We start from the raw sequence: 457,400 nt of genomic DNA, 5'->3' as shown, positions 1-457,400 counted from the left end.
CCTCGTCCCCGGCTCGTCAGGGACACGCTGCCCCGACAGGGGAACTGGGACGGCCGCGCGACGCAGCACGACGAGGGCGGGCAGCCAGCCCTGCACCACGCCCCACCAGGCGCCCACGGTCGCGTTGGTGCCCAGACCGTCGAGCAGCATGCGGAGGCGCGGCGCGGGCAGCGCCCCCACGATCGCGGCGACGTCGACGGCGAGCCCCGCAGCGGCGCCAGCCAGGACGACGGCGAACCACGCGACCACGAACCGGACGGAGCGATCGCCCGCCCGGCCGGTCAGCGGGACCACGAGCCGCACGACGAGGGCGACGACGAGCGCGGCGAGCACGGTCGTGGTCAGACTCCAGGACCACGGGTGCACCGCGGGCGAGAACGGCAGCGTCTGCGGCAGGACCGCGTTGACGCTGGCCGGCAGCACCCCGTTCCAGGTGACGGCGACCGCCAGGGCTCCGCTCAGCAGCCACAGCCCCGCCGCGACAGCCGGCACGACCACCCAGGCGGCGCGTCCGGCGCGCTGCGCGCTCGTGCCGCCGCCGTCCGCGGACGGCTCGACAGTCCCGTCCCCTGTGGTCACGCGGATCCCCTCCCGATCAGCTTCGATCCTCCCACGGGTGCGACGGACTGCCGGACTGCCGGACTGCCGGACTGGAGGCTCGGTGCCAGCTGGCACGGAGCCTCCAGTCCGGTGGTCACATGCGTCGGGCGGCCAGCCAGTCCGCGAACTCGGTCGCGACGATCCGCTCGTCGTGCACGTCGGCGGCCTCGTCAGAGGCGAGCCACCGGATCGGCTCGCGCATGACGTCGGGGGAGAGCACCGCGAGCCCCGCGGGCTGCGCGGCGCCGTCGAGCATCCCGGTCGCCGTCGCGCCGCCCGGCAGCAGGATGTTCGCCCGGACCGGGGTGTCCGCGAGGTCGGCTGCCATGATCCGCGCGAATGCCTCGGCCCCGGCGCGGGACGGGCCGTAGGGGACGAACCCGCGACGGTTCATGGTGCCGTGGTTCATGCTGATCGTGACGACACGGCCGCTGCCGGCGGCGAGCATCCGGGGGACCACCGCCCGCGCGACCAGGAAGTAGCCCGTCAGGTTCGTGTCGACCACGGCGCGGAACCCGTCCGGCGTGACGTCCCAGAAGCCCTGCGGTGTCGTCATGAAGTCCGGGTTCACCGTGCGCATCCCGATCCCGGCGTTGTTCACCAGCAGGTCGATCCCGCCGAGCGCGTCCCACGCCGCCGTCGTCCCGGCGTCGACCGAGGCCTCGTCGCGGCTGTCCATCACGATGCCGACGGTGTCGTTGCCGATCGCCGACGCGGCCTCGGCGACGCGGTCCGCCGACCGCCCGGTGACGGCGACCCGGGCACCGGCCTCGACGAGCCCCTCGGCCATGGCGCGCCCGAGACCCGAGGTCCCGCCGGTGATGAGTGCTCGGGCGTGGTGCAGGTCGGTCATCGTTCCTCCGGTCGTCGTGGTGCTCGTCGTCCTGGTGGTCGCGAGCCTACGACCGGGCCGTCGTGTGACCGTGTCGTCGCGCCGTCGCGCCGTCTCGCCGTCCGCGTTCGCGTATCGTGGTGCGGATCCCGCAGGGTCTCGCGTTCAACCGACGTCGAGCAGCGGGGCTGCTGTTTCGACAGGGAGACGGCCGAGGTCGCGGCAGGTGCTCTGCGCCGCTCCTCGGGGAACGGAGAACCGATGGACCCGGTCACGACGTCGTCGGCCACGACTGTCTCTGCAAGCGGGCTCGACCCCGATCGCGTGCTGGTGCTCGGGGACGCCTTCGCGCCGCACGGTGCCGGGCGGTCGACCGGAGCACGGCTCATCGCGGACGAACTCGCGGCGAGCACCGGGCGCGGCACGGACGTCACGGCAACGGCGTGGTGGTCGTCGGGGGCGGGACCTGTGGACGCCGACCTCGGGGTGGACACGTCGACGTACGACGTCGTGCTCCTCGCCGTCCCGGAGCGCGCGGTGCAGGGGCAGTCGCCGTCGCACGTCGTCATGAGCGTCACGACCCTGATCGACGCGGTCCGGCCGGGTGGTGACCGCGCAGCGGTGTTCGTGGTGGTGATCCCCGGCGGAGCTGACCGGGGGTTCCTCGCCGCTGCCGTCCAGGCGTCCGGCCCCGGGATCGTCGCACTCGCCGTGGACAGCGGGCCGGTCGGACGGCCGCGGGTGATCGAGGTCGTGCGGGCGGTCCTGGCGGAGCAGCGAGCACGGACGGACAGCCCGCAGGGGCACCGACACGCGCCGCAGCACGAGCAGCGGCGGTACGACGCCCTGGACCGCCTCGGCATCCTGGACACCCCGGGGGAGGAACGCTTCGACCGCATCGTCGACGGCATGCGCCGGCTGTTCCGGACCCAGGGGGCAGCGATCAACTTCCTGCCCGAGGGCCGCCAGTGGACGAAGTCGGGCACCTGGAACGCCTCCGGGGACACGGCGCTCGAGGACTCGTTCTGCAGGACCACGGTGTCCGGACCAGGGCCGATGGTCGTCGGTGACGCCTGGCACGACGCCGGTGGACTGCCGCGCAACGCGATCCGCTTCTACGCCGGCCACCCGATCGAGACCCTCGACGGCGTCCGTGTCGGGGCGGTGTGCGTCTTCGACCCCGCACCGAGGAGCGAAGGGTCCGTGGAGGTGGACCTGCTCCGCGACTTCGCCGTGCTCGCCCGCACAGAGCTCTACCGCTGAGGGCCTCGGCGCGGCGGGATGGTCAGGACGCGCGCGCCTGGAACCAGCCGACCAGCGCGCGGAGTGCGGGCACCGACGACACGGCGTCACCCTCGTGGGCGTCGAGGTCGTCGAAGGTCGCGCGGTAGCCCGGCACGTCCTCGAGCTCGTCCTCGGCGGGGAAGCCCATCGTCCACTCCGGGAACTGACGGTCCTCGATGACGTCCTCGAGCAGCACGGACACCTTGGTGTGGCGGGCGTCGTCCCGGATCGTCTGCATCTTGCGTCGGACCACGGCGTCCGGGCCCTCCAGCACCTGCAGGAAGTAGCCGTTCCGGTACAGCAGCATGCCCGTGATGCCGTTCTGCTCGTTCGACGCGCGGCTCTGTGCCAGCAGCGCGGTCAGCTCCTGCGGCTCGAGGACGCTCGTCGCGACGCTGGAGTAGATCAAGGACAGCATGTGGTTCCTCCGACGTCACGCGGTGCATCCGCGCAGACGCGGCCCACTGAACTCGTGTCCTCCTGGACGGAGTCCGGCCCGGCGACGGATCGCGGACAAGGTCCTCCTGTGGGGCTGTACAGAGAACCCGGTTGTTAGGTTAGGCTTGCCTTGCCCGGCGGCCGGAGCGATCAGTCGCCCGCCGCCGGGACCACCCCGCCCCGACGAGCCGACGCCGCAGCCCGCGCCGAGGCCGACACCACACCCCTGCCCGGTCACTCGACCGCGCCCAGGAAGGACCTCTCGTGCGCCCACTCCGTCTCGTCGCCGTCTCGGCTGCCGCTGCAGCCGTGCTGCTCACCGCCGCCTGCAGCGCGACCACCCCCACGGCCGAGAGCACCTCGGCAGCGTCCGCCGACGGCGCCTTCCCGGTGACGATCGAGCACGCGCTCGGCACGACCACGATCGACGCGGAGCCCAAGCGCGTCGCCACGGTGCAGTGGGAGAACCAGGAGGTGCCGCTCGCGCTCGGCATCGTGCCCGTCGGCATGGCTCGGGCGGACTTCGGCGACGACGACGGCGACGGCGTGCTGCCGTGGGTGGCGGACGAGCTGGAGGAGCTCGACGCGGAGACTCCGGTCCTGTTCGACGAGACCGACGGCATCGACTTCGAGGCAGTCGCGGACACGAACCCCGACGTCATCCTCGCGCCGTACTCGGGCCTGACGAAGGACGACTACGAGACCCTCAGCGAGATCGCCCCGACGGTCGCGTACCCCGAGGCCGCCTGGGCGACCAACTGGCGCGAGTCCATCGAGATGAGCAGCCGGGCGCTCGGGCGCGAGGAGCAGGGCGACGACCTGGTCGACGGCATCGAGGACGACATCGAGGCCGCCGTCGCCAAGCACCCGCAGCTCGAGGGCAAGTCGACGATGTTCCTCACCCACGTCGACGCGAGTGACCTCAGCGAGGTCAGCTTCTACACGACGAAGGACACCCGCGCGCTGTTCTTCGAGGACCTCGGCCTCGAGGCCCCCGAGTCGATCGCCGAGGCGTCGAAGGGCACGGAGTTCTCCGAGACCATCAGCGCCGAGAAGGTGGACACGTTCGACGACGTCGACATGATCGTGACCTACGGCGACGACAGCCTGGTCAAGACGCTCGAGTCCGACCCGCTCCTGTCGAAGATGCCCGCGGTCGCGAACAACGCGATCGTCGCCCTGCCCTCCGACGACCCGATCGGCACTGCCGCGAACCCGACGCCCCTGGCGATCTCGTGGGTCCTCGAGGACTACGTGCAGATGCTGGCCGACGCCGCCGACAAGGCGGACGCGGACTCCGCCAACGCCTCGTAGGTGACCGACCTCGCCACGACGACAACACACCGGTCGCGCCACTCGGCGCGGCCGGTGTGGTTCGTCGTCAGTCTCGCCGTGCTGGCGGGTCTCGTCCTGCTCTCCGTGACGGTCGGCGCCCGCGCGGTCAGCGCGGACGAGGTGCTCGCCGGGCTGACGGGCTCGTCGCGGACCGTGGGGGAGGCCGCGGTCGCGGTACGTCTGCCACGCACCCTGCTCGCGGTGGTGATCGGAGCCTCCCTGGCGATCGCCGGGACCGTCATGCAGGGCGTGACCCGCAACCCGTTGGCCGACCCGGGAATCCTCGGGGTCAACGCGGGCGCCTCGCTCGCGGTGGTGACCGGGATGGCGTGGTTCGGGCTCTCCGCCGCGATCGCGACCATGTGGGTCGCGATCGCCGGAGCGGCGGTCGCCGCGGTCTTCGTGTACGTCGTCGGGTCGCTCGGCCGCGGGGGAGCCAGCCCGCTCAAGCTCGCGCTGGCGGGTGCGGCGTCGTCCGCTGCCTTCGCGTCGCTGGTCATCGCCGTCTCGCTGCCCCGCGGCGACATCGCCGAGGGCGTGCGGTCCTGGCAGATCGGCGGCGTCGGCGGTGCCACCGCCGACCGGATCCTGCAGGTGCTGCCGTTCCTGGCCGCCGGAGCGCTGCTCTGCGCCGCGACCGCGAAGGGCCTGAACACGCTGGCACTCGGCGACGACCTCGCCGCCGGCCTCGGCGAGCGCGTCGCGATCACCCGCGGTCTCGCCGCGACCGGCGCCGTGCTGCTGTGCGGTGCGAGCACGGCCGTCGCAGGCCCCATCGGGTTCGTCGGGCTCGTCGTCCCGCACGCGTACCGGCTGCTCGTCGGCACCGACCACCGCTGGCTGCTGCCGTTCTCGGCCGTCGGGGGAGCCGTGCTGCTCGTCGCGGCGGACGTGCTCGGTCGGGTCGTCGCGCGCCCCGAGGAGATCGACGTCGGGATCATCACCGCGATCGTCGGTGCGCCGGTGTTCATCGCGATCATCCGACGTCGGAAGGTCCGGTCGCTGTGAGCAGGAACCCGCCGCCGGATCGTGTCGCGGACACGCATCCGCACCTCGACGCCGTCCGGCAGGACGTCCCCGGCACCCCGAAGTCCGGCAGCACCGCGGCCACGGTCCGCCGCATCCGTCGTCGCCGTGCCGTGCGCGCCGGCGTCGTCATCGGCGTGCTCGCCGCAGTGGTCCTCGTCGCGTTCACCGCCACGCTCGTCGTCGGCGAACGCTTGTACTCGATCCCCGACGTCGTCGCCGTCGTCACGGGGCGAGACGTCCCGGGCGCCTCGTTCACCGTCGGTCGGCTCCGCCTGCCACGAGCCGTGCTCGGCGCCGTCACGGGCTTCTGCTTCGGGCTCGCCGGGGTCGCGATCCAGACCATGCTCCGCAACCCGCTCGCCAGCCCGGACGTCATCGGCATCAGCTCCGGTGCGAGCGCCGCGGCCGCCTTCGCGATCATCACGCTCGGCCTGAGCGGTGCGGCCGTCTCGGCCTTCGCCATCGTCGCCGCCCTCGGCGTCGCCCTGGTGGTCTACCTGCTGGCGTACCGGGACGGGGTCGCCGGCACGCGGCTCATCCTGATCGGGATCGGCGTGGCCGCGATGCTCGAGTCCGTCACGGCGTACGTGCTGTCGCGCGCGGCCCAGTGGGACCTGCAGGAGGCGACGCGGTGGCTGACCGGCAGTCTCAACGGCGCCGACTGGGAGGCTGTGCTCCCCACCGTCGTGGCCCTCGCGGTCCTGGGACCCGTGCTCCTCGGACAGGGCCGTGGCCTCGCCGCGCTGCGGCTCGGCGACGACGCGGCGTCCGCCCAGGGCGTCCGGGTCGAACGGACGCGGGTGCTCGTGATCGTCGCGGCCGTCGGCCTCGTCGCGTTCGCCACGGCGGCCTCGGGGCCGATCGCCTTCGTCGCGTTCCTGTCCGGGCCGATCGCCGCTCGGCTCGTCGGTGCCGGGACGTCACCGCTCCTGCCCGCGGGGCTCGTCGGTGCCGCGCTCGTGCTGGTGGCGGACCTGGTCGGGCAGAACGCGCTCGGGGTCCGCTACCCCGTCGGCGTCGTCACCGGGGTGCTCGGCTCGCCGTACCTCGTCTGGCTCATCATCCGCACCAACCGCAGGGGGACCTCGCTGTGACCACCGCCCACGACCTCCGCACGACCGGCCTCACCCTCGGCTACGACGACCGCACCGTGATCGACGACCTGTCGCTCGAGCTCCCGACCGGCCGGATCACCGCGATCGTCGGCGCGAACGCCTGCGGCAAGTCGACCCTGCTGCGCTCGATGTCCCGGCTGCTGCGCCCTGCCGGCGGACAGGTGCTGCTCGACGGACGCGCCGTGCACCAGACCCCCGCGCGCGAACTCGCGAAGACGCTCGGGTTGCTACCGCAGTCGCCGATCGTGCCGGAGGGCATCTCCGTCGCCGACCTGGTCGGACGCGGACGGCACCCGCACCAGCGGGCGTTCCAGCGCTGGAGTCGTGCGGACGACGACGCCGTGGGGACCGCCCTCGACGTCACCGGCACCACCGAGCTGGCGGACCGGAACGTCGACGAGCTCTCCGGCGGGCAGCGGCAGCGCGTCTGGATCGCGATGGCGCTGGCGCAGGAGACCGACGTGCTGCTGCTCGACGAGCCCACGACGTTCCTCGACGTCGCACACCAGGTCGAGGTGCTCGACCTGCTGCGCGACCTCAACCTCCGCAACGGGACCACCATCGTGATGGTGCTGCACGACCTGAACCTCGCGGCGCGGTACGCGGACCACCTGGTGGCGCTGGCCGACGGCACGGTGTGCGCTGCCGGCACGCCCGCGGCTGTGCTCACCGAGGAGACCGTGCGCCGGTTGTTCCGGCTCGAGAGCGTGATCACGACGGACCCGGTGTCGGGGTCGCCGCTGATGGTGCCGATCGGGCGGCACCACGCGGGTGGTGCGGGGGGTCGTTCGGCGTCGGTGTGAGGGGCGCGTGAGACACCGACGTCTCGGGCAAGCGACGAAGGGCACGATCAGATCGACCGTTCCCCGTCAGGTCCCCGAGTGAGCGGGCTCGTCTCCTGTCCCCAGCGAGGCGAGGTAGTCAGCGTTGCCGCGCAAGGCCGGCTTGTACCGGTCGAGCTCCGGAGCATGCACGTGCTCTGCGAGGAGCACGAGAAGGCTGGCGAGGGCGGTGTTCGGTCGCCCGTCGGCGTGGAAGGTCAGGGCCTCGAAGGCTCCCAGGGCGACGGAGTCAGGGAACTCAGCCCGCGCCCGCGCGAAGACCCGGAGGGAGTCGTCGATCCGGCCGAGGTTCCGGAGGGTGCTCCCGTACTGGAGCCAGCAGCGGCGCCGGACGTCTCCGGCAAGTCCTCGTTCCATCGCTCGCTCGTAGAAGCTGAGCGCCTCCGCCTCGTCCCCAGCCGTGTCGTAGGCACCACCGAGCTCGTAGAGGACCCGAGGGTTCTCCGGGTGCTCGTTGTGGATGGGAAGCAGCGCGTCGATGGTCGGTCGCATGTCCTCGCGGTCCCGGGCAGCGAAGATCGCGTCGAGCTGCGCCTCGATTGCGTCAGACATGGTCAGCATCCCCCGATTCGAGCAGTCGAGCGACCGCGACGACACAGTACCGGTCGTCTCGATGGCCGATCGGCTGTCGAGAGAACCATCTCCGCTCGTCCCCTCCTGGATGCCCGCATCACGGTTTCGCTGCATAGGGCTGCAGAAGCCGCTGCGGCACGGCCGCCGTGCAGATCGATCGCCCCGGCGGCAGCTCACCATGCTCGTGCTCGTACACGCATTCACCACAGGTCGTCAGCGCCGCATCCTCTCCGCCTGGGTGCTCTTCCCACGGATGCGTGCATGCGGTGCAGTCAGTGCTCCGGAGTCGCCGCGACACGGCGCGGTAGTCAAGCAGCACCGGCGTGCCCCCGTCCCAGGGCTGCCATCGGCCCCACCGACGGACCGCAAGAGGGGTCAGACCGACATCGAGCAGCACCTGGCTCCGTGCCGTTGTGGTCACGGTGACCGTGCATGGGATCACACCTCGAAGCGTCACTGACGTCGAGGTGACGTCGAAGCTCTCGAGCACGAGCTCGCCGGTCCCTCCGGCGCTGTCGACGACGACGTCTGTTGCATCGGGGACTGTCAGAGTGACTGGTAACCGAGCTGAGCCCACGCTCGTGTCATGGTCTTCGACCGACCCACGAAGGAGCAAGAGACCGTCAACCACTCGTGCGGCGGTCACATCGAACGTCGCATCGTCGAGCGTCGCGAGGGAGCGAAGTGGCACGCTGCGATCCTCGCACTCCTGACCACCGCCACTCTCCCGTTCATGCTCTGTCCTCACTCTGATCACCCACGTGAGCAACGGAACCGCTGCCATTTCGTGACGATAGCTCGGCCACTCCGAGGGCACCAGTGGCTCCTCCCACGAGGCGACCCCCAGACGTTGACCGGTGACCGATCGGTGAGCGAGACGACGGCGCGACACTCAGTATTCGAGCGCTGGCCACTCCGACAGCCGGGAGAAGCGGGGGCGCGGCGGTGCCGGCTCGTCGTCATCCATCATTCGAACCTGAGTGAGCACCGTGACTTCCCTCGTGCCATACCAGCGGTGCGCGATGCCGTCCCGCTCGTCGATGACCACCGTTACGCGGTCCGCCGGGTCGCGCTCATGCTCGAAGGTCACGAGCAGCCAGTGTCCGTGGATCCGTTGAACCAGGACCGGGACGAAGCTCGCGGGCGAGCCCCACAAGGGCAGAAGCTCCGGAGTCAGCAGCCGAACCGGAGAAGCTACCGTGCCGCTGCGGGCAAAGCTGACCTCCACCGGCCCGTCGACCGAGTGGAGGACGCCCTCCGCGTACTGGTCGCGGTGACGGTCGCCCTGCCAATCGAACGTCCAGCTCTCGTCGCGCTCGTCGACGACGAGCTGAAACTGCCGCGGCTGCGCCGAGTCGCCCCGCAGCACGATGACCCCGCGAGCGAGTCGTCGAGCAGGGCGCCGCAGGGCGGCGAACTCCTCCCGGAGGCTCGGAGCATCGGTTGCGGCCAAAACGGTGTCGAAACGCATGTCCCCTATCTTGCGTGCGCGGCGACCGACGTGGCGAGAACAGGGTCTCGATAGCCGATCGGCTACTGATCAGGTGCCCGTGACGTTATGCGCTCGGAAGTATCCGTCCTGTCCGGCGGGGTAGGGCTCCACCTCGAAGCGCGCGCCCTGACCGGGCCGCAGCGAGAGGAGGCCGGGACCACTCAGGACGGAGAAGTGCGCGAAGACGTCGGACTCGAGCGCCTTCGAACGAAGGGCACCCCAGCCGTCGTCGTCGCTCCACCAAACGCAAACGCCTTCGATGATCTGTACGACCGCAACGTACCGCGCCGCGGCGTCCGGCAACGGATGGCCGCTCGGACGTGTTCGTTGATGGCCTCCGACATCTCCCGCAGCGAAGTGAGGCCTACGGACCCGGCCCGGCTCGAACGGGCAGCCACCCTCGCCATGCTGCGGGCAGGACGCACCCTTACCGGGTAGATGCGCCTTGGGCGGGTTCACGTCGAGAATATCGCTGCAGCGCCCTAGCTCGGGTCTCCTTAGCCGATCGGCCAACAAGACGCGGAGCATAGAGTCGGGCGATGGGCTCCTTGACCTTCTTCTGGGTTGCAGTCGCGACTTCTTTCGTGTCCACGGCGCTCCTGATAGTCGGCTTCGTCGCGGCGTTGCGTGCAGGACTGATCGGCCGGGACGATGCATGGAAGACGCCACCGGCTCGTCGATGGTTCGTGTCCGGGTTCGTGATGCTCGGAGTCACCGCTCTCCTTCTTGCCGGCTTCCTCTTCCTGCCCTGACGAAGCAGCGCAAGCGCATCGTCAGTCACGCTGCCCGCTCGACCGTCGGTCAACGGGCGCGACGTCGATCAAGCAACTTCTGCAACCAGGTCCGCTCGCCCTTTGGTCGTGTGATATCGATGTAGTCGAGGAAGCCACGCAGGGTCATGAGCCGAGCACATGGTGACGTCTTGACAGCCGATCCGCCATCGGACGGTTCATCGCAGCCCTAGTGGGAGTCCGCTGCCGCTCCGAGTTGACCAGCTTGGCCGTGTGCGCGGCAGGGCGGGCTTAGGGTCAGTTCGTGCCCGACAGGATCATGTTCGTCCAGCTGAAGACTGGATACGACACAGACGCGGGTCCGTCCTGGATCGCCAACGTCCGATTCTCGAAGTCATGGTCAACGATCTACTTCCATGACCGTACGTTGCGGCGAGTGACCGGCACTGCCTACGCGAACTACGATTCCAACTTCTACGATGTCGACTCGGGCGAGCGTTACTGGGTATCAGGTCCTAAGCGAGACAAGACAGACGCTCGATATGGGAGTGAGAAGCCAATCGTCGAGGACGACGCACGCGCTCCTTACGAGGCGTTCCTCAACGGTGAATCGCTGCCAGGACGAAAGCGCGGCTGACCCGTCCGACTGCCGGAATTCCTGCACGTTCACGTCGATCGTTCGGTGACCGATCGGTCAGCGGGTAGTGCGGCTTGCTTCAGGTCACGCCGACTGGACCAGGACCACAAGAGGATGGTTCTATGCGACCAGATCAGCGTCATTGGTCCCGAATCCTCTTTTGGGCATTCATCGGAACGGGGATCAGTGTCATTGCACTCTTCACCGTCGCCGAGCGCCTGGCTGCGCACAAGCCAACGAACGAGAACATCTGGATCATCCCCGTTCTCGGTGTCTTGGTGACGACCATCGGACCCATCGCTGCCTGCGTTGCGCGGCGCCGATTCCACCGTCGTTGAAGTGTGAGCAGTCGCAGTTCGAAGCCGATCTCATCCATCTCCGCACGCGCGAGGGGATGGCGGTCGCCAGAGCCGGGGACATGCTCCGCGGGAAGAAGCACAAGCTCTCCTTCTCACAGGAGAAGCACTTGGTCCAATCGCACTGGGCCGGCCCGCACACCGCGAGCGAGAGACACCGGCGTCTCGCGAGCGCTACCGGGGCGGCAGCGCTGTCCACACGTCGGCCCAGACGACCTCGAAGCCGACCCGGTCCACGCCGCCGGAGCGGCGGGCGCGTTCGACGAGCAGGAGCGCATCGAGCGAGTTCTCGAGGAGTGTGACGTCGCCGTGCACCTCGGGACGGCCGTTGCCGTGGAACACCGTGGTCGTGAGCGATCGCACCTGCAGCCTGGTGCGACGAGTCCCAGCGCCGAGGACGCCGAAGCCGAGGGCGTAGACCCCGGCAGCTGCGGCAAGGCCCAGCCCGCGCGGGTGGTCGAGCGCGAGCATGACCACGACGGACACGACCGCGCCGAGCACCGGCCACACGTGCCAGGCACGCAGGAACACGGCGTCACGAGTGGTGGTCCCCGGGGCGAACACCACGAGGGTCCTGCTGCTCCACATCGTCCTGCTGACGGGGTGTTCCGTGTACCGACCCCATCGGTGCACCCCGCGAGCCGCACGGGTGTGGTGCGCGGTGGTCGCGCTCATCGGTGGTCCTCGACGGACCCGAGGCGTCCGACCTCAGCTGTCCCCACGCGTCCGACCTCGACGCTCCCCACGCAGGCGACCTCTGCGCGGACCGGTGTCGCGACCGGCGCCTGCGTGACGTCCCGGTGTCGCAGGGTCACGAGGCACGGGAAGCAGAGCAGGTCGCCCTCGTGCACGTCTGGCGGCAGTGGTGCCGGCAGCCGGTGGAAGGGGCCGTCGGTGATCCCGTCGCACGGACTCACGACGTACGTCTGCGTCGCCGGGGCCGTGCTCGCCCGACCGATGAGCCGCACCTGGTCCAGCACGGCACTCTGCGGCAGGACGGCGTCGAGCTCGACGAGCACCACGCCGGACAGCGGTCGCCGGACGCGCACCACCGACGCCACGGCCACGCTCACGTCGTGCGGGTGCCAGTCGCGCGGTCGGTACCGGGGCGGTGCCTGCTCGGCGGTGTGGACGCACGGCGTCCCGACGACGTCTGCGAGCCGCGCCATCGAGATCGCGGCGATGCAGACGTCCGCCGTGGTGGCCACGGTGTGCGCGGGCCAGAGGGTCGGTTCGATGGGTTCGGGGATCGACGCCCGCAGCGTCGGCATGATCGTGGTGAGTGTCACGTCGGTCACGATGCCGCCCCCGGCGGGGTGCGCCGCCGATCCTCACGGAGTCCCGACGGTCGCCGCGCGACTCCGCACGGATCACTCACACTGCGGCGGTCCGGTTGACTGAGGCGATGACGATCGGCAGCACAGGCGGAGCACGACGAGTCCTCGTCCTCGGCGGGACCGGATGGCTCGGCGGCGCGATCGTGCGGCATGTGCTCGACACCGGCGCGGAGGTCGTGTGCCTCGCGCGGGGACGGTCGGGGTCCGTGCCGGCCGGGGCTCGACTCGTCGAGGCCGACCGCCGTGCGGCCGGCGCCCACGCGGGAGTCGGCGGCCCGTGGGACGAGGTCGTGGAACTGAGCCACGACCCTGCGCTCGTCGTGCCCGCCCTCGACGCGATCGCGCCCGCGGCGGCCCACTGGACGCTCGTCTCTTCGGTGTCCGTCTACGCCAGCAACGACGAAGCCGGCGCCGACGAGTCCGCGGCGGTCGTGGAGCCCGAGGACCTGACGGCATACGCCGACGCGAAAGTCCATGCCGAACGGGTGAGCACTGACCGTCTGGGAGATCGACTCCTCGTCGTCCGGCCGGGTCTGATCGTGGGACCCGGCGACACGAGTGATCGCTTCGGGTACTGGCCGGGCCGACTCGCACGGGGCGGACCTGTCCTCGCGCCGATGGTGGAGAGCCGTTCCGTCCAGGTGATCGACGTGGACGACCTGGCGTCGTGGATCGTCAGCGCCGCCGCCGCGCGGCGCATCGGCACGGTCGACGCCGTCGGGGAGCCCCTGGCGATGCACGACTTCCTCGAGGCAGCGCGCGTCGTGACAGGGCACCAGGAACCGTTCGTCCACCTCGGCGACGAGGACCTCCTGCACCACGGCGTGCAGTACTGGGCGGGACCGCGGTCGCTCCCGCTGTGGCTCCCCGAGTCGGACGCCGCGTTCATGCAACGGTCGGGTGAGGCGTTCCGAGCGGCCGGAGGGAGGACCCGCCCGCTCGTGGACGTCCTGGAGCGCGTGCTCGAGGACGAGCGGCGCCGCGGGCTGGAGCGGGACCGACGTGCTGGACTCACCCGGGACGAGGAAGCCGCCGTCCTGGACGCCTTCCGCTGACGCCCGCTACGGTTGACCGCCGCTGGACCGAGTGGCACCGACCCCAGGAGCGCACATGACCACGACGACCGATGTCGCCACGGCGCCGCCTCGACGCCTGGCCCCGGCACTGCTCGGCCTGTTCGTCGTCCTGCAGGTCCTCAGCAACCTCGTGCTCCCCGGCCTCGGCATCGCCTTCGTGGCGCTGCTCTGGTGGCGACGAGCACGGCAGACCCGACCGTTCGTCGTCGTGCTGGTCGTCGTGGCCGTGCTCAGCGCGGCATTCCTCGCGGTCGCCGTCGCGGACGTCGTCTTGGGCCCGACGGTCGGCTACGAGTTCGGCTGAGGCTCAGACCCGGACGGGGTCGATCCGCTCGTAGTGCTCCAGGAACCGCTTGCACTGCCGGTCCTGCACGATGCCCGTGATGACAGCCCCGATCATGAGCCCGGCAGCAGCGACGAGCAGGACGACGTTGAACACCTCCACCGAGGAACCGTCGGCCATCTGCGACGCCTGGTTCATGCCGATCGACAAGCCGAGCCCGACGCTCTGAGCGGCCGTGATGACGATGCCCTGCCGGAAGCGGTCGGCGTAGTCGCCCGCGATCGCCTGCTCGTCCTCGGACAGGTTCGCGATCGAGTCGGTCCGGATCGCCCGTCGCAGGCGTCCGCCGCCGTCCCGGTTGCCGAACCGCCGGCCGCTCGACCAACCCGTGCCGATCGAACCTCGGAGCGTGAACCCGGTGAGCGCGAGCGCGAGCCCCGCGACCGACAGACCGAAGAACACGGCTCGACCTCCGACACCGGGAGCGAGGCCGACGAGCAGCGACACGACCACCGCCGTCACGAGCGTGACGACGACCATCCGCGTCACCGCGACCCGCATCACGACCCGGCCGTCCCCGTCCGTCACACTGCGCATCCTGGCCCCCTCGCCGTCCGTTGCGACGAGCATACGCACGGAGGACCGTCCCGCGGAGGACGACAGCCCCCTACGATCGCAGCGTGACGATCGACAGGCCACGGCCCGGGTCCCAGGCCTGGCTCATCCGGCACCCGTGGGCGGTCTCGGTCGGCAGCGCCGGCTTCCTCGTGCTCATGGTCTGGGCGGGCAACTCGGTCGACTGGGACCTCGGCGCGTCGATCGGCGCTGGGTTCCGACGCGCTCCGCTCTGGCTGCTGCTCCTCCTCGGCGCACCGCTGTTCGGCGCGGGCGTCGTGGTGGGCATCGTGCGCCAGGTGCGCGTGCTGACCGGCCACGTCCCCGGGGCGCAGGTCGACGTACCTCGACGAGGCTTCCATCGACTCGTGGTCGTCAGCCCGCACGGCGCCGGTCGCGCGCAGATCGCGGTGGCGTACTTCCGCCGCCTCCTGCCACCGGACGTCGAGGTCACCGCGAGGGCGCTCGACCCTGCCCTCCAGGTGGACCTCGAAGTGGTGGCCGCCATGCACCTCGACCGCGTCGACCTCGACCCCGACGCGGTGCCGGTCCGCCTCGACCCGCAGGACCTGGTCGACGCCGACCTCGTCGTCCGCATCGGCTGCCGGGACACCTGCCCCGTGCCACGCGGCACCCAGGTGCAGGACTGGTTCGTCGGAGCTGCGGACGGCGGCGTCGTCGCGTGGTCAGCGGTCCGCGACGCGATCCACGGCCGCGTCGACCGGCTCGCCCAGCAGCTCGGCGTCCAGACCCCCGCGGCCCGTCCCAGCGACGCCCCCTGACCGGTCGCCGCCGCCGACGCACGCCACAACGGACTGGAGGCTCGGTGCCGGACCGGCACCGAGCCTCCAGTCCGGACCTGGTCGCCTCAGACGGCGCGCGACCCCGCCTCGGTCAGCCGCTCGCGACCGGCGCGCGCTTCGCGCACCGCCGGCCCGAAGTCCACCGTCCGGCCGTCCACCAGGAACTTCTCGTCCCCGAGTCGTTCGACGACGGGGTCCTGCTGGAGGAAGCGCGCCATGGCCTCCCGCTCCGGGGCGTCGAGCCACGCGACGGGGTCGGAGGTGGAGCGGAAGCCGGACACGACGGCGAGGTCCGCGATGGTCTGTCGCTGCTCCGACGTCAGGGTGGTCTCGCGGGAGCGGAAGTACGCGACGTCGGGGTCGACCTGGTACAGGTCGCGCATCCAGAGCCGCGGTACCGATGCGGCGACGCCGTTCAGCCCGCCCTCGTGGCTCGGGTCGGCGACGCACGCCGGGTACGTCCAGTCCGACGCCGTGTCCGGTCCGACACGCACGCCGTCGAAGACCCCGACCGACGGCAGCATCGGCACACCGCAGCCGAGCAGGTACACGTCGGGGCCGGCGGCCGCGCGGATCAGCTCGACGGCGTCACGCCAGACGCGCTCACGGGGCAGGTCCTGGTGCCGGACGCCACGCAGGGCGCCGGCGTACATGAAGTCGAGCTTGAGGTACCGGAAGCCCCAGCCGACCACCCGGCGGATCACCGTGGCGAGGTGCTCCTGCACGTCGGGGCGGGTCGTGTCGAGGGCGAAGTAGTGCGAGTCCCAGTTGTGTCCGGCGACGAGCGGGCCGCCGGACGGGTCCTGCACCAGCCACTCCGGGTGCTCGGTGGCCGTCCGCGATCCGGGCAGACAGATCAGGGGAGCGAGCCAGAGTCCTGGACGCGACCCCCGGGCGGCCAGGCGCGCGGCGAGGGCCTCCATGCCGGACGGGAACTCGTCGTTCGGCAGCCAGTCGCCGACGATCGTCTCCCACCCGTCGTCCACCTGCACGACGTCGATCGGCAGCGTGCCGAGGTCGTCGACGGCCGTCGTGATCAGCTGTTCGTCGATGTCCTCGAAGTACGAGTACCAGCTGCACCAGAGCGTCGAGACCGGGGGAGCGGTCGGGGTGCCGAGGCGTTCCCGGAGCAGCTCCGCGTACCGGGCGAAGACCGTCTCCTCGGATCCCAGGCCGAGGAACCACCCGGATCCGTCGTCGTGCTCGACGGTGCCGCTGAGCTCGGCGTGCGCCGCCCCGACCCGCGGGGTCCCGAGGCCGAGCGCGCCGAGGAGCAGCACGCGGCCGTCGGCCAGGCGGACGGCGCCGACGCCGTTGCCCTCGTGGCGGTCCGGCGTGTCGTTGGCGGCGTCGTCGGCGGTCTGGCGTCGTTCGTCGTCGCCCCAGATCCGCAGGGGGCTCTCGTCGAGCGGGGCCCAGCCCGAGGGCGACCACGAGGTCCACCCCTGGCGGTGGAAGTCCGTGACCTCGGTGTCGAGCGCGATGGTCACCGGGCCGGAGCCGACGAGCCAGCCGTGCGCGGTGGCGTCGAGCCGATCCCCTTCGAGTGCAGCCGCGTCGAGTCCGTCCGCGTCGGCGATGGTCGTTCCGTCGAAGCGGAGTGATCGGGGCATGGCGTACGTCCTCGGTCGTCGGGGGGCGCGGTCCGCGACCCGCCGACGAGCGTAGGGCCTGGACCAGACGACGAACGGGAGGCTCACCACCGGACCGGTGGTGGGCCTCCCGTTCGGGTGGTGGTGGGGTCAGACGTCGCGCCTGCGCGCCGCCGCCATGGCGATCGCGCCGATGACGACGACCTCACCTGCCAGGACGGCGAAGCCGCCCCAGCCGTTCAGCACCACACCCGGCTGTGAGCCGGCGCCGTCGTAGGCGTACGTGTAGAGCTCGGCACCCGCGGCGGAGGGCAGGAACCGCGCGAGGTCGGTGACCCACTGCGCCTCGGTCAGCTGTCCGAAGACCGACAGGATCACCGGGAGCACCAGGAAGATCCCGAGCGTGATGGCGATGCCGCCGGCGCTCGACCGGACCAGCAGGCCGATGCCGTAGGCGAAGAGCGCCACCAGCGTCACGTAGACGGAGGCGCCGAGGATCGGCATCCACACGGCCGGGTCGCTGAACTCCGGGTGGATGTCCTTGCTGACCTGCAGTCCGGCGGAGATCGCGACACCGATCCCGGTCGACACGACGCTGACGACGAAGGTCGCGAGCGCCAGGACGAACGCCTTGGCGAGGACCACACCGATGCGGCCAGGGTCGGCCGTGAACGTCGAGCGGACCTGGCCGGTGGCGTACTCACCCGAGATGATGAGCACCCCGAGCACGCCGACGACGAGCGCCGTCAGGGAGACGCTCACGGTGTTGATGTTGACGAAGCCGCCGTTGACGGCGTCCTGCGGCAGCTGCCCCGCGCCCTGGTCGATGACGGCGCCGAGGAGCACGGCCATCGCGATCGTCAGCAGCACCAGGATGGCGTAGCACCAGACGGTGGAGCGGATGCTGCGGAGCTTGATCCACTCGCTGCGCACCAGGCGCGGGAAGCTCAAGCCGACGCTGTCCGGCACGGCGGCCTCGCGGTGCCGGTGCTGCTGGGCGGGGGCGGTGTTCGGCGCGCTCATCGGACGCCCTCCGATCGGTACTCGACGTCGTCGCGGGTGAGGGCCATGTACGCCTCTTCCAGGCTCGCGCCCATCGGGGTGAGCTCGTGCAGCACGACACCGGCCTGGGCGGCGATGGTGCCGACCGTCGGGGCGTCCGGACCGACCACGAGGAACGAGCCGTCGTCGCGCGGGGTGACCGCGGTGGCGGCCTGACCGATCGCGGCGAAGAGCTGGTCGGGGGACGGGGTGCGCACGACCACGCGGCTGCCACCGCCCTGGCCGTCGGGCGAGCCGCCACCGGCGACGAACTCGGCGATGGGGGCGTCCGCCAGCACCTTGCCGCGGCCGAGGACGACCACGCGGTCGGCGGTCTGGGCCATCTCGCTCATCAGGTGGCTGGAGAGGAAGACCGTGCGGCCGTCTGCGGCCATCCGTCGGGCGAGCTGCCTGACCCACAGCACGCCGTCGGGGTCGAGGCCGTTCACCGGCTCGTCGAGGATCAGGGTCTTCGGGTCACCGAGCAGTGCCGCGGCGATCCCGAGGCGCTGGCCCATGCCGAGCGAGAAGCCCCCGACGCGCTTGCGGGCGACGGAGTCGAGCCCGGTCATGTCGATGACCTCGTGCACGCGGGACTTCGGGATGCCGTGGGTGGCCGCGAGCGAGAGCAGGTGGTTGTACGCGCTGCGGCCGGAGTGCACCGCCTTGGCCTCGAGCAGGGCGCCGACCTGCCGGAGCGGGTCACGGAAGGCCGTGTACGGCTTCCCGTTCACGGTCGCGGTGCCGGCGGTGGGCCGGTCCAGTCCCATGATCATGCGCATCGTGGTGGACTTCCCGGCGCCGTTGGGGCCGAGGAAGCCGGTCACGCTGCCCGGCCGCACGACGAACGAGACGTCGTCGACGGCGAGCTTGGGACCGTAACGTTTGGTGAGATGGTCGACTTCGATCACGCCCGCCACGGTAGGACAGGTCGTCCGTCCACTGCCTCCCCCGCGAGTATGAGATCTGATGTGTGATCGGCGGGTCGGCACGCCCCGTAAGGTCGCCCCATGACCACTGCAGGAACCGCAACGCCGCTGCTCCGCCTCGGGGTCCTGGCGCACTCCGCCAAGGCCGACGAGTGGCGACTCCCCGTCCACCCGGCGCACATCAGCCGGATCGACCCGGACCTGCGCGCCGCGATGGTGCTGGAGCGTGGGTACGGGCTGCGGTTCGGTGTGCCCGACGACCAGATCGAGCCGCTCGTCGGTGCGATGGCCGACCGCGCCGAGGTCATCGCCGCAGCCGACGTCGTCCTGCTCCCGAAGCCGCTCGCCGCCGACCTCGAGGACCTGCGCGACGGCCAGGTGCTGTGGGGGTGGCCGCACTGCGTGCAGGACCGGGCGTTGACGCAGCTCGCCATCGACAAGCGCCTGACGCTCATCGCCTGGGAGGCCATGAACCACTGGCGTGCCGACGGCGGCTTCGGGCTGCACGTCTTCCACAAGAACAACGAGCTCGCCGGGTACTGCTCGGTCATCCACGCGATGCAGCTCTGCGGGTCGACGGGCGACTACGGCCGTCGGCTCTCCGCCGTGGTGATCGGCTTCGGCGCCACGGCCCGCGGCGCCGTCACCGCGCTGAACGCCCACGGGGTCCACGACGTGCGCGTCCTGACGAACCGGGACATCGCCGCGGTGGGGTCCCCGATCCCGTCCGTGGACATGCTGCACTTCGAGCACGACCCCGAGGCCCCCTACGCCAGCACGGTCGACACCCCGGACGGGCCGGTCGCACTCGCGCCGTACCTCGCCGACCACGACATCGTCGTGAACTGCACGCTGCAGGACCCGAACGCGCCCCTGACGTACCTGCGCGAGGTCGACCTCGGGGCGTTCCGTCCCGGCAGCCTGGTCGTCGACGTCTCGATCGACCCCGGCATGGGCTTCGACTGGGCACGCGCGACCTCGTTCGAGGAGCCGCTGGTGACCGTGGGGGAGTGGACCAACTACTACGCCGTCGACCACAGCCCCTCGCTGCTCTGGAACTCGGCGACGTGGGAGATCAGCGAGGCGCTGCTGCCGTTCCTCCGGCCGGTCATGGAGGGCCGCGCGTCCTGGCAGGAGTGCGAGCCGCTCCGCCGCGCGATCGAGATCGAGGACGGCACCGTCCGCAACGAGGCGATCCTGGCGTTCCAGGGACGCGCGGCCGAGTACCCCCACGAGGAGTCCTGAGCGCCGGAGCAGCGCCGGCGGGAGCTCCGAGCGATCACGAAGGGACCTCGCAGGGAGCCCTGAGGAACACGGTCCGGAGCAGTCCTACGATGACGGCAGATCCGTCGTCCAGGGCCGGACACCTCGACACCGAAAGGGGACTCTCACATGACCATGACGTTCGATCCTTTCACCGAGCTGGACCGTCTGACGGGAGCGCTGCTCGGCGGCCGTCAGAGCCTCAAGCCGATGCCCGTCGACCTGCACCGCGATGGCGACCAGTACGTCCTCAACGCCGACCTGCCCGGCATCGACCCGGGTTCGGTCGACGTCAACGTGGACGGCCAGCTCCTCACCATCCGCGCCGAGCGCAGCGCCCCGGAGCGGTCCGGCAGCGGCTGGCTGCTGCAGGAGCGCCCGCACGGGTCGTACCTGCGGCAGTTCAGTCTCGGCGAGGGCGTCGACTCCGAGGCCATCTCGGCACACTACGACAACGGCGTGCTGTCCCTCGTGATCCCCGTCACCCCGAAGGCGAAGCCCCGGAAGATCGCGATCACGAGCGGCGTCCCGTCCGACCAGCAGGCCATCGCCGGCTGAGGCACCCGGAAGGCACTGCGGTGGAACTCGTTGCCTCGGTGGAGGCACCGGACGCAGCGATCCACGACGCGGAGGCCGTGGTCGTCGACGCGATGTTCGCGGACGTCGTCCGCGGGCTGGTCCTGACGACGACCACGGCAGTCCTGCCCGACCGGAACCGTCCGGTCGACGGCCGGCTCCGGTGGCCGGTGCGGTCGGTGGGCCGGCCGCGGCGGGACGTCCGCTCGTGGGTCGGACGGTGGGCGAGGTCGCCCCCGGCGCACGCCGACTGATGACGGACTGGAGGCCCGGTGCCAGCTGGCACCGGGCCTCCAGTCCGTCTGCTGCCGCGTCGCAGCGGCGAGACGCCGGTGCGTCAGGTGGTGCTGGGTGCCGGCGTCTGTCGACCGGCTGCCGAGGCGATGACGACGGTGACGACGAGGAGCGCCAGCGGGACGAGCATCGCGATCCGCAGGCCGAGGTGCTCGCCGAGGAAGCCGAGTGCGGGCGGCCCGACCAGGAACGCGACGTAGCCGGCGGTCGCGACGACGGACACCCGGCGGTCGCCGTCGGTGGGGTGGTCACCGGCGGCCGACACGGCGAGCGGGAACCCGAGCGCGATGCCGAGGCCCCACACGACAGCGGCCGCGGCGGTCACGACCGGGGACGGCGAGAGCACGACGGCCACGACGCCCACGGCGCCGACGACCGCGCACGTACGGACGACCGTCGCTCGACCGAACCGGGTGACGAGCGGGGTGCCGGCGGAGCGGCCGACGAGCATGGCGAGGGCGAAGCCGGTGAAGACGAGGGACCCCAGGACCTCGGGTGCGTCGTGGTCGCTCGTCATGAGGAGGGGGAGCCAGTCGCTGGCGGCGCCCTCGGCGAAGGCCATCGCGAGGGTGATGACGGCGAGGAGCAGCAGCTGCACGGTGATCACCGAGCGTCGGCGGGCGGTCGCAGTGCTGGCGGGGATGCCGGAGTCGGCGGCCGCAGCGCTGGCAGCCGCGGCCGGGTCGGACCGGGGCATCGGGCGGAGGTTCAGCGCGGCGACCAGGGCGAGCGCGGCCATCACGACGGCGGCCACGGGCAGGTGCACCACGACGGGGACCCGGGCCGCGGTCATCGCGATGCCGACGAGTCCGCCGGCGACGGTGCCGAGGCTGAAGCACGCGTGCAGGACCGGTACGACCGGTCGCTCGATGACCCGTTCGACGGCGGCGGCCTCGACGTTCAGGCCGATCTCGGCGACCCCGGCACCGAACCCGACGAGGAACAGGCCGATCCAGACCCCGGCGGGCAGCTGCGCCGGGGCCGTGAGCCCGACCAGCAGGACACCGATCACGGGCAGTGCGCCGCCGAGCAGCACGAGCGGTCGGGTCCCGACGCGGCGGATGAGCGCGCCGGCGCCGAGGATGCCGATCATCGAGCCGACGGAGAGGCCGAAGAGGACGAGGCCCATCGCCTCGAGCGAGGCGCCGAGGTCGTCGCGGACGGCCGGCGTGCGGGTGATCCAGGACGCGATCCCGAACCCGGTCATGGTGGACGTGGCGAAGAGTGCCACGCGGTGACGTCGGGTCGGCAGCGGCGCCGTTGCGGTTCCCACACCTCCACTCTGGCAGGTCGGTGCGGTGCGCGCGCCCGGGTGTGGAATGCACAGGGCACCTCGTCGCGCTGACTCTCCACAGGTGCGCACTTCCCGGCACCGCCCACATCGACGCCATGTCAGGCTGTGACACCCATGGAACTCATCGCACCCGAACTCGTCGTCGTGCTCGCCACGGCGATCGCCGTCGCCACGGCGGTCTCCGGACGCCTGCGGATCGCACCGCCCGTCCTGCTGCTCGCCTTCGGCGCCGGCATCGCGTTCATCCCCGTCTTCGGGGAGCTCGAGCTGCCGGCCGACGCCGTCCTGCTGCTGTTCCTGCCCGCGCTGCTCTACTGGGAGAGCCTGACGATCTCGCTCCGGGAGATCCGCGCGAACTTCCGCGGCATCCTGCTCATGGGGACGCTGCTCGTCGTGCTGACGGCCGGCGGGGTGGCCACGCTGCTGCACCTGCTCGGCATGCCGTGGGGACCGGCGTGGGTGCTCGGCGCTGCCGTCGCCCCGACCGACGCCACCGCCGTCGGTGCGTTGACGCGGTCCTTGCCCCGGCGGAACACCACGGTGCTCCGTGCGGAGAGCCTGGTGAACGACGGCACGACGCTCGTGATCTACGGCATCGCGGTCGCGGTGACCGCGGGGGAGCAGACGCTCACGGTCTGGAACGTCTCCGGTATGCTGCTGCTCTCCTACGTCGGGGGCATCGCGGCGGGGCTGCTGGTGTCCTGGCTCGGGATGCTGGTGCTGCGCCGGGTGTCGGCGGTGATCCTCGAGAACATGCTGACGCTGCTCGTGCCGTTCGTCGCGTTCCTCGCGGCCGAGGCGATCGGGGCCTCCGGCGTGCTCGCGGTCGTCGTGGCCGGGCTCGTCGTCAGCCAGGTCGCCCCGAAGCTCGACCGCGCGGAGACCCGCCAGCAGGTGCGCTCGTTCTGGTCGTTCGCCACGTTCCTGCTCAACGGCGCCCTGTTCGTGCTCGTCGGGATCGAGGCCACGATCGCCATCCGGGAACTCGAGGCCCGCGAGCTCCTGGTCGGCCTCGGCATGATCGGGCTGGTGTCGCTCGCGGTCGTCGTTCTCCGCTTCGCGTTCCTGAACCTGTCGTGGGGCACCATCCGACTCGTGACCCTGCGCACCGGTGGCAGTCCGCGCGAAGGGTACCGCGACCGCGTGGTGAGCGGCTTCACGGGATTCCGCGGCGCTGTCTCGCTCGCGGCCGCCGTCGCCGTGCCGCGCATGGTCGAGGGCGGCGGCGCGTTCCCCGACCGCGACCTCATCGTCTTCGTGGTCGCCGGGGTGGTCGTCGTGACGATCGTCGCGCAGTCGCTCGTGCTGCCCGCGGTGGTGCGGTGGGCGGACTTCGACGGCAGCGGCGAGGTGGTGGAGGAACGCCGCCGAGCCGAGCGTCTGGCGATCGAGGAAGCGCTCGACGCCCTGCCTCGTCTGGCCAAGCGGTCGGGCGCGGACGCCGAGGTCGTGCAGCGCATCCAGGACGAGTACGAGGGCCACCTCGCCCTCGTGCGCGCCGAGCAGAGCGACGACGACGACCACCCGCTCCTGCAGCAGCGGGGCGCCGCGGTGGAGCTCGAACTCGCGCTCGTGCGGCTGAAGTCGGCGAGGGTGATCAAGATGCGCGACGACGGCGACATCGACGACCTCGTGCTCCGCCAGGTCCGTGCCGAGTACGACGCCGAGGAGACCCGGCTGCTCCGGCAGGGCGATCGGGAGTAGGCGCGCGCACGGTGCGGCGCGCGGGTGCGTCGTGCGAGGTTGACCACCCCGTGCGGCGCAACGGTCCCGCACGGTGCGGCGCAGCGGCCGACCGCCGCGAGCGCCCGCCCGCCCGCCTCAGCCGCGGACCGGGCGGAGCCCCGCGCGCCGGACCCACGCCCGCCACGGTAGCGACGACGCCAGCGCCAGGCCGATCACGACCGTGCCGAACCACCCGACGAGCACGCCGGGGATGGGCACGAGCAGGCTCGTCCACAGCAGCACCGCCAGCACGCCGAGCACGTACGCCGCACCGGCCTTCAGGTAGCGCAGCCGCTTCAGCCCCGCGGCCTCGTCCAGGCGCGAGGTCAACCGCGCCAGGAACAGCGCCCCGACGCCGATCGCCGCAGCACCGACCGCGGCCTGTTCGAGTGCGCTGAGCCCGTCGGCGCCGAGCACGCCGGACCCCGACAGCGAGTACACGCCGTCGAGGATCTCGAACAGCATGAACACGACGAGCCCGCGCTCGAACACGACGGTCGACGCGTACACGTGGATGCGCCAGGCCCCGCGGCCCGTGCCGACCGAGTCGGTGTCGGTTCCAGGAGCCGCGGAAGCCCCACCCCCGTGCAGCGCCCACCGCGCGACTCGCTTCGACCCGAGGTACGCGCCGATGCCGAGCACGCCGCCGAGGACCACCGGCACGACCCCGGACGGCTCCCACGCTGCGGCGGAGGCGACCAGGACGCTCGTCAGCGCGACCCCGGCCGTGGCGGTGACCAGCGACCAGACGCGGGGGCGTGCGACGGCGGCGAGTCGAGCCTCCAGGCGGCCGAGCCACGACCGACGCGACGCGCGGTCCGTGTTGAACAGGTACTCCGCGAACACCAGCCAGATGAACGCGGCGCCGAAGGCGGCGAGGGCGGGCCGGACCTCCTGCAAGTGGGCGGCGAAGGCGCCGGGGGCGAAGACGGCCTCGCCGACGGTGGCGGTCGGGTCCTCGGCGGAGCCCACGACGACGGCGACGGGCGGCAGCATGAGCCGCATCGCGAGGACGCCGGCGACGATCCCGAGCGACAGGAACAACCGCCTGGCGGGGGAGTGCAGGCGTCCGGCGATGCCGGCCATGGGCACCGAGGAGTCGGCCGCCATCGCGATCTCGAGCAGCGCGAGCGCCACGAACGCGAGCGCAGCGGCCGGACCGAGCACGATCCACGCGAGCGCAGCGGCGACGACGGTGAGGGACAGGGGGACGGTCAGCAGGGATCTGGCCATCTCCCGATGGAGCGCTCCCGACCTGCGCTGGTGCTGTGGTGGGCCTGGGCAACGGCCGGGAGGACCTGGCCGGTTCACCGGGTCGGGTGACGGCCCGTCCCCCCTTGCGCGGACCTTGCGGGCGGGACGCGGCGGCCCGGGGCGCGTGGTGCGAGGCAGGCCCGGGTGCGTCAGGCGCGAGTGCGTCAGGCCCGGCTGCGGAGCGTGCCGCGCACGACGGAGTCACCCGAGTGCGCAGGGTCGCCGTCGTTCGACTCGGCGGAGACGTCCACGACCGGGTAGCGCGTCGGGTCGACGCCCGACGGCACCACGAACCGGCCGGTGTCCCCGTCGAGGAACCCGACGCTGACCAGCCCGCTGAGGTCCGAGCGCATCATCCACACCTCGCGGAGGGGCGCTGCGCCGTCGGCGGCCCGGTGGTCGAGGTCGACGACCAGGCTGAGCCGTCCGTCACCGTCACGCTCGAGTTCGGCGGAACCACGGGCACCGGACCAGCCGGGCAGCGGGTCGAGCGCCGTGCGGGACACCACCGTGTCTCCGCCGCCAGGACCTCCGGCGAACAGGTACCAGCCACCGCCGAGTCCGAGCACGAGGCCCACGACGGCAGCGGCTGCGGTGAGGAACACGGCGGTGCGACGACGCACCCGGGGCCGGCGACGAGCGAGGTGGGCGCCGGGGGCAGGGGCAGGAGCAGGAGCAGGAGCCGCGGCGGCAGGCGCAGTCGACCGGTCGTCGAAGCCGAGGTCCGTCGCGATCCGGTCCCACACCCGTGCGGACGGCTGCTCGAGGTCGATGCTCTGCGAGGACTTCGCCACGGTAACCACACGCCGTAGGTCGGCCAGTTCGTCGCGGCACGCCGGGCACGCCGCGAGGTGCTCGGCGGCCGCACCGGAGGGCGCGTCGTCGCCGATGGCGAGCAACGCGAGGGACTCCTCGTCGATGTGGTTCATTCGATCACCTCCAGACGTGTTCGGAGCCGAGCCAGACTTCGACGGATGTGGCTCTTGACGGTGCCGAGCGGCAGCCCGAGCCGCTCCGCGATCTCACGGTGGCTCAGTTCCTCGAAGAACGCCAGTCGCATCACCGTGCGCGGCACGTCCTCGAGCCGGTCGAGCTCCCCGGCGACGAGCACGCGTTCCGCCATCCCGTCGTGCGGGTCCTCGGCGGGAGCGCTCCGTTCCTCGTCCGCGACGGCGTGGGCGAGCCGCTCGTGCCGGGCCCGTTCGGCCAGGGCGTCGGCGACGCAGTTCCTGGTGATGCCGACGAGCCAGGCACCGAGCGGGGCCTTGTCCGCGTGGTAGGTGTGCCGACCACGCCAGGCCCGGACGAAGACCTGCTGGGTGACGTCCTCGGCCGCTGCGACGTCGGTCAGCGAGCGCAGTGCGAGCGTGTACACGAGGGACGACCACCGCTCGTAGACCGCCCGGAGGACGCGCTCGTCACCGCTGCCGAAGGCGTCGGCGAGGTCGCTCTCGTCGGGCTGGTTGGTCGTCACGTCGGCGTGGTGCCTTCCGGGGGCCGCTCGGGACCCCTGCCCTGATGGTAGGGGTCGGGGCCGCGTCGCGGTGGGGAGTCGGGGATCGGTCACAGCGGCGTCGCGGTGACGACGAGGTTGCTGCGGTAGTGGTGCGTGGCGGTGTCGAACTCGCCGCCGCAGGTGACGAGCACGAGACGCCGCGGTCCGTCGTGGTCGAACACGCTCGCCCAGGGCACGCCCGTCTTCGCGAGCAGGTCGACCGTGGCGACGGCGTAGGGCGTCGTGGTGCCGTCCGCGCTCGTGACGGTGACCCGCGTGCCGACCGGCACGTCGACCAGGTGCGCGAACGGGCCGATGCCGTACCCGACCGCGTCCACGTGGGCGGCGAGGACGGTGGAGCCCGACGTGGAGGACGGGGTCGAGCCGAAGCGCCACCAGCCGGCGACGGCGGGGTCCGCGGGCAGGGCCATCGCGCCGGTCGGGTCGACGCCCTCGGGTCGGACGGCCTGGTCGATGCCCAGGCTCGGCACGGCGATCCGCACGGGGGCGACCACGGCCGGCACCTCCGCGGGGAGTGCTGCGTCGCGCAGGGGCACGGCGCTGGAGAACGCGGACGGCGCCGGGCTCGGCGCGACGGGCACGGGTGCGGCCGGAGCCGACGAGGCCCCGTCCGTCGAGAGCGAGCGCCCGCCGGGGACACGGTCCGCCGACGAGCACCCGGTCAGGCAGGCCAGGACGACGACGGCGGCGAGGGGGACCGCCACCGCCGCCCCGACCCGGTGGTGCACGGTCAGCGCCGTGCCGCTCGGACGGCGCTCACGCGACGTCGGACGACCAGGAGTGCCAGTCCGGCGAGGACGACCACGCTGCCGCCGATGGCGAGCGGTGCGGTCTCCGTGCGGTTCGTCGCGACGAGTCCGGCGTTGCCGGCCGGCACGCCGTTCGGGTCGCCGCCGAGGTCGCTGATCGTCTGCGTGGCGAGCATCAGGTTCTTGTCCGCCAGGCTGCCCCACGCGTACACGATCGTGTCGGAACCGGCTGCGACGGCGACGTCGGCCGGGCCGATCACCGGGGCGGTCGTCCCGGTCGCCGCGACCGTGGCGGACACGGTGCCGGCAGCCAGCACGAGCGCCTGCTCGTCCGGGTTCGACAGGTTCGACACGACCGCCTTGCCACCGGCGAGGACGTCGACCGCGGGTGCGGCTGCGACGTGCCGGACGACGAGACGACCCTGCCCGGCGGGGACCGCGGACGTGTCGTTCGTGTAGACGGTCGCCGTCGGGCTGCCGTCGGCCTTGAGGTGTGCCACCGCGGTCGAGTTGCTGCCGGCGGCGAACGACACGTCGGCCGGGCCGATGATCGGCTTCGAGTCGTCGGTCGCGTCGCTCGCCGTGATCGCGAGGGTGTGGGCCCCGGCCGCGACGGACATCGGACCGGCCATCGTGCCGGGGGTGAAGTCGTCGATCGCCCGGGCGCCGTCGAGCCAGACGTCGACCGTGGTGTCGGGGACGGCGTGCAGGACGCTCAGCGTGGCGTCGCCAGGTGCTGCGGTCGCCGCGGTCGCGGGGACCGCGATCGCGAACGCCGCGAGCAGTGCGCCGGCTCCGATGCCGGTGACGAGGTTCTTGCGCATGGTGTGCCTCCAGGTCGGCCCGCTGGGCCGTGTCGGGTGGGCGTCGTCATCGACGCCTACCCCCACTACCGCCGGGAGGGCCCGCCTGGATGCACCCCCCCCCCGGGGAGAAATGGACGGGAGGCTCGTGGCGGCCCCGCCACGAGCCTCGTCAGCGCAGGGCGCCGTCGCGCAGGGTGAGCACGCGGTCGGCCGCGGCGAGCGCCCCGGGGTCGTGCGCCGCGTGCACGACGACGGCGCCGCGGGCGGCCTCGGCGGCGAGCGCGTCGAGCACCAGGCGGAGCGAGTGGGCGTCGACGCCGGCGGTGGGTTCGTCGACCAGGAGCACGGGGGCGCGCTGTGCGAGGCCCATCGCGACGAGGGCGCGTTGCCGCTGGCCGCCGGAGAGCTCGGCGAGGGGGCGAGCGGCGAGGTCGAGCAGGTCGAGGCGTCGGAGCTGGTCGTCGACGAGGGCGCGGTCGGCGGCGCGGAGGGGACGCCACCAGGGCAGGGCACCCCAGCGGCCCATGGCGACGGCGGCGTGCACGCTGAGGGGCGGCCCGGGGGTCGCGACGGACTGCGCGACGTGGGCGACCCGGCGTGGTCCTGCTCCGGTGACGCTGCCCTCGGCCGTGGGGAGGGTGCCGGCGAGGGCCTCGAGGAGCGTGGACTTGCCGGAGCCGTTGGCACCGGCGACGACGGTGACGGTGCCGGGTCGGAAGACCGCGTCGGTGCGGTGCAGCACGGTGCGCTGCCCGCGGCGGACGGTCACGGAACGGAGGCGGACGGGCTGGGACGACACCTGTGGAGGTTAACAGTAACGGGAACCATTTTCATGTAGCGTTCGGGACCGTGACCTGGCTGACCGACCCGTTCTCCGTCGACTTCATGCTCCGAGCCCTGGCGGCCGGCGTGCTCGCGGCGGTCCTCTGTGCCGTCGTCGGCACCTGGGTGCTCGTGCGCGGGATGGCGTTCCTCGGCGAGGCGCTGGCGCACGGCATGCTCCCCGGTGTCGCCCTCGCCACGATGACCGGGGTGCCCGCCGTGCTCGGCGCCGCGGTCAGTGCCGGTGCGATGGTGCTCGGCGTCGGGCTCCTCCGGCGGCGGAGCGGTCTGTCGTACGACACCGCGATCGGGCTGCTCTTCGTCGGGATGCTCGCGCTCGGGGTGATCATCGTCTCCGGCTCGCGGTCGTTCGCCACCGACGTCACGGCGATCCTGTTCGGGGACGTGCTCGCCGTCACCCGGGCCGACCTCGGCACGCTCGCGGTCGCCACCGCCGTGGCGCTGCTCGTCGCGGCCGTGTTCCACCGCCCCTTCACGGCGGCGGCGTTCGACCCGCGCAAGGCCGCGACGCTCGGCCTCCGGCCCCGTCTGGCCGAGGTCGTCCTGGTCGCCCTCGTGACCCTCGCCGTGGTCGCGTCCTACCGGGCCGTCGGCACGCTGCTGGTCGTCGGGCTGCTCCTGGCGCCGGCCGCCGCGGCACGGGCCTGGACCCGCGGGCTCCTGCCGACGATGGTGCTCGGCGCGGTCCTCGGCTCGGCCGCGGTGCTCGCCGGGCTGCTCGTGTCCTGGCACCTCGGCACGGCAGCGGGCGCGAGCATCGCCGCCGTCGCGGTCATCGTCGTCGCCCTGTCCCACACGCTCCGACTCGTCCACGTCCGCACCACCCGGAAGGAACCATGCTCCACGCACCACACCACCGCTCCGCCCTCGGCCTCGGCATCGCCGCAGCCGTCACGCTCGGCCTGACCGCCTGCACGAGCGGGTCCGCCGGTCCACCTGGCGCCGGCACCGCGGGGTCGTCCACCTCGGACCCCACGCCCCACGGCTTGGTCGCGGGCGCCTCCGAGGCCGCCGAGCCCCAGCTCCGCCTGCTCGTCGCCGACGACACCGGCGCGCTCGCCCTGCACGACCTGCTCGACGGCGACGCGACCGACCTCGACGCCGTCGACGCCCCCGAGCACGCGGCCACCGACGGGCGGTTCCTCGTCACGAGCGACAGCGACCGGACGACGATCGTCGACGGCGGCTCGTGGACGGTCGACCACGGGGACCACACCCACTACTACGACGCGGCCGCCCGGACCGTCGGCACGCTGCCGGGCGGGGGACCGGTGGCCGTGGCGTCGTCGGAGTCCACCACGACGCTGTCCTGGCCGGACGCCGACACCGCGGTCGCCCTCGACCGGGCCGCACTCGGGCAGGGCCGGGTGAGCACGACCGCGCGGGTCGACGCGGCCGTGCTGCTGCCCCTCGGCGACCTGCTCGTCGCCGGTGACGCCGGACGCGACCGGGTGGTCGTGCTCGACGCGCAGGGGGAGCCGACCGGGGTCACCGCGGCGTGCACGGACCCCGCCGGTGGCATCGTCACCCGGGTCGGCGCCGTCGTCGGCTGCGCGGACGGCGCCGTCCTGGTGACGGCCGAGGACGCCGTCGCCGAGCACCTCGCCGCCCCCGCCGACCTGCCGCGGGCCACGGGCTTCGCGAACCGCACCGGCCGTCCCACGGTCGCGGCCCTCGCCGGGGACACCGGCGCCTGGCTCCTCGACACCCGCGAGCGCACCTGGGAGCACGTCCCCACGGACCGCCCGCTCGTCGCCGTCACCGCCGTGGACGACACCGACGAGCACGTCGTGGCGCTCGACGCCGACGGCCGCGTGCTCGTGCTCAGCGGACCGGAGCGCACCGCGGTGACGACCGACCCGCTCGTGCCGGCGGGCTCCGTGCCCGCGCTGCAGGTCGACGCGCAGCGGGCGTACCTGGCTGACCCGGACGACCGGGTCGTGCACGAGGTCGACTTCGCCGACGACGCCCGGGTGGCCCGCTCGATCGCGGTGCCCATCCGCCCCGACGTGCTGGCCGAGGTCGGACGATGAGGCGCGGTGTGGCCACGGCGGTGTCGGTCGGCACCGCCCTCGCACTCGCCGTCCTGGCCACGGGGTGCAGCGGCCCGAGCGCCGACGACCGACCCCTGGTCGCGGTGACGACGAACATCCTCGGCGACGTCGTGCAGCAGGTCGTGGGGGAGCAGGCCGAGGTCATGGTGCTCATGCCGCCCGGTGCCGACCCGCACTCGTTCGAGGTCTCCGCCCGCGAGGCCGCTGAGCTCCGACGTGCCGACCTCGTCGTGGAGAACGGCCTCGGCCTCGAGGAGGGCGTCGCTCGGCACGTCGCCGCCGCTGCTGCCGACGGCGTGCCGGTGTTCAGCGCCGGGGATGCCGTCGAACCGCTCGAGTGGTCCACCGAGGACGACCACGGCGTCGACCCGCACCTCTGGACCGACCCGGCCAGGATGGCGGACGTCGTCGACGCGCTCGGCACGCAACTGCATCGGGTCGACGGCATCGACGACGCCGCACTCGACGCCGGGCTCCGGGCGTACGGCGACGAGCTCGACGCCCTCGATGACGACATGACGGCCGCGTTCGCCGCACTGCCCGAGGACCGCCGGGCGCTCGTCACGAACCACCACGTCTTCGGGTACCTCGCCGACCGGTTCGGCTTCCGGGTCGTCGGTGCCGTGATCCCGAGCGGCACGACGCTGGCCTCGCCGAGCGCCGCCGACCTGCGCGGCCTGACCACCGCGATCGAGGAGGCCGGCGTCCCGACGATCTTCGTCGACGCCTCGCAGCCCGCCCGACTCGCCGAGGTCCTCGCACAAGAAGCCGACGTCCACGTCGACGTCACCGCCCTCGCCACCGAGTCCCTGTCCAAGGCGGGCGAGGGCGCCGCCACCTACCTGGAGATGATGCGCTCGAACACCGAGGACATCGTCACCGGCCTGTCGGCTCGCAAATGAGAATGAGAATCAATACAGTGTCGATCATGACCAGACGAACCACCCTCGCGCCCGCAGTCCTGCTCGGCGCGACCGCCCTGTTCCTCACCGGCTGTGCCAGCGACCCCGCCGCGCGCGACATCGCGACCGGCAGCGCCCCGGCCAAGGCCGACACCGGCGCCGACACCGGCGCTGACACGACCGCCGACACCGGCCCCCGCATCACGCTGACGTACGACGGCGGCCTGCTCGTCCTCGACCAGGACCTGCACGTCGTCGGGGACGAGCCCATCGACGGCTTCACGCGCGTCAACCCCGCCGGTGACGACCGCCACGTGCTCGTCACCGTGCCCGAGGGCTTCCGCGTGCTCGACACCGCCGCCGGCACCACCGGTCAGCCCGCCCTGACCGACGTCACGTTCCCCGCCGACACCGGCGGCCACGCCGTCGTGCACGGCGACCGCACCGCGCTGTTCGCCGACGGCAGCGGCGACGTGACGTCCTTCGACCACGCCGACCTGGCCGCGAGCGTCGCGGACGGGGAGCTGCCGGACGTCGACACGACCGAGTCCGCGGCGGCCCACCACGGCGTCGCGATCGAGCTCGAGGACGGCACGCTCCTGACCACCATCGGCACCGAGGAGTCCCGCTCCGGCGTCCGAGCACTCGACGCTGACGGCACCGAGACCGCCCGCTCCGAGGTCTGCCCCGACGTGCACGGCGAGGGGGCGGTCCGTGGCGACGTCGCCGTCTTCGGCTGCACCGACGGTGCGCTCGTGTACCAGGACGGCACGTTCACCAAGATCGACGCCCCGACCACGTACGGCCGCACGGGCAACCTCTTCACCACCGACACGTCGAGCATCGCCCTGGGTGACTTCAACGACGACCCGGACAGCGAGGGGTACCTGCTCGACCAGGTCGCGCTCATCGACGCCACCAGCGACGAGTACCGCGTCGCCGACCTGCCCGACGGCGTCGGCTTCACGTTCCGGGGCATCGCACGCGGGCTCGACGACGAGGCCCTCGTCCTCGGCTCCGACGGCGCCCTGCACCGCTTCGACGAGGAGACCGGGAAGCCCCTCGGCACCATCGAGGTCATCGACGCGTGGCAGGGCCCTGCCGAGTGGCAGGACGCCCACCCGGCGCTGAAGGTGCTGGACGGCATCGCGTACGTGACCGACCCCGCGGAGCGCACCGTGCACGCGGTGGACCTCGCCTCCGGCGACGTGGTCGCATCCAGCGACCGCCTGCCCGGCGTCCCCAACGAGATCGCCGTCAGCTGACCCACCGGACGGGAGGCTCGTGGCGGCCCCGCCACGACCCTCCCGTCCGTGTCGTCACTAACGGGGACATGCGAGCGGCCGATAGGGCGCAGTGACCACCCACGGACGGGTGGTCGGACGACCTGCCCCACGGACGGCGGCAGGTGAGACACCCCAGGGACGGACCCCATGATCGTCGTCACACGACTCAACGGCAGCGGCTTCGCTGTCAACCCCGACCTCGTGGAGCGCATCCAGGAGACGCCGGACACGACCCTCATCATGGTCGACGGTGCGAAGTACATCGTCCGCGAGTCCATGGCCGAGGTCATCGAGCGGATCGCCGCGTACCGCGCCCGCATCGTCACCATGGCCTACGGCACCGAGCCGCGCACCGTCACCGGACCACAGCCGACGCTCGCCCCCGTCGCCGCCCTGCACGCAGCGCCCGCCCTGCACGCAGCGGCCCGCACGCAGGACGGGGGTCGCTGACGTGGACATCGCGACGATCGTCGGCATCCTCCTCGCCTTCGGCGCCCTCTTCGGCATGATCGAGATGGAGCACGTCGAGCTCGGCGGGCTGTTCCTCCCCGCGCCGATCATGCTCGTGTTCGGCGCCACCATCGGCGCCGGGATCGCGAGCACCACGCTCAAGGACGCCATCGCGAGCTTCAAGGCCGCGCCCAAGGCCTTCACCGGCAAGGTCACCCCGCCGGCGTCCGTCATCGAGGACGTCGTGGGCCTGGCCGAGGTCGCCCGCTCGAACGGCCTGCTCGCACTCGAGCAGGAGGCCGACAAGCACGACGACCCGTTCATGAAGAAGGCGCTGCAGAACATCGCCGACGGCACGGACGGCGACGAGCTGCGGATCCTGCTCGAGGACGAGATCGAGTCGAACGCCGCCCCGATGCGGAGCGCGAGCTCGTTCTTCATGGGCCTCGGTGGGTTCGCCCCGACCGTCGGCATCATCGGCACCGTCGTGTCGCTGACCCACGTGCTCGCGAACCTCGGCAAGCCGGACGAGCTGGGCCCCCTCATCGCGAGCGCCTTCGTGGCGACGCTGTGGGGCCTGCTCACCGCCAACTTCATGTGGCTGCCGATCGGCGGCAAGCTCCGCAAGCTCGCGCAGCTCGAGTCCGACCGCCAGACGCTCCTGATGGAGGGGCTGCTCGCGGTGCAGGCAGGCAGCCAGCCGCGTCTGCTCGGGGAGCGCCTGAAGGCCATGGTCCCGCCCGCCGCCCGCAACGACACCGGCGGCAAGGGCAAGGGCAAGGCGGCTGCGACGGCCGACGACCAGCAGCTGGCGGCCTGACGATGAGCGCGAACCCCCGAGGCCGCGGCCGCGGTCGGAAGAAGGGCGGTCACGACGACGCCGAGCACCCCGACGAGCGGTGGATGGCGTCCTACATGGACATGATCACCGTGCTGATGTGCATGTTCCTGGTGCTGTTCGCGATGTCGACGGTCGACCAGGAGAAGTACATCGCGCTGAAGAACTCCCTGGCGACGGGCTTCGGCGAGGTGAAGTCGCAGAAGGTCGACACCGCGAGCGGCACCGTCGTGACGAAGGACCAGGTCGAGGACGGCTCCGGCTACTCCACCGACAAGGCCCAGGCGGACCACTCCACGGCAGCGTCCGGCGCGAAGGACACGAACGTCGACCCGGCGTCGACCGTCGTGCCGGTCACCGCCACGAAGAAGGACCTGGCCGCGGCGGAGCAGGAGCTCGACGACCTGAAGGCCATCCAGCAGGCGATCACGGGCAACCTGCAGAAGGCCGGCCAGACCGCCAACGTCACGTTCACCGTCGACGCCCGCGGGCTCATCGTCCGCCTGGTCGGCAGCGAGACGTACTTCGGCACGAACAGCGCGGACCTCTCCGGCCAGGCGAAGACGATCATGGACGCCATCGCCCCGGTGCTGAAGACCGCCGGGCACGACGTCAGCATCGAGGGTCACGCCGACCAGCGGAACTCGACCGCGCCGTACGCCACGAACTGGGAGCTGAGCTCCGCCCGGGCGACCGGGGTGCTGCGGGACCTCGTCGAGCGCGGCGGCATGCCGGGCGACCACGTGCAGAGCGTCGGCTTCGGGTCGAGCCGTCCCCTGGCGAAGGGGGAGACCGACGCCGACCTCGCCCTGAACCGCCGGGTCGACATCGTGGTGCTGTCGAACCAGGACCAGGACGTCAGCGCGCTGATGCCGGCACTGGCCGCGGCGCAGGACCACGCCCGCGGGACCGGAGGCACCGGTGGCACTGCCGCGACGACGACGACCGAGAAGCCGACGACGACCAAGGACACCGCCGCGGCCGACACGCACGGCGACGGCCACGGCGGCACCGGGAGCGATGCCGGGCACTGAGCACCCACCGCCCCACTACGGGGTACAGCACTGACGGAGGACACTCAGGCGGCCGATAGACGCCTCCGTGACCGAGACCCTGCCCGCGCCCGAGGTGTACGACTTCGCGCGCCCCTCGACGCTCGCCCGCGAGCACGCCCGGGTCCTCGAGCTCGCCTTCGAGACGTTCGCCCGGCAGTGGGGGACGCAGCTGACCGCGAAGGTCCGCGTCGTGAGCCAGGTCACGTGCGAGCAGGTCCAGATGATGACGTACGACGAGTACGCCGCGTCCCTGCCCGCCCTGACCGGCATGGCGCTGCTGCCGATCGTCGACACCGCGCCGAAGGGCGTGCTGCAGGTCCCGCTCGACGCCGCCCTGACCTGGGTGTCGCACGCGCTCGGCGCCTCGCGACCGCTGCCGACGCCCGACCGCACCTTCACGCCCATCGAGCAGGCCCTGGTGCGCAAGCTCGTCGAGGACGCCCTCGACGACCTCCGCTACTCGTTCGGCGGCCTGCTCGCGCACGACGTCGGCGTCAGCGGGTTCCAGTACAACAGCCAGTTCGCCCAGGCCGCGCAGAAGGGCGACCTGATGATCGTCGCCTCGTTCGAGATCCGCGTGGGGGAGCGCGTCGCCCCGGGCACGCTGGCCCTGCCCGCCGAGGCCGTCCTGCCGCAGCTCGGCGAGGCCGCGGCGACCGTGACGCCCGCCGACGCCCGAGCGCTCCTCGACGTGCAGCTCGCCGGCGTCCCCGTCGGCGTCGCCCTGCGCTTCGCGCCGGCCACCGTGCTGCCGTCGCAGGTGCTGCGGCTCGCCGTCGGCGACGTCCTGCCGCTGCCGCACCCGCAGCACCGCCCCCTCACCATCGCGGTCGACGGCGAGCCCGTCGGCACCGCCGCCGTCGGCGCGAACGGATCGCGCCTCGCCGGCATCGTCGTCACCACCACATCGGAGCAGCCCGCATGAGCGCCACCACCACCCTCCACACCGGCGCCGCCGAGGCACTCGTCGGGCAGCTCCCGACGACGGTCCCGCTGCACGCGTCGGTCCTGCCGGGAGGCTCGACCCCAGCCGGCATGCAGGCCGCGGTCGACGGCGTGGTCGCCTCGTTCGTCGGCAGTCTCTCCGCGGACCTCGCGCTGGTCCTCACCGACCTCGCCGGGATCACCGCGGCGGGCGGCACCGACCACGGGCTGGTCGACGTCACCGACGTGCTCCGTCCGTCGCTCGAGGCCGCGGCGTCGGTCCTCGGCGTGGGCGTCCTCGGCGAGGCCCGCCGCGAGTCGGCCGCGTCGCTCTTCGCCGACCCCGACACCATCGTGTTCGAGCTGACCGCCGGCGGGGTGCCCGGTGGCTGGTTCGCCGTGCGCATCCGCGAGAACGGTGTCGTCGGTGCGACCACCCCGGCGCCGGCGCTCGGCATCCCCGCGGGCAACCTCGGCCGCATCAACAACGTCGAGATGACCCTGACGGTCGAGATCGGGCGCACCCGGATGTCCGTCCGCGACGTGCTCGGCATGGAGCCCGGCGCCGTCGTCGAGCTCGACCGCTCCGCCGGTGCGCCCGCCGACGTGCTGCTGAACGGCCGGCTCATCGCGCACGGCGAGGTCGTCGTCGTCGACCAGGACTACGCCGTCCGCATCACCAAGATCCTCGACGTCGCCGAGACGGTCTGACCCGCGTGGACACCCTCGTCATCACCCTCCGCGTCGCGCTCTCGCTCGGCGTCGTGCTCGCCCTGATGTGGGTGCTGCACCGCCGCATGGCGAAGGGGCAGTTCGGTCGGGCGAAGGCCAGGGGTCGTCGGTCCGCCGCGATCGAGGTCGTCGGCCGCACCGGCATCGGCGGCAAGGCCAGCGTGGTCGTCGTCGACGTGGAGGGCGAGCGCCTCGTCCTCGGCGTCACCGAGCACGGCGTGAGCCTGCTCACGAGCGGCGAGGCCCCCGCGCCCGAGCTCACCATCGTGACCGGGCCGGTCCAGCTGCCCGTCCGCGCGACCCAGACCCAGACCCAGACCCCGACCCCGACCCCGACCGCGTCGGCGGAGGCGTTCCGTCAGGAACTCGCGCTGCAGGACGGAGCCGTGCCGAGCCTCCAGGCCGTGGCCCCGGTCCCCGCCGTCGCCGAGCCGCTCCCGATGCGTCCGCGCAACCGCGACCGCCGCCCCCAGCGCACCGTCGTCCCCACGTCCGCGCAGCTGCAGGGCTCGCTCCTGTCCGCCGACACCTGGCGGCAGGCCGCCGCCGCGCTGCGCTCCCGGCGGGCCGGGTGACCGCGGCGCGCGGTGCCAGGCTCGTCCTGCTCGCGATCCTCGGCGTGGCGGTGGTGGCCGGGTTCCTGATGCTCACCGCGACCGGCGCCCACGCGGCCGGCGTCGTCGAGCCGACCGCCCCCGCGACGCCCACCGCCCCGACCGGCGGCGGCTTCTCGGTGAACGTGAACGGCCCGGACGGGGCGCCCTCGTCCGCCGTCGTGACGCTGATCGGCATCACGCTGCTCAGCGTCGCCCCGGCGCTCATGCTGATGATGACGTCGTTCACGAAGATCTTCGTCGTCCTCGCGATGACCAGGAACGCGCTCGGCCTGCAGTCGATCCCGCCGAACCAGGTCATCGCCGGCCTGGCCCTGTTCCTGTCGCTGTTCGTGATGGCCCCGGTCATCGGGCACATCAACGACGACGCCCTGCAGCCCTACCTCGCCGGACACCTCGACTTCCAGCAGGCCGTCGACATCGGCACCAAGCCGCTCCGCACCTTCATGCTGCACCAGACGCGTGAGGAGGACGTGGCGCTCATCACCCGCGCCGCCGGCCTGGAGAACCCGAAGACGCTCGCCGACGTGCCGATGACCACCGTCATCCCCGCGTTCATCATCTCCGAGCTCCGCAGCGCGTTCATCATCGGGTTCGTCATCTTCATCCCGTTCCTCGTGATCGACCTCGTCGTCTCCGCTGCCCTGATGTCGATGGGCATGATGATGCTCCCGCCGGTGATGATCTCGCTGCCGTTCAAGGTGCTGCTGTTCGTGCTCGTCGACGGGTGGGGACTGATCATCAAGTCGCTCATCGAGAGCTACCAGGTGGTGCACTGATGGACCAGCAGGCGGTCATCGACCTCGTCCTCCAGGCACTCCTCGTCGCCGGCAAGCTCGCGGCGCCCGTGCTCGTCACGTCGCTCGTCGTGGGCTTCGCGATCTCGCTCTTCCAGTCCGTCACCCAGATCCAGGAGGTGACGCTGTCGTTCGTGCCGAAGGCCCTCGCGGTCGCCGTCGCGCTGGTCGTCTGTGGCAACTGGATGATCTCCGAGATGATCGGGTTCACGCACTTCGCGTTCGACCAGATCCCGAAGCTGCTCGGGGCCGCCTGATGGAGCTCGCCATCGACTTCGACGGGCTCGAGGGCACCATGCTCGCCGGTGTCCGGCTCATCGCGTTCTTCATGATCGCCCCGCCGTTCTCGTACAAGGCGTTCCCCGCGACGGCGAAGCTCATCCTGGCGCTCGGGCTCGCCGTCGGGGTCGCCCCGCGCGTCACCGCCGGGTACACCTCGCTCGACACCGGCGCCTTCCTCGTCGCGCTCGTCACGCAGCTCGGCGTGGGCCTCGTCCTCGGGTTCCTCGTGTACCTGGTGTTCTCCGCCGTGCAGTCCGCCGGCGCGCTCATCGACCTGTTCGGCGGCTTCACGCTCGCGCAGGCCTACGACCCGCAGTCCCAGGTGAACGGCGCACAGTTCACGCGCCTGTTCCAGATGGCCGCGCTCGCCCTGCTCTTCGCCAGCGGCGGGTACCAGCTCATCGTCGCCGGCATCGTGCGCTCGTTCGACGCGGTGCCCCTCGTCGACGGCAGCGGGCACGTCGGCACCATGGCGTTCGGCGGCGTCGCCGGGCTGCTCGTCGCGGCCCTGTCGCAGATGTTCCTCGCGACGCTGCAGATCGCCGGCCCGCTCGTCGTCGTGCTGTTCCTCGCCGACGTCGGCCTCGGCCTGCTCACCCGCGTGGCCCCCGCGCTGAACGCCTTCCAGATGGGCTTCCCGATCAAGATCGGCCTGACCGTCATCTTCGCCGGGGCGCTCTTCATGGCGCTGCCGTCCGTCGTGTCCAGCCTGACGGGTGACGCCGTGCAGGCGATCACCGGGAGGGGGTGAGCCATGTCCGACAGCGGTGAGAAGTCCGAGAAGGCCACCTCCAAGCGGATGAAGGAGGTCCACAAGAAGGGCCAGCTCGGCCGGTCGCAGGACCTCGGCGCGTGGATCGGCATCGCCGCAGCGGCGCTGATGATCCCGGCCACGATCGGCCGTGCCGCCGGTGCCGGGCAGCAACAGCTCGACGCCGTCAAGACGGTCATCGCCGACCCGTCGATCGGCACCATGCGCGGCGTCTTCGAGGACGCGATGGGCTCGATGTCGGCGACGCTCGGCCCGATGCTCCTGGTCGTGCTCGTCGCCGTCGCCGCGACCGCCGTCGCCCAGGGCGGGGTGCACTTCCGCTCCATCGCCCCGACGCCGGAGCACTTCGACCCCGTGCAGGGCATCAAGCGGGTCTTCGGCACCCAGGCGCTCTGGAACGGCGTGAAGGCCCTCGTGAAGACGGCCGTCGTCGGCCTCGTGCTCTGGTTCGCCGTGCAGGGACTCGTCCCCGTGCTCATGACGAGCGGGTCGCTGCCCCTGTCGGCCGTGCTCAGCGCCGCCGGCGAGGGCGCTGGGACGCTCCTCCGTGCCGCGATCGCCGCCGGCCTGGTGCTCGCCGCACTCGACGTGTTCGTCGTCATCCGCCGCAACCGCAAGCGCACGATGATGACCAAGCGCGAGGTCAAGGACGAGAACAAGTCCGCCGAGGGCGACCCGCACGTCAAGGGCCAGCGGCGCTCCCGCCAGCTCGCGATGAGCCGCAACCGGATGATCCAGGCCGTGGGCGACGCCGACGTCGTGATGACGAACCCGACGCACTACGCCGTCGCGCTCAAGTACGAGCCGGGCAAGTCCGCGCCGCGGGTCGTGGCGAAGGGGGCCGGGCCGGTCGCCGACGTCATCCGCGCCCGCGCCGAGGAGTCGCGGGTGCCGATCGTCCGCGACGTGCCCCTCACCCGCGCACTGCACGCCGCGTGCGAGCTCGGCCACGAGGTCCCCGTCGATCTCTACACGCCCGTCGCCCGGGTGCTGTCCTTCGTGATGGCGCTCAAGGCCCGGGGAGCGGCGGCCGGCACGCACGCACCGCCCCGGCCCACCACGCCCGACGAGGTCGCCACCGTGCTCGACCCCGCGACGCTCACCGGGGACCTCAGACCCCGCAAGCTCCGCACACCCCGACCCACCACGAACCCGACGCCCGCCGCGTCCACCACCCAGGGAGTCCCCGCATGAAGCTCAAGGACCTGCCGAAGCTCGCCGTCCCGGTGCTCATCGTCGGCATCATCCTGCTGCTGATCCTGCCGGTGCCGTCGTTCCTGCTGGACTTCCTGATCATCTGCAACATCCTGCTGGCGCTGGTGGTCCTGCTCACGACGCTGTTCGTGAAGAAGCCGCTGGACTTCTCGGTGTTCCCGTCGCTGCTCCTCGTCGCCACGCTGTTCCGCCTCGGGCTCAACGTCGCGTCCACGCGCCTGGTGCTCGGCGAGGGCTTCGCCGGCGACGTCATCCAGGCGTTCGGCCACGTCGCCGTCTCCGGGTCGATCATCATCGGCGCGGTCATCTTCCTCATCCTCATCGTCATCCAGTTCGTCGTCGTGACGAAGGGCGCCGAGCGCGTCGCCGAGGTCGGGGCGCGCTTCACCCTCGACGCGATGCCCGGCAAGCAGATGGCCATCGACGCCGACCTGAACGCCGGGCTCATCACCGACGCCGAGGCGAAGGAGCGCCGCGCGTCGGTGTCCGCCGAGGCCGACTTCTACGGCGCGATGGACGGTGCGTCGAAGTTCGTCAAGGGCGACGCCATCGCGGGCATCCTGATCATCGTCATCAACCTCATCGGCGGCATCGCGATCGGCATGCTGCAGAACGGCCTCTCGGTCACGGACGCCCTGTCGAAGTACGGCATCCTGACGATCGGCGACGGCCTGGTCACCCAGATCCCCGCGCTCCTGATGGCCGTGTCGACGGGCATGATCGTCACCCGCTCCGGTGCCGAGAGCGAGATGGGCGCATCGGCGACGAAGCAGCTCGGGCAGTCCAGGAACGCGCTCATGATCGCCGGCGTGGCCGCCATCGCGATGGGCTTCATCCCCGGCATGCCGATCCTGCCGTTCCTGCTCGTCGGCGGGACCCTGCTCTTCACGAGCTGGCGGATCGGGCAGAACACCGCCAAGGCCGAGGCCGCCGCGGCCGACCAGCAGGCACTCGCGGCCGCCGCACCGTCGGGCGACACCACCGAGGACCTCGTCGAGCAGATGCGCGTGCACGCCCTCGAGATCCAGCTCGCCCCCGACCTGGTCGACATGGTCTCCGGCGCCTCGGACGACCTGCTCGGCCGCGTCCGGGCGCTCCGCCGCAAGATCGCGATGGACATGGGGATCGTCGTGCCGCCCGTCCGCACGCGCGACAGCATCGAGCTGCCGCCGTCGACCTACGCCATCCGGATCGCCGGCGTCGAGGCCGGTCGTGGCACCGCCCCCGCGCGGAGCGTCCTGGCCCTCGGGGACCAGCTCGACGGCCTGCCGGGCGACGCCACCGTCGAGCCCGTGTTCGGCCTGGCCGGCAAGTGGGTCCCCGCCGAGCTCCGGCACGCGGCGGAGATGACCGGCGCGACCGTGATCGACCGCGTGTCCGTGCTCGTCACCCACCTGCAGGCCGTCATCGGCGACAACGCCGCGCGCCTGCTCACCCGCGAGGACGTCAAGGTCCTGGCCGAGGGCGTCAAGCAGGTCAACCCCGCCGCCGTCGAGGAGCTCGTCCCCGGCATGCTCTCGATGGCCGAGCTCCAGCGCGTGCTGCAGGGGCTGCTCGTCGAGCGCGTCCCGATCAACGACCTCGGCCGGATCTGCGAAGCGCTGACGCTCCGGGCGAAGGTGTCCTCCGACCCCGAGGGACTCGTCGAGGCCGCCCGAGCCGCACTCGGCCCGGCGCTTCCGGCACGACACCTCGACCAGGGAGTCCTCCGCGTGATCATGATCGACCCGCTGCTCGAACAGTCGATGCTCGAGGGGCTGCGTCCGTCCGAGCAGGGCACGCAGATCGTCCTCGACGCCCACCGCATCGAGCAGGTCCTCGGCTCCGTCCGTGACGCCGTCCGGAGCGTCGAGGAGCAGGGCCTGTCCGCCGTGCTCGTCTGCGCCCCGCAGCTCCGCCCGGCCGTGCACCGCATGGTGTCCGCCCAGTCCGACGGCCTCCCCGTGCTCTCCTACCAGGAGGCAACGGCGGCGGGCTCCACCATCGAGACCGTGGGAGTGGTCCGTGCCGCCGACCCGATTGCAGCGTAGCGGCGCGACGCTCGACGACGTCCGCGACGCCGTCCGAGCCGAGTTCGGCGCCGGAGCGCGGATCATCGCCGCAGAGCGCGTCACCAGCGGCGGGGTCGGCGGGCTCTTCCGCCGCGCCCACGTCGAGGCCACCGTCGAGGTGCTCGACCCCGACGAGGTCCCGACCGTCCGGGTGGCCATCGCCGACGGACCCGCCACCCGGGTCGGGATCGCCGCGCTCCTCGCCGACGCCGACGAGGCCGAGGCCCGCATCGCGAGCGGCGACGGCACCCTGGCGGCCCGGGCCGACGTGTTCGCGTCGGTGCTCGACGGCTTCGTCGCCGACGGCATCGCCCTACCAGCACCCGCCGCGGCCGCGCCGACCGTCCCCGTCCTGACGACCGGTCCCGTCCCCGTCGCAGCGCCAGACCCCGGACCGTTCGTCACCGACCCCGTCTCGGGGTCGCGCCCGCCCCAGGAGGTCGCGCCGAGCCTCCTGGCCGGACCGACTGGAGGCGCGGCTCCCGTCCACGACCTCACCACGCGTCGCGGACGGCGTGCGCTGGCCGCGGGGCGGCCCCCGGTGCCGCCGGTCCTGTCGGGTGACGGCGACCTGGTGCTGCTGGTCGGACGTGGCGTCGACGTCGACGCCGCCCGTGCCGCGTTCGCCGCGCGGCACGACCTGCGGGAGACCGACGCCCTCGACCGCCGCGGCGGGATCCTCGCGCGGGCCGACGGGGTCCGTGCGGGCCACGCGCTGCTCGGTGGCGTCGCCTGGGACGACCACGCCGCGCTCGAGGGCCTGGCACCGGACCAGGTGTGGGTCGTCGTGGACGCGGGGCGGAAGCACGAGGACTCGCTCCTCATGGTGCACGCCGTCGCCTTGGTCGTGCCGGTCGCCGGGGTGCTGGCCGTCGGCACCCGGGAGACGACCACGCCGGACAGCGTGCACGAGCTCGGGCTGCCGGTCCGGCCGCGCTGAGTTCCATTTCGGCCGTGACGGATCTGGTTCGCGATCTCCGACGTTCGCCGACCGGATCCGTCATGTCTCGCGTCGGGAACCGGCGCCTGTCCGGCACGACCGTCGTGCCGGTCTGTCGTGCGCCGTCGCCGCGGTCGTGTCGGTCGCCGCGCCGCGCCGCGCCGGAGTCGTGCCGGTCGCCGCGCCGGGCTCGTGCCGGTCGCCGCGCCGCGCCGCGGTCGTGCCGGTCGCCGCGTCGCGGTCGTGCCGGTCGCCGCGCCGCGCCGGTCGCCGGGGTACTCGCCGTCGGAACCCGGGAGACGACCACGCCGGACAGCGTGCACGAGCTCGGGCTGCCGGTCCGGCCGCGCTGAGTTCCATTTCGGCCGTGACGGATCTGGTTCGCGATCTCCGACGTTCGCCGACCGGATCCGTCGTGTCTCGCGTCGGGAACCGCCGTCCGGTCCGGCGTCCGCCGCGCCGTGGACGGGCCACACCGGGCATCGTGGTTAGGCTGAGCGGGTGCTGGTACTCACGCGGAAGGTCGGCGAGCGGATCCTCATCGGGGACGACATCGTCATCACGGTGCTCGACTCCCGGGGCGACGGCGTCCGCATCGGCATCGATGCCCCCCGTGGCGTCAAGATCCAGCGCGAGGAAGTGGTCCGCGCGGTGACCGAGGCCAACGTCGAGGCCAGCCGGTCCGCGTCCGACGACGCCGAGGCACGGCTGCGCGCAGCGCTCGGCGGGTCTGCGTCGGGCGGGTCTGCGTCGGGCGGGTCGCCCGCTCCCACGGACGACCCGACCGCCTGAGCCCCTAGGGGCGGGGCTTCTTCTCCTGCTCGGGCAGCCGTCCTGCAGCGCGCTCCGCGGCGAACCACGCGGCGGCCTCCTCTTGACGCGCGCGCTCCTCGCCCAGGGCGATCGGTGCGCGGACGTGTCCGGGCTCGTACCCGAAGGTGTCGAGCAGTTGCGGGACGAGCGGGCGGAGCCGTGCGACCAGGCGGTCGATGGACGCCGACACCGCGCGGGCACGCTGAGCGGAGAGCCGCCCGTGCACGAGGTACCAGTCCAGGTGCTGCTCGAGCAGCCCGAGCGCGAACAGGTCACGGAGCCAGACGAGCACGCGGCGGGTGTCGCCCTCGGGGACCTCGTCGATCGCGGCCGTGAAGGCATCCCACTGCATGAGCTCGGCGTGCGCCCTGGCGGCCTCGATGAGCTCGTGCTGCGATCGGTTCAGCTGCTGGGCCGCACGGGCGCGGTCCTTGCCGGCGGTGTTCAGCCGCATGCCGATCTCGGCCACCATCGTCTCGACCCGGCCGGCGAGCAGCGTCCGCTGGGTGGCGCCGTCGCGGAGGTCCGTGACGCTCGCGGCGAGGGAACCGCGGTCCGCGACCGTCTGACCCAGTCGGCGGATGCCCGAGGCGTCCGCGAGCTTCGCGCCGACCTGCGCGGCGACGAACTTCGCGGTCGAGGCCGCGTCACGCGGGGCCTTCTTCCGGAAGTCGGTGAGCAGGCGCTTGCCGACGAGCTGCAGCAGCACGGTGTTGTCGCCCTCGAACGTCACGTAGACGTCGAGGTCGGCGCGCAGGCTGGTGAGCCGGTTCTCGGCGAGGAAGCCCGCGCCGCCACAGGCCTCGCGGCACTCCTGCAGCGTGTCGAGTGCCGACCACGTGGAGAGCGACTTGAAGGCCGCGGCCTGGGTCTCCAGGTCCTCGCGGCGCTCCGGAGTGTCCAGACGGCCGCTGAAGACGTCGTCGAACGTGCGGAGCAGCTGCTCGTGCGCGAACGACTGCGCGAAGACCGTTGCCAGGCGGGGGATGAGCCGGCGCCGGTGGCGGCCGTAGTCGAGCAGCACGCCCTCGGTGCCGCCGCCGGTCGGGAACTGCCGACGTTCCATGGCGTAGGTCAGGGCGATCTGCAGCCCGATCTTCTGCGCCACCACGGCGGCGCCGTCCAGTGAGACACGTCCCTGCACCAGCGTGCCGAGCATCGTGAAGAAGCGGCGACCGGGGGAGTCGATCGGGGAGCTGTACGTGCCGTCCTCGGCGACGTCGCCGTACCGGTTCAGCAGGTTCGTGCGGGGGATGCGGACGTGGTCGAAGTGCAGACGACCGTTGTCGATGCCGTTGAGGCCGCCCTTGACGCCGTCGTCCTCGCCGCCGACACCCGGCAGGAACTCCCCGTCGTCGTCGCGGAGGGGGACGTAGAACGCGTGCACGCCGTGGTCGACGCCCTGCGTGACGAGCTTGGCGAACACGACGGCCGCCTTGCCGTGCAGCGCGGCGTTGCCGATGTAGTCCTTCCACGCGCCGCGGAACGGCGTGTGCACGACGAACTCCTGCGTGTCCGGGTCGTACGTCGCCGACGTGGCGATGCTCTGCACGTCCGAGCCGTGCCCGGTCTCGGTCATCGCGAAGCAGCCGGGCACGTCGAAGCGGATGATGCCCGGCAGGAACTCGTCGTGGTTCCTGGCCGTGCCGAGGTGGTGCACCGCCGAGCCGAACAGGCCCCACTGCACGCCGGCCTTGATCTGCAGCGACGGGTCCGCGGTCGTCAGTTCCTCGAACGCCGCGAGGTTGCCGCCGTGGTTGTCCTGGCCGCCGAGCTCAACCGGGTAGGGCCGCTGGATCGCCCCGGCGTCGACGAGGACCTGCAGCTGCTCGAAGGCGCGCTGACGGTGCTCGATCGTGCCGAGCCCCTCGGTCTTGTGCAGTGCGGGGTCCAGCACGAGTCGGCGCGAGATCCGGCGGTCCTCGGCCCAGCGTCCGAGCAGGTGCTCCGCGAGCAGGTCCACGTCGATGCGGACCTCGCGGTCGGTGCCGGCCGTCGGGGTCCCGCGTGCCGGGTCGCCGGTCGCGTCGGCCTTCGGGCTCGTGGCGCGCTGCGCACTGTCGGTCTTCGCGCTGTCGGTCTGCTTCGTGCGGGGTGCGATGTCGACCATCGGGGGTGCCTCCTGAACTGCACTGTCCGGTGCCGTCCGCGCGGTGGCGCGCGGAACGACGTTCCTGCACGCAACGCTAGGCACCCTGGCCGTGAGCCGCACGAGAGCGGTGCCGGCACGACAACCCCTGCTGCGGCCGGTGCACGGCGGCTCGTGGGAACCCTCCAATCGCGAGGGCTCCTCGACGACTGGCCGTGCTCCGTGCTCCCGCGCCAGACTGGCCGGCATGTCAGGCACCACCGCCCCGGAGCACGAGGGCACACCCCAGCGCACGTTCTTCGGCCAGCCGTTCGAGTTGTCCACGCCCTTCGCGGTCGAGCTCTGGGAGCGGTTCTCGTTCTACGGGATGCAGGGCATCGTCCTCATCTACATGTACTACTCGCTCACCCGCGGCGGCCTCGGCATCGACCAGACCGTCGCCACCGGGATCATGGGCGCGTACGGCGGGTCGGTGTACCTCTTCACGATCCTCGGCGCCTGGACCGCCGACCGGCTGATCGGGGCGGACCGCACGCTGTTCGGCAGCGCGGTCGTCGTCATGCTCGGGCACATCGCGCTCGCGCTGCTGCCGGGGGTCGCGGGGGTCGGGGTCGGCCTCGTGCTCATCGCCCTCGGGTCCGGTGGCCTGAAGGCCACGGCCACCACGATCGTCGGCGGGCTGTACGCGAAGGAGGACCCCCGCCGTGACGCCGGGTTCTCGCTGTACTACCTCGGCGTGAACATCGGCGCGTTCGCCGGGCCGATCCTCACCGGTCTGCTGCAGAGCCGCGCGGGCTTCCACGTCGGCTTCGGGCTCGCCGCGGTCGGGATGGCTGCGGGTCTCGTGCAGTACGCGCTCCGCCGCCGGAAGCTCCCGGACGTCGTCCGACAGGTCGCGAACCCCCTCGACCGGCGTCGCTACCCCGTCGTGGCCGTCGGCGTCGTGGTCGCCGTCGCGATCGTGGTGACCGCCGTCCTCACGGGGCTGCTCACCGTCGGCACCCTGCCCCTCGTGGTGGTCGCCGTCGTGGTGGTCGCGACGGTGTCCTACTTCATCGTGATCCTGACGAGCGGCATCACCGCCGACGAGCGGTCGCGGGTGTTCGCCTTCATCCCGCTGTTCATCGGCAGCGCAGTGTTCTGGTCGCTGTACCAGCAGCAGTTCACCGTCGTGACGATCTACTCCGACGAGCGGCTCGACCGGATGATCGGCGGCTTCGAGATGCCGGTGTCCTGGGTGCAGTCGATCAACCCGATCATGATCATCGTGCTGTCCGGCGTCTTCGCGGCGCTGTGGACCCGGCTGGGGGACCGTCAGCCGTCCACCCCGACGAAGTTCGCCCTCGGCACGGGGATCATGGGCGTCGCGTTCCTGCTCTTCCTGCCGTTCACCGGGACGGGTCGGAACGGCACCCCCGTGCTCGTCCTCGCCGGCATCCTGCTCGTCTTCACGGTCGCGGAGCTGCTGCTCTCCCCGATCGGCCAGTCCGTCGCCACGAAGCTCGCGCCGCCGAAGTTCCAGACGCAGATGGTGGCGCTCTTCTTCCTGTCGGTGTCGCTCGGCACCGCGGTCACCGGCGTGCTCTCGAAGTACTACGACCCGGAGAACGAGGTGCCGTACTTCGCGGTGCTCGGCTCCGTCGCGGTCGTCGTCGGGCTGCTGCTGCTCGTGACCGCGCGTCCGGTGCTCCGCCTGATGCGCGGCATCCGGTAGCGGTTCCGGTAGCCTGGAGGCGAACCTCGTCGGACCCGCGGAACCAGGAGACCACCATGCTCGAACTCGTCGGCGCAGTCATCATCGGCATCGGCGTCATCGGTGGCGTCGGGACCTGCATGGCCATGGCGGCCATGCTCAAGAGCGGTGGGGACGAGTACTAGGCCTCAGGCTGCTCGGGTTCCACCGGGACCAGTTGACGACTCAGGACGGTCGCGCGCTCGAAGGGGCCGCGGCCGTCCTTCGTGTACACGGTCTCGTCGAACGCCACGGTCCACGACAGCGGTTCCCCGACGCCGGGGTAGCCGACCAGCTGGTTGCCGCCGGGCGCGACGATCACCCCGACGACGTCGCTCGAGCCGATCGAGTCCACCCACTGCTCGCCGCCGGACGCCGCATCGACCACCCGCACCAGCGCACCGATGCCGAGTGCGCCGTGCTGCCCGGTCGCCGCAGGTCGTTTCTTCCGGTTCCACATCACCCGTCGACCGTACCGCGCGCCCCCGGACGCACGATGTCCCGCTGAGATCGCACTCCGTGTCGGCTCGCCGGACGACGAGCCGACACGAAGTGCGATCTCACGCGGACGATGACGACGCAGACGATGACGCGGGCGCGGACGCCGCCGCGAGCACGGGCTCGCGGCGGATCTCCGTCACGGACGAGTGGCCCGTGTCGGGGTGCTTCCGCATCGAGAGCAGGCGCTCCATCGACGGCTCGAGCGCCGTGACCTTGTCGAGCGGCGCACTCACCACGAGCTGGAACCCGAGCCGGAGCCACGCCGTCACGGCACGCCCGGCGAACTCCGAGTCCGCCTTGATGAACGCCTCGTCGAGGAACACCGGCGCGAACCGGGGCCGCGGCCGGGTCTCGTCGCCGAGCTGGTAGCGCAGGGCCGCCCCGACGATGAACGCGACGAGCTCCTGCGTCTCGCCGCCGGACTTGTCGCCGAGGGACGAGTACACGCCCAGGTCGTTGCCCTCGGTGTCGTACCGCACTGCCGTGATCTCCATGTGCCGGCGGACGTCGAGCACCGCGTCGCGCTGGGTCGTGCGGCCGCGGGCGGCGTCCGGCTCGACCCGGATGACGGCCATGAAGCGTCGGAGCCGGCGGAACCGGGTCTCGAGCACGTCGTCGGTCAGCTCGGTGTCGACCGACGCGGAGAGCGCTCGGAGCTCACGGCGGAACTGGGAGACGTCCTCGCGCGTGACCCGGCGGATGACGATCTTCAGGCGGTCCCGGTTCGCGCCGAAGGGCAGGTCGCGGAGGATCTCGTTGACCGGCTCCAGCCGCTCCTCGATCTCCACGACGGCCCGGTCGAAGGCCCCGGCGAGCGGGACGAGGTCCTCGCCGCTCCACTGCGACAACCGACGGCGCCACTCGCTGCGACGGGCGTGCAGGCCGGTCGCGACGATCTGGTCGAGGATGGCCCGGTAGTCCGGGTACGACGCGACCCCGGTGCCGAGGTTCGGGTCGGCCCAGGCGTCCTGGTACCGCTGGAACGTCAGGGTCAGCGCGTGGGACGCGGACGCGGCGCCGTCGAGCGCCTGGGTCAGGCGTTCCTCGAGCCGGCGGCGCAGGCGCTTCGTGGCGTCGTCGAAGCCGTCCACGCCCGACGGGGCGCCGACCTCCTCGAACGTCTCGGCCAGCAGTCGTGCCTGTTCGTCGTCCGGTAGCGCCGCCGGGGCGTCGTCGAAGCGCGACAGGATCTCCGCGGCGGCGTCCTGGCCGTCGACGAGCACCCCGTGGCGCTCCTCGAGCCGCTGCACCGACAGGCGTGCGGCGGCGCGGCGGTCCGCGGCCTCGTCGAGCGAACCGCGGAGCCGGGCCACGGAGGCCCGCAGCGTCCGCAGCCCGTCGTCGGCGGCGAGCACGGCGTCCCGCTCCGCCGACAGCCGAGCCAGTGACGCGTCGACGCCCGCGACGTCGATGCCGTCCCACGTGGTGTCGACCCGGTGCTGGTGCGCGGCACGGAGGGCGTCGAGCGCGGCGATGTCCTGCGCGACGTCGGTGCGCCGGGCCTCCAGTGTCGCCAGGTCCTGCGCGATGGACGCGAGCTCGGTCTCCACCGAGACCACCCGCGCCTCGTTCGTGAACCCGATGACGTTGGCCTGGCGGCGGTCGCCGTGCGCGCCGCGTCGGCCGTCGCGGAGCTGTCCGGACTCGGTCACCCGCCGGCCACCGCCACCGAGTTCGGCGGCGGACGCCACGCACCTGGCGTCGATCCGGTCCGACTCGATGCGCGAGCGCACCCAGGTGCTGAAGGGGGAGTCCTTGATCGCGAGCTTGCCGGACACCATCGCCGGGTCGCCGTCGACGTCGAGGTGCGGACCCGCGGGCACGCCTTCGAACTGCACGCGGACGCTCAGGTGCAGGGCGTCGATCGCGGCGCTGAAGTCGTCGAGCCGGTCCTGGTCGACGAGCAGCGTGCGGGCGACGGGCGCGAGCACGGACTCGATCGCCGTGCGCCAGCGCTCCTCACCGGGCAGGACGTCGAGGAGCTCCGCGACGTAGGGCAGGTCGGCGGGGTCGATGCCCGCCGCCCGTGCCATGGCGACCCGGGCCTCGTGCATCGGCAGCGGCATCGCGCCCTGGCGGTGCTCGAGCGACTGCCGCTCCTGCCGCAGCGAGCGCTCACGGTCGAGCAGCGGGTACTCCTCGCGGGTCAGGGCGTCGCGCCGGGCGTCGAGGTCGTCCCGAGCGGCCGCGAAGGTGCCGAGGAACTCGTGGGACTCCCGCTGCGCCGCGACGAACTCCTGCTCGGACGACACCGACGCCCCGAGCGCCTCCGTCCGCGCCTCGAAGGCGGAGCGCGCGCGGACGACGACGTCGCGCTCCCGCGTGCGGCGGTCGATCCGGTCCTCGAGCTGCGCGAGCGCGTTGCCGCCGGAGTCGCGGAGCCGGCCCTCGGCCTCGCGGAGCTCGATCTCGACGGCGGCGTGCCGGGCGGACGCGGCCTCGACCTCGGCGCGGGCAGCCGTGCGCTCCCGGCCGTTGCGCGCGACCTCGTCGTCGAGCAGCTCCCGCTTCCGCGATGCCGTCCAGTGCGCGAACGGGGACACCTCGGACCCGGTCGCGATCCCGCCGAGGGCGTCGGCCGCGGCCCGGGAGCGCTCGATCTCCAGGTGCAGCTCGGTGATGGGGGAGAGGATCCGGACCTTCCGCTCCTCGGTGTCCATCGCCTCATACGCGTCGTCCAGCGCGGCGAAGTGCGCCAACGCCCGATCGGCGGCCTCGTAGGTTCCGGGGGTCTCGAGCACGAGCGACTTGTACAACGAGTCGACCGTCGGCATGTGCTGCCCGGCCTGGATCCGCGCGAGCAGGCGCATCGCCCGGTTGCCCCCACCGGAGTCGCCGATCCCGAGCCGCGTCTGCAGCGTGTACGCCAGCTCCTGGTAGGTGTCGCGGATCACGAGCCCCGGCACGCGGCCGGTGAGCTCCAGGTGGCTGAACCGCGACGGCACGAAGTCCTCGAGCCGCCGCAGGTCGAAGGCGTCGTCGACCGTCGCCATCGTCATCTGGATGTCGCCGACCCCGCGGGCTCGCTTCGGCACGACGTACGCCCGCAGCACCGTGAACTGGCGCTCGTCGTCGTTGCGGAACGTCACCGCGGCCGCGCCCCACGTCGTCGTGTCGTCGCCGCGCAGGTTGACGTCGCGCAGGCTGCCGGACTCCGGGTCGCGCCGGGTGTCGACCTTGCCGCGCAGGTACGTGAGCAGGTTGCGCTGGTCCGCGCTGCGCGCCCGACCGGTGGTCGCGTCGTTCGAGGCGCCGTTGAACGGCACGTCCGACGGCATCATCACGGCCAGGTAGGCGTCCATCAGCGTGGACTTGCCGGTGCCGGACGCGCCGGAGATGAGGGTCGCGGTGCCGGACAGCTCGATCTGCCGGTGGCCGTGGAAGCCGCCCCAGTTCACGACCTGCATGGACTCGGCGCGCCACTGCGCGACGGTGTCGAACAGCGCGGGGATCCCGCCGTCCATCCGGTGGTCGCTCACGCGGACCCCTCCTCGGTGTCGTCGGTCTCGGCGTCCAGGTCCAGGTCGGCCGGGAGGCTCGGCTCGGCTCCGTCCGGAGCGTCACCACCCGTGGTGGTGGCGTTGGCCAACCACGTGTCGAGTTCGAGCAGCCGCTCGAGGGGGAGCAGGACCTCCACGACGCTCGCGATCCGGAAGCGGTCCGGGTCGCTCGTCCGGAGCAGCACCCGGGCGGTGACGAGCCGTTCGACGGCCTTCGCCACGCGGCCTTCGTCGCGGGTGCGGTCGGTCGCGGTGGCCGGTCGGAACCCCGCCACGTGCGCGAGGATCTCGGACCGGTCGACCACCACCTGGTCGGGGCCCGGCCGGGCGTCGGCGCGCAGACGCATGCGGAGCCACACGAGGACGATCGTCTCCTCGCGCGTGTAGGGCACGTCGCGGAGCAACGTCGGGAAGCCCCGGCGCTGGCTCTCCGACCGGGCCTGGCGTTTCCACGCCACCTCGCGGTCGCGGTCCACGTGCAGCTCGAGGAACAGGTCGTTCAGGCGCGACCGCAGCTGGTGTTCGGCGTCGAGCACCGCCCGCCACTCGTCCGCGTGCGTCCGCGCGCTCACGTACGAGTGCCGCAGCAGTGCAACGAGCGCACGGCGCTGCGGCTCGTCGAGCCGACCCTCGTCGCCCTCGAAGAGGGCGAAGCTCGACGCGTCGCGGTCGTCGTCCTCGGGGACGGTTGCGGCGTCGTCGAAGGGGTCGGTGCCGTCGAACTCGTCCGTCTCGTCGACGGATGCCGGCGTCGTGTCGGTCACCGGGCCTCCAGGGTGTCGTCGTCGTCGCCGGGCGGGACCGGTGCTGCCAGGTCCGCCGTCGGCATGGTGAAGGTGACCGCGGTGCCGTCCGGGCGCACCGTGTGGTGCGGAACGGTGGCGGCCGCGGTCTCGAAGTCGGGACGGCCGGTGAGCAGGTGTGCCAGGCCGAAGAGCTCGACGGGGCGACGGTGCTCGGGCGGCAGCCCGTGGAAGGCGCGGTCGCTGGACCCGGCGGTCCCCGACCGCAGCACGGTGCGGAGCTCTGTGAGCAGCGGGCCGCCGTGGCGACGGAGGGACTCGACGTCGAGCTCCTCGAAGACGTCGTCGTCGGGTTCCTTGATGAGCGGTGGGACCGCCTCGGTGTCGGGGTCGTAGAAGCGCTCGCGCAGGGTGCCGACCTCGGCGACCGGGGGCAGGAGCTCCAGCGGGACACGGTCGCGCGACCCGCCGCCGTCCATGAGCGTGGCGAGCCGGCGGTTGACACTCCGGAGGACGGCGTCGAGCTCGCGGTCCCGGACGACGTCGTGCGCGACGATCTGGTCGCGGAGCGTGCCGGTGAGGAGCCGTCGCTGGGCGAGCACGTCCTCGATGCCCTGGCGCAGGATGCTGACCGTGTTGCGGAAGGTGCGACGTTCGGTGCTGGTCAGCCCGGCGGCGAACGGGTGCTCGAGGATCGTGGCGATGTCGTCGCGGAGGCGCAGGAGCAGGGCATCGTCGCGGAGCAGCTCGAAGGCGCCCTCGAAGGCCCGGCCTTCGGGGGTGGCCTCCATCAGGGTGTCCGTGCGGGCCAGGTAGTCGTCGAGGATCTCGCCGATGGGGCGGACCTCGTTGCGGAAGTCCTCGACGATCTCGCGGTGCATCGACGCCACCGCCTCCTCGACGCGCTTGAAGTCGCTCGGCAGCTGCCGGATCAGGTCGGTGATGTTCGTGTAGCCGTCGCGCATCCGGTCGGCGTCGACCACGGCGGGCTCGTCGCCGGAGGCCAGACGGTCGCGCTCGGCCTGGAGCTCCGCGATCTGGGCGTCGAGGCGGCGGATCTGCACCGCGGGGTCCGGTTCGGCGCGGGCCGCCCAGCGGTGCACGGCGTCGACGATCATCGCCAGACGGCTCTCGCTGATCAGGGCCCGGTCGGAGGACAGGGCGTCGACGAGGCTGAGGGCCTCGAGCGCGTGCGACGTCAGCGAGTACTGCTCGTCGCCGTCGGGGGAGTTCGAGCGGACGAGCCACTGCGCCGTGACCCACTCGCGGCAGAGAGCGCGGCCGTTCGGACGGGTGTCGTCGGATGCACGGTTCGGGTCCTGTGCCTGAGCTGGTGCCGGTGGGGCTGGCTGCTCGCTCGCCGGCGCCCGGGCACCCGTGGCCTGCAGGCGGGTGACGTGCTCCTCGACCTGCAGGTGCATCCGGTCGGCGGGGACGTACTGCACGTCGCGGTCGAACACCGTGCGGAAGACGGCGAGCACGACACCGCTCGTGGGGCGGGACATCAGCCGGAGCGTCGGACGGTCGAGCACGGCACGGACGCGTGCGTACTCGAGGTCGACGTCGGTCATGCTGCCCCTGGTGGTCGGTCGGGTCGTGGTCTGGCTGGTCGCGGGATGCAAAGAGCCCGACGCGGCTGCGTCGGGCTCTTGGCGGTACGTGGGCGATACCAGACTCGAACTGATGACCTCTTCGGTGTGAACGAAGCGCGCTACCAACTGCGCCAATCGCCCCTCGCACTTGCGTGCGGATCGATAGTAGCGGATGCGCGGCGGTGTGCCGAACCGCGTGTCGCCCTCGCGCGCGTCGCGCTGCGCGGCCGGGTCTGCGTTGCTCCGCCTGCCCCGGATCCGCCCGGTGCGAGCTCGACCACTCCGTGCGCTGTCACGAGTTCGCACGGGGTGGTCAGCGGCGCTCGAACGGAGCGACCGAGCACCGTGCGAGGTCCCCGATCCGCATGAACCCGGGGGACACGCCCGGTGAACGGGAAGGATTTTGGAGAAAGGGCCTGGAGTCGGATACAGTTTACGAGTCGCCGCGAGAGCGGACAACGACACGGTGCCAGCCAAAGGCACTTGCGGATGTGGCGCAGTGGTAGCGCATCACCTTGCCAAGGTGAGGGTCGCGAGTTCGAATCTCGTCATCCGCTCGAGTACTGGCTCCCTCGGGGGCCGGTTTCTCACCAGAGGGTATCCCACCGTTCGGGTACTCACGGAGACGTGAACCTCGATGGTGGGGTGGCCGAGAGGCTAGGCAGCGGCCTGCAAAGCCGTCCACGCGGGTTCGAATCCCGTCCCCACCTCCAAGACTCTGTCGGACCTCGGTCTGCAGGGACTCTCTGGGCGATTGGCGCAGCGGTAGCGCGCTTCCCTGACACGGAAGAGGTCACTGGTTCGATCCCAGTATCGCCCACGAAACGAAAACCCCCGGAAATCCGGGGGTTTTCGTGTTTTCCGGGTACGTCTCGAGGTTGCGGGCGGACGTCGCCTTGTCCCTCCACGGTGCTCGAAGATCCGACTCACCGTGTCCTCGTCGACGGGTCGGTCAGATGTCCCTGCGCACCTCACACATGTCCCACGGCTACCGCCGGACCGCGGGCCGCTTCGCATGCCGGGAAGTTCACGTCGGGACACCGCGACCGCGGGACGAAGGAGCACGGCGACCGTTGGGACACAGGAGGATCCGGAAGGCTCAGGTCATGGGGTGGATGAAGCAAGCGCCGACGTGGGTGGCCGGCGTCATCATGGCGGTCCTGTTCGCCGTCGTGTGGTTCGGGGTGACGTTGATCACGAGCCCGGAACTCGACCTCGGAACTCGAGCACTGGTGTCCGGAATCGTCGGCGCGATGTACGGACTCGGCATGGGAATCTGGCTCGGCCTCGCACGCCGTAGGTATGGCCGCGTGGCTCAGCATCCGGAGTTCAGCCGCGCTGTCCGCCGCGGCACCGTCCCACCGGACGTGGACACCACCGAGTGGCGTCGCGCAGTACTCGCACATCAGCAGCAGTACCGGCCCCTCCGGTGGGCGGCGCCAGCGCTCTACCTGCCGATGACCGCACTCGCCATCTGGCTGGCGGTCACCGGGCAGCCGCTGTTCTGGGTCGGCGCCGCGTTCTTCCTCGCCATCGGCATCTCCACCGTCATCGTCACACCGCGAGTGCTCCGCAACACCGACACGATGCTCGGCGAGCTCGACCGACGCGAGCACACGCTGCGGCCGACGCCCGAACGTGGGACTGCCACCTGAGTCAGCCCGCTCATAGAGTCAGCGGACCGGAAGGACGCACCACCGCATGACTCGATGGACACACCCGTTCGCTGCGGCATTCCAGCGGCCGAGGGACCTCGTGCCGACTCGGCCCGTGGACGCGCCTCCGGTGCTGTCCTTCGATGACGCGCTTCACCGCCTTCGCGCGCAGGCGCTCGCGGACTTCACGGTCCGTCGCGACGCGGGCGGCTACATCTCCGGGTCCCGACGGGAGAAGCCATTGACCTGGGACGACCTCGAGCAGTCGCTGCACGAGAAGCTCGACTCGTACCGGCAAGCACCCGGGGCGTTCGTTCTGCAGCTCGGCGTCGAGGTGCAGAAGCCCACGCCATGGTGGCGGCACGTCGGGCTCGGCCTCGACGAGTACCTCGACCGGACACCGGGCCGGTCACCGGTCGGAACCGTCGTCTGGTCACCCGCACCGGCGGCACTCGATGACCTCATCTTCGGTGACCTGTTCTCACTGCCCGGGCAGTACCCGAAGTGGGTGTCCGAGTCGATGGGGAACGTCCGCCGCGAGTACGGCATCAACTCCGCGTTCGCCCTCGCCCCCGAGGTGCCGCTCCGGTGGGCAAGCCGCGTCCGCATCGTGCAGGTCACCGCCGCACTCGAACGGCAGCGCAGCGACCACATCACCGCACTGCAACAGCAGGCGGAGGCCGAAGGCGAGTCGGGCTACCGTGCCTTCGACATGTGGCACAACCGACACGCGCAGACGGTGTTCATGACGCCCGCGCTCGGCCGCCGGATTCTCCGCGCACGCAGCGTTCCGGAGCTCGCCGACCTCCTGGTCGGCAGCATCCCGTGGCTCACCGACGAGGACGTCACCGAGCAGCAGCTGCGGAACACCCTCGCGGTCTCCGTCGCCCCGCCGGCCGTCCGCCGCTGACCTCAGGGGTACTGCCGCACGCCGAACTCGGCGAGGATGCCCTCGATGGTCGTCCCGAGGAACACCGCGGTCCGTTCGTACTTGACCTGCAGCCGGGCCCGCGTCGTCTCGTCGGCGATGGTTGCGAGCCGAGCGGGGTCACCGTTGTGGCTGATGTCGGCTCGCTTCACCCGGAGTGCGATGCCCGACGGATCGGCGACGACCCGAGCGATCGACTGCTCGAGCGTCTCGCCACGGCGCTTCGTCACCGCGTCGACCGCGAGGACCTGGTCCACGGTGAACCCCATCGCCCGGAGTTCGGCGAGGGTGATGTCGGTGTCCTCGACGACGTCGTGGAGGAACCCGACGACCTGCTCATCGTCGGTGGTGAGCCGCTCTGCGACGGCGGTCGGATGCTCGATGTACGGCCGGCCGACCTTGTCGACTTGCCCGGCGTGCGCGCGGGTCGCCACCTCGTGAGCCAGTCGCACCAGGTCCGTCGTCATGACATCAGCGTGGCACGACCAGCCGACAGGCCGACAGCGCCGAGAGGATGGCGTCCACCTGACCACTGGTCGGAGCAGCGTCGACGAGGAGCGGAGCAACGGGCACCTCGCTCAGAGTCAGGAGTCCGCCGACGGTGAAGACCGTCCGACCGGCGGCGGCGACCGCTGTGCTCGCCTCGTGCAGTGACGCACCGACGAGAGGCGCGCCCGGGAGCGAGAGCGGACGCCGACGGGGACGTCGTCGTGGTGCGCCGCATCAGTCCGTCGCCCGCGACCGACGCTCGACCACGTGCACGCGCACCCCGACGTCGGCGATCCGTTCGAGCTCCTCCGGGTCCGCCCCGTCGTCGGTGACGAGGTCGTGGACACCACGCATGCCGACCACGGGTGCGAGTGTCGTCCGGCCGATCTTCGACGAGTCGGCCACGACGATCGTCCGCTGGGCGTTGCCGATCATCGCCGCGTTCGTCCTGGCCTCGGTCTCGTCGTGGGTGGTGGCACCGCCGACGGCGCTCACCCCGTCCATGCCGACGATCGCAGCCCCGACGTTCATCGCCGCGAAGGCGTTCTCGGCCAGGACACCGACGAGTTCGAACGAGTGCGGCCGGATCGTGCCCCCGGTCATCACGACGCGCAGGTTTGGTCGGGCACCGATCTCGCTGGCGGTCGTGAGCGAGTTCGTCACGATGGTCAGTCCGTTCCGGAAGACCAGGGACCGGGCGACGCTCGCGGCCGTGGTGCCACCGCCGATCGCCACGGCGAAGGGACCGTCGGGCAGGAGTGCGGCTGCAGCCCGTCCGATGCGCTGCTTCACGCCGCGCGACTGCCCCTCCCGCAGGCGGACCGGGATCTCCGACGTCGGCACCGCGATCCGGGCACCGCCGTGCGTCCGCGCCAGCAGCCCCTGCTGCTCGAGGTCGGCGAGGTCACGCCGGGCGGTCGCGGGGGAGACCCCGAGCGTGGTGACGAGGTCCTGCAGGGTCACGGCGCCCTGGTCCGTGAGGAGCTCGAGGATCGCGAGCATCCGGCGGGACCGCTTGCCCGAGCCCGAGGCCGGAGACGCCGACGCGAGCGCGGAAGCGGAGTCGTCGACCATGAGAGCGAGCGTAGCGGTCAGTCATTCTGATCGTTTCGCTCGGAATGCTGGTCGAATCACGGCAGAGGTTCCAGGATTCCTGAGCATGACCCGTGTGCCCTCCACCGGCGCCGGCAGTGCCGTGTTCCCCACGAGAGCTGCTGGCCGAGCTTGTCCGACGCGATGACGAAGGAGTCCGCAGTGACACGAACAGGTACCCGCCGCGTCCCGGCCAGCCGTCGCCGTCGCGCGCGGTGGGTCGCCGCGGCCGCCGTCCTGGCGGTGACCGCGACAGCGCTCGCCGGCTGCGCCACACGAGGCGCGACGACCCTCGACACGGACGCGCCCGTGCACCTCACGATGTGGTCGGGGCAGAGCGACCAGGCCGAGAAGCTGCTGCAGGCCCTCGTCGACGAGTACGAGCGCGACCACCCGAACGTGACGATCGACATGTCGCCGGGCGCCTCCTCGACGGACGAGCTGCTGCAGAAGCTCGCGGCGTCCTTCGCGGGCAACGACTCGCCGGACATCTCGTACACCTTCGGGTCGTGGGCGAGCCAGCTCGAGCGGTCGGACCGTACGCTCGACCTCCGCGAGACCGTCGCCGAACCCGACGTGCACTGGGACGAGTTCACCGCCGCGGCGCGCAACACCGCACAGCCGACCGGTGGCAAGGTCATCGGGTTCCCGGCGGTGGTGGACAACATCTCGCTGCTCTACAACACCAAGGTCTTCGACCGCGCCCACCTCGCGTACCCGACGGCGGACTGGACGTGGGCGGACTTCCGGAAGGCCGCGAAGCAGCTCACGGACAAGGACAGCAACACGTTCGGCTACGGCTACTCGGTGTCCGGCAGCGAGGAGACCACCTGGCAGATGTGGCCGCACCTCTGGCAGAACGGCGGCTCCATCTTGTCGAAGGGCGGCAAGCGGGCCGCGTTCGACTCCCCGGCCGGCGTCGAGTCGCTCGGGTTTCTCCGCGACATGGCCGTGAAGGACAAGAGCGTCTACCTCGACCAGACGGACACGAAGTTCGCGCAGCTGTTCGAGAGCGACCGGATCGGGATGATCACCTCCGGACCGTGGGAGCTCTCCGCGCTGAAGACCGCCGGCACGTCCTACGGCGTCGTCCAGCTCCCCGGGACCGACGGCGACCACCAGACCGTCTCAGGTCCCGACCTCTGGACCCTCTTCGACAACCACGACGTGAACCGTGCCTACTGGGCGACGGACTTCACCACCTGGCTCACCGCGAAGGAGCAGGACGAACGGTTCAACGTCGCGGTGGGCAACCTGCCGCTGCGCTCGAGCGAGGCGACCAGCGAGGCGTTCCTGAAGCAGGCGAAGGCGCTCCCCGGACTCGACGTCATGCAGGCCAACTCTGCGAACGCGAAGCAGACCAGGCCGACCGTCCCCGGGTACAACGGCCTGTCCGAAGCGTTCGGCAACGCCGTCGCCCACGTCCTCCAGGGCGAGGGCACCCCGAAGACCGCACTGCGGCAGGCGAGCGTCGCCGCCGACAAGGCCCTCCGCCAAGGCTAGGACGACCCATGACCACGTTCGCACTCCGCCCCACCGAACCCGCGAAGCGCCCGGACGACCCCGGGAAGGCCCGACGGCGCCGTCGGTCCGCCGCATCCGTCCGCGAAGGACTCGCGGGCTGGGGCTTCGTCGGCCCTGCACTGCTCATCGTGCTCGGGCTCACCGTCTTCCCCGGTGTGTGGGCCCTGCTTTTGTCGTTCCAGAGCTGGGACGGCTTCAGCCCGGCGACCTTCATCGGCGGGCAGAACTACGCCGACCTGGTGACCGACGAGGGCGTCCGCGCCGCCGTCGTGCACACGGTCCTCTACACCGTGCTCTTCGTGCCGGCCTCGTTGCTCCTCGGACTGGCCCTCGCCGTCGCCCTGAACCGGCGCATCCGCTTCATCGGGCTCTACCGCACCGCGATCTTCGTGCCGTTCGTCGCCTCTGCGGCCGCCACCGGCATCCTGACCACGTACCTGTTCAGCCCGCAGTTCGGCATCGTGAACAACGTGCTGCGGGTCCTGCACCTGCCGCAGCAGGGCTGGCTGGAGGACCGCGGCGAGGCCATGCTCGTGATCGTCATCATGTCGCTCTGGGGCCAGGCCGCGTTCACGACCGTGATCTACCTCGCGGCGCTGCAGGACGTCCCGGGAGACGTGATCGAGGCGGCCCGGATCGACGGCGCGAACGCGTGGCAGACGTTCTGGCGAGTGGTCTGGCCGCACCTCGGCCCGGTCACCGCGTTCGTCGCGATCTACCAGACCCTCCAGGCGGTGCAGCTCTTCGACCTCGTCTACGCCACCACCCGCGGCGGCCCCCTCGACGCCACGCAGACGATCGTCTACTACCTCTGGAAGACCGCGTTCCAGAACCTCCAGTTCGGCTACGGCTCGGCGATCGCCTACGGGATGTTCTTCGTCACCCTCGTCGCCACCGTCGTCGTCACGCTCGTGCAGCGCCGCGCAGGAAGGACCCCCTCCTGATGTCCACCGAGACCCAGGTCCTCGACACCCCGCTCCGACAGGGGGTCGTGACGAGCTCCCGCCCGGACGGCGCCGTGCGCCGCCGCCGCTGGCCCTTCAGCCCGTGGCACCTGCTGCTCCTGCCGGTGTCACTGCTCTTCCTGCTGCCGTTCGTCGAGATGTTCCTGACGTCCGTCGAACCGGCGTCGGAGATCAACCGGTTCCCGCCGTCGTTCATCCCGACGCAGTTCACGCTCGGCGGGTACGCGCGGCTCTTCGCCGACTCCGACATCCTGCACTGGCTGCTCAACACGGTGATCGTCTCGGCGTCGGCGATCGTGTCGCACCTCGTGCTCTGCTCGCTCGCCGGCTACGGCTTCGCGCGGCTGCGGTTCCCGGGGCGCACGTTCGGCTTCCTCGCGATCCTGGCGACGATCATGATCCCGTCGCAGCTGCTGATGATCCCGACGTACGTGATGTTCGCCCGGCTGCACCTGGTCGACCACCTCGGCGCAGCGATCGTCCCGTGGCTCGCGTCCGCGTTCGGCATCTTCCTGATGCGCCAGTTCTTCCTGTCGCTGCCGGCGGAGCTCGAGGAAGCGGGGATGATCGACGGCTGCAACCGGCTGCAGGTCTTCTTCCGCATCGTGCTGCCGCTCGCACGCCCGGCCCTGGCGACGCTGGCGATCTTCACGCTGCTGGGCTCGTGGAACGACCTGGTCTGGCCGCTCGTCGCCATCAACAACGACCATGCCTTCACGCTGCAGCTCGGCCTCACCAACTTCCAGGGGTCCAGGCGGACCGACTGGTCGTTGCTCATGGCAGGCAACGTCGTCGCGACGCTCCCGCTCATCCTGCTGTTCCTGGTCGCCCAGAAGCAGTTCGTCGCGACCATGGCGTCGGCGGGCCTCAAGGGCTGACCGCCGACGAGCCCGACGAGCCCGACGACCCGCCACCACCGGAACGGAAGACCATGACCACAGACGTCACCATCCCCGCCAGCGCCACCCTCGCTGAGATCCACCAGCAACCGCAGGCGTGGCGTGACCTCGCCGTGCTCCTCGACCGGGCACGGCAGGACCTCGACGCCTTCCTCGGCCGAGCACTCGAGGACCCACGCACCCGCGTGGTCTTCACCGGCGCAGGCACGTCGGCCTTCGTCGGCCGCATCGCCGCCGAGTCGCTGCGCGGTCGGTCCGGACGCCGCTTCGACGCCGTGGCGAGCACCGACCTCGTCGCGGCTCCGCGGACGGTGCTCGCGGAGGACCTCCCCGTCCTGCTCGTCTCGTTCGCCCGGTCGGGCAACTCGCCGGAGAGCGGTGCGGCGACGGAGCTCGTGGACGCGCTGGCCCCCGCCGCACACCACCTCGTCGTGACGTGTGACCCGTCCGGTGCGCTGGCCGTCGCACACCATGACCGCGCGGACTCCTTCGTGCTCGTGATGCCGCCGCAGACCAACGACACCGGCTTCGCGATGACGTCGAGCTTCTCCAGCATGCTGCTCGCCGCCCTCGTGGCGTTCGTCCCGTCGGACGCTGCCGCGCTCGACCGGGTCGTCGCCTCCGGCGAGCGGGCGCTCGGCACCGACGACGCCCTGCACCGGGTCCTCGACGCCTCGCCACGGCGCATCGTCTTCCTGGGCGGTGGCACCCTCGCCGGGCTCGCCGAGGAGTGTGCGCTCAAGACGCTCGAACTGACCGCCGGCGGCATCGCGGCGTTCCACGACACCCCGCTCGGGTTCCGGCACGGCCCGAAGGCGGTGCTCGACGACGACACGGTCGTGGTCGTCCTCCGCTCGGCGGACCCGACCGTGCGCCGGTACGACGACGACATCGTGCGCGAACTCCGAGCCGACCGGCCCGGGCAGGTGGTCGTGGTCGGCTCCGACGGGCTGCAGGGAGCACCCGGGACGGACGTCGACCTCGCCTTCCCCGAGGCGGAGGGACTCGACGACGGCCTCCGCGCCGTCGCGCTCGTCGCCGTCGCGCAGCTCCTCGCGCTGCACGCCTCGGTGCGGCTCGGGTGCACGCCCGACAACCCGTTCCCGGACGGCTCGGTGAACCGGGTCGTCCGGGGCGTCGTCATCCACCCCCTCGACGGCGAGCACGGAGCGCGGGGGTGACCCTGTTCCTCGGCCTCGACGGCGGAGGGACCAAGACGGCCGTCGTGCTCGTCGACACGGACGGCGACGACGGGACGGTCCTCGCGCGGTGGCGGGGCCCGGGGTGCTCCTGGCTCGACGACGGCGTCGACGCTGCGGCCGCCGTCGTCCGGGAGGGGACCCACCAGGTCCTCGCCGCGGCGGGACGGTCCGCCGACGAACTCGGGCACGCGTTCTACGGCCTCCCCGGGCACGGCGAGTCCGCGAGCACCGACCTCCTGCTCGACGCCCTGCCGTGCGACGCCCTCGGGCACGACCGCTCCACCGTCGGCAACGACGTACTCGCCGGGTGGGCCGGCTCCCTCGGCGGCCAGGACGGCATCAACGTCGTCGCGGGCACGGGCTCCATCACCTACGGCGAACGCGGCACGCACACCCACCGCGTCGGCGGCTGGAGTGAACTCATCGGCGACGAGGGCTCCGCGCACTGGGTGGCCCGCCGTGGCCTCAACGCATTCAGCCGGATGGCCGACGGTCGCCTCCCACGGACCGCCTTGTACGGGCTCCTGCGGGAACACACCGGCATCGCAGAGGACCTGGACCTCGTCGGCCTGCTGATGCAGGACCTCCAGGCCGAGCGCGCGGCCGTCGCCGCGTTCTCCCGGGTCGTCACCGCTGCGGCCGCCGCGGGGGACCCCGTGGCCGCCGCGGTCCTCGACGACGCCGTCGACGAGCTCGTCCAGCAGGTCCGCGTCGTCGCGGACCGCATCGGGGACCGTCCGGACGGCGCGCCGACGGCCGTGTCGTCCTCCGGCGGCATGTTCTCCGACGACGGCTTCCGGCACCGGTTCGTCGCGCGAGTGGCAGCCGAACGCGACGCGGGCGCGCGCCCGCGCTTCGCCCTGGTCGAACCGGTGCTGCCTCCCGAGCTCGGCGCGGTCGTCTACGCGATCCGACGTGCCGGGGACCCGGTCCCCGTCACGTGGCGCGACGCGGCCCCCGGCCAGCACTGACCGCGTGGTCGGTGGTGAAGGCGACCAGGCAGGGCCGGGAGGCTCGTTGCGGGTCCGCCACCGAGCCTCCAGGACGGCCGTCTGGTCCGGTCAGGCGACTGCGTCACGCTCCCGCCATGCTCTGGGGGAGACGATGGACACGTCCGGTGACGGTGCTGACGGCTGTGGGGGTCGCCACCGTGCTGATGGTCAGCGGCTGTTCGGTCCACGTCGACGCTTTCCGGACACGTCTCGGCGATGCGGTCCGCGACGCCTGGGAAGGCTGACCCGGCCCCGACGGATCCACGAGGAGTGCGCCGCGACCGCTGCCCCCACAGCAGCGGTCGCGGTCGACCGGATTCCCATCCCACGAACCACTCTGGCCCGGGCGGGGACACCGGACATCAGCCGCGAGGACGAACTGTGTGCCAGCACACAGTCGGTTCAGGTCAGTCGGCCTGGCGGGGGTGACCGGTCGTCGGTTCTGCGGTCGCGTCGAGCCCCGGGTCCATCGCGGGGTCGGCCGAGATGGTCTCCGGCCGGACGGGGAAGTCGTCCATCATGGCCGTGCCGCTCGCCGGGGCTCCGGTCGGGCGGCCGCCGCGCACCCGGTTCTTCACCGCAGCCCACGGACGGGCGAGGCCGGAGCGCGGAGTCCTCTCGCTCGGCGCCTCGACCTCGAGGCCGTAGTACGCACCGACGTGCTCGAGCAGGACCTCCCGCTCCGCCTTGTCGTACGCTCGGCGCTCCCGGGAGAACGCGATGATCGTCGACCAACACGTGAGCAGCAGGACGATGCTGAACGGCAGCGCGGTGGTGATCGCCGCGGTCTTGAGGGCGTTGAGACCACCGCTGAGCAACAGGGCGACCGCGAGGAGTGCGGAGACACCAGCGAAGAACACCCGGAGCCAGTTCTTCGGTTCGATGTCACCGCCGGACGCAATCATCGCCATCACCAGGGAACCGGAGTCCGAGGACGTGACGAAGAAGACGCCGATGAGCAGGATCGCCCCGAAAGTCAGGACGGCCCCTGCGGGCAGGTCGCCGAGGAGCGCGAAGAGGGACCCCTCGACGTCGACCGAGCCGTCGGCCCCGACCAGGCCGCCCGCACCGTCTGTCTGCCGGTGGATCGCCGTGCCGCCGAGGACCGCGAACCACAGGAAGGTGAGCAGCGTCGGCACCAGGAGCACCCCGAACACGAACTGGCGCACCGTTCGTCCCTTCGAGATCCGCGCGATGAAGACCCCGACGAACGGGGCCCAGGACATCCACCAGCCCCAGTAGAACGTGGTCCACGCGCCCTGCCACGCCTCGCCCTCGGCACCCTGCTGAGCGGTGACGTTGAACGAGAGGCCGACGATGTTCTGCAGGTACGACCCGATCGACTGCACGAAGTCCCGGAGCAGGAACTGTGTCGGTCCGACGATGAGCACGAACAGCAGCAGCGCGGCCGCGAGGATGAGGTTGAAGTTCGAGAGGATCTTCATCCCCTTGGTCACGCCGGTCACGAGGGAGACGATGGTCACTGCGGTGATGACCGCGATGATGGCGATCTGGCTGACGATGCTGCTCTCGGCGACGCCGGCGGCCTCGAGACCCGCGCCGATCTGGATGACGCCGAGACCGAGCGAGGTGGCGACGCCGAACAGGGTGCCGACCAGGGCGATGACGTCGATGAGGTTGCCCCAGCCGCCACGGACGCGGTTGCCGAGCAACGGCTCGAGCGCCCACCGGATCGACACCGGCCGCCCCCGGCGGTGGATGGCGTAGGCGAGCGCCAGCCCGAGGACCACGTAGATCGCCCAGGCGTGCAGGCCCCAGTGCAGGAACGTCTGGGTCAGGGCTTGCTGCGCGAGTTCCTTCTCGGTCCCGGCGACCCCGGGGCGCGGTGACGCGAAGTGGCTGAGTGGTTCGGAGACGCCGTAGAACACCAGGCCGATGCCCATGCCCGCGGCGAAGAGCAGGGCGAACCAGGACCCAGTGGAGAACTCGGGCTCGTCCGCGTCCTTCCCGAGCTTGATGTCGCCGTACCGGCTGAAGCCGACGAAGAGGGAGAAGCCGACGAAGAACGCGGCGACCAGGACGTAGTACCAGCTGAAGTTGCGGACGATGCCGTCCTGCAGCCCGAGGAACAGCCCCTCGGCGGTGGAGGGGGAGACGAGGGTGAACGCCACGAAGCCGAGCACGATGACGGCGGCGGGCCAGAACACCCACCGCCGGAGCTGCGGCGTGGTGGTGACGGGTTCGGGCAGGGGTGGAGCTGTGCTTGCCATGCACTCCATGGTGCCTGCTCGCGTTCCTGTGCGTTCACCCAGGCGTGTCGCCCGGTACTGTTGCCGGCACTCGGTGGTGCTCGACCCCCTTGTGCGTCCCGAGAGGTTGGTGGTCCGCGTGCAGGCTCTGGCGCTCCGCATCCGCGAGTCCTTCTGGTTCCTGCCGGCCGTGTTCGGTCTCGGAGCGATCCTGCTGGCCGAGGTGCTGGTCGCGGTGGACCGGGTCGTCATCGACCACGGGATCCAGATCGCCGTGCTGGACGCGCTGAGTGCGAGCGGTGGCCGGTCGATCCTCACCACGATCGGGACGGCGATGCTCACCGTGGCGGGGACGTCGTTCTCCATCACCATCTCGGTCCTCGCCACCACCTCCTCCACCTACGGTCCGCGCCTCGTGCGCAACTTCATGGCGGACCGGGCCAACCAGCTCGTGCTCGCGGTGTTCACGTCGACCTTCGTCTACGCCGTCGTCGTGCTGCGTTCGGTCCACACCGACGTCGACGACGGCACGGCGTTCGTGCCGGTGATCGCAGTGCACGTCGCGGTCCTCATCGGCCTCGTCGACGTCGCAGTCCTGGTGTTCTTCATCCACCACATCGCGTCGAGCGTGCAGATCACCTCGTTGCAGAAACGCGTGCAGGTGGAGCTCGCTGCGGCCCTCGACGAGGCGTTCGCGACGGATGTCGACGTCCGGGTGAGCACCACGCCGCGATCGTCCAGCGCTGCCCTGGGCACCACGGTCCGGGCGGAGGAGGACGGCTACGTGCAGTCCGTGGCCTGGCGTCGGCTCGTCCGCTGGGCGACGGACCAGCACGCGGTCGTCGACGTGCGTGCGATGCCGGGGCAGCACGTGCTCCCCGGCGACGCGGTCCTCGTCGTCAGGACCGAGGCCGGGGAGCGCATCGACCTCGACGACCGCATGGCCCGGCAGCTCCGCGCGTGTGTCACGACGGGCACCGCGAGGACCCCGTACCAGGACGTCCGGTTCGCGCTGCAGCAGCTCGTGGAGATCGCGGTCCGCGGACTGGCCAGCGGAACGAACGACCCCTACACGGCCGTCGGGGCACTGGAACTCGCCTCCGCTGCGCTGGTCCCGACCTGGCGCGACCGGGCGACCGTCACCGCCTGTCTCGACGACGACGGAGTCGCCCGGGTGCTCCCGCACTGGCCGGAGATCGAGGACCTGGTCGGCACGGTGTTCGAGGGCATTGCCACCTACGGGCAGGAGCACCCCCTCGTGCTCTCCGCCGCGATCGACCTCGCCAGGCGGCTCCAGGACGAGGCACCGCAGTCCCGACGCGTCGCGGCTGCCGAGTTCGAGGACCGCGTCCGCACGCTGCTCCCCTGACGACCGGGGGTGGACGCAGCGCCCTGACGGCACTCGGACGGTGCGACAGTCGGCGGCGGCTCGCCTCCCAGCGGGGTAGGGTCGTCATGAAGGAAAAACGCGGTTGTCGTCAGCCGCGGCGACACGTGGTCTGACTGGGCCGCCACTTCTCGTCCAACAGGAGTGCGCGATGACCGACACCATGCCCCGACCGCCGTTCGACCCGGAGTTTCAGGAGTTCCTCGACCGGCTCCAGGCCCGAGGCCCCTTCGTCCTGACCCGCGAGATGCTGCCGGCGATGCGCGAGCTCGACGTGACCGAGGCCGAGCTCGACGACCGGCTTCGGGAACGCGGCCTCGAACGTCGATCGGTTCGCGTGCCCGTCGACGGGGACACGTCGATCGCCCTCGCGGTCATCCAGCGCATCGGCCGGACGGGTGTGGCGCCGGCGTTCTTCACCATCCACGGCGGCGGCATGATGTTCGGGCACCACCTGGGCAACCTCGACTCCTACGACGACTGGCTGCTGACCCATGACGTCGTCCTGCTGAGCGTCGACTACCGCCTCGCGCCGGAGCACCCCGACCCGGTGCCGGTCGAGGACTGCTACGCCGGCCTCGTCTGGGTCGCCGACCACGCCGAGGAGCTCGGGATCGACCCGGCACGCATCGTGCTCGTCGGACAGAGTGCCGGCGGGGGACTGGCCGCGGGGACGGCGCTCCTCGCTCGGGACCGTGGCGGTCCCTCCGTCCACGCCCAGGTCCTGGTCTCGCCGATGCTCGACGACAGCGACTCGACGACCTCCACGCGCCAGATCGACGGTGTCGGGGTGGCCGACCGGGCGATGACCCGCTTCGGCTGGGACGCGTACCTCGGGGACCACCGCGACGGTGAGGTCTCCGTCCACGCGGCACCGGCACGCGCGACCGATCTCCGAGGGATGCCGCCCACCTACCTCGACTGCGGCAGCGCGGAGGTGTTCCGCGACGAGACCGTCGCCTTCGCCAGCCGCCTCTGGGCGGCAGGGGTCGACGCCGAGCTGCACGTCTGGCCGGGCGCCTTCCACGGGTTCACGAGCATGGTCCCGAACGCGGTGGTCTCCCGTCGCGCGGTCGCTGCGCTCGGCGACTGGACGACGCGACTGCTCGAAGGGTCAGTGCCCGACCGACAGGGAGCCTGACCGCCCGGGTCAGTGCTCCGGGGACGGCCGGGTGGACGAGGTCGCGACGGCGTCCCGGATGCGGGCCAGCACGGGCAGGGCGGAACGCACCGCCCGGACCTCGTCCGGCGTCAGTTGATCGAGGGCTGCGACCAGGACGTGTTCCGCCGACCGGTCGTACACGCGCAGACGCTCCCGCGCGAGGTCGGTCAGCGTGACCTCGGTGCTCCGGCCGTCCCCGCTGGCCAGACGTCGTTGGACGAGTCCGTCGCGCTCCATGGCGATGACGAGGTTGCTGACGGTCGACCGTGCCAGCCCGAGGGCGCGCCCGAGCGCCGTGGGTGTCGTCCAGTCGCCCTCGTCGAGTCGGCGTAGGACCTCGATCTGGGCGTCCGGCAGCTCCGGCAGGGCGCCGTCGCGCCGCGAGGCGTTGAGGAGCGTGCGGCGGAACGGGCCGATGCCGTCGCTGATGTCGCGCGCGACCGCCCGGAGCACGGTCGGGTCGTGTTCGCGGGTCATCGGGCCAGCTTAGAGTCCCCCGAAAGCGTTTGTGACAAACGCATTTTTGGCGCAGGATGTCCTCATGATGATCTCCACCTCAGTTGCACAGCCCGTCCCCACCCAGGACCTCGCCGGCATCGTCGGCCACCGGTTCATCTACACGTACGCCAACGGATGGCAGTACGAGATGTACGTGAAGAACGCGACGACCATCGACTACCGCATCCACACGGGCATGGTCGGGGGTCGGTGGGTCAAGGACCAGCAGATCGACCTCGTGATGCTGACCGCCGGCGTCTACAAGGTCTCCTGGAACGAGCCGACGGGCACGAGCGTCGTCGTGAACGTGGTACCGGGGGAGCGCGTGCTGCACGGCACGATCTTCTTCCCGCACTGGGTGGAGGAGGACGGCAGCAAGACCGTCCTGTTCCAGAACGACCACCTCGACCTGATGCGCCAGCACCGCGACGCCGGCCCCACCTACCCGATCTACGTCGTGCCCGAGTTCGCGCACATCACCCTGTTCGAGTTCGTCGGAGCGGACGACGAGCGCGTCATCGACACGGCGCCGGCTGACCTGCCCGCCGGGTTCGCGGACCGGAGCAACTGACCGTGCTCGCGGAGCACCTGGTGCACCGGGACCTCACCGCGACGACGTTGCAGCACGGCGGCGTGACCATCCGCGGTTGGATCCGACGCCCGACCGGGACCGCAGTGTCGGACACGGACAGTGCTCCGGTCCTCTTCGTCCACGGGTTCGGTGACTCCGCCACGGGACCTCGGCAGCTGTTCGTCCAGGCCGCTGACGCGCTCGCTGACGTCGGCCGCACGTCGTACGCGTTCGACCGGCTCGGTCACGGGGTGAGCGACGGGTCCTTCACGGCGATCACCCTGCGCGACGAGGTCGACCAGGTCGTCACGATGGCCGAACACGTCGCCGGGCAGCACGGCGGACGTGTGCACCTGGCCGGGCACAGCCTCGGCGCCGTCGAGTCCGCGATCGCCGCCGCGCGCCTGCCCCAGCTCGTGACCACGCTCACCCTCTGGTCCCCGGCCGGGGTCGTCGTGGACGACATCACGGTGCGTGACGAGATCCAGGGCCAGCCGCTCGCCACCGTGCGCGACCGTGGTTGGTTCGACTTCGGGGGGATGCGGCTCGGCAGGGCCTTCATCGACGACGTCCGCGACGGTCTCGACGTGTACGCCGAAGCAGATGGCTATCCGGGACCGGTCCACGTGCTGCACGGGACCGCTGACACGATCGTCCCCGTGGAGTACGGCGAACGCTACGGCCGGCTCCTGCCCGATGCCACCTTCACGGCGGTCAACGACGCAGACCACGCCTGGTCCTCGCTCCCGTGGCGAGACCTCGTCATCGCCCGACTGCTCGCCCTGGTGTCCGAACCGCGGCCGTGACGCCGCCGCGGGAGTTCCGGGGTGTGGTTCGGTCGAGGGGAGAACGCGGCCGCCGTCAGCCGTGGCGACACGTGGTCCGACCGGGCCGCCACTCCTGGTCCAACAGGACTGCGCGATGGCCGACACCATGCCCCGACCGCCGTTCGACCCGTTCGCTCGCATCACACGTCGTCCCGGTCAGGAGCGGCAGGCGCGGCTACCCTGGCATCCACGCAGCACTCCGGCGGGACCAGGTCCCACTCGCGGCTGTCCGACGAGGATTGGGATGCTGCCCTGAACTGGATCACGACGAACTTCGGTCTCATCTGGGGCCTCACCGTGACGCACGCGGGTCTCGCTGCGGTGCCCATCGTCCTGGGATTCGTCCTCGCGGTGCCGCTGGGGTGGGTGGCGAACCGGTGGCAGGCAGTCCGAGGAGTCATCGTCGGTGGCGGCAGCCTGCTCTACACGATCCCGTCGTTGCCGCTGTTCGTGATCCTGCCGTACCTGCTCGGCACCCGCATCACCGACCCGCTGAACATCGTCGTCGGGCTCTCCGTCTACGCGGTCGCCATCATGGTGCGGATGACAGCTGACGCGTTCGCCGCTGTCCCCGCCGACGTCATCGACTCGGCCACTGCGGTGGGGTACTCGGCGTGGACGCGCTTCTGGTCGGTCGAGTTCCCGCTGGCGGGCCCGGTCCTCCTCGCGGGGATGCGGGTGGTCTCCGCGAGCACCGTTGCCCTGGTGTCGGTGGGCGCCCTGGTCGGTTCCGCGAACATCGGGTACCTCTTCACGGACGGGCGTCAGCGGCAGTTCCTCGAGGAGATCCTCGTCGGCGTGGCGGCGAGCCTCGTCATCGCCCTGGTCTTCGACGCCCTCCTGGTGGCGATCGGGCGCGTCCTCATGCCGTGGTCGCGTCGGACACCGCGACGGCCGCGGCGCCGAGCGGTGCTGGCGACGATCGAACGGGGGGCCTGACAGTGCAGTTCTTCCTCAGTGCGGTCGCCTGGCTGCTCGACCCGGCGAACTACCGTGCCGGACTCCAGACGCCGCTCCCGATCCAGGACCGGCTCGTCGAGCACCTCCTCTACACAGTCATCTCAGTCGCCATCGCCGCGGTGATCGCGCTGCCGCTGGGCTTCTACATCGGACACACCGGGCGAGGGCGCGGCTTCGTCATCGCGTTCAGCGGCTCCATGCGTGCACTGCCGACGCTGGGCCTGCTCGGCACCCTCTTCGTCGTGATCGGGTACACCGTGCCCTTCACGAAGACGGCGTTCATCGCGTCGATCGTCGCGTTCGTCGTCCTCGCGATCCCGTCGATCCTCGCGGGGGCGTACGCGGGTGTGGAGTCCGTCGACCCGCAGACGGTGGACGCCGCCCGGTCGGTGGGGATGACCGAGCTGCAGATCCTGCTCAAGGTCGAGGTCCCGCTGTCGCTGCCGCTGATCATCGGCGGCATCCGGGCGTCCGTGCTGCAGGTCATCGCGACGGTGGTCATCGCGTCGTACGTCTCGCTCGGCGGCCTCGGCGCGATCATCTCGACCGGCATCAGTCTGAACGACAACGACCTCATCCTCGGCGGTGCGTTGCTCGTGACGGTGCTCGCGCTCGTCATCGACGGGCTCTTCGCGTTCGTGCAGCTCCTCACTCGACGCGGCCTGCACACCCAGACCCGCCGCCGTCGCACACACGTCCGCGCGCTGCCACTCCGGCGCCGCGCGGTGACGGCCTTGACCGTCGACGAAAGGGACCACTGATGTTCACAGCAGGCACCAGAACACGCATCCTCGCGGGGGTCGTGGCCATCGGAGCGGTCGTGGCACTCTCCGGGTGTTCCACCTCCGATCCCACGGGAGCAGCTCCCGGCGGCGGCACCGACAAGGGCAGCACGCCGATCGTGGTGGGTTCGTTCAACTACCCGGAGAGCGAGATCCTCGGGAACATGTACGCGCTCGCGCTGAAGGACGCCGGGTTCGACGTGACGACCAAGTTCAACCTCGGCCCGAGGCAGACCACGATCCCCGCGCTCAAGGACGGATCGATCAACCTGATGCCGGAGTACAACGGCAACCTGTTGTTCTTCTACGACACCAAGGCCACCGCGAAGACGACCGACGACGTCGACGCTGCGCTGAAGACCGCGGTGCCGAAGGACTTCCAGGTGCTCGAGCCGTCGCCGGCCGAGGACAAGGACGCGTACGTCGTGACCCAGGCGGAGGCGGCGAAGAGCGGCCTCACGTCGATCGGGGACCTCGCGAAGATCGAGCCGTTCACGCTCGGCGCCAACCCGCAGTTCGGCACTCTTCCGTACGGCATCCCCGGGCTCAAGTCGACGTACGGCGTCGACAAGGTGACCTTCAAGTCCATCGAGGACTACGGCGGACCGGACACGGTCAAGGCCCTCGTCGACGGCACGGTGCAGGTGGCCGACATCTACACGACGTCGCCTGACCTCGTGACGAAGAAACTGCTCGTGTTGAAGGACCCGGAGAACCTGATCGCGGCGCAGAACATCCTGCCGTTCTTGAACAAGAAGATCTACAGCGCGAAGCTCGCCTCGGTGTTGAACAAGATCTCTGCGAAGCTGACGACAGATGACCTCATCGCCCTCCGCAACCGCGTCGAGGGCAGCGAGAAGGCCCAGGCGACGACGGCGGCGAAGGACTGGCTGACCAAGGAGGGGCTGCTCAAGTAGCGAGTGGCTCCGAGACGCGAGCTCGACGAGCACCGTCTCCCGGCGCGAAGCCCCGGCAGGACCACGAGGTCCAGTCGGGGCTCCCGTCATGCGCGCATCAGCGAGACCAGGCCGCCACTTCTCGTCCAACAGGAGTGCGCGATGCCCGACACCATGCCCCGACCGCCGTTCGACCCGGAGCTGCAGGAGTTCCGGCCTCGTCTGGGATGCGTACCTCGGGGACCACCGCGACGGTGAGGTCTCCGTCCGCGCGGCACCGGCACGCGCGACCGATCTCCGAGGGATGCCGCCCACCTACCTCGACTGCGGCAGCGCGGAGGTGTTCCGCGACGAGACCGTCGCCTTCGCCAGCCGCCTCTGGGCGGCAGGGGTCGACGCCGAGCTGCACGTCTGGCCGGGCGCCTTCCACGGGTTCACGAGCATGGTCCCGAACGCGGTGGTCTCCCGTCGCGCGGTCGCTGCGCTCGGCGACTGGACGACGCGACTGCTCGAAGGGTCAGTGCCGGAGCGCCCGGAGTCGTGATGCGCGCCGCGTGGCTACGCTCGGGCCATGCGACTCCGCGAGATCGACCTCGGCGGGTGGGTCCGACTGCTCGGGCTGGGGCTCCTCACCGCGGGCCTCTGGGTGCTCCTCGCGGTGAAGGACTTCGCCCTCACGCCCGTCGTCGTCGTGCTCGTCGCCGCTGCCGTGCTGGTGGTCGCGGTCGCCGTGGTCATCGCGATCTGGGCGGCGACGGGCGGGTACCGCCGACAGCGCCGGCTGCAGGCCTGGGCCCGCGGGAGCGACACCCCGGCCGAGGTGCCCGTGCCCGTCCGCATCCGGTACCTCCGGCGGGTCACCGAGCGAGGTGCGTGGTTCGGTTGGCTCGGACTCGCCATCGCTCTGCTGAACGCGTGGAGCGGCGCGACGGCGGTCCTCGACGGCGACGACCCGTGGACGAGCGTCTTCTCGTTCGTGGTGGCAGCGACCTGGGCCTGGGTCGGCCTGGCGACGCTGGTGTTCGCCCGTCGGTCGTTGCCGCACGCCCGGCGGCTCCTGGCGGAGGACGAACGGGAACAGGCCGACAGCTGGTTCGAGCAGCGCGACGCCGAGCGCCGGTAGCGTTCCGGCATGCGATCCCGACCGACGCCCGAGCAGTTCGACCGCCTGTTCGCCGACACGGACTGGTACCGCGACCACGCCGACTGGCCGGCGGACGACACTGACCTCTTCGACGAGACGCCAACCGTGCAGTACTACGTCACGGGCAACGCGCAGGTGAGTGGCTGTCATCCCGACCCTGACCACATCCTGCGGGTCACGCACGAGGGCGGCCAGATCCAGAACGGTCGACTGGCACTCGGTGTGTGGCAGAAGGTCGCGGTCGTGCAACCCGACGGCCGCGTCACCACCTGGGCGACCGAGCCGCGGGCCGACGTCCTGGAGTTCGGCAGGGTGTCCACCACGCCCGGCTACGACCTGTGGCCCCTGTTGGAAGCCTCACCGGACGACCCGGCGTACCCGACGCCCTTCGAGAACTCCCGGGTCGGCCGCCGCGAGGCGATCGACCTCGCGACGGTCGCTGCCCGACGAGCCGGCAAGCCTGTGCTCGTCGGGCACTTCCGACGCAGCGTCGACTGGTACTGAATCAGGTCAGGACCCCGTCGTCGGGACCTCGGTCGGTGCGGACGGCGCATTGGTCGGCTTCGGTGCATCCGTGCCCGGCTTCGGTGCGTCCTTCCCCGGCTTCGGCGGCTTCGGCGCGTCCGCGCCCGGCTTCGGCGCCCCGGCCGGCGGCTTCGGTGCGGTGTCGCCCTCGGGAGCACCAGCCGCGCCACCCGCCGCTCCACCGGCCGGTCCGCACGTCGCGCCGGGACCACCGGCAGCGGGGCCTCCGGCGGCACCGCCCGCGGCCGGCCCTCCAGCGGCCGGACCATCAGTCGGAGCCCCACTCGGCGCGCCAGAAGGAGCCCCTGACGGCGCTCCGGTCGGCGCGCCCGTCGGCGCTCCCACCGCACTGCTGCCCCCGCCGTCGTTCCCCGCGGCGACGGCGGCGGTGACACCCACCCCGCCGATCAGCACGGCGACGACGGCCGCGCCGATCCCGAGACGGCGACCGAGGCCCTGGCGGCGACCCCGCTCGCTGCCGGCGGGCGACGACGCACCGGATGCCGAGCCTCCCGGCTGGTGCTCGGAGGCCGCGGCGAACTGCTCGGTGGGCTGCGCATCGCGGCCGAAGCCGGCGCTGGGGTACTGACGGGTCGGGTCAGCGTCGTCGTGGTGGTCGTGGTCGTGGTTCGTGGTCATGATCGCTCCAGTTCGTCGTCCGGCGGTGAGCCGGTCCGGCGGTGTGCCGGTCCGGCGGTCCTGCCGGTGAAGACCACGGTCGAAGTCGAATCTGAAGCAGGACTGAAGCCCAGGTGCTGCCCAGGTGGCTCCATGCTCCGTGATTGCAACACCGACGTACGGTGTCCGCCGTGCCCACCCCTGCCCGCGTCCTGCTCATCGACGACGACGAGACCATCCGCCTGTCCGTGGCCCGTTCCCTCCGTGCCGAGGGACTCGTGGTGCTCGATGCTCCCGACGGGGACACGCTCCAGCACGACCTGGTGCGGTTCGTGCCCGACCTCGTGGTCCTCGACTGGATGCTGCCCGGTGCGAGCGGCATCCAGCTCGCCGGCCGGGTCCGGACCACGTCCGACGCCGCCATCGTGATGCTCACGGCACGTGACGAGGTCCACGACCGGCTGCGCGGCTTCGCCGAGGGCGCCGACGACTACGTGGTGAAGCCCTTCGCGATGGCCGAGCTCGTCGCGCGGGTCACCGCCGTGCTGCGACGCCGGGGACGGATCCCCTCGGTGGTCGAGGTCGCGGACCTCGTGCTCGACCCGGACGCCGCCGTGGTCCGTCGCGCCGGGGTCACGCTCGACCTCACCGCGACGGAGTTCCGGCTGCTCGCGTTCCTGGCCGAGAGCCGCGGGCGCACCCTCTCCAAGACCCAGATCCTGACGCAGGTGTGGGGGTACGACAGCGTCGACCCGAACCTCGTCGAGGTCCACCTCAGTGCCGTCCGCCGCAAGATGGAGGCGCACGGGCCGCGGCTCATCCACACCGTCCGCGGCCTCGGGTACCGCATGAGCGCGGTGGCCGCGTGAGCGCGGGGCAGCTCCGCACCGGGTCGCTGCGCGCGCGGACGGTGGTCGCCGTCCTGGTGCTGCTCGCGGTGCTCCTCGGGCTGCTGTCCGTCGCGGTGCAGGCGACGCTCGGCGACCGCCTCCGCACGCAGATCGAGGACCGCCTGCGCGACCGGGCCTCCGCCGCCGCGGCGCTCGTGGGCACGGTGGACGCGGACGACCTGGCCGACCGGCTGTCGATGCAGGGACTCGCCGTCACGATCACCACGAGCGACGGCGGTTCCGTCGAGGCCGGCCCCACCCCGGAGCAGCTCCGGCAGGGTCCGCCCGAGCCGCCGGGACTGTCCGGTCCGGCAGGGCCGGGAGGCTCGACACCAGCAACCGGGTCAGCAACCGCCGACGGGGTGGCCGGGTCCACCTCCGCGGGCGGGTCCACTGGCGCGAGCGGGCAGGTCCGCATCAGCTCCTCCACGGTGCGCGAGGAGGGACGGCTCGTGACCCTCGTCTCCCGGCTCAGTGACGGTTCGACGATCCGGCTGACCGCGGGCACCGGGTCGGTCGACGAGGTCCTCGGGGAGCTGGGCTGGGTGATGCTCGGCGCCTCCGCCGTGTTCCTGCTCGTCGCTGCCGGCGGCCTGGTGCTCGTGGTGCGGCGCACGATGCGGCCGCTCGACACGATGACGAGGGCCGCCCGGTCGATCGCGCACGGTGACCGGGGACGACGACTCCGTCCGGCTCGTCGTGACACCGAGATCGGCCGCGTGGCCGTGGCCTTCGACGAGATGCTCGACGCGGTCGAGGGTGCCGAGCGCCAGGCCCTCGCCGCCGAGGCCCGGATGCGCGCGTTCCTCTCCGACGCCGCCCACGAGCTCCGCACGCCGGTCGCCGGCATCCGCGCCGCGGCGGACACCCTCGTGCGGACGCCGCTCGACCCCGCCGAGCGTGAGGACCTCGCCGTGCACGTCGTCCGGCAGGCGGGGCGTGCCGGCCGGCTCGTCGACGACATGCTGCTGATGGCACGGGTCGACCGCGGGCTCGAGCTCGACCTGGCCCCCGTCGACCTCGGCAGCGTCGCCCGTGCGGAGGCATCGCGTGCCCGGCTCCGGGCGCCCGCACTCCGGGTCGAGGTCCTGGAGCCGACGGGTGCCGTGGGTGTCTCCGGTGATGACGACCGGCTCGGGCAGGTCCTGGGGAACCTGCTCGAGAACGCGGCGCGGGCAACGGGCGGCAGCGGCGTCGTCGCCGTGGTCGTCGCGGCCGAGGACGGGCACGGCGTCGTGCGTGTGACCGACGACGGCCCGGGGATCCCGGAGGCCGACCGGGAGCGCGTGTTCGACCGGCTCGTCCGGCTCGACGCCGCGCGGGATGACCGTCACGGTGGCGCCGGGCTTGGGCTGCCGATCGCCCGAGGCATCGCCCGAGCCCATGGCGGCGACCTGGTGTGTCCGCCCGGCGAGGACACCGCGTTCGTCCTCACGCTCCCCGTCGTCATGCCCGTTCCGGGGCCCGTCGCTGTTCCTGTGTCTGTTCCGGTGCCGACGGGTGCGGGTGCGAGTGCGGACGCGCAGGCGGAGGCGCAGACGGAGCTGCGGGTCTGACTCGAGGGCCATCGCGGCGGGGAACCGGTTCCCGTTCTCCGCGCTGACGAATCCGGTTCGCGGAACTCGGGCCGAGCCAACCGGATCCGTCATCCCGCTTGACGAACTCCGTCGTCCGGCGAGAACCGGGGGGGAGTGGGACGAGGTGAGCGCGCCGCCGAAGTCCATCCGTTCCGCGCGCGGCAGGTCGTTCCGCGCTCAGCGGGTGGGATCGCGCGTTGCAGGTCCGAACGCGCTGAGAGGGTCACTTCGCGCGTAGGAGGTCGTTCGTCCCGACCGTCAACGCGCGATACCGCTTCCCATCGCGGGCGTCATGGGTGGGATCGCGCGTTGCGGGTCGGAACGCGCGTTGCGGGTGGGATCGCGCGTTGCGGGTCGGAACGCGCGTTGCGGGTGGGATCGCGCGTTGCGGGTCAGGTCGCGCGTTGCGGGTCCGAGCGCGCGTTGGAGGGCGGAACGTGCTGCGTGGGTCACATCGCGCGTAGGAGGTCGTTCGTTCCGACCACCAACGCGCGAAACCGCCTCCCATCGTGGGCGTCATGGGTGGGATCGCGCGTTGCGGGTCGGAACGCGCGGCGACCGGGAGCGCCGGGTCGGAGGACGCAGTGCGCCTGGTCGTTCCCGCGGCCGGGGCGTACGCTCGCGCGCAGCACCGCCGGTCCCGCGCGGTGCCAGCACCTCCTCAACGACGAGAGAGAGCGAGACCTCCTGTGCGCCGAGCACTCACCGCACTGATCGCGGTCGCGACCCTGGCGGGGGTCGCGACCCCGGGCCTCCCGGCTGCGGCCGTGGCGGCACCCGCCGTCAGCGCGACCACCACCAGCACCACCTCGATCGACACGGCCTCCACCACCACCGCAGCGTCGATCGCCTCGCGGGGCGGCCGCGTCGCCCCGACGCACCAGAACCCGATGGCGCTCCGACTGCCGGACGGCGAGACGGCGGCGAGCTGCGCCGACCCGACGGCGATCCACGGGGTGGGGCGGGACCGGAACTGGTACCTGTACTGCACGACCGACGCCCTGTCGGCGACGGAGACGAACCCCGACGGCACGCTCGTGCAGCACACCGTGCCGACGTACCGCTCGACGGACCTCACGCACTGGACCTACGTCGGCGACGCCTTCAGCGCGAAGCCCGCGTGGGTCGGGGACGCGAACGGCATCTGGGCTCCCGACGTCGTGTACCGCGCCGGTTCCCACGGGCGTGCGGGCACCTGGTACCTGTACTACGCCGCCTCGGACACCCCGAGCGCGACCGCTCCGACCGGCGGCGGGTCGGCTGTCGGCGTCGCGACGAGCTCGAGCCCGACCGGCCCCTGGACGGACTCGGGCGGACCGGTCGTGGCACCGCGCTCCGGGCCGACCGGCGGGGATCGGTGGGAGTTCGACCCCGAGGTCATCACCGACCGCGGCACCACGTACCTGTACTTCGGCAGCTACTTCGGCGGCGTGGTCGTGCGGACGCTGAGCGCCGACGGGCTCCGCTCGGACCCCGCGAGCGAGCGGCAGATCGCGATCGACAACCGCTACGAGGGCGCGTACCTGATGCGCCACGCCGGGTGGTGGTACTTCATGGGATCGGCGACGAACTGCTGCGCCGGCTCGCTCACGGGCTACGGCGTCTTCGTCGCGAGGTCGCGCAGCCCGCTCGGACCCTTCGTCGACCGCGACGGGGTCGCCATCACCAGCACCCGGGTCGGAGGCTCGCCCCTGCTCGCGCAGAACGGCAACCGCTGGGTGGGCACCGGGCACAACACCGTGGTCACCGACTACGCGGGCCAGGACTGGATCATCTACCACGCGGTGGACCGGAACAACCCGTACTACTCGGGGCAGGCGACCTACACGAAGCGGCCGGTGCTCATCGACCCGCTGGACTGGCAGGGCGGGTGGCCCGTCGTCCGCGGGGGAGCGGGACCGTCCGACACCGTGCAGCCGGGTCCGGTCGCGCAGCCCGGGCAGCGACCCACCTACCGACCGTCCAGCGCGCCCGTCGACGAACCGGGACGGCTCATCCGCTCGGCCTCGACCGGGTTCGACGGCTCGGCACTGCCGTCCCAGCTGACGTGGACGCGCGAGCCCGATGCCTCGACCTACTCGGTCGGCGACAGCACGTTCCGCTGGCAGACCCAGGCCGCGGACCTGCACCCGCCGCAGACCCCGCTCGCGTCCGTGCTCACCGAACCGGCACCGCGCGGCGACTGGGTGCTGCAGACGACGGTCGCGGTCGACACCCCGGCCACCGGCGACGGCGTGAACTACGTCCAGGGCGGCCTGATCGCCTACGGCGACGACGGCAACTACGTCCGGCTGGTGTCGAACTCGATCTTCGACACCCGGCAGACGGAGTTCGGCAAGCAGGTGTCCGGGCAGCCGACCGGGGCGCCCACCTACGGCAACATGGTCGTCGGCCCGGTCGGTGACACCACGACGCTGCGGATCGTGCACCGCACCGTCCGGGGCGAGGGGCAGTACACGGCGTACACGAGCATGGACGGGCGGCACTTCGTCCGCGGCGGCACCTGGACAGCCGACCTCGGGGACAGCCCGCGCGTCGGGCTGATCTCGCTCGGCGGGTCCGGGTTCACCAGCACGTTCGAGGACCTGCGCGTCAGCACGGTCCGGCCGTCCCACCGCTGAGCGGGGCCCACCCGGACGGTCAGGTCGTCGGCTGGCACCGCGGACACCACCAGGTGCGCCGCGGTGCCGAGCCGACGACCTCGACGGCGTCGCGGCCGAGCACCGGCGTGCGACACCGCAGACACGGACGTCCGGCGCGGCCGACGACCCAGTGTCGTTCCCCGCGACGCCGGACACCGGTCGTGACCTGGTAGGCGTCGGGGAGCGTGGCGGACCGCACGAGCATGCGGCGTGCGAGGTCGAGCAGCGCCGGCACGTCCACGGTGCCGACGGGTCGGTCGGGGTGCAGGCCGCGGAGGAACCCGAGCTCGTTGACCCAGAGGTTGCCGAGGCCCGCCACGTTCCGCTGGTCGAGCAGGACGCGCCGCACCGGTGCCGTCGGGTCGCCCAGGACCCGGGCAGCGGCGAGGTCCGCGTCGAAGTGGTCGTGGAGCAGGTCCGGACCGAGGTGGCCGAGCACGCGGGCCTCGTCCGCGGTGTCGAGGAGGTCCACGACGGGCAGGTCGAGGCCCCAGACCGTCCGGCCGTCCTCGAGCGCCAGGCGGACCCGGGCACCGCGGGCCGCCGCCGTGGGCAGTCGTCGGCCCGGCGCCGTGACCGTCCACGAGCCCTGCATCCGCAGGTGGGTGTGCAGGGTCGTGCCGTCGTCGAAGCGGGTCAGCAGGTGCTTGCCGTGCGTGGCGTGGCCGACGACCCGCAGCCCGGCGAGGGAGCGCCCGGCTGCCCCGCCGGACCGGAGCTCCCCACGGAGGACCCGAGCGCCGTCGACCTGGCGCAGTCGCGCGGCGAGGCGGAAGACGGAGTCACCCTCTGGCACGGTCGCACGCTACCGAGCACCGCCGACACACCGCGGTTGAGAGCCCGTGCAGGATCGGTGCTCGTCGGCACCGGCGACCTAGGGTGTCGAGGATGGGGAACGGGAACAGCAGCAGGCGCCGCGGGGGACTCATCACGATCGTCGTGGTCGGGGGGTACCTCGCGCTGCGCTTCGGGTTCCTCGCCTGGCGGGAGCACGAGGAGGGCATGTCGACGGCGGGGGTCATCGGCACGCTGGCGCTCTACGCGGTCGGCATCTTCGTCGTCCTGCAGATCGTCCTGGGGATCCAGAACGCCAGGACCCGGCAGCGGGAGACGGCCCTGGCGCAGCTGCACCCCGGCGCGCACCTGGCCAAGGTGCAGCTGAAGCGGGACCTCGTGGTGGAGATCCGGCGGACGGCGGCGATGCTCGGGACGACGCCCGACGGTGACGTCCCGCGCCGCGGTCTCGCCACGCTCGTCGCCGACCACCAGGGGCTGGGCCTCTACGTCGGCGGCAGCACCCCACGGCTGCTGCTCGGCATCCCGCGGTCGGCGGTGCGGTCGGTCGGCAACGGCGAGACCACGGCAGCGGGGCGCTACGCGTTCGGCACCGTCGACGCCCTCCGCGTGCTGGTGGACAACGGCCAGTGGACGGCCGTCGACCTGCCGCTGTACCGGACCGTCGTCGGGTTCGCGAAGACGCTCCGCGGCGACGAGCTCACCGATGGCGTCCGTGCGGTCGCCGTGGCCGCGGGGGTCCGGCAGGACGCCGAGCCCCGAGCCGGGCTCTGAGCGCCGGGGCGACGCAGCCGACCGAGCCCGCTCCGGCGGCTCAGGCGGGACGGTAGACCGAGATCGCCGGGGCGTCCCCGGCGTCGTGGGTCTCGTCCGTCGCCGCCCAGGTGCGGCCGTCGTGCTCGAGCGTCGCGGGCAGGGCGCCGCGGACCAGGATGCGCACCGCCGGTTCGTCGCCGTCGACCAGGTCCACGCCGTGCGCATCGGGTTCGTCCGGGTGGTGTGCCGGTACTTCCTTCACGAAGTCACTCATGCGCTCCATCCAACACGGACACGCCCGGCACCGGCCGTGCGACGGCGGCACCCGCGAACACTGGTATCGTCATCCGAGCGCGGCCGTCAGGCAGCGCATGCGGATGTGGCGCAGTGGTAGCGCATCACCTTGCCAAGGTGAGGGTCGCGAGTTCGAATCTCGTCATCCGCTCGGGAACAACCGGCTCCACCCGGCCCCTGGACAACCCCGACTTCGGTCGGGGTTTTCTGGTTCCAGGAGCGGCTGGTTGCAGGAGCGTTCAGGCGATCGACGCTGCTCGGACCCCCGGCAGCCCGACGCGCCGCCGGACCCCGTCCGACACCACCGTGACGAGCACCGTGTCGCAGCCGTGGCACCGGGCGACCGACCCCATCGCCGTGCGGTAGACCCGGGTCTCGCCGAGGGACCCGAGCGACCCGCACCCGGTGCAGCGCAGTCGCGCCGTCGTGGGGTCGGCGCCGAGCACGTCCGCCAGCTCACCGGCCAGGGCGTTGCCGTCGAACAGGGTCATCAGCTGCCTCCGAACCGTTCCGCGCGGACGTCTGCCACGTCGTGCCCGAGCTCGCCGAGCCAGCGCAGGACCTGCTCGACGAACGGCGTCGACCCGCACACGTAGACCAGGGCGCCGTCCTCCGGGGGCAGCACCGCCGCGGCCAGGGTGTCCTTTGTGAGACGGCCTGCCGGGACGGTCGCGTCGGACGGAGCCGTGCGGCTGTACACGACCGTGACGTCGAGCGGGGCTTCAGTCCCGAGGGCGGCGTCGAGCTCCGGCCGGAAGAAGACGTCGTCGGGGGTGCGGACCGCGTAGAGGAGCCGGAAGGGCGTCGGGTCGTCGGCCTCGGCGTGTGCCGTGACCATCGCCACGAGCGGCACGATCCCGGACCCGCCCGCGATGAGCTGCACGGGCCGGGTGGACTCGGAGGACGGGCGCCACACGAACCAGCCGCCGAGGGGACCGTGCACCTCGAGGGTGTCGCCGACCTCGATCGCGTCGACCAGGAACGGCGAGACCTCGCCGTCGTCGACCCGGTCGACCGCCAGGGTCACGCGCGGGTCGTCACCGGCGGACGCCACCGAGTACGAGCGGGTCGCCTGGTAGCCGTCCTCGGCCGTGAGCCGCAGGTCGAGGTGCTGCCCGGGGTCGTTGCCCGGCCAGGTCGGGACGTCGAGCACCAGGCGACGGGCGGTGGGGCTCTCGGCACGGACCTCGGCGACGGTGGCGGCGTGCCAGGCCGGTCGTCGGTGCGGACGCGGGGACCCGGCGGGCCGAGCCGACGTGGCGGGCGACGGGGGAGCCTCCTGGCCGGTCGCCGGGGTCTCGGCGGACGGGACCGAGACGGACTCGACGGACGCTGGTGCGCTCACCAGTACCGCTCTTCCTTCCAGGGGTCACCATGCATGTTGTAGCCCGCGTTCTCCCAGAAGCCCGGCTCGTCGTCGGCCTGCATGACGATGCCGCGCACCCACTTCGCGCTCTTCCAGAAGTACAGGGCGGGGACGAGCAGCCGCGCGGGGCCGCCGTGCTCGGGCTCGAGGGGTTCGCCGTCGGCCTCGAACGCGACCCAGGCCTTGCCGCCGAGCAGTTCGTCGAGGGGGACGTTCGTCGTGTAGCCGCCGAAGCTGTGCACCATGCAGTAGTCCAACGAGGTCTCCACCTGGGCGAACAGGGCGTCGAGCGGCACGCCGCGCCAGGGCATGTCGAGCTTCGACCAGTGTGTGACGCAGTGGATGTCGACGGTGACGTCCTCGACGCCGAGCGCCTGGACCTCGTCCCACGTCCACTCGTACAGGCCGGACTCGGTCTGGATGGAGAAGCTCCAGTCCGCGGGCGCGATCTCCGGCGTGGCCCCGGCCGAGAGCACGGGCCAGTCCCGCACGAGCGTCTGCCCAGGCGGGGTGCGGTCATCGTCCTCGCCTCGTCGTCGTCCGCCGAACCCGCGGGTGAAGGTCGCCATCGGTTGCTCCTCGTCGTTGCTCCTGTCGATCCTGGCCCCTCGACCGCGTCCGCGTGTGACGGATTCGTGAATCTTCGCGCTGGGACGTGTCACGGGATTGGCCAGGGAGCGCGAATCCCTCTATCGTTCACCGGAACGATTACCAGGAGGGGTCACCCCGAATGCAGCACGTCGTCCAGCAGCACCACCCCGACCAGCGCGCCGCCCGAGACGGCCGTGGTCCCAGCCGCCGCGCGCTCCTCACCGGCGCCGCCGGGCTCGCGGGTCTCGGTCTCCTCACCCTCACCGGGTGCAGCACCGGCGCCGGAGCCGTCACGATCCCGGAGCAGGCCGCCACCGGCGTCACCCGCCGCGGTGGGCGCCTGCGCATCGCCCGCCCCGCCGCGTCCGCCGCCGAGACCCTCGACTCGGCGAGCTCGCTCTCCGCCTACGAGTACCTCGGGGCGCTCTACAACCGCCTGGTCCGGCTCGACGAGTCCGGCCAGACCGTCCCCGACCTGGCCCGCGAGTGGTCCGGCAACGCCGACGGCACCGTGTGGACGTTCGCGCTCCGCCGCGGGGTGCGCTTCCACGACGGCTCCCGGTTCACCGCGGACGACGCGATCGCCAGCATCCGGCACATCCTCGACGAGAAGACCGCCTCACCGCAGGCCGGGGTGCTCGGCGAGGTGATGACCGCGGACTCGATGCGGGCGATCGACCCGTACACGCTGCGGTTCGAGCTGACGAAGCCGAACGCGGAGTTCCCCTCGCTGCTGACGGCGTACCAGTGCTACATCGTGCCCGCCGGTGCGATCGACACCATCGGCACGACCGGCATCGGCACCGGCCCGTTCAAGCTCTCGTCCTTCGCACCGGCCGGCACCGGCAGCATCGAGGCCTTCGACGACCACTTCGCCGGCCGTCCCGCGCTCGACGGCATCGACTTCTTCTCGATCCAGGACACCACCGCGCGGGTGAACGCGCTGCTCGCGGGCCAGATCGACCTCATCTCGCAGACCAACCTCGACTTCGCCACGGCGCGGGTCGTCGCCGCGTCACAGCGAGCCACCGTCGCCCGGGTCGTGAACGCGCAGTGGTACACGATGCCGATGCTCGCGACGAGCGAGCAGTTCTCCGACCCGCTGGTGCGCCAGGCCATGAAGCTCGCCTACGACCCCAGGAAGATCGTCGACACGGCGGTGCAGGGCACCGGCTCGCCCGGGTGGGACAACCCCGTGCCGCCGCAGCTCGCCGCGTTCCTCGACGAACCCCGCGAGCACGACCCCGACAAGGCGAGGAGCCTGCTCAAGCGGGCCGGCCACGAGCGGTTCCAGGCGTCGATCTACACGTCGAGCTACGAGTCGGTGTTCACGCCGCTCGCCGTCGCCTACCGCGACCAGGTCAAGGCCGCCGGGATCGACCTGACCGTGAAGAACGCGTCGGCGGACTCGTACTACACGCAGATCTGGCTGCAGAAGCCGCTCATGGTGAGCTACTTCTTCACCGGGCGGCCGATCGACCAGCTGCTCAACCAGATCTTCCGCTCCGGGTCGTCGTACAACGAGAGCGCCTGGGCGAACCCGCGGTTCGACGCGCTCCTCGACGACGCCCGCGCCGAGATGGACGACGCCAAGCGGCTGACGCTCTACCGGGACGCCCAGCGGATGATCGTGGCGGACGGCGCGGACATGACCCCGATGTTCGGCGACCGCCTGGTCGGGCTGTCCCGCGACGTCGTCAACTACGCGGAGTTCGGCTTCGAGTTCGACTACCTCAGGATCGGACTGGCCCGATGAACGTCCTCCTCCCCGTGCTCCGGCGCGTCGGGATCGCCCTGCTGACAGTGGTCCTGGCGTCCCTGTTCGTCTTCCTCGCCGTGCAGGCGCTGCCCGGCGACGTCGCGCAGCAGCTCCTCGGCCAGAACGCCACACCCGCGGCCGTCAAGCAGCTCCGCGAGACGCTCGGGCTCGACCAGAACGTGTGGCTCCGGTACGGGCAGTGGCTCGTCGGTGCCGCGCACGGCGACTTCGGCACGTCGCTCGTCAGCGGGGAGCCCGTCGCCCCGACGTTGTTCACCGCGTTCCGCAACAGCATGCTCATCGCCGTGCCCGCGATGCTCGTCGGCGTGACGCTGTCGCTCACGCTCGGCGTGGTCGCCGGTGTGCGCCGTGGGCGTCCGACTGACCGGGTCATCTCGATCGTCAGCCTGGTCGTGATGAGCGTGCCCGAGTTCATGGTCGCGACGGTGCTGGTGCTGCTGTTCGCGATCGGCATCCCGCTGTTCCCGGCCGTGGTGCTCCGCGGCAGCGACGCGACCGTGGGGGAGCTGCTGCCGACGATCTGGCTGCCGATCATCGTGCTGACCCTGGCCATGGCGGCGTACATCGTGCGCACCGCGCGCTCGTCGACGATCGACGTGATGGCGTCCGAGTTCGTCACGACCGCCGAGCTGAAGGGCCTGACGATGCGCCGGGTGGTGTGGAAGCACGCCGTCCCGAGTGCGCTGCTCCCGACGCTGAACGTCGTCGCGCTCAACGTGGCGTGGCTCCTCGGCGGCGTGGTCGTCGTGGAGAACGTCTTCAACTACCCGGGCATGGGCAAGCTCATGCTCGAGTCGGTCTTCAACCGGGACCTGCCCGTGATCGAGGCCATCGCGCTGCTCAGCGCCGTCGTCTACGTCGTGTGCAACCTCGCCGCCGACCTGGTGGCACTCGCGCTCGACCCGCGGCTCCGCACCCGCCAGCGGCGCACCCGCGTCCGCCCGCCGGCCCGGCGTCGCCGCACCCCGGGGACGTCGACCGCACCGGCTGGCACCGTCGCACCCGAAGGGAAGGTCTCCGCATGAGCACCAGCGTCATCGGCACGGTCGTCGCGCCGCTCCGCAGCTCGACGGCCCTCGCCGTCGGCCTCGGGCTCATCGCCCTGCACCTCGTCCTCGCCGTCCTGGCACCGGTCATCGGCGTGCACGACCCCGTCGCCACCGACTCCGCGAACGTGCTCGCCGGCCCCGAGTGGACGCACTGGCTCGGCACCGACCAGTACGGCCGCGACATCCTGTCCCGCACGCTGAACGGCGGCCGGTACGCGCTGCTCGTCACGTTCCTCGCGACGACGATCGCGGTCGCCGTCGGCACCGTCCTCGGCGCCGTCACCGCCTACGCCGACAACTGGTTCGACGAGGTCGTGATGCGCGTCGTCGACGCCCTGCTCAGCGTGCCGTCGATCCTGGCGCTGCTCGTCGTCGTCACCGTCTTCGACGCCGGGCTCTGGGTCATCGTCCTCGCCGTCACCGTCGTCTACGCCCCCGCCGTCACCCGGGTCGTGCGCGGCGCCGCCCGCACCGTGATCACGCAGGACTACGTCACGGCGGCCAGGGCCAGGGGCGAGAAGCCGCTGTCGATCGTGTTCCGCGAGATCCTGCCGAACGTCCTCGACGTCGTGCTCGTCGAGTACGCGATGCGGGCGTCGTGGATCGTGCTGCTCGTGGCGTCGCTGTCCTTCCTCGGCTTCGGGGCGAACCCGCCGACGCCGGACTGGGGTCTCATGGTGCAGGAGAACCGCACCGCACTCACCGTCGTGCCGCTCGGCACGTTGGCGCCCATCGTGGCGCTGGCGACCCTGGTGGTCGGCCTGAACCTCGCCGCCGACGGACTGAGCAAGTCGCTCGGCGTCGACCGTGCCACGCAGGGAGCGACCCGCGCATGAACCGCGACACCCCAGCAACCGACACCCCGACACCCGCCACCGCAGCCAACGACACCACCACCCCGACGCCCGACGCCACCACCGCCACCGTCCGCGTCGACGACCTCGCGATCTCCTACGCCGCCGGCCGCTCCGAGGTCCCCGTCGTCCGCGGCGTCTCGTTCACCATCCGGGCCGGCCAGACCCTCGGGCTGGTCGGCGAGTCCGGCTCCGGCAAGTCCACCGTCGCGCGGACGCTGCTCGCGCACCTCCGCACGGGCTCCCGGATCGTCCGCGGGTCGGTCGTCGTCGCCGACCAGGACGTCTTCGCCCTGTCACCCTCGGCCACGCGGGCCCTCCGCGGCGGCACGGCGTCGGTGGTCGCGCAGAACGCCGGACAGGCCCTGACCCCGTCCATGCGGGTCGGTGCCCAGATCCGCGAGGCCCTCAGCGCCCACGGCGAGCCCGACTCGCCGGAGCGCGTCGCCGAGCTGGTCCGGCTCGTCCGGCTGCCCGACCCGGACACGATCGTCCGCCGCTACCCGCACCAGCTCTCCGGCGGCCAGCAGCAGCGCGTCGCGATCGCGATGGCCGTCGCCGCCCGGCCGCGGGTGCTCGTCCTCGACGAACCGACCACCGCGCTCGACGTGGTCACGCAGGCGGCGGTCCTCGACCTCGTCGCCGACCTCGGTCGTGAGCTCGGCATGGCCGTCCTCCTGGTCAGCCACGACCTCGGCGTCGTGTCCGCGATGGCCGACGAGATCGCCGTGATGCGCGACGGCGAGGTCGTCGAGCACCGTGACACCGCCGCGCTCTTCGCGGACCCGCAGCACGAGTACACCCGCGCCCTGTTGGCAGCCGTCCCCGACGGCCGCACCCGGACGGGAGGCCCGGATCACCACGACCAGGACCCGACCGTCCCCGGGACGGTCACCGACACGGCTGCGCACACCGAGCCTCCAGGCCGTCCGGTCGTGACCGCGACCGACCTGGTGGTCCGCTACGGACGCGGCCTGCCAGCCGCCGTCGACGGCGTGTCCTTCGCGATCGGCGCCCGCGAAACGCTCGCCGTGGTGGGCGAGTCCGGCAGCGGCAAGTCGACGCTCGCCACGGCGATGGCGGGCCTGGTGCCCGCCGAGTCCGGCACCTTCACGTACGCGGACGACACCGCGACGGGTGACCTGCGTCAGCCGGTCGGTGCACGCTCCCCGGAGCTCCGTCGGGCCGTGCAGCTCGTGTTCCAGAACGCCGACACCTCGCTGAACCCGCGCCGGACCGTCGGCGCGGCCATCGCCCGGCCGCTGCGGCTCTTCACCGGGTCGTCGTCCCGCGCGCGGGTGGCGGACCTGCTGACCCAGGTCGGCCTCGGGCCGGAGTTCGCCACCCGGCTGCCCGCGCAGCTGTCGGGCGGGCAGCGGCAGCGCGTCGGCATCGCCCGTGCGCTGGCCGCAGGGCCCCGGCTCGTGATCGCCGACGAGATCACGACCGCGCTCGACGTGCAGGTGCAGGCCGGCATCCTGGCGCTGCTCGCCGACCTGCAGCGCGAGAACGGGCTGAGCTGCCTGTTCATCAGCCACGACCTCGCCGTGGTCCGCGGCGTCGCCGATCGGGTCGCCGTGATGACCGGTGGCCGGATCGTCGAGATCGGACCGACCGAGCGGGTCTTCACCGGCCCGAACCACCCGTACACGCGGACGCTGCTCGCCGCGACGCTCGAACCGGGCGTGACCGACCTGCCGGACGTCGACGACGGCGTGCAGCACTGGCGACACGCCGACGGGTGGACCGACCACGGGGACGGGCACCGAATCCGGAACTGGGAGGACGCATGACCGACGGCTCGCTCACGGGGATCGGGGTGCCGGTCGACCTGCCCGACGGGGTGACCGTCCGCGACACCTGGATCCCGATGCCCGACGGGGTGCGCCTGCACACGCGGATCTGGGCGCCGGCCACCGCCGGGCCGGACGCCCCCGTGCCCGTGCTGCTGGAGTACCTGCCGTACCGGCTCGACGACTGGACGGCACCGCGGGACTCGGAACGACACCCCTGGTACGCCGAGCACGGGTACGCCTCGGTCCGGGTCGACATCCGTGGCACCGGGTCCTCGGACGGCACCTTCGACGACGAGTACAGCGAGCAGGAACTGTCCGACGGCGAGGCCGTGATCGCCTGGCTGGCCGCGCAGGCGTGGTCGACCGGTGCCGTCGGCATGTTCGGCATCTCGTGGGGCGGGTTCAACGCCCTGCAGCTCGCGGCCCGTGCTCCGGCGGCGCTCAAGGCGATCGTCACCGTGTGCTCGACCGACGACCGCTACGACAACGACGTGCACTACGTCGGTGGCGCGGTCCTCGGGATCGACATGGCGGCGTGGGGCGGGACGATGTTCGCGTTCAACGCGCGGCCCCCGCGCCCGGAGGTCGTCGGGCCGTCGTGGGTGGAGCAGTGGCGTGCGCGGCTGGCGTCGAACCGTCCCATGACGCCGGTGTGGCTGTCGCACCAGGAGCGGGACGACTACTGGCGCCACGGCAGCGCCGCCGAGGACTACGCGGGCATCTCCGCCGCGGTGCTCGCCGTCGGCGGGTGGGCGGACCCGTACCGCGACGCCGTGCTCCGGCTCGTGGAACACGTGGACGCGCCGGTCAAGGGGATCGTGGGGCCGTGGTCGCACCAGTACCCGGACCGCGGGCTCGCCCCGGGGCCGTCGATCGGGTTCCTGCAGGAGTCGTTGCGCTGGTGGGACCGCTGGCTGCGCGGCGTCGACACCGGCGTCGAGGACGAGCCGGCACTCCGCGCGTGGATCAACGACCCGGAGCCGCCCGCCACCTACTACCCGGTCCGCTCGGGCCGTTGGGTCGGCGCCTCGTCGTGGCCGGACGACGCCACGGCGCCGAGGACCCTCCCGCTCGACACCCTGCGCGGCGGTGAGGACGGCCCCGTCGTCGTCGCGTCCCCGCAGGAGACCGGTGCGGACGCCGGACGGTTCTTCCCGTTCGGCAACCAGACCGACCTGCCGCCGGACCAGCGCGCCGAGGACGGCCGCTCGGTGTGCTTCGACCTGCCGGTCGAGGAGTCCTTCGACCTGCTCGGGAACGTCCTGGTGGACCTCGTCCTCACGAGCGACCAGCCCCGGGCGACCGTCACCGTGCGGCTGTGCGACGTGGCCCCGGACGGCAGCTCGACGCTCGTCACCCGCGGCGTGCTGAACGGCCTGCGGCGGACGGGCATGGACGCCTCGGTGCCGCTCGTGCCCGGGGAACCGACGACCCTGCCCGTGCGGCTCGTGTCGACCGGCCACCGCTTCGTCGCCGGACACCGCCTGCGCCTCGCCGTGTCCACCGCGTACTGGCCGTGGGTCTGGCCGCACGGCACCGCGGCGACCGTCACGGTCGACCCGGCCGCCAGCACCGTGACGCTGCCGGTCTGGACGCGTTCGACCGACGACGGCGTCCGCTTCGAGGAGCCGACCCGGTCGACGCCGCTGGCGGTCACGCGCCTCGCACCGGCCGAGCCGCTGCCGCAGCGCACCGTCACGCACGACGTCGAGACCGGGGCGTGGACGCTCGACGTCGACCCCGGGTACGGCGGCGGCCGGGTCTACCCGGACGGCCTGGTCTTCCACGAGGACGCCCGCGAGACGTACCGCATCGTCAGCGGCGACCCGACCTCCGCCGTCGCCGAGTCGCGGTGGGCGATCGGGTTGACGCACACGGGCTGGGCCGCACGGCTCGAGACCACGTCGCACGTGTCGGCCACGGCCGAGGCGTTCACGGTCGTCAACACCGTGCGGGCCTGGGCGCGGGACGGCGTCGACGGCACCCCCGAGGAGCTCGTGGCCGAGCACACGCACCACGACGAGGTCCCGAGGACCTCCGCGTGAGCGCGACGGTGCCCACGCCGCCGGGGTCTCCGGCGCCACGGGTCCGGCAGCGCCCAGAGGTCCGCCGCGCGATGATCGTCCGTGCCGCCCGCGCGGTGATCGTGCGGCACGGGCTCGGGGCCACCGGTCTCCGTGACATCGCGGCCGAGGCGGGCGTCTCGGTGGGCACGGTGACGTACCACTTCGCGAGCGTCGCGGAGATCCTCAACGAGGTCGTCGTGCTCGAGACCGAGCGGTTCTACGGCGCGATCGTGACCGCCGTGGACGCCGAGCCCGACCCGGTGGTGGCGCTGCGGATGCTCGTCGCGCCGCTCTTCGACGACAGCGAGGAGGTCCGGCAGCACTGGCGCATCTGGTCGGACTACTGGACCGCCGTCGCCCGTCGGCCCGAGGTCGCCGAGGAGTACGCCGAACGCATCCGGGTGTGGGAGGCCTGCCTGGTGCGCGTCGTCCGCCGCGGCGTCGCCGTGGGCACGTTCACGGCCCCTGGTGGCATCGACCCGTCCGTCGTGGCGCTCAAGCTCGCCGCGTACAGCGACGGCGTGGCGACCCAGATCGCGCAGAACGCCCCCGGGCTGACCCACGCGGTGGCACTGGCCTGGATGTGGGAGTTCCTCTCCCAGCAACTCGGGGTTGTCCTGACCTGAGGCGAGGCCTAGCGTGAGCACATGGCCCCCTCCCGACAGCAGCCCGGCGACCGCGTCCTGATCGCCGGCGCGGTCGAGGACCTGCCGGAGATCCACCGCCTGCTCGAGGACCTGCCCGAGACCGCCTACGGCCAGGTCTTCGTCGAGGTCGCGCTCGAGGAACAGGTCCGCATCCTGCCGGCGCCCCCGCGCGTCACGGTGTCGTGGCTCGTCCGCAGCGACCGGCCGTCCGCGGTGCCGTCGCTCTGCTTCGCCGACCACGGTGAGGCCCTCGCGGCCGCCGTGCTCGCCTGGGCCGGGGAGTGGTGCCTGGCGGACTCCGAGCCGCGCACGATCGTCTGGATCGGGTGCTCGGACAGCCCTTGGATCGACCAGACCCGGGCCGCGGTGCAGCACGGGCTCACCGCCGCCGGCCAGCAGGTCCAGGTCGAGTTCGGCGGCTGAGCCCTCGTCCGACCGGCGGCTGAGCCCTCGTCCGACCGTCAGGCCGGGCCGAGCACCACGTTGGGTGCGTCCACCGAGCGGTCGGTGACGGTCGTCGGTGCCTCGAGGTGGACGGCGCCGGACGGTACGATCCCCGCGCCGCCGAAGCGCTCCATGACCCGCCACTGGGCGACGACGTCCTCGCCGGCGTGGCCGACGGGCAGCGTGTCCCAGAACTCGAACCCGCCGACCGCGACGAGCGCGGCACGGTCGTACAGCACGCAGGCGCCCACCCAGGCGACACGGTAGGGGACCCACCCGCCGGGTTCGACGTCGAGGCCCGCGGCGACGTGCGCGAGGTTCGCGGCGTTGTGGAGCGACCAGCGCGCGAAGCCGGGGGAGCCGCGCCGGATCACCTCGGGCACCACCGGTCCCTCCCACGGTTCGAACGGGGCCGTCTCGTGCGGCCGCCGGTCGGCCAGGTACGACAGCCCCTGCACGGCACTGCCGACGAAGCCGCAGCCGAGCGTCCGCAGGGCGTCGAGCATCCGGGACACGGAGCCGGGCTCGAGCCAGACGTCGTCGTCGAGGAACAACACCGCCGGGGCGGACGCGCGGTCCAGCAGGAACTGCCGGTGCTCGGCCAGCCCACGCCGTACCGGGTGGGTGAGCAGCGTGACGGGCCGGCCCTGGGCCTCCAGGACGCGCACCATGGCGGCGACCGCCGGACGCGACGCGACGTCGCTGGTCTCCGACTGGTCGCTGATGACGACGCGGAACGAGGCGTCCGCCTGGGCGGCGAGCCCGGCGAGGGTCGTCGCCAGCTCAGCGGTGCGTCCCACCGTGGGGATGAGCACGTCGACGTCCGGCGCGTCGTCGGGACGGCCGTCGCGGCCCCAGGCTCCTGACCAGCGGGCGGTGCTCACAGGGCCTCGCCGCCCGTGGCTCCTCCCGAGGTCTCGCGGATGCGTCGGACGACGGCACTGGTCGAGTGCTCGGGGACGTAGTCGACCATGACGACCTCGCCGCCGTAGCTGCGCACGACCTCGGTCTCGCGGAGCATCTCGGGGGAGTAGTCGCCGCCCTTGACGTAGACGTCGGGCTGCACCCGCTCGATGAGCGGGATGGGGGTGTCGGTCGCGAAGACCGTCACCAGGTCGACGCAGGCGAGTGCGGCGAGGACGCCGGCGCGGTCCTCGGCGGTGTTGATCGGCCGCTCCGGGCCCTTGAGCCGGCGGACCGAGTCGTCGTCGTTCAGCGCGACGACGAGCAGGTCCCCGAGCTCCTTGGCCTGGCGGAGGTACGAGGTGTGCCCGCGGTGCACGACGTCGAAGCAGCCGTTCGTGAAGACGACCCGGCGGCCCTCGCTGCGGGCGACCGCCACTGCGGCGGCGAGGTCGTCGTGGTCGACGACCGTCTCCGCGGGGGCCTCGACGGAGCGGAGCAGCGCGGCGGCGTCGCAGGTGGACGTGCCGGCCTCGCGGACGACGACGTCGGCTGCTGCCTGCGCGAAGGCGACGGCCTCGCGTGCGGGGGCGCCGACGGCCAGGGCGACCGAGGCGGCGGCGCAGAAGGTGTCGCCGGCACCGGACGCCTGCTGCTCGGAGGCGGGGGTGGCGCGGGTGCGGAACCCGGTGTCCTCGCCCGGCTCCAGGAGCACGGTGCCGTTGCGGTCCAGCGTGACGACGACGGCGCGGGCACCGGTGGCGGCGAAGACCTCGTCGCGGGCGGCCACGACGGTCGCGGCGCGCTCGACACCGTCGCCGAGGGGACGACCGAGCAGCGCTGCGGCCTCGCCGGCGTTCGGCGTGACGAGGTCGGGGCGCAGCTCGCGCCAGCCGCCGAGGTCGTGTGCGTCGACCACGACGACGGCCGGGCGGTCCCGGTCGATCACGGGCAGGACGCTCTCCGGGGTGACCCCGAGGCCGTAGTCGCAGACCACGGCGGCGTCGGCGGCGCGGATGGCACGGGCCACGGCGTCGGCGAGCTGCTCGGTGTGCCCGTCGGTCGGCATGGCGGCGAGCTCGTCCACGCGGACGACCACCCGGTCGCCACCGACGATCCGCGACTTCGACGTGGTCGTCGCGCCCGGGATCGTCACCATGTACGAGGTGTCGACCCCGGCGGCGTCGAGGCGCTGGCGGAGGACCGCGCCGACCTCGTCGTCCCCGAGCAGCCCGACCATGCGGACACGGGCTCCGAGGGCGCGGGCGTTCACGGCGGTGTTCGCCGCGCCGCCCGGGACCGCGATGGTCTCGGTGACGCGGACGACGGGGGCCGGGGCCTCGCGGGAGACGCGCTCGGCCTCGCCGATCGTCCAGCGGTCCAGGATGCAGTCGCCGATGACGACGACGAGCGGCTCGTGGTCGTCGATGCGTGCGATCAGGTCCCGCACCAGGCGGACGTCAGCGGTCATCGGTCGAAGCCCTCGGCGGACGCCGTGACGCCCTCGTCGGACCCGGCTGCGGCCGGCGCTGACGACGCAGGGGCGGCGGACGCGGGGGCGGCGGCTGCGGCCGGCGCTGCCGGCGCGGCTTCGAGGTGGACCACCGTGGTCGTCGTCATCTCGTCGAGCAGGTGCGGGCCGTACCCGAAGCCGGAGCCCGAGGCGCCGCGGGGCTCGGCGCTGCCACCGGGAGCGCCGCCGAACACCGCGTTCACCTTGACGGTGCCGACGGGGAGCGTCGCGGCGGCGAGCAGCGCGTGCGCGGTGTCGTTGGTCAGGACCGAGGCGGCCAGACCGTAGCGGTCGGCGGCGGCGAGCTCGAGGCCCTCCTCGAACGAGTCGACCACGCGGACGGGGGCGATCGGCCCGAAGGTCTCCTCGGTCAGCACGAGCGCGTCGTCGGTGCACCCGGTGAGCACGGTCGCGGGGTAGAAGGTCCCGGTGCCGTCCGGCACGGAGCCGCCCGTCCGGACCTCGGCACCCTTGGCGACGGCGTCGTCGACGTGCTGCTGCACGAGGACCCGGAGCCGGTCGTCGACGAGCGGGCCGTACTGGGCGGCGGGGGCGGCGGTCTTCGCCTCGGCCTCGGCGACGAGGGCCTCGACGAAGGCGTCGGCGACGTCGCGGTGCACGTAGACGCGCTCCACGCTCGTGCAGATCTGCCCGGTGTTGGCGAAGGCACCGAGTGCGCCCTGCCCGGCGGCCCACACGGGGTCGACGCCGGCGTCCACGACGAGCGCGTCGTTGCCGCCGTTCTCGCGGATCACGTGCGCGCGGGTGCCGACGGCGACCTCGCTGAGCCGGTCGCCGGTGGCGGTGGAGCCCACGTGGGCGTAGACCGCGATGCCGTCCTCGGCGAGGAGCGCCTCACCGGTGGAGGCGTCACCGTCGACCCCGACGAACACGCCGTCGGGCAGGGCCTCGGCGAGCAGCTCGTTGAGGCGGGCGAAGGTCGCGGGGCACCGCTCGCTGCCCTTGTGCACGACGGTGTTGCCGGTGACGACGGCGGCGCCGATGACGCCGAGCGCGACGGCGACCGGGTCGTTCCAGGGCGTGAGCGCCAGGACGACACCGCGGGGGTGCGGCACGGTCCAGTCGGCGGCACCGTGCTGGCCGCGGAGGGACTCGCCGCGGTGCAGCGGGCCGAGCTCGGCGTACTGCAGGAGCGTGCCGATGCCGGCCTCGACGCCGCCGGCCGCGTCGCCGGGGACCTTGCCGGTCTCGCGGGTGTTCAGCTCGGCGAGCTCGTCCGCGTGCGCCCGGAGGTGTTCGGCGGCGGCACGCAGGGCCGAGCCGCGCTCGGCCGGGGCGGTCCGCGCCCAGTCCGGGAAGGCCGCTCGTGCCCGTGCCACCGCGTCGTGCACGGCGTCCGGGCCGGCGACCGGGATCGTCGAGGCGACGTCGCCGGTCACGGGGTCCAGGACGACGACCTCGTCCGTGGCGGTGGGGGCTTCGAGCGTCATGCGCGTCCTTCCGGGTGGTGCTGATGGGTCAGTGCCGATGGAGCAGTGCTGCTGCCTCAGGCCGATGGCCATGAGGAGTACGACACTGCTCCTTCTTCTCTGGACGTGGTCGCGGCACTGCGTTCCGCGGTCAGGCGGCACACCGCCCAGCGATGCTCGGTAGACAGGACGTCGGTCGGTCTCGACCGACGACGACAGGAGACAGCGGACGTGGTGCGCATCGGCGAGGGCGGCGAACGGTTCGAGGGGGTCCGCGAGGTCGCGGTCCTGCGGGGCGGGGGCCTCGGCGACCTGATGTTCGCGATGCCCGCGATCGAGGCACTCGCAGCCGCCTACCCGGACGCCCGGCTGACCCTGCTCGGCACGCCCGCGGCGGCCGCCCTGCTCGACGGACGGAGCGACGCGGTCGACGCGGTCGAGGAGCTCCCCGTCGTGCCCGGTGTCCGTGACGCCGGCGACGGCGCCCCGACCCCCGCGGACTTCTTCGAGCGCCTGCACGGCCGCTTCGACCTCGCGGTGCAGCTGCACGGCGGCGGCCGCAACTCGAACCCCTTCCTGCTGCGCCTCGGTGCCCGCCACACCGTGGGCACCGCCACCGAGGACGCCGAGGTCCTGGAACGCTGGGTCCGCTACGTCTACTACCAGCACGAGGTGCTGCGCGGGCTCGAGGTCGCTGCCCTCGCCGGCGCGGAACCGGTCACGCTCGACCCCCGGCTCGCCGTCACCGACGACGAGCGAGCCGCCGTGCGCGCCCGCCTCGGCGTGACGGGGAACCTCGTCGCGATGCACCCCGGCGCGACGGACCCGCGCCGCCGCTGGAGCCCCGAGCACTTCGCCGCCGTGGCGATCGCGCGCCTGGGTGCCGGCGACGACGTGGTGGTCGTCGGCGACGAGTCCGACCGACCCGCGACCGACCGGATCACCGCGGCGGTGCAGGACGCCCTCGGCTCGACGGAGCGCCTGCACGACGTCGTCGGGTCGCTCCCGCTCCGCGAGCTGCCCGCGGTGCTCGGGGCCGCCGACGTGATGGTCGGCGACGACTCCGGGCCGCGCCACCTCGCCCTGGCCGTCGGCACCCGCACGGTGGGTGTCTTCTGGTTCGGCAACGTCATCAACGCCGGACCGCTCGACCGGGGCCGACACCGCGTCCTGATGTCCTTCGTCACCCGCTGCCCGGTGTGCGGGATCGACGTCACGCAGGTCGGCTGGACCGCGGAGCGCTGCGAGCACGACCCGTCCTACGTCGACCACGTCACGCCCGAGCAGGTGCTCGCCGACGTCGAGGACCTGCTCCGCACGGCGCCGCCCAGCTAGCGAGCCCCGGCCGGCCCCGGTGCGAGGTTGCACACTCCGTGCCGCGACACGGGCTCGCACGGGGTGGCTGAGCTCGCACCAGCCGAGAGACCACGCACGGTGCGCGCGCCCGCACCGACACGGACGGGAGGCCCGGTGCCAGCTGGCACCGAGCCTCCCGTCCGTCGCGTGGGCGCGATCAGCGCGTCACGGCCAGCTGGGCTCCGTGGCCGGCATGATCGACAGCTCGCGGATCTCGCAGCCAGCCGGCTGCGAGAGCGCGAAGATGATCGAGTTCGCGACGTACTCGGGCTCGATGAGCTGCGCGTCCGGGCCCGGCTTGTACTGCTCGGTGCGGTCGGCGAAGAAGTTCGTGCGCATGCCGGCGGGGATCACGTTCGTGACGCCGACGCGCCCGGCAGTCTCGGCGGCCAGAGCCTGCGAGAAGCCGCGGACGCCGAACTTCGACGCCGAGTACGCGGTGCCGTGACCGACGCCGCGCAGGGCGAGCGACGAGGAGATCGTCACGACGCGGCCGTGCGTGGCTTCGAGGGCGGGGAGGGCGGCGCGCACCGTCGACGCGGTGCCGATGAGGTTGACGCCGACGATCTTCTCCCAGTTGCCGGACGAGATCGCGTCGATCGGGGCAGGCGTGTCGATGCCGGCGGCGGTGACCACGGCGTCCAGGCCACCGTGGCGTTCGACGGCCTCGCGCACGGCCTGCTCGACCGCGTCGGTGTCCGAGACGTCCACGGCGACGGCGTCGACGCCCTCGGGGACGGCGTCGATGCGCAGGTCGAGGACGATCGGGGTGCCGCCGGCCTCGGTGACGGCGGCCACGACGGCTGCGCCGAGTCCGGAGGCGCCGCCGGTGACGAGGACGCGGCCGATGGGGGTGGTGGGGACGGGCATGGATGTCCTTTGCGTTGTCGTGCTGGTGTGGAGAGGGACGAGCAGGGAGCGGTTCAGCTGACGCGTTCGATCGCGGCGGCGAGCCGGGTGGTGGAGCGGCCCGGGTGGAACGGCACGGTGACGACCCGGCCACCCCACTCGGCGAGCGTGACGGCCTCGGGGAGCTCGTCCGCGGTGTAGTCGCCGCCTTTCGCCCACACGTCGGGGCGGAAGCGGCGCAGTGCCTCGTCGGGCGTCGTCTCGTCGAACACCACGACGGCGTCGACGCAGTCCAGCGCGAGCAGCAGCTCGACGCGGTCGTCCTGCGTCATGAACGGCCGCTCGGGGCCCTTGAGCTGGCGCACCGAGCTGTCCGAGTTGAGGCAGACGACCAGGCAGTCGCCGAGCGCCCGCGCTGCCGACAGAGTCCTGGCGTGTCCGGCGTGCAGCAGGTCGAAGCAGCCACCGGTCGCGACGACGGTGCCGCCACCGCTCCGGATGCGGTGCACGACCCGCAAGGCGTCGCGGTCGACGCCGGGGACCTCGACCGGTGCGGGCGCGTCGGCGAGGAGCGAGGTGACCCCGCCGGCGGCGAGGTACGCCGAGGCGTCGGCGACCCCGGCCGCGACGGCGTCCGGGACGTCGGACCCGCCGGCCAGCGCGACGGCGACACCGGCGGCGAGCCGGTCACCGGCACCGCAGGGGTCACCGGCGGTGACGGAGGGTGCTGGCAGGAAGCGCGAGTCGAGTCCACGTGCGGTGCGGCGGCCGACGAGCGCCCCGCGGTCGCCGAGCGTGACGGCGACGGCGCGGACGTCCCAGGCGTCGACCAGGGCGGCGGCCGCGTCGGTCGCGAAGGGCACGCCCTCGCCGCCGATCTCGGTGAAGCGCCGGGCCTCGGAGGCGTTGGGCGTGGCGACGGTGATGCCCGCCACGGGGACGGCGCCCTTGGGGTGCGGGTCCCACACGACCGGGGTGTGCTCGGTGGCACGGGCGATGGCCTCGCGCACGGCCGGTGCCGCAGCGACCCCGCGCCCGTAGTCGGCCACGATGACGGCGTCGACGTCGTCGAGCGCCGCGGTCATCTCCGGCGTCGCGGACGGCACCGGGGGCGTGTCGCAGCCCTCGTCGATCCGCACGAGGGCGTGGTCGCCGACGCGCACGCGGGTCTTCACCGGCGTGGCGACGCCGGACGGTCCGGCGACGATGCGGACACCGGGGAGCAGGTCGCGGATCTCGGCTGCACGGGCGTCGTCGGAGAGCACGGTGACGAGCGTGACGTCGTGGCCGTCCTTGGCGAGCATGGTCGCGACGAGCCCGGCACCACCGGCGCGGCGGTCGTCGGTGCGGACGTCGACGACGGGGACGGGTGCGTCGGGGCTCAGGCGTTCGCTGGTGCCCGAGACGTCGACGTCGAGCAGCGTGTCGCCGACGACGGCGATCCGGAGCCGGGCGCTCATCGGCGCACCCCGTGGCGGAGCGCGGGCTCCATCGCGCGGCACAGTGCGTGCACGAGGACGAGCTGGGCCTCCTGCACGTTCGCGGACGGACCGTCGATGCAGATGGCGTCGTCGACCGCGTCGGCGAGCGGGTTCGGGCGGGCACCGGTCAGGGCGATCGCGCGGGCACCGACGGCCCGAGCGGCAGCAGCGGCGGCGAGCAGGTTCGGGCTCTTGCCGCTCGTGCTGAGCAGCACCACGACGTCCCCGGTCCTGGCGTGCGCGCGGACCTGCCGGGCGAACACCTCCTCGAAGCCGTAGTCGTTCCCGATGGCCGTCACCGCGGAGGTCTCGGCGTGCAGGGAGATCGCCGAGTACGCGGGCCGGTCGCCGTCGAAGCGTCCGGTCAGCTCGGAGGTGAGGTGCTGGGCCTCGGCGGCCGAACCGCCGTTGCCCGCGGCGAGGAGCCGACGTCCGGCGACGAGCCGCGACGCGATGTCGTCCGCCCAGGCCGCGATGTGGTCGTGGTGGTCGACGAGCGACGCGATGACGGGCACCGACGCCGTGATGTGGTCGAGCACGGCCTTGGCGCTGTCGCGCAGCTGCTCGGTCGCGCCGATCCCGGTCTGTTCGATGGTCATCGTGCCGTCCTCTCCGTCGCACGCACGGCGCGGGTGGCGCGCGTCGTCGTGGTCGTCCGTGTCCGCGGCGCCGTGGTGGCCCCTCCGCTGATGAGTCGCTCGTACACCCGCTCGGTGTCCGCGGCGACCCGGGTCCACGCGTAGCGGGACTCGACCCGCTCGCGTCCTGCTGCGCCGTAGGCCTCGCGCCGTCCGGGGTCGTCGAGGAGCGCCGTCACGGCCGCCGCGACGGCGGCCTCGTCGCGCGGCGGGACGTGGAGCCCGGTCGCGTCCTCGACGACGGTGTCGATGAGGCCGCCGACCTGCGACGCCACGACGGGTCGGCCGCACGCCATCGCCTCGAGCGGCACGATGCCGAACGGCTCGTACCAGGGCGCACACACGACGACGTCGGCGCTCCGGTACACCGACGGCATGGCGTCCTGGCCGAGCTGGCCGCGGAACGACACGTGGTCACGCACGCCGAGTGACCGGGCGAGGGCATCGAGGCGCTGGTACTCCGGGTCGTCGGCCAGGTCGGCCCCGGCCGTGCCGGCACCGCCGACGATGACGAGTTCGACGTCACGGCCGGCCTGCACGAGCGCGGCGAGGGCGGCGATCGTCGTGCCGACGCCCTTGCGGCGCACCAGACGCGACGCGGTGAGCAGCCGCTCGGTGCGTCCACGCTGCTCCACGGGGCCGTCCGGGCGGAAGCGGTCCACGTCGACGCCGCACGGCACGACCGAGATCGCGTGCAGCGGGACGCCGAGCGCCTTGAGCTCGAACGCCTCGTCGGAGCAGGTGGCGACGACCTGGTCGACGCCACGGCCGACAGCGGGCTCGAGCCATTCGCGCTCGTCCGGGCTGGTGTCCGCCGAGCCCTGGTGGCGCCGCTTCACGACACCGAGCGCGTGGAAGGTCTGCACGATCGGGATCCGGGTGCCGCCGGTGCGCGCCTGCACCTGCGTCACGGCCTCGAGCGCGGCGTGGCCGGACATCCAGAAGTGTCCGTGGACGACGTCGGGGCGGTCCATGAACCACTCGGCGGCCAGCACCTGCGCGAACGTCGCCATGTACGGGAACAGGTCGTCCTTCGGCACGGCACGGGCGGGGCCCGCGTCGACGTGCACGACCTCGACACCGGGACGCAGCATCACCCGGGCGGCGAGCTCGGGGTCGTCGCGGCGCGTGTAGACCGTGACCTCGTGGCCGCGGTCGGCCAGGGCACCGGACAGGGCGGCGACGTGCACGTTCTGGCCGCCGGCGTCGACACCGCCCAGCACCGCGAGCGGGCTGGCGTGTTCGGAGACCATCGCGATCTTCATCGGGTGCTCCCTTCGAGGGCGGGGCTCTGGCCCCGCGTGCGCCGGTGGCGCGTCACGGCGTCGTCGAGGAGCTCGTCCCAGTCGCCGAGGAACCGGGCGAGCGAGTGCCGCGCGAGCGCGGCCTCCCGGGCGACGGCGCCGCGTCGGCGCGCTTCGTCCGGGTCGTCGAGGAGCAGCCGGGAGGCCCGGGTCAGCTCCGTCACGTCGGTCGCGATCGCGCCGGCCTCGGCGGGCACGGTGCGCGACGCGTCGGTCGTCGCGAGCACGAGCACCGGCATGGCCATGTGCATGGCCTCGATGAGCGAGAGGCCGAGCGAGGTCCACCGGTTCGGGTGCAGGTAGGCGCGGCGTTCGGCGAGTGCGGCGTGCATCGGGTCGGGCTTCACGTCGCCGAGCCCGACCAGGCGGTCGCCGAGCCCGAGGTCGGCGAGCCGGTCCGTCCCCATGCCGAACACGTCGACGGGGGCGACCTCGGCGAACCGGGGGAGCAGGTCCGTGCCGACGACGCGGTTGCGGCGCACGGGTTCGTTGATGACGGCACCGAAGCGCTCCAGGGTGCCCGTGTACAGCGGCCCGGGGTCGACGACGCCGTGCTCGACGACGGTGGTCCTCGTGGTGCCGCAGTCCCACATCAGGGCGTTCCAGTGCGTGACGTGCGCGATGGTCAGGTCGTCGCGGTCCTGCATCGGGTGCACGGAGTTCGGCACGTCCACCCGCGGGGCGTTGTGCTCGACGAAGACCGTGGGGACGTCGCGGCCGCCGAGCAGCTCCGCGGCGACGGCTGCCTCCTCGGTGCGCTGCAGCACGACGAGGTCGACGTCGGCGTCGGCGACGTCCTCCGGGGCGATCTCGACGACGTTCGGCCAGTCCCGGCCGCCCGCTCCCAGGCCCCAGCCGTCCCTGGCCGCGGTGGTCGGGACGAGGTACTCGTGCGGCCCGCGGACGAAGGCGTCCATCCAGCCGCCGTGCACGTGCCACAGGAGGATGCGCATGCAGGCCTTTCGTTCGTCGAGCGGGTGGACCGTCGACCGGAGGAGCAGGACAAGGAGAAGGAGAAGGAGAAGCAGTGCCGCACGCTACTGCTCGTCGGCTGCAGCAGTTCGCAGGGTGCTCTGGTTCGTCCGCAGAGCGCACCCGGTCAGCCGCTCGTGGGCGTCGAGCACGTCGTCAGGGGTCACCGAGGTCAGGCACGGGTGCCCGGGGACGGGGCATTCGCGGGCCCGGCTGAGCCGGCAGGGGGCGTCCTGGTCGCCGAGCAGTTCGACGTGCTCGGCGTACGGCGCCCACTTCACCGCGGGCACGACCGGCGAGAACAGGCTGACGATCCGGGCGCCCACCGCGGCGGCGAGGTGGGCCGGCCCGGTGTTGCCGACGACGACGACCTCGGCCCCCGCCAGCACCGCGGCGAGCTCGGCCGGGCTGGTCCGACCGCCCAGGTCGAGCACGGGACTGGTCGTCTCCGTGGCTCCGTCGGCGTCGGCCACGAACGCGGTCAGGTCTCGCTCCCCGGGGGACCCGGTGACGACGACCGGCACGCCGAGGTCCCGGTAGGCGGCGACGAGCGCGCGGTGGGCCTCCGGCGGCCACGACCGCGCCTCGACACTGGCGCCGGGGTGGACGACCACGTAGCGCTCCAGCGCGCCCACGGCGGCCGGCACGGCGACGTCGTGCCGCACCAGGAGCCTGCCGTCGTCGTCCGGCGGCAGCGCGAACCCGGCGGCCTCGGTGATGCGGAGGGCGCGCTCGGGCTCCGGGAGGTCCTCGGGCAGGTCCTCCCCGGGGCGCAGCCGGACGTCGAGCAGCGAGCCGGGGTGGTCGACCGACGCACCGGAGACCCGCCGGACCCCGGCGAGCCGCAGCAGCATCGCCAGGGGGAGCGGCGACTGGTGGAACGACGTGAGCACGACGGCCTCGTCGACCTGCTCCTCGGCGACGAGCGCGCGGAACTCGGCGAGCACGGCGTCGTCGAGCGGCCGAGCGGTCTCCGTGACCCACGGCGCCGCCCAGACCCGCACCCGGTCGATGCCGGGCAGCAGGTCGGCGGCCGGGGCGCCCTGCGGACCGCAGAGCATCGTGACGTGCGACGCCCCCGCGGCGACCGCGCGGACGGCCGGGCCGGCGACCAGGACGTCCCCGAACGAGTCGAGTCGGGCGACGAGCACCCGCGGTCCGGCAGGGTGCCCCTGGTCGCTCATGCCCGGGCCGCTGCCACGCGGGCGAGCGCCAGGTCGACGGCGTCCTCGATGGTGGCCGCGACCGTGGGGGCCGCGTCGACCTCCTCCTGCCGGGTCCGCGGTGTCGGCACCAGGATCGACTGCGCGCCGGCAGCGGCTGCCGCGCCGACGTCCGCGCCGATGTCCCCGATCACGACGAGCTCCGACGCCGGGATCCCGAGCCGTTCGGCGGCCTCGAGCACCAGGCCGGGCCGGGGCTTCCGGCAGACGCAGTCGTCGCCGGAGCCGTGTGGGCAGACGCACCAGACGTCGAAGGGCCCGACGAGCTCGTCCACGCGGGCGTTCGTCGCGTCGACCTGCTCGCGGGTGGCACCGCCCCGGGCGATGACCGACTGGTTCGTGACGACCCCGACCGACAGTCCGGCGGCGCGGGCACGCTCGACCGCCCGGTGCGCACCGGGGACGGGCACCACCTCGTCCGGGTCGGCGTTGTAGGGGACGTCGATGACCAGGGTGTCGTCACGGTCGAAGAGGAGACCGCGCACGACACGGTCCACGGAGAGAGCCATGCCCTGAGTTCTACCAAGGACGTCGGACGCCGGCGGCAGGAAGGCCACGGACCGCGCGTCCCGGGCGTGGCTGCGGCGGTGCCGCTAGCGTCGACCGGGTGACCGCCCTCGAAGCCCTGCCCCCGTCCGACGGCCGCCCGGAACTCGTCGTGCTCCGCGCGATCAAGCTCGGCGACCTGCTGGTGGCCGTCCCCGCGCTGCACGCCATCCGTCGGGCCTTCCCCGACCACCGCATCAGCCTCGCCACGACCGCCTGGCTCGCCCCGGTCGTCGAGCTCATCCCGGACGTCGACGTGCACCTCGCGCAGCAGGGCTTCGACCACCCGATCGGCGTGCCGGCCGGCGTCACCGACGTCGCCGTGAACCTGCACGGCGCCGGCCCGGAGTCGCAGGACCTCGTCGACGCACTCGGCGCCCGGCTCGTCATCGCCCACGGCGGCTCCGAGGGGCCGGCCTGGGAGACGGGTCCGGTCAACGAGCGGGAACGCTGGGCCGGCCTGCTCACCGCACACGGGTACCAGGCCGACGCGGACGACGTCGCCATCGCGCGCCCGGCCGAGCCGGCCGTCGTCGCGGGCGCGGCCGTCGTGCACGTCGGTGCCTTCCACGGTGCCCGGCACTGGCCCGTCGACCGCTTCGCCGAGGTGGTGCGCGGACTGCAGGAGCGCGGCTTCCACGTCGTCCTGACTGGAGGCTCGGCGGACGTCGAGCGCGCAGCCGCCGTCGCCGACGCGGTCGGCCTGGCACCGGAGGCCGTCCTGGCCGGCGTCCTGGACCTGCAGCCGTTCGCCGCCGTCGTCGCCGCGGCACGGCTCGTCGTGACCGTCGACACCGGCGCCGCGCACCTGGCGTCGGCGTACGGGATCCCGTCCGTGGTGCTCTTCGGCCCGGCCCCGCCCGAGTCCTGGGGACCGCCGGCGACCGGGCCGCATGTCGTGCTCACGGACGCGTCGGTGCGGCGCGGTGACGTCTTCGCCGAGGACCCCGACCCCGCGATCCTCGCCGTCCACGCCGTCGACGTGCTCGGGGCCGTGGACGACCTCGGCGTGCTGCCCGACCTGCGCACGACGGGGACGACCGACCGGTAGCGTCGAGGGGCGGCACCGGATCGTCCGGCGGCCGCGGAGGGAGCACCCGTGTTCGAAGCGGCCAACATCCGGGACTGGATCGGCCTGCCGGTCGTCGACGAGAGCGACGACAAGGTCGGCAACCTCGAGAGCATCTACTACGACACCGCGACGTCCGAGCCCGCGTTCGGCTCGGTCACCACCGGTGTGATGGGCTTCACGAAGCTCGTGTTCGTGCCCCTGGTCGGTGCGACCGTCACCCCGAAGCACCTCAGCGTGACGTTCGGCAAGAAGCTCATCAAGGACGCCCCGACGATCGCGACGGACGGCGAGCTCACGGCGGAGCTCGAGCCCGAGGTGTTCGCGCACTACGGCCTCGAGTACCGCACGGGCAGCGGCGGCGAACGGCGACTCGGCCGACGCTGAGCGCCCCGCGGGTAGGGTGATCGTCCCCGACCACCCGACCCGCACCCGAGGGACCCGCCCTGTTCCGCTCCGCCCGCTCGACGCTGCTCGCCGCCCTGGCGCTCGTCGCCGTGCTCGCGGCCGGGGCGGTCGTCCCGGCACCGGCGTCGGCGGCACCGTCCTGGCCTGTCCCACAGCCGTACCGGGTGTCGTCGCCGCCTGCCGAGGCGCTCGACGGCCTCCCCCCGGGCAGCGAGTACGTCGCCCTCGGTGACTCGTACTCGGCCGGGTACGGCCTGGCCGACCCCACCCGACTGCCGGTCTCCGCGTGCGGGCAGTCCGCCAGGGACTACCCCCACCGGATCGCCGCCCGGTTCGGGCTCGCGCTGCAGGACGTCACCTGCGGCGGGGCCACGAGCGAGGACGTCACCGACCGGCACCAGTTCACGGGCGTCCCCCCGCAGATCGAGGCGCTCTCGGCACGGACGCGGCTCGTCACGCTGACGATCGGCGGCAACGACGCCGACCTGTTCGGCACGGCGGCGTCCTGCCTGGCCCTGACCGCGAAGGGCCCGGTGTTCTCCGGTCGCGACGCCTCGTCCTGCCGCAGCACCCTCGTGCACGACGGCGAGGACCAGCTCGGCACCAAGGTCCAGTCCCGCGTGGCGCTCGGCATCGCGGACACCCTCGCGGCGATCCGCCAGGCCGCACCGAACGCCCGCGTGCTGTTCCTCGGCTACCCGGCGATCTTCCCCGACGCCCAGCACACCCCGGCGAAGGGGTGCTTCCGCGCCGGGCTCGACCTCGGCACGCTCACGGGGTCCTTCCCGCGGAACACGTACCCGTTCACGGACACCGACGTCGAGTACCTGCACGGCGTGCAGGAGGAGCTGGATGACGTCGCCCGGACCGCTGCCACCGCGGCAGGCGTCCGCTACCTCGACCTGTTCCGCACGACGCAGGGGCGGACGGGGTGCGCGCGGTCGGGCGCGTACGTGTCCGGCGTCACCCTCGACTCCACGAACGGCTTCCGTCGGATCGACCTGGAGCCGGGCGCCCTGCACCCGAACGAGCGGGGCGTCGCCTGGCTGACCCGTCAGGTCGCGGCGGAGCTCCGCGCCGTCGCCGGCTGAGCCACTCGCTCACCAGCGGGCGGCGAGCCAGTCCAGCGCCGCCGGGACGCCCGCCAGCACCGAGACGTGGCCGGCGCGCGGTCGCTCGTGCAGCACGGCCCCGGGCACCGCTGCGGCGATCATCCGGCCGTGCGACATCGGGACGACCCGGTCGTCCGTGCCCTGTTCGACGAGTGTCGGGACGCGGACGTCGGCGAGCGCGAAGCCCCAGTCGGTGACGAACGCCCGGTCGTCGTCGGCGCTGCCCACGCGACCCGTCTCGTCCGCGGCCTGCGCGTCCTGCCCGAGCGCCGCCCACGCGCCGTCGAGCGCTGCCCAGTCCTCGTCGGTGAACTGCGCGGGGTCGAAGCCGGCGGTGTCCGCCCAGGCGAGCCGAGCCTCCCGTCCGACGGCCGCTGCACGGAGGCCGCCGTCGTCGGCCATGCCGTCCCACCAGGTGGGCGTGTCGACGAACGGGGCGGGGGAGGCGAACGTCGCGACTCCGGTGACCCGGTGCGGAAGGAGGGCTGCCGCGGCGAGCGCGTGTGGCCCACCGCCGGACCCGCCGATCGCGGCGACGCGGTCGATGCCCAGGGCGTCGATGACCTGTGCGAGGTCGCGGGCACCGTCGGCGACGCTGCGACCCGGCAGCGGGTCGGCGCCGCCGAAGCCGGGGCGGGTGACGGCGACCAGGCGGAGGCCGCGTTCCGTGGCGGCGGCGAGCACCGGGGCGAGGTGGGCGCCGGTGTGCGGGGTCTCGTGGTGCCAGACGACGGCACGGCTGCCCGACCCCGGGCCGGTGTCGGCGACGAGGACCGTGCGACCGTCGGCCAGGTGCAGGGGCGTCATGCGGGCGAGCGTAGCCTCGGGGCGTGGTGCGGAGTGCGGGGCTGTTGCTGTACCGGACCGGTGCGTCCGGCACCCAGGTCTTCATCGCGCACATGGGCGGTCCGTTCTGGCGTCGGCGCGAGCGCGCGTGGTCGGTCCCGAAGGGCGAGTACACCGACGAACCGCCGCTCGAGGCCGCGCTGCGGGAGTTCCACGAGGAGATCGGCGTCCCGGCGCCGGACGTGCCGTGGACGGAGCTCGGGGAGTTCCGGCAGGCCTCCGGCAAGCGTGTCGTGGTGTTCGCCGGTGCGGCGCCGTCCTTCTCGGTCGCCGTGGTTCGCAGCAACACCGTGCGCCTCGAGCTGCCACGGGGTTCCGGCCGGTTCGTCGAGGTACCGGAGATCGATGACGCCCGGTGGGTGGACGTCGACGACGCCCGGGTGATGCTCGTCGCCGGGCAGGTCGCGGCGGTGGACACGCTCGTCGAGCGGTGCGCAGACCGGCCGGGCGCGTAACAGGCGCATCTCGATCCGTGCCCCGTCGGGGTGTGGTCGCTACCCTGAGGGAGCGTCGAGGCAGGTCGGCGCCTGGCCAGGGGAGAACGCATGCGCCGCTGGCGGACGATGACAGCCGGGTTGACCGGGATCGTCCTCGGAGCCGGGCTCGCGCTCGGGGGAGCGACCACCGCCTCGGCCGCGACGGCCGGGCACTGGGGAGCGTTCGCGCTCAGCGGGACGAGCAGGGCCTACACGGGGACGATGACGTTGCCCGGGTTCCCGAAGACGACGTTCACGTCGAACTCGCGGCAGTCGGCCCCGATCAGTGGCGCGTCCACGTGGCAGGGCCCGAACACCGGCCCCGGTGCGGTGTACGGCTCGAGCAGGGGCTTCTCCTACCTCAACCAGCGGCCACTCGCCGACCAGCCGCGCCCGGCGAGTGCGTCGACGACGACGTACACCTTCGCGGGCGGCACGCCCGGAGCCGGCGGATGGTCCTTCGTGCTCGGTGACGTCGACGCCGACCAGGCGACCGTCTCCGCGACCCTGCCCGGCGGCGCCCCGGCCTCGGTCGCCCAGCTCGGCTTCCAGAGCTCGTACAACTCCTGCTCGTCGGTGACCGCCGGCGGGTGGAGCTGCTCGCCGGACCCCGGCGGGGTGCCGGCCGGCCAGGACACCCCCACGTGGGACCCGGCCACCGGCGTGCTGACCGGCAACGACGCCGCGAACGACACCGCGGGGGCGACGGCCTGGTTCACGCCGACCGTGCCGCTCGCCACCCTGACGATCACGTACCAGCAGCGCAGCGGCCTGCCCGTCTACCAGACCTGGTTCGCCAACCAGACGTCGTCGCTCTCCGGTGTCGCGACCATCGACGGCACACCGTTGCCGGACACCGTCGTCACCGTGACGGCGCCCAACGGCACCGAGTACACGACCACCACCGACGACAGCGGCGCGTACACCTTCGACGCGCTGACGCAGGCGGACGGCTACCGGGTCGCCATCGCCACCCCGGACAACGCGACGGAGCAGACGGCTCCCGGCACGGTCTCGCTGCGCGCCGACGTGACGAACGCCGACTTCGCGTTCGTCACCCCGCCGGGCACCGTGGCCGTCACCGGGACCGTGGTCGACACGACCGGCGCTCCCGTCGCCGACGCGGCCGTCACGATCACCGACCAGGCCACCGGCGCCACGCTCGCCGAGACGGTGACGGACGCGGACGGCGCGTACGCCGCCCCGGGTCTCCCCGCGGCCACGGCCGTGGTCGCCACGGTCGCAGGTGCCACACCGGTCACCGCGACCACCGGTGCCGACGGCGCCGACCCCGTGGTCATCGCGCCTATCGTGGTCCAGGCCGCGACGCTGTCGACCATCAGTGGCCGGGTCACCCTCGACGGTGCGGCATCCGCCGACCGCGTGCTCGTCGAGCTCGTCCAGGACGGCACGGTGGTCGCCACGACCGATGCTGCCGCCGACGGCACCTACGCGTTCCGCGTCCAGCCCGGCACCTACACGGTGCGCACGACGGCTCCGGCGGACGGCGCCACCGGGCCCACCGAGGTCGCCGTCACCACCACGGCCGACGGCACCACGACCGCGGACTTCCCGTTCGTGACGCCGGTCCCGACCACCGCTTCGCAGGCCGGCACGGTCACGTCCTCCGCCGGCACGCCGCTCGCCGGCACGACCGTCACCGCGACCCCCGTCGACGTGACGTCCGGCGTGGAGGTCACCGCGACCACGGGCGCGGACGGCACCTACGACCTGACCGGGCTGACGCCGGGGACGCCCTACCGCGTCTCGGTGGCCGGGACCACCCCGCAGGACGTCACGACCGAGGCCAGCGGTGCCGCACCGACGCCGCTCGACTTCGTCGTGCCGGTGCCGACGGTCGACCAGCCGGGCACCGTGACCGACGCCGTCGGTGCCGCCGCGGCGGACGTCCCGGTCGTCGCGACGCCGACGGAGGACGGTGCAGGCGACGCCGTGACGACGACGACGACCGCTGCGGACGGCACGTTCGACCTGACCGGGCTGCGGCCGTCGACGTCGTACTCGGTCGTGGCGGGCTCCGGTGACCAGGCCAGCGAGCCCCAGGTCGTCGTCACCCCCGCCAGCGGATCCGGCACGCCGCTGTCGATCACGCTCGCGGCGGTCACCCCGACGCCGTCGACGCCCCCGACGCCCGGTGGTGGCACGGGCGGTGGCGGCACGGGCGCTGGCGGGACGGGCGCTGGCACGGTCGGTGGTGGCACCACGCCGGGCTCCTCGTCCGGTGGGTCGACGTCCGGCTCGCTCGCCTTCACGGGTGCGGAGATCGCGCCCGCGGCGATCGCAGCCGGGATCCTCGTGCTGCTCGGTGCCGGACTGCTGACCTTCCGAGCCGCACGCAACCGCCGCCGCACGGAGCACCTGCAGGACTGACGCCCGCGCTGCGGGGGCGAGCCGGGCCTCCTGGCCGACGTGCCGCACGCGCACGGCGCCGCACCGCACCGGCGGACGGACACAGCACCACGGATCTCCGTGGTGCTGTGTCCGTTCCCTGGTTCGCGGCAGGCGCCCGCCGGGCCCGCTCGCTGACCCGACTGCACTCGCACAACGGAAGACGGCTCGCGCCACGGAATCCCGTGGCGCGAGCCGTCTTCCGCGGTGCTCCGCCGAACAGCGCCGGGCACCCGCGCCGCACGTGCCGCGTGCCGGGCACCCGCGCCGCTCCTGCCGCGTGCCGTGCCGTGCACCCGCGCTACTCGTGCACGCGCCGCGTCCGCTGCGAGCCCGTCACCGTGGCGACCGAGCCCGTCATCGTCTGGATCGCCCGGCTGATCGTCGGGATCGACGTGGTGACGACGGCGAGGGAGGACGTGATCGCCTCGATCGACGAGGTCGACAGGTGCTCCTGGTGCGATGAGTGCACCGGGAAGCCCCGACGCGCCGCGACGACCACGCCGAGGGACCCGAGCAGCACGACGGCCCCGGCGATGGGCAGCGTCTGCATGCCCGTCATCCCGAGCACCTGGCCGCCGATCGCCGCACCGCCCGCGATCCCGATGTTCGACGCCCCGTTGACCAGCGCGCCGGCGATGTCGGGCGAGACGCCTCCGGCACGGATCGCCGCCGCCATGAAGAGCGTGCCCGTGGTGCCGTTCGCCGCCATCCACACGCCGGCCACGACCATCGTCCCGACGATCGACCCGTGGACGAACGGCAGCGCGACGAAGGACGCCGCCATCACCGCGACCGCGACGATGAGCGTCTGCCGGGGTGCACTGTCGACGAACACGCCGGCCAGCCACAGCCCGATGACCCCGGTGCCGCCGAGGACCAGCAGCGCGCCGCTGACCAGGCCCGTGTCGAGACCGGCGTCGATCGCGTAGGGGCCGACGTACGTGTAGACGATGTAGTGCCCGGCGAAGAGCAGCAGGTCGGCCACGACCACGGCGAGCAGCCCGGTGCGGGCCCATGCTCGCGGCGACCCGATGTGCGGCGACGACGTGCCGCGGACGGCCGGCAGGAACACGGCTGCGACGACGGCGAGTGCCGCGGCGCACACGGCCACGGAGCCGACAGCCGGGCGCCACCCGATCGACTGGCCGACCCCGGTGGCGAGCGGCACGCCGATCACGAAGCCGAGCGAGCTGCCCGAGTAGACGAACGCGATCGCGCGGCCGGCGAGGCGCGGGGGCACGATCCGGGTGGCGTACGCCGACGCGACGGAGAAGAACAGGGCGTGTGCGACGCCGCCGACCACACGTCCGGCGCAGACCACGGCGAACGACGGCGCGAGGGCGACCATCAGGTTCGACACGGCGTAGCCCACCAGGGTCGCGACGAGGACGGCCTTCCGGGGCAGCCGCGCCGTGAAGGACGTCAGCGGCAGCGCCAGGATCGCCACGGCCGCGGCGTACACGGTGATGACGATCCCCATCTGCGACTCGGTGACGCCGAGGTCGCGGCTCATGGTGCCGAGCAGCCCGACGGGCATCAGCTCGGTGGTGATCGCGAAGAACGTGGCGAGGCCGAGGACGGCGATGCCGACAACGGCCTTCGAGGTCAGGACGGACGTCGTGACCGACGACGTGGTCGACGTGGTCGACGTGGTGGTGACGGACGCGGTGCTCGTGGACACGGGGCTGACCTCCTCGGGACGTGGTGGAGCGCGCGACGGGTTCGTCACGTCGACGACACCACGACCTGGTCGGTCGGGCAGTGCGCGCTCGCGGGTGGGATGTGTGGTTGGTCACTCCACGGCGAGTGCGATCCATCCAGTGTGACACGGGACCGCGCAGGAACGCGAGGGCACGGAGGAACTTCGAAGGAGCGCTCCAACGGGCCTGGTGTCAGAACTCGTTCGTCACCGTGCCGCGCACCCCGCCGCCGACCAGGTCGACCGTCAGTGTGCCGCTCAGGGACGACGCCGACAGCGACACGGACCCGTGCAGCGCGTCCTGCCGCGGGTAGCACGCGCTCGTCGCGTGTCGGCGGTCAGCGGTCGCGACGAGGCAGATCGTCGCCCGGTCCGTGCCGACCCCGGCCCACACCGTCCAGGGCGTGGCAGCGTCGTCCCCGCTGAGCGACCGGTTCGTGAACACGAGTCGTGTCGTGTGCAGGCTGACGGGCGCCTCGAACGCCCCGGGCAGCTGGTCGGCGTAGGTCTGCGGGGCGTCCAGCACCTGCTCGAGCGTCACCGACCCGGCCGTGGGCGTCACCGACGGCGACGAGGGTGTGACCGGGTGGGCGGTCCCGATGACGAGCCCCGTCCCGAAGGCGACGACCACCACGGCCGCGACCCCGCCTGCCACCCACGGACGTGCCAGCGCCCACCGCGCCAGTCGGAGGGGCCTGGCCCACGGCCGTCCGGGTGCCGCGGACGGCTCGGCCTCCTGGTCGCCGCGGTCGTCCGGCTCGCGGTCCGGCACGTCACCAGGGCCGTCCTGGAGGCTCGGGTCGGCCTGGTCTCGCCGCTCCGCCTGCACGACACGCTCCGCCTCCACGACACGTTCCGCCTCCACGACACCGGTCGCGTCGGGCGTCACCGCTGCGCGGACCCGTCCATGCCCGCGCTGCAGGTCCCCGAGCGCGATCCGGGCCCGCGCCGCCTCGGCTTCGCTCGATCCGACGCCCCAGGCGATGCCCTCGAGGCGCGCGCGTTCGATCGCCGTGTCGCGGTCGTCGTCGGCCATGCGCACTCCCGGGCTCCGGTCGTTGCTGTCATCGGTGTCGATGTCGGTGTTCATGCTGGCACTCGGGCTGCTCCGGCGCGCACCCAGATCGGGGGGAGTACGCCGGGGACATGACCGACGCACGCGAGCCTGACCCCGAGACCCTCGAGCCACTGAGCCACGACACCCAGTCCGGCGAGGCCGACTACGTCGCGACGAGCCCCGGTGGCAGCGGCACCGAGCGCCACGTCCCGCTCCCGTCGGAGGAGCAGGGCCGCGACACCGAGTACGACCCCGTCGACGAGGGCCCGAAGCACGAGGGCTGAGCGGCCTCAGCGCACCAGCCGCCGCAGCACCGCCCGCTCGCCGAGGGTCCACGTGGCACTCGTCACGACGTAGAGCGCTGCGGCCAGCGGCGCGATCGCGGCGAACCCGACCGTCAGGAAGGGTGCCCACCGACCGATGGCCGTCGCCGCTGCAGCGCCGGGCACCTCGGTGTCCGGTGCCGCCACCGGGTTCCAGTGCAGGGCTGACCGACGCGTGGCCTCGACCACGACGGTGAGCACGACGAGCAGCACGACCACCACCCACGCGTGCACCCACAGCGGCGACGTGACGACGGCCACCAGGGACTGTCCGAGCGGCACCCCGGCGAGCGTGGCCTCGAGCAGGGCGTTCGTCGTCCCCGCGATGCTCGTGTGCGTGAAGAGGGCGTACAGCAGCGACACGACCGGCGCCTGGGCGAGGACGGGCAGGCAGCCGGCGAGGGGTGACACGTGCTCGGCGGTGTACAGCTCCTGCACGGCACGCTGCAGCCGCTCCCGGTCTGCACCGTGGCGCTGCCGGAGGGCTGCCAGCCGGGGGGCGAGGCGGCGGCGGTCACGCTCCGCCCGGACCTGCAGGACGGACAGCGGCACGAGCGCGGCACGCACCAGGAGGGTGACGAGCACGACGGCGAGCGCCGCGGCGAGCGGCCCCGCGACGGGGGAGAGCGCTCCGGAGAGCGTGGCGAGCAGGTCGGCGCCGAGCTGCAGCAGCGTGCTGACGACGGGCAGGGTGGAGAGGTCCATGACGGTTCCGTTCGAGTGGGGTGGTCGGGGTCACGTGAGCGACCCGCCACCGTTCGATCGGCGTCAGGTCGCGCGGACCACCCCAGGGGCCCTCGGGCGCGCGTGTCCAGCGGCGTCGGGGTGGCTCCACGCGATCCGCGTGACGACGTCGACCGGGCGGTCGGCCTCGGACGGTGCCGGCCCGACCCGGATCCCGAGCACCAGGGCGACCACCTGCGCGACGACCACCGCGGCGGCGACGGCTGCGACGCCGAGGGCGGCCACGGCGAGCAGCGGCAGGACGCCCGTGGTGGGGTCGACGGCGAGCAGCGCGGCGACTGCGCGCAGGATCACCTCGATGACGGTCATGGTCCGTTCAGCCTAAGCCCCGCGCGCCGCGGTCCGCTGGTCGGTCCGGCACGGGAGGATCACCGCATGACCTCCCCGAGCACCCCCGCGACGCTGGCGCTGGAGCGTGCGGGCGTGCCGTTCGTCCCACACGTCTACGAGCACCACGAGACGGCGACGAACTTCGGCGAAGAGGCGGCTGCCGCGCTCGGGCTCCGCGAGGAGCAGGTCTTCAAGACGCTCGTCGTGTCCGTGGACGGCGCGTTGGCGGTGGCGATCGTCCCCGTGGCGAACCGGCTCGACCTCAAGGCCATCGCCGCGGCGGTCGGCGGCAAGAAGGCGAGCCTCGCCGACCCCGCCCTGGCGGAGAAGCGCACGGGGTACGTCGTCGGGGGCATCAGCCCCGTCGGGCAGCGCTCGAAGATCCGCACGGTGCTCGACGCGTCGGCCGCCGACTACCCGACGATCTTCGTGTCCGGCGGGCGTCGGGGTTTCGACATCGAGATCGCCCCCGCGGACCTCCTCCGCGTCACGGAAGCGACCACGGCGGCCATCGCGCGGACCTGAGTCGGGTCGGCGCAACTTTCTTCCACGACCGGGAATGCCCCGGTACCCCCTGCGTTGCATTGAGTCGAAGGCACTCAAGTACCCCAGGAGGTCCCGTTGCCAGAACCATCCGGCCCCATCGGCGGGCGTGACTCGTTCGACGAGTTCCTCGCACGCCTCCTCGCCGCCCAGGACACCGGCCAGCAGCGCTCCATGCCGTTCGGCCGCCCCGTCGACATCACCCGACTGCTCAGCCGTCGGACCCACGAGATGCTCCAGCGCACCGCCGAGTACGCGGTCGAGCAGGGGCAGCGGGAGATCGACGCCCTGCACGTGCTGCACGTGCTCGTCCGCACCGAGCCGTTCGACGCCGTCGTGCGGTCCGCGGGCGTCGACCCCGAGCGCCTCGCGGCCGAGGTCGAACAGCGTCTCCCCGCCCCGTCGTCCGAGCCCGTCGAGGGCCGTCCCGCGCTGACGCCCTCGGCCCAGCGGATCCTCGTCGAGGCCACGCAGGCCGCACGGGGCTTCGGCAGCACCTACACCGACCCCGAGCACGTCTTCTTCGCGCTCGTCATGGACCAGGAGACGGTCACCGGCCAGCTCCTCGCGAACGCCGGGATCACCCCGGCCGTCATGCAGTCCTACGCACAGCAGGCCGCCGACGCGGCACGAGAGGGGCGCCCCATGCCCGGAACACGCGACGACACGATCGAGACCGCGTCCCAGACGCCGACCCTCGACCAGTTCGGCACCGACCTCACCCAGCGCGCCCGCGACGGGCACATCGACCCGGTGATCGGCCGCGCGGACGAGATCGAGCAGACCGTCGAGATCCTGCTCCGTCGGTCCAAGAACAACCCCGTCCTGATCGGTGAGCCCGGCGTCGGCAAGACCGCGATCGTCGAGGGCCTCGCCCAGCGCATCGTCGACGGCGACGTCCCCGCCCTGCTGCAGGGCAAGCGCGTCGTCGCACTCGACCTGCCCGCCATGCTCGCCGGCACCCGCTACCGCGGCGACTTCGAGGAGCGTCTGACGACGGCCCTCGACGAGATCAGCGCGCACGCCGACGAGCTCATCGTCTTCGTCGACGAACTGCACACCGTCGTCGGTGCCGGTGGAGGCGGCGAGGGCGGCTCGATGGACGCGGGTAACATCCTCAAGCCCCGCCTGGCCCGCGGCGACCTGCACATGGTCGGCGCGACGACCCTCAACGAGTACCGCCGGATCGAGAAGGACGCCGCGCTCGAGCGCCGCTTCCAGCCGGTCACGGTGGGGGAGCCGAGCGTCGAGGACGCCGTCGCGATCCTCACCGGCCTCAGCCCCCGCTACGCCGACCACCACGGCGTCACCTACACGGCCGACGCGCTGCGCGCAGCGGTCGAGCTCTCGCACCGCTACGTGACCGACCGGCACCTGCCCGACAAGGCCATCGACCTCATCGACCAGGCAGGTGCACGGCGCCGCCTCCTCCGATCGGGGTACGTCGACGTCGAGGCGCTCCGCGACCAGCTCGCCGAGCTGCTGGCGGACAAGGACCGCGCCGTCACTGAGGAGCGCTACGAGGAAGCGTCGCGCCTGCGGGACGCCACCGCCGACCTGGAGGCCCGGATCACCGCCGCCGCATCGGCGGACGCTGGGCGGGCCTCCCGTCCGGACCAGGCCGACTCCGAGATCACGGAGGCGGACATCGCTGCCGTCGTGTCCCGCGCCACCGGCATCCCCGCAGCCCGGCTCACCCAGGGTGACCGGACCCGTCTTGCCCGACTGGAGGACGAGCTGCACGAGCGGGTCGTCGGACAGGAGGATGCGGTGCGCGCCATCGCGACCGCGGTGCGCCGCAGCCGGACCGGGATGGGCGACCCACGTCGTCCGGTCGGCAGCTTCCTGTTCCTCGGACCGACCGGGGTCGGCAAGACCGAGCTCGCGAAGGCCCTCGCGTCGTCGCTGTTCGGTGACGAGTCGGCGATGCTCCGCTTCGACATGAGCGAGTTCGGCGAGCGGCACACCGTGTCCCGCCTGGTCGGTGCCCCTCCCGGGTACGTCGGCTACGACGAGGCCGGTCAGCTGACCGAACGCGTCCGTCGGAACCCGTACTCGGTGATCCTGCTCGACGAGGTCGAGAAGGCGCACCCGGACGTGTTCAACCTGCTGCTCCAGGTGCTCGACGACGGTCGGCTCACGGACGGGCAGGGCCGCACGGTCGACTTCCGCAACACGGTCGTCATCATGACGTCGAACATCGGCTCGGAGTTCCTCGCGTCGCGCTCCGGCGCGCTCGGGTTCTCCGCGTCGGCGGACGGCGGCTACGGCGACGACGACCTGCGGAACCGGGTGATGGGCAAGCTCCGCGAGTCGATGCGCCCCGAGTTCATCAACCGCATCGACGAGATCGTGCTCTTCCGCAAGCTCGACCGGACGCAGCTGCGCTCGATCGTGTCGCTGCTGCTGGCCGAGAGCTCGATGCGCCTCATCGCGCAGGACATGGTGCTCGCGGTCGACGAGGCCGCGGTGGACTGGCTCGCCGAGCACGGGTACGAGCCCGAGTACGGCGCCCGACCGCTCCGTCGCCTGATCCAGCGCGAGGTCGACGACCGCGTGGCGACGCTCGTCGTCGAGGGTGCCGTGCAGGCCGGTGACACCGTCCGGATCACCGTGGCGGACGGGTCGCTCCGGGCCCGGGTGACCACGCCGGCCGCGGTCTAGGCACCACCTCGCGAGAACGCCCCGGGACCGATCGGTCCCGGGGCGTTCTCCCGTGTTCGGTTCTGCAATCTCATTTCATTTCCTCGAATGGGTTGCGCGATCGATGAGAATGTCGCTACTGTTCACACGTCGCGAACACGGTTCTCGACAGCACCAGTGGAATTCCTGACCCGCGCCGAAAGGGGGCCGACCATGATCTCGATCATCACCTTCACCACGCAGACGCCGTTCCGTGCAGTCCGTGGGACCATCGGCTCCTTCGCCGGGTCCCACTGACACGACCGCGTCCGTCACGCACTGGTCCGTCGCTCCGACGGGCCGCTGGTCCCGATGACCACGCCCACTCCGGGCTGATGCCGAGCTCGCCTCGCGCTGTGGTCGTCCGCCGCTGACCGATCCCTGGTCCGCGGTGTCCTCGCACCGCCGCCCGGCCACACGACTGATGTCGTGTGGTGACCGGGCCGTGGCGAGGAATGCCGACCAGACGTGCGGGCGGGTCGTCGTCACGAAATGTCGGACCACATTCTCGACGCATTGTCGTGTGCATTCCCTGTCATCGTCGATCGTCGATTCCCCTGCCCGGGCGCACCTGTTCCGTCGCGCCCTGGCTCCGTCCGGTGACGACGCTCCGTCGTGCCCGGATCCCTGCCAGACCCGCACGAAGAACCGGTGACCAGCATGTCCACGAAGTCCGTCCTCCGCCGTCCCGCCACGAAGCCCGCAGCCCGTTCGGTCGCCCTGACCGACCGGATCGCGATGCGCCTCGGGATGGCACTCGTCATCTGGAGTCGACGCACCCGCACGAAGCGGCTGCCCGTCGACCCCCTCGTCGCCCATCAGCTCCGCCAGGAGCGTGCGGCGCGCGAGGCCGAGTGGGTGATGCTCGGCGCCACGATGCACCTGTGGCGATGAGCCCATCCGGCACCACGCAACGGGTGGTCCGACCGTCTCGACGATCGGACCACCCGTTGCCCGTCCGGCTGCCTGCGGTGTCCGTCCAGGGGGCGTGCTGACCGTACGGTTGGTGCATGACCGAAACCGCGTCCGACCTCGTCCAGCGACTCACGGCGATCGTGCCCGACTTCCCGAAGCCGGGCATCCTGTTCCGCGACGTCACCCCGGTGTTCGCCGACGCCGTCGCGTTCGGTCGGGTCTGCGAAGCGCTCGCGGCGCCGTTCGCCGTCGGTGGCGGGTTCGCCGCGGTCGCCGGGATCGAGGCCCGCGGGTTCGCCCTCGCCGGCGGGATCGCGGCACAGCACCAGGTCGGCGTGCTGACGGTCCGCAAGGCCGGCAAGCTCCCCGGCGAGGTGCTCAGCGAGCAGTACGCGCTCGAGTACGGCGAGGCCGAACTCGAGCTCCGTCCGGCACAGCTCCCGGCGGGCACCCGCGTGCTGGTCGTGGACGACGTGCTCGCGACCGGTGGCACCGGCGCTGCGACCATCACGCTGCTCGAACGTGCCGGGTACGAGGCGATCGGGTTCGCCGCCCTGCTCGAGCTCGACGGGCTGGCCGGCCGCGAGCGTCTCGAGTCGCGCCTGCCCGTCACCACGCTCGGTGCCGTCCCCGCCTGAGTCCGCGCTCGCGCCTGCCCCCGCGCACTAGTCTTGACGCACCATCCCGAACGAGGAGTCCCACCATCGTGACCGAGTCAGTCGCAACGCCGGAAGCCGGCCAGCCCGCAGACGTGCCCCAGGCACCCGAGCCCCGCACCGCGACGACGACCACGACGGGCACCGAGCTCTTCGACGGCGTCCGCGGCGTCGTCGCCATCCGTGTCGACGGCGTCCTCAAGGACCTCGCTGCCGAGGTGCAGGACGGTGCGACCGCCGAGCCCGTCACCCTCGACGAGCAGGACGGCCTCGACATCCTCCGACACTCGGCCGCGCACGTGCTCGCGCAGGCCGTGCAGCAGATCAACCCGGACGCCAAGCTCGGGATCGGTCCGCCCGTCACGGACGGCTTCTACTACGACTTCGACGTCGCCGAGCCCTTCACCCCCGAGGACCTCAAGGCCATCGAGAAGGGCATGGACCGCATCGTCAAGCAGGCCCAGCGCTTCCGTCGCCGGGTCGTGACGGACGACGAGGCCCGCGAGCTGATGGCGGGGGAGCCCTACAAGCAGGAGCTCATCGGGCTCAAGGGCGCCGCGTCCGAGGGCGACTCCGGCGAGAGCGTCGAGGTCGGCGCCGGCGAGCTCACCGTGTACGAGAACGTCGACCCGAAGTCCGGCGACGTCGTGTGGCAGGACCTCTGTCGTGGCCCGCACGTGCCGCACACCCGCTGGATCGGCAACGCCGCCAAGCTGATGCGCGTCGCGGCCGCCTACTGGCGCGGCTCGGAGAAGAACCCCCAGCTGCAGCGCGTCTACGGCACCGCCTGGCCCGACAAGGACCAGCTCAAGGCGTACCTGGTGCGACTCGAGGAAGCTGCCAAGCGCGACCACCGCAAGCTCGGGGCCGAGCTCGACCTGTTCTCCTTCCCCGACGAGATCGGGTCCGGGCTGGCGATCTTCCACCCCAAGGGCGGCATCATCCGTCGTGAGATGGAGGACTACTCGCGCCGTCGACACGAGCAGAACGGCTACTCGTTCGTCTACACGCCGCACATCACCAAGGGCGACCTGTTCGAGCAGTCCGGCCACCTCGGGTGGTACAAGGACGGCATGTTCCCGGCCATGCACATGGACCAGGCGACGGACGAGGAGGGCAACGTCACCCGCCAGGGCGCGGACTACTACCTCAAGCCGATGAACTGCCCGATGCACATCCTGGCGTACCGCTCGCAGCCCCGGTCCTACCGCGACCTGCCGCTCCGGATGTTCGAGTTCGGCACGGTCTACCGCAACGAGAAGTCCGGCGTCATCCACGGCCTCACCCGGGTTCGCGGCATGACCCAGGACGACGCCCACATCTTCACCACCAAGGAGAAGATGAAGGAGGAGCTGACCACGACGCTCGAGTTCGTGCTGTCGCTGCTCCGTGACTACGGTCTCGACGACTTCTACCTCGAGCTCTCCACGAAGGACCCGGAGAAGTACGTCGGCGACGACGACGTCTGGGACGAGGCCACCAACACCCTGCGCGAGGTCGCCGAGGAGTCCGGCCTGGAACTCGTGCCGGACCCCGCCGGTGCCGCGTTCTACGGCCCGAAGATCTCCGTGCAGGCCCGAGACGCCATCGGCCGCACCTGGCAGATGTCGACCGTGCAGCTCGACTTCAACCTGCCCGAGCGCTTCGGCATCGAGTACGCCGCGGCCGACGGCACCCGGCAGCGCCCCGTGATGATCCACCGTGCGCTGTTCGGGTCGATCGAGCGCTTCTTCGGGGTCCTGACCGAGCACTACGCTGGCGCGTTCCCGGCCTGGCTCGCCCCGGTCCAGGTCGTCGGGATCCCCGTCGCCGAGGAGTACGGCGACTACCTCGACGAGGTCATCGCCAAGCTCCACGCCGAGGGCGTCCGTGCCGAGGTCGACCACTCCGACGACCGCATGCAGAAGAAGATCCGCACGCACACCAAGCAGAAGGTGCCGTTCCAGCTCATCGCCGGTGGCGACGACCGCGACGCCGGTGCCGTGAGCTTCCGCTTCCGTGACGGCCGCCAGGACAACGCCGTGCCCGTCGACGACGCCGTCGAGCGCATCCTCACCGCGATCCGCGAGCGCGCGCAGGTCTGATGCCCGACGCCGAGGACGACCCGCTGGTCATCCGGGACGCTGCCACACAGGCCGCGGTCCCGGATGCCTTCCAGCGCCTGTGGAACCCGCACCGGATGGCGTACATCGACTCCGGTCGCGCCGGCGAGGGCCGCGGGCACAAGGACGACTGCCCGTTCTGCGAGGCCCCGCAGAAGTCCGACGAGGACGCCCTCATCGTGGCCAGGGGAGAGCATGCCTACGTGCTGCTCAACCTGTACCCGTACAACAACGGCCACCTGCTGGTCTGCCCGTACCGGCACGTACCCCTCTACGACGAGGCCACCCCGGAGGAGCTCCGCGAGATCGGCGAGCTCACGCAGACCGCGATGCGGGTCCTGCGGCAGGTCTCACACTGCGACGCCTTCAACATCGGCATGAACCAGGGCGAGGTCGCCGGCGCCGGCGTCGCCGGGCACCTGCACCAGCACGTCGTGCCGCGGTGGGAGTCGGACTCGAACTTCTTCCCCGTCATCGCCAGGACGAAGTCGATGTCGCAGATGCTCGGCGACACCAGACGACTGGTCGCAGAAGGCTGGTCCGCACAGCAGTCCTGAGCGCTCAGCACTAGGATGGGGGGATCATGAGCGACAGCACCAGCACCCCCGGCACCAGCACTCCCGGCACCTCCATCACCGGCTCGTCCCGCGTGAAGCGCGGCCTGGCGGAGATGCTCAAGGGCGGCGTCATCATGGACGTCATCGACGCCGAGCAGGCCCGCATCGCCGAGGAAGCCGGCGCCACCGCCGTCATGGCCCTCGAGCGTGTGCCCGCCGACATCCGTGCGCAGGGTGGCGTGGCCCGCATGTCGGACCCCTCGATGATCGAGGAGATCATCGCCGCGGTGTCCATCCCCGTCATGGCGAAGGCCCGCATCGGCCACTTCGTCGAGGCCCAGGTGCTGCAGGAGCTCGGCGTCGACTACATCGACGAGTCCGAGGTCCTGTCCCCGGCGGACTACGTCAACCACATCGACAAGTGGAACTTCACCACGCCCTTCGTCTGTGGCGCCACGAACCTCGGCGAAGCACTCCGTCGCATCACCGAGGGCGCGGCCATGATCCGCTCCAAGGGCGAAGCGGGCACCGGTGACGTGTCCGAGGCCACCCGTCACATCCGCACCATCGCCAAGGAGATCGCGGCGCTCCGCCACCTGAAGGACGACGAGCTCTACGTCGCCGCCAAGGAGCTGCAGGCGCCCTACGACGTGGTCAAGGAGGTCGCCAGCACCGGGACGCTCCCCGTCGTCCTGTTCACCGCCGGTGGTGTCGCCACCCCGGCCGACGCGGCGATGATGATGCAGCTCGGCGCCGACGGCGTCTTCGTCGGCTCCGGCATCTTCAAGTCCGGCGACCCGGCCAAGCGTGCCGCCGCGATCGTCAAGGCAGTGACCTTCCACGACGACCCCAAGGTCATCGCCGAGGTCTCGCGTGGTCTGGGAGAGGCGATGGTCGGCATCAACGTCGCCGACGTCCCCGCGCCGCACCGCCTCGCCGAGCGTGGCTGGTAGTCCGACCACGGGCGCGGCGCCCCGCATCGGGGTGCTCGCGCTGCAGGGTGACTTCCGCGAGCACATCGCCTCGCTGACGGAGCTCGGCGCCGAGGTGGTGCCGCTCCGTCGTCCCGAGGAGATCGCGGCACTGCACGGCGTCGTGATCCCCGGTGGCGAGTCCAGCGTGATGGACAAGCTGTCCCGGGCGTTCGGTGTCGCTGAGCCGCTCTCCGAGGCCATCCGCGCTGGGCTGCCCACCTACGGCACCTGCGCAGGGATGATCATGCTCAGCGCGCGCATCACGAACGCGATCGGCGGGCAGCAGACCCTCGGGGTCCTCGACACGACGGTGCGCCGCAACGCCTTCGGCAGCCAGAACGACTCCTTCGAGACGGACATCCCGATGCCCGACCTCGGCGACGCGCCGGTGCACGCGGTCTTCATCCGCGCGCCCGTGGTGGAGCAGCACGGTGCCGGGGTCCACGTCCTCGGGGCGCTGTCGGACGGCCAGGTCGTCGCGGTGCAGCAGGGCAACGTCATCGCCAGTGCCTTCCACCCGGAGGTCGCCGGAGAGGACCGCTTCCACCGGCGCTTCCTCGACCTCGTCCGCCACGCCTGACCCGCGCCCCCCGCGCCAGGCACCGGTGTCTCGTCGGAGCGTGCGAGACACCGGCGTCTCGTCGCGACCCCAGCGCCTCACAGGCGCCCAGGCCGACCACCTGTCCACAGGGCCTGCGCGCCGGGCGCACGGCGGGCCTCCCGGCCGGTAAACTGATCTGGACTTTCCGCACGACGCAAGGAGAACCGTGTCCGGGCATTCCAAGTGGGCGACCACCAAGCACAAGAAGGCCGTCATCGACGGCCGCCGTGCGAAGTCGTTCGCCAAGCTCATCAAGAACATCGAGGTCGCCGCGAAGATGGGCGGCGCTGACCTGTCGGGCAACCCGACCCTGGTCGACGCCATCCAGAAGGCCAAGAAGACCTCGGTGCCGAACGACAACATCGACCGCGCGGTCAAGCGTGGCGCCGGCCTCACCGGTGAGTCGATCGAGTACACGACCATCATGTACGAGGGCTACGCCCCGAACGGCGTCGCGATGCTCATCGAGTGCCTGACGGACAACAAGAACCGCGCAGCAGCCGAGGTCCGCACCGCGATGTCGCGGAACGGCGGCACCATGGCCGACCCGGGCAGCGTCGCCTACAACTTCGCGCGCAAGGGCGTCATCTCCGTCACCAAGGTCGACGGCCTGACCGAGGACGACGTCATGACGGCCGTGCTCGACGCCGGTGTCGAGGACGTCATCGACCAGGGCGGTGGCTTCGAGGTCATCACCGAGGCGAGCGATCTCGTCTCGGCCCGCACCGCACTGCAGGACGCCGGCATCGACTACGACTCCGCCGACGCCGAGTTCGTCCCCGGTCTCAAGGTCCCCGTCGACGCCGAGACCGCCCGCAAGGTGTTCCGTCTGATCGACGCCCTCGAAGACAGCGACGACGTGCAGAACGTCTACGCGAACTTCGACGTCCCCGCCGACGTCCAGGCCGAGCTCGACGAGGACGAGGACTGAGCCGGTGCTCCGCGTGCTCGGGGTGGACCCCGGGCTCACCCGCTGCGGTGTCGGGGTGGTCGAGGTCACCCCGGACCGTCGCGCTCGACTCGTGCACGTCACAGTGGTGCGCACCCCGGCGGACATGGCGCTCGAGCAGCGCCTCGTCCTGATCGCGTCGGGCATCGCGGAGCAGATCGAGACCCACCACCCGGACGCCGTCGCGGTGGAGCGGGTCTTCGCCCAGGCGAACGTCCGCACGGTGATGGGCACCGCCCAGGCCGCAGGACTCGCCCTGCACGCGGCAGCCGTCCGCGGCATCCCGGTCGGGCTGCACACCCCGTCCGAGGTCAAGGCAGCCGTCACCGGCTACGGCAACGCCGACAAGCGCCAGGTGCAGGCGATGATCGCCCGCGTCCTCGGACTCGCCGAGGCACCGAAACCGGCAGACGCCGCCGACGCGCTCGCCCTGGCCGTCTGCCATGCCTGGAGGCTCGGTGCACCCGATGCGGTCAGCACCGGCACCGGGACCCTCACCCCGGCACAGCGCGCATGGCGGGACGCGCAGGCCGGCACCACCGGCCGCAGCGCAGCCTCGCCCATCAACCGCGCCGCCTCGCCGCTCCAGCGTGCCGAGGCCGCAGCGCGGCGCGCGTCGTCGTCGGCCGCTGCCCCTAGGCTCGGGGCATGATCGCGAGCCTCCGTGGGACCTGCATCGACATCGCCGGTTCGAGCGTCGTGGTCGAGTGTGCGGGGGTCGGCTACCTCGTCACCGTGACACCGGCCCACGCGCTGACGCTCCGTCACGGGGCAGAGGTCTTCCTGCGCACCGCGATGATCGTCCGAGAAGACGAGCACCTGCTCTTCGGCTTCGAGTCCACGGACGCTCTCCGCGTCTTCGACCTGCTCCGCAGCGTCTCCGGCGTCGGACCGAAGTCGGCGCTGGGCGTCCTCGGGCAGATGGACCCGTCGCAGATCGCGAACGCCGTGGCGAAGGACGACGACGGCGCGTTCCGCAAGGTCTCCGGCATCGGTCCGAAGACCGCCAAGCTCATCATCGTCGCGCTCTCCGGCAAGCTCGTCGCGTTCGAGACGCCCACCGCGCCCACCGGCGCGCGCGGTGGGGTCGCGCACCCGGCATCCGAGGACGTCGTCACCGCGCTCGTCGGGCTCGGCTGGCGTGAGGACACCGCCCGCACAGCCGTCGACGACACCATCGCCACCGAGCCCGGCGTGGCGGCGATGGGCACGCAGGCGCTCCTCCGTGCGGCACTCGGCGCCCTCCGTCCCAGCGGAGCCGCTCGATGAGCGGCGGGATCACCGCGGCCGACGCCGAGTCGCCCGAGGAACTCGCGTTCGAGGGCGCCCTCCGACCGAAGTCGCTGGCCGAGTTCGTCGGACAGCGCAAGGTCCGGGGACAGCTCGACCTGCTGCTGCGGGCCGCGGCGATGCAGGACCGCACGCCGGACCACATCCTGATGGCTGGCCCTCCTGGCCTCGGCAAGACCACCCTCGCGATGATCGTCGCGCACGAGTCGGGTCGGCCGCTCCGGATGTCGAGCGGCCCGGCGATCCAGCACGCCGGTGACCTCGCCGCGGTGCTCTCGTCGCTCATGCCGGGCGAGGTCCTCTTCATCGACGAGATCCACCGCATGGCGCGTTCGGCGGAGGAGATGCTCTACCTGGCGATGGAGGACTTCCGCATCGACGTCATGGTGGGCAAGGGCGCCGGGGCGACGAGCATCCCGCTCGACCTCCCGCCGTTCACCCTCGTCGGTGCCACCACCCGTGCCGGCCTGCTGCCGAACCCGCTGCGGGACCGCTTCGGCTTCACCGCGCACCTCGAGTTCTACGAGCGCGACGAGCTCGAGCAGGTCCTCATCCGAGCGGCCCACCTGCTCGGTCTCGACTTCGACCGGTTCGCCCTGCGGGAGATCGCCGGTCGGTCGCGGGGGACACCCCGCATCGCGAACCGTCTGCTGCGCCGAGTCCGCGACTACGAGCTCGTGCACGCCACGGGCGACGGCATGGCCGCGGTCCAGGGTGCGCTCGAGCTCTACGACGTCGACGAGTTCGGCCTCGACCGCCTCGACCGTGCCGTGCTCGAGACCATGCTGACCCGCTTCGACGGCGGCCCGGTCGGGTTGAACACCCTGGCCGTCTCCGTGGGCGAGGAGTCCGAGACGATCGAGTCCGTCGTCGAGCCCTTCCTCGTCCGGATCGGGCTCGTCACCAGGACGCCACGCGGACGCATCGCGACCCCGTCGGCCTGGCGTCACCTCGGGCTCACGCCCGGGCAGCCGGGCGCCTCGGCGATGCCCGGCCTGTTCGACGACGAGTGATCCCGGCCCGTCAACCGGCCGCGACGCCAGCCACAGCCCGGTGCCCTAGACTGCTACGGCCCGAAACCGAAATACCAGAGAAGGCAATGCAACCATGGGTCAAGAAGTCATCCTCATCGTCATCGTCGTGGCGTTCGCGGCCTTCATGTTCTACAACAGCCGCAAGCGCAAGAAGCAGCAGGGCGAGCTCGCCACCAAGATGGTGCCGGGTGCTCGCGTGATGCTGTCCTTCGGTCTGTACGGCACGCTCCTCTCCGTCGACGACGAGAAGGTCACCGCCGACGTCGAGATCGCTCCCGGCACCGTCGTCACCGTCCACCGTCAGACGCTCTCCCGCGTCGTCGACGACACCGCCTCGGACATCGAGACGACGACCGCCACCGAGGACGAGCCCAAGCACGTCACCGAACTCAACGGCGAGCCGATCTACGGCGAGCGTGCGGACGACGCCGAGCAGGCGAAGCGCAAGACCGAGGACTAGACCCCTCGGGCACCGGGACACGACCGTGACCCGGTGGCGACACCCCTCCGACGGCGTCTGACGCCGACGGTCCTGACAGAAAGACGAGACGACCGGTGGCACGATCGACACCCGTCAAGAAGGCGTTGCGCTCGCTCACCTGGTTGGTGATCCTGATCGCGATCCTCGCCGGCCTGAACACGGCCGCGTCGATCCTCGCGAGCACCTCCAAGGACGACACGGGCAAGTGGTACGAGGGCGCGAGCTGGGTCCCCGAGCTCGCCCTCGACCTGCAGGGCGGCACACAGCTGACCCTCGCGGCGCAGAACACCGAGGGCGGCTCCGTCACCTCGCAGCAGCTGCAGCAGGCGGTGAACATCATCCGCCAGCGCATCGACGCCACCGGTGTCTCGGAGTCCGAGATCAACACGCAGGGCGCCAACAACATCGTCGTGTCGATCCCGGGCAAGCCGGACCAGCAGACGATCCAGCGCATCGAGGCCGCGGCGAAGCTCACCTTCCGCCCGGTGCTCTACACCGAGGCCGCGACGAACACCTCGGTCGGCGGCGCCTCGGGCTCGAGCGCATCGCCGACGCCGTACTCGCCGCCCGCGTCCCTCGCTGCGACGCCGAGCACGAAGCCGTCCAACGCGAGCGACCTGGCGTGGGTCACGCCGAAGCTGCAGGACCTCTTCACGAACTACAACTGCAAGGCCCCGGACGACGTCACCACCGCACCGGACGACGAGCCGCTGGTCACCTGTGACGCTGACGGCGCCGGCAAGTACATCCTCGGCCCGGTCGAGGTCTCCGGCGCGGACATCTCGAACGCCACCTCCGGCCTCGCGACGAGCTCGCAGGGCACCACCACGGGCGAGTGGGCCGTCAACCTGACGTTCAACGGCGAGGGCACCAAGGACTTCCGGTCGGTCACCAACCGCCTCGTGTCCCTGCAGCAGCCGCAGAACCAGTTCGCGATCGTGCTGGACGGCAGCGTCATCACCGCCCCGAGCACGAACGCCGCCATCACCAACGGCAAGGCGCAGATCAGCGGGTCCTTCACGTCGGAGTCCGCGAAGACCCTGGCCGACCAGCTGAAGTACGGCGCGCTGCCGATCAACTTCCAGGTGCAGTCGAACGAGAACATCTCGGCGACGCTCGGCACCGCCCAGCTCATCGGCGGTCTCGTCGCGGGGCTGATCGGGTTGATCCTGGTGATCATCTACTCGGTCATCCAGTACCGAGCGCTGGCGTTCGTGACCGTCCTGTCGCTCGGTGTCGCCGCGGCGCTGACGTACCTGGTCATCGCGATCATGTCCTGGCGGGTCGACTACCGCCTGTCGTTGGCCGGTGTCGCCGGTCTGATCGTCGCGATCGGCATCACGGCGGACTCGTTCATCGTGTACTTCGAGCGCATCCGCGACGAACTCCGCGACGGACGCGCCCTCGAGGGCGCCGTCGAGTCCGGGTGGAAGCGGGCGTTCCGCACGATCATCGCGTCCGACTCGATCAACTTCCTCGCCGCCATCGTGCTCTACGTCCTCGCGGTCAGCGACGTGAAGGGCTTCGCGTTCACGCTGCTCCTCACGACGCTCATCGACATCGTGGTCGTGATCCTCTTCACGCACCCGATGCTCCAGCTCATCTCCCGCCGCCGCTTCTTCAACGAGGGGCACCGGTTCTCCGGCCTCGACCCGGCGGCACTCGGGGCGGTCTACCGCGGTCGCGCGCAGTTCCGCGCACCGGTCGTGGACGGCAAGCGCCAGCGCAGTGCCGGTGAGGCACAGCGACGACAGACCATCGCGGAGCGCAAGGCCGGCAACGGCGGGGCGCCGAACGGGAAGGACAGCTGATGGCGAGCTTCAGCAAGTTCGGCAACGACCTCTACACCGGCAAGCGGTCGTACGACATCGTCGGCCGCCGTCGCACCTGGTACCTCATCGCCGTCGTGGCGATCGTGGTCTCCCTGGCGGTGCCGTGGCTCCGCGGCGGGTACCAGCTCGGCATCGAGTTCACCGGCGGGTCCGAGTTCACGATCTCCGACGTCAAGTCGGTCGACCAGAACCTCGCGACGAACACCGTCGAGGGCATCGTCTCCGACGAGATCCCGCGCGTCTCACAGCTCGGGACGCACGGCATCCGCGTGCAGACCGGCCAGCTCACCGACCGCGAGACCACCGAGGTCCAGTCGGCACTGGCGAAGGCGTACGACGTCGACGAGTCCGAGGTCGCCTCGACGTTCATCGGCGCGACCTGGGGTGCCGACGTCCTCGCGCAGGCCATCCGTGGCCTGGTGATCTTCCTGGCCCTGGCCGCCGTGTTCATGGCGCTGTACTTCCGCACCTGGAAGATGTCGCTGTCCGCCATGGTGGCGCTGGTCCACGACCTGCTCATCACCGCCGGTGTGTACGGCATCGTGGGGCTCGAGGTCACGCCCGCGGCGGTGATCGGCTTCCTCACGATCCTCGGGTACTCCCTCTACGACACCGTGGTGGTGTTCGACAAGGTCCGCGAGAACACCGGGATGGAGTCGCACCGCACCTTCGTGCAGTCGGTGAACCTGGCCGTCAACCAGACCCTCGTCCGCTCGATCAACACCTCGATCGTCGCACTGCTGCCGGTCGCAGCGATCCTCTTCATCGGGTCGTACGTCCTCGGTGCCGGAACGCTGCGGGACATCTCACTCGCCCTGTTCATCGGCATCATCGTCGGCACGTACTCGACGATCTTCATCGCGTCGCCCATGTACGCACACCTGCGCGAGAACGAGCCGAAGATCAAGCAGGCGGACGCCAAGAAGGAAGCCGCGAACGCCAAGCGGCGCGCCGAGGTCGGCGTGCCGGCCGACGCAGCGGCCGAGGCCTGATCACCGTGCAGGAGATCACCGTCGAGGACGCCCTCGCCCGCATCGCCTCCGGCTCCCGGCTGTACGACGTCCGCGAGCCGGGGGAGTGGGCCGAGGTCCACGCGCCGCAGGCCTCCCTCGTGCCGATGTCCGAGTTCACCGAACGGTGGAGCGAGATCGAGCCGACGGACGAGCCGGCCATCGTCGTCTGCCACTCGGGCATGCGCTCAGCCCGGGTGGTGGCCGCACTCGAACAGGCGGGGGTGCCGGCGGTCAACCTCGCCGGCGGCATGGTCGCCTGGGAGTCGGCGGGCGCCCCGGTCATCCGCGATGACGCCGACGCCACAGCCGCCGGCGAACACGGTCACGGGCACTGACCCGACGCGCGTAGTGTTGTCGGATCAGGTCCTGGGAGGCGCAGCATGACGGACACCCGTGAATCCTCGAAGCAGGACGACTCCGCGGCGAGCCGCCCGGGATCACCGTCCGAGCCCACCAGTCCGCCGCTCGGCCTGAACACGACGGGCAACCTCGGGTCCCTCCGGTCGCTGCTCCCGCGCCTGTTCTCGCGCGCCCAGCCGGCCGGCGCCGTCGACACCCTGATCCGCACGGTCCGGTCGCACCATCCCAAGGGCGACGTCACGCTCATCGAGCGGGCGTACTCAGTGGCCGAACGGGCCCACGACGGCCAGAAGCGCAAGTCGGGCGAGCCGTACATCACGCACCCGGTCGCCGTGGCCCAGATCCTCGCCGACCTCGGCATCGGGCCGATCACCATCGCGGCAGCGCTGCTCCACGACACCGTCGAGGACACCGACTACCAGCTCGACCAGCTCCGGCAGGACTTCGGCGACGAGATCGCCATGCTCGTCGACGGCGTCACGAAGCTCGACAAGGTCAAGTACGGCGACAGTGCCCAGGCCGAGACCGTCCGCAAGATGGTCATCGCGATGTCGAAGGACATCCGCGTGCTCGTGATCAAGCTGGCCGACCGCCTGCACAACGCGCGGACGTGGGGCTTCGTCGAGTCCACCTCGGCGACGCGCAAGGCCAAGGAGACGCTCGAAATCTACGCGCCGCTCGCGCATCGTCTCGGCATCCAGATGATCAAGCTCGAGCTCGAGGACCTGTCCTTCGCGGTCCTGCACCCCAAGCTCTACGTCGAGATCGACAGCCTGGTCAAGGAACGCCAGCCCAAGCGCGAGCAGTTCGTCCAGAACGTCATCGGCACGCTGAAGAAGGACCTCAAGGCCGCGAAGGTGCGCGGCGACGTGATGGGCCGACCGAAGCAGTACTACTCGATCTACCAGAAGATGATCGTGCGCGGGCGCGAGTTCGACGAGATCTACGACCTGGTCGGCATCCGCGTCCTCGTGCCGACCGTGCGCGACTGCTACGCCATGCTCGGTTCGGTGCACGCGCGCTGGACGCCGCTGCCCGGGCGGTTCAAGGACTACATCGCGACGCCGAAGTTCAACCTGTACCAGTCGCTGCACACGAGCGTGCTCGGACCGCAGGGTCGCCCGGTCGAGATCCAGATCCGCACGCACGAGATGCACCAGCGTGCCGAGTTCGGTGTGGCTGCGCACTGGAAGTACAAGCAGCGCGCCGCCGGCCGAGACGTCGACACGTCGAGTGCCACCGACCAGGACATGGCCTGGCTCGCGCACATCACCGACTGGCAGGCGGAGACGAGCGACCCGGGCGAGTTCCTCGACTCGCTCCGCTACGAGATCGGCGCCAAGGAGACCTACGTCTTCACGCCACAGGGCAAGGTCATCGGCCTGCCGGCGGGCGCGACCCCCGTCGACTTCGCCTACGCCGTGCACACCGAGATCGGGCACCGCACGATGGGCGCGAAGGTGAACGGCCGGCTCGTCCCGCTCGAGAGCTCGCTGTCGAGCGGCGACGTCGTCGAGATCTTCACGTCGAAGAACCCCGACTCCGGCCCGAGCCAGGACTGGTTGACGTTCGTGCGGAGCCCGCGGGCCCGCAACAAGATCAAGCAGTGGTTCACCAAGGAGCGCCGCGAAGAGGCCATCGAGCAGGGCCGCGACGCCATCGCCCGCGCCATGCGCAAGCAGAACCTCCCGCTGCAGCGCATCATGAGCCAGGACTCCATCTCCGAGGTGGCCTCGGCGATGCGGTACGACGACGTGTCCGCGCTCTACGCCGCCATCGGTGAGGGCCACGTCTCGACGCAGTCCGTCATCGAGAAGGTCCTCGCCGGCGTCCAGTCGGAGACCGAGACGGACGAACCCGAGCTGGCATTCCCGCGCCAGGTCACGAGTCGGCAGCTGCGCAACAGCGACAGCGGCGTGCTCGTCCGCGGTGCGCCCGACATCCTCGTCAAGCTCGCGAAGTGCTGCACCCCGGTCCCCGGAGACCAGATCGTGGGCTTCATCACCCGCGGCCAGGGCGTCTCCGTGCACCAGGCAGCGTGCAGCAACGTGAAGTCGCTCATGAACGAGCCCGACCGGATGATCGAGGTCGAGTGGGCTCCGTCGTCGAAGTCGGTGTTCCTCGTCCAGATCCAGATCGAGGCGCTCGACCGCTCCGGTCTGCTCAGCGACGTCACCCGCGTGCTGACGGACCACCACGTCAACATCCTGTCCGCGACCGTCTCGACGTCGTCGGACCGGCTCGCGCTCTCGCGGTTCGTCTTCGAGATGGGTGACACGACGCACCTGGACCGCGTGCTCAACGCCGTCCGTCGCATCGACGCCGTGTACGACGTCTACCGCGTCAGCGCCGGCTGACCATCCTCCGATCGGACGCCATCGGCGTCACCTCGGGCTGAGCAGACCGGCGAGACGCCGCTCGGCCTGTCGCACCATGGGGACCGTCCCGAGGAGCTCCAGCCGATGCTGCAGGGTCTGCGGGGCGACCGCTCCGATCGCGATGAGGCCGGCGACCGACTCGGCGGATGCCGACCAGGCCTCGTCGCCGTGCACGCGGAGCAGGTCGAGGGCGGTGCGCACCGGTGTCGTCACCGAGACGCCGCCCGGATGGACGAGGTCCGCTGCCGTGATCGCGATCTCCCGGATGCGCTCTCCGCCCCGTCGGTGGATGCGCTGCCCGGCCCGGACGCAGGCGTCGTGGGGGAGCGGCGGTCGTGACCGCGCGCCCCAGATCCACGTCGCCGTCCGCCCGGCGGCGATGACCCTCGGGTCACCGGTGCTCCACGCGAAGGACGCCGCGCGCAGGCCCGCGTCCTGCGGCTCCGCGATGGACGCCCAGCACGCGCCGACCTCGACCAGGTCGCCGGCCAGCGTGGCGGCACGCAGTTCTGCCTCCGGCCAGTCGTCCGTGGTCAGCAGGCGCGAGGAGGGCACCCGCACATCCTGCCCCACCCACCAGCACGACCCGGGACGCTGTGGACAGCGCGCGGTGCCATCGGAACGGGCAGCCCGACCACGCGGCCGACCCGGGCCCGCAGGCACGACTCGCCCCGGGCCTCCCGGCTGGTCAGCGCAGGACGTGCGCCCGGTGCACGAGCGCGGCAGCCCCGATGAGGGGGCCGTCCTGGGACAGCCCCGTCGGCACGATCTTGACCTTCGTGACGAACCCGAACTCGACGCGTTCCGCGACGGCCTGCCGCGCGTACTCGAACAGGTCGGGCGTGACGTGCGAGAAGCCGCCGCCGATCGCCACGACCTCGAGGTCGACGAGCGACGTCGCAGCCGCGATCGCCTGCCCGAGCGCCCGGCCGCTCCGCTTGACGGCGGCGACTGCGATCTCGTCCCCGGCCGCGTAGGCCGCGGACAGGTCCTCGCCGGTCTCCCCGGTGAAGCCCTGGCGCCGCGCCCAGGCGACGGTCTTCGGGCCGCTGGCCACGGCCTCCAGGCAGCCGGTGCCGCCACAGGCGCACGGGTCGTCGAAACCGCCGCACTCGACGTGGCCGATGTGGCCGGCGTTGCCGGTCGGTCCGCTGACGGTGCGGCCGTGCAGGATCAGGCCGCCGCCCACGCCGGTGGACACGATCATGCCCATCACGTGGTCGTGGCCCTGCGCCGCGCCGAGCCAGTGCTCCGCGAGCGTGATGGCCAGGCCGTCCATCCGCAGCACGACGGGCGTGCCGGCGGGGACGTGGGCCGCGATGCGGTCGCGCAGGGGGTAGCCGCGCCAGACGGGCATGTTGAGCGGTGAGACCCGGCCGTTGACCTCGTCGACCGGCCCGGCGGAGCCGATGCCGACCCCGGCCAGCGCCGCGCCGTCGGGCAGCGCGCCGAGCGCGTTCGTGACGGCCTCGTCGACGGCGGCCTGGAGCTCGTCCGACGTCCGCTGCGGCCCGGTGGGGCTGCGGAAGCGGCTGCCGGGCAGGACCACGCCCTGCTCGGTGACCAGCGCGGCTTCGACCTTGGTGCCGCCGAGGTCGACGGCGAGGGCCAGCGACCCGCTCAGGTCGTCGGGGGCGGGTGCGGGGTTCGACATGGGCGCTCCGATGCGTCGGTCTGGAGGCTCGGGGCGGCTCCTCGACGCGGCGTCACGTCGGGCGCGCACCGGCTCGGTGCTGGTGGGTTCGGGTCAGTAGGAAGTGGTGTCGTCGCCGACACCGGAGGCGGCGCCGGTCGCGACGCGGTGCGCGACCTCGTCCAGGATGCGGGCCGAGGCACTCGTGCCGATCCGATCGGCGCCGGCGTGCACCATGTCGACGAGGGTGTCGAGCCCGCGGACGCCGCCCGAGGCCTTCACGCCGGTGTCGGCCCCGACCGTCTGGCGCATCAGGGCGATGTGCTCGGTCGTGGCCCCGCCGCCGGCGAACCCGGTCGAGGTCTTCACGAACGCGGCACCACCGGCGACGGCGGCACGGCTGGCGGCGACGACCTCGTCGTCGGTGAGGAACGCGGTCTCGAGGATGACCTTGACGACGGTGTCGCCGGCGGCGTCGACCACGGCGCGGACGTCCTGCTCGACGCGCTGCCAGTCTCCGGACTTCGCGGCGCCGATGTTCTGCACCATGTCGAGCTCGAAGGCGCCGTCGGCCAGGGCCTGCAGCGACTCGGCGACCTTGGTGGCGGTGGTCGTGGTGCCGTGCGGGAAGCCGATCACGGTGCCGACGCCCACGCCGGTGCCCTGCAGCCGCTCGACCGCGTGCTGGACGTCGCTCGGGCGGACGCAGACGCTGAACACGCGGTGGGTCGCGGCTTCGTCGAGCTGCGCGTCGACGTCGGCGCGGGTGAGCTCCGGCTTCAGGATCGCGTGGTCGATGAGCCGACGGACGGCGTCGGCGGTGACGGAGAAGGGTGCGTTGTCCACCGGGCAAGCCTAGCCTCAAGGGGCAGCGCGTACCGTGCCAGGCATGCGCGTCCTCGTCACGGGGGCCACCGGGTACATCGGCGGTCGTCTCGTCCCACACCTCCTCGACGCCGGACACTCCGTCCGCGTCCTCGCCCGCACCCCGCAGAAGCTCGACGACGTCCCCTGGCACGACCGGGTCGACGTCGTGCAGGGCGACCTGCAGGACGCCGACGCCGTCTGGACCGCCGTCGACGGCATCGAGGCGGTCTACTACCTCGCGCACGCGATGGGCGCCGACGGGGACTTCGAGGAGGCCGAGCGCGACGCCGCCCAGACGATGGCCGACGCAGCGACGGCCGCCGGCGTCCGACGCTTCGTCTACCTCGGTGGACTGCACCCGGACGGCGAGCTCTCGAAGCACCTCCGCAGCCGCAAGGAGGTCGGGGACATCCTGCTCGGCTCCGGCGTGCCGACGATCGCCTACCAGGCAGGCGTGGTGATCGGCTCGGGCAGCACGTCCTTCGAGATGATCCGCCACGTGACGGACGTCCTGCCCTGGATGCCCGCGCCGCGCTGGGTGCGCAACCGCATCCAGCCGATCGCCGTGCGCGACGTCCTGTACTACCTCGTCAAGGCGCTCGACATCCCGGACGAGGTCAACCGGACGTTCGACATCGGCGGCCCCGACGTGCTGCGGTACGGCCAGATGCTCAACGGCTACGCGGTCGAGGCCAAGCTCCCGCAGCGCCCCATCAGCCCGCTCCCGGTGATGACGCCGGGCCTCGCCGCGCACTGGTTCAACGCCGTGACCCCGATCCCGCGCAAGCTCGCGACGCCGATCATCGAGTCGCTGCAGTTCGAGTGCGTGCAGCGCGAACACGACATCGACGACGTGGTGCCCCGTCCCGAGGGCGGCCTCACCTCGTACCGGCGTTCCGTGCGGCTCGCGCTGACGAAGATGCGCGCCGGCGAGGTCACCACGAGCTGGCGCAACGCCACGCTGACCGGCACCGCCGACCCGCTGCCGAGCGACCCGGACTGGGCGGGCCACACCGTCTACGTGGACGACCGCAACCGGCACTCGTCGGCACCGCCAGAAGCCGTGTGGAGCGTCGTCGAGTCGATCGGCGGCGAGAACGGGTGGTACTCCTTCCCGCTCGCCTGGGTCGCCCGTGGCTGGATGGACAAGGTGCTCGGCGGTGTCGGTCTGAACCGTGGCCGCCGGGACCCGAAGCGCCTCGAGCAGGGCGACGCCCTCGACTGGTGGCGCGTCGAGCGGCTCGACCGCGGGCACTACCTGCGGCTGCGTGCCGAGTTCAAGTCGCCGGGCCGGGCCTGGCTCGAGATGACCGTCACCCCGACCGACGACGGCGGCTGCGACTACCACCAGCGCGCGATCTACTTCCCGCAGGGGCTGGCCGGACGCCTGTACTGGTACGGGATCCTGCCCTTCCACGGGGTCATCTTCCCCGGCATGGTCGAGCGCATCACGGCCCGAGCCGAGCGCGAAGCGCACAGCACGGACTCGACGCAGACCAACTGGACGCAGCAGAATGGGTCCCGCGCGCCGTCGCACGAGGAGGCATCATGACCGAGAACGACCGAGAACTGGTCCTGTTCCTGGGGGACAGCATCACCGAGGGCGGCTCCTGGGACCAGCGCCTGCCCGAGGAACGGACCCTGAACCAGGGGATCGGCGGCGACACCACCGACGGCGTCCTGGCACGGATCGACTCCGTGGTCGCGGCGGCCCCCGACGTCATCGTGCTGCTCATCGGCACGAACGACTTCGGCAACCACCGCAAGAGCGCCGAACACGTCGTCCGCAACGTCGAGACGATCCTGGTCACGCTCCGTCGCGAGCTCCCGGGCGTCCGCCTGCTGCTCGTGTCGATCCTGCCGCGGCAGGCCGACCACACCCCCCGCATCGAAGAGGCGAACCGGCACCTGCGGCAGTTCGTCGCCACGTGCCACGCGCAGTACCTCGACGCGTGGCCCGCACTGGCCGACGGCGACCACCTGTCGGAGAAGTACACCGAGGACGGCCTGCACCTGACCGACGAGGGCTACCGCGCCTACGTCGACGAGCTCGTGCCGGCCCTCGAGCGACTCCGCGGCCTGCCGCCCATGTCCCGCTCGATGACCGCGATCGAAGTGGACGAGGCCTCGGCCTGATGGCGGCTCGGAAGGGACGGCCCGCAGTGGGGTCGTCGCTCGGGTCGGCGCGCGGTTCCTCGTTCGGGACCGGAGCGACCGGGAACGGCGCGACCACCCCTGGTGCCGACCGCGCTGGGTCCGGCGGCCGCGCTGGCGGGCGTGGGCGAGCCTCCCGTCCCGTTCCGGACTTCACCCGGCCGGCATTGGCACCCGGCCTCATCGCGGCGATCGTGCTGCTCGCCTGCGTGGCGTTCCTCGACGCTCCGGCGTTCGTCGCCGTGCGCTGGGGCGTCACGGTCCTCGCCCTGATCATCCTGGTGTTCGCACTCAGGGGCCGTGCCTGGTGGGCCCTCGTGGTGACCGCGGCGATCGCCGTCTGCTGGAACCCGCTCGTCACCGTGCCGATCCCCGGACAGGTCTGGGCGGCACTCCAGATCGTCGCCGCAGCGCTGTTCGTGGTGATGGGCCTGGCGGTCAAGGTGCCCCGAACCACGGAGACACCGGCCGCCCGATAGGATCGCTGGGGTCGGGTGCACGTCCCGACCGCACGACCAGAAGGGCATGGATGAGCAACGAGACCGAGCCGGTGACCGAGAGTCCTCTGCTGCACCCTCGACCGTCCTCCGGCGGTCTCGACCGGTCCGACGTCGTGCTCCGCAAGGGGCGCTTCACGCTGCTGAACGGGCACCTCACGCCCCAGCAGTCGATGATCGACGACCTGCTCTTCCTCGACGACGCGCTCACCGCCGGCGACGTCGACCACCTGCTCATCCGCGGCAACGACCAACGCCCGGTGATCGCCCTCGACGAGCGCGACCGCCAGCGTGCCGAAGCCGCCGTGATGGACGCCGCGGTGGGGGAGCCCTTCTACGCCAAGCCCCCGGGCAAGCCGGCGGTCCTGGTCGTCGACGACGGCCTCGGCCCCGTCGACGAGACCGTCCTCCGGGTGTTCCGGCCTCGGCTCGAGCCCATCGGCCGGCTCCGCTACGGCGCCGAGACGAGCGTGCAGATGGAGTTCTGGCGGGTGACGGACACCGAGGTCCTCGCCCCCGTCGAGAACGCCCTGATGCGCCGCAGCCTGCCGATCGAGGAGTTCGTCCTCGTCGACATCGAGCGGTACGGCCGCACGTGGCAGACCGTCGAGCACATGTTCGACGACCACGTCTCCGACATCCGCTTCCCGATCGACATCGTGTTCTCGTGGGTCGACGGCAACGCCATCGAGTACCAGCGCGCCCGCCAGGCAGCGCAGTCGTCAGCCGTGCTCGGGGAGGGCGACGACGCCCCCGCCCGCTTCCGGCAGATCAACGAGCTGAAGTACGCCCTGCGCTCGGTCTACATGTACGCGCCGTGGGTCCGGACGATCTACATCGCCACCGACTCCCCGGCTCCGGCCTGGCTCGCCGAGCACCCCCGCGTCCGCATCGTCCGGAGCGAGGAGTTCTTCGCCGACCCCTCGGTGCTCCCGACGCACAACTCGCAGGCCGTCGAGTCGCAGCTGCACCACATCCCGGGCATCAGCGAGCACTTCATCTACTCGAACGACGACATGTTCTTCGGGCGGCCGGTCGACCCGTCGGTGTTCTTCAGCCCGGGCTCGGTGTCGAAGTTCCTGCTCGCCGACACCCGGATCGGCCTCGGCTCGAACAACCCTCGACGCAGCGGCTTCGAGAACTCCGCCCGCGTCAACCGCCGACTCCTGCAGCAGCGCTTCGGGGCCGTCACCACGCGCCACCTCGAGCACGCGCCGACACCTCTCCGCGCCAGCATCATGACGGAGATGGAGCACGAGTTCGCCGACGAGTTCCGGGCCACCGCTGCCTCGCGCTTCCGCGCCGCCGAGAACATCTCCGTGACGAACTCGCTGTACCACTACTACGCGCTGCTCACGGGCCGGGCGATCGTGCAGGAGAACGTCCCCGTCGGCTACATCGACACGACGATGCTCTCCGGGCTCCGCGAGCTCGAGGACCTGCTCAAGAAGCGCAACGCCGACTTCTTCTGCCTGAACGACGGCAGCTTCCCCGAGGTCAGCGACGACGAGCGCACGACCCGCGTGACGGACTTCCTCGAGCGCTACTTCCCGTTCCCGGCGCCGTGGGAGCGCCCCGACGAGGGCTGACGCCGGCCGGCGCGTCGGCGGGCGGTGCCCGCCGTAGCGCGTCGGCGCGCGCCCTCGTCGGCGTTCCGGCCGGGAGGCTCGGACCGAGTCCGCAGGATCCGGTCGCGCCCGGCGTCACGAGTGGTCACGACACCCCGCTCACGTCGGCCGAGCGGTCACCTCCCGTCGCCTGCCTACGTGCACATCGACGTTCTGCGACCACTCGGCAGCGCCGTCTGCGGCGCCGGCGCCGCCGGTACCGCCGCCCGCGTGCCGACGGCGTACCGCCGCCCGCGTACCGACGGCGTACCGCCGCCCGCGTACCGACGGCGTACCGGCCTCGGTGAGGTCGCACTTCGTGTCGGCTCCGCAGGAGCGGAGCCGACACGAAGTGCGACCTCACCGGACACGCGGCCCGGCCACCGGTGCCGCACAACGCAACGCACCGCCGCGCGGCGCCACGAGGCGCAGCCGCCAGCGGTGCGCGGCGGTCAGCGGCGGACGGGGGAGACGGGGACCGAGTCGAGCGTGAACACCGGGATGCTCGACGTGACAGGGGCTGGCTCGACGGCCGCAGGGATCGTGACGCCGGCGGCGGCGAGGCGGGCCTCGGTCTCCTCGGAGGACACGGGCTGGCCGACGGTGGAGTAGGTCCCGATGGGCACGACCGAGTGCACGGCGGTGTGGCCGTACACGTGGACGAGGTTGAACGACTGCGCTCCGTCGCGCCCGCGGGTACCGCGCTGGAACTCGTTGAGGTCCTGCGTGTAGCACGTGGCACTGGCGACGGACACCGGGATCCCGGCGAACACCGCGCTGGTCGAGTAATGCAGGTGTCCGGCGATGATCGTCAGGACGTCGGAGCCCTCGAGCACCTCGGCGAGGGCCTGCTGCTCACGGAGCTCCACGAGGACGGTGAGGTCCTGCACGCTCGGCACGGGCGGGTGGTGCATGGCGAGGACGGTGCCGTGCGGTGCGGCCTCGGAGAGGACCTCTGCGAGCCAGTCGAGCTGTTCGGGCGTGACGACACCGTGGTGGGCTCCGGGGACGCTGGTGTCGAGCGTGATGACCCGGAGGCCGTTGACGTCGTACACGAAGTCGACGGGACGGTCGGTGGGCTGCAGGCCGAAGAGCTCCTGGCGAAACGCACCACGCTCGTCGTGGTTGCCCATGGCCCAGATGACCTGGGCACCGATGCGGTTCGCCGCCGGTTCGATGATCTGGCGGACGCGGGCGTAGGCGCCCGGTTCGCCCTTGTCGGCCACGTCACCGGTGACGACGATCGCTTCGGGTCGAGCGCCGGAGGCCTCGATCTCGTCGATGATCTGCGTCAGCCGGGCGGCCGAGTCGACGGCCCCGTAGAGGTCGCCGTCACCCGCGATGAGGTGGGTGTCGCTCAGGTGGAGCAGGAAGTGGTTCGGCCTGGGGTGTTCAGCCGTCCGGGCGTCCATCGGGTTCTCATTCCGTTGGTTGTTCCTCGGCAGAGGATCTCCCGCTGGGGGAGTGCACGGTGCAACACATTGCCACATCGTCCTGGAGCAGTCCAACACGCGACGTTGAATCGCAGGTGAACCACAGACGGCGTGTTGTTGGCACCAACGAAACAACCCCCACCACAGCGTGATGGGGGTTGTTCGTCGGACCGTGACAGCTAGTGTCCGCCGGCTCCGACCTGCGGGGCCTGGTGGCTGCCCTCGAGGTCGGGGCCGTGGTGCGCCGCGTGTGCAGCGTCCAGCTCGGCCTTGGAGACCGGAGCGATGCGGTCCTCGAAGAAGAAGCGCGTCATGCCGGCGCGGACCTTCTGCGCGGGCGTGATCTGACCCTTGGCGTTCGGGCGGATCATCAGCGGCTTGTACTCGTTGAACTGCAGCAGACGCCAGCGCTCGTACTCGTCGAGCTGCTCGTGGACCTCGATGTACTCGCCGTGCGGCAGTCGCACGATGCGGCCCGACTCGTAGCCGTGCAGCACGATCTCGCGGTCCTTCTTCTGCAGCGCCAGGCACACGCGCTTGGTGATCCAGAAGGCGACGAACGGGCCGAGGACCGTCGTGGCCTGGATCACGTGGATCACGTGGTCGACCGACACCATGAAGTGCGTCGCGATGATGTCCGAGCTCGCCGCTGCCCAGAGGCTGGCGTAGAGCGTGATGCCGGCGGCACCGATCGCGGTGCGGGTCGGGGCGTTGCGGGGACGGTCGGCGAGGTGATGCTCGCGCTTGTCACCGGTGACCCAGGCCTCGACGAACGGGTAGACGAACATCGCCAGGATCAGCGCAGACAGCAGCGCGATGGGCACCAGCAGGTTGAAGGAGACCGTGTAGCCGAACCACAGGACCTCCCAGTGCGGCGGGATCAGGCGGAGCGCACCGTCGGCGAAGCCGATGTACCAGTCGGGCTGGGTACCGGCGGACACGGGCGAGGGGTCGTACGGACCGTAGTTCCAGATCGGGTTGATCGTGAACAGCGTGGCGATGAGGGCGAGGATGCCCGCGACGATGAAGAAGAAGCCACCGGCCTTCGCGGCGAACGCCGGGAGGATCGGGACGCCCACGACGTTCTCGTTGGTCTTGCCGGGGCCCGCGTACTGCGTGTGCTTGTTGATCACGACGAGCACGAGGTGGACACCGAGGACCGCCACGAGGATCGCCGGCAACAGCAGGATGTGGAGCGTGTACAGACGCCCGACGATCGCGGTCCCGGGGAACTCGCCGCCGAACAGGATGTAGCCGATCCAGACGCCGATGACCGGGATGGCCTCGATCATGCCGACGATGATGCGCAGACCGTTGCCGGAGAGCAGGTCGTCGGGGAGCGAGTAGCCCGTGAAGCCCTCGGCCATGGCCAGGATCCACAGGACGAAGCCGAAGACCCAGTTGAGCTCGCGGGGCTTGCGGAAGGCGCCGGTGAAGAACACGCGGGCCATGTGCAGCATCACGGAGGCGACGAACAGCAGAGCCGACCAGTGGTGGATCTGCCGGACGAAGAGCCCGCCGCGGATGTCGAACGAGATGTCGAGCGTCGACTGCAGGGCCGTCGACATCGCGACGCCCTTGAGCGGGACGTAGGTGCCGTTGTAGACGACCTCGGCCATCGATGCCTGGTAGAAGAACGTCAGGAACGTCCCCGACAGCAGGATGACGACGAAGCTGTACAGCGCCACCTCACCGAGCATGAAGCTCCAGTGGTCGGGGAAGATCTTGCGCCCGACCTCCTTCACCAGGCCGGAGATGCTGGTCCGCTCATCAATGTAGTTGGAGATCCCGCCGATGATGCGGGACCCACGCTCCGGAGCCGGCTTGGTGCTGGTCTCATGTGCGCGTGTGGTGGTTGTGGTTGTCATCAGCGTGCACGCTCCCAGAAGGACGGCCCGACGGGTTCGTGGAAGTCGCTCTGCGCCACCAGGTAGCCGTCGTCGTCGATCGCGATAGGAAGTTGGGGGAGGGGACGGGCAGCCGGTCCGAAGATGACCTCGCAGTTGTTCGAGACATCGAAGGTCGACTGGTGGCAAGGGCACAGCAGGTGGTGCGTCTGCTGCTCGTAGAGCGCGACCGGGCATCCGACGTGGGTGCAGATCTTGGAGTACGCGACGATGCCGTCGTAGCCCCAGTTCTCGTGCCCCTTCGCCGGGTTGAGGTCCTTCGGGTCGAGGCGCATGAGCAGCACCGCGGCCTTCGCCTTCTCCTCGAGCATGTGCTCCTTGTCCAGGAGCCCGTCGGGGATGACGTGGAAGACAGAGCCGATCGTGACGTCCGATGCCTTGATCGGGAGTCCGGTCGGGTCCTTCGTGAGACGAGTCCCCTTGGCCCACATGGTGTGGCGCAGGAGCTCGTTCGGGTCGGCGGCCGGTGCGAGGTCTCGCACGAGCACGATGCCGGGGAGGGGGAACGCGACGAGCGCGCCGATCATGGAGTTGCGGATCAGCTTGCGACGGCTGAAGCCGGACTCCTTGTCCGCGAGCTGGAAGGCCTCGACGGCCTTGGCGCGCGTGGCGTCGGTCCCACGGGTGGAGTGGCGCTGCTCGGTGATCTCGCGGTCGGTGACGAGGGACTTGCCCCAGTAGACGGCGCCGATGCCCAGCGAGAGCAGGGCGAGCGAGATGGAGAAACCCAGGAAGAGGTTCGCGAGGCGGACCGTGCCGAAGTCGTCGGCCTTGATCGGGAACGCGATGTACGCGGCGATCGACAGGACGCTGCCGACGATCGACAGGTAGAAGAACGTCGCGACCTGACGCTCGGCCAGACGGGCCTTCTTCGGGTCGACGTCAGTGCGGCGCGGACGGTGCGGCGGCTCGCCCGGGTTCTCGAACGGTTCCGCGGGGACGACCGCGGTACCGCCGCCGACCGATGCCGCATGCCTCTCGACAGCCGAGGACGAGTTCAGCGCCTCGTCGTCGTGCTCTGCCATGGTGTTCCCTTCAGTGTCGTGCGACACGGACGATCAGTTGGACTTCGCGGTCAGCCACACGGTCATCGCGACCACTGCGCCGAGTCCGAAGATCCAGATGAACAGACCCTCGGCCACCGGACCGATGGACCCGAGGGCGAACCCGCCGGGCGACTTGTTGTCCTGCACGTACTTGAGGTACGTGATGATGTCCGCCTTCTGCTCCGGCGTGATGTTGAGGTCGTTGAAGACCGGCATGTTCTGCGGGCCGGTCTGCATGGCCTCGTAGATGTGCTTGCCGGTGACCGACTCGAGGTTCGGTGCGTACTTGCCCTCGGTCAGGGCACCACCGGCACCGGCGACGTTGTGGCACATCGCGCAGTTGATGCGGAAGAGCTCGGCGCCTTCCGCTGCGTCACCGTCAGCACCGTTGGTGAGCGACTCGGACGGCACTGCCGGGCCAGGGCCGAGGGAGGCGACGTACGCCGCCATCGCGTCGACCTGGTCGTTCGTGAACTGCGAGGGCTTCTCTTCGCCCTGGGGGCCCTGCTGCGCGAGCGGCATGCGACCCGTGCCGACCTGGAAGTCGACCGACGCGGCGCCGACACCGATGAGCGAGGGGCCCTCGCTGGTGCCCTGCGCGGACAGGCCGTGGCACGTGGCGCAGTTGGACGCGAAGAGCTTCTCGCCCTCGTTCACCTGCGACTGGCTCGAGGCGGCGACCGTGCTGACGTTGTCGTCGGCACTGGCCGTCGAGCTGAACAGGGCGTACGCCCCGCCGGTCGTCATCAGACCGACGACGATGAGCGAGACGGTCGCCACGGGGGAGCGACGGCCCTTCTTCTTGGACTTGCTGCTGTTGAACATGCGCTTGGTGCTGTCCGTTTCCTACTTGAGAAGGTAAATGACGGCGAAGAGGCCGATCCAGACCACGTCGACGAAGTGCCAGTAGTACGACACGACGATGGCCGTGGTGGCCTCCTTGTGACCGAAGTTCTTGGCGGCGAAGCCACGACCGATCGTGAGGAGGAAGGCGATCAGGCCACCCGTGACGTGGAGGCCGTGGAAGCCGGTGGTGAAGTAGAACGCGGAGCCGTAGGCGCTCGAGGAGAGCGTGATGCCCTCGTGCCAGAGGTTGGCGTACTCGAAGATCTGGCCGCAGACGAAGATCGCACCCATGCAGTACGTGACGAAGAACCACTCCGTCATGCCCCAGTCGGTCGGCTTCCAGCTCGTGCGGTGCACCTGGAACCGCTCGGCGGCGAAGACGGCGAACTGGCACGCGAAGCTGGACAGCACCAGGATGATCGTGTTCACCGAGGCGAAGGGGACCTCGAGGTGTGAGGTCTCGCGTGCCCAGAGCTCGGGCGAGGTGCTGCGCAGGGTGAAGTAGATCGCGAACAGGCCGGCGAAGAACATGACCTCGCTGCCCAGCCACACGATCGTCCCCACGGCAACGGGGTTCGGCCTGTTGAGGACCGTACCGCTGGCTGGTCTGGAGAGAGGGGTGCTTGTCACAAGCTCCATTATGGCCGAAACCACCGACAGTGTTTTGCCAGTCAACTGGCGGGTCGTTCGAAAACAGTACGATCGTCGGCATGTCTGACCTCCTGACCTGGCCCGTGGTGATCAGTGCGCTCATGGCGCGCGAGGACCTGACCATCAGACAGTCCACATGGGCCATGGAGGAGATCGTCGCGGGCAGGGCCACCGATGCGCAGATCAGCGCCTTCGCGGTGGCCCTCCGCGCCAAGGGCGAGACGGTCGACGAGGTCGTCGGCTTCCGTGACGCCATCCTCGAGGCGGCCGTCCCGCTGGACGTCGACCCGATGGCGCTCGACATCGTCGGCACCGGCGGGGACGTCGTCGGGACGGTCAACGTCTCCACCATGGCGGCCGTCGTGATCGCCGCCGCCGGGGTCCCGGTGGTCAAGCACGGCAACCGGGCGTCGTCGTCGAAGAGCGGCTCGTCGGACGTCCTCGCGGCCCTCGGGCTCGACCTGACGATGGACGCCGAGCGCGTCGCCGAGACGTTCCGCCGGGTCGGTCTGACCTTCGCCTTCGCCAGCGCCTTCCACCCCGGGTTCGCCCACGCGGCCGCCGTGCGGCGCCAGATCGGCGTCCCCACGGTGTTCAACTTCCTCGGACCGCTCGTGAACCCCGCCAGGTGCGAGGCCAACGCGGTCGGCGTCGCACAGCTCGAGCTCGTGCCGATCATCACGGGCGTGTTCCAGACGCGCGGTGCGACGGCGCTCGTGTTCCGCGGCGACGACGGCCTCGACGAGCTCACGACGACGGGCCACAGCCACATCTGGGAGGTCACCGGCGGTCGCGTCACCGAGCACGACCTCGACCCGCGCGACCTCGGCATCCCCCGCGCCCGGACCGAGGACCTGCTCGGCGGCGAGCCCGAGGTGAACGCCGCGATCGTCCGTCGCGTGCTCGCCGGGGAGACCGGCCCGGTCCGCGACATCGTGCTGCTGAACGCCGCCGCCGGCCTGGTCTCGTTCCGGCTGGCCCAGGACCCGACCGAGTGGGACCGTCCGATCCTGCACCGGTTCCGCGAGCAGCTCCTGGTCGCGGCCGAGGCGGTCGACTCCGGAGCGGCCGAGCAGAAACTCGCCGACTGGGTCGGCGCCGCGTAGCGCGGAGCGGACAATGCCGGGAGGCCCGGTGCCGGTCCCAGGGACCGGCACCGGGCCTCGCAGGCTCGGCCCGCGCGGATCGCGAATCGCTGGCGCGATTCCACTGAGCGATCCGCGCCAGTGCGTTCAGTGCTGTGGTGCGGTGTTACTGGACGTCCTCGTCGACCCAGTCGAAGGTCTTCGTGACGGCCTTCTTCCACAGGCGCAGCGTGCGCTCGCGCTCCGCGGCGTCGAGCTGCGGCTCCCAGCGGGAGTCCTCCTGCCAGTTGGCGCGGAGCTCGTCGAGGTTGGCCCAGAAGCCGACGGCCAGGCCGGCGGCGTAGGCGGCACCGAGCGCGGTCGTCTCCGCGACGACCGGGCGCACGACGGGCACGTTGAGGATGTCGGCCTGGAACTGCATGAGGGCGTTGTTCGCGGTCATGCCGCCGTCCACCTTGAGCTCGGTCAGGTCGACGCCCGAGTCGGCGTTGACCGCGTCGAGCACCTCGCGGGTCTGCAGCGCGGTCGCCTCGAGGGCGGCACGGGCGATGTGGCCCTTGTTGACGTAGCGGGTCAGGCCGACGATCGCGCCGCGGGCGTCGGGACGCCAGTACGGCGCGAAGAGCCCGGAGAACGCCGGCACGAAGTACACGCCGCCGTTGTCGTCGACGGTCTTGGCGAGGGCCTCGACCTCCGGCGCGCTCTGGATGAGCCCGAGGTTGTCGCGGAGCCACTGGATGAGCGACCCCGTGACGGCGATCGAGCCCTCGAGCGCGTAGTGGGTCTCGCCGTCGCCGAGCTTGTAGCCGACGGTGGTGAGCAGCCCGTTCTCCGAGCGGACGATCTCGGTGCCCGTGTTGAAGATGAGGAAGTTGCCGGTGCCGTAGGTGTTCTTCGACTCGCCCTTGTCGAACGCCGCCTGGCCGAACGTGGCGGCCTGCTGGTCGCCCAGGATGCCGGCGATCGGGACCTCGCGGAGCAGGCTGGAGGACTCGACGTGGCCGTAGACCTCGGAGGAGCTGACGATCTCGGGGAGCATCGACTTCGGCACGCCGAAGTCGGCGAGGATGTCGTCGCGCCACTGCAGCGTCTCGAGGTCCATGAAGAGCGTGCGGGACGCGTTGGTGACGTCGGTCTTGTGGACGCCGCCGTCGGTGCCGCCGGTCAGGTTCCAGAGGACCCAGGTGTCGGTGGTGCCGAAGAGCAGGTCGCCCGCCTCGGCCTTCTCGCGTGCACCCTCGACGTTCTCGAGGATCCACATGATCTTCGTGCCGGCGAAGTAGGTGGCCAGCGGCAGACCGACGATCGCCTTGTACCGGTCGGTGTCCCCGGCGGCGAGCTTGTCGACGATGGCCTGCGTGCGGGTGTCCTGCCAGACGATCGCGTTGTAGATCGGCTTGCCGGTGGTCTTGTCCCAGACGACGGCGGTCTCGCGCTGGTTCGTGATGCCGACCGACGCGACGTCGTGGCGGGTGATGTCGGCGCGGGACAGGGCCTGGCCGATGACCTCACGGGTGTTGTCCCAGATCTCGCTGGGGTCGTGCTCGACCCACCCGGCACGCGGGAAGATCTGCTCGTGCTCCTTCTGACCGCTGGACACGATCGAACCGGAGTGGTCGAAGACGATGGCACGGGTGCTGGTCGTGCCCTGGTCGATGGCGACGATGTAGTCGGCCATGGGTGCTCCTTCTGTGTGGTCGGTGCTGCGGTCGGCCTCGGGGTCGACCGTCGTGGTGTGAGGTGTCGGCGTCAGGAGACGACGGGGAGGAGTGCGAAGGACAGGCCGGCGGCGATCGCGCCACCGAGCAGCGGTCCGACGACCGGGACCCAGGCGTAGGACCAGTCGCTCGTGCCCTTGCCCTTGATCGGCAGGAAGGCGTGCGCGATGCGCGGGCCGAGGTCACGTGCCGGGTTGATGGCGTAGCCGGTGGGGCCACCGAGGCTGACACCGATCGCGATCACGATGAAGGCGACGGGGATGGCGCCGAGCTGCGCCGGGGTCTGGCCGTTGGTGAAGGCGATGACCGTGAAGACGAGGACGAACGTGCCGATGATCTCGGTGACGAGGTTCCAGCCGTACGAGCGGATCGCCGGGCCGGTGGAGAACACGCCGAGCTTGGCGGCGGGGTCGGGCTCCTCGTCGAAGTGCTGCTTGTACGCCAGCCAGACGATGACGGCACCGATGACCGCACCGATCATCTGGGCGAGCCAGAAGAGCAGCATCGTGCCGACGGAGATGTTACCGAGGATGGCCTGCGCCAGGCTGACCGCGGGGTTGAGCTGGCCGCCGGACTTGTACGACACCGTGACACCGGCGAAGACCGCGAAGCCCCAGCCGATCGTGACCATGAGGAAGCCCGCGCCGAAGCCCTTCGACTTCTTGAGCGAGACGGCGGCGACGACACCGCCACCCAGGATGATGAGCATCGCCGTGCCGACGAGCTCGGACAGGAACTTGACGCCGATGTCGTCCATCGGTGACCTCCAACTGTGTTGGTTGGGGAGGCCCGGTGCTGCTCGGCACTCCCCATCGAGTGATTGGGGCGAGCATACTGCCGGGTTTCCAGGCCACGGGGGGTCCTCGTGAGCGTTCTCCAGAAAACTGCACGAACGTGCACGGGGAGCGGGCGCCTGACCATCGACACCCCGGTTCCCGCCTCCCAGGCCGTGCACAGACGTGCACGCTCGGGGAACACCCGCCCGCTGTAACCTGGCCCCACTCCGGACGACGTCGGCGGTGTGCAGGCCTCGTCCCGGTCCCGACCCGAGGAGGCCCACCGCCATGAAGAAGCTCATCAACGACCCGCACGACGTCGTCACCGAGACCGTCCGCGGGTTCGCCGCAGCACATGCCGGTCACGTCGTGCTGGTCGAGGACCCGGTCCACCTGCACCGCGCGGACGCCCCGGTCGCGGGCAAGGTCGCCCTCGTGAGCGGCGGCGGCAGCGGGCACGAGCCGCTGCACGCCGGCTTCCTCGGCTTCGGGATGCTCGACGCCGCGGTGCCGGGGCCGATGTTCACGAGCCCGACGCCGGACCCGGTGGTCGCGGCGACGAAGGCCGTCGACGGTGGCGCCGGCGTGATGCACATCGTGAAGAACTACACCGGCGACGTCCTGAACTTCGAGACCGCCGCCGAGCTCGCCGAGATGGACGGCATCCGCGTCGAGACCGTCGTGGTCGACGACGACGTGGCGGTGCAGGACTCGCTCTACACGGCGGGACGACGCGGTGTCGCCGGGACGGTCGTCGTGGAGAAGTGCGCCGGTGCCGCCGCGCAGCGCGGGGACGACCTCGACGCGGTCGCGGCGGTCGCCCGGCACGTGAACGACGTCACCCGGTCGATGGGCCTGGCGCTGGCACCGGGGACCGTGCCGCACGCAGGGGAGCCGTCCTTCACCCTCGCCGACGACGAGGTCGAGCTCGGCATCGGAATCCACGGCGAGCCGGGTCGGGAGCGCATCGCGATGGCGCCGGCCGACCAGCTCGTCGACCGGGTCCTCGAGCCCGTCCTCACCGACCTGGACCTGCCGGCGGGGTCACGCCTGCTGCTGTTCGTGAACGGCATGGGCGGGACGCCGCTGTCCGAGCTCTACATCGCCTACCGACGCGCCGCCGAGGTGCTCGCCGCTCGCGGCCACGAGGTCGCGCGTAGCCTGGTCGGCAACTACGTCACGTCCCTCGAGATGCAGGGCTTCTCGATCACCGTCACGGTGCTCGACGACGACCTGATCACGCTCTGGGACGCACCGGTGGAGACCCCGGCACTGCGCTGGGGCCGCTGACACTGAACCGGCCGGCACCCCCGGCCCCGCAGGAAGGAACGACATTGGCGCTCGACACCGCATGGGCCACCGACTGGGTCCGACGCACCGCCGCGACGATCGACGAACACCGGGCCGAGCTCGTCACGCTCGACCGGGAGATCGGCGACGGTGACCACGGCGAGAACCTCGACCGCGGGTTCCGCGCCGTGCTCGAGGCCGTCGAGTCCGGCACGTTCGACACCCCCGGCGCGGTCTTCAAGACCGTGGCGACGAAGCTCATTTCCACGGTCGGCGGTGCCGCCGGGCCGCTGTTCGGCACCGCGTACCTGAAGGCAGCCCAGGCCGCCGGCGACGCGACCGAGCTCGACGCCGACACGCTCGTGCAGGTGCTCGCCGCGGCCCGCGACGGTGTCGTGTCCCGCGGCAAGGCGGAGGTCGGCGACAAGACGATGATCGACGCCTGGACCCCGGCGGTCGACGCGGCCACGACGGCAGCGCAGGCGGGGGAGTCCCCGGAGCGCGTCCTCGAGGCCGCCGCCGACGCCGCCCGCACGGGTGCCGAGGCCACCGAGCCGCTCGTCGCCCGCAAGGGCCGCGCGAGCTACCTCGGCGAACGCGCCGTCGGCCACCGGGACCCCGGCGCGCAGTCGACGGCCTACATCCTGCGCGCCGCGGTGGACGCGGCGTGAGCGTCGGGATCCTGGTCGTCTCGCACAGCGCGGCGATCGCCTCCGGCACGGTCGAGCTCGCCAGGCAGATGGCGGCGGACGTCCGGTTCGTCGCCGCGGGCGGCACGGACGACGGTGGGATCGGCACGTCCTTCGAGGCCATCACCTCGGGCATCGAGGAACTCGGGTCCGCCGACGCGGTCGTCGTCCTGTGCGACCTCGGTTCCGCCTACCTGACCACCGACACCGCCCTCGACTTCCTCGACGACGACGTCCGCGCCCGGGTCCACGTCTCCGACGCCCCGCTCGTCGAGGGCACGGTCGCCGCGGCGGTCGCCGCCCAGACCGGCGGCGACGTCGACGCAGTGCTCGCAGCCGCCCACTCGGCCGCAGCATCCGAGGCGGACGCCGGGGGAGCCTCCCGACCGGATGACGGCGACCAGCCTGGAGGCCCGGTGCCGGACACCGGAGCCGGCCCCGCTGACGACGTGGCCGCGTCCGCGACCGTGCAGCTGGTCAACGAGAGCGGGCTGCACGCCCGCCCCGCGGCGGAGTTCGTGAAGACGGCCGCGAAGTACGAGGCGGCCGTCCGCGTGGACGGCGTCGACGCGAAGAGCCTGCTCGGGATCATGGCGCTCGCCCTGCCGAAGGGCGCGACCGTGTCGATCGAGGCGACGGGCGAGGACGCCCAGGACGCCGTCGACGCGCTCGAGGCCCTGGTCCGGTCCGGCTTCGGCGAGTGAGCCCGACCCACTGAGCGCTCGCGTCGCCGCGGTCGTCAGCCCGTGATGCTGACGGTCGCGGCGACGTCCACGTCCGAGGGTCCGCCGACCGCGCCGGCCGTGGCGAACAGGACGGCGCCGAACACCGCGCTCCAGAACGTCCTGGCATCGCGGGCGACCCCGCGCTCGCTCGTCCACCCGTGCTCGGCGACCACCCGCTCGAGGTAGCGCTCCGACTGCCGGAACAGCACGGCGAGCAGGGTGCTCGTGCGCTCCCGCAGGGCGTCGTCGTCCTGCGCCAGCCCGAGCGCGGTGACGAGGAGGCTCGTCGACGGCATCGCGAGGGCGGTGCGGGCGAGGACGTCCCGGAAGCCCTCGGACGTCGATGCCCGTCGGCCTGCCGACTGCAGCCGGGTGGTGTCGCGGAGGAACCGGACGAAGGCGGCGTCCACCACGAGGCGGTCCTTCGACCCGAAGTGGTGCGTGATCTGGTTCGGGTAGACCCCGGCCGAGCGCGCGACCTCGCTGACCGTCAGCGTGCGGGGGTTCCGGTCGGCGAGGAGGTCCGCCGCCGCCTGGAGGATGCGAGCGCGCGTCGCCGTGCCACGAGGGGTTGCCATCTCCGAATTGTACGTGGTACAACTCCACTTGTGCAGCATACAAACAGCGACAGCAGCGACATCGTCATCACCGGGTACGGCGCGGTCTCGCCGTTCGGGCACGGGGTGGACCCGCTCTGGGACGCCCTGGTGGCCGGTCGGTCCGGGGTGCACGAGCTCGACCGCGACGGCGAGTTGTGGGCACGGGTGCCGATCCGCGTCGGCGCCGATGCCGCCCTCGACGCCGAGGGGGCGCTCGGCCGGGTGCGGGCCGCGCGGCTCGACCGCAGCCAGCAGCTGTCGCTCGTCGCGTCGGGGGAGGCCTGGGCGGACGCCGGGTTCGCCGGTGCCGCGACCGGACTCGACCCGGAGCGGCTCGCCGTCGTCGTCGGCACGGGGATCGGCGGCATCGAGACCCTGCTCGACGCGCACGACGAACTCGGTCGGAGCGGAGCACGTCGGGTGTCGCCGCGCACCGTGCCGATGCTCATGGCCAACGGGGCCGCGGCGCAGATCAGCATCGAGGTCGACGCCCGGGCGGGCGCGTACACGACGGTGTCGGCGTGTGCGTCCGGGGCAGAGGCCATCGCCATGGGCGCCCGACTGATCCGCTCCGGGGAGGCCGACGTCGTCGTGGCCGGGGGGACGGAGGCGGCGGTCACCCCGGTGACGATGGCCGCGTTCGCCCAGTCCCAGGCACTCGCGAAGCCGGAGGGCGAGGACCCGACCACGCTCTCGCGGCCGTTCGACCGCAGCCGCCGCGGGTTCGTGCTCGGGGAGGGTGCCGGGATCGTCGTGCTCGAACGGGCCGACCACGCCGCTGCCCGCCGGGCCCGGGTGCACGCGCGACTCGCCGGGTGGGGCATCACCTCGGACGCGTTCCACATCACCGCGCCGCGCGCCGACGGCTCCGGGCAGGAGCGGGCGATGACGCAGGCGCTCCGCATGGCCGGCCTGACCGGCACGGACGTCGACCACGTGAACGCCCACGCGACCAGCACCCCGCTCGGCGACGCGAGCGAGGCCGCCGCGATCGCCCGGGTCGTCGGCCGCGGAGCCGTCGTCACCGCCCCGAAGAGCGCGGTCGGGCACATGTTCGGTGCGGCCGGCGCCGTGGAGACGATCCTGACCGTCCGGGCGCTCGAGACCGGCGTGGTGCCGGCGACGCTGAACCTGGAGCACCTGGACCCGGCGATCGACCTCGACGTGGTGTCCGGTGCGGCCCGTCGGACCCCGGTCCGCGCGGCGCTGAACAACTCGTTCGGCTTCGGCGGGCAGAACGCGTCGCTGGCGCTGCTCGCGGTGTGAGCGGTCCGGGTGTTCGGCCGGCTCGGTCGGCTCGGCCTGGCGTCGCTCAGCGCGGGGCGAGGTCCTGCAGGCCGGTGACGCGCAGCAGGTCGAGCGTCGACGCCGCCTCGGACCCGGGCACCACCGTGTAGACGACGATCCGCAGGTCGCCGCCCGGCACGGTCATCACGTCGCAGTCGACCTCGATCGGCCCCACCGCGGTGAGCACCGTCTTCCGGCTCGCCCGGTGCTCGGCGACCCTGGCCGTGTCCCAGCGGCGCGCGAACTCGGGGGACTCGGCGCGGAGCCGTGCGACCAGCTCGGCGAGGGCGCGGTCGCCCGGGTACCGCCCGACCGCCGTGCGGAGGTCGGCGACGAGGTCACTGGAGAACTCCTCGGCGTGCTCGGCGTCGTACTCCACGCCGTGCTGCCCGACCATGAAGTGCCGCCACACGAGGTTGCGCTCGAGGCCGACCAGACGCTCGGGGTCGCCGGTCATCGCCGCCCACAGGTCGTTCCACAGCAGGATGTCGTGCGTCGCCGTGAACACCGCGAGGGGGACGTCCCCGAGCCGGTCGACGATCCGCTGCACACCCGGCGTGACGTGCCGCGGGACGACGTTCCGCGACGGCGGTGCGGCGTCGGCGACCCGGAACAGGTGGTCGCGCTCCTCGGTGGTCAGGCGCAGCGCGGTCGCGAGGGCGCCGAGCAGCTGCGGCGACGGGTTGACCGACCGGCCCTGCTCGAGCCGGACGACGTAGTCGACGCTCACCCCGGCGAGCGCGGCGAGTTCCTCGCGGCGGAGCCCGGGGGTCCTCCGACCGGCGCCCGCGGGCAGGCCGACCTCCTCCGGTCGGACACGGTCCCGCCACGACCGCAACACGTTCGCGAACTCGCTCATGGACCCATCTTCGTCGCTCCGGACCGATCGGAGGTGGTACTCGGAGTCCCACCGTCGAGCGGCACCTGGGAGTCCTGTGGCACAGGGCGCAGGCTGGGCACATGACCACCACACTCATCACCGGGGCCAACCGCAGCCTCGGACTCGAGACCGTCCGCCGCCTGATCGAGGCCGGCCACACCGTGTACGCCGGCATGCGCGACCCGTCCACCGGCGACGACGCCCGCGCACTCGGCGCCCACGTCGTCCAGCTCGACGTCACCGACCAGTCCAGCGTCGACAGCGCGATCGCGTCGATCCCCGAGCTCGACGTGCTCGTCAACAACGCCGGGGTGCTCGGTGCCTCGTTCGGCGTCGACGACCTCGACGCCGCCGTCATGACCGGCGTGCTCGACACGAACGTCGTCGGCATCGTCCGTGTCACCCAGGCAGCACTCCCGCTGCTGCAGGCGTCGGCCAGTCCCGTCGTCGTCAACGTCGCCTCGGGCGTCGGCTTCACCCGGTGGCTCACGACGCCCGGGCACGACGAGTACCCGGTGCCGTCGATCCCGTACGCGGCCTCGAAGGCCGCGGTGATCGCGCTCACCGTGCAGTACGCCAAGAACCTGCCGACGTTCCGGGTGAACGCGAGCGACCCGGGCTACACGGCGACCGAGTTCAACGGCTTCGGCGGGCACCAGACGATCACCGAGGGCACGGACGCCACGGTGATGCTCGCCACGCTCGGCAGCGAGGGGCCGACGGGGGAGTTCCACGACCGGAACGGTCGGATCGAGTACTGAGGCCGTTGGTCGCGACGGCGACCGGTCCAGCGCGACCACATGACGGACGGGAGGCCCGGTGCCAGCTGGCACCGGGCCTCCCGTCCGTCATGTGGGTGCGTCGGTCGTCGTCCCGCCGAGTGGGCGCGTCAGTCCTCGCTCGGAGTGCGGCGGCGGCGCGCCACCGCCAGCACCGCGACCAGACCGGCGACGAGGACGGCGCCCGCGCCGAGCCAGAGGGCGGCACCGCCGGCGCCGGAACCGGCGTCGCTCGCTGCCGGGGTGGCGGAGCGGGTCGCCTCGACGGTCGCGCTGGTCTCGGTGGGTCCGCTGGTCGGCGTCGCCGAGGCAGTGGGCGCGGCGGTCTGGGCGGGGAGCGCCACCGTGAAGCCGAGCTCGCCGGTGACCGGGTGGCCATCGGGGGAGACGTAGCGCCACAGGACCGTGTACGCGCCGTCCTGCAGGTCGACGGTGCGGGACATGGTCGTGCCGTCGACGGTGACGTCGCCGGCCGCTCGGTCGGTGCCGGCGGCGTCGCGGACCTCGATGCGGAGGCCGGCGTCGAGACCGGTGAGCGGCGCCTCGGAGAACGTCAGACCGACATGGTCGAGCGGTGTCGTGATCGTCTGCCCGTCGGTCGGGTCGCTCGACACGAGGGCGGAGTGCGCCTGGGCCGGTGCAGCCGAGGCCAGGCCGACGAGCCCGGTCAGGGCGACGACGACCGCGACGAGGGGCATCCGGGCGCTGCGACGGATCGCGGTGGAGGACATCCGCCGATCCTACGAGAGGTCGTCTGACCGGTCGGTCGTCCCTGGGACGTCCACCTGCTGGCAGGATGACGGGATGCGCGCAGTCATGTACCGGGAGTTCGGGGACACCCCGCAGATCGTCGACGTCGACCGGCCGGTGTGCCCGCCGCACGGCGTGGTGGTGCGCGTGGCCGCCACCGGTGTGTGCCGGAGCGACTGGCACGCCTGGCGTGGTCACGACGACTCCGTGACGCTGCCGCACGTCCCCGGGCACGAGTTCGCCGGCGTGGTCGTCGAGGCCGGCTCCGCCGTGGCGCACCACCGGGTCGGGGACCGGGTCACCGCGCCCTTCGTCTTCGCGTGCGGCGCGTGCCCCGAGTGCCTCGCCGGCGCCACCCAGGTGTGCACGCGGCAGCAGCAGCCCGGCTTCACGCTCCCCGGGTCGTACGCCGAAGAGCTCGTCGTACCGCAGGCCGACGTCAACCTCGTGACGTTGCCCGACGGCATCGGGTTCGCCGAGGCCGCCGGGCTCGGGTGCCGGTTCGGCACCGCGTACCACGCACTGCACGCCCGCGGCCGACTGCAGGCGGGGGAGCACGTCGCCGTGTTCGGGTGCGGCGGTGTCGGGCTCTCGACGATCATCGTCGCGGTCGCTGCCGGTGCGCATGTGGTCGCCGTGGACGTGTCACCCGCCGCACTCGAACGGGCGGCAGCGCTCGGCGCGGAGACCGTCGTGTCCGGGCCGGACGCCGTCGACGAGGTCCGCCGGCGCACGGACGGGGGAGCGCACGTGTCCGTGGACGCCTTCGGGAGCCGTGCGACCTCGCTCGCCGCGGTCGAGTCGCTCCGGCCGCGCGGGCGGCACGTGCAGGTCGGGCTGCTCCTCGGCGACGAGACGACACCGGTGATCCCGATGGGACGGGTGATCAGCGAGGAGCTCGAACTGCTCGGCAGTCACGGCATCGCCGTGGGGGAGTACGCCGCCATGCTCGACGACGTCGTGGCCGGGCGGCTGCGTCCGGACGCCACGATCGGGCGGACGATCGGGTTCGACGACCTGCCCGACGCGCTGGTCGCGATGGACCGGCCGGCCACGGGGTCGGGCATGACCGTCGCGGTGTTCGGGTGACCGTCGCGGTGTTCGGATGACCGGTGCAGGGCGGACGCGGATCGAGCTCGGCCGCCGCGAGGACCTCGGTGCCGACTGCGCGAACTGCTTCGGCCTGTGCTGCGTCGCCCTGGCCTTCACGAAGTCCGCGGACTTCCCGTCCGACAAGGACGCGGGGGAGCCCTGCACGAACCTCGACGGCGCCGACGGGTGCCGCATCCACCCGCACCTGCGCGACCGCGGGTTCAAGGGCTGCACGGTCTTCGACTGCTTCGGTGCCGGCCAGAAGGTGTCACGGCAGACGTTCGCGGGCCGCTCGTGGCGTGAGGACGACGACACCCGCACGGCGATGTTCGGCACGTTCCCGATCGTCCGCCGGCTGCACGAACTGCTGTGGTACCTCGACGAGGCGATCGACCTCGTCACGGGCGCCGTCGACCCCGCTCCATGGGTGGCGACGTTCGAACACGTCCGGGGGCTCAGCGACGGGACACCCGCGGCGCTGGCCGAGCTCGACGTCGACGCCGAGTACGACGCCGCTCGTGCGCTGCTCGTCCGTGCGAGCGAGATCGCCCGGCGCGACGTCGCCACCGCCCGGCAGCCGCGGTCCCAGCGGAGGCTCGAGCCCGGCGCCGACCTGATGGGTGCTCGGCTCGGCGCGCGGGACCTCAGCGGGCTGACGCTCCGGGGGAGCATCGCCATCGGCGCCGACCTCCGTGGCGCTCGGCTGGACCGCTGCGACCTGCTCGGGGTGGACCTGCGCGATGCCGACCTGTCCGGCGCGGACCTGTCGGGTGCGATCTACCTGACGCAGATGCAGGTCAACAGTGCACGGGGCGACACCGCGACGGTCCTGCCGACGGGGTTCGAGCTGCCGTCGCACTGGGCCTGAGCAGGACCGTCAGAGCAGTGCCGCGCGGTCGCGGAGGCCGGCGACGAAGAGGTGGTCCTCCGACTCGAGTTCGTCGTCCTCGGCCCAGACCGATCGCAGCCGCGTCCGAGGACTGATGCGCAACCGCACTCGGGTCAGGCTGCCGTCGACGTCGATCGCCGGCAGGTCGACGCTGTCGGTGGCCAGCACGAGCTTCAGCGACGTCTGGTAGCGCATCACCGCACCGGCTGCTGCGCTGCCCGTCAAGAACGACCGTGCGTTGTGGATGAGGTACTGCATGGCGTGAGCCCCGTTCGGTCAAGCTCAGCAGGCCGGGTGGTGAGGGCGGCGGTGATGAGGTCGGGACGACCGGGGTCCGGGGTCGATGTGGGGACGACCCTACGCCCTGTCGAGGAGCAGCAGGCCGATGGACGTCGCCCGACTGACTCCGCGTGCTCGGCGTAGCGTCGGACTCATCACCATCGTGGACGACTCCGGCGCTCCGGCTGGCGTCGACGCCGCGTGGCTGAGAAGGAGCACCGTGAAGGTCGTCATCACCGGGTCCCGCGGCAAGGTCGGCCGAGCCGCGGTGCAGCGGTTCGTCGATGCGGGTCATGACGTGCTCGGGGTCGATCTCGTGCCGCCCGTGTTCGACGCGGGATCGGTCGTGCCGGGCCGCTACCAGTTGGCCGACCTCACCGATGCGGGCAGCGCCTTCGCGGTCGTCGCCGGTGCCGACGCCGTCGTCCACGTCGCGGCCATCCCACAGCCGACCGGTCACCCGGCACACGTCGTGTTCCAGACCAACCTGATGTCGACCTTCAACGTCCTGGAGGCGGCAGTCCGGTTCCGCGTGCCCCGCTTCGTCAACGTGTCCAGCGAGAGCATCGTCGGCAACTTCTTCCCCGAGCGGCCGTTCCTGCCCGACTACGTACCGGTCGATGAGGAACACCCCCTGCACCCACAGGACCCGTACGCGCTCTCGAAGGCGTTCGGCGAGCAGCTGATGGACGCGGCTGTGCGACGCTCTGACATCCGCGCGATCTCGATCCGCCCGAGCACGGTGCACGACGAGAGCAACTACGAGGAGAACCTCGGTCCGCAGGTGCGCGAAGCTTCGGGCACCAGCGCGAACTTCGGCAGCTACATCGACGCCGACGACCTCGCCGACGCGCTCCTGCTCGCGGCCGAGTCAGACCTGCCGGGGCACGAGGTCTTCTACATCGCGGCAGCCGACAACGCCGGTGGCCACGACTTCGCGGCCACGCTGCGCGACCACCACGGCGACCAGGTCGAGCTCCGCGAGCTCGACCGCGTCGACGCCTCGGGCATCTCCACCGCCAAGGCACGACGCCTGCTCGGCTGGACGGCCAAGAGGTCGTGGCGCGACCACCTCGACGCCGACGGCCGGCGCCTGCCGCAGCACTGACTCACGGCAGTGCCATCGCAGCGATGAGCGCCGGCGTGGCCCCGGACGGAATCCGACGCGCGGGGGAGTCTGGTCGGCTCAGTGCTCCGGTCGCGGCGCTTGGCGGGCGTTCACGAGATCACCGTCCCAGCTCAGGTCGTCCCCCTCGTGGACCTCGAAGGCCTCGAAGCGGTCGTCCGCGAGGACGTCGTCAACGAGCGTGCGCGAGCCAGCGACGATCGTCGAGTCCCAGTCTTCCTCCGAGGCGACGACCCAAGCGTGGTCCTCGGGCCAGATCAGCGAGGCGTAGGGCCCTTCCTGCCCGAGACGGCTGCATGCCCACCCCGGTACGGTGCGCTGCGCCCACGTCGGGTCGGCGAGCTCGCTCGAGCTCGAGCTGAACAGCCACATGTCCCGACCGGGCCAGGGCATCTGCGTGCGGGCGGTCTTCCGACCCTGACCGTCGAGGGAGCTTCACCGCGTCTCGTGAGGGGATCATCTCCCGAGGAGCGTGGTCAGCGCAGACGGATGAGCCCTGCGTGGGTGGGAGCGAAGCCGCAAGCCTTCTCGTAGAACGGCACCATGTCCTCGCCGTAGTCCACGAACAACCACTCGCAGCCGGCAGACCGGACAGCTTCCACGGCATACCTGACGATTGCAGTGCCGAGACCCTGATGCTGGTGTGTGGGATGCGTCTTCGTGTCAATGAGGAACGCGTGGTCCGCGCCGTCCCAAGCGACGTTCACGAAGCCAACAAGGGCTCCCTGCGGGTCTCTGCCCGCAACCCATCCGAGGGAGTGTCGGTTGACCCGATCCCACCAGCCGATCTCAGGCGAACCTCCGTGTGCCGCGGTGAGGTCCGCAAGCTCTTCGTCACTGATGGCTGTACGCCAGGTCAGCGCCACGTCGTCGTGCTGCATCGTCCCAGGTTCCCACGAGGAGGGTCGCCAGGAAAGCGCCCGATGGCCGGTCGTCCACCGGTCCACACCCGGCGGTGACGACCACGACGACTCGACATGGTGTGCCTGATCGGGGGATTCCCGTACAGGTGTCCCGTGGAGATGCCCGGTGGAAGGGCACCGAACGCTGCAACGCAGCAGGCGCCGTACGGTCGTGGTCGGCTGTCTCTGCCGTGGTGCGGGAGAGAGGCGTCGCGAGCATGGGGTAGCGGTTGGTGCGGTCGATGCCGAACTCGCGGGTGATGGTCTCGCGGCTGGAGGGGTGCTGTTGCTTGAGATCGAGGAGACAGGAGAAGCTCCAAGTCCTCGACCTGACATAATATGCATTATCGGCGCTTAAACATCGTGAGTTGCATCTAGTGCAACAACTCCGGCACCGCTTGTACCGCAGCGTTTTACCTGATCAGCCAGAGAATCTGTCCGCCAGGAAGAACCTGGAAACCCGCTCGGGGCGACTGGGGCCTGCCCGCAGGCAAGGGCTTCCTGCGTTTAATGCAGGAATCCACGGCAAGACGCCCGAGTGTCTTTCCGTGCCGTGCTCAACTTCCCCGCTCGAGCTTCTTAGTGCCCAACTGCGGACGACGGATGGTGACAAGGTCTTTGCTGCCAGCGAGGAACGCGCCAACCTCACAGACCAACCGCGGCTCGCCGGCGCCGGAGAAGTGAGTCGGCCACGTTCTATGCAACGGCCACCTTGCCCATCTCACCATGGTTAACTTCTCGCCTCCTTGCTATTTCAAGATGCCGGCTGCTCGAACCCAATACTTCAGCAACCGTGAGTTCTTCAATTCGTTCAATGAGCCCCGCCCGTCGCCTTTCGCCAAGACAAGGGCTAGACGTAGACAGACCCCGAGTTGGCCGACGTACTCGGGCTTGAACTTCCCGGTCTTGAGCTCGATGACGTAGAGACACGCCAAGCCGTCGCAGCGGGTGGATCAGCCTGGGCATAACGGTCGACGCTTGACGTCGACGGTCACTGCCGGCGACGCTCGTCCTGCACCAGCCCGATCAGCGCGAGCGTGCGCTGCAGCGCAGCCTCGGACTCCCAGAAGTCGGCCGCAGAAGAGTCGAGGAGATTCAACTGCTTGATCGCACGCCGGCGTGCAGCCGCGAGCTCGTCGACGGTGAGCCACTGCAGCGCCTCGAGCTCATCTGTCACGTCGCGGAGCGTAGCCGCCGCAGCTTTATTCTCTGTACCGGTATGGACGACGCCGCGTCAGGGGAACCCGTTACGGTGCGCGGAGAGGTTGGTACAGGGAGGGAACCAAATCCATGAACGTTGAGATCCGAGAAGCAACGCTCCGCGACGTCGACGAGATCGACCGGCAGACACATCAGATCGCCGGCATCGTCTTCGACTGGCCGGCGGCCATCGCAACTGAGGACCCCCGCGCGATTACGCGCGTCGCTGCCATCGGGGACGAGGTCGTGGGGCACATAGCGACAGGGCTCTCCTACGGCCGGACCGTGGTCGGTGACGAACACCCCGAGGATCTCGGCTGGTTGAAGATCCACACGCTCGCCGTTCTGCCGACCCACCGAGACCACGGCATCGCCAGCCAGCTGCTCGAAGCCACGATCGCCGGGCTCCCCCGCGACATCGTCGGCCTCTACGGCTCGGTCATCCCTTCCAACACACCCGAAGCAATCGAGTGGTACCGGGCTCGAGGATTCCTAGTTGCCACGCTCGCAGACCTCTGGAACCCACGCCTGGGCAGGGGCGCACGGCTGCTCACAGAACCGGACCAGGCGTACTTCTACAGCGACGTCCACACCCTCCGCTACTGGTCCGGCAAACACGCCACCGAACAGTCCGAACGCGCACGCATCCAGAAGAGCGTGGACCAGGAAATGAAGTTCCGGGAGAAGGCCGGTCGGTTCTCTCGTTCCATCGGCTACCGGGCGTTCGCTGACCACGCGATCGCGGTGAGTAGCGGCAGCTGCCCTCATATGCAGCTCGCCCCGATGCGATCCCACCTGCTCGGGTGGGACCCGGTGCTATCTATCGTCTGCGACGGCTGTCAGTTCGGCCACCTCGAGGCGATCAAGCCGTACGACGCTGAGAACCGGTGCGACGGATGTGGCCGCCTCGACACCGGCGTCCACGTCGCGACAGTCGCCCGCGATCTGACACTCGTTACTGCTGGGCTCTGCCAGCAGTGCGCGGTACGAACAACATTTGACGCCGCCTGACGCTGCTTGATCCGTCCCATAGCCGATCGCTCGGCGCACGGTCTGCACCAGCCCACCGATGTGGGGACGGGCCGGAGGACCGTTAGCTCAACTCCGGCCCGCGCAGGAGCTGGTGAGGCCCCTGCGGCGGACAGTAGTTCCCGAAACGCGACAGCATCTGAAACCATCCGCGATACGTCGCGTCCGCTACTGGACGTCGGCGGGCAGGTCTCCGCGAGGGTACGAGCCGCGTGCTCAGTCTCCGGGGAGCTGCCAGCAAGTCGTGCAGAAGGGCCGGCGGCCAGAATGGTGCGCCATGGGCGTCAAGTTCAGCTCGATGCCCGCAGAAGCCACGATGCGGGAAGGGCCGTCGAGCTCGTGCCAGTGATGCTCCACGAGGACGAGCCGGTGACGAGCCCGGGAACGGCATACCGCTCCCCCGATCGAACGGTGCAGTTTCGCCCGGAGCGTTTCACCCATGTAGCGATCTTCCTCTATCCCTCCGACAACAAATCGCTCACCCGTGATTGTCCCCTCGTCTCGGTAGCCGATCGCCTACCAGAAAGCGGCAGTCTTGATCGCTTCGACGAGCGAGGGCTTCGCTCGGCTCCTAGTTGCGTTTGCCGAGCCCCGGCAGCCCACCGCCGAGGGCACGGACTGACTTACCCTTGTGCGGTCGCCGCGGCGTCTTCTTCGGCTTCATTGTGGGCTGCGTTCCGTTCTCGCACCGCAGATGACTTGATGGCACCTTGTGCCGCTCAAACCCACGGACGAGCCCATCCGCGACGACGACCCGGACCAATGCGCCGCACGATCCGCATCGCTCGTAGCCCTCGGGCTTCGGTGCGGGTCTTTTCATGGCGCGAGGGTAACGGCTGTGGCCGACGTTTGTCAGAAGATGCTGGTTGCTTACGGCCGAGCTGATCCGGTCGAGAGCGATGGGATGAGAGTGGTCCAGTACTGCCACGTACCCAGAGCACGCAACAGGGGCTCCGTCAGCGCTCGGACTGTCATCGCCGGATCCTCAAGATCAACTCGGGTGGCGCTTGCCACCTCCCGGTAGTCGTTCTCGTCGAACGGAAGTCCGTCGTTCTCGTCGAAGCGTGCGGCGTCAGAAAACACGAGTGACCGCGTCCCGAAGAGTTCAGTTGCATGAACCCCTACGTCCCACGTGCCGCTGTAGCCGGTCTCCTCGGCGACAGTCTTCACCCACCCCAGCAGCCGCCACGCGTTGGCGAGGAGTACGACGTCGCGCGCTCGGCCGCTTCTATGGCCCTGTGACGGCGTGCTCACGCATGTCACGGTCAAGCCGATCGAGCCGTCAGCCTGTAACCGCAGATCAAACCCCCGCTTCTCGTTCCCCTCGATCGTGGTGACATCTCCCCCGACAATGTTGCTCAATGACGCTGCGGAGGATCGCTGAAGTGGCCGGACGTAAGGAGACAGCTCGGACACTCCACCGCTGAGCACGATCGGGAGATTACGTTCCATCGCGTTGGCGACTTGCGGCAAAGTGTCAACGCCCTCCCAGACCAGTCGCTGCGCGATATTCGGGGCCGCGCGGCGCGGCGTCGCCGTGAGGTACAGGTGCCCGTACTGTGCACGTGGACGCTGAGCCACATCGCCATTAAGCCGGGCTCCGGGGAACGGATCACGAGACCGGAGCTCGTCGAGAGCGTCCCACACCCGCTGACGATCGTTTCGGCGCTGTTGGTGGAGACGCAGCACGTCCGCATCCGTGAGGATCCGGTTCGTTCGCTCGCCCCTGCCGTAGTACCGACCGTCCACCATGTGCGGAGCGTCGGGGCTCGCGGGGATGTCAACCCAGACGTAGCCCCGGCCGTCCTCGCCTGACGGGATCTCGCGGGGACGCACGACCAACGGCGGATCCACGCGATTGGTCGCAATCTGCTCGATCTGTTCGATGACGTCGTGCATATCAATCGGCACAGCCTCGAACGTCTTCGTGTCCTTGTGCTCCAGAACCCCGATGAGAAGCGCTCCCCCGTCTACAGCGAAGGACGCGAGATCCTTGGCCGTGCCCCGGCGCTGCGAATCCGTGTTTCCGATTGTGGCCTTCATGTCCAGGACATTCGACTCAGATACGTCGCGTGCTTCAATCGCGGCGCGAACCTCGGCCTCGGTGTGTGGGGGCCAACTCATTGCGTGTCCTTCCGGGTCAACAAGAACGCGCTCCTCTGGTTTGAGTGAACACGCAAGCGGATATCCAGTATCTGCCCTGGTTGCCCGGTCGGGCGAGCGTCCGGTAGCCGATCGGCTACCGCACACGTACGGCCGTTTCTGGAGCCCGCCAGGATCCGGGGATCTCGGTGTCTCAACAGACCCGCCCGGCGATGTGTCCGGTGACGGTTCCCTCAGTGAGACACGGCGGGGTCTGCTGGTGGCACGCACCCCTGGTCAGGACTCGAGGGTGCCGGTCTCCGTCGCCAGTGCGGCTGCGAGGTCGGCTTCCGACGGCAGAGCCGCGCGGACAGCGGGCGGAAGGAGGTCGTAGCTGACGACACCGATCGGGGTCTGCTGCCCCGCGAGGGAGTACCGGACGACCGCGTCGTTTTTGTCCGCGACCAGCAGCAGGCCGACCGTGTCCGCGTGCTGGGATCGGCGGAGCTTATCGTCAACGAGTGCGACGTAGAAGCCGAGCTGGCCGAGGTACTCCGGCTTGAACTTCCCGGTCTTGAGCTCGATCACCACGTACCGGAGCTGCTCGACGTGGAAGAACAGCAGGTCGACGTAGAAGTCGTCGCCGTCGACGTCGAAGTGCACCTGCCGGCCGACGAACGCGAACCCTTCGCCGAGCTCGCGGAGGGTGTCGATGATCCGGTCGACGAGTGCCTGCTCGAGGTGGCGTTCCTTCGCGTCCCCGTCGAGAGCCAGGAAGTCCAGCACGTACGGGTCCTTCGTGATCTGCTGCGCCAGATCCGAGTCCCCCGGCGGGAGCACCTCGGCGAAGTTCGTCGGCGCCGCCTGGAGCCGGGTGTGCGCCTCGGACCGGATCTGGTGCTCGAGGACGTTCCGCGACCACCCGTGCACGGCCGCCTGGCCTGCGTACCAGTCCCGGAGCGCGTGGCCATCGAGCCGGTCAAGGAGCACGGTGACGTGCCCCCAGGGCAGTTGTGCAACAGCCTGTTGCAGAATCTGCTCATCCGGCCAGGCGGCAGCAAACGCGCGCATGTACGCGAGGTTCCGCGGGGAGAAGCCCTTCATCTCCGGAAACTCAGCACGCAGATCCGCCGCGAGCCGGCCGATGACGTTGCTGCCCCACCCCTCGTCACCCTGGCGCTGCAGGATCGTCGAACCGATCCCCCAGTACAGACGGACGAGTTCCGTGTTCACGCGGCGCTGCGCCGCAAATCGGCCTGCGCGCACTTGCTGCTTCAGCTCGGCAAGAGCAGCGGCATGCCCGGATACAGCTGGCGACGAATCAGACATCACACTCAGTCTGCCCGACCAGCCGATCGGAAGAAGAACGAACGAAGCGTTCTACGGGATCAGCTATGCCAGGGTGGAGATGATCCCCGAGCGAAAGGCGACCTCCCATGGCGCAGAAAGTCACCACGCACCTCGTCGACGACCTCACCGGCGACACCATCGAAGACGGCAAGGGCCGCACCATCACGTTCGGCTTCGACGGCGCCTACTACGAGATCGATCTCACCGACGACAACGCTGACACGCTCCGCGAAGCGTTTTCCGACTACATCGCCGCAGCCCGCAAGGTCACGGGCCGGGCCGGACGACCCAGTGCCGGCAGCGCGCCGAAGCGCGGGAACTCGGAAGAGCTCGCGAAGATCCGCGAATGGGCCAACGCGAACGGCCACGAGGTCTCCTCCCGCGGCCGCATCAGCCAGGCCGTCCGCGACGCCTACGAGGCTGCACACTGACGCCACTCCCCCACGAAAAGAGCCGGGCGCCCTCGAGGGCGGCCGGCTCTTCTCATTGGCACCGATACCGCGGTTTTATGTCAGCGGAGCCATCCGCCTCTCAGTCCCGTCACCAATTGTTTGCGCAGCGCCGCTCCGAGCGCTTTCCGAAGATTCTGCGCGGTCGGCGTCCCTGCGGGTACTCACCCAAAATCAACGATCGGTCCGCAGCTGACGAGCAGCAGCAATCATTGCATGCTCGTTTCGGCGGCGAGTAGCTCTGTACAGCCAGTTTGGCACCTGAGGTGTGGTCCGGCGCAGATCGAACAGTCTCTCCTGCCAGACAAGGAGGTCTTGCCCGTCAATACTCGGAGAAGCAACAGCCAAACGCGACTCGATCGTTGTCGCGAGGTCAGCACGGTCCCGCGCTGCTTTCCACGTGTTCATGACGTACTCAGCTACGTCGAGAAACGCTGGAAGCACGGGAAAAAGAGCACCTAGAAGGAAGTCTGACAGGGCAATTCCTGTCAGCCCTGCCCACAGAATTAGCGAGGCCACCCAAACAACAGTGACTGCCGCCCACACGGCGACGGTAGTCCGGATGAGGCGGTCGGTATAGGAGGCGTTCGCCCGTTGCGCGATCGCAATCGTTACTGCCCCTGGAGACTCCACATCAACCGGGTACCAATTCGTAAGCCTCTCACGGTCAGCAATTCCTCGCACGTCGTCACTACGGATTAACAGATCAATTTCTTCTGGTGTTGGGCGCTCGGCGCGAGTGATGGTCTGAGGCATATCGAAAAGGTAGTGATCGAGCTCCTCTTGCACGCATGCAGCCTTCACCATGCTTCGAGTTTCCAACCAGGTCAGGATGGTGCGCCCGGCGAAGAGCCAGACTCCGGTGACGGCACCCGCAGTGATCGCGAACGTCGGTGCGAGCAGTGACACGAACGGGGCTCCCACTCCCAATACAAGGAGGCCAACCCATCGCACGCCCTGCCACCGCTTCGCTCCCGTGTAAAGCCGGCGTTGAGCAATGAGCAAGCGAAGCGCGTGGAGCCCATTCTGCCGTTGCTGAATTGTAGCGCTGGAGGGTGCGGAGTAGTCAGACGGCCCCGTAAGCTCAGACATTGAACAGCAGCTTTAGCTGTGCAATTGCATTCTCGTCGTCACCGGCCGCGGCGTAGTCCTTCGCCTTCAATGCCCGCGATACGGCGGTGGATAGTTTCGACAGCGCATCTACGCGATTCGATTCCGACGAGGTGGCGGTAAAACGTGAACCAAGTCCGGTGGGGTCGTTCATTGCGGCAAGCTCCGCTGTCTTCACTTTGTTAAGAGACAGGTAAAGGTCCCACAGCGGCAAGTACGTGTCCTCACCATCGATGTGCTTGGCGGCGCGCATCTCGAGGTAGCAGGACGAGACCGGCACGTTCCGCTTATACTTCCAGATTTTTACCTGCCGGGCGAGTTTCTTTGCAGCACCGTCGAACTTCTTGTTGACTTCGTTCACCCAGGTGTTGTGCGCACTTGGGTGGGTGAGCATCCATCCTCCGGTCGGGTCTGGGATTGAGTAGCCCCCGTCTGTATAATACCCAGGGACAACCTCAACATCGCCGTCTGAGAAGCGGCACACGACTGCAGGCTGACGAACCACGACCGTCGTAGACGGGAACCGAGCCTGTAGCGACGACTTCACCTTGTTTAACGTTGTCAAAGGCGAGATCGGTTTCGTTCCCTTCAGCGAGACGAGGTAGTCGGCGTCGCTGTACAGCCAGATGCCAGTTCCGTGCCGAAGAGAGCCGATCTCAAACATGCCGAAGATGCCGAGGTCGGAGTCGAGACGAGTCTGGATCGACTCTCTGTGACTGCGTGCTCCAGCAAACTGTGTTGACGACGGCGTCCAGTAGTTAGTCGTGTTGCGGAGCCAAGTGACGGCGGTCTCGGGCATGGGTTCTCATCTCTGCGGGCACCATCGCCACGCGTATCCTAATTATTCATCACACCTCCGACATCACCGACGGCCGATCATCTGTGCCGTAAGGGCGGCTGCGATCGAGTTGCCGCGTCAGCACGTATCGACGTAGTGCTGAGGTATGCCCCAACGCCACGGCCCCAGTGCGGTTGAGAGCCGCAGTCATGGGGTCGATTCAGGGGGTTCCGCGACAGATGTGGTCTTGGCTCTAGACATGTCGCAACACCCCGTGCTCATCGGTCGCACGGACCGCGCGGTGCCCGACCGTCAGCCGGACGTCTTTCGACGTCGGCCTGCGACTGGCTCGCTCTCGCGCCGGAGTGCCCTGTACACCGTGGTCCTACTGACGCCGAGAACGTCGCCGATCTGGGCGACCGTCATGTCCTGTTGCTCGTACAGGCGCCTGGCAGTTCGTACCTGATCGGCCGACAGTCGAGGCGGCCGACCGCCGTTCCGCCCTCGAGCTCGAGCGGCCGTGAGGCCGGCGTGCGTGCGTTCTCGGATGAGATCCCGTTCGAACTCGGCCAGGGCGGCGAAGACGTGGAACACGAGCCGGCCGCCGGGTGAGGTTGTGTCGATCGTCTCTTGCAAGGATCGGAACCCGACACCTCGCTCCCCCAGTGCCTGCAGCTGGTCGATCAGATGCCGGATGGATCGTCCGAGCCGGTCGAGTCGCCACACGACGAGAGTGTCGCCTGGTCGGAGCTGATCGAGCAGCTTGGTGAGCTCCGGACGGTGCTCGAGCGATCCTGACATTGTGTCGACCCACACCCGGTAGCAGCCGGCAGCGTTCAACGCGTCGAGCTGCAGCGCCGCGTCCTGATCGGTTGTCGACACCCGCGCGTACCCGAGAAGCTCACCCATGACTCAGAACGTAGCGGAACGCGTCGGACGGCAGTGGAAACGGCACGTAGAAACCGGCACTGAGTTCCGCTACGTGTGTGGGCAGCTTCGCTCCGTGTCGTCGGAATCGCTTCCTTCGGTGTCGGGACGTCACGGGTGCGCGAGACGGCTCGCGTGACGAGGGGTTCGGGTGCATACTGGTGGTGTCTTCGGACCCGGTAGTGGGGCTTGCCGGACCCAACCTCGACAGTTGTCGACAACAGTCCCTATCTCAGCTGGTCGCGTTTCTGCGCGCCTGAGGTAGGGAGTGTCATGACAGCACCAATAGGTACCGGACCGGTCGTCGTCGGTGTCCTACCCGGCCTCGCGCCGGCGGTGATCGAGGTTGCGTCGTCCATCGCGCGGCGCTTCGGTACGACGCTGGTGTGCGTCAGCGTGGATGCGTCGCTCATCGATGCCGGTACGCGCTCGGACGGGTCGGTGATGGCGGAACCGATCGACCCTGACACCGCTGACACGACACCGCAGGGCTTGTCTGACAGTGACGAGGCGGCAGTACGTGCTGCCGCAACGACCTACGGCGTCGACGTCACGTTCGTCCCGGGTGTCGGGGATCCGAGCCGGGCATTGTCGCAGGTGGCCGAAGACCGCGACGCGGCGATGCTGGTCGTCGGGGCCAGGACGGGAGCGGGTCGAATCGCGGAGTTCTTCACGGGGTCGGTCGCGGCACGACTGACCCATCGACAGCACCGTTCAGTGCTCGTGGTGCCCGTTGATCCGGTCGGGTTCGATGCCCCGCTGCCGTGGGACACCCCGTGACCGGCCAGCTTGTTCTGCTCCGCCACGGACAGAGCACTGCGAACGATGCCGGCACCTTCACCGGCTTGCGAGACGTCGCGCTGACCGAACAGGGCACCGCCGAAGCGAATCGGGCTGGGTTGCTGCTCCTGCATGCGGGCATCCGACCGGACCTCGTGCTCACGTCGACGCTCGAGCGGGCGCTCCATACGGCGGAGCTCGTCACCGACGTCGTCGGACGTGATGCGCCGATCGAGTCGTCGTGGCGGTTGAACGAGCGGAACTACGGCGCACTCACCGGCATGTCCAAGCAGAGTACGCAAGCGGCGTTGGGGGCGGAGCAGTTCTTCGCTGTTCGCCGGACCCGCACGGGTCGGCCGCCACGCATGTCGATCCGCGCGTGGTTGGCGCTCCGGCGGACGCCGGCGCTTCGTGGACTGCCGTGGGCGGCAGTTCGTCGAACCGAGACACTGTCCGACGTCATCGTCCGGGTCCGACCCGTCCTGTCGGACCGAATCACCCCGGCACTCCGCGACGGGCAGACAGTGCTCGTCGTCGCGCACGGCAACTCATTGCGGGCACTGTGTGCCTGCATGGACGGCCTGACCGACGGTGAGCTCGCGGACCTGAACCTCCCCACGGGCGAACCCCTGGTCTACCGGTTCGACGGCGACGGTGGGTTCTGTCCGCGGGGTGGGGAGTACCTGCATCCGGCAGCACGAGCAGCAGCGGCAGCGGTCGCTGCGGAAGGTGGAACATGACCTCCCGAACAGACACGGACCTGCCCGATGGGCAGCTCCCGCCCGACCCGGACATCGACGCCGATGACCCGGAACGTATCGCCAGGCCAGTGCATCTGCGGTGGCGGTACCTCGGTGTCGTCGCACTCGGCGGCGCCATCGGTACCGCCGCACGTGACGGACTCAGCACCGCGTTCCCCGCTCAGCACGGGGTGTCCTGGGCGATCTTCTGGATCAACATCGCCGGCGCGCTCCTACTCGGTGTGCTGCTGGAACACCTCGCGCATCGCGGACCTGACGAAGGGCGCCGCCGGGCACTGCGCCTGCTTCTGGGAACCGGTGTCCTCGGCGGGTTCACCACCTACAGCACCCTCGCGACCAGCACCGCGGTGTTGTTCCTCGCCGGCCGCGGGTTGTCCGGCACCGGGTACGGGCTCCTGACGGTCCTCGCCGGCGCGATCGCCACCGGTGGCGGCCTCGCGATCGCGGGCTTGGTCCGACCGAACGGAGCCACATCATGAGCGCCCTGGCCTTCCTCAGCGTCGCTGTCGCTGGCGGTGTCGGCGCGGCCGCACGGTTCTTCCTGGATGGTGCGATCAACCGGGGTCGGCAGTTCCGGCTCCCGGTCGGGACGCTGACGATCAACATCACCGGCTCGTTCCTGCTGGGCTTGATCACCGGCGCCGCCGGTCACCTCGGCGCTACCCCCGTCGCGGTGCTCGGAACAGGGCTCATGGGTGGCTACACCACGTTCAGCACCGCCAGCTTCGAGACCGTCCGCCTCGCACGCACCGGCCGCACCACCGCGGCTGCCGTGAACGGGCTTGGGATGCTCGTCGTCTCCGTCGCCGCAGCCGCCGGGGGCGTCACCCTCGGCACCCTCACTTGACCATCCGACTCGGAGAAGAACAGCTCATGCACTTCGACATCACGATCGAGATCCCCCGCGGCAGCGGCAACAAGTACGAGGTCGACCACACCACCGGACGGATCCGCCTGGACCGGGCGGTGTTCACCAGCATGGTGTTCCCGCAGGACTACGGCTCGATCGACGACACGCTCGGCGATGACGGCGACCCCCTCGACGCGCTCGTGCTGCTGCCCCGGCCCACGTTCCCCGGCGTCGTCATCGACGTCCGCCCGGTCGGGATGCTCCGCATGGTCGACGAGAACGGCGGCGATGACAAGATCCTCACCGTCCCCGCCGGAGACGTCCGCTTCGACCACGTCCAGGACATCACCGACGTCGCCGAGCCGGTCCTGGTGGAAATCGAGCACTTCTTCGCCCACTACAAGGAGATCGAGCACGGCAAGCACGTCACCACCAACGGGTGGGCGAACCGTGTCGACGCCGAAGCCATCATCCGCGCCGCACAGGAACGGTTCACCCCGCACCCCTGACCGGCACCCGCGCACCCGCGCACCCGCGCACCATCCAGTGCGCGCCCTGAACCGCCGCGGGGAGGCAACTGGCGCCCAGTGATCGCCAGGAGGTCGTCCCTCCGCCTCCCCGCGGCCCACACCCGCACGACGAACCCGAAAGGCGACAACCGCCATGAACGACTACATCAGCAACGTCCACCACACCACCCACCATCAGGGCGAGTACGTGACCCACACCAGCCGCCCCGTCACCATCAGCAGCCTGCACGGCTCCCGGATCCTCGACTCCCGCGGCTACCCAACGATCCAGGTGCATCTCGAGCTCGAGGACGGCACCGTCGTCACCGGCGACGCCCCCGCAGGCGCATCCACTGGCGCGCATGAGGCTGTCGAGCTTCGCGACGGCGGCAGCAGCTACGGCGGCCGCGACGTGAGCCAGGCACTGCACCTCATCACGGCGGACGTCGCACCGATGATCACCGGCCAGTCGTGGACCTCAATCGGGCAGGTCGACGCCGCCCTCGCTGCCCTCGACAGCACCCCGAATTACCGCCGGCTCGGCGCGAACAGTGTCGTCGCGACCTCGATCGCGATGGCACGCGCTCTCGCCGCCGCAGCGGAGCTGCCGCTCTGGCGTTGGATCGCAGACGTCACCGGCAGCACGCCTCGCTTGCCCGTCCCGCACTTCAACGTCCTCAACGGCGGAGCGCACGCAGCGAACGCGCTCGACTTCCAGGAGTTCATGATCGCCCCGGTGAACGCCGACACCATGACCGACGCGGTTCGGATCGGGTCAGACGTCTACCACGCACTGGCGGCACTGGTCCGGGAACGGTTCGGCAGTCTCGGTCTCGGCGACGAAGGTGGCTTCGCGCCATCGATCGCCGCGCCCGAGGAGGCCCTCGACCTCCTCGTCGCCGCGATCAGTGCCGCTGGCTACGAGCCCGGCGTCGACACCGTCGCGATCGCACTCGACCCGGCGGCGAACGAGTTCGCGCTCGGTGACGGTAGCTACCGGGTCGTGGACCGCCGGCTCGACCGCGCAGGCATGGTCGACTACTACCGCGACCTCATCAGCCGGTATCCGATCCGGAGCATCGAAGACGGCTTCTCCGAAGATGACCACGGCGGCTGGAAGGCGATGTCGTCCGCGCTCGGCGGCATGCTCCAGATCGTCGGCGATGATCTCTACGTCACCGATCCGCAGCGCATCCGCGACGGCGGGAAGGACGGGCTCTCGAATGCAGCGCTCATCAAGCCGAACCAGATCGGCACCGTCTCCCAGACCCTCGACGCGATCGGCGTCGCACGCTCGCTCGGGATGCGGAGCATGGTGTCGCACCGGTCCGGGGAAACCACCGACACGTTCATCGCGGACCTCGTCGTCGGCAGCGGAACCGGACAGATCAAGTCCGGCGCCCCCGCCCGCGGAGAACGCGTCGCGAAGTACAACCGGCTCACCGAGATCGCGGAGAACAATCCGGAGCTGCCCTACGGGCTGCGCTGACCCCGACCGGCCACCTCGTGGGCGACGCGCAGGAAAGCAGAACCAGCTGGCTGGGGCTCTCCCGACCAGATCGCCCGCAACGGCCGGGCAAGTGGCGGCCCGGCGAGCGGGACCCGCACCAGCGACCCGTCGTTGATGTCGGCGGCGACCGTGCGAAGGCTCATCACCGCCGGTGCGATTCCGGCCTGTGCGTTCGCCCGGATGATGCTCGTGGTCTCCAGCACCGCGGCCGGAACCGACATGCTCAAACCGGCCTCCCTGAGCCATGCGGCGAGGGTCGCGCGAGTCCCGGAACCTTCTTCCCGCAGGAGCAGAGCCGTCGCCGCCAGGACCTCCGCAGTGATCCCGGTCGACCGAGCCCAGGGATGGTCCGGCGCAACGACGACCGCGAGCTCATCGTCCGCGATCACCTGCGCGGACACACCTGCCGCCACCACCGGGGTCTCCGTGAACCCGAGGTCCGCGCCACCCGACTGCACGAGATCCGCCACCGCGGCGGAGTTGCCCGCGATCAGACGCACCCGCACGTCGGGTTCACGGCGGCGGAATTCGAGCAGCCAGCCCGGCAGCAGCAGCTCCGCGATGGTCTGTGACGCCGCGACGACGAGCGAACCCGTCGGAGCCCGCAGCACAGCCACTCCTGCCTCGAGGTGGCGAGACGCGTCGAGGACCGGTCCGGCCAGCCCGACGACGAGCCGGCCGGTCTCGGTCAGCACCGACCCCGTGGTCGAGCGGTGCACCAACAAGTGACCGACCATGCGCTCGGCGACCCGGATCCGAGCAGACACTGCCTGTTGCGTGACGCCGAGCGCTCCAGCGGCAGCGGAGAGCGAGCCGGTCTCGGCGACGCGTGCGAGCACGTCGAGTGTGTCGAGGTCGAGCGTTCGGTCCGTGAGTCGCCGTAGTGTCACAATCAACGATTGTGCCCCGCCAAGAGGTTCCCGGTACCGCCAGAGGCAGGATTCGCGCAGGCTTGGCCCATGACAACGCTCCGCACCGACCCTGCACCCGCGAACGGTAGCCAGCTGCCCCAACGGCCGCAGACGACGTTGTTCCGTGACCTGGAGCGGCCAGGCCTGATCGTGTCGAATCTCACACCGAACTGGTTCGCATCGATCATGGGCACTGGGATCGTCGCTGTCGCAGCTGCGTCACTCCCACTGCAGTTCCCCGGTCTGCGCATCGCGGCGACGGTCGTGTGGGCGATCGCCGCGGTGCTCCTCGTCGCCCTCACGATCGCGACGGTGCTGCACTGGATCCGCTACCGGAGCACCGCAGCCAGGCACCACCTCAACCCGGTCATCTCCCACTTCTACGGCGCACCACCGATGGCGTTCCTCACCGTCGGCGCCGGGACACTCCTGCTCGGCAAGGACTGGGTCGGCCTGCCCGCCGCCGTCACCATCGACTGGGTCCTGTGGACCATCGGCACCATCGGAGGGCTGCTCACGGCAGTCCTGGTGCCGTACCTGGCGTTCATCCGCCACGAGAACAAGCCCGACTCCGCGTTCGGCGGCTGGCTGATGCCCATCGTCCCGCCGATGGTGTCCGCCTCCACCGGCGCCCTGCTGCTGCCGTACGCTCCCGCCGGACAGGCGCGGGAGACGCTGCTGTGGTCCTGCTACGGCTTCTTCGGGCTCAGTCTCGTGACGTCGCTGGTCGTGATCACGCTGATCTGGAACCGGCTCGCGCACCACAAGGTCGGGGCCGCCGGCATGGTGCCGACCCTGTGGATCGTCCTCGGACCCGTCGGACAATCCATCACGGCGGTGAACCTCCTCGCATCGAACGCACCCACCGTCGTCGACGCATCCACCGCCCACGCGCTCCTCGTCGTGGCGCTGGTGTACGGGTTCGCGATGCTCGGCTTCGCGCTGCTGTGGACCGTCATCGCCCTCGCGGTCACCGTCCGGACCGCCCGCGAACACCTGCCGTTCAGCCTGACCTGGTGGTCGTTCACGTTCCCCGTCGGCACCTGCGTCACCGGACTCAACGGGCTCGCCCTGCACTCAGGCCTGACCGTCGTTGCCGTCCTCGCCGTCATCTACTACGCCGGCCTCGTCGCCGCATGGATCACCGTTGCCCTTCGCACCTTTCACGGATCCGTCATCCGTGGCACCCTGCTGGCACCGCCACAGCCGTCATGAGTACCCCCGAGGAACTCGCTGACGTTCGATCGCTGAACGGTCTTGCGGAGACGTGGCGGACCGCGCCCGACGGCAGCCGACGGTTCGTCCCGAGCTTCGACCCACGATCCGGCGGCAGATCCAGCCGCGTCCTGGTCCTGATGCAGTCGCCCGGCCCCCAGACCATCGCCGCAGCGCACGCAGCCATCTGCAGCGAGGACAACCCGGGCCCGACCGCGGCCGCGTTCCGAGCAGCCCGTATCGAGTCCGGGCTCGCACGCGGCGAGTACGTCCGCTGGAACCTCATCCCATGGGAACTGCCCGACCGCGTGCGACTCGCGGAGGTCGACGAGGGGCGGCATGCCCTTGCCACACTGCTCGCGGCCCTCCCCGCTCTCACTGCGATCGTCACGTACGGGGCCGTCGCCCTCGACGGCGTCATGCGACACCTCACCCTGGACGAGCACCCCCGACTCCTCCCGGTCATCGCAGCACCACATCCGTCTCCCGCCAACGGCCGCCATCGCTCGGAACAACACTTCCGTTCCGTGCAAGCACTCCGGCTCGCCGCGCAAGCGCGACCCACGTAACAAACACCTCCGATTCCGCTGCACCGGAGCTTGAGCAGGTCGGAGCGTGGCTCAGACCGGCGTGTCTTGGAGCGAAACCCAGTTCCTGCATCCACGTGCCGCTACCGCGCCGGTCGGTCGAGTTTCGCTCCGTTCTCCTCACGGGTCACCTCCTCGGGTACGCGCGCGTGTCCACCACCGACCAGGACGCGTCGCTGCAGATCGATGTGCTCAACGCCGTCGGCTGCTGCCGCGTGTTCGTCGACACCATCTCCGGCTCGCTCCGACACCGGCCCGAGCTCGACAAGCTCCTCGACCAGCTCCGCGCCGGCGACACCCTCGTCGTCTGGCGGCTCGATCGGCAAGGTCGCTCCATCCGGCACCTCATCGACCACCTGCACGCCCTCGCCGAGCGCGGCAGCGGGCTCCGGTCGCTGCAGGAGACCATCGACACCACCTCGCCCGGCGGGCGGCTCGTGTTCCACGTCTTCGCCGCACTGGCGGAGTTCGAACGGGACCTCAGCAAGGAACGCACGAACGCCGGCCGTGCCGCCGCCCGAGCCCGCGGCCGGACCGGTGGCCGTCCGTCGCGGCTCTCCGTGGACCAGGTGCGCACCGCGCGCCGGCTCGACGAGCAGCAAGCGATGACCGTCGCGCAGATCGGCGACGTCCTCCGCGTCAGCCCCACCACCATCGACCGGGCTCTCGGCCGTCACACTGAACCAGTCACCGCGAGGCGGTCCAGGCCCTCACCCAACCTGTAGCCAGCGCTGGGACGCGCGCGGCTGAGCCCGACACCGACCGCCGCGAAAACGACGACACAGAGCGAAGCTGCTCACAGCTACGTGTAACGCCGGCGCGGCGCGCTTTGCGCACGCCGGAACGAGAGATGTGCCACAAACGGAGGTTTCTGGCACGAGATCGAGAACGGGTCTCCATGATCGGTGGTTTCCGATATGATCGGCCGATGCCGATGCCGATGACCGCAGACATGACCGCCGCCGTCTCCCTATTCCACTCGCTCGCTGAGCCGAACCGCTTGATCATCCTGCGCCGACTCAGCCGAAGCGAGGCGCGCGTGCGGGATCTCACGGACGAGCTAGGCCTGGCCCAGTCGACAGTTTCAGAGCACGTTGCGTGCCTTCGGGACTGCGGGCTCATTGTTGCCCGTGCAGACGGACGGCAGAACTTCTACTCGGTGAGCACCCCCGAGGTCATCGACGTTCTCGAAACTGCCGAGCTGCTGCTCGAAGCGACCGGACACAAGGTTGACCTGTGCTCGACCTACGGGCGCGATGCCCGATGATCGGCACCATCGCAGGAGCGGTAGGCCTCTTTGCTGCCACCAACATCGATGACATCGTGGTCCTGACGGTGCTGTTCCTCGCGTCAACGCGCGGCACGCTGCCGGGGTGGAAAGTTGTCATTGGCCAGTACGCCGGCTTCATTGCGCTCGTCGCGATCAGCGTCCTCGCTGCCGCTGGACTCACCATCGTTCCCGATCAGTGGGTCGGCTTCCTCGGACTCATTCCCCTCGGGATCGGCCTGGTCGGGTTGATCCGTGCACTGCGCCGACGTGGCGAAGATGACGACGACGATGACGCGGCGGTGCGCGCGGGCGGGCTTCTCGGGGTCGCCGGCATCACCATCGCCAACGGCGCCGACAACATCTCCCTGTACACGCCCGTATTCCGCACAGCACCGATCCCCGACACGGTGGTCACGATCGCGGTGTTCCTCGTCCTCGTTGCGGTGTGGTGTCTCGTCGCTCGCTTCGTTGGCACGAACAAGACCGTCACGGAAGCCCTCGAGAAGATCGAGCACTGGCTCGTGCCGGCCGTCTTCATCGGCCTGGGCCTCTACATCCTCATCGAATCCGGCGTGATCGCGCGCCTCATCGACGTCCTGTCATGAGAGCGACCAGCCGTGTCGCTGTGGTGCTGCTGATCGCCGCCGCCGCGCTCACCATCGACCAGCTCTCGAAGGCGTGGGCGCTCACTGGGCTCGGTCCGTCGCGAGTGATCGAGCTGGCGCCGGGTATGACCTTCCAGCTCGTCTTCAACCCGGGCGTCGCTTTCAGCCTCGGACGGAACATGGGTCCGCCGCTCGCGGTCGGCATCATCGTGCTTACGCTGTGCCTGACGACATGGGCAGTCGTCCGCGCGGTTCGCGGAGCTGACATGATCGCAACAGGGCTGATGAGCGTCGCCGTCGGCGGGGCAGCTGGCAACCTCTGGGACCGAGTCACCCGCGCCGAGAACGGTCCGCTCACCGGTGAAGTCGTCGACTTCATCAATGTCGACTGGTTCGCGATCTTCAACGTCGCCGACATCTTCGCCACCCTCGGCATCGCCGGATTCGCCCTTCGGTTCCTCCTGCCGAACCCACACTTCGATGAGCCCACATCTAGGGACGGGGCGGCGTGAGCGGGAACCCTTTCGCGGAAGCGATCCTCAGCGGGCAGCTGCTCGTCGCCGTCCCGGTGGCGCTCCTCGCCGGCCTGGCGTCCTTCCTGTCGCCGTGCGTACTCCCACTCGTCCCTGGATACCTCGGCTTCATCGGCGGTGTCGCCGAGCAACGCCGCCGCAGCACACTCATCCTCGGGGTGCTCCTGTTCATCCTTGGCTTCACCGTCATCTTCGTCGCCTATGCCGCAGCGTTCGGCGCGCTCGGCTTCTGGCTGATCCGCTGGCGCGACCTCCTAACCCAGATTCTCGGCGGCTTCGTGATCATCATGGGGCTCGTATTCATCGGCCGTTTCGGCGTCCTGCAGCGCACCCTGAAACCACGCTGGAAACCCGCCACCGGCATCGCCGGCGCACCCCTTCTCGGCATCGTGTTCGGGCTCGGGTGGACTCCATGCCTTGGCCCCACACTCACCGCAATCAATCTGCTGAGCCTGCAGGCGGCGAGCACGTGGAACGGCGTCCTCCTCGGCATCGCCTACTGCCTCGGACTCGGGATCCCGTTCCTGTTCCTCGCCCTCGGCGCAAGCTGGGCCACAACCGCAGTCACCCGGATCAAGCGACACATGCGCACGGTGAACCTGATCGGTGGCGGGGTACTGATCCTGATCGGCGTCCTCATGGTCACGGGCCTCTGGTCCTCGCTGATGTACACCATCGGAGCGCAGATCGGGCAGTACGTCACCCTCCTCTAAACAACCCCCTCAACAGGTCAGTGCCTGCTGTATTGTCATTGCATGCTGACCAGTGCTTCGCGCGTCGACGTCATGAACCGCCTCGGCCGGGCGATGACCGATCGAACTCGATCCCGCATCCTGCTCGAACTCCTCAGTGGCCCCGGATACCCGGGACGCCTCGCAGAAACGCTCGGCCTGACGCGGTCGAACGTGTCGAATCATCTGACGTGTCTGCGTGGGTGCGGAATCGTCGTCGCGGTCCCGGAGGGGCGCTCGACCCGCTACGAGATCGCTGACCCGAACATCGGGGCAGCCTTGCACGCCCTGCTCGACGTCGTCCTCGCCGTCGATGACGGTGCCGACTGTGTTGAAGACGACTGCGAAGTCGAGATGAGCTGCGAGGTCTCCGCATGACCGCCACGAACGCCGTCGGGACGCTGCAGCCGGACCGGAAGCGGATCCTGCAGCGGCGCATCCGGTGGATCGTCGCTGCGACGATCACCTACAACGTCATCGAAGCGATCATCGCGATCGCCGCCGGCACAGTTTCCTCGTCGACCGCGCTGATCGGCTTCGGTCTCGATTCGATCGTCGAGGTGCTCTCCGCCGCAGCCGTCGCGTGGCAGTTCGCCGGCCCAGATCCGGAGGCACGAGAACGGGTCGCACTGAAGGTGATCGCGGTGTCCTTCTTCGGACTCGCGCTCTACGTCAGCATCGACGCGATCCTGAGTTTGACCGGTGTCCGCTCCCCAGAGCACTCCACCGTCGGCATCATCCTGACCGCAGTCTCGCTACTGGTGATGCCCGGGCTGAGCCTGTTCGAGCGCCGCACCGGCAAGGAGATCGGGTCCGCGTCCGCCGTCGCGGACTCGAAGCAGACGCTGATCTGCTCCTACCTCTCCGCCGCAGTCCTGATCGGACTGCTGCTCAACACCCTCTTCGGGTGGGCGTGGGCAGACGCAGTCGCCGGACTTGTGATCGTCGTCTTCGCGGTCCGCGAGGGCCTCGAAGCGTGGCGCGGTGAAGCCTGCGCCGTTCCTGCCTCAGTGCTCACCGGGGAACGCGAAAACCACGACGACCACGACCACTGCTGCTGACACCGCCTAACCGACGGAGAATCGGATGACACACGACCACGCTCACGCTCACGCTCACGGCAGCACCATCAACCGGAAACGGCTTGCGATCGCGTTCGCAATCACCAGCACCGTCCTCGTCGCCGAAGTGATCGGAGCGATCTGGACGGGGTCCCTGGCACTGCTGGTCGACGCCGGCCACATGCTCACCGACGCCGGCGGGCTCGGTGTCGCGCTCCTCGCCACGACCCTCGCGATGCGGCCCGCCACCTCACGCCGCACCTGGGGATACGCGCGAGCGGAAGTCCTCGCCGCGACCGCGCAGGCCGCGGTCCTGCTCGCGGTGGGCCTATTCGTCCTCGTCGAGGGCATCCAGCGTCTGGTCACACCGCCGGAGATCCCGTCCGCGGGACTGCTGATCTTCGGCGTGATCGGCCTCGCCGGGAACCTCGTGTCGATCCTCGTCCTCGCCTCCGGGCGCGGAGCGAACCTGAACCTGCGGGCCGCGTTCCTCGAGGTCGTCAACGACGCTCTCGGCTCGGTCGGGGTCATCATCGCCGCGATCGTCATCGCCATCACCGGCTGGGGCGGCGCCGACGCGATCGCCGCGATCCTCATCGGCGTGCTAATCCTGCCGCGCGCGTTCGTGCTGCTGCGGGACGCAGTCAACGTGCTGCTGGAAACCACCCCTGCCGGTCTTGACCTCGACGACGTCCGCGCCCACCTCGAGGCGCTCGAACACGTCGAAGCGGTACACGATCTGCACGCTTCCCAGATCGCATCTGGGCTGCCCATCCTCACCGCCCACGTCACCATCACCCGTGACTGCTTCCGCGACGGCCACGCCCCGGAGATCCTCGACCAGCTGCAGGCGTGTGTCGCGGAGCACTTCGACGTCAGCGTCGAGCACTCCACCTTCCAACTCGAACCCGCCACCCACCGGGACCACGAACACACCCCGCACGCCTGAACTGTGCAGCTTGACAGCATCAGTGACAATGGATGCGGCCTATTGGTATGGCCACCACTCCCATGACGACACTTCGTGACCTCTCGCTCCGGCTGCTGCGCGCAGTCACCGCGGTCGTCGCTGCCGTCCTGCTGCTACTCGGCGCCGTCACCCTGCAGAACAACGCAGCTCACACTGACACCGCCGTCACGACCCTCACCGCAGCAACGGCCAGCACCGCGAACGTCGGGCACGTGGAACCGCCGACGGTGCACATCGATGCCCACGACGGTGTCGGCGGCATCTTCTGCGCCCTACTTGGGCTCGTCGCTCTCGTCATCACGACGGCGATCACCCTCGCCCTCGCAAGCCGCATCGGGCAGCGCCAGAGGCCGTTGTTCGCCCTGTCCCGGGTCCTCGCCCGTGTGCGACCGCCGCGGACGTTTGAGCGGTGGTCTGCGGTATCGCTGACCGGGCTCGCCATCGCCCGCATCTGATCAGTCTTCCGGGCGACCCCGATCATCGGGGTCGTCAGCCGTGCCCTGCCCGCACTCGCCCCGGAATCGCTTGATCGGAACCGTGACCACCACCATCCGCACCCCTTTCCTGCCCACTCACCTCACTCGCCGCGCCGCCCTCGACGCCGAACGCGCCGCAGCCCGCGGCCTACGTCGACCCGCGCGCAGCACCTCACCGAACCGCGCAGACCGAACCCGTCGCCGACGGGCGGCGCCTTCCGTGGTGGCATCGACCGGCGCTGCCGCTGTGATGGTGCTCTTCGCATCCGCGGCGCTCCCGGCGCACACCGCTGCAGCAGCTACGCCGGAGGCTGTGGTCGCACCGGCCCTGAACGGCCAGAGCCTCACCGTCGCAGCATCGGCGCTCGACCCGACCCTGCAGCGAGACGGCTTCACGGTCACCACCCGCGCCGCGGCGGCGGTGGCGCAGCAAGGCTCGGCGCCGGCTCCGGGGGCGTCGAAGCCAGGGGCGGTGCAGTGGCCGTTCCCCGGTGGCGCGCCGTTGAGCTCGGGCTTCGGCTACCGGCTGGCGCCGTGCGCCACCTGCTCAACGAACCACCAGGGGCTCGACCTCGTGCCCGGCGCCGGCACTCCGATCCAGGTCGTCGCCGATGGCGTCGTCCGGATCGCCGGCCGGCACTCGGAGTTCGGCCAGTACGCCGTCATCGACCACCGCGTCAACGGCCGACTGGTCTCGACCCTGTACGCACACATGGTCATCGGTTCCTCACCGCTGTCCGCCGGTCAGCCAGTCACCGCCGGGGATCTGGTGGGCCTGGTCGGTTCCTCCGGCCGCAGCACGGGCGCCCATCTGCACTTCGAGGTCCACGCCAACGGCACCACCCCAATCGACCCCGCTGCCTGGCTGCGCGCCAACGCCGCCGCGATGTCATGACGAAAGGCTTTCCCGTGCGTCTGCGCGCCCTCACCCTCCTCCCGATCGCTCTTGCCACGGCGCTGCTCGTACCTGCCGCCCCGGCTGCTGCGCACGACGCGCTCGCCTCGGCGACACCGGCCGTGAACGGCACCGTTTCCGGCGATCTCGACCAGGTCACCCTGACGTTCTCCGAAGCCCCACTCGCCGGTCTGGAATCGGGCCTGATCATTCAAGTCACCGGGCCCGATGGTGCTGAAACCTCCACCGGCACGGTCCGTGTGGATGGCAGCACCCTGACGAAACCCGTCGACCTCACCAAGCCCGGCACGTACAACCTCGGCTGGCGCAGCGTCTCCGTCGACGGTCACCCCATTTCCGGCACCTACCAGTTCACTTCCATCGGAACATCCACCGTTCCAACCAGCACCCCCACCAGCACGCCGACGGCATCAGCTGCCCCGGAGCCGGCATCCGCCACGGAACCGTCCGGCACGCCTGCGGCCGCTGCAGACAGTGCGCGCGACACCGGGCCCGCGGTGTGGGTACTCGCAGGCCTGACCGCGGTGCTGATCCTCGCGATCATCGCCGTGCTGCTCATCACCCGACGCCGACCGAAGAGCACCGAATGATCCGCCGCAGCATCATTGCCGCGGTGACCGCCGCCGCCATCGTGGGCGCTGTTCTTCCCGCACCCACTGCCGCCGCAGCACCGGCACCGACCTGGGCCGACGTGCTCGCAGCCCGCGGCGACGAAGCAGCCGCGACGGCTAAAGCTGCCGAACTGACCGCACTCATCGCCACGCTCGAGGATGAGACCGCTACCGCGGCTGCAGCGGCCAAAGCGCGCGGCAAGGAGCTGCAGGAAGCCCAAGACGCTGCCGATGAGGCTGCCGGCCGCTACGACAAGCTCACCGAGCAGGCCGCCCGCGCCCGCGAAGACGCCGCCGGCGCAGAAGAGCAGATCGCGTCCTGGTCGGGCTACCTATCCCGTTCCGCCGGACGTGACCTGTCCGTCAGTGTCGGGACCGACACCGGAAACCTCCTCGAACGGCTCGGCACCGCGGCGAAAGTCACCGACACGATGAACGCCGCCCTCGAGGACGCTGCCACCCGTGCCGGCACTGCGACCGCGCTCGGACGGCAAGCCGCCGCCGCACGAATGGCCCGCGACCGGCTCCGCGACGACGCTGCAGCGACCTTCCAAACGGCGACCACCGCTGCGGACCAGGCGGCGGCCGCGGAAGCGACGCAGCGCACCCGGAAGCGTGAACTCACCGATCAGCTCGCTGTCCTCCGTAACCGGACCCTCAGCACCGAGGCGGCGTACACGGAAGCGGAACGTCGACGCGCTGCGGCGGCCCGTGCCGCGGCAGCGGCCACCGCCGCCCGTGCCGCGCAAGCACGCCCGCAGCCGGCCGCGAATCCGGGGGCAGTGTCGACGTCCGGGTGGACGATGCCGATCACCTCATACGGGTCGTACCAGTCGTACGGGAACCGCCTGCACCCCGTGCTCGGCTACTACCGCATGCACGCCGGCGACGACTTCGGCGCCCCGTGTGGCACCGGCCTCTACGCCGCATCCGCCGGCACCGTCACCTACGCCGGCCCCTACGGCGGATACGGGAACCTCATCACCATCGACCACGGCAACGGCGTCACCAGCAACTACGCCCACATGTTCGCCGGAGGGATCCTCGTCCGCGCCGGCCAACGCATCAGCGCCGGGCAGAACATCGCCGCCGTCGGCAACGCCGGCCTCTCCACCGGCTGCCACCTCCACTTCGAGATCCGCCAAAACGGTGCCGCCATCTCGCCCACACCGTTCCTCAACGCCCGCGGCGTCTAAACCCTAGGAGCCCGCCATGACACGTAGTGCCCGTATCGGTATCACCTCCGGCATCATCGCCGGCCTCGTCGTCCTCATCGTCGTGATCGCCGTCATCATCCGCGTCAGCACACCCAACGCCGCCACCCCGACCGCCGGGGACACGACCACGGCGCCTGCCGCGCCGCTCGTCCGTGACGACACTCACATCCTCGGAACGCCCGGCACCAGCGGCGTCACCGTCGTCGAGTTCCTGGACTTCGAATGCGAAGCGTGCGGCGCGTTCTACCCCTACGTCGAACAGCTCCGGAAGGACTACGCCGGCGAAGTGACCTTCGCGTTCCGCTACTTCCCTCTCCCGGGCCATGGCAACGCCCGCAACGCCGCCAACGCGGTCGAAGCCGCTGCCCGGCAAGACCGGCTCGAACCCATGTATCAGCGCATGTTCACCACACAAGCCGAGTGGGGTGAACGTGGAACCGACTCCCAAGCCGACCGGTTCCGCGGGTACGCCGAAGACCTCCGCCTCGACCTGGACCAGTACGACCGCGACGTCGCCAGCAAGAGCGTCCGCGACCGCATTCAACGAGATGTCACTGACGGTGCCGCCCGCGGGCTGCAGAGCACCCCTTCGTTCTTTGTTGACGGCGAGCTCGTGCAACTCAGCACCTACGACGACCTCGAACAAGCCCTCACCACTGCGCTCGAGCGGCAGGATGGCTGATGGCGAATCGCATCGGACAGGCGCACCGTCCCCGCTCGAACCGCTACCGGGGCACGCTGGCCAGCGCAGCCGCTCTCCTGGTCGCGCTGGCCGTCACGGGCTGTTCGGACAGCAGCAACGACGGCCTTTCTGGACAGTACAAGTCCAGCACAACCCAGAACTACGTCTCCGGCGACGGCGCTGTCACCCAGGTACCGCCCGCCGGCCGGACCGACCCCATCAGCTTCGATGCGACCGCCAGCGACGGCACCCGCTTCAACTCCGACGCTCTTGCCGGCACCGTCGTCGTCATCAACTTCTGGTACGCCAGCTGCCCACCATGCCGCGCCGAAGCGAAGCACCTCAACGCCGTCAACGAACGTTTCCAAAACCAAGACGTGCAGTTCATTGGCGTCAACGTCCGCGACCAGCGCTCCACCGCGGAAGCTTTCGAACGGCGCTTCAAGGTCAGCTATCCGTCCATCATTGATGCGAACGAGGGCCGGATGCAGCTCGCGCTCTCCGGGCAGGTGGCACCCAACGCCGTTCCCACCACCATCGTCCTCGACACGAAGGGCCGCGTCGCCGCCCGAATACTCGGAGCCATCGACGGTGTTGGAACGCTCTCTGCGCTCGTCCGCGACGAACTTCGTGACTGACCTCCGCTTCGACGGCAAGGAGCCGAACAACTGCGCTCACACTGACGGACGTTTGCGGCGAAGTTCTCCCGTCTTGGTAGCCGACCGCCTACCAAGACGAGAGGGGCCTTACTCTGCAGCAGCCCAGTCGAAGGGGGCCGGCGCAGTTGGAGTCGCTCCGTCAGTGGTTATGACGATCGCAATGTCGTCCCGGTCCTCGAGTCGGAGCTTCGGAAGCGGGGTCGACGTCTGCTCATTATTCACGAACACTCTAACCACGGTGCCGTCCCGTCCGTTGACGTAGCCACCCACCTGACGGTCCTCGAGCGCAACGCCCCATTCGGTGAAGAGCTGCCCGAGGACGAAGGACTCAGCCTTTGCTGATTCCACGTGGATGATGCCCGCAGTGTCATGCGTGTGGAGCGCAGACATCCCTCCGCTTTGCGTGTCAACGCCGATGTTTGCTGGCACGGTCACGGGCACACCGTCGATGGTGATGGAAAGATGCTGGTGCGTGTGGAGTGCTGTGCCTTCCATGCCGGCCACCTCCAACCCGGCGGCACGTGCTCGAGCAGACGGATCTGTTGGCGCAGCCCACGGTGGTGCGGTCGTGACCTCCTTCCCTGTCACCTGGTTTGCGCGCGACGCATCAGCGTGATTCTGCCCGGCGATGGCGAACCCGCCGATCGTTGCGCCGACGGCAAGCGTCACAGTGATGGCCGCGCCGAGCAGCACCCGCCGACGGCGCTGATCGCTTCGCTGGTTTGCGGCGCGATCCGCTGCCTTCTGCCGCGCGCTCTCGCGGCGCTCGCTCTTGGATGCCATCAGCTGGCCGTCCGCTCGTCAGCCTCGGGGCGGCGTGTCATTGAGTCGGTCACGTTCGATTCCATTCTCATTGGTGATTTGCTCTGTTTTCGTAGTCGCCGCGTGGCTCAAGGACTGACAGGCGGTCAGGGGGAAACCCGGCGTCTGATGGATCGACGGGGTTGCTGCCGCCGGGCATGACTTGGCGGTGCAGGAGTGCTCGGCCGAAGCCGACTGGGTTGACGGCGAAGGTCCGCCCGGACGGGGTGAGCGTCTAGGGTCGGTGCGGGGCATGCACATTCTCCACAAAGGGGCTCGATCGCAGTCGAGTGAGAGAAGAAGGTGGGATCGGTCGCGGGCCGCGGCAGTGAGGGAGGCACCGCCGCGACCCGCGCCGGTCTCACATCGACGCGAGTATGTCTTTCATCTGGGTGATCTGCTCGGTCTGGCTCGACACGATCGACTTCGCCAGGGCGACCGCGCCGGTGTTTTTGCCCTTGTCGATTTCGGCTCCCGCCATGTCGACGGCGCTGGTGTGGTGCTCGACCATCTGCTCGAGGTAGAGCTTTCCCGCGTCCGCAGCGGACGCCTTGTCGAGGGCCTCCATGTCGGGGTCGGACATCATGCCGCCCGACGTCGCGGAGTGATCCATCCCGGACATGGTCGAGGTATCGGTGGGTTCACCCCAGGTCTTCAGCCAGCCGGTCATGGTCTTGATCTCCGGCGTCTGCTCGGCCTTAATATGCTTGGCGAGGGTGACGACGTCGGCGTCAACGTCGGAGCCCTTCTCCAGGAGCATGTCGCTCATCTCGATCGCCTGCTGGTGGTGCGCGCGCATCTCCTGCGTGAACATCACGTCCTGGTCGTTGCGCTTCGACGCCGCCGATGTCGACGACGAGGACGAGTTGTCGGAAGATCCGGTGCTGTTGGTCGAGCAGCCGGCGAGGGTGAGGCCGATGGTGAATGCGGAGGCGACCACGAGGGCACGCGTGGTGGTGTGCATGAGAAGTTTCCGTTCCCGTGGATGCGTCAGGTGATCCGGGCAGGCGTGTGCCTACCCGGGGTTTCCGGGCATGCGGGAGCCTCCCGAGGTGGGTGTATCCCGCGGGAAGGAATCAGATGCGAATGACCTGCAACGCCGTCAATGACGGCGGTTTCGCTGTCGCGACGCGGCGCGCCACCCGGTCAACCAGCGCGAGTAGCCGCGCCAGGACGTAGAGGACCCCGCCGTTCCGGGCGCGCAGCAGCGCCCACGCGAACAGGGCGATTGTCAGCGCGCACGCCATCCCCATCAGCGAACACATCAGCGAACACAGCCCGCCGTCACACCCGGCGTCGCTCAACCCCGTCATCACGGTGCCTGCCGGTACAGCGGCGTGCTCAGCGTGGCCGGTGGGAGCGCTGTGGCCGTGCTCCGCACTCATGGCGCTCGACGCCGTGGTCATCGCGTGCTCGGAGCCGGTGGTGTGGCCGAGCATGCTGTGCATCAGCACCGTGAATCCGATCAACAGCAGCAACGCCAACGTCGCCATGACCTGCAGCAGCAGGCGACGACGCGGAGCATTGGCGGTGAGGAACATGCGGCTTTCGTGAGTCCGACGGGTCAGGGGTGCGGAATCCATGGTGCGGCAGCAGCTCAAGCGGAAGCAACCGGCGGAGCGGATTCACGGCCACACGGATCAGCTTGGGAACACATCACGGGAATCGGCGTTAGACGTCTAGGGTACCCCCTGGGGGTACCAGAACGAGACGTTGACAGCGACCGACGAGGAGCACCATGAACGCGCACGAGGACCACAAGATGGCCGAACAAAAGGGCAGTCACGGGGCGACGACCTGGTCGATGGCTGCGCAAGCGACGCTGCACTGCCTCACCGGGTGCGCGATCGGCGAAGTGCTCGGCATGGTCATCGGCACCGCCACCGGCCTGCACAACACCGGGACGATCATCCTGTCGATCGTGCTCGCGTTCATCTTCGGCTACGCCCTCACGATGCGCGGCGTCATCCGATCCGGACTGACGTTCTCCGCCGCGTTCAAAGTCGCTCTCGCCGCCGACACCGTGTCGATCGCCATCATGGAGATCATCGACAACACAGTCATCGTCGCTGTCCCCGGCGCCATGGACGCGCAGCTAAGCGACTGGCTGTTCTGGAGCTCCCTCGCGTTCTCGCTCCTGGTTGCATTCATCGTCACCACCCCCGTCAATCGATGGATGATCAGCCGCGGGCGCGGTCACGCCGTCGTTCACGGCCACCACTGAGGAGATCCGCGGCTACGCGGGTTCGGCCTACTTTGCCGGCACGGCGATGAGGCCGGCGAGGGTGTCGAGGGCGCCGGGGACGAGGGAGAAGTACGCCCACGTGCCACGCTTCTCGCGGTGCAGGATTCCGGCGTCGACGAGCACCTTGAGGTGGTGCGAGACGGTCGGCTGCGACAGGCCAAGCGGTTCCTGCAGGTCGCACACGCACGCCTCGGCGCCGTCGTGCGCGGCGACCATCGAGATCAGCCGGAGCCGTGCCGGGTCAGCGATCGCCTTGAGCGACTTCGCGAGGACCTCTGCGGACGCCTGATCCATCGCCTCGGTGGTGACGGGCGAGCAGCACGCGGTGACGTCCTGGATGGGGAGCAGCTCGATCGTCATGGGCTCATCCTCCCACGGGCTTCGACACGCGTCTATATTTGCGTTCATCGATATCGACGTGCTTCGATGTGCGGGCCGGCTTTCGGCTTCCCGCTCGATCCGTGAAGGACCAGCCTGATGACTCATCTCCTCGCCGTCGGTGGCAGCGACGCCGGCATTGCCGCGGCGCTCCGTGCCCGTGAACTCGACCCGTCCACGGATGTGACGGTGGTGCTCGCGGACGAGTTCCCGAACTTCTCCATCTGCGGCATCCCGTACTGGGTGTCCGGTGACGTCGTCACGGAAGCGTCCCTCGCGCACCGCACCCGTGCTGACCTTGAAGCCGCTGGCATGGCGGTCCGCTCCTCGACCTGGGCCTCGGCCGTCGACGTCGACCGCCGCTTTCTGACCGTCACCGGTCCCGCCGGCGAGGAGGAGATCTCATACGACGAGCTGCTGATCGCGACCGGTGCTGAGCCGGTGCGCCCCGCGGGGGTGCCGTTCGGGGAGCAGCGCATCCATCTGCTGCACTCGATGACCGACGCCGAGCAGGTCGTCGACGCCCTCGAGCTCTTGCCCGCGGGCAGCCGCGTCGCGGTCGTCGGTGCCGGCTACATCGGCCTGGAGATGACCGAGGGCCTCGTCGCGCGCGGGTTCGACACGACGCTCATCCAGCGCAGCGCGGAAGTGCTCTCCACCCTCGACTCGGAGCTCGGGTCTCTCGTGACCGCCGAGGTGCGCCGCCACGGCGCGACGGTCCTCACCGGTGCCACCGTCACGGGCATCACCCCGGGCGGCAATGGGCAGTGGCGTGTCGCCACCAGCTCCACGTCCGGTGACGCGGAGGGCACGTTCGCGCTCGTCGTGGTCTGTGTCGGGGTCCGTCCCGTCACGGACCTCGCGGTCGCCGCGGGTGCGCGGCTGGGGCAGGGCGGAGCGATTGTCGTCGACGCCAGCATGCGGACCGGGGTGCCGCATGTGTGGGCGGCTGGTGACTGCGTCGTGACGCATCACCGCCTCCTGGGCACCACGTGGTTGCCGCTCGGGACGACAGCGCACAAGCAGGGTCGCGTCGCTGCGGAGAACATGCTCGGCGGCTCGAAGACGTTCGCCGGGTCGGTGGGGACGCAGGTGGTGAAGGTGTTCGACCTCGTCGCCGCCCGCACCGGCCTCCGCCAGCACGAGACCGGCCATCTGGACGTGTCGCCGCTGACGCGGGTGACGGTGGCGGATGACCACAAGCGGTACTACCCGGGCGCCGTCCCGCTGACGATCAGCGTCACCGGCGACCAGTCCACCGGTCGGCTGCTTGGTGCGCAGATCGTCGGGCAGCGGACTGCGGAGATCAGCAAGCGCATCGACACGTTCGCCACCGCTCTCCACGCGGAGCTCACGGTGGACGACGTGATCGATCTTGACCTCAGCTACACGCCGCCGCTCGGGTCCCCGTGGGACGCCGTGCAGGTCGCCGCGCAGGGCTGGGAACGCGCCGCCGCCGCAGAGAACCTGGCTGCATCAAGCCAGGCCGGGGTGACTGCCTGATGGTGATGGCTGTGGTCGCTGCGGCGATCTTCGTTGCGACGCTCGTGGTGGTGATCTGGCAACCCAAGGGGTTCCCGATCGGCTACACCGCGCTCATCGGCGCTGTCATCGCCCTCGCCACCACCGTCGTCGGCCTCTCCGACGTCCCGACCGTGGTCGGGATCGTGTGGAACGCGACGCTGACCTTCGTCGCGGTGGTGCTGATCTCGTTGATCCTCGACGAGGCCGGGTTCTTCGAGTGGGCAGCCCTCCACGTCGCCCGCTGGGGCCGCGGCAACGGACGGCTGCTGTTCGTCCTGATCGTGGGCCTCGGCGCGGTCATCGCGGCGGTGTTCGCCAACGACGGGGCCGCGCTGATCCTCACCCCGATCGTCGTCGGGATGCTCCGAGCGTTGAACATGCCGCAGAAAGCGGCGCTCGGGTTCATCCTCGCCACCGGGTTCATCGCCGACACCGGCAGTCTGCCGCTGGTGGTGTCGAACCTGGTCAACATCGTCTCCGCCGACTACTTCCACCTCGGCTTCGCCGAGTACGCCGCCGTCATGATCCCCGTCGGCATCGTCTCCGTCCTGGCCTCCCTCGGCATGCTGCTGCTGTACTTCGGCAGGAGCATCCCGAAGCGGTACGACGTCCTCGCCCTCACCAGCCCCGCCGCCGCGATCACGGACCGTGCGACGTTCCGCGCTGGCTGGGTCGTCCTCGCGCTGCTGCTGGTCGGCTACTTCGCCGCCGACCCGCTCGGCGTCCCGCTCGCCGCTGTCGCCGGCGTCGGAGCCGTCGTCATCGTTGCCGCGGCTTCACGGCAGCCCGCGTTCCTCTTCGCTCGTGCCGAGGCCGCACCGGTCCTCGTCGCAACCGGCGGTACTGCCACCGTCAGCGCAGGCAGCACCGGGCCGGGTGCGCCGTCGGGGCGGGTGATCCCGGTGTGGAAGACGATCCGGGAGGCGCCGTGGCAGATCGTGCTGTTCTCCATCGGCATGTACCTCGTCGTCTACGGCCTCCAGAACCAGGGCCTCACTGACCACCTCGCGACGCTGTTCGACGTGCTCGGTGACCACGGGGTCCTCGTCACCGCGCTCGGCGTCGGGTTCACCATCGCGATCCTCGCGTCCCTGATGAACAACATGCCCACCGTCCTCATCGCCGCCCTTGCCATCGGCGGTGCCGGCGCGACCGGGCTGACACACGAGGTGATGGTCTACGCCAACGTCATCGGCTCCGACCTCGGCCCGAAGATCACCCCCATCGGCTCCCTCGCAACGCTGCTGTGGTTGCACGTGCTGGAAAAGAAGGGCATCCACATCGGGTGGGGGCAGTACTTCCGCACCGGCATCATCCTCACCATCCCCGTCCTCGCCATCACCCTCGCCGCCCTCGCCGGCTGGCTCACCCTCATCCACTGAACCCGGAAAGACACACACTCATGAGTGACAAGCCCACGATCCTGTTCGTCTGCGTCCACAACGCCGGACGCTCCCAGATGGCCGCCGGCTACGCCCAGGCCCTCGGCGGCGACCGCGTCGAGGTCATCTCCGCCGGCAGTGCGCCGAAGGACCAGATCAACCCGATCGCGATCCAGGCGATGGCCGAAGACGGCATCGACATCGCCGGCAACCAGCCGAAGATCCTCACCACCGACGCCGTCCGCGACTCCGACGCCGTCATCACCATGGGATGCGGCGACGCCTGCCCGATCTTCCCCGGGAAGCGGTACGAGGACTGGGAACTCACCGACCCCGCCGGCCGCGGCATCGAGGACGTCCGCCCCATCCGCGACGACATCAAGCACCGCGTCCAGACGCTCCTCGCCGAGCTGCTGCCCGCCGAAGCAACCGCGTAACGACCAGGAAGCCGCAGACCATGACGCTCACCCTCACCGTCCCACCCCGGACCGACGCGGACCGCCTCACCGGACTCCCCGTCGCGATCATTGGTGCCGGCCCCGTCGGCCTCGCTGCCGCCGCGCACCTCCTTGAGCGCGGCCTCGATGTCGTCGTCTACGAAGCTGGGCCGACCGTGGGGACGAGCGTTCGCGCTTGGGGGCACACGCGGCTGTTCTCCCCGTGGCAGTACGTCATCGACCCTGCCGCCCAGCGCCTCCTGGAAGCCACCGGCTGGGAAGCACCTCGAGCGGCGTCGTTGCCCACTGGCCACGACCTCGTCGACACGTACCTGGCACCCCTCGCTGCGACCCCGCAGCTCGCACCGGTGATCCAGTACGGCACCCGCGTGGCGGCGGTGTCACGGCAGGGCATGGACCGCACCCGCTCCACCGGCCGCGCCGACACCCCGTTCCTGCTCCGCCTCCACACCGCCGACGGTGCACACGACGTCACTGCCCGTGCGGTCGTCGACACCTCCGGCACCTACACGTCCCCGAACCCTCTCACTGCTGCTGGGCTCGCACCCGCCGCTGACCTCGGCGACCGGGTCGTCCACGCGCTCCCTGACGTCCTCGGCGCCGACCGTGACCGGTTCGCCGGTCGTCGGGTCCTCGTCGTCGGTGCCGGCCACTCCGCCGCGAACACGCTCATCAAGCTCGCCAGCCTCGCCAAGACCGCGCCGGGTACCGAAGTGCTGTGGGCGATCCGCAACCCGGGCACGGCCCGGCTCGGCGCGGACGCAGCCGATGGGCTCGCCGCCCGCGGGCAGCTCGGTTCCACCGTCCACGAGCTCGTCGAATCCGGTCAGGTGCAGCAGATCGCCCAGTACGAGATCGACGACGTCCAACCCGACGGCGACCAAGTCACCATCACCGGACGCCGCGCCGGCGAGCCCTTCGCGGTGACGGTCGACGTCATCGTGAACGCGACCGGGTTCCGACCCGACCTCAACATGCTCCGCGAAATCCGCCTCGGACTCGACGACATCGTCGAAGCACCCCGCGCCCTCGCACCACTGATCGACCCGAACCTGCACTCCTGTGGCTCTGTTCCCCCGCATGGTGTCGCCGAGCTTGCGCACCCGGAGCCGAACTTCTTCATCGCCGGCATGAAGTCCTACGGCCGAGCACCCACCTTCCTGCTCCTCACCGGCTACGAGCAAGTCCGCTCCATCGCCGCCGAACTCGCAGGCGACCACACCGCAGCGCGCCTGGTCGAACTCGTCCTCCCCGAAACAGGCGTCTGCTCCACCGACGTCGGTGGCAGCTCCTGCTGCACCGCCCCCGCCGCCACCGCGACTCCTGCCGCTGACGACGCTGCCTGCTGCACTCCGCCTGAGTCGGCTACTGACCGCACCTCGTGCTGCACCAAGTGACCGGGAGTGGCAGCCATGACCACGAAGCCCACCGTCCTGTTCATCTGTAAACACAACGCCGGCCGCTCACAGCTCGGCGCAGCGCTCCTCGAACTCGCAGCACCCGACCGCTACACGGCCACCTCCGCCGGCATCAGCCCAGCCGACGAGGTGAACCCCTCGATCGCTGCGACCGTGGGCGAACTCGGCCTCGACATCACGGGACGCGTGCCGCGGCGAGTGACGCCCGACCTGCTCGAACAGGCGGACATCGTCGTGCTCATGAAGCCCGGCCTCGAGCTCCCCGCAGAACCACGCGGCACGGTCCTGGAGTGGTCGTTCCCCGACCCCACCTCCTGGTCACCGGAAGACGTGCGACCAATGCGGGACGCCGTCGCAGAACGCATCGAACGAGAACTCCTGCAGCCGTAGTGACCAGGCCGCCCGGATAGGGAGCGAAGTCAGAAGCGCGACTCAGAGAGAAGCTGCCTACTGTTGTACATCGCCAATGGCCCACGCATCGTGCTGTGGCAGGAGGGGGAAATCATGCCAGAGGATCCAGAACGGCAGGCGTTCGAGGACGCGCGGGCGCAGGTGCGCTCGATGGCAGAGCAGCAGAACCGTCAGCCCAAGGTTTTCATAGAGGTCAAAGATCGGGATCTGATCACGCTGATGGATCGGTTCGCGGGATCGCTTGAGTTCCACTCGATGTTGGTCGCCGGGCAGCTGATGGCCGAGGTGAGCCGTCGCCAGCTGTGGGACGCGGTCCTGGAGCGACGGACCGCGATGCTGTCTCGTATGCACCCCGCAGAGGATGTTTCTGCGCTTCGGGACAAGGCTCGGGCGTCGCTCGATCACTTCCAGAACGAGCACTTCCCCGTTGATCCTGACGTTTTCGGGGAGGACGGGTTAGATGCGGAGCGGGGCTGGAACGGGTACATCCAGTTCTGACGTCGACATTCGTGAGGTCCGGCCTCCCCCTCCAGCGCGCTGTCTCGGGGCTTGGCCAGGTGCTCCTGCCGCCCCATCAGGTCGGGGATATCGCGAGTGAGGCTGAGCAGGTCTTCGGTGCAGGATCTATCTCAAGCGCCGGGTCTCGAGTAGTTCCAGCAACGGCTGCACCCGGCGGCCCTCGGTAAGCCATTCGATGGGCGTCGCCGGTTCACCGTGGATGCGCGTGTACGGGTGTGGTGTCGTCATGAAGCCGAGGATCGACGTCGGGTGCATGTCGTTGTCGAACGCTCCGGCCAACGTCGATAGGTGATCCAGCACCGGGTGGTTAGGGTCGTCGGTGAATTGCCATGCCGGGAAGCGCAGCTCGTCGTCGCACACGAACGCGAACAGGTTGCCGGACACGAGGTGGGTGAGGACCCGTGCCGTTCCGGTATCCAGCCAGTCGGCCGCTTCCTCAAGGGTGAGGGAGGCACTCATTCCGCGCTGCCAAGAACGGCGTTCGGCTGCGTCGAGCTCGCCGCGCGCGACGGCGGACTTTGCAGCTTCGTACCGCTGCCGAGTACCGAACGCCGACTCGATGAGTGCGTCTTCCTCGTCAGGTGTGAGATCTCGGCCGGTTCGAGGACGCGGCGGGTTGTGGCGTGGCCCGAAATCTCGACCGCCGGCGTGAACACCGATTAGTCGTGGGAAGGCGCGGTCTTGCCGCGGCGGGTCAAGATCGCGGTCCCGGGTGACCAACACAGCGTCGTCGGCATCCGCGAAGTCCATGGTGGCGTTGCTGCGGACGCTGTCCGGCAGGTCGTCACCCGTCAGGGCGGCGAGAGCAACACGTGCGCGTGCCCGCGCGATCTGTACCCGTGACGTCATCAGGCACTCCCCTCTTGTTTGACTTCTAGGTCCCCCACAGTTGCCGCCTGGAGGGGTGGTGGGTTGAGGTCGATTGCGAGACACGAAGGGCGGAACTGTGTGCATCCGAGGCGTCCTACCGCCAATTCGCGGCTTCGAGATGGTCGAGCACGACCTGGACGTCGCCGCCGATCGTCAACCACTCGACGGGCGTGAAGGACTCATTGGTCCCCTCGATCTCGAGGTCCGCGTTGTACATGTAGCCGAGGATCGTGGATGGATGTTTCTGATCACCCCACGCCGGCGTGAGTCGTGCAAGGCCGGGAAGGACTGGTATCGCTGGGTCATCGGTGAATTGCCACGCCGGGTACCGCAACTCCCCGTCGCACACGAAGGCTGTCACTTGCCCCGTAGCGAGGAGCGCGTGCAGCTCAGCGTCGTTGATGCGCAACCAGTCCGCGGCTTCCTCGGCGGTCAACGCAGAGACGAGCCCCTCAAGTTCCGTGCGACGTTCCACGTTCTCCAGCTCGCCGCGGGCGACTTCGGCCTTCGAGTCCTCGTACTCTTCCCGGGTCCAGCCGCCGAACCGGATGAGGAACTCCTGCTCCTCGAGTGTCCCTTGTCGGCCACGCGGAACTGTGGGTGGCTCAGCGACTCGGCCATAGTCGCGGCCGTGCGCGATGACACCGGCGAGGGAGTTGAAGCTCGATAGGGGGACGTTCACAGTGGTCGCTTCCGCTGCTTCAGCCGGAGTGTGGATGCCGCTCCCCAGCCAACCTCACCGGTCACCCCGTCCTCCGAGTACGAGATCTTGGAGGCGCGAAGCAGACCCCTCGAGCACAAGCAGCAAGGTCCGCACCACGGGCCAAGGCGATCCGCCCGCGATCAGATGTTCTCTTGGACTGCACCGCGCGCCGCCCCGCTGCAAGTGCGGGTCTTCGGAGCACATCAGGCGAGCAACTAGTGCTGGCGGCGCGTCAGGCGGTACGCACTGCAGCACCGTCGGTAGAACATCGGAGATGAGCTCCAAAGTCTTGGCACCGGCGTCGATGAACTGCCACGAGGGGAACAGCAAGGCTCCAGCCCGCTCGAATCCCCAGAGCTGTCGAGAAGCCACGTCAGCCCGAAGCTCATGGAGAGTACTCCCCCGTCGTCGGGCCACGTCATCGGCCCGCAACACTGCCGCATGTTCGATCGATATGGCTCGGACCAGCACGGTCATGAGATTTCGGTCGCTCAGCTCCGCTTCCCATTGGAACTCGTCACCGACCGCGCCGATCCACTGAAGGATGAGAGCTCGCTTCGCCGTTCCCAGCGGACTCGGCCGGTTGAGCGCCGTTAGCGATTCGGCGATCTGCTCAACCGTTGCGTAGAACTCGAGTCCAAGCGATTCGATGGCCGCCTCCAGCGCGGCGAGCGACATCTGACGCGAGGCGGCAGACCTCACCGGCGAAGGGGCCGCCTCTGATGCTTCCAACGCCACTTCCTCACCTGCCAGCCGCTCGCAACACGTCTCATGCCGCGTGCTGATTATAATCAGCACATGGGAAAAGGCGAGCGAGGCGCGGGTTCTGGTTCACCCCGCCTCACGATCGAAGCCACAACCGGTGCCAGAGTGGAAGTCTCTTGGCTGGACGCGGTCGTGGTCCCCGAGGCCGCGCGTATCGACTACCGAACAGTCGGCCGCCGCGGCGACTTCGTCGTCACCGTCGGAGCTACCGAGCTCGTCGCCGTCTGTGACCTCGACTCCGGCGAGTACGTCATCAGCGGACAGCTTGGAGGCGACGAATCGGCTGCGGCGCTGATGCGCGACCTACTGAGGCGCCGCCTTCAACACCTCCATGAAGCTCCCATCGAGTCACGGCAGCGCTTCGAGGGACGCCTCCGTTCCCTCGCCGACATGTCAGGCGGAACCTGGTTTGCTTTCGAAACGGTGTTCGACCTCTAACGTTCGGGTCGTCGCCACAGCTCGGTGTCGAGGGCAAGCTCAAGCCGAGCGAGCGTGGCGAGATCCGGCCAGGAACGACCGGCCAGAACACCGAGCAACGTTGTGTGGTGCACTCCAGCAGCCGTCGCGACCGCGCGCGTGCTCTGAGTTCCCATTGCCTCCCTCAGCCGCACCACGAAGGTACGAGCCGCTTCCGCGATCGCATCGTCGGCGGGAATCTCCGGCCAGGGCGCCGGCGCGAGCTCGAACGGTCGCTGTCGGGGAGTTCTGCTCACGCGTCCCAGCGTAGAGCGCGAAGCCGCCTCAACCGACGGCCGGCAGTCGATCCATACCAGTCAAGGGCCGGATGCCGGCCCAACGCCTGCGGCGCGAGGCGCCGGTCGATCGCGAAGGCGAGGGCCGGCGACACTCCGTGCGTTGCCCCCATGTGGGAGGCTTCGGGACCGGTCACTTGGCTCGGCCCGCTCGATAGGGCGCGCTGCGAGCGAATGAGGCGAACCGGACGAGAGTCGGGTCTTGTGCTCTTGGCACCGGGCAGCGTATGTTTCCTGCATTTAGTGCAGGATTCCACGAAGAGAGTTCACATGGCAGGCGCGATACCAGGCGCGGTCCCGAGGCATCTAAAGGATCGCTCCGTTCAGCTGTTCCGGGCCGACGAGCGCGTGTTCGAAGCAATGGTCGACGGGTGGACAAGCCAGATGCTCGCGCGCGGTCTGCAGACCTCGTCGATCGAGCCAAAGCTCAGCCTCATCCGGAGGTTTCAGAACTACACCGGCACCTACCCGTGGTCGTGGGGACCGGCCGACCTCGACGAGTTCCTCGCGGAGCACCGCCTCGGTGAGCACGCGTACGCCTTGTCGACGTTGCGGGCGTACAGCAATGCGATCGCAGCGTTCTGCGGGTACGTCGCGAACATCGCGTACGGCTGGGGGGACTACTGCGAGGCAATGTTCGGCGAGATCCCGGCGCAGATCGTCTTCGAGTGGAACTCCCCACGCCACACCGCTGACGATGCTCGGGATCCACGGCGACGCGCCTTCACTGTCTCGGAGCTGCAAGCCCTGTTCGACCACATCGACGATCAAGTGGACTTCGCTTACCGGAAGCGTCTGAAGCAGTGGCCGGCCCTGATGCGGAATTCGACGGCGTTCAAGGTCGGTTATGCGTTCGGGCTCCGACGTCGCGAGCTCGCGATGCTCGAAATCAGTGATTTTGGGCCCAACCCGCATGTTCCGGATTACGGCCTGTTCGGTGCGTTGACAGTGCGCTGGGGCAAGGGCACGAAGGGGTCCGGGCCGCGCCGACGCACTGTGTTGACGGTCCCCGAATTTGAGTGGGTAGTCCCACTCCTGTCGACCTGGCTCTCCCCCGGCCGCCGCGACCGGTTCAAGACCGCAGACCGGTCCAGCGCCCTCTGGCCAACCGAACGCGGCCGCGTCGCCGTCAGCACAGTCGGTGACGCCTTCGTAGCCCTCCGTCGCGCCGTCGGCTACGACGAAGGCCTGAACCTGCACTGCCTCCGGCACTCCTACGTCACGCACCTGTTAGAGGCTGGCTACGACGCAACGTTCGTCCAAACGCAGGTCGGTCACCGCCATGCCTCAACGACCAGTCTCTACACATCGGTCGGATCGGACTTCAAGCAGAAGATCCTGCAACAGATGATCTCCACCCGGATCGTCCAGCGAGAGGAACACCACGATGAGTGAGCAGCGACGAATCGGCTACCGCTGGAACCTCCGCACCCTAATGGCGCAGCACAACCTCTGGAAGAGCACCGAACTCGTTCCGTTGTTGCGAACCCGCGGCATCGACCTCTCGGAGAGCCAGGTCTACCGTCTCGTCACGGGCACCCCAGAACGGATCCCCGCTCGAACGTTCGCTGCGCTCTGCGACATCCTCGACTGCACCCCGAATGACCTCTTCGAGCCGTTTGTCGAGATGCGAGCAGCCGGCCGTGTAAACGCCCCCGAGCCGGGCGAGGAACCCCCCGCCATGAACGGTAACCCCGTGGCTCATCGGATCCGCCTCGCCGACGACCATGGCTAGGCCGAAGGCGCCCGAGGACGCAGATGCCTACGAGGCCTGCGGCCGCTGCGGCGAACACCGGCCCGTCGCCGCGCGTTGGCCGGACGGGCTCATCTGCCAGAACTGCTACCGGAAGGCGATCCGAACGTCGGGCACCTGCGCTGTCTGTGGGCACGTCGGCATCCTGCCCGGGACAGCCGACGACGGCCCTACCTGCCGCACATGCTCGGGCGTCCGGATCAACGTCGACTGCGTGCTTTGCGGCGCCGAGGACGAGCTCTATTCTCAGGGTCGGTGCTGGTCATGCGCGCTCTCCAACTACGTCGACACTGCCCTTTCCGCGCCGGACGGCGGCGTCCCCGCACAGCTCGAACCCTTGGCTGACGCCCTCAAGCGAATGCAGCGCGCAAACTCCGGGTTGACCTGGATTCGGCAGGACCACGTACAAGCCACGCTTCGGATGATCGCTACGGACGGGACCATCACACACGAGGCGATCGACGAGCTACCAAAATCGAGAACGCGGGACTTCGTCCGCGGTCTCCTGATCGAGCACGGCGTGCTCCCTCGACGCGATCACTACCTCGCAGCCTTCTCCGAGTGGCTGACACAGATCCCAAACCGCGTCGCCGACGACGAGCATCGTCGCCTGGTTGACCGATGGATCCGATGGAGCTTCCTACGGAAGTTTCGCGCCATGGACGAAGTGCCTCGAAATGCATTCCTGCGCGCCAAGCAGTCGATCACGGTGGGCGTCGACTTCCTCAACTGGCTCACCGAGCACCACGTCACGTTCGTCGACACAACGCAGGGCGACGTCGACCGTTGGCTCACCAGCGGACCCTCAACGAGGCAGTTCATCGATCGGCTCATCCCTTGGGCACAGAGCGCTCGGCTGATCAACCGGGACCTGATCGTTCCCCGACACCGCCGTGGAACCGCCCCGCGGATGAGCGCCTCCGACCAGGCCAGCGTCACCGAACGGCTCGTCCACACCGACGAACTCTCACCGCGAGACCGGGCGATCGGAATCCTGGTCCTCGTGTTTGGCCAGCAGCTCCGCAAGAGCCTCGAACTACGATGGAGCGACATCACGGTCAACGAGGACACTGTCTGTGTTCGGCTCGGCTCCATCGACCTCGAACTGCCCCCGCCGCTGGATGCACCCTGGCGGGAGCTCCTCGCAGAACCCGTGAACCTCCGCACCGCGTCACACCCGAGCAGCGACTGGGTCTTTACCGGTCAATCACCAGGACGACCGATTGATCCCGGTCACATTGCCACCCACCTACGCGACGTCTTCAGCGCTCGAGCCGCCCGCCTCGGAGCCCTGCACGAACTCAGCAAACTCGGCCCCGTCCCGATCGTCGCGGAGGCGCTGGGCTACTCCTCCGAGACGATCGAAGCGCACCGCGTCGACTCCGGTTCCACCTACGCGCAATACGTCGGCGCGGTTAGGCGACAGCGCTTGTGAACGATCTGTCAATCAGGACGATTCGATCGTTCCACCTGCAACCAGGGAACAAGCTTTGCGAAGGAAGGAGGAAGATCGTCGCCCGACAAGAGCGCCGGCCAGTCAACAGTCGCAGCAAAAGAGTGAACAGGCACACCGGGTCGGGTTGCCATCGGGTGCAGGTGAATGCCATCGACATCATGCGGGACGGCGGATCCTCCGCGTGAGGTCAGCCATTGCGCTTCCGAAGCAGCGTCGTGCTCGACGAGCATCTTGCGAAACGCCTCAAGTTCGTCCCGTCGGAACGCAAAGTAGTCACGGAGAGCGTCCGCAAGTTTCATGTCTCCGTCATGCAGGACAGCCGTCGCTCGGGAGATGAACTCCAGCACTTCCCAAAGGAAGTGTTGGACGTCCCGCCAACCGGAGCTCACCTCAACGGCAAGCGCAATTGGCACATCCTCGACCGCTGCCCCCGCAATCACCTCCGTAGAGCGATACTCGACAAAATCTTTGCAGTTTTCAACGGGTGCTAGCGGCGTGACCCAGTCAACCCAGCACTCTCCTGCGCTCGCGGGCGGCGGAAACAAGTGATCGAAAAGCATCACAAACTCAGCGTCAGGCACCACGGCTAATCGCAGCGGTGCCTGGTGTTTGTCGTCATTGTGCACCTTGGCGAACTCACTGAGCGTGCCACTACCCGTTACGAATGGCTGAAGCTCTTCTAGATTCTTCAGCTGATCGGGGGTTAGAGCCTTCATATATGGCTGTCCGGCGAGCGAATTCCAGTCCTCCTCGGTTGCCGCGATAGGAAAGTAGGTCGATCGCTCTTGTCTGGCCGTTAGAGGCGGGGATGCTTGCCTCGTCACTGCGTCGAACATGGCAATGTCGAGAACGGATCGTCCTCGGGCGAGGATATCCCGAAAGTCTTCGATAACGTCAAACGGCAGTAGTTCACCTAAGACCCCATACCGATAGACGACTCTATGCACACCGTCGCTTCGAGGAATTGCCCTTACAACCAGGTGCTCGTTTTTTCGGTCCGACTGCGAGCCGAGAAAGTCGAAGGATTCCTGAATGAGCCTTGCGAAGCGAGCTCCCCAGACAGGAAGCGTCGGCGTCGGCGGTGAGGACATCTCACTGAGGGTAGTCAAGTGGTGGCCGCGGCGCGACACCTGTTCGTGTCGACTCCGGCCGTCCTCACACGCGCGGTTACCAGTTATGAGGACGGGGCTGGAGGCCCGATCGCGGCAGCCGCTACGGACGCGACCCGCGCAGTTCCGGGAACTGCTCGTCTCGCCACTCGCCTTCGATGCCCGCGCCACCCGCAGCCGCTGCACGCTCCTCACGCTCGCGCAGCTCCACGCGACGGATCTTGCCCGAGATCGTCTTCGGCAGCTCCGCGAACTCGACCCGTCGCACCCGCGCGTAGGCCGGCAGCGCGGTACGAGCATGCTCGAGCACCTGCTTCGCGGTCTCGGCCGTCGCCTCCCACCCGGCGGCCAAGGTCACGTACGCCTTCACGATGTTGAGTCGGGCGTCGTCAGGAGCTGGCACGACGGCGCTCTCCGCCACGGCAGGGTGCTGCAGCAGGGCGCTCTCGACCTCGAACGGCGAGACCTTGTAGTCGGAGGACTTGAACACGTCGTCGGTCCGGCCGATGAAGGTCAGTTCGCCGTCCACGTCGCGGGAGGCGATGTCCCCCGTGTGAAAGAACCCGTCGCGCATCGACGCTGCGGTCCGCTCGGGGTCGCCGAGGTACTCCGCCATCAGGTTGACGGGTCGTTCGCGGAGATCGAGACAGACCTCACCCTCGTCCCCCGGCTGCCCGGTCACCGGGTCCAGCAACGTCACGGTGACACCGGGCAGGGGGCGCCCCATCGCACCCGGCGTGAGGTCGGCACCCGGAGCGTTCCCGATGATGGCCGTCGTCTCGGTCTGCCCGTAGCCATCACGGATGACCAAGCCCCAGGCCTCGGCGACCCGCTCGATGACCTCGGGGTTGAGTGGTTCACCGGCGGACACGATCTCCCGTAGCGCCCGGGGCCGCTCCCCCAGATCGGCCTGCAGCATCATCCGCCAAGCGGTCGGCGGCGCGCAGAACGTGCTCACCTCGGCCGTGTTCATCTGAGTCAGGAGCGCAGCGGGGTCGAAGCGCGGGGTGTTGTGGATGAACACCGTGGCCTCGGCGATCCAGGGCGCGAAGAAACAGCTCCAGGCGTGCTTCCCCCATCCGGGAGAACTGATCGCCAGGTGCACGTCCCCGGGCCGCAGACCGAGCCAGTGCATCGTGCTGAGGTGCCCGACGGGGTAGGACGTCTGCGTGTGTGCGACCATCTTCGGCTTCGACGTCGTCCCGGACGTGAAGTAGACGAGACAGGGGTCGGACGTGCGGGTCACCACGACGGGCCGCGACTCCCCCGCAGGCGCTTGCTCGCCGAGATCTGACGGGTACTCCGTCCAACCGTCCGCCGCACCACCGATGACGATGCGCGAGAAGGTGCCACGGACACCGTCGTACTTCGCCGTCTCGCCGTGGTTCGTGACGACGTGCGCCACGGACCCGCGGTCGACGCGGTCCTGCAGATCGGAGGTGTCGAGCATCGTCGACGTCGGCAGGATCACGGCACCGAGCTTGATCACCGCCAGCATGGTCTCCCAGAGCTCGAGCTGGTTGCCGAGCATGACCAGGACGTGGTCACCCTTCCGCACGCCGTGCTCGTGCAGGCGCGCGGCCAGGCGGTCGGACCTGGCTGCCATCTCCGCGTAGCTGAGCCGCTGCTCCGCGCCGGCCGCGTCGACGATCCAGAGCGCGATGCGGTCGTTGCCGGCGGCGATGACGTCGAACCAGTCGTTCGCCCAGTTGAACGTGTCTCCGAGATCCGGCCACCGGAACTCGGCGCTCGCGGCGTCGGCGGACTCCGCGGCGAGCAGCTGGTCGCGGGCAGCGCGGTATGCATCGGTCGGTGAGGGCACCGTCCGATCATGCCGCATCCGTTCGACGCCGGTGCCACTGACGGAGGCCGGCGTGGTCGCGGCGGCGCGGTCGGCGGAGATCGCGGACCAGGGGGTCGACGGTCAGCCCGCCAGCATCGCCTTGATGCTGCGCCGCTCGTCCATCGCGCGGTACCCCTCGGCGACGTCCGCCAACGGCAGCGTCAGGTCGAACACCGCCCCGGCGTCGTAGGTGCCAGCCATCGTGCGCGCGACGAGGTCGGGCAGGTAACGGCGCACCGGGGCGAGACCGAAGCGCAGCGTCAGGTGCTGCACGAACGGCTGGAAGATGCCGAGCTGCGGGCTGGTGTGCGGGACGCCGACCGCGCCGATGGTGCCACCGACGCGGGCCATGCCGATCGCTGTCGCCCAGGACTCCGGGGTCCCGACGGCCTCGACGACGTGTCGGACGCCGAGTCCCCCGGTCATCTCGCGGACGGCGGCGACGGCGTCGTCGCCGCGGACGCTCACGACGTCGGTGGCACCGTACGTGCGACCGATCGCCGCGCGGTCCTCGTGGCTGCTCATCAGGATGACCCGCTCGGCGCCGAGGACGGACCGGGCACCCAGGACCGCGGCGAGCCCGACGGCGCCGTCACCGATGACCGCGACGGTCGAGCCCTCGGTGACGTCGGCCAGGACGGCACCGTGCAGGCCGGTGCCCGCGACGTCGCTCAGCGCGAGCAGGGACGGCAGCAGGTGCTCGTCGACCCCCGCGAGGCCGCCGGGCACGACGACGAGCGTGCCGTCGGCCAGGGGCACCCGGACGGCGTCCCCCTGTCCCCCGTCGGCGCCGGGCGCACCGAAGGTACCGCCGTGTTCACATCGGGTGTTGATGCCGTCCAGGCAGGCCGGGCAGGTGCCGTCGGACCACTGGAACGGAGCGACGACGAGGTCTCCCACCGTGACGGTGTGGACGTCGGACCCGACCTCCTCGACGACGCCGATGAACTCGTGGCCGAGGCGCGACCCGGGCTCGCGCTGGGTCACCCCGCGCCAGGACCAGAGGTCGGACCCGCAGACGCAGGACCGGACGACGCGGACGACCGCGTCCGTGGGCTGCTGCAGGGCGGCGTCGGGGACGTCCTCGACGGTGACGTGGCCGGCGGCCTGGTAGAGGGCTGCGCGCATGGGGATGGCTCCAGTTCAGACAGGGTCGGTCAGCGGCCGGCGACGGCGCTGACGGGCGTGGGGAGGTCGCGGACGAAGGCGGCGAGCTCGTCGAGGTTCGCGCGCTCGCACGTGCGGCGGCCCTCCTCGACGTCGTGGACCATGGCGACGATGCGGTCGAAGACGGGGCCCTGGATGTCCTTGTGCACCTCGTCGACCTCGGTCTTGCGCTTGCGCACCATGAGGTCGCGCCAGATCCCGGACCGGGCCTTGGCGCTGCGGCGGTTGAACGCGGCGAGGCGGTCGAGCGAGCCGGGCAGGTCGTCCGGCACGAAGCCGTCGAAGGACTCGACCTGGACGGGCGCCTGGTCGATGGCCTCCTGCGCGACGGCGATCATCAGGTCGCGGTACTCCGGCAGCGAGAGCGAGTCGGCGATGGTCAGGTCCGAGACGGCCCCGGCCCAGAGCATCGCGCCGTAGGCCTCCTTCCCCCACAGGTACCCGAGGACGTTCTCCGTCGGCAGCGCGTACGGCATCGCGTCCGCGAGCAGGCCCACGCGCGGGGTGATCGCTCCCCCGGCGAGCTCGCCGATCCGGAACGCGGCGATGTTGCCCTGCAGGATCCGGCCCGGCTCGAGGTAGTCGGCGCCGACGTTGATGAAGCTCGACACCACGCGCTCGGCACCGACCACCTCCGACAGGGTGTCGGCGGTGAGCCCGTTCTGGGTGGTGAGCACGTACCCGTCAGGGGCGAGCACCTCGGCGAGCACCCGGGCGGCGGACGCGGTGTGCAGGCTCTTCACCGCGACGACCGCTGCCCCGACGCCGCCTGGGCCGACCCGTGCCGGCAGCTCCTCCGGCGTGACGGCGTCCACGCGGACCGTGAAGTCCTCGACGGGGCCCTCGATGTGCATTCCTTCGGCGTTGATCGCGGCGACGTGGTCGGCGTCCGCGTCGCACAGCAGCACGCCGTGCCCGGCGCGGGCCATGTGTGCGCCGATGGTGCCGCCGATCGCGCCGGCGCCGATGATCGTGATGTCCACGGGGGTCCTCCAGGGTCGTACGGACGAGGGTGGTGCAGGTCAGACGGCGGCGGTGGTGCGCTGCTGCCAGCGGGTGACGGCGTCGGCCAGGACGGTCAGCGGGACCGCGCCGTTGCCGAGCACGGTGGCGTGGAAGTCCCGGATCGAGAACGCGTCGCCGAGGGCCTGTTGTGCGCCGGTGCGGAGCCGGAGGATCTCGCGGCGGCCGATCATGTACGCCAGCGCCTGTCCGGGCCAGGCAATGTAGCGGTCGACCTCGCTCCGGACGTGTTCGTCGGTCGTCGCGGTGTTGTCGAGCATGAACTGCACTGCACGCTCCCGCGACCAGCCGAACGCGTGCATGCCGGTGTCGACCACCAGTCGGCAGGCGCGGACGGCCCGCATCGAGAGCATCCCGAGCCGCGAGAGGTCGTCGGAGTACAGGCCGGCGTCGTCCGCGAACTGCTCGGAGTACAGCCCCCAGCCCTCGTTGAAGCTGCAGGCCTCCACGTCGAGGTGCCGCCGGTACCGCGGGATGTCGAGCCGCTGCGCCATCGCGAGCTGCATGTGGTGCCCGGGCACCGACTCGTGGAAGGTCAGGGCCTCGTACTCGTAGCGGTAGTGCGTCTCGGGGGCGCTGGCGTTGATGCAGAAGGTGCCCGGGCGGCTGCCGTCGACGGCGGGCGGACGGTAGAACCCGAGCGCGCTGGACGCGGCGTCGACCTCGTTGATCGGTTCGATCGCGCAGTCGGTGATGTCGTCCGCGGGGAAGTACCGGTCGCGCACGGCCTCGGCTCGGCCGAGGGCGTCGTGCGCGACGGCCATGATCTCCTCGCTCGAGCTGAACCGGAGCGCGGGGTCGTCGCGGAGTCGCGTGGCGATGGCGGCGAAGTCACGGAGGCCGAACAGCCGGTCCCCGATCTCGGCGGCCTCGGCGCGGATGCCCTCGAGCTCCTCGAGCCCGATCCGGTGCACCTCGTCCGGGGTCAGGTCGGTCGTGGTGTGCCGGGCGACCGCGGCGACGTAACCCTCGGTCCCGCCGGGCACCTCGCTGATGCCGACGTGGTCGTCGTCACGGGCCACCGGCAGCAGTGCGCGCAGTGCCTCGGCGAGTGCGGCCATCCCGGGGCGGACGGACTGCGCGACGAGGTCCTCCGACTGCGCGACCAGTGACGCAGCCTCGGCCACCGTCGCCGTGTGGGCGGGCTCGAGCAACGGGTCCTCCGCGAGCGGCAGCGCCAGGTACCCCTCGAGCTGCTCGACGGCGTGCAGGACGCCCATCCGCGTCGGCACCCGGCCGGCGGCGGCCTCGTCGGCGTACCGCTCCCCCAGCGCGACGAACATCGCGCCGAGCCCGGCGAGCCGGGACGTGTACCGGACGGCCGCGGCACGGTCCGGGACCGTCATCGCGGGCACGGCCTGGAACACGAGGCCCTGCCGGCTGACGTACCCCTTGGCCGAGGCGTTCGCCGCCCAGAGCGCGTGCCGGGCGTCGTCCGCCGCACCACGGGCCAGCGCGACGAGCACGTCGCGGTCGGTGCGCCCGGCGTCGTCGAGGTCCTCCCCCGGCAGCGCTGCTGCCTGCTGCGCCACGGCGTCGAGCTCGGCAGCTGCGCGCTCGCTCGCGGCCCGCGACGGGTCCCCCGGCAGGTGGTCGAACTCCGTGATCCCGAGCAGGGTCGCGTTGTACGGGTCGTACGTGTGCTGCGCGACGAAGTACCGCTCGCCCAGGGCGAGCAGTCGGGTGGCCGTGTCGGTGGTCAATGGTCCTCCAGAGGACAGGAACAGGGACGAACAGGAGAGGAACGGACAGGGACAGGACGGACTGGAGGCTCGCGGAGCCGACTCAGAAGAGCGAGTGGCCGCCGTCGACGGAGAGCGTCTGCCCGCTCACCCAGCCGGCGTCCGGTGCGACGAAGAAGGACACGGCTCGGGCGATGTCCTCCGGGGTGCCCGTCCGGCGGACCGCGATCCGCTCGACCAGGGCGCGCTGGCCCTCGGGCCCGTACGAGTCCCACTGCGCCTGCGTCGTCGGGTTCGACAGCACGAACCCGGGCGCGATGCAGTTCGCCGTGATGCCGTACTGGCCGAGCTCGTGCGCCATCTGCCGGGTGAAGCCGATCTGCGCCGCCTTCGCCGCGGTGTACGCCTGGATGCCGGTCAGGCTGACGCTGCGCCCGGCACCGGACGCGATCATCACGATCCGCCCCCACCCGCGCGGCTTCATGCTCCGGACGGCGGCACGGGTGCAGTTCCGCGTGGTCGTGAGGTTGGCGTGCAGGACGGCGTCCCAGGCCTCGTCCGAGAGCTCCTCGATCGGCGTGTGCGTCTGCCCGACCACGCCGCCGGCCACGTTCACCAGGACGTCGACCGGACCGAGCGCTGCGAACCAGGCGTCGGTCGCCGCGGTGTCACTGAGGTCCACGTCATCCCGGTCCACGCGGTGGACGACGGCACCGTCGGCGGCGAGCCGGTCCGCGATGCCGGACCCGATGCCCTGGGCTGCACCCGTGACCACCGCGACCCGACCTGCGAGCGTCTCCCCGGGCCTCCCGGCCGTGACCGCGCTCACAGCGCGCCCCCCGTCCCCGGCAGGGTGAGCGCCTCGACGTTGCCGGCCCCGACCTCGCGGGGCCCGGTGTCGTCGCGGACGTCCCCCTCGGCGTGCGCCGCACGGGAGGCGCGGGTGATCCGCACCGACTCCTCCCACTGCCGCATCCGCTCCAGCCCGCGGGGCCCGGCGGCGCGCAGGACGCCCTCGACCAGGGCCTCGATGAGCACGAGCAGCGGCGTCATGGAGTCGAACGGGATGCCGTCGACGGTGACCGGGAGCACGATGTCCGCGCTCTCGACCACGGGCGACAGCGACGTGTCGGTGATGAGCAGCACGGTGGCGCCCTGGCGCTTCGCCGCGGCAGCCGCCTGCTGCGCCACGAGCTCGTGCCGGCGGAAGTCCATCACGACGACGACCCCGCCCTTGCCGAGCTGCAGGAACCGGCCGACGTCGTGCCCGAGCGGCTCGGCCACGAAGTCGACGTTCGGCAGGATCTGGTCGAGCTGCGCCGCGAGCACCATCGCGAAGTACCGGCTGAAGTAGCCGCCCAGCAGTGCGACCTGCTTCGGCCGGTCGGCGAGCACCGCGACCGCGCGGTCGAACTCGCTCGGCGGCACGCTCGTGCCGAGCGACTCCACGAGCGCGACCCGGTCCGCGATGGCGCGACCGAGCGTGCCACCGTCACCGAGCGCGATGCCCTCCTGGGACCGCCGGAGCGGGCTGTTGAGGTGGTCGGCGATCTCGTCACGCACCCGCGCCTGGAACTCCGGCCAGCTGCCGAAGCCGAGGCGGCTCGCGAGCCGGAGGACCGTCGGCGTGCTCGTGCCGGCGGTGCGGGCCAGGCTCGCGGCGCTCTCCGTCCCAGAGGTGGGCCAGGCTGCCAGCAGTGCGCGGGCGACCTTGCGCTCCGCCGGGCTCAGCTCGTCCATGCGGGCGAAGACCTCGTCGTTGATGGGCATCCCTGCTCCTCGTCGTCGGTGGTGGTCGTGGTGCTCGTCCTGACGAGCCTGGCAGGCGCGGCCGGGCGAGCGCCCGGACCGGCGCGCCCGCGCAGGCCCGACCTCGTCAGGTCCGGAGCACCAGCCCGCTGCCGTCGTCGAACGCCGCGAACATCGTCGGCGAGTTGTGCGCCACGACGACGCGGCCGTCCGCGCCGACCGCGACGAGCCCGCCGCTGGCGTGCTCCTCGGTCAGCTCCTGCTGGATGGTCGCGGCCACGGCGTCGGGCAGCACGCTGCCGCCGTACCGCATCCGCGCGACGATGTCGTAGGACACCACCCCGCGGATGAACGCCTCGCCCTCGCCCGTGCAGGAGATCGCGGCGAACCCGTCGAGCGCGTACGTGCCCGCACCGATGATCGGCGAGTCACCGACGCGGCCGTCCTCCTGGTTCGCCATGCCCCCGGTCGACGTGGCCGCCGCGATGGAGCCGGTCCGGTCGCGGGCCACGGCTCCGACGGTCCCGTGCCGCGGAGCGACGAGCCGGTCCGCCAGGATGCGGGCCAGCTGCGCCTGCCGCGCCTCGGTGACGAAGTAGTCCTGCTCCGCGGTGGTGAGCCCCCAGGACTCGACGAGCGCGCGGGTCGGGTGGACCAGGAGCAGGTGGGCGGACCGTTCCATGACGGCGCGCGCCAGGTGCACGGGGTTGCGGGCATGCCGGGAGGCTGCGATCGCCCCCGCCAGACCGGTGCGGCCGTCCATCACGGCCGCGTCCAGTTCCACCTCCCCGTCGGTGGTCAGGGCGGCGCCCCGCCCGGCGTTGAAGAGCGGGTCGTCCTCGAGCTGCTCGACGGTCGCGCAGACCGCGTCGAGCGCGGTGCCGTCCTGGTCGAGGACCGCTTCGCCGGCCCGGTAGGCGCGGGTCAGGCCCGCCTCGAAGCGCTCGCGCTCCTCGGCGGCGAGCTCCTGGATGCGACCGCCGGCACCGCCGTGCAGCGCGAGCGACCAGCCGCGGACCGCCGGCACGTCGAACAGGACGGTGTCGCGCGGCGGGGCGATGGACTCCTCGGCGGGCATCAGCGCCCTCCGGCCTGGCGGGTGATGTAGTTCACGGCGACGAAGCGCGTGAACACCGACAGCAGGTCGTCGCCGGTGATCGCGATCGTCCTGGTGGCGACCCGGTCGACGCCGCCGACCCAGGTCGCGACGTCGGCCATGTCGGCCGTGGCGACGTCGAGCTCGAGGGTGGCCGGGCCGGTGATCGGTGCGGTGGTCATCTCCGGGATGCGCTCGACCGCGGTCTTCGCGGCCTCACGGATCCGACGGCAGGACTCGGTCGGGTGCAGGGCGTCGGCGCTGGCCCGGGTGATCGAGGTCTTCGTGACGACGTGCTCGGCGTCGGGTGCGAACGGCTCGGTCTCGTCCCAGGTGACCTCGTCGCCGGTGACCAGGGCGATCGGCACGCCGTGGTGGGACATGACGAGGGCGTTGATGCCGCTCTCCCCCACCCAGGTGCCGTCCACGCGGGCGCCGGTGAACACCTCGGGGTTGTACGTGTGCGACAGGACCGACGGCGCCCCCGAGATCGAGCCGTGGTAGCCGACCAGGAACGCCCCGTCGACCGAGGCGTCGAGCCCCTGCATCATGTACATCGGCTTGTGGCGACCGGTGATGAACCGCACCTTGTCCGGGTGCACGACGGCGCGCGGGTCGAGGTTCGACATCCGGCTGTGCGAGTCGTTGAGCAGCACCTCGGTGGCACCGCCGGCGACCGCGCCCTCGATGGCCGCGTTCACCTCGTCGAGGAGCAGTGCGCACCCCTGGGCGTAGCCGTCGCTGCCCGGGCGGCACTGGTCCCAGTCGACGATGCCCGCGACGCCTTCCATGTCGTACGAGATCCAGATCTTCATGCGGACGGTTCCTCCTGGTGGTGCGCGGCCGAGGCGGCCGGTGCGGCTGGTGCGACCTCGCTGAGGTCCGGCTCGACGACCCGTTCGGGGTCGAGGAGCACGTCGGGACGGGTGAGTGCTGGGTCGTCGGGCTCGATCGCGGGTTCGTGGAGCGGGTCCACGTCCCCGAGCTCGGCGGAGCGGATGCAGGCCGCGACGTGCGGGGCCTGCGCCTCAGCGTCGGGAGCCGACGTCGGGACCGTGGACGAGCCTCCAGGCCGGGTGCCGAGCACCAGCGGGACCGGCGCGAGCGCGGGGTCCGTCGTGCGGCACGCGTCCACCGCGTACGGGCAGCGCGGGTGGAACCGGCAGCCCGTCGGGATGTCGAACGGGCTCGGCGGGTCGCCCTGCAGGGCGAGCCGCGCCGTGACGCTCTCCGCGCCCATCCGTGGGATCGAGTCGATGAGCGCCCGCGTGTACGGGTGCCGCGGGTTCCGGAACAGCTCGTCGGTGTCCGCGACCTCGACGATGCGGCCGAGGTACATCACGGCGACCCGCTGGCTGAGGTGCTGGACGACGGCCAGGTTGTGCGCCACGAACAGGATGCTCAGGCCGAGCTCACGCTGCAGGCGGGCGAAGAGCTCCAGGATCGTCGCCTGCACCGACACGTCGAGGGCCGACACCGGCTCGTCGGCGATGAGCACGTCGGGCCGGACCGCGATGGCCCGGGCGATCGCGATGCGCTGCCGCTGCCCGCCGGAGAACTGGCTCGGGTAGGCGTCGAGCGCGTCCTCCTCGAGCCCCACGAGGTTGAGGATCCGGATGCTCTCCGCGCGCACCTCGGCCCGCGGCACGATCCGGTGCAGCAGCAGGAGCTCACGCAGCATCGAGCCGACCGAGATCCGCGGGTTCAGGGACGAGTACGGGTCCTGGAACACCATCTGGATCCGACGCGACGCGTCCTTGTCGCGGTGGACCGGCACGCGCTCGCCGTGCGCGTCGAGGGTCCCGGTGGTGGCCGTGACGCTGCCGACCAGGATCTTCGCCAGGGTCGACTTGCCGGAGCCGGACTCCCCCACCAGGGCGAGGACCTCGCCGCGGCGGAGCTCGAGGTCGATGCCGTCGAGCGCGGTCAGGGCGGTGGGAGCGGACCGGCGCATCCGGTCGATGACGGTGACGGGCAGCTGGTAGCGCTTGGTCACCGACTCGGCGCGGAGGACTGGGGCGGTGCTCGTGCTGGTGCTGGTGCTGGTGCTGGTGCTGGTGCTCGCGTTCATGCCAGGACCTCCACGGGCTCGCCGGGGGCGGCGGAGCCGATCTCGTGCGTGCGGATGCAGGCGGCGGTGCGGCCGGGGCCGACGTCCTCCTGCGCGGGCATCGCCTCGGTGCAGGCCTCGATGGCGAAGCGGCAGCGCGGCGCGAACGGGCACCCGTGCGGACGCGCGGCGACGTTCGGCGGGAACCCCGGGATCGGGATCAGGGCGCGGTCCGGGTCGTCGAAGTCCGGCGCGGACTCGAGCAGGCCCCGCGTGTACGGGTGCCGCGGGTCGCGGAAGACGTCCTTCACCGGGCCGGCCTCGACGCGGTGCCCGGCGTACATCACGGCGAGCTCGGTGCACGTCTGGTTCACCACGGCGAGGTCGTGGGTGACGAACGCCAGCGCGGTGCCGGTCTCGTCGCAGAGTTCCTCGACCAGCTGGAGCACCTGGTGCTGCACCGTGACGTCGAGCGCGGTCGTCGGCTCGTCGCAGAGCAGCAGCCGCGGGGAGCACGACAGCGCCATCGATATCATGATGCGCTGCCGGAGCCCGCCGGAGAGCTCGTGCGGGTACGCCCGTGCCCGGCGGGCCGGGTCCGGGATGCCCGTGCGGCGCATCATCTCGACGGCCAGCTCCGCGGCGGCCGTGCGGGAGAGCCCGAGGTGGCGGCGCGGTCCCTCGGCGATCTGCTCGCCGACCCGGACGACGGGGTTCAGCGCCGTCATCGGCTCCTGGAACACCATCGCGATCTGCGGGCCCATGAGCTTCCGACGGGCGGCGGCGGACATGCCGCCGAGGTCCTCGCCGCGGTACCGGATCGTGCCGGAGAGCACTTCCACGCCCTTCGGCAGGAGCCCGGCGATCGCGCGGAGCGTCAGGGACTTGCCGGAGCCGGACTCCCCGACGATGCCGAAGCGCTCGCCGGGTTGGATCGCGAAGGACAGGTCTTCGACGATGCGCACGTCGTCGCGGCCACGACGGCGGATGCCGATCGTCAGGGCCTCGACCTCGAGCAGTGGGGCGGTCATGCGCGGTCCTTCCGAGTGGACGCTGGTGTCGGTGCTCGTGCTCGTGCTCGTGCTCGTGCTCGTGCTCAGCATGTCAGCGCCTCCGGTCGGGGCTCAGCAGGTCGCTGATGCCGTCGCCGAGCCAGGACAGGCCGAGGCTCGCGACGACGACGACCAGCCCGGGGATCGTGGTCTGCTGCCACTGGGTGGTGATGAACTCCTGGCCGTCCACGATCATCGAGCCCCACTCGGCCGTCGGCGGCTCGATGCCCAGGCCGAGGTAGCCGAGCGTGACGATCGCCATGATGTCCATCACGATGTCGCTCATCGCGTAGATCACCGCCTGGCTCATCACGTTCGGGGCGATGTGGCGGACGAGCAGCCGGGTGTGGGACATGCCGCCGAGCCGGGCCGCGACGACGTAGTCCTGCTGGCGGGCGACGATGACCTCGCCGCGGACGATCTTGGCGTAGGACACCCACGAGACCGCCGCGATCGCCAGGTAGATGCTCGTCTCCCCCGCGCCGAGGACGAAGACCAGCACGATGACCATGACGTAGAAGGGGAACGCGAAGAACACGTCGACGATGCGCATCAGGACCGTGTCGACGATGCCGCCGACGTACCCGGCGATCGCGCCGACGACGCTGCCGACGACGAACGGGATGAGCACCGCGAGGAAGCCGACGCGCAGGTCGACGCGGGCACCCCAGATCAGGCGGGACAGCACGTCGCGGCCGTACTTGTCGGTGCCGAGCCAGTGCGCGGCGCTCGGGGACTCGAGGGCCTGCTCGAGGTGCTGGGCGATCGGGTCGTACGGCGCGATCACCGGGGCCAGCACGGCGACGAGCACCAGCAGGCCGACGATGACGATGCCCGCCATCAGGGAGCCGTTGCGGTACCAGGCGCGGAGGGACCGGGAGCGCGACGCACGGCGGCGCTGCTTGAAGCCCACGAGCGCGGCGGTGGGGGTGGTCATGGGGTGGTGCCTCCGGCCAGGTCGACCCGCGGGTCGAGCATCGTGTAGACGACGTCGGTCAGGATCCCGACCACGACGACGAAGATCGCGACGAACAGGGTGACGCCCTGGATCGTCGGGAAGTCGCGGGAGAAGATCGCGTTCACCATGAGCGAGCCGAGGCCCGGCAGCGCGAAGACCTTCTCGATGACGAGCGACCCGCCGACCAGGTACCCGAGGTTCACGCCGATGATCGACACCGTCGGGATCGCCGCGTTCCGGAGCACGTGGTCGCGGAACAGCGGCAGGCCGGCGGCGCCCTTCGACTTCGCGGTGCCGACGTACTCGGACTCGAGCACCCCGATCATCGACGCCCGGAGGCTCCTGATGATCGTCGGGGACATCGCGATCGCCAGCGTCAGCGCCGGCAGGAACAGGAAGTACAGGTGGGCGCCGGCGCCGTCGCCGTACCCACCGACGGGGAAGGCCCGCACGTTCACGGCGAGCAGCAGGATCAGCATGATGCCGACCCAGAACTGCGGCATGCCCTGGCCGAGCAGGGTGAACCCGCGGGCGAACAGGTCGCCGGCGCGGTTCGGTCGGCTCGCCGCCAGAGAGGCGAGCGGGATGCTGATCACGAGCGCCATCACCAGCGCGAGGCCGAGGAGCGACAGGGTGACCGGCACCGCCTGCAGCACGAGCTGTCCGACGGGGAGCTGGTAGGTGAGGCTCGTGCCGAGGTTGCCGTGGACGATCTGCCCGAGGAACCGGAAGTACTGCTCCCACAGCGGCCGGTCGAGGCCGAGCTGTTCGGTCAGCGCCGCGACGCTGGCCTTCGTCGCGCGTTCACCGAGGAGCGCGAGTGCCGCGTTGCCCGGCAGCAGGTGGGAGAGGAAGAACACGATGATGGTCACGCCGAACGCGACCGGGACGGCCTGCAGGAGCCGTCCGGGGATGAACCGGAGCCGGTGGAGCATGACTGCCTTTCCGAGAGGGGCGGTGGGGTCCGACCGGCGTCGGACCCCACCGGTGTCGGGGTCCGGCGCGCAGCCGGACCCCGACGGAGTCACTTCGCCTTGGAGACGTCCTCGAGCTGGTAGTTGCCGAGCGGCGTCACGTGGAAGTCGTTCACCTTGTCGGTGGTCGCGAACACGTAGGGCGAGTAGTACAGGTACGCCAGGAAGGCGTCGTCACCGGTCTTCTGCTGGAGCTCGGAGTACAGCTCCTGGCGCTTGGCCGGGTCCGTCTCCTTCTGCGCCTGCTTGTTGACCGCGATGACGTCCGGGTTGTCGTAGTGCGTGAAGGCCGAGTTCGAGCCGCCCTCGGGGTCGACCGCGAAGGAGGTCCACTCGTCGGGGTCCGGGATGTCCATCGTCCAGGCGGACCACGCCATGTCGAAGTCGCCGGCCAGTCGGGCTTCCTTGTTCGCCGTCGGGTCGAGCTGCTTGATCTTCATCGTGATCCCGATCTCCTTGAGCTCGGACTGCATGATCTGCGCGATGGAGGTCTGGTTCGGGTCACCCGACCGGATGAGCAGCGTCGTGGTGAACCCGTCGGGCTTGGACGACTTCGCGAGCTCGGCCTTCGCCTGCTTCACGTCGTACGTCGGGCCCTCGGCCTTCGCGTCGTAGTACGGGGTGCCGGGCGACAGCAGCGAGTTCGCCGTCGTGCCGTTGCCGAACAGCACCGCCTTGACCATCGCCTTGCGGTCGAGGGCGAAGGCGATCGCGCGGCGCACGTGGACGTCGTCGAAGGGCTTGCGCTGCTGGTTGAACGCCACGTAGTCGATCTGCGTCGACTTGAAGGTGTCGGCCTTGACCCCGGCCGCCGACTTCAGCGACGACAGGCTCGACCAGTCCGGGGTGTCGTCGATGTCGACCTGGCCGCCCTGCACCTGGAGCTTGCGGGTGTTGGCGTCCGGCACGACGGTCCACTTGACGCCGTCGAGGTAGGGCTTGCCCTTCTGCCAGTAGTCGTCGTTCGCCGTCAGGCTGAGCGACTGCCCCTTCTTCCAGGACTCCCACACGAACGGCCCGGTGCCGACCGGGTGCGTGTAGAACTCCTTCTTCGACTCGCCCCCGTAGTTGTCGGGCACGACCGCGTTGCTGAAGAGCGACAGGTCGGCGATGAGCGGTGCCCACGCGTACTTCAGGTCGATCTCGACCGTCTCGTCGTCGACGGCGCTGACCTTGTCGATCGCCGCGTTGATGTAGCCCCAGCCCGAGGCGCCGGTGGCGGTGTCGGCGTTGATGGAGAAGACGACGTCCTTCGCGGTCATCGGGTCCCCGTTGGAGAACTCGACGCCCTTGCGGAGGTGGATCGTGTACTTCTTGCCGTCCTCCGACGCGTCGTACCCGGTCGCCAGCCACGGCTCGAGCTTCTTGCCGTCGGCGCTGACGTTGAACAGCGGCTCCATGATCTGCTGCATCACGTGGATGGAGTTGTTGTCGAAGGTCGTGGTGTTGTCCATCGAGATGATGTCGGCGGACCGCGCCATCGTCAGGACACCGCCCTTCGGGTGACCACCGGCGGCAGTGCCGGTGGTGTCCGCCGAGCCGCCGGCGCTGCAGCCTGCGAGGACCAGGGCTGCTGCCGCTGTCATCGCGGCCACGGCCGCCCGATTCCGTTGTCTCATCGAATGCCTCTTCGCTTCTGTGCACCGGTGCTGGTGCGGTGTCCGTGTCGGGGAGGTGGAGCGATTGGTGCTGTAGTGATGATTACAGTACGACAAGATCTTTTCGGTTTTGTTACGTTTGGAAGACGATGGACCACGGCACCCCGCAGATCGCCCTCCGACCCTTCCGCGCCGACGACGCCGAGACCGTCGTCGCCTGGTTCCGCACGCCCGAGGACGCCCTCGCGGTCGCAGGCACCGGTGCGCCGTGGCCCTACCGGGCGGCCGACCTGGTCGCCGCGTCGGCCGGGGACGACCGGCGCCCGTTGACGGTGACGCCCGCCGACGATCCCGACGACGTCGTCGGGCACGTGGCGGTCGTCCGCGTCACTGCGACGACCGGGCGGCTGGCACGGATCGTCCTCGCACCACGACTCCGCGGGAGGGGGCTCTCCGGCGAACTCGTGGCGCTCGCCGTGGCCGAGGCCCGGGCGCTCGGACTCACCGAACTCGCACTGTTCGTCGTGCCGGGCAACACCCCGGCGCTCCGTGCCTACGCGGCCGCCGGCTTCGTGCGCGGCGCGCCGGACCCGGAGCACCCGGAGTACGTGCGGCTGGTCAGGTCGTGGTCATCGTGAACACCGCCCGCTCCGGTCCCCGGACATGACGGAACCGCGGCCCGGACACCGCACCGCGTCGCTGCGGGGTGCTGTGTCCGGACCGCGGTCCGGTGGGTGACGAGCGGGGCTCAGGCCTCGGAGGTCGGCACGTCCTCCGCGTCGATCTCGAGCGCCGTACGCTCCTCGCCCTGCTCCTCGACGGTGCTGGAGGCCGTGTCCGGCTGCTCCGGTGCGTCTGCCTGCGTGGTCTCTTCTGCCGGATCCGGCTGGCTGTAGCTCATGGGCGGGACGCTACGCGCGCGGGCCTGGGGACGGTCGGGCGGTGCGCCCACCGGTCACCACGACGGACGGGAGGCTCGTCCCGGGTCCGGCGCCGAGCCTCCCGTCGGGCACAGCGCGCGGCGAACTGCCCGCGGCGGCTTACGGTGTCGCCCGCCGCGTTGCGGCCGGTTCGCGCCCCGCGGCGCGCATCGCGCCCCGTCGTGCGCGGGCGCGAAGTCCACACCGGGGCGCGACCGTCGCCGTGATCCGGTGTGCGCTCCGCCGCCGGACGGGAGGCTCGCCCCGCGTCCGTCGCCGAGCCTCCCATCCGTCGCCGGTGGCGTCTGCGGAGCGCGCGGCGTCACCGCACAACGAACGTCGGCTCGAACCACGGACATCCGTGGTTCGAGCCGACGTCCGCGGTTCCGCGCCACTTCGCGCCGCGGCTGACGCGCGCCGCTTCGCGGCACGGCAGCGACCGCCGTCGCCGCCGCGCTCCGCCGGCCGGTCAGGCCCCGACGTAGGCCGCCAGGTGCTGCCCCGTCAGGGTCGAGCGCGCGGCGACCAGCGCGGCCGGCGTCCCCACGAACACGACGCGACCGCCGTCGTGACCAGCGCCCGGCCCGAGGTCGATGACGTGGTCGGCATGCGCCATCACGGCCTGGTGGTGCTCGATCACCACGACGGTCCTGCCGGCGTCCACCATCCGGTCGAGCAGGCCGAGCAGCTGCGCGACGTCCGCGAGGTGCAGGCCAGTGGTCGGTTCGTCGAGGACGATCACCCCGCCGGGCTCCCCCAGGTGCGTCGCGAGCTTCAGGCGCTGGCGTTCCCCGCCCGAGAGCGTGGTGAGCGGCTGGCCGATCGTCAGGTAGCCGAGCCCCACGTCCGCCAGCCGCGTGAGGAGAGTGTGCGCTGCCGGGAGACGGGACTCCCCCGTGGCGAAGAAGTCGAGGGCCTCGGTGACGGACATCGCCAGCACCTCGCTGACGTCCTTGCCGCCCAACCGGTACGCGAGCACCGACTGGTCGAACCGGCGGCCCTCGCACTCCGCACACGTGGTGGAGACCCCGGCCATCATCCCGAGGTCGGTGTAGATGACGCCGGCACCGTTGCAGGCCGGGCAGGCGCCATCGGAGTTGGCGCTGAACAGCGCGGGCTTGACGCCGTTCGCCTTCGCGAAGGCCTTGCGGATCGGCTCGAGCAACCCGGTGTAGGTGGCGGGGTTGCTGCGTCGGGACCCGCGGATCCCGCTCTGGTCGACGGTGACGACGTCGTCACGGTGGGACAGCGACCCGTTGATGAGCGTGCTCTTGCCGGAGCCGGCGACACCGGTCACCACGGTCAGGACCCCGAGCGGCACGTCGACGTCGACGTCCTGCAGGTTGTGCCGGTCGGCACCCCGGATCTCGATGACACCGGTGGGCTGACGCACGGTCGCCTTGACGGAGACGCGGTCGTCCAGGTGGCGCCCCGTCACCGTGTCGCTCGCGCGCAGGCCGTCGACCGGTCCCTGGTAGCAGAGCGTGCCGCCACCCGAGCCTGCCCCGGGTCCGAGGTCGACGACGTGGTCCGCGATCGCGATGACCTCTGGCTTGTGCTCGACGACCAGCACGGTGTTGCCCTTGTCGCGGAGGCGCAGCAGCAGCAGGTTCATCCGCTCGATGTCGTGCGGGTGCAACCCGGTGCTCGGCTCGTCGAAGACGTAGGTGATGTCACTGAGCGAGGACCCGAGGTGCTTCACCATCTTGACGCGCTGCCCCTCGCCGCCGGAGAGCGTGCCCGTGGGGCGGTCGAGCGACAGGTAGCCGAGCCCGATCTCGACGAAGGCGTCGACGGCGTCGCGGAGCCCGTCGAGCAGCGGTCCGACCGACGGCGCATCGAGCTCGTGCAGCCAGGCGGCCAGGTCGGTGATCTGCATCGCGGCGACGTCGGCGATGTCCTTCCCGCCGATCTTCGACGACCGCGCGATGTCGTTGAGCCGTGTGCCGTCGCAGTCCGGGCACGTGGTGAACGTGACCGCGCGGTCGACGAACGCGCGGATGTGCGGCTGCATCGCCGAGCGGTCCTTCTGCAGCAGCGACCGGCGGACGCGCGGCACGAGCCCCTCGTACGTCATGTTGATGCCCGCGATCTTCTGCTTCGTCGGCTCGCGGTACAGGAAGTCCTGCCGCTCCTGCTCGGTGAAGTCGCGGATGGGCTTGTCGCCGGGGTAGTAGCCCGACTCCGCGTACAGCCGGACGTTCCAGCCGTCGGTGCCGTACCCGGGCACGGTGAGCGCGCCGTCGTTCAACGCCCGGGACTCGTCGAAGAGCTGCGACAGGTCGATCTCGCTGACGCTCCCCCGCCCTTCGCACCGGGCGCACATCCCACCGAGCCGGCTGAACGAGACCTTCTCTGCCTTGGCCTCGGTCCCGCGCTGCACGGTGATGGCGCCACCTGCGGTGACCGTCGCCAGGTTGAACGAGAAGGCGTTCGGCCCGCCGATGTGCGGCTGGCCCAGGCGGCTGAAGAGGAGCCGCAGCATGGCGCTGGCGTCGGTCGCGGTGCCCACCGTGGAGCGGGGGTCGGCGCCGATGCGTTCCTGGTCGACGACGATCGCGGTCGTCAGGCCGTCGAGCCGGTCGACGTCGGGCCGACCGAGCGACGGCATGAAGCCCTGCACGAACACGCTGTAGGTCTCGTTGATCATCCGCTGCGACTCCGCGGCGACGGTGCCGAAGACCAGCGAGCTCTTGCCCGACCCGGACACCCCGGTGAAGACGGTCAGCCGGCGCTTCGGCAGGTCGACGTCGACGTCCCGCAGGTTGTTCTCGCGCGCGCCACGCACCCGGATGCGGTCGTGGCTGTCGGCGATGCGCCCCGTGCTGGTGTCCATGCGGGTCAGGCTAGCGCCACCGGTCCGCCGCACGAAGGGCTCTGGACGAGCCTGTGGAGAAGGGCCATGCTGTCGCCATGGCACTCCGCTGGTACTCGATCGTCATCGACAGCCGTGACCCCGCGTCGCTCGCCCGCTGGTGGGGTGAGACCCTCGCCTGGCCACTCGTCTACGAGTCCGAGGACGGCGACGAGTCCGTCATCGCACCGCCCTTCGCCGACGAGGTCGCCGACACCGTCCCGCGCGAGCAGCGGCCGCAGGAACTCGTCTTCGTCCCCGTGCCCGAGGAGAAGACGGTCAAGAACCGCCTGCACATCGACCTGGCACCGGCTCCCGACGAGTCGCTGCAGGAGGCGGTCGACGGCCTCGTGGCACGAGGTGCCGCACGCGCCGACGTGGGTCAGCAGGACGTGCCCTGGGTCGTCCTCACCGACCCCGAGGGCAACGAGTTCTGCGTCCTCACCCCGCGGGAGTGAACCGCCGGACCAGGTCGGGCAGCTCGCGCGGCTCGAACGGCTCGTCGGTGGCGTCGAGTTCGTCCGCCGTCCACCACCGCGCGTCGAGGATGTCGACGCGCTCGTCCTCGGTCCACTCCTCGCTCGACAGCGAGAAGCCCGCGGTGCGCACGACGTAGAACTCGGAGTGGCCACGGTCGTGGTCGGCCTGGTCCCACGCGACGTCGAAGTCCCAGGACCAGACCGGCTCACCGGGGTCCGTGATGACGATGCCCGTCTCCTCACGGAGCTCGCGGATCGCCGCGTCGCGGTGCGACTCCCCCGGGTCGACGCCGCCGCCCGGCGTGATCCAGCGGTGGAAGCCGTCCGAGGACGGCGCGTTCGTGTCCATCAGGAACACGCGACCCTCCGGGTCGAGGAGCAGGATCCGGGAGGTTCGGCGCAGGCCGGGCGTGGCAGTCACGTCGTCGACGCTAGCGGACGCGACGTGACCAGGTGGTCGGTCAGCCGACGAAGCCGCTCACGTCGCCGACCAGGCGGGTGTGGTCGGCGGGGATCGGGTCGACGGCGGCCTGGGCGATCTCGGCCGCGAACTCCGAGACGCTGTAGAGCTTGCCCACCTCTTGTCGACGGCCCTCGATCGCGCCGGGGTTGATGCGGTTGAGGAGCGTGGCGGTGATGGTGCCCTCGATCATGTCGCCGGAGACGACCACGAACGCGATGCCGGCGGCCTCGAGCTGGGGGACGAGCTCGCGCAGGGCGAGTTCGCCGGCCCGCTTGCTCTTGGCGACCGGGACGTACTCCGGCAGCGTCTCGGCGGTCTCGACGAAGTGGGCCTGGTGGCTCGTGACGAAGACGACCCGCGAGCCGGCGGGCATGTGCGGCACGGCGGTCTGGAGCATGTCGACCTGGGCGTCACGGTTCAGTCGCAGCGCGTAGTCGTCGCCCATGCCGGACTCCATGCCCCCGGAGGCGTTGAGCACGAGCAGGTCGATGCCGCCCCATGCCTGCACCACGGTGTCGACCATGGCCTGCACGGAGTCGTGGTCGGTGAGGTCAGCGCCCACGGCGAGGGCGTCGCCACCGGCAGCCACCACACGCTCGGCGATCTGCTCCGCACGACGTGCCTTGTTGCGGTAGTTCACGACGACCTTCGCGCCGGCCTCTGCCAGGTACCCGACGGTGTCGGCACCGATGCCGCGGGAGGACCCGGTGACGAGGGCGCGCGTGCCGGCGAGTGCTCCGGGGGCGAGGGGGTTGCTCACAGTGCTGTTCTCCTGTTCGAAGGGTCCGGTCGACCGCAGCGAGCCTACCAATCCCCTGCGAGATGTCGGTGGTCGTCCGATATGTTGAACGGAGTTGAACCGGCTCCGCGGTGTCGCGGGTGCCGTCGCGAACGAGGGAGGGAGCTCGCGTGCACATCACCGAATGGGTCCAGACGATCGTCTGGATCGCGCTGGTCCTCGTGCTGGGGGTGGTCGAGGTCTTCACGCTCGACTTCATCTTCATCATGCTGGCCGCCGGAGCCGCCGGTGGGTTGATCGCCGCCCTGCTCGGCGCCCCGTGGTGGCTCTCCACGATCATCGCCGCGGTCCTCGCACTCGTGCTGCTCTCGCTCGTGCGGCCCCGCGTGCTCGCCGCCCTCGGCCGTGGGGCAGACCCGCGCCGCACGGGCATGGAAGGCCTCGTCGGCATGCCCGGCACGGTCGCCGTCGCGTTCACCACCACCGCACCCGGTCAGGTCCGCCTGGCCAACGGCGAGACCTGGAGCGCGCGCATCGACGCAGCCGCTCCTGACCGCACCCCGCCGCTCGGCACCGGCGTCGTCGTCGAGTCCATCGAGGGCTCGACCGCCGTCGTCCGCATCCAACAGAAGGCAGCCCAATGACCCTCGCACCCGGGACGATCGTGCTCTTCGTACTGATCGCCGTCATCGTCATCTTCGTGATCGTCGTCCTCGCCAAGGCGATCCGCATCGTCCCGCAGGCGACCGCCGGGGTGGTGGAACGACTGGGCAAGTACCACAAGACCCTCACCCCTGGGTTGAACCTCCTGGTGCCGTTCATCGACCGCCTCCGTCCGCTGCTCGACATGCGTGAGCAGGTCGTGTCCTTCCCGCCGCAGCCCGTCATCACCGAGGACAACCTCGTCGTCTCCATCGACACGGTCGTCTACTTCCAGGTGACGGACGCCCGTGCGGCGACGTACGAGATCGCGAACTACCTCGGTGCCGTCGAGCAGCTCACGACCACCACGCTCCGCAACGTGGTCGGTGGCCTCAACCTCGAAGAAGCACTCACCAGCCGAGACAACATCAACGGCCAGCTCCGCGTGGTCCTCGACGAAGCCACCGGCAAGTGGGGCATCCGCGTGGGCCGGGTCGAGCTCAAGGCGATCGAGCCGCCCGTGTCGATCGTCGACGCCATGGAGCAGCAGCTCCGTGCCGAGCGGAACCGTCGTGCCGCGATCCTGCAGGCCGAGGGCACCAAGCAGTCCCAGATCCTCGAGGCCGAGGGTGCACGTCAGGCGGCGATCCTCCAGGCCGAGGGTGCCGCCAAGGCGCAGGTCCTCCGCGCCGAGGGTGAAGCCCAGGCCATCGCGACCGTCTTCGACGCCATCCACGTCGGCGACCCGGACGAGAAGCTCCTGTCGTACCAGTACCTGCAGATGCTCCCGAAGATCGCCGAGGGCACCGCGAACAAGGTCTGGATGATCCCGAGCGAGTTCACCGAGGCCCTCTCCGGCATCGCGAAGGGCTTCACCGCCCCGCGCATGGGCGGTGCACCGGCTGGTGGCACGGCATCCGGCAGCGCAGCGGGCACCACCGGCGGCGCGGCGGGTGCAGCCGGCGGCAGCGACTTCCTCGCCAAGATCTCGCAGCTCGCGAACGAGAGCCTGGCGAACAGCGCCGCGGCCGACGGAACCAGCACCTCGGCGGCGACCCGGGCGAACGCCCCCGCGTCGGAGATCATCCCGGACTCCGTCCTCGACGAGCGTCTCGCCGAGTCGAACCGCAGCGTCGAGGAGAAGCTCGCGGCGGCGGCCGACGCCACCCGCGCCCAGCTTCGCGACGACCAGCAGCAGTAGCAGCAGCGGTCCACCAACGGCGACGGCCCGCTCCCCGATGCGGGGAGCGGGCCGTCACGCGTTCTGCGTCAGGCGCTGCGCGAGTCAGGCGCTTCGCAGGTCAGGCGCCACGTCGGGCGCGGAGGAACTGCAGACGTTCCTGCAGCAGCTCCTCGAGCTCTTCTCGAGACCGTCGCTCGAGCAGCATGTCCCAGTGCGTTCGCGGTGCCTTGACGTCCTCTGCTGCGACCTCGACGGGCACGCCGTCGTCGCCGAGCAGGCGTCCCTCGAAACCGCTGCGCGGGTCGGACCAGCTCTGCGGGACCTCGGCGTCGGCCGAGAACACCACGTCGAAGGTCTCGCCCGTCGCGGCCTGGTACACCGCGCGCTTGCGATCCGAGAGCTCGACGCCCTCTTCGCTCTGGAGACTCTGACTCCCGAGCCGCATGCCGCGGAGACTCCGATCAGCCATGGTGGACTCCTCTCGTCGTTCCCCCGTCCCAACACTGTCCCACGCGCTTCCGTTCCGGGACCGGTGCATTCACAGTGGGTTCCCAGTGCCGCGCTCCGGGGACGTCAGACGCCGGCGGGACCTCGGCGCGCTCGACGACCCCACGGCGCGCAGGCGAGCAGCACCAGCAGCCCGCCGAGTGACAGCACGAGGGTGATCAACCCGGACGCCACCGTCGCCGGCGTGGTCGAGGTCCCGAGGGGCACGTCGGTGGTCATCGACGTCGCGGTGTACTCCGGCACACGGTCGATCGTCCGGCCGGTCGGGTCGATGACCTGCGACGCCCCGACGGTCGAGATGTTCACGAGCGAGCGCCCACTCTCGATCGCCCGCATCCGGGCGATCTCGAGCTGCTGCAGGTTCTCGTCGGTGCCGGAGAAGTCCGCGTTGTTCGTCTGCGCGAGGATCACCTGCGCTCCCCCGCGCGCCATGTCCGCGGTCAGGCCGTCGTCGACGATGTCGAAGCAGATCGCGATGCCCGCCTTGACCCCGGCGACGGAGAGCACGTTCGGCTTCGTCCCCGGCGTGTAGTCGCGCTGCAGCAGCCCGATGAGCGACGGCGCCAGCTTCGAGAAGAACCAGCGGTCCGGGACGTACTCGCCGAAGGGCACCGGGCGCACCTTGTCGTAGGACGACTGCCAGCCGTCCGCGGTCCACACGAACGAGGTGTTGTGCAGCACCCCCGACGGCGTCTGCGTGATCGCTCCCGCGACGATCGGCGCACCGACACCGCGCACGACCTGGTTCAGGTCGTTCGCGATGACCGGCGCCGCGCGCGGGTCGTACTCCGCCGAGGCCTCGGGCCAGACCACCAGGTCGACCCCACGGGCGTCGACGTCGGTGGCGGCGACCTGCGACCGGAGGACGTCCCCGGGCTGTGCACGGTCGAAGTACCCCGCCGGCCCGTTGCCCTGCACGGCCTCGATGCGGATCGTGCCGTCGGTGGCGGTCGGCCACGCGGGGACGGCGAGCACCGCGGCCACGAGCAGCCCCGCCGTCGCGACACGCATCCGGAGCCGGACGCCTGACACGAGTCCGAGCGAGACGACGACGGCGACGCAGTAGACGACGACGAACGACAACCCGAGCACGCCGACGTAGGCGGCCAGGTGCGCGAACGGGCTCTCGGACTGCGACAGCCCGACGCGGCCCCAGGCGAAGCCCCCGTACGGCCAGCTGCCGGAGAACCACTCGCGTCCGGTCCAGATCGCGGCCACCACGGCCGGGAGGCCCCACACGCGTCCCGCGGTAGTGGTCACCACCCGGGCGACCCAGCGGTACGTGAGCGCGAGGGCGACGCTGCCGAGCGCGAACATGGCCGCCTCGAACAGCGCGAGTGCCAGCCACGGGACCGGGCCGAGGTAGCGACCGGCCCAGGAGATCGCCGGCAGCCAGAAGGCCACACCGCCGAGGTACCCGATCCAGGCGGCACGGCGCCAGCCCTGGCCCATCGCAGCCAGCAGCGTGCACGCCACCGCCGGGTAAGCGAGGAACCACCACCCGGGGGTCGGGAACGCGAGCGCGAAGAGCACACCGCCGATCACCGCGAGCGGCAGCGCGACCCGCACCGGCAGCGCCGTGAACGGTGAGGGCCGCGAGACACCGCCGAAGCCGCCGGACGCCGCCAGAACCGGCGGCGTCTCAGCACGGCCGCGGCGTCTTGGTAGGACGCCCCCGTCTCGCGGAGGCGCGACGGACTCGCGGACGGACACCGGGCCTCCCGTCAGACCGTCGCGTACGCGACGATGCCGCGGCGGACCGCGTCGGTCGCACGGCGAGCGGTCTCGGCGAGGTCGGGGTCCCCGGCGTTCTTGATCTGGTCGAGGAGGTCGATGACCTGCTTGGACCAGCGGACGAAGTCGCCGGCGGCCAGGTCGAGCGCGCGGAGGACGTCGTCGAGGGCCGAGCCCGAGGCCCAGCGGAACATGCCGAGCGCGATCGCCGGGGTGGGCGGCTGCGACCCGGCCAGGCGGGCGTCCCGTTCCACGTCGTCGAGCCGGGCCCAGATGGTCAGGGTCTGGTCGAGCGCCGGACGGAAGGCTCCGCGGGGCAGGGCGTGCTCGGTGCCGGGCGCGTCCTCGCGGCGGGGCTGGTACACGATCGTCGCGGCCATGGCGGCGAGCTGCCCCGGCGTGAGCTCCTTCCAGACCCCGGCCTCCAGGCACTCGGCGACGAGCAGGTCGCGGTCGCCGTAGATGCGCTGGAGGCGACGGCCACCGGCTGCGACGGTGGCCTCGCCGGTGCCGTCGTTCGTCGGGACGAGGTAGCCGAGCTGCAGCAGCACGTCGGTGACGCGGTCGAACGTCGTCGCGACGGCGCCGGTGCGCGACCGGATCTGCTGGACGAGCTTGTCGTTGACGCGCTTGAGCTTGTACCAGCGCTCGGCCCAGCGGGCGTGGGCCTCGCGGTCCGGGCACGCGTGGCAGGGGTGCCGCTGCAGGGCGCGGCGGACCTCGGTGATCGAGGCCTGGCGTTCAGCGCGGGCACCGTGCGAGGCTTCACGACCGCCGGGGACGTTGGAGCGCTCGAGGTCGGAGAGCTCCCGCCGCAGTGCCGCGTACTCTGTGAAGTCACCGAGGTGGCACTCCATCGACTTCTGGTAGCCGTCGAGGGACTCCTGCTGCGACCGCACCTTGCGCGCCAGGTCGACGACCGACCGGTCCGCCTGGAACTGTGCGAACGAGGTCTCGAGGACCTCTCTGGTGCGCTGCCGGCCGAACTGGTCGATGAGGTTGACGGCCATGTTGTACGTCGGCTTGAACGAGGAGTTCAGCGGGTACGTCCGCCGGCTGGCGAGGGACGCGACCGCCTGCGGCTCGAGGCCGTCCGACCACTGGATGACCGAGTGGCCCTCGACGTCGATGCCCCGGCGACCGGCACGGCCCGTCAGCTGGGTGTACTCCCCCGGCGTGATCGGGACCCGGGCTTCGCCGTTGAACTTCTCGAGCTTCTCGAGCACGACCGTGCGCGCCGGCATGTTGACGCCGAGCGCCAGGGTCTCCGTGGCGAAGACGACCTTGAGCAGCTTGCGCTGGAAGAGGTCCTCGACGACCTCCTTGAACGCGGGCAGCATGCCGGCGTGGTGCGCGGCGACCCCGCGCTCGAGGCCCTCGAGCCACTCCCAGTACCCGAGCACGGCGAGGTCCTCGTCGAGGAGCGTGCGGCAGTGGTATTCGGCCGTCTCGCGGATCTCGTTGCGCTCCTGCGAGGTGGTCAGCGAGACGCCGGAGCGCAGGACCTGCCGGACGCCCTGGTCGCAGCCCGCGCGGCTGAACACGAAGAAGATCGCGGGCAGGAGCATGCGCTCGTCGAGCATCCGCGCGATGTGCTCGCGGTGCAGCTTCTCGGTGCGCGGTCCACGACGCTCGGGGTACCCGCCGCGTCCGCGACGCCCCCGGTGCCCGCCGCCACGGCCCTCGTTGCGGGAGGCTCCGCCGACCAGGCGGAGGAGCTCCGGGTTCACACGGTTGGTCGCCGCGGCACCGGACGAGTCGAACAGGTCGACCATCTTGTTGCCCACGAGCACGTGCTGCTCGAGCGGGACGGGACGGTCCTCGGACACGATGACGTCGGTGTCCCCGCGGACGGTCTGCAGCCAGTCGCCGAACTCCTCGGCGTTGGACACCGTCGCGGACAGGCTGACGAGCCGGACCTCGGTCGGCAGGTGCAGGATGACCTCTTCCCACACCGCACCGCGGAACCGGTCAGCCAGGTAGTGCACCTCGTCGAGGACGACCCAGGCCAGGTCGTCGAGCAGGTCGGAGTCCGCGTAGATCATGTTGCGGAGGACCTCGGTCGTCATCACGACCACCCGTGCCCGCGGGTTGACGTTCGTGTCGCCCGTCAGCAGGCCGACCTCGGTCTCGCCGTAGACCTCGACGAGCTCCTGGTACTTCTGGTTGCTCAGCGCCTTCATCGGCGTCGTGTAGAACACCTTCGCCGTGGGCTGTCGCATCGCGAGCCAGATCGCGAACTCCGCGACGATCGTCTTGCCGGCGCCGGTCGGTGCCGCGACGAGCACGCTGCGGCCCTGGTCGAGCGAGTCGCACGAGGCGAACTGGAACGGGTCGAGGTCGAACCGCAGGTCAGCGCGGAACAGCTCGAGGTTGCGCGACCGGTTCCGGACCCTTGCTGCCTGGAAGCGCTCGGCGGCGCTCAGACCGGTGTCCGTCACAGCCCGTACTCGGCGTCGAGCTTGGCCTGACGCTTCGCCAGGCGGCGGTCGTGGAACCACGTGACGACGCACGCGGCGATGTAGAGCACGACCATCGGGACGGCGAGCAGGAACATCGAGATGACGTCGGCGCTCGGCGTCACGATGGCGCAGAAGACGAGGATGCAGAGGATCGCCACGCGCCAGGACTTGATGATCGCCTTCGCCGAGAGCACCCCGACGAAGTTGAGCAGCACCAGGAACACCGGCAGGACGAACGCGATGCCGACCGCCACGATGAGCTTGATGACGAAGTCGTAGTAGGCCTTGGCGTCGACGATCGAGGTGTCCTGGCTGGACACGAAGCTGCCGAGGATGCCGACGATGTGCGGCAGGACGTACCAGCCGAACCAGCACCCGGCGAAGAACAGCGGGATCGCGGTGCCGAGGAAGCCCCAGACGTACTGCTTCTCACGACGCACGAGCGCCGGGACGATGAACGCCCAGATCTGGTAGAGCCACACCGGGCTGGCGATGACGACGCCGATCGTGATCGCGATCTGCAGCCGGAGGTCGAACGCACCCGTGATCATCGGGAAGTTCAGCTCGGCCGTGTGCCCGCCGACCTTCGCGAGCTCGGTCACCGGTGCCCGCAGCGAGTCGAGCACGAACGGCGTCAGGAACCATCCGCCCACCGCCCCGAGGAGCACTGCGACCACGGCCTTGAACAGCCGGTTGCGCAACTCGATCAGGTGCTGCCCGAGGGACATGCGGCCTTCGGGTTCCCCGGACTGGCGACCCTGCCGCTTCTCTCGCCCGCGCGCGGTCGTCGAAGCCATGTCCCGATCCTACGGCAGCGGGACCGACAGTCCGCGGCGCAGTCCGCGAACGCACAGTTCGGCGACCGCGGCGGGTCGCGACCGGTGGGCCAGCCGGACGGGAGGCTCGGTGCGGCACCGCCACGAGCCTCCCGTCCGCCACGGCGTCCGTGGTGCAGACCGCCGCCGCACCACCGACGTCGGCTCGCGCCACGGAATGGGACGGCGCGAGCCGTCGTCGGTGGTGCGAAGCCAGCTGGCGCCGGGCGCGGATCAGTGCGTGCCGGTCAGCTGACGCGGCCGGGCGCCAGCAGTCAGCGCGGGTCAGTCGGCGCTGAGCGCCGACTCGGCGAAGTCGCGGACGGCGTCCCGCGCCGCGGGCGGGTCGATCACGACGGCCCGGCCCGGGAGCCCGGCGACGAGCCGGACGACGCCGTCGAAGCCCGAGGACGCAGCCAGACGGATGCGCACCCGGCCACCGTCGTCGGGCGCGTCGGCGGTGTCGGCGAGGAAGTCCGCCACGAGCGGCAACGACGAGGCATCGAGCTCGAGCGTGACGATGACGTCGTTCGAGCTCTGCTGGAAGAGCGTGTCCGGGATCACGACGTCCTCGATGGAGCGCTCGGCGGGACGGTCGTCCACGCGGGCGTTCGTCATCCGGTCGAGGCGGAACGTCCGGAGCGCCTGGCGGTCGAGGTCCCAGGCACGGAGGTACCAGTCGGTGTCGATCGACTCGACCCGCAGGGCGTCGACGCGCCGCGTGCTGCCCTTGCTGCGGGGCCCGGCGTACTCGAAGACCAGGCCGCGGCACTCGGACATCGCGCGGCGGATCGTCGTCAGGGTGGCGTCGTGGAGCTCCTGCCCGACGGCGACGTTCGCGGCCGCTCCCCCGGCGCCGCGGGACAGCTTGGCCATGAGCGCGCGGATGGCTTCGCGGTCCGCTGCCTCGGGCAGGGCGGAGAGGTACTGCAGCCCCGCGATGAGCGCCGAGGCCTCTCGAGCGGAGAGCCGCGGGGAGTCGTCGATCGCGACGAGGTTCGTCAGCACGATCATGGCGTTCTGCTCGAAGTCGTCCCACGCGATGTCGAACAGGTCGCCGTGCTGGTACTGCATGGTCTCGCCGGGGATGCCGGACACCGCGATGAGCTCGACGGCTCGCCGGATCCGGGCTTCCGGCACGCCGAAGTGCCTGGCAGCTTCGGCCACGGAGACGCGTTCGCGGTCGATGAGGTACGGCACCAGGGCCAGCAGGAACGCGAGCTTGTCCTGGGCCTGCAGCGGTTGGGTGTCAGCCACGGAGCGCCCCCTCGGCGTGGTCGGCGACGAGTGCCCGGAGTCGCGCGACCACGCGCTCGCGGACCTCGTCGGGTTCGAGCACGCGCAGCTCGGGACCGAAGGCCGCGAGCTCCTCGGCCAGGATCTGCGGGTCGACGTAATGGACGAGCAGGGCGCCGTCGGTCGTGGTGGTGGTGTCGCGGCGGCGGTTGAGCCGGCGCTCGGCGTCCGAGCCGGGCTGCACGGCGACGGTGGCCGTGCGCTCGGACCAGAGGCGGTCGAGCTCGGTCAGGGCGCGCTCCCCGGCGCCCGCCGGTGCCGGGTGCTGGCCGGCCTGGAACGACGTGACCGGGCCGACGATGCGGGACAGCAGGTAGTTCTTCACGCCGTCGGTCGAGGGCTCGTACCCGGTGAGCATCCAGCGACCACCGTGCTGCACGAGCGCCATCGGGTGGAGCTCGCGGCGGCGGGGCTCGTGCTCGCCCGGGGTGATGTAGTCGAACCGGACGCCGGCGGCTCGGTCGAGGGCGGCGCGGAGCGGCTCGAAGGCGGCGTCACGGGTGCGGAGTCGCGGGGCGTAGGCGTCGATGCCGAAGGCCTCGCTCGAGCCCTCGTCGTCCCCGGCCGACCGGACCTTGAGCAGCCCGCGGCGGGAGTCCGACGACAGTGCGCCTTCACGCCAGGCCATGGCCGCGAGTGAGAGCAGCGCGGACTCGTCCGGGGTGAAGCGGACGTCGAGCGGCAGGTCGTACTCGCCCTTGGGGATGCGGTAGCGCAGCGTCTGGTTGTTGCCGGCGGCACCCGGGGTCTCGATGGTCTCGAGCGGGATGCCGAGTTCTCGGACGTCGTCCTTGTCGCGCTCGAACTGGCGCTCCAGCGAGGCGTTGTCCCCGCCGGTCGTGAACCGCTGCCGGTAGCCCTGCACGTTCGCCAGGATCTCGGACTTGGTCAGCCCGGCTTCCGTCGAGAGCAGCGCGAGCACGAGGCTGAACAGGCGTTCTTCCGCCGGTACGCGGGGCACACGGGTGGCTGGCACGAGCCGATCCTACGGCAGCGCGAGGGTGCAGGAGTGCACCCTCGCGCGAGGTGGTGGACAGTCGGTCAGCGGTGTCCGTCGGGCCGTTCCGGTGATCAGGACGGCATGACGCCGAGCACGTCGATGACGTACGCGTAGGCGATGCCCTGCTGGTGGACGACGGCGAGCACCTGGTCACCGACGCGGCTGCCGACGAGGGCGCTCCGGACGCCTTCCTGCACCTGGCCCTTGGTGAGCGGGACGGTCTGCGCACCGGTGCCGTCGGTCCAGCTCGACCCGGCGACGGTGGAGTCCGCACCCCACGTGACGGCCGTGTACTTGATGACCGCGGTGTCCTTCGCGGTCAGGACCGCGCCGGAGCCCTTGCGGAGCAGGTGGGTCTCGTCGCCCTTCGGCGCCGTGGTCGAGGGGACCGTGATGCCGGGGGCGCCGTCCGGCGCGAGCACGACCGCGGGCATCCCGTCGCCGGCGAGCTGGGGGGTGCCGGTGGCCCGGGCGTCGAAGGCGCGCTTGACGTCGATGACGGCGACGACGGCGGCCTCGGTCTTCTTGGTGGCCTCCGCACCGCTCGCCAGTGCGCTCTGCGGCAGGGCCACGGCGAGGCGGTCCCCCACGTTCGCGCACTGCAGGGCGTCACCGAGGGCTCCGGCGTTGGACGACCCTGCGGTGATCGGGGCCGTCTTGCCGGTGTAGCCGCTGGTCTGGGCGACCTTGCCGGTGGTGCCGTCGACGAGCGTGTACTCGATGAGCACGGGGGTGCCGTCGTCGATCCGGCGGCCCTCACCCTGCTTCAGGATCGAGACCTGCGTGCCCTTGGTCGTGAGTCCTGTCGGGATGCTCACCTTCGGCTCGGCACCGAAGCGGCCCGACGCGCTGACGGCCTCGGACGCGGCGCCGGGGGCGTCGCAGCTCGACGGGGACGAACCCGCGCCGCTCGACGCGCACGCGGTCAGCGACGCGGCCAGTCCGATGGTGACCAGGAGTGCGGGGATGGTGCGCACGGACCCTCTTTCCGTTCGATGCAGGACGAGCGACAGCGGAAGCCTACCGGTCGTCACCATCGGTCTCGGCCGGGCTGCCGGCCTCGGCCGCCGCGACCTTGCGGGCCTGAGCGGCCGCCTGCCGTGCGACCTTGCGGAGCTTCTTGTCGCTCGCGGTCCGGTCGCCGACGGCACCGGGAGTCCAGGCCTCGACGTCCTCGTCGGAGAACTCGGCCTTGCTCGCACGACGCTTGAGGTTCGGGAGCACCACGCCGTCGGCCAGGCGACGCGCCGTCACCAGGAACCCGGTGTGCCCCACCATGCGGTGGTCGGGTCGGACGGCGAGGCCCTCGACGTGCCAGGTCCGGACAAGGGTCTCGCTCGACTGCGGGTCCGTGAAGCGCCCGGTGTCCCGGAGCGCCTCGGCCGTGCGGGACAGCTGCGTCACCGTGGCGACGTAGCAGACGATGAGTCCACCGGGCACGAGGGCGTCCGCTGCGGCGTCCACGCACTCCCACGGCGCGAGCATGTCGAGCACGACGCGGTCGACGCTCTGCTCCTCGACGGCACCGGGGAGCTCCTCGACGAGGTCACCCACCGTCACGCTCCAGTTGTCCGGCACGGCACCGAGGAAGGTGCCGACGTTGCCGCGGGCGATCTCGGCGAACTCGTCGCGGCGCTCGAACGACTGCAGGCGACCGGTCGGACCGATCGCGCGGAGCAGCCAGAGCGACAGCGCACCGGAGCCGACGCCGGCCTCGACCACGCGGGCGCCGGGGAAGACGTCCGCGAAGGCGACGATCTGGGCCGCGTCCTTCGGGTAGACGATCGCGGCGCCGCGCGGCATCGACATCACGTAGTCGTTGAGCAGGGGACGGAGTGCCAGGTACTCGTCGCCGGAGCTCGCGGTGATGACGGACCCGTCGGGCTGCCCGATGACGTCGTCGTGGGCGAGCATGCCGCGGTGCGTGTGGTAGATCACGCCGGGCTCGAGGGACAGCGTCGTGAGCTTGCCCTTCGGCCCGGTCAGCTGCACGCGGTCCCCGGCACGGAACGGGCCGCGCGGCGGGGTGTGCGGCGCACCGCCTGCGGTGTGCGGCAGGCCGGTCGTGTCGGGGAGCTCGGCGTTCACGAGGTGACCCCCTCGGTGTCGGTGGCGGACCCGTCGACCGCACCAGGGCCTCCTGACTGAGGAGCCGAGACCGGCCCGCCGGACCGGCGCGCGGCCAACGCCGGCGACGTCAGCTCGACCAGGCGGTCGACGTCGATGCCGGCCAGCGACGTCAGGTAGACGTCCCCGGCGGTCTCGGGGAGCGGGACGATGTGCTCGACCGCGATCGTGACGGCACCGGACGCCACGGCGGCGGCGACGCCGGTGGCAGAGTCCTCGATCGCGACGCAGGCCGTGGCGTCGACGCCGAGTTCGGCAGCGGCGCGGAGGTAGGCCTCGGGGTGCGGCTTCGGGTGCTCGACGTCGTCACCGGCGACGACGACCCGGAAGGCGTGGTCGGCGAGGGCGTCGGCGGCGACGAGTGCCATGGTCCGGCGTGACATCGTGACCAGGGCGGTCGGGATGCCGCGGGTGTGCAGCTCCTCGACGAGTTCACGTGCGCCCGGACGCCACGGCAGGTCGTCGCCCTGCAGGCGCTCCATCACGTAGGAGGTCATCCACTGGACGATCTCCTCGACCTCCATGTCGACGCCGCGGTCGCGGAGGATCTCCCCCGAGCGCTCCAGTCCGCTGCCCACCAGGGACAGGCCGTCCTCGTGGGTCCAGGTCGCGCCGTAGCGGCCGGTCAGCTCCACTTGGGACTGCTGCCAGATCGGCTCGGTGTCGATGATCGTGCCGTCCATGTCCCACAGCACGGCTGCGGGCTGGACGAGGGCGGGGGGATGCGCAGTCACGGGCGTCGAGTCTACCGGCGGCCGGCGCGGGGCCGACCCGCCCGAGGGGCCTACAGTGGATGCCTGATCGTGTCCGGTCGTCCGGCGCGCCGTCCGCGCGCTGGTGACCCGCTCCACTCCACCTCCAGGAGGTCCGCTCCGTGCCACAGCACTCCCCCTTCAACGACGGCCGGCTGCTGGTCGTCGCGTTCGAGGGCTGGAACGACGCGGGTGAGGCCGCCAGCGGGCTCGCTCGCCGCATCGTCGACGCGCTCGGGCTCGACGAGCTCCGGGAGATCGACGGGGAGCGGTACGTCGACTACCAGTTCAACCGGCCGAACGTCGGCAGCGACGACAACGGCGTGCGCGGGATCGAGTGGCCGCGCATCGTGCTGCACGGTCCGGGTGAGCTCGGCCGTCCGGTGATCGGCGCCGCCGGCTCCCCCGCGGACCGTGACGTCTTCGTGCTCGTCGGCCCGGAGCCCTCGCGGACGTGGCGCGCGTTCTGCGCCGAGGTCATCGACCTCGCGGACGTGTACTCGATCGACGCCGTGGTCTTCGTCGGCGCCATGCTCGCCGACGTCCCGCACACCCGGCCGATCTCGGTCTTCGTGTCGAGCGAGAACGCGGACGTGCGCCAGGCCTTCGACGTGGACAAGTCGTCGTACGAGGGCCCGACCGGCATCCTCGGCGTGCTGTCCGACACGATGGACAAGGCCGGGCTCACCACGCTGTCGCTCTGGGCCTCGGTGCCGCACTACGTGCACAACGCGCCGTCGCCGAAGGCCACGCTGTCGCTGCTCGACAAGATGGAGGAGCTCACGGACGTCACCGTCCCGCGCGGCACCCTCCTCGACGACGCCTCCGAGTGGGAAGAGGGCATCGACGCCCTGGCCGCCGACGACGAGGACATGGCCTCCTACATCGGGCAGCTCGAGCAGGCCCGCGACACGGTGGACTCCCCCGAGGCCTCCGGCGACGCCATCGCGCAGGAGTTCGAGCAGTACCTCCGCCGTCGGGAGCGCAAGGACGGCAAGGACGGGGGCGGCTCCGCCGGCGAGGGCCCCTGGCGCCCACCGCAGCCCCCGCAGTAGCGCGCGCTGGGCGCGGGTCGTCCCGCGCGTAGCGGGTCCTCCCGCGCGTAGCGGGTCCTCCCGCGCGTAGCGGGTCGTTCCGCGCGTAGCAGGTCGTTCCTCCCGACCCGCTACGCGCGTTCCGACATGCCATCGCAGGTGACAGGGGTCGGACCGCACACCCCTGACGGACGGGAGGCTCGGTGCCAGCTGGCACCGAGCCTCCCGTCCGTCGTGTGGCCAGCCCGCCGCCCTCGGTGAGATCGCAGTCCGTGTCGCCTCCCAGACTCGGGAACCGACACGAACTGCGATCTCAGCAGCGCGCGAGTGGGAGCGCGCGGGGCGTCAGCCGATGCGGATGCCGAGGAGCGCGTCGACGACGTCGACGAGCGTCGGCGTCGAGCGCGTGCCGCCCGCGACCGCGGTGTCGACCGCAGCGACCGCGCCGGGCGTGTCGAGGTCGTCCGCCACGCGCGCACGGAGCCGGGCGACGACGTCGTCAGCATCGTCGGCGTGTCCTGCGCCACCGGCTGCCCAGGCGTCCCAGGTGGCGAGCCGACGGGCCGCACTCGCGAGCTCGCCGTCGAACCACTCCCAGTCGTCCGAGTACCGGTGCGAGAGCAGCGCCAGCCGGATGGCCCGCGGGTCCGCACCGTCGTCGAGCAGCCCCCGCACGGTGACGAGGTTGCCGAGCGACTTCGAGATCTTCTCGCCCTGGTAGGCGATCATCCCGGTGTGCACGTAGGCGTTCGCGAGGGGCTGGTGGGCCAGGGCCGCCGCGTGCCCGGCGCTCATCTCGTGGTGCGGGAAGACGAGGTCGCTGCCACCGCCCTGCACGCTGATGGGCAGGCCGAGGCGGTCGCCGGCGATGACGCTGCACTCGATGTGCCAGCCAGGACGGCCCGGGCCGACCTCGGTCTCCCAGCTCGGCTCGCCGGCACGGGCAGCGCGCCAGAGTAGCGGGTCCAGCGGGTCGCGCTTGCCGGCACGGTCGGGGTCGCCGCCGCGCTCGGCCGACAGCGTCAGCATGGTCTCGCGGTCCAGGCGGCTCTCGTCGCCGAGGGCCCAGGACTCGGTCGGGCGGTTCACGTCGAAGTAGAGGTCGTCGCCCTCGGAGTCAGGGGTCGGCACGCTGTAGGCGTAGCCGGTCTCCTGCAGGAACGCGATCGCCTCGGCGATGCGCTCGACCTCGTCCGTGACGGCGACGTAGTCGTCCGGCGGCAGGATGCGCAGGGCTTCCATGTCGCGCCGGAACAGGTCGATCTGCGACGCGGCGAGGTCCTGCCAGTCGACACCGTCCCGCGCGGCGCGTTCGAGCAGCGGGTCGTCGACGTCGGTGGTGTTCTGCGCGTACTCCACGTCGAGGCCGGCGTCACGCCAGGCCCGCCCGAGCGTGTCGAACGCCAGGTAGGTGGCCGCGTGGCCGAGGTGGGTGGCGTCGTACGGGGTGATGCCGCACACGTAGAGCGCCGCGCGGTCGTCGCCACGGGTCGGGTCGACCGGCCTGCCGACGGCCGTGTCGTGCACGACGGGACGAGGGCCATTGCCGGGGACCTCGGGGACGGACGGGGCCTGCCAGGACCTCATGGGGTGATCACTCCGAGCGACAGCAGCACGATGAGCACGATACCCAGCGCGATCCGGTAGTACACGAAGGGCATGAAGCTCCGCGTGCTGATGTACCGCATGAACGCGGCGATCACGATGTACCCCACCCCGAAGGCGACGACGGTCGCGATCAGCGTGTCGGCGAGGCCGAACGGCGCGCCGGTGTCGCCGAGGCTGGTCGCGGCCTCGTACAGCCCGGACAGGAACACGGCGGGCACCGCGAGCAGGAACGCGAAGCGAGCGGCGGCTTCGCGGGTGTACCCGAGCGCCAGGCCCATCGACACCGTCGCGCCCGAGCGGGAGACACCGGGGACGAGGGCGAGCACCTGGGCCAGGCCGACCAGGATGCCGCCGCCGAAGGTCATCTGCTCGATGCGGCGCTCCTTGCGTCCGACGCGGTCGAGCACGCCGAGCACGACACCGAAGACGATGAGCACGACCGCGACGATCCACAGCGACCGGAACGTGGTCTCGATCGTGTCCTGCAACAGCAGTCCGACGACGCCGATCGGGATCGTGCCGAGGATCACCAGCCACCCGAGCCGGACGTCGGGGTCGGTGCGCGGCACCTTGCCGGAGAGCGAACCGAACCAGCGGGCGACGATCCGCGTGATGTCCCGCCAGAAGTAGATGAGCACGGCGGTCTCGGTGCCGAGCTGGGTCACGGCGGTGAACGCGGCGCCCGGGTCCTTGGCGTCGGGCAGGAACAGCCCGACGATGCGCAGGTGCGCGCTGGAGGAGACGGGCAGGAACTCGGTCAGTCCCTGCACGAAGCCGAGGAAGATGGCCTCGAGGATGTGCACTGGCGCGGCCTTTCAGGGTGGGTCGTCGTCGGGCGTCGCCGGTTGCGGCGACCGTCCAGTATGTCAGTACGAGCCGAGCAGGTCGCCGAGCACGCGCCGGCCGAACGCCAGGGACTCCAGCGGCACGCGTTCGTCGACCCCGTGGAACATCGCGGGGAAGTCGATGCCAGCCGGCAGCTGCAGCGGCACGAACCCGTAGCCGGCGATGCCGATCGTCGAGAGCGCCTTGTTGTCGGTGCCGCCGGAGAGCAGGTAGGGCAGCACGGGGGCGCCCGGGTCGTGGCGACCGAGGACGTCCCGCACGGCGTCGACGAGCGGCCCGCCGAAGTCCTGCTCCATGCCGATGTCCCGGTGGGACATGAGCACCTCGACGTCGTCCCCGGCGAGTTCCCGCACCCGGGCGAGCACCGTGTCCTCGTCCCCGGGCAGGCAGCGGACGTCGATCAGGGCCTCGGCCGCGTCGGGGATCACGTTGTGCTTGTACCCGGCGCGCAGCACGGTCGGGTTCGTCGTGGTGTGCAGCGCCGCGTGGATGAACCGGGAGGCGGACCCCGTCGCGAGCGCGACCTCGTCCGGCCCGGACACCGCGGGGTCGACGCCGAGGAAGCGCGCGATCTCGGTGACCATCGACTCGGTCGTCGCGGAGAGGCGCACCGGCCACTCCTCGCTCCCGATCCTGGCGACGGCGGCCGCGACCTTCGTGACGGCGTTGTCCCGGATGACGTGGGAGCCGTGGGCCGCCGTCCCGCGGGCGACGAGCTTGATCCACATGAGGGCCTTCTCGCCGGTCTGCAGGAGGTACGCGCGCCGGTCGTCGAGCGTGACGGAGTAGCCGCCGACCTCGCTGATCGCGGCCGTCGCGCCGGCGAAGACCTCAGGGTGGTTCGACACGACGTGGTGGGCGCCGAGCACGCCGCCGGCTTCCTCGTCCGCGAAGTACGCGATCACGAGGTCCCGCTCGGGTGCGCCGTGCTCGGCGATGACGTCACCGAGGGCGGTCAGCATCATCGCGTCCATGTTCTTCATGTCGACGGCGCCGCGGCCCCAGAGCATGCCGTCCTTGACCACGCCGCCGAACGGGTCGACGCTCCAGTTGGCGGGGTCCGCGGGCACGACGTCGAGGTGCCCGTGCACCACGAGCGCCGGCTTGCCCCGGTCGCGCCCTGGGAAGCGCGCGACGACGCTGACCCGGTCGGGCTCGGACTCGAACAGCTGGGGCGTCGCGCCGAGGTCGCGGAGCGCCGCCTCGACGTAGTGGGCGGCCTCGGTCTCGCCGGCCGAGCGGCCTTCACCCCAGTTGGTCGTGTCGATCCGGATGAGGTCACGGGCGATCCGAGCGGTGGCCTCGAGCTCCTGGTCGGTCGTGGTGCCCTGCGCGTCCGTCGTCATGCCACCACGCTACCGGCCGCCCCCGACGGCCCCGGCAGCGGCGCCGCTCACCAACGCGCCCGGGATGTCCAGCCGTGTTCAACGAGCGTTCAGACCCGTGCTAATGTCTTCTCCGGCAGCAACGCCGGGGAAACCCGCTGGGGCCGTCGCACAACTGAAGAACATCCTGTCCGGATGGCGGAATTGGTAGACGCGCTAGCTTGAGGTGCTAGTGCCCGTATTAGGGCGTGGGGGTTCAAGTCCCCCTTCGGACACGCAGTGTTGAGACACGCGGCGAACGGCCCACCTTCGGGTGGGCCGTTCGTTTTTGCGCGCCCGGATGCCGGAGCCCGCCGAGCGCGCTCGACCCGGAACGACAGCGCCGCAGCGCGCGCCCGACCCGGAACGACACCATCGCTGTCGTACGACCTCGACGATGTCGTTCCGAGTCGGAAGCCCGCACCCGGACCCGCGCCCGCGCCCGCGCCAGCCCCTAGCGCCGACGCAGCACTCGCCGCACGACCAGCAGCACCACGCCACCGGCCACGACTGCGGGCCAGTTCACGACGAACGGGTCCATCCACGTGTGGTGCGTGTCGGGCCGCGTGCTCCCGAGCCGCGATGCGATCGGGCGCTTCCCCCGCTCGGCACCGATGCCGGTCTCCCCGATGAGGTCGTCCGGCCGACCGCGGAGGGCATCGGTCACCGGTGCGTCGCGACGAGCCGTTCCAGGACTGCGCATGGTGACCAATGACGGACGGGAGGTTCGGTGCCAGCTGGCACCGAACCTCCCGTCCGTCACCGGTCACCTACCAGGGCAGGCGACCGTCGCGGTCGGTGACGGTCCCGGTCGGGGCGTCCGCACCGAGGGTCGCCATCCGGACCGCCGCGTCGGCGCCGTCCTCGACGCTGTGTCCGAGGTGACCGGTGAACTCGGTCGCCGTCTGTCCGGGGTCGACCGCGTTGAAGCGGACGTCCGGCGTGGTCTTCGCGTACTGCATGGTCAGCATGGTGACCGCTGTCTTCGAGGAGCCGTAGGCCGCGAGCGGGTACTGCGACTCGACGCGCGCCGGGTCGTGGATCAATGTGAACGACCCGAGGCCGCTCGTGACGTTGATGACCGAGGGTCCCGCCGCCTGCCGGAGGACCGGCAGGAGCGCGTTCGTGACGCGGACGACGCCGAAGACGTTGGTCTCGTAGACGGCACGCAGCTGGTCGACGGTCATGTCCTCGGGCGCGGTGACGTCGCCGAGGACGCCGGCGTTGTTCACCAGGACGTCGAGGTGACCCGCCTGGTCCTGGATCGTCGCAGCCGCGGCGGTGACGGACGCGTCGTCCGTGACGTCGAGCTGCACGAACGAGGCGCCGAGCTCCGCCGCTGCAGTCCGGCCGCGGTCGGTGTCCCGAGCGCCGATCCACACGGTGTGTCCGGCGGCGATGAGTCGGCGGGCGGTCTCGCGGCCGATGCCCTTGTTGCCGCCGGTGATGAGCGTGATGGTCATGGTTCTCCTGTCGGTGGGGGTGAGAGGCCAAGCGTGCGGCCGTACGACGTGCCCCAGCCAGGGAAGAACGGTGCCACCCAACGGCGGTGCTCGCCGGCAGTGGTCACCGGCACCGCTCCCGGAGCATGGGACCAGCGTTCCCATGCGCTTCTCGCTCCGCACGCAGACAATGAACGGGTGCCTGCAGACCTCGTCGAGAACCTCAGCGACCTCCTCCGCGCCTGGCGAGGACGACTGCGCCCCGAGGACGTCGGCCTGGAGTCGTTCGGGCGTCGGCGGACGGAGGGGCTCCGCCGGGAGGAACTCGCGCAGCTCGCCGGGGTCAGCGTGGACTACGTCATGCGCCTGGAACAGGGTCGCTCCCGCACTCCTTCAGCGCAGGTCGTCCAGTCCCTCGCACGCGCACTCCAACTCGACCGGACCGAGACCGAGCTGTTCCACCGCGCCGCCGGACTCGCACCGCCCCGCTCGGGTGTGGTGTCGCGGCGCGTCCCTCCCGGTGTCCAGCGCATGCTCGTCCGGATGGCGGACCTCCCGCTGGCCGTGTTCACCGCCGACTGGACGATGCTGCACTCGACGCCGCTCTGGCAGGCCCTGTTCGACGCGCCGTCGGTGCTCAAGGACCCCGAACAGAACCTCGTCGTGCAGACCTTCATCGACGACAGCGTCGCCGAGGTCGCGACGGCGCACGGCGGCCCGGCGTCGTTCGAGCGAGCCCTCGTCGCTGACCTGCGACGCACGGCTGCGACCCTCGGTGAGGACGCCCGCTTCTCGGCCTTCATCGCCCGACTGCAGAGCGAGAGCGAACGGTTCGCCGCGTACTGGGACGAGGGACGAGCGGCGGCGCACCAGTCGCTCGTCAAGACGGTCCACAACCGCGTCGTCGGCGACGTCGTGCTCGACTGCGACGTCGTCACCGTCCCGGACTCCGACGTCAAGCTCGTCGTCTACTCGACCGCAGCAGGAGGACCCGACGCCGAGAAGCTCGACTTCCTCCGCGTCGGAGCCGTCCGAGAAGCAGCCCCCACCGACTGCGCACGGTGACCAGACGACGAACGGGAGGCTCGGTGCCAGCTGGCACCGAGCCTCCCGTCCGTGGGGTGGAACTGATCAGCTCTTGCTGGCGTCCACGAAGGAGCGACGCGGGTCGGTCTCCTTGATGAGCGAGGTCGCGTCGCGACCGGAGACGGCGCCGGTAACCCAGCCGATGACGATGCGCGCCTTGCGGTTCAGCGTCGGCATCGCGTACACGTGGTACGAGCGGTGCGCGAGCCACGCGAACAGGTTCGTCATCTTGATGCCCTTGATGTTGGCGGCACCCTTGGCGACACCGTACGAGGCGACCGTGCCCACGGAGACGTGGCGGTACTCCTCGAGCGGCTTGCCCGTGATCGTGGCGACCACGTTGTCCGCGGCCACGACGGCCTGGCGGACGGCGTTCTGCGCGTTCGGCGGGTAGTACGCCGGCTGCTTGTCGGCGGTCAGGTCGGGGACCTGCGCGACGTCGCCGAGGCCCCAGACGCCGGAGACGACCTCGTGGGTGTCCTCGGCCTCGACCTGGAGCTTCGCGTTCGCGGCCAGGTGGCCCTTCGGTCCGCGCGGCAGGTCTGAGGCGTCGAGGAGCGGGTTCGGCTTCACGCCGGCCGTCCAGACGAGCAGGCCGGTGGCGAACTCGTCGCCGTCGGAGAGCTTGACGACGCCGCCTTCGCAGCTCGGCATGGTGGTCTTCAGGCGGACGTCGATGCCGCGGGCGCGGAGGGACTCGAGGGTCCACTTCGACAGCTCGGGGCCGACCTCGGGCGCGACGCGGTCGAGGGCGTCGATGAGCACCCAGCGGGGCTGCTCGCCGGCGAGCGACGGGTACGTCTTGATCGCGGCCTGCGAGACGTCGAACAGCTCGCCGATGGCCTCGACGCCGGTGTAGCCACCGCCGACGAAGATGCTGGTGAGCAGACGGCGACGCTCGTCGTCGTCACGGGTGGCAGCAGCCTTCGCGATGTTGTCGAGGAGCTTCGCGCGGACGTACGCGGCCTCTTCGACGGTCTTGAAGCCGACGCCGACCTCGTCGAGGCCCGGGGTCGGGAAGGTGCGCGTGACGGAGCCGAGCGCGACGACGAGCTGGTCGTAGCCGAGCGTGCGGTCGTCGCCGCCGGCCGTGGCGATCGAGACGGTCTTGTCAGCGGAGGAGATCCCGGTGACCTTGCCCTGGATCACGCGGGTCTTGCGGAGCGCGCGACGGAGCTCCACGGTGACGTCCTTCGGCGCGATGTGACCGCCGGCGACCTCGGGCAGGAACGGCAGGTACGTGTAGTACGTGTTCTGGTCCACGAGGGTGATGCGCATCGGCACGGTCGCGGCGTGCTTCTGCAGCTGCTTGACGGTGGAGTAGCCGGCGGAGCCGCCACCGAGGACGAGGACGTGAGGGATCGAATCTGCCATGAGTCCGGTCTACTCGATCCGGGCTCCCAGCGTCATCATCGCCGCGCGGATCGGGCAGATCGGATGACGATCAGCGACGGTTGTCGCGCAACCGCCACCAGGCGGTCTCGGCGAGCTCGAGGCCCGTGTACACGCCGTGTGCCGTCCGCCGGGACTCGACCAGGCTGAAGCGACGGAGTCGGTAGCCGCCGCCGAAGCGGTCGATCATGGCTTCCGGGGAGGACGACTCGTCGCGCTTGACGAGCCAGGTGCGGTCGTCGACCTCGACGATCACGGCATCGGCGCTGGCGCGGTGACCGGCGCGGTCGTGGCTCGCGACCCGGTCACCGTCGGCCGCCGATGCGGGACCGGAGGATGTCGATGCGCTTCTGGATCTGCTCGATGCTCGCCTGCGCCACGGCCGGACCACCGCTGATGCGACGGAGTTCGGCGTGGATCGACCCGTGCGGCTCGTTCGAGTGCCGGGACCAGATGGAGACGAGGCGCTGCAGCTCGGACCGCTGCTCCTTGATGGTCATGTACATCGGGCGGTCCGGCTCCGGCGTCTTCGGCAGTCCGTCCTTGACCGCGCGGCCCTTCGACCGCTTCGCCTGGGTGGCCTGGCGGGCACGGAGCAGGTCGCGCACCTGGTCGGGCTCGAGCAGCCCGGGGATGCCGATGAAGTCGAGCTCCTCGAGCGAGCCGATCTCGCCGCCGGTGCCGAACTCACCGCCGTCGTAGAGGACACGGTCGAAGGACGCCTGCGAGTCGAGGGCCTCGAACGGCTGCATGTCGAGCAGGCTCTCGGAGGCGCGGTCCTCCTTGTTGGCCTCGGCGACCATGGCGTCCTCGGGGTTGTACATCCCGTCCTCGGCGTCCTTCGGGCGGTCGAGGGCGTGGTCGCGCTCGAGCTCGAGGGTCGCGGCGAGGGCCATCAGCCCCGGCACGCTCGGCAGGAACACCGAGGCGGTCTCCCCGCGGCGACGGGCGCGCACGAAGCGGCCGATCACCTGTGCGAAGAACAGCGGCGTGCTGGCGCTCGTGGCGTACACGCCGACGCAGAGCCGGGGCACGTCGACGCCTTCGGACACCATGCGGACCGCGACCATCCAGCGCGAGGTGTCCGCGGCGAACGCGCCGATGCGGCTCGACCCGGCGGCCTCGTCGGAGAGCACGACCGTGGGCCGCTCCCCCGTGATCTGCTGCAGGATCCTGGCGTACGCCCGTGCGGTCGTGGTGTCCGTGGCGATGACGAGCCCGCCGGCGTCGGGGACCCCGCGTCGGACCTCGGTCAGGCGCGTGTCGGCGGCCTGGAGCACGGCCGGCATCCACTCGCCCTCCGGCGAGAGCGCCGTGCGCCAGGCCTGAGCGGTGATGTCCTTCGTGACCTGCTCGCCGAGGGACGCCGACATCTCGTCGCCCATGCGGGTCTTCCAGCGCATCTGCCCGGCGTAGGCCATGAACAGGACCGGACGGACGACGCCGTCGGCGAGGGCGCGGCCGTACCCGTAGTTGTAGTCGGAGATCGACGTGCGGATGCCCTGCTCGTCGGGGGCGTACTGCACGAACGGGATCGGCGCGGTGTCGGAGCGGAAGGGCGTGCCGGACAGCGACAGGCGGCGGGTGGCGCCGCTGAAGGCCTCTCTGATGCCGTCGCCCCAGGTCAGGGCGTCGCCGCCGTGGTGGACCTCGTCGAGCACGACCAGGGTGCGGCCGCCCTCGGTGATGCGCTTGTGCACCTCGGGGTTCATGCCGACCTGGGCGTACGTGATCGCGACGCCCTGGTAGTGCCGGCCGAACATGCCGTCGCCGTTCTTGAACATCGGGTCGATGCGGATGGCCACGCGGTCTGCGGCGTCGGCCCACTGCCGCTTCAGGTGCTCGGTGGGTGCGACGACGACGATGCGGTCGACGTTGCCGCGGGCCAGGAGCTCGGTGGCGAGTCGGAGCGCGAACGTGGTCTTGCCGGCGCCCGGGGTGGCCGCTGCGAGGAAGTCGCGCGGCTCGGACTCGAAGTACCTCGTGAGGGCTTCGACCTGCCAGGCACGCAGCTTCGAGGCCGTGCCCCACGCTGCTCGGTCGGGGAAGGCCGGGGACAGGTGCTCGGCGGCCGCGTTGCCCGCGATCTCTGCCAGCTCCGCCGGCCCGAGGTCGAGTTCGGGGCCCTGACCGCCGGTTGCGGCGGGCTGCTGGTCGTCGTACTCGGCTGCGCTCACTTCAGGCGATTCTACCGTCACCCGATGTCCTGCCGAGCATGGGGCGGACGCTGCTGGGGAGCGCCACGGACGAGCGATGCCGGTCGCAGCACGCCGGCACCGAAGCGGGCGGTGACGGCGTCGACGGTCGTCTCGGTGTCGCGCCACGGCGCGTCGTCGTCCCACAGTGCGTTGCTCGCCGCGGTCGGCACGAGGTTCTCCCCGCGGACCCCGATGAGCCGGATGCGGTTGCCCGGCTTGTGCAGCACGTCGTAGAGCTCCACGGCCTCGCGGTGGATCCGTCGCGCGACGTCGGTCGGCTCGGCCAGGGTGCGGGACCGGGTCAGTGTGCTGAAGTCGGTGTACCGGACCTTGAGCGCGAGGGTGCGGGCCTGCACGTCGGCGCGGCGCATCCGGACGGCGACCTTCTCCGACAGGCGCAGGAGCTCGCGCGCGACGGCGTCACGGTCGGTCAGGTCGGTGCCGAAGGTGACCTCGTGCCCGATGGACTTCTCGCCGACGGCGGTGTCGACCCGGCGGGGGTCGCGTCCCCAGGCGAGGTCGTGCAGGCGCTGGCCGCCGGCCGGTCCGAGCAGGGACACGAGCGACCCGAGGGGCGTCGTCGCGAGGTCGCCGACCGTGCGGAGGCCGCGGTTCTCGAGGGTCTCCTGCGTCTTGCCGCCGACCCCCCAGAGCGCGGAGACCGGCTGCGGGTGCAGGAACGCGACCGTGTCGGCAGCGGGCACGACGAGGAGCCCGTCCGGCTTGGACCGGCTGGAGGCGAGCTTCGCCACGAACTTGGTGGACGCGGCACCGACGGAGCAGTGCAGCCCCGTCTCGGCGAACACCGCACGACGGATGGCCTGGCCGATCTCCCACGGTGTGCCGTAGAGCCGCAGGGCGCCGGCGACGTCGAGGAAGGCCTCGTCGATGCCGAGGCGCTCCACCTGCGGGGTGAACTGCTCGAAGACGCGCATCACGGCGCGGGACTTGGCCTGGTACTTCTCCAAGTGCGGCTCGACGATCACCGCGCCCGGGCACCGACGCTTGGCGACGGCCATCGGCATCGCGGAGTTGATGCCGTACTTGCGGGCCTCGTACGTGGCGGCCGTGACGACGGAGCGGTCGGAGTCGTGCCCGACGATCACGGGCAGGCCGACCAGGTCCGGGCGGTCGAGCAGTTCGACGGAGGCGAAGAAGGCGTCCATGTCGACGTGCAGCACCGTCGCGGTGACGTCCGCGACCGGCTGGTCGGAGACGAGTCGGTTGCGTCCGTCCTGCTTGCTCACGAGGAGATGGTGCCACCGGCCGCCGACATCGGCGCCGCGACCGGCCCTGATGCCACGGCCGGCCCGGCCACCGGCTCCGCAGCCGCGACCGGCCCGGGGGCCGCAGACGCGTCAGGCGCCGCGACCGGCCCGAGCACCACGGCCGCGATCGTCCTGGCCGCCGAGTCCCTGGTCGACGGGTGGTACTGCCCGGCGCGGACGTCCCGGGACAGGCGGGCGAGCTCGCTCGTCGCCCGGAAGGCCCCGCCACCGACGACCCGCATCGCCTCGTCCACCACGCGCTGCGCGGTGTCCACGGTCCGCGCCTTCGTGCCGACGAGCAGGGGGAACCACTGAGCCCCGTGGTCCTCGAGCTCGTCGACGTCACGGGCGAGCGCGTCGACCTGCAGCGCCACGGCGTCGACCGCGCCCTGCATGTCGGCCACCGCCCGCCGGACGTCCGGGTCGTCGGCGCGTGCCCGGCCGTCCAGCCCGTGCCGGTCGCGCACGGAGGCCACCGTGAGCTCCACCGCCCGCTCGGCGATGCCGACGTACACGGACGCGACGAGGAGCTCGAAGGCCGCGAACACGCCGAAGACGAGCGGGTCGGCCGTCGGGCCCACGGGCAGCGACCGCACGATCCGGTCCGCCGGCACGTGCACGCCCTCGAGCAGGGTCGTCCGGCTCTGCGTCGCCCGCATGCCGAGGGTGTCCCAGTCGTCGAGGTGACGGATGCGGCCGTCCGACCGCAGGGCGAACCCGTGCACCAGCCGCGGCTCGTCGCCGCTGACGTCCTTGCCGAAGACGCTGAGCACGTCCCACGCCGGCGCGAGCGACGTCGAGACCTTCGTCCCCGTGAAGCGGTACCCGCCGTCGCCGTCCGGCACCGCGTCGGTCAGCGAGTCGAACAGCACACGGTCGTTGCCGGGTTCGCTCACCCCGAAGGCGAGCAGGCGGTCCGCCGCGGCGTGGGTCGTGACGGACTGGAGGAACGACTCGCCCCGCGCGGACACGCTGCGGGCCGCCTGCACCCACACCTGGTGCATGCCGAGCCCGAGCGCCGTCGCCGGCGCGGCCCGGGCGAGACGGCGCTGCACGGCCGCGGTCGCGCGGAGCCCGAGGCCGCTGCCGCCGGCCGCGATCGGCACCCCGATGCGCAGGTAGCCAGCCGCCCGGAGCTCGTCCAGGTCCTCGGCGGCGAAGGTGTTCTCGGCGTCGTGGCGGGGCGCCCGCTCGGCGATGCGGACGAGCACGTCCTCGGGGAGGGTCCAGGGGCGACGCTTGCCGGTCGGGTTGGCCTCGGTCATGGCACGAGACTATGGTCCGTTGCGTGTCAGATCGTCATCCCTGGTCCAGGTACGTCGCGATCGGTGACTCGTTCACCGAGGGACTCGGTGACCCCGATCCCGGGGCACCGGGTGGGAACCGCGGATGGGCCGACCGCGTCGCCGAGGTCCTGGCGAGCCGGACCGCCGGCTTCGCCTATGCCAACCTCGCGGTGCGCGGGCGCCTGCTCCAGCAGGTCATCGACGAACAGGTCGAGTCCGCCCTCGCCCTCGGCCCGGACCTGGTCACCGTGTCCGCCGGCGGGAACGACATCATCCGACCGGGCTCCGACCCGGACGAGGTCGCCGCGCGCTTCGACCGGCTCGTCGCCGACCTCCGCCGCGACGGTGCGACGGTCGTGGTGTTCACCGGGCCGGACGTCGGCATGACCCCGGTGCTCGGGCTGGTCCGCGGCAACGCGGCCGTCTACAACGAGCACATCCACGCCATCGCGCTGAAGCACGGGGCGCTCGTGGCGGACATGTGGGCGCTCCGCGTGCTCCGCGACCCGCGCATGTGGGCTCCGGACCGTCTGCACCACTCCCCCGTCGGCCACGCCACGATCGCGGCCGCGGTGCTCGACACGCTCGGCGTCGACCACGAGCTCGAGCCCTTCGTGCCCGAACCCCTCGCTGCCCGGCCCTGGCGCGAGGCCCGCGCGGAGGACCTCGGCTGGGCGCGCGAGTACCTGGTGCCGTGGGTCGTCCGGCGCATCCGACACACGTCCTCCGGCGACGGCATCACCCCGAAGCGTCCGGAGCTCCAGCCGTTCGGCGGTCGCGACCGGGGCTAGATGCCGTCGGTGGACGTGCCCTGGAACGGGTTCGTCCACCGCCACCACACGCCGGGGTCCGGGATGTCCTGCTCGAGGACGAGCGGCACCGTCACCGGCTCGTGGTCCGAGACGTCGAAGCGGACCCGACCGACGCGCTCCCCCTTCGTGCCGAGGGTCACGGCGTCGAGCTTCGTCGTCGCCCGCACGGTGGCCTTGCCCCACACCAGCACCTGGGCAGCCGATCTGGTGACGGCGTCGGTCTCGTCCTTCCACGGGGTCGAGAAGGTCCCGAAGGACTGCCCGCCGTGCGTCAGCGTCACGACGTGGAAGCCGTCCGCGACCGAGTGCAGCAGCCGTTGCACGTCCCCGTCGAGCGTGTCGTGGTCGACCCCGCCGAGCATCGCCCCGACGACCGTCACCGTGCGGCCGCCCCGCTCGTACTGCGCCGCGAACAGCAGGCACGCACCGGCCTCGTCGAGCGTGCCGGTCTTGATGCCCTCCACACCGTCGATGCCGAGGAGCTTGTTCGAGTTCTCGATGTCGCCGACGTCCGGGATCGACACCGTCTTCGTGCCGACGACCTGCTTCACCACGGGGTTCGCGAGCGCGAGCTGCCCGAGGTCCACCAGGTCGGTGGCCGTGGATTTGTTGTCCGCATCGAGGCCCGTCGGTTCCTCGATCGTGGTGTCGTCGAGGTGGTGGGCCTGCAGCCACGTCGTGGCCGCCTCCTCGTAGGCGTTCAGGGAGCCGAACGCCCAGATCGCCAGCGCACCGGCGTAGTTGTTCGCCGACTTCATCAGCATGACCTGCAGCGTCTGGTGCTCCGACAGCCGCAGTCCGGCCGGCATCGGCGCGACCTCGCCGTTGACCGCCAGGTACTTGGCGTACAGGCCCTGCATCTCCGGCGTGAAGGCGATGGTCGGGCCGTCGTCCCCCGGACGCAGCGGCTTGGCGTCGAGGACCACGAGCGCGGTCACGACCTTCGAGATGCTCGCGATCGACCGCCGCTGCGCGTCCCCGCTCGTCCGCAGGCTCTCGGGGAAGTCGGTGGCCTCGACCGCCGTGGCGCCGTACCCCGGGAAGTCCAGCGCCGGCACCGTCGAGGTCGGCGCGGCGTAGCGCGTGGTCGTCGCGCTCGCCGGGGAGAACGGCACCAGCGCGGCTGCCACGAGGTACGCGACTGCCAGGAGCAGCACGGCGACGACGGCGATCGTCACCGGCCGACGGACGGCGGAGCGGGGGCGGCGGACGACACGGGACACGACAGCCGAGCGTACCGGCGGCGCCGGCCGGCCATCTGGGGAACCGCCGCGGGCGTGGAGAACGCGGGACGGGCCTCCAGGCCGGGTCTGTCAGTGCCGAGCGCGCTGGGCGGCGGCGACCGCCCACAGCCCGACGGCGCTCGCCGCGGCGACGTTCAGCGAGTCCACGCCGTGGTGCATCGGGATGCGCACGGTCGTGTCGGCGGCCGCGATGGCGGCCGGTGTCAGGCCCTGTCCCTCGGTACCCATCACGAGCGCGACGCGCTCAGGCACGTCCGCGGCGAAGACGTCCAGGTCGACGGAGCGGTCCGTCAGCGCCATCGCAGCGAGGTGGAAGCCCTGGTCCCGCAGTTCCTCGCCCGCGTCCGGCCAGTCGCCGATCCGGGTCCACGGCACCTGCAGGACGGTGCCCATGCTGACCCGGACGCTCCGTCGGTACAGCGGGTCGGCGCACCGCGGGCTGACGAGCACGGCGTCCGCGCCGAGGCCGGCGACGCTGCGGAAGACCGCGCCGACGTTGGTGTGGTCGACGATGTCCTCGAGCACGACGACCAGGCGGGCGTCCCGGACGACGTCGGCCACGGTCGGCAGCTCGGGACGCTGCATCGACGCGATCGCGCCGCGGTGCATCCGGAAGCCGGTGAGCTCCTCGAGCAGCGCGTCCGGCCCGACGAACACGGGCCCGTCGTGCTCGGCGACCAGGGGCAGCACGTCGTCGAGCCACTTCTCCTGCACCAGGACGCTCCGCGGGACGTGTCCCGCGCGGATCGCCCGCTCGATGACCGTGCTCGACTCGGCGATGTACAGGCCGCCCTCGGGTTCGCTGACCCGGCGGAGCGCGACGTCCGTCAGCCGGGCGAAGTCGTCGAGGCGGGCGTCGTCGAGGGTGTCGATGCGGACGGGGTGCACGGGTCTCGTTCCGGTCGGGCGACGGCCTGGCTGCGGTCGGGCGGCCGTCGGGCGGTTGTCAGGCTGCGGTGGCCGGCGACCGTCCCGTCGCGGACGGGAAGTGGCGGGGCCGGTCGGCTGTTGAGGGTACCGTGAACCTGATGGCGACGAGCGACGCGACGAGCACCGACCTCGACCAGGCCGCTGCGCTGCTGGCGGGCAAGCGGATCGCCGTGCTGTCCGGCGCCGGGCTCAGCACCGACTCCGGCATCCCTGACTACCGCGGCGCCGGCCGCGTGGTGCGCAAGCCGATGACGTTCCAGGAGTTCCTGGCCGACCCGGGCAAGCGCCAGCGCTACTGGGCCGGGTCGCACCTCGGGTGGCGCACGTTCGCCGCTGCCAGGCCGAACGACGGCCACCGTGCCCTCGCCGCGCTCGAGGACCGCGGCGTCGTGACCGGGGTCATCACGCAGAACGTGGACGGCCTGCACCTGCGAGCCGGGTCGCGCCGGGTCGTGGAGATCCACGGGTCGATGGACCGTGCCCTCTGCCTGACGTGCGGGCAGGTCTTCGCCCGCGCCGACCTCGCGGCGACCATCGACCGCGCGAACCCGTGGATCGACGAACCCGGGTCCGTGCAGCTCCAGCCGGACGGCGACGTGGAGATCACCGACGTCGAGCGCTTCGTGGTGCCCGGCTGCTCGGTGTGCGGTGGCGTGCTGAAGCCGGACGTCGTGTTCTTCGGGGAGTTCGTGCCCACGGAGAAGTTCACCGAGTCGGTGTCGATCGTGGCCGACGCGGACGCGCTGCTCGTCGTCGGGTCCTCACTGACGGTGAACTCCGGCGTGCGGCTCGTCGACCACGCGGCCCGGCGGAAGCACCCCGTGGTGATCGTGAACCGCGGCGCGACCCGCAGTGACCGCCGCGCTGCCGTGAAGATCGAGGGCGGCACCACCGAGACGCTCCTCGCCCTCGCGGAGCGGCTGGCACGCTGACGGGCGGACCGTGCCCTGCCCGGCTCGGCACGCTGACGGCCGCACCGGGCTGCTCTGTCATGATCGTGCTGTGACGACCCACCTGTACCTCGTCCGGCACGGCGAGACCGACTGGAACGCCGAACGCCGCATCCAGGGCTCGACGGACATCCCGCTCAACGACACCGGCCGCGAGCAGGCACGCACCGCCGCGGACCTGCTGGCACGGCGCTCGTTCGACGCGGTCGTCGCCTCACCGCTCTCGCGGGCCGCCGAGACCGGGTCGCTCATCGCCGAGCGGCTCGGACTCCCGGCCCCGACGACCTACCCCGGGCTGGCCGAGCGGGCGTACGGCGACGCCGAGGGCCTGACGGACGACGAGGTCCTGGCGCGGTACCCGCACGACGCCATCCCCGGGCGGGAGTCGAAGTCGGCGCTGCTCGCCCGCGTCACGGAGACCCTCGGCGAGATCGCCGTGCGGTTCGACGGCGGGGTCATCGTCGTCGCAACCCACGGTGCCGTCATCCGCAGCGTGGTGAACGCCGCGGCGCCCGGCACCGCCGACCGCCGGCACACACCGATCCGGAACGGCTCGATCCACTCGTTCCGCTGGGACCCGGAGCGCTTCCACGCGGAACTGGTCCGCTTCGACGACCCGGTCGAAGAGCTGCCGGCGGCTCCGGAGTCGGCGGCGTTCGACGACCAGAACCCGCTCGAGCAGCGGAGCTGATCAGCGCTGAGCAGCGCTGCCGCGCTGGTGCACGCCAGCGCGGACGGCACGTCGCCTCAGAAGCTGGTGAACCCGCCGACGCCGCTGTCCGGCCGCGCGGCCTTCGCCTGCGCCGTCTGCACCCCGTGGGCACCGTCGTCCTGCGTGCGCGGCGCCAGCGGGTCCTCGAGACCGCGGAGGGAGCGTTCCCGCCGCACCCCGAGCACCCCGACGACCGCCACGACGGCGACGAGTGCCACGAACACGGCCAGCAGCACGATCCACATGCCGGTCACGCTAGCCCCGGTCAGGTCTCGCGCACAGCGGCCCCGGGGACGTCGTTGCGGGATCGTTGTGCGCCCGAGTCGTGTCTGCTCGCGCAGCCGGGCTAGCATCCAGAGCACTCGACGACACGACACCTGAGACGTCCGTGGCGCGTGCGACACCGGGGGTGACATGACGATCGAGGGTCCAGGTGGCTCCGGCTGGCAGCGTGAGCAGCCGTCGGGTCCCACCGCGCAGGAGGACGACGACCTCGACCGCGCCTTCGGGACGGAGACCGGGGCGGTCGCCACGCGGAGCGGACCGCAGCGCGTCCGGTCCTGGGGGCTGCTGCTCGTCGGCGTGGTCCTCGCCGCTGGCGTGATCGTCGTCGTCCTCGGCCTGATCCTGTCGAGCGTGCAGAACGGCGTCGGCGGCTTCGTGCCCCGTCCGGAGCAGAGCGCCGCGCAGTTCACCACCGCCGTGCGCGACGTCTCCGGCATCGCGTCCGCGAAGACGGCTGACCCGACGAAGACGTCGCTCATCAGCTACGACGTCGTCACCGCCGTGCAGGCCGACCGTGAGCTGTCGAACGCCCGCCGCGCCGAACTGGTGCGACAGGTCAGCGCCGCCGCCGCCTCGTCCGGCAGCACCGGCGTGCACGTCTACGCCGTCATCGACTTCGGGGACGTCGTGGTCGGCGTCTCCGGCTCGGCCGAGGTGAGCGCGCGCCGCCTCGCCGTCGCCGAGGACGTCAAGGCCATCGGCGGCGTCCTGCGCGTGCACGCCGTCTGGAACACCGACGGCGAGGACGGCGGCCGGTCGGACGACGCGACGGCACAGCGTGTGATCGTCGAGACCGCCGGCACCGGGGTCGGCCTGGCCGCCGTGGACCACGCGGCGAAGGAGATCGTGCTGAAGGAGTTCCCGGGCGCCACCGTCGAGACAGCGGTACCGGGCAGCGTCTGACGGACGAACGGCCGAACGGACGAACCGCCGCGCGGCTCAGCCCCGCTGGCCGAACGGACGAACCGCCGCGCGCGGCTCAGCCCCGCCGGCCGGCCACGGCACGCTCGACGGCCCGCACGACCTGTTCGGCCGAGTCCGCCCAGCGGAACCGCGCGGCACGCTCGAGCGACGCGGCCGAGGCCTCGTCCCACCGTCCTTCGAGCCGGCGGACGGCAGCTGCCACGGCGGACGGCGAGTCCGCGTCGAAGTACTCGGCGACGTCGCCGCCGATCTCCCGGAAGATCGGGATGTCGCTCACCGCGACCGGGGTGCCGACGCCCATGGCCTCGACGAGCGGGATGCCGAAGCCCTCGTCGTGGGACGCCGTGACGAGTGCCGTCGCGGACCGCAGCGCGTCGAGGTACTCCTCGTCCGACGCCCCGTCGTGGAACACGATCGCTCCGGCCGGCGCGAGGGCCTCGAGCCGCGTCCGGTCGGCGTCCGACACGCGTGACATGCAGTGCAGCGTCCAGTCGGACCCCAGGAGCGGCAGCGCCGCGGCGAGCGTCTCGACGTTCTTGTACGGCATGAACGAGCCCATGTAGACGAGGGACTTCGTCCGCGGTCCCCCCGCCGGCCTCGGGGTCGCCGGGTCGGCAGCGTTGTACGCGACCGTGACCGGTCGCTTCGTCAGGTGGTGGTCCGCGATCAGCCCCGCCGTCGTCTCGGAGACCGTCACGACGCCGTCGGCGCCGTTCAGCAGCATCCGCTGCGGCCACCACGCCAGGTGGAAGGCCCGCCAGCCCAGCCGCAGCGGCCAGGAGAACTCGCGCGGGGGCGTGCGGTTCCGGTAGTAGATGAGGTCGTGGAGCGTCAGCACGAGGGCGTAGGACCGTCCACGCGAGCCCATCGTCTGCATGGGCGAGAACACGGCGTCCAGCCCGAGGCGGTTGACGCGCCGTGCCACCAGGGGCTCCCCCGGCTCGGTCGGCGCCGGCACGAGCTCCCACGGCAGGTCCTGGGGCAGCGAGGCGAGCTGCCGCTCGTCGCTGACGAGCAGCACGGCGTCGTGACGGTCCGGCAGGTGCGCGGCGATCCCGGCGGTGAACCGGCTGATGCCGTCGTGCCGCCCGATGCGGACGTACCGGCAGTCGATCCCGATCCGCAGGCGACTCACGACGCGCTCCCACGGTCCGGCCTGGAGGCTCGACCCGGCTTGGCAGCCCGGCCCGGCTTCCGCACGGGGTCGGCCATGCGGCGCAGCGTCGCCTCGGCCGCGGCGGCCGGCGTCTCGTAGTGCACCAGGTGCCCGACCCGCGGGATGACGACCAGCTCGGCGTCGTGCAGCCGCTCGGCGAGGGCTCGCTGCTCCGGCACGGCGGTGATGTCGTCGCGCTCGGCGGCGATGAGCAGCACCGGGACGGTGATCCGGTCGGCGTACTCCGACACGTCGTGGGTGACGGAGGTCCGGAAGGCCTCGAGCACGCTGGTCCGGTCGGCGAAGGCGGAGAAGTAGCGGTCGTGCTGGTCGTGCACCCACCGCCGCAGGTCGGGGTCGTGCGACTTCAGCATCGCGACGCTCATCGCGCGGACGATCGCCCGGTTGCGCAGGATCCCGAGGCCGAGCGGCCGGGGCAGGGCGGCACCGGCGCGGTAGTACGCGATCGCGATGCCGGTGCCCACGGCACGCGGGCCCTGCAGTGCCGGGGCAGCGATCGGGTTCACCAGGACCAGGAGCCGGGTGTCGAGTCCGGCGGCCACCGCGGCCGACACCACGATCGAGCCGAACGAGTGCCCGAGCACGACGGCGCTCCGGTCCAGTCCGAGCGCACCGTGGAACGCCCGGAGCCACGCGACGTAGGAGTCGAGGTCGGACACGGTCAGCGGGTCCGACACGCCGAAGCCGGGCAGGTCCGGCACGATGACGCGCACGTCCACCAGGTGCGCGGCGAGGGACTCGAGTCCGTGGTGGTCACCGCGGAACCCGTGCACCGCCAGGACGGTCTGCGTGGCGTCCGTCGGCCCGTACTCCCAGTAGTGCGTGGTGCGGCCGTCGACCTCGACGGCGCGGTGCACGACCGGGGTCGAGGCCATCAGCGACTGGTACGGGGAGAGGACGGGCGATCGCATCCGCGTCAGTCTAGGACTGCCCTTCCCCACGACCCTGGAACACGTTCGGCCGGACCCGCCTATCGTGTCCGGGGCGGGCCTGGTGACAACCGGTCCGTCTCTGACGACGAGGAGCACGGTGACCTTCACAGCCCCGATCCAGCTGCCCGGACTGACGCTCGATCCGCTCTGGTACAAGCGCTCCGTGTTCTACGAGTGCATGATCCGGTCCTTCGTGGACTCGAACGGCGACGGCACGGGCGACCTCCAGGGGCTGATCAGCCGCCTCGACTACCTGCAGTGGCTCGGCGTCGACGCGCTCTGGCTCCCGCCGTTCTTCCGCTCGCCCCTGCGCGACGGCGGTTACGACATCTCCGACTACAAGGCGATCCTGCCGGAGTTCGGCACGCTCGAGGAGTTCCGCGAGCTCGTCACGAAGTCGCACGAGCGCAACATGCGCATCGTGATCGACATGGTGATCAACCACACGTCGGACCAGCACGAGTGGTTCCAGCAGTCCCGCGAGGACCCGGACGGCCCCTACGGCGACTTCTACGTCTGGCGCGACACCGACGAGCACTACGAGAACATCCGCGTGATCTTCGTCGACACCGAGGAGTCCAACTGGACGTTCGACCCGGTCCGACGCCAGTTCTTCTTCCACCGGTTCTTCTCGCACCAGCCCGACTTGAACTTCGAGAACCCGGCCGTGGTCGAGGCCATCTACGACGTCATCCGGCACTGGCTCGACCTCGGTGTCGACGGCCTGCGCCTCGACGCCATCCCGTACCTCTTCGAGTCCGAGGAGGGCAACGGCGAGGGCGAGCCGGAGACCCACGAGTTCATCAAGAAGATGCGCAAGATGGTCGACGAGGAGTACCCCGGCCGCGTGCTCATCGCCGAGGCGAACCAGTGGCCCCGCGAGACCGCCGCGTTCTTCGGCACCGACGAGGAGCCCGAGTGCCACATGGCGTTCGACTTCCCGGTGATGCCCCGCATCTTCTACTCGCTCCGCGCCCAGCACGCCAAGGAGCTCTCCGCGATCCTCTCGGAGACGCTCGACGTGCCGGAGAGCGCCGCGTGGGGCGTGTTCCTCCGCAACCACGACGAGCTCACCCTCGAGATGGTCAGCGAGGAGTACCGCCAGGCGATGTACGGCTGGTACGGCTACGACCCGCGGATGCGCTCGAACATCGGCATCCGCCGTCGTCTCGCGCCCCTGCTCGACAACTCCCGCGCCGAGCTCGAGCTCATCCATGCGCTGCTGTTCTCGCTGCCGGGCTCGCCGTTCCTGTACTACGGCGACGAGATCGGGATGGGCGACAACATCTGGCTGCCGGACCGCGACGCCTCGCGCACGCCGATGCAGTGGACGCCGGACCGCAACGCGGGCTTCTCCAGCGCCGACCCGGGCAAGCTCTTCCTGCCCGTCGTCCAGTCGCTGGTCTACAACTACGCGCAGGTGAACGTCGAGGCCCAGCTCGCGCAGTCCCGGTCGCTGCTGCACTGGGTCCGCAACGTCATCCACGTGCGCAAGGCCCACCCGGTCTTCGGCATGGGCTCCCTGGCCGTGCAGCAGACCGACAACGAGAGCGTCCTGGCGTTCGTCCGCTCGTGGGAGGGCGCCGGCACGCAGTTCGGCCCGTCCGCCGAGGACGTCCTCTGCGTGTTCTCGTTCGCGGTCAACGCCACGACGGCCACGATCTCGGCCCCCGAGTACGCCGGACGCCCGCTGTACGACCTGTTCGGCGGCGCGTCGTTCCCGTCGTTCGACCACGAGGGCAAGGTCACGCTGACCCTCGGCACGCAGTCGTTCTACTGGCTGCACGTCGGTGCCGCACCCACGCAGCAGGTCCCGGCCGCTCCGGCAGCGCCGGCGGCCCCCGCCGCGTAGTCACCACCACACGCCCGCCGGGAGGCCCCACACGCTCCCGGCGGGCGCGTCGCGTCGACGTGTCGGTCGCTCCGGTTAGCCTCGTGGTGTGACGTACTCCGCAACCGAGCTGGACGCCCCGGCCACCGCTCAGGACCTCTCAGCTCGACCCTGGTGGCACGCACTCGGCGTCTTCGACCTCGAGACCACCGGCATCGACGTCGAGACCGCCCGGATCGTCACCGCCCACGTGGGCCTGATCGACATGACCGGGCGCAGCATCGTCGAGGGCGCCTGGCTCGCCGACCCCGGCGTGCCCATCCCCGAGCAGGCCTCGGCGGTCCACGGCATCAGCACCGAGCGCGCCCAGGCCGAGGGGCGCCCCGCGGGAGAGGTCGTCGCGGAGATCGTCCTCGCGATCGAGGCCGTCTTCGCCCGGGGCATCCCCCTGGTGATCTACAACGCGCCGTACGACCTCACGCTGCTCGACCGAGAAGCCAAGCGGCACGGCATCGCCTCCCCCGTCATCGGCAACGTCGTCGACCCGCTCGTGATGGACAAGGCGCTCGACACCTACCGCAAGGGCAAGCGCACGCTCGAGGCCGCCGCTGCGACGTACGGCGTCACCCTCTCCGACGCCCACGACGCCGGCGCCGACGCCATCGCTGCCGGACGCGTCGCGCAGGCCATCGCGCTGAAGTACCCCGACGACCTCACCGTCTCGGCCGAGGAACTGCACCGCAAGCAGGTCGCCTGGTGCGCCGACCAGGCGGTCTCCTTCCAGGACTACATGCGGAAGAAGCGCGACCCCTCGTTCGTCGCCGACGGCCGCTGGCCCCACCGCACCGCCGACTGACGCAGGCGCATCGACGCCGCACAACCAAAACCGGCTCGAACCGCGGAAGTCCGTGGTTCGAGCCGGTTCTCGTTGTGCGACGACGATCGGCGCCAGCAGCGCGAACGGGCGGCCCTCCTGGAGGAGGACCGCCCGTTCCGTGTGGAGAAGGACTTACTTGCCCTGGAGGAGCTGCCCCGTCAAGCGCTGGGAAGGACCTACTTGCTGAAGCCCTTGAAGCGCTGGTTGAACTTCTCGACGCGACCGGCGGAGTCGAGGATGCGCTGCTTGCCCGTGTAGAACGGGTGCGAAGCGGACGAGATCTCGACGTCGATCACCGGGTAGGTGGCACCGTCGAGCTCGATGGTCTTGTCGCTGTTCGCGGTCGAACGCGTCAGGAACGTCTCACCGGAAGCCAGGTCGCGGAAGACGATGGCGCGGTACTCGGGGTGGGTCTCGGTCTTCATGAGGTGATTCCTTGGGTGGATAGCGGTGTTGAGAGCGGGGCGGTCGCCCCGGAAGTCTGCGGCTCACGCCAGCCGTCCACGATACCAGACAGCGGACCCGAACGGGAGCAGGTCAGGACGCGCGCGCCGTGAAGCGTCCGGCGTCCTTCGTGACGGTGAGCGCGATGCCGAAGGCCTCGCTCAGGGTGGCGTCGGTCAGGACGTCGTCGATCGGGCCGGCGGCCTGGATGTGCCCGGAGGACAGGATGAGCGCGTGCGTGAAGCCCGCGGGGATCTCCTCGACGTGGTGGGTCACGATGACGATCGCCGGCGAGTCCGAGCTCTGCGCGTACCCGCCGAGGGTGCGCACCAGGCTCTCGCGGGCGCCGAGGTCGAGCGAGGCGGCCGGCTCGTCGAGGAACAGGATCTCCGGGTCGGTCATGACGGCCCGGGCGATCTGCACGCGCTTCTGCTCGCCGTCGCTGAGCTCGCCGAAGGTCCGGTCGGTGAAGGACCCGAGGCCCCACTCGTCGAGCACACGCTGGGCGCGACGGACGTCGAGCTCCTCGTACTCCTCGTTCCAGCGACCCGTGACCGAGTACGCGGCGGTGAGGACCACGTCGATGACCTTCTCGGTCACCGGGATGCGGCGGGCCAGGGCCGTGGACGCGAAGCCGATGCGGGGCCGGAGTTCGAACAGGTCGGCTCCGCCCAGCTCGGTCCCGAGGACCTCGACCTCACCCGAGGTCGGGAAGCTCTGTGCGCCCGCGACCTGCAGCAGCGTGGTCTTGCCGGCGCCGTTCGCGCCGAGCACGACCCACCGCTCGTCGTCCTGCACCTCCCACGAGACCGCGTCGAGGATGGTGGCCCCGTTCCGGACCACGGACACGTCTGACAAGCGCACAACCGAGGGCATGCCCCAACCCTACGCGAGCGGACCGTCACCCGATGTCCGCGGGGCGCGCGCGTCGCGCCAGGTGGCGGACTGACAGGAGGCCCGGGTGACGTCCGTCGCGGACGTCACCCGGGCCTCCTGGCTGGTGCTGCTCTGACTCGCCTCAGCGAGCCGCCAGGACCTGGTCGTAGACCGCCCGGGTCCGCGTCGCGATGGCGCCCCAGGTGAACTCGCTCTCGACGCGGAGCCGGCCGGCGCGTCCCATGAGCTTGGCGAGCCCGATGTCCGACAGCACCTCGTTCAGCGTGGCGGCGAGGTCGGCGACGTACTTGTCCGGGTTCGTCGGCGTGCCGGTGCCGTCGGTGACCTGGTCGATCGGCACGATGCGGCCCGTCAGTCCGTCGGCGACGACCTCGGGGATGCCACCGGTGCCGGAGCCGACGACGGGGATGCCGCAGGCCATGGCCTCGAGGTTGACGATGCCGAGGGGCTCGTAGATCGAGGGGCACACGAAGACGGTGCCCGAGGACAGCACGTTGACGATCTCGCGGTGGGCGAGCATCCGGTCGATCCAGACGACGCCGTCGCGCTGCTGGCGGAGGTCCTCGACCAGACCGGTGACCTCGGCGAGGATCTCGGGGGTGTCCGGGGCGCCGGCGCACAGGACGATCTGCACCTCTGGCGGCAGGGCAGCGACCGCGCGGAGCAGGTACGGCAGGCCCTTCTGCCGGGTGATGCGCCCGACGAAGACGACACTCGGGCGCTCGGGGTCGATGCCGAGGGCACGGACGGCGTCGTGGTCGACCTCGGGCTTCCACTCCTCGACGTCGATGCCGTTGTAGACGACGTGCACCTTCGCGGGGTCGATGGACGGGTACGACCGGAGGATGTCGGCGCGCATGGCCTTCGACACGGCGATGACGGCGTCGGCCTCGACGAAGGACTCGCGCTCCATCCAGCTCGACAGGCGGTAGCCGCCACCGAGCTGCTCGGCCTTCCACGGGCGCAGGGGCTCGAGGGAGTGGGCGGTGACGACGTGCGGGATGCCGTGGGTCAGCTGCGCGATGCGCCCGGCCGCGTTGGCGTACCAGGTGTGCGAGTGCACCACGTCGGCGCCCTCGACGTCCGCGGCGATCTGCACGTCGGTGCCGAGCGCCTGCAGCGCGCCGTTCGCCTGGCCGAGGCCGTCCGGCGTGCGGTAGGCCCACACGTCCGGTTCGTCACGGAAGGCCCCGAAGGCGCGGACGCGCACCTCGGTGTCCGTCCCGGACCGCAGCGCCGCGGTCAGTTCGGCCACGTGGACACCCGCTCCGCCGTAGACCTCCGGCGGATACTCCCTGGTCAGTAGATCGACTCGCACGGACTCAACGTAACGGGTTCCCACTCCGGACGCCTACTGTGAACCCCATGGCACCAAAGAAGGTATTCGGCATCGTCCTCGCGGGAGGCGAGGGCAAGCGGCTCATGCCGCTCACTGCCGACCGCGCGAAGCCCGCAGTCCCGTTCGGCGGGAACTTCCGACTCATCGACTTCGCGCTCTCGAACCTGGTGAACTCCGGGTTGCAGAAGATCGTCGTCCTGACGCAGTACAAGTCGCACAGCCTGGACCGCCACGTCGCGGAGACCTGGCGGATGGAGGGCCTGCTCGGCTCGTACGTCGCGTCGGTGCCCGCGCAGCAGCGCCTGGGCAAGCGGTGGTTCGCCGGTTCGGCCGACGCGATCCTGCAGTCGCTCAACCTGTTGCGTGACGAGCGTCCGGACATCGTCGTCGTGGTCGGCGCCGACCACGTGTACCGCATGGACTTCTCCCAGATGGTCGACGCGCACATCGCCTCCGGTCGCAGTGCCACGGTCGCGGCGATCCGCCAGCCGATCGGCCTCGCCGACCAGTTCGGCGTCATCCAGGTCGACCAGGACGACCCGACCAAGATCGACGCGTTCCTCGAGAAGCCGACGGACGCCATCGGTCTGGCGGACTCCCCCGGCGAGATCCTGGCGTCCATGGGCAACTACGTGTTCAACGCGGATGCCCTGGTCGACGCCGTGCTCCGCGACGGGCAGGTCGAGACCTCGGCGCACGACATGGGCGGCGACATCGTCCCGGACTTCGTCAACCGCGGCGACGCGGGCGTGTACGACCTGCAGCGCAACGAGGTGCCGGGGTCGAACGACCGCGACAAGTACTACTGGCGCGACGTGGGGACGATCGACTCGTTCTACGACGCCCACATGGACCTGATCGCCCCGGTGCCGGTCTTCAACCTCTACAACACCGACTGGCCGATCTTCAACCAGCAGACGAACCTGCCGCCGGCGAAGTTCGTCCGTGACGCGAACGGCAACACCGGCGCGACGGTCGACTCGATCGTGTCGCTCGGCTGCCTGATGTCCGGCGCCCAGCTCGAGCGCAGCGTCATCGGCCCCTGGTGCACGGTGGACTCGGGTGCGAAGGTGCTCGACTCGATCGTGTTCGAGCGGGCGTCGATCGGCGCCGGAGCCGTCGTGAACCGGGCGATCCTGGACAAGGACGTCGTGCTCGCTCCTGGTGCCCGGGTGGGGGTCGACCGCGAGGCCGACGTCGCCCGCGGCTTCACCGTGACCGAGTCCGGCATCACCGTGGTCGGCAAGGGCGTCCGCGTCGAGGCGTAACGAGGTGCGCGGCACCGCTACCGTGGTGGCGTGCCGCGCTTCCTCGTCGTCCTCGATGCCGACTCCACCCTGCTCGAGGACGAGGTCATCGAGCTGCTCGCCGAGTCCGCGGGGACCCGACCACAGGTCCAGGCGGTCACGGAGCGCGCGATGCGCGGCGAGATCGACTTCGCGGAGAGCCTCCGGGAGCGGGTCGCTACCCTGGCGGGCCTCCAGACCGACGTCTTCGCACGGGCGCAGCACGCGGTCCGCGTGACGCGTGGCGCCGAGGACCTGGTCCGGGGCGTCCACGCCGCCGGCGGCACCGTCGGTGTCGTGTCGGGGGGGTTCCACGAGGTCCTCGACCCGTTCGCCGCGCAGCTGGGTCTCGACCACTGCCAGGCCAACCGTCTCGAGGCGGTCGACGGCGTGCTCACCGGGCGGGTGCTCGGCGACGTTGTCGACGCCCACGCCAAGGCCGCCGCGCTCCTGGCGTGGGCCGATGCCGACGGGGTGCCGCTCGCGCGGACGGTGGCGGTCGGCGACGGTGCCAACGACGTCGAGATGATGCGCGTGGCGGCGCTGTCCGTCGCGTTCGACGCCAAGCCGCGGGTGCGCGAGTCCGCGGACCTCGCCGTCGTGGACCGCGACCTGTCCGCCGTGCTGGCCGCGTTGGGCTTGCGGGGCTGACGCCCGGTCTGGCTAGTGGCCCATCCCGAGGCCGCCGTCCACCGGCACGACCGCGCCGGAGATGTAGCCGGCGCCGTCCCCGGCGAGGAAGAGCGTGGCGTCCGCGACGTCGTCGACCGTGCCGTAGCGCGCTGCCGGGATCTGCTTCTTGAACTCGGCCTGCAGCTCCTCGGGCAGCGCGGCCGTCATGTCGGTCTGGATGAACCCGGGCGCGACCACGTTGGCGGTGATGCCGCGCGAACCGAGCTCGCGCGTGATCGAGCGGGCCATGCCGACCAGCGCGGCCTTCGAGGACGCGTAGTTGACCTGACCGACCTGCCCGTAGGCGCCGACGACGCTCGACATCAGCACGATGCGACCGTACTTGGCGCGCATCATGCCCTTCGTCGCCCGCTTCACGACGCGGAACGTGCCCGTGAGGTTGGTGTCGATGACGCTCGTGAAGTCCTCCTCGCTCATCCGGAGCAGCAGGCCGTCGTTCGTGATGCCGGCGTTCGCGACCAGCACCTCGACGGGGCCGAGTGCGTTCTCCACCTCGGTGAAGGCGGCGTCGACCGAGGCGGTGTCCGTGATGTCCGCCTGCACGGTCAGCGCGCCCTCGGGGCCGCCGTGGCCGCTGCGGGAGGTGACTGCGACGCGGTGTCCGGCAGCGACGAACCGCTCGGCGAGGGCGAGGCCGATGCCGCGGTTGCCGCCGGTGATGAGGACGGTACGGGGGGTGGTCATGGGCGCTCCGTTCGGTGGTGTGCTCGGGGTGCACGGCGTGGCTGTCCGACGGCGCGCGGACGATGATCCGCCCGACACGCCCGCACGAGCCTACCGGGGCACACACGGCCCCAGATCGGACGGTCAAGTGTCGGTGGCCGGGCTTAGGCTGATGTGTGGGCAGACGGAGAACGAAGGCATGAAGACGACGCGTACGACGCAGAGCATCACGGCACTTCCGAAGTCACCGACGCGTGACCGACACCACCGTCTGTCGCGCTACGTCTGGCAGATGGCGGTCCGCGTGTTCCTGTTCGTCGGAGCCGTGCTCGTCTACACCGTCTGGCACAGCCCGATCCTCGCGATCATCCCCATCGTGCTCGCCGGCGTGATCCCGTGGATCGCCGTCGTCATCGCGAACGCCGGCAGCCACGTCGAGTCCGACGCGATCGCTCCCGCCGGTGCCCTCGTGCGTGCCGCCGACTACGACCCGGCACTCCGTCAGCAGCAGGAGGACGCCCGCGCGCAGGCCTACCGTGACGAGCAGGAGCGGCTGCGCCAGGCCGCCCAGCACGCACAAGAGGAATGGCAGCGGAACGGCGACCGGTCCCGCATGTGGGGTCACCGCTGATGGGGGCGACCTTCGACCTGTTCACCGAGCCCGGTTCCACTCCGGTGTGCTCGCGCGCCGGGTGCTCCACCGCTGCCAGCTGGCGCGTCAACTGGCGGAACCCGCGCATCCACCCGCTCGACCGCGTGAAGATCTGGGCGGCGTGCGACGAACACTGCGACTTCCTCGCCGGGTACCTCCGCTCCCGCACGTTCCCCGTCAAGGTCACCGGCATCGACGAGGACGTCGACCAGCTGGACGACTCCCACCGCCCCGACGCCGTGCAGCACGGCGCGCTGCACGGCGGCCCGAAGAACGACGTGGGTGAACGGACCCGCTCGGCGAACGAGCGATGACCGACGACTTCGACCCGCAGTCGCGCTACGGCCGGAAGCACGCCGCGCGCATCCGCCAGGCCACGGCGCGTGAGCGTGCCGCGCAGGTCGAGACCATCGCGCACGATCCCGACGAGCCCTTCGTCGGCTGGCACTTCGTCCGGAGCCGCCGCTGGGTCGGGTACTTCGCGATCGCGGTGGCCTTCGCCATCCTGTGCACGCTGTTCGGCATGTGGCAGTGGGACCGCCGCAACGAGGCCGTCCGTGAGAACCAGCAGATCGCCTCGAACTACGACCACACCCCGGTCGCCGTGCAGGACGCCCTCCCCCGGGCCTCCAGCTGGTCGAACGACCAGACCTGGCTCCGCGTCACCGTCACCGGGCGCTACGACACCGACGACCAGCTCCTCGTCCGCAACCGCGTCCACAACGGCCAGCCCGGCTTCGAGGTCCTGACGCCGCTCGTCACCGCCGACGGCCGCGCGTTCGTCGTCGACCGCGGCTGGGTGCCGACCGGCAACCGGCAGGACGCCCCCGACCGCGTGCCGGCTCCCCCGTCGGGCCAGGTCACCGTCACCGCGCGGCTGCAGCAGTCCGAGCCTCGGATCCCCGGACGCACCGACCCTGCGCACACCGACCAGGTCCAGTCCGTCACGCTCGCCGACGTGGCCGCGAAGATCGAGGCCCCCATCTGGACCGGTGCGTACGGGCAGCTCGCGTCCGAGAGCCCGGCACCGACCGAGGCCCGGCCCCTCGGCTGGAACCGCCCGAGCGCCGACACCGGCCTGCACCTGAGCTACTTCATCCAGTGGTTCATGTTCGCCGCCGGGGGCTTCGGGTTCCTGGCGTACCTGATGGTGCAGGAGTACCGGAACCTCAACCAGGACGACCCCGAGGAGCGCGAGCGCGCCCTCGAGCGGCAGCGGCGCAAGGACGCCAAGCCGAAGACCGACGCCGACATCGAGGACGAGCTCCTCGAGTCGCGTCGCTGACTCCGGACCGCTGACTGCGGACTGCTGACACAGCGGACGGGAGGCTCGTGGCGGCGCCGCCACGAGCCTCCCGTCCGTCATCAGCGCGTCAGAGCGTCAGCGACTCCGGAGGAGCGCTGGCTACGCCAGCTCGATGAGCTCCGCGTAGTCCTTGTTCCAGTGGTCCTCGGTGCCGTCGGGCAGGAGCAGGACGCGCTCGGGGTTGAGCGCCTCGACCGCACCGGTGTCGTGGGACACGAGGACGACGGCACCCTCGAAGCCGGCCAGGGCGTTGAGGATCTCCTCGCGCGACGCCGGGTCGAGGTTGTTCGTGGGCTCGTCCAGCAGCAGCACGTTCGCGCCGGACACGACGATCATCGCGAGCGAGAGACGGGTCTTCTCGCCACCGGACAGGACCCCGGCCTTCTTGTAGCCGTCGTCACCGGTGAACAGGAACGAGCCGAGCACCCGCCGGGCTTCGGTCTCGTTGAGGTCGGTCGACGCCGACACCATGTTCTCGATCACCGTGCGGTTGATGTCGATGTTCTCGTGCTCCTGCGCGTAGTACCCGATGCGCAGGCCGTGCCCGGGCAGGATCGCGCCGGTGTCCGGTGCGTCGGCGCCCGCGAGGATCCGCAGCAGCGTCGTCTTGCCGGCACCGTTGAAGCCCAGGATGACCACGCGGGAACCACGGTCGATCGCCAGGTCGACGCCAGCGAATATCTCGAGGGACCCGTAGGACTTCGAGAGCCCCTCGGCCATCAGCGGCGTGCGGCCGCACGGAGCCGGCGTGGGGAAGCGGATCTTCGCGACCCGGTCGGCGACGCGCTCGTCCTCGAGCCCCGCGAGCAGCTTGTCGGCGCGCGCGACCATCTGGTGCGCCGCAGCGGCCTTCGACGCCTTCGCACCGAACCGGGCGGCCTGGTCCTTGAGCGTGGCGGCCTTCTTCTCGGCGCCGGCGCGCTCCTTGCGGCGGCGCTCCTCGTCGGCGACGCGCTGCCGCTGGTAGAGCTTCCAGCCCATGTTGTAGATGTCGATCGTCTGGCGGTTGGCGTCGAGGTAGAAGACGCGGTTGACGACCTCGTCGACGAGCTCGACGTCGTGGGAGATCACGATGACGCCGCCGGGGTAGGTCTTCAGGTGCTCGCGGAGCCAGACGACCGAGTCGGCGTCGAGGTGGTTGGTCGGCTCGTCGAGGATCATCGTCTCGGCGTCCGAGAACAGGATGCGCGCGAGCTCGATGCGTCGGCGCTGACCACCCGAGAGCGTCTTGAGCTGCTGGTCGAGGATGCGGTCGGGCAGCTTGAGGTTCGACGCGATAGAGGCGGCCTCGGCCTCTGCGGCGTAGCCACCGAGCGCGTTGAACTGGTCGTCGAGACGGGAGTACCGACGCATCGCCTTCTCCGCGACGGCCGTGTCCGAACTGGCCATGTCGAGCGTCGCCTGGCGGATGCCCTCCACGAGCTCGCCGAGCCCGCGGGCGTCGAGGATGCGCTTGCGCGCGGTGTCCTCGGGGTTGCCCGAGCGGGGGTCCTGCGGCAGGTAGCCGATCTCGCCGGTGCGGTCGATCTTGCCGTCGGTCGGCGGCTGCTCGCCCGCCAGGGCCTTGGTCATCGTGGTCTTCCCGGCGCCGTTGCGGCCGACCAGCCCGATCTTGTCGCCCTTCTCAACACGGAAGGACACGTTCTCCATCAGGAGGCGAGCCCCGACGCGGATCTCGAGGTCGTGCACGGCAAGCACAGTGGTGGTCCAATCAGTTGGTGGTTGTGCACAACGGTGTGTGCGGGAGGTTCACCGCTACGCTGACGGGACCGACAGTCCCGAAGGGGACCAGCAGTCCATTCTAGGAGAATCCATGACGAACGCCACCGGGTTCGCTCCCCGCGCAGTCCTCGCCGACCGTCTTCGGACGCACGGGCTGGCCACCGACGCCGCCCTCGTCGCCGGCGGCGCCCTGTTCACCGCCGCGATGGCCCAGTTCGAGGTCCCGATGTGGCCGGTCCCGATCACCGGCCAGACGCTCGCCGTCGTGCTCGTCGGCGCGACGCTCGGAGCCCGCCGCGGTGTCCTCTCGATGCTCGTGTACGCGATCGTCGGGCTCGCCGGCGCCCCGTTCTTCGCTGGCATGTCCGGCGGCCTGCACATGCTCAGCGTCCCGAGCTTCGGGTACGTCATCGGCTTCATCCCGGCCGCCGGCGTCATCGGGTGGCTCGCCCGCCGCAACTGGGACCGCAAGGTCGGGCGTGCCGTGGTCGCGTTCACCCTCGCCAGCGCGATCCCGTTCGTCACGGGCCTGCCTTACCTGGCGCTGACGCTCGGCGCGCTCGGCCTGCCGAACGACCTGCAGTCGGTGCTCGCCGCCGGCCTCTACCCGTTCATCGTGGGCGGCGTCGTGAAGGCCCTCATCGCCGCGGGCATCGTCCCGCTCGTGTGGAGCCTGCTCCGCCGCCGCTGACGCCCCTGCGCCGCGCGAAGGGCCCCGGACCGCTGGTCCGGGGCCTTTCGCGTGCGCGCTGCTCGTGCGGGTGCGCGTGCGCGCTGCGCGCTGCGCGCGCCCCCGGACCCCGGACCGGCTGAGATCGCACTTCGTGTCGGCTCCGGCACGCACGACCCGACACGGAGTGCGATCTCAGCCCCGTCGGCTCTGCCCGAACCGGCCCATGACAGACGGGAGGCTCCCTGCCAGCTGGCAGGGAGCCTCCCGTTCGTCGTGTGGGTCGCGACTAGATCGAGAACCCGAGGGCGCGCATCATCTCGCGCCCGTCGTCGGTGATGCGGTCCGGGCCCCACGGCGGCATCCAGACCCAGTTGATGCGGAAGGCGTCGACGATGCCGTCGAGCGCGTTCGCGGTGTCGCCCTCGATGACGTCGGTCAGGGGGCAACCGGCACTCGTCAGCGTCATGCTGATGATGAGCGCCGACGCCTCGTCGTCCCAGGCGAGGTCGTAGATGAGCCCGAGGTCGACGATGTTGACGCCGAGTTCCGGGTCCTGGACCTCTTTCAGGCCCTCGACGACCTCGTCGAACTTCTCCGGTGCGAGTGTGGTGATCATCAGTTCCCCGCTGCTGCGGCTGCGGCCTGCACGTAGCGGTCGTAGCCCTCGTTCTCGAGACGGTCGGCCAGCTCCGGGCCACCCTGCTCGGCGACCTTGCCTGCGACGAACACGTGGACGAAGTCCGGCGTGATGTAGCGCAGGATGCGCGTGTAGTGGGTGATCAGGAGCACGCCGAGGCCGGTCGCTGCCTTGGCACGGTTGACGCCCTCGGACACGATCTTCAGCGCGTCGACGTCGAGGCCGGAGTCGGTCTCGTCGAGGACGGCGAACTTCGGCTTGAGGAGCTCGAGCTGCATGATCTCGTGGCGCTTCTTCTCGCCACCGGAGAAGCCCTCGTTGACGTTGCGCTCGGCGAACGACGGGTCCATCTTGAGGTCCGCCATCGACGACCGGAGGTCCTTGACCCAGCCGCGCAGCGCGGGGGCCTCGCCGTCGATCGCCGTCTTGGCGGTGCGGAGGAAGTTCGAGACGGTCACGCCGGGGATCTCGACCGGGTACTGCATGGCGAGGAACATGCCGGCACGGGCACGCTCGTCGACGCTCATCGCGAGGACGTCCTCGCCGTCGAGCGTGATCGAGCCGCCGACGACGTGGTAGCGGGGGTGACCGGCGATCGTGTAGGCGAGGGTCGACTTGCCCGAGCCGTTCGGCCCCATGATCGCGTGGATCTCACCCTCGTTGATGGTGAGGTCGACGCCCTTGAGGATCTCCTTGACACCCTGGTCGGTGTCGATCGAGACCTTGAGGCCGCGGATTTCGAGAGTGGACATTGCGTTCCTTCGGTTGCAGCTGGGGTGCGGCGTCAGCCGCGGGAAGAGTGTGGAGGTCGAGGTCAGTCGACGAGGACCGGGTCTCAGTCCACCGGGACCGGGTCGTGCACGTCGACGTAGACGTCGCCGTCGCGGACCTCGACCCGGAACACCGGCACGGGCTCGTACGCCGGGAAGTTCTTCGGCTTGCCGGTGGTCAGCGAGAACTGGGACCCGTGTGCCCAGCACTCCAACGAGTCGCCCTCGACGAAGCCCTCGGCGAGCGAGATCTCCCCGTGGGTGCAGGTGTCCCCGATGGCGTGCACGACGCCGGCGGAGTCCTTGACGATCGCGACCGGGGTGCCCTCGACGACGACACGCATGGGGCTCTCCACGGCGATGTCGCCTTCGGCGCAGACCTTCTCGGCCATCAGACCGAGGTCTCGGTCAGGGACGCGTCGGTGATCGGCGCGGCGAGCACGGTCTTGCCCTCGAGCAGCTCCTGCTCGACGGCGGCGATGAGGCGTTCCTCGAGCTCGGGCGCACCGATCTTCTGGATGACCTCGACCAGGAAGCCGAGCACGACGAGGCGGCGGGCCTCTTCCTCGGGGATCCCACGGGCCTGCAGGTAGAACAGCTGCTCGTCGTCGAAGCGTCCGGTCGCACTCGCGTGACCCGCACCGGCGATGTCGCCGGTCTCGATCTCGAGGTTCGGGATGCTGTCGGCGCGCGTGCCGTCTGTCAGGACCAGGTTGCGGTTCTGCTCGTAGGAGTCGGTGCCGGGAGCGGTACGGCCGATGAGCACGTCACCGATCCACACGGTGTGCGCACCGGCGCCTTGCAGAGCACCCTTGTAGTTGACGCGGCTGCGGGAGTTCGGTGCGTCGTGGTTCACGTACACCTGCTGCTCGATGTACTGCCCGGCGTCGGCGAAGTACACGCCGTACATCTCGACGTCGGCACCCTGCGCACCGAGGTGCGTCGAGGGGTTGACGCGGACGACGTCCCCGCCGAGCGAGACCACCACGTGCTTGAGGAAGGCGTCACGGCCGACCTCGGCGAAGTGCGTCGAGATGTGCACGGCATCGTCGGCCCAGTCCTGCACGGTGACGACGGTCAGGCGAGCGTTGTCCTGCACGACGATCTCGATGTTCTCCGAGAGCAGCGCCGAACCGCGGTTGTCGATGACGACGATGCCCTGCGCGTTCGGCTCGGCCGTGATGACCGTGTGTGCTGCCCGCGGCTGCTGCCCGAAGTCCGAGCGCGTGATCGCGATCGACTCGTGCGCGTCCGTCGCCTTGACGGTCACGGCCAGGACGGCGTCCCGCGCGGTCCAGGCTGCCGCCGCTGCCCGGTCCTCCGGCAGGCCGGCGGTGCCCACGCGCGGTTCGTCGCTGCGAGCCCACTCGACGTCGGCGCCGTCGGTCTGGGTCGCGAGGAAGGGGTAGGCCGAGCCGTCGAGGCCGCCCGCGAGGAGCGGTGCGACCTTGTCGAGCGGCGCGAACTTCCAGTTGACCTCGCGGCCGGTGACCGCGGCGAAGGCGTCGATGTCACCCGACTGCGGGCGCTCCGATCGGGTCTGGACCGGGATCTTGCTGGCCCAGGCGCCGTCGGAGTGGGCCCGCGCGCCATGCTGTTCCTGACCGGCACCGCGCTCGGTCCCCGTGAGGGCAGCAGGCTCGATCGGCTGGTCGATTCGGGGTGTGGGGGTGGAGCTCGACATCTAGCCGACGGATCCTTCCATGCTCATCTCGATGAGCTTGTTGAGTTCGAGCGCGTACTCCATCGGGAGCTCGCGGGCGATCGGCTCGATGAAGCCGCGGACGATCATCGCCATGGCCTCGTCTTCCGCCATGCCGCGCGACATGAGGTAGAACAGCTGCTCCTCGCTCACGCGGGAGACCGTGGCCTCGTGACCGAGCTGCACGTCGTCGACGCGGATGTCGATCGCCGGGTACGTGTCGGAGCGCGAGACGGTGTCCACGAGCAACGCGTCGCAGCGGACCGTGTTCGCCGAGTGGTGCGCGTTCGGGTCGACCCGGACCTCGCCGCGGTAGCCGGCCCGGCCACCGCCACGCGCGATCGACTTCGACACGATCGAGGACGTCGTGTACGGCGCCATGTGGATCATCTTCGCGCCGGCGTCCTGGTGCTGACCGGGGCCGGCGAAGGCGACGGACAGGGTCTCGCCCTTGGCGTGCTCGCCGGCGAGGTAGATCGACGGGTACTTCATCGTGACCTTGGAGCCGATGTTGCCGTCGATCCACTCCATCGTCGCGCCCTCGTGCGCGATCGCACGCTTGGTGACGAGGTTGTAGACGTTGTTCGACCAGTTCTGGATCGTCGTGTAGCGAACGCGGGCGTTCTTCTTCACGATGATCTCGACGACGGCCGAGTGCAGGGAGTCCGACTTGTAGATCGGGGCGGTGCAGCCCTCGATGTAGTGGACGTAGGAGTCTTCGTCCGCGATGATCAGCGTCCGCTCGAACTGGCCCATGTTCTCGGTGTTGATCCGGAAGTAGGCCTGCAGCGGGATCTCGACGTGGACGCCCTTGGGGACGTAGACGAACGAGCCGCCGGACCAGACAGCCGTGTTCAGCGCTGCGAACTTGTTGTCGCCGGCGGGGATGACGGTGCCGAAGTACTCCTGGAAGAGCTCGGGGTGCTCGCGCAGCGCCGTGTCGGTGTCCATGAAGATGACGCCCTGCTGCTCCAGGTCCTCGCGGATCTGGTGGTACACGACCTCGGACTCGTACTGGGCAGCGACGCCGGCGACCAGGCGCTGGCGCTCGGCCTCGGGGATGCCGAGCTTCTCGTAGGTCGAGCGGATGTCCTCCGGCAGGTCTTCCCACGACTGGGCCTGCTTCTCCGTGGAGCGCACGAAGTACTTGATGTTGTCGAAGTCGATCCCGGTGAGGTCTGCGCCCCACGTCGGCATCGGCTTGCGGTCGAACAGCTGGAGACCCTTGAGCCGGTTCTTCAGCATCCACTCGGGTTCGGCCTTGAGGTTCGAGATGTCGGTGACGACCTCGTCCGAGACACCGCGACGGGCAGAGGCACCGGCGGAGTCGGAGTCGGCCCAGCCGAACTCGTACTGGCCGAGCCCCTCGAGCTCCGGACGGTCGATGAGCACGTCGGACATGATCTCCTCGTTTCCTTCTCGCGGCAGTTCCCTGGTGGCAACCGGCGGCTGCCGGACACCATTCCATCGCGCACCACCGACAGGACGAACCCGTCCTGGGCGATCACGCAGCTGCTGCCTCGCAACGTCATGGTTCCACGCAGTCCTGGGTGTGATCGGCGATCTCGGCCCATTCGGAGCCGGCGCCTGCCTAGACTTGACTGCTGCTGAACCCTCGAATCCTACAGGCCCGCAGCGCGGAACAACAGGAAGGCACCACCCTCGTGACTCGCGTCGCATCCCCCGTCGACCAGGACGTCCGCACACGATGGTGGTCGCTCCCCCGCGTGGTCGACCCGCGCGTGGTCGTCCTCGCCTGGGCCTCCTTCGTGGTCGAGGTCGTGCTCATCGGCACCGGCGGCCTCGTGCGCCTGACCGCTTCGGGGCTCGGATGCCCGACCTGGCCCCGATGCACGGCCGACTCACTCGTCTCCACACCCGAGATGGGCGTGCACGGCATCATCGAGTTCGGCAACCGCCTGCTCACGTTCGTGCTCGTCGTCGTGGCCATCGCGATGTTCCTCGCGGTCGTCCGGATGCGTCGGACCCGCCCCGAGCTGTTCTGGCTGGCGTTCGCCCAGGGCGCAGCGATCCCCGTCCAGGCCGTCATCGGTGGCCTGAGCGTGCTGACGAACCTGAACCCGTACGTCGTCGGCCTGCACTTCGTCGTGTCCATGGCGCTCACCGCGATCACCGCCACGCTGGTCCACCGCTCGATGAACGGGCCCCGCACGGCGCGTCGCCTGGTGCCGAACTGGTACGTCGGCGTGGTCCGCGGCACGATCGCCGCCACCGCCGTGACCGTGCTCCTCGGGATCCTGACGACCGGCAGCGGCCCCCACGCGGGCGCTGACGAGGCAGTCGACGGCGGCCGCCTGCACCGCACGGGCCTCGACCCGGCGGTGCTGCAGCACGTGCACGCCGTCCCCGCCTACGTCCTCTTCGCGCTGACGCTCGTGCTCGTCATCGGCGCCGTGCGGCTGCAGCTCTCGAGCAAGTGGGCGCTCCTGCTCCTGGTCGTCGAGTTCCTGCAGATCGCCGTGGGGCTGACGCAAGCCCGCACGGCACTGCCCGTCGGGCTCGTCGGGACGCACATGGTGCTGGCGGGGTTGCTCGTCGGTGCCGTCACGGTGGTCACCTTGACCACGAGGGCGACGGCGGGCCGCTTCGCCACGCGCGAGCCCGTCGCGCGCTGAGGCCCGTCGCCCGACCCGAGACGCCCCCGCTAGCGCGCGACGCCGCTCGGTCGCGCGAGGATCAGCCGACGATCGACGGCGCGATGCTTGGCCTTTCCCGACGCCGAACTCCTCGACCCCGTTGTGAGACACCCCTGTCTGCACGAGACGGCCCTGTCTGCGCAGGACACCACCGGGCGAGACGCCCCTGTCTGCACGAGACACCGCCGATGCGTCGAGACGACGCCGATCCCGACGGCGTCTCGCCATGTACGAGGCGTCTCACCGAGACACCGGCGTCTCGCGGAGGACCCCAGCTCCGGAGCGTCGAGACGGGGGTGTCTCGCCCAGCAGGTTCCGGCACCAACGCACCGCGCGGCGCACCACGCACCGGACGGGAGGCTCGGGGCGGGCCCGGCACGAGCCTCCCGTCCGGACGGGGTGACAGACCGCAGCCCCGAAACGACGAGGTCGACGTCGTACGACGTCGACCTCGTCGTTCCGAGTCGAAGCGGGTCGGGTCGGGTCCGCCTCGCCCGACCCCTAGAAGCTGAAGACCTGGGGCAGCAGCGGGTCGATGCCCACGGCGATGAACAGCAGCGTCAGGTAGGTGATCGAGCTGTGGAAGACGCGCATGGGCTGCACGTGCTCGACGTGCTGGATGGCCCGCGTGTAGAGCTTGTGCGACTCGACGACGAACCAGATGCCACCCGCCAGGGCGACCACCGTGTAGAGCGGCCCCATGTGCGCGACCGGGATGAGCAGCAGCGAGCACACGAGCGTCGCCCAGGCGTAGAGCACGACCTGCAGCCCCACGACCGTGCGGCCCCGGACGACGGCGAGCATCGGCACGGCGGCGGCGTCGTAGTCGTCGCGGTACTTCATCGAGAGCGGCCAGTAGTGCGGTGGCGTCCAGAGGAAGATCACCATGAAGAGGATGACCGGCGCCCAGGTCAGCGACCCGGTGACGGCGGCCCAGCCGATGAGGACGGGCATGCAGCCGGCGGATCCGCCCCAGACGATGTTCTGCGGCGTGCGGCGCTTGAGCCACAGCGTGTAGACGAAGACGTAGATGAGGATCGCGGCGACGCTGAGCGCTGCGGCGAGCCAGTTCACCAGGAACCCGAGGACCGCCGTCGACCCGATGCCGAGGATCCACGAGAACACCAGGGCCTGGCGGTCGGTGAGCTCCCCGGTGACCAGGGGTCGGGTACTGGTCCGCTTCATCAGGCGGTCGATGTCGCGGTCGATGTAGCAGTTGAAGGCCGATGCCGAACCAGCCGACATCGCACCGCCGAGGAGCGTCCAGAACACGAGCCACAGGTCGGGGACCCCGCGCTGGGCGAGGAACATCGTCGGGGCGGTCGTGACGAGCAGCAGTTCCATGACGCGCGGCTTCGTCAGCGAGACGTACGCCCGGACCTTGCGGGACAGGGTCGAGCGACGCTCGATGTCGGGCCTGGTCACGGTGGCAGTCGGCAAGGGGACCTCAGTCTGTGTCGCTTCAGCTCGCACACTCGGTGGACGGCGTCCTCGGCGTCCGGGCATGCGCTGACCCGGAATGTCCACGGGTCACGACCACTTTACGCGATGCCACCGACGAAGCCGTGTACCCGACCGTCTTCATGGCGTCCCGCTGGCACCGGTCGTGAACAGTCGGGGTGACCTGGACACCTTCTGAGTGCCGGTTCACTATGCTGGAGGGGCCACCCGCAGTGTGCCCCGAAGACGTCGGCCCGCGAACGAGTCGGTCGGCCGCCGTTGACCGGCGACCTGACGGGGCGCCGGGTGGCCACCATGTCCGTGCGGTGGCACGAGCCCTCGCACACGTCGCATCAAGAAGGGTCAACATCCAAGTGGCTGAATTCACCTGGGACGCCATCGACAAGAAGGCCGTCGACACGGCGCGCGTACTCGCCGCCGACTCCGTGGAGGCGGCCGGCAACGGTCACCCCGGCACCGCGATGAGCCTCGCCCCGCTCGCACACCTCCTGTTCCAGAAGGTGATGCACCGCGACCCGAGCGACTCCACCTGGATCGGCCGCGACCGCTTCATCCTCTCCGCGGGTCACGCGTCCATCCTCCAGTACGTGCAGTTCTACCTGCACGGCTACGGCCTCGAGATCGAGGACCTCCAGCAGCTCCGCAAGTGGGGCTCGAAGACGCCGGGTCACCCGGAGTACGGCCACACGGACGGCGTGGAGATCACCACCGGTCCGCTCGGCCAGGGCTTCGCGTCCTCGGTCGGCTTCGCCTACGCGCAGCGCTTCGAGCGTGGCCTGTTCGACCCGGAGACCCCGGCCGGCCAGTCCCCCTTCGACCACTTCACCTACGTGATCGCCGGTGACGGCGACATGCAGGAGGGCGTGACGAACGAGGCAGCCTCGCTCGCCGGTCGTCAGCAGCTCGGCAACCTCATCGCGTTCTACGACTCGAACCAGATCTCGATCGAGGACAACACCGACATCGCCTTCTCGGAGAGCGTCGCCGATCGCTACGAGGCGCTCGGCTGGCACGTCCAGGTCGTCGACTGGAAGAAGACCGGTCAGTACTCCGAGGACGTCGAGGAGCTCTTCGCCGCCGTCGAGGCCGCCAAGCAGGTCACCGACAAGCCGTCGCTCATCGTCCTCAAGACGATCATCGGCTGGCCGTCCCCGACCAAGCAGAACTCCGGCAAGATCCACGGCTCCGCACTGGGCGCCGAGGAGATCAAGGGCCTGAAGGAGGTCCTCGGCTTCGACACCGAGAAGACCTTCGAGGTCGCCCCCGAGGTCCTCGAGTACACCCGTGGCGCCGTCGCCAAGGGCCAGGAGCAGCACGCCGAGTGGCAGAAGTCCTTCGACGCGTGGGCCGCGGCCAACGCCGAGAAGAAGGCGCTGTTCGACCGGATGAACGCCAAGGAGCTCCCCGAGGGCCTCGAGGCAGCGCTGCCGGTGTTCAGCACCGAGAAGGCCGTCTCGACCCGCGCCGCCTCCGGCAAGGTCATCAACGCCATCGCGCCGCACATGCCCGAGTTCTGGGGTGGGTCCGCCGACCTCGCCGAGTCGAACCTCACCACGATCGAGGGCGCCAAGTCCTTCGGTCCGGCCGAGGCCTCGACGTCGACCTGGAGCACCGACCCGTTCGGCCGCGTGCTGCACTTCGGCATCCGTGAGCACGCGATGGGCGCGATCCTCAACGGCATCGTGCTGCACGGCAACACGCGTCCGTTCGGTGGCACGTTCCTGATCTTCAGCGACTACATGCGTCCGGCAGTCCGTCTCGCCGCTCTCATGAAGGCGCCGGCGATCTACGTCTGGACCCACGACTCCATCGCCCTCGGCGAGGACGGCCCGACGCACCAGCCGATCGAGCAGCTCACGGCCCTCCGTGCGATCCCGGGTCTCGACGTCGTCCGTCCGGCCGACGCCAACGAGGTCGCGCACGCCTGGCTGACCATCCTCAAGCACACCGACCGCCCGGCCGGTCTGGCGCTCAGCCGTCAGAACCTCCCGGTGTTCGAGCGTGGCGAGGGCGACGCCTCCGGTGAGACGCTCGCGTCCGCCGCGAACGTCGCCAAGGGCGCGTACGTGCTCGCCGAGGCGCCGAACGGCACCCCGGACGTCATCCTCATCGGCTCCGGCTCCGAGGTCCAGATCGCACTCGACGCCCGCGAGCAGCTCAAGGGCGAGGGCATCAACGCCCGCGTCGTGTCGGCTCCGTCGCTCGAGTGGTTCTTCGCGCAGGACGAGGCCTACCGCGAGTCGGTGCTCCCCGCCGCGATCAAGGCCCGTGTCTCGGTCGAGGCCGGGATCGGCATGAGCTGGCGCGACGTCGTCGGCGACGCCGGCCGCAGCGTGTCGATCGAGCACTTCGGTGCCTCGGCCGACTACCAGAAGCTGTACGACGAGTTCGGCTTCACCACGGAGCACGTCCTCGCCGCCGCGAAGGAAACCATCGCAGCAGCGTCCTGAGTCACGAGGGCCGGGTCCGGATCACGGACCCGGCCCTTCCGACGGGAGGCCCGCTGCGGCCCCGCAACGGGCCTCCCGTCCTCAGACGCTCACCCCACAGACCCCGACTCACCGCTCAGAGCGAGCGCACGTCGACGAAAGAAGAGAAACACATGACTGACACCACTCCCACCGAAGCCCTCTCCGCCGTCGGCGTGAGCATCTGGCTCGACGACCTCTCCCGCGAGCTCCTCGAGACCGGCCGGCTCGAGAACCTCATCAAGGACCGCAACGTCGTCGGCGTGACGACCAACCCGACGATCTTCGCGTCGGCCCTCGCCAAGGGCGAGCGCTACGACGACCAGGTCAAGGAGCTCGCCGCTGCCGACACCGACGTGACGGACGCGATCTTCGCGATCACCACGCAGGACGTCGCCAACGCGTCCGACGTCTTCAAGCCGATCTACGACGAGACCAAGGGCTTCGACGGCCGTGTCTCGATCGAGGTCGAGCCGGGCCTCGCCCACGACACCGCCAAGACCATCGAGCAGGCCAAGTTCCTGTTCGACAAGGTCGGCCGCGAGAACGTCCTCATCAAGATCCCCGCGACGCTCGAGGGCCTCGAGGCCATCACCGAGGTCATCGGCGCCGGCATCTCCGTCAACGTCACGCTGATCTTCTCGCTCGAGCGCTACCGCGCCGTCATCGACGCCTACCTCGGTGGGCTCGAGAAGGCCAAGGCCGCCGGCCACGACCTCTCGAAGATCCACTCGGTCGCGTCCTTCTTCGTGTCGCGTGTCGACTCCGAGATCGACAAGCGTCTCGACGCCGTCGGCACCGACGAGGCCAAGGCCCTCAAGTCGAAGGCCGGCATCGCCAACGCGCAGCTCGCCTACCAGGTGTGGACCCAGGCCTTCGCCTCGGAGCGCGCCCTCGGCCTGCTCGAGGCCGGCGCGAACACCCAGCGTCCGCTCTGGGCCTCGACCGGCGTCAAGGACCCGTCGCTCTCCGACACGCTCTACGTGACCGAGCTCGCCGCGCCGAACACCGTCAACACGATGCCCGGCAAGACGCTCGAGGCCACGTTCGACCACGGTCAGGTCCACGGTGACGCGATCGCCGGCACGTTCGACTCGGCCAACGAGTTCATGGACCAGCTGGCCGCGGCCGGCGTCGACTACGACGACGTCGTCGCGCTCCTCGAGAAGGAGGGCGTGGACAAGTTCAACGTCTCCTGGGGTGAGCTCGTCGAGACCGTCAAGACGGCACTCGAGAACGCCAAGAAGTAGTGACTGTCTCCATCGCCGCCAGGGGTGACGCGGCGCGGGCCATCGAACAGGTGGTCCCGCGCCTCGTCACCGACCTGGTGGCGTCGGGCATCACCGCCCAGGACCCCGACCTCTGGGGCCCGGCGGCGGAGACCGAGGCCGCCTCGCGCCTCGGGTGGGTCGAAGCCGTCGCGACCTCGCGGCCGCTCGTCCCGCAGATCGTCGAACTGCGCGAGCAGCTCCTCGCCGACGGGGTCGACCACGTCGTCCTCGCCGGCATGGGCGGCTCGTCGCTGGCACCCGAGGTCATCACCCGCACCGCGGGCGTCCCCCTCTCGGTGCTCGACTCGACCGACCCCGCCCAGGTCACCGCAGCGCTGACCGACCGCCTCGAGCGCACCGTGCTCGTCGTGTCGTCGAAGTCCGGCTCCACGCTGGAGACCGACTCGCAGCGCCGCGTCTACGAGCAGGCGTTCCAGGACGCCGGCATCGACCCGTCCGGCCGCATCGTCGTCGTCACCGACCCGGGCTCCCCGCTCGAGGCCGCGGCGACCGACGCCGGCTACCGCGTCTTCACGGCAGACCCGACCGTCGGTGGCCGCTGGTCCGCACTGACCGCTTTCGGCCTCGTGCCGTCGGGTCTGGCGGGCGCGGACATCGGGGAGCTGCTCGACGAGGCCGACGCCATCTCGGCGCTCCTGTCGGTCGACATCGACGAGAACCCCGGGCTCGTGCTCGGCGCGGTCCTCGCCGGCACCGACCCGCTGCGCGACAAGATCGGCATCGTCGCGGACGGCACCCACATCATCGGCTTCGCCGACTGGGCCGAACAGCTGATCGCCGAGTCCACCGGCAAGGCCGGCAAGGGCCTGCTCCCCGTCGTCCTCGACGTCGACGCCCCCGAGCTCACGGCCGACCTGCACGACGTGCAGGTCATCCGGCTCGTCGGGTCCGCCAGGGAGGAACGCCACGTCGCCGACCACGAGCTCGAGATCACCGGCACCCTCGGTGGACAGTTCCTCGTGTGGGAGTACGCCGTGGCCGTCGCCGGGCGCCTGCTCGGCATCGACCCGTTCGACCAGCCCGACGTGGAGGCCGCCAAGGTCGCCACCCGGGCACTGCTCGACGGCGACCAGCCGGCGTCCGCGCAGGCCGAGCCCGCCTTCCGGGAGTCCGGCATCACGGTGTCCGCGATCGGTCTCGAGACCGGCAGCAGCATCGCCCAGGCCGTGACGAGCCTCCTGTCCGCTGTCGGCCCCGACGGCTACGTCGCCATCCAGGCGTACGTGGACCGCGGCGTCAACCGCGAACTCGCGGTGCTCCGCGACGTCGTCGCCGAGCGCATCGGCCGACCGGTCACGTTCGGCTACGGCCCGCGGTTCCTGCACTCCACCGGCCAGTACCACAAGGGCGGACCCGCGACGGGGGTGTTCCTGCAGATCCTCGCGGACGACGCGGGCGACCTGCCGATCCCCGGGCGGCCCTTCACGTTCGGCCAGCTCATCCGGGCCCAGGCAGCCGGGGACGCCAGCGTCCTCGCGCAGCACGGCCGCCCGGTGCTGACGCTGTCGTCCGGGGACCTCCCCGCCCTGGCAGACGTCGTCACCGCCGCGGTCCAGGGGCCCACACCCACTTCCTGACACCAAAGGAGTTCACCGACACATGTCACCGGTGGCGATCACCCCGGAGCACAACCCGCTCCGGTTGCCCACGGACCGTCGACTGAACCGGATCGCGGGTCCCAGCACCCTCATCATCTTCGGCGTGACGGGCGACCTGTCCCGCAAGAAGCTGATGCCCGCGGTCTACGACCTCGCGAACCGGGGACTCCTGCCCCCGGGGTTCGCGCTGGTCGGGTTCGCTCGGCGCGACTGGGAGGACCAGGACTTCTCCCAGCTCGTCCACGACGCGGTCAAGGAACACTCCAGGACCCCCTTCGACGAGGACGTCTGGCGGCAGCTCGAACAGGGCATCCGCTTCGTCCAGGGGTCGTTCGACGACCCCGAGGCCTTCGTCCAGCTCAAGGAGACCGTCGACGCCCTCGACGCCGAGCGGGGCACCCTGGGCAACCACGCGTTCTACCTGTCCATCCCGCCGAAGATGTTCCCGGTCGTCACCGAGCAGCTCAAGCTGTCCGGCCTGACGGACAAGCCGGAGGGCTCGTGGAGCCGCGTCGTCGTGGAGAAGCCCTTCGGGTCCGACCTCCGCACCGCACGCGAGCTCAACGCGATCGTCGAGAGCGTCTTCGCACCCGACGACGTCTTCCGCATCGACCACTACCTCGGCAAGGAGACCGTCCAGAACCTCCTGACCCTGCGGTTCGCGAACCAGATGTACGAACCCATCTGGAACTCGAACTACGTGGACCACGTGCAGATCACGATGGCCGAGGACATCGGCGTCGCCGGACGCGCCGCGTACTACGACGGCATCGGTGCGGCGCGCGACGTCATCCAGAACCACCTGCTGCAGCTCCTCGCCCTCACGGCGATGGAGGAGCCCGTCTCGTTCAAGGCCGGACACCTCCGCGCCGAGAAGGAGAAGGTGCTCTCCGCGGTCGAGCTGCCGGAGGACCTGTCCACCGCCACCGCTCGCGGGCAGTACTCGGGCGGCTGGCAGGGCGGCGAGAAGGTCCTCGGGTTCCTGGACGAGGCGGGCATGAACCCCGAGTCCACGACCGAGACCTTCGCCGCGGTGAAGCTCAACATCGCGACCCGTCGCTGGCAGGGCGTGCCGTTCTACCTCCGCGCGGGCAAGCGTCTCGGCCGCCGTGTGACCGAGATCGCGATCGTGTTCAAGCGCGTCCCGGAGGCCGTGTTCGGCATCCCGCAGTCCCCCCTCGGCCAGAACGCGCTCGTCGTCCGTGTCCAGCCGGACGAGGGCGTCACGCTCCGCTTCGGCTCGAAGGTCCCCGGCGTCGGCACGCAGGTGCGCGACGTGACGATGGACTTCGGCTACGGCCACGCGTTCACCGAGGCATCCCCCGAGGCCTACGAGCGACTCATCCTCGACGTCCTCCTCGGTGACCCGCCGCTGTTCCCGCGGCACCAGGAGGTCGAGCTGTCCTGGAAGATCCTCGACCCGATCGAGGAGTTCTGGGCCACGCAGGGCCAGCCCGAGCAGTACCGTCCTGGGACGTGGGGTCCGGCTTCGGCCGACGACCTCCTCGCCCGCGACGGCCGGACCTGGAGGCGTCCATGAAGATCGACCTGCCCAACACCACGGTCTCGAAGATCCAGAAGACCCTCGTCCACATCCGCGAGGAAGGGGGCGCTGTCGCACTCGGCCGTGTCCTCACGCTGATCATCTCGACGGCCCTCGGCCACGAGGAAGAGGCGATCGCGGCCGCGAACGAGGCATCCCGCGAGCACCCGATGCGCGTGATCATCGTGTCGAAGAACGACGGCGACAACGCGTCGCCCGGCCGTCTCGACGCGCAGATCCGCGTGGGGAGCGACGCCGGCGCCAGTGAGGTCATCGTCCTGCGTGCCTACGGCGAGACGGCCACCGACGAGGAGAGCCTCGTCACCGGCCTGCTCCTGCCCGACGCGCCGGTCGTCGCCTGGTGGCCCGGGATCGCACCGCCGAAGCCGGCGGAGTCCTCGCTCGGGCGCATCGCCCAGCGTCGGATCACGGACGCCGCCGCACAGCGGGACCCGAACACGGCGATCACCGCCCTGGGCGAGTCCTACGTGCCCGGTGACACCGACTTCGCGTGGACCCGTCTGACCCTCTGGCGGAACCAGCTCGCTGCGGCGCTCGACCAGCCGCCGTACGAGCCGGTCACCGGCGTCGAGGTCTCCGGGGCCAGCGACAGCCCGTCGACGTTCCTCCTCGCCGCCTGGCTGCAGCTGCAGCTCCAGGTGCCGGTGTCGGTCGTCACGTCGCCCCGCGCGACGGGCTCGAGCGGCATCCACGGCGTCACGCTGTCCCGCGAGTCCGGCGACATCGAGCTCGAACGCTCGCTCGTCGACGTGGCCACGCTGTCGATGCCCGGGCAGCCGGTGCACGACCTGTCGCTGCCACGCCGGAACCTGCGCGACTGCCTCGCCGAGGAACTCCGTAGACTCGACCCCGACGTCCTCTTCGGAGACGTCGTCAAGCACGGCGTGGCGCAGCTCCGCGACTCGATCGCGAGCTGACCAGCACCACCGCGGTCCGACCGTCCCGCCCCTGTCGCCACGGCAGCAGGGGCGGACCGGACGGGCCGACCGCGACCACATCCCCTGGCCGCTCCACGAACACGGGAGTCACGTGACCAACGAACGGCGGGTGCTCGTGCACCCGGACAAGCAGGCCCTCGGCGCGTCGGTCGCCGCACGCTTCATCACGAAGATCATCGACGTGCTGGACGAGCAGGAGCGGGCGGACATCGCCATCAGCGGTGGGTCGGTGTCCACACTGGTGCTCGCCGCCATCGGTCAGTCGCAGGCTCGCGAGAGCGTCGACTGGTCCAAGGTGCACGTCTGGTGGGTCGACGAGCGCTGGGCACCGGAGGGCGACGCCGACCGCAACGTCACGGGCACGCAGGCCGACTTCTTCGACCACGTCGGCATCCCCACCGCGAACATCCACCCGATGGCCGCGTCCGACGCCGGACTCAGCATCGACGAGGCTGCCGCGCAGTACGAGCGCGAGCTCCAGGCCGCAGCGCCCGACTCCGCGATCGCGCCGAAGTTCGACATCACCCTGCTCGGTGTCGGCCCGGACGGGCACACCGCGTCGCTGTTCCCGGAGTTCCCGCAGCTCACGTTGATCGACCGTGTGGTCGTGCCGGTCGACGACTCCCCCAAGCCGCCGCCGCAGCGTCTGACCCTGACCTACCCCGCGATCAACGCGTCGCAGCGGGTGTGGGTCATCCTGTCCGGCGCCGAGAAGGCCTCGGTCCTCGGACTCGCCCTCGCGGGTGCGTCGGTGGACGAGGTCCCCGTCGGTGGCGTCCAGGGTCGCAAGCGCACCGTCTTCTTCGTGGACCAGGACGCCGCCCGCGACGTCCCGGAGAACCTCATCGCGTCGACCTACTGACGCACCCCACGGACGGGAGGCCCGGTGCCAGCTGGCACCGGGCCTCCCGTCTGTCTGTGGTCCCGTCCGGCACCGCCCACGTCGCTGAGATCGCACTTCGGGTCGGCACCTCGCTCCGCGAGCCGACACGAAGTGCGATCTCACCGGGCGCCGGACGTCGGCCAACGACGACGAAGGCCCCCGCACCATCGGTGCGGGGGCCTTCGTGTGGAACGGGTGCCTACTTCGCGGTGCCGCGACGCTGGCGGAGCTGCTGCAGCGCGTCCTCGAGGAGCTGGGCTGCCTCTTCCTCGGTGCGGCGCTCCTTCACGTACGCGAGGTGCGTCTTGTAGGGCTCGGTCTTGGAGACCACGGGCGGGTTCTCCTTGTCGCGACCGGCGGGGAGTCCGCTGGACGGCGAGTCGACCGTCTCGGGGATCTCCTCATCGGGGAGGGTCGCGGAGAAGTACCGCACGACCTCGTTCCCGAGGGCGTCCCAGTACGAGATCGCGACGCGCTCTGCCTGGACCCCGCGGTCCTGCTCCCCCATCGGGCCCGCGCCGACGCGAGACCCTCGGATTGCACTGCCTCCGGATGCCATGGCTCAGCTCCCCGCTGTGAACTTGTTGATGAGACCGAGCACGATGATGCTCGTGATCCACAGGAGTCCGAGGATCACCGTGATGCGGTTCAGGTTGCGCTCGGCCACGCCGGACGCCCCGAGGTTGCTCGTCACGCCACCGCCGAACATGTCGGAGAGGCCGCCACCGCGACCCTTGTGCAGGAGGATGAGGAGCGTGAGCAGGAGGCTCGTGATAGCGAGCAGGACCTGCAGCACGACGGAGAGTATCGCCACGACGTACCTTTCGTGTCAGTCAGCCGTACCAGTGTACCGGCCGAGCAGTGCTCGGCCGGTACCGGGACGGGAGTGGTGCGGGAGCGGGTGCTCCAGGTGCTGGGTCAGAGCCCGACGTGCTGGCGGAACCGCGCGATCGCGGCGAACTCCTGCACGTCGAGGGACGCCCCGCCGACGAGCGCGCCGTCCACGTCGGGCTCACGGAGGAACCCGGCGATGTTGCCGGACTTGACCGAGCCGCCGTAGAGCACTCGCGTCGCCGCGGCTGCTTCGTCGCCCCAGGCCGCAGCGATCCCACGACGGAGTGCGGCGCACTCGTCCTGGGCCTGCTCGGCCGTGGCGGCCTGGCCGGAGCCGATGGCCCAGACGGGCTCGTAGGCGACGACGATCTCGGACGACGGCCCGGTGTCGAGGACGACCTGGAGCTGTTCGACCGGCACGACACCGGGGCCGCGCTCGTCGCGCTGCTCCCCGGTCTCGCCGACGCAGACGATCGGGACGAGACCGTGCTTGACGGCCGCCGCGGTCTTCGCGGCGACGACCTGGTCGGTCTCCCCGTGCACGGTTCGGCGCTCGGAGTGGCCGACGATCACGTAGGCGGCGTCGAGCGCTGCCAGGAACGCGCCGGACACGTCACCGGTGTACGCACCGGAGTCGTGCTGCGAGAGGTCCTGGGCGCCGAAGCGGATCGGGAGCTTGTCGGCGGAGATGAGCGTCTGCACGCTGCGCAGGTCGGTGAAGGGCGGGAACACCGCGACCTCGACGTCGTCGAAGTCGTGGCGGGCGTCCTTGAGCGTCCATGCGAGCTTCTGCACGGTCGCGATGGCCTGCAGATGATCGAGATTCATCTTCCAGTTGCCGGCGATGAGCGGTGTGCGGCTCATGCTGTCCACCCCAGGGCTTCGAGGCCGGGCAGCGACTTGCCCTCGAGGAACTCGAGGCTCGCACCGCCACCGGTCGAGATGTGCCCGAACTGGTCGTCCGTGAAGCCGAGCGACCGGACCGCTGCGGCGGAGTCACCGCCGCCGACGACACCGAGGCCGTCGACCTCGGTCAGTGCCTGTGCGACCGTCTTCGTACCGGCGGCGAACGCCGGGAACTCGAACACGCCCATGGGACCGTTCCAGAACACGGTCTTCGAGCCGGACACGGCCTTCGCGAACCGCGCTGCGGTCTCCGGGCCGATGTCGAGGCCGATGCCGTCCGCACCGAACGAAGAGGACTCGATGGCGTCGGCCGGGACCGTCTCGTGGTCGGCGTCGGCGGCGAACCCGGAGGCCACCACCACGTCGGTCGGCAGGTCGATCGTGACGCCGAGGTCCTTCGCCCGCGAGACGTACTCGCGCACGACGTCGAGCTGGTCCTGCTCGAGGAGCGACTTCGCCACCCCATGGCCTTCGGCAGCCAGGAAGGTGAAGAGCATGCCGCCGCCGATGCAGAGCGTGTCGACCTTGGGCAGGATGTGGTCGATGACGCCGAGCTTGTCGCTGACCTTGGACCCGCCGAGCACCACCGTGTAGGGGCGCTCCGGGTCCTTGGTCAGGCGCTCCAGCACGGTGAGCTCCTGCTCGATGAGCTGCCCGGCCGCGGACGGCAGGGCGGAGGCGAGCTCGTAGACCGAGGCCTGCTTGCGGTGCACGACGCCGAAGCCGTCGGACACGAACGCGTCGCCGAGTGCAGCGATGCGCTCCGCGAAGGCGCTGCGCTCGGCGGCGTCCTTCGAGGTCTCCTCCGGGTTGAAGCGGAGGTTCTCGAGCAGCAGGACGTCACCGTCCTCGAGGTCCTCGGCGGCCGCGGTGGCCTCGTCGCCGACGGTCTCGCCGACGAAGGTCACCGGCTTCCCGAGCAGCTCCGAGAGCCGCTGGGCGACCGGCGCGAGCGAGAACTCGGGCTTGGGTTCGCCGTCGGGACGACCGAGGTGGGAGACCACGATGACCCGCGCGCCAGCGGTGATCAGCGTGTTCAACGTGGTGAGCGACGCCCGCACGCGGCCGTCGTCCATGATCGTGCCGTCCTTGAGCGGGACGTTCAGGTCACAGCGGACGACGACGCGCTTGCCGGCGAGGTCGCCGAGGTCCTCGAGGGTGCGGAGAGTCATGCGCTCAGAGCCGCGCGCCGACGTACTCGGTGAGGTCGACGAGGCGGTTCGAGTAGCCCCACTCGTTGTCGTACCACGAGGTGATCTTCACGAGCCCGCCGATGACCTTGGTCAGGCCGGAGTCGTAGATCGAGGAGTGCGGGTCCGTGGTGATGTCGGTCGACACCAGCGGGTCCTCGCTGTAGAGCAGGATGCCCTTCATCGGGCCCTCTGCTGCCTCCTTGTACGCGGCGTTGATCTCGTCGACGGTGACCTCGGACTTGGTCTCGAGGGTGAGGTCGGTGATCGAGCCGGTGGGGACCGGGACGCGCAGCGCGAAGCCGTCGAGCTTGCCGGCGAGCTCGGGCATGACCAGGCCGATGGCCTTGGCGGCACCGGTCGAGGTCGGCACGATGTTCAGCGCGGCGGCACGGGCACGGCGGGGGTCCTTGTGCGGGCCGTCCTGCAGGTTCTGGTCGGCGGTGTAGGCGTGGACCGTGGTCATGAGACCGCGCTCGATGCCGAACTTGTCGTGGAACACCTTGGCGAGCGGCGCGAGGCTGTTCGTGGTGCACGACGCGTTCGAGATGATGTGGTGGTTCGCGGCGTCGTACTGGTCCTCGTTCACGCCGAGCACGATGGTGACGTCGTCACCCGTGGCCGGGGCGGAGATGATGACCTTCTTGGCGCCGGCGTCGATGTGCTTCTGCGCATCGGCGGCCTTGGTGAAGAAGCCGGTCGACTCGATGACGATGTCGACGCCCAGCTCGCCCCAGGGGAGGTTCGCGGGGTCGCGCTCCGCGAGGACCTTGATCGGCTTGCCGTCGACGACGATGTTGTCGCCCTCGAGCTCGACGGAGACGCCGAGACGACCCGTGATCGAGTCGAACTTGAGCAGGTTCGCGAGTGCGGCGTTGTCGGTGAGGTCGTTCACCGCCACGATCTCGAGGTCGCTGCCCTTGGCCAGGGCGGCCCGGAAGAAGTTGCGGCCGATCCGGCCGAAGCCGTTGATACCGATCTTGACGGTCAAAGGATCTCCTGTGGGTGTGGAGCGCCCGAGGACGCTGCTTTCGGGAGTCACGCACCCGTGACGGGAACGCGGGTGGCTGACGATACGCCCCGTAACGCCACCGAAACGAGCCTAGCAGTCAGCGCCCCGCACGCCGCCTGGACGACGTCGACCGTCCAGCGGACGTCAGACGCCCTCGAGCTCCTCGGGGACGCTGGCCTCGGTGCCCGGGATGTCGAGCTCGACGGCACGCTTGTCGGCCATCGCGAGCAGACGGCGGATGCGGCCCGCGATGGCGTCCTTGGTCATGGGCGGGTCCGCGTGCTGGCCGAGCTCGTCGAGCGAGGCGTCGCGGTGCTGCAGGCGGAGCGACCCGGCGTACTGCAGGTGGTCGGGGACCTCGTCGCCGAGGATCTCGAGCGCTCGCTCGACCCGGGCGCACGCCGCGACGGCGGCCTGGGCGGATCGACGGAGGTTGGCGTCGTCGAAGTTCACCAGGCGGTTGGCGGTGGCTCGGACCTCGCGGCGCTGGCGCATCTCCTCCCACTCGGCCGTGGTGCGCGCAGCACCCATGACGGTGAGCATCTGCCCGATGGCCTCGCCGTCACGGATGACGACGCGGTGCACCCCGCGGACCTCGCGGCCCTTCGCGGCGACGCCGAGGCGTGACGCGGCTCCGACCAGGGCCATCGCGGCCTCGTTGCCCGGGCAGGTGACCTCGAGCGCAGCGGCCCGGCCCGGGTCGGTCAGGGTGCCGGCGGCGAGGAAGGCTCCGCGCCAGATGGCGGCCAGGTCCTCGCGGTTGCCCGTGGTGAGCCGGTTCGGGAGCCCGCGCACGGGACGACGACGGGCGTCCATCAGGCCGGTCTGGCGGGCGAGGGTCTCCCCCGCCTCGAGGACGCGGACCAGGTAGCGGGTGCCGCGGCGGGCCGAGGCGGTCGAACCGACCGAAGCCTCGCTGCGCACGCCGTACAGCTCGGCCAGGTCCTTGCGCACGCGGTGCACGATGATCCGGGTGTCGAGCTCGACCTCGACGGCGATCCTGCCGGAGATGACGTGCAGGCCACCCGCGAACCGGAGGATCGTCGCGAGTTCGGCGGCACGGACCGTGTTGCGGCCCACGACGACCCTGGCCAGTTCGTCCTTGACCTCGGCAGTCAACGGCACAGCATCATTCCTAACGTTTCTGGTGGTGGGGCTCGTCGGTCCCGTTGGCGCACCCGTGTGCAGCGGCCGGTGGGACGGTCACTCCCGGCCGAGATCTCGGTTCTTCACACGCACGGCGACGTTGGGCATCCCGCGGAGGACGCTCGCCAACTCGGCGACGATGGCGACCGAGCGGTGCTTCCCGCCGGTACAGCCGATGGCGATCGTAGCGTGTCTTTTGTTCTCGCGCTGGTACCCGGCGAGCACGGGCTCGAGCACGGACGCGTAGCGATCGACGAACTGCCGGGCACCCGACTGGGCCAGCACGTAGTCGGAGACCGGCTCGTCGAGACCGGTGTGCTCACGGAGTTCCGGCACCCAGTAGGGGTTCGGGATGAAGCGCACGTCGGCGACCATGTCGGCGTCCGTCGGCAGCCCGTACTTGAAGCCGAAGCTCATCAGCGTCACCTGGACACCGGTGAAGCGGTCCTCCGCGAACTTCTCGGTGATGGTGTTCGCGAGTTGGTGGATGTTCAGGTCCGAGGTGTCGATGATCACGTCGGACGCCTCGCGCAGCCCGAGCAGCCGGGTGCGCTCACGGGCGATGCCGTCGAGCAGGGTGTCCTCGCCCTGGAGCGGGTGGGGGCGGCGCACCTGCTCGAACCGTCGCACGAGGACCTGGTCGGTCGCTTCGAGGAACAGCACGCGGACCCGCGCGGACGTGCTCGAGCGGAGCTGCTCGACCGCGTGCTCGGGCGCGGTGAAGTAGCGCCCTCCGCGGACGTCCACCACCGCGGCGAGCTTCGGGATCTTCTCCCCAGCACGGTCGGCCAGGTCGGTGAGCGGCCCGAGCATCTGCGTGGGCAGGTTGTCCACGACGTACCAGTCGAGGTCCTCGAGCGCCTTGCCGACCGTCGAACGGCCGGCGCCCGACATCCCGGTGACGATGAGGACGTCGTGCTGGGGCTTCGGTTCGGTGTCCGTCATCTGGGAGATGTGCTCCGTCGTCGCTGCCCGGGCGCGTCGCCCGGGTGGTCCGGTGGCCCGCAGAGCGGGCCGGGGGTGTGGTGGGTCGGCGTCAAGGCTACCGTCCGGCACGCGCGAGCGGACCGACCGGCCTGGAGGCTCGTGGCGGGGTCACGACGGCCGCGTCGGACCGTCGCTGGTCACCTCGGGGACCCGCACCGGGCCTCCTGTCCGGTCGTCCGTCGGATCCGCGGAGGCGGACGCACCGGAGTCCTCGGCGCCCGTCGGACCGGTCGGGCTGGTCGGCTCGGCTGGGCTGGTCGGCTCGGTTGGGGACTCCCCGGTCGGCGTGCTCGTCGGGACGGTCTGCAGCTTCCGGACGACCGCGGCGGCCGTGGCCGGGCCGATGCCCGGGACCACGCCGATCTCCTCGGCGGTGGCACCACGGAGCCGCGCCACCGAGCCGAAGTGCTTCAGCAGCGCGCTGACCCGGCTCGGGCCGAGGCCCGGGATCTCGGACAGCTGCGTGCGGACGTCGCGCTTGCGGCGCCCGCGCTGGTGCGTGATCGCGAAGCGGTGCGCCTCGTCGCGGATGCGCTGGATGAGGAACAGCGCCTCGGAGTTGCGCGGCAGGATCACCGGGAAGTCGTCGTCGGGCAGCCAGAGCTCCTCGAGCCGCTTGGCGATGCCGACGAGGGCGATGTCGGTGACCCCGGCCTCGTCCATCGCGCGCTTGGCGGCTGCCACCTGAGGCTGGCCACCGTCGACGATGAGCAGCTGCGGCCGGTACGCGAAGCGCTTCGTCGGCTTCTCGACCGCGACGACGCCGTCGGCGTTGTGGTCGGGCTGGTCCGGCAGCTCGGCGTCCTCGTCGAGCCGTGCGAGGCGACGGGTCAGCACCTGGTGCATGCTGTCGGTGTCGTCGCGGGTCTCGGCGATCGAGTAGCGGCGGTACTGGTCCTTGCGCGGCAGGCCGTCCTCGAACACCACCATCGAGGCGACGACGTTCGTGCCCTGCAGGTGCGAGATGTCGTAGCACTCCATGCGCAGCGGCGCCTCGGTCATGCCGAGGGCCTCCTGGATGTCGGCCAGCGCCGCGGCACGCGTGGTGTAGTCGGCGGAGCGCTTCGTCTTGTAGAGCATGAGGGCCTGCTGCGCGTTCTGCGACGCCGTGCGGGCCAGGCCAGCCCGGTCACCGCGCTGCGCGGTGCTGAGCTTCGTGCCGCGCCCACCACGGCGCTCGCTGAGCCACTGCTGCAGGGCGTCGGCGTCCTCGGGGAGCTCGGGCACGACGACCTCGCGCGGGGGCTCCTCCATGCTCGGACTGGTCAGCGCGCCGGCGGTCTGGGGCGCCAGCTCGCCGTCGGCGTAGACGCCCTGGACGATCTGCTCGACGAGGTCGCCGGTGCTGATGTCGAGCTCCTTGTCGACGACCCACCCGCGCACACCGCGGATGCGGCCACCACGGACGGAGAACAGCTGGACCGCGGCCGCGAGCTCGTCCTCGGCGATGCCGAAGAGGTCGAGGTCGACCGAGTCCTTCAGCACCACGGCGGACTTCTCGAGCACGGCTTCGAGGGCCTCGACCTGGTCGCGGAACCGGGCGGCCTGCTCGTACTGCATCGCGTCGGCCGACGCGCCCATCCGCTGCCGGAGCTGCGTGATGATCCGGCGGTCGTAGCTGCCCATGAAGCGGACGAACTCCTCGACCATGGCACGGTGCTCGGCGATCGTGACGCGCTGCGAGCACGGTCCACCGCACTTGCCGATCTGCCCCGGGAAGCAGGGCTTGCCCGTCTGCATGGCGCGCTTGTACGAGGAGTCCGAGCACGTGCGGATCGGGAACACCTTGATCATCAGGTCGATCGTGTCGTGCACGGCCCAGATCTTCGGGTACGGGCCGAAGTACTTCGCGCCCCGGATCTTCCGGTTGCGCGTCACCATGACCCGGGGGGCTTCGTCCCCGAGCGTGATCGCCATGTACGGGTACGACTTGTCGTCCCGGAACTTGACGTTGAAGGGCGGGTCGAACTCCTTGATCCAGGTGTACTCGAGCTGCAGGGCCTCGATGTCGGAGCCGACGGTCGTCCACTCGACGCTCCGGGCGGTCAGGACCATCCGCCGGGTGCGTTCGTGGAGCGTGGGCAGCGGGGCGAAGTAGTTGCTCAGGCGGGCGCGGAGGTTCTTCGCCTTGCCGACGTAGAGCACCCGGCCGTTGCCGTCACGCCAGCGGTAGACGCCAGGGTCGGTCGGGATCTCCCCCGCCTTCGGGCGCCACGAGACGGTGTCCGTCACCTACCGAGCACCGGCCTTCTGCTTGTCGGCCGCGCTGCCGCGCTTGAGCGAGCCGAGCTTGGACTCGTCGACCGAGCGGGCGCCGACCGAGCGCTCCTTGCCGACGCGGGCGTCCTGGGCCTCGAGGATCTCGCGGAGGAACACCCCCGTGTGGCTCTCGGGGACCTCGGCGATGTGCTCCGGGGTGCCCACGGCCAGGACCGTGCCGCCGCCGGAGCCGCCCTCCGGCCCCATGTCGATGACCCAGTCGGCGGACTTGATGACGTCGAGGTTGTGCTCGATCGTGATGACCGTGTTGCCCTTGTCGACCAGGCTCTGCAGCACGAGGAGCAGCTTGCGGACGTCCTCGAAGTGCAGACCGGTCGTCGGCTCGTCGAGCACGTACACGGTGCGGCCGTTCGAGCGGCGCTGGAGCTCGGTCGCGAGCTTGACGCGCTGGGCCTCACCGCCGGACAGGGTCGTGGCGCTCTGCCCGAGGCGGACGTAGCCGAGGCCGACGTCGACGAGGGTCGCCATGTAGCGGTGGATCGCGGAGATCGGTTCGAAGAACTCGGCGGCCTCGCTGATGGGCATGTCGAGGACCTCGGAGATGTCCTTGCCCTTGTAGTGGACCTGCAGCGTCTCGCGGTTGTAGCGGGCACCGCCGCAGACCTCGCACGCGACGTAGACGTCGGGCAGGAAGTTCATCTCGATCTTGATGGTGCCGTCACCGGAGCAGTTCTCGCAGCGACCGCCCTTGACGTTGAAGCTGAAGCGGCCGGGCAGGTACCCGCGCGCCTTGGCTTCGGTCGTCTCGGCGAAGAGCCCGCGGATGCGGTCGAAGACGCCGGTGTAGGTCGCCGGGTTCGAGCGCGGGGTGCGACCGATCGGCGCCTGGTCGACGTGCACGACCTTGTCGAGCTGGTCGAGGCCCTTGACGCGGGTGTGCTTGCCGGCGATGTGCCGGGCACCGTTGAGCTGGTTCGCGAGCACCTTGTAGAGGATGTCGTTGACCAGGGTTGACTTGCCCGATCCGCTGACGCCCGTCACCGCGGTGAACACGCCGAGCGGGAAGTCGGCGTCGACCTCCTGCAGGTTGTTGGCGCGGGCACCCTGCACGCTGATGACCCGCTTGCGGTTGACCTTGCGGCGCGACGCGGGCATGTCGATCGCGCGACGACCGGCGAGGTAGTCCCCGGTGATCGACTCGCGGTTCTCGATCATGTCGGCGTAGGAGCCCGAGTGCACGACGTTGCCGCCGTTCACGCCGGCGCCGGGGCCGATGTCGACGACCCAGTCCGCCGTGCGGATGGTGTCCTCGTCGTGCTCGACGACGATGAGCGTGTTGCCGAGGTTCTTGAGCTTGACGAGGGTGTCGATGAGTCGGCGGTTGTCGCGCTGGTGCAGCCCGATGCTCGGTTCGTCGAGGACGTAGAGCACGCCGGTCAGGCCGGAGCCGATCTGCGTGGCCAGGCGGATGCGCTGGGCCTCACCGCCGGAGAGCGACCCGGCGCCGCGGGACAGGGTGAGGTAGTTCAGTCCGACCTCGAGCAGGAACTCGAGTCGGGCGCGGATCTCCCGCAGGACCGCCGCCGCGATGTGGGCTTCGCGGTCGGTGAGCGACAGGGTGTCCATGAACGCGTAGGCGTCGTCGAGGCTCAGCTGGGTGACGTCGGCGATGCTGTGGTCGGCGACGGTGACGCCGAGGACCTCGGGCTTCAGGCGCGTGCCGTCGCAGACGGGGCAGGGGACCTCGCGCAGGTAGCCCTGGAAGCGCTGGCGCTGCGAGTCCGACTCGGCCTCGGCGAACTTGCGCTCGATGTAGGGCATGACGCCCTCGAACCCGCTGGTGTAGCGCATCTCACGGCCGAAGCGGTTGCGCCACGACACCGAGACCTCGAAGTCCTTGCCGGTGAGGATCGCGGCCTGCACCGTCGGGTCGAGCTGGTTCCAGGGGGTGTCGAGCTTGAAGCCGAGCTCCTTGCCGAGGCCGCCGAGCAGCTTCTCGAAGTAGGAGTAGAGCCCGCTCGTGCCGGTCCAGGGGAGCAGGACGCCGCCGGAGAGCGTGGCCTCCGGGTCACCGAGCACCAGGTCGGGATCGACGGACATCCGCGTGCCCAGGCCGGAGCACTCCGGGCAGGCACCGAACGGCGCGTTGAACGAGAACGTGCGGGGTTCGATCTCGGTGAGCGCGAGAGGGTGATTGTTCGGGCAGGAGAGGTTCTCGGAGTAGGTGCGGACAGCACCGGGCCCCTCGTGGTCCACCAGGTCTATCGCCACGGTGCCGTTGGTCAGGCGCAGTGCGGTCTCCAGCGAGTCCGTCAGGCGGCCGAGGATGTCGTCGCTCGCCACCAGGCGGTCGATGATGACCGAGATGTCGTGCTTGACCTGCTTCTTCAGCGTGGGCGGGCTGTTCAGCTGGATCCGCTCGCCGTCGACGATCGCGCGGGAGTAGCCGGACGCCGCGAGCTCCTGGAAGAGGTCGACGAACTCGCCCTTCTTCTTCGACACGATCGGCGCCAGGACCTGGAACCGCGTGCCGGACTCCTGCGTCATCAGCTGGTCGGCGATCTGCTGCACGCTCTGCTTGCTGATGACCTCGCCGCAGACGGGGCAGTGCGGGATGCCGATGCGCGCCCAGAGCAGGCGCATGTAGTCGTAGACCTCGGTGATCGTGCCGACGGTGGACCGCGGGTTGCGGTTCGTCGACTTCTGGTCGATCGACACGGCGGGCGACAGGCCCTCGATGAAGTCGACGTCGGGGCGGTCGACCTGGCCGAGGAACTGGCGCGCGTAGGCCGAGAGCGACTCGACGTAGCGACGCTGCCCCTCGGCGAAGATCGTGTCGAACGCCAGCGAGGACTTCCCCGAGCCGGACAGGCCCGTGAACACGACGAGCGAGTCGCGTGGGATCTCGAGGTCCACGTCACGCAGGTTGTGCACGCGTGCACCACGGACGCTGAGCGTCGACGTGCTGTGCGGGGCGGTGCCGCCGGGGAGGTGCAGGTCTGCAGGCTCGAGGTCCGCGGAGTCGCCGAAGGCGTTCCGGCCGGAGGTCGCGGAGTCGCGGTCAGAAGTGATGGTCATCACCGACGATTGTACGAACCGGCTCCGACATTCGCCGACCCGAGGGCCTCACCCGAGTGCGTCGAGAGCGAACGCCACCCCGGAGACCTGCTCGCTGGCGCGCCAGAGCCGTGCCGCCTGGGTGCGGTCGTGGGCCCGGGGCTCCGCGCGCACCACCGACGCGGGACCGCGCAGCTGGAACGGACCACTCGGGCCCCAGTACTCCCCCGAGCGGACGTCGCCGCCGACGGCCGCGTGGACGAGCGGCAGCGCGCCGGCGTCCTTGCCCTGGGCGTAGAGCCGCTGACCGGGGCGGGTCCAACCGGGTTCGCTCCGCGCCGGTGCGACGTCGGGGCGTGCGGGCGAGAGGGCCTCGAGCGCCAGGCCCGGATGCGCGACGACGCTCGACACCGGGGAGCCGGCGTCGGCGAGTCGTTCCGCCAGCTCGAACCCGAACAGCATCACCGCGAGCTTGCTGCGGCCGTACTGGCGGTAGCTCGAGTAGTGCCCGACGCGCAGGGGGTCGGTGTGGTCGAGCGACGCCCAGCGGTGGGCGATGGAGCCGAGGTGCACGACCCGGCCGGCGGTGGGCTCGAGGAGCGGCAGGACGAGGCCGGTGAGCGCGAAGTGCCCGACGTGGTTGGTCCCGACCTGCAGTTCCACACCCTGGGCAGTGAACCGCTCGGTGCTCGACCCGACGACTCCGGCGTTGTTCACCAGGGCGTCGACCGGCCCCAGCGCTCCGAGCGCGTCGGCAGCCGCGCGGACGCTGTCGAGGTCCGCGAGGTCGACGTGCAGCTGCGCGAGGTCCGCCGTCGGCACGTGCTGCCGGATGCTCCGCTCCGCCGCTGCTGCCCGGTCGGGGCTGCGGGTCGCGAGCACGACGCGGTGCCCGGCGCGTGCCAGCTGCTCGGCCGCGTGGTACCCGAGACCGGCACTGGCACCCGTGACCACGACGGTCTTCGGCGCACCGCCCTCAGTTGACATGCCCCGCCGACTCCATCTGCCGGAGCGCCTTCTTGAGGTCCTGGACCTCGTCACGCAGACGCCCCGCCAGCTCGAACTTGAGCTCCGACGCTGCCTGCAGCATCTGGTCGTTGAGGTCGGCGATCGTGGCCTCGAGCTGGGTGGCGCCCTCGCCGGCGATTCCCGTGCGCTTGAGGTTCGGCGTGGGCGCACGACGGCCGTCGCGCACGCCGCCACCGCGGCGCTCGAGGAGCTCCTTGGTGTCCTCGTTCTCGCGGTTGAGCTGCTCGGTGATGTCGCCGATCTTCTTCCGCAGGGGCTGCGGGTCGATGCCGTGCTCGAGGTTGTAGGCCACCTGCTTCTCGCGGCGTCGGTCGGTCTCCTCGATCGCCTGGGTCATCGAGGCGGTCATCTTGTCGGCGTACATGAGCACCTGGCCGGAGACGTTGCGCGCCGCACGGCCGATGGTCTGGATGAGCGACGTCGCCGAGCGCAGGAAGCCCTCCTTGTCGGCGTCGAGGATCGCCACGAGGGAGACCTCCGGCAGGTCGAGGCCTTCACGGAGCAGGTTGATGCCGACGAGCACGTCGTAGACGCCCTGACGGAGCTCGGTCAGGAGCTCGACGCGCTTGAGCGTGTCGACGTCGGAGTGCAGGTACCGGACACGGACCCCGGCGTTGCCGAGGAAGTCGGTCAGCTCCTCGGCCATGCGCTTGGTCAGCGTCGTGACGAGGACGCGCTCGTCCTTCTCGACGCGCTGCCGGATCTCCTCGAGCAGGTCGTCGATCTGGCCGTCGGACGGCTTCACGACGATCTCGGGGTCGATCAGGCCCGTCGGGCGGATGATCTGCTCGACGACGCTGTCCGTGATGCCGAGCTCGTACTTGCCGGGGGTCGCCGACAGGAAGACCTTCTGCCCGGCGCGCTCGAGGAACTCCTCCCACTTGAGCGGGCGGTTGTCCATCGCGCTGGGGAGTCGGAAGCCGTGCTCGACCAGGGTGCGCTTGCGGGAGGCGTCACCTTCGTACATCGCACCGATCTGCGGCACGGTCACGTGGGACTCGTCGATCACGATGAGGAAGTCGTCGGCGAAGTAGTCGAGCAGGCAGTGGGGGGCCTCCCCCGGCATGCGGCCGTCGACGTGCCGGGAGTAGTTCTCGATGCCCGAGCAGAACCCGATCTGCTCCATCATCTCGATGTCGAACGTGGTGCGCATGCGCAGCCGCTGGGCCTCGAGCAGCTTGCCCTGGCCTTCGAGCTCGGCGAGGCGCTCGGCCAGCTCTTCCTTGATGGTGCCGATCGCCCGGTGCATGACGTCGGTGTCCGCCACGTAGTGCGACGCGGGGAAGATCGAGACCGCGGGGAGGTCGTCGATGACGGTGCCGGTCAGGGGGTGCAGCGAGCTGAGGGCTTCGATCTCGTCGCCGAACATCTCGATGCGGATCGCGTGCTCTTCGTACATCGGGATGATCTCGATGGTGTCGCCGCGTACCCGGAAGGTACCGCGGGCGAAGTCGACGTCGTTGCGCTGGTACTGCATGGCGACGAACCGGCGGACGAGCTGGTCACGCGAGATCTCCTGCCCGACCGACAGCGCCACCGACGCGTTCATGTACTGCTCCGGCGTGCCGAGGCCGTAGATGCAGGACACGGTCGAGACCACCACGACGTCACGCCGGCTGAGCAGCGAGTTCGTCGTGGAGTGCCGGAGACGTTCGACCTCGGCGTTGACCGAGGAGTCCTTCTCGATGAAGGTGTCCGTCTGCGGGACGTAGGCCTCTGGCTGGTAGTAGTCGTAGTACGAGACGAAGTACTCGATCGCGTTCTCCGGCAGCAGGCTGCGGAACTCCGTCGCGAGCTGCGCCGCGAGGGTCTTGTTGTGCGCGAGCACGAGCGTCGGGCGCTGCACCTGCTCGATGAGCCACGCGGTCGTCGCCGACTTGCCCGTACCGGTCGCACCGAGGAGCACCACGTCGGTCTCACCCGCGTTGATGCGCCCCGCGAGCTCGGCGATCGCGGCGGGCTGGTCACCGCTCGGCGAGTACTCGCTGATCACCTCGAACGGACGGACCGAGCGGACCGGTTTGACTGCAACTACCATGCGTCAATCGTAGGCGCGTCCACCGACAGCAGCCCGGGCGTATCGTCCGCGGAGAGCGCCCTCCAAGGACGCTGATAGCGATCACTCCTACCGTTCCGTCTGTTCAGCGACCCGGCTCGACCGCACTCCTCGAAGAGGCACCCACCCATGACGACGGCGACCCCCGCCGCACCAGCCAAGGGCACCCCGTTCCGCGGACGCATCCGCGGCCGCGTGCTCCTGCTGCTGTGCTTCATGTACGCGATCTCGTACATCGACCGCACCAACATCTCGACCGCGCTCCCCCACATCACCGAGGAGTTCGGCTTCACGGAGACCACCGCGGGCGTCATCGTCGCCGCGTTCTCGCTGCCGTACGCCCTGCTCCAGGTGTTCGGCGGGACGGTCAGTGAGAAGTTCGGCCCGCGCAAGGCCCTCTTCGTCATCACGGTCATCTGGGGCGTGGCGACGCTCTGGACCGGGTTCGCCGTGGGCTTCTGGACGCTGTTCGCCGCCCGCGCCCTGCTCGGTCTGAGCGAGGCGGCCGCGTTCCCCACCGCCACGCAGGCCATGAGCCGCTGGATCCCCCGCGACCGCAACGGCTTCGCCCAGGGCGTCGTGCACTCCGCGGCGCGGCTCGGCAACGCCCTCGCGCCCCTCGTCGTCGCCTACTTCATCGCGATCAGCGGATGGCGTCTGGCGTTCTTCGCCACCGCGGTGCTGTCCTTCGCCTGGGCGATCGCCTGGTGGTTCCTCTTCCGGGACAAGCCGGAGTCCGCGAAGGGCATCACGCAGGTCGAACTCGACGAGCTCCCCCCGGTGGAGACCCGCGCCACCCGTCCGCCCGTGCCGTGGCGACAGATGGCGAAGCAGATCCTGCCCGTCACCTTCGTGGACTTCGGCTACGGCTGGACCCTCTGGGTGTTCCTCACCTGGCTGCCGACGTTCCTCAGCTCGACCTACGGCCTCAAGATCGGCGACTTCGCCCTCTTCACCACGCTCATCCTGCTCGCGGGCGTGGTCGGCGACACCGTCGGCGGCATGCTCAGCGACCGCATCATCCACCGCGGCGGCGACACCCGGAACGCCCGTCGGGCCATCCTCGTCGTCGGGCTCGGAGGATCGCTCCTCTGTCTGGTGCCGCTCGTCATCGGGCAGGGCCTGCTCGTCGCGACGATCTCGCTCGCCCTGTCGTTCTTCTTCCTGGAGCTCTGCAACGCCAACCTCTGGGCGATCCCGATGGACGTGGCCCCGCAGTGGTCCGGGACGGCATCCGGCTTCATGAACACCGGCTTCGGCGTCGCCGGCGTCCTCTCACCGATCGTCTTCGGGGTGCTCGTCGACGCGTCCGGCTGGCAGCTGCCGTTCGCGCTGTCCTGCGTGCTGCTCGGTGGCGCAGCCGTCGTCGCGTGGTTCATGAAGCCGCAGCGGCTCACCTCCACCGACGGCGTGCTGGAGATCGGTACCCCGGAAGCCGAGCAGCGCTCGGCCTGACCACAGGACGGACTGGAGGCTCGTGGCGGCGCCGCCGGGAGCCTCCGGTCCGTCAGCGGGTCACCGGAGGCTTCGCGGCCCGCGCCTGCCGGGCTGCCCGCGTGGCGAGCGACGGCCGCCCCGTCAGCGGCACGCTCAGGGGCGTCCAGCGGAAGGCCTCGGTGACGGCGACGGCGAGCACCACGACGAGCAGGTACGTCACGAGGGTCAGCCAGGGCTTCGGCACGAGCGCCTCGAGCGGACTGGAGCCGTACAGCAGCAACCAGATCACCAGCGGGTGGCTCAGGAAGATGCCGAACGAGCGGTCCGAGGCGTAGTCGACGACCTTCGCCAGACGGCTGCCGGCGACCCGACGGTCGGCCCAGGCAGCCCCCGCGGCCAGGAACCCGAGGAAGACGAGGGTGCTCCACACCACCTCGACGGGCTGCAGCGGGGTGCCGGCCTTGTAGGCCGAGTCCCCGAGCGCCATCTGGACCACGAACACCACGAGGGTCAGCACCGCTCCGCCGAGGAACGCCCACCCGATCGCCCGGCGCCGTCTGCGTACGAACCCCAGGAACCCCTCGGCGTGGTCGGCCGCGATCGCCCCCGAGACGATGAAGAAGACGTAGGAGAAGAAGAACTGCTTCTGGTAGCCGTGCATCCAGGCGTCGGTCGAGGGGAAGTACTTGTAGCCGGCGAAGACGACGAGCTGCACGAGCAGGCTGACGACGAGCACCGCGACGTGGTGGCGTCGCGTGGTGCGCACGAGCCACATGATCGCCGGCAGCAGCAGGTACACCTGCATCGTCACGAGCAGGAAGTACAGGTGGTACTTCGCCGTCCCCGTGACGATGCCGGTGGCGTACGTCTCGACGAGCGCCGGGACGTCGCCGCGCTGGCCTGCGTCGAGCAGCCACGCGGAGGCGACGTACACGAACGACCACGCCAGGTAGGGCACCCCCACGAGCAGGAAGCGCTTCGGCCAGAACACCGACATCGGCTTCGGGCGGATCGACCAGCTGTAGACGAGCACGAACGCGGTCAGGGTGAAGAACACCAGCCGGGTGAAGTGCAGCAGCGCGAGGAGCCCGGCGAGCCCGAGGTCGTCCGACGCCATCGTGTGGCTCGTCGTGTGCACGCCGATCACGCACGCGAACGTCAGGATGCGGAGGACGTCGATCTCGTAGAGGTGCCGCGGGCGGCCCTCGGCGGTGCGGGTCGGGGTCCGGACGCCCGTGCCCTGCGCCGTCGTCGTGCTCACGGTGTCTCCGCCATGCCGCGCACCCGGGCGCGCTGGACCTTGCCGGTGGGGGCGCGGGGCAGGTCGGGGACGACGATGATCTCGACCGGGCGGCGGAAGCGGGTCAGGGACCGTTCGGCGCGGGCGGTGAGGTCGGCGACGAGGGCGGCGGCTGCGGCGTCGCGCTCGCCGGCGGTGGCTTCGGCGTCGGCGTCGCGCTCGACGCCGTCCTCGTCCCGTGGCTGCGGGATGACGTACGCCACCGGCACGCTGCCGAGGACGTCGTCGGGCCGGGCCACCACCACGGCCTCGAGGACCCGCGGGTCCCCGAGCAGGACGTCCTCGACCTCGGCGGGCCAGACCTTCTCACCACCGCGGTTGATGACGTCGTCGGACCGCCCGGCGAGCGACACCCAGCCGTCCTCGGCGACCGAGCCGACGTCACCCGTGGCGAGCCAGCCCTCCGCGTCGAAGCGTTCCGTGGCACGGCCGTGCAGGTAGGAGCGCACGATGCCCGGTCCGCGGACCCACAGCGCGCCGGTCGTCCCGGCCGGCAGCACGGTGCCGTCCTCGTCGCGGACCTCGACGGCGCAGCCGACGGGCACCCCGACCGTGCCGGCGCGGGCGGGTGCGCCGAGCGGCGTGGCGGTGATCTGGCTGGCGCCCTCGGTCATGCCCCAGCTCACGACGAGCGGGACGTCACGCAGTGCGGCGCGGACGGGGTCGGGCAGCGGCGCCGAGGCACTCCGGACGAACCGCAGACCCGCGGGGAAGTCGAGCGGCCCGGTCTTCGCGAGCACCGCCAGGATCGCCGGCACCGCGTTCAGCCAGGTCACCCGGCGGTCGGCGAGCAGCTCCCAGAACCCGGTCCGCCGGAATCGTCGGTCGAGCACCAGCGTGGCACCGGCGACGAGGGTCGAGAGCAGCCCGACGACCTCGGCGTTGACGTGGAACAGGGGCAACGAGTTGAACCCGCGGTCGTCCCGCGTCAGCGCGTTGTGCTCGGCGACGGCCCGGGCGACGAACAGCAGCTGCGACTCCGGCAGTTCGACGCCCTTCGGCGTGCCGGTCGAACCCGAGGTGAAGAGCACGACGGACCCCTCACCGGGTGTGTCGGGCGTCGCCGTGGGCAGGTCGCCGTCACGGACGTCGGACGGGAGGCTCGTGGCCGGGTCCACACGGGCGGCCGGCGTCCCCGGGATGGTCGTGTCCTCGAGCCGGTCCGACACCACGATCGAGGCGCCACCGAGCAGGTCCGCGAGCCGTGCCGGCTCGGTCGTCGGCTGTCCGGTGTCGACGGGGACCGCCCGCCGCCCGCTCGCGACGGCGGCCAGGTGCACGACGGCGAACGCGATCGGGTCCCCCACGTCGACGAGCACGGCCCCGGAGTCGGGGACGCCGATCACGTCGAAGGTCGAGGACCAGGCGGCGACGGCGGTCTCGAGGTCACGGTGACGGAGCACCCGGTCGGAGCGGGCGTCCTCGAGGTACACATGGTCGGGGTCCTCGGCGGCGCGCTGGCGGATCAGGGCGCGGAGGCCGCCGGGGGTCGGCGCGTGGGGGTCGCGGTCGGGCTGCACCCCGCCACGCTAATCCTGGATCCCATGACGGCCGTCAGGGACTCGTCTGCGTGGGCAGGGGGAAGCGTCGGAGCAGCCACTGCCAGAGCGCGATGAGCCGGGGCTGTCCCTGTGCGTCGAGTGGCGTCGTGTCCTTGATGATGCGGGAGTGCGACTGCGCCGGGGTCCCGATGCTGATGTCGGTGAGGATGGCGTGGGGGTACCAGCCCTCCGGTGGCGCTGCCGTGTCGGTCCGCCACGGTTCGGCCGGTCCGCCCGGGATCGCCGGGACGTCGAGGCCGAGTGCCGTCCACGATCCACGGATCCGCGGTCCGAACTCGTCGCGGACGTCGTCCACGGCGTACATCCGCGACGCCGGGGTCTGCCCCGGGCGGTCCATCCACGCGGCGTGCACCGGCCCGAGCGACTCCACCGGGGACGCGAACATCAGCGCGCCGAGGACCGGCCGGATGTGCGCGATGTACGCCGCCTCGCCGCCACCCTGCGAGTGCCCGGCCACGACGATGTCGCTCCAGGCGATGTCCTCGTCCGGCGCGACGAAACGTCCCCACCCGCCTTTCGGGTCCACGTCGTCCAGGTGTGCGATCGCGTCGCGGAACCGCGAGACGATCGACCCCGCCGGGGACACCGCGCTGTAGTCCGACTGTCGGGTGCCGTCGAACCGGTTCCGCTGCACCGTGCCGTAGCAGCGCGGGTCGGCCTCGCACGTGCCGGAGAGGGTCTTGCCGAGGTTCCAGTAGTCGAGCCCGAGCACGTGGTAGCCGTCGCCGAGCGCCGTCGTCAGGAACCGCTGGTAGTCCGCCGGCCGGGCGCGCGTCGCCGGCAGGAACAGCAGCAGCGGCCCGTCGGCGGCGGTCCTGGCGGCGAAGTCGTCCCGGTTCGGTTCGAGCCGCTCCCCGTCGATCGCGCCGAGCCGGAAGCGGTGGAGCTCGTCCTGGGGACCGCGTGCGTCGCTGCGCGGGCGGGCGTGCGCCGGCTCACGGCCGTGGTCCGCCACACGCTGCCCGGCGAGCAGGTTCGCAGCGACGAGGGTGCCGAGCCCGATCGCCACGAGGACGACCGCGGCGACGACGAGCAGCAGCCGGTGCTTCACGGGGTCGCTGGTGCGACCAGGCCCCAGACCCGGTCCGCCGAGCGGATCGTGTCCTCGAGGGTGCCGGTGGCGTCGACGACGTGGTCGGCCAGGGCGAGTCGGTCGGCGTCGCTCGCCTGTGCGCCGACGCGACGCTCGGCTTCCTGACGGGACATCCCGCGGTGCTGCACGAGACGCTCGATCCGCACCGCCGCCGGAGCATCGACCACGACGACCGCGTCGAACCGCAGTGGACGGCTCCCTCGGGCCTCGGCGAGGAGCGGCACGTCGTACACCACCACCGCGTCCGGGTCGGCCTGCTCGGCGGCGTCGAACGCGGCCTGGGCGAGCCGCCAGACCTCGGGGTGGGTGATGGCTTCGAGGTCCTTGCGCGCCGCCGGGTCGGAGAACACGATCGTGCCGAGGGCCGGCCGGTCGAGCGACCCGTCCGCGGCGATCACTGACGGACCGAAGCGTTCCGCGACCTGCTCGAGCCCGCGGCTGCCGGGAGCGACGGCGTCCCGCGCCAGGCGGTCCGCGTCGACGACGACGGCGCCGAGCGCTGCCCAGCGACCCGAGACGGTCGACTTCCCCGCGGCGATGCCGCCCGTGAGTCCGATGATGCGCACGGCCACCAGCCTAGGCGTGGGTGCCCCGCGAACGCCGGAAGCCCGGCACCCCCTGAGGGATGCCGGGCTTCCGGTGCGTTCAGTTGCTGCTGAGCTCGATCAGTTGGTCGAGCTGAGCTTCTCGCGGAGCGCCGCGAGCGAGGCGTCGTCGGCCAGGGTGCCCTGGCCGGCCTGCTCGGTGGTGAACGACGAGGACGCGCTGGCCGGGAGGTCGAAGGTGCCGGTTGCCTCGTCCGTGAGGGACTTGGCGACCTGGGCCTTGTGGGCCTCCCAACGACCCTGGGCGGCCGCGTACTGGCCTTCCCAGACCTCGCGCTGCGCGTCGTAGCCCTCGAGCCACTCGTTGGTCTCCGGGTCGAAGCCCTCGGGGTACTTGTAGTCACCCTTGTCGTCGTACTCGGTCGGCATGCCGTAGAGGGCCGGGTCGAACTCGGCGCTCTCCGGGTCGACGCCCTCGTTGGCCTGCTTGAGGCTGAGCGAGATGCGGCGACGGTCGAGGTCGATGTCGATGATCTTCACGAAGACCTCGTCGCCGACGGACACGACCTGCTCGGCGAGCTCGACGTGCTTGTTCGAGAGCTCCGAGATGTGGACCAGGCCCTCGATGCCGTCCGCGACGCGGACGAAGGCACCGAACGGCACGAGCTTCGTGACCTTGCCCGGTGCGATCTGGCCGATCGCGTGGGTGCGGGCGAAGACCTGCCACGGGTCTTCCTGCGTGGCCTTGAGCGAGAGCGACACGCGCTCGCGGTCCAGGTCCACCTCGAGGATCTCGACGGTGACTTCCTGACCGACCTCGACGACCTCGCTGGCGTGCTCGATGTGCTTCCAGCTGAGCTCGGACACGTGGACGAGACCGTCGACGCCGCCGAGGTCGACGAACGCACCGAAGTTGACGATCGACGAGACGACGCCCTTGCGGACCTGGCCCTTGTGGAGGTTGTTCAGGAACGTGGTGCGCGACTCGGACTGCGTCTGCTCGAGCAGTGCACGACGCGAGAGCACGACGTTGTTGCGGTTCTTGTCGAGCTCGAGGATCTTGGCCTCGATCTCCTGACCGAGGTACGGCGTGAGGTCGCGCACGCGGCGGAGCTCGATGAGCGATGCCGGGAGGAAGCCGCGGAGACCGATGTCCACGATGAGGCCACCCTTGACGACCTCGATGACGGTGCCGGTGACGACCCCGTCGGACTCCTTGATCTTCTCGACGTCGCCCCATGCACGCTCGTACTGCGCGCGCTTCTTCGACAGGATGAGGCGGCCTTCCTTGTCCTCCTTCTGGAGGACCAGGGCCTCGACCTCGTCACCGACGTTGACGACCTCGTTGGGGTCGACGTCGTGCTTGATCGAGAGCTCGCGCGAGGGGATGACACCCTCGGTCTTGTACCCGACGTCGAGGAGGACCTCGTCGCGGTCGATCTTCACGACGGTGCCGGAGATGAGATCGCCGTCGTTGAAGAACTTCAGGGTCTTCTCGACCTCGGCCAGGAAGTCATCAGCCGAACCGATGTCGTTGATGGCGACCTGCTTAGGAGCCTTGGTCGTAGTGGTTGTCATGTAGAGATTGCTCCGAACGGACATGAGTCGGGCCAGGGCGACGCGGGGACAGTGCCCGCATGCTGCCGCCGTGGCGGTGGATTCTGGTGACGCGGATTGCGCCGCACAAGTCTAACCGGTGCGCTCGACCCCTCACAAGCGGGGCAGGGCGCGTGTCGCGGTCGTCCGCGCGGGCTGCTGCGTCAGTCGAGCAGCGCCGACCGGAGGGTGTCGAGGCCGACACCGCCGAGCGCCAGTGCCCGGTGGTGGAACGCCTTGAGGTCGAAGTCGGCGCCCTCGCGAGCGGCGACCTCGTCACGGACGGACTCCCACACGCGCTGGCCCACCTTGTACGACGGAGCCTGCCCGGGCCAGCCGAAGTACCTGGCGACCTCGAAGCGCACGAACGCCGGGTCCATGTTGACGTTCTGCCCCATGAAGTCGAGGGCGTACTCCCACGTCCAGCCGCCGCCGTCCGGGTTGGTCTTCTGCAGGTGCACGCCGATGTCGAGCACCACGCGCGCGGCGCGCATCCGCTGGCCGTCGAGCATGCCGAGGCGGTCACCGTCGTCGTCGAGGAACCCGAGCTGCTCCATCAGGCGCTCGGCGTACAGCGCCCAGCCCTCCACGTGACCGGAGGGGCCGGCCAGCTGCCGACGCCAGGTGTTCAGCTCGCCGCGGTTGAAGACGGCCTGGCTGATCTGCAGGTGGTGACCGGGCACGCCCTCGTGGTACACCGTGGTCTTCTCGCGCCAGGTGCCGAACTCGGTGACGCCCTCCGGCACGGACCACCACATGCGGCCGGCGCGCGAGAAGTCGTCGGACGGGCCCGTGTAGTAGATCCCGCCCTCCTGCGTGGGGGCGATGCGGCACTCCAGGCGCTGGATCGGGTCCGCGATGTCGAAGTAGCGGCCGTCCATCGCGCGGATCGACTCGTCGCTGGTCTCCTGCATCCACTGCCGGAGGGCGTCCGTGCCGTGCAGCATGCGGGCGGGGTCGGCGTCGAGGACCTCGATCGCGCGGGCCACGGACGCGCCGGACTCGATCCGGTCGGCGATGCGCTCCTGCTCCTCGCGCATCCGGGCGAGCTCCTCGAGGCCCCACGCGTACGTCTCGTCGAGGTCGACCACCGCACCGAGGAACCGGCGGGAGTGCAGCTCGTAGTCGTCACGGCCCACGGCGTCGGTCGGCATCGCGAGGGGCATCAGCTCGTGCTGGAGGAACCGGCCGAACGAGCGGTACGCGGCCGCGGCGACCTCGCCCCCGCGGACCAGCTCCGCGCGGAGTGCGTCGGGGACCGGGGCGCCGTCGTCGAGCGCCGCCGTCGTGGCGAGCTGTCGGAAGAAGCCGTCGTCCGCCCCGCTCCTGGCCATCTGCTCGGCGACGAGCTCGACCTGCCGACGGGCGGGGACCACCTGGTCGCGGGTGCCCTCGAGCAGGGTCTCGCGGAAGCCCTCGAGCGCGTCGGGCAGTGCGCGCACCCGGCTCGCGACGTCCTCCCAGTCGGACGTGGTCGCCGTGGGCATCAGGTCGATGACCTCGCGCAGGGCCTGCGCCGGGCTGGTGATGACGTTGAGGTCGCGGAGGTGCAGCTTCCGCTCGTACGACTCGACGACCAGGTCGAGCTCCGCCCCGAGGTCGGTCTTCGTGACGCGGTCGACGGCGTCGACGGGCTCGGCCGCGTCGAGGGCACGCCGAGCCGCACGGGCCGCGTCGGCCGACGCCGCGGCTCCGGCGGGCGAGGTGTCGCCGTACTCCCCCGTCCGCCCGGGGACCCCGATGTACGTGGCGATGGTCGGGTCGAGGTCGACGAGGGTGGTCACCCAGTCCTCGGCGACCCGGTCGACGGCGGAGGGCTGACGGACGGGACGCGCTGTGGTCATGCTCCGACCCTACCGAGCGCAGGTCAGTGCGCGGCGACCTCCCAGTTGGCGCCGGTGCCGACCTGCACGTCGAGCGGCACGGTCAGGTCGGCCGCCGACCCCATGCGCGCCCGCAGGATCTCCTCGACGCGCTCCTGCTCACCGGGGGCGACCTCGAGGATCAGTTCGTCGTGCACCTGGAGCAGCAGTCGTGTGCCGAGCTCGCCGTCGCGGAGGTCGGACGCGACGCCGAGCATCGCGATCTTCATGATGTCCGCCGCCGATCCCTGGATCGGTGCGTTCAGGGCGGCCCGCTCGGCGTTCTCGCGCAGCACCCGGTTCGGGCTCTTGAGGTCCGGGAAGGGGCGGCGGCGACCGAAGATCGTCTCCGTGTAGCCGTCCTCGCGGGCCTGCTCGACGACGTTGCGGAGGTAGTCCCGCACGGCGCCGAACCGGGCGAAGTACTCGGTCATCAGGGTGCGGGCTTCGCTCTGCTCGATGCGCAGCTGCTTCGACAGGCCGAACGCGCTGAGACCGTAGGCGAGCCCGTACGACATCGCCTTGACCTTGGTGCGCATCTCGGGGCTGACGTCCGCCGGCTCGACCCCGAACACCCGGGCGCCGACGAACCGGTGGAGGTCCTCGCCCTCGTTGAAGGCCTGCACCAGACCGGGGTCGCCGGAGAGGTGCGCCATGATCCGCATCTCGATCTGCGAGTAGTCCGCCGTCAGGAGCGTCGTGTACGGCTCGGCGACGGCGAACGCGGACCGGATGCGGCGACCGACGGCGGTCTTGACGGGGATGTTCTGCAGGTTCGGGTCGGTCGAGGACACACGCCCCGTGCTCGTGCCGGTCTGCTCGTACCGCGTGTGGATGCGGCCGTCGACGACCGCGGCGTCGAGGGTGTCGACGATCTGCCGGAGCTTCGTGGCGTCACGGTGCTGCAGCAGCAGGCCGAGGAACGGGTGCGGGTACTGCTCCTGCAGGTCGGTCAGGCTCGCGGCGTCGGTCGAGAAGCCCGTCTTGGTCTTGCGGGTCTTCGGCATCGCCAGCTCGGTGAACAGGACCTCCTGCAGCTGCTTCGGCGACCCGAGGTTGACCTCGTGGCCGATCTCCGTGAAGGCCTGCTGCGCGAGGTCGGCAGCGCGCTCCCCGAGTTCCTTCGACAGCCCGGTCAGCACCGGACGGTCGATGCCGACGCCGGTGGTCTCCATCTGCGCGAGCACCGAGACCAGCGGCAGCTCGATGTCGTCGAGCACCCCGAGCGAACCGGGGTCGATGCGGGCCCGGAGCGCCGTGGTCACACGGAGGACGTACCAGGCGTGCACGCCGACGTTCACCGGGGCGGTCTCGGGGACGAGCTGGTTCGGGTCGGCGGTGGGCAGTTCCTCGCCGAGCTCCTGGTAGACCAGGTCGGTCAGGGGCTGGCCCTGCTTGCCCGGGTTCGCCAGCCACCCCATGATGCGGGCGTCCCCGGCCACGCCGTTGACGGCGATCCCCGCGGTGCCGAGGGCCTTGATGGCGGCCTTGGCGTCGTGGAAGTGCTTCGGGGCGTCGGAGGCGAACCAGGCGGTCAGCTGCTCGTAGTCCTGGGCGCCGCTGCCGCCGGGCACCAGGACGGCGTCGTCGTGGGTGGCGATCCCGATCGCGCTGAGGCGGCCGTCGATGACCTCCACCGCGACGCCGTAGCCGTTCTCGCTGTCCGCCGCGGTCTTGCGCTCGAGCCAGTAGCCGAGTTCCTCGTCGATGAGGGTCTTCACCGGCGGCGGGGTGATGCCGGTGTCCTCGACGACGCCGTCCGTGGTCTGCTCGCTGGGCTCACCGGTTCCTGCGACCTTGAACACGCGGTCGAGCAGCGTGCGGAACTGCAGCGTGGCGAAGAGCTCGCGGACGGCGGCTTCGTCGAGGGGGCGGAGCGCGACGTCGGCCGGCCCGACGGGCAGCTCCACGTCGGTGACCAGCCGGTTCAGACGGCGGTTCCGGACGGCCCGGTCCTGCTGCTCGCGCAGGTTGTTGCCCACGACGCCCTTGATCTCGTCCGCGTGCTCGAGGACGCCCTCGAGCGAGCCGTACTGCGTCACCCACTTGACCGCGGTCTTCTCGCCGACCTTGTCGACGCCGATGAGGTTGTCGCTGGTCTCCCCGACGAGCGCGGCCACGTCCGGGTACTGGTGCGGCTCGATGCCGTAGCGCTCGTAGACCTTGTCGCGGTCGTAGCGGGTCAGTTCGGACACCCCGCGGACCGACGGGTAGAGCAGCGTGACGTCGTCGTTGACGAGCTGGATGGCATCGCGGTCGCCGGAGACCACGTAGACCTGGAAGCCCTGCTCGGCCCCCTGCGAGGAGAGCGTCGCGAGGATGTCGTCGGCCTCGTAGTCCTCCTTCGTGACGGTCGTGATGCCCATGGCCTCGAGCGCCTGCTGCAGCAGCGGGATCTGCCCCTTGAACTCCGCCGGGGTCTCCGAGCGGGTGCCCTTGTACTCGGCGTACTCACGCGTGCGGAACGAGAACCGGGAGATGTCGAACGCCACCGCGAGGTGCGTCGGCTTCTCGCGCTGCAGCAGCATCAACAGCATCGATATGAAGCCGTGGATGGCGTTGGTGTGCTGCCCGTCACGGTTGACGAAGCTGTCCACAGGCAGCGCATAGAAGGCCCGGAAGGCGAGCGAATGGCCGTCGATGACCATGAGGGTAGGCTTTGCGGAGTCCGACACCCGGACAGCCTACCGACGCCCCCCGACACGGAAGTCAAGCGCTGTGACCGACGAACCGACCACCACCGGCCCCGTCGACGAGCGTCTCGTCGAGCGGGGCATGGGTGAACTCGCCACCAAGATGGGCATGGTCATCACGGAGCTGACCGCCGAGCGCGCGGTCGGCACGATCCCGGTCGAGGGCAACCGGCAGCCGGTCGGGCTCCTGCACGGCGGGGCGTACGTGGTGCTCGCCGAGAGCCTCGGGTCGATGGCGGCGAACGTGCACGCGGGGCCCGGTCGCTACGCCGTCGGCATCGAGCTGAACGCCTCGCACTCCCGCAGTGCGACGAGCGGCCTCGTCACGGGCACCTGCACGGCGATCCACCTCGGCAACACGCTCACCACGCACGAGATCGTGCTCACGGACGACCAGGGCCGACGCTGCTCGACCGTGCGCATCACCAACATGATCCGCGAGCGGCGCTGACCCTCAGTCCTCCGGCGGCCGCTGCAGCAGCAGCCGGGCGTCGCCGAAGCCGAGCCGTCGGTACAGCCGCTCGCCGTCGACGCTCGAGTGCACCGACACCCGCTCCACGCCGAGGTCGTCCGCGACGTCGAGCAACGCCGTGACGAGACGTCCCGCCACACCGAGCCCACGCAGGTCCGGGTGCACGTACACCGTCTGCACGTCGCCGGTCAGCCGACCGTCGGGCCGGTCCGGCGTCGGCGGACGGCCCACCAGGCCGAGCCACGCCATCCCGAGCACCAGGCCGTCGCGTTCCGCGACGACGCACCGGTGGGTCTCCGGGTGCGCCCGGGCGAACGCGGTCATCGCCGACCGGTAGGCCTCGACCGTGTGGACCGGCGTCTGGCCGCCCTCCTCGATGCTCCACCGCCACCGCAGGTCGGCCACCGCCGGCATGTCGGACGGACGGGAGGCTCGGATCACGACGTCGTTCACGCCTCCACCTTCGCAGATGGTCACCGCACGAGGAAGCGCCGCCACCCGGACCGGGTGACGGCGCTTCCGCAGCAGTGGTGCGCGACTACTTCTTGGCGCTGAGCTGCTCGATGATCGCCTTGGCGACGTCGTGCATGGTCAGGCGGCGGTCCATGGAGGCCTTCTGGATCCAGCGGAAGGCCTCGGGTTCGGTCAGGCCCATCTTCTCGTTGAGCAGGCCCTTGGCGCGGTCGACGAGCTTGCGGGTCTCGAAGCGCTCGACCAGGTCGGCGACCTCGGCCTCGAGCGTGATGATCTGCTGGTACCGCGAGAGGGCGATCTCGATCGCGGGGAGCAGGTCGTTCGGGGTGAAGGGCTTCACGACGTACGCGAGCGCGCCGGCCTCGGTCGCGCGCTCGACGAGTTCCTTCTGGCTGAACGCCGTCAGCAGGACGACCGGAGCGATGTGGTTCTTGGAGAGCTTCTCGGCGGCGGAGATCCCGTCGAGCTGTGGCATCTTGACGTCCATGATGACGAGGTCGGGACGCAGGTCGGTGGCCAGCTGGACCGCGGTCTCACCGTCACCCGCTTCGCCGACGACGTCGAACCCGTTGTCGCGGAGGATCTCGACGATGTCCAGGCGGATGAGCGACTCGTCCTCGGCGACGACGACGCGACGGGGTGCTGTTGCAGTTGCTTCTGTGTCACTCACGACGGAGAGCCTACTAGACCCGACGCCTTCGGCACGCAGCGGCCGTTCGTTGTCTGGTACGAGTGGCGGGACCCGGGGCCGGAACAGCCCCGCGCGCCGTGAACGGCCATGGTACGAGTGGCGGGACCCGGGGCCGGAACAGCCCCGCGCGCCGTGAACGGCCTTGGTACGAGTGGCGGGACTTGAACCCGCACGCCGTGAGGCAGAGCATTTTGAGTGCCCCGTGTCTGCCGATTCCACCACACTCGCGAGGGCACCCACGCTACCAGCAGCGCGCCCCGCGGACGGCCGGTGCTCCCGGACGGACCAGACGGACCCCGGGTACCGTCGAGGGCTCAGCAGTCCAGTCAGGAGGAGTGCCCGTGGATTCCCGTGCCGTCCGCACGTTCCGGGTCTTCGTGGTCGTCACGGCCGCGGTCGCCGTCGTGCTCGGCGTCGTCGCCGTCGTCCTGCCACGTCCGTCGCTCGTCGTCGTCGCCCTGGTGTTCGGCGTGTACCTCGTCGTGTCCGGCGTGCTGCGCGTCTTCGCCGCGGTCCGCGGGCACGGCACACCCCCGCTCTGGCGGTGGACCTCCGGCGTCGTCGGCACCCTCGTGGCCGCCGCGGGTCTCGTGGCCCTGCTCGACCCGGCGATCCCGCTGCTCGTCTACGCCGTGCTCGCCGGGGTGGCGTTCCTGGTCGAGGGCGTCGCGGCCCTCGTGGGCGGTGCGGTCGGCCACCCGGGCTCGTCCCGCGTCCCGTCGGTCGTCAGCGGGGTGCTGTCGCTCCTCGGCGGCGTGGCCGTGCTGCTCGCGCCCGGCCTGGCGCTGACGGTCTTCACGGTCCTCGCCGGCATCGCGCTCATCGTGGTGGGCGTCGGAGCGCTCCTGCTCCTGCCCCCACGCGCGGCCCTCCGGCGCTGACGGTGCGTCCGGGCACGCCCGCGCGTCAGGCGGCGCCGGTCCCGAAGAGCAGGCCGAGCAGGTAGGTCACCACGGCGGCGCCGAAGCCGATCGTGAGCTGGCGCAGTGCCCGGCGCAACGGCGACGCACCGCTCAGCACGCCCACGACCGCGCCGGTGCCGAGCAGGGCGACGCCGACGAGCGCTGCCGCGACGCCGATGGCCGCCCAGCCGTCGAGCCCGAACAGGTAGGGCAGGATCGGGATGACCGCGCCCGAGGCGAAGAAGCAGAAGCTCGAGATGGCGGCGCTCATGCCGTTGCCGACGGCCTCGTGGTCGTCGGGGATGCGCGTCGGTCGGGTCTCCGGGGCGCTGCCGAAGCCGGCCAGCACGTCGGCGGCGTGCGCGGCGGCCTCGTCCTCCGGCATGCCCCTGGCCCGGTAGACCAGGGCGAGTTCGTTGGCGTCGACGTCGAGGTCGGCCACCGCGCTGCCGGCCTCGGGGTGCGGTGCGGAGGCCTCGAGGAGCTCCCGCTGCGACCGGACGGAGACGTACTCCCCCGCCCCCATCGACAGCGCGCCGGCGAGGAGCCCCGCGATGCCGCTCAGCAGGACGAAGTGCCGGTCGGCGCCGGAGGCACTGATGCCGATGATGAGCGCCAGGTTCGACACGAGCCCGTCGTTCGCCCCGAACACCGCCGCGCGGAAGGTGCCGGACAGGCGCATCCGCCCACGGTTCGCGAGCCCACGGACGACCTCGCCGTGGATGCGCTCGTCGGCCGCCATCTGCGCGGTGGCGTCGGCGTCGTCGGCGTAGGGTGAGCGGTCCTCGGCGCGCTGCATGAGCGCCAGCACGAACACGGAGCCGAAGCGCTTCGCCAGGGTCGCGAGGACCCGGGTGCGCAGGCTCCCCCGGAGCGGACGTCCGACGTCGGCACCGAGCAGGTCCACCCAGTGCTGTGCATGGCGGCCCTCGGCCTCGGCGAGGGCGTCGAGGATGTGGCGGTCCTCGCCCGATCGCCGCGACGCCAGGTTCCGGTAGACGGCCGCCTCCGCGCGTTCGTCCGCCAGGTAGCGCCGCCACCTGCGGACGTCGCCGGGGCGACGTGCCTCGGTACCGGACGGGAGGCTCGGTTCACGCATCGTGGTCGTCTCCTGTCGAGCGGGTGGGGCGGTGGACGCATGACGGCGCGGACCGGAGGCCGACAGCTGCGAGCCGTGGCGGGCCTCCCGTCCGCGCCGTCGCGCGGTGTGCGTGGTGCGGGTCAGTCCCGGACGTAGGCCGGGGCGGCCTCGGCGTGCGCGTCGCCGACGCGGTGCACGCGGAGGTCGTTCGTGGAGCCCTCGAGTCCGGGGGGCGACCCGGCCGTCACGATGACGCGGTCGCCGGGGGCGGCCAGGCCGTTCTCGAGGAGGACGTCGTCCACCTGCGAGAAGAGCTCGTCGGTGTGGGTCTTGCGCTCCACGAGGAACGAGCGGACGCCCCAGGTCAGCGCCATGCGACGGCGGGTGGCCTCGTTCGGGGTGAACGCGATGATCGGCAGGCCGTGACGCAGGCGCGACATGCGGCGTGCGGAGTCGCCGGACTCGGTGAACACGCAGAGGTACGAGGCCTCGGTGAACTCCGCGATCTCGACGGCGGCCAGCGTGATGGCGCCGCCGAGGGTGCGGGGCTTCGTGCCGAGCGGCGCGATGCGCTCCAGGCCGTGGTCCTCGGTCGACTCGACGATGCGGGCCATCGTGCGGACGGTCTGCACCGGGTACTCACCGACGCTGGTCTCACCGGAGAGCATCACGGCGTCGGCGCCGTCGAGCACGGCGTTCGCGACGTCGGAGGTCTCGGCGCGGGTCGGGATCGGCGAGGAGATCATCGACTCGAGCATCTGCGTCGCGACGATGACCGGCTTCGCCATGCGGCGGGACAGCTCGACGGCGCGCTTCTGCACGATCGGGACGGCCTCGAGCGGGAGCTCGACACCGAGGTCACCGCGGGCGACCATGATCGAGTCGAAGGCGTCGATGATCTCCTCGAGGGAGTCGACGGCCTGCGGCTTCTCGATCTTGGCGATCACCGGGAGGCGCTTGCCCTCCTCGTCCATGATCTCGTGGGCGCGGACGACGTCGGAGGCGTTCCGGACGAAGGACAGCGCGATGAGGTCCGCACCGATGCGGATGCCCCAGCGGAGGTCGGCCTCGTCCTTCTCGCTGAGCGCGGGGACGTTCACGGCGACGCCGGGCAGGTTGATGCCCTTGTTGTTCGACACGGTGCCGCCGACGACGACCTCGGTGCGGACGCGGACGCCGTCGGTGTCGAGCACGCGCAGGCGCACCCGGCCGTCGTCGATGAGCAGCGGGTCGCCGGGCTTGACGTCCTGCGGCAGGCCCTTGAAGGTCGTGCCGCAGATCTCCTTCGACCCGAGGACGTCCTCGGTCGTGATGGTGAAGACGTCGCCCACGGCGAGCTCGTGCGGGCCGTCGGCGAACTTGGCGAGGCGGATCTTCGGACCCTGCAGGTCGACGAGGATCGCGACCGGCTTGCCGAGTTCCTCGGCGGCACGGCGGACGTTGACGTAGTTGGCCTCGTGGACGCTGTAGTCACCGTGGCTCAGGTTGAGTCGGGCGACGTCGACACCGGCCTGGATGATCTCCTTGACGGTCTCGTAGTCCGAGGTGGCCGGTCCGAGGGTCGAAACGATCTTTGCGCGTCGCAATGGATTCCTTCGTGTGGTGGACGGTCTCTCTCGCGAGAGAACGGTGGGGCGTGCGGCATGTCGTGCTCGTGGGGCTTCGCATGACGAGGAGGCCACCAGCACCCTATCGAGTGCCGGTGGCCTCCCGCTCACCCTGTGGTGTGCATCAGACGGAGATCGCCCGGTCGGTCGCCTTCACCGGCGCCGGGAGCATCGTCGTGCCCTCGAGGTACTCGTCGACCTTCGCCGCGGCCGCACGGCCCTCGGCGATGGCCCAGACGATGAGGGACTGCCCACGACCGGCGTCACCGGCGACGAAGACGCCCGGCTCGTTCGTCGTGTAGTCGGACTGGCGTGCCACGGATCCGGAGGCGTCGACCGGCAGACCGAGCTGCGGCTCGATCGTGTGGGTCTCCGGGCCGGTGAAGCCCATCGCGATGAGGACGAGGTCCGCGGGGATCTCGCGCTCGGTGCCGGCCTTCGGGACGCGGCGGCCGTCGACGTACTCGGTCTCCGCCACGCGCAGGCCGCGGACCTCGCCCGCGTCGTTGGCCAGGAACTCGACCGTGGACGCGAGGAAGGTGCGCTCACCGCCCTCCTCGTGGGCGCTCGCGACCTCGTACAGCGTCGGGAACATCGGCCAGGGCTGGTCCTGCGGACGCTCGACGGGCGGCTGCTTGCCGATCGCCAGGTTCGTCACGCTGAGGGCACCCTGACGGTGGGCGGTGCCGATGCAGTCCGCACCGGTGTCGCCGCCGCCGATGACGACGACGTGCTTGCCCTCGGCCGTGACCTGGTTGTCGACCACGGTGCCGGCACCCGCGCGGTTCTGCTGCACGAGGTACTCCATCGCGAAGTGCACGCCCTCGAGGTCACGCCCCGGGATCGCCAGCTCGCGCGGGACGGTGGCCCCGGTGGCGACGACGACGGCGTCGTAGCGGGACTTCAGGTCGTCCCAGGTGATGTCGCGGCCGATCTCGACGCCCGCGCGGAAGCGGGTGCCCTCGGCCTGCATCTGGGCGAGGCGCGCGTCGATCTGGCGCTTCTCCATCTTGAAGTCCGGGATGCCGTAGCGGAGCAGACCACCGATGCGGTCGTCACGCTCGTAGACGGCGACGGTGTGACCGGCGCGGGTGAGCTGCTGCGCGGCGGCCAGGCCGGCGGGGCCGGAGCCCACGACGGCGACGGTCTTGCCGGTCAGGCGCTCGGGCGGGTGCGGAGTGACCCAGCCCTTCTGGTACGCCTCGTCGATGATCGAGACCTCGACCTGCTTGATGGTCACCGGCGGCTGGTTGATGCCGAGCACGCAGGAGGCCTCGCAGGGCGCCGGGCAGAGGCGCCCGGTGAACTCCGGGAAGTTGTTCGTCGCGTGGAGCCGCTCGATCGCCTGGCGGCCGTCGCCGCGCCACGTGAGGTCGTTCCACTCCGGGATCAGGTTGCCGAGCGGGCAGCCCTGGTGGCAGAACGGCACGCCGCAGTCCATGCAGCGGCCGGCCTGGCGCTTGAGCGCGCCCGACTCCTGCTGCTCGTAGACCTCTTTCCAGTCCATGAGCCGCACGGGCACGGGCCGCCGGGGCGGCAGTTCTCGTTCCTGGACCTTCAGGAACCCCTTGGGGTCAGCCACCTGCGGTCACCTCCATGATCCTGTTCCACACGATGTCGCCGTCGGGGTCGAGCCCCTCGTCGACGGCCTGTCTGCGCGTCTCGAGCACGGCCGCGTAGTCCCGCGGGAGCACCTTCACGAACTCGCTGAGGTCACCGGACTCGAGCAGCCCGGCGGCCAGGGTCGACTCGGTCTCGTCGGCGTGCCGCCGGAGCAGGTCGGTGACGATCTCGACGTCGGCGCTGTCGAGCGGCTCGAGCCGGAGCTCACCGCTCGCGAGCGCGTCGGTGTTGACGTGCTCCCGCCGGAGGCCACGGACGTACGCGGTGCCGCCGGACATGCCGGCGCCGAGGTTGCGCCCGGTCTCACCGAGGATGACCGCGAGGCCGCCCGTCATGTACTCGAGGGCGTGGTCGCCGACGCCCTCCACCACGGCACTGGCTCCGGAGTTGCGGACCAGGAAGCGCTCCCCCACGATGCCGCGGATGAACATGCTGCCCTGGGTCGCGCCGTAGCCGATGACGTTGCCGGCGATGACGTTCTCCGACGGCTCGAAGCCGCTGGACTCGGCGGGACGCACCACGATGTCGCCGCCCGACAGGCCCTTGCCGACGTAGTCGTTGCTGTCGCCGATGAGCCGGAGGGTGATGCCGGCCGGCAGGAACGCGCCGAGCGACTGCCCGGCGGACCCGCGCAGCGTGATGTCGATCGACCCGGCCGGCAGCCCGTTCTCGCCGTGGCGCAGGGTGACCTCGTGGCCGAGCATCGTGCCGACCGCGCGCTCGGTGTTGCGGATGGGCAGGTCGAGCGTGAGCGACCCGCCGTGCTCGAGCACGTCGGACGCCCGGTGGATGAGCTGCACGTCGAAGTGCTGCTCGAGCTCGTGGTCCTGCTCGCGGTGGTGTCGGCGGGGTTCGTCGGGCGCGAACTGCGGGCCCGCGAGGACGGGGGCCAGGTCGAGGCCGGATGCCTTCCAGTGGTGCACGGCGCGGTCGACGTCGAGGGCGTCGGCCTGACCGATGGCCTCGTCGAGGGTGCGGAAGCCGAGCTCGGCGAGGAGCTCGCGGACCTCCTGTGCGATGAACTCGAAGAAGTTGACGACGAACTCGGGCTTGCCGGAGAACCGCTTGCGGAGCTCCGGGTTCTGCGTCGCGACGCCGACCGGGCATGTGTCGAGGTGGCAGACCCGCATCAGGATGCAGCCCTCGACGACGAGCGGTGCCGTCGCGAAGCCGTACTCCTCGGCGCCGAGCAGCGCGGCCACGACGACGTCGCGGCCCGTCTTCATCTGCCCGTCGACCTGCACGACCACGCGGTCGCGCATGCCGTTCAACATGAGCGTCTGCTGCGTCTCGGCGAGACCGATCTCCCACGGGGTGCCGGCGTGCTTCAGGGAGTTCAGCGGGGACGCCCCGGTGCCGCCGTCGTGGCCGGAGACGAGCACGACGTCGGCCAGGGCCTTCGTCACGCCGGCTGCGACCGCGCCGATGCCCGACTGGCTGACGAGCTTGACGTGGACCCGCGCCGAGGGGTTGGCGCGCTTGACGTCGAAGATCAGCTGCTTGAGGTCCTCGATGGAGTAGATGTCGTGGTGCGGCGGCGGCGAGATGAGGCCGACGCCGGCGGTGGCGTGCCGGGTCCGTGCGACCCACGGGTAGACCTTCTGCGGGGGCAGCTGGCCGCCCTCGCCGGGCTTGGCGCCCTGGGCCATCTTCAGCTGGATGTCCGTCGCGTGGGTCAGGTACATGCTCGTCACGCCGAAGCGCCCGGACGCGACCTGCTTGATCGCGCTGCGGCGCTCGGGGTCGAGCAGGCGGTCGACGTCCTCGCCGCCCTCGCCCGTGTTCGACCGGCCACCGAGCCGGTTCATCGCGATCGCGAGGGTCTCGTGGGCTTCCTTGGAGATGGAGCCGTACGACATGGCGCCGGTGTTGAAACGCTTGACGATCGACTCGATCGGCTCGACGTCCTCGAGCGACACCGGGGTGCGCTCGCCCTGCTTGAACCGGAACAGCCCGCGGAGCGTCATGAGCTCCTCGGCCTGTTCGTCCACGGCCCTGGAGTACTCGCGGAAGATGTCGTACCGGCGCGAGCGCGTGGCGTGCTGCAGGCGGAACACCGTGTCCGGGTTGAACAGGTGCGGCGGACCCTGTCGGCGCCACTGGTACTCGCCGCCGGTCTGCAGGCGCTCGTGCGCGACGACCGAGCCGTCCAGCGGGTAGGCCTGCTGGTGCCGCTGGGCGTTCTCCTTGGCGATCACGTCGATGTCGACGCCACCGAGGATCGACGAGGTGCCGGTGAAGTAGCGGTCCACGAACGCCTGGCTGAGCCCGACGGCCTCGAACGCCTGCGCACCGGCGTAGCTCGACACCGTCGAGATGCCCATCTTCGACATGATCTTCAGCACGCCCTTGCCGAGCGCCTTGATCACGTTCTTCACGGCCTGCTCGGGGGTGATCCCGCTGATCATGCCGGAGCGCACGAGGTTCTCGCAGGTCTCCATGGCGAGGTACGGGTTGATCGCCGAGGCGCCGTAGCCGATGAGGGTCGCCACGTGGTGGACCTCGCGCACGTCGCCGGCCTCGACGATGAGCCCGGCCTTCATCCGCTGCTCGGTCCGGATCAGGTGGTGGTGCACGGCGGCGAGCAGCAGCAGGCTCGGGATCGGCGCGTTCTCGGCGTTGCCGTCGCGGTCGGAGAGCACGATGAACTGCTTGCCGGCCTCGATGGCCTCGTCGACCTCGACGCACACGGCTTGGAGCCGCTGCTCCATGGCCTGCTCGCCGGCGTCGACGCGGTACAGGCCCTTGATCGTCACCGAGAGGTGCCGGCCGGAGTCGCTCTCGAAGTGCTGCACCTTGGCGAGCTGGTCGTTGTCGATGACCGGGAAGTCGAGCACGATCTGCTTCGCGTGCTCGGGACCGGCGTCGAGCAGGTTGCGCTCCGGACCGAGCCCGAGGCCCATCGAGGTGATGACCTGCTCGCGGATCGAGTCGAGCGGCGGGTTCGTCACCTGAGCGAACTGCTGCGTGAAGTAGTCGAACAGCAGCCGGGGGCGCTCGGAGAGCACCGCGATGGGCGTGTCCGACCCCATGGCGCCGAGCGGCTCTGCACCGGCCTGGGCCATCGGCCGCAGCAGGATGCGGACCTCTTCCTCGGTGTAGCCGAAGGCCCGCTGGCGACGGGTGACCGACGCCGGGGTGTGCACGATGTGCTCGCGCTCGGGGAGGTCGCGCAGGTTGATGCGCCCGGCCTCGAGCCACTCGCTCCACGGCCCGGACGACGCCAGGCCCTGCTTGACCTCGTCGTCCTCGATGATGCGGCCGGCCTCGGTGTCGACCAGGAAGAGCCGGCCCGGGCGGAGACGGCCCTTGCGGACGACCTTGGACGCGGGCACGTCGATCACACCGGTCTCCGAGCCCATCACGATGAGCCCGTCGTCGGTCACCAAGAACCGTCCGGGACGCAGCCCGTTGCGGTCGAGCGTGGCGCCGACGAGCGAGCCGTCGGTGAAGGTGATGGCAGCGGGGCCGTCCCACGGCTCCATGAGCATCGAGTGGTACTCGTAGAACGCCCGCAGGTCGGGGTCCATGTCGAGCTGGTTCTCCCACGCTTCCGGCACCATCATCGACACCGCGTGCGGGAGCGAACGGCCGGACAGGGTCAGGAGCTCGAGGGTCTCGTCGAACGACGCGGAGTCGCTCGCACCGGGGCTGACGATCGGCAGCAGCGGCGCCATGTCGCCGAGCACGTCGCTCTCGAGCTGCGACTGCCGCGCGCGCATCCAGTTCCGGTTGCCGCGGACGGTGTTGATCTCACCGTTGTGCGCGAGCGTGCGGAACGGCTGGGCGAGCGGCCACGACGGGAAGGTGTTCGTCGAGTACCGGGAGTGCACGATCGCCAGCTTCGAGGCGAAGCGCTCGTCACTGAGGTCGGGGTAGAAGGGCTCGAGCTGCAGCGTCGTGACCATGCCCTTGTAGACCATCGTCCGGGCGGACAGCGACATGAAGTAGACCTCGCGCTCGCGCTCGACGCGCTTGCGCATCCGGAACGCCTGGCGGTCCAGCGCGATGCCGTTCCACGCGGCGCCCTGCTCGTCGTGGCGGGTCGACGCCACGAAGAGCTGCTCGAACGCCGGCATCGCGGCGCGGGCCAGGGTGCCGAGGACCTCCGGGCGGACCGGGACCTCGCGCCACCCGAGGACGCGGAGGCCCTCGTCGTCGGCGGTGGCCTCGATCGCGGCCTTCACGGCGGCGCGGTCGTCGGCGTCCACCGGCAGGTAAGCGGTGCCGACGGCGTACTCCCCCGCCGCGGGCAGGTCGAACGGCACGGCGTCACGGAGGAAGGCGTCCGGCACCTGGCAGAGGATGCCGGCGCCGTCACCGGTGCCCGCGTCAGAACCGACGGCACCGCGGTGCTCGAGGTTGCGCAGCGCACCGAGTGCGGCGTCGACGATGTCGTGCCCTGGCGTCCCGCGGAGCGTCGCCACCATCGCGAGACCGCAGGCGTCCTTCTCGTTCGCCGGGTCGTACATCCCGGTGGCCTTCGGCACCGCCGAGAAACGCTGGTGCGCCGGCAGGAGCGCGGCCGATGCCGTGGACTGGGGTGGCAGGAGCGCCATGGGGAACCGTCCTCACGAGGAAGTGGAACAGGGACAGCGGTGGCCCGGTAGTGCGTTCCGCCCCACCTGGCCGGACCCGGGGTGGGCGAGCTCGAGGTGGGCGGAACTGGTGCCCGTGCGCGGCGTCAGCGGGTGGGTACCGGACGTCGTGCGGAGGATGGGTCCGCTTGTGGCAGACCCGTCGGGGTGGTGCTGGTCGGGTGGCGGCGCCAGGCCGCTCCCTCAGGAACGATCGACTGCTGTGGCGACCGAGCCGGAAGCGGCGCCGACGGGGACGTCGTCGTCGTGCTCCGAGTAGGTGTCGTCCGAGTCTACGGACTTCGACCGCGGCTCGCGACCCGGCAGGTAGGGGCTCGGCTCCTTGCCGGTGTGCCGGCGGGACTGCACCACGAAGATGACGATGCCGAGCAGGATCGCGATGAACGCGACCCACACGTTGGTGCGGACGCCGAAGAAGGTCTCGCTCGTGTCGACGCGGATCGACTCGAGGACGGAGCGCCCGATGCCGTACCAGATGAGGTACAGCGCGAGGACACGGCCCCACTGCAGCTGGAAGCGGCGGTCGACGAGCAGGATCACGGCGACGCCGACGACGTTCCAGATGATCTCGTAGAGGAACGTCGGGTGGAACAGGGTGCCCTCCGGCAGCCCGGTCGGGTACGCGGCGTTCGAGGACTCGATCTGCAGCCCCCACGGCAGGCTGGTCGGCATGCCGAACAGCTCGTGGTTGAAGTAGTTGCCGAGGCGGCCGAAGGCCTGCGCGAGCAGCATCGCCGGCGCGACGGCGTCGAGGAACGCGGTGAAGCGCAGCCCCACCTGACGGCAGCCGAAGTAGGCGCCGACGGACCCGAGGATGAGCGCCCCGAAGATCGCCAGGCCGCCCTCCCAGATGTAGAGGAAGGACCACGGGTCGCGCCCGGGCCCGAAGTAGTCGCTGAAGTGCGTCAGGACGTGGAAGAGCCGACCGCCGACGATGCCGAACGGCACCGCCCAGATCGCGATGTCGATGATGATCCAGCGCTCGACACCGCGGGCGTTCAGGCGGCGGTTCGTCAGGATCACGGCGGCGACGATCCCCAGGAGGATGCAGATCGCGTAGGCGTGGATGCGGAAGTCGAGCGGCAGCGACCAGCCGAACACGTCGCGCAGCCAGGCCGTCAGGTCGAAGTACTGCCAGGCCGTGCTGGGACTCGGGATGCTCAGGAGGGGCATGGAGGTGCTCTCGCCTTTCGTTGCTGCGCAGCCGGTGCGTCCGGGCGGTGGGTCGACCCGCGTCGACCCCGGATCACTGTAGCGCGGGTGGTCCGGTGGTCAGGAACCGACGGCGGTGTCTGTGGGAACCGCGATGGAGGCCGGGAGGCCTGGAGGCCCGGTGCGGGTGAGCGGGTCCGCTCACCCGCACCGGGCCTCCCGTCAGGAACTGCTGGTCGTCAGCGGCGCTGGGCGCCGACCGTCAGCTCGGCGGCCCGCTGCCCGACACCGGTGACGCCGAGGTCGGCGAGGGCGCGGACGAAGGCCGAGCCGACGATGGCGCCGTCGGCGTACTCGAGGACCTCGGCGACCTGGTCGGCGGTCGAGATGCCGAGCCCGACGCAGGTGCGGGCGACGCCCGCGTCGCGGAGTCGGGAGACGACCGTGCGGGCGGCGACGTCGACGCCGAGTCGCGCGCCGGTGACGCCCATCGTGGAGACGGCGTAGACGAATCCCCGGCTGGCCTCGACGGCCTGGTGCATGCGGACGTCCGAGGAGGACGGCGCCGCGAGGAACACGCGGTCGAGACCGGTGCGCTCCGAGGCGTCCATCCACGCGCCGCCTTCGTCGGGGATGAGGTCAGGGGTGATCAGGCCGGCGGCGCCGGACTGCACGAGGTCGTCGGCGAAGCGCTCGACGCCGTACCGGAGCACGGGGTTCCAGTACGTCATCACGAGGACGGGGACGTCGACGCGCTCGGTGATGGCGTGCACGGCGTCGAAGACCTGCGCGACGCGGAAGCCGTTCGCCAGGGACTCCTCGGCCGCGCGCTGGATGACGGGGCCGTCCATCACGGGGTCCGAGTACGGCAGCCCGAGCTCGATGACGTCCACGCCGTTCTCGGCGAGGGCGACGGCGGCCTCGATGCTGGTCTCGAGCGTCGGGAAGCCCGCGGGCAGGTACCCGACCACCGCACCGGCACGGTCGGTGTTGGCCTGGTCGATCGTCGTGGCGACGGTCCGGATGGTGGTCACAGCTGCTCCGCCGTCTCGTCGAGGATGCCGAAGTACCGGCTGGCCGAGGCCACGTCCTTGTCGCCGCGCCCGGAGAGGTTCACCAGGATGACGCCGTCGGGGCCGAGCTCCTTGCCGAGCTTGATGACCCCGGCGAGGGCGTGCGACGACTCGATCGCGGGGATGATGCCCTCGGTCTGGCTCAGCAGACGGAAGGCCTCCATCGCCTCGGTGTCGGTGATGGGTTCGTACTGCGCGCGACCGATCGACGCCAGGTAGGCGTGCTCGGGCCCGACGCTCGGGTAGTCGAGCCCGGCGGAGATGCTGTGGCTCTCGATCGTCTGGCCGTCCTCGTCCTGCATCAGGTACGACTTGGCGCCCTGCAGCACGCCCTCGCGGCCGAGGGTGATGCTGGCCGCGTGGCGACCGGTCTCGACGCCGTCGCCGCCGGCCTCGTAGCCGAGGAGGCGAACGGACTCGTCGTCGAGGAAGGCCTCGAAGATGCCCATGGCGTTGGACCCGCCGCCCACGCACGCCGCGACGGCGTCGGGCAGGCGGCCGACGAGGTCGAGGACCTGCTGGCGGGCCTCGACGCCGATCACCTTGTGGAACTCACGGACCATCTCCGGGAAGGGGTGGGGTCCGGCGACCGTGCCGAGCAGGTAGTGCGTCGAGTCGACGTTGGCGACCCAGTCGCGGAGCGCGTCGTTGATGGCGTCCTTCAGCGTGCGCGACCCCGTCTCGACCGGGATCACCTCGGCGCCGAGCAGCCGCATCCTGGCGACGTTGAGCGCCTGGCGGTCGGTGTCGACGGCGCCCATGTAGACGACGCAGTCCATGCCGAAGAGCGCGGCGGCCGTGGCGGTGGCCACGCCGTGCTGGCCGGCGCCGGTCTCGGCGATCAGGCGGGTCTTGCCGAGGCGCTTCGCGACGAGGGCCTGGCCGAGCACGTTGTTGATCTTGTGCGAGCCGGTGTGGTTGAGGTCCTCGCGCTTGAGGATCACGCGGGCACCGCCGGCGTGCTTGGCGAAGCGCGGCACCTCGGTGATGATCGACGGGCGGCCGGTGTAGTCGCGCTGCAGCGTGTCCAGCTCGTCGTGGAAGGCCGGGTCTGCCCAGGCCTCGCGGAAGGCGGCTTCGAGTTCGTCGAGGGCCAGCACGAGCGACTCGGGGACGAAGCGTCCGCCGAAGTCACCGAAGTACGGGCCGTGGAGGTCACGGAGTGAGGTCACGATGGTGCTCCAGGGGTGCCGGGCGCGGACGCCCGGCGAACGGGGTGGTCAGGCGTCGAGGAACGACGCGAGCGTTGCGGCCGGGTCGGCGCCGGTGACCAGCGCCTCTCCGACGAGGACGACGTCGGCACCGGCTGCCCGGTAGTGCGCGACGTCGGCGGGGCTGGTCACGGCGGACTCGGCGACCCGGACGACCCCGGTGGGGATGCGGTCGGCCAGGGAGCCGAAGAGGTCGCGGTCGAGCGAGAAGTCGGTGAGGTCCCGGGCGTTGACGCCGAGGATCCGGGCTCCGGCGTCGATCCCGCGGGACAGTTCGTCCGCGGAGTGGGCCTCGACCAGCACGCGCATGCCGAGCTCCTCGGCCAGGCCGTGCAGCTCGACGAGCTGGGCCTGGTCGAGCGCGGCGACGATGAGCAGGACGATGTCGGCACCCGCCGCGCGGGCCTCGACGACCTGGTACGGGTCGGCGATGAAGTCCTTGCGGAGCACCGGCACCGACACGCGGGCCTTCACGGCCTCGAGGTCGGCGAGCGACCCGAGGAACTTGCGTCCCTCGGTCAGCACGCTGATCGCCGAGGCACCGCCGCGCTCGTAGTCGGCGGCGAGGGCGGCCGGGTCCTCGATCGGGGCCATCGACCCGCGGGAGGGGCTGGCGCGCTTGACCTCGGCGAGGACCTTCACGCGCTCCCCCGCCGACAGGAAGTCGAGGGCGTCGAGCGGGGAGGACACACGGTCGAGGTCGCGTTCGACGTCGGCGTACGGACGGTCGAGGCGACGGGCGGCGGCGTCCTCCAGCGCGCCCGCGACGAGGGTCTCGAGCACGTTCGGCATGCTCGCCCTACTCGTTGTGGTGCTTGCCGACGTACTTCGGACCGTTGACGCCGTAGCCGGCACGCCCCATGACCCAGCCGACGACGAGGCCGATCACGACGATGCCGGCGGACGCCCAGACGCCCCAGGCGATGTCGAACCAGAAGCACAGCGTCCCGATCGCGAAGCCCGCCAGCATGATGATGACGGACGTCCAGGCGGCCGGCGAGTGGCCTTCGCCGAGATCTGCGGGCTCAGTGGTGCTCACGGTGCTCCTCATGGTCGTGGGCGTCGTCGGTCGTACGACGCGACTCTGATCCTACCGTGCCGAGGCTGTCCGTCTCGGTCACGGGGACGGGGTCGGCCTCGGTCACGGTGACCGGGTCGGCGGGGTCCGTCGGGTCGAGCCCGGCGCTGAGGTCGTCCCAGTCGACGATCGCGTCACGCTCGACCGGGGCCGACTTCGGCGCGGTCGCGGTGGGCGTCGCGGCGTACTTGCGGCTCGGCCCGGGCCAGGAGCGCTGCACGACGAGCACGACGATGCCGAGCAGCACCGCGAGGACGCCCCCGGCGATGCCGACGGCGGGCCACGCGGTCACGTGGACGCTCGTGACGATGCGGCGCACCGCCGCCAGGTCGCTCACGCCCGCGACCTCGCCGACGGCACCACGCGCGGCCGACACCGGGTCGCTGAGGGCGGACACCCCGGACACGACGATGCCCAGGCCGAGCAGGATCTCGATGCCGGCGAGGACGACCCGCACGACCCGTCCGGCGATGGTCATGGCGAGGAACAGCGCGAGCAGGGCGATCGCCAGCGCCGTGAACTGCGGGACCGCGGCGGCCCCGTCGGCCACGACGGTCGGGGTCACGGCGGCGGCGGCGTCCAGGCGGAGCGTGAACCAGGTCTGGGTCCACGAGAGCATCACGATGCCGGCGACGGCCAGGCCGAGGACGACGACGAGCGGTCGGGTGCGCTTCATGACCGGACCTCGCGCATGCGGTTGGCGGTGGCCACGGCCCGGAGCGGCGCCGCGGCCTTGTTGACGGCCTCGGCGTGCTCGGTGGCGGGGTCGGAGTCGGCGACGAGCCCGGCGCCTGCCTGCACCCGTGCGACGCCGTCCTTGATGAGTGCCGTCCGGATCGCGATCGCCAGGTCGGCGTCGCCGGCGAAGTCGAAGTACCCGACGACCCCGGCGTACGCGCCGCGCTTGGCCGGCTCGAGCTCGTCGATGATCTCCAGCGCACGCGGCTTCGGCGCCCCGGAGAGCGTGCCGGCCGGGAACGTCGCCCGGAACACGTCGATCGCCGACTGTCCGGGCCGCACGACGCCCTCGACGCTCGACACCAGGTGCATGATGTGGCTGAAGCGCTCGACGGTCATGAACTCGGTGACCGCGACGGTGCCGGGCTCGCACACCTTCTGCAGGTCGTTGCGGGACAGGTCCACGAGCATCAGGTGCTCGGCCCGCTCCTTGGGGTCGTCGAGCAGGTCCTCGCCGAGGCGCACGTCTTCCTCTGGCGTGGCTCCGCGGGGGCGGGACCCGGCGATCGGGTGCGTGATCACCCGGCCGTCCTGCACCTTGACCAGTGCCTCTGGCGACGCGCCGACGATCCAGAACGGCTCGCCAGCGGTGTCGGCCATGGACAGGAAGTACATGTACGGGCTCGGGTTGAGCGTGCGGAGGACCCGGTAGACGTCGAGCGGGTCGGCCGTGACGTCGTGGTCGAACCGCTGCGAGATGACGACCTGGAAGACGTCGCCGTCGCGGATGAAGTCCTTCGACCGCACGACGGACGCCATGTAGTCGACCGGGGTCGTGCGGTGCCTGGCGGTGGGCTCGGCGATGTCGAAGGCCTCGGCGACGGTGGCCGGGCTCGGCTGGACGAGGTCGGCCTGCATCCGGTCGAGGCGCTCCTGCGCACCGGCCCAGAGCGCGTCAGCGTCGTCGGTGCCGTCGTTGAGGGCGCTGGCCACGAGCAGGACGAGTCCGGTGCGGTGGTCCAGCGCGGCGAGCTCGGCGACGAAGGCGAGGGACTGCCCGGGCACCTCGAAGTCGGCCGGCGGCACGTTCGGCAGGTGCTCGAGCTGCCGGACGGCTTCCCAGCCGATGAACCCGACCGTCCCGCCGACGAGCGGCGGCGTGCCCGGCACGCGGGGCGTGGCCCAGCGCTCGTGCAGGCGCGCGAGGACCTCGAGCGGTGCGCCGTCGAGCGAGCCCACGGCACGGTCGACGCTCATGCCGGTGTCGATCCACGCGGCCCGGTCGCCGTCCTGGGTCAGGACGCCGTAGCTCCGCACGCCGACGAAGGACCAGCGCGACCACAGGCCGCCCTGACCGGCGGACTCGAGCAGGAACGACCCGGGGCGGCCGTCGGCGAGCTTCCGGTAGACGCCGACCGGCGTCTCGCTGTCGGCGTAGAGGGCGCGCACCACCGGGACGACGCGGTGGCCGTCCGCCAGCAGGCCGTCGAACTCCGGACGGGAGGTCGTGTGCGGCTTGTCGGGGACCGTCGCGGACGGCGGGGTGGTCGTCGTGGTCATCGGGTCGCCTCCGTCAGGTCGGAGACCGTCGCGTCGGCAGACGCGTCGGCAGACGCGTCGGCAGACGCGTCGGCAGGCGCCGAGGCGGTGACCGGGTCGAGCGGGTCGACGTCGAAGCAGCGGTGGGCACCCGTGTGGCACGCGGCACCGACCTGCTCGACGGTCACGAGGAGGGTGTCGTCGTCGCAGTCCAGCGCGGCCGCACGCACGTACTGGGCGTGTCCGGACGTGTCGCCCTTGCGCCAGTACTCCTGCCGCGAGCGGGACCAGAAGGTCACCCGCCCCTCGGTCAGGGTGCGGCGGAGGGCTTCGCGGTCCATCCAGCCGAGCATGAGGACGTCCTTCGACGATTCCTCTTGCACGACTGCCGGGAGCAGGCCGTCCGCACCGAAGCGCGCGCGGTCGAGGACCGCCTCGGTGCTGGTGCTGGTGCTGTCGGTCATGAGGCTCCTAGCGTACGGCGTGCCCGGACTCCCGCAGGGCGTCCTTGACGTCGCCGATGGTCATCTCCGCGCGGTGGAACACGCTGGCGGCGAGCACGGCGTCGGCACCGGCGTCGACGGCCGGCGCGAAGTGCTCGACCCGCCCGGCACCGCCCGAGGCGATCACCGGCACGGTCGACACGGCGCGGACGGCGCGCACGAGGTCGAGGTCGAAGCCGTTCTTCGTGCCGTCGGCGTCGATCGAGTTCACGAGCAGCTCACCGGCGCCCCGCTCGACGGCCTCGCGGGCCCACGCGACCGCGTCGACGTCGGTCTCCGTGCGGCCGCCGTGGGTCGTCACGACGAAGCCCGAGGCGGTGCGCTCCGAGCGCTTGACGTCGAGCGAGAGCACCACGGCCTGCGCGCCGAAGCGGTCGGCGATCTCCCCGACGAGCTCGGGCCGGGCGATCGCCGCGCTGTTGACGCCGATCTTGTCGGCGCCGCACTGCTGCAGTCGGGACACGTCGTCCACGCTGCGCACGCCACCGCCGACGGTGAGCGGGATGAAGACCTGCTCGGCCGTCCTGGTGACCGTGTCGTACATCGTCGAGCGGTTCTCCACCGTGGCCCCGACGTCGAGGAAGGTCAGCTCGTCAGCACCCTGCTCGTAGTAGCGCGCGGCGAGCTCGACCGGGTCACCGGCGTCCTGCAGGTCGAGGAAGTTGACGCCCTTGACCACCCGGCCGCCGGAGACGTCGAGGCACGGGACGACGCGGACCGCGACGCCGCCACGGGTGCCGCCCACGGCGGTGCTCACAGTCGTGCGGCGTGGATGGGGCTCACGAGGATGGCGCGGGCGCCGAGGTCGTAGAGCGCGTCCATGATGAGGTTGGCGTCGTCGCGCGGGATCATCACGCGGACGGCGGACCAGTCGCGTCCGTGCAGCGGCGAGACCGTCGGGGACTCGATGCCCGAGGCGATCGCGGTCGCCTGCTCGAGCAGGTCGGTCGGGATGTCGTAGTCGAGCATCACGTAGCCGCGGGCGACGAGCACGCCCTGCAGCCGACGACGGAGCACGTCGATGCCGGGGATGGTCTCGTCGGTGGAGATGAGCAGCGCGGTCGACTCGAGGATGACCGGACCGAAGATCTCCAGGCCCGCCTGGCGCAGGGTGCTGCCCGTCGAGACGACGTCGGCGACCGCGTCTGCGACCCCGAGCCGGACGGCGCTCTCGACGGCACCGTCGAGCTGCACGAGCGTGGCGGTCACGCCGTGACGACCGAGGAACTCCCCCACCAGCCCCGGGTAGCTCGTCGCGACGCGGACCCCGTCGAGGTCCTGCAGCGAGCTGTACCGTCCTGGCGTGCCCGCGAAGCGGAAGGTCGAGTCGGCGAACCCGAGGGCGTCGACCTCGCGCGCCTGGGACCCCGAGTCGAGGAGCAGGTCGCGGCCGGTGATGCCGACGTCGAGCGCCCCGGAGCCCACGTACGTGGCGATGTCACGCGGACGGAGGAAGAAGAACTCCACGCCGTTGCGCTCGTCGATCAGGTGGAGGGCCTTTGGGTCACGACGACCGGCGTAGCCGGCCTCCCGCAGCATCTCGGAGGCGGTCTCGGAGAGCGAGCCCTTGTTGGGCACGGCGATGCGCAGCATCAGGTGGTCTGCTTTCTGGTGGAGGTCGGCGACTGGTCAGCGCGTCACAGATGTCGCCAGACGTCCGCCGGGGTGAGGCCCTTCGCGACCATGAGCACCTGCAGGTGGTACACGAGCTGCGAGATCTCCTCGGCCGTGCGGACGTCGCCCTCGTACTCGGCGGCCATCCAGACCTCGGCGGCCTCTTCCACGATCTTCTTGCCGATCTGGTGCACGCCGGCATCCAGTTCGGCGACGGTGCCGGAGCCCTCGGGGCGCGATGCGGCCTTCTCGGTCAGCTCCGCGAACAGCTCGTCGAACGTCTTCACGGGACCAGGCTACCGTCCCGCGAGCGCACGCTGCGCCGCTTCGCGGAGGTCACGGATGCGGGACTCGGGGTCGCCGCCGTAGACCGCGGAACCGGCGACCAGGGTGTCCGCCCCGCTCCGGACGACCTGGGGAACGGTGTCGACCGCGATGCCGCCGTCGACCTCGAGCCAGACGTCGAGACCGGAGGCGTCGACGGCGGCACGGGCGTCGGCGAGCTTCGGCATCACCTCGGGCATGAAGGACTGGCCACCGAACCCGGGCTCGACCGTCATGAGCAGGATCATGTCGTAGGCGTCGAGGTGCGCGAGCACGGGCGTGATCGGCGTGCCGGGCTTCACCGCGACCGCGGCACGAGCGCCGTTCGACCGGATCGCCGCGGCCGTCGCCACCGGGTCGGTCGCCGCCTCGAGGTGGAAGGTCACGCTCGACACCCCGAGCTCGGCGTACTTCGGGGCCTCGGTGTCGGCGTCCGTGATCATCAGGTGGACGTCGAGCGGCACCGGCGAGACCTGCTGCAGGCGCTCGACGACCGGCAGCCCGAGCGTCAGGTTCGGCACGAAGTGGTTGTCCATCACGTCGACGTGCACCAGGTCGGCGGTGGCGATGCGCCCGAGCTCGCGCTCGAGGTTCGCGAAGTCGGCGGACAGGATGCTCGGCGAGATGCGGATCGTCACCCGACAACCCTACCGGCGCTCGGCGGGCCCCCCTAGGCTGCGACCATGACGGATGTGGGGCCGGAGTCCATCCTCGTGCGGGTCGTGTTCGCCCCGGACGCCGGCGCACCGCTGCCCGACGTGATCCGCGAGCTCGAGGACGTGCTCGAGGTCATGGACTTCGCGCTCTTCCTGTCCCACGGCGACGCGGTGCGCTGGGAGAACGGGGGCGGCCGCGGACAGGTCCGGCTGACCCGGCTCGACCACGGCACGCCGGTGACCGTGGACATCGAGCTGGTCATGTCCGGCGGGCTCGGACTGACCCACGCCGACGCCCTCGCGGGCGTGGCGGCCACCGGCACGGTGCTGCTGACCGCCGCCCGGAGCGGCGAGCCCACCGAGGACCCGGACGACACGGTCCCCACCGACGAGCCGGTGCCGACCGCACGGCAGGTCGACGCCGTCGCCGAGCGCCGGGTGGTCGAGGCGATGGAGCGGGTCGCCTACGACGCCCGCGGCACGGACCTCGCCTGGCGCATCCGCGAGGCCGAGGACCAGAACGTCACGACCGCCGACGGGACCCTGGGCAAGGGGCTGCGCTTCGTCCGCGCCGCGGGTCGGCTGGCCAGCAACGACGGCTTCGACTTCCGGATGGAGTGACCGGCCGCGTCACCGGCGGCGGAACAGCGCGATGAACATCGCGTCGGTCCCGACCCGGTGTGGCCAGAGCTGCGCCGTCATGCCGTCCGCGACCTGTGGGTCCCGTGCGGCGACCGAGCGGACCACCGACGCGGTGTCGACCTGCTCGAGCAGGTCCCCGTGCCGGCGCATCAGCGCGTCGACCTGCCCGCGGGTCTCGGCGAGGTGCGGCGAGCACGTGACGTACGCGAGCGTGCCGCCGGGTGCGAGCACCCGCACCGCGGCGTCGAGCAGCTCGGTCTGCAGCACCGCGAGCTCCTGCACGTCTTCGGGGACCTTGCGCCAGCGGGCCTCCGGGCGCCGACGGAGCGCGCCGAGGCCGGTGCACGGGGCGTCGAGGAGCACGCGGTCGTAGCGGACGCCGGAGCCGTCCTGGCCGTACCGGCGGGCGTCCCCCTCGACGACGCTGACGGTGTCGCCGAACGCCGCGAGGGCCTTCCGCACCAGTCCGACACGCGCCGGCACGAGTTCGTTCGCGACGAGGGTCGCGCCGGCCTGTGCGGCCTCGGCCGCGAGCAGCGCGGCCTTGCCGCCGGGTCCGGCACAGAGGTCGAGCCACCGCTCCCCCGGCTGGATCGCCGAGGACCGGCTCAGCGCCAGTGCGGCGAGCTGCGAGCCCTCGTCCTGCACGCGGAGCCGTCCGGCCGCGATGCCCGGCACGCGGGCGGGGTCCCCGGTCACACCGCGGATGCCGACGGGCGACACCGGCAGCGCGTCGGCGTCGGCCACGACGTCGGCTGCCTCGGCCGGGACGGAAGGCTCGGCACCGGTCGCGTCGTCGGCCTGCGGCTCGGCGTCGGCGGGCTCCACGGCCGTGGTCGCGGTGCGCAGGTCGTCGTCCGTCGCGAGTCCGGGCAGCGCGGCGAGCTGGACGCGGGGAGCAACGTCGTCGGCGGCGAGCAGCGCCACGAGTTCGTCGCGGGAGCGCTCGGCAGCCAGGGCGTCCCGCAGCGAGGCGATGACCCACGCCGGGTGTGACCACCGCGTGGCGAGGAGTTCGTCCCCGGACAGGCCCCGGGTGATCTCGGTGTCCCACTCCTCGGGCGTCTTCGCGGCGACCTTGCGCATCACGGCGTTCACGAACCCGGTGGCGCGGTGGGCACCGACCTCGCGGGTGAGCTCGACGGTGGCGGAGACGGCAGCGTGCGTGGGTGTGCGCATCGCGAGCAGCTGGTGGACCCCGAGGCGCAGGACGTCGAGCACGTCGGCCTCGACGTTGCCGACCTTCCGACCGGAGGCGGCCTCGACCACGGCGTCGTACCGGCCGATCATCCGGATCGTGCCGTAGGTGAGCTCCGTCGCGAAGCCGGCGTCCCGCGCCGAGAGCGCGGCGCGGCGGATGCGCGTCGGGAGCAGGAGGTTGGCGTAGGCGTCGTCGACCTGCACGGCCCGGATGACGTCGAAGGCGACCCGGCGCGCACTCGGGCCGCGGACGGTGCGGGTCTCGGGGCGGTGCTGCCGCTGCTGGTGGGGGGTCATGCGAGGACCTTCCCGTCGAGCTGACCGAGGCCACGGGCCCAGGCGGCGGCGTCCATCGCCGTCTTGCCGGCCGGCTGCACCCGGGCCAGCACGAGCGGCTCGTCGGCGGTCCCGACGAGGAGCGCGCCGCCCTGGACGGCCAGCGCGCCGGGGGCGAGCGACGAGGCGGGGTCCCCCGGGCCTCCCGGCTGGTCGGTCTGGTGGACCCGGTGGGCGTGCAGGAGCTTGACGCGGGTCTCCCCCAGGTGCGCGAAGGCGCCCGGCTCCGGCGTCACGCCGCGGATGTGGGCGTGGACCGCGGCGGCCGGCGCGGCGAAGTCGACGTGACCGTCCTCGATGGTGGTCTTCGGGGCGGTGGTCGGCTCGCCGACCTGCTCCGTGGCGGTGGCGCTGCCGTCCGCGATGGCGTCGACGACCCGGGCGACGACCTCGGCGCCGGTGTCGGCCATGGCGGCCAGCACCTCGCCCGCCGTGGCCTCGGCGTCGATGGCGAACGGTTCGCTGACGAACACGGGGCCGGCGTCGAGCGCCTCCACGAGCTGGAACACCGTGGCGGCGGTCCGGGTGTCGCCCGCCATCACGGCACGCTGGACGGGTGCGGCGCCGCGGTACGCCGGCAGGTCGGAGAAGTGCAGGTTGACCCAGCCGTGGCGAGGGGTGTCGAGTGCCGCTCGGCGGAGCAGGGCGCCGTAGGCGACGATGACGCCGAGGTCGACGTCCAGCTCGGCGATGCGGCGGGTGACCTCGTCGTCGACTCGGGCGGCCTCGAGCACGGGGAGCCCGAGCTCCGCGGCGGCCTGGGCGACGGGCGTCGGGGTGAGCACGCGCTTGCGGCCCTGTGGCGTCGGCGGACGCGTCAGCACCGCGGCGATCTCGTGGTCGGACGCCGCGAGCCGACGGAGGGTGGGGACGGCCGCAGCGGGGCTGCCGGCGACGACGAGACGCATGAGTCCGATCCTCCCATGCCGCGCGGGTGCCGGGCGGTCAGCGGCTGTCCGTCCGGCGCAGGTGGGTGCCGTCACGGAACCAGCCGCGAGCGATGTGCGTACGGTCCCGCTCATGGCAGACATCACCACCTCCACCAACCGGTACGCCGGTTCCACCATCCAGAAGGCCACCCTCGTCGTGGGCCTCGTGTTCCTGGTCGTCGGGATCGCCGGGTTCGTCCCCGGCATCACGACCGGCGACCTCGGCGGCGCCGGGCACGGCTCGATGGCGATGCTGCTCGGGCTGTTCCAGGTCTCGGTCCTGCACAACATCGTGCACCTGCTCTTCGGCATCGTCGGGCTGGCCGCCGCCCGGAGCGCCGTCGGCTCGCGCAGCTACCTGGTGATCGGCGGCATCGTCTACCTGGTGCTGTTCGTCTACGGGCTCTTCACGGCCGACCACGCGTCCGCCGCGAACTTCGTGCCGCTGAACACGGCCGACAACTGGCTGCACCTGCTGCTCGCCGGCGGCATGGTCGCCCTCGGCGTGTTCCTGCCGCGGCCGGACGGGCGTCAGCGCCGCGACCGCACCACCACCGCCTGAGTCGTCTCAGACCTCGGCGAACGGCTCCGCGTCGTCGAGCCGCGCCCGCAGTGTGGGTGCGGCTCGTCGGCGGTTGCCGCCCGGGAGCACCCGCCGTGTCGATGACCGGCGGATGACCTCGGCCTTGAGCGTCGCAGCGACCTCGGTGCCGTGGGCGTACGGGAATCGCACGATCGCCCGGACCGTGCCGGGCACGGGGTCGTCAACGGGGACCGGTCCGAGCACCGGCCCGACGGGCGCTTCCCCGAGGGCCTCGACCGCTGCGGTCACCGCCTCTTCCGTCCCGGTGAGCGTCGCGACACGGACCGCCGGCGGGAACATCAGCTCGCGACGGTCGACGAGTTCGTCGTGGGCGGGCGTGTCGAGGCGCCACAGCGCCATCGCGGTCGCCAGTGACCCGCCGATGCCGACGAGGTAGGCCTCAGCCCCGGGAGCGCCCTTGGCGGCCGCGTTCGTCCAGAAGCGCAGCACTTCCTCTTGCACCCGGAGACCTTCGCGCCCGAGCATCTTCTCGCCGTCGAGGAGCAGCACGCAGGCGTAGCCGCCGGGTGTCGACGGCTCGGCTCCGCGGGTGGCCACGACGACCGCCGGGCGTGCCGGGACCTCGTCGATCGGGCGGGAGCCGTCCGCGACGATGATGCGCGTGCCCGGGAACGCCCGGCCGAGTTCGTCGGCGGTGCGCTGTGCTCCCTGGCCGACGGCCTTGAGCTTGCCGCCGCCACACGTCGGACAGCGGTACCCGGCCGCGAGGGCGCCGCAGAACCGGCACTGGGGAACGGCGCCGTGCGTCGGGCTGCCGAGGGGTCCTCCGCACACTCGGCAGTGCGCGCGCTCCCCGCAGTCGGCGCAGACCAGCCCGGTGCCGAAGCCCGGGTTGGCGACCTGCACGAGCACAGGGCCGGTGCGGCTGGCCTCCCGTGCGGCACGCCAGGCGCTGCTCGGGATGCGCGCCTGCGCTGCGAAGCCCTCGGCGCTGACCTGCTGCGCCGTCGGGATGACCTTCGGCACCGCGGCCCGGAGCGGCGTCACGTCGTCGAGCCAGTGCAGCTCGACCAGGCGCTGCACGTCGGTGCTCCGCGCGTGCGAGAGGAACAGCAGTGCGGCACCCGACTGCGCCGCGCGGACCAGGGCGACGTCGCGGGTGTGTACGTAGGGCGCGCGGGGCTCGATGAAGGACGCGTCGCCGTCGTCCCACATCGCGATGAGCCCGAGGTCGGTGGCCGGCGCGTACATCGCCGTGCGGTTGCCGATCGCGACGACCGGGTGCGTGCGGGCCTGCAGCAGGGCCTTCGCGCGCTGCCCGTTCGACTGCTTGGCGTCGAAGCGGACCACCCGCTCGGCGGGGACCAGGGCGTGCAGGGCGCGCTCCAGGTCGGTGAGGTCGCGGAAGTCCGGCACGGCGATGACGGCGGACCGCTCGGTGGCCAGGGTGCGGGCGGCGGCCTCGGCGAGGGTCAGTGCCCAGCCGGGGACCCAGGCGGGGTCGGCGGGCGCATCGGCGGGTGCTTCGGCCTCCGCGTCGGCAGGTGGCGGTGCCGGCAGCTGTACGGGGTGTGGGATCGCGGCGACGGCGGCACGCTGGTTCGCTGTGAGGATGCCCTCGAGCACCCCGGGGCCGTACCCGGTCACCGCGGGGGCCTCGACCGGCGGCGGCACGTGGTCGGGGTCGCGCGCGAGCCAGGCCTTCTCGACCCGGACCTGCCGCGTCGGCACCGCGAGCCGGAGCACGTCGCTCGCCACGCCGGCGGCCCGGTCGGCCACGGCGCGCGCCAGCGTCCAGATCTCCGGCGCGAGCACCGGCACCGGGCTGACGAGCGTCTCGATGGCGCTCAGCTCGCCGGGGAACGCGCCACCCGGCGCCCCTGGACCGTCCTCGACGACCTCGATGACGTAGGCGTCCGACATCCGCGCGCCGGTGCGCAGCGGGACCTTCACGCGGACCCCGGGCACGCACGTGTCCTCGTGCTCGGCCGGTACCCGGTAGTCGAACAGCCGGTCGAGCTGCGGGAGCGGCGAGTCGAGGACGACGCGCGCGACGGTGGTCACGCGGTCACTCAGACGGTGGCGGCGACGAGTCCTGCGGCCTGGCGGAGAGCGTCGACACGGTCGAGCTGCTCCCACGTGAACCCGGGGAGCTCGCGACCGAAGTGGCCGTACGTCGCCGTCTGCGCGTACCGCGGCTTGAGCAGGTCGAGGTCACGGATGATCGCGGCCGGACGCAGGTCGAACACCTGACGGATCGCGGCCTCGATGACCGCGTCGTCGACGTGCCCCGTGCCGAACGTCTCGACGTACAGCCCGACGGGCTTCGCGCGGCCGATCGCGTACGCGACCTGGACCTCGAGCCGGTCCGCGAGCCCCGCAGCGACCGCGTTCTTCGCGACCCAGCGCAGCGCGTACGCCGCCGACCGGTCGACCTTGGACGGGTCCTTGCCGCTGAACGCGCCACCACCGTGCCGGGACGCCCCACCGTAGGTGTCGACGATGATCTTGCGTCCGGTGAGGCCGGCGTCACCCTGGGGCCCGCCGATCTCGAACCGGCCGGTCGGGTTCACGATGACCTCGACGTGCGAGGAGTCGAGCTCCACCTGGTCCAGGACCGGACGGATCACGTGCTCGGTGATCGCCGCGGTGAGCTCGTCGAGCGTCACGTTCGGGGAGTGCTGCGTCGACACGACGACGGTCTCCACGCTCTTCGGCACGACGCCGTCGTACCCGACCGTGACCTGGGTCTTGCCGTCGGGCCGCAGGAACGTGAGCTCCCCGGACTTCCGCACGGCGGACAGGCGCTCGGCGAGCCTGTGCGCCAGCCAGATGGCGACGGGCATGTACTCCGGGGTCTCGTTCGTCGCGAAGCCGAACATGATGCCCTGGTCGCCGGCACCCTGGCGGTCCAACGGGTCGACACCGGCGCCGGAGCGGGAGTCCAGCGACTCGTCCACGCCCTGCGCGATGTCGGGCGACTGCGCACCGATCGAGACCTCGACACCGCACGTGGCGCCGTCGAAGGAGACCTCGGAGGAGTTGTACCCGATGCCCGTGATCACGTCACGGACCAGCTTGGGGATCTCGACGTAGCCCGACGTGGTGACCTCACCAGCGACGTGCACGAGACCGGTCGTCACCATCGTCTCGACCGCGACCCGCGCGTGCGGGTCGACCGCGAGCAGGGCGTCGAGGATCGTGTCCGAGATCTGGTCGCAGATCTTGTCGGGGTGCCCCTCGGTCACCGACTCGGACGTGAACAGGCGCAGCGTGCTGGACGTCACCGGGCTCAGACGGTGGGCTGCGGCTGCTGCTTGGTGACGGTGAGCTTGTCCTCGTTGATCTCGTGGAGGGCCACCGACAGCGGCTTGTCGTCGATCGTGGAGTCGACGAGCGGGCCGACGTTGTCGAAGAGCGAGCCCTCGTGCAGGTCGGCGTAGTAGTCGTTGATCTGGCGGGCGCGCTTCGAGGCGAAGATGACGAGCGCGTACTTCGACTCGACCTTGGACAGCAGGTCGTCGATGGGCGGGTCGATGATGCCCTGGGGGTTGGCCATGGTGTCTCCAGTCCACGTGGTGTCGTGCCCGACGGGCACGATGTGCCGTCCCGAGCGGGACGGTGCGCTCCCGGCTAGGGCGCAGTGAACAAGTCTACGACCTCGCGTGCCGCCGTGCCGACGTCCGAGTTCACGATCCGCACGTCGAACTCGTCCTGCGCGGCCAGTTCGACCTTCGCCGTCTCGAGTCGACGGGCCTGTTCCTCGGACGACTCGGTGCCCCGACCGATCAGGCGGCGGACCAGTTCGTCCCACGTCGGGGGCAGCAGGAACACCAGGACCGCCTCGGGCATGGCGTCGCGGACCTGCCGGGCGCCCTGCAGGTCGATCTCGAGCATCACCTTGTCGCCGGCGTCGAGCGCACGGTCGATCGGCGGACGCGGGGTGCCGTACCGGTAGGAGTTGTGCACGGTGGCCCACTCGAGCAGTTCGCGCTCGCGGATCATCCGGTCGAACTCCGCGTCGTCGACGAAGTAGTAGTGCACGCCGTCGACCTCGCCGGGCCGCGGCTTCCTGGTGGTCGCGGAGACGCTGAGGTTCACCTCGGGGTACTGCTCGCGGATGTACGCGGAGACGGTCCCCTTGCCGACGGCGGTGGGGCCGGCGAGCACGACGAGCTTCGACACGCCGCGCTTCCGTCCGCGCGCGGCGAGCCAGTCGGAGAGCGCCGTCCGCTGCCGGGTGCCGAGCCCGCCGAGCCGCTTCGACGGCGCGATCCGCAGCGAGCCCATGATGGTCTCGGCGCGGGCCGGACCGATGCCGTTCAGGCTGGTCAGCAGGTCGCGGACCCGCAGGGACTTCTCCGCCGGGGCCTCGGCGTCGCTCCAGGCGGTGCGGGCGACGTCGAGTGCCGACCGCTCCCCCGACGCGACGGCGGCCTTCACCGCAGCACGGGCGCGGCGGGCAGCGACGGCGGCGCGTGCCGCTGCGGCACGGTCCACCTCGGGCGGCGTGCGGTGCGCGGGCAGTGCCCCGGAGTCGTCGCTCATGCCAGGGCCGCCTGGATGCGCTCGGCACGGTCGGTCACGAGCGCCACGACGCCGTCCGGGCCGTCGGTCAGCAGCCCGCGGGACTCGCTCACGAGCACCTGCTCGGCGCGCGAGCCGTACAGCGCGCGGAGGTCCTCGATCCGGGCGCCCTGCGCACCGAACCCGGGGGCGAGCACGGGTGCGTTCCCGATCTCGTCGGCGCCGATGCCGAAGTCCGTCAGGTCGAGGGTCGCGCCGAGCACCAGCCCCACGTCGCCGATGGCCTGGTCGTCCACGGCCGCGTTGTCGTCTGCCACGTCGAGAACGATACCGGCAGCGACGCTCCGCCCGGCACGCGGTCCCTCGGCGAGCACCGCGGTCTGCAGCACGCGCGCCTCGGGGTTGCTCGTCGCGGCCAGCACGAACACGCCGGCGCCGTTCCGCCGCGCGACGTCGAGCGTCCCACGCAGGGAGCCGTACCCGAGGTACGGCGACACCGTCATCGCGTCGGCCGCGAACGGCCCGTCGGCGTCGATCCACGCGGTGGCGTAGTCGTCCCCCGTCGACCCGATGTCGCCGCGCTTGACGTCGGCGACGACCAGGAGGCCCGCATCCCGTGCCCGACGGATCGTCGCGTCGAGCGCGCGGTAGCCAGCCACGCCAGCGGCCTCGAAGAACGCGACCTGCGGCTTCACCACCGCTGCTCGGCCGGCGGCCGCGTCCACGAGGACGCGGCCGAACGCGGTCAGCCCGGCCTCGTCACGGCCGAGCCCCCACGCCGCCAGGGTGGCGGCGTGGGGGTCGATGCCGACGCACAGTGCGGACCGCGACCCGATGGCGGCCGCGAGCCGGACGCCGAACGGCTCCGAGCCTCCTGACCGGTCTGCGGTGTCGAGTCGGCCCGTCACCAGCCCGCCCGCTCGAGCGCGTAGTCCTGCAGGCTGCGCACGCTGTGCGGCGTGCCGATCGTCTCGATGGCCGCGACGGCGGCACCGAGCTGGGCGATCGTCGTGAACAGCGGCTTGTCCGCGGCGACCGTGGCCGCGCGGATCTCGTAGCCGTCGGCGCGACCGGAGGCACCCGACGGGGTGTTGATCACGATGTCGACCTCGTTGCGGGCGAGCAGGTCGACGACGCTCTCGCCGCCCTGGCTGTACTTGCCGACCACGTCGACCATGATCCCGTTGCGGCGGAGCACCTCGGCGGTGCCCTCGGTCGCGGTGATCGTGAAGCCGAGCTGCTGCAGGCGGTGCACCGGCAGGACGATCGCGCGCTTGTCGGTGTCCGCGACGCTCACGAACACCGTGCCGCTCGTCGGGAGCCCACCGTAGGCGGCCTCCTGGCTCTTCAGGAACGCCCGCGGGAAGTCGCGGTCGATGCCCATGACCTCGCCGGTGGAGCGCATCTCGGGGCTGAGGACCGAGTCGACGACCTGGCCCTCGGCGGTGCGGAAGCGACGGAACGGCAGCACGGCTTCCTTGACGGCGACCGGTGCCTGCGCCGGCACGAACGCGCCGTCGCGGGCGGGCAGCATGCCCTCGTCGACGAGCCCGGCGATCGAGGTGCCCGTCATGATCCGTGCGGCGGCCTTCGCCAGGGCGATGCCGAGCGCCTTCGAGACGAACGGGACCGTGCGGCTGGCGCGCGGGTTGGCCTCGAGGACGTAGAGCACGCCGGCGGCGATGGCGAACTGCACGTTGAGCATGCCGCGCACGCCGATGCCCCGCGCGATCTTCTCGGTGGCGTCGACCACGGCCTGGATCTCGCTCCGGCCGAGGCCCACGGGCGGGAGGGTGCAGGACGAGTCGCCGGAGTGGATGCCCGCCTCTTCGATGTGCTCCATCACGCCGCCGATGTAGAGCCGCTCGCCGTCGAAGAGCGCGTCGACGTCGATCTCCACCGCGTCGTCGAGGAACCGGTCAACCAGCAGCGGCAGGTCCGGGCCGATGATCGCCTGGTCGGCCATCCGACCGAAGTAGTCGGCCATCGCGGTGGAGTCGTAGACGATCTCCATCCCGCGGCCGCCGAGCACGTACGACGGGCGGACGAGGACCGGGTAGCCGATCTCCTCGGCGATGCCGGTGGCGCTCGCCAGGTCGTGCGCGGTGCCGTTGCGGGGCGCGAGCAGGCCGGCCTGGTCGAGGATCGCGGAGAACTGGCCGCGCTCCTCGGCGGAGTCGATCGCGGTCGGGGTGGTGCCGAGGATCGGGATGCCCGCCGCCTCGAGGGGCTTCGCGAGCCCGAGGGCCGTCTGACCGCCGAGCTGCACGACCACGCCGACGAGCTCACCGGAGGCGGCTTCGGCCTCGATGACCTCGAGGACATCCTCGGTGGTGAGCGGCTCGAAGTACAGGCGGTCCGAGGTGTCGTAGTCCGTCGACACCGTCTCGGGGTTGCAGTTGATCATGATCGTCTCGAACCCGGCGTCGCTCAGCGCGAAGGACGCGTGCACGCAGGAGTAGTCGAACTCGACGCCCTGCCCGATGCGGTTCGGGCCGGAGCCGAGGATGACGACCTTCTTGCGGTCGCTCGGCGCGACCTCGGTCTCGACGTCGTACGACGAGTAGTGGTACGGCGTCAGTGCCGGGAACTCACCGGCGCAGGTGTCGACCGTCTTGAAGACCGGGCGGATGCCGAGCTCGTGCCGCGTGTCGCGGACCTGCTGCTCGGTGACGGGCTGGTCGGTCGTGCTGCGCAGCGAGGCGATCTGGACGTCGCTGAAGCCGTGCTCCTTGGCCCAGCGGATCGTGTCCGCGTCGAGGGAGTCAGCGGCGCGGATCTCCTCGGCGACCTCGTTGATGAGCACGATCTGGTCGACGAACCACGGGTCGATCTTCGTGGCGTCGAAGACCTCTGCCGCGGTGGCACCGGCGACGAGTGCCTGCTGCACCGTGACGATGCGGCCGTCGGTCGGGATCGCGGACTTCGCCAGCAGCGCGTCCTTGTCGAGCTCCGCGGCCGGGGTGTCCCAGTGGAAGCTCGACCCGCGCTTCTCGAGCGAGCGCAGCGACTTCTGCATGGCGGTGGCGAAGTTGCGGCCGATGGCCATCGCCTCGCCGACGCTCTTCATCGTCGTGGTGAGCGTGGCGTCGGCGGCCGGGAACTTCTCGAACGCGAAGCGCGGGGTCTTCACGACGACGTAGTCGAGCGTCGGCTCGAAGCTCGCCGGGGTGACCCGCGTGATGTCGTTCTGGATCTCGTCGAGGCGGTACCCGATGGCGAGCTTCGCGGCGATCTTCGCGATCGGGAAGCCCGTCGCCTTCGAGGCCAGGGCGCTCGACCGGGACACGCGCGGGTTCATCTCGATGACGATCACGCGGCCGTTCGCCGGGTCGATGGCGAACTGGATGTTGCACCCACCGGTGTCGACCCCGACGCGGCGGATGATGTCGATGCCGATGTCGCGGAGGTTCTGGTACTCGCGGTCGGTCAGCGTCAGCGCGGGGGCGACGGTGATCGAGTCGCCGGTGTGCACGCCCACCGGGTCGACGTTCTCGATCGAGCAGACGACGACCGTGTTGTCGGCGTTGTCCCGCATGAGCTCGAGCTCGTACTCCTTCCACCCGAGGATCGACTCCTCGAGCAGGACCTCGGTCGTCGGGCTCGACTGCAGCCCGTCCCCGACGAAGCGGATGAGCTCGGTCTCGTTGTACGCGAACCCGGAACCGAGTCCGCCCATGGTGAAGGACGGGCGGACGACGAGCGGGTAGCCGAGGTCCTTCGCGAACTCCTTGGCCTCTTCCAGCGTGTGGGCGATGTGGCTGCGGGCCACGTCCGCGCCGGACTCCAGCACGAGCTCCTTGAAGAGCTGGCGGTCCTCACCGCGCTGGATCGCGTCGACCTTGGCGCCGATGAGCTCGACGCCGTGCTTCTCGAGGATCCCGGCCTCGTCGAGCGCGATCGCCGCGTTCAGGGCGGTCTGGCCGCCGAGCGTCGGCAGGACGGCGTCCGGCTGCTCGATCCGGATGATCTCCTCGAGCGAGGCGTTCGTGATCGGCTCGATGTAGGTCGCGTCGGCGAAGTCCGGGTCGGTCATGATCGTCGCCGGGTTCGGGTTGACGAGGATCACGCGGATGCCCTCGGCGCGGAGCACGCGGCAGGCCTGGGTGCCGGAGTAGTCGAACTCGGCGGCCTGCCCGATCACGATCGGGCCGGAGCCGATGACGAGGACGGAGGAGATGTCAGAGCGCTTCGGCATCAGTTCGCTTCCTTGGTGATGTCTGCTGCGGGAGTCGTGGCGTCGGCGGTCGCCGCGTCGAGCGGCTCGCCGTGCTTCCGCGCCACGACCATGTCGCGGAACCGGTCGAACAGGTACATGCTGTCGTGCGGTCCGGCGGCGGCCTCGGGGTGGTACTGCACGCTGAACGCGGGGATGTCGAGCGCCCGGAGGCCCTCGACCACGTCGTCGTTGAGCGAGTAGTGCGAGACCTCGACGCGGCCGAAGCCGACCGGGGACTCGAGGACCTGACCGACGGGGGCGTCGACCGCGAAGCCGTGGTTCTGGCTCGTGATCTCGACCTTGCCCGTCGTGGTGTCGAGCACGGGCTGGTTGATGCCGCGGTGCCCGAACGGCAGCTTGTACGTGCCGAAGCCGAGTGCGCGGCCGAGCAGCTGGTTGCCGAAGCAGATCCCGAAGAACGGACGGCCGTCGCGCAGGCTCTCCTGCAGCAGGGTGACCTGCGCGTCGGAGGCCGCCGGGTCGCCGGGGCCGTTCGAGTAGAACAGCGCGTCGGGGTCGAGCTCGCGGAGGCGTTCGACGGTGACGTCCTGGGGCAGCACGTGCACCTCGAAGCCGCGCTGGGCGAGGTAGCGCGTGGTCGACGTCTTCACGCCGAGGTCGAGCACGGCCAGCGTGCCGATCTGCTCGCCGACCGCGTCGACGACGTACTCGGCGTCGGTCGACACCGCGGCGGAGAGGCTCTGCCCGGCCATGTCGGCCTGTTCCCGCACCAGCGTGAGCTGCTCGTCGGGCGACAGCGCGGCGTCGGGGCCGCTGAAGACGCCGCCCTTCATCGCGCCGGCGTCACGGATGCGACGGGTCACGGCGCGGGTGTCGATCCCGGAGATGCCGACGATGCCGTCGCGCTCCAGGTGGTCGTCGAGCGACGCGGTGGCGCGGTGGTTCGACACCACGCGGCTGGGGTCGCGGACGACGTAGCCGGCCACCCAGATGCGACGGGACTCGGGGTCCTCGTCGTTGACGCCGGTGTTGCCGATGTGCGGCGCGGTCTGCACCACGATCTGCCCGGCGTAGGACGGGTCGGTCAGCGTCTCCTGGTAGCCGGTCATCCCGGTCGCGAACACCACCTCGCCGAGGCTGCGTCCGCGGGCGCCGTACGCCCATCCGTCGTGTCGGGTGCCGTCCTCGAGGACCAGCACGGCCCGTTCGCGTGTCATGAGTTCGTCCCTTCGCCCGCGGTCTGCGGGTGGTTGTGCTTCGTCGCCAGCTCCTGGAGTGCGTGCAGCGGGGCTGCGTCGCCCTCCGGGAACCGCAAGTAGGTGTCGAGGTCCGTCGCACCAGCGGCGCCGGTCGCCGTCCATCGCAGACGCACCAGCCCCCCTGGTTCGACGACGCGGTCGATGGCCGCGGTCGCCCGGTCGGCGCCGCGGACCAGGTCGGCGGCGATCCAGCGGTCGGTCTCCCCCGCCAGGTGCAGGACGACGCCGGTCGGGTGGACGCTCACGCCGCCGCGGCCCCGGAAGCCGAGTCCGCCCGCGGTGATGCGTTCCAGCGGCTGGTCGGCGCGGGTCGTCGCGACGGTGAAGCCGTCCCAGGACCCGACAGCCGGTGACAGGCCGGCCGGCACACCGACGGGAGGCACGGTGTCGGCCTGCTTCCTGACCCGCGTCCGCCAGGTGCGCACCATGGCCACGAACAGCGCGGCGACGGCGAGCAGGATCACCCCGCCGAGGAGCCACCGTGCGGCGTCGCCGCTCATGCGCGGGTCCCTTCGGCGGCACGTGCGGCGGTGCGGGCCGCCGCTGCGACGGTGTCGGGGTCGACGAGCGCGCCGTCGAGGAGCGTCGGGTAGCCCTGGTGGAAGGTCGCGACGACCCGTCCGGGCAGGCGCATCCCGAGGTACGGCGAGTTCTGCGACTGCCCCGCCAGGTCGGTCACGGCGAAGTCGCGGACCGCGCTCGGGTCGTACAGGGTGACCTCGGCCGGGGCTCCCTCGGCGATCGCGTGCCCGTGGCCCTCGACCTGGCCGATGCGGGCCGGCGCGCTGGAGAGCACGCGGGCGACGTCGGACCACTCGAGGCGACCGTCCTCGACCACCGCCGCGTGCACCACGCTCAGCGCGGACTCGAGCCCGACCATGCCGTTCGCGGCGGCCGGCCACTCGCAGCACTTCGCCTCGGCGGTGTGCGGTGCGTGGTCGGTGGCGACGATGTCGATCGTGCCGTCGGCCAGGGCGGCGCGCAGGGCGTCGACGTCCTCGCGGGAACGCAGCGGCGGGTTCACCTTGTAGCGGGCGTCGTACCCGGCGGCGCCGTCGACCCCGGCGATGAGGTCCTCGGTCAGCACCAGGTGGTGCGGCGTGACCTCGGCCGTGACGTCGATCCCGCGGGACTTTGCCCAGCGGATGACCTCGACGCTGCCGGCGGTCGAGACGTGGCAGACGTGCAGTCGTGCTCCGACGTGGTCGGCGAGCAGGACGTCGCGGGCGATGATCGCCTCTTCGGCGACGGCCGGCCACCCGGCGAGCCCGAGCTCCGAGGACAGGCGGCCCTCGTTCATCTGCGCGCCGATGGTCAGGCGGGGCTCCTGCGCGTGCTGCGCCAGGACGCCGCCGAAGCCCTTGATGTACTCCAGCGCCCGGCGCATCAGCAGCGGGTCGGCCACGCACGAGCCGTCGTCGGAGAAGACCCGGACCTTCGCGCGGGAGGTCGCCATCGCACCGATCTCGGACAGGTGCGTGCCCTGCAGCCCCTGGGACACGGCGCCGATCGGGCGGACCGTGACGTAGCCGGCGTCGTCGCCGAGGGCCTGGACCTGCTCGACCACGCCGGCGGTGTCCGCGACCGGGCTGGAGTTCGCCATCGCGTTGACGGCGGTGAAGCCGCCGGCGGCAGCCGCCCGCGAGCCGGACAGGACCGTCTCGGACTCCTCGTGACCGGGCTCGCGGAGGTGCGTGTGCAGGTCCACGAGACCAGGCAGGGCGATCAGGCCGTCGGCGTCCACCGTGGTGGCCCCGGCCGCGTCGAGACCGGACCCGACCGCGGTGATGCGCCCGGCCTCCAGTCGGATGTCGGCACGCGAGCCGTCGACCAGCTGGGCGCCGCGGATGAGGTGAGCGGTCATGCGACGGACTCCTTCTGGTCGGTGGCGGACGGGGTGCCTGCGCCCGTCAGGGCCAGGTACAGGACGGCCATGCGGACGGAGACGCCGTGCTCGACCTGTTCGACGATCGTCGATGCCGGCGAGTCGGCGGCGACGCCGGCGATCTCCAGCCCACGGTTCATCGGCCCGGGGTGCATCACCAGCGTGCGCTCCGACAACCGGGCGAAGCGGGCGGCGGTCAGGCCCCAGTGGCGGGTGTACTCGCGGGGGTTCGGGAAGAAGGCGTCGTTCATGCGCTCCTGCTGGATGCGGAGCGTCATCACGACGTCGGGGTCCTCGGCGAGGGCGGTGTCGAGGTCGTGGTGGACGGCGGCGCCGAAGGGGCGCTCGGTCGCGGGGAGCAGGGTCGGCGGTGCGGCGAAGGTGACGCTCGCGCCGAGCGTGCGGAGCAACCAGGCGTTGCTCCTGGCGACGCGGCTGTGCAGGACGTCACCGACGATGAGGACGCGGACGCCGTCGAGGCCCTGCCCGCGGGAGGCGCTGCCGTGGAGCCGGCGGCGCATCGTGAAGGCGTCGAGGAGCGCCTGGGTCGGGTGCTCGTGGGTGCCGTCGCCCGCGTTGACCACGGGGACGTCGATCCAGTCGGCGTCGGCCAGGACCCGCGGCGCGCCGGACGCCCCGTGGCGCATCACGATGCCGTCGATGCCCATCGCGCCGAGGGTCTGCACGGTGTCCTTCAGCGACTCGCCCTTGGAGACGCTGGAGCCCTTCGCTGCGAAGTTGATGACGTCGGCGGAGAGGCGCTTGGCGGCGGCCTCGAAGGAGATGCGGGTGCGCGTGGAGTCCTCGAAGAAGAGGTTCACGACGGTCTTGCCGCGGAGGGCCGGCAGGCGCTTGACCTCGCGCGTGTTGACCTCGGCCATCTCCTCGGCGACGTCGAGGATCTCGAGGGCGTCCGCGCGGGAGAGGTCGGCGGTGGAGAGCAGGTGCCTCATGCGTCGGCCCCCTGCTCGGGTTGTTCGATGACGACCTCGTCGACGCCGTCCGTCTCGGTCAGGCGGAGCGTGACGCGCTCGTCGGACGCGGTCGGCAGGTTCTTGCCGACGTGGTCCGCGCGGATGGGGAGCTCGCGGTGGCCCCGGTCGACCAGGACCGCGAGCCGGACCGCACGCGGACGGCCGATGTTCTGCAGGGCGTCGAGCGCTGCCCGGACCGTGCGGCCGGAGTACAGGACGTCGTCGACGAGCACGACGACCTTGCCGTCGATGCCGCTCGCCGGGATCACCGTGCGGTGCGGGGCCCGGCCGATGCCGTGGCCGAGGTCGTCGCGGTGGAGCGTGACGTCGAGGGTGCCGACGCGCTGCTGCCCGCCGGCCCAGTCGGGCTCGATGCCGGCGAGGACCTCGCCGAGCCGGTCGGCCAGGACGGCTCCCCTGGTCGGGATGCCGAGGAGCACCAGGTCCGAGGCGCCGTGGTTGGCCTCGAGGATCTCATGTGCGATGCGTGTCAGAGCACGCGTGATGTCGGACTGCTGCAGGACCGTGCGGGTACCCACGCCGACCTCCTTCCCCGCCTCTCAGGACGGCATTTAAAGGATGCGGACGTGGTCAACCCTAGCGGGACTCCTGGTCTCCGGCGACCGTCCGACCGGACGGTGCACGGCCCCCGGCGACGGCGCCGAGGACGCCGTTCACGAAGCCGGCGGAGTCGTCGGTCGACAGCGACTGGGCGAGCTCGACGGCCTCCGAGATGGCGACGGCGTCGGGCACCTCGGGGTTGAAGCGGATCTCCCAGACGCCCATGCGCAGGATGCAGCGGTCCAGGACCGGCATGCGGGCGATCGACCAGCCCTGGGCGTGGTCGACGATGACGTCGTCGATCTCGCGACGGGCCTCGTCGACCCCGGTGACGACCTGGCGGGCGTAGTCCCAGCTCGACGCCCGCTCGGGGTTGTCGAGGTGACGGACGGTCTCCGTCGCGAGGACGTCGGCGATCGGGAGCTCCCGGACCTCCGCCACGTACAGCATGTCGAGCGCGCGCTTGCGGGCCTTCGAACGAGCACTCATCCGGCGGCCCTAGTTGACGCGGCCGAGGAAGTTGCCGTCGCGCGTGTCGATCTTCACCTTGGTGTCGGTCTCGAGGTACAGCGGGACCTGGATCTGGTAGCCGGTGGCCTTGATCGTCGCGGGCTTGGTGCCACCGGACGAACGGTCGCCCTGCAGGCCGGGCTCGGTCTCGATCTCGGTGACGATCGACGTCGGGAGCTCGATGTAGAGCGGGTTGCCCTCGTTCATCGCGAGGGTGACCATCGCGGACTCGAGCAGGAAGTTCTTCGCGTCGCCGACGACGGTCGCGGGGACCGGGACCTGGTCGTAGGTGTCGGTGTCCATGAACACGTAGGAGTCGCCGTCCTCGTAGAGGAACTGGTAGTCGCGGCGGTCGACCGTCGCGGTCTCGATCTTCGCGCCCGCGTTGAAGGTGCGGTCGACGACCTTGCCGGAGACGACGTTCTTCAGCTTGGTGCGGACGAACGCACCACCCTTGCCGGGCTTGACGTGCTGGAACTCGACGACCGACCAGAGCTGCCCGTCGATGATGAGAACGGCGCCGTTCTTGATGTCAGTGGTACTGGCCATGAGAGTCGATGTCCCGTTCGTGTTGAGGAGTGAAGATCTGCGGGCGCTGGGGCCCCGGACGAGTGTAGCCGACGGCCTCACGCGCGCCGTCGCGGGAGCCCGCGCAGTCGCGGGGAGCCCGCGTCGTCGCGGGACTCCGCGCCGTCGCGCGCGCTACTCGCGCCGACGCGCCCGCCAGGCGTCGATCGCCGCCCAGACGAGCAGCACCACGGCCGTCCCGCCGAGCAGCCCGCCGGCCACCCCGGTGCTCAGCACCGCCGTGGGCCGCGCCGGCGACGCGAGGTACACGATCGCCAGCACACCGGCCCCCGCTCCGAGCAGCACGAGCAGGATCCGTCGGATCATGCCCGAGACCGTCCGCCGGTCACGCTGGTCGGCGAGCAGGCGGATGTTCACCGACAGCCGGTTGTCCTCGATCGCCTCGCCGATGCGGTCGATCCGCCGGGGCAGGCGTCGGACGGTGGAGAACAGGCCGAAGAGCTCGCGTGCGGCGACGTCCCGCAGCACGCTCGGGCGGAGCTGGTCGCGGATCTGCTCGCGGGCCAGGTTGCGGGACTCGTCGAGCAGGTCGAACGAGGGCAGCAGCGTGCGCAGGGTCCCCTCGAAGATCGCCAGCGCCCGGGCGGCTGCGACGAAGTCCGGCGGTGGCTTGAGCCGGTAGCGCCCGAAGACCTCGACCGCGTCGTCCACGGTCTCCACGCCGATCCGTGCGCCAGGACCGAGCTCGTCGGCCACGAACCGGGCGATGTCCCGGCGGAAGTCGGCCTCGTCCTGCACGCGGCGCACCGGCGCCATCCGCAGCACCGCGTCCGCGATCCGCGAGGTGTCGTCCTGGATGTAGGCCGCGACGAGCTCCTGCACGGTGTCGCGCAGGGTCGGGTCGAGGCGTCCGACCGACCCGAAGTCGATCAGGGCGGGGCGACCGTCTGGCAGCAGCAGGACGTTCCCCGGGTGCAGGTCACCGTGGTAGATCCCGTCGAAGACGACCTGCCGCAGGAACGACCGGAGGATCGCCCGCATCGGCTCGTCGAGGTCGCGGTCGACCCGGGAGGCACGGATCGCGCTGAGCGTGTCCCCCTCGAGGAACTCCATCACCAGCACCCGCCGGCCCGAGAGCTCCGGGTACGGCGTGGGGAAGCGGACCTCGTCCGGCCGGGCGCTCCTGGCCTGGGCCGCGCGGAGCGCCTCGAGGTTGCGGAGCTCGGAGGAGAAGTCGACCTGCCGGATCAGGTCGTCGCCGTACTGGGTCGCGACGTCGATGACCCCGACCTGGCGCGCCTCCGCCGAGGTCCGTGCGAGGAACCGGACGACGCGGAGCGCGATGTCGACGTCCTGCCGCACGGCTGCGTCGATGCCGGGCCGCTGGACCTTCACGGCGACCGCGGTGCCGTCGTGCAGCCGTGCGCGGTGCACCTGCGCGATCGACGCCGCCGCCACCGGCTTCGGGTCGAACGACTGGAAGACCTCGGCGACCGGGGCGCCCAGGTCCGCGGTGAGCAGGTCGGCCACGGCCTGCGGGTCCGCCGGGGTGACGTCCCGCTGCAGGTGCGCCAGGCCCTCCATCCACTCCTCGGGCAGCAGGTCGTCGCGGGTCGAGAGCAGCTGCCCCATCTTCACGAAGCCGCCGCCCGCCTCTTCGAGCGCACGGCGCAGGTGCTCGGCCTGGTCCCGGCGCTTGTCCGAGGTCTCCGGGTCACGTGTGAAGTCGAGCCGTCGGAACGGCACGAGGCCGTGCCGGCGGGCGATGGACAGCAGTTCGGCGAAGCGGCGCGCGCGGGACCGGAGGGTTCCCGCGTCGGCGTCCGGCCGGGCGCCGAGGTCGCTCAGACGGGGTGGTGTTGGCACCCGTTCAGCATGCTCCCCCGTGCTGGGCGCCTGTCGCCGCCCCCTCCACAGCCGGAAGGCTCGGGGGGCCCTCCACAGGTCGGCCCGCCCCGCTCCCGTGACCGGCCGCCATCCGCGAGTGTCGAGCCATGGAGACAGCACTCATCGCCTCGATCGCCGCGGCCGCCTCAGCGGTCGCCGCGGTCCTGAGTTGGATCGCCGCCACGCGAGCCCGTCGGTCGTACGACCGCAACCACGCATGGGAGCGTCTGGTCTGGGCGATCGGAGCCAGCGCTGACGAGTTCGAACACGACATCTCGACGACTGTGCTGCGTCGTCTCACGGAAGTACCGTGGGCGCCGAAGGAGGACCAGAACCTCGCGCTGCGAGCCCTCCGCAGACACCAGCTCCGCGACCACTCCCGGAAGGACCAGTCTTGATGGCCATGTTCGCCCGACTTCCCGATCGCCCCGCGCTCGAGTTCCGTGAACCGGACGACCCGGTCGCCGACGCGTTCGAAGCCTGGCTCGAAGGCGCGACGCTCCCCGAACTGCACGAGTACCGGAGGACCGGTGTGCTCACGCTGTCGATGCGGGCCCGGTGGTGGTGGCGTCGCACCCGCCGCGTGCTGCGGTAGCGGCAGGCTAGACGCCGACCTCCTGGTAGGCGGTGAAGAGCAGGTGGTCCTCGGGTCCCTCGAGCGTGACGGGCTTGCCGACGCCGTCGAGCACGATGAACCGGAGCATGCCGGCACGGGCCTTCTTGTCCCGACGCATCGTCGCCAGGAGCGACTGCCAGCGGCCGAGCGGGTAGCTCGTCGGCAGCGACAGCGACTCGAGGATCGAACGGTGCCGGTCGACCGTGGTGTCGTCCAGGTGCCCGGTGAGCCGCGCGAGCTCGGCTGCGAAGACCATGCCGACCGAGACCGCCGCCCCGTGCCGCCACTGGTAGCGCTCCGCGTGCTCGATCGCGTGACCGAGGGTGTGTCCGTAGTTCAGGACCTCCCGACGCCCCTGCTCGGTGAAGTCCTCCGACACCACCGTCGCCTTGAGCTCGATCGCGAGTTCCACGACCCGGCGGAACTCCGGCGTCGACGGGTCGGTGGCACGGTCGACGTCGGCTTCGACGATGTCGAGGATCTCGGGCACGGCGATGAACCCGGCCTTGACGATCTCGGCGAACCCGGTCAGCACGTCATTGCGCGGCAGGGTGTGCACCAGGTCGAGGTCGACCACGACGGCGCGCGGTGCGGAGAAGGCACCGACGAGGTTCTTGCCCTCGTTCGTGTTGATGCCGGTCTTGCCGCCGACGCTCGCGTCGACCATGCCGAGCACGCTCGTCGGCACGGCGAAGAACGGCACGCCACGCAGCCACGTCGCGGCGACGAACCCGGCGAGGTCGGTGACCGCTCCCCCGCCCAGGCCGACGACCGCGTCGGTCCTGGTGAAGTCGGACTGCCCGAGGATCTGCCAGCAGAACGACGCGACCTCGATGCGCTTGGCGGCCTCGGCGTCCGGCACCTCCGCGATGAGGGCCTCGAAGCCGGCCTCGACGAGTCCGGCGCGGAGCTCCTCGGCCCGGGCACCGAGCGTGGGGGCGTGCACGATCAGGACCTTCGCGACCTGCGGTCCGAGGAGCGCGGGCAGCGACGCGAGCAGGCCGGTGCCGACCGCGACGACGTAGCCGTCCGCACCGCCGACGCGGATCTCGGTGGTGCCTTCTGGCAGGGTCGTCTCGGTCACGGTGCTCCTTCGGTGTGGTCGCCGCGCAGCCAGGCGACGACGTCGTCGACGACGTGGGCCATGGGGCGACGAGAGGTGTCGACGACCACATGCGCGAGCTCGGCGTAGGTCGCCGCACGGTCGTCGAGGATGGTCTGCCAGGCGTCGATGCCGCCGGATGCCAGCAGCGGCCGGTCGGACCCGGCGATGCGCTCGGCGACGGCCTCGGGCGAGACGGTCAGCAGCACCACGCGGGCGCCGCCCATCGCCCTGCGGGTGTCGGCGTGCGTGACGGCCCCGCCGCCCACGGCGATGACCCCGCCGGTCCGCATGGCACCGGCGACGGCATCGGCCTCGAGCGCACGGAACGCGGGCTCGCCACGGTCGGCGAAGATCGCGGGGATCGGGCCGTGCTCGCGCGCGATGACCCGGTCGGTGTCGGTGAAGGGCACGCCGAGCCGCTTCGCCACGCGCTTGCCGACCGTGGACTTGCCGGCGCCCATCGGGCCGATCACGACGACGGGCGCGGTGTCCCGCCGGTCGAGCTCGGGCCCTGGTCCGACGCTCACCAGGTGCTGGAGGGCTCAGCCGGCTCGGTGCGGCGGGAACGCAGGGTCTCCGGGATCGACGCCAGGTAGGACTCCAGGTTGCGCTTGGTCTCGACGACGTTGTCCCCGCCGAACTTCTCGAGCACGGCGTCGGCCAGCACCAGGGCGACCATCGCCTCGGCCACGACCCCGGCGGCCGGCACGGCGCAGACGTCCGAGCGCTGGTGGTGCGCCGAGGCGTCCTCGCCCGTGGTGACGTCGATGGTGTGGAGCGCGTGCGGGATCGTCGCGATCGGCTTCATGCCGGCACGGACGCGGAGCACGGTGCCCGTGGACATGCCGCCCTCGGTGCCGCCGGCGCGGTCGCTCGTGCGGATGATCTCGCCGTCCTCGCGGTACAGCTCGTCGTGGGCCTCGGACCCGCGACGCCCGGCGGTCTGGAAACCGTCGCCGACCTCGACGCCCTTGATGGCCTGGATGCCCATGATCGCCGCCGCGAGCCGTGCGTCGAGGCGCCGGTCCCACTGCACGTGCGAGCCGAGCCCGGGCGGGACGCCGTAGAACAGCACCTCGACGACGCCGCCCAGGGTGTCGCCGTCCTTCTTCGCGGCCTCGACCTCGGTGACCATGCGCGCCGAGGTGTCGGCGTCGAAGCACCGGAGCTGGTCGTCGTCGAGCCGGTCGACGTCGTCGGGCATCGGCAGCGCCGACCCGTCGGGCACGCGGACGCTGCCGACCTGCAGCGTGTGCGCCACGGAACGCATCCCGAGCTCGGCGAGGAAGGACTTGGCCACGGCGCCGAGGGCCACGCGGGCCGCGGTCTCGCGGGCAGAGGCGCGCTCGAGGATCGGTCGGGCCTCGTCGAAGCCGTACTTCTGCATGCCGACCAGGTCGGCGTGGCCGGGACGCGGCCGGGTCAGCGGAGCGCTGCGCCCGCGGGAGGCCTCGGTCTGCTCGACGGGCTCGGGGTTCATGACCTCGACCCACTTGGGCCACTCGGTGTTGCCGATGCGGATCGCGATGGGGCTGCCCATCGAGAACCCGTGCCGGACACCGCCGGAGACGTGGAGCTCGTCCTGCTCGAACTTCATGCGGGAGCCACGGCCGTAGCCGAGCTTGCGCCGCGCGAGGTCGGTGCGGATGGACTCGAACGACACGGGGACGCCGGCGGGCAGGCCCTCGAGCATCGCGATCAGTTCGGGTCCGTGGGACTCACCTGCGGTCAACCAACGAAGCATGGTGCCATCCTCCCACAGCCGTCGGGACCGGGACGCGTCCGTCCCGGTCCTGTGCGGCTACTGGTAGGAGGGGTGCGCCCGGAGCCAGGCCTGGAACTGCTTCACGGCCTGCAGGTGCTCGTCGTACGTGTCCGAGAAGGTCGTCTCGCCCGACTCGAGGTCGACCGTCACGAAGTACAGCCACTTGCCCTCGGCCGGGTGGGTGACGGCCTGCAGCGCGATGTCGCCCGGGTTCGAGATCGGCCCCGGCGGCAGCCCGTCGTGCTGGTACGTGTTGTAGCGGTTCGAGGCGTCGTTCCGCTCGGCGTCGGTCGTCGTGACCCGGTGCGTGTTGCCGGTGCCGTACGCCACGGTGGCGTCGGACTGCAGGCGCATCCCCTGGTCGAGCCGGTTCTGGAACACCCGCGCGACCTTCGGGTAGTCGGCGGCGAGCCCGGCCTCCTTCTGCACGAGCGAGGCGAAGACGAGCACCTTCTCCTGGTCGGCCTCGGCGACACCGGCGGACTGCAGGTGCTGCTTCATGGTGTCGACCATGGACTGGAAGTACTGCTTCGCCGACCAGCCCGGGTTGATCGGGTAGGTCGCCGGGAACAGCCAGCCCTCGAGTGAGGTCACGCCGGAGGGCAGCCCGTAGGCGCCGACGTCCTTCGCCGCGGCGGACACCTCGGCCTTGGTCAGCCCGGCCTTCGACACCATGCCGGCTTCGATGTCCGCCAGCACCGTGCCCTCGGGGATGACGATCGAGGCGTCCTCCACCCGGTTCGCCCGGTCCTCCAGCGCCGCCAGCGCCGCCTTCGAGCTCATCTTCTTCTTCAGCGCGTACGAGCCCGGCTGGAACTGCACGCTCGGGCTCTGGAGCAGGAGCTTGTAGAACACGCCGGACGTCTTCACGACGCCGCTGCGCTGCAGCGTCTTCGCGACGTCCTCGCCGATGTCGCCCTGCTTGATCGTGATGGTCACCTTCGACGTGCCGGTGCCGGAGTAGTCGTCCGGTTCCCTGGACCCGGTGAACGCCGCGACGACCTGCTGCACCTTCGGCGCCGCGAACGCGTACGCGCCGACACCGGCTGCGACGACGATCGCCACGATGACGATGCCCGCGATGAGCGCACCGCGCGAGCGACGGTGCGGCTCGTGGGGACCGCGGGGCGGACGGGAGGCTCCCCCGCCGCCGTCACCGCGGTCACCCCCGCCGCCTCCCGCGGCGCCGTCGCCGGTCCCACCGTCGGCGCCACCGCTGTCCGTGGCTGCTGCCGGCGCGGCCAGGGTCGCCAGGTCGTCGTGGTGTGCGGTGTCGGTGTCCGCACCCCGTGCCGACGCGGCCGCGTCGAAGGGGCTGCGCACCTCGGGCGCCGGAGCCGGAGCCGTGGGCTCCTGGGGCGTCCGCTGCTGCGGTGCCTGCTGCTGCGTGGTCGGCCGTGGTGCGGTCGTGCCGGCCGTCTCGGCGTCGCGAGCCGCTGCTGCCTCCCTGGCACGGGCCTCCCGGCGGGAGAGCGGGCGACCTGCGGACGGGTCCGCGTCACCGGGGCTGTCGGTGCGGTCATCTGACGCGCCGTCACGGCGGGTGCTGTGGCCCCGTCGATCGGCGTCGTTGCCGGGCGCGATGATCGCGTTCCAGTCCAGGTCGTCTGCCAACGGTCCTCGATCTCTCGGGTGGGAACTCCGCGGGGCTCCGCCGCTTCGGTGACGACGGGGGCAGCCCTACTCGGGGAGCGTGGCCCCAGGAGGGGCGCTGGACGAGCGCTCGTGGTCGAGCGCGTGTTGCAGAATGATAACAGCGGCCGCTTGGTCGATCACGGCCCGCGAGTTCTTCGTGGTCCGGCCGGCCGCGCGCATGCCCCGTTGTGCCGTGACGGTCGACAGCCGCTCGTCGACCAGACGGACCGGACGGTGCTCGGCGATCCGCGCCGCGAACGTCCGGGCGTCCGTGGTCGACGGGGTGTCACCGCCCGACATCGACAGCGGCAGACCGACCACGATCTCCAGGACGTCGTACTCGTCCGCGATCGCGAGGATGCGCCGCAGGTCGTGCTTGTCGTCGCGCCGGACGGTCTCGACGGGGGTGGCGATGAGCCCGTCGCGGTCGCACACGGCGACACCGATCCGGGCGCGGCCGACGTCGATGCCGAGCCGGCGCCCGGACCGGATCGCCACGGTCAGGCCGCGAGCCGGTCGGTGACCGCGCGGAGCGCCGCAGGCAGTGCCGCCACGTCGGTGCCGCCACCCTGGGCGAGGTCGGGCTTGCCGCCGCCGCCACCGCCGAGGACCGAGGCGGCCTCCTTCGCGAGGGGACCGGCCTGGACGCCTGCGCTGCGGGCGGCGTCGTTCGTGGCGACGATGACCGCCGGCTTGCCGTTCACCACGGCGCCGAGGACGACCACGGCCGCCTCGGTGCCCAGCTGGGCGCGCACGCTCGTGGCGAGCGACCGGAGCTCGTCGGCGGACTTCAGCCCGTCGACGGTCTCGGCGACGACGGTCAGGGCGCCGATGGTGGTGGCCAGGCGGGCGATCGCCGGCACACGCTGCTGCAGGCCGGCGGACTCGAACTCCGCGATCCGCTTCTGCGCGACGCGGAGGTCCTCCATCAGGGACTGCACGCGCGCCGGCAGGTCACCGCGGGGAGCCTTCAGCGCGCTCGAGAGCTGGGACACGATCGTGCGCTCGACCGCGAGCTCACGGAAGCCCTCGAGCCCGACGAGGGCCTCGACGCGACGGTTCGTCGACCCGACGCTGGACTCGCCGACCAGGTTGACGAGGCCGACCTGGGCGCTGGAGGCCACGTGGATTCCACCGCAGAGTTCGCGGGACCACGGGCCACCGATGTCCACCATGCGGACCTCGGCACCGTACTTCTCGCCGAACAGCGCCTGCGCGCCGAGGGCCTTGGCATCGTCGATCGGCAGGATGCGCGTGGAGACCTGGAGGTCGGAGCGGATCGCGCTGTTGACCACCTCTTCGATCTCGGAGCGGGTCTCGAGGGAGACCGGCTGGCTCCACGAGAAGTCCAGGCGCATGTAGCCGGACTTGTTGTAGGAACCGGCCTGCAGGGCCTCGGGGCCGAGGACGTCGCGCAGCGCGGCGTTGACGAGGTGCGTGGCCGAGTGTGCCTGCGTGGCACCGCGACGGTACTCGGCGTCGACGACCGTGGTGGCGGGAGCGCCGACGGCGACCTCGCCGGAGCGGACCTGCACGGTGTGCGACCACAGACCGGTGACGGGCTTCTGGACATCGAGGACCTCGAGGTCGAAGCCGTTGCCGATGATCGAGCCCTGGTCGGCGTCCTGGCCACCGGACTCGGCGTACAGGCTGGTCTCGCTGAGGACGACCTCGGCGATGTCCCCGACGACCGCACGGTCGACGCTGACGCCGCCGACGATGATGCCGAGCACGCGGGACTCGGCCTGCAGGGCGTCGTAGCCGAGGAAGGTGGTCTCGCCGGCGGCGCGGAAGGCGCTGTAGACGCTGAGGTCTGCGAGCGCGGTCTTCTTGCTCTTGGCGTCGGCCTTGGCCCGCGACCGCTGCTCCGACATGAGCGTGTCGAAGGCGGCACGGTCGACGTGCACGCCGGCCTCCTCTGCCATCTCGAGCGTCAGGTCGATCGGGAACCCGAACGTGTCGTGCAGCAGGAACGCGGTGTCGCCGCCGATCGAGGGGCGACCGTCCTGCTTGGCGCGGTCGACCGCGACGTCGAGGATCGTGGTGCCCTGCGCGAGCGTGCGGAGGAAGGTCTCCTCTTCCGCGTAGGCGATGCGCGCGATGCGGTCGTAGTCGGACGCGACCTCGGGGTAGGCGTCCTGCATGGCGTCACGCGAGGCGGGGAAGAGCGACGGGAACGTCGCGGCCTCGACCCCGAGCAGGCGCATCGCACGCACGGTGCGGCGCAGCAGGCGTCGGAGGATGTAGCCGCGGCCCTCGTTCGACGGGGAGACGCCGTCGGCGATGAGCATCAGCGCGGAGCGGACGTGGTCGGCGATGACGCGCATGCGGACGTCGTCCTCGTGCACGGCGCCGTAGCGGCGACCGGAGACCTCGGCGGCCTTGTCGAGGACCGGGCGGACCTGGTCGATCTCGTACATGTTGTCGACGCCCTGCTTGATGAAGGCGACGCGCTCGAGCCCCATGCCGGTGTCGATGTTCTTGTTCGGCAGTTCGCCGGTGATCTCGAAGTCGTACTTCGAGCGCACGTCCGCGATCTGGTACTGCATGAACACGAGGTTCCAGATCTCGACGTAGCGGTCGTCGTCGGTGGCAGGGCCGCCGTCGATGCCGTACGCGGGCCCGCGGTCGAAGAAGATCTCCGAGCAGGGGCCGGCCGGACCGGGCTGCCCGGTCGACCAGTAGTTGGTGTCCTTGCCGAGGCGCTGGATGCGCTCGTCCGGCAGCGTGGAGTGCTGCTTCCAGAAGGCGATGGCCTCGTCGTCGTCCTCGTACACCGTGACCCAGAGGTCGTCGGCCGAGAACCCGAGGCCGCCGTCGGGCTCCGGGGAGGTCAGGAACTCCCAGGCGTACTGGATCGCCTGCTCCTTGAAGTAGTCACCGAAGGAGAAGTTGCCGTTCATCTGGAAGAACGTGCCGTGCCGCGGGGTCTTGCCGACCTCTTCGATGTCGTTGGTGCGGATGCACTTCTGGACACTCGTGGCGCGGGGGTACGGCGACGGGACGAGCCCGGTCAGGTACGGGATGAACGGGACCATGCCGGCGACCGTGAAGAGCAGCGAGGGGTCGTCCGAGACGAGCGAGGCGGACGGGACGACGGTGTGGCCGCGGTCACCGAAGTACTGGAGCCAACGGCGGCGGATCTCTGCGGTCTGCATGGTGCTTCCTGATGACGTGGGACGAGGCGGGTGCGTCTGGTGTGACGACGCGGGTGCTTGTGGTGGGACGACGCGGGGACGTCGGGGCTGGCTCGACGGTGCGGGGACGACGGTCAGTCGTCGGTGCGGAGCTCGGCCTCGCGCGAGCGGTACCCGTCGGCGACGGCACCCGTGAAGGCCTTCGTGCGGGCATCGACCTGGGCGAGGAACCTCCCCCTGCCGGACGCGCCACCGCCGGAGCTCGCTCCGACGCGGTCGGCGACGACGAACCCGATGAGGACGCCGATGACGACGAAGAACAACTGCTTCACGGTGGCTCCCTCTCGCTGGCGCCGCGGCGCGCGTCCGACCAGCTTAGTCGCCGCCCCGGGAACGCCGAACGGCGGGCCGTCCGCTGTGGACGACCCGCCGTTCAGGGTGTGGTGCTGTGGATCAGCGAGCTGCGTAGTACTCGACGACGAGCTGGACTTCACAGGTCACGGGGACCTCGGCACGCTTCGGGCGACGCACGAGGCGGGCCTGGAGCTTGTCGATCTCGACCTCGAGGTAGCCCGGCACCTTCGGGAGGACTTCCAGGTGGCCACCGGCAGCGGCGACCTGGAAGGGCTCGAGCGACTCGGAGCGCGGCTTGACGTGCATCAGCTGGCCCTCCTTGACGCGGAAGGAGGGGCGGTCGACGAGCTTGCCGTCGACGAGGATGTGACGGTGCACGATCAGCTGACGGGCCTGCGACGTGGTGCGGGCGAAGCCGGCACGCACGATCAGGGCGTCGAGGCGCGTCTCGAGCAGCTCGACGAGGTTCTCACCGGTCAGACCGGTGGTCTTGCGGGCCTCTTCGAAGACGATGCGGAGCTGCTTCTCGCGGATGCCGTACTGGGCGCGCAGACGCTGCTTCTCTCGGAGGCGGACGGCGTAGTCGCTGTCCGCACGACGGCGCGTACGGCCGTGCTCACCGGGCCCGTAGGGGCGCTTCTCGAGGTACCGGGCCGCCTTCGGCGTCAGCGGGATGCCGAGCGCGCGCGACAGGCGGGTCTTGCTGCGGGTGCGTGACTTGGTAGACACAGGGTCCTTTTCTCTGTACTGAACTGAACTGAACACGGGTCTCGGCACGCGCACGTGCCGACGACCCCGTGAAGGGATCCAGAGGGATGAGCCTGTGGGATCGGACGGCTACAGTCCGAACCTCTGCCCCCGTGCTGCATCTGCAGCACTCTGTCCCCGACGCAGCCGCACGCGGGAACCAGGACGTAGGCCCGCCAACGATAGCAGGGTTCCAGCGAGCGCAGAAGCGCAGCGGTCACTCGCCGCGGGTGATCTTCCGGAGTCGCTCGAGTCGCGGACCGACCTCGCGCTCGTGGCCGTTCGTGGTCGGCGTGTAGTACTCGGTGCCCTCGAGCGCGTCCGGCAGGTACTGCTGCTCGGCGACCCCGTGCTCGGCGTCGTGCGAGTACACGTACCCCTTGCCGTGCCCGAGGCGCTTCGCCCCGGCGTAGTGGGCGTCCCGCAGGTGGTTCGGCACGACGCCCATCCGACCGGCCTTGACGTCCGCCATCGCCGCGTTGATGCCGTTGTAGGCCGCGTTCGACTTCGGCGCCGTCGCCAGGTAGACGACCGCCTCGGCGAGGGGGATGCGACCCTCCGGCATGCCGATGAGCTGGACGGCCTGCGCGGCGGCGACCGCGATCGGGAGCGCCTGCGGGTCGGCCATCCCGATGTCCTCGGCCGCGGAGATGATGATGCGGCGGGCGATGAACCGGGAGTCCTCGCCGGCCTCGATCATCCGGGCCAGGTAGTGCAGTGCGGCGTCGACGTCACTCCCCCTGACGGACTTGATGAAGGCGCTGATGACGTCGTAGTGCTCGTCGCCCTGGCGGTCGTAGCGGAGGAGCGCGCGGTCGACGGCGGCCGCCACCGTGTCGGCGTCCACCACCGGGACGGTGTCGTCGTCGTCCTCCTGTGCAGCGGTGGCGGACGCAGCCGCTGCCTCGAGCGCGGTGAGTGCCCGACGGGCGTCGCCCGAGGCCAGACGGACGATGGCCGCACGGGCTTCGTCCCCGAGGACCACACCGCCACCCAGCCCGCGGGCGTCCTCGACTGCGCGGTCGACGAGCATGCCGAGGTCGGCGTCGGTCAGGGGCTTCAGCGTGAGCAGCAGGGACCGGGACAGCAGCGGGGAGATCACCGAGAACGAGGGGTTCTCGGTGGTGGCGGCGATGAGGATCACCCAGCCGTTCTCGACCCCTGGCAGCAGGGCGTCCTGCTGCGCCTTGCTGAAGCGGTGGATCTCGTCGAGGAACAGGACCGTCGTGGACCCGTAGAGGTCACGGTGCGTCAGGGCCTTCTCCATGACCTCGCGCACGTCCTTCACGCCGGCCGTCACGGCGGACAGCTCGACGAACTCCCGCCCGGACTGCCGGGCGATGGCCTGCGCGAGCGTGGTCTTGCCGGTGCCGGGCGGCCCCCAGAGGATCACCGAGACGCCACCGGGGTTGTCCCGCGTGCCGGTGGCGAGCTGCACCAGCGGGGAGCCCCGTCCGAGCAGGTGCTGCTGCCCGGCGACCTCCTGCAGGCTGGTGGGACGCATCCGGACCGCGAGCGGGACGGACCCCTGCGCGAGGCCGACGCGGCCCCCGGTCGTGGGCGCGTTCATGCCCGAGCGATCCGATGCCATGCCGCAATCGTAGGCGCGTCCGCCGACACCGGATCCCACGGGGACGGGTCCGGTACGCTCGTCGCACACTGCGACGAGAGGGCAGACCAGCACCGTGGCACCGAAGAACCAGGCGCGCGAGACCCGCGAGGCACGCGAGCGGCTCCGACTCTACGAAGCACGGCAGGGCCTGCACGACCGGCAGCGACGCCGTCGGCGCAGGGACAACGTGGTCGGCGTCGTGGCCCTCGTGACGGTCGCCGCCCTCGCGACCGGCTCACAGCTCCTGTACGCGGGATCGCACGCCAGCCCTGCCGCGACCCCGTCGGCGTCCTCGAGCGCGAGCGCCACCCCGACGCCGTCAGCCAGTGCCACCGCGGCGAACACCGGTGACGTCCCCAGCAAGTCCATCGCGAAGGGCCGCACCTGGACCGGCTCCCTCACCCTGAACAAGGACGTCCGGCTGGGGATCGAGCTCGACGGCGAGCGGGCGCCCCAGGCCGCGAGCGTCGAGATCGACCTGATCCGCAAGCAGTTCTACGAGGGCACGACGTGCCACCGGCTCGCCGCCAGCGCCGACTTCCGCTTCCTGCAGTGCGGGTCGGCGAACGGCGATGGCACCGGTGACGCCGGGTTCCAGTACGGACCGATCGAGAACACGCCGTCGGACGACCGGTACCAGGAGGGCACGATCGCCATCGCGCGGAGCGCCTCCCCGTACTCGCAGTCCACACAGTTCTTCATCGTCTACGGCGACACCACGCTCGACGGCTCCACCGGCGGGTACACGGTCGTCGGCAAGGTCACGAGCGGCCTGCCGGAGCTGGAGTCGGAGATCACGTCGAAGGGCGTGGAGGACGCCGGCAGCGACGGCACCGGCACGCCGGAGGTGGCCACCACCATCACCGGTGCGACCATCGCGGAGCAGCGGTAGTCCACAGCCCGACGCATCCGCGGGCCGCGGGGGCCGCCGGTGCAATAGGGTGGCTTCCTGACCGTGCCGACGGTGACGTCGGTGATGCACGACCACGATCGAGGCGAGACCTGTGGGATCTGACGAAGCAACGACCTGGGGGCGGGTCGACGAGACCGGCACCGTGTACGTCCGGTACCAGGACACCGAACGTGTCGTGGGTGAGTACCCCGACGCGACCGCCGAGGAAGCACTCGCCTACTTCGCGCGGAAGTACGCCGACCTCGAGGGCCAGGTGAAGATCGCCGAGCAGCGCGTGCAGCGCGGGGCCTCGGCCAACGACGTCGCGCGCACCGTCGAGCACCTGACCGCCCTGGTCACCGAAGCCCGCGTCGTCGGCGACCTCAAGTCGCTCGAGGACCGCGTCGCCGTGCTCGCCGAGCAGCTCGGCTCCCTCACCAAGGAGCAGGCCGAGCAGAACCAGGCGGCCCTGGCCGAGGCACTGGCGTTCCGTGCCGGCCTGGTGGAGGAAGCCGAGGCACTCGCCGCGGTGGACCCGGCGCGCGCGCAGTGGAAGCAGATCACCGCGCAGCTCGACGACGTGTTCGCGCGCTGGCAGCAGCACCAGCACGACGGCCCCCGGATCCCGAAGAACGACGCCAACGAGCTGTGGAAGCGCTTCCGTGCCGCCCGCTCGACGGTCGACCAGCACCGCCGCGCCTTCTACTCGGAGCTCGACGCCCAGCACCGCGACGCCCGCACCCGCAAGCAGGAGCTCGTCCAGCAGGCCGAGGCGCTCGCGTCACGCGGCTCGGACGCCATCCCGGCCTACCGACAGCTGCTCGACGACTGGAAGCAGGCCGGCCGGGCCGGCAAGCGCCACGACGACGCGCTCTGGGCACGCTTCAAGGCCGCCGGTGACGTCCTGTTCGAACAGCGCCACGCCGAGAGCAGCGCGGAGAACGAGGAGTACTCCGCCAACCTCGAGGCCAAGCTCGCGGTGCTCGCCGATGCCGAGCCCCTGCTCCAGCAGCGCGACCGCGTCGCCGCCCGCAAGACACTGACGGACATCCAGCGTCGCTGGGACGAGATCGGCCGGGTGCCCCGCGCCGACGTCCGCCGGGTCGAGGACCGCATCCGCGCGATCGAGGACCACGTCAAGGGACTCGAGGAAGCGCACTGGCAGGAGTCGAACCCGGAGCGCAAGGCCCGGACGACCGGCCTCGCGAGCCAGCTCGAGGACGCCATCGGCAAGCTCGAGGGCGAGCTCGAGTCCGCCAAGGTCTCTGGTGACGCCCGCAAGATCAAGGACGCTCAGGAAGCCCTCGACGCCCGCAAGATCTGGCTGGACGCCCTGGGGAGCTGAGCCCCGACCGTCACACGACGAGACCCCCGCGAGCGCACGGCTCGCGGGGGTCTCGTCGTTCCGGGGCGGTGCGGCTCAGACCGGCGCGGACATCCCGAGGAGCAGGCGGATGTCGAGGTCGTCCTGGCGCATCTGGGCGGCGAGCTCGTCCATCGAGCCGAACTTCACCATCCCCCGCACGAATGAGACGAAGAGCACCGAGATGGTCTCGTCGTACAGGTCGATGTCGACGTCGAGCAGGTGGGCCTCGATCTGCTTCGCCGGCACGCCCTCGAACGTCGGGTTGTTGCCGACCGACACCGCCGCGGGGTAGGTGGTGCCGTCGTACAGCACCCGTGCGGCGTAGACACCGTCGTCGGGGACGAAGCCCTCGCACGCCGGGTCGAGGTTCGCCGTCGGGTAGCCCATGGCTCGACCGCGCTGGTTGCCCCGCACGACTGTGCTGCGGACGGCGTGGTCGCGACCGAGCAGTCGTGCGGCCTCGGCGACCCGCCCCTGGCCGAGGAGTTCCCGGATCCACGTGGAGGAGACCCGGCGTTCGCCGTCCGGGCGGACGTCGTCCACCAGGTCGACGTCGTCGATGAGCTCGACGGTGAAGCCGTGCTCGGCGCCGAGGGTCCGGAGCAGGGCGACGTCGCCGGCGCCCTTCGCGCCGAAGCGGAAGTCGCTGCCGACGAAGAGCAGCTTCGCGTTCAGGGTGTCCACGAGGATCCTGGACACGAAGGCCTCGGGCGACCAGGACTGCAGTTCGTCGTCGAACCGGAGCAGCAGGGTGGCGTCGACCCCGACGGCCTCGAGGAGCTCCCGACGCTGCGCGATGCTGGTCAACGCCGGCGGCACGCTCACGGGGTCGATGACGCTGAGCGGGTGCCGGTCGAAGGTGACCACCGTCGAGACCAGCCCCTGCTCGACCGCGGCCCGCTCGAGGTGCGCGATGACGGCACGGTGTCCGACGTGGACGCCGTCGAACTTGCCGATCGTGACGGCGCTCGGGCCGAAGCCCTGTGCCACGTCGACGACGTCCTCGTAGAACTGCATCGCTCCCCCGTTCACTCGCCGGCCGCCGCGACCGACTGGTCGGCGGGTCCGGCTGCCGCGCCCGCGGTGCGGTGGTGCTTCCGCAACCACCAGAGTCCGGCGATCGGGAGCACGAGCGGCGCGAAGGCGTAGCCGAGGCCGTAGTAGGACCAGATGGTGTCGTCCGGGAAGAGCTGGCGGTCGAGCAACGACAGGGTGCCGATGACCAGCACGCCGGTCATCTCGAAGACGATGGTGACGCACGCGACGCGGTACCAGGCACGGCCGGGCACGATCAGCGCGATCATCGCGACGATGTACACGACGGCGGCGATGGCGCTGAGTGTGTAGGCGAAGGGCGCGAACGAGAACTTCTCGGCGATCTGGACGACGCTGCGGCCCGTCGCCGCGAGGGCGAGGATGCCGTAGACGGCGATGAGGACGCGCCCGACACCGGTCGCGAGGGAGGACTTGGTCGCCATTGGACCGATTCTACCGACGTGCGGGCCGTCCTCAGTACGGCATCGGCCACGGTGCGCGTCAGTGCTCGCGCCCGGAGCCGGTCGCTGCCGAGCGGCTCAGTTCAGCGCGAACCAGATCTGGTACATCCGGTAGACCATCACCGCGACCGTGAAGGCACCGGCCCCGAGGACGACGGTGCTCCACCGGGTGCGGTCGACGAGCGCCCAGACGATCGCCGCGGGTGGGACGAGCAGCACCGACACCGCGTAGACCCAGAACTCGAGCACGTTGCCCTGCGGCGGGTTGCCGACCGCGGGAGCAACCAGGGACACGACGAGCTGCGCCACGAGCAACAGCTCCACGAGGGCGAGCGACCCGACCGTGGCGTCGTTCGGCTTCCACCCGATGAACCCGACCACCACGGCGAACAGCCCCACGACGACGGCGAGCACGACCTGCACCCAGGTGAGCCACTCGATCATGCGTTCGCTCCGGTCGGGGTCGGGAAGTTCGTGATGACGCGGAGCAGCCCACGACGGACCGAGACGAGTCCGATGAGGCGGTCGTCGCGGGCGGACACGGCGGCGACGGGTCCGTCGGTGTCGGGGTGGTCGGCTCCGACCCGCTTGCCGTCCGAGAGGTCCTTCGCGGCGATCGCGTCGAGCGCGACGACCGGGAAGAGCTCGCGGGCGATGGCCGCTGGCCGGGCGAGCGCGGCGCGGACGTCGACGGCATCGTCCTCGAGGTCGATGGCGTCATCGACCGAGAACGGGCCGACGAGCGTCCGCCGCAGGGCCGTGAGGTGCGCTCCGGTCCCGAGCGTCGCCCCGATGTCGCGCGCCAGGGCACGGACGTAGGTGCCGGAGGAGCAGGAGACGACCACGTCGAGGTCCACCACGTGCGTCTCGGCGCCGAGGCAGGTGACGACGTCGTCGCCCCGTCCGGTCACGTCGAAGCGCGAGATGGTGACCGACCGCGCCTTCAGCTCGACCGTCTCGCCCTTCCGCGCCAGGTCGTAGGCCCGGCGGCCGTCGACCTTGATCGCGCTGACGGTGGACGGCACCTGCGAGATCGGACCGCGCTGCAGGGCCACGGCGGCCTCGATCGCGGCGTCGGAGACGTCGGCGTCAGCGACGCCGAGTGCCTCGGTGGGCGTGCCGTCGGCATCGTCGGAGTCCGTGGTCACACCGAGGCGGATCGTCGCCGTGTAGGTCTTGTCGAGGCCGACGAGGTGGGTCAGCAGCCGGGTCGACGGCCCCGCGCCGAGCAGCAGGAGCCCGGTCGCCATCGGGTCGAGCGTGCCGGCGTGCCCGATCTTCTTCAGGTCGAGGCGTCTCCGGGCGATGGACACCACACGGTGACTCGAGATCCCCTGTGGTTTGTCGACGAGGAGGATGCCGTCTGCAGCGGTTTCGAGCACCCGAGGAGAGTAGCAGCGCCGGTCAGCAGGCGTCGTTCCACTCACGCCGAGGGTGCTCGGGGTCGGTGACGTCGAGCACCGCGGACGCGGCGATCTTGACGTCCGCACGGCGCTCGAGCCGGCCGGACTCCTGTTCGACCCACATTGACCACCGCCAAAGTGTGCGCGCGCCTTGGCCGAGCACCCCGTGCCCGTGCACGACGAGGACGCCGTCGCCGGCACCGGTCGTGCGGAACGGTGTGACGAGGTCACTGCGCAGCACGTCGACGTCGGACGAAGGAGCCGCTGCGGCCATCGCGGAGATGCCGTGCTGCTCGAACCCCGCGACGAGAGCGGCGGCCACGTGCTCCAGGTCGGTGCCCTCCTGGCCGTCGATGCCGACCACGGTGCGGTTCGTCCCCACCTGCGCGATCACCTCCGCAGCGATCGCGGCCATCGTGTCGGTCTCTTCGGGTGCCCAGCGTGCCATGCACCCACCGTAGGCTGTCGTGGTGAACGCGAGCGGAGCCTCCCGACCGGTTGCGGACAGCGGTGACCGTCCACAGGACGGCCCCGGCCCCGACATCGCCACCCCGCTGATCGCGTGGTTCCGCGCCGAGGCGCGCGACCTGCCGTGGCGTCGCCCCGGGTTCCCGGCGTGGGGAACCCTCGTCAGCGAGATCATGCTGCAGCAGACGCAGGTCGCGCGCGTGGTCCCCCGACTGGAGGCGTGGCTCACCCGGTGGCCGACACCGCGCGACCTCGCGGACTCGCCTCCGGCAGACGCGGTGCGCGCCTGGGACCGGCTCGGCTACCCGCGGCGCGCCCTCGCGCTGCACGCGGCGGCGACGGTGATCGCCGAACAGCACGACAACGTGGTGCCCCGCGACGTCGACGCGCTGCTGGCGCTGCCCGGCATCGGCGACTACACCGCCAGGGCCGTGGCGGTCTTCGCCTACGGTGACCGGCACCCCGTCGTGGACGTCAACGTGCGCCGGGTGCTCGCGCGGGCGCTGCTCGGCGAGGGGCAGCCCGGCCCCGCGAACGCGAAGAAGGACCTGCCGCTGATGGACTCGGTCCTCCCGGAGGACCGGGACGACGCGGCCGCGACCAACGCCGCGGTGATGGAGCTCGGGGCGCTCGTGTGCGTGTCGCGCTCCCCCGCGTGCGACGCCTGCCCGATCGCGGACCGGTGCGCCTGGCGTGCAGCGGGCTACCCGGAGCACGACGGCCCACGCGCGCCGCGCCAGGCGAAGTTCGCCGGGAGCGACCGCCAGGTGCGCGGGCTGGTCATGGCCGAACTCCGGGCGAGCGACGTGCCGGTCACGCCGGACGAGATCGCGATGGTCTGGCCGGACGCGGGACAGCGGGACCGGGCGCTCGCGTCGCTCCTGCGCGACGGACTCGCAGAGGGCGACGACGCGAGCGGCTACCGGCTCCCGCAGTCCTGACGCGGACGACGGCCCTGGGGTGGACGCCGGTCCTGACGTGGACGCCGGTGCTGGCGTGGACCGTGCCGCGCGGGCGACTCAGACGCGCGCCGGGGCCTCGTCGGAGGAGGTGTCGTCGTCCTCGTCGTCGTGCTTGTACGGGTCCGCGTCACCGGCGTAGGTGGCGCCCTCGGCTGCTGCGCGGACCTGCTCGTCACGCATCTGGGCCTGCACGAGCAGGTCCTCGAGGTGCGCGGAGGTGTCGGGCAGGGCGTCGGCGATGAACTCGAGCGACGGGGTGAGCCGCGCGGTGATGTTCTTGCCGACCTCGGTGCGGAGCAGCCCGGTGGCTGCCTTGAGTGCCGCGGCGGAGTCGGCGCGCTCCTCGTCGGTGCCGTACACCGTGTAGAAGATCGAGGCGTGCTGCAGGTCACCGGTCACCCGGACGTCGGTGATCGTCACGAAGCCGAGGCGCGGGTCCCGCAGGCCCTTGTCGATGCGGCGTGCGACCACCTCCTTGATGCGGTCGGCCATCTTGCGTGCGCGCTGCGGGTCAGCCATGGGGTGCCTCCTGAGGCAGGGGCGGGACGGAGCGTCCCGCTGGTGGTTCCTGGTCGAACGGGGTGAGCCCCGGCCTCCCGTGAGGGAGGCCGGGGCTCGGGTGGTCACACGATCAGTCGCGCGGCTTCTCGACGAGCTCGGTGGTCTCGATCTCGTCGCCGGGCTGGATGTCGTTGAACTTGCCGAGACCGATGCCGGCCTCGTAGTCCGTACGGACCTCGGTGACGTCGTCCTTGAAGCGACGGAGCGACTCGATCGCCAGTCCGTCGGCCAGGACCACGCCGTCACGGATGACGCGCGCCTTGGCGTTGCGCGTGATCGTGCCGGAGCGGACGATGACACCCGCGATGTTGCCGAACTTCGAGGACCGGAAGACCTCGCGGATCTCGGCGACACCGGACTGCACCTCTTCGTACTCGGGCTTGAGCATGCCCTTGAGGGACTGCTCGATGTCCTCGAGTGCGTTGTAGATGACCGAGTAGAACCGGACGTCGATGCCTTCACGCGCCGCACGCTCACGGGCCTTGACGTCCGGACGGACGTTGAAGCCGATGACGATGGCGTTGTCGATCGTGGCGAGGTCGATGTCCGACTCGGTGATCGCACCCACACCGCGGTGCAGGATGCGCAGCTGGACGCTGTCGTCCACCTCGATGTCGAGGAGCGACTGCTCGAGTGCCTCGACGGCACCGGAGACGTCACCCTTGATGATGAGGTTGAGCGAGTCGACCTTGCCCTCTTCGAGTGCACGGGTGAAGTCCTCGAGCGAGATGCGCTTGCGGGCCTTGGCCAGCTGGGCGTTGCGCTCGGCCGCTTCACGCTTCTCAGCGATCTGACGGGCCGTACGGTCTTCCTCCGTGACCAGGAAGGTGTCACCGGCGCGGGGCACCGAGGACAGACCCTGGACCTGCACCGGACGACTCGGGGTCGCTTCGGTGACGACGTTGCCGTCCTCGTCCGCCATCGCACGGACGCGGCCGTAGGCCGTGCCCGCGACGATCGCGTCGCCGACGTGCAGCGTGCCGGACTGGATGAGCACCGTGGCGACTGCACCGCGGCCCTTGTCCAGGCGCGCTTCGATCGCGACACCACGGGCGTCCTTGTCGGGGTTCGCACGCAGGTCGAGCCCGGCGTCAGCGGTGAGCAGCACGGCGTCCAGCAGTTCCTGGATGCCGATGTTCTGCCGCGCCGACACGTCGACGAACATGACGTCTCCGCCGTACTCCTCGGCCACCAGGTTGTACTCGGTGAGCTGCTGGCGGACCTTCGCCGGGTTGGCGCCGTCCTTGTCGATCTTGTTGACCGCGACGACGATCGGCACGTTCGCCGACTGCGCGTGGTTCAAGGCCTCGATCGTCTGCGGCATGATGCCGTCGTCCGCCGCGACCACGAGGATCGCGATGTCCGTCACCTGCGCACCACGAGCACGCATGGCGGTGAAGGCCTCGTGACCAGGGGTGTCGATGAACGTGATCGGACGGTCGATGCCCTCGTGCTGCGCGACGATCTGGTACGCACCGATGTGCTGCGTGATGCCGCCGGCTTCGCCCTCGACCACCTTGGAGTTGCGGATGGCGTCGAGCAGTCGGGTCTTGCCGTGGTCGACGTGACCCATGACCGTGACGACCGGGGGACGCTGCTGCAGGACGGAGTCGTCCTCGTCGGCGTACTCCTGGTCGATGTCGATGTCGAAGCCCTCGAGGAGCTCGCGGTCCTCGTCCTCCGGCGACACGATCTGGATGCGGTAGCCGAGCTCCTCGCCGAGGACCTCGAAGGTCGCCTCGTCGAGTGACTCCGTCGCCGTCGCCATCTCACCGAGGTGGAACAGCACCGTCACGAGGTTGCCGGGGCTGGCGTCGATCTTGTCCGCGAAGTCCGAGATGCTCGCACCACGGCGCAGACGCACGACCGTGTTGCCGTCGCCACGAGGGACCTGCACGCCGCCGAGCGACGGTGCCTGCCGCATCTCGTACTCGGCGCGCTTCGTCCGCTTCGACTTGCGGGCACGGCTCTTGCCGCCACCACGACCGAACGCACCAGCGGTACCGCCACCGGGGCCACGACCACGGCCGCCGCCACCGGCGGGACGCGGGCCGCTGAACGCCGGACGCGGGAAGCCGCCACCAGCGCCACCACCGGCACCGGGACGTGCGCCACCGGGGCCGCCACGACCGCCGCCACCCTGGCCCGGGCGCTGCCCGAAGCCGTTGGGACGGTTGGCCTGGCCGGGTCCACCGGGACGCGGAGCACCCGGGCGGGGTGCACCCGGACGCGGCGGCTGGGGACGGGGGATGCCCGACCCACCAGCAGCACCAGGACCACCGGCGGGACGCTGTCCCATGCCCTGGTTCGATGCGAAGGGGTTGTTGCCGGGGCGCGGCGGGCGCGAGCCCATGCCCTGGTTCGACGCGTAGGGGTTGTTGCCCGGGCGTGCACCCGGCTTCGGGCCACCCGGCTTGGGACCGGCTGCGGACGGCTTGGCGCTGCCCGGCTTGACGGCGTCGGTCTTGGGGGCGTCATCGGTCGACGACGACTCACCCGTCGACTCGGCGGCCTTCTCGGCTTCCTTCGCCTTGCGGGCAGCCTCGGCCTCGGCCTGACGCTGCGCGACCGACTTCGGCGCCGGCGTGACGGGCACGTCGGAGTCCTCGGGCTGCTGCACGGGGGCTTCGGGCTCGGGGGCCGGCGCGGGACGCTTGGGTCCGGGCTTCGGGCCACCGGGCTTGGGCGCAGCCGAGCTCGCCGCGGGGGCGGGGGCTGCGGCCGACTTCGAGGACGCAGCTGCGCTCTCGGCCTGCAGTGCGGCACGGAGCTTCCGTGCCACGGGGGGTTCGACACTCGAGCTCGGGCCCTTGACGAATTCGCCAAGCTCCTTGAGCTTCTCGAGTGCGGTCTTGCTGTCGACGCCGAGCTCGCTTGCGATCTCGTGTACGCGTGGTTTCGCCACTGTTCTCCTTCACGGGTCCCACCCCGTCAAGGGGCAGGACTCACTGGATGATGGGTCTCACTTCGAGCCGCTCATCAGTTGTCCATAAGCCGTTCAGCCTGTTCTGTCGTGTCCGTGCGCTCGTCCGCGTCGATCTGCCGCTCGTGGATGGGTTCCACTTCGGGCAGACGCCGCAGGTACTCGAGCACCGCAGACGTGTCCGGTTCACGTCCCAGCCGCAGCGCCCGGCGGAAAGCCCGGCGCTTGACGGCCAGTTCGTACGCTTCGACGGTCGGTGTGAGCCACGCCCCCCGGCCCGGCATGACTGCCTTCGGATCCGCCACCACGAGGTCTTCGCCCAGGGCGACGACTCGGAGGAGGGAGGATCGGGGTGCGCGACGACGACTGCCGATGCACGTTCTGACGGCGACCACTCTACTCCCTGCCTCCGACGACCGCGATCCGGCGCGCCCGGAGGGGCCTCGCCACGAGCGAAACGCTCGTCCTGGTGCGGTCGACACCCCGGTCGATGGTGCGGTCGACACCCCGGTCGATGCTCAGTCCTCGTCGAGGATCGAGTCCGGCTGGATGTCGATGCGCGCACCGGTCAGCTTGGCGGCGAGGCGGGCGTTCTGCCCTTCCTTGCCGATCGCGAGCGACAGCTGGTAGTCCGGCACGAGGGCGCGCACGGCCTTCGTCGAGGCGTCGAGCACGAACGCGCTCGTCACCTTCGCCGGCGACAGCGCGCTGGCCACGAAGGTCGCCAGGTCCGAGGACCAGTCGACGATGTCGATCTTCTCGGCACCGAGCTCGGTCGTCACGGCACGCACGCGGGCGCCGAGCTCACCGATGCAGGCACCCTTGGCGTTGACGCCGGGCTCGTTCGCCTTGACGGCGAGCTTCGTGCGGTGGCCGGCCTCGCGTGCGAGCGAGGTGATCTCCACCACGCCGGACGCGATCTCCGGGACCTCGAGCGCGAACAGCTTGCGCACCAGACCCGGGTGGGTGCGGGACACGATGATCTGCGGGCCCTTGTGTCCACGACCGACGCTCGTCACGTACACGCGGATGCGCGATCCGTGCGTGTAGGACTCCCCCGGCACCTGCTCCTCGGGCGGCAGGATCGCCTCGACGGTGCCGAGGTCGACGTGCACCATCTTCGGGTTCGGGCCCTGCTGGACCACGCCCGCGACGATGTCGCCCTCTTTCCCGCGGAACTGGCCGAGGATCTTGTCGTCCCCGATGTCGCGCAGACGCTGGTTGATGACCTGCTTCGCCGCGAAGGCCGCGATGCGCCCGAAGTCGCTCGGCTGGTCGACGGCCTCGCCGATGACGGTGCCTTCGTCGTCGCGCTCCGGCACGAAGACGCTGACCTCACCGGACTTGCGGTCGAGCTCGACGCGGGACTGAGCGTCGGCCGGCTCGCCGTTCTCGTCGGTGTGCTTGTGGTAGGCCGTGAGGATGGCCGACTCGATGATCTGGACGAGTTCTTCGAACGGGATCTCCCGTTCACGCTCCATGAGTCGCAGGACTGCGAGATCGATCTTCACCGAGGGCCTCCGTATTCAGATGAGTCGCTCCTGCGCACTGGAACCGCGCAGAAGTCGGCGTCCAGACTAGCGCACTGCGGGTCGCCGACCTGCGCCGCTGCTGACGGTGGGCACACGCGACCGGCCGTGCCGGACGGGAGGCTCGGTGCCAGCTGGCACCGAGCCTCCCGTCCGCGCGCTGGTCGCGACCAGACCGGTCGTGCGCGGCTAGATCGCGCTGACGGCCTCGCGGAGCTGGGCGACCGGCACCTCGGTGCGGTCGCCGGTCACGCGGTTCCAGAGCTCGACGATGCCGTCGGCTGCGCCGCGGCCCGCGACGACGACGATCGGCATGCCGAGCAGCTCGGCGTCGCGGAGCTTGACCCCGGGCGACACCTTGGGGCGGTCGTCGTACAGGACGTCGTAGCGGTCGCCTTCGAGCTCGGCGACGACCGACTCGGCCAGGTCGTAGGCGGTGGTGTCCCGGCCGGTCGCGACCACGTGGACGTCGAACGGTGCGACGTGCTTGGGCCAGGCGAGGCCCTTCTCGTCGTTGTGGGCCTCGGCGAGGATGGCGAGGATGCGCGTCACGCCGATGCCGTACGAGCCCATCGTGACGGTGGCGAGCTTGCCGTTCTCGTCCTGCACCTTCAGGCCGAGCGCCTCGGCGTACTTCCGGCCGAGCTGGAAGACGTGTCCGATCTCCATGCCGCGGGCGATCTCGAGGGGGCCCGAGCCGTCGGGAGCGGGGTCGCCGGCACGGACGTCGGATATCTCGACGACGCTGTCGGCCACGAAGTCCCGGCCGGCGACGAGTCCGGCGACGTGGATGCCGCGCTCGTTCGCGCCGGTGAGCCACGCGGTGCCGTCGACGACGCGCGGGTCGACGACGTAGCGGATGCCGGAGGCGCTGTCGGAACCGAGCACCTGCGGGCCGATGTAGCCCTTGACCAGGCCGCGGTGCTTCCGGAAGTCGTCGTCACCGGCGGCTTCGACCTCGGCCGGGGCGAAGGCCACCTCGGCGCGCTTGAGGTCGACGTCGCGGTCCCCGGGCAGCCCGACGACGACGAGCTCGCGCGTGCCGTCGAGCTGCGTGAGGGCGAGCACGACGTTCTTCAGGGTGTCGGCCGCGGTCCACGGGGCACCGTCGCGCGGGGCGACCTGGTTGGCGTGGTCGACGAGCGTCTGGATCGTCGGGGTGTCCGCGGACGGGAGCAGCACGGGTTCCGGCTGGCCCTCGATCGGCAGGGCGTCGGGCACGGCGGTGACGTAGGCCTCGACGTTCGCCGCGTAGCCGCCGTCGCTCCGCACGTAGGTGTCCTCACCGACGGCGATCGGGTGCAGGAACTCCTCGGACTTCGAGCCGCCCATCGCCCCGGCGTCGGCCTTGACGATGGCGTACTCGAGACCGAGGCGGGTGAAGATGCGCTCGTAGGCGTCGCGCATCGTCTGGTAGCTGCGGTCGAGCCCCTCGTCGGTGACGTCGAACGAGTAGGCGTCCTTCATCGTGAACTCACGACCACGCAACAGGCCGGCACGCGGACGGGCCTCGTCGCGGTACTTGTCCTGGATCTGGAAGAGCGTGACGGGGAGGTCCTTGTACGAGGAGTACAGGTCCTTCACGAGCAGGGCGAAGAGTTCTTCGTGCGTGGGCGCGAGGAGGTAGTCGGCGTCCTTGCGGTCCTTGAGCCGGAAGATGCCCTCGCCGTACTCGGTCCAGCGGTTGGTGGCCTCGTACGGCTCGCGCGGGACGAGGGCCGGCAGCAGGACCTCCTGCGCACCAGCCGCCTCCATCTCCTGGCGGATGATGCCCTCGATGCGCGCCCGCACCCGGAGGCCGAGCGGCAGCCAGGCGAAGATGCCGGGGGCCTGGCGACGGATGTACCCGGCGCGGACGAGGAGCTTCGCGCTCGTCACCTCCGCGTCGGAGGGGTCGTCGCGGAGCGTACGGAGGAAGAGATGCGAGAGCCGAGTGACCACGGAGCAAGCCTAGCGGCGCGCAGCAGACCCCACCGTGCGGCCCTGCTGCCTGTGGATGACTAGGACGTGACGACGAGCGGCTTGCCCGTGCCCGCTGCCGGGCCCATCTCGTCGGCCAGGCGGTTGGCCTCGTCGATGAGGGTCTGGACGATCTCGTTCTCGGGGACGGTCTTGATGACCTGGCCCTTCACGAAGATCTGGCCCTTGCCGTTGCCGGACGCGACGCCGAGGTCGGCCTCTCGAGCCTCGCCCGGGCCGTTCACGACGCAGCCCATGACGGCGACGCGGAGCGGGACGGTCATGCCCTCGAGCCCCGAGGTGACGTCGTTCGCGAGCTGGTAGACGTCGACCTGCGCACGGCCGCAGCTCGGGCAGGAGACGATCTCGAGCTTGCGCTCGCGCAGGTTGAGCGACTGCAGGATCTGCAGGCCGACCTTCACCTCTTGCGCAGGGGGCGCGGACAGGGACACGCGGATGGTGTCGCCGATGCCCTCGCCGAGCAGGATGCCGAACGCCGTGGCGCTCTTGATGGTGCCCTGGAACTCGGGGCCGGCCTCGGTCACGCCGAGGTGGAGCGGCCAGTCGCCGCGCTCGGCGAGCAGGCGGTAGGCCTTGACCATGATGACCGGGTCGTTGTGCTTGACCGAGATCTTGAAGTCGTGGAAGTCGTGCTCCTCGAACAGGGAGGCTTCCCAGACGGCGGACTCGACCAGTGCCTCCGGCGTCGCCTTGCCGTACTTCTGCATGAGGCTCGGTTCGAGCGACCCGGCGTTGACGCCGATGCGCAGGCTGACGTCCGCCGCCTTGGCTGCCGCGGCGATGGCGCCGACCTGGTCGTCGAACTTGCGGATGTTGCCCGGGTTCACACGGACCGCGGCACAGCCGGCGTCGATCGCCTGGAAGACGTACTTCGGCTGGAAGTGGATGTCCGCGATGACGGGGATCTGCGACTTCTTCGCGATGATCGCCAGCGCGTCGGCGTCGTCCTGCGTGGGCACGGCGACCCGGACGATGTCGCAGCCGGACGCGGTGAGCTCCGCGATCTGCTGGAGCGTCGCGTTGATGTTCGTGGTCGGCGTCGTGGTCATCGACTGCACGGACACGGGCGCGTCGCCACCCACCAGCACCTTGCCGACCCGGATCTGACGGGACTTGCGGCGAGGGGCGAGGGTTTCGGGGACCTTGGGCATACCGAGATTCACAGCGGGCACAGCATGGACTCTACGCGCTCCGACCGACACGGCTGCCCCCAGCCCGGGGCGGGTCCCGCGGGTCAGGTGCCGAGGGCGTCGAGGGTCTCGACGACGGTGATGAGCGGCGCGTACAGGCGCATGGCTTCGAGGGCGCGCTCGTGGTCGGCGTCGCTCGCCCCGGCGCAGGCGTCCGCCACGACCGTCACGCGGGCGCCGGCATCCGCCGCCGCCAGCGCCGTCGAGAGCACGCAGCAGTCGGTCGACACCCCGGTGAGCACCAGGTGCGGGTGGTCGCCGACCACGGCCTGGAGGCTGGTCCCCCACTTGCCGAACGTCGGCTCGGTGACGACGGGGCCGTCCACCGCCCCGAACGGCTCGGTGAGGTCGTAGAGCGGGTCGGCGTCGGGCACGAGGGCGAAGGGCCAGTCGCGGTAGTAGTCGACCCACGCGCCCGGTGGGCGTTCCGGCGCGATGAAGCGGGTCAGGACGGTGCGGCCGACGAACCGCGGCAGGAGCCGTTCGATTCCCGCAGCTGCACGGTCGTAGCCCGGTGTCGCCCAGGGGCTGTCACCGGTGAACACCCGCTGCATGTCGATCACCACGAGCCACGGTGCGGTGTCGGTCGTCGTCATCGGCGCAGCTCCGCGTCCGGCACGCTGCTGATCGGTTCGGTGACCGGCTGGGCCTCCTGACGACGGACGGCGCCCCGCGCGGTGGCGAGCGTCCCGACGAAGCCGACGACGAGTGCGACCAGCACGCCGAGGTTCGCGTACGCCCATGCACCGGTGCGTCCGCCGAGGCCGAACGGCTCGAGCAGGTAGCCCTGCCAGTTCAGCCAGGACGGCACGCCGTACGTGTTCGTGACGAGACCCCAGCCGAGCGCGGTGCCGACGAGGACCAGGGCGATCGCGCCCCACCGCACGTCGCCGTAGCGGCCGCCGACGCTGTCGAGCTCGTCCTCCGCGTAGGCCCGGCGCCGCAGCAGCACGTCGGCCACGAAGACGCCGCACCAGGCCGCCACGGGGACGCCGAGCGTGACGAGGAAGGCCTGGAACGGGGAGATGAAGTCCTTCGCGAAGAAGACGACGTAGATCGCGCCCGCGACCATGAGCACGCCGTCGACACCGGCGGCGGCGGGGCGCGGGATGCGGACGCCGGCACTGAGGAGCGCGAGGCCGGACGAGTAGATGTCGAGCACGGCGCCACCGACCAGGCCGAGCACGGCGACCAGGGCGAACGGGATGAGGAACCAGACCGGCAGCAGGGTGGTCAGGGCGCCGATCGGGTCGGCACCGATCGCGGCGCTGAGGTCCTTCGACGACCCGGCGAGCAGCACGCCGATCACGACGAGCACCGCGGGCGCGAGGGCTCCGCCGAACGTCGTCCACCAGACCACGCCGCCGGTCGACGCCGACCGCGGCAGGTACCGGGAGTAGTCAGCGGCCGCGTTCACCCAGCCGAGTCCGAAGCCCGTCATGACGAGCACCAGCGCCCCGATGACGTTCTGGGTGCTGCCGGACGGCAGGTCGGCCAGGGCGCCGAAGTCGACCGAGGGGACGGCGAGCACGATGTACACGACCGTCAACACGGCGGTGATGACCGTGATCCAGGTCTGCAGCCGCATGATCACGTCGAACCCGGCGATGCCGGCACCGATGACGAGCGCCGCGACGACGACGAGCGCGACGAGCTTCGTCACCACACCGTCGTCCCACCCGAGCTCGCGGAACACAGTCGAGGTCGCCAGCACGGCGAGGGACGCGAGGGCCGTCTCCCACCCGACGGTGAGGATCCAGCTGAGGAACGACGGCAGCCGGTTGCCGCGGACACCGAACGCCGCCCGGCTGAGGACCATCGTCGGCGCGGACCCACGCTTGCCCGCGATCGCGACGACGCCGCAGAGCAGGAACGAGAACGCGACCCCGATGACCGACACGATGGTGGCCTGGGCGGCGGAGATGCCGAACCCGAGCACGAACGAGCCGTAGCTCAGCCCGAGGACGGAGATGTTGGCCGCGAACCACGGCCAGAACAGCCCGCGGGGGCGCCCCTTCCGCTCGGACTCGGCGATGACGTCGATGCCCTGCCGCTCGACCGTGCGGACCTCGGGCGCTGTGCTCATGCGGAGAGCGTAGTGCTGCCCGAGGGCACCCGACAGCCGCTAGCCGAAGAGGTTGACCGGCCGGACGATGTCGGCGTAGATGAGCAGCGCGCTCATGCCGGCCAGCAGCACGACGACGACCATCGTGAGCGGCATCGTCTTCGCGAGGTCGATGGCGCCCGGGTCCGCCTTGCCGACGAGCTTGAAGGCGCGGCGCTTGACCGATTCCCACAGTGCCCCGGCGATGTGCCCGCCGTCGAGGGGCAGCAGGGGCACCATGTTGAGCACGAAGAGGCCGATGTTGAGCGACGCCAGCAGGCCGAGGATCGTGTAGATCTTGTCGACCACGGGCACACCGCTCATCGACGAGACGGTGCCGATGGCCCGGCCGACGCCGACCACGGACACGGGGCTGTCGGCCGAGCGGGCCTGGGACCCGAAGGCCGCGTTCCACACCGCGACCAGGCGCTGCGGCAGGTCGACGATGAGGTGCACCGAGGCACCGATCTGCGCGCCCGTCGCGGGGAGCACCGCTGCGGGTGACTGCCGGACGAGGGTCTGCCCGATGCTGACCCCGACAACGCCGACCTGCTGCGTCTTCGCGGTGCCGTCGGCCTGCTCGACGATCTTGCCCTCGGCGTCGTAGACGTTGCGCGTCGCGAGGGTCGGGGTGACCTCGACGGTCTTCCGCTCCCCGTCGCGCTGCACCACGACCGAGACGGACCTGCCGGCGGACTGCTGGAAGGCGTCGGAGACCTGCGTGATCGTGGGGTCCTGCTTGCCGTCGATCGCCACGACGACGTCGCCGGACCGCAGCCCCGCCTGCTTGGCCGGGGAGACGGCGTCGTCCGGGGAGCAGCTGGTGCTCGCGGTCGTCGGCAGGACGCAGTCGACACGGGAGGTGAAGGTGGTGGTCGGCGCACCGAAGCCGACGAGCAGCACGCCGAAGAGCAGGACGCCGATGACCAGGTTCATCGCCGGACCGGCCACCATCACGATGATGCGCTTCCACGGCGTCAGGCGGTAGAACGCGCGGGAGTCGTCCCCGCCGGACTCCGCGATCTGTTCGGCACTGGCCTGGCGGGCGTCCTGGATGAACGCGCTGTACATGCCCGTGTTCGTGATCGCCCGGCCGGACGCGCGGGGCTTCAGCATGCCGACCATCGAGATGTAGCCGCCGAGCAGGATCGGGCGGATGCCGTACTCGGTCTCCCCACGGCGGAAGGACCAGATCGCCTTGCCGAAGCCGAGCGAGTACTGCGTCACCTTCACCCCGAAGAGCTTGGCGAACGCGAGGTGACCGAGCTCGTGGAGCCCGATCGAGATCAGCAGGCCGACGATGAAGACGACGACGCCGAGGACGAACAGGAGCACGGTTCCGACGGTCACCGGAGCAGCGTACGGGACTGGTTCCAAGAACCAGCCGAGCGTGCGCTGGGTGGTGGGTCGAGCCTCCCGGCCGGATCAGGTGGTCAGCGCGCGGTCCGCAGCATCGCGTGCCCAGCGTTCCGCGGCGAGCACGCCCTCGAGCGAGGGCTCCCCCGGCGTGTGCGACTCGACGATCCGCTCGACCGTGTCGACGATGTCGAGGAAGCCGATGGCGCCCGCGTGGAACGCGGAGACCGCCTGCTCGTTCGCGGCGTTGAAGACCGCGGGGTACGTGCCGCCGAGCTCGCCGACGCGCTTGGCGAGGGCGACCGCACCGAAGGCGTCGGTGTCGAGCGGCTCGAAGGTCCAGGTGCTGGCGGTCGTCCAGTCGAGCGGCACCCCCACCTCTGGCACCCGGTGCGGCCAGGCCATGCCGAGCGCGATCGGCAGACGCATGTCCGGGGGCGACGCCTGGGCTATCGTGGAGCCGTCGACGAACTCGACCATCGAGTGCACGATCGACTGCGCGTGCACGGTGACGTCGATGCGGTCGTAGGGCACGCCGAAGAGCAGGTGCGCCTCGATGACCTCGAGGCCCTTGTTGACCAGGGTCGCCGAGTTCGTCGTGACGACGAGGCCCATGTCCCACGTCGGGTGGGCGAGCGCCTGCGCCGGGGTGACGTCGCGGAGCTCGGCGCGGCTGCGACCGCGGAACGGACCACCGCTGGCGGTGAGGACGAGTCGACGGACCTCGGTGTCCGAACCCGACCGGAGCGCCTGGGCGATGGCGGAGTGCTCGCTGTCGACGGGGACGATCTGCCCGGGTGCGGCGGCGGCCTGGACGAGGGGGCCGCCCACGATGAGGCTCTCCTTGTTCGCCAGGGCCAGCGTCGCGCCGGTCTCCAGCGTCGCGAGCGTCGGGCCGAGGCCCACCGAACCGGTGATGCCGTTGAGGACGACGTCGGCCGCCACGCTGCGGACGAGGCGCTCGGCGTCGGCGGCTCCGAGCGCGGTCTCGTGGACGTCGAAGGCCCGGGCCTGCTCGGCGAGGAGCTCGGTGTTGCTGCCGGCGGTGAGCCCGACGACCTCGAAGCGGTCGGGGTTCCGCGCGATGACGTCGAGGGCCTGGGTGCCGATGGAGCCGGTGCTGCCGAGGATGACGACGCGGCGACGGGCCGGGGTGGTGTCCATGGGTGTCAACCTACCGTCGGGGGTGTTGGCGGTGCGGTGCGGCCGGGCGCTCGATGCGAGGTTGACCACGTGGTGCGAGCCCGTCGAGCCGCACGGAGTGGTCAACCTCGCACCAGGCGGGGAACCGCTGGATCAGCCCTTGGCGAGCAGGTCCACCACGAAGACGAGCGTGGCGTTCTTCGGGATGCCCGAGCTCTCGGGCGGGGTGGCGCCGTAGCCGTCCTCGGGCGTGACGACGATCATGACCTGCGAGCCGATCTTCTGACCCACGAGCCCGGTGACGAAGCCCTTGATGAGCTGGCCCTCGGCGATCGTGAACGTGGTGGGCGCGCCCTTCGACCACGAGGAGTCGAACTCCTTGCCGCCGTCGTAGACGACGCCCTTGTACTGCACGAGCACCGTGTCACCCTCGGCCACTGCGTCGCCGTCGCCCTGCTTGATGACCTCGGGGGTGGTGGTCTTCGGAGCCGCGACGTCGGGGATCGTGATCTCCGGCTCGCCGTCGGCCTTGTCCTTGACCGTCGGCAGGTCGGACTTCTGGTCCTGCGGCGTGCCCGTGGCCTTGGTGGGGGTCTTCGCGATGACGTCGGCGACCACGACGATGTCGCCGCCGGTGGTGAAGCCGAGCGCGGAGGAGGACCCGATCGCTGCGACGCGGTCACCGACCGTCGAGCAGGCCAGGAGCGCGCCGAAGCCGCTCCCACCGACCGTCAGCACCTGGGGGTTGCCCTGGTCGAAGCCGACCGTGCCGAGCTTCTTCACGTTCGACGCCTGGTAGACGCTGTAGGCCACCTGTGCGAACTGGCCGGACTTGAGCTCGTCACCGGAGCCCTTGATGACGGTCGTGGCCTGCGGGGACGACGCGGTGAGGCCCTTGTCGAACTTCACGGTCGGCGCGGTCTTCCCGCCGAAGGCGCCGGAGACGTCGATCGCATCGGAGGACTTGCCGGGCTTCGGGCAGCTGGTGATCGCGGCGGGCGTCGAGCTCGAGGAGGCGGAGGGCGACGACGACGCACCCCCGGATCCGGAGCCGGAGCAGGCGGCGAGCCCGAGGAGGACGACGGGCACGAGGGCGATCGGGAGCAGGCGGGGACGCTTCACGAGGACCCAGTCTGCCTCACGCAGTCGATGAGTCCGATCCGAGTGCGCTCTGGTCGTCCTGCGGGCCCACGAGCGTGGTCGCCTCGTGGTGCACGGGGAAGGCCACGGACCGGGCGATGAAGCAGAGCGCGTTCGCCTGGGCGTGGGCAGCCTCGGCGTCGGCCACGCGGTCGGGTTCCGCGATGGTGACCACCGGGTGCAGCGTCGCGCCGGTGAGCTCCCCCGAGCCGTCGCGGTTCAGGTTCAGCGTGGCGGTCGCGCGGTCCTGGTACGCCAGGACCGTGAAGCCCTGCGTGACGGCGACGTGCAGGTAGCTCAGCATGTGGCACTGGGCGAGCGCGGCCGTGAGGAGTTCCTCGGGGTTCCACCGGTCGCGGTCGCCGCGGAACGTCGGGTCGGCTGAGCCCTCGACGTCCGGCTTGCCCGCGGCGCTGATGATGTGGTCGCGGCCGTACTCGCGGTACCCGCTCGTGCCGGTCCCCCGGTCGCCGGTCCAGCGGACGGCGACCTCGTAGCTGTGGTCCTGCACGGCGGCTCCTCGTCTCGGTGGCGGTGCTGCTCAGCTCGCGGTGCTGCTCGCGCCCGCTGCTGCTCGGTACGATCGCGGTATGACGGAGAGCACCGAAGTCCGCACCGACCGCCATCCTCTCACCGCGGCGGGGTCCGTCGAACTGGCGGTGCTCGAGCGCTCCGGGTTCGACGAGAGCCGCCACGTCGGCGCGGGCGTCGTCGTGGACGCGAGCGGGGCCGTGCTCGACGCCGTCGGCGACCCGACCGCGAGCATCTACCCCAGGTCCACGATGAAGCCCTTCCAGGCGCTGGCGATCCGCCGGGCCGGCGCGCTGTTCTCCGGGCCGGAGCTCGTGATGACGACGGCGAGCCACGCGGGGACGCCGTCGCACCAGTCGCTCGCCGAACACATGCTCGCGTCCTTCGACCACGTCGAGGACGACCTGGGCTGCCCGCCCGACATGCCCTTCGACCGGGCGACAGCGCAGACGATGGCCGGACCGCGACGGCTCGCCATGAACTGCTCCGGCAAGCACGCCGGCATGCTCGCCGCCTGCCGGGTGAACGGCTGGGACGAGTCGACGTACCTGGACATGGCCCACCCCCTGCAGCAGCTCGTGCGGTCGACGGTCGAGGACGCCACGGGCGAGGTCGTCGACGTGGTCGGCACGGACGGCTGCGGCGCCCCGGTGTTCCCGCTCACGCTGACCGGCCTGGCACGCGGCCTCGCCGGGTTCGTCCAGCGGGCGGACGCAGACACGGCGGCGCTCACCGACGCGGTGCTGGCGAACGCGTGGGCCATCGACGGCGTCGGGCGGGCCAACACCGTGACGATCGAGCGCCTGGGACTCGTCGCGAAGCTCGGCGCCGAGGGCGTCATGGTGATGGCGGTACCCGGTGGGTCCGCGGTCGTCGTCAAGGTCCTCGACGGGGCACTCCGCGCCGGCACGCTCGCCGCGCTGACCCTGCTGCAGCGCAACGGCCTGGTGCCGGCCGACGGCGTGGCGGACGTGCTCGCGGCCACCGGCGAGAAGGTGCTCGGTGGCGGGGTGCCCGTCGGGTCCGTCCGGGTCGGGGACGGACTGCGCTGACGGCTCGGCACTGACGTCGACCGACGGCTCCCGCCTGATGCCTCATGGGGTGGTCGTCGTGGTCCCGACCGAGGCCGACGACCCAGGCAGCGGCCCGGACGACTCCGGCGGCTCCAGCGATTCGAGCGGCTCCAGCGGCTCGAGCGCTGGCAGGGCGGGAACGACGGCCACGCCGCGTGGTGCGTCGGGGTCGGCTCGCACCGAGCACCCGTAGCGGCTGACCTCCACCGTCGAGGCTGGTCGGCGCGGCAGCGTCCGGAGGTCCGGGACCAGCACCACCGACGCGACGCGGAAGCCGGACTCGTCGAGCACGACCGCCACGGCGACGCTGTCCGGCACACCCGCGCGCGACGCCGGCAGCGCGATGTCGTCCCCCGCGGCGAGTCGGACGTCGTGGGTGTCGTCCGCCGCTGCGCTCAGCGCCGCCGCGAGTGCGGTGAACACCCCGACCGCGAGGGCTCCGTGGCCGATCACGACGATCCCCGCGGTGGCGTCGAGGTGGACGAGCCGCCCGTCGGCGTCGGTCCCCACCGCGAGCTCGTCCAGCCGTGTGACGACGGGTACGTCGAGCTCGACCGGCAGATGCGCCGTCGGGAGTCCTGGCTGCTGCTCCGTGACGACCGGGTCACGCACCAGGGCGGCGACGACGAGCAGACCCACCGCGCAGGCGGCGCCGGTCAGGTCGTGGTCTGCGAGCACGACGGCGCCGAGGAGGACCGCCGAGGCGAGGACGAGGAGCCGGACGACCGATGCGCGCATGCCCCGAGTCCACCGCAGGCCGAGCTCCGAACGGGCAGAGCCGGTTCATCCGTGGACGAACCGGCTCGTGGCCTCGGCTGTGGAGGAGTCCCGCCGCAGGAGACGGGGACTACTGCACGAGGAAGAACTGCTCGCCGACGTCCACGCGCGCGCCTCGTTCGACGCGGTAGCGCCTTCCTGGCTCACAGCGCCGGATCGAGCCGTCGATGTGCCGGATCACCGATCCGTTGCCCGAGAACCGGTCGGAGACCCAGAGGTCGTCGCCGTCCCGCCCGAGTTCCAGGTGCGTCTTCGACACCGACTTGCCCGGGTCGTGGATGGTGAGCAGGTCATCGAACCGCTCGCCCGGCTCCGGACGGGGAAGCCGTCCGAACAGCGCCGTGCCGTGCAGGCCGAGCCGCTCGCCGGTGCTGAAGTGCAGGACGAACGGTGCGCGGGTCGGCGTCTTCGACACGATCCGCGTCTCGTCCACGTCCTCGTCCTCGTCCTCGTCCGCAGTGCCGTCCCCGAGCGCAGGACCGTCCTCGGCGGCGTGGCCGCCTGCGAGCGCAGGACCGTCCTCGACCGCAGCGACCTCGTCGACTGCACCGGCGCCCGTCGGGACCGCGTCGACCAGCGGAGCCGGCGCGACGGACTCGACCCGGGCCTCCTGGCCGGACGGGTCGTCGTCGTCAGCGCCGTCAGCCGACTCAGGCAGCGGCGGCAGCGGAGCCGCGAGCGGCGCGCTCGCGGGCGGCGCACTCGCGGGTGGCGCCCATTCGTCGACGGCCGGCTGCTGCGGAGTCGACGGCGCGGCGGCCTCGTCATCGGACGCGGGGGCTGCCTCGTCCTCGTCCGCCGCGTCGAGGTCCCGCGCCGCCCAGTCGGGCCGGAGCATCGGCAGCGGCACCACGGGGCCGGTGAAGGCCGCGGTGACCGCTGGTCGGACGGCGCCGCACTCGTTGCAGAAGATGTCGTCGGGTTCGAGCTGGTGCCCGCACACGTGGCAGGTGGTCGGGTGGTGCGCGCCCGGCTGGACCAGGGAGGTGGGCCGTGGCGGCTGCCGGTCGACGAGGGGCTCGACGACGGCGGTGTCGCCGGAGCGGGCAGCGTCGTCCCCGCGGGTCGGCGTGTCGTCGCTGGCCGCGGTCCCTGCATCGGCGACCTCGCCTGCGGAGGCGCCGGCGGACGTCGTCTGGTGCGCAGCTGCTGCGGCGTCCGGCGACGGCTGCTGGGCCTGGTCGTCCGACCGCACGCCGTCGGGCGCCCCGGGTGCCACACCGGTCCCGGCGTCGGTCGGCTCATCAGCCGGCTCGGCGGTGGCCCGGTCGTCGGTGGCGCGGCCGATCCACCAGGACGGTGCGCTCGGCGCCGCGGGTGCCTGCTGCTCCTGCGGCGGCGCCCAGAACGGCGTGGCCGACTCGACGACCGGCTCGGGGGCCTGGTCGGCGGACTCGTCCGCCACGGGCTCCGAGTCGGTTGCCGGTGCTGGCGCCTGCCCCCGCTGCGCGACCCGGGTGACCTCGGGGTCGTCGTCGTTGACTCCGTGCTCTGGTGCCGGCCGGTCGTGCTGCTCCGGGGCAGCGGCACGCTCCCCGGGCGCGGCCGGCGCGTCCTGCCGCCCGCTCCACTCGCCCAGACCGCTGCCGGCCCCGTGCACGTGGGTGGGAGCCGTGCGCGGCGCGAAGGAGTCCGGCGTGCTGACCGGCACCGCCGGCGGGTGCTCGTCACGGCGGTCCCCGCCGGTGAGCCAGGCGCGGGTCGCCGGGTCGAGCGTCGACTCCGGCAGCCAGGCCTCGGCGGCCGGGTCCTGGCGTCGACCGTGCGCGTCGGGCTGCTGGAGCGGCGGCGGGGTACCACGATCGACGGGTTCGGGAGCGACGGTCCGGCGGCTGGCAGCCGCGCTCACCGCACGCCCGCACTCACCGCAGAAGATCGCTCCGTCGGGGAGCACCGATCCGCAGTGTTCGCATCTGATCACAGGTTGCCTCTGTCCTCGTCCGGCCCGCTGCGACGCTCGGCAGGCCTCCGGACATCGTAGTCATCGTCGGCTCCGCGTCCTCGGCGACCGACGGCGACCGCGTTCCTGGCTCGCTGGCGGGCGGCATCGCGGAGTCGTGCGGCGACGGCGTCCGTGCGCAGCGACCGCGTCGAGACCGCCGTGCGCAGCCGCTCACGACGGTTGCGGCCCTGGTGCAGGGTCCCGATCGCGGTCTCCGTCGCCTGCCACATCCGGTCGGCAGCACGGTCGTCCGCCTCGGCGGGACCGAACACGGCGCGGTCGGCCAGTGCCGCGAGCCCGGTGCCGCCGTCGCCGGGGGCTCCGGCGCCGACCTCGCGGCGGGTGGCGGCCGCGGGGACCTGGTGGCCGTGGTCGAGGAGGGCGTCCCGGTACTCGTCCCACGCGCCGGTGATCCGCGACCGGGCGTCGGGCCCACGGCGACGCCGACGGCGACGCGCTCGCTTGACCGCCACGATGACGATGAAGGGCAGCAGCACGAGGGCGACGAACCCGAGCGTGCCGAGCACCCACGGCAGTGCGGCGAGCAGGATCTGCAGCCAGAGCGGGGGCTGGTCGGGCGTGTCCCGGTCGGTCTGCGGCGGCGTCTGCTGGTCCTGGTCCTGCTGCTCGGCGGGGGGCGGCGGGACGACGGTCTCCGGTCGGGTCACCGGCTGCGGGGTCTGGTCCTCGTCCCGCGGGATCTCGCGGACCGCTGGGTTGGGGTTGATCGTCACCCAGCCCCACTGCGCCGTGTCGACCTCGATGCGGGCGGTGACGTCCGACCCGCGCAGGGTCGTCACGCCGGACACGGTGGCGCCCGGGCGCTCTGCGCCCGAGTCGCCGCCCGAGGCGAACCCGAGCACCACCCGCGTCGGGAACCCGATCTGCTGCGCCATCAGCGAGGCCGCCACGGCGTACTGCTCCTGGTCGCCGATCATGAGCGGTGCGGTCAGGAGCTCCTGGATGCGGTCGGCCCCGTGCCCGGACCGGCTGGAGCGGTCGTCGCCGACGCCGTGGCTGACGTACCCGTTCCGCTGCAGCGCACGGATCACCGCCAGGAGCTTCGCGCCGTCGGTCTCCGCGTCGGCGGTGGTCGCGTCGACGGTGTCCCGGACCGACTCGGGCACGTTGCGCGGCGCCGGCACCGACGCCGTCCCGGGTCGCGCTCCCGCCAGCTGTTCGTCCGTCGGCTGGTCGGGGACGACCGCGGACAGGTCGTACCGGGTGCCGTCCGCGACGCCGCCGACGACGGCACCGGTGCTGGTGGCCCGGTCGTAGAAGAACGCCGCGCGCTGCCGGTCCCCCGTCGTGCCGGCGAAGCGCACGGACTCGAGGTCGCCGACGGTCGGCAGCCAGACGCCGCGGTACCCGTCGACCGTCACCCCCACGTCGACGGTCGTCCCGCGGACGCCTCGGACGTCGACGGAGGTCGGCACCCGCTCGAAGGTGCCGGAGGCCGATGCCCCGTCCGGACCACCGACCCGGTAGGCGACGCCGTCCCACGTGTCGAGCGTGGCGATCCGGACGAAGCCGCCCTGCGGCAGCCCGGTCACGCGCAGCTGGGTGGTGTCCGCCTGCGCCGGCTCCTCGTAGGCCCGGAACCCGCTGAGCGGACTGACGTAGTCGCGCGGGTCGAACGGCTTGACGACGTCGGTGCGCGCGACGGTGCGCGAGGTGGCCGGCGGTGCGACGAGCCCGAGGCCGGTGGCGACGACCGCGGCGGCCACGATGGTGCCGGTGCCGACGAGTGCCGGCCGGAGCACGGACCGGCGGACCGCCACGCGGGCACCGATGGTCCGCGCCACCGCGACGGCGCGACGCGCGTGGCGCACCGTGAGCGCCCAGACCAGGGCGATGCCGGTGAGCACCACGGCCAGCGCGATCGAGGTGTCGAGACGGCTCGGCCCCAGGACGATCCCGGCCGCGAGCAGCACCAGTGGCGGGATGCTCGCCAGTTCCTGCCGGGAGGCTCGGGTCGCCACCGTCACGGCCGTCACCGTGGCCAGCAGGACCGTCACGAAGAACGGCACCAGCAGGGCCTCGTAGCTGCCGACCGGCAGGCTGATGGTCACCAGGCGCTTCCAGCCGAGGGCCACGCCGGAGAACAGGTCGAGCAGGCCCTGCCCGGTGGGCAGCAGGCCCCGCGCCTGGCCCGGCACCGCGGCCAACACGCCGGTCACCACGAAGACGGCGACGGTCGCGACGGCCACCGCAGCCGCCGGCAGTCGGTACGCAGCACCGAGCAGTGCGACCACCGTGCCACCGACGACGGCGGTCACCGCGGCGACGATCATCGCGTCCGACCGGTGGATCGGCCACCAGGCGACGCTCGCCACGGCGAGGAGCAGCCAGACCACGAGGGTGCCGCCGACGAGTCGGGAGACCGAGACCCGGCGGGCGTTCCGGCGGTCGGCCCGGCGGTCGTCCCGACGGGACCGGGCCGGCGCGCTGGCGGGGGCGTTCACGGGCGCGCTCACGCCGCGGCCGATCGGTGCAGGGCGTGGCGGAGGTCGTCGAGGTAGCCGATCGTCATCACGGTCAGGCCGGGCACCCGGACGAAGCGCGGGACGGCCTCCGGCTCGCAGATCACCGCGACGACCTCGACACCGACCGGGAAGCGGGTGGCGGCGAGGCGGAGCGCGGGCAGCTCGACCGTCGACCCGACGACGAGGAAGGCGACGGAGATCCCGGCGGTGTCGGTGCCGACGATGCGCGCGACCTCGGCGACCGGCAGGGTGGCGTCGGCGAGGGAGACCGAGGCGAAGGCGTCGAGGAGCCGGGTCGGGGTGACGGTGGGCAGCCGGTGGACGGCGTACACCGCGCGCTTGGCGAACTCCGGGGTGCGTTCGGAGACGACGACCGTGACCTCGCGGCCGTCGCGGACGGCTCGGCTGCCGAGGGACGCCGCCGCGCTGACGGCGAGCTCGAACTCGTCCTCGTCCGCGAACTCGGCACGCGACAGTCCGAGCGCGACCACGAGGTGCGATCGTCGTGTGTCCTCGAACTGCCGCACCATGAGCGCCCCGGTCTTCGCCGTGGACTTCCAGTGCACGGTCCTGGGGTCGTCGCCCGGCATGTACTCGCGGATCGCGTGGAAGGAGATGTCCGCCGGCGACAGGTCGGTCGTCGCCTGCCCCTCGAGGTCGCGGACCAGACCGGTGCTCGTCGACGGGATCGCGACGGTGCGCGGGTGCACGATGACCTGCTCGCGCTCGGTCCACACGAGCTCGCGGCGGACCAGCCCCACGGGGTCCGCGCGGACACCGGTCACCGGGCCGACGTCGAGCACCCCGCGGCGGAGCGTCGGCACGGGGACCGCACGCTCGAAGGTGCCGTGCGGGGCGATCGAGGGGATCGCGACGTCGACGAGCCCGGAGCCGACGGGGACCTCGACCGTCGTGGGCACCGACGGGAACCGCGTGGGGTTCTCCGCCGTCACCGTGACCGCGGCGTCGTCACCGACCGCGACCCGGCGGACGGGACGGCTCATCCGGATGAGCAGACGCGAGCGACCGATCAGCGCGACGGCCGCCACCACGACGAGCAGGGCACCGGCGAACCCGACGACGACGACCTCACGGAGGCCGAAGCGGTACCCGACGACGAACGCGACGAGCGTGAGGACCGCCACCGTCCAGCCCAGGCCGGTGACGACGGACGAGACCTCGTCCCAGGAACGCGAGAGACGCCTGCTGGCAGTGCGCCACAGACGGACGACGCCGACCACGGCCTCTGCGGCGACGCCGTCACGGTCACCGACCAGGCGGGTGCGGACGTTGGTGACGCCGGCCACCGTCCCCGTGCGTTCGTAGGCCGTGCTCGAGCGACGCGACCGCGTCGACGAGGGACGGCGCGAGCGCGTGGAGACGGGCCGGCGGTCGGTCACGCGGCGGCTCGGTCGGCGGGTGGTGCGGTCTCGACCAGGAGCTGCGAGATGACGCTCGATGGGCTCACGCCGTCGAACTCGGCCTCGGCGTCGAGGACCAGCCTGTGCGCGAGGACCGGTTCGGCGAGGGCCTTGACGTCGTCGGGGGTGACGTAGTGCCGTCCGCTCACGGCGGCGAAGACCCGCGATGCGCGCATCAGGCCCATCGCGCCGCGGACGCTGACGCCGAGCCGGACCTCGCTGGCGGACCGGGTGGCGTCGACCAGGCGCGCGACGTAGTCCGCGATCGTGGGGTCGACGTGCACGGTGCGTGCGACGGCGGCCATCTCGGTGATCGTGGCCGCGGGCACGACGCTCGCGATCGGGACCGACGACGCCGGCGCCGACGAGGTCTCGAGGATCTTCACCGTGGCGGCGTGGTCGGGGTAGCCGATCGAGGTCTTCATCAGGAAGCGGTCGAGCTGTGCCTCGGGCAGGCGGTAGGTGCCGGCCTGCTCGACGGGGTTCTGGGTGGCGATGACCATGAACGGCGCGGCGAGCCGGTGGGTGACGCCGTCGACGGTGATCGCGGACTCCTCCATCGCCTCGAGCAGGGCGGACTGCGTCTTCGGGCTCGCACGGTTGATCTCGTCGGCGAGCACGATGTTCGAGAAGACCGGGCCGCGGTGGAACTCGAACTCCTGCCGGCGCTGGTCGTAGACGCTGATGCCGGTGATGTCACCCGGCAGCAGGTCCGGGGTGAACTGGATGCGGTTCGTCGACCCCTGCACGCTCTGGGCGAGGGCCCTGGCCATGCTCGTCTTGCCGGTGCCGGGGACGTCCTCGAGGAGGAGGTGGCCCTCGCTGAGCATCGCCGTGACCGCCAGGCGGATCACGAACGTCTTCCCGAGGAGCACCTGCTCGACGTTGGTCACGATGCGGCCGGCGACGTCGGCGAACCAGGTGGCCTGCTCCGGGGTCATGGTCATGCGGGGTGCGTCCTCGTGTGTCGTGGTCGGGCGGGTGGGGGCGGCTGCTGGGTCACGGTCCTGCCGGGTCCGTCGGCTGGGACGGCGCTGGTGCCGGGTCCGGCTGCGGGGCCGCGGTGACCGAGGCGGTCGGGGGGTTGCCGTCCTCGTGGCCGTCGACGATCGCGGCGACCGTGACCGTGCCGGAAGCGGGCACCGTCGGCAGCGCGTCGGGCGCGTAGGTGTCGGTCGTGCAGTTGAGACCGAGGTTCAGCGTCGGGCAGAACGTGACGCGGTACTGCTGCGGTCCCGCCCCGGCGTTGGCGGGCGGCGCAGACACCGTCACCTGGCTGCCGGCGTCGTAGGTGTCCGGGATGCTCGCGCGGGTCAGGACCGGTCGCAGACCGTCCTGCACGAGCGGCGGACTGCAGAAGTTGTTCGTGCTGTCGGCGCAGGCGACGACCGAGACCCGCGTCACGACGCCCCACTGCGGATCGGCCACCCAGACCGAGCGGTCGGACATCGTCGTGTAGTTCTGTCCGTCGGTCGAGTACGCGAAGTGGTCGACCGTGCCGTTCGCGCTCGGGACGGCGAAGGCCCCGGTGATGCGGATGCCGAAGGCGCCGGCGTTCGGGTCCTGCTCGCGGACCGCGATCACGGCCGTGGGCTGCGCCGGTGCCTGGTACCCCTGCACCGTCGTCGGCGCGCTGGGGACGCAGAACAACCCGTTGTCAGCGAGGGCGACGTACTGGAAGTCGCCGTTCGACGCCAGGGTGTCCGTGGTGCTCCCGCCCGACCAGGACTGGTCCGACCCGGTGGTCGAGCAACCGGCCGGGATGTCGCGACCCGGTGGGTAGCGGACGATCCGGATGGAGCTGCTGCCGCCCGCCCAGTCGGTCTCGGTCGCCGCGATCGTCACCGTCGTCTGGCCGTTCCGGCGATCCGGGGTCGCCGTGATCGTCGGTGTCGCCGGCTTCCCGATCGCCGTGCCGCTGCCGCTGCCGCTGTTCCACTGCACGACGCTGCCGTCGCGGTCCGCCTGGTTCCGCGCCGACACGGTGACCGTGTAGCTGCCGCCGCTCTGCAGGCCGTCGAAGGACGTCGACGTGGTCGCGCCGACGTTCTTGCTCGTCGAGGCGCTCGGTCCGTCGATCTTCACGACGTAGTTGCCGACCGCCGTGCCCCGGTTCGGGCGTGGCACGGCGTTCCACCGGACGTCGAGGCGGTTGGGGGTGGTCCGGTCGGCGGTGACGGTGATGCCGGACGGCGCCGCCGGGACGAAGTCCGCGCTCACCGGTGCCGACTGCGCCGACGGCACCGACTGCCCCACGGCGTTGACCGCGCTCACCGAGAACCGGTACGACGCCGTCGGGTCGAGGCCCGTGACCGTGCAGACCGTCGCCGCGCCGCAGTCCTTCGCGACGCCGTTCGTGCCGGTGAGGCGGTAGCCCGTGATCGGCGAGTTGTTGGCCTGCGGCGTGGACCACGTCAGGGTCGCCTGCCCACCGTCGAAGCCGCCCGTGCGCACCGGAGCGCCCGGTGCGTCGGGGACGTCCTGCACGGCGATCGTGACGTCGCCCCAGACGTACCGGTCCGGGTCGTTCGTGGCGTCCGCCACCTGGTACTGCAGGTTCGTGTTGACGGGCTTGGCCGAGGCCGCGACGCTCACCTGCAGCCGCGCGTTGTCGGCACTCGGCGTGATCGTCACGCCGGACGGGACGCCGCCGGACAGCCCACGGATCGCGACGACGCGGAGACGCTCGTCCGGGAACGGGTTGGTGGGCTGGTCGTTCGCCAGCACGTCGATCGTCGTCGACTGCCCGCGCTTCGCGATCGCGGTGTCCGCGCCGGGCTGCACGCGCGGTCGGGTCGACCCGACGACGTCCACGGTGACGAGGCCGGACCGTCCGGCGTTCGCGGCGTCGGTGACACCGACGCCGATGGTCGCGGTGGTGTCCTTCTTCGCCGTGTCGGCGACCTGCACGGTGAGCTGCTGACCGGACACCGTCGCCGTGGTGCCGGCGGCCGGACGGCTCACCACGGAGTACTTCAGCTCGGGCAGGTCCTGCGGGTACGGGTAGTCCGTGAGCTTCGACAGGTCGATCGTGCGGGACTCCCCCGGCTGCATGTCGATCGTCGACCCGGTGAAGACCGGTGGCTGGTTCGAGCGCGGCGTCACCTTCACCGGGAGGACGAGCGTGGCCACGCGCCCCTTGCCGCCGTTGGCAGCGGAACCGTCCGTCACCTCGAAGGAGATGGACGCGTTGCCGTAGTAGAGCTTGGCGGACCGGAACTGCAGCGTCGAGGCGTCGACCGTCAGCCTGCCGCCGTCGGCGTGCGTCGCCTTGACCGTGCCGGGGTCGGTGACCCGCGCCGTCTGGCCGTTCGCCGTGACGACGTACTTCGACAGCGGGATCCGGACGGTCGACTCGCTGGTGACGCTCACGGCGCCGGCGCTGCGGTTCACCTGCGGGAGGGCGTCGTCGAACCCGGGGACGTGGATGAACCCGTAGGACACGATGTCCGGGTGGTCCACCCGGGCGACCGAGAACGGGATGACCTGGGACGCGTCGGCGAGCGTCACGACGATGCGGCCGTCGTCGGTGGCCCTGGCCGCCTCCCCGTAGCCGTCGACCACGCCGACACGGAGGTCGGCGGTGGTGCCCTCGGCGAAGAAGACGTTCCGGAGCACGTCCACGGTGACGGTCTTCCGGCGCAGGATGTCCTGCAGGTCGAGGGTGGTGTCGTCGACCTCCGGGCGGAGCGGGCGGGCGTCCCGGTCCACGGTCACCGTGAGGAACGCCGTGCTCGAGCCGCCGCTCGGGTTCGTCGCCGTGTACAGCACGGCGAAGTCCCCGCGGGTGGCGGACGCCGGCGGGCTGACACGGATCTCCTGCCCGCGCAGCACCTTCGCCGTGACGCCGGACGCCGTCGGCTCCGCCTTGCTCACCGAGAGCCGACCGCCCTCGGGGTCGGAGTCGTTCTGCAGGACACGGACGGTCACCGAGCCGCCCGGCCGGATCGTCACGTGGTCGGCTTCGGCGATCGGGTTCGAGGCCTGCTCGGCCCGTGGTGCGATGCCGACGCGGACCGTCCCCGTCGCGCGGGCCCCGAGCGCGTCGACCACCGTGTAGGTGAACTCGTCGGTGCCGGCGGAGTAGTCGCCGGCGTCGTAGGTGAGCGAGTCGGAGCTGACGTCGCTGACCGAACCCTTGTCCGGGTTGGAGGCCACGCCGACGAGCTGCACGGAGTCGCCGTCGGGGTCGATCCCGTTCAGCGGCACGGTCACCCGGACGGACTGTCCGGCGACCACGCGCGCGGTCACCGTCTGCGGCACCGGCGGGTTGTTCGTCGCGCTGTCCTGCTCACGCACGGAGATGGACACGGCGGCGTCAGCGGACTGGCCGTCCGGGCCGGCGACCCGGTACACCGCGGTGTAGTTGCCGGGCGTCGTCGGGGCGAGGTAGCGCAGGTGGTCGCCGGAGGCGAAGAGCAGCCCGCCGTCACCCGGCACGTTCTGCACGAGGTCGGGCTGCAGGGTCAGCGGCTCGCCCTCCGGCTGGGTGTCGTTGTCGAGCACGTCGATGTCGGTCACGTCGCCCACGCGGACGGTCGCGGTGTCCGGCTGCGCGACCGGCGGCTGGATGCGGTCGGGCTTCGGGATCTCCACCACGGTGATCGAGCCCGTCGAGGACGCCAGACCGTTCGTCTCGGTGTAGCCGAAGGTGACCGGTCCGTCGAGCGGAGCCGTCAGCGTGACGCGCACCGTGTGCTGGTCGAGGATGCTCGCCTGCACACCAGAGCCGCGCTCCGGGCTGTCGAGGGCGGTGACGAGCAGCACGCCGCCGGCCGGGTCGATGTCGGTGGCGGTGACGTCGGTGTCCTTCGTGGACAGGGTGTTCACGAAGACGGTCTTCGGGGTGGTGATCGGCGCGGTCGAGGCGTCCGGCGGCGCGAGCACCGTGATGCGCACGACCCCGCTGGCGGTCTTGGTGCCGTCGGTGACCGTGTACTCGACCTGGTGGTCGCCGACCGCGCTGCTCTGCACCCGGAACGTGCCGGCGTCGTAGCTCGGCGTGATCGTCACACCGCTCGTCGACGACACGCTCGTCAGCGTCACGGTGCCGTTGCCGCCACGGACGTGCTCCAGCGGTGACACCGAGAACGGCTTGCCCGCGTAGCCCTGCACGGGGAACGCGTCCGCGCGCAACGGCACGCTCCCCTGTTTCGCGACGTGCACCGTCAGCGCACCCCGGCCGTCCGCGGTGCCGTCGCTCACGACGAGCTGCACGCTCCGGTCGCCGGTGCGTCCGCTCGTGTTCCGGAAGTCGAGGAGCCCGTCCGGCGTCGTCGAGACGCGGTCGCGGTCGGACGCGGTGGAGCTCCGCAGGTAGACGGGGTCGCCGTCCGGGTCCACCCAGTCGCCGAGCACGTCGGTCGAGACGTGCCCGTTCTGCACGACGTCGGCGGAGGTGTCCCGGACCTGGCGCGGCGGCGAGTTCTGCGACGGGGACCGCACCGTCACCCGGACCGTGGCCGTGTCCGAGCCGCCGTTGCCGTCGGTGATCGTGTACCGGAACGTCACGGTGCCCGAAGCGCGCGACGCCAGCGCGACCTGCAGCCGCTGGCCGTCGTCGACGACGGTGACGCGCGCACCGGACCCGCTGACGTCGCTGACCTCGCTGATGACGATCGGGTCGCCGTTCGGGTCGTGGTCGTTGAGGAGGACCGGGAGGCTCGTGGTGCGTCCCGGACGAGCGCCCAGGTCGTCGTCCACCGCGACCGGCGGCTTCTGGTCCTTCTCGACCTCCGGGTCGTCGTCGGAGACCTGCTCCTGCTGCTGGTCGTCGTCGCGCGTGATGAGGTCGGCCCAGTTGTCGATGAGCTGCCCGCTGCGGTCGATCGCCCAGGAGCGCCCCGTCGACGGGTCGTTGGCGACGACGGTGGCCCCGTTGTGCATGATCTGGAGCGGGGCGTCCCCCGGCATCCGGTCGAGCCGCTGGAGCGCACGACCGTCGCAGGTGTCGACGGCCTGACCGCCGCTCCATGCCCCGAAGGTGCAGGTGCCGTCGATGAACGGGCGCGCGGCACGACCGGAGACCGCCAGCGCGGTGGGCGTCACCGACCCGGAGGGGGTCACGCGGACGAGACCGGCAGCACCGGCGACGACGACGGAGTCGCCGTCGGTCGAGGACGTCTGCAACGCCGGTGCCCCGCCGACGCGGTCGCCGACGTCGACGGTGTCGCCGTCGATCGCGAGCCGCCCCGAGGTGCGGTCGAGCACCGCGACGTGGGTGCCGACGGCCGCGACCTGGAAGTCGTCCTTGCGGTCCATGCGGACGTCCCACCGCTTGGCAACGGACAGCGTGGTGCCCACCTGCACCAGGGACGCCGTCCCGGTGCGCGGCGAGTAGACGGCGACGTGGTCGTCAGCGGCGTCGAACACGGCGTCGGCGCCGAGGGTCAGGTCGGCCTTGGTCGAGGCGTCGAAGTCGGCCAGGTCCGCCGCCGGGGTGGACCAGAGCTCGCCGGTGTCCTCGTTGCCGATCACGGCGGTGTCCCCGGCGAAGAACACCTGCGGCGACCCCGAGGGCAGCGTGACCGCGTCACCGACCGTCGCGTCGGCGACGTCGACCTTCGCGACGGTGCCTTTGGTCTCGTCGACGCTGTAGACGGTGGAGCCGCGCTGCAGCACCGAGAGCGCATCGGTCGAGGCCTCGATCGCCGTGTTGAGCTCGAGGACCGCGGTGTTCGCGCGGCCGACGGCGCCGTACTCCGCGGACGGCACCCAGACCGTGCCGTCGCCGAGGTCGACCCGCTGCGTGTGGTACCCGCTCGAGACGACGGCCGCCCCGGCCACGAGCGCACCGACGAGGACCGAGACCCCCGCCGTCACCGCGGCCGACCGGTGCCGGGCGACGAGCCGACGGATCACGAGCCGCTCCCGACGGTGGCACACCGCTCGGCGCTGGCCGCCCCGGTCTTGCCGTCCCGGTTCACGGCGACGGAGATGCACTCCTGGTCACCGCGGTCACCGGACACGACGAACGAGGTGCCGGACTGCTGGCTCGACGAGCCGTTCGAGGAGATGACGTACGTGTCACCGGCGTCGAGGCCCGGGTCGTCCCAGCGGAACGTCACCGACTGACCGGTCGTCGACGCCCGGATGTCGGAGACCGTCGGGATCGCGCCGGACCCGACGCGACCCACCACCACGATCGCGGCGACGGCCACGGCGACCACCACGACGCCCGCGAGCGACGCGGCCCAGGCGACCGTGCGTCGGGACGACCGTCGCGCCCGCGTGGTCGAGCCGGTCCGGTGGACGGTGCCGACGCTGCGCGACCCCGTCGCGGCCAGGCCGCCCTGCACCGGACGTCGTGCGCGTCGTCGTCGGCTGACCCGGCTCGGCGGCTGGAGCTCACGCACCATCGTCCGGTCGCCGTCCGGGGTCGGGGTCGCGATGGCCCAGGACTCCACGGCGACGTCGGCGGGGGTCTGGGGCAACCCGAGCTCGGCCTGCACCTGCTGGAACCCACGGACGAGCTCCATCACCGTGGCCGGACGGAGCTGCGTCTTCCGTGACATCGCGGTCGCGAGCAGGCGCTCGAGCGACGGCGGCACGTCGGTGCGACCGGTCGGCTTCACACCACCCTTGTCGATCCGCGCCATCAGGTCGGATGCGCCGTTCTTGCCACCGGGCACCTCGAAGGGGCTGCGCCCGGCGACGAGCGAGAAGACGGTCGCCGCGAGCGAGTAGACCTCGGACTGGATCGTGCCGCGGGACTCGTCGATGAGGACCTCGGGCGCGGACCACGGGATCGACATGCCGATCGGCTCGTCGGGGTCGGCCTGTCCGATGGTGGCCGCGATGCCGAAGTCCGACAGCACGGGGTTGCCGTACGCGGTCAGCAGGATGTTGGAGGGCTTGACGTCACGGTGCAGCACGCCCTCGCGGTGGGCGGTCTCGAGCGCGGAGCCGATGCGGACACCGATCGACAGGACCTCTGACACGGGCACCGGGACGCGACGGTAGCGCTCGCTCAGCGACGACGAGCAGAGCTCCATCACGAGGTAGGGCCGCCCGTCGGACGCGACGCTCGCCTGGAAGACGGTGAGGATGGAGGGGTGCGTGCTGAGCCGCGCCATCAGGTTCGCCTCGGCCTGGAACATCTGTCGGACGCGGTCGTCGACGACCTCGTCGAGCAGGACCTTGACCGCCACCTGCCGCCGGGGCATGTCCTGCTCGTAGAGGAAGACGTCCGCGAAGCCGCCGGAACCGAGCACGTGGACGGGGCTGAACCCGGCGATCACAGGAGGGCTGGACGGCAGGCGTCGCACCATGACGGTCCCTCCCTCCGGCCCACTCGGCCTGTTGCTGGTCCAGGCGGTCAAGTCTACGGACGACGACCGGCACCGATCTGCTGACGCGTGCGCGGGGAACCCCGATCGCGCCCCAGTTCGGGGGTCGGCTCAGTGTCGAGGGAGCGTGTCCTCGAGGTCGCGGTCGACCGGTGCGTCGTCCACCTGCAGCACCACGACCGTGACGTTGTCCCGGCCGCCGGCCACGAGGGCGTCGCCGACCAGTCGCTCGGCCAGCTCCTGCGGGTCGACGACCTTCGCCGCGATGCGCCCGATGCCCGCGTCGCCGATCTCCTTCGTCAGGCCGTCCGAGCAGATGATGTAGCGGTCACCGGTGCGCAGCGGCAGCGTCCACCAGTCGGGCTCCGGCGGCTCCCCGAACCCGACGGCCCGCGTGATCACGTTGCTGTCGGGGTGGGCCTCGGCGTCCTCGGCGCGCAGGACGCCGGCGTCGACCATCTCCTGGACGACGGAGTGGTCGACGGTGATCCGCCGCAGGACCCCGCCCTCCACGCGGTAGGTGCGGGAGTCACCGACGTTGAAGACGAGGGCGGCGGGCTGACCGTCGGCCTGCACGAGGGCGAGCCCGGTGACCGTCGTGCCGGCGCCGATCGCGTTGCCCCCGGCCGCGCGCTCGATGTCGGCGGTCGCCAGCAGCAGTGCGTGCTGGATCGTCTCACGCGACCCGAACGGGCCGGTGACCGAGTCCCCGAGGCGTCGGACGACCGCGTCGCTGGCGCGGTCCCCGGCGAGGTGCCCGCCCATGCCGTCGGCGACGACGAAGAAGGGGGCCTCGACGATGTAGCTGTCCTCGTTGTGGTCACGCCGCCGGCCGATGTCGGTGGCCGCGCCCCAGGAGAGCGTCAGGGTGGCGCCACCCGCTCCGGGGACGTCGATGGCGTGGGATGCGGCTGCTCGGCCGAGTTCGGTCACGGTCTTCGATCGCTCTCTGGGGGGTCGTGGGCGTGCCGGTCAACGAGTGGTTCTGCGTGGCGGTGGGGACGTCGGGAAGTCGTCCGCCGGAGGCGTCACACGGAGGTGTGGCGAGAGGACCTCGATCCCGATGCCGTCCCCGATCTCGACTACCGTACCGGTCAACGCCACGATCGACGCACCGGACGGCATCCGGTAGGCAGCGGCCCCGGCGGGCCGGACCACGGTGCCGTTGGTGGAGTGCAGGTCGTCCACGACGGCGGCTTCGCCCTCGGCGTGGAAGGCCACGTGCGAGGACGACACCTGCCCGGACGGCGAGCGGACGACGACGAGCTCGGGTTCCGGGCCGCGCACCACGCGCGGCAGCGCCGGTCGGCGTCCGACCACGACCGGCCGGTCGAGCCGGATCACCCGGTCGGCGACCCGGATCGAGGGCACGCGCGCACGCGGCGGCTCGACGACGTCCGGGAGGCTCGGGGGCACCTCCGGCAGACCGGTCACCTGGGCGGATGCCCGTGCGCCGCGGGCCCGCACCACGGTGTCCTCGGGATCGGGTGCCGCCAGGTCCTCGGGATCGGGTGCCGCCACGTCCTCGGGGGCGGACGTCACCCCGTCTTCGCGACCAGGAGCCGAGCCGACCCGGCTGCCGTCGCGCGGGACCCGGATGACGGTGTCCTCGACGGCGTCCGAAGCGCGGTCCCTGCCGACGGCACGGTGACGCGGACGGAGGACCGTGTCCTCGATGTCGTCGCCGTCGTCGTGCACCAGGGCCCTTCTCTCCTCGTCGTCACCACCGTAGACGATCCGGTGCACCCGGCATCACCCCCACCACGCCGGACCAGTGCGGGCTCGGACGGACCGCAGCACGAGTCCGGCGAGGGCGTCGTCGGGGACGGCGTCGAGCGCGTGGCGCGCTCGGGTCCTGGCACGCTCGGGAGACCCGAGCGCCCAGGAGCACCACGCTCCCAGTGCGAGCGCGCCGGCGACGCCGAGCCGCTCGTCGTCGGGGCACCCGCGCCGTCGCCAGTCCTGCCAGAGCCCGACGCACCGGTCCCCCGCGGTCCGGAGCCGGACACGGTCCGGCACCGGGCCGGTCCCCTGCAGCGCGAGTGGCGTCGGGTCGTGGAAGGGGTCGAAGGGGCGGACGACCGTCGGAGCCCGGTCGGCCGGGGCGGCGATGTGCCGGATCAGGGCCATCCGCGTGGCCAGGGCGACGCACGCGGTCGACACGGCTGCGCTGCCGCGCCGGTCGAGCGGCGACGTGTCGGGCGAGACCAGCGCCGCGGCGGCGACCGGCAGGGTGACTGCGGCAGCGATCTCACGGGACCGGCCAGCGATCAGGGACTCGGGACTTCGGAGGGCGATGACGTTCATGGGGCCATCGTGACGCGATCCGGGCCTCCAGGCCGGGGTTGGTCGTGACCCCGTGGAGAACCGAGCCGATCCGGTCCCTGTGCAGGGATCGTCCGCTCAGACCGGAGCCGGTTGCAGGCTCTCCGCGACGAGGTCCCACCCGCCGTCGACGCGTTCCACCACCACACCGACCTGTGCTGCCCAGTCGGCCAGGTCATCCATCGACCCCACGGTGGCGTCGGTCCGCGCCAGCAGCGACACCAGCCGGCCCTTCGTGGTCTTGTTCCAGTGGTTCAGGGCCTTCCGTCGACCGGAACCGTCAACGCTGACCACGCGGAGCGTGACGGCGCCGTCCACGGGGCCGAGCGCGCGGTAGCCCTCGGAGCGGAGGTCGAGCACCAGTCCGTCGGGGCGGCCCCGGAGGGCGGACCTGGACGGACCTGGCCAGTGCGACGCCAGTCGCAGCGGTGGCAGTCGCGAGTCGTGCGACAACCGGTACGCCGGGATCAGGTCGCCGGCGCCGATCGGACCGAACATCGCCGACTGCACCACGACGTGTCGCGACCACCAGGCACGGACCTCGGCGGATGCGGCCGGGACGTCGAGCGGGTCGTAGAGGACACCCGTGTACCGCTCGATCGCGGGGAGCGTCGGCGACGTGGTCAGCGCGAGGTTGCGGAAGCGTTCCGCGATCGACTTCGGGCCGAGCTTGAGGGCCGTCCGCGCGGAGGACTCCTCGGAACTGACGGAACGGGCCGCGGTGATCACCGCGGCCCGTTCATCGTGCAGTTCCGGGAACGAGAGCCCACCCAGGTCGAGGGTGGAGCCCGTGTCCCCGCCCTCCCGCTTCGTCTCGGACGGCGGGAGGAGGACGGTCAGTCCGGTCAGGACGCCAGCGCGGCCTGCCGCGCCACGATCGTGACCGTGTCGTGCTCGACGGAGAGGAAGCCGTCCTCGGCGTCGACCGCGACGGTGGAGCCGTCGGCACGCGTGATGCGGACCTGGCCCTGCGCGAGGATCGCGAGCATCGGCTCGTGCCCCGCGAGGATGCCGATCTGGCCCTCGGTCGTGCGTGCGACGACCATGGAGGTGTCGCCCGACCAGACCTCGCGGTCGGCCGAGACGACGCTCACGGTGAGACCCGCCATGTCAGCGGTTCTCCTTCTGGATCTGCGACCACTTCTCTTCCACGTCGTTGATGCCACCGACGTTGAAGAACGCCTGGGTCGCGACGTGGTCGAACTCGCCGTCGGCGATGGCGGCGAAGGACTCGATGGTGTCCTTGAGCGGCACCGTGGAGCCCTCGACACCCGTGAACTTCTTCGCCATGTACGTGTTCTGCGAGAGGAACTGCTGGATGCGACGTGCGCGCTCCACCGTGATCTTGTCCTCTTCGGAGAGCTCGTCGACACCGAGGATGGCGATGATCTCCTGCAGCTCCTTGTTCTTCTGGAGGATCTGCTTGACGCGCGTGGCCGTCTGGTAGTGGTCAGCGCCCAGGTACCGGGGGTCCATGATCCGCGACGTGGAGGTCAGCGGGTCGATGGCCGGGTAGAGGCCCTGCGACGCGATCTCGCGGGAGAGCTCGGTCGTGGCGTCGAGGTGCGCGAACGTCGTGGCCGGAGCCGGGTCGGTGTAGTCGTCAGCCGGCACGTAGATCGCCTGCAGCGAGGTGATCGAGTGACCACGCGTCGAGGTGATGCGCTCCTGGAGCACACCCATCTCGTCGGCGAGGTTGGGCTGGTAGCCCACGGCGGACGGCATGCGGCCGAGCAGCGTCGAGACCTCGGAGCCGGCCTGCGTGAAGCGGAAGATGTTGTCGATGAAGAGCAGGACGTCCTGCTTCTGCACGTCGCGGAAGTACTCCGCCATCGTCAGCGCCGACAGGGCGACACGGAGGCGCGTCCCCGGCGGCTCGTCCATCTGGCCGAACACGAGGGCCGTCTTGTCGAAGACCCCCGCCTCTTCCATCTCACCGATGAGGTCGTTGCCCTCACGGGTGCGCTCACCGACACCGGCGAACACCGACACACCGCCGTGGTCCTGCGCGACGCGCTGGATCATCTCCTGGATGAGGACGGTCTTGCCGACGCCCGCACCACCGAAGAGGCCGATCTTGCCACCCTGCACGTACGGGGTGAGGAGGTCGATGGACTTGATTCCGGTCTCGAACATCGAGGTCTTGGACTCGAGCTGGTCGAAGGCCGGGGCCTTGCGGTGGATCGGCCAGCGCTCGGTGATCTCGAGCTTCTCGTCGGTGTTGAGCACGTTGCCCAGCACGTCGAAGACCTTGCCCTTGGTGACGTCACCGACGGGGACCGAGATCGGAGCGCCCGAGTCACGGACCTCCTGACCACGGACGAGGCCGTCGGTCGGCTTCAGGGAGATGGCACGGACGAGGTCGTCACCGAGGTGCTGCGCGACCTCGAGGCCGATCTCCTGCGACGAGTCACCGATGGTGATGGTCGTGAACAGGAGGTTGTACATCTCGGGGATGGCGTCATGCGGGAACTCGATGTCGACGACGGGACCCGTGACACGGGCGATCCGGCCGACACCGGGCGCCGACGACGTCTCGACCGCGGTGGTTGCGGTGTCGGTCATGGCTGGTGCCTTCCTGGTGGGTTCTGTCCGCGAACGACGCGGACTACTTCTTCTTCGACGAGAGGGCGTCGGCGCCGCCGACGATCTCGGAGATCTGCTGGGTGATCTCGGCCTGACGCGCGTTGTTCGCGAGTCGGGTGAAGTCACGGATCAGGGAGTCGGCGTTGTCGCTGGCCGCCTTCATCGCCTTCTGTCGTGCGGCGTGCTCGGAAGCAGCCGACTGCAGCATGGCGTTGAAGATGCGGCTCTCGATGTAGACCGGGAGCAGCGAGTCGAGCACCGCGTCGGCGTCCGGCTCGAACTCGTAGAGCGGGAGCGGGTCGTCACCGGTGGGCTCGTCGACGCCGTCCACGACCTCGAGCGGGAGCAGGCGCACGACCTGGGGCTCCTGCGTCGCGAGGCTGAGGAAGCGGTTGAAGACGATGTGGATCTCGTCCACGCCGCCCTCGGTCGTGTCCTGGAGGAACTTCGACACGACTGCGTCGCCGATCTCCTTGGCCGTCGAGAACTCGGGCTGGTCGGTGTTCCCGACCCACTGCTGCTCGGACGGGCGCTCACGGAACGCGAAGTACCCGACGGACTTGCGGCCGACCAGGTAGTAGACGACGTCCTTGCCCTCGCTGCGGAGCAGGGAGGCGAGCTCCTCGCCCTGCTTGAGGACGTTCGTGCTGAACGCGCCGTTCAGGCCGCGGTCCGACGTGAAGAGCACCACGGCGGCACGGGTCGACGACTCGGGCTCGGTCGTCAGCACGTGGTCGACGTTCGAGAACGTCGCCACGGCCGACACGGCCCGGGTCACCGCACGCGAGTACGGACCGGACGCGGCCATGCGGGCTTGCGCCTTCTGGATCCGCGACGCCGAGATCAACTCCATCGCGCGCGTGACCTTCTTCGTGGTCTTCGCGGACTTGATTCGCTGTCGGTAGACCCGGACCTGCGCTGCCATCTAGCGACGACCCTTGACGATCTGCTCCTGGTCGACGTCCTCGGCGTCAGCCGACTCGAACTGCTCCGAGCCGAGCGTCTTGCCGTCGCTGGTCTGGAAGCTCTTCGTGAACTCGTCGATCTGCTTGCCCATCTCGGCGACGGTGTCGTCGCTGAGCTGGTTCGTCTCGCGCAGGGTCGTGAGCACGTCGGAGTTGCGACGCAGGTGGTCGAGCAGTTCGGACTCGAAGCGCAGCACGTCCTTGACCGGGACGGTGTCGAGCTTGCCGTTGGTACCGGCCCAGATCGAGACGACCTGCTCCTCCACCGGGTACGGCGAGTACTGCGGCTGCTTGAGCAGCTCGGTCAGACGGGCACCGCGGTCGAGCTGACGGCGCGACGTCTGGTCGAGGTCGGACGCGAACATCGCGAAGGCCTCGAGCGAGCGGTACTGCGCCAGCTCGAGCTTCAGCGTGCCGGAGACCTTCTTGATCGACTTCACCTGGGCGTCACCACCGACGCGGGACACCGAGATGCCCACGTCGACGGCCGGACGCTGGTTTGCGTTGAAGAGGTCCGACTGCAGGAAGATCTGGCCGTCGGTGATGGAGATGACGTTGGTCGGGATGTACGCCGAGACGTCGTTCGCCTTGGTCTCGATGATCGGGAGACCCGTCATCGAGCCGGCGCCCAGCTCGTCGTTCAGCTTCGCACAACGCTCCAGCAGACGGGAGTGCAGGTAGAAGACGTCACCCGGGTAGGCCTCGCGCCCCGGCGGACGACGCAGCAGCAGCGACACGGCGCGGTACGCCTCGGCCTGCTTCGACAGGTCGTCGAACACGATGAGGACGTGCTTGCCCTGGTACATCCAGTGCTGGCCGATGGCCGAACCGGTGTACGGGGCGAGGTACTTGAAGCCGGCCGGGTCGGAGGCCGGAGCGGCGACGATGGTGGTGTACTCCATCGCGCCGGCGTCCTCGAGCGCACCCTTGACGGAGGCGATCGTGGAGCCCTTCTGACCGATGGCGACGTAGATGCAGCGCACCTGCTTGTTCTCGTCGCCCGAGTCCCAGTTGGCCTTCTGGTTGATGATCGTGTCGATCGCGATCGCCGTCTTGCCGGTCTGGCGGTCGCCGATGATCAGCTGACGCTGACCACGGCCGACGGGGATCATCGCGTCGATGGCCTTGATGCCGGTCTGCAGCGGCTCGTGGACCGACTTGCGGCTCATGACACCGGGGGCCTGCAGCTCGAGGGCACGACGTCCCTCGGCTGCGATCTCGCCGAGGCCGTCGATCGGGGCGCCGAGCGGGTCGACGACACGGCCGAGGAAGGCGTCGCCGACGGGGGCCGAGAGGACCTCGCCGGTACGGGTGACTTCCTGGCCCTCTTCGACACCGGAGAACTCGCCGAGCACGATGGCGCCGATCGAGTCCTCGTCGAGGTTCTGGGCGAGGCCGAGCGTGCCGTCCGCGAAGCGGATGAGCTCGTTGGCCATGACGCCGGGGAGACCCTCGACGTGGGCGATGCCGTCACCGGCGTCGGTGACGTGCCCGATCTCGGCCGTGGAGGCCTTCGTCGGCTCGTAGTTCGAGACGAAGTCCTTCAGGGCATCACGGATCTCATCGGGGCTGATGGTGATGTCTGCCATGGGATTTTCCTTGTTGGTTTCCGGGGCCCTGCGGCTCCGAGAGGGTGATGCTGCCCGGTGGGGACAGTTCCCGTTGTGGACTTGGGTGACGGGTTCGACCGTACGCTCAGCCGGCGAGCTGGAGCCGGAGGTCGGCGAGGCGCGTGGACACGGTGCCGTCGATGACGTCGCCGCCGACCTGCACCCGGACCCCGCCGACGACCTGGGGGTCGACGACGTGGTTGACGATGATGTCCCTGCCGTAGCGCTCCGAGAGACCGCGGGCGACACGGGCCGCCTGGCCGTCGGAGAGCGGGACGGCGGTGATGACCGTCGCCACGACCTTGTCGGCCTGGTCGGCCACGATGCGCGAGGCATCGCGGACGAGCTCACCGATCCGGCGGCCGCGCGGCTGCTGGACCAGGGCCGAGAGGATCGTCATCGTCTGCGGCGACGACTTGCTGCCGATGAGCCGCTCGACGAGGGCGGCCTTCTGCTCCGGGCTGCCGAGCTTCGTGCCGAGTGCCAGCTCGAGGCCGGCGTCCGAACGGACGGCGGTCTCGAACGCGAACAGCTCGGCCTCGATCGAGGTACCCGGGTCAGCGGTGGCGGCGACGGCGCGGATGCCCGCGTCCTCGATGCCGGCGAGCAGGTCCTGCTGCGAGGACCAGCGCGATCCGGCCACCGCCGTCAGCACGGCGCGCGTGGCGTCGGACTGTCCGGCGAAGACCCGGTCGACGACCGACTTCTTGCCGATGACGTCGGCCGTCGGGTCGGCCAGCAACGTGAGGAGCTGCGACGCACCGGCGACCACTCGCCCTGCGGCGAGGACCTCAGCGCCCGTCGCCAGATCGGCGCTCTGACCGAGGTCGGCGAGCACCGCCTGCGTGGACGACATGGCTGATCGGGTGGCGCTCCGCATGCTCAGCGCTCCGTCTCGACCTGGGAGGCCTCGACCTGCGACGCCTCGACGTTCTTCGACGACTCGAGGTCGGCGAGGAAGCGGTCGACGACCGCGGTGGCCTTGGCGTCGTCCTTGAGGGACTCGCCGATGACACCCGACGCGAGGTCGAGGGCCAGCGAGCCGACCTCGGTGCGGAGCGACTGGAGCGCACTCTGGCGCTCGGCCTCGATCTGCGCCTGGGCGTTGCTCGTGATGCGCGCTGCGTCGGCCGAAGCCTGCTCGCGCACCTCGTTGCCGATGGCGGTCGCGTCGGCACGGGCCTGCTCGCGGATCCGCGAGGCCTCGGCACGTGCGTCGGCGAGCTGCTTGTTGTACTCGTCGAGTGCTGCGGCGGCCTGCTGCTGGGCAGCCTCCGCCTTCTTGATGCCGCCCTCGATGGCCTCGGTGCGCTCATCGAGCATCTTCGTGATGCGCGGCGTGACGACACGCCAGAACACCAGGAAGATGATGACGAAGGCAACCAGCGACCACACGATGTCGTACACCGGGGGGACCAGCGGATTGTGCGTTTCCTCCGCCGCGATGATGAGTGCAGTGTTCATCGAGAGCCTTAGTTGGTGCTGGTGAAGATGAAGTACGTGGCGATGCCGATGAAGGCCAGGGCCTCGGTGAAGGCGATACCGATGTACATGAGGGTCGTCAGGCGGCCCTGGAGCTCAGGCTGGCGGGCCACGGACTCGATCGTCTTGCCGACGACGATGCCGACGCCGATGGCCGGGCCGATCGCAGCGAGGCCGTAGCCAACCGTCGCGATGTTGCCGTTGATCTCCGCGAGAACGGTCGTTGCGTCCACGTGTTTTCCTTTCGAGGTGCGGGTCCGACGGATGCCGGTCCCGTAGGGGGTCAGTGAGGAATCAGTGCTCGTCGGCCAGCGCCAGCTGGATGTAGACGGCGGTGAGGAGCATGAAGACGTAGGCCTGCAGCAGCGCGACGAGGATCTCGAAAAAGCTGAAGGCGATGCCGAACGCGATGGTTCCGATGCCGAAGGCCTTGAAACCGAGCGACGCGTCGAAGAAGAAGAACTGCGTGGCCGAGAAGAACAGGACGAGCAGCAGGTGCCCGACGACCATGTTCATGAGCAGTCGGAGCGTCAGCGTGACCGGGCGGAGCACGAAGGTCGAGACGAGCTCGATCGGCGTCACGATGATGTACAGGTACCACGGCACCCCGGGCGGGAAGAGCGAGTTCCGGAGGAACGTGCCCGGGTGCTTGCGGAGCCCCGCGTAGATGAAGGCGACGTAGGCGACGATCGCGAGGATCATCGGCATCGCGATGCGGCTGGTGCCGGCGAGGTTCAGACCCGGGATCAGACCCGTGAGGTTCATGAACAACACGCCGAAGAAGATCGTCGCGAGCAGCGGCAGGAACCGCTTGCCGTCCTTCTCACCGAGGTTGTCGAAGGTGTTGCGTCGGACGACGTCGAAGCCGTACTCGATGAACGCCTGACCACGGTTGGGGATCAGCTTGAGCGCCCGGGTCCCCGCGAAGGCGAAGACGAGCAGCACTGCGACCGCGATGAAGCGGATGATGACGACACGATCGATCTCGAAGGGCGTCCCGGCGAAGAAGATGGGGTCCGGGAAGAACTCGTTGATCGACGGGCCATGGAACTCGGCGGCCTTGCTGCTCCCCGCCGCCACGGTGTTGACCGCGGCGGAGAGGGACAGGGGAAGAGCGTGGGATAGCAGCGCTGTCTCCTGTGTCGGCGCGCGCACGTCATGGCACGCGATGGTGGACTGTGTGGAGGCTCGTCCCGCCCGAGCAGTGCTCCGGACGCGGACTCGTCAAACCCTATCAGGTGCGCGAGCCTTCCCGGGCTCTCAGGCGCGCGGCTCCGCGCTCCCAGGCTCCGCGGAGGCGAACGAGGACGACCCGTCCCCCGGCAGCGGCACGTCGATCGGCACACGGCCCTTGGCGATGACGGTGACGTCGATCACCAGGGAGCCGATCACGCCGACGATGATGGCCACGGCGAGCACGGGCGTGTCGACCCAGTCGCGGTCCTTGAGCAGGACGAGCACGACGATGAAGAGCACGAACTTCACGAGGAACATCCCCATGATCGTGCCGAAGAACGCGCCGGAGATCATCTGGCCGCCGGAGAAGCGGATCGCCAGCAGGACGCTGACGGCCGTGAGCCCGCAGAACACGACGCTCATCACGGCGCCGATGAGCCCACCGGCGAGTCCCGGTCCCCCGGCGAGGAGGAACCCGACCAGTCCCCCGACGACGGCCAGGGCGCCGGCCAGCAGCGCTCCCTGCACGAGGATCCGCCGGAAGAGCGGGGTGATGTGGTCGAGGCCGTTCGGCGTGGTCACGAGGGGTCTCCAGAGGGGGAAGGGGTCGGTCGGTCGCGGACGGCGGCGGCACGGTCCAGCGGGTCGAGGCTGGGGTCGACGACGGTGCCGGCGACCCGTGCGGCTCCTGCGGCGGTCTGCGCGGCGATCTCCGTGCGTTTCCGTCCGAGCGGCGCGAACGTCGCGATGGCGCAGATGGTGAACCCGACCGACACGAAGACGACGACCCACCACCAGTCGACGAACAGGAACAGCAGACAGCCGACAGCGACGGTGGCCGTCCACGCGTAGAAGATCAGCACGGCGTGGAAGTGCGAGTGGCCCATGTCGAGCAGGCGGTGGTGCAGGTGCTTGCGGTCGGCGGAGAACGGGGACTTGCCCGCGCTGAGCCGTCGGGACACCGCGAGGCCGAAGTCGAGCATCGGCACGATGAGGATCGCGAACGGCAGCAGGATCGGGATGAACGCCGGCAGCAGGTCGGTGCGCGTGCGGACGGCGGCCGGGTCGATGTTGCCCGTGATGGACACCGCGCTCGTGGCCATCAGGAACCCGACGAGCAGCGCGCCGGCATCCCCCATGAAGAGCTTCGCGGGGTGCCAGTTCAGGACGAGGAACCCGCAGCAGGCCCCCACCAGCACGGCGGTGAGCAGTGACGGCAGGTTGAAGAAGAACTCGGTCTGCACGACCACGCGGTTGATGAAGAACGTGTAGAGGAAGAACACCCCGCCGGCGATGATCGCGACACCGGCGACCAGGCCGTCCAGCCCGTCGATGAAGTTCACCGCGTTCATCACCAGCACGACGGCCAGCACGGTGAAGATCAGGCTCATGTACGACGACCCGACACCGAGCGTGTTGCCGATCGGCAGCGACACGATCGCCACGCCCTGCCACGCCAGGATCCCCGCGGCGATGATCTGCCCCGCGAGCTTCGTCATCCAGTCGAGGTCCCAGATGTCGTCCGCGACACCGAGCACGACGATGATGGTGGCCCCCGCCAGCACGGCGAGCACGCGCTGCGGTTCCGCGAAGACGAGTCGGAAGAAGTCGATGCCCTGGATCTCGGGGAACACGAACCACGCGCAGAGCAGCGAGACGACGACCCCGAGGAACATCGCGATGCCGCCCAGCCGTGGCACCGGCGTGCGGTGGACGTCGCGTTCGCGGACCTGGGGGTACCACTTGTACTTCACGCCGAGCTTCCAGAGCAGGAAGCTGACGACGAAGCTCACGACGGCGGAGATCGCCCCCGCGAGCAGGTAGTACTTCACGTCCTGAGGTCGTCCCCGACGACCCGTTCGATCTCGGCGTCCGAGATGACACCGTGCCGCACGATGCGCAGGCCGTCGCCGGTGGCCAGCCCCGTCGCGTCGACGATCGTCGACCCGGTGGACGCCGCGAAGCCGTCGTGCACCGCGAGCGGACCGCCGTCGAGGTACACCGCGACGCTGTCCCCGAGCATGGCCTCGGCCGCGTCGACGTCCATCGCGGCCGGGTCCCCGGTGGAGTTCGCGGAGGAGACCGCGAGCGGGCCCACCTCCTGCAGGAGTTCGAGTGCGATGCGCGAGTCCGGCATCCGCAGCGCCACGGTCCCCCGGGTCTCGCCGAGGTCCCAGTCGAGGGACGGCTGCGCGCCGAGGATCACGGTGAGGCCGCCCGGCCAGAACGCGTCCACCAGGTCGCGGACCTGCTGCGGGACCTCGCGTGCGAGCGCGTCGAGCGTCGCCGGCCCGGGGATGAGCACGGGCGGCGGCGACTGGCGCGTGCGGCCCTTGGCGTCGAGCAGCCGCTGCACGGCGGTCGCGTCGAAGGCGTCCGCGGCGATGCCGTAGACGGTGTCGGTGGGGAACACGACGAGTTCGCCCCGTCCGAGTGCGGCACGTGCGAGCCGCATCCCGGTCAGGAGCCCGTCGGGGTCGGTGCAGTCGTATCGGGATGCCATGACTCGCACGATGATAGTGCGACAGAATAGGCGGCATCGTGAACGAGACCCCAGCGCCCCGCCTCCTGTTCCTCTTCGACATGGACGACGTCCTGGTCCGCTACGACTGGCAGACCCGCATGGCGGGCCTCACCGAGCTCACCGGCCACGACCTGGTGGAGCTCCGGCGCCGCTGGTGGGTGTCCGGCCACGAGCAGCGCGCAGAAGCGGGCCACTTCCCCGACGGGGACGCCTACCTGACCGCGTTCCAGGACGCCATGGGCTGCGAGGTCCCGGAGTCCGAGTGGGCACGTGTCCGCGGTTCGGCGATGACCGAGCTGCCGGAGCGCATCGAGGCCGTCCGCATCGCCAGCGAGCACGGGCGTGTCGCGCTCTTGACGAACAACGGTCCGCTCGCCGGTCGGTGGATCCACGAGTGGGCGCCGTCCCTGCCGCCGCTCTTCGGTGAGCACCTGGACACCTCGAGCAACTTCGGCGCCCGCAAGCCCGAACCCGAGGTCTTCCGCAACGCCCTGGACCACCACGGTGCGCGCCCGGAGGACACCTTCTTCGCCGACGACATGCCCGAGAACGTCGCGGGCGCCAGGAGCGTCGGCATCCACGCCGTGCTCGTCGAGCACGACACCGACCTGCGGGACGCCGTCCGCGCGTTCGTCGCGTCGCGCACGGGCGCCAGCGTCGTCTGACCCGTCACCGAGACTCGGCCCCGCGGACACGACGCGGTTGACGGAGCGCACGGACTGTCCGGTGGACCGAGACTCGGCCTGGAGGCCCGGCTCGGCCCCGCCTAGCGCGTCGCGGTGGTCGTGCGGTCGCGTCCGGTGAGGTCCTGGTGCGTCTCCGGGGACCGGAACCCCCGGCGTGCCAGGACCTCGCGCACGGCTGCGCCCTGCGGTTCGGCGTGCTCGACCACGAGCAGGCCGCCGGGGACGAGCAGCCGCCACGCCGTCTCGGCGAGGGCGCGGACCGCGTCGAGGCCGTCGGGACCGCCGTACAGGGCGAGCTCCGGGTCGTGGTCGCGGACCTCGGGGTCGACGGGGACGGCGTCGTCCGGCACGTAGGGCGGGTTGGACACCACGACCGAGACCGTGCCGTCGAGCTCCGGGAACGCGTCGGCGAGGTCGCCCTCGACGAGCCGCACCGTGTCGCCGTAGGTCGCCACGTTCCGCCGGGTCCAGGGCAGCGCCTCGGCTGACCGCTCCACCGCGTACACGACGGCGTTCGGCACCTCGGTGTCCATGGCGATCGCGATGGCCCCGCTGCCGGTCCCGAGGTCGACCGCGATCGGCTCGGGCACGGCGGTGGCTCGGAGTGCGTCGATGCCGAACTGCACGACGCCCTCGGTCTCCGGCCGCGGCACGAACACGCCGGGTCCGACGGCCAGGGTCAGCGCCCGGAAGTGCGCCTCGCCGGTGATGTGCTGCAGCGGCAGCCGGGTGGCGCGTCGGGCGACGGCCTGCCGGAAGCGCGCGACGTGCTCCCCCGCGATCGTCCCGCCGGTCATGGCGCGGGCCTGCACAGCCCCGCGCGAGGTGTCCGTCGCCCAGGCGAGCAGGAGCTCCGCGTCCACCCGCGGGGTCGGGACGCCGTGCGCGACGAACGCGGCGGTCGCCTCGTCGAGGAGGCGGTCCGCCGCGTACGTGACGGGCGTGTCGGAGGTGATCGGAGCCTCCTGTCAGGCGCCCTGGTCGCCCACGGCGGCCAACTGGGCCTCTTCGTCCGCGCGGATGGCGGACTCGATGACCGGCTCGAGCGCGCCGTTCATGACGCGGTCGAGGTCGTACGCCTTGTACCCGGTGCGGTGGTCCGCGATCCGGTTCTCCGGGAAGTTGTACGTGCGGATGCGCTCCGACCGGTCCATCCCGCGGATCTGCGATCGACGGGCGTCCGATGCGAGCGCGTCGATCTCCTCCTGCTGCTTCGCGAGGATGCGGGCACGCAGGACGCGCATGCCCGCCTCTCTGTTCTGCAGCTGCGACTTCTCGTTCTGCATCGCCACCGTGATGCCCGTGGGCAGGTGGGTGATGCGGACCGCGGAGTCGGTCGTGTTCACGGACTGACCGCCGGGACCGGAGGACCGGTACACGTCGATCTTCAGGTCGTTCTGGTTGATCTCGACCTCTTCGGGCTCGTCGACCTCGGGGAAGACCAGCACGCCGGTCGTCGAGGTGTGGATGCGCCCCTGGGACTCGGTCGCCGGCACACGCTGGACGCGGTGCACGCCGCCCTCGTACTTGAGGTGCGCCCAGACGCCCTGGGCGGGGTCCGACGAGTTCGACTTGATCGCGACCTGGACGTCCTTGTAGCCGCCGAGGTCGCTCTCGGTGCGCTCGAGGAGCTCCGTCTTCCAGCCCTTGGACTCCGCGTAGTGGGAGTACATGCGGAGGAGGTCGGCGGCGAACAGCGCCGACTCCTCGCCGCCCTCGCCGCCCTTGATCTCCATGATGACGTCACGACCGTCGTCCGGGTCGCGCGGGATGAGGAGACGACGGAGCCGCTCCTGGCGCTCCGCGAGCTGCTCCTCGAGCCCCGGGACCTCCTCTGCGAAGGCCTCGTCCTCGCGGGCGAGCTCCCGGGCGGCGGCGAGGTCGTCCCCCGCCGCCGTCCAGGCCTCGTACGCGGACTTGATCCGGTTCAGCTCGGCGAACCGCCGGTTGACCTTCTTCGCACGGGCAGCGTCGGCGTGGAGCGCGGGGTCCGACAGCTGCTGTGTCAGGTCCTCGTGTTCCGCCAGCAGCCCGGCCACCGACTCGAACACCGGTTACTCCTGGTGACCGAGGTGACCGTTCCCGGTCGCCGGGACGGACTTCTGGACCTGGACCAGGAACTCGACGTTCGACTGCGTCTCCTTGAGGTTCCGCAGCACGATCTCGAGGGCCTGCTGCGGGTCGAGCCCGGCGAGGGCCCGGCGCAGTCGCCACGTGATCGTGACCTCGTCGGCGGAGAGCAGCTGCTCCTCGCGACGGGTGCCGGACGCGTTGACGTCCACGGCCGGGAAGATCCGCTTGTCCGCCAGGTGGCGGTTCAGGCGGAGCTCCATGTTGCCGGTGCCCTTGAACTCCTCGAAGATCACCTCGTCCATCTTCGACCCGGTCTCGACGAGCGCCGTGGCGAGGATGGTCAGCGAGCCGCCGTTCTCGATGTTGCGGGCGGCGCCGAAGAAGCGCTTGGCCGGGTAGAGCGCGGCGGAGTCGACGCCGCCGGACAGCACGCGGCCGGACGGCGGGGTCACCTGGTTGTACGCGCGGCCGAGGCGGGTGATCGAGTCGAGCAGCACGACGACGTCGTGGCCCAGCTCGACGAGGCGCTTCGCACGCTCGATCGCGAGCTCGGCGACCGTGGTGTGGTCCTCGGCGGGACGGTCGAAGGTCGAGGCGATGACCTCGCCCTTCACCGTGCGCTGCATGTCGGTGACCTCTTCGGGCCGCTCGTCCACCAGGACGACCATGAGGTGCGCCTCGGGGTTGTTCTTCGAGACCGCGTTCGCGATGGCCTGCAGGACGACGGTCTTGCCGGCCTTGGGCGGCGAGACGATCAGACCGCGCTGGCCCTTGCCGATCGGGGACACCAGGTCGATGATCCGCGTCGACAGCTTCGCCGGCTCGGTCTCGAGCCGCAGGCGCTCGGTCGGGTACAGCGGGGTGAGGTCCTGGAAGTCGACGCGGCTCGCGGCCTCGTCGGCGGTCTGGCCGTTGATCGTGTCGATCTTGACCAGGGCGTTGTACTTCTGGCGGCTCTGCTGCTCGTTGTCGCGCGGCTGCTTGATCGCACCGACGACGGCGTCGCCCTTGCGCAGGTGGTACTTCTTCACCTGGCCGAGGGAGACGTACACGTCGCTCGGGCCCGGGAGGTACCCGGTCGTGCGCACGAAGGCGTAGTTGTCGAGGACGTCGAGGATGCCCGCGACCGGGATCAGGACGTCGTCCTCGGTGATCTCCGGCTCGAACTCGTCGTTCTGGCCGCCGCGGCCGCGCTTGCGGTCACGCTGACGACGGCTGCGGCCGTTCTCGGCCTCCTCGTCACGACGCTGCTGGTCGTCACGCTGCTGCTGTGCCTGGCTCTGGCCGTTCTGGGCCTGCTGGCCGTTCTGCTTCTGCTGCGCCGGCTGCTGGTTCTGCTTCTGCTGGCCGTTCTGGCCCTGCTTCTGCTGATCCTGGCGGGCGTCGGCCTGCTTCGGCTCGGCCTGCTTGTCGTCGACCTGCTTGTCGTCGGCCTGCTTGTCGTTGCCCCGGGCCTGCTGGCCGTTCTGACGACCGTTCTGCTGCCGTCCCTGCTGGTCGGCGTCCTGCTGGTCGCCGTTCTGCTGGTCACCGTTCTGCCCGCGACCACGACCGCGACCACGGCTGCGACGCCCGCGGCGCGAACCGCCCTCGGCGTCACCGTTCTGGTCGTCGTCCTGGCCCTGCGCAGCGTCGGCGCCCTGCTCGTCGGTGTCGGCACTCTGCGGTCGCTCGGCACTGCGGGGCTGCTCGGCACTGCGGGGCTGCTCGGCGCTCTGGGGCTGCGCGGCCGACTGGGGCTGCTCGGCGTCCTGCGGCTGCTCGGCCTTCTGTCCGCGGCGACGGCGCTGTCCGCCGGACTGCTGGCCGCCGGACTGCTGCCCGCCGCCCTGCTGGCCGTTCGTCTGGGCGGCTTCCTCGGCGTCCTTCTCGGCGCGCACCTGGTCGAGTCCGGCGAGGAGGTCCTCGGTGCCGGTCTGGCCGTGGTTCGCGTGCTCCGCCGCCGTCGTCGGCGCGGTGGTCACGGTGCCGCCGGAGGTGGCGCGACGGGAACGACGGGCACGGGAGGGTGCGGCCTGCAGCGTCGGTGCGACGTCCACGCTGTCGGTCACCTCGGAGCCGGCGTCGTGGTGGGTGGGCGTCTCCGGCTCGAGCTCGGAGGAGACCACTGCGGCGTCGGCGCCGGTCGTGGTCGACGCGGCGGCCGGGGCAGCGGGCGCCTCGGGCTGGCCCTCGGGGCGCTTGTCCTCGATCGAGGCGATGAGGTCGCCCTTGCGGAGCTTCGAGAGCCCCGTGATGCCGAGGGAGGAGGCGATGCGCTGCAGCTCGGGGAGGCGCAGGGCGCGCAGGTCGCTGGGGATCTCCACCGAGGAGGCGGAGTTGTTCACGTTGGTCAAGTTGTCGTTTCCTTCCGAACCGCAGAGCGCGGAGAGTTTCCACCGACTTCCCACGCGATGCGCTGGCGCTGGTGTGCGCTGGCACGAGTGTGCGACGGCCGCCGTTCAGACGACGGACCGGGAAGCGGTGATCTGAGGGAGATCACACCTGCGGACCGGGAGCTCGTGCTGGCTGTTGTGCCGCGCTAGGAGCGTCCGACGTGGTCAACCGGGTGCGCGTTCACTGTAGCACCACCGAGATCGACGGCCAGCATGAGGGGCCGCCAGGTCGATTCGGCGTGTCGTTCGAGCAGCGCGGCCGCCGTCAGCCGCTGGGCCGGGTCCGACCCGAGCACGAGCAGGCTGGGCCCGGCACCGGACACCACGGCCGCGAGCCCGTGCTGCCGCAGCAGGCGGATCAGGGCGTCCGTCTCGGGCATCGCGCTGGCCCGGTACGTCTGGTGCAGCCGGTCCTCGGTGGCGGCGAGGAGCAGCTCGGGGCTCTGGATGAGCGCCGCGACGAGGAGCGCCGAGCGGGACACGTTGAACGCGGCGTCGGCGTGCGGGACGCTCTCGGGCTGCAGGGACCGCGCGAGCTTCGTGGACAGCGTCGACGTCGGCACGAAGACCACCGGTGCGACACCGCGGTGCACGAGCAGCCGCTTGTACGCGGGGCCGTCGGCCGTCATCCACGCGATGGTGAGTCCGCCGAAGAGCGCGGGCGCGACGTTGTCGGGGTGCCCCTCCATCTCGGTGGCGAGGGTGAGCAGCGTCGAGGCGTCGAGGTCGACGATGCCCTCGAGCAGGCCGCGCGCCGCCATCAGCCCGGCGACGATCGCCGCGGCCGAGGAGCCCATGCCCCGACCGTGCGGGATGGCGTTCACCGCGCGGAGCTCGAGCCCGGGCTGCTCGACGCCGGCGTGCTCGAGGCCACGGCGGACAGCGCGCACGACCAGGTTGGTGTCGTCGGTCGGGACCTCGCCAGCGCCGACGCCCTCGACCGTGACGATCGCGCCGGGCTCGCGGCGGACGCGGACGTCGACCTCGTCGTAGAGGGAGAGCGCGAGACCGAGCGAGTCGAAGCCCGGTCCGAGGTTGGCGGACGTCGCCGGGACGCGCACGCGGACCGCCCGTCCGGCCGGTACAGCGATGCGGGCAGTGGTGCCCTCCCCCGGCCCGGACGAGCGGTCGGGGGTCACCGGGCGCCGGCCAGTCCGAGGACCTCGGCGATCGCGCGGGTGTCGACCGGGACGCTCGTCGGCGTCACGTCGCCGCCGTCCTCGGTCTTGAGTGCCCACTGCGGGTCCTTGAGGCCGTGGCCGGTCACCGTGATGACGACCGTGGCGCCCTTGGCGATCTCGCCGGCGTCGGCGCGCTCGAGGAGCCCGGCGACACCGATGGCGGACGCGGGCTCGACGAACACGCCGACCTCGGCGGAGAGGATGCGGTGCGCAGCGAGGATGCCCGCGTCGCTGATCGCGCCGAAGTAGCCGTCCGTCTCCTCGCGCGCCTCGAGCGCGTACTTCCACGACGCCGGGTTGCCGATGCGGATGGCGGACGCGATGGTCTCCGGGTGCGGGACGACGGCGCCGCCGACGATCGGGGCGGCACCGGCGGCCTGGAACCCGAACATGCGCGGGAGCTTGGTGGAGCGGCCGGCGGCGACGTCCTCGCGGTACCCGCGGGAGTACGCGGTGTAGTTGCCCGCGTTGCCGACGGGCAGGAAGTGGAAGTCCGGCGCGTCACCGAGGACGTCGACGACCTCGAACGCGGCGGTCTTCTGGCCCTCGATGCGGTCGTTGTTGACCGAGTTGACCAGGTGCACCGGGTAGTTCGCGGCGAGGTCACGCGCGATGTCGAGGCAGTCGTCGAAGTTGCCCTGGACCTGCAGCAGCTGGGCGTCGTGCGCGACGGCCTGGCTGAGCTTGCCCATCGCGATCTTGCCCTCGGGCACGAGCACGGCGGCGGTGATGCCGGCGTGCGTGGCGTACGCGGCGGCCGAGGCGCTCGTGTTGCCCGTCGACGCACAGATGACCGCCTTCGCCCCGTGCTCGACGGCCTTGGAGATCGCCATCGTCATGCCGCGGTCCTTGAACGACCCGGTCGGGTTCATGCCCTCGAACTTGACGTAGACGTCCGCGCCGGTGCGCTCGGAGAGGCGACGTGCCGGGATGAGCGGCGTGCCGCCCTCACCCAGCGTGACGATGGGTGTCGCCTCGGTCACGTCGAGTCGGTCGGCGTACTCGCGCAGGACTCCCTGCCACTGGTGGGCCATCAGGGTTCTCTCTCTGTCTGGTGCTTCGGGGCGGGTGGGGTGGTGGACCGGAGGACCGGCTGTCCCGGCGCCGACGCGGGGCTGCGTCGGCAGGTCGTGGGGCTGGAGGTCAGGCGCCGACGACGCGGAGGACGCTCGCGACCTCGGCCACGACGTCCTCACCGCGGAGGGCGACGACGGTGTCGGCGAGGTCGGACTCCCGGGCTTCGTGGGTGCCGATGACGAGCGTCGCCGTGCCGCCGTCGCCGTGGGCGCTCGACTGCTCGACGGTCTCGACGCTGACGCCGTGCGCCGCGAGGACCCCGGCCACGGTCGACAGCACGCCGGGGGCGTCCGTCACGTGCAGGGTGATCTGGTAGCTCGTCCGGACGGCCCCGATCGGGAACACCGGCAGGGCGGACTGGGTCGACTCCGCGACGCCGGGGCCACCGATGACGTGTCGACGGGCTGCGGAGACGAGGTCGCCGAGCACGGCGGACGCGGTCTCGACGCCACCGGCCCCGGCGCCGTAGAACATCAGGTCGCCGGCGGCCTCGGCCTCGACGAACACGGCGTTCTTCGCTCCGTGCACGCTGGCGAGCGGGTGGGTGTCCGGCACGAGCGCCGGGTAGACCCTGGCGCTGACGCCCTCGACGCCGTGCTCGTCCGTCAGGCGCTCGCACGTGGCGAGGATCTTCACGACGTAGCCGGCCTTGCGCGCGGCGCGGACCTGCTCGATGGTGACGGAGGTGATGCCCTCGCGGTGCACGGCGACGAGCGGGACCGAGGTGTGGAACGCGAGCGAGGCCAGGATCGCGGCCTTCTGGGCGGCGTCGTAGCCCTCGATGTCGGCGGTCGGGTCGGCCTCGGCGTACCCGAGCTCGGTGGCCGTGGCCAGGGCGTCCTCGAACGTGGCGCCCTCTCGGTCCATCAGGTCGAGGATGAAGTTCGTGGTGCCGTTGACGATGCCCATGATCCGGACGATGCGGTCGCCGGCGAGGGAGTCGTGCAGCGGACGGATGATCGGAATCGCCCCGGCCACGGCGGCCTCGTAGTAGAGCTGTGCGCCGACCTGCTCCGCCGCGGCGAAGAGCTCGGGACCGTGCGTGGCGAGGAGGGCCTTGTTGCCGGTGACGACGTCGGCGCCGGACAGCAGGGCCTGGAGCACGAGGGTGCGGGCGGGCTCGATGCCACCGATGAGCTCGACCACGATGTCCGCACCGAGGATGAGCGACTCGGCGTCCGTCGTGAAGAGCTCGCGCGGCAGGTCGACGTCCCGCTGGGCGTCGAGGTCACGGACGGCGATCCCGACGAGCTCGAGGCCGGCGCCGGCGCGCGAGGCGAGTTCGTCGCCGTGCTCGAGCAGGAGCCTGGCGACCTGGGACCCGACCGAGCCGGCCCCCAGCAGCGCGACGCGGACGTTGCGGTATTCGATCATGTGGTGCGTGTCTCCGGGATCTCGGGGGTTCACCGCGCGGCACCGGCTGCGGCCACGGGCGACACCCCGGTGTCGCGAGCGAGCAGGTCGTCGACCGTCTCGCCCCGGACGAGGATACGGGCAGTGCCGTCGGCGACCGCCACGACCGGCGGGCGTCCGACGTGGTTGTAGTTGCTCGCGAGGCTCCAGCAGTAGGCGCCGGTGGCCGCGACGGCGAGCAGGTCCCCACGCTGGACGTCGCCGGGCAGGTACTCGTCCTGCACCACGACGTCGCCGCTCTCGCAGTGCTTGCCGACGACGCGCGTGAGCACGGCGGGTTCGTCCGACGTGCGGGTCAGTCGTGCCGTGTAGTCGGCGCCGTACAGCGCCGGGCGGATGTTGTCGCTCATCCCGCCGTCGACGGAGACGTACGTGCGGGTCGCGGTGCCACCACCGCCGAGCAGGTCGCCGTCGCCGTCGAGCTCGAGGGAGACCGGCTTGACCGTGCCGACGCGGTACAGCGTGATGCCGGGCGGGCCGACGATGTAGCGCCCGGGTTCCACGGCGATCTCGGGGACGGGGATGTCCCGCTCCGCGCAGGCCTCGGCGACGATGGCGGCGAGGGCGTCGGCGATGTCCTCTGGTTCGAAGGCGGAGTCGTTCTCGGTGTAGTCGATGCCCCAGCCGCCGCCGAGGTTCAGCTCGGGGACCGGGCCGCTCGCGACGAGGGTGGCGTGCACGTCCATGAGTCGCCGGGCTGCTTCGCGGAAGCCGGACTCGTCGAAGATCTGCGAGCCGATGTGCGAGTGCAGGCCGACGAACGCGAGCGAGGGCTCCGCACGGACCGCCTCGGCTGCCCGGACGGCCTCGTTCAGCGGGATCCCGAACTTCTGGTCTTCACGAGCCGTCGCCAGGTACTCGTGCGTCGAGGCGTGCACACCGCTGTTGATCCGGATGCGCACACGCTGCACGGTGCCGGCGTCGGCGGCCGCACGGGCGACCCGACCGATCTCCTCGTGCGAGTCGAGGACGATCGTGCCGAGGCCCACCTGGACTGCGCGGGCGATCTCGGCGTCGGACTTGTCGTTGCCGTGGAACCCCATCAGCGCGGGGTCCGCACCGCCGGCCAGCGCCACCGCGAGCTCACCGCCGGTGCAGACGTCGAGTCGCAGGTCGGCCTCGGCCATCCAGGCGGCGACCTGGGTCGTGAAGAAGGCCTTGGCGGCGTAGTAGACGTGTGCCCGGGTGCCGATGCGCGCGAAGGCCTCGGTGAAGGCGTTGCGCACGCGGACGGCACGCGACTGCACGTCGCGCTCGTCGACCACGTAGAGCGGCGTGCCGAACTGCTCGACCAGGTCGGCGGCGGTCACGCCGCCGACGGCCAGCGAGCCGTCGTCGGTGCGGGTGGCGGAGGCCGGCCAGATGCGGGCCGTCAGCGCAGAGGCGTCGGACGGGTACCGCAGCCGCGGCGGGGCAAGGGGGTTCTCGCTCACGCGACCGATCCTACCGAGCCGCACCGGGCCTCCCGGCTCGTGTGACGCGACCTGTGCAGAACCCGCGTCAGCAGCGGCCGGTGGTCTGCAGGCCGCGCTCGCTCAGCGGGAGCTCGTCCGCGACGATCCGCACCGTGGCCTGCTGCTTCGTGACGTCGAACGACCGCACGCGGAGGTCCTGGGGCAGGAAGCGCGCCGTGCACACCGGCACAGGCGTGTTCGTGACGCCGGGGATGGCGCCGACGTCCAGGTCGAGCGCCGAGTTGGTGATGCGGACGGTCTTCGGGGTGATCGTGATGCCGCGGCCGTCGCCCTGCGCGACGACCGACCCACGTGCCAGGTAGGAGATCTGGTAGCCGAGCACGGCGGTCTTGCCGGAGAGCTCCACGCCGCCGTCCACCAGCGACATCCGTTCGAACAAGGGGCTGTACTTCGCCAGGTCCTTCACGCTCGACGACGCCAGCGTGACGGTGCCGTCGACGTCGTGCACCGCACCGGCGCCGTCGATCGGGACGTCGTGCACCGTCACGTCGGCCGCCAGCGGGATGCCGTCCACGGTGATCCGCTTCGAGTGGATGTCGACGTCGTCGAGGGAGCCGGCGATGAGCTGCGGGATGATGACGCCGTCCGCGTGGGCGTCGACCGAACCCGTGGTGCCGTCGGGCAGCGACTGCTCGACCTGCTGCGCGACCTGCCGGTCGACGACGCCGCGGAGGACGAACTCGGCGACCACCACGAGCACGGCGAGCACCACCAGGACGCTGACCAGGACGATCGCCGTGGTGCGGCCGCGGTGGCGCTGCTTCGGGGCGGGGGCGGGTGTGGACATGCGGCCCACCCTGCCAGGACCCACCGTCAGACAGCCGGGAGGCTCGGCTTCCGTCCGGCGGGACGGCGCGCTACATGCGCTCGGGCGCGCTCACCCCGAGCAGGCCGAGGCCGTTGCGCACGACCTGGCCGGTGGCGTCGTTCAGCCAGAGCCGCGTGCGGTGCAGGTCGGTCACGGTCTCGTCGCCGAGGGGCGTGACGCGGCAGGCGTCGTACCAGCGGTGGTAGAGCCCGGCGAGCTGCTCGATGAACCGCGCGATGCGGTGCGGCTCGCGCAGTTCGGCGGCACGGCGGACGACGCTCGGGTACTCCGCCAGCGCGCCGAGGAGGGCGCTCTCCGTGGCGTGGGTGAGCAGCGAGGCATCGAACACGGAGCGGTCGACCCCGGAGGCGGCGGCGTTCCGCGCGACGGACTGCGTGCGGGCGTGGGCGTACTGCACGTAGAAGACGGGGTTGTCGTTCGTGCGCTTGGTCAGCAGGTCGAGGTCGATGTCGATCGCGGTGTCGCTGGCGAACCGGACGAGGGCGTAGCGGCCGGCGTCGACCCCGACCGCGTCGACGAGGTCCTCCATCGTGACGATCGTGCCGTTGCGCTTGGACATCCGCATCGGCTCACCGTCCTTGAGCAGGTTCACCATCTGGCCGATGAGGATCTCGAGGTTCGTGCCCGGCTCGTCACCGAAGGCGGCGCACATCGCCATCATCCGGCCGACGTAGCCGTGGTGGTCGGCCCCGAGCATGATCAGGTTGCGCTCGAACCCGCGCTCGCGCTTGTCGAGGTAGTACGCCAGGTCGCCGGCGATGTACGCGGGCTCGCCGTCGGACTTGATGACGACGCGGTCGCGGTCGTCGCCGAAGTCGGTCGTGCGGAGCCACTCGGCACCGTCGGCCTGGTACATCTGGCCGTTCTGCCGGAGCCGCTCGATCGCGCGCTCGACGGCCTTCGACTCGTGCAGCGCGTTCTCGTGGAAGTAGACGTCGAAGTCGACGCCGAACTCGTGCAGCGACTGCTTGATGTCGGCGAACATGAAGTCGACGCCCTCGCGGCGGAAGAGCTCCTGGGCCTCGTCCCGCGGCAGGTCGTGCACGTCGCCGTCGAAGGTGGCGAGCACGCGGGCCGCGATCTCCGGGATGTACGCGCCGCCGTAGCCGTCCTCGGGCGTGGGCTCGCCGAGCGCCGAGGCGACGAGCGACCGGGCGAAGCGGTCGATCTGGCTGCCGTGGTCGTTGAAGTAGTACTCGCGGGTGACGAGGCCGCCCTGCGCCTGGAACACCCGGGCCAGGCTGTCGCCGACCGCTGCCCAGCGGACGCCGCCCATGTGGATCGGCCCCGTGGGGTTGGCGGACACGAACTCGAGGTCGATGCGTACGCCGTCGTACAGGTCCCCGCGCCCGAAGGCCTCGCCGGACTCGACGATGGTGCGCGCGACCTCGCCGGCGGCAGCGGCCTCGAGCGTGATGTTGATGAAGCCGGGGCCGGCGATGTCGACCGAGTCCACGCCGTCGAGCTCGGTCAGCTCGCCGGCGATCTCCGTCGCGAGCTCGCGCGGGTTCGTGCCCAGACGCTTCGCGAGCTGCATGGCCGCGTTCGAGGCCCAGTCGCCGTGGGCCCGGTTCTTCGGGCGTTCGAGGGCGACGTGCGACTGCTCGACCGTCACGGTGTCCGCGGCCCCTCGTCGCTCGACGATCCCGGTCAGGATCGACAGGTACGCGGCGGAGAGTTCAGCAGGAGTCACGGCAGACGAGTCTACCGGGCGGCATGCAGCATCATGGCCGCATGACCTCCCGCCGATCCGCACGGGCCATCGTCGTCGCCGCCCTCGCCGTCCCGACCGCCCTGGTGCTCGCCGCCTGCACCGGTGGCAGCGGCGACTCCCCCACACGGACGCCCGGCGCGACGTCGACCACGGGCACGATCGGCACGCCCGTCACGGAACGCTGCGCGGAACTGCTCCCGGCGTCCGCCCTGACGGTGTACGGGCAGCGGTTCGAGCTCGACGCCGACGCCACGCCCGCAGCGCACTCCGCCGCTGCGACGATCGCCCAGCAGCGCGGCCGGGTGTGCGTGTTCCGGCAGGTCGGGGACCACTCCGTCACCATCACGCTCGCCGTCGCGCACCTGCCGGAGAAGTCGCTCACCACGCTCAAGGACGCGCTGTTCGAGCGCGGCGGCTCGGTGCCGACCTACACGGTGGAGGGGTACTTCGCGCTCAAGGACGGCGTCGGACGCGCCGACGCGTTCCCGGACCCGTACTGGATCACGGCGTCCTCGTCCCTGTTCACCGAGCCCGGGTCCGCCCAGCCCGTGCTCGACGCGGCGCGCCAGGCCGTGGCACCGACGTCGTCCGCCCCCTCGAGCTCCAGCGCGACCCCTGCCGGCTGACGCCAGCCACTTCCCGGCGGGCTGGCACCCGTGCCTGGAGGGTCGCCGGTTCCCGTTCTCGGAGATGACGGATCCGGTTCGCGATCCCCGACGATCGCCGACCAGATCCGTCAGCCTGCTCGATCGGAACCGACCTCCGTCGGCCAACCACCGCGAACCCGGGCTGACGGTTTGGGCACCGCGCGCTGGCCAGCGGTGCCCGCACCGCACCCGGCCAGCGGTGCGCTCACCGCGCCCCCGGGCAGATCGTGCGGGCACGGCACCCCGGGCCAGCGATGCGGACACCGGTTCCCGTTCACGGAGATGACGGATCCGGTTCGCGATCCCCGACGATCGCCGACCGGATCCGTCACGGTGCTCGACGGGAACGGACCTCCGGCGCGCCAGGCACCGCTCGCCCGGCCGACGGTGCGGGCGGTCCGCTCGGACCTGCTACGGTGGTTGTCACCCAGGGCCCCCATAGCTCAGGGGATAGAGCACTGCCCTCCGGAGGCAGGGGCGGAGGTTCGAATCCTCCTGGGGGCACAGGGGTGAAGGCCCGTGCGGAGCACGGGCCTTCGCCGTATCTTCAGGGCATGACGTTCCCGGAACCGGAAGTGGCAGCGCTGCGCGGCGGGCCGGTGCTCGGATGGGGCGTCGTCGGGCCCGGGCAGATCGCCGACGACTTCACGAGCACCCTGCACGCCAACTCCGACCAGCGCGTCGTCGCCGTGGGCTCCCGCTCCGCCGACCGCGCCGCCGCCTTCGCCGCACGCCACGGCATCGAGACCGCGCATGCCTCGTACGAGGCCCTCGTCGCCGACCCCGCCGTGCAGGTCGTCTACGTCGCCTCTCCGCACCCGCAGCACCTCGACCATGCGCTGCTCGCGATCGCCGCCGGCAAGCACGTCCTCGTCGAGAAGCCGATGACCACCTCCGAGGCCGACACCAGGACCCTCGCGGCCGCTGCCCGGGCCGCCGGCGTCCTCGCGATGGAGGCCATGTGGACCCGCTACCTGCCCGGCACCACGGTGATCGCGCGGCTCCTGGCCGACGGCGCCCTCGGGACCGTCCACCTGGCGAGCGTCGACGTCGGCTGGCCGCATCCCCTCCCCGTCGCGGGCACCACCCCGGACCGGATGTTCGACCCGGCGCAGGGCGGCGGAGCGCTGCTCGACGCCGGTGTCTACGCGCACTGGTTCGCCCGCTTCGCCACCGGTGCCCCGGTGACCAGCCGCACGACGGGAGCGGTCTCGGACGGTGGGGTGGACCTCCAGTCCGTCACGGTGTCGACGACCGCCGACGGCGCGCAGGCGGTGGCGACCACGTCGATCAGCGCGTGGACGCCCGGGCTGGCCGCCATCGCGGGCAGCACCGCGACGGTCCGGTACACCGACCACTTCGTGTTCCCGGCCTCGTTCGCGCTGCACCACGGGGCGGAGGCCGACCACTGGCAGGAACCGACCGGCCTGCAGGGGCGACAGGGGCTCGTGTGGCAGGCGGCGGCGCTCGCACGGTACGTCGCCGACGGTCGGACCGAATCCCCCGTGCACGGGCTCGACGTGTCGATCGGGATCGCCGCCTCGCTCGACGCGGCACGGGCGGCGCTCGACACGCGTGTTCCCGAGCAGGACACCTCGGCCCCCTAGGATCACGGGCCGGTCGTCCTGCACGCGACCGGGAAGAGGACTCGATGACCACCGCCACCGGGAACCCGCAGTCGGAACTGGCCCGTGGGGACGCCGCTCCCCCGACCAGGACGCTCCTCGACGTCCTCACCGCGACCGCCGCGATGCACCCCGACGCGCTCGCGCTCGAGGACCCGGACGGTGCCCTCGACTACCGCTCGCTGCTCACCGAGGTGCACCGGCGAGCCGACGACCTCGCCCGCCGCGGGGTCCGTCGGGGCGACCGCGTCGGCATCCGGATCCCGTCTGGCGGCCGTGACCTGTACCTGTCGGTCCTCGCGGTGCTGGCGGCCGGTGCCGCCTACGTGCCCGTGGACGCCGACGACCCCGAGGAACGGGCGACGCTGGTGTTCGGCGAGGCCGCGGTCGTCGGCGTGATCGGCGCCGGTGGCGTGCTGCGGACCACCGGCGATGCGGACGCCCGCGCGTCATCAGTCGTCGAACCCGCGGCGAGCGCCGACCTCCCGACGCAGGACGACGACGCGTGGGTGATCTTCACGTCCGGGTCCACCGGGGTGCCCAAGGGCGTCGCGGTGACGCACCGGTCGGCGGCGGCGTTCGTGGACGCCGAGGCGCGGATGTTCCTGCGGCGAGCGCCGATCGGTCCTGGTGACCGGGTGCTGGCGGGGTTGAGCGTGGCGTTCGACGCCTCGTGCGAGGAGATGTGGCTGGCGTGGGGGCACGGTGCGTGTCTGGTGCCGGCGTCCCGGTCGCTGGTGCGGACGGGGGTGGACCTGGGGCCGTGGTTGATCGTGCGCGGGATCACGGTGGTGTCGACGGTCCCGACGCTGGCGGCGCTGTGGCCGGACGACGCGCTGGAACAGGTGCGGTTGGTGATCTTCGGCGGTGAGGCGTGCCCGCCGGAGCTCGCCGCGCGGATCGCGAGTCGGGACCGGGAGGTCTGGAACACGTACGGGCCGACGGAGGCGACGGTGGTGGCGTGTGGGGCCCTCCTCGACGGCAGTGCCCCCGTGCGGATCGGGCTGCCGCTCGACGGGTGGGACCTGGCGGTGGTGGACGCCGCTGGGCAGCGGGTGGCGCCGGGCGAGGTCGGGGAGCTGGTCATCGGTGGTGTGGGGCTGGGGCGGTACCTCGACCCGGAGAAGGACGCGGTGAAGTACGCCGCGTTCCCGGAGCTCGGGTGGGAGCGGGCGTACCGGAGCGGGGACCTGGTGCGGTACGACCCCGAGGGGCTGGTGTTCCAGGGGCGTGCGGACGACCAGGTGAAGCTGGGTGGGCGGCGGATCGAGCTCGGGGAGATCGACGCGGCGCTGCAGGCGCTCGACGGGGTGGCCGGTGGGGCGGCCGTGGTGCAGCGGACGCCCGCGGGGAACCAGGTGCTCGTGGGCTACGTGGCCCCGGCCGCCGGGGCGTCGGTGGACGTGCAGGCGGCGAACGCCCGGCTGCGTGAGGAGCTGCCGGCGGCGCTCGTGCCGCTGCTCGCGGTGGTCGACGAGCTGCCGACCAGGACGTCGGGCAAGGTGGACCGGGCGGCGCTCCCCTGGCCGCTGGCCGCGGACGACGGCGGGGCCGCGCTGCCGCCGACGGTGGCGTGGATCGCGGAGCGGTGGGCGGCGATCCTCGGCGTGCCGGTCGCGAGTCCGGACGACGACTTCTTCGCACACGGTGGTGGGTCCCTGACGGCGGCGCAGCTGGTGTCGGCGATCCGGGAGCGCTACCCGACGACGACGGTCGCGGACGTGTACGACCACCCGCGGATCGGTGCGCTCGCGGACGCCCTCGACGCGTCGGGTCCGGTGGCCGCAGCGGAGCGGGACGTGCGTCCGACGCCGCGGGCGACCGGGCTGGGGATGACGCTGCTCGGGCTCCCCGTGCAGCTGCTCCGGGGCCTGCGGGTCCTGACGTGGACGGCGCTCGTGGCGGGGGTCCTGCACGCGACGACGCTGCCGTTCCTGCCGGTGCTGCCCGTGCCGGCGCTCGTGGTGGCCCTGCTGGTGTTCGTCACCCCGGTGGGGAAGATGGCGCTGACGGTGGTGCTCGTGCGGCTCGTGCTCGTCGGTGTCCGTCCCGGTGACCATCCCCGGGGTGGGTCGGTGCACGTGCGGGTCTGGTTGGCGGAGCGGATCGCCGAGGCGGTGGACGGTCCCTCGACCTCCGGTGCCCCGTGGATCAGCTACTACGCCAGGGCGCTCGGTGCGACGATCGGCCGTGACGTGGACCTGCACACGCTGCCCCCGGTGACGGGGTTCCTGACGATCGGCAAGCAGGCCTCGATCGAGCCGGAGGTCGACCTGGCCGGGCACTGGGTCGACGGTGACGTCTTCCGCCTCGGCCGGGTCGCGGTCGGCGCGGACGCCGTGGTGCACAGCCGGTCGACGCTGCTGCCCGGTGCCGTGGTCGGCGACGGTGCCGAGGTCGAGGCCGGTTCCGCCGTCACCGGCGTCGTGGTCCCCGGCGAGCGCTGGGCGGGGTCGCCGGCGGAGCGCGTGGGGTCGGCTCGGCACGGCCGGGAGGCTCGTCCCGCGTCCCGTCGACGCTGGCTCGTCGCGTACGGGGCCGGTTCGGTCGCCGTGGCCGGGTTGCCGGTGCTGGGCGTCGCGGCCGGGCTGCTCGTGAGCGTGCTGCTGGTGGGGCGGGCGCCGACGCTCGACAGCGCGGTGGTGCGGGCGCTCGTGACGGTGCCGGTCGCCACCCTGGTCGCCGGGCTCGTGTACGCGGGGCTCGTCGTCGCCGTGGTCCGGCTGCTCGGCATCGGGCTCGACGAGGGACGGCACCCGGTGCGCTCCCGGATCGGCTGGCAGGCGTGGTGCACCGAGCGGGTGCTCGACGCGGCCAGGACGCTGCTGTTCCCGCTGTACGCGAGCCTGGTGACGCCGCTGTGGCTGCGGCTGCTCGGGGCACGGGTCGGGCGGAACACGGAGATCTCCACCGTGCTGCTGATCCCGTCGTTGACGCAGATCGCGTCGGGGGCGTTCCTGGCGGACGACACGATGGTCGCCACGTACGAGCTCGGGGGCGGGCGGATGACGATCGGTCGGTCGAAGATCGGGCGTCGGGCGTTCCTCGGCAACAGCGGGATGACGGGTGCCGGGCGCTCGGTGCCGCGCGAGGCCCTGGTCGCGGTGCTGTCCGCCGTGCCGAGGAAGGCCAAGCGCGGGTCGTCGTGGCTCGGCTCACCCCCGGTGCGGCTGCGGCGGGCGGCGACGACCTTCGACGAGGAGCGCACGTTCCGGCCCCCGCGTCGCCTGCGGGTGGCCCGCGGCTGCTGGGAGCTGCTGCGCCTGGTCGCCCCGATGGTGTCCGGCGCGATCGCCCTCGGTGTCGGCGGGACCCTGCTGGCGCTGTGGTCGTCGGTCGGGCTCGGCTGGACGGTGCTGCTCGCGGCGGTGGTCCTCGTCGTCGCCGGTGCGGTCGCCGCGGTGGTCTCGACGGTGGCGAAGTGGGCGTTCGTCGGCCGCATCACCGCCAGGGAGCACCCGCTGTGGTCGTCGTTCGTCTGGCGCAACGAGGTGCAGGACACCTTCGTGGAGACCGTCGCTCGGCCGTGGTTCGCCGAGCAGGCCGTCGCCACGCCGGCGCTGGCCGCCTGGCTGCGGAGCCTCGGGGCGACGATCGGCCGCGGGGTGTGGTGCGAGACGTACTGGCTGCCCGAGGCCGACCTGGTCAGCATCGGCGACGGTGCGACGATCGCCCGTGGGACCGTCGTGCAGACGCACCTGTTCCACGACCGTGTGATGCAGCTCGACCAGGTCCGGCTCGAGCGTGGTGGCACCCTCGGCCCGCACAGCGTGATCCTGCCGGCTGCCGGAATCGGCGCGGGCGCCACCGTGGCCCCGGCGTCCCTGGTGATGCGCGGCGAGCAGGTCCCCGGCGGCACCCGGTGGGCCGGCAACCCGATCTCGCCGTGGGTCGTGCCCGAGGACGGCGTCTCCCGGACAGCCGAGCCGGTCGCCGCCGGGGCGGTGCCGCACCCCGTGACAGACTGACCGGCACTGTGAAGCCGATGACCCCCGCACCGACCGAGCACGCCGACGCCGACCCGTACACCCCGCACGACGGCGACCGACGGTGGCGGGCCTCGCACTACGAGCTCCGGCTCGACTACCGGGTGGCGACGAACCGACTCGAGGCCGAGGCGACGATCACCGCGACCGCCGTCACCGCGCTCGACAAGGTCGTGCTCGACCTGCACGGGCTCGGCGTGGACCGGGTCGACGTCGACGGGCAGCGGGCCCGCAAGGCGTCGACGGCCGTGCACAAGCTGACGGTCACCCCGGCGACGCCGATCACCGCTGGCGCCGAGTTCACGATGCACGTCCGGTACAAGGGCGCCCCGCGACCGCTCCGCAGCCCGTGGGGCCAGATCGGCTGGGAGGAACTGACCGACGGCGTCATCGTCGCGTCCCAGCCCACCGGCGCCCCGTCCTGGTTCCCGTGCAACGACCGCCCGGACGACAAGGCCACCTACCGCTTCGAGATCACCTGCGAGTCCGGCTACGACGTCGTCGCGAACGGCGAACTGCTCGGCAAGGAGCGCGCCGGCCGCGGCACCCGGTGGACGTACGCCACGACCGACCCGATGGCGACGTACCTGGCGACCGTGCAGATCGGCCGCTACCGCACCCACACGCTCCGCGGTGCCGACGTCCCCGTCACGGTGCACCACCCCGCCGACCTGACCGCGGCCGCGAAGACCGACTTCGGCCAGGTGCCGGAGATGCTCGCGCTGTTCGCCGACCGGTTCGGCCCGTACCCGTTCCCGTCGTACGGCGTCGTCGTCACCGACGACGAGCTCGAGATCCCCCTCGAGGCCCACGGGCTCGCCGTGTTCGGCCGCAACCACGTCGACGGCGAGCACGGCACCGACCGGCTCATCGCCCACGAGCTCGCGCACCAGTGGTTCGGCAACTCGGTGACGCTCGGGCGCTGGCGGGACATCTGGCTGCACGAGGGCTTCGCCTGCCACGCCGAGTGGCTGTGGTCCGAGCACCGCGGCGGTGACACGGCGGACGTCCTGGCAGCGCGGGCACGAGCGGGTCTGCTCGACCAGCCCGAGGACCTCGTCGTCGCCGATCCCGGCCCGTCCGACCTGTTCGACGACCGGGTCTACAAGCGCGGTGCCCTCGCCCTGCACACCCTCCGCCGGACGGTCGGCGACGACGCCTTCTTCACCGGGCTCCGCACCGTCACCGACCGACACCGCCACGCCACGGTCACGCCCGAGGACGTGCACGACGCGTTCGCGGACGCGGCCGACCGCAGCGCGACGGCGATCGCGGCCGTGCTGGCGCCGTGGATCGACGAGCCGGGCGTGCCGGAGCTCCCGACGCGCCAGCGCTAGCGGTCTGCGCGCCGAGATCGCACTTCCTGTCGCCTGGCCTCCGCCGGACCCGACACGGAGTGCGATCTCAGCGGCGGTCGTCGACGACGAGCCGGTCGGAGTCCGACGCCACGGCGAGCACGAGGTCGTCGTCGAGCCAGCGCACCCGCACCCAGTGCACAGCGCCGTCGAGCACCGCGGTGCCCGCGTCCAGGTCGACGTCGACGGACGCCGGGTCGACCCGGAGCCCGCGGCCGTCCCGCTTCAGCACCGCCTCCTTCGCCGCCCAGCACGCCGCCATTCGGACGGGGTCGGCGCCGTACCGCTCGTGCTCGCCCGGCGTGGACGCGTCGAGCGGCGCCGAGGCCACCCTGCTGACACGCTCGACATCGACGCCGAGGTCGACGGGCCCCACGGCGAGGGCGAGCACCCCGGGAGTCCGCGACAGGCTGACGCCGACGGCGACACCGTGCACGGTCGCCCAGGGCTGGCCGTGCGTGTCGCTGCCGCAGTGCGCGCACCGGCGGCCGACGGCGGTGGACGCGGGGTGCGCTCCGGTGACCTCCGCGACGGCGGCGAGGAGGGCCTCCCGGTCGGCTGCACGGGACCCACCCGGGTGCGCGAGGCGCACCGTCACGGCCTGGAGGCTCGGCTCACCCATCCCTGCAGCGTACGTGGACAGGGGGTCGGCGCCGCCGCGCACGCGCGCCCGGACGCGGACGAGGCGCCGCCATCGCTGGCGGCGCCTCGTGTCGGGCACGGTGCCTCGGGTGCACCGTGGTGTCGGTCAGGCGTGCGTGAGGGCGATCAGTGCCACGTTCATCGTGGAGTACTGGCCCTCGGACCGCGTGGCCTGACGGACACGTCCCCGCAGGACCTCGTACCGGCCGTTGTGCTCACGCACGAAGCCGATCACGCCGCTCGCCGGTGTCGACACCCGGTGGAAGCCGTCCTCCAGTGGGACGACCTCGGTGTTCATCGTTCGTTCCATTGCTGACCCCTTTCGTCGTCGAAACGGTCACTTCGGGTGATGGTACCCCTCACCGGGGGACAAGACCCGTCCCCCGGCGCAGTCTGTCCACAGGTCGCGGTGGTTCTGGGGGAACGCGTGCGCTGCCTGGATACACTTCGGGCGACGGCGCTCCCTCCGCGGCACACCGGGCCTCCCGGGTCTCAGGGCGCGGGCGCTGCCGGACGGACGGAGAACGGATGCGAGCGGTCCAACGTGGATCGGACACCAGGCGGTCGAGCACGGACAGGGGGACGTCCGGGCGGTGGGCGGCGCGCGTCGCCGCAGCGCTCGTCGCGGCGTTCCTGGTCGTGGCACCGGCGACGGCAGCACAGGCGACCGCGCCGGTCGACCTCGGCGGGGCCTACGTCCTCGACCAGGCCGACGCCCTCACCGCGGGCCAGCAGGCCTCGGTGGAGAAGGCCGTGCGGGACCTGGCCGATGAGACCGACACGCAGCTCTACGTCGTGTTCGTCCCCGAGTTCACCGACCCGACCGACCACACGGCGTGGGGCGACGCGACGATGTCGCGGAACCAGATCGACTCGAACGGCATCCTGCTCTCCATCGCCACCCAGGCGCGCACGTACGACGTCCAGCAGACGAACGAGACCTCGATCACCGCGTCGGACGTGCAGTCCGCGGTGAACGACGACCTCATCCCGAAGCTCCGCAACGACGACTGGGCCGGCGCGGCGACCGCGTTCGCCACCGGGCTCGGCGACAGCCAGAAGCCCGCGAACCTGACCGGGCTCTGGATCGCGCTGCTCGTCATCGTCATCGCGGTCGTCGTCGTGGTGCTGGTCATCCGCCGCCGGAACCTCCGCCGACGGGCCGAGGCGACCAGGGCACAAGAGGCCTCGCTCGCCGACCTCGAGCGCACCGCCGGCGGGGCGCTCGTCACCATCGACGACGAACTCCGCACCGCGGAACAAGAGGTCGGCTTCGCCACCGCGCAGTTCGGCGCCGACGCGGCCGAGCCGTTCGCGAAGGCCGTCGCCGCCGCCAAGAAGGACGTCCGCCGGGCGTTCACGTTCCAGCAGCAGCTCGACGACGAGATCCCCGACTCCCCACAGCAGCGCGCCGAGTGGTCGAACCAGATCATCCAGATCTGCGAGCAGGCGCACGCGTCCATCGAGCAGCAGACGGAGTCGTTCGACCAGCTCCGCTCGCTCGAAGACGGTGTCGAGGGCGCCGCCACGGCACTCGGTGGCGCCGTCCGGGCAGCCCCGGCCGAGCTCGCCGCTGCCGCCACCGCGCTCGACCGCGTCCGCGCGGCCTACGGCGGTCGCACCCTGGCGTCCGTCGCCGACGCGGTGGACCAGGCGCACCAGGTGCTCGCCTTCGCGACCGAGCGCTCCCAGGCCGCCGACGCCGCCATCGCGAGCGGCGACAAGGGCCAGGCGGTCGTCGCCGTCCGTGACGCCCAACACGCCCTTGCGCAGGTCCAGCAGCTCACCGCCAGCGCCACCGGGGCCGAGGCCACCTTCCGCGAGGCCTCAGCACGCGTCGAGGCCATGCGCCTCGACATCCAGGGCGACGTCGCCGCGGCGCGTGCCATGCCCACGACCACGCCCGAGCTCGCCTCCGCGGTCGTGACGGCCGAGACCGTCCTGCGCGAACGGCTCGACCCGAAGGACCCGATCGCCGCGGTCGACTCGCTCACCCGCGCGAACACCGAGATCGACGCCGCCCTGGCCTCCGCGCGCACCGCGCAGGAGCAGCAGCAGCGCGCGCAGCAGGCCCTGAACGCCGCCCTGCGCGACGCCCGCTCTCGGATCAGCCAGGCGCGCGAGTTCATCTCGCTGCGCCGTGGTGGTGTCGGACCCACGGCACGCACCCGCCTGTCCGAGGCCGAGCGCGCGCTCGACGACGCCGTGCAGCTCGCCACCCACGACCCCCAGCAGGCACTCCAGGCCGCCCGCGCGGCCGAGCAGTACGCCGCTGCCGCGATGGACGAAGCCGGCAACGACATGGGCGGATGGCCCGGCGCGGGCGGTGGCGGCAACGGCGCCCAGCTCGGCGGACTCGTCACCGGCATCGTGCTCGGCGGGCTCCTCGGCGGACGCGGCGGCAGCTACGGCGGCGGCTCGTTCGGCGGCGGGGGCTTCGGGGGCGGAGGCGGCGGCTTCGGTGGGGGCGGCGGCTTCGGCGGAGGTGGCGGCGGCGGGGGCGGCGGCGGCTTCTCCGGCGGCGGCCGGTTCTGACCCAGCGCCCCTGACGACTCCCCCACGAACACCCAGCAGACCACCCCAGGAAAGGGAACAGCAATGGCAAAGCAGTCCATCTTCGGTCGCATCTCCGGACTCGTCCGGGCGAACGTCAACCAGCTCATCGACAACGCGGAAGACCCGCAGATGATGCTCGACCAGCTCGTGCGCGACTACACGAACAACATCGCCGACGCCAAGAGCGCCATCGCCCAGACGATCGGCAACCTCCGTCTGCTCGAGCAGGACAACGAGGAAGACGTCCGCGCCGCGCAGGAGTGGGGCCAGAAGGCCGCCAACGCGTCCGTCGCCGCCGACAAGTACCGCGCCGAGGGCAAGGCCGCCGACGCCGACAAGTTCGACAACCTCGCCAAGATCGCCATCGGCAAGCAGATCGCCGCCGAGCAAGAGGTCAAGGACAACGCGTCGCCGCTCGCCACGCAGAACGAGCAGGTCGACAAGCTCAAGCAGGGCCTCGCGGGCATGGAGCAGAAGCTCGAGGAGCTCAAGGCCAAGCGCAACAGCCTGGTCGCCCGCGCCAAGACGGCCGAAGCCCAGTCGAAGGTCAACGACGCCGTCGGCAACATCGACGTCACCGACCCGACGAGCGACCTGGCGCGCTTCGAGGAGAAGGTCCGCCGTGAAGAAGCCAAGGTCATCGGCCAGCAGGAGCTGCAGGCGTCGAGCCTCGACGCCCAGTTCGAGAGCCTCGAGGACGTCGGCCGTGACGCCGAGGTCGAGGCCCGTCTCGCCGCGCTGAAGTCGGGCGGTTCCTCGACGATCTAGTCGAGTCTGAGAGCGACATCCGCGACGACGCCGGACCCGCCTGACAGGATGAGGACATGCAGTTCCTCGTCGTCGGTCAGTGGCAGGGTTCGGCGTCGTCGCGTGCGATGCGCCTCGGCGACGGCGCGACCGCGATCGCAGCCGACCTCCCCCGTGCCGCCACCACCGTCGTCGACGTCCCCGTCGGCGCGGGCGACCGCCTCGAGACCGCCGTCGCCCGGTACACCTCGGTGCTGCAGGTCGCGGACCGTGTCGCGCAAGAGGTCGCGATCGCCAGCGAGCCGGTGCTCGTCATCGGCGGGGACGGCGCCAGTGCCCTCGGCGGCAGCGTCGCACTCGGCCCCGGCACCGCGTTCGTGCGCATCTCGGGCTCCAGCGGGTACCGCCCTCTCAACCGCGCCCAGCCCGTCGCCGCCGAGACCGCGGCGCTCCGGCTGTTGGTCGACCGCCCGGACGACCTCTTCCCCGACCTGCCCTCCGTGGCCGCCGGGTCGGTCGTCCTCGCCGGCACCCGCGGGGTCGAGGACGCCGAGGTGAACGCCGTCACCCGCGCGGGCATCCACCACCTCGACGTCGACGCCGCGACGCCCGATGCCCTCGCCGCCGCGGTCGAGGCCACCGGAGCGGACTCCGTCTACGTGCACGTCGACCTCGACGTCCTCGACCCGTCCGAGGTCGACGGCCTGCTCGAACCCGTGCCGTTCGGCCTCGACGGCGCCGGACTCGTCGAGCGGATCCACGCGGCGACCCGCGGACGCCGACTCGTCGGCGCGGCCATCACCGGCTTCGCCCCGGTCGACCCGGACCGAGCGGTCGACGACATGGGCGTCATCCTGCGGGCCGTCGGTGCCCTGTCGGCAGCGTCCCGCGTGTCCTGAAGTTCCTGCCCGCTCCTGTTCTCCACCGGGGCACAGACCACTCGGCGCGGGTCATGCCGGTCCGCGTACGCTCGGCCACATGACGGACTACGACCTCATCGTGATCGGAGCCGGCGCTGTCGGCGAGAACGTGGCGGACTACGCCCACAAGCGCGGCCTGTCGGTCGCCGTGGTGGAGGCGGAGCTCGTCGGCGGCGAGTGCTCCTACTGGGCGTGCATGCCCTCGAAGGCGCTCCTGCGCAGCGGCCACGCCCTCGCGGCGGCTCGTCGGCTCGACGGCGCGAAGCAGGCCGTGACCGGCACGCTCGACGCCGCCGCAGTGCTCAACCGCCGCACCTCGTTCACGAGCGACTGGGACGACAGCAGCCAGGTCGCCTGGCTCGAGTCCGCCGACATCGCCCTGCTCCGCGGCCACGCCCGGATCACCGGCCCGAAGACGATCGAGGTCACCGGCCCCGACGGCCAGGTCGAGACCCACACCGCCCGCGCGGCCGTTGCCGTCGTCACCGGGTCGCTGCACACCCTGCCGCCGATCGACGGCCTCGCCGACGCGAAGCCGTGGGGCACCCGCGAGGGCACCAGCGCCCGCCACGTCCCCGAGAGCCTCATGGTCATCGGCGGCGGCGTCGCCGGCTCCGAGCTCGCCACCGCCTGGGCCTCGCTCGGCGCGAAGGTCACCCTCGTCGCCCGCCACGGCCTGCTCGGCGGCATGGAGCCGTTCGCCGGGGAGCTCGTCGCCGACGCGATGCGCGAGGCCGGCATCGACGTCCGCACCGGCGTCAACCCCACCCGCGTCGACCGCGACGAGCACGGCCTGGTCACGACGACCCTCGACGACGGCACCACCGTCATCACCAGCGAGGTCCTCGCCGCCACCGGCCGCGCCGCGCACACGAAGGACCTCGGCCTCGAGACCGTCGGACTGACCGCCGGCGACTGGCTCGACGTCGACGACACGATGCTCGTCACCGGCACCGACTGGCTCTACGCCGTCGGCGACGTGAACCACCGCGTGCTCCTCACCCACCAGGGCAAGTACCAGGCCCGAGCCGCCGGTGAGGCCATCGCCGCCCGCTTCCAGGGCACCCCGCTGCACACCGAGCCGTGGGGCGCCCACGTCGCGACCGCCGACCACGCGGCCGCGCCGCAGGTCACCTTCACCGACCCCGAGGTCGCCAGCGTCGGCCTCACCGAGGAGAAGGCCAAGCAGCAGGGGCTCAACGTCCGCGTCGTCGAGTACGAGCTCGGCAACATCGCCGGCGCCGCTCTCCAGGCGGACGGCTACGTCGGCCGCGCGAACATGGTCGTGGACGAGGACCGCAAGGTCGTCGTCGGCATGACCTTCGTCGGCCAGGACGTCGCCGAGATGCTGCAGGGCGCGACCATCGCCGTCGTCGGCGAGGTCCCGATCGACCGCCTGTGGCACGCCGTCCCGGCCTACCCGACGATGAACGAGATCTGGCTGCGACTGCTCGAGACCTACGGCCGCCCGGAGTAGCGGGTGCGCAACCCCCTGCTCGACTCCCCCGTCTCGCGGGTCGGTTGGCTGTTCGGCACGCTCGTCGGCCTGGCCGTCGGACTGCCCCTGTCGACCGGCCCGGTCCGGGTCGTCGACGGGCTGATCGTCTGCACGGGGCTGCCGCGCTGGGTGTTCCGGCGCGGCGGCACCTGCGTCGGGTCCGTCTACCTGACCCGCGACAACGACGGCCCCCGGGTGCTCCGGCACGAGCGAGTGCACGTGGCGCAGTGGCGGCGGTACGGCATGCTCATGCCCGTGCTCTACGCGGCCGCTGGCCGCGACCCCCTGCGCAACCGCTTCGAGGTCGAGGCCGGCCTCGAGGACGGCGGCTACCGCTGACCACCCGCTGAGATCGCAGTTCGTGTCGGCTCGGCGCCAGCCAACCCGACACCGAGTGCGACCTCACCCCCCGCCGGACGGGAGGCACGTGGCGGCCACGCACCGCGTCTCCCGTCCGCCCACTGGTCACGACGCCCCGACGGCTCGCCGTCGACTGGTCACGGCCCGTCGGCCGTCGGCCTCCCGGCCGACGGACCCCGATCCCTCAGGCCCGCTGAGATCGCACTTGGTGTCGGCTCGGCGCCAGCCGACCCGACACGAAGTGCGACCTCACCCCCTGCCAGACGGGAGGCTCGTGGCGGCCCCGCACCGCGCCTCCCGTCCGCCGACCGGCCACGACACCCCGCCGGCCCACCGCCGACTGGTCACGCCCGGTCGGCCGGCGGCCTCCCGGCCGACGGACCCCGACCACTCAGGCCGTTGAGATCGCGCTTCGTGTCGGCTCGGCGCCAGCCGACCCGACACGAAGTGCGACCTCACCCCCCGCCGGACGGGAGGCACGGGGCGGCTCCGCGCTTCGCCTCCTGTCCGCCGGCCGGTCGCGACACCCCGACGGCTCGCCGTCGACCTCCCGGCCGACCGAACCCGGCCACTCGGGCCCGCTGAGATCGCAGTTCGTGTCGGCTCGGCGCCAGCCGACCCGACACGAAGTGCGACCTCACCACCCGCCGGACGGGAGTCAGGTGCCGGCCACGCACCGCGCCTCGAGTCCGCCGAGCGGTCGCGACACCCTGCCGGCCCGCCGCCGACCGGTCGCCTCTGGTCGGCCGGCGGCCTCCCGGCCGACGGAACGCGACCACTCGCCGAACGTGAGCGGGGAGTCCCGACCACTCAGGCCCGGTGAGGTCGCAGTTCGTGTCGGCTCGGCGCCAGCCGACCCGACACGAAGTGCGACCTCAGCGCAACGCAGCGAACGCCGCCGGCCGCGGCGTCAGCGCGCGCGACGGGGCACGACGAGGGGCGTGCCGGTCTCGGGGTCGGGGACGACGACGCACGGCAGGCCGAAGACGTCCTCGACGAGGTCGGCCGTCAGCACGGCGGCCGGCGGGCCCTGCGCCACGATCGCGCCCTCGCGCATCGCGATGACGTGGGTCGCGTACCGCGCCGCCTGGTTCAGGTCGTGCAGGACCGCGACGACCGTGCGCCCCGCCGCGTGCAACGCTGCCGCGAGCTCGAGCACGTCGTACTGGTGCGCGATGTCGAGGAACGTCGTGGGCTCGTCGAGGAGCACGATGTCGGTCTCCTGCGCCAGCACCATCGCGATCCACACGCGCTGCCGCTGCCCACCGGAGAGCTCGTCGACGCCGCGGTCCGCGAGGTCCGCGGTGTCGGTCTGCACCAACGCCTGCTGCACGGCGGCGCGGTCGGACCCGGAGGACGGGTGGAAGAGGTCCTGGTGCGGGAAGCGTCCGCGGGTGACGAGGTCGCGAACGGTGATGCCGTCGGGGGCGATCGGCGTCTGCGGGAGCATCGCCACGCGGCGCGCGACGGCCTTGGGGCGGTACGACCCCAGCGGTGCGCCGTCGAGGAACACGGTGCCGGCACTCGGCTTCAGCGTGCGGGCGAAGGCCTTCAGCAGCGTGGACTTGCCGCACGCGTTCGGGCCGACGATGACGGTCAGCTCGCCGTCGGGCACGTCGACGTCGAGGCCGTCCACCACGACGCGGTCGTCGTAGGCGAGCGTCAGGCCGCGTGCACCGAGCGCCGTCGCGGGGACGGCGCCGACGACGGGCGCGACGGGGGCGGACACGGGCTAGTTCTCGGCCTTGCCGTGCCGCCAGTAGCCCATGAAGGCGACCTGCTTGCGGTCGAGCCCGACCCCGCGCACCAGGTGGCGGCGGAGCTCCTTGATGCAGGCGGCCTCGCCCGCGATCCAGGCGTACACGGGGCGGTGCGACTCGGCGGTGGGGACGTCCCAGAGCGTCTGGTGGTCGACGTCCACGTCCGCCAGCTCCACGTCAGCGACGTCCACCCCGGCGACGGACGCCCCGGCGATCGGCACAAGACCCGACGTCGACAACGGCGACACCGCGGTCGACGCCCACGCGTGCACGTGGTCGGTCATCCGGACCCCGTGCGACGCCCCGTTGCGGGCGATCCACCGGACCTCGACCCCGGCGGGCGCGGTCACCGGCAGCCGGTCGGCGTCGGTGGGGACCTCGATGAAGACATGTCCGACGGTGGTGACGTCGAGCGCCTCGAGGATGGCGCAGATGGCCGGCGCCGCGGTTTCGTCGCCGGCGAGCAGGATCCGGTTCGCCGCTCCCGGGGCGAACTCGGCGGCGCCCGACGGCAGCTCGTCCGGGGACGACGGCACGGCGGGCCCGACGATGCGGAGCTCGTCGCCGACCGCGCACCCGGCGACCCAGCGCGACGCGGGGCCGGTGTCACCGTGGGCGACGAAGTCGATGTCGAGCTCGTGGGCGTCGGGGCGGAAGGACCGGACGGTGTAGGTGCGGAGGGGGTTCCGCGTGTCGTCGGGCAGTGCGCGCCAGGCGGCGTACCAGTCCTCGCCGTCGGGCAGGTCGGTGAACCCGTGCCCGGGGATCGGCAGGACGACCTTGATCCGCTGGTCGAGCCCCACCGAGGAGAACGCGCCGAGCTCGTCGCCGGTCAGCGTCACCCGCACGAAGTGGGGTGTGAGCGAGGACACGGCTGCCACGCGGACGGAGAACACACGGTACCGGGCTGCCACAGGAGAAGTATGGCATGCCTTACCTAAGCCCACCCAGGAACGGGTCGGTGCGAGACTGACCACGTGCACGAGGACGACGACGAGTTCCGGGACCTGCCCGACCTGGCCCGCGCGAGCGGCGTGGCGGAGCCGCTCCGAGCCTCCCGGCAGGAGATCCCGGCCACGCCGGGACCCGACGGCCACGGCGCCGTCTCCGCGATCCGCTGGCAGGACCCGGCGGACACCGGACGGGAGGCCCGGGTCGTCTACCTGCACGGGCTCGGCATCGACGCCCACAGCTTCGACCAGACGGCGATCGCCGTCGGCGAGCCGGCGGTCGCGCTCGACCTGCCCGGTCACGGCCGCTCGGCGTGGCGGGACGACGCCGACTACGCGGCGTCCGCGACCGCTCCGGCGGTCCTCGCGGCGCTCGACGCGCTCGCGGTGCCGCCCGGCGTGCTCGTGGGGCACTCGCTCGGCGCGATCCTGGCGGCCCGGATCGCGGCGACGGCGCCGGAGCGCGTGACCGGCCTGGTGCTGGTCGACATGTCGCCGGACTTCGCCCAGCGCGCCGTGGACCGGATCGCCCGGGCGCTGGAGTCCGAACCGCCGTTCGAGGACCTCGACGAGGTCGTCGACCGGGCCGTCGAGGCCAGGGTCGGGGACGACCGCCAGGTGCTGCTGCGCGAGGCCCGGCACACCACCCGGCTCGGCGCGGACGGACGCCTGGTGCGGCGGCACCACTTCCCGCACCTGCCGGCCGGACGGACCTCGTCGGTCGGGCGGTTCGCGGACGCGTGGCCGGACCTGGAGTCGCTCGACGTGCCGGTCCTGCTCGTCCGCGGCGACCGGGGCTACGTGTCGCCGAAGCTCGTCACGACCTTCGCCGAACGGCTGCCGGCAGCGACCATCGTCACGGTGGAGGCACGGCACGCCGTCCAGACGCAGGCGCCGCTCGACCTCGCAGCCGCCATCCGGGAATGGGGCGTCCGTAACGGTTTGTTGTACGGCGTCGAACAGCGCCCGGACCGCCGGTAGATTCTTCCGAGCGCGCGCGACGACCGTCGCTCCCCGTGCGCCCGGAAGGAACACACCACCCATGCGCCCCTCCCTCCCCCGCGTCGGTCGGCAGCACGTCCGTCGCTCGGTCCTCGCCGCGACCGCGATCGCCGTGGCGGCGGCCATCGCCCTCGCCGGGTGCACCGGCTCGACGAAGCCCACGGGCGGCGCCGACGCGACCGTGCGCGTCGGGCTGGTCCTCGAACCGACGAGCCTCGACATCCGGACGCAGTCCGGCGCTGCGCTCGACCAGGTCCTGATCGACAACGTGTACCAGGGACTCGTCGGCCGGACCCCGACGGGCGGGATCCGCGACGTGCTGGCCGCGAAGCACGAGGTCTCCGCCGACGGCCGGACCTACACGTTCATGTTGCGCGAGGGCATCACGTTCCAGGACGGCAAGCCCGTCACCGCCGCCGACGTCGTCTGGTCGCTCGAGCAGGCGAAGGGGAACGCCTCCTACGTCGACTCCGCCAAGCTCGCCGGCGTCAGCTCCATCGCGTCGCCGTCGTCCGACACCGTCGTGCTGACGCTGGCGAAACCGGACTCGGACCTGCTGTTCAACCTCACCGGTCGTGCCGGGCTCGTGCTGGAGAAGGCTGCGGAGAACGACCTGTCGGACAGCGCGAACGGCACCGGGCCCTTCGAGGTCACCAACTGGAAGCAGGGCGACTCGCTGACCTTCAGCCGGAACGCCGACTACTGGGGCACGAAGGCGAAGGTCAAGACGATCGTCTTCCGGTACATCACCGACCCGTCCACGGCCGTCAACGCGATGGCGAACGGCGACGTCGACGTGCTGAACCCCGTCGACGGCACGCTCAAGAGCCAGCTGCAGGGCAACCCCGACATCGCGTTGCACTCCGGCAAGACGACCGACAAGTACACGCTCGCGTTCAACGACGCCAAGGCACCCTTCACCGACAAGCGGGTCCGCCAGGCGATCCGGCAGGCCATCGACCCGAAGGCGCTCATCAAGGCCATCGGCGGCACGGGCGTCGAGCAGGGCGGCCCGATCCCGGAGCTCGACCCCGGGTACCAGGACCTCACGGACATCGACGCGTACGACCCGTCGAACGCGAAGCAGCTCCTGGCCGCAGCCGGGGCGACGAACCTCAAGCTCACGCTGACGTACGCGAACGTCTACCCGGCGACGATCGGTGACGTGCTGAAGTCGCAGCTCGCCGACGTCGGGATCACGCTGACGGTCAAGCGCGTCGACTTCGCCACCTGGCTGTCGTCGGTGTTCCAGGCGCCGAAGTCGGGCGTCCGCGACTTCGACCTGTCGATGGTCGACCACGTCGAGGCCCGTGACTTCGGCAACTGGGCGAACCCGGACTACTACTTCGGGTACGACAACGCACGCGTGCAGGCGCTCTACGCCGAGTCCGTCGCGACGACGTCCGCGTCCGAGAAGGCCGCTGCGCTGGAGCAGGCCGCGCGGATCGTCAGCGAGGACGCGGCCGGCGAGTGGCTGTACACCGCGACGGAGATCACGGCGATCCGGAAGGGCGTCACCGGGTTCCCGTACGACGGCGGCAACTCGCGGCTCGACCTGTCGAAGCTCGCCGTCGCGTCGGGCAACTAGCATCGTCTCGTGACCCGGTTCCTCCTCGGGCGGGTGCTGCTGCTCGTCGTCGGCCTGCTCGTGGCGAGCGTGATCATCTTCGCCACGCTCCGCGTGCTGCCCGGCGACGTCGCCCAGGTCGTCGCGGGCACGCAGTCGACGCCCGCGCAGGTGGAGGAGCTCCGTCGGCAGCTCGGCCTCGACCGGCCCGTGGTGCTGCAGTACCTCGACTGGATCGGCGGCGTCGTCACCGGTGACCTCGGCCGGTCCCTCGTGACGAAGGGCGCCGTCGGCCCGGAGATCGCCGCGAAGCTCGGCGTCACGCTGCCGCTCGCGGGCATGTCCCTCGCCGCGGCGCTCGTGCTCGGGGTCCCGCTCGGGGTCCTCGCCGCGGTGCTGCGTCGCCGTGCCGGTGGGGCGGTCATCGCGTTCGTGGCCCAGGCCGTCGCCGCGGTCCCGGTCGTCTGGGCCGGCATGCTGCTCGTCGCGCTGTTCGCCGTGACGCTGCACTGGCTGCCGACGCAGGGCTTCCCGCTCGACGGCTGGTCGGAACCCGGGCGGGCGTTCTCGTCGCTCGTGCTGCCCGCGCTGACGATCGGCGCCGTCGAGGGTGCCGTCATCCTCCGCTTCACCCGCTCGGCGACGCTCTCCGTGCTCGACGCCGACCACCTCCGCACCGCCGCGGCCGTGGGGCTCACCCGCACCCAGGCGCTGCTCCGGCACGGGCTCGGGTCGGTGGCGCTGACCGTGCTCGCGGTGCTCGGCGTGCAGATCGCCGGGCTCCTGGTCGGCGCGGTCGTCGTCGAGCAGCTGTTCTCGCTGCCCGGGGTCGGCCGGATGCTCGTCACCGACGTCGGCCGCCGCGACGTCACGAAGGTGCAGTCGGAGCTGCTCGTGCTCACCGGGCTCGTGCTGGTCGTCGGCTTCGCGGTCGACGTCGTGCACCGCGCGCTCGACCCCCGGCAGCGGGAGGCCACCTGATGACTGGATCCAGCATCCGCCGACTCCTCCACCGCCCCACCGGGGTCTTCGCCGTGGTCGTCCTCGGGCTGCTCGTGGTGCTCGCCGCCGTGTCGCTCGTGTGGACGCCGCAGGACCCCTTCCGCGCTGACCCCTTCCACCAGTGGGACCCGCCGAGTGCCGCGCACTGGTTCGGCACCGACGGCATCGGGCGTGACATCGCCAGCTACCTGCTCGCGGGCACCAGGACGACGGTGCTCGTCGCGGTCGGCTCCGGGGTCATCGCGAGCGTGGTCGGCATCGTGCTCACCGCCATCGGCTCGCTCACCGCACGCTGGGTCCGCGAGGGCACGGCCGTGCTCCTCGACATCCTCGTGGCGTTCCCGACGCTCCTGACGGCGATGCTCCTCACCGCGGTGTTCGGCGGCTCGCTCGGCGTGGTGATCGTGTCCGTCGGGCTGGCGTTCGGCGTGACCATCGCCCGGGTCGCCCGCGGGGAGATCCGCCGCATCGCCAGGAGCGACTACGTCACCGCGGCCCGGGCCTCCGGCGTCGGACCCGGCGGGGTGCTGCTGCGCCACCTGGTGCCGAACGCGGCGCCGCTGTTCACCGTGCAGCTCTCGCTCGCGATGGCCACGGCGGTGCTCGCCGAGGCCGGGCTCTCCTACCTCGGCTACGGCGCGGGATCGGGGACGGCGTCGTGGGGGAACCTGCTGTCCGACCTGCAGACGTACATCGGCGTGCACCCGTGGAGCGCGACCTGGCCTGGGGCCGCCATCGCCCTCGTCGTGATGGCGCTCTCGCTGCTCGGGGACGCCGTCCGCGACGCCTCGGACCCGCGGCTGACCACCGGCGACCGCGCGAGCGACACGGAGCGCACCGCCGCCGTGCCGGGGGTGACCGCGTGAGCGGGGACGACGTGCCGACCACGGGCACGACCGCGGCGACCGGACTCGAGGTGCGCGGCCTGTCGGTCCGGATCGCGGGGCGGACGGTCCTCGACGACGTGACGTTCACCGTGCCTCCAGGCGGTCGTGTCGGCGTGATCGGCGCGTCCGGTTCCGGGAAGTCGATGACCTCCCTGGCCCTGATGGGGCTGGAACCGACTGGCGCCGACGTGACGGGCTCGGTGCGGCTCGACGGCGAGGAGCTGCTCGGACTGCCGGACCGGGCCCGCGCGGCGTACCGCGGGGCGCGCATCGGGATGGTGTTCCAGGAGCCGGGCACGGCCCTCGACCCGCTGCGTCGCGTCGGGAAGCAGATCGCGGAGCCACTCCGGCTGCACCGCGGGCTCGACCGGCGGGCGGCGGACGCGGCGACGCTCGAACTCGCCGTCGCGGTCGGACTGCCCGACCCGGAGTCCCTGCTGCGCCAGTGGCCGCACCAGCTCTCCGGTGGGCAGCGGCAGCGGATCTGCATCGCGATGGCGATGGCCGGGTCGCCGGAGCTGATCGTGGCGGACGAGCCCACCACGGCACTCGACGTCACGACCGAAGCGCGGATCCTCGACCTGCTGCGCGGCCTCGACGTGTCGCTGCTGTTCGTCACGCACGACCTGGCGGTGCTCGCGCAGATCGCCGACTCCGTCGTCGTGCTCGACGCCGGCCGCGTCGTCGAGTCCGGTTCCGTCGCCGACCTGCTCGCCCGGCCGCAGCACCCCACCACGCGAGCGCTCGTCGCGGCAGCCCGCGCCACCGCCAGGAGGACCACGTGACCGACGCCCTCACCGCCGTCGGCCTGCACCGGACGTACCGGCTGCCCCGCCGCGGGCCCTTCGAGCCCGGACCGATCCGCACCGCCGTGGACGGCGTCGACCTGGTGGTCCCGGCCGGTTCCCGGCTCGGGATCGTCGGGGAGTCCGGGTCCGGCAAGTCGACCCTGGTCCGACTGCTCGCCGGCCTGGAGGCCCCTACCGCCGGCACCGTGACCGCCTCCGGTCGTCCGGTGGTCGCGTCCGCCTCCGCTGCCGCGATGCGGTGGTTCCGGCGGGAGACCGGGGTGGTGTTCCAGGATCCCTACGCGTCGCTCGACCCGAGGATGCGCGTCGGGCAGATCGTCGAGGAGCCGCTGCGGGCGATGCGGGTGCGGGTGTCTGGTGCTGGTGCTGCTTCGTCGCATGCGGCGATGGTCGCGTCCGCGCTCGAGCGCGTCGACCTGCCCTCGGACGCGGTCGACCGGTACCCACACGAGTTCTCCGGCGGGCAGCGACAGCGCATCGCGATCGCGCGGGCGATCGTCCACGGGCCGCGGATCCTGTTCGGGGACGAGCCGATGAGCGCCCTCGACGTGGTCGTCCGCGCACGGGTGATCGAACTGTTCCAGTCGCTGGCGTCGGAGCTCGGGCTGACGATCGTCCTGGTGTCGCACGACATCGGCGTGGTGCAGCGGCTGTGCGACACCGTCGCGGTGATGTCGGCCGGGCGCATCGTCGAGCACGGGCCGGTGTCCCTGCTCGATGCGCCGACGCACCCCGTCACGCGGGCCCTGGTGGAGGCGGCGCCGACGCTGCCGTAGGGCGCGGGCGCGGCGTCAGTGCCTGCGTACGCATGGTCCGACACCGCACGAGTCGTACGACGCCCGCCGTGTCGCTCGATGCGGGCACATCTCGTGCGTCCGCATGATCCGACACCGCACGAGTCGAACGACGCCCGCCGTGTCGTTCCATGCACGTGCACCTGCTGCGTCCGCAGGTTGCGACACCGTCGAGGTCGTACGACAGCGACGATGTCATTCCGATTCAGGTCGTGGCGGGACGGTCGGGTCATGCGTCCGCGGGCTCCGACACCGCACGAGTCGAACGACGCCCGCCGTGTCACTCCATGCAGGCACATCTCCTGCGTCCGCATGGTCCGACACAGCACGAGTCGGTCGACGCATGCCGTGTCGCTCCATGCACGCACATCTCCTGCGTCCGCATGTTCCGACACCATCGAGGTCGTACGACAGCGACGATGTCGTTCCGAGTCGTGCGAGCCGAGCCCGACCGGCCGCGCATCACCCGCGCGACAAACTCGACGTCGTACGACACCGATGTTGTCGTTCCGAGTCGGGCGCGGCAGGACCCTCACGACCGCACGGCACCCTTGCGACAACGTCGACGTCGTACGACAGCGACGATGTCGTTCCGAGTCGAGCACACCCGCCCGCACACGGCGCCCGCCCTCACCACCCCGGCGGATGCCTCCGCTGCCACCGCACCCGGCGCTCGAGCTGCGCCCCCAGCGCGAGCAGCGTGCGCTCCCCACCCGGCCGCCCGATGAGCTGCACGCCCATCGGCAGCCCGGCACCGTCGGGGTGGTCCGCGGGCGTGACCCCGACCGGCAGCGTGATCGCGGGCAGCCCGGCCACGTTCGCCATCGAGGTCCACGGCGAGTACGCGCACTGGCGGCGGAAGTCCTCCTCGGGGTCGTCGCCGTACCACCCGAGCGGCCGGGGCGTGAGCGCCAGCGTCGGGGAGAGCACCGCGTCGAACCGGTCGAACGCCCGGATGAGCGTGGTGGAGAACACGTCGAGCGCCGTCATCGCGTCGAGCACCTGCGTCCCGGTCAACGCCTGGCCCCGGGCGACGAGCCACGACACCAGCGGCGTCAGCGCCGACAGGTCGATCCCGGGCACGGCGGGCAGCCGCGCAGCCGAGGTCTCCCACGCCACCCGGAAGGCCGCGCCGTAGGGCACCGAAGGCATCCGGACGTCCTCGATCCCGTGCCCGAGCGCGTCGAACTCCCGGACGGCCGTCGCGACCACCGCCCGCGCTGCCGGGTCCACGACGACGTCGACGGTGTCGTCCCACGGCGAGCCCTCGAGCACGCCGAGCACGAACCGCCCCTCGCCGCGCACGGCCGCCGCGGTGAAGGGTCCCTCGCCGACGTCTGGCGTGACGAGCGCGTACGGCACAGGTTCGTCGAGCCCGGTCGGCGCCACGAGCGCGTCGAGCAGCATCCCCGCGTCCGCCACCGACCGCGTCAGGGGCCCGGCGACCGACAGCCCGCCGACACCGGACCGCCCGGGCATCGAGGGCACGCGCCCCCGGCTCGGCTTCAGGCCGACGAGCCCGGTCGCCGCCGCCGGGATCCGCACCGACCCCCCGCCGTCCGACCCGACCGCCGCGGGCAGGAGTCCGGCCGCCACCGCGACCGCGGCACCGCTCGACGACCCGCCCGGCGCCAGGTCCGTCCCGTAGGGGTTCCGCGTCACGCCGAACCGCGTCTCGGAGGACGACGACATCCCGAACTCCGGCGTCGTGGTCTTGCCGAGGCTCACCGCCCCCGCGGCGTCCAGGGCCGCGACGACGGGGTGGTCCGCCGCCGCCGGCCGCTCCGGCAACGCCGTGGTGCCGGAGCGCGTGGGGACCCCGGCACGGTCGTACAGGTCCTTGTCGCCGGACGGGAGGCCCCACAGCGGCCGCGACATCGGCACCAGGTGCCCGAGACGGTCGGCCCGCTCACGTGCAGCGTCCGCCGTGACCGTCACGAAGGCCCCGAGCCCTGGGTCCAACCGCTCGATCCGGGCGAGGTAGTGCTCCGTCGCTTCGCGGGCCGTCGTGTCGCCGCGACGGATCCAGTCCCAGAGGTCCTGCGCGGAGAGGTGGTGGAGTTCGAACACGGCCCGAGCCTATGCGCCGCCCGCCGCGGCACCCGGCCGCGACTACGCTCGTCGGGTGACCCGCCGGTACCCGTCCACGATCGCCGCCGCGGTCGAACACGAGATCGTCATCACGAAGTCGCGCTTCGTCGCCCACGCCGTCCCGGTCACCGGCCCCGCCGACGCCGAGCGCGTCATCGCCGGCATCCGCCGCGACGCCTGGGACGCCCGTCACCACTGCGTCGCGATGGTCACCGGCGTGCTGGGCGACCAGGCGAGGTCTTCCGACGACGGCGAACCGTCGGGCACCGCCGGCGTCCCGATGCTCGAGGTCCTGCGCCGCCGCGAGCTGACCGACGTCGTGCTCGTGGTCTCACGCTGGTTCGGTGGCGTGAAGCTCGGCGCCGGCGGACTCGTGCGGGCGTACTCGACCTCGGCGTCCGAGGCCCTCGACCGCGCCGCCCTCGTCCGACGCGCGGCCCTCACCGAGGTCACGGTCGACGTCGAGCACGCCGATGCCGGCCGCGTCGACAACGTCCTGCGCGACTGGGTCCGCCACCACGACGCCACCCTGGGCACGACGACCTACGGCGCGCTGGCGACGTTCGCGCTCGCCGTGTCCGCCGGCGACCTGGACGCCCTCCACGCTGACCTCGCCGCCGCGTCCGCCGGCACCCTCGTCCCCGTGGTCGGGGCCGAGACGGTCGTGGACGTCGTCCGGCCCTGAGTCGGCCCCGGCCGAGACAGGGGTGACGCGATCGCTCCGCTGGTCGTAGCATTCGTGAGAACCAATCTCAGAAAGGATGATCATGACCGACACCAGCGCAACCCCCACCGGCGACGACGAGCACCGCATCGCGGAGCACGGCCTGCACGAGCACGAGCACGGCCAGCAGGACGACGACCACGAGACCGTGCAGCACGGCGACCACGTGGACTACCTCCACGACGGCCACAAGCACGCGCTCCACGACGACCACTACGACGAGCACTAGGCACTGAAGCCGCGCCGTGGGTCCGGGGCTCCCCCGGGCCCACGGCGTCCGTCGTCAGGCGGTGACGAAGAGGGACACCGCGAGCACCAGTCCACACGCGGCGATGGCGATCCGCAGTGGCCCGGGCGGCACGCGGCGGGCGACGGTCGGTCCGACGAGCCCGCCGAGCACCGCGCCGATCCCGAGCGGCCACATCGCCGCCCAGACGACGGTGCCGGACAGGACGAAGAGCACGGCGGGCAGGACGTCCGCGGCCAGCAGCAGGACGTTCTTCAGCGCGTTCGCCCGGTGCAGCACCGGTTCCCCGTCGAGCAGCAGCACCGCGATCATGAGCACACCGGACCCCGCACCGAAGTAGCCGTTGTAGAGGGAGACCGCCGACACGCTCGAGACCCCGGCCGCCCGACCCAGACGCTCGCCGCCACGACGACGGTCGATCCAGGGCTGCACGAGCAGCAGGACCGAGCCCGCCGCCACGAGGAACGGGACGACGTGGTCGAACACCTGCGCCGGCGTGACGAGCAGCAGCACCGCGCCGACCGTCGACGCCCCGACCGTCAGGGGCAGCCACCGCCGCAGCGCCGACCCGTGTCCGGCGAGGTCGGCACGCGCCCGCAGCGCCGAACTCGCGCCGCTGCCGAGGAGCGCCACCGAGTTCGTCACGTTCGCGGCCAGCGGCGGCACACCCACCAGGAGCAGTGCGGGGTAGGCCACGAGCGACGTGATCCCGCCGGCCGTCCCGATCACGCCGGCGACGACACCGGCGACCAGGAGGAACGCCGCGGTCAGCACGCCACGATCCTGGCACGGACGAGCCGTCCCGTGGCCGTCCTGCGGGATGGGACGATGGGGGCATGACCGCCACGCTCGTCGCCAAGGGCCTCGCCGGTGGGTACGCCGCCCGCACGCTGTTCGACTCCCTCGACCTGACGGTCGCACCCGGGGACGTCATCGGCGTCGTCGGGGTCAACGGCGCCGGCAAGTCCACGCTCCTCCGCCTGCTCGCCGGCGTCGACGAGCCGCTCGCGGGCACTGTCTCGCTGGCACCCACCGACGCCTTCGTCGGCTGGCTGCCGCAGGAGCACGAACGCGTCGAGGGTGAGACCGTCGCGCAGTACCTCGGCCGGCGCACCGGGTGCGCCGCCGCCACCGAGGAGATGGACGCCACCGCTGCCGCGCTCGGGGACCCCGATGCCGGTGCCGACGCCGGCGACCGCTACTCCGTGGCACTCGACCGGTGGCTCGCCTCGGGCGCGGCCGACCTCGACGAGCGCGTGCCCGCCGTCCTCGCCGACCTCGGGCTCACCGTCGACACCGAGTCGCTGATGACCTCGCTGTCCGGCGGCCAGGCAGCCCGCGTCGGGCTCGCCGCGCTGCTGCTCTCCCGCTTCGACATCGTCCTGTTGGACGAGCCGACGAACGACCTCGACCTCGACGGCCTCGCCCGACTGGAGGACTTCGTGCGCGGCCTCCGCGGCGGCGTCGTGCTCGTCAGCCACGACCGCGAGTTCCTGGCCCGGGCCGTCACGAGCGTCCTCGAGCTCGACCTCGCGCAGTCCTCCAACCGGCTGTTCGGCGGCGGGTACGACTCCTTCCTCGAGGAGCGGGCCATCGCCCGGCAGCACAAGCGCGACGCCTACGACGAGTTCGCCTCGACCAAGGCCGACCTCGTCTCCCGTGCCCGCACACAGCGCGAGTGGTCCAGCCAGGGCGTCCGGAACGCCTTGAAGAAGGCACCGGACAACGACAAGATCCGCCGCAAGGCCGCGTCCGAGTCGAGCGAGAAGCAGGCGCAGAAGGTCCGCCAGATGGAGTCGCGCATCGCCCGACTGGACGAGGTCGACGAGCCCCGCAAGGAGTGGCAGCTCGAGTTCACCATCGGCAGGGCGCCGCGGTCCTCCGCCGTCGTCGCCACCCTGTCGGACGCCACCTTCACCCAGGGCGACTTCACGCTCGGCCCGGTGTCCCTGCAGATCGACGGCGGGGACCGCATCGGCATCACCGGACCGAACGGCGCCGGCAAGTCCACGCTCCTGCGCGCCCTCCTCGGCACGCAGTCCCCCACGACCGGCACGGCCTCGC

Annotated in this window: 435 protein-coding genes and 8 tRNA genes (2 of these 443 running past the window's edge); 192 read left to right on the top strand and 251 right to left on the bottom strand. The window is 71.2% G+C overall.

The features are described 5' to 3' along the window. Together ITJ54_RS02970 and ITJ54_RS02965 are read right to left on the bottom strand one after the other, a co-directional pair. On the bottom strand, positions 1–579 hold the 5' end (the start) of the coding sequence (locus ITJ54_RS02970; RefSeq protein ID WP_194625799.1) for a DUF4232 domain-containing protein. The gene continues 660 nt to the left of window position 1, outside the view; the window shows 579 of its 1,239 coding nt (coding positions 1–579); the start codon lies at positions 577–579; the stop codon falls past the left edge of the window. Positions 580–694: 115 nt separating this feature from the next. Beyond that, positions 695–1,453, bottom strand: a complete 759-nt coding sequence (locus tag ITJ54_RS02965) for an SDR family NAD(P)-dependent oxidoreductase (RefSeq protein ID WP_194625798.1) — start codon at positions 1,451–1,453, stop codon at positions 695–697. A gap of 240 nt (positions 1,454–1,693) precedes the next feature. Here ITJ54_RS02965 and ITJ54_RS02960 point away from each other — a divergent pair, with 240 nt between their 5' ends. Beyond that, positions 1,694–2,695 carry a GAF domain-containing protein gene (locus ITJ54_RS02960; RefSeq protein ID WP_194625797.1) on the top strand — a complete coding sequence of 334 codons (1,002 nt, stop codon included), beginning with the start codon at positions 1,694–1,696 and terminating at the stop codon, positions 2,693–2,695. Positions 2,696–2,717: 22 nt separating this feature from the next. Here the strand turns inward: ITJ54_RS02960 and ITJ54_RS02955 are convergent, their stop codons facing one another. Next, positions 2,718–3,134 (bottom strand): BLUF domain-containing protein, encoded by a 417-nt coding sequence (locus tag ITJ54_RS02955; RefSeq protein WP_194625796.1) that lies wholly within the window; start codon positions 3,132–3,134, stop codon positions 2,718–2,720. A gap of 284 nt (positions 3,135–3,418) precedes the next feature. On the opposite strand from ITJ54_RS02955, the gene ITJ54_RS02950 reads away from it, so the two are divergent. From ITJ54_RS02950 to ITJ54_RS02935, 4 genes are read left to right on the top strand one after another with little or no spacing between them, the layout of a single operon-like run. Continuing rightward, positions 3,419–4,468 carry an iron-siderophore ABC transporter substrate-binding protein gene (locus ITJ54_RS02950; protein ID WP_194625795.1) on the top strand — a complete coding sequence of 350 codons (1,050 nt, stop codon included), beginning with the start codon at positions 3,419–3,421 and terminating at the stop codon, positions 4,466–4,468. Next, positions 4,469–5,497 carry a FecCD family ABC transporter permease gene (locus ITJ54_RS02945; protein WP_194625794.1) on the top strand — a complete coding sequence of 343 codons (1,029 nt, stop codon included), beginning with the start codon at positions 4,469–4,471 and terminating at the stop codon, positions 5,495–5,497. Then, complete coding sequence (locus tag ITJ54_RS02940; protein ID WP_194625793.1) at positions 5,494–6,612, top strand: iron chelate uptake ABC transporter family permease subunit; 1,119 nt, start codon at positions 5,494–5,496, stop codon at positions 6,610–6,612. Before ITJ54_RS02945 ends, ITJ54_RS02940 begins: the two co-directional genes overlap by 4 nt. Next, complete coding sequence (locus ITJ54_RS02935) at positions 6,609–7,436, top strand: ABC transporter ATP-binding protein (RefSeq protein WP_194625792.1); 828 nt, start codon at positions 6,609–6,611, stop codon at positions 7,434–7,436. The genes ITJ54_RS02940 and ITJ54_RS02935 overlap by 4 nt, the downstream gene beginning before the upstream one ends. A gap of 66 nt (positions 7,437–7,502) precedes the next feature. Here ITJ54_RS02935 and ITJ54_RS02930 read toward each other — a convergent pair whose 3' ends face one another. From ITJ54_RS02930 to ITJ54_RS18425, 4 genes are all read right to left on the bottom strand, one after another. Continuing rightward, positions 7,503–8,027, bottom strand: coding sequence for a tetratricopeptide repeat protein (locus tag ITJ54_RS02930; protein ID WP_194625791.1), 525 nt, complete (start codon positions 8,025–8,027; stop codon positions 7,503–7,505). A 118-nt stretch (positions 8,028–8,145) separates the two neighbouring features. Then, positions 8,146–8,739 (bottom strand): hypothetical protein, encoded by a 594-nt coding sequence (locus ITJ54_RS02925; protein WP_194625790.1) that lies wholly within the window; start codon positions 8,737–8,739, stop codon positions 8,146–8,148. 201 nt (positions 8,740–8,940) lie between these two features. Then, the gene (locus ITJ54_RS02920) at positions 8,941–9,519 is read right to left on the bottom strand and encodes a hypothetical protein (RefSeq protein WP_194625789.1); all 579 of its coding nucleotides are present in this window, start codon (positions 9,517–9,519) and stop codon (positions 8,941–8,943) included. A 69-nt stretch (positions 9,520–9,588) separates the two neighbouring features. Then, the gene (locus ITJ54_RS18425) at positions 9,589–10,068 is read right to left on the bottom strand and encodes a cold-shock protein (RefSeq protein ID WP_416354888.1); all 480 of its coding nucleotides are present in this window, start codon (positions 10,066–10,068) and stop codon (positions 9,589–9,591) included. Between the two features lie 11 nt (positions 10,069–10,079). Between ITJ54_RS18425 and ITJ54_RS02910 the strand changes: the two genes are divergently transcribed. Together ITJ54_RS02910 and ITJ54_RS02905 are read left to right on the top strand one after the other, a co-directional pair. After that, positions 10,080–10,292 (top strand): hypothetical protein, encoded by a 213-nt coding sequence (locus tag ITJ54_RS02910; protein ID WP_194625787.1) that lies wholly within the window; start codon positions 10,080–10,082, stop codon positions 10,290–10,292. 283 nt (positions 10,293–10,575) lie between these two features. Continuing rightward, on the top strand, positions 10,576–10,908 hold the full coding sequence (locus ITJ54_RS02905; protein WP_323741575.1) for a hypothetical protein: 333 nt from the start codon (positions 10,576–10,578) through the stop codon (positions 10,906–10,908). A 530-nt stretch (positions 10,909–11,438) separates the two neighbouring features. Here ITJ54_RS02905 and ITJ54_RS02900 read toward each other — a convergent pair. Then, positions 11,439–11,939: a DUF6611 family protein gene (locus ITJ54_RS02900; RefSeq protein WP_194625786.1), complete on the bottom strand. Its 501-nt coding sequence runs from the start codon at positions 11,937–11,939 to the stop codon at positions 11,439–11,441. Next, positions 11,936–12,553, bottom strand: a complete 618-nt coding sequence (locus ITJ54_RS02895; protein ID WP_194625785.1) for a hypothetical protein — start codon at positions 12,551–12,553, stop codon at positions 11,936–11,938. The genes ITJ54_RS02900 and ITJ54_RS02895 overlap by 4 nt, the downstream gene beginning before the upstream one ends. Positions 12,554–12,669: 116 nt before the next feature. Here ITJ54_RS02895 and ITJ54_RS02890 point away from each other — a divergent pair, with 116 nt between their 5' ends. Further along, positions 12,670–13,656, top strand: coding sequence for an NAD-dependent epimerase/dehydratase family protein (locus tag ITJ54_RS02890; RefSeq protein ID WP_194625784.1), 987 nt, complete (start codon positions 12,670–12,672; stop codon positions 13,654–13,656). Positions 13,657–13,711: 55 nt separating this feature from the next. Beyond that, positions 13,712–13,981, top strand: coding sequence for a hypothetical protein (locus tag ITJ54_RS02885; protein WP_194625783.1), 270 nt, complete (start codon positions 13,712–13,714; stop codon positions 13,979–13,981). Positions 13,982–13,984: 3 nt separating this feature from the next. Here the strand turns inward: ITJ54_RS02885 and ITJ54_RS02880 are convergent, their stop codons facing one another. After that, positions 13,985–14,557, bottom strand: coding sequence for a hypothetical protein (locus ITJ54_RS02880; RefSeq protein WP_194625782.1), 573 nt, complete (start codon positions 14,555–14,557; stop codon positions 13,985–13,987). An 83-nt stretch (positions 14,558–14,640) separates the two neighbouring features. On the opposite strand from ITJ54_RS02880, the gene ITJ54_RS02875 reads away from it, so the two are divergent. Then, positions 14,641–15,357, top strand: coding sequence for a hypothetical protein (locus ITJ54_RS02875; protein ID WP_194625781.1), 717 nt, complete (start codon positions 14,641–14,643; stop codon positions 15,355–15,357). A gap of 86 nt (positions 15,358–15,443) precedes the next feature. Here ITJ54_RS02875 and ITJ54_RS02870 read toward each other — a convergent pair whose 3' ends face one another. From ITJ54_RS02870 to ITJ54_RS02860, 3 genes are all read right to left on the bottom strand, one after another. Next, on the bottom strand, positions 15,444–16,991 hold the full coding sequence (locus ITJ54_RS02870; protein WP_194625780.1) for a glycoside hydrolase family 36 protein: 1,548 nt from the start codon (positions 16,989–16,991) through the stop codon (positions 15,444–15,446). Between the two features lie 129 nt (positions 16,992–17,120). Next, positions 17,121–17,993, bottom strand: coding sequence for an ABC transporter permease (locus tag ITJ54_RS02865; protein WP_194625779.1), 873 nt, complete (start codon positions 17,991–17,993; stop codon positions 17,121–17,123). Then, positions 17,990–18,922 carry an ABC transporter ATP-binding protein gene (locus ITJ54_RS02860; protein WP_194625778.1) on the bottom strand — a complete coding sequence of 311 codons (933 nt, stop codon included), beginning with the start codon at positions 18,920–18,922 and terminating at the stop codon, positions 17,990–17,992. The genes ITJ54_RS02865 and ITJ54_RS02860 overlap by 4 nt, the downstream gene beginning before the upstream one ends. A gap of 99 nt (positions 18,923–19,021) precedes the next feature. On the opposite strand from ITJ54_RS02860, the gene ITJ54_RS02855 reads away from it, so the two are divergent. The 3 genes from ITJ54_RS02855 (at position 19,022) to ITJ54_RS02845 (ending at position 21,033) form a co-directional block, all read left to right on the top strand. Continuing rightward, positions 19,022–20,185, top strand: a complete 1,164-nt coding sequence (locus tag ITJ54_RS02855) for a N(5)-(carboxyethyl)ornithine synthase (RefSeq protein WP_194625777.1) — start codon at positions 19,022–19,024, stop codon at positions 20,183–20,185. A 147-nt stretch (positions 20,186–20,332) separates the two neighbouring features. Continuing rightward, entirely contained in the window at positions 20,333–20,761 is a 429-nt protein-coding gene (locus tag ITJ54_RS02850) for an Hsp20/alpha crystallin family protein (RefSeq protein ID WP_194625776.1), read from the top strand. A gap of 20 nt (positions 20,762–20,781) precedes the next feature. Then, complete coding sequence (locus tag ITJ54_RS02845) at positions 20,782–21,033, top strand: hypothetical protein (RefSeq protein ID WP_194625775.1); 252 nt, start codon at positions 20,782–20,784, stop codon at positions 21,031–21,033. A gap of 83 nt (positions 21,034–21,116) precedes the next feature. On the opposite strand, the gene ITJ54_RS02840 is transcribed toward ITJ54_RS02845, so the two are convergent. Continuing rightward, positions 21,117–22,346 carry an MFS transporter gene (locus ITJ54_RS02840; RefSeq protein WP_323741574.1) on the bottom strand — a complete coding sequence of 410 codons (1,230 nt, stop codon included), beginning with the start codon at positions 22,344–22,346 and terminating at the stop codon, positions 21,117–21,119. Positions 22,347–22,481: 135 nt separating this feature from the next. On the opposite strand from ITJ54_RS02840, the gene ITJ54_RS02835 reads away from it, so the two are divergent. Further along, a complete protein-coding gene (locus tag ITJ54_RS02835; RefSeq protein ID WP_194625774.1) occupies positions 22,482–24,071 on the top strand; it encodes a Na+/H+ antiporter in 1,590 nt (529 codons plus the stop codon). A gap of 117 nt (positions 24,072–24,188) precedes the next feature. Here the strand turns inward: ITJ54_RS02835 and ITJ54_RS02830 are convergent, their stop codons facing one another. The 6 genes from ITJ54_RS02830 to ITJ54_RS02805 form a co-directional block, all read right to left on the bottom strand. After that, positions 24,189–25,325 (bottom strand): DUF475 domain-containing protein, encoded by a 1,137-nt coding sequence (locus tag ITJ54_RS02830; RefSeq protein WP_194625773.1) that lies wholly within the window; start codon positions 25,323–25,325, stop codon positions 24,189–24,191. Between the two features lie 185 nt (positions 25,326–25,510). Continuing rightward, positions 25,511–26,275 carry an anti-sigma factor domain-containing protein gene (locus ITJ54_RS02825; RefSeq protein WP_194625772.1) on the bottom strand — a complete coding sequence of 255 codons (765 nt, stop codon included), beginning with the start codon at positions 26,273–26,275 and terminating at the stop codon, positions 25,511–25,513. After that, positions 26,272–26,820, bottom strand: coding sequence for an RNA polymerase sigma factor (locus tag ITJ54_RS02820; RefSeq protein WP_194625771.1), 549 nt, complete (start codon positions 26,818–26,820; stop codon positions 26,272–26,274). The genes ITJ54_RS02825 and ITJ54_RS02820 overlap by 4 nt, the downstream gene beginning before the upstream one ends. Positions 26,821–26,909: 89 nt before the next feature. Continuing rightward, positions 26,910–27,566, bottom strand: a complete 657-nt coding sequence (locus tag ITJ54_RS02815) for a class F sortase (protein WP_323741573.1) — start codon at positions 27,564–27,566, stop codon at positions 26,910–26,912. 26 nt (positions 27,567–27,592) lie between these two features. Further along, positions 27,593–28,435, bottom strand: a complete 843-nt coding sequence (locus ITJ54_RS02810) for a DUF4397 domain-containing protein (RefSeq protein WP_194625770.1) — start codon at positions 28,433–28,435, stop codon at positions 27,593–27,595. Positions 28,436–28,586: 151 nt separating this feature from the next. Beyond that, entirely contained in the window at positions 28,587–29,216 is a 630-nt protein-coding gene (locus tag ITJ54_RS02805; protein WP_323741572.1) for an ABC transporter ATP-binding protein, read from the bottom strand. Between the two features lie 50 nt (positions 29,217–29,266). On the opposite strand from ITJ54_RS02805, the gene aztB reads away from it, so the two are divergent. The 17 genes from aztB to csrA all read left to right on the top strand — a co-directional run bounded on the left by aztB (position 29,267) and on the right by csrA (position 44,964). Then, positions 29,267–30,166, top strand: coding sequence for a zinc ABC transporter permease AztB (gene aztB / locus ITJ54_RS02800; protein WP_194625769.1), 900 nt, complete (start codon positions 29,267–29,269; stop codon positions 30,164–30,166). Further along, entirely contained in the window at positions 30,097–31,293 is a 1,197-nt protein-coding gene (locus ITJ54_RS02795) for an ABC transporter (RefSeq protein ID WP_194625768.1), read from the top strand. Before aztB ends, ITJ54_RS02795 begins: the two co-directional genes overlap by 70 nt. Then, on the top strand, positions 31,290–32,216 hold the full coding sequence (gene aztC / locus ITJ54_RS02790; RefSeq protein ID WP_194625767.1) for a zinc ABC transporter substrate-binding protein AztC: 927 nt from the start codon (positions 31,290–31,292) through the stop codon (positions 32,214–32,216). The genes ITJ54_RS02795 and aztC overlap by 4 nt, the downstream gene beginning before the upstream one ends. A 26-nt stretch (positions 32,217–32,242) precedes the next feature. After that, complete coding sequence (locus ITJ54_RS02785; protein WP_194625766.1) at positions 32,243–33,481, top strand: hypothetical protein; 1,239 nt, start codon at positions 32,243–32,245, stop codon at positions 33,479–33,481. 168 nt (positions 33,482–33,649) lie between these two features. Beyond that, entirely contained in the window at positions 33,650–33,952 is a 303-nt protein-coding gene (locus ITJ54_RS02780) for a flagellar FlbD family protein (protein ID WP_194625765.1), read from the top strand. Position 33,953: 1 nt separating this feature from the next. Next, the gene (locus ITJ54_RS02775; protein ID WP_194625764.1) at positions 33,954–34,772 is read left to right on the top strand and encodes a motility protein A; all 819 of its coding nucleotides are present in this window, start codon (positions 33,954–33,956) and stop codon (positions 34,770–34,772) included. Positions 34,773–34,774: 2 nt separating this feature from the next. Continuing rightward, positions 34,775–35,824, top strand: a complete 1,050-nt coding sequence (locus ITJ54_RS02770; protein WP_194625763.1) for an OmpA/MotB family protein — start codon at positions 34,775–34,777, stop codon at positions 35,822–35,824. 67 nt (positions 35,825–35,891) lie between these two features. Further along, on the top strand, positions 35,892–36,770 hold the full coding sequence (locus ITJ54_RS02765; protein ID WP_194625762.1) for a flagellar motor switch protein FliM: 879 nt from the start codon (positions 35,892–35,894) through the stop codon (positions 36,768–36,770). Beyond that, positions 36,767–37,480, top strand: a complete 714-nt coding sequence (fliN, locus tag ITJ54_RS02760; RefSeq protein WP_194625761.1) for a flagellar motor switch protein FliN — start codon at positions 36,767–36,769, stop codon at positions 37,478–37,480. Before ITJ54_RS02765 ends, fliN begins: the two co-directional genes overlap by 4 nt. 5 nt (positions 37,481–37,485) lie before the next feature. Then, complete coding sequence (locus ITJ54_RS02755; RefSeq protein ID WP_194625760.1) at positions 37,486–38,076, top strand: FliO/MopB family protein; 591 nt, start codon at positions 37,486–37,488, stop codon at positions 38,074–38,076. Beyond that, on the top strand, positions 38,073–38,894 hold the full coding sequence (gene fliP, locus ITJ54_RS02750; protein WP_194625759.1) for a flagellar type III secretion system pore protein FliP: 822 nt from the start codon (positions 38,073–38,075) through the stop codon (positions 38,892–38,894). The genes ITJ54_RS02755 and fliP overlap by 4 nt, the downstream gene beginning before the upstream one ends. Beyond that, the gene (fliQ, locus tag ITJ54_RS02745; RefSeq protein WP_194625758.1) at positions 38,894–39,169 is read left to right on the top strand and encodes a flagellar biosynthesis protein FliQ; all 276 of its coding nucleotides are present in this window, start codon (positions 38,894–38,896) and stop codon (positions 39,167–39,169) included. Before fliP ends, fliQ begins: the two co-directional genes overlap by 1 nt. Next, positions 39,169–39,945 carry a flagellar biosynthetic protein FliR gene (locus tag ITJ54_RS02740; protein WP_194625757.1) on the top strand — a complete coding sequence of 259 codons (777 nt, stop codon included), beginning with the start codon at positions 39,169–39,171 and terminating at the stop codon, positions 39,943–39,945. Before fliQ ends, ITJ54_RS02740 begins: the two co-directional genes overlap by 1 nt. A 3-nt stretch (positions 39,946–39,948) precedes the next feature. After that, on the top strand, positions 39,949–41,160 hold the full coding sequence (locus ITJ54_RS02735) for an EscU/YscU/HrcU family type III secretion system export apparatus switch protein (protein ID WP_194625756.1): 1,212 nt from the start codon (positions 39,949–39,951) through the stop codon (positions 41,158–41,160). Beyond that, positions 41,157–43,211, top strand: coding sequence for a flagellar biosynthesis protein FlhA (locus tag ITJ54_RS02730; protein ID WP_194625755.1), 2,055 nt, complete (start codon positions 41,157–41,159; stop codon positions 43,209–43,211). Before ITJ54_RS02735 ends, ITJ54_RS02730 begins: the two co-directional genes overlap by 4 nt. Continuing rightward, entirely contained in the window at positions 43,186–44,172 is a 987-nt protein-coding gene (locus ITJ54_RS02725; protein WP_194625754.1) for a hypothetical protein, read from the top strand. The genes ITJ54_RS02730 and ITJ54_RS02725 overlap by 26 nt, the downstream gene beginning before the upstream one ends. A 501-nt stretch (positions 44,173–44,673) precedes the next feature. Further along, positions 44,674–44,964: a carbon storage regulator CsrA gene (csrA, locus tag ITJ54_RS02720; RefSeq protein ID WP_194625753.1), complete on the top strand. Its 291-nt coding sequence runs from the start codon at positions 44,674–44,676 to the stop codon at positions 44,962–44,964. A 4-nt stretch (positions 44,965–44,968) separates the two neighbouring features. Here the strand turns inward: csrA and ITJ54_RS02715 are convergent, their stop codons facing one another. Next, positions 44,969–47,095 (bottom strand): acyl-CoA dehydrogenase, encoded by a 2,127-nt coding sequence (locus tag ITJ54_RS02715; protein WP_194625752.1) that lies wholly within the window; start codon positions 47,093–47,095, stop codon positions 44,969–44,971. A 226-nt stretch (positions 47,096–47,321) separates the two neighbouring features. On the opposite strand from ITJ54_RS02715, the gene ITJ54_RS02710 reads away from it, so the two are divergent. Beyond that, positions 47,322–48,788: a peptide MFS transporter gene (locus ITJ54_RS02710; protein WP_194625751.1), complete on the top strand. Its 1,467-nt coding sequence runs from the start codon at positions 47,322–47,324 to the stop codon at positions 48,786–48,788. A gap of 160 nt (positions 48,789–48,948) precedes the next feature. Here the strand turns inward: ITJ54_RS02710 and ITJ54_RS02705 are convergent, their stop codons facing one another. The 5 genes from ITJ54_RS02705 to ITJ54_RS02685 all read right to left on the bottom strand — a co-directional run bounded on the left by ITJ54_RS02705 (position 48,949) and on the right by ITJ54_RS02685 (position 55,283). Beyond that, entirely contained in the window at positions 48,949–49,269 is a 321-nt protein-coding gene (locus tag ITJ54_RS02705) for a hypothetical protein (protein ID WP_194625750.1), read from the bottom strand. A 97-nt stretch (positions 49,270–49,366) separates the two neighbouring features. Further along, positions 49,367–52,786, bottom strand: a complete 3,420-nt coding sequence (locus tag ITJ54_RS02700; protein ID WP_194625749.1) for an ATP-binding protein — start codon at positions 52,784–52,786, stop codon at positions 49,367–49,369. Continuing rightward, positions 52,783–53,571: a DUF4194 domain-containing protein gene (locus tag ITJ54_RS02695; protein WP_194625748.1), complete on the bottom strand. Its 789-nt coding sequence runs from the start codon at positions 53,569–53,571 to the stop codon at positions 52,783–52,785. The genes ITJ54_RS02700 and ITJ54_RS02695 overlap by 4 nt, the downstream gene beginning before the upstream one ends. Next, a complete protein-coding gene (locus tag ITJ54_RS02690) occupies positions 53,568–55,121 on the bottom strand; it encodes a DUF3375 family protein (protein WP_194625747.1) in 1,554 nt (517 codons plus the stop codon). Before ITJ54_RS02690 ends, ITJ54_RS02695 begins: the two co-directional genes overlap by 4 nt. Before the next feature lie 89 nt (positions 55,122–55,210). Then, positions 55,211–55,283: transfer RNA gene (locus ITJ54_RS02685), tRNA-Val, on the bottom strand. Between the two features lie 344 nt (positions 55,284–55,627). On the opposite strand from ITJ54_RS02685, the gene ITJ54_RS02680 reads away from it, so the two are divergent. The 5 genes from ITJ54_RS02680 (at position 55,628) to ITJ54_RS02660 (ending at position 57,707) form a co-directional block, all read left to right on the top strand. Next, a tRNA-Gly gene (locus tag ITJ54_RS02680) sits at positions 55,628–55,699 on the top strand. Positions 55,700–55,781: 82 nt separating this feature from the next. Continuing rightward, positions 55,782–55,855: transfer RNA gene (locus tag ITJ54_RS02675), tRNA-Cys, on the top strand. A gap of 35 nt (positions 55,856–55,890) precedes the next feature. Then, positions 55,891–55,962 (top strand) — tRNA-Val (locus ITJ54_RS02670). Positions 55,963–56,248: 286 nt separating this feature from the next. Next, complete coding sequence (locus ITJ54_RS02665; protein WP_194625746.1) at positions 56,249–56,797, top strand: hypothetical protein; 549 nt, start codon at positions 56,249–56,251, stop codon at positions 56,795–56,797. A 241-nt stretch (positions 56,798–57,038) separates the two neighbouring features. Then, a complete protein-coding gene (locus ITJ54_RS02660) occupies positions 57,039–57,707 on the top strand; it encodes a hypothetical protein (RefSeq protein ID WP_194625745.1) in 669 nt (222 codons plus the stop codon). Between the two features lie 2 nt (positions 57,708–57,709). On the opposite strand, the gene ITJ54_RS02655 is transcribed toward ITJ54_RS02660, so the two are convergent. Then, a complete protein-coding gene (locus tag ITJ54_RS02655) occupies positions 57,710–58,192 on the bottom strand; it encodes an HD domain-containing protein (RefSeq protein WP_194625744.1) in 483 nt (160 codons plus the stop codon). 256 nt (positions 58,193–58,448) lie between these two features. Then, on the bottom strand, positions 58,449–59,288 hold the full coding sequence (locus tag ITJ54_RS02650; protein WP_194625743.1) for a DeoR/GlpR family DNA-binding transcription regulator: 840 nt from the start codon (positions 59,286–59,288) through the stop codon (positions 58,449–58,451). A gap of 180 nt (positions 59,289–59,468) precedes the next feature. Here ITJ54_RS02650 and ITJ54_RS02645 point away from each other — a divergent pair, with 180 nt between their 5' ends. Genes ITJ54_RS02645 through ITJ54_RS02625 form a run of 5 tightly spaced genes read left to right on the top strand, consistent with a single transcriptional unit; the run spans position 59,469 to position 64,867 of the window. Next, positions 59,469–60,809 carry an extracellular solute-binding protein gene (locus ITJ54_RS02645; protein WP_323741571.1) on the top strand — a complete coding sequence of 447 codons (1,341 nt, stop codon included), beginning with the start codon at positions 59,469–59,471 and terminating at the stop codon, positions 60,807–60,809. Positions 60,810–60,817: 8 nt separating this feature from the next. Then, on the top strand, positions 60,818–61,774 hold the full coding sequence (locus ITJ54_RS02640) for a carbohydrate ABC transporter permease (protein WP_194625741.1): 957 nt from the start codon (positions 60,818–60,820) through the stop codon (positions 61,772–61,774). Next, positions 61,774–62,673 (top strand): carbohydrate ABC transporter permease, encoded by a 900-nt coding sequence (locus ITJ54_RS02635; protein ID WP_194625740.1) that lies wholly within the window; start codon positions 61,774–61,776, stop codon positions 62,671–62,673. The genes ITJ54_RS02640 and ITJ54_RS02635 overlap by 1 nt, the downstream gene beginning before the upstream one ends. A gap of 53 nt (positions 62,674–62,726) precedes the next feature. Then, entirely contained in the window at positions 62,727–63,875 is a 1,149-nt protein-coding gene (locus ITJ54_RS02630) for an SIS domain-containing protein (RefSeq protein WP_194625739.1), read from the top strand. Next, positions 63,872–64,867 carry an N-acetylglucosamine kinase gene (locus ITJ54_RS02625; protein WP_194625738.1) on the top strand — a complete coding sequence of 332 codons (996 nt, stop codon included), beginning with the start codon at positions 63,872–63,874 and terminating at the stop codon, positions 64,865–64,867. Before ITJ54_RS02630 ends, ITJ54_RS02625 begins: the two co-directional genes overlap by 4 nt. Before the next feature lie 428 nt (positions 64,868–65,295). Here ITJ54_RS02625 and ITJ54_RS02620 read toward each other — a convergent pair whose 3' ends face one another. Next, positions 65,296–67,119, bottom strand: a complete 1,824-nt coding sequence (locus ITJ54_RS02620; protein WP_228508158.1) for a BCCT family transporter — start codon at positions 67,117–67,119, stop codon at positions 65,296–65,298. 118 nt (positions 67,120–67,237) lie between these two features. Between ITJ54_RS02620 and ITJ54_RS02615 the strand changes: the two genes are divergently transcribed. Both ITJ54_RS02615 and ITJ54_RS02610 read left to right on the top strand, forming a co-directional pair. Then, positions 67,238–68,467, top strand: a complete 1,230-nt coding sequence (locus ITJ54_RS02615) for a DUF2254 domain-containing protein (RefSeq protein ID WP_194625737.1) — start codon at positions 67,238–67,240, stop codon at positions 68,465–68,467. Positions 68,468–68,636: 169 nt separating this feature from the next. Continuing rightward, entirely contained in the window at positions 68,637–69,626 is a 990-nt protein-coding gene (locus ITJ54_RS02610; protein ID WP_194625736.1) for an alpha/beta hydrolase, read from the top strand. A 9-nt stretch (positions 69,627–69,635) separates the two neighbouring features. On the opposite strand, the gene ITJ54_RS02605 is transcribed toward ITJ54_RS02610, so the two are convergent. After that, a complete protein-coding gene (locus tag ITJ54_RS02605) occupies positions 69,636–70,124 on the bottom strand; it encodes a MarR family winged helix-turn-helix transcriptional regulator (protein WP_194625735.1) in 489 nt (162 codons plus the stop codon). Positions 70,125–70,188: 64 nt separating this feature from the next. Between ITJ54_RS02605 and ITJ54_RS02600 the strand changes: the two genes are divergently transcribed. From ITJ54_RS02600 to ITJ54_RS02565, 8 genes are all read left to right on the top strand, one after another. After that, positions 70,189–70,716, top strand: coding sequence for a phenolic acid decarboxylase (locus ITJ54_RS02600; protein WP_228508154.1), 528 nt, complete (start codon positions 70,189–70,191; stop codon positions 70,714–70,716). Between the two features lie 2 nt (positions 70,717–70,718). Continuing rightward, positions 70,719–71,522, top strand: coding sequence for an alpha/beta hydrolase (locus ITJ54_RS02595; RefSeq protein WP_194625734.1), 804 nt, complete (start codon positions 70,719–70,721; stop codon positions 71,520–71,522). A gap of 342 nt (positions 71,523–71,864) precedes the next feature. After that, entirely contained in the window at positions 71,865–72,482 is a 618-nt protein-coding gene (locus ITJ54_RS02590) for an ABC transporter permease (RefSeq protein WP_323741570.1), read from the top strand. A gap of 2 nt (positions 72,483–72,484) precedes the next feature. Beyond that, positions 72,485–73,264 (top strand): ABC transporter permease, encoded by a 780-nt coding sequence (locus tag ITJ54_RS02585; RefSeq protein ID WP_194625733.1) that lies wholly within the window; start codon positions 72,485–72,487, stop codon positions 73,262–73,264. Then, entirely contained in the window at positions 73,264–74,202 is a 939-nt protein-coding gene (locus tag ITJ54_RS02580; protein WP_194625732.1) for an ABC transporter substrate-binding protein, read from the top strand. Before ITJ54_RS02585 ends, ITJ54_RS02580 begins: the two co-directional genes overlap by 1 nt. Positions 74,203–74,290: 88 nt before the next feature. After that, entirely contained in the window at positions 74,291–74,725 is a 435-nt protein-coding gene (locus ITJ54_RS02575) for an alpha/beta hydrolase (RefSeq protein WP_194625731.1), read from the top strand. A 27-nt stretch (positions 74,726–74,752) separates the two neighbouring features. Next, positions 74,753–75,304: a hypothetical protein gene (locus tag ITJ54_RS02570; RefSeq protein WP_194625730.1), complete on the top strand. Its 552-nt coding sequence runs from the start codon at positions 74,753–74,755 to the stop codon at positions 75,302–75,304. Positions 75,305–75,313: 9 nt separating this feature from the next. Next, complete coding sequence (locus tag ITJ54_RS02565; RefSeq protein ID WP_194625729.1) at positions 75,314–75,829, top strand: hypothetical protein; 516 nt, start codon at positions 75,314–75,316, stop codon at positions 75,827–75,829. A gap of 6 nt (positions 75,830–75,835) precedes the next feature. Here ITJ54_RS02565 and ITJ54_RS02560 read toward each other — a convergent pair whose 3' ends face one another. Continuing rightward, positions 75,836–76,489: a hypothetical protein gene (locus tag ITJ54_RS02560; protein WP_194625728.1), complete on the bottom strand. Its 654-nt coding sequence runs from the start codon at positions 76,487–76,489 to the stop codon at positions 75,836–75,838. Between the two features lie 170 nt (positions 76,490–76,659). Between ITJ54_RS02560 and ITJ54_RS02555 the strand changes: the two genes are divergently transcribed. From ITJ54_RS02555 to ITJ54_RS02545, 3 genes are all read left to right on the top strand, one after another. Then, complete coding sequence (locus ITJ54_RS02555; protein ID WP_194625727.1) at positions 76,660–77,337, top strand: winged helix-turn-helix domain-containing protein; 678 nt, start codon at positions 76,660–76,662, stop codon at positions 77,335–77,337. Beyond that, positions 77,334–78,914, top strand: a complete 1,581-nt coding sequence (locus ITJ54_RS02550; protein ID WP_194625726.1) for an ATP-binding protein — start codon at positions 77,334–77,336, stop codon at positions 78,912–78,914. Before ITJ54_RS02555 ends, ITJ54_RS02550 begins: the two co-directional genes overlap by 4 nt. Positions 78,915–79,624: 710 nt before the next feature. Continuing rightward, the gene (locus tag ITJ54_RS02545; protein WP_194625725.1) at positions 79,625–81,556 is read left to right on the top strand and encodes a family 43 glycosylhydrolase; all 1,932 of its coding nucleotides are present in this window, start codon (positions 79,625–79,627) and stop codon (positions 81,554–81,556) included. 19 nt (positions 81,557–81,575) lie between these two features. On the opposite strand, the gene ITJ54_RS02540 is transcribed toward ITJ54_RS02545, so the two are convergent. Further along, positions 81,576–82,373 (bottom strand): DNA-formamidopyrimidine glycosylase family protein, encoded by a 798-nt coding sequence (locus tag ITJ54_RS02540; RefSeq protein ID WP_194625724.1) that lies wholly within the window; start codon positions 82,371–82,373, stop codon positions 81,576–81,578. A gap of 92 nt (positions 82,374–82,465) precedes the next feature. Between ITJ54_RS02540 and ITJ54_RS02535 the strand changes: the two genes are divergently transcribed. Further along, the gene (locus tag ITJ54_RS02535; protein ID WP_194625723.1) at positions 82,466–83,146 is read left to right on the top strand and encodes a hypothetical protein; all 681 of its coding nucleotides are present in this window, start codon (positions 82,466–82,468) and stop codon (positions 83,144–83,146) included. Between the two features lie 40 nt (positions 83,147–83,186). On the opposite strand, the gene ITJ54_RS02530 is transcribed toward ITJ54_RS02535, so the two are convergent. Then, positions 83,187–83,402, bottom strand: coding sequence for a hypothetical protein (locus tag ITJ54_RS02530; protein WP_194625722.1), 216 nt, complete (start codon positions 83,400–83,402; stop codon positions 83,187–83,189). Between the two features lie 99 nt (positions 83,403–83,501). Between ITJ54_RS02530 and ITJ54_RS02525 the strand changes: the two genes are divergently transcribed. Next, a tRNA-Gly gene (locus ITJ54_RS02525) sits at positions 83,502–83,573 on the top strand. Positions 83,574–83,661: 88 nt separating this feature from the next. On the opposite strand, the gene ITJ54_RS02520 is transcribed toward ITJ54_RS02525, so the two are convergent. From ITJ54_RS02520 to ITJ54_RS02510, 3 genes are read right to left on the bottom strand one after another with little or no spacing between them, the layout of a single operon-like run. Beyond that, entirely contained in the window at positions 83,662–83,913 is a 252-nt protein-coding gene (locus tag ITJ54_RS02520) for a DUF6510 family protein (RefSeq protein ID WP_194625721.1), read from the bottom strand. Beyond that, entirely contained in the window at positions 83,913–84,767 is an 855-nt protein-coding gene (locus ITJ54_RS02515) for a ferredoxin reductase (protein WP_194625720.1), read from the bottom strand. Before ITJ54_RS02515 ends, ITJ54_RS02520 begins: the two co-directional genes overlap by 1 nt. Further along, positions 84,764–85,357 carry a molybdopterin-dependent oxidoreductase gene (locus tag ITJ54_RS02510; protein ID WP_194625719.1) on the bottom strand — a complete coding sequence of 198 codons (594 nt, stop codon included), beginning with the start codon at positions 85,355–85,357 and terminating at the stop codon, positions 84,764–84,766. Before ITJ54_RS02510 ends, ITJ54_RS02515 begins: the two co-directional genes overlap by 4 nt. Positions 85,358–85,518: 161 nt before the next feature. Here ITJ54_RS02510 and ITJ54_RS02505 point away from each other — a divergent pair, with 161 nt between their 5' ends. The 7 genes from ITJ54_RS02505 to ITJ54_RS02475 are packed head-to-tail and all read left to right on the top strand — an operon-like array spanning position 85,519 to position 93,994. Further along, on the top strand, positions 85,519–87,135 hold the full coding sequence (locus ITJ54_RS02505; RefSeq protein WP_194625718.1) for an ABC transporter substrate-binding protein: 1,617 nt from the start codon (positions 85,519–85,521) through the stop codon (positions 87,133–87,135). Further along, positions 87,132–88,184, top strand: coding sequence for an ABC transporter permease (locus ITJ54_RS02500; RefSeq protein WP_228508148.1), 1,053 nt, complete (start codon positions 87,132–87,134; stop codon positions 88,182–88,184). Before ITJ54_RS02505 ends, ITJ54_RS02500 begins: the two co-directional genes overlap by 4 nt. After that, complete coding sequence (locus ITJ54_RS02495) at positions 88,181–89,044, top strand: ABC transporter permease (RefSeq protein WP_194625717.1); 864 nt, start codon at positions 88,181–88,183, stop codon at positions 89,042–89,044. The genes ITJ54_RS02500 and ITJ54_RS02495 overlap by 4 nt, the downstream gene beginning before the upstream one ends. After that, on the top strand, positions 89,041–90,855 hold the full coding sequence (locus ITJ54_RS02490; protein WP_194625716.1) for an ABC transporter ATP-binding protein: 1,815 nt from the start codon (positions 89,041–89,043) through the stop codon (positions 90,853–90,855). Before ITJ54_RS02495 ends, ITJ54_RS02490 begins: the two co-directional genes overlap by 4 nt. Further along, a complete protein-coding gene (locus ITJ54_RS02485; RefSeq protein WP_194625715.1) occupies positions 90,852–92,903 on the top strand; it encodes a CocE/NonD family hydrolase in 2,052 nt (683 codons plus the stop codon). Before ITJ54_RS02490 ends, ITJ54_RS02485 begins: the two co-directional genes overlap by 4 nt. Further along, positions 92,900–93,550 carry a TetR/AcrR family transcriptional regulator gene (locus ITJ54_RS02480; RefSeq protein WP_323741569.1) on the top strand — a complete coding sequence of 217 codons (651 nt, stop codon included), beginning with the start codon at positions 92,900–92,902 and terminating at the stop codon, positions 93,548–93,550. Before ITJ54_RS02485 ends, ITJ54_RS02480 begins: the two co-directional genes overlap by 4 nt. A gap of 21 nt (positions 93,551–93,571) precedes the next feature. Beyond that, positions 93,572–93,994 carry an SIP domain-containing protein gene (locus tag ITJ54_RS02475; protein ID WP_194625714.1) on the top strand — a complete coding sequence of 141 codons (423 nt, stop codon included), beginning with the start codon at positions 93,572–93,574 and terminating at the stop codon, positions 93,992–93,994. 38 nt (positions 93,995–94,032) lie between these two features. On the opposite strand, the gene ITJ54_RS02470 is transcribed toward ITJ54_RS02475, so the two are convergent. From ITJ54_RS02470 to ITJ54_RS02460, 3 genes are read right to left on the bottom strand one after another with little or no spacing between them, the layout of a single operon-like run. Next, positions 94,033–94,899 (bottom strand): glycosyltransferase, encoded by an 867-nt coding sequence (locus ITJ54_RS02470; protein ID WP_194625713.1) that lies wholly within the window; start codon positions 94,897–94,899, stop codon positions 94,033–94,035. Beyond that, positions 94,896–96,389 carry a D-glycero-beta-D-manno-heptose 1-phosphate adenylyltransferase gene (gene rfaE2, locus ITJ54_RS02465; RefSeq protein WP_194625712.1) on the bottom strand — a complete coding sequence of 498 codons (1,494 nt, stop codon included), beginning with the start codon at positions 96,387–96,389 and terminating at the stop codon, positions 94,896–94,898. Before rfaE2 ends, ITJ54_RS02470 begins: the two co-directional genes overlap by 4 nt. After that, positions 96,386–97,882 carry an aldehyde dehydrogenase family protein gene (locus ITJ54_RS02460; RefSeq protein WP_194625711.1) on the bottom strand — a complete coding sequence of 499 codons (1,497 nt, stop codon included), beginning with the start codon at positions 97,880–97,882 and terminating at the stop codon, positions 96,386–96,388. The genes rfaE2 and ITJ54_RS02460 overlap by 4 nt, the downstream gene beginning before the upstream one ends. 210 nt (positions 97,883–98,092) lie before the next feature. On the opposite strand from ITJ54_RS02460, the gene ITJ54_RS02455 reads away from it, so the two are divergent. Further along, the gene (locus ITJ54_RS02455; protein ID WP_323741568.1) at positions 98,093–99,196 is read left to right on the top strand and encodes a glycosyltransferase family 9 protein; all 1,104 of its coding nucleotides are present in this window, start codon (positions 98,093–98,095) and stop codon (positions 99,194–99,196) included. A 186-nt stretch (positions 99,197–99,382) separates the two neighbouring features. Here the strand turns inward: ITJ54_RS02455 and ITJ54_RS02450 are convergent, their stop codons facing one another. The 7 genes from ITJ54_RS02450 to ITJ54_RS02420 form a co-directional block, all read right to left on the bottom strand. Beyond that, the gene (locus ITJ54_RS02450) at positions 99,383–100,087 is read right to left on the bottom strand and encodes an SDR family oxidoreductase (protein WP_194625710.1); all 705 of its coding nucleotides are present in this window, start codon (positions 100,085–100,087) and stop codon (positions 99,383–99,385) included. Between the two features lie 53 nt (positions 100,088–100,140). After that, positions 100,141–101,526: a PfkB family carbohydrate kinase gene (locus ITJ54_RS02445; RefSeq protein WP_194625709.1), complete on the bottom strand. Its 1,386-nt coding sequence runs from the start codon at positions 101,524–101,526 to the stop codon at positions 100,141–100,143. Then, complete coding sequence (locus tag ITJ54_RS02440; RefSeq protein WP_194625708.1) at positions 101,523–102,146, bottom strand: D-sedoheptulose-7-phosphate isomerase; 624 nt, start codon at positions 102,144–102,146, stop codon at positions 101,523–101,525. Before ITJ54_RS02440 ends, ITJ54_RS02445 begins: the two co-directional genes overlap by 4 nt. Continuing rightward, positions 102,143–103,450, bottom strand: coding sequence for a glycosyltransferase (locus ITJ54_RS02435; protein ID WP_194625707.1), 1,308 nt, complete (start codon positions 103,448–103,450; stop codon positions 102,143–102,145). Before ITJ54_RS02435 ends, ITJ54_RS02440 begins: the two co-directional genes overlap by 4 nt. After that, a complete protein-coding gene (locus ITJ54_RS02430; protein WP_194625706.1) occupies positions 103,447–104,442 on the bottom strand; it encodes a glycosyltransferase in 996 nt (331 codons plus the stop codon). The genes ITJ54_RS02435 and ITJ54_RS02430 overlap by 4 nt, the downstream gene beginning before the upstream one ends. A gap of 84 nt (positions 104,443–104,526) precedes the next feature. Continuing rightward, positions 104,527–105,645 carry a glycosyltransferase family 9 protein gene (locus tag ITJ54_RS02425; RefSeq protein WP_194625705.1) on the bottom strand — a complete coding sequence of 373 codons (1,119 nt, stop codon included), beginning with the start codon at positions 105,643–105,645 and terminating at the stop codon, positions 104,527–104,529. Continuing rightward, complete coding sequence (locus ITJ54_RS02420) at positions 105,642–106,193, bottom strand: D-glycero-alpha-D-manno-heptose-1,7-bisphosphate 7-phosphatase (protein ID WP_194625704.1); 552 nt, start codon at positions 106,191–106,193, stop codon at positions 105,642–105,644. The genes ITJ54_RS02425 and ITJ54_RS02420 overlap by 4 nt, the downstream gene beginning before the upstream one ends. Positions 106,194–106,291: 98 nt before the next feature. Here ITJ54_RS02420 and ITJ54_RS02415 point away from each other — a divergent pair, with 98 nt between their 5' ends. From ITJ54_RS02415 to ITJ54_RS02405, 3 genes are all read left to right on the top strand, one after another. Beyond that, positions 106,292–107,281 carry a glycosyltransferase family 9 protein gene (locus tag ITJ54_RS02415; RefSeq protein ID WP_194625703.1) on the top strand — a complete coding sequence of 330 codons (990 nt, stop codon included), beginning with the start codon at positions 106,292–106,294 and terminating at the stop codon, positions 107,279–107,281. Between the two features lie 48 nt (positions 107,282–107,329). Next, positions 107,330–107,686, top strand: coding sequence for a PRC-barrel domain-containing protein (locus ITJ54_RS02410; protein WP_194625702.1), 357 nt, complete (start codon positions 107,330–107,332; stop codon positions 107,684–107,686). A 185-nt stretch (positions 107,687–107,871) separates the two neighbouring features. Next, entirely contained in the window at positions 107,872–108,798 is a 927-nt protein-coding gene (locus ITJ54_RS02405) for an SGNH/GDSL hydrolase family protein (RefSeq protein WP_194625701.1), read from the top strand. A 9-nt stretch (positions 108,799–108,807) separates the two neighbouring features. On the opposite strand, the gene ITJ54_RS02400 is transcribed toward ITJ54_RS02405, so the two are convergent. After that, positions 108,808–109,626, bottom strand: a complete 819-nt coding sequence (locus ITJ54_RS02400) for an alpha/beta fold hydrolase (protein ID WP_194625700.1) — start codon at positions 109,624–109,626, stop codon at positions 108,808–108,810. A gap of 23 nt (positions 109,627–109,649) precedes the next feature. On the opposite strand from ITJ54_RS02400, the gene ITJ54_RS02395 reads away from it, so the two are divergent. Further along, entirely contained in the window at positions 109,650–110,120 is a 471-nt protein-coding gene (locus ITJ54_RS02395) for an NUDIX domain-containing protein (protein WP_194625699.1), read from the top strand. A 90-nt stretch (positions 110,121–110,210) separates the two neighbouring features. Further along, positions 110,211–112,532, top strand: a complete 2,322-nt coding sequence (locus ITJ54_RS02390; RefSeq protein ID WP_194625698.1) for a carboxypeptidase-like regulatory domain-containing protein — start codon at positions 110,211–110,213, stop codon at positions 112,530–112,532. A gap of 319 nt (positions 112,533–112,851) precedes the next feature. Here ITJ54_RS02390 and ITJ54_RS02385 read toward each other — a convergent pair whose 3' ends face one another. Further along, on the bottom strand, positions 112,852–114,234 hold the full coding sequence (locus ITJ54_RS02385) for an MFS transporter (protein ID WP_194625697.1): 1,383 nt from the start codon (positions 114,232–114,234) through the stop codon (positions 112,852–112,854). A gap of 211 nt (positions 114,235–114,445) precedes the next feature. Continuing rightward, a complete protein-coding gene (locus tag ITJ54_RS02380) occupies positions 114,446–115,342 on the bottom strand; it encodes a hypothetical protein (protein ID WP_194625696.1) in 897 nt (298 codons plus the stop codon). A 56-nt stretch (positions 115,343–115,398) separates the two neighbouring features. Here ITJ54_RS02380 and ITJ54_RS02375 point away from each other — a divergent pair, with 56 nt between their 5' ends. After that, positions 115,399–115,593, top strand: a complete 195-nt coding sequence (locus ITJ54_RS02375) for a hypothetical protein (RefSeq protein WP_071275455.1) — start codon at positions 115,399–115,401, stop codon at positions 115,591–115,593. A gap of 6 nt (positions 115,594–115,599) precedes the next feature. Here the strand turns inward: ITJ54_RS02375 and yidC are convergent, their stop codons facing one another. Both yidC and ITJ54_RS02365 read right to left on the bottom strand, forming a co-directional pair. Beyond that, the gene (gene yidC, locus ITJ54_RS02370) at positions 115,600–116,337 is read right to left on the bottom strand and encodes a membrane protein insertase YidC (protein ID WP_194625695.1); all 738 of its coding nucleotides are present in this window, start codon (positions 116,335–116,337) and stop codon (positions 115,600–115,602) included. 63 nt (positions 116,338–116,400) lie between these two features. Further along, positions 116,401–116,685, bottom strand: a complete 285-nt coding sequence (locus ITJ54_RS02365; RefSeq protein ID WP_194625694.1) for a DUF6412 domain-containing protein — start codon at positions 116,683–116,685, stop codon at positions 116,401–116,403. 66 nt (positions 116,686–116,751) lie between these two features. On the opposite strand from ITJ54_RS02365, the gene ybaK reads away from it, so the two are divergent. The 17 genes from ybaK to ITJ54_RS02280 all read left to right on the top strand — a co-directional run bounded on the left by ybaK (position 116,752) and on the right by ITJ54_RS02280 (position 135,052). Beyond that, positions 116,752–117,231, top strand: a complete 480-nt coding sequence (gene ybaK / locus ITJ54_RS02360; protein ID WP_194625693.1) for a Cys-tRNA(Pro) deacylase — start codon at positions 116,752–116,754, stop codon at positions 117,229–117,231. A 96-nt stretch (positions 117,232–117,327) separates the two neighbouring features. After that, entirely contained in the window at positions 117,328–119,913 is a 2,586-nt protein-coding gene (locus ITJ54_RS02355; protein ID WP_194625692.1) for an ATP-dependent Clp protease ATP-binding subunit, read from the top strand. Between the two features lie 669 nt (positions 119,914–120,582). After that, positions 120,583–120,825 carry a hypothetical protein gene (locus ITJ54_RS02350; RefSeq protein ID WP_194625691.1) on the top strand — a complete coding sequence of 81 codons (243 nt, stop codon included), beginning with the start codon at positions 120,583–120,585 and terminating at the stop codon, positions 120,823–120,825. A gap of 116 nt (positions 120,826–120,941) precedes the next feature. Continuing rightward, positions 120,942–121,484, top strand: a complete 543-nt coding sequence (locus ITJ54_RS02345) for an adenine phosphoribosyltransferase (protein ID WP_194625690.1) — start codon at positions 120,942–120,944, stop codon at positions 121,482–121,484. 68 nt (positions 121,485–121,552) lie between these two features. Next, complete coding sequence (gene thrS, locus ITJ54_RS02340; protein WP_416354887.1) at positions 121,553–123,586, top strand: threonine--tRNA ligase; 2,034 nt, start codon at positions 121,553–121,555, stop codon at positions 123,584–123,586. After that, complete coding sequence (locus ITJ54_RS02335) at positions 123,586–124,161, top strand: HIT family protein (protein WP_194625689.1); 576 nt, start codon at positions 123,586–123,588, stop codon at positions 124,159–124,161. The genes thrS and ITJ54_RS02335 overlap by 1 nt, the downstream gene beginning before the upstream one ends. Before the next feature lie 26 nt (positions 124,162–124,187). After that, the gene (gene pdxS / locus ITJ54_RS02330; protein ID WP_194625688.1) at positions 124,188–125,114 is read left to right on the top strand and encodes a pyridoxal 5'-phosphate synthase lyase subunit PdxS; all 927 of its coding nucleotides are present in this window, start codon (positions 124,188–124,190) and stop codon (positions 125,112–125,114) included. Next, positions 125,104–125,715 carry a pyridoxal 5'-phosphate synthase glutaminase subunit PdxT gene (pdxT, locus tag ITJ54_RS02325; protein WP_194625687.1) on the top strand — a complete coding sequence of 204 codons (612 nt, stop codon included), beginning with the start codon at positions 125,104–125,106 and terminating at the stop codon, positions 125,713–125,715. Before pdxS ends, pdxT begins: the two co-directional genes overlap by 11 nt. 187 nt (positions 125,716–125,902) lie before the next feature. Then, on the top strand, positions 125,903–126,667 hold the full coding sequence (locus ITJ54_RS02320; RefSeq protein WP_194625686.1) for a YebC/PmpR family DNA-binding transcriptional regulator: 765 nt from the start codon (positions 125,903–125,905) through the stop codon (positions 126,665–126,667). A gap of 4 nt (positions 126,668–126,671) precedes the next feature. Further along, positions 126,672–127,337, top strand: a complete 666-nt coding sequence (ruvC, locus tag ITJ54_RS02315; RefSeq protein WP_194625685.1) for a crossover junction endodeoxyribonuclease RuvC — start codon at positions 126,672–126,674, stop codon at positions 127,335–127,337. Next, a complete protein-coding gene (gene ruvA / locus ITJ54_RS02310; protein ID WP_194625684.1) occupies positions 127,334–127,954 on the top strand; it encodes a Holliday junction branch migration protein RuvA in 621 nt (206 codons plus the stop codon). The genes ruvC and ruvA overlap by 4 nt, the downstream gene beginning before the upstream one ends. Further along, the gene (ruvB, locus tag ITJ54_RS02305; RefSeq protein ID WP_194625683.1) at positions 127,951–128,988 is read left to right on the top strand and encodes a Holliday junction branch migration DNA helicase RuvB; all 1,038 of its coding nucleotides are present in this window, start codon (positions 127,951–127,953) and stop codon (positions 128,986–128,988) included. Before ruvA ends, ruvB begins: the two co-directional genes overlap by 4 nt. 94 nt (positions 128,989–129,082) lie before the next feature. Next, positions 129,083–129,469 (top strand): preprotein translocase subunit YajC, encoded by a 387-nt coding sequence (locus ITJ54_RS02300; RefSeq protein ID WP_194625682.1) that lies wholly within the window; start codon positions 129,083–129,085, stop codon positions 129,467–129,469. A 95-nt stretch (positions 129,470–129,564) separates the two neighbouring features. Further along, complete coding sequence (gene secD, locus ITJ54_RS02295; protein ID WP_194625681.1) at positions 129,565–131,301, top strand: protein translocase subunit SecD; 1,737 nt, start codon at positions 129,565–129,567, stop codon at positions 131,299–131,301. Beyond that, positions 131,301–132,314 (top strand): protein translocase subunit SecF, encoded by a 1,014-nt coding sequence (gene secF, locus ITJ54_RS02290; protein ID WP_194625680.1) that lies wholly within the window; start codon positions 131,301–131,303, stop codon positions 132,312–132,314. Before secD ends, secF begins: the two co-directional genes overlap by 1 nt. A 5-nt stretch (positions 132,315–132,319) precedes the next feature. Next, positions 132,320–132,670 carry a rhodanese-like domain-containing protein gene (locus ITJ54_RS02285; protein WP_323741567.1) on the top strand — a complete coding sequence of 117 codons (351 nt, stop codon included), beginning with the start codon at positions 132,320–132,322 and terminating at the stop codon, positions 132,668–132,670. 45 nt (positions 132,671–132,715) lie between these two features. Then, positions 132,716–135,052, top strand: coding sequence for a RelA/SpoT family protein (locus ITJ54_RS02280; RefSeq protein WP_228508143.1), 2,337 nt, complete (start codon positions 132,716–132,718; stop codon positions 135,050–135,052). Between the two features lie 27 nt (positions 135,053–135,079). Here ITJ54_RS02280 and ITJ54_RS02275 read toward each other — a convergent pair whose 3' ends face one another. From ITJ54_RS02275 to deoC, 3 genes are all read right to left on the bottom strand, one after another. Continuing rightward, positions 135,080–135,628, bottom strand: coding sequence for a hypothetical protein (locus tag ITJ54_RS02275; protein ID WP_194625679.1), 549 nt, complete (start codon positions 135,626–135,628; stop codon positions 135,080–135,082). A gap of 133 nt (positions 135,629–135,761) precedes the next feature. After that, positions 135,762–136,727 (bottom strand): ROK family protein, encoded by a 966-nt coding sequence (locus tag ITJ54_RS02270; protein WP_194625678.1) that lies wholly within the window; start codon positions 136,725–136,727, stop codon positions 135,762–135,764. A 93-nt stretch (positions 136,728–136,820) separates the two neighbouring features. Further along, complete coding sequence (gene deoC / locus ITJ54_RS02265) at positions 136,821–137,552, bottom strand: deoxyribose-phosphate aldolase (protein WP_194625677.1); 732 nt, start codon at positions 137,550–137,552, stop codon at positions 136,821–136,823. A gap of 43 nt (positions 137,553–137,595) precedes the next feature. Here deoC and ITJ54_RS02260 point away from each other — a divergent pair, with 43 nt between their 5' ends. From ITJ54_RS02260 to ITJ54_RS02245, 4 genes are all read left to right on the top strand, one after another. Further along, positions 137,596–139,125 (top strand): SDR family oxidoreductase, encoded by a 1,530-nt coding sequence (locus ITJ54_RS02260; RefSeq protein WP_194625676.1) that lies wholly within the window; start codon positions 137,596–137,598, stop codon positions 139,123–139,125. Further along, positions 139,122–139,709 carry a GDSL-type esterase/lipase family protein gene (locus ITJ54_RS02255; RefSeq protein ID WP_194625675.1) on the top strand — a complete coding sequence of 196 codons (588 nt, stop codon included), beginning with the start codon at positions 139,122–139,124 and terminating at the stop codon, positions 139,707–139,709. Before ITJ54_RS02260 ends, ITJ54_RS02255 begins: the two co-directional genes overlap by 4 nt. Before the next feature lie 185 nt (positions 139,710–139,894). Further along, entirely contained in the window at positions 139,895–140,206 is a 312-nt protein-coding gene (locus tag ITJ54_RS17755) for a DUF6804 family protein (protein ID WP_228508140.1), read from the top strand. A 50-nt stretch (positions 140,207–140,256) separates the two neighbouring features. After that, positions 140,257–141,813, top strand: coding sequence for a stealth conserved region 3 domain-containing protein (locus ITJ54_RS02245; protein WP_194625673.1), 1,557 nt, complete (start codon positions 140,257–140,259; stop codon positions 141,811–141,813). A 470-nt stretch (positions 141,814–142,283) separates the two neighbouring features. Here ITJ54_RS02245 and ITJ54_RS02240 read toward each other — a convergent pair whose 3' ends face one another. The 5 genes from ITJ54_RS02240 to ITJ54_RS02220 all read right to left on the bottom strand — a co-directional run bounded on the left by ITJ54_RS02240 (position 142,284) and on the right by ITJ54_RS02220 (position 147,702). Continuing rightward, positions 142,284–143,243, bottom strand: coding sequence for a phosphodiesterase (locus ITJ54_RS02240; protein WP_194625672.1), 960 nt, complete (start codon positions 143,241–143,243; stop codon positions 142,284–142,286). 200 nt (positions 143,244–143,443) lie between these two features. Continuing rightward, positions 143,444–145,132, bottom strand: coding sequence for a cytochrome b (locus ITJ54_RS02235; RefSeq protein WP_194625671.1), 1,689 nt, complete (start codon positions 145,130–145,132; stop codon positions 143,444–143,446). Continuing rightward, positions 145,132–146,196: a ubiquinol-cytochrome c reductase iron-sulfur subunit gene (locus ITJ54_RS02230; protein WP_194625670.1), complete on the bottom strand. Its 1,065-nt coding sequence runs from the start codon at positions 146,194–146,196 to the stop codon at positions 145,132–145,134. Before ITJ54_RS02230 ends, ITJ54_RS02235 begins: the two co-directional genes overlap by 1 nt. 33 nt (positions 146,197–146,229) lie before the next feature. Then, positions 146,230–147,042 (bottom strand): cytochrome c, encoded by an 813-nt coding sequence (locus ITJ54_RS02225; RefSeq protein WP_194625669.1) that lies wholly within the window; start codon positions 147,040–147,042, stop codon positions 146,230–146,232. Between the two features lie 21 nt (positions 147,043–147,063). Continuing rightward, positions 147,064–147,702 carry a cytochrome c oxidase subunit 3 gene (locus ITJ54_RS02220; protein WP_194625668.1) on the bottom strand — a complete coding sequence of 213 codons (639 nt, stop codon included), beginning with the start codon at positions 147,700–147,702 and terminating at the stop codon, positions 147,064–147,066. A 71-nt stretch (positions 147,703–147,773) separates the two neighbouring features. On the opposite strand from ITJ54_RS02220, the gene trpD reads away from it, so the two are divergent. Continuing rightward, positions 147,774–148,820, top strand: a complete 1,047-nt coding sequence (gene trpD, locus ITJ54_RS02215) for an anthranilate phosphoribosyltransferase (protein ID WP_194625667.1) — start codon at positions 147,774–147,776, stop codon at positions 148,818–148,820. A 145-nt stretch (positions 148,821–148,965) separates the two neighbouring features. On the opposite strand, the gene glpK is transcribed toward trpD, so the two are convergent. After that, positions 148,966–150,477 carry a glycerol kinase GlpK gene (gene glpK / locus ITJ54_RS02210; protein WP_194625666.1) on the bottom strand — a complete coding sequence of 504 codons (1,512 nt, stop codon included), beginning with the start codon at positions 150,475–150,477 and terminating at the stop codon, positions 148,966–148,968. A 71-nt stretch (positions 150,478–150,548) separates the two neighbouring features. Next, positions 150,549–151,274 (bottom strand): MIP/aquaporin family protein, encoded by a 726-nt coding sequence (locus ITJ54_RS02205; RefSeq protein ID WP_194625665.1) that lies wholly within the window; start codon positions 151,272–151,274, stop codon positions 150,549–150,551. A 307-nt stretch (positions 151,275–151,581) separates the two neighbouring features. Between ITJ54_RS02205 and dhaK the strand changes: the two genes are divergently transcribed. The 3 genes from dhaK to dhaM are packed head-to-tail and all read left to right on the top strand — an operon-like array spanning position 151,582 to position 153,976. Beyond that, positions 151,582–152,583 carry a dihydroxyacetone kinase subunit DhaK gene (dhaK, locus tag ITJ54_RS02200; RefSeq protein WP_194625664.1) on the top strand — a complete coding sequence of 334 codons (1,002 nt, stop codon included), beginning with the start codon at positions 151,582–151,584 and terminating at the stop codon, positions 152,581–152,583. A gap of 44 nt (positions 152,584–152,627) precedes the next feature. Continuing rightward, complete coding sequence (gene dhaL / locus ITJ54_RS02195) at positions 152,628–153,254, top strand: dihydroxyacetone kinase subunit DhaL (protein ID WP_194625663.1); 627 nt, start codon at positions 152,628–152,630, stop codon at positions 153,252–153,254. Continuing rightward, entirely contained in the window at positions 153,251–153,976 is a 726-nt protein-coding gene (dhaM, locus tag ITJ54_RS02190; protein WP_194625662.1) for a dihydroxyacetone kinase phosphoryl donor subunit DhaM, read from the top strand. Before dhaL ends, dhaM begins: the two co-directional genes overlap by 4 nt. Before the next feature lie 35 nt (positions 153,977–154,011). Here the strand turns inward: dhaM and ITJ54_RS02185 are convergent, their stop codons facing one another. Continuing rightward, on the bottom strand, positions 154,012–154,575 hold the full coding sequence (locus ITJ54_RS02185) for a TetR/AcrR family transcriptional regulator C-terminal domain-containing protein (RefSeq protein WP_194625661.1): 564 nt from the start codon (positions 154,573–154,575) through the stop codon (positions 154,012–154,014). A gap of 30 nt (positions 154,576–154,605) precedes the next feature. Here ITJ54_RS02185 and ITJ54_RS02180 point away from each other — a divergent pair, with 30 nt between their 5' ends. Continuing rightward, positions 154,606–155,862: a beta-ketoacyl-[acyl-carrier-protein] synthase family protein gene (locus tag ITJ54_RS02180; protein WP_323741566.1), complete on the top strand. Its 1,257-nt coding sequence runs from the start codon at positions 154,606–154,608 to the stop codon at positions 155,860–155,862. 46 nt (positions 155,863–155,908) lie between these two features. On the opposite strand, the gene ITJ54_RS02175 is transcribed toward ITJ54_RS02180, so the two are convergent. Further along, positions 155,909–156,742, bottom strand: coding sequence for a helix-turn-helix domain-containing protein (locus ITJ54_RS02175; protein WP_194625660.1), 834 nt, complete (start codon positions 156,740–156,742; stop codon positions 155,909–155,911). A gap of 101 nt (positions 156,743–156,843) precedes the next feature. On the opposite strand from ITJ54_RS02175, the gene ITJ54_RS02170 reads away from it, so the two are divergent. After that, the gene (locus ITJ54_RS02170) at positions 156,844–157,524 is read left to right on the top strand and encodes an SDR family NAD(P)-dependent oxidoreductase (RefSeq protein ID WP_194625659.1); all 681 of its coding nucleotides are present in this window, start codon (positions 156,844–156,846) and stop codon (positions 157,522–157,524) included. Between the two features lie 128 nt (positions 157,525–157,652). Here the strand turns inward: ITJ54_RS02170 and ITJ54_RS02165 are convergent, their stop codons facing one another. Continuing rightward, positions 157,653–158,273 (bottom strand): copper resistance CopC family protein, encoded by a 621-nt coding sequence (locus ITJ54_RS02165; RefSeq protein WP_194625658.1) that lies wholly within the window; start codon positions 158,271–158,273, stop codon positions 157,653–157,655. A gap of 73 nt (positions 158,274–158,346) precedes the next feature. Between ITJ54_RS02165 and ITJ54_RS02160 the strand changes: the two genes are divergently transcribed. Together ITJ54_RS02160 and ITJ54_RS02155 are read left to right on the top strand one after the other, a co-directional pair. After that, positions 158,347–159,381 carry an alcohol dehydrogenase catalytic domain-containing protein gene (locus ITJ54_RS02160; protein ID WP_194625657.1) on the top strand — a complete coding sequence of 345 codons (1,035 nt, stop codon included), beginning with the start codon at positions 158,347–158,349 and terminating at the stop codon, positions 159,379–159,381. A 16-nt stretch (positions 159,382–159,397) separates the two neighbouring features. Continuing rightward, complete coding sequence (locus ITJ54_RS02155; RefSeq protein WP_194625656.1) at positions 159,398–160,252, top strand: pentapeptide repeat-containing protein; 855 nt, start codon at positions 159,398–159,400, stop codon at positions 160,250–160,252. A 9-nt stretch (positions 160,253–160,261) separates the two neighbouring features. Here ITJ54_RS02155 and ITJ54_RS02150 read toward each other — a convergent pair whose 3' ends face one another. Continuing rightward, positions 160,262–160,531: a hypothetical protein gene (locus ITJ54_RS02150; protein ID WP_194625655.1), complete on the bottom strand. Its 270-nt coding sequence runs from the start codon at positions 160,529–160,531 to the stop codon at positions 160,262–160,264. A gap of 127 nt (positions 160,532–160,658) precedes the next feature. On the opposite strand from ITJ54_RS02150, the gene ITJ54_RS02145 reads away from it, so the two are divergent. Further along, the gene (locus ITJ54_RS02145) at positions 160,659–161,660 is read left to right on the top strand and encodes an NAD-dependent epimerase/dehydratase family protein (RefSeq protein WP_228508137.1); all 1,002 of its coding nucleotides are present in this window, start codon (positions 160,659–160,661) and stop codon (positions 161,658–161,660) included. A 78-nt stretch (positions 161,661–161,738) separates the two neighbouring features. Here ITJ54_RS02145 and ITJ54_RS02140 read toward each other — a convergent pair whose 3' ends face one another. The 3 genes from ITJ54_RS02140 to ITJ54_RS02130 all read right to left on the bottom strand — a co-directional run bounded on the left by ITJ54_RS02140 (position 161,739) and on the right by ITJ54_RS02130 (position 163,757). Beyond that, positions 161,739–162,050: a hypothetical protein gene (locus tag ITJ54_RS02140; RefSeq protein WP_194625654.1), complete on the bottom strand. Its 312-nt coding sequence runs from the start codon at positions 162,048–162,050 to the stop codon at positions 161,739–161,741. Positions 162,051–162,154: 104 nt separating this feature from the next. Next, complete coding sequence (locus tag ITJ54_RS02135; RefSeq protein ID WP_194625653.1) at positions 162,155–162,559, bottom strand: GNAT family N-acetyltransferase; 405 nt, start codon at positions 162,557–162,559, stop codon at positions 162,155–162,157. 1,012 nt (positions 162,560–163,571) lie between these two features. After that, positions 163,572–163,757, bottom strand: coding sequence for a hypothetical protein (locus tag ITJ54_RS02130; protein ID WP_194625652.1), 186 nt, complete (start codon positions 163,755–163,757; stop codon positions 163,572–163,574). 113 nt (positions 163,758–163,870) lie between these two features. Between ITJ54_RS02130 and ITJ54_RS02125 the strand changes: the two genes are divergently transcribed. Next, the gene (locus ITJ54_RS02125; protein ID WP_194625651.1) at positions 163,871–164,791 is read left to right on the top strand and encodes a GNAT family N-acetyltransferase; all 921 of its coding nucleotides are present in this window, start codon (positions 163,871–163,873) and stop codon (positions 164,789–164,791) included. Positions 164,792–165,679: 888 nt separating this feature from the next. On the opposite strand, the gene ITJ54_RS02120 is transcribed toward ITJ54_RS02125, so the two are convergent. Further along, the gene (locus tag ITJ54_RS02120) at positions 165,680–166,933 is read right to left on the bottom strand and encodes a helix-turn-helix domain-containing protein (protein ID WP_194625650.1); all 1,254 of its coding nucleotides are present in this window, start codon (positions 166,931–166,933) and stop codon (positions 165,680–165,682) included. 255 nt (positions 166,934–167,188) lie between these two features. After that, positions 167,189–168,220 (bottom strand): PDDEXK nuclease domain-containing protein, encoded by a 1,032-nt coding sequence (locus ITJ54_RS02115; protein WP_194625649.1) that lies wholly within the window; start codon positions 168,218–168,220, stop codon positions 167,189–167,191. A gap of 107 nt (positions 168,221–168,327) precedes the next feature. On the opposite strand from ITJ54_RS02115, the gene ITJ54_RS02110 reads away from it, so the two are divergent. Beyond that, positions 168,328–168,672, top strand: a complete 345-nt coding sequence (locus ITJ54_RS02110; protein WP_123938003.1) for a histone-like nucleoid-structuring protein Lsr2 — start codon at positions 168,328–168,330, stop codon at positions 168,670–168,672. 192 nt (positions 168,673–168,864) lie between these two features. Here ITJ54_RS02110 and ITJ54_RS02105 read toward each other — a convergent pair whose 3' ends face one another. From ITJ54_RS02105 to ITJ54_RS02095, 3 genes are all read right to left on the bottom strand, one after another. Then, a complete protein-coding gene (locus ITJ54_RS02105) occupies positions 168,865–169,782 on the bottom strand; it encodes an S-4TM family putative pore-forming effector (RefSeq protein WP_228508134.1) in 918 nt (305 codons plus the stop codon). After that, positions 169,775–170,599, bottom strand: coding sequence for an SMODS domain-containing nucleotidyltransferase (locus tag ITJ54_RS02100; protein WP_194625648.1), 825 nt, complete (start codon positions 170,597–170,599; stop codon positions 169,775–169,777). Before ITJ54_RS02100 ends, ITJ54_RS02105 begins: the two co-directional genes overlap by 8 nt. A 291-nt stretch (positions 170,600–170,890) precedes the next feature. Further along, positions 170,891–171,487, bottom strand: coding sequence for a recombinase family protein (locus tag ITJ54_RS02095; protein ID WP_123937997.1), 597 nt, complete (start codon positions 171,485–171,487; stop codon positions 170,891–170,893). 291 nt (positions 171,488–171,778) lie between these two features. On the opposite strand from ITJ54_RS02095, the gene ITJ54_RS02090 reads away from it, so the two are divergent. From ITJ54_RS02090 to eno, 6 genes are all read left to right on the top strand, one after another. Continuing rightward, complete coding sequence (locus ITJ54_RS02090; RefSeq protein ID WP_228508454.1) at positions 171,779–172,285, top strand: universal stress protein; 507 nt, start codon at positions 171,779–171,781, stop codon at positions 172,283–172,285. Further along, entirely contained in the window at positions 172,270–173,025 is a 756-nt protein-coding gene (locus ITJ54_RS02085; protein WP_194625647.1) for a 2,3-bisphosphoglycerate-dependent phosphoglycerate mutase, read from the top strand. The genes ITJ54_RS02090 and ITJ54_RS02085 overlap by 16 nt, the downstream gene beginning before the upstream one ends. After that, positions 173,022–173,525 (top strand): FluC/FEX family fluoride channel, encoded by a 504-nt coding sequence (locus ITJ54_RS02080; RefSeq protein WP_228508131.1) that lies wholly within the window; start codon positions 173,022–173,024, stop codon positions 173,523–173,525. Before ITJ54_RS02085 ends, ITJ54_RS02080 begins: the two co-directional genes overlap by 4 nt. After that, on the top strand, positions 173,522–173,893 hold the full coding sequence (locus ITJ54_RS02075) for a fluoride efflux transporter FluC (protein WP_055950129.1): 372 nt from the start codon (positions 173,522–173,524) through the stop codon (positions 173,891–173,893). Before ITJ54_RS02080 ends, ITJ54_RS02075 begins: the two co-directional genes overlap by 4 nt. Before the next feature lie 26 nt (positions 173,894–173,919). Continuing rightward, complete coding sequence (locus ITJ54_RS02070; protein WP_055950127.1) at positions 173,920–174,405, top strand: inorganic diphosphatase; 486 nt, start codon at positions 173,920–173,922, stop codon at positions 174,403–174,405. A 154-nt stretch (positions 174,406–174,559) separates the two neighbouring features. Continuing rightward, the gene (eno, locus tag ITJ54_RS02065; RefSeq protein ID WP_082473849.1) at positions 174,560–175,894 is read left to right on the top strand and encodes a phosphopyruvate hydratase; all 1,335 of its coding nucleotides are present in this window, start codon (positions 174,560–174,562) and stop codon (positions 175,892–175,894) included. Here the strand turns inward: eno and ITJ54_RS02060 are convergent. Beyond that, the gene (locus tag ITJ54_RS02060; RefSeq protein WP_055950124.1) at positions 175,879–176,805 is read right to left on the bottom strand and encodes a LysR family transcriptional regulator; all 927 of its coding nucleotides are present in this window, start codon (positions 176,803–176,805) and stop codon (positions 175,879–175,881) included. The two genes, eno and ITJ54_RS02060, sit on opposite strands and share 16 nt — an antisense overlap. 207 nt (positions 176,806–177,012) lie before the next feature. On the opposite strand from ITJ54_RS02060, the gene ITJ54_RS02055 reads away from it, so the two are divergent. The 15 genes from ITJ54_RS02055 to ITJ54_RS01985 all read left to right on the top strand — a co-directional run bounded on the left by ITJ54_RS02055 (position 177,013) and on the right by ITJ54_RS01985 (position 188,338). Next, on the top strand, positions 177,013–178,041 hold the full coding sequence (locus ITJ54_RS02055; RefSeq protein WP_017885698.1) for a TDT family transporter: 1,029 nt from the start codon (positions 177,013–177,015) through the stop codon (positions 178,039–178,041). Between the two features lie 664 nt (positions 178,042–178,705). Continuing rightward, positions 178,706–179,353, top strand: a complete 648-nt coding sequence (locus ITJ54_RS02050; protein ID WP_323741561.1) for a recombinase family protein — start codon at positions 178,706–178,708, stop codon at positions 179,351–179,353. Positions 179,354–179,556: 203 nt separating this feature from the next. Beyond that, on the top strand, positions 179,557–179,895 hold the full coding sequence (locus ITJ54_RS02045; RefSeq protein WP_200919308.1) for an ArsR/SmtB family transcription factor: 339 nt from the start codon (positions 179,557–179,559) through the stop codon (positions 179,893–179,895). After that, positions 179,892–180,503, top strand: coding sequence for a cadmium resistance transporter (locus tag ITJ54_RS02040; protein ID WP_055950201.1), 612 nt, complete (start codon positions 179,892–179,894; stop codon positions 180,501–180,503). Before ITJ54_RS02045 ends, ITJ54_RS02040 begins: the two co-directional genes overlap by 4 nt. 20 nt (positions 180,504–180,523) lie before the next feature. Next, positions 180,524–181,015 carry a signal peptidase II gene (locus tag ITJ54_RS02035; RefSeq protein WP_055950198.1) on the top strand — a complete coding sequence of 164 codons (492 nt, stop codon included), beginning with the start codon at positions 180,524–180,526 and terminating at the stop codon, positions 181,013–181,015. After that, positions 181,012–181,749 (top strand): cytochrome c biogenesis CcdA family protein, encoded by a 738-nt coding sequence (locus tag ITJ54_RS02030; protein ID WP_055950195.1) that lies wholly within the window; start codon positions 181,012–181,014, stop codon positions 181,747–181,749. Before ITJ54_RS02035 ends, ITJ54_RS02030 begins: the two co-directional genes overlap by 4 nt. A 42-nt stretch (positions 181,750–181,791) precedes the next feature. Beyond that, positions 181,792–182,145, top strand: a complete 354-nt coding sequence (cmtR, locus tag ITJ54_RS02025) for a Cd(II)/Pb(II)-sensing metalloregulatory transcriptional regulator CmtR (protein WP_055950191.1) — start codon at positions 181,792–181,794, stop codon at positions 182,143–182,145. Further along, the gene (locus tag ITJ54_RS02020) at positions 182,142–182,828 is read left to right on the top strand and encodes a cation diffusion facilitator family transporter (RefSeq protein WP_111108195.1); all 687 of its coding nucleotides are present in this window, start codon (positions 182,142–182,144) and stop codon (positions 182,826–182,828) included. Before cmtR ends, ITJ54_RS02020 begins: the two co-directional genes overlap by 4 nt. Positions 182,829–182,853: 25 nt before the next feature. Then, complete coding sequence (locus ITJ54_RS02015; protein WP_111108196.1) at positions 182,854–183,777, top strand: cation diffusion facilitator family transporter; 924 nt, start codon at positions 182,854–182,856, stop codon at positions 183,775–183,777. 62 nt (positions 183,778–183,839) lie between these two features. Further along, a complete protein-coding gene (locus ITJ54_RS02010) occupies positions 183,840–184,253 on the top strand; it encodes a hypothetical protein (protein WP_055950183.1) in 414 nt (137 codons plus the stop codon). Between the two features lie 334 nt (positions 184,254–184,587). After that, positions 184,588–185,169, top strand: coding sequence for a M23 family metallopeptidase (locus ITJ54_RS02005; protein WP_146245333.1), 582 nt, complete (start codon positions 184,588–184,590; stop codon positions 185,167–185,169). A 14-nt stretch (positions 185,170–185,183) separates the two neighbouring features. Then, a complete protein-coding gene (locus ITJ54_RS02000; protein ID WP_194625645.1) occupies positions 185,184–185,780 on the top strand; it encodes a copper resistance CopC family protein in 597 nt (198 codons plus the stop codon). After that, positions 185,777–186,997, top strand: coding sequence for a M23 family metallopeptidase (locus ITJ54_RS01995; protein WP_111108198.1), 1,221 nt, complete (start codon positions 185,777–185,779; stop codon positions 186,995–186,997). The genes ITJ54_RS02000 and ITJ54_RS01995 overlap by 4 nt, the downstream gene beginning before the upstream one ends. A 16-nt stretch (positions 186,998–187,013) precedes the next feature. After that, entirely contained in the window at positions 187,014–187,700 is a 687-nt protein-coding gene (locus ITJ54_RS01990; protein ID WP_055950170.1) for a DsbA family protein, read from the top strand. Further along, positions 187,700–188,338 carry a TlpA family protein disulfide reductase gene (locus ITJ54_RS01985; protein ID WP_194625644.1) on the top strand — a complete coding sequence of 213 codons (639 nt, stop codon included), beginning with the start codon at positions 187,700–187,702 and terminating at the stop codon, positions 188,336–188,338. The genes ITJ54_RS01990 and ITJ54_RS01985 overlap by 1 nt, the downstream gene beginning before the upstream one ends. Before the next feature lie 108 nt (positions 188,339–188,446). Here the strand turns inward: ITJ54_RS01985 and ITJ54_RS01980 are convergent, their stop codons facing one another. From ITJ54_RS01980 to ITJ54_RS01970, 3 genes are all read right to left on the bottom strand, one after another. Next, the gene (locus ITJ54_RS01980; RefSeq protein ID WP_146245334.1) at positions 188,447–189,142 is read right to left on the bottom strand and encodes a hypothetical protein; all 696 of its coding nucleotides are present in this window, start codon (positions 189,140–189,142) and stop codon (positions 188,447–188,449) included. A gap of 379 nt (positions 189,143–189,521) precedes the next feature. Beyond that, positions 189,522–190,124 carry a DUF305 domain-containing protein gene (locus ITJ54_RS01975; protein ID WP_082473852.1) on the bottom strand — a complete coding sequence of 201 codons (603 nt, stop codon included), beginning with the start codon at positions 190,122–190,124 and terminating at the stop codon, positions 189,522–189,524. 112 nt (positions 190,125–190,236) lie between these two features. Continuing rightward, positions 190,237–190,701, bottom strand: a complete 465-nt coding sequence (locus ITJ54_RS01970; RefSeq protein WP_055950158.1) for a hypothetical protein — start codon at positions 190,699–190,701, stop codon at positions 190,237–190,239. 197 nt (positions 190,702–190,898) lie between these two features. Here ITJ54_RS01970 and ITJ54_RS01965 point away from each other — a divergent pair, with 197 nt between their 5' ends. Next, on the top strand, positions 190,899–191,384 hold the full coding sequence (locus tag ITJ54_RS01965) for a DUF4396 domain-containing protein (RefSeq protein ID WP_200919307.1): 486 nt from the start codon (positions 190,899–190,901) through the stop codon (positions 191,382–191,384). A 27-nt stretch (positions 191,385–191,411) separates the two neighbouring features. Here ITJ54_RS01965 and ITJ54_RS01960 read toward each other — a convergent pair whose 3' ends face one another. Beyond that, positions 191,412–191,765 carry an ArsR/SmtB family transcription factor gene (locus tag ITJ54_RS01960; RefSeq protein ID WP_055950155.1) on the bottom strand — a complete coding sequence of 118 codons (354 nt, stop codon included), beginning with the start codon at positions 191,763–191,765 and terminating at the stop codon, positions 191,412–191,414. A 117-nt stretch (positions 191,766–191,882) separates the two neighbouring features. On the opposite strand from ITJ54_RS01960, the gene ITJ54_RS01955 reads away from it, so the two are divergent. The 6 genes from ITJ54_RS01955 (at position 191,883) to ITJ54_RS01930 (ending at position 197,474) form a co-directional block, all read left to right on the top strand. Further along, positions 191,883–193,286: an FAD-dependent oxidoreductase gene (locus ITJ54_RS01955; protein ID WP_194625643.1), complete on the top strand. Its 1,404-nt coding sequence runs from the start codon at positions 191,883–191,885 to the stop codon at positions 193,284–193,286. A gap of 5 nt (positions 193,287–193,291) precedes the next feature. Beyond that, entirely contained in the window at positions 193,292–194,689 is a 1,398-nt protein-coding gene (locus ITJ54_RS01950; protein WP_194625642.1) for an arsenic transporter, read from the top strand. Positions 194,690–194,709: 20 nt separating this feature from the next. Beyond that, positions 194,710–195,126: an arsenate reductase ArsC gene (locus ITJ54_RS01945; protein WP_194625641.1), complete on the top strand. Its 417-nt coding sequence runs from the start codon at positions 194,710–194,712 to the stop codon at positions 195,124–195,126. Positions 195,127–195,146: 20 nt separating this feature from the next. Next, positions 195,147–196,544 (top strand): FAD-dependent oxidoreductase, encoded by a 1,398-nt coding sequence (locus ITJ54_RS01940; protein WP_194625640.1) that lies wholly within the window; start codon positions 195,147–195,149, stop codon positions 196,542–196,544. 15 nt (positions 196,545–196,559) lie between these two features. After that, positions 196,560–196,955: a low molecular weight phosphatase family protein gene (locus ITJ54_RS01935; RefSeq protein ID WP_194625639.1), complete on the top strand. Its 396-nt coding sequence runs from the start codon at positions 196,560–196,562 to the stop codon at positions 196,953–196,955. A 63-nt stretch (positions 196,956–197,018) separates the two neighbouring features. Continuing rightward, a complete protein-coding gene (locus tag ITJ54_RS01930; RefSeq protein ID WP_123937936.1) occupies positions 197,019–197,474 on the top strand; it encodes a hypothetical protein in 456 nt (151 codons plus the stop codon). A gap of 126 nt (positions 197,475–197,600) precedes the next feature. Here ITJ54_RS01930 and ITJ54_RS01925 read toward each other — a convergent pair whose 3' ends face one another. The 3 genes from ITJ54_RS01925 to ITJ54_RS01915 all read right to left on the bottom strand — a co-directional run bounded on the left by ITJ54_RS01925 (position 197,601) and on the right by ITJ54_RS01915 (position 199,806). Next, positions 197,601–198,344 carry a hypothetical protein gene (locus tag ITJ54_RS01925; protein WP_123937933.1) on the bottom strand — a complete coding sequence of 248 codons (744 nt, stop codon included), beginning with the start codon at positions 198,342–198,344 and terminating at the stop codon, positions 197,601–197,603. Between the two features lie 115 nt (positions 198,345–198,459). Further along, positions 198,460–199,047 carry a hypothetical protein gene (locus tag ITJ54_RS01920; protein WP_194625638.1) on the bottom strand — a complete coding sequence of 196 codons (588 nt, stop codon included), beginning with the start codon at positions 199,045–199,047 and terminating at the stop codon, positions 198,460–198,462. Between the two features lie 54 nt (positions 199,048–199,101). Next, positions 199,102–199,806 carry a hypothetical protein gene (locus tag ITJ54_RS01915; RefSeq protein WP_123937927.1) on the bottom strand — a complete coding sequence of 235 codons (705 nt, stop codon included), beginning with the start codon at positions 199,804–199,806 and terminating at the stop codon, positions 199,102–199,104. A gap of 60 nt (positions 199,807–199,866) precedes the next feature. Between ITJ54_RS01915 and ITJ54_RS01910 the strand changes: the two genes are divergently transcribed. After that, positions 199,867–200,271, top strand: a complete 405-nt coding sequence (locus ITJ54_RS01910) for a hypothetical protein (RefSeq protein WP_123937924.1) — start codon at positions 199,867–199,869, stop codon at positions 200,269–200,271. Here the strand turns inward: ITJ54_RS01910 and ITJ54_RS18200 are convergent. Then, a complete protein-coding gene (locus ITJ54_RS18200) occupies positions 200,268–200,546 on the bottom strand; it encodes a helix-turn-helix domain-containing protein (protein ID WP_216099621.1) in 279 nt (92 codons plus the stop codon). The two genes, ITJ54_RS01910 and ITJ54_RS18200, sit on opposite strands and share 4 nt — an antisense overlap. 282 nt (positions 200,547–200,828) lie before the next feature. On the opposite strand from ITJ54_RS18200, the gene ITJ54_RS01900 reads away from it, so the two are divergent. From ITJ54_RS01900 to ITJ54_RS01890, 3 genes are read left to right on the top strand one after another with little or no spacing between them, the layout of a single operon-like run. Continuing rightward, positions 200,829–201,980 carry a tyrosine-type recombinase/integrase gene (locus tag ITJ54_RS01900; protein ID WP_260154742.1) on the top strand — a complete coding sequence of 384 codons (1,152 nt, stop codon included), beginning with the start codon at positions 200,829–200,831 and terminating at the stop codon, positions 201,978–201,980. Continuing rightward, positions 201,973–202,320: a helix-turn-helix domain-containing protein gene (locus tag ITJ54_RS01895; protein ID WP_123937922.1), complete on the top strand. Its 348-nt coding sequence runs from the start codon at positions 201,973–201,975 to the stop codon at positions 202,318–202,320. Before ITJ54_RS01900 ends, ITJ54_RS01895 begins: the two co-directional genes overlap by 8 nt. After that, complete coding sequence (locus tag ITJ54_RS01890) at positions 202,313–203,773, top strand: Fis family transcriptional regulator (protein WP_123937919.1); 1,461 nt, start codon at positions 202,313–202,315, stop codon at positions 203,771–203,773. The genes ITJ54_RS01895 and ITJ54_RS01890 overlap by 8 nt, the downstream gene beginning before the upstream one ends. Before the next feature lie 8 nt (positions 203,774–203,781). Here ITJ54_RS01890 and ITJ54_RS01885 read toward each other — a convergent pair whose 3' ends face one another. From ITJ54_RS01885 to ITJ54_RS01820, 14 genes are all read right to left on the bottom strand, one after another. Next, positions 203,782–204,885, bottom strand: coding sequence for a hypothetical protein (locus ITJ54_RS01885; RefSeq protein ID WP_194625637.1), 1,104 nt, complete (start codon positions 204,883–204,885; stop codon positions 203,782–203,784). A 121-nt stretch (positions 204,886–205,006) separates the two neighbouring features. Further along, positions 205,007–206,743, bottom strand: a complete 1,737-nt coding sequence (locus tag ITJ54_RS01880) for an AMP-binding protein (RefSeq protein ID WP_416354886.1) — start codon at positions 206,741–206,743, stop codon at positions 205,007–205,009. An 84-nt stretch (positions 206,744–206,827) separates the two neighbouring features. Next, entirely contained in the window at positions 206,828–207,874 is a 1,047-nt protein-coding gene (locus tag ITJ54_RS01875; protein ID WP_194625635.1) for a zinc-binding dehydrogenase, read from the bottom strand. Positions 207,875–207,903: 29 nt separating this feature from the next. Next, a complete protein-coding gene (locus tag ITJ54_RS01870; protein WP_194625634.1) occupies positions 207,904–208,896 on the bottom strand; it encodes a ketopantoate reductase family protein in 993 nt (330 codons plus the stop codon). Positions 208,897–208,935: 39 nt separating this feature from the next. Continuing rightward, positions 208,936–210,639: a DUF885 domain-containing protein gene (locus tag ITJ54_RS01865; protein ID WP_194625633.1), complete on the bottom strand. Its 1,704-nt coding sequence runs from the start codon at positions 210,637–210,639 to the stop codon at positions 208,936–208,938. Between the two features lie 82 nt (positions 210,640–210,721). Further along, entirely contained in the window at positions 210,722–211,447 is a 726-nt protein-coding gene (locus ITJ54_RS01860; protein ID WP_194625632.1) for an SDR family NAD(P)-dependent oxidoreductase, read from the bottom strand. Next, positions 211,444–212,388 (bottom strand): MurR/RpiR family transcriptional regulator, encoded by a 945-nt coding sequence (locus ITJ54_RS01855; protein WP_194625631.1) that lies wholly within the window; start codon positions 212,386–212,388, stop codon positions 211,444–211,446. Before ITJ54_RS01855 ends, ITJ54_RS01860 begins: the two co-directional genes overlap by 4 nt. Before the next feature lie 106 nt (positions 212,389–212,494). Beyond that, positions 212,495–213,445 carry an isoaspartyl peptidase/L-asparaginase family protein gene (locus tag ITJ54_RS01850; protein WP_071275343.1) on the bottom strand — a complete coding sequence of 317 codons (951 nt, stop codon included), beginning with the start codon at positions 213,443–213,445 and terminating at the stop codon, positions 212,495–212,497. Then, positions 213,445–214,278 (bottom strand): M55 family metallopeptidase, encoded by an 834-nt coding sequence (locus ITJ54_RS01845; protein WP_194625630.1) that lies wholly within the window; start codon positions 214,276–214,278, stop codon positions 213,445–213,447. The genes ITJ54_RS01850 and ITJ54_RS01845 overlap by 1 nt, the downstream gene beginning before the upstream one ends. Then, a complete protein-coding gene (locus ITJ54_RS01840) occupies positions 214,275–215,534 on the bottom strand; it encodes an oligopeptide/dipeptide ABC transporter ATP-binding protein (RefSeq protein WP_228508128.1) in 1,260 nt (419 codons plus the stop codon). Before ITJ54_RS01840 ends, ITJ54_RS01845 begins: the two co-directional genes overlap by 4 nt. Beyond that, positions 215,531–216,544: an ABC transporter ATP-binding protein gene (locus ITJ54_RS01835; protein ID WP_194625629.1), complete on the bottom strand. Its 1,014-nt coding sequence runs from the start codon at positions 216,542–216,544 to the stop codon at positions 215,531–215,533. Before ITJ54_RS01835 ends, ITJ54_RS01840 begins: the two co-directional genes overlap by 4 nt. Before the next feature lie 73 nt (positions 216,545–216,617). Next, positions 216,618–217,502, bottom strand: coding sequence for an ABC transporter permease (locus ITJ54_RS01830; protein WP_194625628.1), 885 nt, complete (start codon positions 217,500–217,502; stop codon positions 216,618–216,620). After that, complete coding sequence (locus ITJ54_RS01825) at positions 217,499–218,458, bottom strand: ABC transporter permease (protein ID WP_194625627.1); 960 nt, start codon at positions 218,456–218,458, stop codon at positions 217,499–217,501. The genes ITJ54_RS01830 and ITJ54_RS01825 overlap by 4 nt, the downstream gene beginning before the upstream one ends. An 89-nt stretch (positions 218,459–218,547) precedes the next feature. Next, positions 218,548–220,116: an ABC transporter substrate-binding protein gene (locus ITJ54_RS01820; RefSeq protein WP_194625626.1), complete on the bottom strand. Its 1,569-nt coding sequence runs from the start codon at positions 220,114–220,116 to the stop codon at positions 218,548–218,550. Positions 220,117–220,244: 128 nt separating this feature from the next. Here ITJ54_RS01820 and ITJ54_RS01815 point away from each other — a divergent pair, with 128 nt between their 5' ends. After that, positions 220,245–220,733, top strand: a complete 489-nt coding sequence (locus ITJ54_RS01815; protein ID WP_194625625.1) for a GNAT family N-acetyltransferase — start codon at positions 220,245–220,247, stop codon at positions 220,731–220,733. 110 nt (positions 220,734–220,843) lie between these two features. On the opposite strand, the gene ITJ54_RS01810 is transcribed toward ITJ54_RS01815, so the two are convergent. Both ITJ54_RS01810 and ITJ54_RS01805 read right to left on the bottom strand, forming a co-directional pair. Continuing rightward, positions 220,844–220,996, bottom strand: a complete 153-nt coding sequence (locus tag ITJ54_RS01810; RefSeq protein WP_175481329.1) for a hypothetical protein — start codon at positions 220,994–220,996, stop codon at positions 220,844–220,846. Positions 220,997–221,484: 488 nt separating this feature from the next. Beyond that, complete coding sequence (locus ITJ54_RS01805) at positions 221,485–223,851, bottom strand: ATP-binding cassette domain-containing protein (protein WP_194625624.1); 2,367 nt, start codon at positions 223,849–223,851, stop codon at positions 221,485–221,487. A 77-nt stretch (positions 223,852–223,928) separates the two neighbouring features. Here ITJ54_RS01805 and ITJ54_RS01800 point away from each other — a divergent pair, with 77 nt between their 5' ends. Beyond that, positions 223,929–224,327: a VOC family protein gene (locus ITJ54_RS01800; protein ID WP_194625623.1), complete on the top strand. Its 399-nt coding sequence runs from the start codon at positions 223,929–223,931 to the stop codon at positions 224,325–224,327. On the opposite strand, the gene ITJ54_RS01795 is transcribed toward ITJ54_RS01800, so the two are convergent. Continuing rightward, complete coding sequence (locus ITJ54_RS01795) at positions 224,311–224,769, bottom strand: NUDIX hydrolase (RefSeq protein ID WP_194625622.1); 459 nt, start codon at positions 224,767–224,769, stop codon at positions 224,311–224,313. The genes ITJ54_RS01800 and ITJ54_RS01795 overlap by 17 nt on opposite strands. Before the next feature lie 40 nt (positions 224,770–224,809). Then, complete coding sequence (locus tag ITJ54_RS01790; RefSeq protein ID WP_194625621.1) at positions 224,810–225,571, bottom strand: SDR family oxidoreductase; 762 nt, start codon at positions 225,569–225,571, stop codon at positions 224,810–224,812. Positions 225,572–225,720: 149 nt separating this feature from the next. On the opposite strand from ITJ54_RS01790, the gene ITJ54_RS01785 reads away from it, so the two are divergent. Continuing rightward, positions 225,721–226,194, top strand: coding sequence for an NfeD family protein (locus ITJ54_RS01785; RefSeq protein ID WP_194625620.1), 474 nt, complete (start codon positions 225,721–225,723; stop codon positions 226,192–226,194). Beyond that, positions 226,191–227,393 carry an SPFH domain-containing protein gene (locus ITJ54_RS01780; protein ID WP_194625619.1) on the top strand — a complete coding sequence of 401 codons (1,203 nt, stop codon included), beginning with the start codon at positions 226,191–226,193 and terminating at the stop codon, positions 227,391–227,393. The genes ITJ54_RS01785 and ITJ54_RS01780 overlap by 4 nt, the downstream gene beginning before the upstream one ends. A gap of 100 nt (positions 227,394–227,493) precedes the next feature. Here the strand turns inward: ITJ54_RS01780 and ITJ54_RS01775 are convergent, their stop codons facing one another. The 9 genes from ITJ54_RS01775 to ITJ54_RS01735 all read right to left on the bottom strand — a co-directional run bounded on the left by ITJ54_RS01775 (position 227,494) and on the right by ITJ54_RS01735 (position 238,050). Beyond that, a complete protein-coding gene (locus tag ITJ54_RS01775; RefSeq protein WP_071275321.1) occupies positions 227,494–227,844 on the bottom strand; it encodes an RNA polymerase-binding protein RbpA in 351 nt (116 codons plus the stop codon). Between the two features lie 104 nt (positions 227,845–227,948). Next, positions 227,949–229,451 (bottom strand): apolipoprotein N-acyltransferase, encoded by a 1,503-nt coding sequence (gene lnt / locus ITJ54_RS01770; RefSeq protein ID WP_323741555.1) that lies wholly within the window; start codon positions 229,449–229,451, stop codon positions 227,949–227,951. A 155-nt stretch (positions 229,452–229,606) separates the two neighbouring features. After that, a complete protein-coding gene (locus ITJ54_RS01765; protein ID WP_194625618.1) occupies positions 229,607–232,057 on the bottom strand; it encodes a DEAD/DEAH box helicase in 2,451 nt (816 codons plus the stop codon). Next, on the bottom strand, positions 232,054–232,806 hold the full coding sequence (gene tatC, locus ITJ54_RS01760) for a twin-arginine translocase subunit TatC (RefSeq protein WP_194626190.1): 753 nt from the start codon (positions 232,804–232,806) through the stop codon (positions 232,054–232,056). Before tatC ends, ITJ54_RS01765 begins: the two co-directional genes overlap by 4 nt. A 372-nt stretch (positions 232,807–233,178) precedes the next feature. Continuing rightward, positions 233,179–234,150 (bottom strand): helix-turn-helix transcriptional regulator, encoded by a 972-nt coding sequence (locus tag ITJ54_RS01755; protein ID WP_194625617.1) that lies wholly within the window; start codon positions 234,148–234,150, stop codon positions 233,179–233,181. Further along, positions 234,143–235,165 (bottom strand): helix-turn-helix transcriptional regulator, encoded by a 1,023-nt coding sequence (locus tag ITJ54_RS01750; RefSeq protein WP_194625616.1) that lies wholly within the window; start codon positions 235,163–235,165, stop codon positions 234,143–234,145. Before ITJ54_RS01750 ends, ITJ54_RS01755 begins: the two co-directional genes overlap by 8 nt. 95 nt (positions 235,166–235,260) lie before the next feature. Continuing rightward, positions 235,261–236,166 (bottom strand): FKBP-type peptidyl-prolyl cis-trans isomerase, encoded by a 906-nt coding sequence (locus tag ITJ54_RS01745; RefSeq protein ID WP_194625615.1) that lies wholly within the window; start codon positions 236,164–236,166, stop codon positions 235,261–235,263. A 43-nt stretch (positions 236,167–236,209) separates the two neighbouring features. Beyond that, complete coding sequence (locus ITJ54_RS01740; RefSeq protein ID WP_194626189.1) at positions 236,210–237,247, bottom strand: tRNA (adenine-N1)-methyltransferase; 1,038 nt, start codon at positions 237,245–237,247, stop codon at positions 236,210–236,212. Positions 237,248–237,273: 26 nt separating this feature from the next. Further along, positions 237,274–238,050, bottom strand: a complete 777-nt coding sequence (locus ITJ54_RS01735; protein WP_323741554.1) for an HAD family phosphatase — start codon at positions 238,048–238,050, stop codon at positions 237,274–237,276. Between the two features lie 140 nt (positions 238,051–238,190). On the opposite strand from ITJ54_RS01735, the gene ITJ54_RS01730 reads away from it, so the two are divergent. Continuing rightward, complete coding sequence (locus ITJ54_RS01730; RefSeq protein WP_194625614.1) at positions 238,191–239,123, top strand: PAC2 family protein; 933 nt, start codon at positions 238,191–238,193, stop codon at positions 239,121–239,123. A gap of 324 nt (positions 239,124–239,447) precedes the next feature. On the opposite strand, the gene mshC is transcribed toward ITJ54_RS01730, so the two are convergent. From mshC to ITJ54_RS01715, 3 genes are all read right to left on the bottom strand, one after another. After that, entirely contained in the window at positions 239,448–240,689 is a 1,242-nt protein-coding gene (mshC, locus tag ITJ54_RS01725) for a cysteine--1-D-myo-inosityl 2-amino-2-deoxy-alpha-D-glucopyranoside ligase (protein WP_194625613.1), read from the bottom strand. Further along, positions 240,686–241,513, bottom strand: a complete 828-nt coding sequence (locus ITJ54_RS01720; RefSeq protein ID WP_194625612.1) for an undecaprenyl-diphosphate phosphatase — start codon at positions 241,511–241,513, stop codon at positions 240,686–240,688. Before ITJ54_RS01720 ends, mshC begins: the two co-directional genes overlap by 4 nt. Positions 241,514–241,576: 63 nt before the next feature. Further along, the gene (locus tag ITJ54_RS01715; RefSeq protein ID WP_194625611.1) at positions 241,577–242,902 is read right to left on the bottom strand and encodes a M20/M25/M40 family metallo-hydrolase; all 1,326 of its coding nucleotides are present in this window, start codon (positions 242,900–242,902) and stop codon (positions 241,577–241,579) included. Between the two features lie 168 nt (positions 242,903–243,070). Between ITJ54_RS01715 and ITJ54_RS01710 the strand changes: the two genes are divergently transcribed. Then, positions 243,071–243,156, top strand: a tRNA-Leu gene (locus ITJ54_RS01710). Positions 243,157–243,374: 218 nt separating this feature from the next. On the opposite strand, the gene ITJ54_RS01705 is transcribed toward ITJ54_RS01710, so the two are convergent. Further along, a complete protein-coding gene (locus ITJ54_RS01705; protein WP_194625610.1) occupies positions 243,375–243,587 on the bottom strand; it encodes a hypothetical protein in 213 nt (70 codons plus the stop codon). A 103-nt stretch (positions 243,588–243,690) separates the two neighbouring features. Beyond that, entirely contained in the window at positions 243,691–244,383 is a 693-nt protein-coding gene (locus ITJ54_RS01700) for an SDR family NAD(P)-dependent oxidoreductase (RefSeq protein ID WP_194625609.1), read from the bottom strand. 177 nt (positions 244,384–244,560) lie between these two features. Between ITJ54_RS01700 and ITJ54_RS01695 the strand changes: the two genes are divergently transcribed. Continuing rightward, positions 244,561–245,427, top strand: coding sequence for a helix-turn-helix transcriptional regulator (locus ITJ54_RS01695; protein ID WP_194625608.1), 867 nt, complete (start codon positions 244,561–244,563; stop codon positions 245,425–245,427). A 66-nt stretch (positions 245,428–245,493) separates the two neighbouring features. Here the strand turns inward: ITJ54_RS01695 and ITJ54_RS01690 are convergent, their stop codons facing one another. The 5 genes from ITJ54_RS01690 to ITJ54_RS01670 form a co-directional block, all read right to left on the bottom strand. Beyond that, on the bottom strand, positions 245,494–246,822 hold the full coding sequence (locus tag ITJ54_RS01690) for an NAD(P)/FAD-dependent oxidoreductase (protein WP_194625607.1): 1,329 nt from the start codon (positions 246,820–246,822) through the stop codon (positions 245,494–245,496). 70 nt (positions 246,823–246,892) lie between these two features. Beyond that, on the bottom strand, positions 246,893–247,096 hold the full coding sequence (locus ITJ54_RS01685) for a hypothetical protein (protein WP_194625606.1): 204 nt from the start codon (positions 247,094–247,096) through the stop codon (positions 246,893–246,895). Positions 247,097–247,145: 49 nt separating this feature from the next. Further along, the gene (locus ITJ54_RS01680) at positions 247,146–248,936 is read right to left on the bottom strand and encodes a DEAD/DEAH box helicase (RefSeq protein ID WP_194626187.1); all 1,791 of its coding nucleotides are present in this window, start codon (positions 248,934–248,936) and stop codon (positions 247,146–247,148) included. Between the two features lie 98 nt (positions 248,937–249,034). Beyond that, on the bottom strand, positions 249,035–250,285 hold the full coding sequence (dinB, locus tag ITJ54_RS01675; protein ID WP_194625605.1) for a DNA polymerase IV: 1,251 nt from the start codon (positions 250,283–250,285) through the stop codon (positions 249,035–249,037). Beyond that, positions 250,282–251,571 (bottom strand): acyl-CoA dehydrogenase family protein, encoded by a 1,290-nt coding sequence (locus ITJ54_RS01670; RefSeq protein WP_194625604.1) that lies wholly within the window; start codon positions 251,569–251,571, stop codon positions 250,282–250,284. Before ITJ54_RS01670 ends, dinB begins: the two co-directional genes overlap by 4 nt. A 23-nt stretch (positions 251,572–251,594) precedes the next feature. Between ITJ54_RS01670 and ITJ54_RS01665 the strand changes: the two genes are divergently transcribed. Beyond that, positions 251,595–252,383, top strand: coding sequence for an SGNH/GDSL hydrolase family protein (locus ITJ54_RS01665; RefSeq protein WP_194625603.1), 789 nt, complete (start codon positions 251,595–251,597; stop codon positions 252,381–252,383). Here the strand turns inward: ITJ54_RS01665 and ITJ54_RS01660 are convergent. Together ITJ54_RS01660 and ITJ54_RS01655 are read right to left on the bottom strand one after the other, a co-directional pair. Then, complete coding sequence (locus tag ITJ54_RS01660) at positions 252,380–253,627, bottom strand: D-alanyl-D-alanine carboxypeptidase family protein (protein WP_194625602.1); 1,248 nt, start codon at positions 253,625–253,627, stop codon at positions 252,380–252,382. The genes ITJ54_RS01665 and ITJ54_RS01660 overlap by 4 nt on opposite strands. Before the next feature lie 90 nt (positions 253,628–253,717). After that, positions 253,718–254,536, bottom strand: a complete 819-nt coding sequence (locus tag ITJ54_RS01655; RefSeq protein WP_194625601.1) for a TrmH family RNA methyltransferase — start codon at positions 254,534–254,536, stop codon at positions 253,718–253,720. 140 nt (positions 254,537–254,676) lie between these two features. On the opposite strand from ITJ54_RS01655, the gene ITJ54_RS01650 reads away from it, so the two are divergent. Both ITJ54_RS01650 and ITJ54_RS01645 read left to right on the top strand, forming a co-directional pair. Further along, positions 254,677–255,510 carry a Sir2 family NAD-dependent protein deacetylase gene (locus ITJ54_RS01650; RefSeq protein WP_194625600.1) on the top strand — a complete coding sequence of 278 codons (834 nt, stop codon included), beginning with the start codon at positions 254,677–254,679 and terminating at the stop codon, positions 255,508–255,510. Between the two features lie 70 nt (positions 255,511–255,580). Next, positions 255,581–256,219, top strand: coding sequence for a histidine phosphatase family protein (locus ITJ54_RS01645; RefSeq protein WP_194625599.1), 639 nt, complete (start codon positions 255,581–255,583; stop codon positions 256,217–256,219). Between the two features lie 56 nt (positions 256,220–256,275). On the opposite strand, the gene ITJ54_RS01640 is transcribed toward ITJ54_RS01645, so the two are convergent. After that, on the bottom strand, positions 256,276–256,485 hold the full coding sequence (locus ITJ54_RS01640; RefSeq protein ID WP_194625598.1) for a hypothetical protein: 210 nt from the start codon (positions 256,483–256,485) through the stop codon (positions 256,276–256,278). Between the two features lie 169 nt (positions 256,486–256,654). Between ITJ54_RS01640 and ITJ54_RS01635 the strand changes: the two genes are divergently transcribed. After that, entirely contained in the window at positions 256,655–257,428 is a 774-nt protein-coding gene (locus ITJ54_RS01635) for a hypothetical protein (protein ID WP_194625597.1), read from the top strand. Positions 257,429–257,504: 76 nt separating this feature from the next. Here the strand turns inward: ITJ54_RS01635 and ITJ54_RS01630 are convergent, their stop codons facing one another. Continuing rightward, the gene (locus ITJ54_RS01630; protein ID WP_194626186.1) at positions 257,505–258,575 is read right to left on the bottom strand and encodes a glycosyltransferase family 4 protein; all 1,071 of its coding nucleotides are present in this window, start codon (positions 258,573–258,575) and stop codon (positions 257,505–257,507) included. Positions 258,576–258,580: 5 nt separating this feature from the next. Beyond that, positions 258,581–259,537, bottom strand: a complete 957-nt coding sequence (locus ITJ54_RS01625; RefSeq protein WP_194625596.1) for an alpha/beta fold hydrolase — start codon at positions 259,535–259,537, stop codon at positions 258,581–258,583. A 118-nt stretch (positions 259,538–259,655) separates the two neighbouring features. Here ITJ54_RS01625 and treS point away from each other — a divergent pair, with 118 nt between their 5' ends. Together treS and ITJ54_RS01615 are read left to right on the top strand one after the other, a co-directional pair. Further along, a complete protein-coding gene (treS, locus tag ITJ54_RS01620) occupies positions 259,656–261,410 on the top strand; it encodes a maltose alpha-D-glucosyltransferase (RefSeq protein ID WP_194625595.1) in 1,755 nt (584 codons plus the stop codon). Positions 261,411–261,498: 88 nt separating this feature from the next. Next, the gene (locus tag ITJ54_RS01615; RefSeq protein ID WP_194625594.1) at positions 261,499–262,245 is read left to right on the top strand and encodes an exonuclease domain-containing protein; all 747 of its coding nucleotides are present in this window, start codon (positions 261,499–261,501) and stop codon (positions 262,243–262,245) included. Positions 262,246–262,442: 197 nt separating this feature from the next. On the opposite strand, the gene ITJ54_RS01610 is transcribed toward ITJ54_RS01615, so the two are convergent. The 3 genes from ITJ54_RS01610 to glgA all read right to left on the bottom strand — a co-directional run bounded on the left by ITJ54_RS01610 (position 262,443) and on the right by glgA (position 264,925). After that, complete coding sequence (locus ITJ54_RS01610) at positions 262,443–262,691, bottom strand: type B 50S ribosomal protein L31 (protein WP_071275272.1); 249 nt, start codon at positions 262,689–262,691, stop codon at positions 262,443–262,445. A 112-nt stretch (positions 262,692–262,803) separates the two neighbouring features. Beyond that, on the bottom strand, positions 262,804–263,586 hold the full coding sequence (locus ITJ54_RS01605; RefSeq protein WP_194625593.1) for an ABC transporter ATP-binding protein: 783 nt from the start codon (positions 263,584–263,586) through the stop codon (positions 262,804–262,806). A 142-nt stretch (positions 263,587–263,728) separates the two neighbouring features. Continuing rightward, positions 263,729–264,925 carry a glycogen synthase gene (gene glgA / locus ITJ54_RS01600; protein ID WP_194625592.1) on the bottom strand — a complete coding sequence of 399 codons (1,197 nt, stop codon included), beginning with the start codon at positions 264,923–264,925 and terminating at the stop codon, positions 263,729–263,731. Positions 264,926–264,972: 47 nt separating this feature from the next. On the opposite strand from glgA, the gene ITJ54_RS01595 reads away from it, so the two are divergent. Both ITJ54_RS01595 and serB read left to right on the top strand, forming a co-directional pair. Beyond that, a complete protein-coding gene (locus ITJ54_RS01595) occupies positions 264,973–266,214 on the top strand; it encodes a glucose-1-phosphate adenylyltransferase (RefSeq protein ID WP_194625591.1) in 1,242 nt (413 codons plus the stop codon). A gap of 30 nt (positions 266,215–266,244) precedes the next feature. Further along, entirely contained in the window at positions 266,245–266,883 is a 639-nt protein-coding gene (serB, locus tag ITJ54_RS01590; protein WP_194625590.1) for a phosphoserine phosphatase SerB, read from the top strand. Positions 266,884–266,895: 12 nt separating this feature from the next. Here the strand turns inward: serB and fabG are convergent, their stop codons facing one another. Next, positions 266,896–267,609 carry a 3-oxoacyl-ACP reductase FabG gene (gene fabG, locus ITJ54_RS01585; RefSeq protein WP_194625589.1) on the bottom strand — a complete coding sequence of 238 codons (714 nt, stop codon included), beginning with the start codon at positions 267,607–267,609 and terminating at the stop codon, positions 266,896–266,898. A gap of 178 nt (positions 267,610–267,787) precedes the next feature. On the opposite strand from fabG, the gene ITJ54_RS01580 reads away from it, so the two are divergent. Genes ITJ54_RS01580 through ITJ54_RS01570 form a run of 3 tightly spaced genes read left to right on the top strand, consistent with a single transcriptional unit; the run spans position 267,788 to position 269,525 of the window. Then, positions 267,788–268,219, top strand: coding sequence for a DUF3099 domain-containing protein (locus ITJ54_RS01580; protein WP_194625588.1), 432 nt, complete (start codon positions 267,788–267,790; stop codon positions 268,217–268,219). Beyond that, on the top strand, positions 268,219–268,554 hold the full coding sequence (locus ITJ54_RS18420; RefSeq protein ID WP_416354638.1) for a hypothetical protein: 336 nt from the start codon (positions 268,219–268,221) through the stop codon (positions 268,552–268,554). The genes ITJ54_RS01580 and ITJ54_RS18420 overlap by 1 nt, the downstream gene beginning before the upstream one ends. Then, positions 268,551–269,525, top strand: coding sequence for an SURF1 family protein (locus ITJ54_RS01570; RefSeq protein WP_194625587.1), 975 nt, complete (start codon positions 268,551–268,553; stop codon positions 269,523–269,525). The genes ITJ54_RS18420 and ITJ54_RS01570 overlap by 4 nt, the downstream gene beginning before the upstream one ends. 120 nt (positions 269,526–269,645) lie before the next feature. On the opposite strand, the gene ITJ54_RS01565 is transcribed toward ITJ54_RS01570, so the two are convergent. Then, a complete protein-coding gene (locus tag ITJ54_RS01565; RefSeq protein WP_194625586.1) occupies positions 269,646–271,244 on the bottom strand; it encodes an ABC-F family ATP-binding cassette domain-containing protein in 1,599 nt (532 codons plus the stop codon). Between the two features lie 115 nt (positions 271,245–271,359). Here ITJ54_RS01565 and ITJ54_RS01560 point away from each other — a divergent pair, with 115 nt between their 5' ends. Continuing rightward, entirely contained in the window at positions 271,360–271,959 is a 600-nt protein-coding gene (locus tag ITJ54_RS01560; RefSeq protein ID WP_194625585.1) for a biotin transporter BioY, read from the top strand. 268 nt (positions 271,960–272,227) lie between these two features. Here the strand turns inward: ITJ54_RS01560 and ITJ54_RS01555 are convergent, their stop codons facing one another. From ITJ54_RS01555 to sufB, 5 genes are all read right to left on the bottom strand, one after another. Beyond that, positions 272,228–272,557, bottom strand: coding sequence for a metal-sulfur cluster assembly factor (locus ITJ54_RS01555; protein WP_123653503.1), 330 nt, complete (start codon positions 272,555–272,557; stop codon positions 272,228–272,230). Further along, positions 272,557–273,330 (bottom strand): Fe-S cluster assembly ATPase SufC, encoded by a 774-nt coding sequence (gene sufC, locus ITJ54_RS01550; RefSeq protein WP_194625584.1) that lies wholly within the window; start codon positions 273,328–273,330, stop codon positions 272,557–272,559. The genes ITJ54_RS01555 and sufC overlap by 1 nt, the downstream gene beginning before the upstream one ends. Positions 273,331–273,413: 83 nt before the next feature. Then, on the bottom strand, positions 273,414–273,740 hold the full coding sequence (locus ITJ54_RS01545; protein WP_194625583.1) for a non-heme iron oxygenase ferredoxin subunit: 327 nt from the start codon (positions 273,738–273,740) through the stop codon (positions 273,414–273,416). Then, entirely contained in the window at positions 273,740–275,032 is a 1,293-nt protein-coding gene (sufD, locus tag ITJ54_RS01540) for a Fe-S cluster assembly protein SufD (RefSeq protein WP_194625582.1), read from the bottom strand. The genes ITJ54_RS01545 and sufD overlap by 1 nt, the downstream gene beginning before the upstream one ends. Further along, positions 275,033–276,451 (bottom strand): Fe-S cluster assembly protein SufB, encoded by a 1,419-nt coding sequence (gene sufB / locus ITJ54_RS01535; protein ID WP_194625581.1) that lies wholly within the window; start codon positions 276,449–276,451, stop codon positions 275,033–275,035. 263 nt (positions 276,452–276,714) lie between these two features. On the opposite strand from sufB, the gene ITJ54_RS01530 reads away from it, so the two are divergent. Next, a complete protein-coding gene (locus ITJ54_RS01530; protein WP_194625580.1) occupies positions 276,715–277,686 on the top strand; it encodes a COX15/CtaA family protein in 972 nt (323 codons plus the stop codon). Between the two features lie 522 nt (positions 277,687–278,208). Here ITJ54_RS01530 and ITJ54_RS01525 read toward each other — a convergent pair. Next, the gene (locus tag ITJ54_RS01525) at positions 278,209–279,180 is read right to left on the bottom strand and encodes a heme o synthase (protein WP_416354885.1); all 972 of its coding nucleotides are present in this window, start codon (positions 279,178–279,180) and stop codon (positions 278,209–278,211) included. A gap of 341 nt (positions 279,181–279,521) precedes the next feature. Between ITJ54_RS01525 and tkt the strand changes: the two genes are divergently transcribed. From tkt to pgl, 6 genes are all read left to right on the top strand, one after another. Next, the gene (gene tkt / locus ITJ54_RS01520; RefSeq protein ID WP_194625578.1) at positions 279,522–281,618 is read left to right on the top strand and encodes a transketolase; all 2,097 of its coding nucleotides are present in this window, start codon (positions 279,522–279,524) and stop codon (positions 281,616–281,618) included. A 152-nt stretch (positions 281,619–281,770) separates the two neighbouring features. Continuing rightward, entirely contained in the window at positions 281,771–282,886 is a 1,116-nt protein-coding gene (tal, locus tag ITJ54_RS01515; protein ID WP_194625577.1) for a transaldolase, read from the top strand. Beyond that, a complete protein-coding gene (locus ITJ54_RS01510) occupies positions 282,886–284,505 on the top strand; it encodes a glucose-6-phosphate isomerase (RefSeq protein ID WP_194625576.1) in 1,620 nt (539 codons plus the stop codon). The genes tal and ITJ54_RS01510 overlap by 1 nt, the downstream gene beginning before the upstream one ends. 22 nt (positions 284,506–284,527) lie before the next feature. Then, positions 284,528–286,066 (top strand): glucose-6-phosphate dehydrogenase, encoded by a 1,539-nt coding sequence (zwf, locus tag ITJ54_RS01505; protein ID WP_194625575.1) that lies wholly within the window; start codon positions 284,528–284,530, stop codon positions 286,064–286,066. Continuing rightward, positions 286,063–287,007 (top strand): glucose-6-phosphate dehydrogenase assembly protein OpcA, encoded by a 945-nt coding sequence (locus ITJ54_RS01500; RefSeq protein ID WP_194625574.1) that lies wholly within the window; start codon positions 286,063–286,065, stop codon positions 287,005–287,007. Before zwf ends, ITJ54_RS01500 begins: the two co-directional genes overlap by 4 nt. A 112-nt stretch (positions 287,008–287,119) precedes the next feature. Beyond that, complete coding sequence (gene pgl, locus ITJ54_RS01495) at positions 287,120–287,890, top strand: 6-phosphogluconolactonase (protein ID WP_194625573.1); 771 nt, start codon at positions 287,120–287,122, stop codon at positions 287,888–287,890. 220 nt (positions 287,891–288,110) lie between these two features. Here the strand turns inward: pgl and ITJ54_RS01490 are convergent, their stop codons facing one another. From ITJ54_RS01490 to uvrB, 11 genes are all read right to left on the bottom strand, one after another. After that, a complete protein-coding gene (locus ITJ54_RS01490) occupies positions 288,111–288,470 on the bottom strand; it encodes an RNA polymerase-binding protein RbpA (RefSeq protein ID WP_071275214.1) in 360 nt (119 codons plus the stop codon). Between the two features lie 3 nt (positions 288,471–288,473). Then, the gene (gene secG / locus ITJ54_RS01485) at positions 288,474–288,725 is read right to left on the bottom strand and encodes a preprotein translocase subunit SecG (protein WP_071275211.1); all 252 of its coding nucleotides are present in this window, start codon (positions 288,723–288,725) and stop codon (positions 288,474–288,476) included. A 104-nt stretch (positions 288,726–288,829) separates the two neighbouring features. Continuing rightward, positions 288,830–289,609 carry a triose-phosphate isomerase gene (gene tpiA, locus ITJ54_RS01480; RefSeq protein WP_194625572.1) on the bottom strand — a complete coding sequence of 260 codons (780 nt, stop codon included), beginning with the start codon at positions 289,607–289,609 and terminating at the stop codon, positions 288,830–288,832. After that, a complete protein-coding gene (locus tag ITJ54_RS01475; RefSeq protein ID WP_194625571.1) occupies positions 289,606–290,823 on the bottom strand; it encodes a phosphoglycerate kinase in 1,218 nt (405 codons plus the stop codon). Before ITJ54_RS01475 ends, tpiA begins: the two co-directional genes overlap by 4 nt. A 4-nt stretch (positions 290,824–290,827) precedes the next feature. After that, entirely contained in the window at positions 290,828–291,832 is a 1,005-nt protein-coding gene (gap, locus tag ITJ54_RS01470; protein ID WP_194625570.1) for a type I glyceraldehyde-3-phosphate dehydrogenase, read from the bottom strand. A 165-nt stretch (positions 291,833–291,997) separates the two neighbouring features. Further along, positions 291,998–292,978: a DNA-binding protein WhiA gene (whiA, locus tag ITJ54_RS01465; protein ID WP_194625569.1), complete on the bottom strand. Its 981-nt coding sequence runs from the start codon at positions 292,976–292,978 to the stop codon at positions 291,998–292,000. 78 nt (positions 292,979–293,056) lie between these two features. Then, positions 293,057–293,944, bottom strand: a complete 888-nt coding sequence (rapZ, locus tag ITJ54_RS01460) for an RNase adapter RapZ (RefSeq protein WP_194625568.1) — start codon at positions 293,942–293,944, stop codon at positions 293,057–293,059. 150 nt (positions 293,945–294,094) lie between these two features. Beyond that, positions 294,095–296,218, bottom strand: coding sequence for an excinuclease ABC subunit UvrC (gene uvrC, locus ITJ54_RS01455; protein WP_194625567.1), 2,124 nt, complete (start codon positions 296,216–296,218; stop codon positions 294,095–294,097). Beyond that, entirely contained in the window at positions 296,219–299,284 is a 3,066-nt protein-coding gene (gene uvrA, locus ITJ54_RS01450; protein ID WP_228508122.1) for an excinuclease ABC subunit UvrA, read from the bottom strand. A gap of 48 nt (positions 299,285–299,332) precedes the next feature. After that, positions 299,333–300,250, bottom strand: coding sequence for an SDR family NAD(P)-dependent oxidoreductase (locus tag ITJ54_RS01445; RefSeq protein ID WP_194625566.1), 918 nt, complete (start codon positions 300,248–300,250; stop codon positions 299,333–299,335). Further along, on the bottom strand, positions 300,240–302,330 hold the full coding sequence (gene uvrB, locus ITJ54_RS01440) for an excinuclease ABC subunit UvrB (RefSeq protein ID WP_194625565.1): 2,091 nt from the start codon (positions 302,328–302,330) through the stop codon (positions 300,240–300,242). Before uvrB ends, ITJ54_RS01445 begins: the two co-directional genes overlap by 11 nt. 147 nt (positions 302,331–302,477) lie before the next feature. On the opposite strand from uvrB, the gene ITJ54_RS01435 reads away from it, so the two are divergent. Further along, a complete protein-coding gene (locus ITJ54_RS01435; RefSeq protein WP_194625564.1) occupies positions 302,478–303,803 on the top strand; it encodes an MFS transporter in 1,326 nt (441 codons plus the stop codon). Between the two features lie 52 nt (positions 303,804–303,855). Here the strand turns inward: ITJ54_RS01435 and ITJ54_RS01430 are convergent, their stop codons facing one another. The 7 genes from ITJ54_RS01430 to polA all read right to left on the bottom strand — a co-directional run bounded on the left by ITJ54_RS01430 (position 303,856) and on the right by polA (position 314,391). Next, complete coding sequence (locus tag ITJ54_RS01430; protein ID WP_194625563.1) at positions 303,856–305,046, bottom strand: acyltransferase; 1,191 nt, start codon at positions 305,044–305,046, stop codon at positions 303,856–303,858. Beyond that, entirely contained in the window at positions 305,043–306,605 is a 1,563-nt protein-coding gene (locus ITJ54_RS01425; protein WP_194625562.1) for a class I adenylate-forming enzyme family protein, read from the bottom strand. Before ITJ54_RS01425 ends, ITJ54_RS01430 begins: the two co-directional genes overlap by 4 nt. Before the next feature lie 34 nt (positions 306,606–306,639). Then, positions 306,640–307,698, bottom strand: coding sequence for a BPSS1187 family protein (locus ITJ54_RS01420; protein WP_194625561.1), 1,059 nt, complete (start codon positions 307,696–307,698; stop codon positions 306,640–306,642). Further along, positions 307,695–308,306 carry a dephospho-CoA kinase gene (gene coaE / locus ITJ54_RS01415; RefSeq protein WP_194625560.1) on the bottom strand — a complete coding sequence of 204 codons (612 nt, stop codon included), beginning with the start codon at positions 308,304–308,306 and terminating at the stop codon, positions 307,695–307,697. The genes ITJ54_RS01420 and coaE overlap by 4 nt, the downstream gene beginning before the upstream one ends. Positions 308,307–308,405: 99 nt before the next feature. Continuing rightward, positions 308,406–309,863, bottom strand: coding sequence for a 30S ribosomal protein S1 (gene rpsA / locus ITJ54_RS01410; RefSeq protein WP_194625559.1), 1,458 nt, complete (start codon positions 309,861–309,863; stop codon positions 308,406–308,408). Positions 309,864–310,045: 182 nt separating this feature from the next. After that, positions 310,046–311,725, bottom strand: a complete 1,680-nt coding sequence (locus ITJ54_RS01405) for a DUF885 domain-containing protein (RefSeq protein ID WP_194625558.1) — start codon at positions 311,723–311,725, stop codon at positions 310,046–310,048. Positions 311,726–311,748: 23 nt separating this feature from the next. Next, positions 311,749–314,391, bottom strand: a complete 2,643-nt coding sequence (polA, locus tag ITJ54_RS01400; protein WP_228508119.1) for a DNA polymerase I — start codon at positions 314,389–314,391, stop codon at positions 311,749–311,751. A gap of 127 nt (positions 314,392–314,518) precedes the next feature. Between polA and ITJ54_RS01395 the strand changes: the two genes are divergently transcribed. Beyond that, a complete protein-coding gene (locus tag ITJ54_RS01395; RefSeq protein ID WP_228508391.1) occupies positions 314,519–314,887 on the top strand; it encodes a PaaI family thioesterase in 369 nt (122 codons plus the stop codon). Positions 314,888–314,890: 3 nt separating this feature from the next. On the opposite strand, the gene ITJ54_RS01390 is transcribed toward ITJ54_RS01395, so the two are convergent. The 3 genes from ITJ54_RS01390 to ITJ54_RS01380 form a co-directional block, all read right to left on the bottom strand. Further along, entirely contained in the window at positions 314,891–315,361 is a 471-nt protein-coding gene (locus tag ITJ54_RS01390) for a GNAT family N-acetyltransferase (protein WP_194625556.1), read from the bottom strand. 85 nt (positions 315,362–315,446) lie between these two features. Beyond that, a complete protein-coding gene (locus ITJ54_RS01385) occupies positions 315,447–316,052 on the bottom strand; it encodes an ANTAR domain-containing response regulator (protein ID WP_071275157.1) in 606 nt (201 codons plus the stop codon). Positions 316,053–316,216: 164 nt separating this feature from the next. Beyond that, positions 316,217–316,301: transfer RNA gene (locus ITJ54_RS01380), tRNA-Leu, on the bottom strand. Positions 316,302–316,414: 113 nt separating this feature from the next. On the opposite strand from ITJ54_RS01380, the gene ITJ54_RS01375 reads away from it, so the two are divergent. Then, positions 316,415–316,954: an HdeD family acid-resistance protein gene (locus ITJ54_RS01375; protein WP_194625555.1), complete on the top strand. Its 540-nt coding sequence runs from the start codon at positions 316,415–316,417 to the stop codon at positions 316,952–316,954. 25 nt (positions 316,955–316,979) lie between these two features. Here the strand turns inward: ITJ54_RS01375 and ITJ54_RS01370 are convergent, their stop codons facing one another. The 16 genes from ITJ54_RS01370 to rpe form a co-directional block, all read right to left on the bottom strand. Continuing rightward, a complete protein-coding gene (locus tag ITJ54_RS01370; RefSeq protein WP_194625554.1) occupies positions 316,980–318,074 on the bottom strand; it encodes a VIT1/CCC1 transporter family protein in 1,095 nt (364 codons plus the stop codon). Positions 318,075–318,196: 122 nt separating this feature from the next. After that, positions 318,197–319,642: a pyruvate kinase gene (gene pyk / locus ITJ54_RS01365; protein ID WP_194625553.1), complete on the bottom strand. Its 1,446-nt coding sequence runs from the start codon at positions 319,640–319,642 to the stop codon at positions 318,197–318,199. A gap of 145 nt (positions 319,643–319,787) precedes the next feature. Next, positions 319,788–321,245 carry a glutamate synthase subunit beta gene (locus ITJ54_RS01360; RefSeq protein ID WP_194625552.1) on the bottom strand — a complete coding sequence of 486 codons (1,458 nt, stop codon included), beginning with the start codon at positions 321,243–321,245 and terminating at the stop codon, positions 319,788–319,790. Continuing rightward, the gene (gene gltB / locus ITJ54_RS01355) at positions 321,238–325,758 is read right to left on the bottom strand and encodes a glutamate synthase large subunit (protein ID WP_194626184.1); all 4,521 of its coding nucleotides are present in this window, start codon (positions 325,756–325,758) and stop codon (positions 321,238–321,240) included. Before gltB ends, ITJ54_RS01360 begins: the two co-directional genes overlap by 8 nt. A gap of 309 nt (positions 325,759–326,067) precedes the next feature. Continuing rightward, positions 326,068–327,057, bottom strand: coding sequence for a prolipoprotein diacylglyceryl transferase (gene lgt / locus ITJ54_RS01350; RefSeq protein WP_194625551.1), 990 nt, complete (start codon positions 327,055–327,057; stop codon positions 326,068–326,070). A gap of 218 nt (positions 327,058–327,275) precedes the next feature. Then, positions 327,276–328,061: a tryptophan synthase subunit alpha gene (gene trpA, locus ITJ54_RS01345; RefSeq protein ID WP_416354889.1), complete on the bottom strand. Its 786-nt coding sequence runs from the start codon at positions 328,059–328,061 to the stop codon at positions 327,276–327,278. A 5-nt stretch (positions 328,062–328,066) separates the two neighbouring features. Continuing rightward, positions 328,067–329,281, bottom strand: a complete 1,215-nt coding sequence (gene trpB / locus ITJ54_RS01340) for a tryptophan synthase subunit beta (protein ID WP_194625549.1) — start codon at positions 329,279–329,281, stop codon at positions 328,067–328,069. A 48-nt stretch (positions 329,282–329,329) separates the two neighbouring features. Then, positions 329,330–330,103, bottom strand: a complete 774-nt coding sequence (gene trpC / locus ITJ54_RS01335; protein ID WP_194626183.1) for an indole-3-glycerol phosphate synthase TrpC — start codon at positions 330,101–330,103, stop codon at positions 329,330–329,332. A gap of 16 nt (positions 330,104–330,119) precedes the next feature. Then, positions 330,120–330,371, bottom strand: a complete 252-nt coding sequence (locus tag ITJ54_RS01330; protein WP_194625548.1) for a DUF6704 family protein — start codon at positions 330,369–330,371, stop codon at positions 330,120–330,122. Then, complete coding sequence (locus tag ITJ54_RS01325) at positions 330,346–331,074, bottom strand: Trp biosynthesis-associated membrane protein (protein ID WP_194625547.1); 729 nt, start codon at positions 331,072–331,074, stop codon at positions 330,346–330,348. Before ITJ54_RS01325 ends, ITJ54_RS01330 begins: the two co-directional genes overlap by 26 nt. After that, a complete protein-coding gene (locus tag ITJ54_RS01320) occupies positions 331,071–332,636 on the bottom strand; it encodes an anthranilate synthase component I (RefSeq protein ID WP_194625546.1) in 1,566 nt (521 codons plus the stop codon). The genes ITJ54_RS01325 and ITJ54_RS01320 overlap by 4 nt, the downstream gene beginning before the upstream one ends. Then, positions 332,633–333,079: a phosphoribosyl-AMP cyclohydrolase gene (hisI, locus tag ITJ54_RS01315; protein ID WP_194625545.1), complete on the bottom strand. Its 447-nt coding sequence runs from the start codon at positions 333,077–333,079 to the stop codon at positions 332,633–332,635. Before hisI ends, ITJ54_RS01320 begins: the two co-directional genes overlap by 4 nt. A gap of 7 nt (positions 333,080–333,086) precedes the next feature. Further along, positions 333,087–333,875 (bottom strand): imidazole glycerol phosphate synthase subunit HisF, encoded by a 789-nt coding sequence (gene hisF / locus ITJ54_RS01310; protein ID WP_323741552.1) that lies wholly within the window; start codon positions 333,873–333,875, stop codon positions 333,087–333,089. Then, positions 333,872–334,711: an ATP phosphoribosyltransferase gene (hisG, locus tag ITJ54_RS01305; RefSeq protein ID WP_194625544.1), complete on the bottom strand. Its 840-nt coding sequence runs from the start codon at positions 334,709–334,711 to the stop codon at positions 333,872–333,874. Before hisG ends, hisF begins: the two co-directional genes overlap by 4 nt. 44 nt (positions 334,712–334,755) lie before the next feature. Then, positions 334,756–335,019 carry a phosphoribosyl-ATP diphosphatase gene (locus tag ITJ54_RS01300; RefSeq protein WP_071275117.1) on the bottom strand — a complete coding sequence of 88 codons (264 nt, stop codon included), beginning with the start codon at positions 335,017–335,019 and terminating at the stop codon, positions 334,756–334,758. A 9-nt stretch (positions 335,020–335,028) separates the two neighbouring features. Continuing rightward, complete coding sequence (gene rpe / locus ITJ54_RS01295; RefSeq protein ID WP_194625543.1) at positions 335,029–335,694, bottom strand: ribulose-phosphate 3-epimerase; 666 nt, start codon at positions 335,692–335,694, stop codon at positions 335,029–335,031. A gap of 45 nt (positions 335,695–335,739) precedes the next feature. Here rpe and ITJ54_RS01290 point away from each other — a divergent pair, with 45 nt between their 5' ends. Next, positions 335,740–336,333 (top strand): hypothetical protein, encoded by a 594-nt coding sequence (locus ITJ54_RS01290; RefSeq protein ID WP_194625542.1) that lies wholly within the window; start codon positions 335,740–335,742, stop codon positions 336,331–336,333. A 9-nt stretch (positions 336,334–336,342) separates the two neighbouring features. Here the strand turns inward: ITJ54_RS01290 and ITJ54_RS01285 are convergent, their stop codons facing one another. Together ITJ54_RS01285 and fmt are read right to left on the bottom strand one after the other, a co-directional pair. Beyond that, positions 336,343–337,851 carry an RsmB/NOP family class I SAM-dependent RNA methyltransferase gene (locus ITJ54_RS01285; protein WP_194625541.1) on the bottom strand — a complete coding sequence of 503 codons (1,509 nt, stop codon included), beginning with the start codon at positions 337,849–337,851 and terminating at the stop codon, positions 336,343–336,345. Continuing rightward, the gene (gene fmt / locus ITJ54_RS01280; protein ID WP_194625540.1) at positions 337,848–338,798 is read right to left on the bottom strand and encodes a methionyl-tRNA formyltransferase; all 951 of its coding nucleotides are present in this window, start codon (positions 338,796–338,798) and stop codon (positions 337,848–337,850) included. The genes ITJ54_RS01285 and fmt overlap by 4 nt, the downstream gene beginning before the upstream one ends. A gap of 112 nt (positions 338,799–338,910) precedes the next feature. Here fmt and ITJ54_RS01275 point away from each other — a divergent pair, with 112 nt between their 5' ends. After that, on the top strand, positions 338,911–339,381 hold the full coding sequence (locus ITJ54_RS01275; protein ID WP_194625539.1) for a DUF4383 domain-containing protein: 471 nt from the start codon (positions 338,911–338,913) through the stop codon (positions 339,379–339,381). Positions 339,382–339,387: 6 nt separating this feature from the next. Here the strand turns inward: ITJ54_RS01275 and ITJ54_RS01270 are convergent, their stop codons facing one another. The 14 genes from ITJ54_RS01270 to ITJ54_RS01205 form a co-directional block, all read right to left on the bottom strand. Next, a complete protein-coding gene (locus ITJ54_RS01270; protein WP_323741551.1) occupies positions 339,388–341,427 on the bottom strand; it encodes a primosomal protein N' in 2,040 nt (679 codons plus the stop codon). Positions 341,428–341,435: 8 nt separating this feature from the next. Continuing rightward, a complete protein-coding gene (gene metK / locus ITJ54_RS01265) occupies positions 341,436–342,650 on the bottom strand; it encodes a methionine adenosyltransferase (RefSeq protein WP_194625538.1) in 1,215 nt (404 codons plus the stop codon). A gap of 5 nt (positions 342,651–342,655) precedes the next feature. Continuing rightward, positions 342,656–342,922 (bottom strand): DNA-directed RNA polymerase subunit omega, encoded by a 267-nt coding sequence (gene rpoZ / locus ITJ54_RS01260; RefSeq protein ID WP_056124209.1) that lies wholly within the window; start codon positions 342,920–342,922, stop codon positions 342,656–342,658. A gap of 74 nt (positions 342,923–342,996) precedes the next feature. Further along, complete coding sequence (gene gmk / locus ITJ54_RS01255; protein WP_194625537.1) at positions 342,997–343,911, bottom strand: guanylate kinase; 915 nt, start codon at positions 343,909–343,911, stop codon at positions 342,997–342,999. Continuing rightward, a complete protein-coding gene (gene pyrF / locus ITJ54_RS01250; RefSeq protein WP_194625536.1) occupies positions 343,908–344,798 on the bottom strand; it encodes an orotidine-5'-phosphate decarboxylase in 891 nt (296 codons plus the stop codon). Before pyrF ends, gmk begins: the two co-directional genes overlap by 4 nt. Beyond that, a complete protein-coding gene (gene carB / locus ITJ54_RS01245; protein WP_194625535.1) occupies positions 344,795–348,088 on the bottom strand; it encodes a carbamoyl-phosphate synthase large subunit in 3,294 nt (1,097 codons plus the stop codon). The genes pyrF and carB overlap by 4 nt, the downstream gene beginning before the upstream one ends. Then, positions 348,088–349,287 (bottom strand): glutamine-hydrolyzing carbamoyl-phosphate synthase small subunit, encoded by a 1,200-nt coding sequence (carA, locus tag ITJ54_RS01240; RefSeq protein ID WP_194625534.1) that lies wholly within the window; start codon positions 349,285–349,287, stop codon positions 348,088–348,090. The genes carB and carA overlap by 1 nt, the downstream gene beginning before the upstream one ends. Beyond that, positions 349,284–349,829, bottom strand: coding sequence for a hypothetical protein (locus ITJ54_RS01235; RefSeq protein ID WP_194625533.1), 546 nt, complete (start codon positions 349,827–349,829; stop codon positions 349,284–349,286). The genes carA and ITJ54_RS01235 overlap by 4 nt, the downstream gene beginning before the upstream one ends. Next, positions 349,826–351,193 carry a dihydroorotase gene (locus tag ITJ54_RS01230; protein WP_194625532.1) on the bottom strand — a complete coding sequence of 456 codons (1,368 nt, stop codon included), beginning with the start codon at positions 351,191–351,193 and terminating at the stop codon, positions 349,826–349,828. The genes ITJ54_RS01235 and ITJ54_RS01230 overlap by 4 nt, the downstream gene beginning before the upstream one ends. After that, positions 351,190–352,167, bottom strand: a complete 978-nt coding sequence (locus tag ITJ54_RS01225; RefSeq protein WP_194625531.1) for an aspartate carbamoyltransferase catalytic subunit — start codon at positions 352,165–352,167, stop codon at positions 351,190–351,192. Before ITJ54_RS01225 ends, ITJ54_RS01230 begins: the two co-directional genes overlap by 4 nt. After that, positions 352,164–352,727: a bifunctional pyr operon transcriptional regulator/uracil phosphoribosyltransferase PyrR gene (gene pyrR / locus ITJ54_RS01220; protein WP_194625530.1), complete on the bottom strand. Its 564-nt coding sequence runs from the start codon at positions 352,725–352,727 to the stop codon at positions 352,164–352,166. Before pyrR ends, ITJ54_RS01225 begins: the two co-directional genes overlap by 4 nt. Before the next feature lie 58 nt (positions 352,728–352,785). Continuing rightward, positions 352,786–353,238: a transcription antitermination factor NusB gene (gene nusB, locus ITJ54_RS01215; protein WP_194625529.1), complete on the bottom strand. Its 453-nt coding sequence runs from the start codon at positions 353,236–353,238 to the stop codon at positions 352,786–352,788. Positions 353,239–353,247: 9 nt separating this feature from the next. Continuing rightward, the gene (gene efp / locus ITJ54_RS01210; protein WP_071275071.1) at positions 353,248–353,808 is read right to left on the bottom strand and encodes an elongation factor P; all 561 of its coding nucleotides are present in this window, start codon (positions 353,806–353,808) and stop codon (positions 353,248–353,250) included. A gap of 153 nt (positions 353,809–353,961) precedes the next feature. After that, the gene (locus tag ITJ54_RS01205; RefSeq protein ID WP_194625528.1) at positions 353,962–355,653 is read right to left on the bottom strand and encodes an ABC1 kinase family protein; all 1,692 of its coding nucleotides are present in this window, start codon (positions 355,651–355,653) and stop codon (positions 353,962–353,964) included. A 128-nt stretch (positions 355,654–355,781) separates the two neighbouring features. On the opposite strand from ITJ54_RS01205, the gene ITJ54_RS01200 reads away from it, so the two are divergent. Together ITJ54_RS01200 and ITJ54_RS01195 are read left to right on the top strand one after the other, a co-directional pair. Further along, positions 355,782–356,072 (top strand): hypothetical protein, encoded by a 291-nt coding sequence (locus ITJ54_RS01200; protein ID WP_194625527.1) that lies wholly within the window; start codon positions 355,782–355,784, stop codon positions 356,070–356,072. Next, positions 356,072–356,269, top strand: a complete 198-nt coding sequence (locus ITJ54_RS01195) for a hypothetical protein (protein WP_194625526.1) — start codon at positions 356,072–356,074, stop codon at positions 356,267–356,269. The genes ITJ54_RS01200 and ITJ54_RS01195 overlap by 1 nt, the downstream gene beginning before the upstream one ends. 7 nt (positions 356,270–356,276) lie before the next feature. Here the strand turns inward: ITJ54_RS01195 and aroB are convergent, their stop codons facing one another. The 9 genes from aroB to ITJ54_RS01150 all read right to left on the bottom strand — a co-directional run bounded on the left by aroB (position 356,277) and on the right by ITJ54_RS01150 (position 366,603). Continuing rightward, a complete protein-coding gene (aroB, locus tag ITJ54_RS01190; RefSeq protein ID WP_416354884.1) occupies positions 356,277–357,374 on the bottom strand; it encodes a 3-dehydroquinate synthase in 1,098 nt (365 codons plus the stop codon). Continuing rightward, positions 357,371–357,922 carry a shikimate kinase gene (locus ITJ54_RS01185; protein WP_323741550.1) on the bottom strand — a complete coding sequence of 184 codons (552 nt, stop codon included), beginning with the start codon at positions 357,920–357,922 and terminating at the stop codon, positions 357,371–357,373. Before ITJ54_RS01185 ends, aroB begins: the two co-directional genes overlap by 4 nt. Continuing rightward, positions 357,919–359,139, bottom strand: coding sequence for a chorismate synthase (gene aroC / locus ITJ54_RS01180; RefSeq protein WP_194625525.1), 1,221 nt, complete (start codon positions 359,137–359,139; stop codon positions 357,919–357,921). Before aroC ends, ITJ54_RS01185 begins: the two co-directional genes overlap by 4 nt. Positions 359,140–359,196: 57 nt before the next feature. Next, entirely contained in the window at positions 359,197–360,774 is a 1,578-nt protein-coding gene (mltG, locus tag ITJ54_RS01175) for an endolytic transglycosylase MltG (RefSeq protein WP_194625524.1), read from the bottom strand. Between the two features lie 66 nt (positions 360,775–360,840). Continuing rightward, entirely contained in the window at positions 360,841–361,287 is a 447-nt protein-coding gene (gene ruvX / locus ITJ54_RS01170) for a Holliday junction resolvase RuvX (protein WP_194626178.1), read from the bottom strand. 8 nt (positions 361,288–361,295) lie between these two features. After that, positions 361,296–363,953: an alanine--tRNA ligase gene (gene alaS, locus ITJ54_RS01165; RefSeq protein WP_194625523.1), complete on the bottom strand. Its 2,658-nt coding sequence runs from the start codon at positions 363,951–363,953 to the stop codon at positions 361,296–361,298. A 113-nt stretch (positions 363,954–364,066) separates the two neighbouring features. Then, on the bottom strand, positions 364,067–364,264 hold the full coding sequence (locus tag ITJ54_RS01160; protein WP_194625522.1) for a hypothetical protein: 198 nt from the start codon (positions 364,262–364,264) through the stop codon (positions 364,067–364,069). A gap of 121 nt (positions 364,265–364,385) precedes the next feature. Then, positions 364,386–365,015, bottom strand: a complete 630-nt coding sequence (gene rpsD, locus ITJ54_RS01155) for a 30S ribosomal protein S4 (RefSeq protein ID WP_194625521.1) — start codon at positions 365,013–365,015, stop codon at positions 364,386–364,388. Between the two features lie 235 nt (positions 365,016–365,250). Further along, the gene (locus ITJ54_RS01150; RefSeq protein WP_194626177.1) at positions 365,251–366,603 is read right to left on the bottom strand and encodes a replication-associated recombination protein A; all 1,353 of its coding nucleotides are present in this window, start codon (positions 366,601–366,603) and stop codon (positions 365,251–365,253) included. 115 nt (positions 366,604–366,718) lie between these two features. On the opposite strand from ITJ54_RS01150, the gene ITJ54_RS18195 reads away from it, so the two are divergent. After that, entirely contained in the window at positions 366,719–367,537 is an 819-nt protein-coding gene (locus ITJ54_RS18195) for a peptidylprolyl isomerase (protein WP_194625520.1), read from the top strand. Between the two features lie 112 nt (positions 367,538–367,649). Beyond that, positions 367,650–368,882, top strand: a complete 1,233-nt coding sequence (locus ITJ54_RS01140) for a DUF349 domain-containing protein (RefSeq protein ID WP_194625519.1) — start codon at positions 367,650–367,652, stop codon at positions 368,880–368,882. Between the two features lie 75 nt (positions 368,883–368,957). Here ITJ54_RS01140 and ITJ54_RS01135 read toward each other — a convergent pair whose 3' ends face one another. From ITJ54_RS01135 to ITJ54_RS01115, 5 genes are all read right to left on the bottom strand, one after another. Then, a complete protein-coding gene (locus ITJ54_RS01135; protein WP_194625518.1) occupies positions 368,958–369,920 on the bottom strand; it encodes a bifunctional riboflavin kinase/FAD synthetase in 963 nt (320 codons plus the stop codon). An 11-nt stretch (positions 369,921–369,931) separates the two neighbouring features. Beyond that, positions 369,932–370,381: a hypothetical protein gene (locus tag ITJ54_RS01130; protein WP_194625517.1), complete on the bottom strand. Its 450-nt coding sequence runs from the start codon at positions 370,379–370,381 to the stop codon at positions 369,932–369,934. Positions 370,382–370,477: 96 nt separating this feature from the next. Then, positions 370,478–370,843: a hypothetical protein gene (locus ITJ54_RS01125; protein ID WP_194625516.1), complete on the bottom strand. Its 366-nt coding sequence runs from the start codon at positions 370,841–370,843 to the stop codon at positions 370,478–370,480. Continuing rightward, entirely contained in the window at positions 370,840–371,781 is a 942-nt protein-coding gene (truB, locus tag ITJ54_RS01120) for a tRNA pseudouridine(55) synthase TruB (RefSeq protein WP_194625515.1), read from the bottom strand. Before truB ends, ITJ54_RS01125 begins: the two co-directional genes overlap by 4 nt. 22 nt (positions 371,782–371,803) lie before the next feature. After that, a complete protein-coding gene (locus tag ITJ54_RS01115; RefSeq protein ID WP_194625514.1) occupies positions 371,804–372,250 on the bottom strand; it encodes a hypothetical protein in 447 nt (148 codons plus the stop codon). Between the two features lie 94 nt (positions 372,251–372,344). On the opposite strand from ITJ54_RS01115, the gene ITJ54_RS01110 reads away from it, so the two are divergent. After that, positions 372,345–373,211: an A/G-specific adenine glycosylase gene (locus tag ITJ54_RS01110; protein ID WP_194626176.1), complete on the top strand. Its 867-nt coding sequence runs from the start codon at positions 372,345–372,347 to the stop codon at positions 373,209–373,211. A gap of 78 nt (positions 373,212–373,289) precedes the next feature. Here ITJ54_RS01110 and rbfA read toward each other — a convergent pair whose 3' ends face one another. The 12 genes from rbfA to ITJ54_RS01050 form a co-directional block, all read right to left on the bottom strand. After that, complete coding sequence (gene rbfA, locus ITJ54_RS01105; protein WP_194625513.1) at positions 373,290–373,751, bottom strand: 30S ribosome-binding factor RbfA; 462 nt, start codon at positions 373,749–373,751, stop codon at positions 373,290–373,292. Between the two features lie 112 nt (positions 373,752–373,863). Next, a complete protein-coding gene (infB, locus tag ITJ54_RS01100; protein WP_194625512.1) occupies positions 373,864–376,698 on the bottom strand; it encodes a translation initiation factor IF-2 in 2,835 nt (944 codons plus the stop codon). A 74-nt stretch (positions 376,699–376,772) separates the two neighbouring features. Further along, positions 376,773–377,111: a YlxR family protein gene (locus ITJ54_RS01095; protein WP_083393124.1), complete on the bottom strand. Its 339-nt coding sequence runs from the start codon at positions 377,109–377,111 to the stop codon at positions 376,773–376,775. Between the two features lie 123 nt (positions 377,112–377,234). Further along, positions 377,235–378,227 carry a transcription termination factor NusA gene (gene nusA, locus ITJ54_RS01090; protein ID WP_194625511.1) on the bottom strand — a complete coding sequence of 331 codons (993 nt, stop codon included), beginning with the start codon at positions 378,225–378,227 and terminating at the stop codon, positions 377,235–377,237. A 207-nt stretch (positions 378,228–378,434) separates the two neighbouring features. Next, a complete protein-coding gene (locus ITJ54_RS01085; protein ID WP_194625510.1) occupies positions 378,435–380,186 on the bottom strand; it encodes a proline--tRNA ligase in 1,752 nt (583 codons plus the stop codon). 59 nt (positions 380,187–380,245) lie between these two features. Further along, complete coding sequence (gene ispG / locus ITJ54_RS01080) at positions 380,246–381,376, bottom strand: flavodoxin-dependent (E)-4-hydroxy-3-methylbut-2-enyl-diphosphate synthase (RefSeq protein ID WP_194626175.1); 1,131 nt, start codon at positions 381,374–381,376, stop codon at positions 380,246–380,248. An 83-nt stretch (positions 381,377–381,459) separates the two neighbouring features. After that, entirely contained in the window at positions 381,460–382,011 is a 552-nt protein-coding gene (locus ITJ54_RS01075) for a cysteine hydrolase family protein (RefSeq protein WP_194625509.1), read from the bottom strand. Then, positions 382,008–383,501 carry a purine-cytosine permease family protein gene (locus ITJ54_RS01070; RefSeq protein ID WP_194625508.1) on the bottom strand — a complete coding sequence of 498 codons (1,494 nt, stop codon included), beginning with the start codon at positions 383,499–383,501 and terminating at the stop codon, positions 382,008–382,010. Before ITJ54_RS01070 ends, ITJ54_RS01075 begins: the two co-directional genes overlap by 4 nt. 39 nt (positions 383,502–383,540) lie before the next feature. Continuing rightward, positions 383,541–384,869 (bottom strand): M50 family metallopeptidase, encoded by a 1,329-nt coding sequence (locus tag ITJ54_RS01065; protein WP_194625507.1) that lies wholly within the window; start codon positions 384,867–384,869, stop codon positions 383,541–383,543. A gap of 75 nt (positions 384,870–384,944) precedes the next feature. After that, positions 384,945–386,039 (bottom strand): 1-deoxy-D-xylulose-5-phosphate reductoisomerase, encoded by a 1,095-nt coding sequence (gene dxr / locus ITJ54_RS01060; protein ID WP_194625506.1) that lies wholly within the window; start codon positions 386,037–386,039, stop codon positions 384,945–384,947. Between the two features lie 132 nt (positions 386,040–386,171). Next, positions 386,172–387,140, bottom strand: a complete 969-nt coding sequence (locus ITJ54_RS18190) for an FKBP-type peptidyl-prolyl cis-trans isomerase (protein ID WP_194625505.1) — start codon at positions 387,138–387,140, stop codon at positions 386,172–386,174. Between the two features lie 16 nt (positions 387,141–387,156). Continuing rightward, positions 387,157–387,669, bottom strand: a complete 513-nt coding sequence (locus tag ITJ54_RS01050) for an OsmC family protein (RefSeq protein ID WP_194625504.1) — start codon at positions 387,667–387,669, stop codon at positions 387,157–387,159. Between the two features lie 79 nt (positions 387,670–387,748). Between ITJ54_RS01050 and ITJ54_RS01045 the strand changes: the two genes are divergently transcribed. After that, entirely contained in the window at positions 387,749–388,741 is a 993-nt protein-coding gene (locus ITJ54_RS01045; RefSeq protein ID WP_194625503.1) for an asparaginase, read from the top strand. Positions 388,742–388,783: 42 nt separating this feature from the next. Here the strand turns inward: ITJ54_RS01045 and ITJ54_RS01040 are convergent, their stop codons facing one another. From ITJ54_RS01040 to ITJ54_RS00935, 22 genes are all read right to left on the bottom strand, one after another. Then, on the bottom strand, positions 388,784–389,500 hold the full coding sequence (locus ITJ54_RS01040; protein WP_194625502.1) for a hypothetical protein: 717 nt from the start codon (positions 389,498–389,500) through the stop codon (positions 388,784–388,786). A gap of 109 nt (positions 389,501–389,609) precedes the next feature. Further along, a complete protein-coding gene (locus ITJ54_RS01035; RefSeq protein WP_194625501.1) occupies positions 389,610–391,433 on the bottom strand; it encodes a hypothetical protein in 1,824 nt (607 codons plus the stop codon). Positions 391,434–391,456: 23 nt separating this feature from the next. Next, the gene (locus tag ITJ54_RS01030; RefSeq protein ID WP_194625500.1) at positions 391,457–393,958 is read right to left on the bottom strand and encodes a transglutaminaseTgpA domain-containing protein; all 2,502 of its coding nucleotides are present in this window, start codon (positions 393,956–393,958) and stop codon (positions 391,457–391,459) included. Beyond that, a complete protein-coding gene (locus tag ITJ54_RS01025) occupies positions 393,955–395,367 on the bottom strand; it encodes a DUF58 domain-containing protein (protein ID WP_194625499.1) in 1,413 nt (470 codons plus the stop codon). Before ITJ54_RS01025 ends, ITJ54_RS01030 begins: the two co-directional genes overlap by 4 nt. Continuing rightward, complete coding sequence (locus ITJ54_RS01020; protein ID WP_194625498.1) at positions 395,364–396,335, bottom strand: AAA family ATPase; 972 nt, start codon at positions 396,333–396,335, stop codon at positions 395,364–395,366. The genes ITJ54_RS01025 and ITJ54_RS01020 overlap by 4 nt, the downstream gene beginning before the upstream one ends. Positions 396,336–396,387: 52 nt before the next feature. Next, positions 396,388–402,249: an Ig-like domain-containing protein gene (locus ITJ54_RS01015; RefSeq protein WP_194625497.1), complete on the bottom strand. Its 5,862-nt coding sequence runs from the start codon at positions 402,247–402,249 to the stop codon at positions 396,388–396,390. Further along, complete coding sequence (locus ITJ54_RS01010; RefSeq protein ID WP_194625496.1) at positions 402,246–403,658, bottom strand: serine/threonine-protein kinase; 1,413 nt, start codon at positions 403,656–403,658, stop codon at positions 402,246–402,248. The genes ITJ54_RS01015 and ITJ54_RS01010 overlap by 4 nt, the downstream gene beginning before the upstream one ends. Before the next feature lie 129 nt (positions 403,659–403,787). Continuing rightward, positions 403,788–404,609, bottom strand: a complete 822-nt coding sequence (locus tag ITJ54_RS01005; protein WP_323741549.1) for a PP2C family protein-serine/threonine phosphatase — start codon at positions 404,607–404,609, stop codon at positions 403,788–403,790. A gap of 39 nt (positions 404,610–404,648) precedes the next feature. Beyond that, positions 404,649–405,374 carry an FHA domain-containing protein gene (locus tag ITJ54_RS01000; protein ID WP_194625495.1) on the bottom strand — a complete coding sequence of 242 codons (726 nt, stop codon included), beginning with the start codon at positions 405,372–405,374 and terminating at the stop codon, positions 404,649–404,651. Positions 405,375–405,428: 54 nt separating this feature from the next. Then, complete coding sequence (locus ITJ54_RS00995; RefSeq protein WP_194625494.1) at positions 405,429–405,983, bottom strand: hypothetical protein; 555 nt, start codon at positions 405,981–405,983, stop codon at positions 405,429–405,431. Between the two features lie 96 nt (positions 405,984–406,079). Next, a complete protein-coding gene (locus ITJ54_RS00990; protein ID WP_194626173.1) occupies positions 406,080–406,841 on the bottom strand; it encodes a YaaA family protein in 762 nt (253 codons plus the stop codon). Positions 406,842–406,846: 5 nt separating this feature from the next. Beyond that, positions 406,847–407,110 carry a F0F1 ATP synthase subunit epsilon gene (locus tag ITJ54_RS00985; RefSeq protein WP_194625493.1) on the bottom strand — a complete coding sequence of 88 codons (264 nt, stop codon included), beginning with the start codon at positions 407,108–407,110 and terminating at the stop codon, positions 406,847–406,849. A 1-nt stretch (position 407,111) separates the two neighbouring features. Next, a complete protein-coding gene (gene atpD, locus ITJ54_RS00980) occupies positions 407,112–408,566 on the bottom strand; it encodes a F0F1 ATP synthase subunit beta (protein WP_194625492.1) in 1,455 nt (484 codons plus the stop codon). A 43-nt stretch (positions 408,567–408,609) separates the two neighbouring features. After that, positions 408,610–409,512 carry a F0F1 ATP synthase subunit gamma gene (locus tag ITJ54_RS00975; protein WP_194625491.1) on the bottom strand — a complete coding sequence of 301 codons (903 nt, stop codon included), beginning with the start codon at positions 409,510–409,512 and terminating at the stop codon, positions 408,610–408,612. Further along, positions 409,513–411,141, bottom strand: coding sequence for a F0F1 ATP synthase subunit alpha (gene atpA / locus ITJ54_RS00970; RefSeq protein WP_071274939.1), 1,629 nt, complete (start codon positions 411,139–411,141; stop codon positions 409,513–409,515). Positions 411,142–411,247: 106 nt separating this feature from the next. Next, on the bottom strand, positions 411,248–412,042 hold the full coding sequence (locus tag ITJ54_RS00965; protein WP_194625490.1) for a F0F1 ATP synthase subunit delta: 795 nt from the start codon (positions 412,040–412,042) through the stop codon (positions 411,248–411,250). A gap of 2 nt (positions 412,043–412,044) precedes the next feature. Continuing rightward, positions 412,045–412,626: a F0F1 ATP synthase subunit B gene (locus ITJ54_RS00960; RefSeq protein WP_194625489.1), complete on the bottom strand. Its 582-nt coding sequence runs from the start codon at positions 412,624–412,626 to the stop codon at positions 412,045–412,047. An 8-nt stretch (positions 412,627–412,634) separates the two neighbouring features. Further along, entirely contained in the window at positions 412,635–412,877 is a 243-nt protein-coding gene (gene atpE, locus ITJ54_RS00955) for an ATP synthase F0 subunit C (RefSeq protein WP_071274929.1), read from the bottom strand. 61 nt (positions 412,878–412,938) lie between these two features. Further along, entirely contained in the window at positions 412,939–413,799 is an 861-nt protein-coding gene (gene atpB / locus ITJ54_RS00950) for a F0F1 ATP synthase subunit A (RefSeq protein ID WP_323741548.1), read from the bottom strand. A gap of 105 nt (positions 413,800–413,904) precedes the next feature. Then, positions 413,905–414,402 carry a hypothetical protein gene (locus ITJ54_RS00945; RefSeq protein WP_194625488.1) on the bottom strand — a complete coding sequence of 166 codons (498 nt, stop codon included), beginning with the start codon at positions 414,400–414,402 and terminating at the stop codon, positions 413,905–413,907. Then, positions 414,399–415,652, bottom strand: a complete 1,254-nt coding sequence (locus tag ITJ54_RS00940) for an MraY family glycosyltransferase (protein ID WP_194625487.1) — start codon at positions 415,650–415,652, stop codon at positions 414,399–414,401. The genes ITJ54_RS00945 and ITJ54_RS00940 overlap by 4 nt, the downstream gene beginning before the upstream one ends. Then, positions 415,649–416,323 carry an L-threonylcarbamoyladenylate synthase gene (locus ITJ54_RS00935; protein ID WP_194625486.1) on the bottom strand — a complete coding sequence of 225 codons (675 nt, stop codon included), beginning with the start codon at positions 416,321–416,323 and terminating at the stop codon, positions 415,649–415,651. Before ITJ54_RS00935 ends, ITJ54_RS00940 begins: the two co-directional genes overlap by 4 nt. 38 nt (positions 416,324–416,361) lie before the next feature. On the opposite strand from ITJ54_RS00935, the gene ITJ54_RS00930 reads away from it, so the two are divergent. Then, positions 416,362–417,009 carry an HAD family phosphatase gene (locus tag ITJ54_RS00930; protein ID WP_323741547.1) on the top strand — a complete coding sequence of 216 codons (648 nt, stop codon included), beginning with the start codon at positions 416,362–416,364 and terminating at the stop codon, positions 417,007–417,009. Between the two features lie 101 nt (positions 417,010–417,110). On the opposite strand, the gene prmC is transcribed toward ITJ54_RS00930, so the two are convergent. The 9 genes from prmC to argS all read right to left on the bottom strand — a co-directional run bounded on the left by prmC (position 417,111) and on the right by argS (position 429,146). Then, positions 417,111–417,986, bottom strand: coding sequence for a peptide chain release factor N(5)-glutamine methyltransferase (gene prmC, locus ITJ54_RS00925; protein WP_194626171.1), 876 nt, complete (start codon positions 417,984–417,986; stop codon positions 417,111–417,113). 12 nt (positions 417,987–417,998) lie between these two features. Then, positions 417,999–419,081: a peptide chain release factor 1 gene (gene prfA / locus ITJ54_RS00920; protein WP_194625485.1), complete on the bottom strand. Its 1,083-nt coding sequence runs from the start codon at positions 419,079–419,081 to the stop codon at positions 417,999–418,001. 3 nt (positions 419,082–419,084) lie between these two features. Continuing rightward, complete coding sequence (gene rho / locus ITJ54_RS00915) at positions 419,085–421,439, bottom strand: transcription termination factor Rho (RefSeq protein WP_194625484.1); 2,355 nt, start codon at positions 421,437–421,439, stop codon at positions 419,085–419,087. A 185-nt stretch (positions 421,440–421,624) separates the two neighbouring features. Then, positions 421,625–422,569, bottom strand: a complete 945-nt coding sequence (gene thrB / locus ITJ54_RS00910; RefSeq protein WP_194626170.1) for a homoserine kinase — start codon at positions 422,567–422,569, stop codon at positions 421,625–421,627. 44 nt (positions 422,570–422,613) lie between these two features. Then, complete coding sequence (gene thrC, locus ITJ54_RS00905; RefSeq protein WP_071274905.1) at positions 422,614–423,693, bottom strand: threonine synthase; 1,080 nt, start codon at positions 423,691–423,693, stop codon at positions 422,614–422,616. 109 nt (positions 423,694–423,802) lie between these two features. Next, the gene (locus ITJ54_RS00900; RefSeq protein WP_194625483.1) at positions 423,803–425,110 is read right to left on the bottom strand and encodes a homoserine dehydrogenase; all 1,308 of its coding nucleotides are present in this window, start codon (positions 425,108–425,110) and stop codon (positions 423,803–423,805) included. A 29-nt stretch (positions 425,111–425,139) separates the two neighbouring features. Continuing rightward, on the bottom strand, positions 425,140–426,582 hold the full coding sequence (gene lysA / locus ITJ54_RS00895; protein ID WP_194625482.1) for a diaminopimelate decarboxylase: 1,443 nt from the start codon (positions 426,580–426,582) through the stop codon (positions 425,140–425,142). A gap of 67 nt (positions 426,583–426,649) precedes the next feature. Beyond that, on the bottom strand, positions 426,650–427,411 hold the full coding sequence (locus tag ITJ54_RS00890) for an LmeA family phospholipid-binding protein (protein ID WP_194625481.1): 762 nt from the start codon (positions 427,409–427,411) through the stop codon (positions 426,650–426,652). 70 nt (positions 427,412–427,481) lie between these two features. Further along, positions 427,482–429,146, bottom strand: a complete 1,665-nt coding sequence (argS, locus tag ITJ54_RS00885; RefSeq protein WP_194625480.1) for an arginine--tRNA ligase — start codon at positions 429,144–429,146, stop codon at positions 427,482–427,484. Between the two features lie 41 nt (positions 429,147–429,187). Here argS and ITJ54_RS00880 point away from each other — a divergent pair, with 41 nt between their 5' ends. The 5 genes from ITJ54_RS00880 to ITJ54_RS00860 all read left to right on the top strand — a co-directional run bounded on the left by ITJ54_RS00880 (position 429,188) and on the right by ITJ54_RS00860 (position 436,762). Next, a complete protein-coding gene (locus ITJ54_RS00880; protein WP_194625479.1) occupies positions 429,188–429,793 on the top strand; it encodes a hypothetical protein in 606 nt (201 codons plus the stop codon). Between the two features lie 453 nt (positions 429,794–430,246). Beyond that, positions 430,247–430,318, top strand: a tRNA-Arg gene (locus ITJ54_RS00875). A gap of 50 nt (positions 430,319–430,368) precedes the next feature. Next, on the top strand, positions 430,369–431,421 hold the full coding sequence (locus ITJ54_RS00870; RefSeq protein WP_194625478.1) for a Gfo/Idh/MocA family protein: 1,053 nt from the start codon (positions 430,369–430,371) through the stop codon (positions 431,419–431,421). Between the two features lie 44 nt (positions 431,422–431,465). Beyond that, positions 431,466–435,407, top strand: coding sequence for a Pls/PosA family non-ribosomal peptide synthetase (locus tag ITJ54_RS00865; protein WP_194625477.1), 3,942 nt, complete (start codon positions 431,466–431,468; stop codon positions 435,405–435,407). Between the two features lie 17 nt (positions 435,408–435,424). Beyond that, positions 435,425–436,762: a M1 family metallopeptidase gene (locus ITJ54_RS00860; protein WP_194625476.1), complete on the top strand. Its 1,338-nt coding sequence runs from the start codon at positions 435,425–435,427 to the stop codon at positions 436,760–436,762. 67 nt (positions 436,763–436,829) lie between these two features. On the opposite strand, the gene ITJ54_RS00855 is transcribed toward ITJ54_RS00860, so the two are convergent. Both ITJ54_RS00855 and ITJ54_RS00850 read right to left on the bottom strand, forming a co-directional pair. Then, entirely contained in the window at positions 436,830–437,402 is a 573-nt protein-coding gene (locus ITJ54_RS00855) for a 4'-phosphopantetheinyl transferase family protein (protein ID WP_194625475.1), read from the bottom strand. A 126-nt stretch (positions 437,403–437,528) separates the two neighbouring features. After that, the gene (locus tag ITJ54_RS00850) at positions 437,529–437,732 is read right to left on the bottom strand and encodes a hypothetical protein (protein WP_071274881.1); all 204 of its coding nucleotides are present in this window, start codon (positions 437,730–437,732) and stop codon (positions 437,529–437,531) included. A gap of 218 nt (positions 437,733–437,950) precedes the next feature. On the opposite strand from ITJ54_RS00850, the gene ITJ54_RS00845 reads away from it, so the two are divergent. The 5 genes from ITJ54_RS00845 (at position 437,951) to ITJ54_RS00825 (ending at position 443,482) form a co-directional block, all read left to right on the top strand. Then, positions 437,951–439,957 (top strand): TPM domain-containing protein, encoded by a 2,007-nt coding sequence (locus ITJ54_RS00845; protein ID WP_194625474.1) that lies wholly within the window; start codon positions 437,951–437,953, stop codon positions 439,955–439,957. A gap of 63 nt (positions 439,958–440,020) precedes the next feature. Beyond that, positions 440,021–440,746, top strand: a complete 726-nt coding sequence (locus ITJ54_RS00840) for a PspA/IM30 family protein (RefSeq protein WP_194625473.1) — start codon at positions 440,021–440,023, stop codon at positions 440,744–440,746. A 56-nt stretch (positions 440,747–440,802) separates the two neighbouring features. After that, a complete protein-coding gene (locus ITJ54_RS00835; protein WP_194625472.1) occupies positions 440,803–441,624 on the top strand; it encodes an arginase family protein in 822 nt (273 codons plus the stop codon). Positions 441,625–441,703: 79 nt separating this feature from the next. Further along, entirely contained in the window at positions 441,704–443,122 is a 1,419-nt protein-coding gene (locus ITJ54_RS00830; protein ID WP_194625471.1) for a dihydrolipoyl dehydrogenase family protein, read from the top strand. Between the two features lie 3 nt (positions 443,123–443,125). Beyond that, positions 443,126–443,482, top strand: coding sequence for a Fe-S oxidoreductase (locus ITJ54_RS00825; protein WP_194625470.1), 357 nt, complete (start codon positions 443,126–443,128; stop codon positions 443,480–443,482). A gap of 931 nt (positions 443,483–444,413) precedes the next feature. On the opposite strand, the gene ITJ54_RS00820 is transcribed toward ITJ54_RS00825, so the two are convergent. Further along, a complete protein-coding gene (locus ITJ54_RS00820) occupies positions 444,414–445,232 on the bottom strand; it encodes an ABC transporter ATP-binding protein (protein WP_194625469.1) in 819 nt (272 codons plus the stop codon). 3 nt (positions 445,233–445,235) lie between these two features. Beyond that, positions 445,236–446,177 carry a siderophore-interacting protein gene (locus tag ITJ54_RS00815; protein WP_323741546.1) on the bottom strand — a complete coding sequence of 314 codons (942 nt, stop codon included), beginning with the start codon at positions 446,175–446,177 and terminating at the stop codon, positions 445,236–445,238. Between the two features lie 63 nt (positions 446,178–446,240). Between ITJ54_RS00815 and ITJ54_RS00810 the strand changes: the two genes are divergently transcribed. The 6 genes from ITJ54_RS00810 (at position 446,241) to ITJ54_RS00785 (ending at position 452,256) form a co-directional block, all read left to right on the top strand. Further along, positions 446,241–447,194: an alpha/beta fold hydrolase gene (locus ITJ54_RS00810; protein WP_194625468.1), complete on the top strand. Its 954-nt coding sequence runs from the start codon at positions 446,241–446,243 to the stop codon at positions 447,192–447,194. Positions 447,195–447,255: 61 nt separating this feature from the next. Further along, positions 447,256–448,803 (top strand): ABC transporter substrate-binding protein, encoded by a 1,548-nt coding sequence (locus ITJ54_RS00805; RefSeq protein ID WP_194625467.1) that lies wholly within the window; start codon positions 447,256–447,258, stop codon positions 448,801–448,803. Positions 448,804–448,812: 9 nt separating this feature from the next. Then, the gene (locus ITJ54_RS00800) at positions 448,813–449,763 is read left to right on the top strand and encodes an ABC transporter permease (RefSeq protein ID WP_194625466.1); all 951 of its coding nucleotides are present in this window, start codon (positions 448,813–448,815) and stop codon (positions 449,761–449,763) included. Next, a complete protein-coding gene (locus tag ITJ54_RS00795; RefSeq protein WP_194625465.1) occupies positions 449,763–450,650 on the top strand; it encodes an ABC transporter permease in 888 nt (295 codons plus the stop codon). Before ITJ54_RS00800 ends, ITJ54_RS00795 begins: the two co-directional genes overlap by 1 nt. Then, on the top strand, positions 450,647–451,456 hold the full coding sequence (locus tag ITJ54_RS00790; RefSeq protein WP_323741544.1) for an ABC transporter ATP-binding protein: 810 nt from the start codon (positions 450,647–450,649) through the stop codon (positions 451,454–451,456). Before ITJ54_RS00795 ends, ITJ54_RS00790 begins: the two co-directional genes overlap by 4 nt. Continuing rightward, positions 451,453–452,256, top strand: coding sequence for a dipeptide/oligopeptide/nickel ABC transporter ATP-binding protein (locus ITJ54_RS00785; protein ID WP_323741543.1), 804 nt, complete (start codon positions 451,453–451,455; stop codon positions 452,254–452,256). The genes ITJ54_RS00790 and ITJ54_RS00785 overlap by 4 nt, the downstream gene beginning before the upstream one ends. A gap of 648 nt (positions 452,257–452,904) precedes the next feature. Here ITJ54_RS00785 and ITJ54_RS00780 read toward each other — a convergent pair. Further along, positions 452,905–454,344: an amidase gene (locus ITJ54_RS00780; RefSeq protein ID WP_194625464.1), complete on the bottom strand. Its 1,440-nt coding sequence runs from the start codon at positions 454,342–454,344 to the stop codon at positions 452,905–452,907. A gap of 55 nt (positions 454,345–454,399) precedes the next feature. Between ITJ54_RS00780 and ITJ54_RS00775 the strand changes: the two genes are divergently transcribed. Both ITJ54_RS00775 and ITJ54_RS00770 read left to right on the top strand, forming a co-directional pair. Beyond that, positions 454,400–455,050 (top strand): IMPACT family protein, encoded by a 651-nt coding sequence (locus ITJ54_RS00775; protein ID WP_194625463.1) that lies wholly within the window; start codon positions 454,400–454,402, stop codon positions 455,048–455,050. A gap of 82 nt (positions 455,051–455,132) precedes the next feature. Next, positions 455,133–455,318 carry a zinc transporter permease gene (locus tag ITJ54_RS00770; RefSeq protein ID WP_194625462.1) on the top strand — a complete coding sequence of 62 codons (186 nt, stop codon included), beginning with the start codon at positions 455,133–455,135 and terminating at the stop codon, positions 455,316–455,318. A gap of 54 nt (positions 455,319–455,372) precedes the next feature. Here the strand turns inward: ITJ54_RS00770 and ITJ54_RS00765 are convergent, their stop codons facing one another. Further along, positions 455,373–456,110, bottom strand: coding sequence for a sulfite exporter TauE/SafE family protein (locus ITJ54_RS00765; RefSeq protein WP_323741542.1), 738 nt, complete (start codon positions 456,108–456,110; stop codon positions 455,373–455,375). A gap of 62 nt (positions 456,111–456,172) precedes the next feature. Between ITJ54_RS00765 and ITJ54_RS00760 the strand changes: the two genes are divergently transcribed. Then, on the top strand, positions 456,173–457,400 hold the 5' portion of the coding sequence (locus ITJ54_RS00760) for an ABC-F family ATP-binding cassette domain-containing protein (RefSeq protein WP_194625461.1). The gene runs 416 nt beyond the window's last position; 1,228 of the gene's 1,644 nt are visible here — the first part of the coding sequence; its start codon is at positions 456,173–456,175; its stop codon lies off the right edge, out of view.

The organism is Curtobacterium sp. VKM Ac-2865 (assembly GCF_015350905.1).
Taxonomy (GTDB): Bacteria; Actinomycetota; Actinomycetes; order Actinomycetales; family Microbacteriaceae; genus Curtobacterium.
Note: the sequence above shows the minus strand (reverse complement) of the source record. Positions and strands in the feature narration are given on the sequence as shown.

What these genes read in the sequence shown, in the direction of transcription:
- ITJ54_RS02965 (WP_194625798.1), bottom strand. Translation starts at nt 1,453, where the DNA reads ATGACCGACCTGCACCACGCCCGAGCACTCATCACCGGCGGGACCTCG.
- ITJ54_RS02960 (WP_194625797.1), top strand. Translation starts at nt 1,694, where the DNA reads ATGGACCCGGTCACGACGTCGTCGGCCACGACTGTCTCTGCAAGCGGG.
- ITJ54_RS02955 (WP_194625796.1), bottom strand. Translation starts at nt 3,134, where the DNA reads ATGCTGTCCTTGATCTACTCCAGCGTCGCGACGAGCGTCCTCGAGCCG.
- ITJ54_RS02930 (WP_194625791.1), bottom strand. Translation starts at nt 8,027, where the DNA reads ATGTCTGACGCAATCGAGGCGCAGCTCGACGCGATCTTCGCTGCCCGG.
- ITJ54_RS02920 (WP_194625789.1), bottom strand. Translation starts at nt 9,519, where the DNA reads ATGCGTTTCGACACCGTTTTGGCCGCAACCGATGCTCCGAGCCTCCGG.
- ITJ54_RS18425 (WP_416354888.1), bottom strand. Translation starts at nt 10,068, where the DNA reads ATGCTCCGCGTCTTGTTGGCCGATCGGCTAAGGAGACCCGAGCTAGGG.
- ITJ54_RS02910 (WP_194625787.1), top strand. Translation starts at nt 10,080, where the DNA reads ATGGGCTCCTTGACCTTCTTCTGGGTTGCAGTCGCGACTTCTTTCGTG.
- ITJ54_RS02900 (WP_194625786.1), bottom strand. Translation starts at nt 11,939, where the DNA reads ATGAGCGCGACCACCGCGCACCACACCCGTGCGGCTCGCGGGGTGCAC.
- ITJ54_RS02890 (WP_194625784.1), top strand. Translation starts at nt 12,670, where the DNA reads ATGACGATCGGCAGCACAGGCGGAGCACGACGAGTCCTCGTCCTCGGC.
- ITJ54_RS02885 (WP_194625783.1), top strand. Translation starts at nt 13,712, where the DNA reads ATGACCACGACGACCGATGTCGCCACGGCGCCGCCTCGACGCCTGGCC.
- ITJ54_RS02880 (WP_194625782.1), bottom strand. Translation starts at nt 14,557, where the DNA reads ATGCGCAGTGTGACGGACGGGGACGGCCGGGTCGTGATGCGGGTCGCG.
- ITJ54_RS02870 (WP_194625780.1), bottom strand. Translation starts at nt 16,991, where the DNA reads ATGCCCCGATCACTCCGCTTCGACGGAACGACCATCGCCGACGCGGAC.
- ITJ54_RS02865 (WP_194625779.1), bottom strand. Translation starts at nt 17,993, where the DNA reads ATGAGCGCGCCGAACACCGCCCCCGCCCAGCAGCACCGGCACCGCGAG.
- ITJ54_RS02855 (WP_194625777.1), top strand. Translation starts at nt 19,022, where the DNA reads ATGACCACTGCAGGAACCGCAACGCCGCTGCTCCGCCTCGGGGTCCTG.
- ITJ54_RS02850 (WP_194625776.1), top strand. Translation starts at nt 20,333, where the DNA reads ATGACCATGACGTTCGATCCTTTCACCGAGCTGGACCGTCTGACGGGA.
- ITJ54_RS02835 (WP_194625774.1), top strand. Translation starts at nt 22,482, where the DNA reads ATGGAACTCATCGCACCCGAACTCGTCGTCGTGCTCGCCACGGCGATC.
- ITJ54_RS02830 (WP_194625773.1), bottom strand. Translation starts at nt 25,325, where the DNA reads ATGGCCAGATCCCTGCTGACCGTCCCCCTGTCCCTCACCGTCGTCGCC.
- ITJ54_RS02825 (WP_194625772.1), bottom strand. Translation starts at nt 26,275, where the DNA reads ATGAACCACATCGACGAGGAGTCCCTCGCGTTGCTCGCCATCGGCGAC.
- ITJ54_RS02810 (WP_194625770.1), bottom strand. Translation starts at nt 28,435, where the DNA reads ATGCGCAAGAACCTCGTCACCGGCATCGGAGCCGGCGCACTGCTCGCG.
- ITJ54_RS02795 (WP_194625768.1), top strand. Translation starts at nt 30,097, where the DNA reads ATGCTCCACGCACCACACCACCGCTCCGCCCTCGGCCTCGGCATCGCC.
- aztC (WP_194625767.1), top strand. Translation starts at nt 31,290, where the DNA reads ATGAGGCGCGGTGTGGCCACGGCGGTGTCGGTCGGCACCGCCCTCGCA.
- ITJ54_RS02785 (WP_194625766.1), top strand. Translation starts at nt 32,243, where the DNA reads ATGACCAGACGAACCACCCTCGCGCCCGCAGTCCTGCTCGGCGCGACC.
- ITJ54_RS02780 (WP_194625765.1), top strand. Translation starts at nt 33,650, where the DNA reads ATGATCGTCGTCACACGACTCAACGGCAGCGGCTTCGCTGTCAACCCC.
- ITJ54_RS02770 (WP_194625763.1), top strand. Translation starts at nt 34,775, where the DNA reads ATGAGCGCGAACCCCCGAGGCCGCGGCCGCGGTCGGAAGAAGGGCGGT.
- fliN (WP_194625761.1), top strand. Translation starts at nt 36,767, where the DNA reads ATGAGCGCCACCACCACCCTCCACACCGGCGCCGCCGAGGCACTCGTC.
- fliQ (WP_194625758.1), top strand. Translation starts at nt 38,894, where the DNA reads ATGGACCAGCAGGCGGTCATCGACCTCGTCCTCCAGGCACTCCTCGTC.
- ITJ54_RS02740 (WP_194625757.1), top strand. Translation starts at nt 39,169, where the DNA reads ATGGAGCTCGCCATCGACTTCGACGGGCTCGAGGGCACCATGCTCGCC.
- ITJ54_RS02735 (WP_194625756.1), top strand. Translation starts at nt 39,949, where the DNA reads ATGTCCGACAGCGGTGAGAAGTCCGAGAAGGCCACCTCCAAGCGGATG.
- ITJ54_RS02730 (WP_194625755.1), top strand. Translation starts at nt 41,157, where the DNA reads ATGAAGCTCAAGGACCTGCCGAAGCTCGCCGTCCCGGTGCTCATCGTC.
- ITJ54_RS02715 (WP_194625752.1), bottom strand. Translation starts at nt 47,095, where the DNA reads ATGGTCGACATCGCACCCCGCACGAAGCAGACCGACAGCGCGAAGACC.
- ITJ54_RS02710 (WP_194625751.1), top strand. Translation starts at nt 47,322, where the DNA reads ATGTCAGGCACCACCGCCCCGGAGCACGAGGGCACACCCCAGCGCACG.
- ITJ54_RS02690 (WP_194625747.1), bottom strand. Translation starts at nt 55,121, where the DNA reads ATGACCGACGTCGACCTCGAGTACGCACGCGTCCGTGCCGTGCTCGAC.
- ITJ54_RS02665 (WP_194625746.1), top strand. Translation starts at nt 56,249, where the DNA reads ATGGGGTGGATGAAGCAAGCGCCGACGTGGGTGGCCGGCGTCATCATG.
- ITJ54_RS02655 (WP_194625744.1), bottom strand. Translation starts at nt 58,192, where the DNA reads ATGACGACGGACCTGGTGCGACTGGCTCACGAGGTGGCGACCCGCGCG.
- ITJ54_RS02650 (WP_194625743.1), bottom strand. Translation starts at nt 59,288, where the DNA reads ATGGTCGACGACTCCGCTTCCGCGCTCGCGTCGGCGTCTCCGGCCTCG.
- ITJ54_RS02640 (WP_194625741.1), top strand. Translation starts at nt 60,818, where the DNA reads ATGACCACGTTCGCACTCCGCCCCACCGAACCCGCGAAGCGCCCGGAC.
- ITJ54_RS02635 (WP_194625740.1), top strand. Translation starts at nt 61,774, where the DNA reads ATGTCCACCGAGACCCAGGTCCTCGACACCCCGCTCCGACAGGGGGTC.
- ITJ54_RS02630 (WP_194625739.1), top strand. Translation starts at nt 62,727, where the DNA reads ATGACCACAGACGTCACCATCCCCGCCAGCGCCACCCTCGCTGAGATC.
- ITJ54_RS02620 (WP_228508158.1), bottom strand. Translation starts at nt 67,119, where the DNA reads ATGGCAAGCACAGCTCCACCCCTGCCCGAACCCGTCACCACCACGCCG.
- ITJ54_RS02610 (WP_194625736.1), top strand. Translation starts at nt 68,637, where the DNA reads ATGACCGACACCATGCCCCGACCGCCGTTCGACCCGGAGTTTCAGGAG.
- ITJ54_RS02605 (WP_194625735.1), bottom strand. Translation starts at nt 70,124, where the DNA reads ATGACCCGCGAACACGACCCGACCGTGCTCCGGGCGGTCGCGCGCGAC.
- ITJ54_RS02600 (WP_228508154.1), top strand. Translation starts at nt 70,189, where the DNA reads ATGATGATCTCCACCTCAGTTGCACAGCCCGTCCCCACCCAGGACCTC.
- ITJ54_RS02580 (WP_194625732.1), top strand. Translation starts at nt 73,264, where the DNA reads ATGTTCACAGCAGGCACCAGAACACGCATCCTCGCGGGGGTCGTGGCC.
- ITJ54_RS02575 (WP_194625731.1), top strand. Translation starts at nt 74,291, where the DNA reads ATGCGCGCATCAGCGAGACCAGGCCGCCACTTCTCGTCCAACAGGAGT.
- ITJ54_RS02570 (WP_194625730.1), top strand. Translation starts at nt 74,753, where the DNA reads ATGCGACTCCGCGAGATCGACCTCGGCGGGTGGGTCCGACTGCTCGGG.
- ITJ54_RS02565 (WP_194625729.1), top strand. Translation starts at nt 75,314, where the DNA reads ATGCGATCCCGACCGACGCCCGAGCAGTTCGACCGCCTGTTCGCCGAC.
- ITJ54_RS02560 (WP_194625728.1), bottom strand. Translation starts at nt 76,489, where the DNA reads ATGACCACGAACCACGACCACGACCACCACGACGACGCTGACCCGACC.
- ITJ54_RS02535 (WP_194625723.1), top strand. Translation starts at nt 82,466, where the DNA reads ATGGGGAACGGGAACAGCAGCAGGCGCCGCGGGGGACTCATCACGATC.
- ITJ54_RS02530 (WP_194625722.1), bottom strand. Translation starts at nt 83,402, where the DNA reads ATGAGTGACTTCGTGAAGGAAGTACCGGCACACCACCCGGACGAACCC.
- ITJ54_RS02520 (WP_194625721.1), bottom strand. Translation starts at nt 83,913, where the DNA reads ATGACCCTGTTCGACGGCAACGCCCTGGCCGGTGAGCTGGCGGACGTG.
- ITJ54_RS02510 (WP_194625719.1), bottom strand. Translation starts at nt 85,357, where the DNA reads ATGGCGACCTTCACCCGCGGGTTCGGCGGACGACGACGAGGCGAGGAC.
- ITJ54_RS02505 (WP_194625718.1), top strand. Translation starts at nt 85,519, where the DNA reads ATGCAGCACGTCGTCCAGCAGCACCACCCCGACCAGCGCGCCGCCCGA.
- ITJ54_RS02500 (WP_228508148.1), top strand. Translation starts at nt 87,132, where the DNA reads ATGAACGTCCTCCTCCCCGTGCTCCGGCGCGTCGGGATCGCCCTGCTG.
- ITJ54_RS02495 (WP_194625717.1), top strand. Translation starts at nt 88,181, where the DNA reads ATGAGCACCAGCGTCATCGGCACGGTCGTCGCGCCGCTCCGCAGCTCG.
- ITJ54_RS02490 (WP_194625716.1), top strand. Translation starts at nt 89,041, where the DNA reads ATGAACCGCGACACCCCAGCAACCGACACCCCGACACCCGCCACCGCA.
- ITJ54_RS02485 (WP_194625715.1), top strand. Translation starts at nt 90,852, where the DNA reads ATGACCGACGGCTCGCTCACGGGGATCGGGGTGCCGGTCGACCTGCCC.
- ITJ54_RS02475 (WP_194625714.1), top strand. Translation starts at nt 93,572, where the DNA reads ATGGCCCCCTCCCGACAGCAGCCCGGCGACCGCGTCCTGATCGCCGGC.
- rfaE2 (WP_194625712.1), bottom strand. Translation starts at nt 96,389, where the DNA reads ATGACCGCTGACGTCCGCCTGGTGCGGGACCTGATCGCACGCATCGAC.
- ITJ54_RS02460 (WP_194625711.1), bottom strand. Translation starts at nt 97,882, where the DNA reads ATGACGCTCGAAGCCCCCACCGCCACGGACGAGGTCGTCGTCCTGGAC.
- ITJ54_RS02450 (WP_194625710.1), bottom strand. Translation starts at nt 100,087, where the DNA reads ATGCCCGTCCCCACCACCCCCATCGGCCGCGTCCTCGTCACCGGCGGC.
- ITJ54_RS02445 (WP_194625709.1), bottom strand. Translation starts at nt 101,526, where the DNA reads ATGAGCGCCCGGCTCCGGATCGCCGTCGTCGGCGACACGCTGCTCGAC.
- ITJ54_RS02440 (WP_194625708.1), bottom strand. Translation starts at nt 102,146, where the DNA reads ATGACCATCGAACAGACCGGGATCGGCGCGACCGAGCAGCTGCGCGAC.
- ITJ54_RS02435 (WP_194625707.1), bottom strand. Translation starts at nt 103,450, where the DNA reads ATGAAGATCGCGATGGTCTCCGAACACGCCAGCCCGCTCGCGGTGCTG.
- ITJ54_RS02430 (WP_194625706.1), bottom strand. Translation starts at nt 104,442, where the DNA reads ATGCGCATCCTCCTGTGGCACGTGCACGGCGGCTGGATGGACGCCTTC.
- ITJ54_RS02425 (WP_194625705.1), bottom strand. Translation starts at nt 105,645, where the DNA reads ATGAGCGACCAGGGGCACCCTGCCGGACCGCGGGTGCTCGTCGCCCGA.
- ITJ54_RS02420 (WP_194625704.1), bottom strand. Translation starts at nt 106,193, where the DNA reads ATGGCTCTCTCCGTGGACCGTGTCGTGCGCGGTCTCCTCTTCGACCGT.
- ITJ54_RS02400 (WP_194625700.1), bottom strand. Translation starts at nt 109,626, where the DNA reads ATGACGCCCCTGCACCTGGCCGACGGTCGCACGGTCCTCGTCGCCGAC.
- ITJ54_RS02390 (WP_194625698.1), top strand. Translation starts at nt 110,211, where the DNA reads ATGCGCCGCTGGCGGACGATGACAGCCGGGTTGACCGGGATCGTCCTC.
- ITJ54_RS02380 (WP_194625696.1), bottom strand. Translation starts at nt 115,342, where the DNA reads ATGAACACCGACATCGACACCGATGACAGCAACGACCGGAGCCCGGGA.
- ITJ54_RS02375 (WP_071275455.1), top strand. Translation starts at nt 115,399, where the DNA reads ATGACCGACGCACGCGAGCCTGACCCCGAGACCCTCGAGCCACTGAGC.
- yidC (WP_194625695.1), bottom strand. Translation starts at nt 116,337, where the DNA reads ATGGACCTCTCCACCCTGCCCGTCGTCAGCACGCTGCTGCAGCTCGGC.
- ITJ54_RS02365 (WP_194625694.1), bottom strand. Translation starts at nt 116,685, where the DNA reads ATGACCGTCATCGAGGTGATCCTGCGCGCAGTCGCCGCGCTGCTCGCC.
- ybaK (WP_194625693.1), top strand. Translation starts at nt 116,752, where the DNA reads ATGACCTCCCCGAGCACCCCCGCGACGCTGGCGCTGGAGCGTGCGGGC.
- ITJ54_RS02345 (WP_194625690.1), top strand. Translation starts at nt 120,942, where the DNA reads ATGACCGAAACCGCGTCCGACCTCGTCCAGCGACTCACGGCGATCGTG.
- ITJ54_RS02335 (WP_194625689.1), top strand. Translation starts at nt 123,586, where the DNA reads ATGCCCGACGCCGAGGACGACCCGCTGGTCATCCGGGACGCTGCCACA.
- pdxS (WP_194625688.1), top strand. Translation starts at nt 124,188, where the DNA reads ATGAGCGACAGCACCAGCACCCCCGGCACCAGCACTCCCGGCACCTCC.
- ruvA (WP_194625684.1), top strand. Translation starts at nt 127,334, where the DNA reads ATGATCGCGAGCCTCCGTGGGACCTGCATCGACATCGCCGGTTCGAGC.
- ruvB (WP_194625683.1), top strand. Translation starts at nt 127,951, where the DNA reads ATGAGCGGCGGGATCACCGCGGCCGACGCCGAGTCGCCCGAGGAACTC.
- ITJ54_RS02300 (WP_194625682.1), top strand. Translation starts at nt 129,083, where the DNA reads ATGGGTCAAGAAGTCATCCTCATCGTCATCGTCGTGGCGTTCGCGGCC.
- secF (WP_194625680.1), top strand. Translation starts at nt 131,301, where the DNA reads ATGGCGAGCTTCAGCAAGTTCGGCAACGACCTCTACACCGGCAAGCGG.
- ITJ54_RS02280 (WP_228508143.1), top strand. Translation starts at nt 132,716, where the DNA reads ATGACGGACACCCGTGAATCCTCGAAGCAGGACGACTCCGCGGCGAGC.
- ITJ54_RS02270 (WP_194625678.1), bottom strand. Translation starts at nt 136,727, where the DNA reads ATGTCGAACCCCGCACCCGCCCCCGACGACCTGAGCGGGTCGCTGGCC.
- ITJ54_RS02260 (WP_194625676.1), top strand. Translation starts at nt 137,596, where the DNA reads ATGCGCGTCCTCGTCACGGGGGCCACCGGGTACATCGGCGGTCGTCTC.
- ITJ54_RS02255 (WP_194625675.1), top strand. Translation starts at nt 139,122, where the DNA reads ATGACCGAGAACGACCGAGAACTGGTCCTGTTCCTGGGGGACAGCATC.
- ITJ54_RS02245 (WP_194625673.1), top strand. Translation starts at nt 140,257, where the DNA reads ATGAGCAACGAGACCGAGCCGGTGACCGAGAGTCCTCTGCTGCACCCT.
- ITJ54_RS02240 (WP_194625672.1), bottom strand. Translation starts at nt 143,243, where the DNA reads ATGGACGCCCGGACGGCTGAACACCCCAGGCCGAACCACTTCCTGCTC.
- ITJ54_RS02235 (WP_194625671.1), bottom strand. Translation starts at nt 145,132, where the DNA reads ATGACAACCACAACCACCACACGCGCACATGAGACCAGCACCAAGCCG.
- ITJ54_RS02230 (WP_194625670.1), bottom strand. Translation starts at nt 146,196, where the DNA reads ATGGCAGAGCACGACGACGAGGCGCTGAACTCGTCCTCGGCTGTCGAG.
- ITJ54_RS02225 (WP_194625669.1), bottom strand. Translation starts at nt 147,042, where the DNA reads ATGTTCAACAGCAGCAAGTCCAAGAAGAAGGGCCGTCGCTCCCCCGTG.
- ITJ54_RS02220 (WP_194625668.1), bottom strand. Translation starts at nt 147,702, where the DNA reads ATGGAGCTTGTGACAAGCACCCCTCTCTCCAGACCAGCCAGCGGTACG.
- trpD (WP_194625667.1), top strand. Translation starts at nt 147,774, where the DNA reads ATGTCTGACCTCCTGACCTGGCCCGTGGTGATCAGTGCGCTCATGGCG.
- glpK (WP_194625666.1), bottom strand. Translation starts at nt 150,477, where the DNA reads ATGGCCGACTACATCGTCGCCATCGACCAGGGCACGACCAGCACCCGT.
- ITJ54_RS02205 (WP_194625665.1), bottom strand. Translation starts at nt 151,274, where the DNA reads ATGGACGACATCGGCGTCAAGTTCCTGTCCGAGCTCGTCGGCACGGCG.
- dhaK (WP_194625664.1), top strand. Translation starts at nt 151,582, where the DNA reads ATGAAGAAGCTCATCAACGACCCGCACGACGTCGTCACCGAGACCGTC.
- ITJ54_RS02185 (WP_194625661.1), bottom strand. Translation starts at nt 154,575, where the DNA reads ATGGCAACCCCTCGTGGCACGGCGACGCGCGCTCGCATCCTCCAGGCG.
- ITJ54_RS02175 (WP_194625660.1), bottom strand. Translation starts at nt 156,742, where the DNA reads ATGAGCGAGTTCGCGAACGTGTTGCGGTCGTGGCGGGACCGTGTCCGA.
- ITJ54_RS02170 (WP_194625659.1), top strand. Translation starts at nt 156,844, where the DNA reads ATGACCACCACACTCATCACCGGGGCCAACCGCAGCCTCGGACTCGAG.
- ITJ54_RS02165 (WP_194625658.1), bottom strand. Translation starts at nt 158,273, where the DNA reads ATGTCCTCCACCGCGATCCGTCGCAGCGCCCGGATGCCCCTCGTCGCG.
- ITJ54_RS02160 (WP_194625657.1), top strand. Translation starts at nt 158,347, where the DNA reads ATGCGCGCAGTCATGTACCGGGAGTTCGGGGACACCCCGCAGATCGTC.
- ITJ54_RS02155 (WP_194625656.1), top strand. Translation starts at nt 159,398, where the DNA reads ATGACCGGTGCAGGGCGGACGCGGATCGAGCTCGGCCGCCGCGAGGAC.
- ITJ54_RS02150 (WP_194625655.1), bottom strand. Translation starts at nt 160,531, where the DNA reads ATGCAGTACCTCATCCACAACGCACGGTCGTTCTTGACGGGCAGCGCA.
- ITJ54_RS02145 (WP_228508137.1), top strand. Translation starts at nt 160,659, where the DNA reads ATGGACGTCGCCCGACTGACTCCGCGTGCTCGGCGTAGCGTCGGACTC.
- ITJ54_RS02140 (WP_194625654.1), bottom strand. Translation starts at nt 162,050, where the DNA reads ATGTGGCTGTTCAGCTCGAGCTCGAGCGAGCTCGCCGACCCGACGTGG.
- ITJ54_RS02135 (WP_194625653.1), bottom strand. Translation starts at nt 162,559, where the DNA reads ATGCAGCACGACGACGTGGCGCTGACCTGGCGTACAGCCATCAGTGAC.
- ITJ54_RS02125 (WP_194625651.1), top strand. Translation starts at nt 163,871, where the DNA reads ATGAACGTTGAGATCCGAGAAGCAACGCTCCGCGACGTCGACGAGATC.
- ITJ54_RS02120 (WP_194625650.1), bottom strand. Translation starts at nt 166,933, where the DNA reads ATGAGTTGGCCCCCACACACCGAGGCCGAGGTTCGCGCCGCGATTGAA.
- ITJ54_RS02115 (WP_194625649.1), bottom strand. Translation starts at nt 168,220, where the DNA reads ATGTCTGATTCGTCGCCAGCTGTATCCGGGCATGCCGCTGCTCTTGCC.
- ITJ54_RS02110 (WP_123938003.1), top strand. Translation starts at nt 168,328, where the DNA reads ATGGCGCAGAAAGTCACCACGCACCTCGTCGACGACCTCACCGGCGAC.
- ITJ54_RS02105 (WP_228508134.1), bottom strand. Translation starts at nt 169,782, where the DNA reads ATGTCTGAGCTTACGGGGCCGTCTGACTACTCCGCACCCTCCAGCGCT.
- ITJ54_RS02100 (WP_194625648.1), bottom strand. Translation starts at nt 170,599, where the DNA reads ATGCCCGAGACCGCCGTCACTTGGCTCCGCAACACGACTAACTACTGG.
- ITJ54_RS02095 (WP_123937997.1), bottom strand. Translation starts at nt 171,487, where the DNA reads ATGGGTGAGCTTCTCGGGTACGCGCGGGTGTCGACAACCGATCAGGAC.
- ITJ54_RS02090 (WP_228508454.1), top strand. Translation starts at nt 171,779, where the DNA reads ATGACAGCACCAATAGGTACCGGACCGGTCGTCGTCGGTGTCCTACCC.
- ITJ54_RS02080 (WP_228508131.1), top strand. Translation starts at nt 173,022, where the DNA reads ATGACCTCCCGAACAGACACGGACCTGCCCGATGGGCAGCTCCCGCCC.
- ITJ54_RS02075 (WP_055950129.1), top strand. Translation starts at nt 173,522, where the DNA reads ATGAGCGCCCTGGCCTTCCTCAGCGTCGCTGTCGCTGGCGGTGTCGGC.
- ITJ54_RS02070 (WP_055950127.1), top strand. Translation starts at nt 173,920, where the DNA reads ATGCACTTCGACATCACGATCGAGATCCCCCGCGGCAGCGGCAACAAG.
- eno (WP_082473849.1), top strand. Translation starts at nt 174,560, where the DNA reads ATGAACGACTACATCAGCAACGTCCACCACACCACCCACCATCAGGGC.
- ITJ54_RS02055 (WP_017885698.1), top strand. Translation starts at nt 177,013, where the DNA reads ATGGGCACTGGGATCGTCGCTGTCGCAGCTGCGTCACTCCCACTGCAG.
- ITJ54_RS02045 (WP_200919308.1), top strand. Translation starts at nt 179,557, where the DNA reads ATGCCGATGCCGATGACCGCAGACATGACCGCCGCCGTCTCCCTATTC.
- ITJ54_RS02040 (WP_055950201.1), top strand. Translation starts at nt 179,892, where the DNA reads ATGATCGGCACCATCGCAGGAGCGGTAGGCCTCTTTGCTGCCACCAAC.
- cmtR (WP_055950191.1), top strand. Translation starts at nt 181,792, where the DNA reads ATGCTGACCAGTGCTTCGCGCGTCGACGTCATGAACCGCCTCGGCCGG.
- ITJ54_RS02020 (WP_111108195.1), top strand. Translation starts at nt 182,142, where the DNA reads ATGACCGCCACGAACGCCGTCGGGACGCTGCAGCCGGACCGGAAGCGG.
- ITJ54_RS02015 (WP_111108196.1), top strand. Translation starts at nt 182,854, where the DNA reads ATGACACACGACCACGCTCACGCTCACGCTCACGGCAGCACCATCAAC.
- ITJ54_RS02010 (WP_055950183.1), top strand. Translation starts at nt 183,840, where the DNA reads ATGACGACACTTCGTGACCTCTCGCTCCGGCTGCTGCGCGCAGTCACC.
- ITJ54_RS01995 (WP_111108198.1), top strand. Translation starts at nt 185,777, where the DNA reads ATGATCCGCCGCAGCATCATTGCCGCGGTGACCGCCGCCGCCATCGTG.
- ITJ54_RS01990 (WP_055950170.1), top strand. Translation starts at nt 187,014, where the DNA reads ATGACACGTAGTGCCCGTATCGGTATCACCTCCGGCATCATCGCCGGC.
- ITJ54_RS01985 (WP_194625644.1), top strand. Translation starts at nt 187,700, where the DNA reads ATGGCGAATCGCATCGGACAGGCGCACCGTCCCCGCTCGAACCGCTAC.
- ITJ54_RS01980 (WP_146245334.1), bottom strand. Translation starts at nt 189,142, where the DNA reads ATGGCATCCAAGAGCGAGCGCCGCGAGAGCGCGCGGCAGAAGGCAGCG.
- ITJ54_RS01975 (WP_082473852.1), bottom strand. Translation starts at nt 190,124, where the DNA reads ATGCACACCACCACGCGTGCCCTCGTGGTCGCCTCCGCATTCACCATC.
- ITJ54_RS01970 (WP_055950158.1), bottom strand. Translation starts at nt 190,701, where the DNA reads ATGTTCCTCACCGCCAATGCTCCGCGTCGTCGCCTGCTGCTGCAGGTC.
- ITJ54_RS01965 (WP_200919307.1), top strand. Translation starts at nt 190,899, where the DNA reads ATGAACGCGCACGAGGACCACAAGATGGCCGAACAAAAGGGCAGTCAC.
- ITJ54_RS01960 (WP_055950155.1), bottom strand. Translation starts at nt 191,765, where the DNA reads ATGACGATCGAGCTGCTCCCCATCCAGGACGTCACCGCGTGCTGCTCG.
- ITJ54_RS01955 (WP_194625643.1), top strand. Translation starts at nt 191,883, where the DNA reads ATGACTCATCTCCTCGCCGTCGGTGGCAGCGACGCCGGCATTGCCGCG.
- ITJ54_RS01950 (WP_194625642.1), top strand. Translation starts at nt 193,292, where the DNA reads ATGGCTGTGGTCGCTGCGGCGATCTTCGTTGCGACGCTCGTGGTGGTG.
- ITJ54_RS01945 (WP_194625641.1), top strand. Translation starts at nt 194,710, where the DNA reads ATGAGTGACAAGCCCACGATCCTGTTCGTCTGCGTCCACAACGCCGGA.
- ITJ54_RS01940 (WP_194625640.1), top strand. Translation starts at nt 195,147, where the DNA reads ATGACGCTCACCCTCACCGTCCCACCCCGGACCGACGCGGACCGCCTC.
- ITJ54_RS01935 (WP_194625639.1), top strand. Translation starts at nt 196,560, where the DNA reads ATGACCACGAAGCCCACCGTCCTGTTCATCTGTAAACACAACGCCGGC.
- ITJ54_RS01925 (WP_123937933.1), bottom strand. Translation starts at nt 198,344, where the DNA reads ATGACGTCACGGGTACAGATCGCGCGGGCACGCGCACGTGTTGCTCTC.
- ITJ54_RS01910 (WP_123937924.1), top strand. Translation starts at nt 199,867, where the DNA reads ATGGGAAAAGGCGAGCGAGGCGCGGGTTCTGGTTCACCCCGCCTCACG.
- ITJ54_RS01895 (WP_123937922.1), top strand. Translation starts at nt 201,973, where the DNA reads ATGAGTGAGCAGCGACGAATCGGCTACCGCTGGAACCTCCGCACCCTA.
- ITJ54_RS01890 (WP_123937919.1), top strand. Translation starts at nt 202,313, where the DNA reads ATGGCTAGGCCGAAGGCGCCCGAGGACGCAGATGCCTACGAGGCCTGC.
- ITJ54_RS01885 (WP_194625637.1), bottom strand. Translation starts at nt 204,885, where the DNA reads ATGTCCTCACCGCCGACGCCGACGCTTCCTGTCTGGGGAGCTCGCTTC.
- ITJ54_RS01880 (WP_416354886.1), bottom strand. Translation starts at nt 206,743, where the DNA reads ATGCGGCATGATCGGACGGTGCCCTCACCGACCGATGCATACCGCGCT.
- ITJ54_RS01875 (WP_194625635.1), bottom strand. Translation starts at nt 207,874, where the DNA reads ATGCGCGCAGCCCTCTACCAGGCCGCCGGCCACGTCACCGTCGAGGAC.
- ITJ54_RS01855 (WP_194625631.1), bottom strand. Translation starts at nt 212,388, where the DNA reads ATGCCCATCAACGACGAGGTCTTCGCCCGCATGGACGAGCTGAGCCCG.
- ITJ54_RS01850 (WP_071275343.1), bottom strand. Translation starts at nt 213,445, where the DNA reads ATGCCCGCCGAGGAGTCCATCGCCCCGCCGCGCGACACCGTCCTGTTC.
- ITJ54_RS01845 (WP_194625630.1), bottom strand. Translation starts at nt 214,278, where the DNA reads ATGAAGATCTGGATCTCGTACGACATGGAAGGCGTCGCGGGCATCGTC.
- ITJ54_RS01840 (WP_228508128.1), bottom strand. Translation starts at nt 215,534, where the DNA reads ATGAACGCGAGCACCAGCACCAGCACCAGCACCAGCACCAGCACGAGC.
- ITJ54_RS01835 (WP_194625629.1), bottom strand. Translation starts at nt 216,544, where the DNA reads ATGACCGCCCCACTGCTCGAGGTCGAGGCCCTGACGATCGGCATCCGC.
- ITJ54_RS01830 (WP_194625628.1), bottom strand. Translation starts at nt 217,502, where the DNA reads ATGACCACCCCCACCGCCGCGCTCGTGGGCTTCAAGCAGCGCCGCCGT.
- ITJ54_RS01825 (WP_194625627.1), bottom strand. Translation starts at nt 218,458, where the DNA reads ATGCTCCACCGGCTCCGGTTCATCCCCGGACGGCTCCTGCAGGCCGTC.
- ITJ54_RS01820 (WP_194625626.1), bottom strand. Translation starts at nt 220,116, where the DNA reads ATGAGACAACGGAATCGGGCGGCCGTGGCCGCGATGACAGCGGCAGCA.
- ITJ54_RS01815 (WP_194625625.1), top strand. Translation starts at nt 220,245, where the DNA reads ATGGACCACGGCACCCCGCAGATCGCCCTCCGACCCTTCCGCGCCGAC.
- ITJ54_RS01810 (WP_175481329.1), bottom strand. Translation starts at nt 220,996, where the DNA reads ATGAGCTACAGCCAGCCGGATCCGGCAGAAGAGACCACGCAGGCAGAC.
- ITJ54_RS01805 (WP_194625624.1), bottom strand. Translation starts at nt 223,851, where the DNA reads ATGGACACCAGCACGGGGCGCATCGCCGACAGCCACGACCGCATCCGG.
- ITJ54_RS01800 (WP_194625623.1), top strand. Translation starts at nt 223,929, where the DNA reads ATGGCACTCCGCTGGTACTCGATCGTCATCGACAGCCGTGACCCCGCG.
- ITJ54_RS01780 (WP_194625619.1), top strand. Translation starts at nt 226,191, where the DNA reads ATGACCCTCGCACCCGGGACGATCGTGCTCTTCGTACTGATCGCCGTC.
- ITJ54_RS01775 (WP_071275321.1), bottom strand. Translation starts at nt 227,844, where the DNA reads ATGGCTGATCGGAGTCTCCGCGGCATGCGGCTCGGGAGTCAGAGTCTC.
- tatC (WP_194626190.1), bottom strand. Translation starts at nt 232,806, where the DNA reads ATGTCCCTCGGGCAGCACCTGATCGAGTTGCGCAACCGGCTGTTCAAG.
- mshC (WP_194625613.1), bottom strand. Translation starts at nt 240,689, where the DNA reads ATGAGGTCCTGGCAGGCCCCGTCCGTCCCCGAGGTCCCCGGCAATGGC.
- ITJ54_RS01715 (WP_194625611.1), bottom strand. Translation starts at nt 242,902, where the DNA reads ATGACGACGGACGCGCAGGGCACCACGACCGACCAGGAGCTCGAGGCC.
- ITJ54_RS01700 (WP_194625609.1), bottom strand. Translation starts at nt 244,383, where the DNA reads ATGACCATCACGCTCATCACCGGCGGCAACAAGGGCATCGGCCGCGAG.
- ITJ54_RS01690 (WP_194625607.1), bottom strand. Translation starts at nt 246,822, where the DNA reads ATGGCAGATTCGATCCCTCACGTCCTCGTCCTCGGTGGCGGCTCCGCC.
- ITJ54_RS01670 (WP_194625604.1), bottom strand. Translation starts at nt 251,571, where the DNA reads ATGACCGAGGCCAACCCGACCGGCAAGCGTCGCCCCTGGACCCTCCCC.
- ITJ54_RS01650 (WP_194625600.1), top strand. Translation starts at nt 254,677, where the DNA reads ATGGCGACGAGCGACGCGACGAGCACCGACCTCGACCAGGCCGCTGCG.
- ITJ54_RS01640 (WP_194625598.1), bottom strand. Translation starts at nt 256,485, where the DNA reads ATGTGGATCGTGCTGCTGGCCGTGTTCGTGGCACTCGTCGCCGTCGTG.
- ITJ54_RS01635 (WP_194625597.1), top strand. Translation starts at nt 256,655, where the DNA reads ATGACGATCGAGGGTCCAGGTGGCTCCGGCTGGCAGCGTGAGCAGCCG.
- ITJ54_RS01625 (WP_194625596.1), bottom strand. Translation starts at nt 259,537, where the DNA reads ATGCGATCGCCCGTCCTCTCCCCGTACCAGTCGCTGATGGCCTCGACC.
- ITJ54_RS01610 (WP_071275272.1), bottom strand. Translation starts at nt 262,691, where the DNA reads ATGAAGACCGAGACCCACCCCGAGTACCGCGCCATCGTCTTCCGCGAC.
- ITJ54_RS01605 (WP_194625593.1), bottom strand. Translation starts at nt 263,586, where the DNA reads ATGCCCTCGGTTGTGCGCTTGTCAGACGTGTCCGTGGTCCGGAACGGG.
- ITJ54_RS01595 (WP_194625591.1), top strand. Translation starts at nt 264,973, where the DNA reads ATGGCACCAAAGAAGGTATTCGGCATCGTCCTCGCGGGAGGCGAGGGC.
- fabG (WP_194625589.1), bottom strand. Translation starts at nt 267,609, where the DNA reads ATGACCACCCCCCGTACCGTCCTCATCACCGGCGGCAACCGCGGCATC.
- ITJ54_RS01580 (WP_194625588.1), top strand. Translation starts at nt 267,788, where the DNA reads ATGAAGACGACGCGTACGACGCAGAGCATCACGGCACTTCCGAAGTCA.
- ITJ54_RS18420 (WP_416354638.1), top strand. Translation starts at nt 268,219, where the DNA reads ATGGGGGCGACCTTCGACCTGTTCACCGAGCCCGGTTCCACTCCGGTG.
- ITJ54_RS01570 (WP_194625587.1), top strand. Translation starts at nt 268,551, where the DNA reads ATGACCGACGACTTCGACCCGCAGTCGCGCTACGGCCGGAAGCACGCC.
- ITJ54_RS01560 (WP_194625585.1), top strand. Translation starts at nt 271,360, where the DNA reads ATGACGAACGCCACCGGGTTCGCTCCCCGCGCAGTCCTCGCCGACCGT.
- ITJ54_RS01555 (WP_123653503.1), bottom strand. Translation starts at nt 272,557, where the DNA reads ATGATCACCACACTCGCACCGGAGAAGTTCGACGAGGTCGTCGAGGGC.
- sufC (WP_194625584.1), bottom strand. Translation starts at nt 273,330, where the DNA reads ATGTCCACTCTCGAAATCCGCGGCCTCAAGGTCTCGATCGACACCGAC.
- ITJ54_RS01545 (WP_194625583.1), bottom strand. Translation starts at nt 273,740, where the DNA reads ATGGCCGAGAAGGTCTGCGCCGAAGGCGACATCGCCGTGGAGAGCCCC.
- sufD (WP_194625582.1), bottom strand. Translation starts at nt 275,032, where the DNA reads ATGTCGAGCTCCACCCCCACACCCCGAATCGACCAGCCGATCGAGCCT.
- sufB (WP_194625581.1), bottom strand. Translation starts at nt 276,451, where the DNA reads ATGTCCGACGTGCTCATCGACCGTCCGGAGCTCGAGGGGCTCGGCCAG.
- tal (WP_194625577.1), top strand. Translation starts at nt 281,771, where the DNA reads ATGACTGACACCACTCCCACCGAAGCCCTCTCCGCCGTCGGCGTGAGC.
- zwf (WP_194625575.1), top strand. Translation starts at nt 284,528, where the DNA reads ATGTCACCGGTGGCGATCACCCCGGAGCACAACCCGCTCCGGTTGCCC.
- ITJ54_RS01500 (WP_194625574.1), top strand. Translation starts at nt 286,063, where the DNA reads ATGAAGATCGACCTGCCCAACACCACGGTCTCGAAGATCCAGAAGACC.
- ITJ54_RS01490 (WP_071275214.1), bottom strand. Translation starts at nt 288,470, where the DNA reads ATGGCATCCGGAGGCAGTGCAATCCGAGGGTCTCGCGTCGGCGCGGGC.
- tpiA (WP_194625572.1), bottom strand. Translation starts at nt 289,609, where the DNA reads ATGAGCCGCACACCGCTCATCGCCGGCAACTGGAAGATGAATCTCGAT.
- ITJ54_RS01475 (WP_194625571.1), bottom strand. Translation starts at nt 290,823, where the DNA reads ATGACTCTCCGCACCCTCGAGGACCTCGGCGACCTCGCCGGCAAGCGC.
- rapZ (WP_194625568.1), bottom strand. Translation starts at nt 293,944, where the DNA reads ATGACGGACACCGAACCGAAGCCCCAGCACGACGTCCTCATCGTCACC.
- uvrA (WP_228508122.1), bottom strand. Translation starts at nt 299,284, where the DNA reads ATGACCATCACTTCTGACCGCGACTCCGCGACCTCCGGCCGGAACGCC.
- ITJ54_RS01445 (WP_194625566.1), bottom strand. Translation starts at nt 300,250, where the DNA reads ATGTCAACTGAGGGCGGTGCGCCGAAGACCGTCGTGGTCACGGGTGCC.
- uvrB (WP_194625565.1), bottom strand. Translation starts at nt 302,330, where the DNA reads ATGGTAGTTGCAGTCAAACCGGTCCGCTCGGTCCGTCCGTTCGAGGTG.
- ITJ54_RS01435 (WP_194625564.1), top strand. Translation starts at nt 302,478, where the DNA reads ATGACGACGGCGACCCCCGCCGCACCAGCCAAGGGCACCCCGTTCCGC.
- rpsA (WP_194625559.1), bottom strand. Translation starts at nt 309,863, where the DNA reads ATGACAACCACTACGACCAAGGCTCCTAAGCAGGTCGCCATCAACGAC.
- ITJ54_RS01405 (WP_194625558.1), bottom strand. Translation starts at nt 311,725, where the DNA reads ATGACCACAGCGCGTCCCGTCCGTCAGCCCTCCGCCGTCGACCGGGTC.
- polA (WP_228508119.1), bottom strand. Translation starts at nt 314,391, where the DNA reads ATGGTCATCGACGGCCATTCGCTCGCCTTCCGGGCCTTCTATGCGCTG.
- ITJ54_RS01395 (WP_228508391.1), top strand. Translation starts at nt 314,519, where the DNA reads ATGGGTGAACTCGCCACCAAGATGGGCATGGTCATCACGGAGCTGACC.
- ITJ54_RS01370 (WP_194625554.1), bottom strand. Translation starts at nt 318,074, where the DNA reads ATGCGTGAACCGAGCCTCCCGTCCGGTACCGAGGCACGTCGCCCCGGC.
- gltB (WP_194626184.1), bottom strand. Translation starts at nt 325,758, where the DNA reads ATGTACGACCCGGCGAACGAGAAGGACGCCTGCGGTCTCGCGATGGTG.
- lgt (WP_194625551.1), bottom strand. Translation starts at nt 327,057, where the DNA reads ATGCCCCTCCTGAGCATCCCGAGTCCCAGCACGGCCTGGCAGTACTTC.
- ITJ54_RS01330 (WP_194625548.1), bottom strand. Translation starts at nt 330,371, where the DNA reads ATGAGGAGCACCGTGAGCACCACTGAGCCCGCAGATCTCGGCGAAGGC.
- ITJ54_RS01325 (WP_194625547.1), bottom strand. Translation starts at nt 331,074, where the DNA reads ATGAAGCGCACCCGACCGCTCGTCGTCGTCCTCGGCCTGGCCGTCGCC.
- ITJ54_RS01320 (WP_194625546.1), bottom strand. Translation starts at nt 332,636, where the DNA reads ATGACCACGACGACCACCCCGCCGTCCGCGACGGTCCCCGACAAGCCG.
- hisI (WP_194625545.1), bottom strand. Translation starts at nt 333,079, where the DNA reads ATGACCGACAGCACCAGCACCAGCACCGAGGCGGTCCTCGACCGCGCG.
- hisG (WP_194625544.1), bottom strand. Translation starts at nt 334,711, where the DNA reads ATGCTGCGCATCGCCGTGCCCAACAAGGGCTCGCTCTCCGAGACCGCC.
- ITJ54_RS01290 (WP_194625542.1), top strand. Translation starts at nt 335,740, where the DNA reads ATGACGGATGTGGGGCCGGAGTCCATCCTCGTGCGGGTCGTGTTCGCC.
- ITJ54_RS01285 (WP_194625541.1), bottom strand. Translation starts at nt 337,851, where the DNA reads ATGACCCCCCACCAGCAGCGGCAGCACCGCCCCGAGACCCGCACCGTC.
- fmt (WP_194625540.1), bottom strand. Translation starts at nt 338,798, where the DNA reads ATGCGTCTCGTCGTCGCCGGCAGCCCCGCTGCGGCCGTCCCCACCCTC.
- ITJ54_RS01275 (WP_194625539.1), top strand. Translation starts at nt 338,911, where the DNA reads ATGGCAGACATCACCACCTCCACCAACCGGTACGCCGGTTCCACCATC.
- rpoZ (WP_056124209.1), bottom strand. Translation starts at nt 342,922, where the DNA reads ATGGCCAACCCCCAGGGCATCATCGACCCGCCCATCGACGACCTGCTG.
- gmk (WP_194625537.1), bottom strand. Translation starts at nt 343,911, where the DNA reads ATGAGCGACGACTCCGGGGCACTGCCCGCGCACCGCACGCCGCCCGAG.
- carB (WP_194625535.1), bottom strand. Translation starts at nt 348,088, where the DNA reads ATGCCGAAGCGCTCTGACATCTCCTCCGTCCTCGTCATCGGCTCCGGC.
- carA (WP_194625534.1), bottom strand. Translation starts at nt 349,287, where the DNA reads ATGACACGCGAACGGGCCGTGCTGGTCCTCGAGGACGGCACCCGACAC.
- ITJ54_RS01235 (WP_194625533.1), bottom strand. Translation starts at nt 349,829, where the DNA reads ATGAGCGGCGACGCCGCACGGTGGCTCCTCGGCGGGGTGATCCTGCTC.
- ITJ54_RS01230 (WP_194625532.1), bottom strand. Translation starts at nt 351,193, where the DNA reads ATGACCGCTCACCTCATCCGCGGCGCCCAGCTGGTCGACGGCTCGCGT.
- ITJ54_RS01225 (WP_194625531.1), bottom strand. Translation starts at nt 352,167, where the DNA reads ATGAGGCACCTGCTCTCCACCGCCGACCTCTCCCGCGCGGACGCCCTC.
- nusB (WP_194625529.1), bottom strand. Translation starts at nt 353,238, where the DNA reads ATGAGTGCTCGTTCGAAGGCCCGCAAGCGCGCGCTCGACATGCTGTAC.
- efp (WP_071275071.1), bottom strand. Translation starts at nt 353,808, where the DNA reads ATGGCCAGTACCACTGACATCAAGAACGGCGCCGTTCTCATCATCGAC.
- ITJ54_RS01200 (WP_194625527.1), top strand. Translation starts at nt 355,782, where the DNA reads ATGGAGACAGCACTCATCGCCTCGATCGCCGCGGCCGCCTCAGCGGTC.
- ITJ54_RS01195 (WP_194625526.1), top strand. Translation starts at nt 356,072, where the DNA reads ATGGCCATGTTCGCCCGACTTCCCGATCGCCCCGCGCTCGAGTTCCGT.
- aroC (WP_194625525.1), bottom strand. Translation starts at nt 359,139, where the DNA reads ATGCTTCGTTGGTTGACCGCAGGTGAGTCCCACGGACCCGAACTGATC.
- alaS (WP_194625523.1), bottom strand. Translation starts at nt 363,953, where the DNA reads ATGCAGACCGCAGAGATCCGCCGCCGTTGGCTCCAGTACTTCGGTGAC.
- ITJ54_RS01150 (WP_194626177.1), bottom strand. Translation starts at nt 366,603, where the DNA reads ATGAACGCGCCCACGACCGGGGGCCGCGTCGGCCTCGCGCAGGGGTCC.
- ITJ54_RS01135 (WP_194625518.1), bottom strand. Translation starts at nt 369,920, where the DNA reads ATGCAGTTCTACGAGGACGTCGTCGACGTGGCACAGGGCTTCGGCCCG.
- ITJ54_RS01130 (WP_194625517.1), bottom strand. Translation starts at nt 370,381, where the DNA reads ATGGCGACCAAGTCCTCCCTCGCGACCGGTGTCGGGCGCGTCCTCATC.
- ITJ54_RS01125 (WP_194625516.1), bottom strand. Translation starts at nt 370,843, where the DNA reads ATGATCGAGTGGCTCACCTGGGTGCAGGTCGTGCTCGCCGTCGTCGTG.
- ITJ54_RS01115 (WP_194625514.1), bottom strand. Translation starts at nt 372,250, where the DNA reads ATGGCACGCTGGGCACCCGAAGAGACCGACACGATGGCCGCGATCGCT.
- rbfA (WP_194625513.1), bottom strand. Translation starts at nt 373,751, where the DNA reads ATGGCTGACCCGCAGCGCGCACGCAAGATGGCCGACCGCATCAAGGAG.
- ispG (WP_194626175.1), bottom strand. Translation starts at nt 381,376, where the DNA reads ATGCCCAAGGTCCCCGAAACCCTCGCCCCTCGCCGCAAGTCCCGTCAG.
- ITJ54_RS01075 (WP_194625509.1), bottom strand. Translation starts at nt 382,011, where the DNA reads ATGACGACGACCGACACCGCACCGTGGCTCGTGGTGATCGACATGCAG.
- ITJ54_RS01070 (WP_194625508.1), bottom strand. Translation starts at nt 383,501, where the DNA reads ATGAGCACAGCGCCCGAGGTCCGCACGGTCGAGCGGCAGGGCATCGAC.
- dxr (WP_194625506.1), bottom strand. Translation starts at nt 386,039, where the DNA reads ATGGACACCACCCCGGCCCGTCGCCGCGTCGTCATCCTCGGCAGCACC.
- ITJ54_RS01045 (WP_194625503.1), top strand. Translation starts at nt 387,749, where the DNA reads ATGACGGAGAGCACCGAAGTCCGCACCGACCGCCATCCTCTCACCGCG.
- ITJ54_RS01040 (WP_194625502.1), bottom strand. Translation starts at nt 389,500, where the DNA reads ATGCGCGCATCGGTCGTCCGGCTCCTCGTCCTCGCCTCGGCGGTCCTC.
- ITJ54_RS01020 (WP_194625498.1), bottom strand. Translation starts at nt 396,335, where the DNA reads ATGACCATGACCCCGGAGCAGGCCACCTGGTTCGCCGACGTCGCCGGC.
- ITJ54_RS01010 (WP_194625496.1), bottom strand. Translation starts at nt 403,658, where the DNA reads ATGGTGCGACGCCTGCCGTCCAGCCCTCCTGTGATCGCCGGGTTCAGC.
- ITJ54_RS00995 (WP_194625494.1), bottom strand. Translation starts at nt 405,983, where the DNA reads ATGAACGTCATCGCCCTCCGAAGTCCCGAGTCCCTGATCGCTGGCCGG.
- ITJ54_RS00985 (WP_194625493.1), bottom strand. Translation starts at nt 407,110, where the DNA reads ATGGCGGGTCTCACCGTGAGCGTCGTCTCGGCCGACCGCGAGGTCTGG.
- atpD (WP_194625492.1), bottom strand. Translation starts at nt 408,566, where the DNA reads ATGACCGACACCGCAACCACCGCGGTCGAGACGTCGTCGGCGCCCGGT.
- ITJ54_RS00975 (WP_194625491.1), bottom strand. Translation starts at nt 409,512, where the DNA reads ATGGCAGCGCAGGTCCGGGTCTACCGACAGCGAATCAAGTCCGCGAAG.
- atpA (WP_071274939.1), bottom strand. Translation starts at nt 411,141, where the DNA reads ATGGCAGACATCACCATCAGCCCCGATGAGATCCGTGATGCCCTGAAG.
- ITJ54_RS00965 (WP_194625490.1), bottom strand. Translation starts at nt 412,042, where the DNA reads ATGCGGAGCGCCACCCGATCAGCCATGTCGTCCACGCAGGCGGTGCTC.
- ITJ54_RS00960 (WP_194625489.1), bottom strand. Translation starts at nt 412,626, where the DNA reads ATGAACACTGCACTCATCATCGCGGCGGAGGAAACGCACAATCCGCTG.
- ITJ54_RS00935 (WP_194625486.1), bottom strand. Translation starts at nt 416,323, where the DNA reads ATGGCATCCCGATACGACTGCACCGACCCCGACGGGCTCCTGACCGGG.
- thrC (WP_071274905.1), bottom strand. Translation starts at nt 423,693, where the DNA reads ATGGCCCACCAGTGGCAGGGAGTCCTGCGCGAGTACGCCGACCGACTC.
- ITJ54_RS00900 (WP_194625483.1), bottom strand. Translation starts at nt 425,110, where the DNA reads ATGATCGAATACCGCAACGTCCGCGTCGCGCTGCTGGGGGCCGGCTCG.
- ITJ54_RS00890 (WP_194625481.1), bottom strand. Translation starts at nt 427,411, where the DNA reads ATGTCCACACCCGCCCCCGCCCCGAAGCAGCGCCACCGCGGCCGCACC.
- ITJ54_RS00880 (WP_194625479.1), top strand. Translation starts at nt 429,188, where the DNA reads ATGACCTCCCGCCGATCCGCACGGGCCATCGTCGTCGCCGCCCTCGCC.
- ITJ54_RS00870 (WP_194625478.1), top strand. Translation starts at nt 430,369, where the DNA reads ATGACGTTCCCGGAACCGGAAGTGGCAGCGCTGCGCGGCGGGCCGGTG.
- ITJ54_RS00865 (WP_194625477.1), top strand. Translation starts at nt 431,466, where the DNA reads ATGACCACCGCCACCGGGAACCCGCAGTCGGAACTGGCCCGTGGGGAC.
- ITJ54_RS00860 (WP_194625476.1), top strand. Translation starts at nt 435,425, where the DNA reads ATGACCCCCGCACCGACCGAGCACGCCGACGCCGACCCGTACACCCCG.
- ITJ54_RS00855 (WP_194625475.1), bottom strand. Translation starts at nt 437,402, where the DNA reads ATGGGTGAGCCGAGCCTCCAGGCCGTGACGGTGCGCCTCGCGCACCCG.
- ITJ54_RS00850 (WP_071274881.1), bottom strand. Translation starts at nt 437,732, where the DNA reads ATGGAACGAACGATGAACACCGAGGTCGTCCCACTGGAGGACGGCTTC.
- ITJ54_RS00845 (WP_194625474.1), top strand. Translation starts at nt 437,951, where the DNA reads ATGCGAGCGGTCCAACGTGGATCGGACACCAGGCGGTCGAGCACGGAC.
- ITJ54_RS00840 (WP_194625473.1), top strand. Translation starts at nt 440,021, where the DNA reads ATGGCAAAGCAGTCCATCTTCGGTCGCATCTCCGGACTCGTCCGGGCG.
- ITJ54_RS00835 (WP_194625472.1), top strand. Translation starts at nt 440,803, where the DNA reads ATGCAGTTCCTCGTCGTCGGTCAGTGGCAGGGTTCGGCGTCGTCGCGT.
- ITJ54_RS00830 (WP_194625471.1), top strand. Translation starts at nt 441,704, where the DNA reads ATGACGGACTACGACCTCATCGTGATCGGAGCCGGCGCTGTCGGCGAG.
- ITJ54_RS00805 (WP_194625467.1), top strand. Translation starts at nt 447,256, where the DNA reads ATGCGCCCCTCCCTCCCCCGCGTCGGTCGGCAGCACGTCCGTCGCTCG.
- ITJ54_RS00795 (WP_194625465.1), top strand. Translation starts at nt 449,763, where the DNA reads ATGACTGGATCCAGCATCCGCCGACTCCTCCACCGCCCCACCGGGGTC.
- ITJ54_RS00770 (WP_194625462.1), top strand. Translation starts at nt 455,133, where the DNA reads ATGACCGACACCAGCGCAACCCCCACCGGCGACGACGAGCACCGCATC.